Genomic DNA, 461,373 nt, shown 5'->3' with positions numbered 1-461,373 from the left:
AATACTGCGACGGTCGCGGGTGTCGCCGATCTACGCCGTGATTTCCCTGACTGGCCGCTTGTCGGCATGGAGCCTGCGGTCAAACCTGCCGCTGCCGCGACCCGCAGCGGAGTGGTCGGTGTGCTCGCCACCACCGGCACGTTGCAGAGCGCCAAGTTCGCCGCACTGCTTGATCGCTTTGCCACCGACGTGCGCGTGATTACTCAGCCATGTCCCGGTCTGGTCGAGCTGATTGAAAGCGGCGATCTGCACAGCGCCGAGTTGCGCCAGTTGCTGCAAGGGTATGTCGAGCCACTGTTGGCCAGCGGTTGCGACACGATCATTTTGGGCTGCACCCACTATCCCTTTCTCAAGCCGATGCTCAAGTCGATGATCCCCGCGGACATTAGTCTGATCGATACGGGCGCTGCTGTGGCGCGGCAACTTCAGCGGCTTTTGGCGGAGCGCGATTTGCTCGCTGTCGGACCGAACCAACCGGTCAGGTTCTGGACCAGCGCCGATCCTGCGTACTTGAAAAACATCCTGCCGTTACTGGGGCAGAGTGCCGACGAAGTGCAAAACTTCAGCTTGTAAAAAAATTGTGAAATAACTAAAACTTCAGCTGAACTTCTGAGCAGGCGCTAGCTTCTATAGCGATGAGTTATCTAGAAAACCAAACGATCGTTCCGGAAAAGGAAGTTTCAACGTGAAGCGACTATTCTGCTTGGCCGCGATTGCGGCCGCACTGATGGGGCAAAGTTTTACTGCACAAGCGGCCGGTGTTGAGTTTGCGGTGGGGGCCACCAGCGACTCGACCATGACGTACCGCCTGGGCATGAATTTCGACTGGGACAAGAGCTGGCTGCAAAGTGACGTCGGTCGTCTGACCGGTTACTGGAGCGGGGCTTACACCTACTGGGAAGGTGACAAGACCTCCAGTAACAACAGCCTGTCGTTCTCGCCGGTATTTGTTTACGAGTTTGCCGGTCAATCGGTCAAACCGTATGTGGAGGCGGGGATTGGTGTCGCGGCTTTCTCCAATACCAAGTACGAATCCAACAATCTCGGCGGCTCTTTCCAGTTCGAAGACCGCTTCGGTTTTGGTCTGCGTTTCAATGGCGGACATGAAGTCGGGATTCGTGCGACGCACTATTCCAACGCCGGTCTGGCCAGCGACAACGACGGGGTAGAAAGTTACTCGCTGCATTACACGATGCCGCTCTAAGCCGAGCGCATAACCCCTGTAGGAGTGAGCCTGCTCGCGATAGCGGTGTGTCAGTCACACATATATTGACTGACACACCGCTATCGCGAGCAGGCTCACTCCTACATTTGTTTTGGGGTGTTTTTGTGATCAGCGGTAGGCAGTCGTGATGCCTTTGCGTTCTTCAATGCACTCCGGCGCGCCCATCTCGAACTCGCGGCAAATCAGCGGGCGTTTCTCATAGATCGTGCACATCATCGTGTCGCGATCCAGTGCCGCGCACCAGCCGTCATCCAGACGCAGCATCACTTCGCCGCCCCACTCATCGGTATCGATAAAGCGATCAGGCACGCCAGTGTCGGTGATCAGCATCACTTCGAGCTGGCAACAACACGCCGCGCAGGTCGAGCAAGTGACCGCCGGTTCAGTGATTTGTTGGTGGGGAATGGTCTTCATGGTCGGCAGTGTAAGGCAGTGACCGGTACGCGTGTGAACGGTCTGACAGACGCTCAGTGCGCCAGCCGCCGAGCCATCCCATGCAGCAACGGAAACAACAACGCCCAGAGCAGGCCGATGCCGATCAGTGTCGGCAGTTCGCCATAGGGAAATTGCACCCCGGCCAGGCGCCCGCCAGCGTAATACGACAGCGCGCCGCCGACAGCGCCGAGTAAGCTCGCCAGCCACCAGGGCCGCGCGCTCCAGGCCAGACAATGGCGCAAGGTGGTCGCCAACAACGCCCAGAGCAACATCAGCCACAACGGAATCAACGGCGACTGATCCTGAAACGCGAACACCCCGGCACCACGCAACACACTGTCGACAGCGGTGCCGACAATCACCACGCTGAGGATCAAACGCCCCTCAGCCGCCCAACTGCTGATCCAGCACAGATGGATCACCAGCACCGCCAGCGCGACCAGCAACCACAGGCTGTTGCCGCCGAGCACGCAGGTCAGCCAGCCGATCTGGAACAGTACGGCATTGGCGACACGCTCAAGCATCGAAGCGTCCGAGCAGCGGCGCAGTCATTGCGGCGGGTTTGGCCAATAGCAACTGCGCGGTGCCGATGGTGCGTTCGAGGAAACCGCCCTCGCAGTAACACAGGTAAAACTCCCACAGCCGCAGGAAATAATCGTCATAGCCCAGTTCGCTCAAGCGGCCATGGGCGCGGCGGAAGTTCTCGTGCCACAGGCGCAGGGTGCGGGCGTAGTGCAGGCCGAAATCTTCCATGTGCAGCAGGTTCATGTCGGTGTCGCGGCCGACCACTTCGAGCATTTTCTGCACGCAGGGCAGGGCGCCGCCGGGGAAGATGTAGCGCTGGATGAAATCGACGCCGCGCTTGGCCTGTTCGTAACGCTGCTCGCGGATGGTGATCGCCTGGATCAACATCAGGCCGTTGCTCTTGAGCAACTGCGCGCACTGTTTGAAGTAGGTCGGCAGGAAGCGGTGGCCGACGGCTTCGATCATCTCGATCGACACCAGTTTGTCGTATTCGCCGGTCAGGTCGCGGTAGTCCTTGAGCAACAGCGTGACGCGATCCTGCAAACCCAGTTGTTCGATGCGTTGCGCGGTAAACGCGTACTGCTCTTTCGACAGGGTCGTGGTGGTTACGCGGCAGCCGTAATGTTGCGCGGCATACAGCGCCATACTGCCCCAGCCGGTGCCGATCTCCAGCAAATGGTCGCTGGGTTGCAGCGAAAGCTTCTGACAGATCCGCTCCAGTTTGTTCAGTTGTGCCTGTTCGAGGCTGTCTTCCGGGGTCAGGAACTGCGCCGCCGAATACATCATGGTCGGGTCGAGAAACTGCTCGAACAGATCGTTGCCAAGGTCGTAGTGTGCGGCGATGTTCTTCTGCGAACCCTTGCGCGTGTTGCGGTTGAGCCAGTGCAGACCTTGCACCAACGGCCGGCTGAGGCGGGCCAGACCACCCTCCATGGCATCGAGCACGTCGAGGTTGCTGACGAACACGCGGACCACGGCCGTCAGATCCGGCGAACTCCAATAGCCGTGGATAAAGGCCTCGCCGGCCCCAATCGAACCGTTCCCGGCAACCATGCCCCAGACGGCCGGATCGAGCACATGGATTTCCCCGAGCAAAGCACTGCCCGGGGTACCGAACATCAGGCGTTCGCCGTCCTCGACCACCAGCAGTTGGCCGTTTTTCAACTGAGCCAATTGGCGCAGCACGCCACGGCGCAGCAGCGACCCGGTCAAACCGTTGGTGCTGAGCCGACTGACCGACAGACTAGAGGATTTCATGGCGGTGCTCCTTGGGAGGCACAGTGGCGGTTTGAAAACTGCCGTCGGCAGTCTGATGAGCAAAAATCGGTGCGCGTTTGAGCAGCAGTCGCAGCGCTTGCCAGTAAATGGCCAGGGCGGTCTTCGCGGTCATCCACGGAAAGCGCCGCAGGTAACGATGCAGGCTGCGCCGGTCGAGGCTTTCGCGTTGCAGATTGAGGGTGGCGTCGAACAGTTTGTGCTCGCCTTGCCAGTCGGCCATGTGCACACCGAGGTTTTGCGCGGCGGGACTGAAACTCATGCGGTATTCGAGATCGCGCGGCAGGAACGGCGAAACGTGAAAGGCTTTGGCCACGGTAAAATGCTGATGGAAATCCTGCAGATTGACCGGCGGGCGCGCCGGCAACACATAGTGATAGCGCTCGCCCCACGGCGTGTTGGTGACTTCACAGACGATCGCCGCCAGTTGCCCGTCCGCCTCATGGCAGTAAAAGAAACTCACCGGGTTGAACGACAGCCCCCAACTGCGCGCCTGGGTCAGCAGGCAGATCGAGCCTTGCGGTTCGTGGCCGATGGCGATGCCGACCTGCTGGCGAACGGCATCGATCAGGCGCATGCCACGGCTGGTAAAAGTCTTGAGATAGTCGGTCTCGCGAAATGAAAACGGCGCAAAGCGGCTGCGCCCGGCCAGCGGCGACAGTGCAAGCACGGCGTCCTGTTCGCTGAGATCGAGGTAGAGCAAGCCGATCCGGTAACGGAATTCATGGCGGCGCGGCGAAAAACGCCGATGGCCGATCCAGCCGCTATACAGGGCGCTGTTCATAAGCTTTCCCCGAACGCGGCGGCAACGCGCAAGGCACTGACGACACCGTCCTCATGAAACCCGTTGGCCCAGTAAGCGCCGCAATAATGCGTGTGCTGCGCGCCATCCAGTTCGCCCCAGCGCTGCTGCGCGGTCACGGCCGCGAGGCTGAACTGCGGGTGGGCGTAGGTGTAGCGGGCGAGCACTTTGTCGGGGCTGATGCCGGCACTCTGATTGAGGCTGACGCAGAACGTGGTTTCGCTCTGAATGCCCTGCAGAATGTTCATGTCGTAGGTGACGGCGGCGTGAGTATGGCCAGCGCCGCTGAGTCGATAGTTCCAGCTGGCCCAGGCAAGTTTGCGTGTTGGCAGCAAACGGGTATCGGTGTGCAGCACCACTTCGTTGTCGGCGTAGGGCAGCGCACCGAGGATCGCGCGTTCGGCATCGCTGGGCACCGCCAGCAGTTTCAGCGCCTGGTCGCTGTGACAGGCGAACACCACCCGATCGAAATGCTCAAGGCCTGCCGGGCTGTGGATAACTACGCCATGCACATCGCGATCGACCCGGGTGACCGGACAATTGAGCCGAATCCTGTCCTTGAACCCGGCCGTCAGTGGCGCGATGTAAGCACTCGAGCCGCCTTCGATGACTTGCCATTGCGGCCGATCACTGACTGACAACAGCCCGTGATTCTTGAAGAACCGCACAAAAAACTGCAGGGGGAAGTTGAGCATTTCCGCCATCGGCATCGACCAGATCGCCGAACCCATCGGCACGATGTAATGCAGGATGAAACGTTCGCCGTAGCCGCCGGCCTTGAGGTATTCGTCGAGGGTGGTGTCGGCGGCAATGCGCAGTTCGACGAGGTCGCGCTGGGCTTCTTTGTTGAAGCGCAGGATGTCGCGCAACATGCCCCAGAACCCCGGTGACAACAGATTGCTGCGCTGGGCGAAGAGGCTGTTGAGGTTGTTGCCGTTGTATTCCAGGCCGGTGTCCGGGTCGGTCACCGAGAAACTCATTTCCGTCGGTTTGAACGCCACGCCAAGCTGGCCGAGCAGGCGGATAAAGTTCGGGTAGGTCCAGTCATTGAACACGATGAAGCCGGTGTCCACGGCGTAGGGCTGCCCTGCGACGGTGACGTCTACCGTGTGCGTGTGGCCACCGACCCAGTCGCCCGCCTCGAACACCGTCACTTCATGGCGGCGATTGAGCAGGTAGGCGCAGGTAAGCCCGGCGATGCCGCTGCCGACGATGGCAATTTTCATGTCGGATCCGTCAGCGGAGGCGACTTGCGCACCATGCGCTTGCCGATGGCCAGTTGCACGCGTGCCGGCAGTTTCGACAGCGGCCACAGCGCGGCCATGAACAGCGCCGGGAAGGCGATTTCCAATGGCCGATCTTTGAGCTTGGCGAAGATGTGCCGCGCGGCTTTATCCACAGGCCAGCTCAAAGGCATGGGGAAATCGTTTTTGGCGGTCAGCGGTGTTTCGACAAAACCGGGGCTGATGACTGTGACTTCAATGCCTTCGTCGGCGAGATCGATGCGCAGCGATTCGAACAGGTAACGCAAACCGGCCTTCGAGGCGCCGTAGGCTTCGGCCCGTGGCAACGGCAGGTAGGTCACCGAACTGGCCATGCCGATCAGGTGCGGCGCGGTGCCTTTGCGCAACAGCGGCAAGGCGGCCTCGATGCAGTAGCTGCTGGCGAGCAGGTTGGTGCGCACCACATGCTCGATGATCGAGGCGTCGAACTGCTTGGCATCGACGTACTCGCAGGTGCCGGCGTTGAGAATCACTGAATCCAGTGAACCCCAATCCGTGGCGATCTGCTCGCCGATTTCGCGCACCGTCTGGCTGTTGGTCAGGTCCCCCGGCACCACCAGAACTTGCCCCGGATAGCGTTGCGACAAGACCTTGAGCGGGGCGATCTGACGGGAACTGACCGCCAGGTGCGCACCCGTTTTCAGGATTTCTTCAGCCAGCGCCGCGCCGATGCCACTGCTGGCCCCGGTCAACCAATAGCGCCGTGGAGGTGTACGACTCATCCCATTCTCCTTTTCAGCCAGGCGATGACCCGGCCCAATACTGGCAAGTGTTCATACAGCAGCGCCCCGGCATCGAAATAATCCCGATGGCGATAAACCTTGTCGTGCCAAAGCAGGTGCGAGCAGCCGCTGACACGAATCACACGGCCACCCGCCAGGCGCGGATGGCGATAACTCATGACCCAACGCAGGTAGCCTTCGCAGTCGCCGATCTGGTCGAAACCATGAAAATCGAAACGCAGTTCGCTGACGTTGGCGTACAGCTCGCCGAAGTAGTCGCGCAATTGCGCCAACCCTTGCACCTCGTGCAGCGGGTCGGTGAAATGAATGTCATCGCTGTACAGCTCGCCGAGGTTTTGCAGGTTGTCTTTGTTCAACGCTGAAAATTGCCGGGCGAAGCGGCGCAGGAATTCACTCATCATCGCCTCCGGTAGACGTACGCGAAGGCAGGTTCTTGAAGGCGGCCAATGCGCGCTGGCGCGAAGTGCTGAGGTTGACGATCGGCGACGGGTAGTCAGCCGCGCCGAACAAACCACCGACGTCGGCTGGGTTGTGCACTTCTTTCTTGTTGAGAGCCGCCAGTTCCGGTAGCCAGTGCTTGATGAACAGGCCTTCGCTGTCGAATTTTTCCGACTGGCTCAACGGGTTGAAGATGCGGAAGTACGGCGCCGAATCGGTGCCCGTCGACGAGCTCCATTGCCAGCCGCCGTTGTTCGCCGCCAAGTCGCCATCAATCAGGTGACGCATGAAAAAACGCTCGCCTTCGCGCCAGTCGATCAGCAGGTTTTTGGTCAGGAACATCGCCACGATCATGCGCAGGCGATTGTGCATCCAGCCGGTTTCGAGCAATTGGCGCATGGCCGCGTCGATGATCGGCAGACCGGTGCGCGCCTCTTGCCACGCGGCGAGATCGTCCGGCGCATCACGCCAGGCCAGCGCTTCGGTTTCCGGGCGAAACGCGCGGTGCCGCGAGACCCGTGGATAGCCGACCAGAATGTGTTTGTAGAATTCGCGCCACAGCAGCTCGTTGATCCAGGTAACCGCACCGACCTTGCCGCTTTCGAATTCGCCCTGATTGCTTTGCAGGGCGGCGTGCAGGCATTGGCGCGGCGAAATCACCCCGGCAGCGAGGTATGCCGAGAGCTGACTGGTGCCGGGCTTGGCCGGGAAGTCGCGTTCGCTTTGGTAATAGTCGATCTGCGCGTCGGTGAAGGTATCGAGACGGCGCCGGGCTTCCTGTTCGCCGGCCGGCCACAGATCGCGCAGGGTTTGGCTCGGTGTGGCGAAGCCTTTGACGGAGTCGGGAATCGGGTCGCTGTCGATGGCAAGTTTTGCCTGTTTGCCAGGGGCCTTGACCAACGCAGGCATCGAGCGGTGCAAGCGTTCATAACAGACTTTGCGGAACTGGCTGAACACCTTGAAGTAACTCTCGGTCTTGGTCAGCACGCTGCCGGGTTTGAACAGCAACTGATCGAGGTAGCTGTGAAACGTGATGCCCTCGGCCTGCAGTGTGTCCGCCACCGCTGCATCGCGACGGCTTTCATGGACGCCATATTCTTCGTTGACGTGGACGGCTTCGATCTTCAGTTGCCGACAGAGCTTGAGCAGTTCCACTGGGGCTTGATCCCAATGCGCGGCAGTACGGATCAGCAACGGAATATTCAACGCGGCGAAGCTTTTGCTCAGCTCATCGAGGTTGCGCAACCAGAAGTCGACCTTGCACGGCGCATCGTCATGTTCCAGCCACTGCTGCGGACTCAACAGGTACACGGCGACCGTCGGGCCGCGCGCTGCGGCGGCCGCGAGGGCGGTGTTGTCATGTTGGCGCAAGTCGCTGCGCATCCAGATCAATTGCATGTCGGCACTCACGGCGTCCATTAAATCAGCCCGCGCTGAACGAGTTCCTGGTGCGCAAGAAGCGCGTCTTCCGCCAGGAACACATCAGCCATCTCGGAGGTTTTTACGGACAACTCGGCGTGGTGGATGCATACCGTTGGTCCGACCAGCATTTTTGGGCAACTGACTCCGTTCAGCAGCTTGGGCAACTGCGCAAGGTTCATGGCTTTGCTGGAATACAGCAGTACGCCACGGGCCTGCAGGTGTTCGACCGCCAGCGCCAGTTCGGTGGCCGGCAGCGGCCAGTCAAACACTTGCACCGGACAATCGGCGCTGCTGATCAGCCACGCGCACAGCCACAGATGAGGTTCCAGTGGCAGGTCGGAGTGATTGATCAACAACAGCGGGGCGCCATGTAGCTGACGATTGTTATGGTAGATGCGTGTGCCGAATTTGCTGCGTAGCCACGAATAAAAGAACACCCGTTCCATCTGCGCGCCGAACTGGCCTTGCCAGCGCTGCTCCAGTTCCGCCAGCAGCGGCATCAGCAATTGCTCGCACAGCGTGCGTGGCGGGTAGAGCGCCATGGCCTGATTGACGCTGTCGTCGAGGCTGCGTTCATTGAGCTGCGTGACGGCCGCCAGCAATGTCTGGCGCAAACGCTGCCAGTCGTTTTCCACCGATTCGCTGAACGCTTGTGGTGCGTCGAGCAGCGGTTTGACCTGACTGACGGCAACACCACGGTTGAGCCAGGTGAGGATGGTCAGAATCTGCTGCACGTGTTCGGCCGAATACAGTCGGTGGCCCTTGGGCGTGCGTTGCGGCACGACCAGCCCGTAGCGGCGTTCCCACGCGCGCAAAGTGATCGCGTTGACGCCGGTCTGTCGCGCGACTTCGCGAATCGGCAGCCAGCCCTCGTCGAGAGCTTTCTTAAAATCCGCGCCAAGGTCTTCCTGGGCGCTGGTATCCATTTTGTCGTTCATTAGATTGCATTTCGCAGGCTGAGGTTTTCCGGGTGCGGTTGCAGGTAAACCTGTTGCGCGATGTACGAATCCGGATGGAGGCGAAAGTGATGCTTGAGCAGCGTCAACGGCACCACCAGCGGCACGATGCCCTGGCGGTATTGGCCGATGACGTGTTGCATTTCCTGTTTGTCTTCGGCGCTGATCGCCTGCTTCAGATAACCGCTGATGTGCAGCAGGACATTGCTGTGAGTGCCGCGCGTGGCACATTTCTTCAGGGCGGCCATCAGTTCGCTGAAATAGCGCGGGCCGAGTTCGGCGGGATCGGTGTCGGCCATATTGCCCAACAACTTGCCCAGCGTTTTGTATTGCAGTGGGTTGTGCGCCATCAGCAAGTATTTGTAGCGCGAATGGAATTCGGTGAGGGCGCGACGGCTCAGGCCATTGGCGAGGACCTGTTGCCATTCGCTGTAAGCGAACACACGGGTGATGAAGTTCTCACGCAGTACCGGATCGTTGAGGCGACCGGCTTCTTCTACGGGCAGATCCGGGTGCTGTGCGCAGAACGCCTGGGCGTAAATCCCGCGTCCGCCGCCGTTCACCGGGGCGCCGTTGGTGTGGTAGACCTTGACCCGCTCGAGGCCGCAGGACGGCGACTGCTGCATGAATATGTAGCCGCAGATGTCATTCAGCTCGGCGGCCATTTTTGTGCCGTACTCGGCCAATGGCTGAGTGACGTTGATCGACGGGTTTACCGTGCCGACCGCTTGCGGATGCTCGGCCTCGCCGACAAGGCGGATAGGCTCGCGCGGGATGCCCATACCGATCGCGACTTCCGGACACACCGGGACGAAATCGAAATGCTCGGTGAGGGTGCGGCTGCACAGGCGGGATTCCTTGTGTCCACCGTTGTAGCGCACCTCGGCGCCCAGCAGGCAGGCGCTGATGGCGATTTTGGGTTTGGCTGCGCAAGAGTCAGACATGGGCACCTCGAATCCATACCTGTACAGAGGTTGATCTCTGTACAACTTTGCTCAGCATAGATTCATGGGTGTACAAGTCAAATGGTTTGTATAACTTTTTCGGTTGAGCGCGGTTCACTGTGGGAGCGAGCTTGCTCGCGAATACGGATTAACATTCAACAAATTCATTGATTGACACACCGCCTTCGCGAGCAAGCTCGCTCCCACAGGGGACGGTATTTACTTCCAGCCCTGCAGCCATTCAGCGTTGTTTTGTAGTGTCTGCCAATCGAGTCGCTCAGCACGTTGGGTCAACACCGCCTGCAACTCAACCTCCAGCACCGTGCCTTCCTCGTCGCGAAACAGCTCTGTCACCAGAAAGTGTTTTTCACGATTCTGCGGGTGGGCTGCTGTCCATTTCGACAGCAGCAATTTACGCGGATTGATGCGGTTCATTGCAGGTGTTCGTGCAAGCGTCGCGCTGCTTCCTGGCCACTGAGCCAAGCGCCTTCGACGCGCCCGGACAGGCACCAGTCGCCGCAAGCATACAAACCCAGATCGGCATCGGCCAGGGTGCCCCATTCGTGGCCCGTCGCCGGACGTGCGTAGAGCCAGCGGTGGGCGAGGCTGAAGGTTGGCGCGGGCATGGCGCTGTGCAGCAATTCGGCAAAAGCACCGTGCAGTTGCTCGATCACAGCTTCCTTGGACAGGTCGATGTGCTGCCGGCTCCATGCGCTGCTCGCATGCAGCACCCAGGTGTCGAGTGTGTTGTCACGTCCGGGTTTGCTGCGGTTGCGTGCCAGCCAGTCGAGCGGACTGTCCTGCACGAAGCAGCCTTCAAGGGGCGTATCCAGCGGTGTATCGAAGGCGAGGGCGACAGCCCAGGTCGGGTCCATTTTCACCCCGGCGGCGGCCCCGGCAAGTTTCGGGGCAGCGGCCAGTAAGGCTGTCGCTTGAGGGGCCGGCGTGGCGATCACCACGTGACTGAACGGGCCATGGGTGAAGCCTTCGGCGTCCTGCAAGTGCCAGTGCTCTTCACCGCGAAAGACCTCGGTGATGCGACAGGCAAAGTGCACTTCCAGGCCATCGAGCAGTCCACGAGTGATGGCGCTCATGCGCGGTGTACCGACCCAGCGCGTCTGCTCGTCCGGCGACAGATTCAGTTGCCCGCCCTGATACGTGTAGAGCTGCGGTGTCCACTCGGCGACCCAGCCCAGGCTTTGCCAACGCTGCACTTCGGTGACGAAGCGCCGATCACGCGCGGTGAAATATTGCGCGCCCATGTCCAGCGAGCCAGCGTCGCTGCGCTTGCTCGACATGCGCCCGCCGCTGCCGCGACTTTTATCGAACAATTGCACGGTATGCCCGGTCTCTGTCAGAGCCTGGGCGGCGGAAAGTCCGGCGATGCCGGTGCCAATGATTGCGATAGGTACAGTCATAGGGGCCTCGTTTACCTTTCTGTACAGACTACGCCGTGGATGAAACCTGTACAATTTTGTTTTTTGGTATAACTTCTAGCGTTCTCGATCTGACAGCTTGGCCTATGGTTAAACAATAGAGCCTGCCCGATAGAAAAGATCCCTGCTTATAAAAATAGACTAGTGATCCGGGTTAAACGCCACGCGAGGAAGATGTCATGCACATATTGCTGACCGGCGGTACTGGTTTGATCGGACGTGCGCTCTGCCGACACTGGTTGGAGCAGGGGCATCGCTTGACGGTGTGGAGCCGCAAACCGGAGAAAGTCGCGAAAATCTGTGGTGCGCAGGTGCGTGGTATTGCGCGTTTGCAAGACCTTGGCGATGAGCCTGTGGACGCGATCATCAATCTGGCCGGTGCGCCGATTGCCGATCGGCCGTGGACCCATCGACGCAAAGCGTTGCTGTGGAGCAGCCGTATCACGCTCACGGAAACCCTGTTGACCTGGCTCGACACGCGCGCGCAGAAACCAGCGTTGCTGATCTCCGGATCAGCCATTGGCTGGTATGGCGATGGCGGTGAGCGCGAATTGACTGAAGATTCGCCGCCGGTGATCGACGATTTCGCCAGCCAGTTGTGCATCGCCTGGGAAGAAACCGCGCAACGTGCCGAGGCGCAAGGCATCCGTGTGGTGCTGGTGCGAACTGGTCTGGTGCTGTCGGCCGAGGGCGGCTTTTTGTCGCGCTTGCTGTTGCCCTTCAAGCTCGGGCTGGGTGGGCCTTTGGGCAATGGTCGGCAGTGGATGCCGTGGATTCATATCAACGATCAAATCGCCCTGATTGATTTTCTTCTGCATCGTGATCAGGCCAGTGGTCCTTATAATGCGTGCGCGCCGAAACCTGTGCGCAATCGCGAATTTGCCAAGACGCTGGGCAGCGTTTTACACCGCCCGGCGTTCATGCCGATGCCGACGCTGGCGCTGAAAGTCGGTCTCGGCGAGATGTCATTGTTGTTGCTCGGCGGCCAGAAGGCTATGCCGGCACGCTTGCTGGAAGCGGGTTTCACTTTCCAGTTCACGGATTTACGTGCGGCCCTGGACGATCTCTCCAGCCGCCTCTGAAATAGGACGTTGCATGACCGATCACGCCTTGCTTCTGGTCAACCTGGGTTCCCCGGCCTCAACCTCAGTGGCCGATGTGCGCCGCTACCTCAATCAATTCCTGATGGACCCGTACGTGATCGACCTGCCGTGGCCGGTGCGGCGTCTGCTGGTGTCGCTGATCCTGGTCAAGCGCCCGGAACAATCGGCCCACGCTTACGCCTCGATCTGGTGGGAGGAGGGCTCACCGCTGGTGGTGCTCAGCCGTCGTCTGCAACAGCAGATGACCGCACAGTGGAATCACGGCCCTGTGGAACTGGCGATGCGCTATGGTGAGCCGTCGATTGAAACCTGCCTGCTGAAACTGGTGGCGGCGGGGCACAAGCGCATCACGCTGGCACCGCTGTATCCACAGTTCGCCGACAGCACCACGACCACAGTGATCGAAGAAGCCAAGCGGGTGATCCGCGAAAAGAAACTCGACGTGCAACTGTCGGTGCTGCAGCCGTTCTACGATCAGCCGGAATATCTGGATGCGCTGGTCGAAAGCGCCCGGCCGCATCTGCAGCAGGATTACGATCACTTGCTGCTGAGCTTCCACGGTCTGCCTGAGCGGCATCTGACCAAACTCGATCCGACCGGCAATCATTGCTTCAAGAATGAAGACTGCTGCAAGAACGCCTCGCCTGCGGTATTGGCGACCTGTTATCGCGCGCAATGCCTGCGTACTGCGGCGTTGTTCGCTGAGCGCATGGGCCTGCCGGATGGCAAATGGTCGGTGTCGTTTCAGTCGCGTCTGGGCCGGGCCAAGTGGATCGAACCCTACACCGAGGCACGGCTGGATGAGCTGGCGAAAAGTGGCGTGAAGAAAATACTGGTGATGTGCCCGGCGTTTGTCGCCGATTGCATCGAGACGCTGGAAGAGATTGGTGATCGCGGCAAGGAACAGTTCCGCGAAGCGGGGGGCGAAGAGTTGGTGCTGGTGCCGTGCCTGAATGACGACCGGCAATGGGCTAAGGCGTTGGCAACCCTCTGCGAAAGAGCGCCGCTGGCGCTCTAAAAGCCAAAAGCTTCGTCGGAACGCCGCCCGGAGCAGGCTCGCTCCCACATTTGAATGCATTTCCAATGTGGGAGCGAGCCTGCTCGCGAAAGCGATCTTTCAGGCAGCGACGATCTAAAGGCTTAGATCAGCGGCTCATCCGCCTTCTTGTTCTTCCAGCCATCATTGCCCGGCAGAATCAGGTTCAGCGCTATCGCCACCACCGCGCACAGCGCGATGCCTTTGAGGCCAAAGTCGTCCGGACCGGTACCGGTGCCGACCAGCACACCGCCAATGCCGAACACCAGCGTCACCGAGACAATCACCAGATTGCGCGCTTCGCCCAGATCGATCTTGTGACGGATCAGGGTGTTCATCCCCACTGCCGCGATCGAGCCGAACAGCAAGCACAGAATCCCGCCCATCACCGGCACCGGAATGCTCTGCAGCAGCGCGCCGAACTTGCCAATGAACGCCAGGCTGATAGCGAAGATCGCCGCCCAGGTCATGATTTTCGGGTTGTAGTTCTTGGTCAGCATCACCGCACCCGTCACTTCGGCGTAGGTGGTGTTTGGCGGGCCGCCGAACAGACCGGCGGCGGTGGTGGCAATGCCGTCGCCGAGCAGGGTGCGATGCAGGCCCGGCTTCTTCAGGTAATCGCGACCGGTCACGCTACCCACAGCAATCACACCGCCGATGTGTTCAATGGCCGGAGCCAATGCCACTGGAACGATGAACAGAATCGCCTGCCAGTTGAATTCCGGCGCGGTGAAGTGCGGAATCGCAAACCATGGCGCTGCGGCAATCTTCGCGGTATCAACGACACCGAAATAGAACGCCATGGCAAAACCGACCAGCACGCCGGAAATGATCGGCACCAGGCGGAAGATGCCTTTACCGAACACCGCCACGATCAATGTGGTCAGCAATGCCGGCATCGAGATCAGCATCGCGGTCTGGTAATGGATCAGTTCAGAACCATCGCCAGCCTTGCCCATCGCCATGTTCGCGGCAATCGGCGCCATGGCCAGGCCGATGGAAATGATCACCGGACCAATCACCACCGGTGGCAGCAAGCGGTCAATAAAGCCCGTGCCTTTGATCTTCACGGCCAGGCCGAGGAAGGTGTAGACGAAACCGGCTGCCATCACACCGCCCATGGTCGCGGCGAGGCCGAACTGGCCCTTGGCGAGAATGATCGGGGTGATGAAAGCGAAGCTCGACGCCAGAAACACCGGCACCTGACGCCCGGTGACGATCTGGAACAGGATCGTCCCCAGACCCGCGGTAAACAGTGCCACGTTCGGGTCCAGGCCCGTGATCAGCGGCATCAGCACCAGGGCGCCGAAAGCCACGAACAGCATCTGGGCGCCGGACAGCACCGTGCGCCAGAGCGGATCGTTGAACTCTTGCTGCATGGTCACGCGTCCTTCTGCTTGGTGCCGAAGATCTTGTCACCGGCGTCGCCAAGCCCTGGGATGATGTAACCGTGCTCGTTCAAGCGCTCATCGATGGACGCGGTGTAGATGGTCACGTCCGGGTGAGCCTTTTCTACGGCGGCAATACCTTCCGGCGCGGCAACCAGCACCATGGCGCGGATGTCTTTGCAGCCGGCTTTCTTCAACAGATCAATGGTCGCCACCATCGAGCTGCCGGTAGCGAGCATCGGGTCGATGATCATCGCCAACCGTTCGTCGATTTCCGGAACCAGTTTTTCCAGATAAGTGTGCGCTTGCAGGGTTTCTTCGTTGCGGGCAACGCCCACAGCGGAAACCTTGGCACCCGGGATCAGGCTCAGCACGCCTTCAAGCATGCCGATGCCGGCGCGCAGGATCGGCACGACGGTGATCTTCTTGCCGGCGATCTTCTCGACCGACACGGTGCCGCACCAGCCTGCAATATCGTAGGACTCCAGCGGCAAATCTTTTGTAGCTTCATAGGTCAACAGGGCGCCGACTTCCTGAGCGAGCTCACGGAAGTTCTTGGTGCTGATATCGGCGCGGCGCATCAGGCCGAGTTTATGACGGATCAGCGGATGGCGGATCTCGAGGATGGGCATGGAAAAACTCCGGCGGCGGGCAAAAAAACCGGCCTAGATTAATCTATCCGAGGGTGATGTCCTATAGGACATTCTGTACGTTAGTCCATAAAGGCTTGATTCGGCCTCAATGGATGCGTACCTTTGCCCGCTTTTCCGAAAACATCCCCCCCTGGAGAGCGCCATGTCCGCTGATCTCGAGCATATCCGTCAAATCATGCGAGAGGCTGACTGCCTGTACACCGAAGCTGAAGTCGAGGCCGCCATCGCCCGCGTCGGTGCACAAATCAACGAACAACTGGCTGACAGCAATCCGGTAGTGTTCTGCGTGATGAACGGCGGGCTGATTTTCTCCGGCAAACTGCTGACGCATCTGCAGTTCCCGCTGGAAGCCTCCTACCTGCACGCGACCCGTTATCGCAACGAAACCAGCGGCGGCGACCTGTTCTGGAAAGCCAAGCCGGAAGTTTCGTTCATCGACCGCGACGTGCTGATCATCGACGACATCCTCGACGAAGGTCACACCCTCGGCGCGATCATCGACTTCTGCAAACACGCCGGTGCGCGCAAAGTGCACACCGCCGTGCTGATCGACAAGGATCACGACCGCAAGGCGCGTCCTGACCTGAAAGCCGATTTCGTCGGCCTGCCGTGCATCGACCGCTACATCTTCGGTTACGGCATGGACTACAAAGGCTACTGGCGCAACGCCAACGGGATCTTTGCCGTTAAAGGCATGTAATCCGCGCCTCGATCTAAATGTGGGAGCGAGCTTGCTCGCGAAAGCGGTGTATCAGTCGACATCTGTTTTGAATGTCAGTCCGCCTTCGCGAGCAAGCTCGCTCCCACAGTGTTTTTGTGTGTGCTGATCCATCCGCGATACCCATGCTAGAGTGCTCGGCCCCGCCCTCCGGAGCCTGTCATGCGCCTCTTGATCCGCAGCTTTGCCGCCCTGTTGCTGACCTTCAGCCTGCCTCTTTCCGCCGCGCCGATGCACAGTCAATTCCTGCCGCCGGACGATCTGACCGTGCGCGATGCCGAGCCCGAGCAGCAGCAACTCATGCAGGTCACCGATTACTCCGTGGTCGTCGGCGCACAACGCCAATCCAATCAGCAGCCGATCCCGGTCACTTCACCGCTGCTGATTCGCCTCAAGGGCAAATCCCTGAACAAAGGCGCGACCATTACTCAAGTGCTGGTGAATTTCGACGGTGAAAGCAAAAGCCTGAAAAAGCCGGTTTATGACGACAAGAGCAAAACCCTCACACTGTTTTATCCACAGGCCCAATACCGCGTGATCATCGATCTGCTGCGCAACGACACCGTGTACGTGCAGTTCCTCAGTTACGCCAACGGCCACATCTGGGCCGATTTGCACACCGGGGCGGTGCGATCGCGTTGAGCCGGGCGGCCGGGCAGGGGTAAACTGCCCGCCCCGTGTAATGTCTGCGAGCTGGAGTCGGCAATGCGTAAAGATAAAAAACAAGTGATTGGTGACGAGATCGGCGATGAGCAGATCAAGCTGTTCCTCGATTTTGAGCCGGTCGACGCCACTTCGCCGTCGCTGCACAAACTGATCAAGGCTTATCGTGGCCTGCGCATTGATGATTTCGAGCGGTTTCTGGGCTTCTTCGTCGCTGCCGGTTACGACGTTGATGGCAAGGACGAGCAGGGCAAGACCTTCGTTGAGCTGATCGCCGATCAGCGCAATGCCCCGGAATACATCGAGCTGATCGAAAAGTCCCGCACCTGAGACTTTTCCCAGGCATAAAAAAACGCCCCGCACTCACTGAGTACGGGGCGTTTTTTATACGGCAAGATCAAGCGTAGCTTGGGGTCTCGCTGCTTTCTTCAACCAGTTCCAGCGCGATGTTGTTCTGCGTGTTGATCTTGCGATACAGCGCAGCATCGGTTTCCAGGACCTTTTCACGGGCCGGGAAGATCTCGGCCAGTTTGCCAGCCCACTCACCCTTGGCCTTGGCCGGGAAGCATTTCTCGATCAGTTCCAGCATGATCGAAACGGTCACCGAAGCGCCTGGCGAAGCGCCGAGCAGGGCGGCGAGGGAGCCGTCCTTGGCCGACACCAGTTCGGTACCGAACTGCAGGATGCCGCCCTTTTTCGGGTCTTTCTTGATGATCTGTACCCGTTGGCCGGCCACTTCCAGGCGCCAGTCTTCGGCTTTCGCCTCCGGGTAGAAACGGCGCAGGGAATCCAGACGCTGTTCCATCGATTGCATCACTTCGCTGACCAGGTACTTGGTCAGGTCCATGTTGTTTTTCGCCACGGCCAGCATCGGCCCGATGTTGCCGGCGCGAACCGACAGCGGCAGGTCCATGAAGGAGCCGTGCTTGAGGAACTTGGTGGTGAAACCGGCGTATGGCCCGAACAGCAGGGACTTCTTGCCGTCGACTACGCGGGTGTCCAGGTGCGGCACCGACATCGGTGGCGAACCCACCGCGGCCTGGCTGTACACCTTGGCCTGGTGATGCTTGACCACTTCCGGGTTGTCGCAACGCAGCCACTGGCCGCTGATCGGGAAGCCGCCGAAGCCTTTGCTTTCCTCGATGCCCGAAGCCTGCAGCAACGGCAGCGCCGCGCCACCCGCGCCGAGGAAAACGAACCTGGCGTCGACTTCACGGCTGCTGCCGCTGTTGACGTCCTTGATGCTGACGGTCCAGCCAGCGCCGTTACGCTTGAGGCCGGTGACGCGCTTGCAGTATTTGACTTGAGTGTCGGGAGCGCTGGTCAGGTGCTTGAGCAACTGATTGGTCAGGGCGCCGAAGTTGACGTCGGTGCCGTTCATCACGCGGGTCGCGGCGAGGACTTCGTCCGGCGAGCGGCCCGGCATCATCAGCGGCATCCACTCGGCCATCTTGGCCTTGTCCTCGGTGTACTCCATGTCGGAGAACGCGTGATGCTTGTGCAGGACCTCGAAACGTTCCTTGAGGAAGGAAACGCCTTTGTCGCCCTGGACAAAACTCAGGTGCGGCACCGGGCTGATGAATGATTTGCACGAGCCGAACGTGCCTTTCTTGGTCAGGTACGACCAGAACTGCTTCGACACCTCGAACTGGGTGTTGATGTGCACGGCTTTCTTGATGTCGACGGTGCCATCGGCGGCTTGCGGCGTGTAGTTCAGCTCGCAAAGGCCAGCGTGACCGGTGCCGGCGTTGTTCCATGGGTTGGAACTCTCGGCAGCACCGGAATCCATCAGCTCGACGACTTCCAGCTTGATCGCGGGGTCGAGCTCTTTGAGCAGCACGGCCAGGGTGGCACTCATGATGCCCGCCCCAACCAGAACTACGTCGACTGCTTCGTTATGCGCCATTTAACGCGTCTCCAAAATCTGCAGCACCAAATTGTCGGCATGGCTGCCAGGCATTCCGGGACAGGTCAGTGATGTCCAGGCTATCCATGGTCAGGTTCGCCATGTCCGAATCTTCGCAATTTTTCGCAACTTCGACGGATGTATGCGGCTTGGCTTTCAAGAGCTCCATGAACTCATTTCAGCACGCAGCTGGCAATTCGACTTATGGTCGAGACATCCGTTTTTGTGCAACCAAATCCGTAGCGGACAGGCTTCAGGCTCCGATATTCGAGGTATACCCGGTCCTGTGTCGTTGGGCTGTTTCAGACGCTAATGGTGCATGTTCAGACGCAAAACTTTTCATTTGCTCGCCACACTCTTGTGAAGTTGTGAAAACCCGTTTTTTTCACGCTCTTTTGAAGACGTGAACCTCAAAAAAGGGCTGTCCAGGCCTGGCACCTTGCCCGCAAAGGCAAAACAACGCGGTGGCCGAGCGTCATGACAGCTCTGCAGATTCGCGAAAAGCGGGGTTTTTGCCGGAAGAACAGGCAAGCGCGCCAACTTCACTCGATCTGTGTGGGCGGCTCTCTGTGGGCGATTTTGGGTGTCGATGCATGCGCATTGACGCTGTTGCGGGGCCCGATCAGGAGACGTCCTTATAATCGGGGGGAGATTGTATCGAAGAAATGCGGGCAGTTGCTCGTGTTTAATGACTTTTATTAGGCATCCGGTCAGATGCTCAACATCGCTTGCACCCGTGCACGGGGCTGCGACGCTATGACGCGGGCGCTGGCGGGCAGTGGCTGGTGCAACCAGTTGAGGCGGATTTCTTCGATTTCCACCCAACCGTCGCCCATCGGCTGCAGGCTGCACTGCTTGAATGCCTGGCAATGGCCATTGCGGTCGAGCAGGGCGAAGCTGCGGTGCAGCGGACGTGGGGCGAACAACGAGATCAGATAACGCATGATTGAGTACCTTGTGGGGGACTGATTGCAAGGTTGCCAATGCGCCGTGACGTGAACGTGTATGCCGGGTGAATAATCTGTGACAGGAACCGCTTTCCCACGGGTTTGTCAGACATTTCAGTATTCGCTGCCGGGCGCTGGTTACCCGCACTGGCCCACCGCTATACTGCCGGCCTGTTTGTGCCTGATTCTGGAGAGAAGAGCATGTTGCAACGCCTGTTGTTCGGTTTGATCACTGTGGCCGGTTTGACCCTGGCCGGCTGCGCCCACAGCCCGCAACAACTGAGCCCGGAGCCAAAGCTGACCACTCAGCTGCCAGCGGTCGGCCGTGGCCAGCCAGTCGTCGTGCGTGTGGTTGACGGTCGTCCGTCGCCAACGTTGGGCACCCGTGGCGGCCTGTACCCGGAAACCAGCGCTATCACCGTGCAGCGCGAGCAGATCCTGCCGAAGTTGCAGGCTCAGGCTGAAGCCGCCGTGCGTCTGCTCGGCTTCACACCGACCAACAACGCGCCAAATGCTCCGCAGTTGACCGTGACCCTGGCCGAGCTGAAATACCAGTCGCCGAAAGAAGGCATGTACGTGACCGAAGCGACCATTGGCGCAACCTTCCGCTCTGATGTGCAGAACGCCAACCGCCGTTATAGCGGCCGTTACGGCGCTTCGCTGGACCAGCGTTTCGGCATGGCGCCGAACCAGGAAACCAATACCAAACTGGTCAGCGATGTATTGAGCGATGCGCTGACGCGTCTGTTCAAGGATCCGACGGTGGGTCAGGTTCTGGCTGAGTAAGTTTTCGGCGGATGTGAAAAAGCCCGGGATCAGTGATGAGCCCGGGCTTTTTTGTGGGACTTGAAATCGTACCCCCTCACCCCAGCCCTCTCCCCCAGGGGGGCGAGGGGGAAAGGGAGCCGATCTGTGTTGTGCCTGGGATCTGCATTCATCTCGGAGTTTCAGGTCGATTTGCGTTGTTCTTGAGATCTACATTCACCTCGGACTTTCAGGTCGATGTACCTCGACAAAACAACTCGGTCAGTCCCCTCTCCCTCGGGGAGAGGGCTAGGGTGAGGGTGCTTTTGCTTTTAGGCAGCCTGGGAATAAAAGTCGAGAACGCTGACACCCGTCAACAAATCAGTCTCCGGCAAATCCGCATGCTGATGCCCGCCCAGCGCGCAATACACCAGCCAATGGCGATCCTGAACATTGAAGGCAAGGCTGCCGACGAGACTTTGCTGTTCGTCGTAAGGGGTGATGAGGTACAGACGATCCTGATTTTCAGCGTGAAGCATGTCGCGTTCCATGTGCGTTTCGAGGCGCGCATCTTGGTGTATCCACATGACGAAGCCGTGACACAGGACAGCCATCGGTCGATTGTCAGGTTATTTGTCGCAAAGGCTGGGGTTGAACGGGCAGGTTTGGTTAGAATCCGCGCCGCAGTCGTCGATCTGGCGTCTGCCACACCGGTTCAGATAGAGGTCTGTGATGTCGCTGCACTTGATGACGCTGTTTACCGCCCATCCCGCCAAGTTGATCAACTTGCTGGCGTTGTTGTTGGCGTTTCCGGGGAGTTGGCTGCTGCACGCCACTCGTCGCCGTGAACAACGTGCGATGGCCAGCATTGCCGCTCAGCGCCAGGCGCAACCGAATGCCGAACCAATCCTTGATTGGGCGACCTTGCGCATGAACCGGTTTTTCTATCGTTTTGGTTTTGCTTGCCTCGGGCTGGCCCTGATCGTCTCCTGGATCAGCACGCGCTATTAAAAGCAAAAGATCGCCGCCTTCGGCAGCTCCTACACGAATCCCCTGTAGGAGCTGCCGCAGGCGGCGATCTTTTGATCTTGCCGTTGCTTTACAACGGCAACCCAGCCTTGACCCGGTACTGATTACGCACCGGCGTCGCATATTGCAGCACCAGATACGGACGATGCTCCTCAGGGCACGCATCCAAGCGTTCCTGCCACTCTTCCTGCGCCTTGGCCAGCTCATCCGCCGGGAACACCTCGGCAGCTTTCGGCACATTCAGCTGCGGATCGGCATCGGCCCACTGTGCATACGCCAGGTAATGCACCGGGAATAACCGGTAACCGCCGAGAATCTGCTTGTCCATCTCGATCGCCAATTGCTTGGTGTCTTCGAACAGCTCGGTAATCGGCGCGGCAAAGTTCACGTGCACCCGGCCCTTGTAGCCGGTGATGCCCTTGGCAATGCTCACATCATCCTCACCCGGCGCTTTCGCGTAAGTGCCGGTGGTGGCGCGGATGTACAGCTCGCGGGCCTTGGCCTGGTCGCACGGGTCATATTCGTAGCTGATCGACACCGGGGTAACGTTCAGCGAGCGGATGACTTCGCCGAACGGCTCGTCCTTGCGGCTCATGTGGAACATCTTGAGGATCGCCGACTCGGTGCGGTCGTCGCCGTCCTTCGCCCGGCCTTCAGCCTGAGCGATCCAGATCGACGCGCAATCGTTGCGGATCGAGTGGTTGATGTACGCTGATAACAGTTGATAAGCGGCCATTTTCTCGCGACGGCCGGTGATCGAACGATGAACGATGAAACTCTTGTTCAGGCGCATCAGGTCGCTGACAAACGGCTTCTGCAGCAGGTTGTCGCCAATCGCAATGCGCGGCGTCGGCAGGCCGGCGTGGTACACGGCGTAGTTGACGAAGGCCGGGTCCATCACGATATCGCGGTGGTTGGCGATGAACAGATAGGCGCTGCCGGACTTGAATTGCTCGACACCGGTGTAGGTCACGCCGTCGGTGGCGCGCTCGATGGTGTGGTCGACGTAGGACTCGACCTTGTCCTGCAACGTCGCCACCGACGTCACGTCGGCGAACTCACGACGCAGCCGATGGGCTATAAGTGGTTTGAGCATCCAGCCGAAGGCACCGGCAAAACGCGGGAAGCGGAAGTGGGTGAGGATATCTAGAAACGCCTTGTCGCCGAGCAGTCTTGCCAGTACCACAGGTACTTCGCTGTCGTCGTAAGGTCGGATGGCATCGAATTCGCCCATCATGCTCTCTTGTTGGAAACGGCTAGGGTAAGTAAAGGTTTTGATCGAAAACCCGCGGGGCACGGTCTGAAAAAGTAGCCAGACAAAAATAGCCCTGCAAATAGACCGGCGATTATACGCACAAGTCACTTGGGAGACCGCGATGCTGGAAACCGCTGAATACGAATGTCCTTATTGTGGGGAAACGGTCGAGACGACAGTGGACTTGTCCGGCGGCGATCAGACCTATATCGAGGACTGTCAGGTGTGTTGTCGGCCCATCACGTTCGTATTGCAGGTCCATGGAGAGGACTGGTTTCTGGAAGTCTTCAGCGAAAACGAGTGAGGCGCGCCCATGCAGCGAATCTACGAGCCGGAAAACCTGATGGAAGGCGAAATGCTCAAGGGCATGCTCGCCAGCGAAGGCATCGAGGCGCACTTGATTGGCCGTGATTTGCTCGGTGGTACGGGCGAATTGCCGATTTTCGGTCTGCTGGGACTGTCCGTCGATAACGACCAGGCCGAATACGCCCGCGAGCTGATCACCGCGTACAATGCCGCGCTGCCGCTGCCCGGCGATGAACCGGAGAGCTTCCCCGGGACGCTGGTCTGTTAGGCTGGCCTTCGTTTTACTTCAGAGTCGTGTTGCCCCATGTGTGGACGTTATGCCCTGTTTCGCTGGAACCGCGATTTCGCGGCCCTGCCTGGTTTTCCCGCCGATCAGCAGGCGCAGTGGAACATTTCCCCCAATGATTCGGTGTTGATGCTGCGTGCCGCTGAAGATGGCCAGCGCAGCCTGGCCCGCGCCCGTTGGGGATTAACGCCGCCGTGGCTGACCGATCTGTCGAAAACACCGGCACATGCCCGGGCGGAAACCGTGGCCGAGCAGCCGATGTTCCGCGAAGCCTTGCGTCTGCGCCGCTGCCTGCTGCCGGCCAACGGTTTTTACGAATGGCGCGGGACGCAGCGCAAGCGGCCGTTCTGGCTGACGCCGGGGGAGGGTTCTTCGCTGTTTTTCGCGGCGATCTGGGAGGCGTATCCGGTGCAGGAACAGGTGTGGTTGAGTACGGCGGTGATTACTCAGCCGGCGTCGAGTCAGCGCCGGCCGTTGATTCTCGATGAGGCGGGGCAGGCGGCGTGGCTCGATCCCGAGACGCCGTTGCATGTGTTGCAGGGGTTGCTGGCCAGTGAACCGGCGGCGCTGCGTGAGCGGGTGTTGGCGAATCTGATCAATGATCCGAAACTCAATGGGCCGGAGTGTCTGACTCCGGGTTAAAGCATTTAGATCAAAAGCCCCTCATCGGAACGCCGCCCGCCTAACCCTCTCCCAGAGGGAGAGGGGACTGACCGGGGGATATTGTCGTAATACACCGACTTGAACGCTCTGCTTTGAATCCATAATCGACTGGTTATTTCAGGTCGATGTATGAAGGGAGACAACTCGGTCAGTCCCCTCTCCCTCTGGGAGAGGGTTAGGCGGGCGGCGTTCCGATGAGGGGCTTTTCGCTTTTCAGACCTTGAACTGATTGATCAACCGCCGCTGCTGCTCCGCCAGTTTGGTCAAATCGGCACTCGCCGAACTCGACTCATCCGCGCCCCCCGCCACTTCATTGGCCACTTGCCCGATGTTGATCACATTGCGGTTGATGTCATCGGCCACCGCACTCTGCTCTTCCGCCGCACTGGCAATCTGCGTGTTCATGTCGTTGATCACCGAAACCGCCTGGGTGATCGTTTCCAGCGCTTCAGCCGCTTTCGCCGCATGCTGCACGCTTTCGTCAGTGCGGTTCTGACTGTCCTCCATGACCCGCACCACATCGCGGGTGCCTTGTTGCAGTTGCTGGATCATGGTCTGGATTTCTTCAGTGGCTTTCTGGGTTTTCTGCGCCAGATTGCGTACTTCGTCGGCCACAACGGCAAACCCACGCCCCTGTTCACCGGCACGCGCCGCCTCGATCGCCGCGTTCAGGGCCAGCAGGTTGGTCTGCTCGGCGATGCCGCGAATGGCGGTGAGAATGGCGTTGATGTTCTCGCTGTCCTTGGCCAGGGTCTGTACCACATCTACTGCCTTGCCGATTTCCAGCGCCAGCACGCCAATCGAATTGGACGTATCGCGGACAATCTGCATGCCCTGGCTGGCGGCCTGGTCGGCATGACTGGCCGCTTGTGCCGCCTGCGTCGCGTTCCGCGCGACATCCTGCGCGGTGGCGGTCATTTCCTGCACCGCCGTGGCGACCTGATCGATCTCGGCCATTTGTTTTTGAATGCCGATGTTGGTGCGAATGGCAATGTCGGCGGTGTGTTCCGAGGAATCGCTGACGCTCTGCACCGACGTCACCACCTGCGTGATCATCGCCTGCAACTTGGCCAAAAAGGTGTTGAAGCCCTTGGCGATCGAGCCCAATTCATCGCTGCGATCACTGCTCAAACGTCGGGTCAGATCACCTTCACCTTGAGCGATGTCATTGAGCATGGCGACCATTTGCTTCAGCGGTCTGGCGATGCCGTGGCCGACCAGCCAGATCACTAGCAGGCCGAGGCCGGCGATGAGCAGACCAACCATGGCCATGCCGAAGGTGTCGGACTTGCGTTGCGCATCAAGGTCGGCCTGCAGCTTTTGCAGATCCGCCATTACCGCGTTCAAAGGCAATTGCAGCATCAGTGTCCAGCGTGCGTCGGTCTGGCCGATGCCGAATGGCAGGTAGAGTTCGATGCGACCCTTGTCCTTGTTGACCGAGTAAGTCACTTCGCCGCGTTTGAGATTGGCCATGTTGGCGGTCTGCTCAGCGTCGAGAATATCGCTGACTTTTTCGCCGAATTTGCTCGGGTCTTTGGTGTAGGCGACGATCCGGCCGTTGCCGCCGATCAGGGCCATTTGCCCGGCGCCGCTGTAGAGCTTCTGGTTGGCGCCGAGGAGCATTTCCTGAATGAAGTTCACCGACAGGTCGGCGCCGACAATGCCCTGGAAGGCGCCGTTAAGCATGATCGGTTCGATAAAGGAGGCGAGCATGACGATCTTGTCGCCGACCTTGTACGGCGCCGGATCGATCACGCAGGATTTTTTGCTTTCTTTCGAGCACAGGTAGTACTCGCTGGCACGCACGCCGGTAGACAGGACTTTCTGGTCGTCGACATCGACCAGTTTGTCCAGGCCGAGGGTGCCGTCATCGTTGCGGAACCACCACGGCAGGAAGCGCCCGTTGGCGGCATCGATCCCGACCACGCTGGTGCCGATATAGGCCGCGTCGTTGTGATCGAGGGCGTTTTTCTCCCAGCCGATGTAGGTGCCGAGAATTTTCGGGTTCTTTTCGACGTTCTCTTTGATCAGGCTGATCAGTTGCTCGCGACTGACAGTGAGGCGTGGCTGACCATCTGCGCCCGGCGTACCGAGCAGGGCGTTGACCCGCACCAGGCCCCCGGCAATCAGCAGCGGCGCTTCGAGTTCGCGCTGGATCTGGCTGACCTGGGTTTGCGCCAGCGAGGTCAGGCGCTGTTCGATGACTTGCTCGAACTGCGCCTGGGTGCGCTGTTGCACCATCTCTTGCGTGCGCGCGCCGGAAAACAGCGCATACAGCACCAGCGCGGCGACCACGCTGAGGACGATGGCGCCGGCCAGGGCGGCGACGGAAAACTGGATCGACTTGAACTTCATGGGAGCTCCGCACGCAAGAGGACGTCTGCGCTGATGTATCGGCAGCGGGCATTGGGCCATGAGTGCGAGCCGGAGCAATTGAAAGCCAATGTCGCAAATGGATCAGTGCGCGACGCAGTTGCACGGGACTTGGCGGTCGCTGTGAATTTTTTGCGACAGCTCTGGTGGGAAACGTCTGAAAGTCGCTGCAACACGTCCGTTGTATCTGGCGTCGATACAATTACCCGCCTAGGATACGCGCAGGTTTTCAGGGAGCTTTTGAATGAACAAGACATTGGTTGTAAGTGCACTGAGCGCAGCGCTGTTGCTGGCCGGTTGTCAGTCGGTCAACACCACCAGCGGCGGTGCCGTGGGTGTGGAGCGCAAGCAGTACATGTTCAGCATGCTGTCCTCGCAAGAGGTCGACCAGATGTATGCGCAGTCGTATCAGAAGACCGTCGGCGAGGCGTCCAGCAAAGGTGTGCTGGACAAGACCAGTCCCGAGGCCAAGCGGGTTCAGGCGATTGCCAACCGTCTGATCGCCCAGGCGCCGAACTTCCGTCCGGATGCTGCGCAATGGCAGTGGGAAGTCAATCTGATCAAGAGCGATGAGCTCAACGCCAACTGCGGGCCTGGCGGCAAGATCATTTTCTACACCGGGCTGATCGACAGCCTGAAACTCACCGACGATGAAATCGCCGCCGTTATGGGCCATGAAATCGCCCACGCCTTGCGCGAGCACGGTCGTGAAGCGATGTCCAAGGCGTACGGGATTGAAATGGCCAAACAGGGCGCGGGTGCGTTGCTCGGCCTGGGGCAGGACAGTCTGGCGCTGGCTGATACCGTGGCCAACTACGGGATGACGCTGCCGAACAGCCGCGCCAACGAAAACGAAGCCGACCTGATTGGTCTGGAACTGGCCGCACGCGCCGGGTACAACCCGAACGCCGCGATCACTTTGTGGAACAAAATGAGCAAAGCGTCGGAAGGTTCGCCGCCGGAGTTCATGAGCACTCACCCGGCTTCGACCAGCCGGATTGCCTCGTTGCAGGCGGCAATTCCGAAGGTCATGCCGTTGTACGAAAAAGCTCCTAAATCCTGAGTCAGTGATCGTTCCCACGCTCTGCGTGGGAATGCCTCAAGGGACGCTCCGCGTTCCAAGCGGGACGCAGAGCGTCCCCGGCTGCATTCCCACGCAGAGCGTGGGAACGATCCTTCACTGAGGGTTAAACCCAGCCACTGCTCTGCATCGCCTTGTACACCGCAAAAATCGCCAGAATCATGAATGCCGAAGCCGCAAGGCGACGGATCAAGGTCAATGGCAGTTTGTCTGCGGCGAAATTACCTGCCAGCACCACCGGCACGTTGGCAATCAGCATGCCTGCCGTCGTACCGATAATCACCAGCCACAGTTCCGGATATTGCGCGGCGAGCATCACCGTCGCGACCTGAGTCTTGTCACCCATTTCTGCGAGGAAAAACGCAATCAGCGTGGTCAAGAACGGCCCGAACTTGCGTGCGGTGCTGGTTTCATCGTCATCCATTTTGTCCGGAACCAGTGTCCACAGCGCCGTGGCCGTAAAGCTTGCGGCGAGAATCCAGTGCAGCGTGGCATTCGAGAAGAAACTGCCGAACCAGGCGCCGACCGCACCGGCTGCTGCGTGGTTGGCCAAGGTCGCGGCGACAATACCGGCAATGATCGGCCAGGGTTTGCGGAAGCGAGCGGCGAGAATCAGCGCGAGCAGTTGCGTCTTGTCGCCGATTTCGGCCAAGGCAACGATTGCGGTGGGAACGAGTAACGAGTCCAGCATCAGGATTTCCTAAGGGGCGGGTCGACACGGCTATGACACGTACAGCCTTCCCGCCCCGGGTAAGGTGTGCGTGTCATAGGTCTTGTCAAACCCTGCGATCCGTCTGCTGCGGACGCTTGGGTCGCATACGCCATGATCTGAGGATCAAGTATGTTGACGTATGCCGGACGAGCTTGGCGCTCGTGGGAGACTACTCCCCTAGGACGGAGCGGATTCTGCCTTCGCAAATCCGATTGAGCAAGAACAAATTTTCAGCCGCGCTTGGCCCGGTAGATGCGGAAACCATTGCCTTCGGCCTTGATTGCACAGACGCCCAGATGCTCTTCGATCAGCGGTTGATACTTGAGGAAGCTGTTCGCCACCAAGCGCAGTTCGCCGCCATTTTTCAGATGTTTGGCCGCTTTTCGCAGCAAGTTCTCGGTTGCGAAATAATCGGTGTGCACGCCGACATGGAAAGGTGGATTGCTCAGAATCGCACTCAAACCCATCGGCGCGGCATCGATACCGTCGCCAGTCAGCACTTCAGCTTCCAGACCGTTGGCCGCCAATGTCAGGCGGCTGCTGGCGGCGGCGAAGGCATCGACATCGAGCAGGGTCACCTGATTGTGCGGGTAGCGACGCTTGACCGCAGCGCCCAGAACCCCGGCACCGCAGCCAAAGTCGAGCAGATGGCCGCTCGGCAGTTTGTCCAGATGCTCCAGCAGCAGGGCACTGCCGCGATCCAGGCGACCGTGGCTGAACACGCCCGGCAGGCTGATAACTTTCAGCGGACCCTCGGCCAAAGGCAATTCATAGGTCTGCGCCAGGCTTTCCAGGGATTTCACTTCAGGGGCGTTGGCCACGGTGACTTGCCAGAGCTGGCAGTGCCGCGCGCTGTCGAGTTTGCGCGGCTTGCCGAACGGGTTGAGCTGCTTGGATGCGCCTTCGATGCCGCTGCGCTTTTCCCCGACCAGAAATACTTCACGCCCGGCCAGACGCGAGGCCACGGCATTGAGGATGTAATCGGTCAGGTCTTTGGACTTGGGCAGGAACACCACGGCGCTGTCGAACTCGCGCTCGGGAATGTTCACGCCGAAATGGCTGCGCCCTTCGAAACGGGCATCCAGTGCGGCCTGGTCGCCGGCATGCCAGCACCAGCCGAATGCGTTGGGCAGGCGTCCGAGCAAATCATCGGCGGGCAAACCGGCCAACAACAACGAACCTTGAAACAACTCGGGCTGACGAAGCAGTACTTCACTGCGCGGATCCATAACTGCTCCTCAAAAAAAAGTGCCGCAGTTTATCAACTGACGACCCGCAGCGCCTTACCGCTGAAGAACGCCTGAGCGTTTTCGGTCAATTGGCCGACGATGCGCTGCCGAGCCTCGCGGCTGCCCCAGGCGTTGTGTGGCGTAACGATCAGGCGTGGGATGTCCGCCGCGAGCAACGGATTGCCTTGGGTCGGCGGCTCGACGCTCAACACATCGGTAGCCGCGCCGCCGAGGTGGCCATTGCGCAAGGCATCGGCCAGCGCCTGTTCATCGATCAGACCGCCACGGGCGGTGTTGACCACGAACGCACCGGGCTTCATCGACGCCAACTCGCGAGCACCGATGAAGTGGCGGGTGTGTTCGTTGAGCGGGCAGTGCAGGGTGAGGGCGTCGATTTGCGGCAGCAATTCATCCAGCGGCAAACGATCCGGGCGATCTGGGCGCCCGGGAATCTGCCCGAGCAACACGCGCATGCCGAACGCTTCGGCCAATCGCGCCACAGCGCCGCCGAGTTCGCCATGGCCGAGCAGGCCGAGGGTTTTGCCTTCCAGCTCGACAATCGGGTAGTCGAGCAAACAGAACTGTTTCGCCTGCTGCCAGCGACCTTCGCCAACGGCTTTCTGATAATCGGCCAGGCGCGTGGCGAGGTTGAGCAGCAGCATGATCGTGTGCTGCGCCACCGACGGCGTGCCGTAACCCTGACAGTTGCACACGGTGATGCCGTGAGCGCGGGCGGCCGCAAGGTCGACGTTGTTGGTGCCGGTGGCGGTGATCAGGATCAGTCTCAGGTCGGGGTTGGCGGCCATGGCGGCGGCGTCGATCAGGATCTTGTTGGTGATCGCTACGGTGGCGCCTTGCAGGCGTTCGGCGACTTGCCCGGGCAACGTTTGGGCGAACAGCTGCAGATCGCTGAAACACTCGCGCAACGGACTAAGGTCGAGGTCGCCGAGATCCAGCGAAGGGTGATCAAGGAATACCGCGCGGTGCGTGTTCGTCATCAACTGTACCTTTCGTGCTGTGAGCGTAGGGCGTAATCTGCCGAGCCTACCAGATGAAACAAATTGATACGCTTGGCCGAAAGGAGCCCCCATGTACTGGACCGAGTTCTTGACCGTTGCACTGATCCATTTGCTGGCTGTCGCCAGCCCCGGCCCGGACTTTGCGGTGGTGGTGCGCGAGAGCGTGACCCACGGTCGTCGCGCCGGTACTTGGACCGCATTGGGCGTGGGCACGGCGATTTTCCTGCACGTTGGTTATTCGCTGCTCGGTATCGGCCTGATCGTGTCGCAATCGATCGTGTTGTTCAACGCGTTGAAATGGGCGGCGGCGGCTTACTTGCTGTACATCGGCTTCAAGGCATTGCGCGCGCAACCCGCGAAAGCCGTGGCCGATGACTTGCACAAAGAGGCCGGCGTACGCACGGCTCGCGGCGCGTTCACGTCGGGCTTCGTGACCAATGGTCTGAATCCGAAAGCCACGCTGTTCTTCCTGTCGCTGTTCACTGTGGTGATCAACCCGCACACGCCACTGGCGGTGCAGGCCGGTTACGGGGTTTACCTGGCGGTCGCGACTGCGTTTTGGTTCTGTCTGGTGGCGATGTTGTTCAGTCAGCAGCGGGTGCGTGCCGGTTTCGCCCGCATGGGCCACTGGTTCGACCGCACCATGGGCGCCGTGCTGATCGCTCTCGGCGTGAAAATCGCGTTCACCGAGATGCACTGATCTCAGAACCGCGACTTGAACCTGTGGGAGCGAGCCTGCTCGCGAAGGCGTTGGATCAGTCGACATTATTGGTGGCTGAAAGAGCGCTTTCGCGAGCAGGCTCGCTCCCACAGGGCCTTACACCAGTTCGCTGAGTTTGCTCAGGGTGTTCAGGTAGTCGCGGGGATTCTCTCCCAGCAAACGGCGAAACATCGCGCTGAACGCCCGCGCGCTGCCGTAACCCAAGTCCTGCGCCACACGCTGCACGCTGTCCCCGGCGAGCAGGCGCGGCAGGGCTTCCATCAGGCGCAGTTGCTGGCGCCAGGCGTTGAAACTCATCTGCACTTGTTGCTGAAACAGCCGCGCCAGCGTGCGTGAGCTGGCGCCGACCTGCTGCGCCCAGTCTTCCAGCGTATTGGTGTGATCGGGGGTGTGCAGCAGTGCCAGACAGATATTTTGCAGACGCCGGTCGGTTGGCATCGGAATGTGCAGCGGCAGGTTTTCCAGACCGGCGAGTTCTTCCAGCATCAACTGCTGAATCAGCGGATTGTCGGCATGCGGCGGCCCTTGCACGGCACGCAGGATCAGCTCGCGCAGCAGCGGCGTCACCGCCAATACGCAGCACTGTTGCAGGCTGGCGGGTGACAGTTCTGGCGCGATGAACAGCGAGCGCATCTGCACGTCGCCGCTCATGAAAATCTCGTGCGCCACTTCTGGTGGAATCCACACCGCGCGACTAGGCGGAATCACCCATGCACCCGAGTCCGTGACCACGCGCATGATCCCGCTGACCGCATACAACAACTGCGCCTCGCGATGCAGGTGCAGCGGCTGGTGCGCGCCATCCAGATAATCCCGGGGGTAGGCGCTCACCGGGCCGTGTTCGAAATGGCTGATCAACATGTCTGATTCGATGACTTGTCTGGCAGGAATGCGCTTTGTGGCCAACTTAGCATAGCGCCACACAACAACGTAAAGCGTGCCGCCATGAATCAATCCAGAAACGTCATTCGCTATATCAACGCCGCCCATGTGATCGATCACATGTTCATGCTGATATTTCCCGCCGCCGTGCTCGGTATGACGCAGGCCTTCGGTCTCGACTACGCCACGCTGATCGGCCTGTCACTGGGCGGCTTCATTGCCTTCGGCGCGTGTTCGCTACCCGCTGGTTGGCTGGGCGATCACTGGAGTCGGCGGCAGATGATGCTGGTGTTTTTCTTCGGCATCGGCGCTTCAGCGATTTTCACTGGCCTGAGCAGCAGTCCGGCCATGCTGGTGATCGGTCTGACCCTGATCGGTATTTTTGCGGCGATTTATCACCCGGTCGGCACGGCGATGTTGGTCGCTTATGCTCAAAATCGCGGCCGGGAAATCGGCATCAACGGTATGTGGGGCAATCTGGGTGTGGCGTTTTCGGCGCTGATCACGGGCTTGCTGGTGGCGCAATTCGGCTGGCGCTCGGCGTTTCTGATACCGGGCGCAGTGGCGATTGTGCTGGGGGTTGGCTTCGCCTTGCACGTGCGTGAAGAGCCGATTCCGAAGCGTGCGCACACGCCACTCAAGGGGGCCGCTGGCCAGCGTATTTCCATGCTCATGGTGTTCGGCGTGCTGGCGCTGGCGACGGCCACTGGCGGCGTGGTGTTCAACGCCACCACCATGACCTATCCGAAGCTGTTTCAGGAGCGTTTGCATGAGCTGTTTGCCTCGCCGCAAACCCTTGGTGTGGTGGTCAGTCTGGCTTATGCCTTTGGTGCGGTTGCGCAGTTGAGCATTGGTCGGGTGTTGCATCGACTCAGCCTGAAATGGCCGTTCATTGTCCTGACGCTGTGCCAGGCACCGCTGCTGTTTGCGCTGGCCTATGCCGACGGCTGGGCGGTGATCGCCCTCGGCGCAGCGTTCATGTTCGTGGTCTTCGGTCAGGTCACCGTGAACGATGCGATGGTCGCCAACTTCGTCGCCCCGCAATGGCAATCACGGGTGTTCGCTCTGCGTTACTGTTTATCGTTCGGTGCCAGTGCGGCGGCGATTCCGCTGATTTCCTATGTCGAACCGCGCCATGGTTTTGTAGGCCTGTACTTGATTCTTGCGGGTTTCGGCGCTTTGACCTTCCTTGCAGCAGTCGTATTCCCACGGACGCCTTCCGAGGAGGCTGTAGGGCAAACAGCCTGATAAATAGCGAAAACCGGCAAATGCTGGCGCAAAGCTAGCATTTGTACGGCTTTGCAAATCATTCCTTTGGCTGATTTGGCTGGCGTATAAGGGTTCTAGAGTACCGATCTCTACGCCAACACCGTGCAGTCAGAAAAGGGATTCTTATGTTGCAGACTCGCGTCATTCCCCCGGCCGATGGGGCCTACCAGTATCCATTGCTGATCAAACGGCTGCTGATGTCCGGCGCCCGTTACGAGAAAACCCGCGAGATCATCTACCGTGACCAGTTGCGCTATAGCTACCCGACCTTGATCGAGCGCGTGGCGCGGTTGGCCAATGTGCTGACGGCCGCCGGTGTGAAAGCCGGTGACACCGTGGCGGTGATGGACTGGGACAGCCATCGTTACCTGGAATGCATGTTTGCGATTCCGATGATTGGCGCGGTGATTCATACCATCAACGTGCGCCTGTCGCCGGAACAGATCCTCTACACCATGAACCACGCCGAGGACCGCTTTGTGCTGGTCAACAGCGAGTTCGTCGGTCTTTATCAGGCAATCGCACCACACCTGAGCACGGTCGAGAAAACCCTGCTGCTGACTGATTTGCCGGAAAAAACCGCCGACCTGCCGAATCTGGTCGGCGAGTACGAACAACTGCTGGCCGCCGCTAGCCCGCAGTACGACTTTCAGGACTTCGACGAAAACTCGGTCGCCACCACGTTCTACACCACCGGCACCACGGGCAATCCGAAAGGCGTGTATTTCACCCATCGGCAACTGGTGCTGCACACCATGGGCGTGTCGACGATCATGGGTTCGATCGACAGCGTGCGCCTGCTCGGCACCAACGACGTGTACATGCCGATCACACCGATGTTCCATGTACACGCCTGGGGCCTGCCGTACGTGGCGACCATGCTTGGCCTCAAACAGGTTTATCCGGGGCGCTACGATCCGGAGTTTCTCGTCGAATTGTGGCGCAAGGAGAAGGTTACCTTCTCCCACTGCGTGCCGACCATCCTGCAAATGCTGCTCAACGCCAAAGGCGCGCAGGGCATCGATTTCGGCGGCTGGAAAATTGTCATCGGCGGCAGCGCGCTCAATCGCACCTTGTATGAAACCGCCAAGGCGCGGGGCATTCAGCTCACCGCTGCGTACGGCATGTCGGAAACCGGGCCGCTTGTATCCTGTGCGCACCTCAATGATGAGTTGATGGCCGGCACTGAAGACGAGCGCACCACCTACCGGATCAAGGCCGGTGTGCCGGGGCCGCTGGTGGAAGCGGCGATTGTCGATGCCGAGGGTCACTTTCTCCCGGCCGACGGCGAGACCCAGGGCGAACTTGTGCTGCGTGCGCCATGGCTCACCGAAGGCTATTTCAACGAACCGCAGAAGGGCGCCGAGCTCTGGGCTGGCGGCTGGTTGCATACCGGTGACGTCGCCACGCTCGACAGCATGGGCGTGATCGACATCCGCGACCGCATCAAAGATGTGATCAAGACCGGCGGCGAGTGGATCTCTTCGCTGGATCTCGAAGACCTGATCAGTCGTCACGTCGCGGTACGCGAAGTAGCAGTGGTGGGCATCGCCGATCCGCAGTGGGGCGAGCGCCCGTTTGCCTTGCTGGTGATCCGCGAAGGGCACGTGATCGGGGCACGCGAACTCAAGGAACACCTCAAACCGTTCGTGGAATTGGGCCACCTGAGCAAGTGGGCGATTCCGAGTCAGATCGCCCTTGTTACCGAAATTCCCAAGACCAGTGTCGGCAAGCTCGACAAGAAGCGCATCCGCCTCGACATCACCGAATGGCAGGCCAACAACAGCACCTTCCTCTCGACACTTTGAGTGTCTGCTGGCGCGCCGAAACCGGCGCGCCAGACCCACCAAGCAAGCGCTTGGCTTGTGAAATCGAAAAAATCAGCCATCCTTGCCGTGCCGACATGCGTCGGACTGGCGAAAGGACTGTTCCAGAGTGGTTGGCAGCTGCAAATCACACTTTAGAGGGATCAAGCAGTACCACCTGCTGGCTATAGTCCGCTCAAGGATTTTTAAGAACGGGGCACACGCACAAAACGGGGCGATGCATCTTTGGAGTGATTTCGGGTTGTCTCTGGCACCCGGTCCTTCAGGCGTTTTTAAAAGTACTCACTGCCATAACAATAATGCACATGGAGTAGCGTCGATGACCTCAGTAAACCAGTTCTGGCGCCGGGCGAAACTGCCTCTGGCGGTCAGTCTTGCCTCTTCGCTCGCCGGGCCCGCATTCGGCGTCAGTTTCAACGTCGGTGAAATCGAAGGCCAGTTCGACTCTTCCCTGTCGATCGGTGCCAGTTGGTCTACCCAGAGCCCGAACAAGAACCTCATCGGCGTCAACAACGGCGGCCATGGTCTGTCGCAGACTTCTGACGATGGCCACGCCAACTTCAAGAGCGGCGAAACCTTTTCGAAGATCTTCAAGGGCATCCATGACCTTGAACTGAAATACGGCGACACCGGCGTGTTTGTCCGTGGCAAATACTGGTACGACTTCGAACTCAAGGACGAAAGCCGCGAGTTCAAGGACATCAGCGATTCGGGCCGTAAAGAGGGCGCCAAGTCGTCCGGCGGGCAGATCCTCGACGCCTTCGTCTACCACAACTACGCGATCGCCGATCAGCCAGGTTCCGTGCGTCTGGGCAAGCAGGTGGTGAGCTGGGGTGAAAGTACCTTCATCGGTGGCGGCATCAACTCGATCAACCCGATCGACGTTTCCGCGTTCCGTCGTCCGGGCGCCGAGATCAAGGAAGGCCTGATCCCGGTCAACATGTTCTACGTGTCCCAGAGCCTGACCGAAAACCTTTCGGCCGAAGCGTTCTATCAGCTGGAATGGGACCAGACCGTCGTCGATAACTGCGGCACGTTCTTCTCGCAGCCAGACATCGTTGCCGACGGTTGCAACGACAACCTGCGCGTGCTGAACAAGCGTTCGCAAATCCCGGCCATCGCCCTGGGGCCGTTGGCGGCCAACGGTGTCAATGTCAACGAAGAAGGCGTTCTGGTGCGCCGTGGTCCGGACCGCGATGCCCGTGACAGCGGCCAGTGGGGTGCGTCCTTCAAGTACATGTACGAACCGCTGGACACCGAGTTCGGCGCCTACTTCATGAACTACCACAGCCGTGCGCCGATCTTCAGCGCCACCGGTGCTCCGCAATCGGTCTACAACACCGCGCGCGCGCTGCCGGGGCCGTTTGCGGCACTTGCACCGTTGCTGGTCGCGGGTAACTCGAACTACTTCATTGAATACCCTGAAGACATTCGCCTCTACGGTCTGAGCTTCTCCACCACCCTGCCTACCGGTACGGCGTGGAGCGGTGAGATCAGCTACCGGCCGAACGCGCCGGTACAACTGAACTCCACCGACATTCTGTTCGCCGGTGTGCGTCCGATCGGCGGGGCACTGACCAACGCTTCGATCCTCAATGGCGTGCCGGGTCAGGACCTGCACGGTTACGAGCGTAAGGAAATCACCCAGATCCAGACCACGTTCACGCACTTCTTCGATCAGGTCATGGGCGCCAGCCGTCTGACCCTCGTCGGCGAAGTCGGCGCGACCTACGTCGGTGGGCTGGAAAGCCGTTCCGACAAGCGCTATGGCCGCGATCCGGTATACGGCCCGGGTGAGTTGCCGGCCACTGGCGGTGTGAATACCTGCGCCAATATTCTCAACGCCAGCACCATCAATGGTGCCGGGCCGGGTTCACCGCAGAACAACCGCAGCCGCAATTGCGACAACGACGGCTTCACCACCTCGATGTCGTGGGGCTACCGCGGTCGCGCCATCTGGGAATACAACGACGTCTTCGCCGGTGTGAACCTGAAGCCGAACGTGGCTTGGTCCCACGACGTCAGCGGTTACTCGCCAGGCCCTGGCGGCAACTTCGAGGAAGGTCGCAAAGCGGTCAGCCTGGGCGTCGACGCTGAATACCAGAACACCTACACCGCGAGCCTGGCGTACACCAACTTCTTCGACGGTAAGTACACCACTGTGGATGACCGCGACTTTGTTGCGCTCAGCTTCGGCGTGAACTTCTAAGCACTGCATTTCAGGACGAACGAATTTATGAAAATAACAAAGAGTCTGTTCCACGCCGGTGTTCTGGGCCTGTCGCTGCTGGCGACCGGCGTCATGGCCGCCGTGCCTGCTGCCGAAGCCGACAAACTGGGCAAGAGCCTGACGCCGATGGGCGCGGAAATGGCCGGTAACGCCGACGGTTCGATCCCGGCGTGGAAGCCGCTGCCGAAGAACGCCGGGTCGGTCGACAGCAAGGGTTTCCTGTCCAATCCATACGCCAGTGAGCAACCGCTGTTCACCATCACCGCGAAAGACGTCGATAAGTACAAGGACAAGCTGGCGCCAGGTCAGTACGCGATGTTCAAGCGTTACCCGGACACCTTCAAGATGCCGGTCTACCCGTCCCATCGCGGTGCCACCGTGCCGGATGACGTGTTCGCCGCGATCAGGAAAAACGCCACCACCACCAACCTGGTGTCCGGCGGCAACGGTCTGGAAAACTTCGACACCGCCGTACCGTTCCCGATTCCGAAGAGCGGCGTGGAAGTCATCTGGAACCACATCACCCGCTATCGCGGCGGCAGCGTGACCCGTCTGGTGACCCAGGCCACACCTCAGCCGAACGGCTCGTTCAGTCTGGTGTACTTCCAGGATCAGTTCGTGTTCCGCGACAAGATGAAGGACTACGACCCGAAAAACCCGGGCAACATCCTGTTCTACTTCAAGCAGAAAGTGACCGCGCCGGCACGTCTGGCCGGTGGTGTGCTGCTGGTGCACGAAACTCTCGATCAGGTCAAAGAACCACGTTCGGCGTGGGTCTATAACGCCGGCCAGCGTCGTGTGCGTCGTGCGCCACAAGTGTCCTATGACGGTCCGGGTACTGCGGCGGATGGCCTGCGTACCTCCGACAACCTCGACATGTTCAACGGTGCGCCGGATCGCTACGACTGGAAGCTCGAAGGCAAGAAAGAGATGTACATCGCCTCCGACAGCTACAAGCTCGACGATCCGAAACTGAAGTACGCCGACATCATCAAGGCCGGTCACATCAACCAGGATCTGGCACGTTACGAGCTGCGCCGCGTCTGGCATGTGGTTGCCACCCTGAAAGAAGGTCAGCGTCACATCTACGCCAAACGTGACTTCTACATCGACGAAGACACCTGGCAAGCCGCCGTGATCGATCACTACGACGGTCGTGGCCAACTGTGGCGCGTCGCCGAAGCGCATGCCGAGAACTACTACGACAAGCAAGTGCCGTGGTACGCCCTGGAAACCCTCTACGACCTGCAGTCCGGCCGCTATCTGGCACTGGGCATGAAGAACGAAGAGAAGAGTGCGTATGACTTCGGTTTCACCGCCACCACCAGCGACTTCACCCCGGCTGCACTGCGTCAGGATGGTGTTCGCTAAACCGCTGTAAAACCGAGGCCGCATCCTCGTGAAAACGCCCCGACTGGTTCGGGGCGTTTTTTTGCGTGTAGCCTTTTTGTAGCCATTTGTAGCAGCAACCTTCATAACCGGTTCGTTTAAGGCTAGTCTGCGGACATCTGCAACGCCGCCAACAGCAATTCGAACAAGAGCCGGCCATGACTGATCTGTCCCCACTTCCGGGTCCCGCAAGCGTTGCCATCGCGGCACTGGACGGGCGTTTTTTCCGCCCGCCGCTGCCCGACGGCTACGTCTTGCGACCACGCCTTTGCGAGCGCCTGCAGGCCGGGCTCGGTGGGCGTCTGTTGCTGGTCAGTGCTCCCGCCGGGTTTGGCAAGAGCTCGCTGGCGGTGGAGTTCTGTCAGAGTCTGCCGGCACACTGGCAAAGCCTTTGGCTGGGCCTGAGTCCTCGCGACAGCGACCCGGGGCGCTTTCTCGAACGTCTGCTCGAAGGCTTGCAGGACTACTTTCCGCAGCTGGGCAGTCGCGCACTCGGCCTGCTGAAAATGCGCCAACGCCATCAGCCCTTTGCCTTCGAAGAATGGCTCGACGGCTTGCTCGATGAACTGACCCTGCACCTCGATCCCGGCGCGCCACTGCTGTTGGTGCTCGACGATTACCATCTTGCGCAAGGCCCGGTGCTCGATCGCTGCCTGCAGTTTTTCCTCAACCATTTGCCCGATGGCTTGCTGGTCATGGTCACCAGTCGCCAGCGCCCGGACTGGCATCTGGCGCGCTTGCGTCTGTCACGGCAGTTGCTGGAGTTACATGAAGCGGATCTGCGCCTGACTCACGACGAAGCCCTGACCTTGCTCGATCGCCACAGCAGTTCGCTGCGCGGTGAAGCGCTGGAAAACCTGATCCAGCGCAGCGAAGGCTGGGTCGCCGGTTTGCGGTTCTGGCTGCTCGCGGTGTCTGAGGCCGGCAGCGATGCGGCGCTACCGCAGGCGTTGAACGGTGGGGAAGGGCTGATCCGCGACTATCTGCTGGAAGAGGTCATCGATTGCCTGCCGGCCGAGGTGCAAGCCTTTCTGTACGACACCGCCCCCCAGGAACGCTTTTGCAGCGAGTTGTGCGACGCCGTTCGCGAAGCCCACGACAGCGCCGAGATCCTGCGTTTCCTGTTGGCCCATCAGGTCTTTCTGGTGCCGCTGGACGAGCACGGTCACTGGTATCGTTATCACCATTTATTTTCGGATTTGTTGCGCAGTCGGCCGATTGCTCAGGCGATGGTGCCGACTGCAACGCTGCACCTGCGTGCCTGTCGCTGGTTCAACGCACAAGGGCTGCTGGATGAAGCCGTGGAGCAGGCGTTGCGTGCCGGTCACCTGGATGTCGCGGCAAATCTGGTACAGAACCTCTCGGAGGAGCAACTGCTGGCCGAGCAAAACGTCGGCATGTTGCTGCGCTGGAAAATGGACCTGCCAGACAGCCTGTTGATCAGCACGCCGCGCTTGATCGTGCTGTACAGCTGGGCGCTGGGGCTGGCCTGTCAGCTGGATGCCGCCGAAGAGTTGTCCAGTCACCTGAGCCGCTTCCTGCCGGCGCCTTCCGCTACTGCGCAAAAGTCGATGCTGGCGCAATGGCTGGCGTTGAGCGGGATCATCGCTCGAGGGCGTGGGCATCGTGAGCTGACGATCAGATATTGCACCGAGGCCCTGGAAAGCCTGCCGGCCAAACGTTATGGCCAACGGCTGATGTGTCTATCGACCTTGTCCAATCTGGCAATTGCCGATGGCGATCTGTGGCGCGCACGCGGTCTTAACCGCGAATCCCTGGAGCTGGCGCAGCGAGTCGGCAATCCGTTGTTCGAAGCTTTGGCCCATTACGACCGTGCACGGGTGTTGCAATCGCGTGGCGAAATCCTGCGCGCACTCGATGAAGTCCATCAGGGCCTGGGGCGACTGCGTGGTTTGTCGCCACAACGTCTGTACGCGGTGCGCGCTCGGCTGACGTTGTATGAGGGTTTTCTGTTGGCCATGCGCTTGCAGCCTCAGGCGGCACGCGTGCGGTTGTTGGCCGGGATCAGCGAGGCACGAGCCTGTCGCGATATCAGCGTATTGATCGGCCATTGTGTCATCGCTCGTCTGGACGGCAGCAGTGGCGAATTCGCCAAGGCTTTTGCCGAACTCGCCGAAGCCGAACGCCTGATGCACATCTGGGACGTGCCGCCGATCTATTATCTGGCGATGATCACGCTGGTCAAATGTGAACTGTGGCTGGCGCAGGGTCGCACCGATCTGGCCGAGGCATGGCTGGCGCGGTTGGGCCAGACCTACACCGGCGAACGCGCCGCTGCGCCGCCGGAGTTCCATCCACAACTGCCGCTGCATGTGGAACTGCAACAGGCTTTGCTCGACCTGAATCAGGGCCAACCGATGCTCGCCGAAGGGCGTTTGAACGTCTTGCATGAAAACGGCCAGCAAACCGGCCGGCAGTTGCTCAGTGTGATGGCGTTGACGCAGAAGGTGGCGCTGTTGCTGGCAGGCGGTCGAGAGACAGAAGCCCGCAAGGCATTGGGTCAGGCGCTGGAAGCAGCCGCCGGAGGCGTGCTGCAGCCGTTCGATGCCTTGATGAAGGGGCACGAGAATTGGCTGCGAAGCCAATTGCAGACTTCGCCGGCGCTCACAGGACAGCAACTGCTTGAACACTTCCCGCCAGCGACGTCTCGCCCGGCTGTGGATTGCGCAGTGGCTGAGCAACTCAGCAGCCGCGAACTGGCGGTACTACGCCTGATCGCCCAAGGCTGTTCGAATCAGCAGATCAGTGAACAGTTGTTTATCTCTTTGCACACCGTGAAAACCCACGCCAGCCACATCAACAGCAAGTTGGGGGTCGAGCGGCGCACGCAAGCGGTGGCCCGGGCGAAAGAATTGGGGGTGTTGCAGTAACCTTAGCTGGATGCCTCTGGCGCAAGGCGAACCTTGGGCCAGAGGTTGTCGATCACTTCGCTTCGTCAGCGTCCACGCCCTTTATCGACCCCTCACGTTCAAGAATCGACATCAGGCCCAAGGCGCAATCATCGGTAGTTTTGCTGGCGATGGACTGTTGCAGGTTCTCGCTCAGCACAGCTTTGAATTTTCTCCCAGGCAACGTCGCATTCCACCCCAGCAGTGTCTTGACTGCCGGTGCGGGTGCTCCGCTGGATTTTTGATAAAGGCTTTCTGCGCTGCCGTCACTCATGATCGCAAAGCCGGTTGGCGTGTCGATGTGGCCGCGGTACAACCGTAGCTTCGATATCGCTTTAGGGTCAGTCAGAAACCAGGTGGTATTGGCGTATTCACCGTTTTCTGGAGGCGAGAGAGTCTGGAGTTGCCCGTCCGAATCAATGCTTGCGATGACACCATCGCCCAAGTGCCCGGCCATGTAGCGACCCTGCGAGTAAGCAACGAACGACAGGGTGCACGCCAGATCGTTGATGTCGCCGCCGTGCTTGGCGGATTTGCGTCTGAATGCGTCCAGACAGCGATTGACCAGACGCTGGGCTGCCTTCGCATGGATTTTTTCCATATTCTGCCAAAGGCTTTCAAAATTCTTGCAGACGTAGGCGAGTGTCGCGGTGACCGCGACCTGGGCGCCGATGTCCGACCGGGCTCTGGAGCCCGCACCGTCAGCCAGGGCTATGCAGGTCACGCCGTTGGACTCTCTTGCCGCGACATAGTCCTGGCAAGGTGTTTGAGTTTTCAGGTGCGAGCGCCCAGCGACCGACGCGAAAGCGGTTTTACAGGTGAAGTCCGGGAGGTCAGACATGGCTCAGACCTGTCCCCAGGCTTCGATGCCTTTGATATCCAGTGGCACTGCGTCACCGGGTGTCGACTGTGAGGCACGGGAAACACTTTTGCTCAGCCAGGCAAAAAACTCGTTGAAGCGCAGGCCTTTGAGGCGCAGTGGCGGGCGTGACGGCGAGAATCGAGCCAGCGATTCTACGTTCGCGGCTTTACCGATTGCGATGGGGAACACGGTCAGTTTGCGTTTGCTGATCATGTCGCTGACGCGAGTGGCTGCTTCGCTAATGTCATCGGTCGGCTCGCCATCCGTCATGAGAACCATCCACGGCTGAAAGTAATCCACGCCAGCCTGTTGATAATCCTCTTTGCGCGCTTCCAGCAAATCCAGAGCGATGCCCACGGCGTGCCCCATCGGGGTCATGCCGGACGCGACCAGCGGCGGCACGTCCTGACGGCTGATGGAGCCGAAATCCATCACTTTCTGCGCTGTTCCGCCAAAAGTCACGATGCAGATTTCAGCGGCATGTTGCGCTATTTCATCGTCCTTGATTGCTTCGAAAAACTGCTGAACGCCCGAGTGCAGTTCTGCAATAGGCTCGCCTTCCATTGATCCGCTGACATCCAGCACGAGGCAGACGGGTACGCGTGTGGTCGGGTTCTCAGCAAGTTCTTCCTGACTGAGGAGATAGTTGTCTGGCATGGAATTGTCCTTGTGGGGTGAGCGTTACAGCCAACGCTTCAAGAGTCGTTTGAACCAGCGCAAAACGATGTTTTGCGGATTGCTCGCGTGCACTGGCAATGGTCGATAGGGTTGCGGTCGAGCGGACGTCGGTTGCTGCGGCGGCTTTGCCGCTGTCGGGCGAGCGGTCGCAGGTGCAGCCGCGGGCGCAGGACGGTTCGGTGCCGGTGCCGCCACTTTGGGAGGCGGGGGCGGCGTTGGTCGAGGCGCGATGGGCGCCGGAGGTGGCGCCGCACGCTGGCCGGCCTGCTCGATTTTCTTTTGGCTCTCACTGGCCAGCTTTTTCAGTTTCGCTGTTTTCTGGCAGTCCGAGCATATGGTCGGCTTGCCTGCCGCCTTCATTTTTTCAAACCAGTCCTTGGCCACCTTGTGGGGCTTTTTGCAACTGCCACAGACATCTTCAACGGGATCTTTGATATGAAACGCGGCAGGAAACAAATCATCGCAATGTTTGCCTTTGCGTAACCCTTCGCCGTACTGAGTCAGCAGTTTCAGCCAGTCATCGATGGGGCGTCGTTGATTGTCTTCGAAAGTATTGCTGAATGCCTGTTTGAGCGGATACGGCAAATGACTCCAGATATGCTGCCAGACGCCCACCGGCGCGACGCTTGCCCGGCCGATGCCGCTGCCCTTTTTGAATCGGTACGGGAAGTTCATGTTCTTGATGTTGTCGGAAGCCGTTCCGCCACCCTGTTGAGAATAGGGTGGTTTGCCCGGCAGCAGGATCATGAACAGCATGGTGGCGATGGCGAACAGCTCGTGATTTTTTGTGCGCAGGTAGTCGCCGTATTTTTCGTCCTGGATTTCCGGCGCGGTGAACGGCACCGTGCCCACTTCGCAGGGGAAATGTGCAATCTGGAAGCTGTCGGTATCGACCATCCAGACCTTGTTGCTGTCTGCCGTCACAAGCAGGTTCATCGGATTGATGTCGCCCACGATGATATTCAGCGAGTGCAGATAGTGCACCTGTTTCAAAAAGGCGCTCGCGACATTCACCAGGTCACGCCGTGTCCATTTCGAGAAGGTCTTCAGCAGTACCTGTTTGACGAATACCGTGCTGTGAAGTGTTCTGCCATCCGCGCGAGGCATGACATAACCGACGAACTCCTTTTGCGCATTGAACACCAGCTCGGTCGGCCAGCAAATGCCGGGTTCGACGATTTTACGCGTCACCATCAGGCTGATTTTTTCGCGGCGCCGGGTCGTGAGTTTTTCAATGTGATAGATCTTGCAGACTTCTGCGTTGCCAGCCACGGCATGGATCGTTCCTTCTCCGCCGGCGCTGATGGCTTTATCCAGGGTCAATTGACGACCGCTCGAGGTGATTACCACCGAGCCTTCCGCGACACGTTCACCTTGGTTGCGAATAACCATGTCGGCAGTGAGGAGCGGAGTTGCCGGCATGTCGAAAGGCACGATCGGTGCAGGTGCAGGTGCAGGTGCAGGTGCAGGTGCAGGTGCACTTTTAGGTGGTGGCGAGGGTGCAGGTCCGGTCCAGCGCTGGGCTCTGGCCTGCGCTGCTTTGCACTGCGCGAGCTGCGATTCGTCGCATGTCAGTAGCAGCAGATCGTAATGGCGGCACAAGTCGACGACTTCTCCCGACGGGCTTTGCTCCGGCGGCGCGGTCGTGCGTTTGAGCGCGAAGATCGCTTGGCCATTGAACGAGCATTCGGCCAGCAGATCGCCGGGATGCAGCGCTGTACCTTTAGGGAGCGCACGGTGCGGCCGAGACGGTTTGCCGATGAAGTAGCGAAAAAAATCCCGTGCGTTGCGGTGGACCTGCTCGTTTCCCTCGGTCAGGGACTGAAGCTTCAGAAGATCGGAATGGGCGATAAAAGGCAAACCATTCCTGGCGCGAATGCGGTTGATAATGTCCGGGTCCAGAAAAAGGACGCTTTTATCGACGAGCACGTGTTCCATAGAGTGGGGCATTGGCTTCCTGCCGTCTTGTTTCAAAATTGGCACGGCGCGAGGATACCCCATCAATTTTGCGCATCACAACCGCAGTGGCACGCCTTGGCATCAGGATCAAAACCATGCAAACCCCGAACACAGCGCTCATCCGCGAAACCTTTCCCGTCGGCCCGCTCCAGTGCAACTGCACCATCATCGGCGACCCGATCAGCAAAAAAGCCATCGTCGTCGACCCCGGTGGCAATCCTGACCTGATCATGGCGCGCCTTGATGCGCATGGCCTGAAAGTCGTCAGCATTATTCACACCCACGCGCATCTCGATCACTTCCTCGCTTCCGGGCAGATGAAGGAAAAAACCGGCGCGACCCTGCATTTGCACAAGGAAGACCAGTTCTTTTGGGACAACCTCGAAATGCAGTGCCAGATGTTCGGTGTGCCGTACACACCGGTGCCATCGCCAGATCGCTGGTTGAGTGACGATGAGGAACTGGCCTGCGGTTGCGGTGTTGCCCTGCACACGCCGGGACATACACCCGGTTCCATGAGCTTTTGGTTTTCCGAGGCTAAGCTGTTGATAGCCGGCGACACGTTGTTTCGTCGCGGCGTAGGGCGCACGGATTTATGGGGCGGCGATCAGGCGACCATCGTGCGTTCGATCAAGCAGCGGCTGTACACCTTGGACGAGGACGCGACCGTGATTACCGGACACGGGCCGGATACGCGCCTGGGTGATGAAATGCGCGAAAACCCGTTTGTACGCGCCTGAATATTTTGTCACGAGTGCCCGGCGGAATTTTTGTGCATTGTCATGATCCAACGCCCGCACAAGTCCATTAACCCAGTGGCCGCTGCACCACAGAATGCGAAAAACCAGGAGCTCTCCATGTTCACCACGCGTCGTTTGATTATTGTCGCTACTGCCGTGGCCTTGCTGTCCGGCTGCGCCTCGCCTAACCCGTATGACAATCAGGGCCAGGCCGACGGTGGCTCCCAAGGAATGAGCAAAACCGCCAAATACGGCGGCCTCGGTGCACTCGCCGGCGCACTGGCCGGTGCCGCCATCGGTCACGACAACCGCGGCAAAGGTGCCTTGATCGGTGCGGCGGTGGTGGGTGCGTCCGCCGCCGGTTACGGTTATTACGCCGACCAGCAAGAAAAGAAACTGCGCGCGAGCATGGCCAACACTGGCGTTGAAGTGCAGCGCCAAGGCGATCAGATCAAACTGATCATGCCGGGCAACATCACCTTCGCTACCGATTCGGCGAACATCGCGTCCAGCTTCTACCAGCCGCTGAACAACCTGGCCAACTCGTTGAAAGAATTCAACCAGAACCAGATCGAAATTGTCGGCTACACCGACAGTACCGGCAGCCGCCAGCACAACATGGACCTGTCCCAGCGTCGTGCGCAGAGCGTGGCGACTTACCTGACTTCGCAAGGTGTCAGCGGCGCCAACCTGTCGGCCCGTGGCGCCGGTCCGGATAACCCGATTGCCAGCAACGGTGATGTGAATGGGCGGGCGCAGAACCGTCGGGTTGAAGTCAACCTGAAGGCGATCCCGGGCCAGCAGTATGGTGGTCAGCAGCAACAGCAGCCGGGTACGGTTCAGCAGTATCCGTAAGCGCTTGTCAGAATGAAAAAAATGCCCGGTCCTGTGATCGGGCATTTTTTTGTCTGGCCTGTGCCGGCCCCTTCGCGAGCAAGCTCGCTCCCACAGGGTTAGGTGTGGAACACAACTTTTGTGTACATCATCAATTCCTGTGGGAGCGAGCTTGCTCGCGAAGGGGGCATAACAATCAGGCACAAATCATCGGATACAAAAAAGCCCTCGGATACATCACTGTCCGGGGGCTTTTTGTTTTCAGCGAAGACTGATTACTTCTTCAGACCATAATGCTCATCGAGCATGCCCGGCGAGTTCGGGGTCTTCGGTGCGTAGTCGCGCGGCGGCTCCTGATCGCGCGGTGGCGTCAGGCGTTCGCGTGGCGCGACTGCCGCGTCAGCGTGCAGGGCAGCGATCAGGCGCTGGCGGGTCTGCTCGTCCAGGGCCAGACGATTGGCGCCCTCGGCGAGATGATCCTGTACTTCCTGATAGCTCTGGGTCAGCTTCTTGACCAGCATCGCGGTGCTGTTGAAGTGAGTGACCACCTCGTTTTGATAACTGTCGAAACGCTCCTGGATATCATCCAGTTGACGCTGCGTACGGCTCGGCGCGGCGTTCGGCGCAACGCGCGCGATCAGGAATCCAATGGCGACACCCACAACCAGGGCAAGAGTCGGTAACAACCAAACTAAGAGCGAGTGTTCCACGAGTCCTTCCTCTATAAACGGCTTTGCTTTACGTTAACGGCTCGAACCTGCGCTGTATACCGCGATTCACTCGCAATAGATTGGCACAGACAATTTGCTAGACGAGTCGACCCGATTCGAGGTCACGGAGTTCCTTCCTTGCTGATGCGTGAAACCCCTGTAGTGATTGACGGCCCGGTGGGTCAACTTGAGTCTCTGTACCTGGATAACGAGCAGCCAATCGGCATCGCGCTGATCTGCCATCCGAACCCGGTGCAGGGCGGCACCATGCTCAACAAGGTCGTCTCGACCCTGCAGCGCACCGCGCGCGACGCGGGCTTGATTACCTTGCGCTTCAACTATCGCGGCGTTGGCGCCAGCGAAGGCGCGCACGATATGGGCACCGGTGAAGTCGACGACGCCCAGGCGGCGGCCAAGTGGCTGCGGGAAAAACACCCGAATCTGCCGCTGACCCTGTTCGGTTTCTCCTTCGGCGGATTTGTTGCAGCAAGTCTCGGCGGTCGACTCGAAGCGCAGGGCGTGCAGCTCAAGCACCTGTTCATGGTCGCGCCGGCGGTGATGCGTCTGGGCGAGCAGGATCAACTGCCGCAGCACGGCGAACTCACCGTGATCCAGCCGGAAACCGACGAAGTCATCGACCCGCAACTGGTCTACGCCTGGTCGGAAAAACTCCAGCGCCCCCATGAGCTGCTGAAAGTGGCAGAATGCGGACACTTTTTTCATGGCAAGTTGACCGATCTCAAGGATCTGCTCCTGCCGCGTCTCTCGAATTGATTGCAGTCTGACAAGCGATTACCCATGACGAACCGTACCCGCATCCTCACCGGCATCACTACCACCGGCACGCCGCACCTGGGCAACTACGCCGGCGCCATCCGCCCGGCGATCCTCGCCAGCCGCGACAGCAATGCCGATTCGTTCTATTTCCTGGCCGACTACCACGCCCTGATCAAATGCGATGACCCGCTGCGCATCCAGCGCTCGCGTCTGGAAATCGCCGCGACCTGGCTGGCCGGTGGCCTCGATGTCGACCGCGTGACCTTCTACCGCCAGTCCGACATCCCGGAAATCCCTGAGCTGACCTGGCTGCTGACCTGCGTCGCCGCCAAAGGCCTGCTCAACCGCGCGCACGCCTACAAGGCCTCGGTGGACAAGAACGTCGAAACCGGTGAAGACCCGGATGCCGGCATCACCATGGGCCTCTACAGCTATCCGGTGCTGATGGCGGCGGACATCCTGATGTTCAACGCGCATAAAGTGCCGGTCGGTCGTGACCAGATTCAGCACGTGGAAATGGCCCGTGATATCGGCCAGCGCTTCAACCACTTGTTCGGTCAGGGCAAAGAATTTTTCACCATGCCTGAAGCACTGATCGAGGAAAGCGTGGCGACGTTGCCAGGCCTCGACGGTCGCAAGATGTCGAAGAGCTACGACAACACCATTCCGCTGTTCTCCAGCGCCAAAGAGATGAAGGATGCGATCTCGCGGATCGTCACCGACTCCAAAGCGCCAGGCGAGGCCAAGGATCCGGACAACTCGCACCTGTTCACCCTGTTCCAGGCCTTCGCCACACCGGCGCAGGCTGATGAGTTCCGCAGCGAACTGCTCGGTGGTCTGGGGTGGGGCGAGGCGAAGAACCGTCTGTTCCAGTTGCTCGACAACGAACTGGGTGAAGCGCGCGACAAGTATCACCAGTTGATCGAGCGCCCGGCAGACCTGGAAGACATCCTGCAAATCGGCGCCAAGAAGGCCCGTGCCGTGGCGACGCCGTTCCTCAATGAATTGCGTGAAGCGGTTGGCCTGCGTTCTTTCGTCAATCAGGTGCAAGTCGCCGCGACGACCAAGAAGAAGGCCGCGAAAGCCGCGCGTTTCGTCAGCTTCCGTGAAGACGACGGCAGCTTCCGTTTCCGTCTGCTGGCGGCCGATGGCGAGCAATTGCTGCTGTCGCGCAACTTCGCCGACGGCAAAACCGCAGGCCAGGTGACCAAACAGCTGCAATCCGGCCAGCCGCTGGACGTGCGCAGCGAAGACCTGAGCTTCAGCGTCTGGCTGGAAGGCGAGTGCATTGGCGACAGCCCGGCATTCGCCGACGCTGCTGCGCGAGATGCGGCCATCGAGGCTCTGCGCGTCGCGCTGACCCCGGTTCAGGACTAATCGGCGGCACGGTCCGACCAAGGGCCGATTGCCATTCCCACGGGCCGTCGCTACAGTGACGGCCCGTTTTTGTTGCCTTGCTAACGAATTATGACGCCCCTAGAACGATACCAAGCTGATCTGAAACGCCCGGACTTCTTCCATGACGCCGCGCAGGAAACTGCTGTGCGTCATTTGCAGCGTCTGTACGAGGATCTGATCGCCGCCGATCAGAACAAGCCGGGTCTGCTGAGCAAACTGTTCGGCAAAAAGGATCAGACGCCGGTCAAGGGCCTGTATTTCTGGGGCGGCGTGGGTCGCGGCAAGACTTACCTGGTCGACACCTTCTTCGAAGCACTGCCGTTCAAGGAAAAGACCCGCACTCACTTCCACCGCTTCATGAAGCGTGTGCACGAAGAAATGAAAACCCTCGGCGGCGAGAAAAACCCGCTGACCATCATCGCCAAGCGCTTTGCGACTGAGTCGCGGGTGATCTGCTTCGATGAGTTCTTCGTCTCCGACATCACCGACGCGATGATCCTCGGCACGCTGATGGAAGAACTGTTCAAGAACGGCGTGACCCTGGTCGCGACCTCGAACATCGTTCCGGACGGCCTGTACAAGGACGGTCTGCAACGTGCGCGTTTCCTGCCAGCGATTGCGCTGATCAAGCAGAATACCGAGATCGTCAACGTCGACAGCGGCGTCGACTACCGCCTGCGTCACCTCGAACAAGCCGAGCTGTTCCACTATCCGCTCGACGAAGCTGCTCACGAAAGTCTGCGCAAGAGCTTCAAGGCGCTGACGCCGGAATGCACTGCTGCGGTCGAAAACGATGTGCTGATGATCGAAAACCGCGAAATCCGTGCCCTGCGTACGTGCGACGACGTGGCGTGGTTCGACTTCCGTGAGCTGTGCGACGGCCCGCGTAGCCAGAACGACTACATCGAACTGGGCAAGATCTTCCACGCCGTGCTGCTAAGCGGTGTCGAGCAGATGAGCGTCACCACTGACGACATTGCGCGCCGCTTCATCAACATGGTCGACGAGTTCTACGACCGTAACGTGAAGCTGATCATTTCGGCTGAAGTCGAGTTGAAGGATCTGTACACCGGCGGCCGTTTGAACTTCGAATTCCAGCGTACGCTGAGCCGTCTGCTGGAGATGCAGTCGCACGAATTCCTGTCGCGGGCGCACAAGCCTTAAGCAGAATCACGAAACAAAAAAGGGCCTGCAATTGCAGGCCCTTTTTATTTGCACTGAACATCCCCTGTGGGAGCGAGCCTGCTCGCGAAGACGGTGTGTCAGCCAGTAATCTTGTTGAATGTGAAACCGAATTCGCGAGCAGGCTCGCTCCCACAGGAGGACTGCGCTGTTCTGGGAAGGCTACGCCGCCTGCTGAAACTGCTGTCGATACTGATTCGGCGACAACTCGGTGTGCTGGCGGAACAGCCGCGCAAAGAAGCTCGCATCGTCGTAACCGACCTCATAACTGATGGTCTTGATGCTCTTGCGGCTGCCGGACAGCAAACCTTTCGCGGTTTCGATACGCAGGCGTTGCAGGTAATGCAATGGCTTGTCACCGGTGGCGGTCTGGAAGCGGCGCATGAAGTTGCGGATGCTCATGCCGTGCTCGCGTGCGACGTCTTCGAAGCGGAACTTGTCGGCGAAATGCTCTTCGAGCCAGTGCTGGATCTGCAGGATAATCACGTCCTGATGCAGCTTCTGCCCACCGAAACCGATGCGTCCCGGCGCATAGCTGCGCTGCACTTCATAGAGAATGTCGCGGGCCACGGCTTGCGCGACGTTGGCCCCACAGAAACGCTCGATCAAGTAGATGTATAGATCGCAGGCTGACGTGGTACCGCCGGCGCAATACAAGTTGTCGGCATCGGTCAGGTGCTTGTCCTGATTGAGATAGACCTTGGGAAAGCGCTCGGCGAATGCATTGAAGAAACGCCAGTAGGTGGTCGCTTCCTTGCCGTTGAGCAGGCCGGCCTCGGCCAGCCAGAACACCCCGGTGGCTTCGCCGCACAACACCGCGCCACGAGCGTGCTGTTCACGCAGCCAGGGCAACACTTGCGGATAACGGCCGCACAGCGTGTCGAAATCGTCCCAGAACGCCGGGAGGATAATGACGTCGGCGTTTTCCAGGCCACCGTCGACCGGCATTACCACGTCACTGAAGCTGTTCACCGGTTTGCCGTCGGGGCTGACCAGGCGTGTTTCAAACGCCGGTGTCAGGCCGTGACCCAGTTGTTTGCCATAACGCAGGCTGGCCAGATGGAAGAAATCCTTGGCTTGCATGAGAGTGGAGGCGAAAACCCGGTCGATTGCCAGGATGCTGACGCGCCGCAAGGGCGTGGAGACTTGCTTGGACATAATTCAACTTTTGTTTTGTTTTTATAAGGGAAAGTGGTCACCAGACGGCTGGATCGTCTTATTTTTTGTCGGATGTGTCCAGTGTCCTGTGTCAGAGGGGAGGCTTAGTCTCTGAAGGCCATCTCCCGCCAACAACAAAGAAAGGTGCCGCATGATCCCCAGAACCTTGTTCAGCTCCGAGCACGAATTGTTTCGCGACAGCGTCCGCACCTTCCTCGAAAAAGAGGCGGTGCCGTTCCATGCGCAATGGGAGAAACAAGGCCATATCGACCGCAAACTGTGGAACAAGGCCGGGGAGGCGGGGATGCTCTGCTCGCACCTGCCGGAAGAATACGGCGGCCTGGGGGCGGACTTTCTCTACAGTGCGGTGGTGATCGAGGAGGTCGGGCGACTGGGCCTGACCGGCATCGGCTTCTCGCTGCATTCGGACATTGTCGCGCCGTACATTTTGCATTACGGCAGCGAGGCGCTGAAGCACAAATACCTGCCGAAACTGGTTTCGGGCGAGATGGTCACGGCCATCGCCATGACCGAGCCGGGGGCGGGTTCCGATCTGCAAGGTGTGAAGACCACCGCTGTGCTGGACGGTGACGACTATGTGATCAACGGTTCGAAAACCTTCATTACCAACGGCTTTCTCGCGGATCTGGTGATCGTGGTGGCCAAGACCGACCCAAAGGCCGGCGCCAAGGGCACCAGCCTGTTTCTGGTGGAAGCGGGTACGCCGGGTTTCGATAAGGGCAAGCGCCTTGAGAAGGTTGGCATGAAGGCGCAGGACACGTCGGAATTGTTTTTCCAGGACGTGCGCGTGCCGAAAGAAAACCTGCTGGGGCAGGCCGGGGCCGGGTTTGCTTATCTGATGCAGGAATTGCCTCAGGAACGTCTGACGGTGGCGATCGGTGGCCTGGCTTCAGCTGAAGCTGCGTTGCAATGGACGCTTGATTACACCCGCGATCGCAAGGCCTTCGGCAAAGCCATTGCCGACTTCCAGAACACCCGCTTCAAGCTGGCCGAGATGGCCACGGAAATTCAGATCGGCCGAGTGTTCGTCGATAAATGTCTGGAGCTGCACCTGCAAGGCAAGCTCGACGTGCCGACGGCGGCGATGGCGAAATACTGGGGCACCGATCTGCAATGCAAGGTGCTCGACGAGTGCGTGCAGTTGCATGGCGGTTACGGCTTCATGTGGGAGTACCCGGTGGCCCGGGCGTGGGCGGATGCGCGGGTGCAGCGGATCTATGCTGGCACCAATGAAATCATGAAGGAGATTATTGCGCGGTCGCTTTGAAATTCTGGTGACTGTCAGACCGCTATCGCGAGCAGGCTCACTCCTACAGGGGATCACCGTACCTGTGGGAGCAAGCCTGCTCGCGAAGCTTTTAGCGGTAAATCAAGGCGCTGGGTTCGGGTGATCCTTGTGAATCGCCTCGATCCCTGCCAGCACTTCATCGGAAAGTTTCAGATCAAAACTGGCAATGTTGCTGTCCAGTTGCTCAAGCGTCGTCGCGCCAATGATGTTACTCGTGACGAATGGTTGCTGAGTGACGAACGCCAATGCCATCTGCGCCGGGTCCAGACCGTGCTCCCGGGCCAGCGCGACATAACGGCTGCACGCTGCTTCCGACTGCGCATTGAAATAGCGGCTGAAGCGACTGTAGAGGCTCAGGCGACCTTTCGGTGGACGAGCGCCGCCTTCGTATTTACCTGACAGGAAACCAAACGCCAACGGCGAATAGGCGAGCAGGCCGCACTGTTCGCGGATGGCGATTTCCGCCAGGCCCACTTCAAAACTGCGGTTGAGCAGGTTGTAGGGGTTCTGGATCGACACCGCGCGCGGCCAGCCACGCGCTTCGGCCAAGGCCAGAAAACGCATGGTGCCCCACGGGGTTTCGTTGGACAGGCCGATGTGGCGGATCTTGCCGGCCTTCACTTGCTCGTCGAGTGCTTCGAGAGTGTCTTCGAGCGGGGTCAGGTTGGCTTCGATCTTGTGCTTGTAACCCAGTTGTCCGAAAAAGTTGGTGCTGCGTTCCGGCCAGTGCAATTGATACAGGTCGATGTAATCGGTCTGCAGGCGCTCGAGGCTGGCGTCCACCGCTGCGGTGATGTGCTGGCGGTTATGGCGCAGGTTTTTGTCGCGGATGTAGTCGATGGTGTTGCCGGGGCCGGCGATCTTGCTGGCGAGGATCCAGTCGGCGCGGTCGCCGCGACTTTTGAAGTAATTGCCGATATAGCGCTCGGTGGTGGCGTAGGTTTCGGCTTTCGGCGGCACCGGGTACATCTCGGCGGTGTCGATGAAATTGATCCCGGCTTCTTTGGCCCGTTCAATCTGCGCGAAGGCTTCAACTTCAGTGTTTTGCTCGCCCCAGGTCATGGTGCCGAGGCAGATTGCACTCACGTTCAGGTCGGTACGGCCTAGCTGGCGATAGTCCATCGGGTGCTCCTTGGGCAAAACAATCATAAAAGCAGGTTGAAATATTTTTCGCAATCTGCATAATTGCCGACCTCTTTCTGCAGTGGAAGTGATGCGCCGCCGCCGAAGAATCTTGCCGTTGAACGGACGCGCCGACCCGAGCCCCCGAAAGCGTCTGTATCCGGCTGCCTTTGACTTGTCAAAGTACGCACTATTCAGTAAGATCCGCCGTCTAATTTACAGGGCGGCCCCTGAGGCTATAAAGAATGAAAACTTTTACTGCTAAACCGGAAACAGTAAAGCGCGACTGGTTTGTCGTCGACGCTGCTGGTCAGACCCTGGGTCGTCTGGCCACCGAAATCGCGAGCCGTCTGCGTGGCAAGCACAAGCCTGAGTACACTCCTCACGTTGACACCGGCGACTACATCGTCGTAATCAACGCCGAGCAGATTCGTGTTACCGGTGCTAAAACCACTGACAAAATGTACTACTCCCACTCCGGTTTCCCGGGCGGCATCAAGTCGATCAACTTTGAAAAGCTGATCGCTAAAGCCCCTGAGCGCGTGATCGAGACCGCGGTTAAAGGCATGCTGCCTAAAAACCCACTGGGTCGCGACATGTACCGTAAGCTGAAAGTCTATGCGGGCGCTGCACACCCACATACTGCTCAGCAGCCCCAAGAACTGAAGTTTTAACGGAATAGTACATTATGTCGGCGACTCAAAATTACGGCACTGGCCGTCGCAAGACCGCAACCGCACGCGTTTTCCTGCGTCCGGGTACTGGTAACATCTCCATCAACAACCGTTCGCTGGAAAACTTCTTCGGCCGTGAAACTGCCCGCATGGTAGTTCGCCAGCCGCTGGAGCTGACTGAGACTGTCGAGAAGTTCGACATCTACGTCACCGTGATCGGCGGTGGTGTAAGTGGTCAAGCTGGCGCAATCCGCCACGGCATCACTCGCGCTCTGATGGACTACGACGAAACCCTGCGTGGCGCTCTGCGCAAAGCTGGCTTCGTTACTCGCGACGCCCGTGAAGTTGAACGTAAGAAAGTTGGTCTGCGTAAAGCGCGTAAGCGTCCGCAGTACTCGAAGCGTTAATTCCGCTTCCGCGTTCAAAAAGAACGCCCGCCTCCTCACGGAAGCGGGCGTTTTTTTATGCCTGTGATTTATCAAAGAATTGCGCTGCGACAACTTGCCACTTCCGTAGACCCCCTATACTGCAAGGCTTGAGGGTAAGAGCTCCGGGTAATTCCCTTGTCAGAATTGGGGCTTTTCATTACCATTCGGCAAAATTTTTATAAGTAACATTGATTTATTTAGTAGATGCCTGATTTAACAGGCCACAAAAGCTGATGGGAGAGGACTGAATGAGCAATGACGGCGTGAATGCAGGCCGGCGTCGCTTCTTGGTAGCAGCCACATCCGTGGTGGGTGCTGCAGGAGCGGTGGGGGCTGCGGTCCCGTTCGTGGGGTCATGGTTTCCCAGTGCCAAGGCGAAAGCCGCCGGTGCACCGGTGAAAGTGAATGTCAGCAAAATCGAGCCAGGACAGCAGATGATTGCTGAATGGCGCGGCCAGCCGGTGTTCATTGTCCGCCGTACTGCGGAAATCCTGGGGAATCTCAAGAAGATCGAGGGCCAGCTCTCCGATCCAACCTCCAAAAACTCCACGCAACCCACCTATGTCGACCCTGAAGTGCGTTCGATCAAGCCGGAAATTCTGCTGCTGATCGGGATCTGCACGCACCTGGGTTGCTCACCAACTTTCCGTCCCGAAGTGGCACCTGCAGATCTCGGCAAGGACTGGGTCGGTGGCTATTTCTGCCCTTGCCACGGTTCCCATTACGATCTGGCTGGCCGCGTCTACAAGTCGCAACCTGCGCCTTTGAACCTGCCAGTTCCCCCGCATTCCTATGAGACCGATGACCTGATTGTCATCGGCGTCGATACGGAGAAAGCGTGATGAGCAAGTTCATGGATTGGGTTGATGCGCGCTTTCCTGCGACCAAAATGTGGGAAGACCATCTCAGCAAGTATTACGCTCCAAAAAACTTCAACTTCTTCTATTTCTTCGGCTCTCTGGCGCTGCTGGTGCTGGTCAACCAGCTCGTCACCGGCGTCTGGCTGACGATGAGCTACACGCCATCGGCAGAAGAGGCTTTTGCGTCTGTCGAAGGCATCATGCGTGACGTCAATCACGGCTCGATTTTGCGCCTGCTGCACGCTGTCGGCGCTTCGATGTTCTTCATCGTGGTGTATCTGCACATGTTCCGGGGCCTGCTTTACGGCTCGTACCAGAAACCGCGCGAGCTGGTCTGGGTGTTCGGCATGCTGATTTACCTGGCGCTGATGGCCGAGGCATTCATGGGTTATCTGCTGCCGTGGGGCCAGATGTCCTACTGGGGTGCCCAAGTGATCATCTCGCTGTTCGGTGCGATTCCGGTGATCGGTAACGACCTGACCCAGTGGATTCGTGGTGATTACCTGATCTCCGGAATCACTCTGAACCGCTTCTTCGCCTTGCATGTCGTGGCTCTGCCGATCGTGATTCTCGGTCTGGTGGTACTGCACATTCTGGCGTTGCACGAAGTCGGTTCGAACAACCCTGACGGCGTCGACATCAAGAAGCACAAAGATGAAAACGGCATCCCGCTGGACGGCATTGCTTTCCACCCGTACTACACCGTGAAAGACATTGTCGGTGTCGTGGTGTTCCTGTTTATCTTCTGCTTTATTGTGTTCTTCTTCCCGGAAATGGGTGGCTATTTCCTCGAAAAGCCAAACTTCGAGCCGGCCAACCCGTTCAAGACGCCTGAGCATATCGCGCCGGTCTGGTACTTCACGCCGTTCTACGCGATCCTGCGAGCAATCCCTGACAAGCTCATGGGCGTTATTGCCATGGGCGCTTCAATTGCTTTCCTGTTTGTCCTGCCGTGGCTCGATCGCAGTCCGGTCAAATCCATGCGCTATAAAGGCTGGATGAGCAAAGTCTGGCTCGTCATATTCTGCGTTTGCTTTGTGCTGCTTGGCTGGACTGGCGTGAAAGCTCCGACGCCGTCTCTGACGTTGCTGTCGCAGGTCTGCACCTTCCTGTACTTCGCCTACTTCATCCTGATGCCGTTCTACACCAGGCTCGAGAAGACCAAACCGGTTCCGGAAAGGGTGACTGGCTGATGAAAAAGTTATTTTTTGCTCTGATTTTTGCTGCTCTGCCTGTTCTGTCCTTCGCCGCTGAACACGGTGGTCCGGAGCTGGAAAAGGTCGACATCGACGTTTCCGACAACGCTGCGCTGCAGGATGGCGCACGTACCTTTGCCAACTATTGCATGGGTTGCCACAGTGCCAAGTTCCAGCGTTACGAGCGGGTGGCCGATGATTTGGGCATTCCTCACGAAATGATGCTGGAGAAGCTGGTGTTCACTGGCGCCAAGATTGGCGATCACATGAACATCGGCATGCAGCCGGCAGACGCCAAGACCTGGTTTGGTGCCGCACCACCGGATCTGACCCTGGTCGCTCGCGTACGCGGCACCGACTGGCTCTACGGTTACCTGAAGTCGTTCTACGAAGATCCTGCACGTCCATGGGGCGTGAACAACAAGGTTTTCCCGAACGTCGGCATGCCTAACGTGCTGGTCGGCCTGCAAGGTCGTCAAGTCGTGGGTTGCAAACAGGTGCAGATCGTCGAAGACGGCAAGAAGCAATATGATCCGCTGACCGGTACGCCTCTGACTCATGAAGCGTGCGATCAGCTGACCATCGTGCCGAAAACCGGTGCTCTGAACGAAGAGCAGTTCGATGAGAAGGTCAAGAATCTGGTAACCTTCCTGGCTTACTCGGCTAACCCGGTTAAGCTGCAACATCAGCGCATCGGTACTTATGTCTTGCTGTACCTGGCGTTCTTCTTTGTGTTCGCCTACCTGCTCAAGCGTGAATACTGGAAAGACGTGCACTGATACGCTTCAAGCATTGCTGTTAATCGCGCGCGCCCAAGGGCGCCTCCGATAGCGCAACGTCTGGTTTGCCAGGTGTTGCCGGAGGCGCCCTCTGGGCGCGCGCGTTTTTCCGGTTCCGATAATTTCAACAAGCGAGGAGGATCGCCATGGGCGTGACCAATCGGTTGGCCTGTTACTCCGACCCCGCCGACCACTATTCCCACCGAGTGCGCATCGTGCTTGCAGAGAAGGGTGTCAGCGCCGAGATCATTTATGTGGAAGCTGGTCGCCAGCCGCCTAAACTGATCGAGGTAAACCCTTACGGCAGTCTGCCGACGCTGGTCGATCGTGACCTGGCGTTGTGGGAGTCGACCGTGGTGATGGAATATCTGGATGAGCGTTACCCGCACCCGCCATTGATGCCGGTTTATCCGGTGGCGCGTGCCAACAGCCGTTTGCTGATTCATCGAATTCAGCGCGACTGGTGTGGTCTGGTGGATCTGATTCTGGATCCCAAGTCCAAGGAGGCCGCGCGTGTCGTGGCGCGCAAGGAATTGCGTGAAAGCCTGACGGGCGTGTCGCCGCTGTTTGCCGACAAGCCGTTTTTCCTCAGTGAGGAACAAAGTCTGGTGGATTGCTGCCTATTGCCAATACTCTGGCGTTTGCCGATTCTGGGTATTGAACTGCCGCGGCCAGCCAAGCCGCTGCTTGATTATATGGAGCGCTCGTTTGCGCGTGAGGCTTTCCAGGCGAGTCTGTCTGGTGTCGAACGCGATATGCGCTAAGGCTTAAGGAGCCGCTATGAACTCCAGTCGACCTTATCTGGTCCGCGCGCTCTACGAGTGGATTGTTGATAACGATTGCACCCCGCACATGCTGGTCAATTCCGAGTACCCTGCAGTGCAGGTGCCGCAGGGTTTCGCCAGCGACGGGCAGATTGTCCTGAACATCTCGCCGAGTGCTGTGCGTCATCTGCACATGGACAACGACGTTGTGACCTTCGAGGGTCGCTTCGGTGGCGTTCCGCACAGCTTGTACGTGCCGATCAGCGCGATTCTGGGTATCTACGCCCGGGAGAACGGTCAAGGCATGGTGTTTGATCTCGAGTCGCCGATGGATGACGAAGAAGAGATCGAGTCGGATGACGACTTGCCGCCACCGGACAGCGAGCCGCCGCGACCTAGCGGCCGGCCAAGCCTGAAAGTGGTGAAGTAATAAAAAAGGCGATCCGGATGGATCGCCTTTTTTATTACATAGGGTTGTGCGTCAGTCGATGTATTCGAACAGCTTGACGATCTTCTGCACGCCGGAAACGCCCTGAACCAGATTGGTCGCCTGAGTGGCTTCCTGTTTGGTCAGCAGGCCCAGCAGGTAGACGATGCCGTTCTCGGTCACGACCTTGATGCGCGAACCGGGAATGCTGGCGTCGGTGAGCATCTGGGTTTTGATCTTGGACGTCAGCCAAGTGTCATTCTGGCGAGCCAGGAAACCGGACGGCGGTATGACCTGCAGTTCGTTGTGAACAGTTTTTACCCGTTGCACGGCGGCTGCCGCTTGCTCGGCTTTGGCTTTCAAGTCAGCGCGAGGCGTTTGACCGGCCAGCAAGACAACACCGTTGAAACTGGTGACGACGATGTGCGAGTCGTTGTCCAGTGCCGGGTCGGCCTTGGCCACGTTCACACCGACTTTGGTTTCGATCAACGAGTCATCGATCTTGCTACCGAAGGTGCGCGTGCCACGGTCGTCGTCGATCGGTGCTTCACGGCTGGCGTTCACCACTGAGGTGCAGCCGCTGATGCCGAGGCACAGGGTCAAGGCCAGAAGGCCAAGGCGATTAGGGGTCATTCTTCACTCCCGAACAGTTGGCTGTCGATCAGATCGCAGAGGCAATGGATCGCCAGCAAGTGGACTTCTTGAATACGTGCAGTGACATTGGCCGGTACGCGGATCTCGACGTCTTCGGGCAGCAGCAGTGACGCCATGCCGCCACCATCGCGTCCGGTCATAGCTACGACAATCATTTCGCGATCATGTGCGGCCTGGATCGCTTGAATAATGTTCGCCGAGTTACCGCTGGTCGAAATCGCCAGCAGCACATCGCCCGACTGGCCGAGGGCGCGGATCTGCTTGGAGAACACTTCGTTGTAGCTGTAGTCGTTGGCGATCGAGGTGATCGTCGAGGTATCGGTGGTCAGCGCAATCGCCGGCAGGCTCGGACGCTCGCGCTCGAAGCGGTTGAGCAGCTCCGAGGAAAAATGCTGAGCGTCGCCGGCCGACCCACCGTTGCCGCACGAGAGCATTTTGCCTCCGTTGAGCAGGGTGTTGACCATGATCTGGCTGGCTTGCTCGATGTGCGGTGCAAGTACGTCCATCGCCTGTTGCTTGGTGTCGATACTGGCCTGGAAAAGCTGGCGAATTCGGGATTGCATGTCCATCTGTGTGACCTTAAGTAGCGCGGCTGTCCGGCACATGAATGTGCAGCCCGCAAAGCAAAGAGCAAAATTTGTCGGTGGGATTGTCCGGGTCGCAACGCCGACGATCAACTGTCGAAAGCATTCTGCAACCAGTTCAGCTGACTCGGATGGCTGTCGATGGCCACCACGTCGAAGCGGCAAGGGGAATTGGCCCAACGCGATTCGCGCTGAAGAAAATACTGTGCAGCGAAAATCAGTTTCTGCTGCTTGCGCCCATCGATGCTAGCGAGCGCGCCACCCCATTGAGTGTTTTTTCTGTAGCGAACTTCAACGAATACTACTGTATCGCCATCAAGCATGACCAGATCAAGCTCGCCGCGTTTGCATAACCAGTTCTGCGCCAGCAGGCGCAGACCTTGTTGTTGCAGATGCTCGAGCGCCTGGCGCTCGGCATCCTTGCCGCTTTGCGAGCGTGACCTGTCAGGCATCAGTGCGGGGTGTCCGGCAGGCGCTGTACCTGCCCGCTGACGAACTGCGCCCAAGGCAACTGGCGCACAACGCGTTGGGTCTGGGTCATGCCGAGGCTGCCCGACTCACCGTCGATGCGGCTGTCTGGCAGGGCTTTGAGTTGACCCAGGCGTGGTGCAAGACGGTAGGCATCCACACCCATCGCGTACAGGCGACCGAGGCTGCCGGCGGCTTGCGGCCACTGCGCAACCACTTGCTGACGCAGTGGATCGCTGTTGTCCAGCAACCATGGGGTTTCGCAGAAGCGGATGCCGTTCATGTCGTTGTACTGGTTGACGTCGCCGCTGGCGCTGTAAACGTGCGACGTCGCGTACACCGGAACGTCACCCGCGTACTGGAAGTTCAGGGTTGGCTTGATCTGCTGAGCCTGTTGAGGGGTTGCGGCGAGGAAGATGAATTCGATGTCCTGACGACGCGAAGGCTGCGCGGCGACGTTGGTGCCGGCGGCATTCTGCAGGCTCTTGGCGCGCGCTTCGCTTTGACGCAACTGGAACATGTCGGCGATCTGCTGGGCCAGTTGCACCGGCTGATCAACGCGCTCGGTCGCTACGATGCTGCCACCATTCGCTTGCCAGTCCTGGCTGAAAGCACGCAGTACGCGATCGCCCCATTCGCCTTTCGGCACCATGATCGCGGCGCGGTGCAGGCCATCGGCACGGGCGCGGCGCGAGACTTCGCGGGCTTCGTCTTCAGCGGCCAGGCCAAACTGGAACAATTGCGCCGGGCCTTGATCACCTTCGCTGTAGTTCAGCGCGAGGGTGGTGATCGGCAGTTGCGGGCGGGTACTCAGTTGCTTGACCAGTGGTTTTTCCAACGGGCCAACGACCAGTTGCACGCCGTCAGCCTGGGCCTTGCGGTAGAACTCGTCCATCGAAGTCAGTTTCGAGCTGTCGTAGAACTCGATTGCTGGGGGCTTCTGTCCGGCCTGTTGCGCCTGGTAGTGCGCAGCCATGAAGCCTTCACGTAGCGCCTTGCCAACAGCGGCCAGCGGGCCGTCCTGTGGCAGCAGCAGGGCGATCTTGCTCAGTGGCTGGCTGGCCAGTTCCTTGAGTTTGGTCAGCGGCAACGGCAGGTTGATCGCCGCCGGGTGCTTTGGATTCTGCGCGCGCCAGGTGTCGATCGCCGCTTGCTGCTGTTCCAGGGTGCCAGCGGATTTCACTGCCATGGCCAGGCCCATCCAGCCGCCGAGGTCGTCGGTGCTGTTCGGTTGCAGTTGATCAGTTGGCAGCGAGCCGATCAGGGTCCAGATCGCTTCGTGGTTCTTGCTCGCGGCTTCGCCTTGCAGCATCGGCGCGATGAACACGCGCTCGCGGGCAGCGGCCAGGGTCTGGCCATCGGCCTCAAGGGCGCGGGCATGTACGGTGCCGGTGCGCACTTGCTGCTCTTCAGGCATCTCGCCCAAGTGCTGCAGGCTTGGGTGGCTCAGGGCGGTCAGCGCGGCTTTCGGCTGATTGCGCGTCAGCGCCAGTTCAGCGTTCAAGGTGCTGGCGAAAATCTGCTGGCCGGGCTTGAGTTGCTCCATCGGCACTTGTTGCAGGATTTGCGCGGACTGTCCGGCATTGCCCTGACGGTAGGCCAGGTCTGCGGCGCTCAGGCGCAACAGGGCGGCTTTTTCCGGGGTTTTCGCCTGGCTAGCCTGTTCGAGCAGTTGCTCGATGCTGGCATCCGGGGTCCGTGGAAGTTCGCCAAGGCTGGAGGAAGGGGAGCTGACGCAAGCCGCCAACAGGGCAGCGAGGCAGAAGGCAGTGAACAGCCGCAGGCAAGCGATCATGTAAGTGTTCCTGATACTCGATCAAATTAGCGTCGAATTGTACCCAAGCACTGGCCGGGGCGCGATGTTACTGGCGTGAATCGGACGATTTAGCTGAAGTAAATGTTGCAGTGCTGCATAACCACGCACAAAACCGTGGTGGCTCGAAGCGCGTCGCAAGCCTCGTGTCGCGCTACAATGGCCGCTTTTACCGATCACGAGGTGTGCGCTTTGACTGCTCCAGGTTCCCTGAATTCCGCTGCTGGCTCGCTTTATGTGGTGGCGACGCCCATCGGCAACCTGGACGACATCAGCGCCCGGGCCCTGAAGATCCTCCGCGAAGTGGCATTGATCGCTGCCGAAGACACCCGTCACTCGGCGCGCCTGATGCAACACTTCGGGATCGGCACGCCGCTGGCCGCGTGTCACGAACACAATGAACGGGATGAAGGTAGCCGTTTTATTACCCGCTTGCTGGCGGGTGATAACGTCGCGTTGATTTCCGATGCGGGGACGCCGCTGATTTCCGATCCGGGGTATCACTTGGTGCGTCAGGCCCGCGCGGCCGGGATCAATGTCGTGCCAGTGCCGGGTGCCTGTGCGCTTATTGCCGCGCTGTCGGCGGCCGGTCTGCCGTCTGACCGTTTCATCTTCGAAGGTTTTCTGCCGGCCAAATCGGTCGGACGCAAGGCGCGACTGGAAGCGGTTAAAGAAGAACCGCGTACGTTGATTTTCTACGAGGCCCCGCACCGCATTCTTGAATGTCTGCAGGATATGGAAGCCGTGTTTGGCGGTGAGCGCCAGGCATTGCTCGCCCGCGAGATCACCAAGACCTTCGAAACGCTCAAAGGTCTGCCATTGGCCGAGTTGCGCGCGTTCGTCGAATCCGACAGCAATCAGCAGCGTGGCGAATGCGTAGTGCTGGTGGCGGGCTGGACGGCACCGGAGTCCGAGGATGCGGTCAGCAGCGAGGCGATGCGTATTCTTGATCTGTTGCTCGAAGAGATGCCGCTCAAGCGTGCCGCCGCGTTGGCAGCACAAATCACTGGCGAGCGCAAAAACGTGCTGTATCAGGTCGCGCTGGAGAAACAGAAAGGCGTGTAGGCCGTCACCCATAGCGGTCTTGAGGCTTTTAGCGCTTGTTCTTCGGGCGCTCTGCCGTTAACCTTCGCGGCGGAGAGTCGATCGGACAGTCGCTGCCCTCTATGAAAATTAGGGGGGGGAGGAAAGTCCGGGCTCCATAGGGCGAAGTGCCAGGTAATGCCTGGGAGGCGTGAGCCTACGGAAAGTGCCACAGAAAATAACCGCCTAAGCGCTCAAGCGCCGGTAAGGGTGAAAAGGTGCGGTAAGAGCGCACCGCACGTCTGGCAACAGTTCGTGGCTAGGTAAACCCCACTTGGAGCAAGACCAAATAGGGTCTCAAGGCGTGGCCCGCGCTGGGACCGGGTAGGTTGCTAAAGATGTCCAGTGATGGCCATCGTAGACGAATGACTGTTCAAGACAGAACCCGGCTTACAGATCGACTCTCCACCTTTTTCTTTCCCTGCTTGAATCATTGGCAACAGGGCTGTGTAATATCAGCAGGCCTGCTCTGAAAGTCCGGCAGCGGCAAACGCAGTAATAGCCATTTCCCACCTTGCTTCAATCAACAGCAGAAGCGCTTTTGTAATACCGAAAAAATCTTACTCTTAACAAATTACTTTAACTTTCGAGCGCAGCCTTCAGTGCTGCATCAAGTTATTGGTCAAAAGTATCCGTCAGATTCTCGTTGCACCTCCTTTTATGCTCCTAAATCTCCGTTCTGTAAGGGTTTTCCTTTAATCCGCGCCTTGACGGTGTGGTGGGCGCATTCCTATAGTGTGCGCAAGTGGCGGAAAGTGGCATGAAGTGGGTTTTTTGAGCTCAAAACGATAAAAATTGGAGAAACGCAGACGTGTTTCGCGGAGCTAACGCTATCAGTCTCGATGCAAAGGGCCGTCTCGCCATGCCGAGCCGGTACCGTGACGAGCTCGATTCGCGTAGTTCTGGCCAATTGATCGTGACCATTGATGCCGTTGATCCGTGTTTGTGTGTCTATCCGCTCGACGAGTGGGAAATTATTGAAACCAAGTTGCGCGCGCTTCCTTCGCTTCGCGAAGAGAACCGTCGCCTGCAACGTTTGCTGATTGGTAATGCCGTCGACCTCGAACTCGATGGCAGCGGTCGTTTTCTGGTTCCACCGCGTCTGCGCGAATACGCCAAGCTCGATAAGCGCGCGATGCTGGTAGGCCAACTGAACAAGTTCCAATTGTGGGACGAGGATGCATGGAATGCGGTATCTGCCGCTGACCTTGCTGCTATTCAACAACCGGGCGCGATGCCTGATGAACTGCGTGATTTGATCCTGTGACTATTGATAGCGGCTTTAACCACATCACCGTACTGCTTGACGAAGCCGTCGAGGCTCTCGCCGTACGTCCTGATGGCTGCTATCTGGACGGCACGTTCGGGCGCGGCGGACACAGCCGGTTGATCCTCAGCCAGCTCGGTACGGACGGCCGGCTCATCGGATTCGACAAAGATCCACAAGCGATTGCCACCGGGCAAACGCTAGCGGCCGAAGACGGCCGCTTTGTCGTTGTGCAGCGCAGCTTTGCCGAACTGGGTTCGGTGGTTGCCGAGCAAGGTCTGGCCGGCAAGGTCAGCGGCATTCTGCTTGACCTCGGCGTGTCTTCGCCGCAGCTCGACGACGCCGAGCGCGGCTTCAGTTTCCTCAACGACGGCCCGCTCGACATGCGCATGGACCCGTCCCGTGGCATCAGCGCTGCCGAATTCGTCAACACCGCGCCGGCTGAGGAAATCGCCCGGGTGTTCAAGGAATACGGCGAAGAACGTTTCTCCGGTCGTATGGCCCGCGCCGTCGCCGAGCGTCGCGATATCAAGCCGTTCGAGCGCACTGCCGATCTGGCCGAAGTATTGAAAGTCGCCAACCCGGCATGGGAAAAGGGCAAGAACCCGGCCACCCGTGCATTCCAGGGTTTGCGTATTCACGTCAACAACGAACTGGGTGATCTGGAAGCCGGCCTCGAAGCCGCACTGGACGCTCTGGAAATCGGCGGCCGTCTGGTCGTGATCAGCTTTCACTCGCTGGAAGACCGTATCGTCAAACTGTTCATGCGCAAACTGGTGAAAGGCGAAGTCGACAACCTGCCGCGCAACCTGCCGGTGCGCCATGTCGCGTTCGAACCGAAAATCAAAGTCCATGGCAAAGCGCAGACGGCCTCCGACGCCGAACTCAAAGCCAACCCACGTTCCCGTAGCGCCGTCATGCGCGTCGCGGAGAAGCTGCGGTGAGCAAGCTTTTCGCCAAGCCACTGCCCGGCGGCAGCTTTCTGATGCTGCTGCTGTTTATCGGCGTGCTCGTCTCGGCCATCGCCGTGTCGTACAGCGCGCACTGGAACCGGCAGTTGCTCAACACCCTTTATAACGAACTCAGCGTGCGCGACAAGGCGCAGGCCGAGTGGGGTCGTCTGATTCTCGAGCAGAGCACCTGGACCGCGCACAGCCGCATCGAAGTGCTGGCCACCGAACAACTGAAAATGCACATTCCGGGCGCGGCTGACGTGAAGATGGTGGCGCCATGATGAAACTCGAAGGCGCACTGTTCCCATGGCGCTTCCGCCTGATGGTGGCGCTGCTCGGCGTGATGGTCGCGGCGATCTGCTGGCGCATCATCGACTTGCAAGTGGTTGACCGTGACTTCCTCAAAGGTCAGGGCGATGCGCGCAGCCTGCGTCATATTCCGATTCCGGCTCACCGTGGTCTGATCACCGACCGTAACGGCGAGCCTTTGGCCGTAAGTACCCCAGTGACCACGCTGTGGGCCAACGCCAAGGAAATGCAAACGGCCAAAGAGAAGTGGCCGGCACTTGCTGCCGCGCTGGGTCAGGATCCGAAAGCTCTGACCGAACGCCTCGAAGCCCAGGCCAACAAAGAGTTCATTTATCTGGTGCGCGGGCTGACCCCCGAGCAAGGCCAGGCTGTGCTCGATCTGAAAGTCCCTGGCGTCTACGGCATCGAAGAATTCCGCCGGTTCTACCCGGCCGGTGAAGTCACCGCGCACATGGTCGGTTTTACCGACATCGATGACCACGGTCGTGAAGGTGTCGAGCTGGCTTATGACGAATGGCTCGCCGGGGTGCCGGGCAAACGACAAGTCATCAAGGATCGGCGCGGTCGGCTGATCAAGGATGTTCAGGTCACCAAAAACGCCAAGGCCGGCAAGCCCTTGGCGTTGTCCATTGACCTGCGTCTGCAATATCTGGCCAACCGCGAACTGCGCAACGCGATCATTGAGAACGGCGCGAAGGCCGGCAGCCTGGTGATCATGGACGTCAAGACCGGCGAGATTCTCGCCATGGTCAACCAGCCGACCTACAACCCGAACAACCGTCGCAATCTGCAACCGGCAATGATGCGTAACCGCGCGATGATCGACGTGTTCGAACCGGGTTCGACCATGAAAGCCATCTCGATGGCGGCTGCAATCGAAACCGGCCGCTGGAAACCGAGCGACACCGTCGAGGTGTATCCGGGTTCCCTGCAGATCGGCAAATACACGATCAAGGACGTTTCCAAGAGCGAAGGTCCGGTGCTCGACTTGACCGGCATCCTGATCAATTCCAGTAACGTCGGCATGAGTAAGGTCGCGTTCGATATCGGCGGCGAAACGATTTTCCGCCTCGCGCAGAAAGTCGGCCTCGGCCAGGACACCGGCCTTGGCTTCCCGGGCGAACGTGTCGGCAACCTGCCGAACTACCGCGATTGGCGCAAGGCTGAAACCGCGACCCTGTCCTACGGCTACGGTATTTCCGTGACCGCGATTCAGCTGGTGCACGCGTTCTCGGCGCTGGCCAACAACGGTCGTCTCGCGCCGTTGACCCTGATCAAAACCGACAAGCCGCCGCAGACCACGCAAGTGCTGCCGGAAGCCGTGGCGAAAACCTTGCAAGGCATGCTCACCCAGGTGATCGAAGCGCCGCGCGGCGTGTTCCGTGCGCAGGTGCCGGCGTATCACGTGGCGGGTAAGTCGGGTACTGCGCGTAAGACCTCGGTGGGTACCAAGGGCTACGCGGAAAACTCTTATCGCTCGCTGTTTGCCGGTTTCGGCCCGATGAGCGATCCGCGTTACGCCATCGTTGTCGTGATCGATGAGCCAAGCAAGGCCGGTTACTTCGGTGGTCTGGTTTCCGCGCCGGTGTTCAGCCGTGTGATGTCCGGCACCCTGCGTCTGATGAACGTAACGCCGGACAACTTGCCGACGACACAGCAGGCCAACGCCACCCCGGTCATACCGCTGAAAGCCAATGGAGGGCGCGGCTGATGTCATTAAGTCTGAACAAGATATTCCCCCACGCCGGCCACGATCTGTTGATCCGTGAATTGGCGCTGGACAGCCGCAACGTACGCGCGGGCGATTTGTTCCTCGCCGTGCCCGGCGGCAAATTCGATGGCCGTGCACACATTGCCGATGCTCTGGCGCGCGGCGCTGCCGCTGTGGCCTATGAAGTGGAAGGCGCCACCGTGCTGCCGATCACTGACGTGCCGCTGATTCCGGTCAAAGGCCTGGCAGCGCAACTGTCGGACATCGCCGGGCGTTTTTACGGTGAGCCAAGCCATCACCTGAACCTGATAGGCGTGACCGGCACCAACGGCAAGACCAGCGTGACCCAGTTGGTCGCGCAGGCGCTGGATCTGCTCGGCCAGCATTGCGGCATCGTCGGGACCTTGGGTTCCGGCTTCTATGGCGCACTGCAAAGCGGTCTGCACACCACGCCGAATCCGATCGCCGTGCAAGCGACCCTGGGCGACCTGAAAAAGGCCGGCGCCAAAGCCGTGGCCATGGAAGTGTCGTCCCACGGTCTGGATCAGGGTCGCGTGACGGCGCTGGCGTTCGACGTCGCGGTGATGACCAACCTGTCCCGCGATCATCTGGACTATCACGGCACCATGGAGGCGTACGCCGAGGCCAAGGCCAAGCTGTTCGCCTGGAATGATCTGAAGTGCCGCGTGGTCAACCTCGACGACGATTTCGGCCGGCAGTTGGCCGCGGAAAAACGTGAATCGCGCTTGATCACCTACAGCCTGCTCGACAGCAGCGCTTACCTGTTCTGCCGCGAAGCACAGTTCGACGACCACGGCGTGCGCGCCACGCTGGTTACGCCGCAGGGCGAACATCATCTGCGCAGCACCTTGCTCGGTCGTTTCAACCTGAGCAACGTACTGGCAGCCGTCGGTGCCTTGCTCGGTCTGGATTACGCGCTCGACGAAATTCTCAAAGTACTGCCGAAACTCGAAGGCCCGGCCGGGCGCATGCAGCGTCTTGGTGGTGGCACTCAGCCGTTGGTGGTGGTCGATTACGCGCACACCCCAGACGCGCTGGAAAAAGTCCTGACCGCGCTGCGCCCGCACGTTAAAGGTCAGCTGCTGTGCCTGTTCGGCTGCGGCGGTGACCGTGATCGCGGCAAGCGTCCGTTGATGGCCGAAGTGGTCGAGCGTCTGGCCGATCAGGTGCTGGTCACCGACGACAACCCGCGCACCGAAGATCCTGCAGTGATTTTCGACGACATCCGCGCCGGCTTCACGGCTGTGGATAAAGTCACCTTCGTCGCCGGCCGGGGCCAGGCGATTGCGCAACTGATTGCCGGCGCCTCGGCTGATGACGTGATTGTTCTGGCCGGTAAAGGTCACGAGGACTACCAGGAAATCAACGGCGAGCGCCATGCCTTCTCCGATCTGGTCGAGGCTGATCACGCCCTGACCGCTTGGGAGCTGGCCCATGCTTAAGGCCCTGAAACTCAGCGCACTGACCAACGCGCTCGACGCACGTTTGATCGCCGCCGATGCCAGTTTCGACGGCGTCAGCATCGACAGCCGTGCGATCCAGCCGGGTCAACTGTTTATAGCGTTGACCGGCCCGCGTTTCGACGGTCATGACTACTTGAACGATGTCGCCGCCAAAGGCGCCGTCGCTGCGCTGGTCGAACGTGAAGTTGCCGACAGCACGCTGCCGCAACTGCTGGTCAAGGACACCCGACAGGCCCTCGGCCAGTTGGGCGCGCTGAACCGTGCCGCGTTCACTCAGCCAGTTGCTGCGATCACCGGCTCCAGCGGCAAGACCACGGTCAAGGAAATGCTCGCGAGCATCCTGCGCACGCGTGGTCCGGTGCTGGCGACCCGTGGCAATCTGAACAACGATCTCGGCGCGCCGCTGACCCTGCTCGAATTGGCCCCGGAACACACTTCGGCGGTGATCGAACTGGGCGCCTCGCGTCTGGGTGAGATCGCTTACACCGTTGGCCTGACCAAGCCGCACGTGGCGATCCTGAACAATGCCGGCACCGCGCACGTCGGTGAGTTTGGCGGCCCGGAAAAAATCGTCGAAGCCAAAGGCGAAATCATCGACGGTCTGGCAGCTGACGGCATCGCTGTGCTCAACCTTGATGACAAAGCCTTCGGTATCTGGAAGGCCCGTGCAGGCGCGCGCAAAGTGCTGACTTTCGCCCTGAGCAACACTCAGGCGGATTTCTATGCCAGTGACTTGAGCACCGATGCTCGTGGTTGCCCGGCTTTCAATCTGCACACACCTGAAGGTGTCGAGCACGTTCAACTGAACCTGCTCGGCACCCATAACGTCGCCAATTCCATGGCTGCCGCCGCTGCCGCGCACGCCTTGGGCGTGTCGCTGTTCGGCATCGCCACCGGGCTTGGCGCCGTGCAACCGGTCAAGGGTCGCACCGTCGCGCAACTGGCGAAGAACGGTATGCGCGTGATTGATGACACTTACAACGCAAACCCCACCTCGATGTGCGCGGCCGTTGATATACTCGCCGGCTTTTCCGGCCGCACCGTCCTGGTGCTCGGAGATATCGGCGAGTTGGGCGATTGGGCGGAGCAGGGGCACCGCGACGTGGGCGAGTACGCCCGGGGCAAGGTTTCCGCGCTTTATGCCGTTGGGCCAAACATGGTTCACGCCGTAAACGCTTTCGGTGAACAGGCGTATCACTTCGGCAGCCAAGCCGAACTGATTCAGGCCCTCGACGCCGAGCAGGACACAAACACCACCATTTTGATCAAGGGTTCGCGCAGTGCGGCGATGGAAAACATCGTTGCGGCTCTGTGCGGGTCCAGTCTGGAGAAACATTAATGCTGCTGCTGCTAGCGGAGTATCTGCAACAGTTCTACAAAGGCTTCGCGGTCTTTCAGTACCTGACCCTGCGCGGGATTCTCGGTGTACTGACCGCGCTGGTTTTGTCGCTGTGCTATGGCCCGTGGATGATCCGCACCCTGCAGAACCGTCAGATCGGTCAATCCGTGCGTAACGACGGCCCGCAATCGCACCTGTCCAAGTCGGGTACACCGACCATGGGCGGCGCACTGATTCTGTCTTCGATTGGTGTCAGCACACTGCTCTGGGCTGACCTGAGCAACCGTTACGTCTGGACTGTTTTGCTGGTGACTCTGCTGTTCGGCGCCATCGGTTGGGTCGACGATTACCGCAAGGTCATCGAGAAGAACTCCCGTGGCTTGCCGAGCCGCTGGAAGTATTTCTGGCAGTCGGTGTTCGGCCTCGGCGCGGCGATCTTCCTTTATATGACCGCCTCCACCCCGGTGGAAACCACGCTGATCCTGCCGATGCTCAAGGACTACAGCATTCCGCTGGGCCTTGGTTTCATCGTGCTGACTTATTTCGTGATCGTTGGCTCGAGCAACGCGGTCAACCTGACTGACGGCCTCGACGGCCTGGCGATCATGCCGACCGTGATGGTCGGTGGTGGCCTCGGCATCTTCTGCTACCTGTCGGGTAACGTGAAATTCGCTGAATACCTGTTGATCCCTTACGTGCCGGGCGCGGGTGAACTGATCGTGTTCTGCGGTGCGCTGATCGGTGCCGGCCTTGGCTTCCTCTGGTTCAACACCTATCCGGCGCAAGTGTTCATGGGCGACGTCGGTGCCCTGGCACTCGGCGCGGCACTGGGCACCATCGCGGTGATCGTCCGTCAGGAAATCGTCCTGTTCATCATGGGCGGTGTGTTCGTGATGGAAACCCTGTCAGTCGTCATTCAGGTTGCGTCCTTTAAGCTGACCGGTCGCCGTGTGTTCCGCATGGCACCGATACACCACCATTTTGAACTCAAGGGCTGGCCCGAGCCGCGCGTGATCGTCCGTTTCTGGATCATCACCGTGATTCTCGTGCTGATCGGCCTTGCCACCCTGAAGCTGAGGTAGAACGAGTGTCTCTGATCGCTTCTGACCACTTCCGCATCGTTGTCGGCCTCGGCAAGAGCGGCATGTCCCTGGTTCGCTTCCTGGCGAACCGGGGCACGTCGTTTGCCGTGGCGGACACGCGGGAAAATCCACCGGAACTGGCCACGCTCAAGCGTGACTATCCGCACGTGGAAGTGCGTTGTGGCGAGCTGGACGTCGAATTCCTCTGCCGTGCCGACGAGCTCTACGTGAGCCCCGGCCTGGCGCTGGCGACCCCGGCCCTGCAAGCCGCTGCGGCCCGTGGCGTGAAACTGTCCGGCGACATCGAGCTGTTCGCGCGTAACGCGCAGGCGCCGATCGTGGCCATCAGCGGTTCCAACGCGAAAAGCACCGTCACCACCCTGGTCGGCGAAATGGCGGCTGCGGCCGGCAAACGTGTCGCTGTCGGCGGCAACCTCGGCACCCCGGCGCTGGATCTGCTCAGCGACGACGTCGAGCTGTACGTGATGGAACTGTCGAGCTTCCAGCTGGAAACCACCGACCAGCTCAACGCCGAAGTGGCCACCGTGCTGAATATCAGCGAAGACCACATGGATCGCTATAGCGGCCTGCCGGCTTACCACCTGGCCAAGCACCGGATCTTCCGTGGCGCCAAGCAGTTCGTGGTCAACCGTCAGGATGCACTGAGCCGTCCGCTGATGGGCGAAGGCCAGCCATGCTGGACGTTCGGCCTGACCAAACCTGATTTCAAAGCCTTCGGTATCCGCGAAGAAGACGGCGAGAAGTATCTGGCCTTCGAATTCCAGAACCTGATGCCAGTGCGCGAATTGAAGATTCGTGGCGCGCACAACCAGTCCAATGCCCTCGCGGCGCTGGCGCTCGGTCATGCCGTCGGCCTGCCGTTCGATGCGATGCTCGCGGCGCTGCGCAATTTCGCCGGTCTCGAACACCGCTGCCAGTGGGTACGTGATCTCGACGGCGTGGCGTATTACAACGATTCGAAAGCGACCAACGTCGGCGCTGCACTGGCCGCCATCGAAGGCTTGGGCGCAGACATCGACGGCAAGGTCGTCCTTATCGCCGGCGGCGATGGCAAGGGTGCCGAATTCAACGATCTGCGTGATCCGGTCGCGGCCAACTGCCGCGCCGTGATCCTGATGGGCCGCGACTCCGACAAGATCGGTGAAGCCATCGGTGATGCCGTGCCACTGATTCGCGCGACCTCGCTGGTCGACGCCGTTGCGCAATGCCGCGCCGCTGCCCAACCGGGTGATGTGGTGCTGCTGTCGCCGGCCTGCGCCAGTTTCGACATGTTCAAGAATTACGAAGACCGTGGTCACCAGTTCGTCCGCGCTGTGGAGGAATTGGCATGAGCCTGCGCAATATCATCAAACCGTATCCGTCGCCGATCATCACCGGGCGCGGTATCGACCTCGATTTCCCGATGCTCGCCGGTTGCCTGGCGCTGCTCGGTCTCGGTTTGATAATGATCGCCTCGGCGTCCACCGAAGTGGCGGCCGCACAGTCCGGCAGCCCACTGTATTACATGATTCGCCACCTTATTTATGTGGTGCTGGGCCTGGGCGCGTGCATCGTCACCATGATGATTCCGATCGCCACCTGGCAACGTCTCGGCTGGTTGATGCTGATCGGTGCGTTCGGTTTGCTGGTGATGGTGATCATTCCCGGCATCGGTCGCGAAGTGAACGGTTCGATGCGCTGGATCGGTTTCAGCTTCTTCAACGTGCAGCCGTCGGAAATCGCCAAAGTATTCGTGGTGATCTACCTCGCCGGTTATCTGGTGCGGCGTCAGAAGGAAGTGCGCGAGAGCTGGATGGGCTTCTTCAAGCCGTTCATCGTGCTGCTGCCGATGGCCGGCCTGTTGCTGATGGAGCCGGACTTCGGTGCCACCGTAGTAATGATGGGCGCTGCGGCGGCCATGCTGTTCCTCGGCGGGGTCGGGCTGTTCCGCTTCTCGCTGATGGTGGTGTTGGCGGTCGGAGCGGTGGTCTTGCTGATTCAAATGCAGCCTTACCGAATGGCGCGTCTGACCAACTTCGCTGACCCGTGGGCCGACCAGTTCGGCGCCGGCTATCAGTTGTCGCAAGCCTTGATCGCGTTCGGTCGTGGCGAATGGCTCGGCGTCGGTCTGGGTAACAGCGTGCAGAAGCAGTTCTACCTGCCGGAAGCGCACACCGACTTCGTGTTCTCGGTTCTGGCTGAAGAATTGGGCGCCGTCGGTTCGCTGTGCACCGTCGCCCTGTTCGTGTTCGTGTGTATTCGTGGCATGTACATCGGTCTGTGGGCGGAAAAAGCCAAACAGTTCTTCGCCGCTTACGTGGCGTACGGCCTGTCGTTCCTGTGGATTGGTCAGTTCCTGATCAACATCGGCGTGAACGTCGGCCTGCTGCCAACCAAAGGTCTGACCTTGCCGTTCCTCAGTTATGGCGGCAGCTCGTTGGTGATCTGCTGTGCCTGCCTTGGCTTGCTGCTGCGGATCGAGTGGGAGAGTCGAACCCATTTGGGCAGCGAAGAGATGGAATTCCATGAGAGCGACTTCGCCGAGGAGCCGAATCATGGGCGCTAACGTATTGATCATGGCCGGCGGAACCGGCGGCCACGTGTTCCCGGCGCTGGCCTGTGCTCGCGAGTTTCAGGCGCGCGGCTACACCGTGCACTGGCTCGGCACACCACGCGGGATCGAGAATGAACTGGTCCCGGCCGCAGGGCTGGAACTGCACCGGATCAACGCCACCGGCCTGCGCGGCAAGGGCAAGCTGTCGCTGCTCAAGGCGCCGTTCATGCTGCTCAAGTCGGTATGGCAGGCGCGGGCAATCATTCGTCGCTTGAAGCCAGTGTGTGTGGTCGGCTTCGGTGGTTATGTGACTGGCCCCGGTGGTCTTGCCGCGAAACTGGCCGGTGTGCCGGTGATCGTTCACGAGCAGAACGCAGTGGCCGGCACCGCCAATCGGTTGCTGGTGCCGTTCGCCGCCCGGGTGTGTGAAGCGTTCCCCGACACCTTTACTCTGTCGGACACCCGCCGTACCACCGGAAACCCGGTGCGCAGCGAGCTGTTCCTCGACACATCGCGACCTGCTCTGGCCGGTCGCAAAGCGCGTTTGCTGATCCTCGGCGGAAGCCTGGGCGCAGAACCGTTGAACAAATTGCTGCCTGAAGCCCTGGCCCAAGTCGCTGCCGATTTGCGCCCGGAAGTGTTTCATCAGGCCGGCAAAAATCACGATGAAGTGACTGCAGAGCGCTACCGCGCCGCCGGCGTGGATGCGCAGGTGCAGCCGTTCATCAAAGACATGGCCCAGGCCTATGGCTGGGCTGACCTGGTGGTGTGCCGCGCAGGCGCGTTGACCATCAGTGAGCTGGCTGCCGCCGGTCTGCCCTCGATGCTGGTGCCTTTGCCCCACGCGATCGACGATCACCAGACTCGCAACGCCGATTATTTGGCCCGCGAAGGCGCTGCCTTCCTGATGCCACAAAGAACGACTGGTGCCGCGGACCTTGCCGCGCGCCTGACAGAGGTCTTGATGCAACCGCAACGACTCGAAGATATGGCCCAAGCGGCCCGCCGTCTGGCGAAACCCGATGCCACCCGTAGCGTGGTCGATACCTGTCTGGAGGTGGCTCATGGTTGAGAATCAGAAAGCCATGCCGCAACCGGAAATGCGCCGCATCCGTCGCATCCACTTCGTCGGCATCGGCGGCGTGGGCATGTGCGGTATCGCCGAAGTGTTGTTGAACCTGGGCTATGAAGTCTCCGGTTCCGACCTGAAAGCGTCGCCGGTGACCGAGCGTCTGGAATCGTTCGGCGCGCACATCTTCATTGGTCACCGTGCCGAGAACGCCGCTGCCGCCGACGTGCTGGTGGTGTCGAGCGCTGTGAACACCTCTAACCCGGAAGTGGCGAACGCGCTTGAGCGTCGTATTCCGGTGGTGCCGCGTGCCGAGATGCTCGCCGAACTGATGCGCTATCGCCACGGCATCGCCGTTGCCGGTACGCACGGCAAAACCACCACCACCAGCCTGATCGCTTCGGTGTTCGCCGCCGGTGGTCTGGACCCGACGTTCGTCATCGGTGGTCGTCTGAATGCCGCGGGCACCAATGCCCAGCTCGGCACCAGCCGTTACCTGATCGCCGAAGCCGACGAAAGCGATGCGAGCTTCTTGCACCTGCAACCGCTGGTGGCCGTGGTTACCAACATCGACGCCGACCACATGGCGACCTACGACGGTGACTTCAACAAACTGAAGAAAACCTTCGTCGAGTTCCTGCACAACCTGCCGTTCTACGGTTTGGCAGTGATGTGCCTGGACGATCCGGTGGTGCGTGAAATCCTGCCGCTGGTGAAACGTCCGACCGTGACTTACGGCTTCAGCGAAGACGCTGACGTGCGCGCGATCAATATTCGCCAGCAAGGCATGCAGACGTTCTTCACCGTGCTGCGCCCGGATCGCGAGCCGCTGGACGTGTCGGTGAACATGCCCGGCAACCACAACGTACTCAATTCGCTGGCGACCATTTGCATCGCCACCGACGAAGGCGTCAGCGATGAAGCCATCGTCCAGGGCCTGTCGGGTTTCCAGGGCGTCGGTCGACGCTTCCAGGTCTACGGCGAACTGCCGGTGGACGGCGGCAACGTGATGCTGGTCGATGACTACGGTCACCACCCGACCGAAGTCGCCGCAGTGATCAAAGCCGTGCGCGGTGGCTGGCCGGAGCGCCGTCTGGTGATGGTTTACCAGCCGCACCGTTATAGCCGCACCCGTGACCTGTACGACGACTTCGTCAATGTACTGGCCGACGCCAACGTCCTGCTGCTGATGGAAGTCTATCCGGCCGGCGAAGAGCCGATCCCGGGTGCCGACAGCCGCAAGCTGTGCAACAGCATCCGCCAGCGCGGTCAGCTCGACCCGATCTACATCGAGCGTGGCGTCGATCTGGCGCCGCTGGTCAAGCCGCTGCTGCGTGCCGGCGACATCCTGCTGTGCCAGGGCGCCGGTGATATCGGTGGTCTCGCGCCGAAGCTGTTGAAAAGTGAATTGTTCGCTGGCGCCGTGGCGGCGTCGGTCGAGGGGAAGTTGAAATGACTGCTGCCTACGCCAAGCTGTTTTCCACTATCGCGCCGAAAGACTTCGGCCGTGTCGCCGTGCTCTTCGGCGGCCTGAGTGCCGAGCGTGAGGTGTCGCTGAAATCCGGTAACGCCGTACTCGACGCGCTGCAAAGCGCTGGCGTGGACGCGTTCGGCATCGACGTTGGCGAAGACATTCTGCAACGTCTGCTCAGCGAAAAGATCGACCGCGCGTTCATCATTCTTCACGGCCGTGGTGGTGAAGACGGCTCCATGCAGGGTCTGCTTGAAGTAGCAGGCATTCCGTACACCGGCAGCGGCATCCTGGCTTCGGCACTGGCGATGGACAAACTGCGCACCAAGCAGGTCTGGCACAGCCTCGGGATTCCGACGCCGCGTCACGCCGTGCTGTGCAGCGAAGCCGATTGTATTTCGGCGGCGACGGAACTGGGCTTCCCTTTGATCGTCAAACCGGCGCATGAAGGTTCAAGTATCGGGATGGCCAAAGTGAGTTCTGCGTCCGAGTTGATCGACGCATGGAAAGCGGCCAGTACCTACGATTCGCAAGTCTTGGTTGAGCAATGGATTCAAGGTCCGGAGTTCACCATCGCCACCCTGCGTGACCAGGTGTTGCCTCCGATTGCCCTGGGTACACCGCACACGTTCTACGACTACGACGCCAAGTACATCGCCAACGATACCCAGTACCGCATTCCGTGCGGGCTGGATGCCGCCAAGGAACAGGAACTCATGGATCTCACGGCCAAGGCCTGTGAGGCGCTGGGTATTGCCGGTTGGGGCAGGGCGGACGTGATGCAGGACGCCGACGGGCAGTTCTGGTTCCTGGAAGTGAACACCGCACCGGGTATGACCGATCACAGTCTGGTGCCGATGGCCGCGCGTGCGGCCGGTCTGGATTTCCAGCAACTGGTTCTGGCTATTCTGGCCGCCAGTGTTGAAGACGCTCGAGGTTAAGACGATGCAAGGCGCTCAGCTCCGACATCAGCCTCCCGCACCCGGCCGCAAGCCGGTGCCACGGGGTGCCAGCCGAATGGTGGCGAAAGAGCCGATGTCCGCGCGCCTGCCGAAAGCCAATTTCGGCTTTCTGAAAAGTCTGTTCTGGCCAGTGCTGCTGGTGGTGCTGGGCTTTGGTACTTACGAAGGTGCAACGCGTTTGCTGCCGTACGCCGACCGGCCGATCACCAAGATCGCCGTGCAAGGCGACCTGAGCTACATCAGCCAGCAAGCGGTGCAGCAGCGGATCGCCCCGTACGTGGCGTCGAGCTTCTTCACCATCGACCTAGCCGGTATGCGTACCGAGCTTGAGCAGATGCCGTGGATCGCCCACGCCGAAGTACGTCGGGTGTGGCCGGACCAGGTGGTGATCCGCCTCGAAGAGCAACTGCCGGTGGCGCGTTGGGGTGATGAGTCGTTGCTGAACAACCAGGGCCAGGCGTTTACGCCCAAGGAACTGGCGAACTACGAACATCTGCCACAGCTGTTCGGTCCACAACGGGCCCAGCAGCAAGTGATGCAGCAGTATCAGGTGCTGAGCCAGATGCTGCGGCCGTTGGGCTTCTCGATTGCACGCCTGGAACTGCGTGAACGCGGGAGTTGGTTTCTGACCACCGGTGCCGGCAGTTCCGGCCCCGGCATCGAGTTGCTGCTGGGACGCGGCAACTTGGTGGAAAAGATGCGCCGCTTTATCGCCATCTATGACAAGACGCTTAAAGACCAGATTACGAACATTGCGCGCATCGATCTGCGCTACGCCAACGGCCTCGCTGTTGGCTGGCGGGAACCAGTAGCGCCGACGACAGCCCAACCCGCTGTCGCGAAGAATTAAGAAGAGGCAGGACCCATGGCAAACGTGCAAAGCGGCAAAATGATCGTCGGTCTCGATATCGGCACCTCCAAGGTGGTGGCGCTGGTCGGCGAGGTTTCCGACGACGGCTCGCTGGAAATCGTCGGGATCGGTACCCATCCGTCCCGTGGCCTGAAGAAGGGCGTGGTGGTCAACATCGAGTCCACCGTGCAATCGATCCAGCGCGCGATCGAAGAAGCCCAACTGATGGCGGGCTGCCGCATTCACTCGGCGTTCGTCGGTGTGGCGGGCAATCACATCCGCAGCCTGAACTCCCACGGCATCGTCGCGATCCGCGATCGTGAAGTCAGCTCGGCCGACCTTGAGCGCGTGCTTGACGCCGCTCAGGCCGTGGCGATTCCGGCTGACCAGCGCGTGCTGCACACCCTGCCGCAGGATTACGTGATCGATAACCAGGAAGGCGTTCGTGAGCCTCTGGGCATGTCCGGCGTACGTCTGGAAGCCAAGGTTCACGTAGTCACCTGCGCCGTCAACGCCGCACAGAACATTGAAAAATGCGTGCGTCGCTGCGGTCTGGAAATCGACGACATCATTCTCGAGCAACTGGCCTCGGCCTACTCGGTACTGACCGACGACGAGAAAGAACTGGGCGTGTGCCTGGTCGACATCGGCGGCGGTACCACCGACATCGCGATCTTCACCGAAGGCGCGATTCGCCACACGGCGGTGATCCCGATTGCCGGTGATCAGGTGACCAACGACATCGCCATGGCGTTGCGCACCCCGACCCAGTACGCCGAAGAAATCAAGATCCGCTACGCCTGCGCCCTGGCCAAACTGGCCGGTGCCGGTGAAACCATCAAGGTGCCGAGCGTTGGCGACCGTCCACCGCGCGAACTGTCGCGTCAGGCCCTGGCCGAAGTGGTCGAGCCGCGTTACGACGAACTGTTCACGCTGATTCAGGCCGAGCTGCGTCGCAGCGGCTACGAAGACCTGATCCCGGCCGGCATCGTGCTGACCGGTGGCACTTCGAAAATGGAAGGCGCCACTGAACTGGCCGAAGAAATCTTCCACATGCCGGTGCGCCTTGGTGTGCCGCATGGCGTGAAGGGCCTGGATGACGTAGTGCGCAACCCGATTTATTCCACTGGCGTTGGTTTGTTGATGTACGGCCTGCAAAAGCAGTCCGACGGGGTTTCGTTCTCCGGCATCGGCAGCCGCGACAGCTACAGCAACGAAGAGCCACAGGCGCCGTTGCTGGACCGATTGAAGAAGTGGGTTCAAGGCAACTTCTAAAGCTTTACCGCAACACCGCAACAAACAGCAGTAGGCGAAAAAACTAGAGAATGTAAGGAGAGGGAAAATGTTCGAACTCGTAGACAACATCCCCGCAAGCCCGGTAATCAAAGTTATCGGTGTTGGCGGTGGCGGCGGCAACGCAGTCAATCACATGGTCAAGAGCAACATCGAAGGCGTTGAATTCATCTGCGCCAACACTGATGCTCAAGCGCTGAAAAACATCGGCGCGCGTACCATTCTGCAACTGGGTACCGGCGTGACCAAAGGTCTGGGCGCTGGCGCCAACCCTGAAGTAGGTCGTCAGGCCGCTCTCGAAGACCGTGAGCGCATTGCCGAAGTCCTGCAGGGCACCAACATGGTGTTCATCACCACTGGCATGGGCGGCGGTACCGGTACCGGTGCTGCGCCGATCATCGCCGAAGTGGCCAAGGAAATGGGCATTCTGACCGTTGCTGTCGTAACGCGTCCGTTCCCGTTCGAAGGCCGCAAGCGTATGCAGATCGCCGATGAAGGCATCCGCATGCTCTCGGAAAGCGTCGACTCGTTGATCACCATTCCCAACGAGAAGCTGCTGACCATCCTCGGTAAAGACGCCAGCCTGCTGTCGGCTTTCGCCAAGGCTGACGATGTACTGGCCGGTGCCGTTCGCGGTATCTCCGACATCATCAAGCGTCCGGGCATGATCAACGTCGACTTCGCCGACGTACGTACCGTGATGAGCGAAATGGGCATGGCGATGATGGGCACTGGCTGCGCCAGCGGTCCGAACCGTGCACGTGAAGCCACCGAAGCGGCGATCCGCAACCCGCTGCTGGAAGACGTGAACCTGCAAGGCGCACGCGGCATCCTGGTGAACATCACCGCCGGTCCTGACCTGTCCCTGGGTGAGTACTCCGACGTGGGTAGCATCATCGAAGCCTTCGCTTCCGAACACGCGATGGTCAAGGTCGGTACCGTTATCGATCCTGACATGCGCGACGAACTGCACGTGACCGTGGTTGCCACGGGTCTGGGCGCGAAAATCGAGAAGCCTGTGAAGGTCATCGACAACACCGTTCATACCTCCATGGCTTCTGCCCAGGTACAACAACCGGCTCCGGCCCGTCAGGAAGCGCCTGCGGTCAACTACCGTGATCTGGACCGTCCGACCGTCATGCGCAACCAGGCTCAGGCCGGTGCTGCGGCTGCCGCGAAGATGAATCCGCAAGATGATCTGGACTACCTGGACATCCCGGCTTTCCTGCGTCGTCAGGCCGATTGATGGAATGTATCAGGGCTATGAAGGTGATTGGTGTTCAGCAAAGGCATGGTCTGCTATCATCGCCAGCCTTTGTTGATACCAGTTCGCAATTTGCGCTGAAGCGGCCCAAGCCATGATTAAACAACGCACACTGAAAAATATTATCCGTGCCACAGGTGTAGGCCTGCACTCCGGTGAGAAGGTCTATCTGACCCTCAAGCCTGCGCCTGTCGACACTGGCATTGTGTTTTGTCGCGCTGACCTCGACCCTGTGGTGCAGATTCCTGCCCGCGCGGAAAACGTCGGTGAAACCACTATGTCGACGACGCTGATTAACGGCGACGTCAAAGTGGACACGGTAGAGCACTTGCTCTCGGCCATGGCTGGCCTGGGCATCGATAACGCCTACGTCGAGCTCTCCGCGTCCGAAGTCCCGATCATGGATGGCAGCGCTGGACCCTTCGTATTCCTGATTCAATCGGCAGGCCTGGAAGAACAGGACGCCGCCAAGAAATTCATCCGCATCCTGCGTGAAGTGACAGTGGAAGACGGCGACAAACGCGCCACTTTCGTCCCTTTCGAAGGGTTCAAGGTGAGCTTCGAGATCGATTTCGATCACCCGGTATTCCGGGACCGCACCCAAAGTGCAAGCGTGGATTTTTCCAGCACTTCGTTCGTAAAAGAAGTCAGCCGCGCCCGTACCTTTGGTTTCATGAGTGATATCGAGTACCTGCGCAAGCACAACCTCGCACTCGGCGGCAGCGTTGAAAACGCAATCGTGGTCGATGCCGATGGCGTGTTGAACGAAGACGGCCTTCGCTATGAAGACGAATTCGTGAAGCACAAGATCCTCGACGCGATTGGCGACCTGTACCTGCTGGGTAACAGCCTGATTGGTGAGTTCAAAGGCTTCAAGTCCGGTCATGCACTGAACAACCAGCTGCTGCGCAAGTTGATTGAGCAGACAGACGCTTGGGAAGTGGTGACGTTCGAAGACGCCAGCACCGCACCAATCTCTTACATGCGCCCGGTTGCGGCGGTGTAAGTAAAAAACCTCTCTAGTTTTTTGAAGGCCATCCTCGGATGGCCTTTTTTTATGCCTGCAATTGCTCTAGTGCCTGATCTGGCCTCTTCGCGAGCAGGCTCGCTCCCACAGGGGAATGCATTTCAAATGTGGGAGCGAGCCTGCTCGCGAAGGCGTCGGTGCGATCGCCTCAGAACGTTCAGGCAGCCACCACCACCCGATTGCGCCCACTTTCCTTGGCCTGATACAGCGCCTTGTCCGCCGCAAACAACAACTGCTCCAGCGTCATCTCACTCGCCGCCGTCCAGCTCGCAATGCCGATACTCACGGTCATCGGCCGCTCGGCCCCGTCGACCAACGGCAACTGCTCCACCGCCTGACGAATATGCTCGGCTATCTGCTGTGCGCCATGGCCGTCGGTCTCGGCGAGAATCACCGAAAACTCTTCACCTCCGTAGCGCGCCACCAGATCCGTCGGTCGCCGCACATTTTCCGTGATGACCCTGGCCAGCGTCTTCAGCGCCTGATCTCCAGCCTGATGTCCATGCCGGTCATTGAAGGCCTTGAAGTGATCGGCATCGATCATCATCACCGACATCGCTTTGCCCGAGCGCTGGGCGCGGAACCACTCATGACGCAGTGCCTGATCGAGCATCCGCCGATTGGCCACTCCCGTCAGTGCATCGGTAGCGGCCAGTTGCGCCAGCTCGCGCTCGGCCCGTTGACGCAAGCGCAACTCGCGAGCCAGCAGCCAGGTCAGCCACAGCAACCCCACGCACAACACCCCAGTGGCGCCGCTGATCAACAGGGCGGTACGACGCCATGTGCCGAACACCTCGTCGCTGGACAGCGCGACCATCACCGTCAGTGGCAGATTGCCGACCCGCGAATAGGTATAGAGGCGTTGTTGATGGTCCATGCTCGAGGTGCTGGTAAAACTGCCATTGCCATCCTTGTCACCCAGAATACGCACGACATTCGGTCGGTTGCCGTAGCTCTTGCCGATGGAATCGCTTTGCAGATACGGCTTCTGCGCCAGCAGGACGCCGTCGTTGTTGATGATGTTCAGCGTGCTGTCTTTGCCAATGTCGAGGCTGTTGAACAACTGATCGAAGTAATCGAGTTTCATCGACGCCACGGCTACCCCGGCGAACTCACCGGTTTGCGAGGAAATCCGTCGACTGAAGCTGATGCGCCACTGATTGGCCTCGTCGCAGTCGCAACGGGTCTTGAACGGGCGGCTGATAAACATGCCGACATCGCGATTGAATGCGTGGGCGAGGAAATAATCGCGGTCGGCAAAGTTGCCCGGTTTCGGCTCGATCCGCGAGGAGTCGGCAATCACATCTCCGTGTTTGTCGAGGAGCAGTATGTCGCCCTTGAAGCGCGCGGTGGTCGAGCGGTCGAACAGCGCCAAATGGCGGATCTGCGGTGAGACATCTTGCAGGTCATCGCGCTGGGCGGCGGCGATCAGGCCTTGCAGGGTCAAGTCGTACAACTCGACGGTGCGCAGGACATCGGCGTCGATCAGTTGCGCGATGGTGGTGGCACTGCGGGTAGCCGACTCCTGAGCGTTGGCGTGCTCGCGGATCAGCAGGAACGTGACGATGCACAGAATCGCGATCACGGTCAGCGAACTGCCGCAGATCAGCAGCAACTCGGGGCGTCCGGTCTTGCCCGCAACGGGAGGGGTACGGCTCGCGATCATGATGGGTTATCGGTTGGGGGGAGTCTTATAAGCGTAGTTGCACAACACCACCGAAGCGCCTGACGCAAAATACCTGTGGGAGCGAGCTTGCTCGCGAATGCGTTGTGTCAGCCAACATCAATGTTGCTGAAAGATCGCCTTCGTCGGAACGCCGCCCGGAGCAAGCTCGCTCCCACAGGGTTGGTCATTGCTTGAGCTATTGGAGTCAGTCTGCAGTCAGCTTAGCGCTGATCTTAGAAGACGTTGATCGGGTAGTCGATGACAACACGGTATTCATCTGTGTCCGAATCAATCACGCCGTAGCCGTTGCCGCCTCGGTTGGTCGCCCATTGCAGGTGGACTGCCAGATCCTTGGCCTGACCGCTCTGCACTACGTACTTAACGTCGAGATCGCGTTCCCAATGCTTGGCGTTGCGGCCATCGGCGCTGTACCAGTTGGAATAGCCTTTGCTGTCGGGGTCAACCTTGGTCAGGTCGACAGTGCCGCGCGAGTAGGACACCGACGAGGTCAGTCCCGGCATGCCGATACCGGCGAAGTCATAAGCGTATTTGAGCTTCCACGAGCGCTCGTTCGGGCCGTTGAAGTCAGAATACTGCTGTGAGTTATCCAGATAAACGCTGTCGCCCTGGCTGATGTAGTCGAACGGCGTGTTGCCGTTGACCCGCTGATACGCGGCGGTAACGCTGTGATTACCGACGCCAACAGTGAAATGCAGGCTGTAGGTGTTGTTGTCGATGTTGCCCAGTAGCGCATCACCGGTGTCTTGCGTGTGATAGAAGTGCAAGCCTGGGTTGAGGCTGACCAGATCGTTCAACTGCCAGGTGTAGTCGAGGTCGTAGTAATACTGGTTCCAGATGTCCTTCAACTCAGAGGCATAAAGACTGCTGGTCAGGCCTTCGACACCGCTCCACGCCACGCCGGCCCAGTTCAGGTGCTGGCTCTCATCGCCGTCGGCAAGAGTGCCGTAGGAAGTGCCGATGCGCGTGTGCCCACTCTGGTTGTAAGGCTTGGTGAAACTCGCTTGGCCGCCTTCGATCAACCAGCCGTCGAAGCTGTGGTTGGTCAGGCTCACACCACGGAAAGTCTGCGGCAGCATGCGCGTATCACCGCCGGCGATGACCGGGTTGGTGAGGAACAGGTCACCGGCCTTCAACTCGGTATCGAACGCGCGCATTTTCAACGTGCCGCCCGCCGTGGAGAACGCCCCCGGCGCTTTGCCGCCATTCTCTCTGACCGGCAGGATGCTCGAGCCGTCGGTGCCGCCACCGCCATCGAGCTTCAATCCCAGCATGGCGTGGGCATCGATGCCGAAACCGACCGTACCTTCGGTGTAGCCCGACTTGAAGATCCCGAGAAAGCCCTGGCCCCACTCGATGTTGTCGTCCGCTTTCTGCAAGCGGTTGCGATTCATGTAGTAGTTGCGGGCGTTGAGGTTGAGGCTCGAACCCTCGACAAAGCCATCTTTGGCAGGCTCGTCAGCGTGAGCGGCAGGGGCAATCGTTGCGGCAATTGCAATGAACAGCGGGGTGCAGCGAACTGGGTAACGCACGTGCGATGGAGCTCCTTGGGTCAACTGGCCCCTCAATGTCCTGAGGGGCGTGATGTTTCTTGTTGTTACAGACGAACCAAACGGCTTTCAGACCACAACGAAAAAAGGCCGCTGAAAGGCAGCGGCCTAGAATGACGACGGTTGAACGGGAAGAGCCAAACAACCGCGTCGAGGGAAACGTTGGCGCGGTGCGCGACTCAGCTGTCTTTCTCGGACGCTTGAGCCTGGGAAGTGGCAGCCTGCGGGGCTTGCGTGGCGTCTTGTGCCTTGGCCATCACTTCGGCCTGATGCTGATCGAAGGCCTGCGCGCGAGCGATATTTTGCGCTACGAACGACTGCGATTCTTCAGCCATCGCCATCGGCGACAGGATCAATGAGGACAAAACGAAAGCGCTGGCAATACCCATACTGTTGGACATCTTGAAAACCTTCTCGCTTGGCGAGTGCTGTTTGGTGCGGGCAAAGATAAGGTCGCCGAGCGTTGGGAAACAGCGTGATTTTCATAAATGACTGTTGCGCAGGAGGTAAAAGTCGAAGATCGCGGTGCGGCCAAGAGCAACCCCCTCACCTGATCTGGTCAAACGATACTGGACACGGTTATAGGGTTTTACCCTTTTTCATGCCGCCAGGGCCTCCATGTCCACCGGAGTTCGGTAGCCATTGTGACTGTGCAGCCTGATCCGATTGTAATAATGGGTCAGGTAGCGCAATACATCGGTACTGGCCTCATCTTCGTTTCGGTAGCCAGCCTTGGGTATCCATTCAGATTTCAAACTGCCAAAGAAACGCTCCATCGGGGCGTTGTCCCAGCAGTTTCCTCGTCGACTCATGCTTTGTTTTATGCGCATGTCCGCCAGCGTTTCACGAAACACTTTACTGCTGTAATGACAGCCCTGATCCGAATGGAACATTAGGTTTTCAGGGCGTCCTCGCGACTCGAAAGCCATCTTTAACGCTCGACAGGTCAGAGCTGAATCCGGACTTCTGGACATCGCCCAGCCGACGATGCGGCGGGCATGCAGATCAAGTACAGCAGCCAGATAAACCCAGTAAGTACCGGCCCAAATGTAAGTTACGTCGCCACACCACACTCGATTGGGGGCCTCGACATTGAATTTACGCTCCAAATGATTGGGGGCGTATTGCGCCTCCGCACCGCTGGGTTTGTACCGATGCCTGCGCCGTTGCTGGCTCTTCAAACCGAGCTCGCGCATCAGGCTACGAGCCATGTAACGACCTACCGACTCTTTTTCGTTACACAGCGCTTTTGACAGGCTGCGCGCGCCCATTGAGCCGCGACTTTGCTCATGTAATTCGGCAGCCTTGATCTTTAGGCGATCGCGTCCGACATGCACTTTCGCCCGCTGTTTCAGACGCTCGTAATAACTGCTGCGGTTGATACCAAACACGCCACACAACTCGGATCTTGGATATTGCTCGCTTAACTCCTCGACCAGCCTTACCGATCGAGGGAATCCGACATCAAGAGAGCTGTAGCCTTTTTTAAAATTTCCTTCTCGCGCTCAATCCGTCGAATTGTTGCTTCCAGTTCCTGGATGCGTTGTTGGTCAACGGTCATGGCCTTGGACTTCTCAGGCGTCTTGCCGCTGCGCTCCGCACGCAGTTGCTCAACCCAGCGGCGCAGAGCTGTAGGGCCCACGCCCATTGCTTCGCAGGCTTCACTCACCGAATAGTCTTTATCCAAAACCAGGCAAGCCGCATCCCGTTTGAAATCTGTCGAAAAATATCTTCTGGTCAAATCACACCTCTTCGTTGGGCGTAGATTAACGCCCTTTAGGGGTGTCCAGAATCATTAAGCCAGATCAACCCCAGCCCTCTCCCCCAGGGGGGGCGAGGGGGAAGGGAGCCGATCCGGGGCTTTTCAACATCTGAGTTCGGCTGGATATTTCAGGTCGGCGTACTTCGAAAGAGCACCACGGTCAGTCCCCTCTCCCTCGGGGAGAGGGTTAGGGTGAGGGGCTTTCAGACCGGCAAATAAATCCCGAAGGTATTCATCCCCCGATCACTGCGCACGAACACATCGCCGCCATGCATCAACGCAATCGCCTTGACGATCGCCAGCCCCAGCCCATGGTTATTGCCACTGTTGCTACGCGACGCATCGACCCGATAAAAGCGCTCGAACAACCGTGGCAAATGCTCGCTGGCAATCGGCGAACCGGGGTTGGCCACGCCGATACTCACCTGATGCTCTTTAACCTCGATGTGCACCTCGATCACCTGACCCGCGCCGGTGTGCTGCACCGCGTTGCTGAGCAAATTGATCAACGCCCGGCGCAAATGCGCGACCTCGATCTGCACCTGCGCATCGCCGCTGACCTGCACCTCAACCTGCGCGTCTTCGAGAATGAAATCCAGATATTCCAGGGTCGTTGCCACCTCATCGGCCAGCGACGTCGAGGTCAGTTTGGTCGCCTTGTTGCCCTGATCGGCACTGGCCAAAAACAGCATGTCGTTGATGATCGAGCGCAGCCGTTCCAGCTCTTCCAGATTGGATTGCAGCACTTCGAAATAATGTTCGGCAGAACGCCCACGGGTCAGCGCCACCTGAGTCTGACCAATCAGATTGGTCAGCGGCGAACGCAGCTCATGAGCGACGTCGGCGTTGAACGATTCCAGCCGCGAGTAGGCCTGCTCAACCCGTTCCAGCGTCGAGTTGAAGGAGTCGACAAACTGCTCAAGTTCCGGTGGCAGCGGCGACAGACGCAAGCGCCCGGCCCGCAGCGGAGGCGCCAGTCGTTGAGCTTCATGGGACAGTTTGATCAGCGGTTTGAGACCAATCCGCGCGACCCAATAGCCCAGCGCCGAAGCCATCAGCACACCGACAATCGCCAGCCCGATCAAGGCAATCAGCAGGTTGTGCTGCGTCTCATGAAAGGTCTCGGTATCGATGCCGATCATGAACCGTAGCGGCGGACGCTGATCTTTGGCCGGCAACTCGGTCAGCAGCACTTTCAGTGGATAAGGCTGGCCGGGCAACTGCAAGTCATGCATGCCCAACGGGCCTTTGGCAAAAGTACGGATCGCCGCATCGGGCTGACCGTATTCGTAACCCGGATCGCCGCTCACCACCCAGAAACGAATGCGTTTGTCCTCTTCACCCAGCAGCTTCAACTTGGCGTTGATCTTCACCCAATGCTCGGGCGTACCGAAGCGATTGAGCGCTGATTCGAGCACGCTGTAACGCGCATCCAGCTCGGCTTCCGGCAGCAGACCCAAGCCTTTATCGACCTGTTGATACAGCGCGCCGCCGATCAACAGAAACACCAGCAGCGCCACCAGCGTGAACATGCCGCTCAGGCGCAGGGCAATCGAGTTACTGGACACCACGGCTCTCCAGCACATAACCCATGCCACGAATGGTGTGCAGCAGTTTCTCGTCGAACGGCCCGTCGAGCTTGGCGCGCAGGCGTTTGATTGCGACTTCGACAACGTTGGCATCGCTGTCGAAATTGATGTCCCAGACCATCTCGGCGATGGCGGTTTTCGAAAGGATTTCACCTTGCCGGCGGGCGAGGACGCTCAACAGGGAGAACTCTTTGGCGGTCAGATCCAGTCGGGTGCCGGCGCGGGTAGCCTTGCGGCTGATCAAATCTATCCACAGGTCGGCGATGCTCACCTGCACTGGTTCATGCCCACCACTGCGCCGGGTCAGCGCTTGCAGGCGCGCGACCAGCTCAAGGAAGGAAAACGGTTTGCCGAGGTAATCGTCGGCGCCGTCGCGCAAGCCTTTGATGCGGTCTTCGACGCGCTCGCGGGCGGTGAGCATGATCACCGGGGTTTGCTTGCGCGCACGCAACGCGCGCAGCACGCCGAAGCCATCGAGGCCCGGCAACATGACGTCGAGGACGATCACCGCGTAGTCGCTTTCCAGCGCCAGATGCAGACCCTCGACGCCGTCGCGGGCCAGATCCACGGTGTAACCCTGTTCCGTCAGACCGCGGTGCAGATAGTCCGCGGTTTTTTCCTCGTCTTCGATAATCAGAACGCGCATGACCCGCCTCAGTCTGTGGTCGCCAGCGCCGCTACGGGCGCAGGTTTGGGCCTGTGGAACAGCCGCTCAAGCCACAAGTATATGACCGGAGTGGTAAACAACGTCAGCATCTGGCTGACCAGCAAACCGCCGACCACCGCGATCCCCAGCGGCTGACGCAGTTCGGCGCCGGTGCCGTAACCGAGCATCAGCGGCAGGGCGCCGAGCAGGGCGGCGAGGGTGGTCATGATGATCGGCCGGAACCGCGTGATGCATGCTTCGAAAATCGCATCCTGCGGCGACAGGCCTCGGTGGCGCTGCGCTTCGAGGGCGAAGTCGATCATCAGAATGCCGTTCTTCTTGACGATACCGATCAATAGCACCAGCCCGATCAGCGCCATGATCGAAAAGTCCTGGCCGCAGATCCACAGCATGATCACCGCGCCCAAACCTGCCGCCGGCAGCGTCGAAATAATGGTCAGCGGGTGCACGAAGCTTTCATAAAGCACGCCGAGAATGATGTACACCGCCACCAGCGCCGCGAGAATTAGCCATGGCTGACTGGCCAGCGAACTCTGGAACGCCTGCGCCGCACCCTGGAAATTGCCGCTGATCGCGGTGGGCATGCCGATCTCGGCTTTGGCCTGATTGAGCAGAATTACCGCATCACCCAACGCCACACCGGGCGCAAGGTTGAACGACAGGTTGGCCGCCGGGAACATGCCGTCATGGGCGATCGACAACGGACCAATGGTCGGCGCATCGAATTTGGCCAGCGCCGACAGCGGCACCATCTCGCCACTCAGTGGCGAGCGCAGGTAGAAATAATTGAGGCTTTCGGCCTTGCCGCGTTGTTTGGTGTCCAGTTCCAGAATCACGTTGTACTGGTTGACCTGAGTCTGGAATTCATTGATCTGGCGTTGGCCGAAGGCGTCGTACAGCGCCTCGTCGACATCGCTCGCGGTGAGGCCGAAACGTGCGGCGGCGCTGCGGTCGATGCTGATGTGGGTGATGCTGCCGCCCAGTTGCAGGTCGTTAGAAATATCGCGGAACGCCGGGTTGCTACGCAGTTTTTCCGTGAGGCGTTGCGTCCATGTCGCGAGGGTCGCGCCGTCGTTACTCTTGAGCACGTATTGATACTGCGCGCGGCTCGGGCCGGAGCTGAGGTTGATGTCCTGGCCGGCGCGCAGGTAGAGGACGATGCCGGGGACCTTCATCAGTTGCGGACGGATGCGGTCGATGAACTGGCTGGCGCTGACGTCACGGTCGCCGCGTTTCTTCAACGCGATCCAGAAGCGGCCGTTGGCGATGGTCTGGTTGCTGCCGGAGACACCCACCGAGTGGGAAAACGCCTGCACGGCCGGATCCGCGGCGACGATTTCGGCCATCGCCAGGTGTTTTTTCACCATGTCGCCGTAGGAAATATCCGCAGCGGCTTCGGTGGTGCCGAGGACGAAACCGGTGTCCTGAATCGGGAAGAAACCTTTCGGGATAAAGATGTAACCGCCGATGGCCATCGCCAGCGACAAACCGAACACGCCAATCATCAATTTCTGATGGGCGAGGGCGCGACGCAGGCCTCGTTCGTACCAGCCGAGCAGGCGTTCGCTGAAACCCGGTTTGTCGTGGGCGTGGTGCACCGGTTTGCGCATGAACAGCGCGGCCAGCGTCGGCGCCAAAGTCAGCGATACCACCACGGAAATCATGATGGTCGAGGTCGCGGTCAGGGCGAATTCCTTGAACAGCCGCCCGACCACACCGCCCATGAACAGCAGCGGAATAAACGCCGCCACCAACGAGAAACTGATCGAGACCACGGTGAAGCCAATCTCGCCGGCGCCCTTGACCGCCGCTTCGCGCATGTCGTCGCCGGCCTCCAGATGGCGGTGGATGTTTTCCACCACCACAATCGCGTCGTCGACGACGAAGCCAACCGCGACGACGATCGCCACCAGCGTCAGGTTGTTCAGGCTGAAACCGAGGAGGTACATCAAAGCGAAACTGGCGATCAGCGAAACACCCAGTACCGCCGAGACAATCAGGGTTGCCGACAACTGACGCAGGAACAGCGCCATCACCGCGACCACCAGCAGGATCGCGATCAACAGGGTGATTTCGACTTCATGCAGCGAGGCGCGAATGGTCTGGGTGCGGTCGATCAGGGTTTTTACTTGCACCGAGGCCGGCAGCATGGCTTCGAGGCCGGGCAGGGCGGCTTGAATGCGGTCGACGGTTTCGACGATGTTGGCGCCGGGCTGGCGCGAGATCACCAGGTTCACACCGGGTTGATCGCCGGCCCACGCTTGCACGTAGGCATCTTCCGAACCATTGACGACTTTGGCGACATCGCGCAGGTGAACCGGGGCGCCATCCTTGTAGGAAACGATGAGTTGGCTGTAGTCCTCAGGGTGGAACAACTGGTCGTTGGTCGACAACGTCGAGATGCTTGATTCGCCGTAAAGCGCCCCTTTGGCCAGGTTGAGGCTGGTCTGCTGAATCGCCAGTCGGATGTCGGCAAGGGTCAGGCCGATCGCCGCCAGTTTGTCCGCCGAGGCTTGTACGCGAATCGCCGGACGTTGCTGACCGGTGATGTTGATTTGGCCTACGCCGTCGATCTGACTGATCTGACGCGAGAGCAGGGTTTCCACCAGGTCGCTGAGTTCGGTGCCGGGCATTTGCGTCGAGCTGACGCTGAGGATCAGCACCGGGCTGTCGGCCGGGTTGACCTTCTTCCAGGTCGGCAGGGTCGGCATGTCCTTGGGCAGTTTGCCGGCGGCAGTGTTGATCGCCGCTTGGACTTCCTGGGCGGCGGTGTCGATGCTTTTATCGAGGGTGAATTGCAGAGTCAAAAGGCTGGAGCCGAGCGCACTGCTGGAGGTCATCTGGGTCATGCCGGGGATGGCGCTGAATTGCACCTCCAGCGGCGTGGCCACGGACGAGGCCATGGTGTCGGGGCTGGCGCCGGGCAACTGTGCGGACACCTGAATCGTAGGAAACTCCGCTTCCGGCAGTGGGGCGATTGGCAAGCGCGGGAAGGCAATCAAACCGACCAGCACCAAAGCGATGGTCAGCAGGATCGTCGCGACCGGGTGATCAATGCACCACGTAGAGACGCCTTTGTGCGCCTTCATGGTTTTGGCTCCGCTTGCACCACCTGCGGCGGCTCGCTCATGACTTGCACGGTCGAACCCGGTTTAAGCCGCGACTGGCCGTCGGTGACCAGCACGTCACCGGCCTTCACGCCTTTGATGATGTCCTGGCCGCTGCCCTGATAAACCATCTGCACCTGCACCGCTTCGACCTTGTCGCCGTTCACCCGGTAAACGAAATGTTGGTCGAGGCCGCGTTGTACGACGGTGGGCGGTACGACCAGGGCATCTTTGTCGAGGGCTGTCTGAATTTTTACCGTGACCAGCAGGCCGGGCCAGAGCTTCTGGCTGGCGTTGTCGAATTCGGCCTTGGCGCGGATGGTGCCGGTATTGGCGTTGATCTGGTTGTCGATCAGGGTCAGGTGTCCTTCGCCGAGCAGGTTGCCGGTTTCGCCATCGGTGTCGGCGCCGATGTAGGCCTTGACCTGCGCGCGTTGCGGGTCGTTGATCAAGCCTTGCAGGGTCGGCAGCATTTGCTGGGGCAGGGAGAATTCGACGGCGATCGGGTCGATCTGGGTGACGGTGAACAGGCCGGCGGTGTCGGTCATGCGCAGGAAATTGCCTTCGTCGACGGTGCGAATACCGACACGGCCGGTGATCGGGGAGCGGATCTGTGTGTAGGAAAGTTGTACTTGCGCAGCATCAATCGAAGCCTGGTTGCCTTGGGCGGTGGCTTTCAGTTGGTTGACCAGGGCTTGTTGTTGGTCGTAGGTCTGTTTCGAGATGCCGTCGTCGACGGTGAGCAGTTTGTAGCGCTTGAGGTTGACCAGGGCGACTTGCAGTTGCGCCTGGCTTTCGCCCAGTTGGGCGCGGGCCTGGTCGAGGCTGGCGCGAATGGAGCGGTCGTCGATGGTGGCCAGCAGGTCGCCTGCTTTGACGAGTTGGCCTTCTTTGACGAGGATTTTGGTGAGGATGCCGTCGATCTGGGGGCGCACTACGACGCTGTGTAATGAGAGTACGGAACCGATGCCGCTGGTGTAGCGGGGGACGTCTTTTTCGCTGACCGCTATAACTCGCACGGGGATGGCGCTGGGGGTGGCGAGTTTGGTTGGGGCGGGTTTCATTGCCCACCATGTACCTGCGGCGGCCAGGACGATCACTAGGGCTAGCAGGGCTGTGTTTTTTTGGATTCGCATGCGGGGTGGGCGCCGGACGGATTTTGGGCAGGGTTAGGGTCTTTATAAACTTGTTTTGGGGTCAGGAGGGTGACGGCTAGCTGTCGGCGCTGTCAGTTTTCTCTGGGTGTATATCCGTTTTTGCGGGTGTGGCTGTTACGGTTCCGCCCTTACGGCGGGTCACTTTTTACAAACGCCTAAAAAGTAACCAAAAACGCTTGCTCCTGCGTGCGGCCCGCTCGCTGGGGCTCGGGGTTCCTTCGCTCCGGGATCGATCCGGGCGCAGCGTCTCCGGTTTGCTTCGCTGCACCTACTCCCGCTGTGTTTGGCTGCGCCAAACGGTCGCTGCGCTCCCACCCCCGGATCAATCCCTCCGCTCAGCCTTCCGACGTCGCCCGTGGATCAAGATCAAGAGCAGGCGAGCTGACACTCGGCCTATTGAGTGGTGAAGAGCGTATGTTCGGCTTTGGATTTGTGGTGGATTCACCCCTCACCCCAGCCCTCTCCCCGAGGAGAGGGAGCCGATTTGTGGGCCTTTCAGAATCTGAGTTCAACGCGGAATTGCACGTCGGCGTGGTTCTACCAAACACCACGGTCAGTCCCCTCTCCCTCCGGGAGAGGGCTAGGGTGAGGGGCTTTTGATCTGTTTCAGAATCTGAGTTCGGCTCGGTATTTCACGTCGGCGTACTTCGCCCAAACACCTCAATCAGTCCCCTCTCCCTAAGGGCGGTCCGACGTTTCGGGAGGGCCAGGGTGAGGGGCTTTTGATCTGTTTCAAAACCTGAGTTCAACACGGTATCGCACGTCGGCGTAGCTCTGCCAAACACCTCGGTCAGTCCCCTCTCCCTCCGGGAGAGGGCTAGGGTGAGGGTTGGTTTTTAGCTGTTTAAATTTGTGTCAAATAACCAGAACCTTCCCACAAGGTTTTCAGGTTGTCCGTCGGACGTACGCTCTCTAGTCTTTGGCTGTCGCCGAAAACTCGGTGATCGGGTGTGAGAACCCGGGCTAAGTATTATTCCAATACCAGTACCGTCATAATCGGCGCCAGCTGATTGCTGCCTGCATTTTTATGGCGGCTATGTACGGGCGGACTTCGGTCCGGCCGGAGGTTTTACTGGTCCTTGCCCGGTTTCTCACCCCGTACGTAGCTGCCACCCAATTCGCCGCGTGAGAAACGGTAATTGTTGGCTCCAATCAGTGAGGACTGAGTAAATGACTAAGCCCGTACCCGATCCACCCATCGATCCCACCACCCCACTCGAAGACGCCATCCGCGCCGACGACCAGATCAAAACCCGCGAAGCCATCAAGCGCGCGCTCGATTTCTACCTTTGCCCCGAACCGGTCAAACCGCGTCAGCCCAGTACGATGTTCCTCATCCACCCGAACATCGACACCGAAAGTCTGCTTGCCCACGCCTGCGAATCGCTGGCTTCAGCCAATGTCATGGCCGGTGATCTGGCCGATCAGCTCAGTCGCCCGCAGCGCAGTACGGCGCTGGCGATCCAGCAGATAGTCATGCTCGCCGAGCTGGCGGTAAACCGGGCGCTGGATCGGGTTGATCCACAAACGTAATCCGTCCGAACAGCGCGTTATCGTTCTTCGCGAGCAGGCTCGCTCCTACAAGGGGACCGCAATCAAAATGTAGGTGTTAGCCTGTTTGCGATGGCGATTGTTCTGTGGCCGCTGTCTATGGAAATATCCTCAAGGTTGATAAGTCCCAAAAAGGGACCTATCGTTCCCTTTTTGGGACTCTTTGGCCTTCACAGTGGAAACTATCTCTCTAAGCGAAGCGCTGTTTACCACCACTCAACAAAAAGTTTTGGGTCTGCTGTTCGGTAAGCCTGACCAGACTTTCTATGCCAATGAGATCGCGCGCTGGGCGTGTGTTGGCAAAGGCAGTCTCATGCGTGAACTCGACCGTCTGCAGCGAGCCGGTGTGTTGCGCATGACAAGGGTGGGCAATCAGAACCATTACCAGGCCAATCCCACCTGTCCCATCTATGCCGAACTACTGGGTATCGCCCGCAAGACGTTTGGTATCGCCGAGCCTCTGCGTCAGGCATTGCAGCCGTTTACCGAGCAGATCACCTGGGCGTTTGTCTATGGCTCCATCGCCAAAGACTCAGCAAACACACTCAGTGACATTGATCTCATGCTGATTGGCGAAGGCCTGCACTACAGTGACGTCATGGAACGGCTCATGCCCATGGAGGAGCAATTGGGTCGTCCCATCAACCCAACGCTTTACACCCCGCAAGACTGGGCGGCGAAACTGGCTGCGCGAAACAGCTTTGTCGTGCGGGTGGTGCAGCAGGAAAAAATCGATCTGTTAGGGGCAAACCCTTTGGAGTCCAAGGATGGGCAGCAACGAGAGTCTGGAGAATCTTCTACGTAGCGGTGGGCTGAAAGCGGAGCCGCCGGATCGCAAGGAGTGCGAGGGCTTGATGCGCTCGGCCGTGGATCGGCTCAAGGATGCGCAAACTTCTACTTTGTCTTTTTCCAGCCGTTTCGACTTGGCTTATAACGCAGCGCACGCGTTGGCGCTGACGGCGCTCCGATTGAGTGGCTATCGATCGGATAAACGCTATCTGGTCTTTCAGTGTCTGGTGCATACGGCGCATATCAGCAAGGTTCAGGTGCGATTGTTCGCGTTGTGTCATGAGCGGCGCAATCTCGCGGAATACGAAGGGTATATGGATGAGGATGACGCGCTTCTGGCGCAGTTGTTGGAAAGCGCCTCGCAATTGTTGAGTAACGTCCAGCAACGAATGAACTGACATCCTGCACGGCTTGCGATCCTGACTAGTCTCTTAAAGATCCGCCTCTATGAGCGGATACAGCTTGTATGGCTCAGGCTGCGCGCGGCGCATATCTCTCTGGGCCGCTCACCCCGGGAGTGTCTTGAAATGCAACTGAAAACCGCTCTGCCGTATGTGCTTCTCTTGCTTCCACTCACAGCATTCGCCGCGCCGGCCAGTCAATCCGGTGAGATCCGCTTCACCGGGCAAATCGTTGATTCGGGTTGTCAGGTCGGGCCGGTCGGGGCGTTTGCTGCTCGTGAGTCTCGCCAGATTGAAATCAAGCCCGGCGTGAAAGTCGATGTCGACACTGAGCGCAACGCCTGTAGCCATCAGTCGCTGCCGATTTCCATGCGCTATGAAGCGCTGAAGACCTCGGCCGACAAAGGCATCGTCACCATCACCTACCTGTAAACCGTTCGGCGTGCGCTGCAAATCTTCAGGTGCCGAGCCATGGCGCACAGGTATACTGCGCGCCTTCGCGGCTCACTGATCGGGCCCGACTTTTTGCTTTCCGGAGCTTTTATGACTTCCCCGACCCTGCCGCCGGTTGACGACGCTGTGAGCGATGTCTCGGCTGAACTGGCCGATACCAGCGAAACCAAAGCCGATATCCCGGCGTTCAAATTTCCGTTCAAACCGGGCGAGCTGGCTTCTGCCAAAGGCTCGAACCAGCCGTGGTACAAGAACGGCGCCAAGAACGGCCACACCAAGACCCCGGGCATGGCGCCGCCGGGCACCCGCCGTTCGATGGGCAAGCGCTGAGTTTTATTCGCGCTATCCCATGAAGATCAATCTCCCGGTGACCGGTCGCAACGTCGATGTGGCGCTGGATGAGGGGCGGCAGAGTCAGCGCAACTCCGAGGACGTGGCGGGGGTGGCCGGTGATTTAAGGTTGCTGGCGCGGGAGTTCTGGGCGCGGCGGCAGATCCGCGATTGAGATTGTCCGGGCCGGCGTCTTCGCGAGCAAGCTCGCTCCCACAGGTTTTTCGGTCGTTCATAAAATTCGTGCACGACACAATCTCTGTGGGAGCGAGCTTGCTCGCGAAGAGGCCCGGATAGGCGCTTAAGAATCTGGATCAAGCCGCGCGCAGCGAGATAAACGCATACGTCTGCGCCGGCTCAGTCACCACCTGTGCCCCGGCCGCTAGCACTTGCCCGGCAACATCATCCCCGGACACATGAAACACCCACTCACTCGGAGTCGTCGTCAGCGGTTGCGCGGTGACCTGATCAATCACCGAAGCAAAAGCACTCATATTCGGCAAGTACGCAGTAAACCCGTCTCCCTTCAGCGCTGTGGTGCGAATCCCGAGCATCGCGCAGATCGCGTCCTTGATGCCGATGTCATCCCGATCGGCCTGGCGCGAGCGCTGAATCAACTCCACCAGTTCCCGATCCACCAACTCACCGCCGGCAATCAACACCGGCCCCTGTTGCCAGGACTCCGGCGGACAATCCTTGGCGGCAGGGTTGAGCGGGATATGCGGATTGATTTCTGCCGGATAAATGCGGCACACCAACGGCCGTCGCTCGTAGATCCGGCACAACTTGTCTTCGTCAAGATTCCGACAGGGGCCGACGTTGTACGCGGCGAAAGTGATCGCCACATGGGCGTCTGCCGCGCCGCTGCGAACGAGCGCTGAGCGCCGTTCGGCATGTTCCCGCTGCTGCGCCGGCAAACCCAGGCCATTACCGAGAAATGCCTCGACCAGCACGATCACCTGACCGCCATCCGCCGCCCACATGCGGGCTTCGGTCAGGGTCAGCGGGACATGGTGATCGGTGCAGCATTTGCCGCAGCCTACGCAGGAAAACGTCGTATTCATTGAGCGATCTGTCTTCAATCAGGGTGTGAAACGGTGGCGGAAAACCACCGCACAGAACTGGATCGAAGCAAGTTATGCGCCATTCACTTGGTTTTAACGGGCGGGCGGATCGAATCCCACTCGGTGACGAAGGCGGTTTTCGACTGTTTGTTGTACAGACACAGTTCGGTGCCTTGCTGACCTTTCATGTGTTTTTGCGGGTATTGGCCTTGCAGCAACACGGCGGTGTAGCCGACGCGGTCATCGAATTGTGCGGGGGTGCCGACCGGTTTGGCGTTTTTCAGGCCGCTGGCTTTGCTGCAACTGGCGAGTACGGTTTTGTCGTAGGCGGCCCAGGCGTCGGGGCTGGAGGCGTGCGCCTGGGAGGCGAGGGCGGTGAGGCAGAGCAGGCTTGCGGTGAAGGTTTTCATGGTGGGCGTCCTTGGTCGTGGGGGGCCAAGGTTGGAGTGCGCCTGAGAAGGGAAGTTGCCTGTGCTGGCCTGCTCGCGAAGACGGTCGATCAGTCCGGCACCAGCTCGCGGCGGACCACATACATCCCGGCACTTTCATACAAGCGCTGCGCCCGCTGGTTGTCCTCCAGCACTTTCAGATCAACAAACCCTTCACGGCGCTGCTGAAACACCTTGAATGCATTGAACAGCAACGCCCGGCCTAATCCTCGGCCCTGCATGCGCGGATGCACCACCAGATTCTTGATATACGAGCTGGTCCAGCATTGCGCCACGCCGACCACGCCTTCGCCATCACGGGCAATCAAACACAGGCTCGGATCGTATTCAGGATCGGTTTCGAACTGCTGCTGCCAAACGTCCAGCGCCGGCACTCGGCCGCCGCCTTCGCGGTAGCCGAGTTGCATCAAGTCATGCACGTCCGCCGCCAGTTCGACGGAGTACGTACACAGTTCAATGCCTTGAGGCCAAAGCGCATCCGGCGCGTCCTTGCCCAGATCGCGCCGCATCAAAAAACAATACCTCTGGGCCAAGACTCAGTGCCCGTGGGCGGCGACGTGTTTGGCCGCTTCGATCAGGCAGTGGGTCAGTTCCGGCGAGGAGAACTTGGTCAGCACACCGTTCGCCCCGGCCAGACGCGCTTTTTCGCTGTTCATCGCGCTGTCGAGCGAGGTGTGCAGCAGCACGTACAAATGGGCGAAGTCCGGAGTCTCGCGCAGGGTACGGGTGAAGGCGTAGCCGTCCATCTCGGACATTTCGATGTCGGAGACGATCAGGTTGATCTGCTGCGCCGTGCCTTGCAGGTCGAGCAGGCAGTCGATGGCTTCCTTGGCGCTGCGTGCTGTGTGGCATTGCAGGCCGAGGTTGCGCAGGGTGTGCACCGATTGCTGCAGCGCCACCTGGCTGTCGTCGACCACCAGGATGCGTGCGTTGCCGAGCACCTCGGCGTCTTCCATGGTCAGGTCGGTCGGGGCCATTTCGATCTGCGCCGGGGCGATGCTGTGGATAACCTTTTCGATATCCAGCACCTGCACCAGCGTGCCGTCCACCGATGTCACGCCGGTGATGTAGGCACGCGAGCCGCCGGAACCGAACGGAGGCGGTTTGATGTCGGTGGTCAGGCAGTGGACGATTTTGCTCACCGCTTGTACATGCAGGCCCTGCTTGGAGCGGCTGACGTCGGTGACGATCAGGCAGCCGCCGTTCGGGTCTTCCAGCGGGCGTTCGCCGATGGCGCGGCTGAGGTCGATCACCGACAGCGAAGCACCGCGCAGGGTGGCGATGCCTTTCACGTGCGGGTGCGACTCCGGCAGCTTGGTCAGCGGCGGGCAGGGGATGATTTCACTGACTTTCAGCAGGTTGATCGCCATCAGCTTGCCGCTGCGCAAGGTAAACAGCAGAAGCGAAAGTGAGTCTGCGCGGGCTTTGGTGGAGGACATATGAACCTTCTGTGGAAAGGTGGTGGGCGAGGGTGCAAATCGCCAAAAACTATTGATGCCGGGTTATCGGCGTTAAAGGGGTGGGCTTTAGGTTAGTTGTCGGGTGGTCGGCTTGAGTTGATCGCTGTTCTCTCTATCACTGCCCCTCACCCCAGCCCTCTCCCAGAGGTAGAGGGGGCCGACCGAGGTGTCTGGCGTTGTACATCGACCTGAATGACCGAGTCGATTATGGATTCGGTAAAGCAGATTCAGGTCTGCGTGTTTCTTAAGCATCCCCGGGTCGGTCCCCTCTCCCTCCGGGAGAGGGCTAGGGTGAGGGTGTGCTTTTAGCTCTTCATGCCTAGTCGTTTGGCCATACGCCCAAGATTCGCCCGATCCAACCCCAACTCCCGCGCCGCACTCGCCCAGTTATCCTGATTACGTTCCAGCGCCGCACTGATCAAGCGCCGCTGATATTGCTCGGTCGCACTGCGCAGATCCCCGCTGATCAGCGGCATCTCAGCCACAACTCCGGCAACCGCTTCAACCGAGTTATCCACAACCTCGCGCGGTAAATCCAGATCCGCCGCGCTCAAACTGAGAATCTTCGGCCGCACCTTGCAGTTGCCCAGCGCCTTCAACGCACTGCGCCCGATCAAGTGTTCCAGCTCTCGCACGTTGCCCGGCCAAGTGTAGGCGAGCAGTGCTTCCTGGGCTTCGCTGTTCAGGCGCAGGCTGTTGAGGCCCATGCGCGAGCGGTTCTGTTCGAGGAAGAAACCACTGAGCAACAACACATCGCGGCCACGATCACGCAGCGCCGGTACGCGCAGCGGGTACACACTCAGGCGATGGTAGAAGTCGGCGCGATAGCGGCCGCTGCGTACTTCTTCGGCCAGGTCACGGTTGGTCGCGGCAATCAGGCGCACATCGACCTGATGCTCCTTGTCCGAGCCCAAACGTTGCAACTGGCCGCTCTGCAAAACGCGGAGCAATTTCGCCTGCACGGTCAGCGACAATTCACCGACTTCATCGAGAAACAACGTACCGCCATTGGCCAGTTCGAACTTGCCGCGTCGGTCGCTGGTGGCGCCGGTGAAGGCGCCGCGCACGTGGCCGAACAGTTCGCTTTCTACCAGCGTGTCGGGCAGGGCGGCGCAGTTGAGGCTGATGATTGGTTTTTCGGCGCGGGGAGAGGCGGCGTGAATCGCTTGGGCGACCAGTTCTTTGCCGACGCCGGTTTCCCCGGTGATCAACACCGTCAGATCGCTGCCGCCGACCAGATTGATCTCTTCCACTAACTTCTTCAGCGCCTTGCTCTGGCCGATCATTTCGCGGTTCTGCTGGCCGCTGGCCTGACGATAAACCTCGGCGCGCTGGTGCTCGTCTTCTGCGCGATTGGCCAGACGTTCTATACGTTCGGCGGCGTTGACCGTGGCCGAGGCGAGGCTGGCGAAGGCTTGCAGGGCGTCGAGTTCGATCGGTTCGAAACGCTCGGGGTCGAGAGCGTCGAGGGTGATCAGGCCCCAGAGTTTTTCATCGACAAATAAAGGGCAGCCGAGGCAATCGTGAACCTCCAGATGCTCGTCGAGTCCGTCGACGAGACCGTCATAAGGATCGGGCAAGTCGCTGTCGGCGGCGAAGCGCGTGGGTCCGGCTCCGCTGAGGAGAATTTCGAAACGCGGGTGCTCGCTGACTTTGAAGCGCCGACCGAGGGTGTCCGTACTTAAACCGTCCACGGCCAGCGGTACCAGCGATTCACCGTCGAGACGCAACAACGCCGCTGCATCGCAGGGCAGCAGGGCGCGCATGGCTTCGAGCAGGCGTCGATAACGCTCGCCCTCGGGCAGTTCGCGGGACAAATCGGAAACTAAGGGCAGCAGGGCGGTGAGCAGGGATTTTGCGGTCATGGTCTTGTAGTCAAAGAGACAAGATGTAGTCGGGATGACTATAAAGGCCTTTGGGTCGTTATGACTACATAGTTATTAAGTTATTGATTTATTAGAAAAAATAAATTGGCACGGAATCTGATAACCCTAAGGTAACTTTTCAAAGAAGCTCAGGAGTCAACCTTATGCTTAGCGTTCAGGATCGTGCCATCGTCAAATCCACCGTGCCTCTGCTGGAAAGCGGCGGCGAAGCGCTGATCACTCACTTCTACCGCATGATGCTCTCTGAATACCCTGAGGTCCGGCCGCTGTTCAACCAGGCCCACCAGGCCAGCGGTGACCAGCCGCGCGCCTTGGCCAACGGCGTGTTGATGTACGCGCGGCACATCGATCAGCTCGACCAGTTGGGTGATCTGGTGGCGAAGATCATCAACAAGCACGTTGCCTTGCAGATTCTTCCGGAGCATTACCCGATTGTCGGTGCCTGTCTGCTCCGCGCTATTTCCGAAGTGCTCGGCGAAGAGATTGCCACGCCAGAAGTGATGAGCGCGTGGGGCGCGGCGTACGGTCAACTGGCGGACATTCTGATCGGCGCCGAAACCGCGATCTATGACCAGAAAGAACAAGCCGTCGGCGGCTGGCGCGGGGCGCGTGAATTCATCGTCGCGGCCAGGGTCGAGGAGAGCGCGGAAATCATTTCGTTCTACTTTGAGCCGGCAGACAAAGGCCCGATTCTCGCGGCCGAACCGGGTCAATACATCGGCATGAAGCTGATCCTCGATGGCGAAGAAATCCGCCGCAACTACTCGCTGTCGGCACTGGCGAACAACGGTCAGTACCGCATCAGCGTCAAACGCGAACCGGGTGGTCGTGCCTCCAATCACTTGCACGATCAATTGCAGGTCGGCGCGAGCATCCAGCTGTTCCCGCCATCGGGTGAGTTCACTTTGAACGCGAGCGACAAGCCGTTGGTGTTGATCAGCGGCGGCGTCGGCATCACGCCAACTCTGGCGATGCTTGAAGCCGCGCTGGAAACCGAGCGTCCGGTGCACTTTATCCACTGCGCGCGCAATGGCAGCGTGCATGCGTTCCGCGACTGGATTGATGAACTGGCTGAACGTCATCCGCAACTCAAGCGTTTTTATTGCTACGCCGAGGATGACGGTGTGAGTCCGGCAGCGGACAAGGTCGGGATCCTGGATCAGGCACAGCTTGGCGAGTGGTTGCCGCAGCAGCGTGATGTCGACGCCTACTTCCTTGGGCCGAAGGGTTTCATGGGGGCGATCAAGCGGCATTTGAAAGCGCTGGGTGTGCCGGAGAAACAAAGCCGTTATGAGTTCTTCGGGCCGGCTTCGGCTTTGGAATGATTTAAGACCGAGTCGCCCCCTTCGCGAGCAAGCTCGCTCCCACAGGATCTTTATTTGACGCAGATCCAATGTGGGAGCGAGCTTGCTCGCGAAGGCCGTTATGCGGTCTGAATTTGTGAAACATGATCCAAGGTTAATCGTTTCTTAACCGCTTTATCGTTTATTCCCCCGGTGTAGACTTGCGACAACCTTCAGCCGCGAGCCGGTTGAACCATGGACATAAAAGGGAAACGCGATGAGCGAGGAAACGATTCGGTTGGGCCGTGAGCGGCGCTTTCTGGTGCTGTTGGGGATCATCTGCCTGGCGCTGATCGGTGGCGCTCTATATATGCAGATCGTGCTCGGCGAAGCGCCGTGCCCGCTGTGCATCTTGCAGCGCTATGCGTTGCTGCTGATCGCGCTGTTCGCGTTCATCGGCGCGGCCATGCGCACCCGTCGCAGCATCACCGTGTTCGAGGTGTTGGTGGTGATTTGTGCGATTGCCGGGGCCGGTGTGGCCGGGCATCACGTGTACACCCAGTTCTATCCGGCGGTGAGTTGCGGCATCGATGTGCTGCAGCCGATTGTCGATGATCTGCCGCTGGCGAAGATCTTCCCGCTGGGCTTCCAGGTTGACGGTTTCTGCTCGACGCCGTACCCGCCGATCCTTGGCTTGTCGTTGGCACAATGGGCACTGGTGGCGTTCGTGCTGGTGGTGATCCTGGTGCCGCTGCTGACCTCGCGTAACCGAAAAGCACTGCGCTGAGTCAACTAATCGGCTGTCTGGCCGATACAGAAAACGCCTCGATTTGCGGATCAGCCAATCGGGGCGTTTTGCTTTTCACGGTGTTTGTGAAAACACCGTGACGGGTGGCAAGGAAGGGTGTGGCAAGTGTGCGACATGTTGTCACACGCGCCATGTCGCAGGGCCATTGAGTGACGCGGAATCGGCCGTTGTTACAAAAAAGGATTGGTCAGTTTCGGGGTTTTTCGGCTTTAGCACGCGAGTGCCAGAGCAGGCAGTTTTAACAAGCGCGGGTATATGGCCAAAAGCCTTGGGTTATCGGGCTTTGCGCTGTTCCAGCGTTCGGAAATAGCCTTCGGAGCTGTCTGAACTGACGCGGGTACACCTACATTTTTTGGTGTTTTTGTTGAGAATCTATTTCGATAACATGTGGAACTTTTGCAAAAATGGCGATGCATTGTTGCTCGAACGGATAAAAATTATTTCGGGATAAGACATGGTGTATAGGGCGCTACCTATCTACAATCGCCCGCACTGAATTCCCGGCACTGTTCAGCCTTTATTAAGGAACGCTTTTTTATTAAGGCGCTGCGCAGAAAGTCGGGTGTCGAGTGAGTCGAAAGGCTTTCAAGACACCCAGGTGTCGGTGCCTTCCAACTTTCCGCACCAAATGGAATTGGTCTGTAACAAGGCCTTTGACCACGAATTCGAATAAGAACTGACCGCTGTCCCAGGTTTTGTCGAGCGTCTGACGCGCGACGGGCGGCCCTTATTCAATCCAAAGAAAATGCCAACCCTTGGCAGGGTGAAGTGTTGGCGATCAAAACCCAACTGCATTGCGCAAGCTGCTTTAGAGGTCGTGAGATGAGTAAAAACAGGTACCCCAGATTACTAGGCCTAGTGCCGCTGCTCGGCACGTTGTTGCTGGGAGGCTGCAACATGACCTTGCTCAATCCAACGGGCCAGGTTGGCCTGGAACAGCGAAACCTGATCATCACCGCGACCCTGCTGATGCTGTTGGTCGTTGTGCCGGTTATCGTCATGACCTTCCTGTTCGCCTGGAAGTACCGCGCGTCGAACAAGAACGCCGTCTACACCCCGAAATGGTCGCACTCGACCAAAATCGAAGTGGCAGTCTGGACCATCCCGGTCCTGATCATCATTGCCCTGGGTTACATCACCTACATTTCGACCCACGAACTGGACCCGTATCGTCCGATTCAATCCGACGTCAAGCCTGTGACCATCGAAGTCGTTGCGCTGGACTGGAAGTGGCTGTTCATCTACCCGGAACAAGGCATCGCCACGGTCAACAAGATCGTGTTCCCGGCGCACACGCCAATCAACTTCAAGATCACCTCTGACGCTGTGATGAACTCGTTCTTCATCCCGGGTCTGGGCGGCCAGATCTACGCGATGGCGGGCATGCAGACCAAGCTGCACCTGATCGCTGACCGTAACGCTGAAATGGACGGTATCTCCGCCAACTACAGCGGCGCGGGTTTCACCGGTATGAAATTCAAGGCTATCTCCACCACTCAGGAAGATTTCGACGCCTGGGTAAGTGAAGTCAAGAAGTCACCTAAACAGCTTGATCAAGCTGAATACGCGGCCCTTGCCAAACCGAGCCAGAACAACCCAGTCGAGCTCTACTCCTCGGTCACGCCGAACCAGTTCCAGATCATCGTCGACAAGTACGAAGGTATGAAGCCGGGCAAGCCGCTGAAGCACGAGAAGAAAGAGAAAGAAGTGGCGGCCACGGAAATTGACTCGAGTTCGCATTCAGCTGCCGGGGCAGAGGAGTAAACGATGTTTGGTAAATTAAGTTGGGAAGCAGTCCCATTCCACGAGCCGATCGTGATGGTGACCATCGCCATGATCGCCCTCGGTGGTCTGGCGCTGTTCGCTGCAATCACCTACTTCAAGAAGTGGACCTACTTGTGGACCGAGTGGCTGACTTCGGTCGACCACAAGAAAATCGGCGTGATGTACATCATCGTTGCCATGGTCATGCTGCTGCGCGGTTTTGCCGACGCCATCATGATGCGTACCCAGTTGGCTATGGCCACCGAGGGTTCGCCTGGCTACCTGCCACCTGAACACTATGACCAGATCTTCACCGCTCACGGTGTGATCATGATCATCTTCATGGCGATGCCATTCTTCACCGGCCTGATGAACCTTGCAGTGCCGCTGCAGATCGGCGCGCGTGACGTTGCGTTCCCGTTCCTGAACTCCCTGAGCTTCTGGCTGCTGGTTTCCGGCGTAGTGCTGATCAACCTGTCCCTGGGCGTCGGCGAATTCGCCAAGACCGGTTGGGTTGCCTATCCACCATTGTCGGGTCTGCAATACAGCCCTGGCGTGGGCATGGACTACTACATCTGGGCGCTACAGCTATCCGGGTTAGGTACGACGCTAACGGGGGTTAACTTCCTCGCGACCGTACTGAAAATGCGTACCCCTGGCATGAAACTGATGGACATGCCGATCTTCACCTGGACCTGCACCTGGGCAAACGTTCTGATCGTGGCTTCGTTCCCGATCCTGACCGCTACCCTGGCACTGCTGACCCTTGACCGTTACATGGATTTCCACATTTTCACCAATGAACTTGGTGGCAATCCAATGATGTACGTCAACCTGTTCTGGGCCTGGGGCCACCCTGAGGTTTACATCCTGATCCTGCCGGCATTCGGCATCTTCTCGGAAGTGATCTCGGCGTTCACCGGCAAGAAACTGTTCGGCCACCACTCGATGATCTACGCCTCGGGCGCGATCTCGGTACTGGGCTTCATGGTTTGGCTGCACCACTTCTTCACCATGGGTTCGGGTGCCAGCGTCAACGCCTTCTTCGGTCTGGCGACGATGCTCATTTCCATCCCGACGGGTGTGAAGCTATTCAACTGGCTGTTCACCATCTACCAGGGCCGTCTGCGCTTCACCAGCCAGGTTCTGTGGACTCTGGGCTTCATGGTGACCTTCGCCATCGGCGGCATGACCGGCGTACTGCTGGCCATCCCGGGTGCTGACTTCGTTCTGCACAACAGCCTGTTCGTGATTGCGCACTTCCACAACGTGATCATCGGCGGCGCGGTATTCGGTTACATCGCTGGTTTCGCGTTCTACTTCCCGAAAGCGTTCGGCTTCAAGCTGCACGAAGGCTGGGGTAAAGCAGCGTTCTGGTTCTGGATCTCGGGCTTCTTCGTCGCGTTCATGCCGCTCTATGCACTGGGCTTCATGGGCATGACCCGTCGTCTGAACGCCACCACCAACCCTGAGTGGGTACCGTACCTGTACGTTGCCATGTTCGGTGCGGTGATGATCGCTGTCGGTATCGCCTGCCAACTGATCCAGCTGTACGTCAGTGTGCGCGACCGCAACAAGCCAGAGAACGTTTGCGATCACGGTGACCCGTGGAATGCACACACCCTGGAATGGTCGACCTCGTCGCCACCTCCGTTCTACAACTTTGCTGTGCTGCCTAAGGCTGACTGCATCGACCCGTTCACCGAAGCCAAGGAAAACGGTACTGCGTACCAGCGTCCGGCCAAGTACGAGCCGATCCACATGCCGAACAACACCGCCACTGGCGTGGTGATGGGCGCACTGTTGACCGTCTTCGGTTTCGCGATGATCTGGCACATCTGGTGGTTGGCAATCGCCAGCCTGGCCGGCACCGTCATCTACTTCGTGATCCACGCTGCACGTGACGACCAGGGCTATATGGTTCCGGTTGAAACGATCGAGCGTATCGAAGCCGAGCAGCACAAGCGTCTGGTTGCGGCAGGGAAAATCCCGGCCGGTGCCACCCGTGTTGAAACCTCGTTGGAACAGGCTTAAACCATGTCGAACTTAGTGACCAATGTTGGACACGCCCATGGTGACCATGGGCACGATGACCATCACCACGACTCGGGCGAGATGACCGTATACGGTTTCTGGCTCTACCTGATGACCGACTGCATTCTGTTTGCGTCGATCTTCGCGGTGTACGCAGTACTGGTAAACAACGTTGCCGGTGGCCCGTCGGGCCACGACATCTTCGAACTGCCATACGTGCTGGGCGAAACCGCTCTGCTGTTGTTCAGTTCGATCACCTACGGCTTCGCCATGCTGGCGCTGTTCAAAGGCAAGAAGCAGCAGGTTCTGGGTTGGTTGTTCATGACCTTCCTGCTCGGTGCAGGCTTTATCGCCATGGAGATCAACGAGTTCCACCTGCTGATCTCCGAGGGCTTCGGTCCTAGCCGTTCGGGCTTCCTGTCCGCGTTCTTCACCCTGGTCGGTACCCACGGTCTGCACGTTTCGGCGGGTCTGATCTGGATGGGCATCATGATGTACCAGGTCAACAAGCACGGCCTGACGGCGACCAACAAGACCCGTCTGAGCTGCCTGAGCCTGTTCTGGCACTTCCTGGACGTGGTGTGGATCTGCGTATTCACCGTTGTTTACCTGATGGGGACTCTGTAATGGCTAATGCACACTCCCATGACAGCCATGATGCTGGCCACGGCAGCGTAAAGTCGTACGCCATTGGCTTCATCCTGTCGGTGATCCTGACCGTGATTCCATTCGGTCTGGTGATGTACCCGAGCCTGCCGAAGGCCACCACGCTGGCAATCGTTCTGCTGTTCGCAGTAATCCAGGTGATTGTTCACCTGTATTACTTCCTGCACCTGGACCGTTCCATTGCTCAGCGTAACAACGTGATTGCATTCGTCTTTACGGCGATCGTGATCGTGCTGCTGGTTGGCCTGTCGTTGTGGATCATGTTCAGCATCCACACCTACATGATGGCGAAGTGAGGTAAGACCCGATGTCGCTCAAGCACTTTATCCAAATCACCAAACCGGGGATCATTTTCGGTAACGTGCTTTCTGTGGCAGGCGGGTTTTTCCTGGCCTCGAAAGGGCATGTGGATCTGGCGGTGTTTCTGGCTGCCATGATCGGTACATCCCTGGTTGTTGCCTCCGGTTGCGTGTTCAACAACTGCATCGACCGCGACATCGACCTGAAGATGGAACGCACTAAAAACCGAGTGCTGGTGCAGGGCTTGATCTCCCTGAAACTGGCCCTGGTCTACGCGACCATCCTTGGTGTTCTCGGCGTTGCGTTGTTGTACAAGGTGGCCAACCCGTTGGCCGCTTTGTTCGCGGTGATCGGCTTCATCATCTACGTCGGCTTCTACAGCCTGTACCTCAAGCGCAAGTCGGTTCACGGCACGCTGGTGGGCAGTCTGTCGGGCGCCATGCCGCCAGTGATCGGTTACGTTGCCGTAACCAACAGCTTCGACATGGCCGCGCTGACGTTGCTGGTGATGTTCAGCCTGTGGCAGATGCCGCATTCCTACGCCATCGCGATCTTCCGCTTCAACGATTACCTGGCCGCATCGATTCCGGTGTTGCCAGTGAAGCGCGGTATTCAAGTGGCCAAGAAGCACATCCTGCTCTACATCCTGGCGTTCCTTGTAGCGACCTTGATGCTGACCTTCAGCGGTTACGCTGGCATGAGCTATCTCGCGGTGGCTGCGGCCATGGGCATGTACTGGTTGTACATGGCCTGGACCGGCTACAAGGCAGTGGATGACACGGTCTGGGCACGCAAGCTGTTCGTGTTCTCGATCTTCACCATCACTGCGTTGAGCGTCATGATGTCCCTGGACTTCAAGGTGCCTGCAGAGTTGCTGCTGACGTACGCGCCGTAAGGTTCGAGGCTTGAAGAAAAACCCCGCACATTGAGAGATGTGCGGGGTTTTTTGTTGCCTGGCGTAAAGCCCCTCATCGGAACGCCGCCCGCCCGGCCCTCTCCCAGAGGGAGAGGGGGCCGACCGAGTTGTCTTGAATCCGCCGTCGACCTGAAGAATCTTGGCGATTCTGGATTCGGTAGAGCGCTTTCAGGTCGGTGTATCTCGTCAATATCCCGCAATTAGTTCCCTCTCCCTCTGGGAGAGGGCTAGGGTGAGGGTTGCGAGTGGAGTTCAAAACCCCTAGATTTGGATCCAACCCCGACAGTGATATCACCTAGCCATTTTTTCGGTGTTTTACTGCCGTGATTCGAGCTTCTTCATGCACTGATCAAAAGGCTGGGCGAAATGACTGAGAGGATGACCTGCGACGAGCGTTTTATTGCCCTGGCCCAAGAGCTGAACTACGACATCTATGGTGAGAACACCGCCGGCGGCAATTACGCGCCGCTGATCCGTCATCATGATGAGCTGTATATCAGCGGCATGGTGCCGCGCACTAACGGCAAGATTCAGTACCCGGGGCGTGTCGGCCTGGAGCTGACCCTCAAGGATGCGCAAGCCGCCGCGAGCATCAGTGCGATGCGTTGTCTGGCGCTGATTGTTGATGCGGTGGGTTCGCTGGACAAGATCAAGGCGTTGTTGCGGGTCACTGTTTACGTGAAGTCGACGCCGGACTTCGTTGACCTGAGTGAAGTGGCCAACGGTGCCTCGGACGTGTTCAGTCATGTGCTCGGTGATGCCGGCCGGCATACGCGCACTACAGTTGGCGTGTATCAGTTGCCGAAGAACGCAGCGATTGAAGTGGACATGATTGTAGCGTTGCATCCTTCGGATTGAGGTTGGTTTAGCGGCTTGCCCTAACCCTCTCCCTCGGGAGAGGGGACTGACCGAGGTGTGTTGCGCTATACATCGACCTGAGAGATTGAGGCGATTGTGGATTCGGCGCAGTACTTTCATTTCGGTGCATCTCTTGAATATCTCCCGATCGGCTCCCTCTCCCCCGGGAGAGGGCTGGGCGGGCGGCGTTCCGATGAGGGGCGAGGATTTTCGCCTCCTCACGAATCCCAAGCCGGACAACAAAAAGCCCCGCACTGAATCTCAGTGCGGGGCTTTTTCGTACAGCGGCTGCGCTATTACTGCGCGGCGATGCTGTAACCATCAAACGCAGTCTGCTGTTGCAGTGCGGTGATGATGTTCTTGCGGTTTACCGCCTGCTCGGTACCCGCGTTGTCGACGAAGACTTCGCTTTCCAGCTCCGCTTCTTCGCCTTCACCGACGAAGGTGAAACCGAGGAACTCCAGCGCTGCACGGTCTACGTTCAGACGCGAGCGTGGCGTGCGCAGCGGCAAGGTCACGCTGATGCCGTCCTTGCTGATGGTGAAGATTTCGACTTCTTTCTTCTTCGCAGCCTTGCTCTTGCCGCCGCTCGGATTGCTGATCGCCTGGTGGGTCTGGTTCAGCACCTTGAGGGCCAGGCCATAAACGATTTCCTGGAACGCCGGATCGTCCTTGAAGCTGGACAGAATGCGGCCGATCGAGAACTTGCTGCTGAGGTCTTCGAGAGCGGCGAGGTCCGCCGCTTCGGCATCTTTCAGCGCCTTGAGTTCGCCCATCAGCTCGTAGGCCTTGTCGTCATCGAAGCTGTCGTGAGCCTGACGGATCGCCGCGCGCAGCTCGCGGATCTGGTCGCTTTCGCGGGTCGACTGGAACGCGTCCAGGACCATCTCGCTGATGATTTTGGCTTGTGGCAGGTGTTGTGAAAGATTGATGGAGTTTTCGTATTCCGCTTTGGACGATTCGGTGACTACGGATTCAGCGGTGTTGAAATCGGACATTGAAATTTCACTACTTTTTAACTTGAGTGGAGATGAGAAAACCCAAGGGCTTTTTCAGGCCGACTAATTTAGGGGAGCGGGGCGGCGTTGTCACGGAGCAAGGGGCCGGCGGTCTCAACTATTTGCCGGGGCTGTTCAAATTCATTGAACGCATCATCCACTGTTCGGCGGTTTGCTGATCCGTCGGTAGCGAGAAGCGGAACGTCGCGCCGCGCTCGCTGACCTCCAGCAATTGAATGTCTCGCCCATGCAATTGCAGGATGCGGTGCACGATACGCAGGCCCAGCCCCCCGTCACGCCGTGCGCCACCGATATTGAACGGGCGCAGGAACAGGCCTTCGCGCAACTCGGGAGCGATACCGGGGCCGGTGTCACTGACCGTCACGTCGACCAAAGCCCCTTGGGGTTTCAGATCGAACTCGATCTCGCCGCCCTGAGGTGTATGCCGTAAAGCATTGTCCACCAGATTGGTCAGCACTCGTTCGATCAACCCGAGGTCGGCGCAGACCGTTGGCAGGTTCGGCACAAATTGGGCCTTGAGTTCGACCTGCCGCGCTTCCGCCGTCAGTTCGAATTTCTGGAAGATGTCCTGCACCAGATCGATAAGCGAAAAACGCTCCAGCACCGGTTGTACAAAGCCGTGTTCCAGTCGCACCAGTTCCAGCAGCGATTGCGCCAGACCGCCGACCTTGCGGCTCTGATCCAGAGCGATGCCGAGATAGCGGCGGCGTTCTTCGGCCGACAGCGTGGCGTCTTTCAATTGCAGGGTTTCCAGATAACCGTGCAGCGAAGCCAGCGGAGTGCGCAAGTCATGGGAAATATTCGCTACCAACTCGCGGCGCTCCTGATCCTGTCGCGTAAGCGAGCGCCATTGTTCGCCGAGGCGATTTTGCATTTGCCGGAACGCTGCATCGAGCAGGGCGATTTCGTCCGGATCGGCGGTTTTATCCACAGGTGTCGTGAGGCGCTGAGGTGACGGCGCCCCGTCAATGTCGAAGCGGCTGACGGTTTCGGTCAATCTGCGCAGTGGCCGGGTGATCAGATTGAATGCTGTCAGGCCGGCGATCAGGCACAACAAAGCGACCAGTCCGATTGAAAGCAATGCGGTGTTGAGTGCGGCGCTGGTGGCGCCTCGTTCGGCATAGCGATCATGAGCTTCGCTCAGCAGGACTACGTACAGATAGCCGGCGGCTTTGCCATTGACCTGCAATGGCGCGGCGCTGAACACCTTGCGCCCATCAACACTGCGCGGGTCATCGCCGAGGATCGGCAACGGCCCGTCATTGAGCAGTTGGCGAATCGGCACCAGATCGATCTGCTGGCGGCGTATCCGCCCTTCGGGCGCAGCACTTCCGACAATCCGCCCCTCGGTGTCGAGCAGATACACCTCGACACTCGGGTTGACCAACATCAACTGGCTGAACAGTTCGCGCACGGCACCGGGCATCAGACCGTTGCTGTCCATCAGCACCGTGTCGTGGGCGATGTGTTGTGCCAGATCTCGTGACAGGCCTTGTACCACCTCCAGCTCATGCATGTGACTTGAGCGCACCTGCAGCCATGCCGATGTGCCGCAGCACACCAACAGCAGCACGGCGAATACCACGGACAGGCGCTGCGTCAGGGTCAGTTTCATGGCTGCTCGGTACCGAATTTATAGCCACGACCCCACACGGTGAGGATGCGAGAGGGCTGGGCCGGGTCTTTTTCGATCTTCGCCCGCAGGCGATTGATGTGGGTGTTGACCGTGTGTTCGTAACCTTCGTGGCTGTAACCCCAGACCGCGTTGAGCAGGTCCATGCGCGAGAAAACCTTGCCCGGTTGGCGGGCGAAGAAATACAACAGGTCGAACTCCCGTGGCGTGAGGTCCATACGCTGAGCGTCGAGGCTGACTTCGCGGGTGATCGGATCGATGGTCAGGCCATCGAGGCTCAAACTGCCGGCGTCCATCTTCAGATTGCGTGCCATGGCATCGACACGACGCAGCAGGGCTTTGACCCGAGCCACCAGTTCGAGCATCGAAAACGGCTTGGCAAGGTAATCGTCGGCGCCCAGTTCCAGACCAAGGATGCGGTGCAATTCGCTGGAGCGGGCGCTGGTGATGATGATCGGTGTGTAACGCGCCATCGCCCGGGCACGGCGGCAGATTTCCAGACCGTCGACCCCCGGCAGCATCAGGTCGAGGATGAGTGCATCCCAGTGACCTTGCTGCAGCAGGCGCATGCCCTCGTCGCCGTCGGCGCTGTGTGTGACCTCGAATTGTTCGTCCCGCAGATGCAGGCAAATCAGGTCGGCGATGTGTTGGTCATCCTCGACCACAAGGATGCGTTTGGTCTGTTCCATGAAGCTCAATCCTTCGGCGCGATAAGCGCATTGTGCGGGTTTTCCTCCGGGCGAGTTATCACGAATTCGTTAACTCCCCGTGAGGATTTGGCGATCAATCCAAGCCTAGGCTGTGTTCCATGAAGGGCATCTGGAATTTTTGGAGACGGCCATGTTTTCACGGCGGCAGATTCTGTTAGCGGGCGGCGGGCTGGGCGTTGCAGTCCTGGTCGCGGGTGTATTGCCAAAATTGTCGACTGCCACGGCAGTGATCAGCGAGGCCCATGCGGACGAGGCGTTCGAGGTGACGCACAGCGACAGTGAATGGCACTCGATCCTGAGCGACGAGCAATACCAGATCCTGCGTGAGGAAGGCACCGAACGGGCTTACACCAGCGCGCTTAACAACGAACACCGCACTGGCACGTTTGCCTGCGCCGGCTGCGATCTGGCGCTGTTTTCATCCTCGACCAAATTCGACAGTCGCACCGGCTGGCCGAGTTTCTGGGCACCACTGGAACACGCGGTGGCGACACGTCAGGACCGCTCGTTCGGCATGTCCCGCGACGAAGTTCACTGTCGCCGCTGCGGCGGTCATCTGGGTCATGTTTTCGATGACGGTCCCAAGCCCACCGGCCTGCGCTACTGCATGAACGGCCTGGCGATGACCTTCCAAGCCGTGGCGGCTTGAGTCATGACCCGCTCGCGATCTTCACTTCAGACAGGACGAATTTATGTGGCTCTTGGTTCTCGCTTATCTCGGTGGTGTGCTGACGATCGTCAGCCCGTGCATCCTGCCGGTGCTGCCTTTTGTCTTCGCTCGCACCGGTCAGCCGTTTATCAAAAGTGGCTTGCCGCTGCTGGCGGGGATGGCGGTGACCTTTGCGCTCGTCGCCTCATTGGCAGCGGTGGGCGGCGGTTGGGTGGTGCAAGTCAATCAGTACGGGCGCTGGCTCGCGTTGCTGTTCGTTGCCCTGTTCGGGCTGACCTTGCTGCTGCCGCGTGTAGCCGAGCGTCTGACCCGGCCGCTGGTGTCGGCCGGCAGTCGTCTGTCGGAGGCCGCCGGGCAGGACAATCGCCCGCGTCCCGGCGCTTCGTTTCTGATCGGGGTCGCGACGGGGCTGCTGTGGACACCTTGCGCCGGGCCGATCCTGGGGCTGATTCTGACCGGCGCCGCGTTGCAAGGGGCAAGCATCGCCACCACGCTGTTGTTGCTCGCCTACGCGGCGGGTGCCGCCACCTCGTTGGCCGCGGCGCTGTTGCTCGGCGGTAAGGTTTTTGTGCTGATGAAGCGCTCGATCGGTACCGGTGAGTGGATTCGTCGTGGTCTCGGCGCCTTGATGTTGGCCGGCGTCGCGGCCATTGCACTGGGGCTCGATACCGGGGCCCTGGCACGGTTATCGACGGCGTCTACCGGAGGTCTGGAACAGGCGTTGGTCGGCAAGCTTTCGACCCGTTCTGCCCGCGCAAACGGCACGATGATGACGCAGGTTCCCGCTGAGGAAGGCGCTGCGAACGGCAGCATGATGGCCGCTGGCGGTGCGATGAAAATGGCCGCGAAGGCGCCGGGGACTTTACCGGTCGAGGGTCAGTTGCCGCCGCTTGACGGCGCCGTGCAATGGCTCAATTCACCGCCGTTGGATGTTCAGGCATTGAAAGGCAAAGTGGTACTGGTGGATTTCTGGACCTACTCCTGCATCAACTGTCTGCGCACTTTGCCGTACGTCAAAGCCTGGGCTGAGAAGTATCGTGATCAAGGTCTCGTAGTAATCGGTGTACACGCACCGGAGTTCGCCTTCGAACGTGATGTGGGCAACGTCACCAAAGCCATGAAAGAACTGGGTATCAACTACCCGGTCGCCATCGATAACGACTACAGGATCTGGCGTGCTTTCAACAACGAATATTGGCCGGCACATTACTTTGCCGACGCTCAGGGACGGATTCGTTACCACCATTTTGGCGAAGGGGACTACGCCGAGTCGGAACGCGTCATACAACAGTTGCTGCGTGAAGCAGGTGCGAAAACCGTGGCCGATGGTTTGATCGACACAGATGCCAAGGGCGTGCAACTGGCGCCGGACATGAATGAAGTGCAGTCACCGGAAACCTATGTCGGCTACCAACGTGCGGAACATTTCGTACCGGAAACCGGCCTCGTGCCTGACAAGGTCGCATCCTATAACCCGCCAGCCAAACTGACCCTGAATGACTGGAGCCTCGGCGGCCAATGGTCGGTGGGTGCTGAGCGCGCCACGGCCAGTGCGCCGGCCAGTCGCATCGTTTATCGCTTCCATGCCCGCGACTTGCATCTGGTGCTCGGCCCGGCAGCGGACGGCAAACCTGTGCGCTTCAAGGTGATGATCGATGGCCAGATTCCGGGCAAGGCCCATGGCGTCGATGTCGCTCCTGACGGCACTGGCCGTGTGACCGAACAGCGCTTGTATCAACTGGTGCGGCAAAACGACGGCGTGCAGGACCGAACCTTCACCATCGAATTTCTCGACCCGGGCGTATCAGCTTACGCCTTTACCTTCGGTTGATCAGGAGTCCTTGAAATGAAAATCACATGGCGTCGCGTGTTGTTGGGAGTTGCAGTGGCCGGAGTGATTGGCCAGGTTTCGGCGTTCTCCTTTGGGGGCGAGGATGCTGTGCTGATTCCGCCACCAACTCTTGATGAAGTGACCCAGGCGCACAGCGAAACCGCAGTGTTCGCCGGTGGTTGCTTCTGGGGTGTGCAGGGTGTTTTCCAGCATGTCAAAGGCGTGCAGAAAGCCGTCTCGGGTTACGCCGGCGGCGCGGCCGGCACGGCGGAATATGAGCGTGTCAGCGAAGGCGATACCGGCCACGCAGAATCCGTGCAGGTCACCTTCGACCCGACTCAGGTGAGCTATGGCAGCCTGTTGCAGATCTACTTCTCGGTGGCCCATAACCCGACAGAACTCAATCGCCAAGGCCCGGACAGCGGCACGCAATATCGTTCGGCACTGTTCCCGGTCAACGCCGATCAGTTGAAGGTCGCGCAGGCCTACATCGCCCAACTGGATGCAGCTCACGCCTACAGCAAACCCATTGTCACCAAACTTGAAAGCTTCAACGGTTTCTATCCGGCAGAGGACTACCACCAGGATTTCCTGACCGAGCACCCGAGCTATCCCTACATCGTGATCAACGACATGCCGAAGGTGGCGAATCTGAAGCAGGTGTTCGCGCAGCGCTATCAGGAAAAACCGGTGTTGGTGAAGGACGGGTCTTGATCAAGGCTCGTTATTTGAGCCTCGGTCGCTCCATGGCAATCACTGACGTCTCGAAACCCAGGCAGGCAAAAAATGCCTCGGCTCCTTCTCGCCCGGCACGCAGTACCCAGGTGATGTCGGGGTTATCGCCCATGACATGTTTAACCAGTCTGCGGCCAATGCCTGCGCGCCGATGCTGGCCATCGACCACGACCATCGAAAGATAGCCGTTGCACAAACCATCGCTGATGCCTCGGGCGAAGCCGACGACCTGGGTGTCGTGCAGGGCAATTACCGTGCGTTGAGAGTTCTGGATGAGTTGCGCGAAATGTTCGCTGGAACCGGTTCGGTGAGCCCAGCCGTTTTGGCCGAGGAACAGTCGTACCGGCTCCACTTCGTCAGGCCGCAGGTCGCGTACGCTCAGATTGTTATTCATCTACGGTTCGACTCCTTGTCGGTTGTCGCTCGATATCATTATCTGCCCCACGTCTGCATCGCAAATTCGACGAAGCGGCGCAGCTTTGGCAGGCGATAGCGATCCGGCGCATAAAGCAAATGCAGGGGACGGCTGGGCGGTTGATAGTCGGGAACGACGGTCACCAGTTTGCCGTCGCGCAGATCCTGTTCCACCAGCGCATCGGGCAGCATCACGATGCCCATGCCGGTGCGTGCGGCCTGGTGCAACCCGGCGGAAGTGTTCATCAGCATCGGCCCGCTGACGTCGACGAGAATTTCTCCCTCCGGGCCGCTGAGGCGCCAGCGTTTTTCCACCGATTGCCAATCGTCGCCGGCAGGGTAGGCGAACGACAGGCAGTCGTGTTGTTGCAAATCTTCAGGGGTTTGCGGCATGCCGCGCCGGGCCACGTATTGCGGGGAGGCACAGACAGTCAGTGTGTAATCGATCAGAGGACGGGCGATCAGGTTTGATTCTTCGAAATGGCCCAGCCGAAAGGCTACGTCGAGGCCGCTTTCCAGCAAGTCTGGACGACTGTTGGTCAGCACCACATCCATTTTGACCTGCGGATATTGCAGGGAAAAATCGCTGAGCGCCGGTGCCAGGCGTTCTACGCCAAAGGTCAGTGGCGCGGTAATGCGCAACAGGCCACGGGGCTCATCGAGTGCTTGTTCCGCCAGGCGTTCGGAGTCAGCCACCAGTCCCAAGACATCCAGACAACGCTGGTAGTAAACGCTGCCGAATTCGGTAAGACGCTGGCGTCGAGTCGTGCGCTGCAACAGTTGCACACCGAGCCGCTGCTCCAGCGCGCGCAGGTGATTGCCAACCATGGTCGTCGACATGTCGCACTGCAACGCGGCCGCCGTCATGCTCCCGGCTTCGACGACTTTGACGTACACGCTCATCGACTGGAACAGGTCCATTATCAAGCTCAGCTTTTAAATGAATGAAGTTTTGCCGAGTTTATCCAGTTTCGGTGGTTAACCATACTGCCAGCACACCGATCTTCACTGGAGTTTGAAGTCATGACCGCCGCCCTGATGAACACCTACCAACCGCTGGCCCTGAGTTTCACTAAAGGCCTGGGCACTCGCCTGTGGGATCAGGCCGGTCGCGAGTATCTGGATGCGGTTGCCGGTGTGGCGGTGACCAACGTCGGCCACTCGCACCCGCGGATCGTTTCGGCGATCAGCGAGCAGGCCGGGTTGCTGCTGCACACGTCGAATCTGTACAGCATCGACTGGCAGCAACAATTGGCCAAACGGCTGACCGGGCTGTCGGGGATGGAGCGTGCGTTCTTCAATAACTCTGGCGCCGAGGCTAATGAAACGGCGCTGAAACTGGCGCGTTTATACGGCTGGCGCAAAGGCATTGAGCAGCCGCTGGTAGTGGTCATGACCAACGCGTTCCACGGCCGCACACTTGGCACCTTGTCGGCCAGCGATGGCCCGGCGGTGCGCCTGGGTTTCAACGAATTGCCGGGTGATTTCCTCAAAGTGCCGTTCGGTGATCTCGCAGCGCTGGAACAGGTGCAGCAAAAACACGGTGAGCGGATCGTGGCGATTCTGGTCGAGCCAATCCAGGGCGAAAGCGGTGTGCAGCTTGCGCCGCCGGGTTACTTGAAAGCGTTACGCGAGCTGTGCAATCGCCATGCGTGGCTACTGATGCTTGATGAAATCCAGACTGGCATCGGCCGCACCGGCCGCTGGTTTGCGTTCCAACATGAAGGCATCGTCCCGGATGTCATGACATTGGCCAAAGGACTGGGCAACGGTGTGCCGATCGGCGCGTGCCTGGCCCGGGGCTGGGCGGCGGATCTGTTTACGCCCGGGAGCCATGGAAGCACTTTCGGCGGCAATCCGCTGGCGTGCCGGGTCGGTTGCACGGTGCTGGATATCATCGAAGAACAGGGCCTGCTGGAAAACGCCCGGGTTCAGGGTGAGCGTCTGTTGACTCGGCTGCGTGCAGAGCTGGCGGACAATCCCAATGTGCTGGCGATTCGTGGTCAGGGCTTGATGATCGGTATCGAGCTGAAACAACCGGTGCGTGATCTAACGCTGATCGCGGCGCGGGATCACGGGCTGTTGATCAACGTCACGCGTGGCAAGACGATACGGCTGCTGCCACCGCTGACGATTGATGAGCGTGAGGTGGAGATGATTGTCAGAGGTGTGGGGCGAGCACTGATTGCGCATTGATCGCTGGCAAGCAGCACGGTGGGAGCGAGCCTGCTCGCGAAGGCGGACTATCGGTCGACATCTCTGCTGGATAATCGACCGCTTTCGCGAGCAGGCTCGCTCCCACATTTTCGGTGCAGGCCTTAGTCCGGATAATCCGCCAGATCCGGCGCCAGCATCCGCGTCTTCGCCTTGCCATTCGAATTGTGCTGAATGATCTCGCGCGGCTGCCCCAGCTCATTGAAAAACACCTGACCGATCCCCGCTGAGTTCCATAGGCGTTCGCCAGCCTCAGCATGTTCAGGCGTGTACGGCACGATGCGCATGCGGCGGCGTTTGGTAAACCAGTTCAGCGGTGACCGTGGCGAATAGAGCCAGCGGTTGAGGCGGTCGAACCATTCCAGCAGGGTTTTCGGAAACTCGTTTTTGATGCCGCTGCTGGTGATCTGCCAGATTCGCGGCCCGGCCTTGCGGTGTCGGATAAGCACTTCGTAGACGAAGGAATAATGCACATCGCCCGACAGCACCACGTAGTTACCCGGTGTGCGCGAGTGGCGGAAAATATTCAGGATCACCTGCGCCGCACCGCGATGGGCCATCCAGTTTTCCGCGTCGACCAGCAGCGGATAACCGCACCAACTGAAAACCTTCTGCACGGTTTCAATCAGCTTCACGCCGAAGATCGGCGCCGGGGAAACGATGATCGCTGACGGGTGATCGAGCAGTTCCTGTTGCAGTTCGCTCAGCGCCTCCCAATCGAGCAGGCCCGAGGGTTGCTTGAGCGCCATCTCACTGCGCCAGCGGCGGGTACGGGTGTCGATGACTACCAGCGCCGGACTGCTCGGCAGGACGAAATGCCATTGCTGAAAGCGCAACAAATCATTGATCAGAGCATCCTGCACCGGGCTGTCGAGGTACTGATCATCACCGATGGCGCTCAGCCCCAGTGTTTTCTCCAAGACATCCTTGAAGGCATCGGGATTGTTGCCCCAGCCCTGACACAACATATAGGCGATCAACGCGTTGCCGATGATGCGTTTGGAGAACGGATGGCCGTAGGCCGTTTCCTCCCATTGCGCAGACAGGTTCCAGTCATCGGTGATGTCGTGATCGTCGAAAATCATCAGGCTCGGCAGATGCGCCAGCGCGCGGGCGACCTTGTCCAATCCAGCCTTGAACGCGTCGATGCGAGTCTGTTCGAGGGTGTAGCGCTTGAGGCGTTCGGGCGTCAGTTCAGGCGCTTGCGGATTGATCAGCGACCAGGCCGTCGGCGACCACACCAGCAAGTACATCGCCATGACTTCGGCGAAGGTCACCAGGTGATTGTCAGCGCTGCTGCTGGTGAAAATCGGCTTACGCGCACCGCCGAAAAATCGCTCGCGCAATGTCTCGTTGCTCTCCAGCGCCGGTAACAAATCCGCACGGTGGTAGTAACTGGCCGGGTGTTCGTAGAGCTTGGCGCTGTCGCTGACTACCGCGCCTTCGAGGTGTTCGTCGAACAGGCCGAGCCTTTCGATCAGGGCATGAATCGCCCGCAGCATCGGACCAGCCACATCGTCGGCGTAGATCTGGTCACCGCTCATCATCAACAGGGCCGGACGTTGTTGCGGGTCGGTTGCCGTCGCCAGCAATTGGTCGACGCACAGCAAGCCATCCGCCGCCGGGTGATGCGGTTTGCGGCAGGAGCCGTGTAGCAGTTGATCGATCCGCGAGCGCAGAACGAAGTTCGGGCTGGTCGCATCGCCGTACAGCAGATGCGGCGCCCAGTCGGCGATGCCCTCAGCGTTGTCGATCAGCAGGTCATAGGCGATATGCGTATCGCAGGGCAGGGTGTTATCGAGAGAAACATCGATGAGATGAACAAACGCCTGACGGCCTACCGGGATAACGTTGCATTTCTCTGCGTCGAGAGGAATGTCTCCTACACCTTGCAGGCGTAAGGTCAGCGCCAGTGGCCGTGTGCCGACCAGCCACATGACCACGCGCGTTGGCTCAAGCCGTCGCAGCAGCGGGCCGGCCAGGACAGGAGGCAGCGGGATCAGGTCAGCGGGTGTCGAAGACATTGAGGGCAAAGCTCAAGGCGCACAGGCCGGCGATGATAGCGCAGGCGGCGCCTTGAACCCTTAAATCAGCCTTAAGAGTCGGCTTTTTGCAGTTTCAGCGCCAACAAACGCCATTGAGCAGGCAGCGCGTCAACTCGCGGCTGCTCTTGCACCGAGCAATCGAAACGGTAGGTGACATCGTCGCCGTTCATGTTGCGCGCGGTGACGGTGTTGTTGAAGGTGTAGACCTGATCCTTGAAGCGGTGGCTGACCAAGGCTTTGCTGTCAGCAAAACGCGCCGACGCGGGAAAGCGCAACGTGCTGGTCACAAACGGGCTGCACATGACATACGCAATCATCGACTTGTCGGCCTGTGCGTCGCCGCGCAATTTCTTGTTCAGCGCTGCCAGGGCCATGCGACCGTCATAGTCGCTTTGATCCAGCACGGTCTGTAACCCGATCGATTTCGGCGCCCGGCTGGCGTAGTTCGGCAGCAATGCGGAATCGGGAGGAGAGGGCGTGTCGTCCGGCTCGATGGCAGCAAAAGCCGGCGCATCTTTCAGTTCGGCGGCGGGTGTGACTGCCTCGGCTTCAGGCAATAAAGAGCTCGGCTCGGTGACCTGCGTGTTTTCGGCCTGCGGCGCTTCGTAGTCATGCGACGAAGGAAACAACGACAACGTGATCGACAGCACCACCATCGCCACAATGAAGCCGCCCGCAGCACCCACGATGTTGCCGTAGAAAATATTCCAGCTGCCGCGGTTCTTGACCACCCAGCGCCACATGAACCCCCACACCGCGACAAACGCCAGAAAACGCAGAAACTCCATTTGATCCTTTCCTTAAACCTTCCAAACCTGAAATCAACGCACGCCCAAGGTGAGCGCTGACGATGGGCGGCAAGATAACAAAACAGACGTGTAATGCCAGTGACGATAGCGGTGCTCAGTGAAAATTGAGCGCGAAAAACGCCAGCGTCGTCACACCCGCAGCCAAGCCACAGATACCAGCGAAAAATTGCCGGGCCAACGGATGCTCTGGCCGAGGGCGCCTGACCAGCCACATCCAGACGCCCGCCAGCACGCCGAACGTGGTGATCATTTGCAACACGCTACTGGCCAGGTTTTCGGGTGAGGGAGGCACGTGCGCCGGGAAAAGGCTCGAACAGATCACCGAAAAAATCATCGCTACGATGAAGCCGCTGGCGGCACCCGCCAGGTTGGCGAGGATCAGGTTCCAGGCACCACGAGTCTGCACGACCCAAGCCCAAACGGCTGCCCAGACGAAAAAATACAACACGGCCATCAAGGTGTTTCTCCCTCTGAAAATTGGCTCCATCGAGGCGTTGGCGACCTCGTTACTGGCAGTGGACGGCAAGATAGCAAAATAGTAGCTTCGCGCCATCGCTCTTATCTGTAATGGACTACCTATGCCTGTCAGAACTCATTTTTTGCGCCTTTTCTGCGCAATCACAATTGCCGTCGCAATAACCCCCGCATTCGCCGCCGTGCAAGAGCACCCGGAAAACAGCTGGAAGTATTACGCCGGCAACTGCCAGCGCGTGCTGGAAAAAATGGCCGACGTACAAAGCGGTCGGACCACGGCCTACGACGTGATGTTTGCCCTGGAAAGCAACCTGCAGATCATGAATGAACACCGCTCCAACCTGACGCCCAATCACTTGGGCTCGCGAGAATTCGCTGAATGCGAAAACTTCGCGGGCCAGGCTGAATCAATCATTGCCCAAGGCAAAGCCGAGTTCGCCGCGAAAATGCAAGGCGCTGCGGAGGAAGGCCGCATCGCCCACCAGAACTCCCCCGAATACCAACGCGCCCGCGCCCTCGGCTACAGCGACGTCGGCGACATCTCCTTCCTCAAACTGCATGAAGACACCGACGGCGAAGCACGCCTGAAAACCATGTTGATCACCGTCGACGAAATCTGCGGCCAATACTTCCGCGCCACGCAATACGTGAAACCGTATGTGATCTATACGGTCCGGCCTTCTGACGGCGGCTGTGGCGAAGTGAAGCGCGTCGCGGTGGTTGGCGGCCGATCAGTGGAGAAGGGCGATTACATTGATGAGAAGGGCGAATTTCAGTATCTGGGCTGGAAAAAGCTTGTCGGCGCCGATGGCTTCCCGACGGATATCCGCGTGCTGAAAGCCCGTCGTTGAACCAAAGAAATACCGGGATGTTTTCTTGAAGATGAGGATGGACAGATGATCGACTTCAACAACAAAGGCTTCTTCAAACTCAAGCAGAACGACGAGTACGCCGAACGTGTAAGCGCGCTGCTGCTGGATGGCGAAGAAGTGATCGACTCTTACAAGGCCATGCGTGACGGCGTGGTGTTTACCAACAAACGCATCATCGCGGTCAACGTTCAGGGGATTACCGGCAGCAAGAAGGATTTCACGTCCTTGCCGTACAAGAACATCGTCGCCTACTCCGTGGAAACCTCGGGCACGTTCGATCTGGATTCGGAGCTGGAGATTTACTTCTCGTCACTGGGGAAGGTGAAGTTCGAATTCACCGGGAAGACGTCGATGGTGGAGATTTCCAAGTACATCTCGAAGCATCTGCTGTAACGGCGCTGCTGATCACAAGATGTCTTTCAAGTAACCCTTGAGTGCAAGGAGCGGCTGATCCAGCTGCTCCAGCGAACGCGCCTTGCTGAATTCAGCGGACAACTTGTGCAACTCGCGCCCCAGCGGTTTCTCGACGCCGCCCAAGGCATTCATCGCCAGGCCAAGGCATTGATTCATCTTGAACTGAATGGTCTCGACATCCCCGCGCCGTACCAATAGTTCGAAAATGTCTTTCTGGTAATCGCCCATGATCATGTCATCCCGCAGGATCGGGCTCAGGCCTTCTTCCTCGTAAGCGAGTTTGAGGGAGAAAAGGGCGACTGTTTCCAGTGACGTTTCCATGGGGTGCCTTTAGCGATGTCCGTCAGTGTGAGAGTTGATGACTGGAGGCACCACCGTTAGGTGCAAGATGCGCTGGGCTGCCTTCAGAGTGGCGGGATTATACGGAGCGGGATCAACAAGTGCAGCCCAAAGGCGAGGCCGGGCACACTGAAGCCGATCAATAACCTTCACGGGATTAAGCGGAATTTCCATCGGAGGTCGGCGAGTATTATGGTGAGCCTTCACACACTCGACGTTAACTGTTGGATACGAATGGAGTGACGACCATGGAATACGACGACAAACTGATGGAAGACGCCGTGCTTTCCCTGTTGGCAGCACTCAGTTCCGACGACGGCAATGCCTGGAAAGGATTCGATTTCGACATCATGAACCGATTGCATGAGCAGGGTTTCATCAGTAACCCGGTGAACAGGAACAAGTCGGTCTGGTTGACGGAGGAAGGGCTGGAGCGGGGGCGGGCGATAGCGGCGCGGTTGTTTAGGGGAAATGCTCAGGCTGAGACTGCAAGCGACTCCGACACCTGAGTCCGTGCTATGTCACGTGCGACCCGCGCAGTGGTGAGCGTTCTGCATTGCGCGAGCACTTTCCGACAGACGAAAAAAAAGGCCTTGCTAAGCAAGACCTTTCTTGATTTTGGTGTCCGAGGGAGACTCGAGGGTTCCATATACTACGTGGCTTGCAGGCAGATTATATCCTCGGGGATACATAGCGGGATACAAGCTTTTCTCTGTTGAGTACTGACTATAAGAAGAAACCACGTTTTTCCTCAAGCCGCAGCCAATCGAAGCTCTACTCAGCCAAGCTGTATCCGATCCGCCAGCTAGCTGGTAGCTTCGCATTGCCATCACTCGGCTAAACGTCTGAAATTAGTTCTCAAGGAAAACCGTCATGCTAGAAGCGTTGCTGGAAAAAGGATTTTTGCCTCGAGAGTTACCGCCTTTGTTCACCTCAAAAACCCTAGGCGACGTAGCGCGAGTAACGAGCAAATTGCCGGACAGCTTGACAAAGGCTCAGACAAATTGGACGCAGCCGATGCACCATAATTTGTCACGGGTTGGCGGGCTACGTCGACGTTTAACTATCCCCAACCCTGCCAACTATTTTCGGCTTGCAAATGTTTTTGCTGTTAATACTGCTCAGTTGACTGCTGAGTGGGCAAAATCACCTTTTTCTCATACCCGACCACATTATGACCCCCAGGGAGTGAGAGCCATCGCATCGAGTTTGGCGGATAGAGCAACTGCGCGTGCTCACACCCGTGTTGGGGCAAGGTACATTTTGCGTGCAGATATCTCGCAATTTTACTCATCGATCTATACGCATACGATTCCATGGGCGTTGCATACTAAATCTGTAGCGAAAGCAAAATTTAGAGACCTTACCCTTTGCGGGAACGTGATTGATAAAGAGCTACAAGCATGTCAGTCAGGTCAGACTAAAGGAATTGCGATTGGGCCGGATACTTCACTTGGCATTTCCGAGCTTTTACTGAGCTCGATTGATGCTAGTTTGGCCTCTGAGTGCAAAATAGTCGGAGGTGTAAGATTTATTGATGATATCGAGTTTTCTTTTGCGACATTATCGGATGCTGAACACGCACTTATTATGCTGGAGGCTCAGCTGTACGAGCGGGAGCTGCAATTAAATGGAAATAAAACAGCAATTTTTGAATTGCCGAGTGAACTTGAATCTGTTTATGTTAGTAAGCTCAGACCAATAATTCCTGCGGATGGTGCGTCTGCGCCTGAGTGGATTGATTATTTCAATCGAGCTTTTGGTCTTGCACGACAACATCCAACTGAAGGCGTACTTAGATATAGTGTCGCCGCATTAAAGAGTGTGACAGCTTCTCAGATTCAATGGGGGTTGGTTCAAAATTTATTATGGCAGTGTATTGCGCTCGACCCAGGTTGTTTGCGTCTTGTTATCGATGTTTTATTGTTGAACAAAGAAAGCGGCGGACATTTTATTGATAAGGGAATAGCGTCCAGGGCAATTAACGCATTAGTGCAAGTTAGCGCTCCAGTTGGTCATGGAAGTGAAGTTGTATGGAGTATTTGGGCATGTATGCTGTTAGGTCTGAAGTTAACTGAGGCTTCGCAAGAATTTATCGCTCGTATGGATGATGGATGTGTTGCTACAGCTACAATGCAAGCTAAAGTGATGGGGGTTTTTGATCCGGGCTTTACTTCTGTTTTGTGGGAAGGATGGTTGGTTGATGACTGTTTCGAGCAAGATCATTGGCTGTTTGCGTATGAGTGCTATCGCCGTGATTGGCTACTACATTTAGTTAATGTTTCTAATATAGTTGTTGATCCTGTTGCGATTTTGTTTAAAGGTCTTGGTGTGACGTTTCTAGATATTGATGCTCCTGAAACATATAAGCCAGTTCGCGTTACAAGCGATGGTGATGATGGAGGTTATTGAATAGTCGGCCCTCATTACGGCGCTGGGGACCCTGTGAGCTTTCGATTGGTACGGGGTCGGAAACCCGCAGGACTGTGTTAGTGGGAGGATTTCAAAGTTACTGAAATTTCAGGCATTGAAATCGAAAGAATTCTGCTGAAAAAAGGCCATCGTTACCGCAGCGGTAACGATGGCCTTTTGTGTTGATGATTATGGACACCTTGGACCGTCAACCAAGTCAACCTGTCAACCAATGTACAAAAATCAGCCACTGCCAAGATCACGCGGGTTTTGTGCCCCGTGTCTTTCAGATTTGCTCAGGGTCCCCGGCGACTTTCCGAGACACTGTGCATTTGCACTGGTGAACGATGTGTTCACCCGGTTCACCTGTTCACTAAGCTGGGCACCTGTCCGCTAACAAAGTCCGGCGGGTTTCCGACCCCGTGTCTCAATGAAAACCTCAGGGGCCCCCGGCAGATCGCGGGAGATGCGCCTAAAGTTCGCTGGAGGGGGTTGTGCTACCGGGGAGCGGGGCTCATATCTGTTCTAAACGCGGTGTAACTCGTGTAACTCGTGTAACAAGCATTTCTAACTCATTGTATCTATTGGGTTTTATAAGAGTTACACCGTTTTGACACACCAATTTTTAAGCGTGTAACTGAGTCAAGTCGTGTAACAGTTGCAAATTAAAGCAGGGTGCTCCAACTGGTTGATCGCCCGATAGTATGGTTAGCATTCCCTCCTACCCGATTCGCTGCCGGCGCTCGGCGACCAGCGCCCTGACCGTTAACTCCAAATTGTCGGTCTTGCGCAGTCGGGCAGTGGACCCTGATGGCAACGCCCACTCTTCCCTGTGCGGCGCCATATCGTCGCCTCCACACGGACGGTGCGTCTCTCCGGCTCCGCGCTAGCGACTGGTGCCATCGCAAAATATCAAATGTAGGAAATTCGCATTACCAGAATCCATGGGATCCGAACCTTATTCATTGATTCACCATTTGAATGTGATGATCTAGAATAACGATTGGATTGCGAAGCTTGATCATCAAATTTGGAGAGGGACGTGTCACCGAACGCATTACAGCTCACTGCCCTTTCACGGTTATTTTCCCCCGGAGTATTCCGCGATATTGCGCGGAAGGGGCAGTCAGCAATGTTTTCTAGACTTTTTCGCCAAACAGAGCTAGCAACTGTCGACGGAAATACTGTGGCAGATGCTTTTGATAACGCGTTTGCGATCTTACGACATACTGGGTTTCGAGATGAATATGTTTATCGAGCAGCATTAACTCAAAATGTATTACTCGGAACACATTCCCTAAACACTGCTTGTATGCTGACCGAGTTCCGCGCCGGAGCATGCAAGGCTGATCTCGCTATTTTGAACGGAACCTCGACCGTTTATGAAATAAAGTCTGAGCGGGATACGCTAGCCAGGCTCGATAATCAAATAATTAATTATCAAAAAGTTTTCGCAAAAATATATATTGTTGCAAGTGAGTCGCACATCCCAAGCTTGATTGATAGCACTTCAAGTGGGGTGGGGATTTTATGTCTGAATAAACGAAATCAAATTACTAGAGTGCGTGAGTCTTCTAATAATGTTAAAAATGTTTGCCCTGTAACGATTTTCGAATCTCTTCGTACAGATGAGGCTCGTATTATTTTGGATAAGCTTGGAGTGATAATTCCCGACTTGCCAAATACTATGATACGCAGGGCGATGCGAGATCACTTTTCGAAATTACCGCCTGAAGACGTTCATTCACTCATGGTAAAAACTTTAAAGCGAACACGCACTCTGGCTCCCCTTAATAAATTCGTTGGTCAGTTACCTCCGTCTCTACGCGCCGCTGCTTTGTCAGTAAACATCCGAAACACAGACCACACACGGATGATTCAGGCACTCAGCACCCCCTTACGTATCGCCATGGACTGGAAATAGACTCAATGTACTATCCTTACTTTCGCGGTAAACAATACGAATTGGTTTCAATTCGTGATAATGCTGAACTGATAGCAGCCTCTAACTTTGTGCCGATCATCGAACCCGTCCGCGAAGCCTTAGCTGGGCTGGAGAAAACATTGAAGGCGGTTTGTGATCAGAACGGAAGAGCGGTAATTGTGGTTAATCCATACCACGGCGACCATAGGGATAATGCAGCCGGTATTACGGACTTGGTGAGAAAGTATGCGGACAAACAATCCATTGAGGTTGGGATCTTACTTAAAGAGGATATGGGCGTAGCTGAAGCAATAGATCTTAGTGAGCGATACCGCGAGCATCGGATAAATTTCATTCATGCAGGCTTCACCCAAGGTAAAGAACTAGCTTTCGAGTTTGGTGGAAAATTAGCTGCGACACGTAACATATTCAATGAGAGTTACTGCCAAAAAACTTACCGCAAGCACTTCAGTGGAAGTGAACGTGTGCTTTTACGGGATGGGTTTAAGCGTAGGCGCAACCGGGATTATCCTGCGGTAGAAATATTTTCTGATCTTAATGTCACTTACGAAGACGAAGGCATGAATGGGTTTGGTGACTTCTCAATAGTTGGCGACGGATATTCAGAGTCAGGGGGGCCTGCTTACGCGGTAGCTATACATCTGACATTTATAGATCCCGATCAAGATGACGCAATGTTTATTTATCATTTCGTCTCGACAAGTCAAGATACGCCAACTGACCCGGCTGGAAAGTTTGCGGAGGCTTTGGACAAGCTGATGATGAAGTTAGACTCGGGACACTCGAAGCTTTACGAGACAGCAGCCATTGGAGAACTGCGGAAGCTTCATGCTCGGGGTCACTTTCCGGGATTGGGATATTTAAAAAAGATTTCACTGAATCATCATGTTGAGACACTTTCTAAATTCCTTGGCTGAGAATTAGTATGCCTACTCATTGCTGTCCAGAGTGTTTTGGCGATCGAGGTCTGACACAAGATATCATTCCTTTGATTTCTGATGGTCGAGGTGTATGTGGTTTTTGTTACTCTCATGATGTGGACTTAGTTGAGGCAGTAGTTCTCGAGGACTGGTTTAGGCTCCTGATAAGTATTTATGAACCAGATCCAGATGGAAAACCACTCGTTGAATGGTTGAAAGAGGATTGGCAGCTTTTTTCGCACTCCCGAATGGATGTCGCCCATGCGAAGGAACTGTTGGGGGAAATACTTGATGATGGCGATATTGTACGCAGAAACTTCTCGCCATCTGAGAGATATCAAAGCGAGGTGCTTATTAGATGGGAAACCTTGCGAGATGAGCTTATGTATAAAAATCGTTACTTTTTAGATGAGCCCCTCGATACAGATCGCTTCAAAGAGCTGCTTAGCCATCTTCCGGCCGATGATTTACCTCAACTTTGGTATCGGGCCAGAATCCGCGCTGGGGACAGAACCTATTCAATTGAGGAAATGGGCCCACCTCCCAAGCGGCTTGCATCACATGGTCGCGCAAATCCTCCTGGTATACCTTACTTATACATCGGTTCGCAGCCCGAAACCGCAGCCTCAGAAGTTCGTCCGCATACTGGGGAAGTTGCTTGTGTAGCTGAGTTCACAATTGCTGGACCGTTGCGAATAGTTGATCTCCGGAATCCCAGAAAATTAGTTTCTCCTTTTTTGTTGGGGGATGCGGGCGCAATTGGGCAGTTACGCGCAGATATTGCCTTCTTGGAGCGCTTAGGAGACGAGCTGACAAGGCCAGTGTTGCCACAGGGTGCAGCTATAGATTATGTGCCGAGTCAGTATCTTTGTGAGTTTATAAAAAAGAGTGGATATGACGGAGTTGCTTACCGTAGCTCTGTAAGTGATGGAATGAACCTGGCATTGTTCGATCCGTCCAAAGCTATTGGAGGCGCCGTATCATTGTATAAAATTAATCGAGTTTCCGTTGATGTAGAGCTCTCAATTGATTGAACTTGTCTATCCGGCCTTTCATACTGCGGGCTGATTCAGTTTTAATCCGAGTCTTCGCTAGAACTGAACAGAATTTGCATCAAGCCATTTATGAACACAAATGGCTACTGCCCATCCGCTCCACAAATATGGCAATGTATATTCAGTGCCTAGAGAAGTTTTTACGTTTGCTAGTATCTTTGCTCGGTAAGTAGCTATTACTATCAGCCAATAAGGGCAAGGGTAACTAAACTCAATTCCGGGTGTGATTTTCAGCTCGGTGGTATCTAAATTTCTATATTCGCCACGAACGTGAAATTTGGCTATCCAAGCAATCCCTCGTGTTAATCTTCTTTTGTCAGTAGGGTTAGTAACAGTGCTGATATTTTCGCGAACAATTTCATGCTTATAATTTTCGTTTTTCTGCGCGCCTAGCAGGATCAAGTTATTAGAAAATTCCTCTTTAATGGTTGCTTTTTTTAACCGGCGCATGCTTTTGATTAAGAAGCTATCGAGACTGATTTTATAAATTTTATTGTCTGAATAACTTGCACCTGGGGAATGCTGGTAAAATCTAAGCAGAAAATAACTATTCGCCGCCAAGGCTACCAACCAGACATGCTGAGTATTCTGCGTGAAGGCAATAGTGGTTCCAAGTACTGATACTGACTTAAGGTCTGCACCAAAAAACCATAAGGCTATGAGTACGGATGAAAAAGATAAAAGCATTCCTCGAGCCTTCTTAAAATCACCCTCATCAAAACCAGCGTTCATGTTTGCTCCAATAGTTAAATAAAATTTAAAAAGAACTGTGACGTTGCTGAAAAATACTTTCTTGTAAATTCATGTTTTTATTTTTGATTGTCAATAAATTTATTATACATCTGGCCATTCAATTCTCAAAGGCATCGTCCAGCTGCTCTCCGTTTTTACTGCTCGCCGAACTCGGTCTGTTGAGAAGCAGAACTGGACTGTCATCTGCTCCTTTGCTACCGGCATCTTTTTGGCCAACAGGAGACATTCGTGTAGGGCGGTTATCAGCCAAACTGTGCTCCTGGTCAACCTCCAGGTTATGGCATTCACGCGGAGGGCGTCGCCACGGCTGCAACAGTTGTGAAATACGGAGGCCGAATTGGCGCAGCCTTAGGAGGGAGCGCATCCTATACAAGGTTTTAAGAAGTCTGTGAAAAGATCAAATTCACCGAGGGCGGTAGCTTCATTGTGGAGTGGCCGGTGATGCTGCGACAGGTGTGGTTATGCAGCTGAGCCCCTAGCGCTGCCTTCCAGCACGACCGTGATGTTTTAGGTAAATCAGGAACACTAAAATGACAAAAAGGGCCCGTCTGGGCCCTTTTTCAGGTGAAGCGATCTTACTTTTTCAGCCAGCCTTCAACCACGTCGGAACCGTGTTGGGTTTTCCACTCTTTTAGTGTCTTGTGATTGCCACCTTTGGTTTCAACCACTTCGCCAGTGTGAGGGTTTTTATACGTCTTCAGCTCGCGAGGTTTACGCTTGCCTGGCGCTTGAACAGGCGCTTTGCCGCGTGCGCTGCTCTGTGGGTCAAGTAGGTTGACGATGTGCTTGAGGCTGAAACCGTACTGGGAGAGCAGTTCACGAAGCTTGGTTTCAAATTCGATTTCTTTTTTCAGTGCACCGTCGCTTTTCAGAGCTTCCAGCGCCTGAAGCTGTTCGGCCAAGTGTTTTTCCAGCTGACGGTATTCGGCAAGTTTTGACATAATTGCTTCCTGATTTATTTTTGAAGATATCTATCTGAATACCATTACAGCATAGAGTTCAGGTTACTTTCGACCTTTTAGCTGGCTTTCGATAAGGCTCATTTCGCTCTTGATCAAGTTGACGGTTAGTGCCTGAACTTTAGATGCTTTTCCGGCTTTGATATCCACGACCTTCATCAGCGCCGTCAAATAGCTTTTGCGCGCTTTCAGGGTGTCAGTCCAGCTAGCGCTGTTTTGTATGGGAGTAATCATGATTTATTTAATCCGAGGGTTTCTAAACAGCCCGCGTCGGCGGGCTATTTCGGGTTCAAGCTGCCAACAGTTCTTCTAATGTGATATTTCGGGCAGCAGCGGCAAGCTCTTCACGACGAATATCCGAATGAAAAGGACCGAATCGAGGTACATCGAGGTTGGAGAAACCGTATCCCGAGTTCCCTTGTTGGTAATCCAAGGCAAGTATCCGTGCACCAATAGCTACTAATTGATTCGTGGCGGCATTCCACTCTTCGTCTAACGTAAGCCCTACTGCGCTCAGGGCCGATTTTTTGGCTTCATTTTCACGCTGTTTGGCGTGTGCGATACGTGCTTCAAGGGAGTCTAGTTCCGCCTGTAAAGCCACGAGAATGAGCTCCTGCCTTCTAACGTGCTCATCAGTGGTTGCGAGTTGCTTGGCTGCCTTCTGAATTTCGCCGTTGGCTGCTTTTTCGCCTTCGCTGTCGCCACTGGCGAGACTTTTGGCATATAGACTTGCAGCGTCTCTTTCTGCTTGCTGCGCTTTTTCCAGGGATTGCTCCGCATCCGATTGAATCAACTGAAGTCGCTCTCCCAAGTGCAAGCGTGTGCGCTCCAATGCTTCAATCTCAGCGGCAACTACGGACATGGTTTGGATCGACTGCTTTTTGATTTCGTCAACCTGCTCCATGCGTTCCAAATACGCGATCTTTGATTCAATACGTTGAAGCTCATAGGGGATAGCTCGCAAGCGGCACTCGGCAGAGGAGTACCGCTCCATGGCTGCACTCTTCTCGGGGCTTCCAATCACGTTGCCGATTGGGCTGTAGTTGGTGGGTGCATTGCGCCAAGCGGCGTCCAACGCGGGAAGACTGTTTTCGATGGTTTCGCGCTCAGCGACCAGAGCGGCCCGTTGCTGTTTCAATTCATTCATTTTCATATTCATGGTCCTTGATGAGTTTTGATTACATTGATTTGGCTGGCGAGGCCGGGACTGAGCCGGCGTTACCTCGATCAGATGAGATGCCCTCAGGCAGCCCGAGCCTCGCTGTCATCCGTTCCCGGAATTGCCTTCACGATGTAACAGCGCTGTTGGCCTAGGCCGGGCAAGCGCACCAGACTTGATGCCTTGCCGTCGCTGCTCGGCTCCAGCACACCGCGTTGCAAGAGTTCCTTGTTTACTGCGGTAAGGTTCATGCCCCGGAAGATCTCCGAGCGCCAAGCCTCTGTCAGCACGTAGTAGGTATTTGTGGTGTGCAGGGTGTCGCCCATGCCGTGCTCCAGCGTCTTGCGAAAGCCGAGGCGGTCGATCGTGCGGGGGCCGTGTTCGTCGATCTTGGCTGCAGTCGATTCCCAGCGGGTGAAGCGGCTTTCGCCGAAGCGCTCGATGAACTGTCGCAGCCTCGCCGATATTGCATCGCCCTCGAAATTACCGGCGCCGCCACGTTCGTTTAGCCAGGCACTCAGGCACACGCGAGCGGCCGTGGTGGCGGTCCCGTCCGGCCAGCCGGTGATACCCATGGCGGTGGCCAGCTCGCCTGCGGCTGCCGCGAGACCGAAACGAGCGGCAGCACGGTGCGCCTGCCCACTCGCGGATGCAGGAAGCGATTTAGCGATAAAGCTTTCCAGCGTGCGGCGCAGGATCGCCGCCCAGCCATGGCGTTTGCCGGGTTCGCACAACGCCGTCAGAAATGCAGTGAGCGGGGTGCCGTAGTATTTCGCTACGCGGGCTTTGAGCGCATCGGAGAGCGCTGCCGCATCCTCGAAACCGTTGAGCGTGTCGAACATGCCGAGGCCTTTGCTGGCATCGGCCGGAACGGCGAGCATGCGCACCTCCATCCCCGCTTTCAGTTCCTTGTTGGCTTCGGCCATGTGCTGGGCCAAGGTCTTCTCGCCTGTGGAGAGGAACAGCAAGCGCCACTCTTGTACCTGTCGGCCTGCTTGGCCTCGGTCATTGGCGCGAGCCTTCCCGGTGCCGTTGCCAAGCATGTAGACCGTTTCTCCAATGATCCGTGGATCGCACATGCCGATTTCATCCAGCACCAGTAGGCCGTCTGAATGTGCGGCAGCGATAGATTCCAGCGCGTTGTCGGTCGAGCGCCACGAACGCACCAAGCGCGGTCCGCCGTAGATCGAGGCGGCGACTTGCAGGTGAGTGGTCTTACCGCCGGAGCTGTCGCCATAGAGGTGAAAGCCACCTGACTCATGGCCAAGCATGTGCAGTAGCGGACCCGCGAAGGCCACCCCGACGACAAACGCCAGGCGATGATTGCCAATGCACAATGCGCCGATCTGCTGCTGCCATTGTTCGAGCGTGCCTGATTCGCTGATCGGTGGAAGCTGTGCACCGGCTTCATAGAAATGCAGGTGCTCGCTGTGAGTACCAACCTGCTGCTCGGGCAACAGAAAGGCGTTGTCGTGCCAACCCAAGCGGGTTACCAGTCTTGCCCGTTCCGCGCTGTCAAATCCGCCGAGATAACTCTGCAAGTCATTGCGTGCGTTGCGTCCCGAACGGCTACCGGCGAGGCGCAGGCCCATGTCTACCAACGGCCCAAGCACGTCCTTGCCGAAGTCGCCAGTCATCGTGCGTGCAGGAATGTTCCAGCGTTTTTTGGTGCCGTCTGGATCGTCGAACTCGACCAGCAGACCCCAGTTCTGGCCCTTGTCATCACGCGTCCGGGCGAGGATAGCCAGCGGCGAACACACCGGACGCGCCTCGCCGTCGTCACCGGCATAAAACACGCCTTCGGACGTCAGGCGAAAGCCTCCCGGCATTAGGTCGTTTTTCGATTTGGTTGGGCGCTTGGGCGCTGCTTTAGGCTTCTGTTCGGGTTCTGGTTCAACGTGTGCGACAATCGTTTTTTCCTCGATCACCGCGAACATTTCACCGCTGCTTTCCAGCTCTACGAAGTGGTCGACGGTCCAGCCTTTGGCGATTGCATCGGCGGCATCGTCGCCGTCGTTCCATTGCCCACCTTTGGCAAACGCGGCACGTTCGTTCTTCCGGATCGGCTTGCGTTTGAACACATCCAATGCGATGAGTCGGACCGAGGCAGCGCCGATTTCGCGCAGCTTCTCGGCAACGACTTCCATGCAGCCTTTGCCGCTGTCGTCGTTGTCCGGCCACAACAACACATCCCGACCTTTGAGAGTTGTCAGGTCGGCTTTGTGCCAAGAGTTGGAGCCGTTCGGCCAGCACGTGGCCACGTGGTTGGGCAGCAGTTCGGCGGCGGCATCGGCAGCTTTCTCGCCTTCGCACAGAACCACTGGTGCGTCACTGCGCAGGGCCAGTTCATCAAGGCGAAGCAGGGGACGCGGATCTGGCAGACCCTGCCAGCGCCATTGTGTGGATTGGCCATCGGCGCGCTGACACCACGTCAGTGGCGCGAAGACCTTCTTCGGCTTGCCGTCTTCATCGGGCCCGAGGTCGAAGCGATAGATCGCCATGAGAGGCTGACCCTTTGCGTCACGATAGACCCAAACCTTGGACGGCACACCATGATTGCGATGTTTGGCTGGGCACTTGTTCATGGCCTCGGCTGGGATTGGCTGAATGGCAATCCACTCAGGTGCTTTTGTCTTAGCAGGCGCTGTCTTCGCCTGGGCGGCGCCCGGCGATACGTTGAGCAATTCTGCGAGTTTGTTGCAGGCCTCGATGTCGGTGCCGCCGTCCAGATAGCGCACCAGATCAATCAGGTCGCCGCCCTTGTCGCCGGTAGCAAAGTCCGCCCATGTGCCCTTGCTCAAATTGATCTTGAGCGAACCGGCGCGCTTATCGCTGCGGGTCGGATTTGGAGCGGTGTATTCCTTGCCGCCGTCGACGCGCTTGCCGTTGGGCAGCCAGTGCGACAAGACACGATCAATGTCTTTCAGCGCGGCGGCTTTCACGTCGGCAAAGCTTGGACGTTTTGCTGAGGTGTTCGGGCGTTGGCTCATGCGTCAGCCCTCGGCAAAAACAGCGCGTCGTTGATGTCATCGATCAGCGCTTTGGCCATTTCGCCAAGGTACAGAGCAGGCCAACTGAAACGCTCACCGCTGTCGCTCATGGCGGCGTCGAAGTTAAGTTGGTTGGCGTGATGCTGCAGCAGGGAAACCATCTCCAGTGCATCCTCGACCGGTACTCCGGCATTGACCCGGAACAACTTCAAATCGGAGGCGTTCACGCGAGTGAAGGTGGCATGCCCGAGGGTGGTGGAGGTGTTCATAGCGCACCGCCTTTCTGCGCAGCAGGCGTCGAAGTGGAGTCGCCGTGCAAGGTCAGTGTTTTAATCAAACCAAGAGTGCCGCGCACGTCCCAGAGGACGGCGGCGATGACATGATTAGCGAGGCGCGAGGAGTCGTTTTCGAAGTGTTCTTCAAGCAGCGTCAGAACCGAGTCGGCACGAGCAATGGCGCAAGTGATGGCGTCGATGGGCACACCGGCTTCTGCGGTCGGATTCACGCAGAGCAGGTCTTCGGGCAGGGCGAAACTCAAAGCGTTGTTCATTGGGCACCGCCTGCGGTTTCGAGTGCGCGGGCTTTGGCCATGTGAGCGTTGTAACGGGAGAGGCGTGTAGCGAGACTGGAATTGGCGTGTAAAGCGGCGAGAGCCATTGCACGGTGTGCAGCGGCGCGAATTTTGGACGGATTGATAGCGGTCATGTAGAGCTCCTTTTGCTGAGGAGCTGCCACCGCTTGCGGCCAAGCAAGGAAAGGTGACAGCTGTACGCGGGTTGGCCGACCGGGGCAAAAGGGACCCGGCACACCCGAAGGTGTCCCACGCACAGCCGCCATAACACGATACGGCGGGCACAAAAAAAGCGCCTGCGTTCGGATGGAGGGCGCTTGTGCGCCTTTTGCGGTTCGGACGGCCAAGTCCGGTCACTGAATTTGCAGCGACGGCCAGAGAGTAACGTCCGTCTTTCGAAAGTGCAACTGCGCTGATGGCTTGCGGTTTTTTCAGGTGCGGCATAAATTGTTCGTGCATGTAGATTGACCTCAACGCCTCCGGATCGCCCCCGGAGGCGTTTTCGTTTCAGGCATGCGCTTCCCAGCGCAGGGATAGGAGGGGTAGGAAGCCGCCGCTGAGCATCGAGCGGGCGTCTTCGTAGGCTTGGGTTTGCTGGCCTTCGTCGACGATCACCGCGCCGGTTTTTTCGCAGTGGAGGGAGAGGGCGCACCAGGTGCCGTCGGCCCAACTCAGCACGCTAACCACGCGGCCTCGCTTTTCCTGTCGGCTGCGGTGGCGTTCGAGGCGCTGCATGAGACGAGTAGAAAATCCGATCCGGCGCAGTACGGAGAACGGATGCATCAAGGCGTTATCAGCGATCTTGCGATTCATGCTGCCTCCGGCGTATTAGCGAACAGTGGAGGCGGTGTTTCGCCTTTGAGCCAAGCGAGGATCTTGCTGTCTTCAGCGCAGCGGCGACGGTATAGAACGGCCATTTGCTCGCTGCGTTGTGCAACACACTCCTCGACATAACTGTTCAGATCGGAGGTCAAGCGCATATCTTGATGAGCGCGCTCGCTTGTTTTCTTCTCGAGGGCGAGATCCTCATCCATGATGCGCTGCCATACCGCCGGAGCGTTCGCGAATCCCGCTGATTGATCGACGAGCCAGTAGGTAACCCAGTCGGCCATGCCGCGCGATTTCAGCGAGGCGAGGCGGCTTTCGCTCATGGCGAAATAGCCGGAGCCGTGAACGCTCGAAAACTCTCTGCGCACCGCATTTTTGCGGATCAGTTCGGGCAGTTCCCAAGGATTGGCTTTGAGTGGAAGTACTAGGCCGTCAGGGCTGAAAAAGAACGCTTCTTGCTCTTCGCCGTTCCAGCTCACACCCGCAATAGTGCGATGGCGCCAGTTAATTTCACTAGGTTGATAGAGGCGAAATCCGATGCTGTACGAGTCGAAGAATGGCCCCTTGAAAGGGCAGTAATTGCGCTTCATGCGGCCACCTGATCACGGGCCTCGATGCGGCTTTTGACCCAGCTCTGGACTTCAGAAAGAACCCACGCGACAGGAGCACCGCGTGCGTTGCTATTGCTCAGTTTTACCGGTCGTGGAAAACCACTTTCAGGGCCCTGCATCAGCTTGTAGAGAGTCGAGCGCTTGAGCCCCGTAGCGACCTCAAGACTCGGCATGCGAATCAGGGTAGTGGCAGGGTCAAATGGAAGGGCTAAGTCTGGTACGGCGGAGGTGGAGTCAATGGGGCTGGAAAGATTTGAAAAGGTTGGAGCGGGTGCGTGGGCGGATTTCTGTCTCATTAGTATTGCTCTCGATTGGTTTGGACTGACGAGAGCAATGGTCTAGAGATTGGGCGGCGGTGAGCAGTTCACTTCCATTTGAAATTTCAGGTTTACACCACGAAGTTGCGCTTGAGAATTGCCTCGACACTTTTACGAGACAACGCCTTTTCGGTTTCAAGGGCGATCCACCCAGGGCGCTGCGCGGGTGGTTTTGCGACCTCCTGCTCGAGCCAGGAATGTACCTTCGAGGTGATGTCCCTATATGACATGCCGCTCGCTGAGTAGTGGCGTCCTTGATTAGTGATTGCTGCGTCGCGTGCGCGTGTCTCTTGTGCACGCTCTATCCCGCTGATGATGCCGCCTTTTGTGCGGATGGCATTTTTGATAGCCCGATCAGCAATAGGTCTCAGCTCATCATTGATCAGGCATTGCAGCGAAATAATCGGTTCCAAGTGCAGTGCATATTGATCGAGTGCGTCAATGCGCTCTTCTAGATCGACCTGGGTTTCCACAAAATCGCAGTAAAAATCCCATCGCCAGTCGGTCGAAAGCTTCGACACATATACCCAGACCTTCTGATCGGCTTCACGCATCCAGTCGCCCAAGATCCCGAGCGCCTTTACGGCGCAAGCCATGATGTAAGCCGTATGCGCCTCTTGTTCAGAAGCCGTGTAGCAGTTGCTGTATTGACGAACCCAGTGTGCGAGGCGGTCTTTGTGGTCGGTAGAGGCGTACTGAAAAATGGATTCCTCATGCACGGTTGTCTTGATGCACAGGCTGCTGAAATCGCTATCGGCGCCGCCAGCCTGGATGCGCAGACAACACTGGTCGATCAAGTAGCACGCGTCAGTGAGCTGTTCGCGGCACAGTGCGTAAAGCGATTGGTCTGACAGATATCCTCTCAAACCAGACGTGAGTGCAGACTGCGCGATGCTTTGGTTATTAGTCATTGGTCAGTGGCTCGCGCATGGTGTGCGTCTCGATCCCACGCCCTATATTTTGCGAGCGTAACCAGCGAAACCTCTTTTTCAGCACGCGGCAAGCAGCTACCTGCAGCAGGGGGAGGGTTCGTTTTGGCGTTACACGTTTGTGCCGAGTTACACCGAGAGTTGGGGGCGCCGCGCATTCGTGTAACGGACTTGAAAGCCAATGAATTCGGGCGTTTCGCATAGGTCGTTACACGCGTAACACCTGTAACACCGATTTTGGAGGAAGTACGGATGTACGTGCTCATACCACCTCATCAAGAGGTGCGTGAGTGATATTCCCAGCAACCAACTGATCTAGGTAATCCGCGTACCACTGCATCATTTTCACTCTGTGATCGAAATATTGAGCCTTGTTGTAGATCCCAGAGATTCCCTCTTCTTTGTGAGCTAGCTGCGCTTCTACATGTTCTTTTGGCCAACCGTGTTCCCTGAGCAAGGTACTAGCGGTGTGGCGAGTTCCATGGCCGACCAAACGACCTTTATAACCAACCGTTGCGAAGACTTTGTTGATGGTGTTTTCACTGATTGTCGGGTTCTTGGCTCCGACACCGGGAAACAACCACCGACTGCGGCCTGTTAGACATTGGAGTTCTTTAAGAGCGGATAACGCCTGCTTGGGAAGTGGGCACACGAAATCCCTGCGCATCTTCATTTTGGCGGCCGGTGTCGTCCAGATGGCTTTATCAAGGTCGAACTCTTTCCATTCGGCCAAGCGGACCATTCCCGGTCTAGATGCCGTCCATATGCAGAGCCATGCTGCGGTTCGGGCCGTTAGTCTGCTGGGTGTGTGTTTTAGCGCGATCAGAAAGTCGCCAAGTTCAGGTTCCAGCAAATGAGGATGCTGTTGCGTTTTCGGTGCCTGAGCGGCGATATCGCGAAGTCGGCTTCCCGGGTCGTTCTCGGTCAGGCCTAATCCGATGGCTCGACCAAAGATTTGATTGATCCAGGTGCGACACTTTTCCGCAACGTTGTGAGCGTCTCTCGCTTCTATGGATGCTTGCAGATCTGCGCAATCTGTCCGAGTGATTTCGTCGAGAGGTTTGTCCCCGAGCGCTGGGAGAATGTCCTTGTCGAGGTATGTACGAATCTTATTGAGGGTGGACGGAGCCAGACCCTTTTCTTCTTTTGCCTTTAACCAAGCATCAGCAGCAGCTCGGAAGGTTCGAGTTTTAGCTGCATCTATTGCCGCTTTTGCTGATCGCTTTTGCTCGAGGGGGTCAGCGCCACTGCTCACTACTTTGCGTAGCTCTGCAGCTTTGTCTCTTGCTAGCGCGCCGCTTACCTCTGGGTAACCCCCCAGCCCCATCCACGCCCAATTACCCGCCGGACGTTTATAGCGGAGCTGCCAAGATTTGCCCCCATCAGGTTTGACCCTGAAGTAGAGGCCATTTCCATCCAGCTCCCGGTATTCCTTTGATTCTGGCTCCAGCCCCGCGAGTGTGGTATCTGCCAGAGGCCGACGCTTGATATCTGCGCGCTTCATCCTTGTATCCCAAAGTTCGGTACTTTTCTCAGGATACAAGCAGGGATACAGGGATACAACGGATAAGGATGGACAGCGGTAGACAGACAGGCACAAAAAAACCGGCCAAGTGGCCGGTTTCTTTGGGTCTGAGAGACTGGTAGAGACTCTCAGATACTGCTATGTGGTGCCCCGAGGGAGACTCGAACTCCCACTCCTTTCGAAAACGGATTTTGAATCCGCCGCGTCTACCAATTCCGCCATCAGGGCTCAATGGCGGCGAAGTATAGAGATGAGATTACCGTCGGTCAATCAGGTACATAGAGAATTTTCGATATTTCCGCTAGACTTTCCGGCCCTGCTAGACGAACCCCATCATGCGCGTTGCTGACTTTACTTTCGAGCTCCCTGATTCGCTGATCGCCCGCCACCCTTTGGCCGAGCGTCGCGGTAGTCGCCTGCTGACCCTTGACGGGCCGAGCGGCGCCCTCGCACACCGTCAATTCACTGATTTGCTTGAGCATTTGCGCCCGGGCGATTTGATGGTGTTCAACAATACCCGGGTGATTCCGGCGCGGCTGTTCGGGCAGAAAGCGTCCGGCGGCAAGCTGGAAATCCTCGTTGAGCGGGTGCTCGATACGCACCGCGTGCTGGCCCATGTGCGTTCCAGCAAGTCGCCGAAGCCGGGTTCGAAGATCCTTATCGACGGCGGTGGCGAAGCCGAAATGCTCGCGCGTCACGATGCGTTGTTCGAGCTGGGCTTCGCTGAAGAAGTGTTGCCGCTGCTCGATCGCGTCGGGCACATGCCATTGCCTCCTTATATAGACCGCCCGGACGAAGGCTCGGATCGCGAGCGTTATCAGACCGTGTACGCCGAGCGTCTGGGCGCGGTGGCGGCGCCGACCGCCGGGCTGCATTTCGATCAGTCGCTGATGGACGCGATTGCCGCCAAGGGCGTCGAGACCACTTTCGTCACGCTGCACGTGGGCGCGGGGACGTTCCAGCCGGTGCGCGTCGAGAAGCTTGAAGATCACCACATGCACACCGAGTGGCTGGAAGTCGGCCAGGACGTGGTCGATGCAGTCGCGGCGTGCCGTGCGCGCGGTGGTCGAGTGATTGCCGTCGGCACCACCAGCGTGCGTTCGCTGGAGAGCGCCGCGCGCGATGGCGTGCTCAAGCCGTTCAGTGGCGACACCGATATCTTTATCTTCCCGGGCCGGCCGTTCCATGTGGTCGACGCCTTGGTGACCAATTTCCATTTGCCGGAATCGACGCTGTTGATGCTGGTTTCGGCATTTGCCGGTTATCCCGAGACCATGGCCGCCTACAAGGCCGCCGTCGACAACGGTTACCGCTTTTTCAGCTACGGTGATGCGATGTTCATCACCCGTAATCCCGCACCTACTGCCCCTAAAGAAACCGGCCCAGAGGAAACAGAATGAGTCGCGAATGTCGCATGTCCTTTGAACTTCTGGCCACCGATGGCAAGGCCCGGCGTGGTCGCCTGAGCTTCCCGCGTGGCACCGTCGAGACCCCAGCGTTCATGCCGGTGGGCACCTACGGCACGGTCAAGGGCATGTTGCCGCGTGACATCGTTGCCACTGGCGCAGAAATCATTCTCGGCAACACCTTCCACCTGTGGCTGCGCCCTGGCACCCAAGTGATCAAGGAACACGGCGACCTGCACGATTTCATGCAGTGGAAAGGCCCGATCCTCACCGACTCCGGTGGCTTCCAGGTGTTCAGCCTCGGCGCGATGCGCAAGATCAAGGAGGAGGGCGTGACCTTCGCCTCCCCGGTCGACGGCGCCAAAGTGTTCATGGGCCCGGAAGAATCGATGCAGGTGCAGCGTGATCTCGGCTCCGACATCGTGATGATCTTCGACGAATGCACGCCGTACCCGGCTGACGAAGACGTCGCGCGCGTGTCGATGGAACTGTCGCTGCGCTGGGCGCAGCGCTCGAAAAATGCCCACGGTGAAAACACCGCGGCGCTGTTCGGTATCGTGCAGGGCGGCATGCACCAGGATCTGCGCATGCGCTCGCTGGAAGGTCTCGACAAGATCGGCTTCGATGGTCTGGCCATCGGCGGTCTGTCGGTAGGTGAGCCGAAGCACGAGATGATCAAAGTCCTGGATTATCTGCCGGGCATGATGCCGGCTGACAAACCTCGTTACCTTATGGGCGTTGGCAAACCGGAAGATCTGGTTGAGGGTGTGCGCCGCGGTGTGGACATGTTCGATTGCGTGATGCCAACCCGTAATGCCCGCAATGGGCATCTGTTCATTGATACCGGCGTGCTGAAGATCCGTAACGCGTTCCATCGCCATGATGAATCGCCGCTGGATCCGACCTGCGATTGCTATACCTGCCAGAACTTCTCCCGCGCTTATCTGCATCACCTGGACAAGTGCGGCGAAATGCTGGGAAGCATGCTCAATACCATCCATAACTTGCGCCATTATCAGGTGCTGATGGCTGGTTTGCGCGAGGCTATTCAACAGGGTACATTGGCCGCCTTTGTCGATGCCTTCTACGCCAAACGCGGGCTCCCCGTTCCGCCTTTGGACTGAGTTTTCTGACCCCAAGATTCAACATTTGCAACTGGAGTGCTAAATGAGCTTTTTTATCTCTAACGCCATGGCTGACGCGGCTGCACCGGCTGCTGCCGGCCCAATGGGCGGCGGTTTCGAGTGGATTTTCCTGGTCGGCTTCCTGGTCATCTTCTACCTGATGATCTGGCGTCCACAGGCCAAGCGCGCCAAAGAGCAGAAGAACCTGCTGAGCAGCCTGCAGAAAGGTGACGAAGTTGTGACCACTGGCGGCATCGCCGGCAAGATCACTAAAGTTGCCGATGACTTCGTGGTTCTGGAAGTTTCCGACACCGTGGAAATGAAGTTCCAGAAAGGCGCCATCGCCGCCACGCTGCCAAAAGGCACGCTGAAAGCGATCTGAAGCAACAACTTCTACTCAATCGACGGGGCGCGCAAGGCGCCCCGCGTTCATAACGGGCGGCGTGATGCTGAACAAATATCCTCTGTGGAAATACATTCTGATCCTGGCGGTGCTGGCGGTCGGTCTGATTTATTCCGCTCCCAATCTTTATCCTGATGACCCGGCCATTCAGGTCAGCGGTGCAAGCACTGCGCTGCAAGTCAATCAGGCTGATCTGGACCGTGTGAGCACTGCGCTCAAGGAATCCGGGATCAACGTCAAGGCAGCCACGCTGGCGGCAAACGGCAAGGGCGGTCTGATCCGTCTGAGCAAGGCTGAAGATCAGCTGCCGGCCAAAGACGTTGTGCGCAAGGCATTGGGTGATGACTACGTCGTCGCGCTGAACCTGGCACAGACCACCCCGCAATGGCTGCGCAACCTGGGCGCGCACCCGATGAAACTGGGTCTGGACTTATCCGGTGGTGTGCACTTCCTGCTGGAAGTGGACATGGATAAAGCCCTCGATGCACGCCTGAAAGTTTACGAAGGCGACGTCAAGAGCCTGCTGCGCAAAGAGAAGCTGCGCTATCGCAGCCTGCCGCAACTGGGCGGTGCCATTCAGTTGGGCTTCAGCGATGAAGACTCCCGCGAACAGGCCCGTGCACTGATCCGCAAGAACTTCAACGATTTCGACATTGTTCCGGCCGACCTCAACGGTCAACCGGTGCTGCGTCTGGCGATGACCCCGGCCAAGCTGGCGGAAATCCGTGAATACTCCATCAAGCAGAACTTGACCACGGTACGTAACCGCGTCAACGAGCTGGGTGTTGCCGAACCAATCGTTCAGCGCCAGGGCGCCAACCGCATCGTGGTTGAGCTGCCGGGCGTGCAGGACACTGCCGAAGCCAAGCGTATTCTCGGCAAGACGGCCAACCTTGAGTTCCGTCTGGCTGCAGAGCCGGGTGCTTCGAAAGCCACTTCGGAAACCTTCGAGTTCCGCGAAGGCAAGCGTCCGCCAGCACAGATCGAACGTGGTCTGATCATCACCGGTGACCAGGTTACCGATGCCAAGGCTGGTTTTGGTGAGCACGGCACACCAGAAGTGAACATCCGTCTGGATGGTCATGGTGGTGAGCTGATGAGTCGCGCCACCCGTTCGAACGTTGGTCGCAGCATGGCGGTGATCTTCATCGAACAGCGTCCGGTCACCACTTACACCAAGCAAGTGGTCGATGGCGTCGAGAAAGACGTTGCCGTTCAGACGTTTAAAGAAGAGAAGAAGATCATCAGCCTGGCGACCATTCAGTCGCCGCTGGGCGCTCAGTTCCGTATCACTGGTCTGAACGGTCAGGGCGAATCGTCCGAACTGGCGCTGTTGCTGCGTGCCGGTGGTCTGGCTGCACCGATGTACTTCGCTGAAGAGCGCACCATCGGCCCGAGCCTGGGTGCGGACAACATCACCAAAGGTATCGATGCGTCGCTGTGGGGCATGCTGTTCGTGTCGCTGTTCATCATCGCCATCTACCGCTTCTTCGGCATCATCGCCACCGTCGCACTGGCGGTGAACATGGTGCTGCTGCTGGCCTTGATGTCGCTGCTGGGTGCAACGCTGACCCTGCCGGGTATCGCTGGTATCGTGCTGACCATGGGTATGGCGGTCGACGCCAACGTGCTGATCTTCTCGCGGATCCGTGAAGAGATCGCCGCCGGCATGACCGTGCAGCGTGCAATCAACGAAGGCTTCGGCCGGGCATTCACCGCGATTCTCGACGCCAACCTGACCACGTTGCTGGTCGGCGGGATTCTCTTTGCCATGGGCACCGGCCCGGTCAAAGGTTTCGCAGTGACCATGTCCCTCGGGATCTTTACCTCGATGTTCACGGCCATCATGGTGACCCGCGCAATGGTCAACCTGATCTTTGGCGGACGTGACTTCAAGAAGTTGTGGATTTAAGGGGCTGCCATGTTACGTACAATCAACTTCATGGGCGTTCGCAACTTCGCGTTCGGCGTCACAGTGTTTCTCACGTTGCTGGCTATTTTCAGTGTCGCTACCAGGGGCATGAACTGGGGCCTGGACTTCACCGGCGGTACGCTCATCGAGCTGACTTACGAGCGTCCGGCCGATGTCACCAAGGTGCGTGAAGAGCTGGTGACTTCGGGTTACCACGAGGCCATCGTGCAGAGCTTTGGTGCAACCACCGATCTGCTGGTGCGTATGCCGGGTGAAGATCCGCAGTTGGGGCATCAGGTCGCGGAAGCGCTACAGAAGCTCGGCGGTGACAACCCGGCGACGGTCAAGCGCGTCGAGTTCGTTGGCCCGCAGGTCGGTGAAGAGCTGCGTGACCAGGGCGGCCTCGGCATGCTGCTGGCGCTCGGCGGCATCCTGATCTACCTGGCTTTCCGCTTTCAGTGGAAATTCGCGGTCGGCGCCATCGTTTCGCTGATCCACGACGTGATCGTGACCATTGGTATCCTGTCGTTCTTCCAGATCACCTTCGACCTGACGGTGCTGGCGGCGGTACTGGCGATCATCGGTTACTCGCTGAACGACACCATCGTGGTATTCGACCGGGTTCGTGAGAACTTTCGCGTGCTGCGCAAGGCTTCGCTGATCGAGAACATCAATATCTCGACCACTCAGACCCTGCTGCGGACCATGGCGACGTCGATCTCCACCTTGCTGGCGATCGCGGCACTGCTGTTCTTCGGTGGCGACAATCTGTTCGGTTTCTCGATTGCCCTGTTCATCGGTGTTCTGGCGGGTACTTACTCGTCGATCTACATCGCTAACGTGGTGCTGATCTGGCTGAACCTGAGCACTGAGGATCTGATTCCTCCGGCGAACACCGAGAAGGAAGTCGACGACCGTCCATAACGGCCATCGTTTTCCCGGCTGTCAGCCCAAGAAAGGCGCGAGTTGAACTCGCGCCTTTTTTTATGCTCCAAGGCTGGGAGAAGCGCGGGCGTGTCCCGCATGTGATGGTCAGGAGGTTCATGTGAACAAGTCGTTGCTGGTTGGTGCGGTATTGGGTGCTGTCGGTGTAACTGCCGGGGGTGCTGTTGCCACCTACAGCCTGGTTAAAAGCGGCCCTGAGTATGCGCAAGTGTTGGCCGTCGAGCCGGTTAAAACACAGATCAAGACTCCACGTGAAGTGTGCAAGGACGTGACAGTGACGCGTCAGGCACCGGTAAAAGATCAGCACCAGATTGCCGGTACCGTTGTGGGTGCGCTGGCAGGTGGTTTGCTGGGTAATCAGATTGGCGGCGGCACCGGCAAGAAAATTGCCACGGTGGCCGGTGCGGTCGGTGGCGGTTATGCGGGTAACAAGGTGCAGGAAGGCATGCAAGAGCGTGACACCTACACCACCACGCAAACCCGCTGCAACACGGTCAACGACATCAGCGACAAGGTCGTCGGTTACGACGTGCGTTACTCGCTCGATGGCAAGGAAGGTAAAGTGCGGATGGATCGCGATCCGGGCAACCAGATTCCGGTCGACAAGGAAGGCAAGTTGATTCTGTCGCAGAATGAGCCAGGTCAGTAACAGGCCGACCGTTTAGAAAGAAGCACCCTGCGGGGTGCTTTTTTTGTGCCCGCCATTTCTGGCGCGCCCCGGATCCCCTGTGGGAGCGAGCTTGCTCGCGATTTCGGTCTGGCATTCAGCATCTATGCAGGCTGTTCCACCGCTTTCGCGAGCAAGCTCGCTCCCACAAGGATTTGTTTCGGCCTGAATACAGGCATAAAAAAAGCACCCCGAAGGGTGCTTTTTTTCTTTCGCGTGAAGCTTAGCGCTTCAGCGAAGCCGGCAGGTGCGGCTGGATCGCCGTCAGTACTGCCTTGAAGCATTTTGTGTTGCCGGCAACGATGTGGCCTTTTTCAAGGAAGTCGTGACCGCCGGTGAAGTCGCTCACCAGGCCGCCGGCTTCTTGAATCAGCAGGGCGCCTGCAGCCATGTCCCACTCGGACAGGCCCGACTCCCAGAACGCGTCGAAGCGACCAGCGGCGACATAGGCCAGGTCCAGGCTGGCGGAGCCGGCGCGGCGGATGCCGGCAGTCTGGCCAACCAGGGCGCGGAACATGCCCAGGTAGTTGTCGAGGTTGTCCATCTGGTCATCACGGAACGGGAAGCCGGTACCCAGCAGGGCGCCGTCAAGGCTGGTGCGACCGCTGACGCGCAGGCGACGACCGTTCAGTTGGGCGCCGCGACCACGGCTGGCGGTGAATTCTTCCTGGCGAACCGGGTCCAGAACCACTGCGTGTTCCAGGCGACCACGGTACTTACAGGCAATGCTGACAGCGAAGTGAGGAATGCCGCGCAGGAAGTTGGTGGTGCCGTCCAGTGGATCGATGATCCACAGGTACTCTTCGCCTTCGATGCCGGTGCCGGCGTGCAGGCCGGTTTCTTCACCCTGGATCGAGTGATTCGGGTAAGCCTTGCGCAGCGCGTCGATGATTTTCTGTTCAGCGGCGCGATCGACCTCGGATACATAATCCTTGGCGTCTTTTTCGTCGACCTTGATGGTATCCAGGCGCTCGATGGAGCGGAAGATCAGTTCACTGGCGCTGCGGGCGGCGCGCAGCGCGATATTCAGCATGGGCTGCATGGATGTGTCACCTAAGGTTGTTAAAGAAAGCCGCGCATTCTATCAGAACTTTTCTTCAGGTGAAGGACGCTGTTCGCTTTCATAGCTTAACGGTAGGCTGTTCTGTAAGATTTGCACCCCTTTCCTGTGTCCGAGAGCGCCTCCCTTGCTGCAGAACATTCGTGTCGTCCTGGTCAATACCAGCCACCCCGGCAACATCGGCGGGGCCGCGCGCGCCATGAAAAACATGGGTCTGTCGCGATTGGTGCTGGTCGAACCGCGGGTCTTCCCGCACCACGAAGCCGATGCTCGTGCTTCCGGTGCCGGTGACATCCTTGAAAATGCGCAAGTCGTCGCCACCTTGGAAGATGCCTTGGTCGGCTGCAATCTGGTGCTTGGCACCAGCGCCCGTGACCGCCGGATTCCCTGGCCACTGCTGGATCCGCGCGAGTGCGGCACCAAAGTGGTTGAAGAAGCCGGGCAGGGCGCCGAAATCGCTCTGGTATTCGGTCGTGAAGATTCCGGTCTGACCAACGAAGAGCTGCAGCGATGTCACTTTCACGTGCACATCCCGTCCGACCCTGCGTTCAGCTCGCTGAACCTCGGCGCGGCGGTGCAGGTGTTGAGCTATGAGGTGCGCATGGCCTGGCTGGCCGCCCAAGGTCAGCCGAGCAAGATCGAGAAGGAAGAAGTGGCTTCGGTGAAAAGCGCCGAGCTGGCGACCATGGATGAGCTGGAGCGCTTTTATGAGCATCTGGAGCAGACGCTGGTCGCCATCGAATTCCTCGATCCGGAAAAGCCGCGGCACTTGATGGCGCGCCTGCGCCGGTTGTACGGACGCAGCTCGGTCAGCCGGGCGGAAATGAACATTTTGCGTGGCATCCTCACGGAAACCCAGAAAGCGGCCCGTGGTGAGCTTCTTAAGCGGAAGGACTAAATGATGTTTGAGCGTTTGCGTGAAGATATCCAGAGCGTATTCCATCGAGACCCGGCGGCGCGTAACGCTTTTGAAGTCCTGACCTGCTACCCCGGCATGCATGCGATCTGGATCCATCGATTGGCCGGCATGCTGTGGCGCAACGAACTGAAATGGCTGGCGCGGCTGGTGTCGAACTTCGGTCGCTGGCTGACCGGGATCGAGATTCACCCGGGGGCCAAGGTCGGTCGTCGTTTCTTTATCGACCATGGCATGGGTATCGTCATTGGTGAAACCGCCGAGATTGGCGATGACGTGACTATTTATCAGGGCGTGACCCTCGGCGGCACTAGCTGGAATAAGGGCAAACGCCACCCGACGCTGGGTGATGGTGTGGTCGTGGGCGCGGGCGCCAAGGTGCTCGGCCCGTTCACCGTCGGCGCTGGTGCCAAGGTTGGTTCCAACGCCGTGGTGACCAAAGAAGTACCGCCGGGCGCCACGGTTGTCGGTATTCCCGGGCGCATCATCGTCAAGTCCGATGAAGAGCAGGATGCCAAGCGCAAGGCCATGGCCGAGAAGATCGGTTTCGATGCCTACGGCGTCAGCGAAGACATGCCCGACCCGGTGGCGCGTGCCATTGGTCAGTTGCTCGATCACCTGCAAGCGGTGGACGGGCGGCTGGAGGGGATGTGCGGCGCGCTGAAGGATCTGGGTAGCAATTACTGTGCGAAAGATCTGCCTGAGCTGCGTGAAGAAGACTTTGCCTGTGTGAAGGGTAAGGATCAGAGTCAGGCCAGCTAAACCGCGCCGATTCCTTCGCGAGCAGGCTCGCTCCCGCAGGGAATAGCGTTCCAGTGTGGGAGCGAGCCTGCTCGCGAAGAACGATAACGCGGTACTGCTGGCTGCAAGCCGCCAGCCTTTGCTATGATGCGCGCGCTCTTTTGCGGGTAATCCTGACTAAAGTACTAGGTCTTAAAGTTGACTTAAATACTCGGGAATTGCATACTCGCCCCATTCTGAACTCCGTGGTAACTGTCCATGCGACTGACTACAAAAGGCCGATACGCCGTGACCGCCATGCTTGACCTGGCGTTGCACGCGCAGCACGGGCCCGTGTCCCTGGCCGATATCTCCGAGCGCCAAGGCATCTCCCTGTCCTACCTCGAACAGCTGTTCGCCAAGCTGCGCCGCAGTAACCTGGTTTCCAGTGTTCGCGGCCCGGGTGGTGGCTACCAGTTGTCCCGCGAGATGCAGGGCATCCAGGTCGCCCAGGTGATCGATGCAGTAAACGAATCGGTCGATGCCACCAAATGCCAGGGCCAGGGCGATTGCCATTCCGGCGACACCTGCCTGACCCATCATCTGTGGTGCGATTTGAGCCTGCAGATTCACGAATTTCTAAGTGGTATCAGCTTGGCTGATCTTGTGACTCGCCGTGAGGTGCAAGAAGTAGCCCAGCGTCAGGACCAGCGCCGTTGCAACAGCAAGGCGCCACGCCTGGACAAGATTGAAGCGTCCGCCGTCGAATGACAGCCAGAGAGCTAGCGGCACGCCAGCCCTGATTTAGGAGATAGTCCATGAAATTGCCGATTTACCTTGATTACTCTGCGACCACCCCGGTTGATCCGCGTGTTGCGCAAAAAATGAGTGAATGCCTGCTGGTCGACGGAAACTTCGGTAACCCGGCGTCCCGTTCCCATGTGTTCGGCTGGAAGGCTGAAGAGTCCGTTGAAAACGCCCGTCGTCAGGTGGCCGATCTGGTCAACGCTGATCCGCGCGAAATCGTCTGGACTTCCGGTGCTACCGAGTCCGACAACCTGGCAATCAAGGGCGCGGCACATTTCTACGGCTCCAAGGGCAAGCACCTGATCACCTCCAAGATCGAGCACAAGGCTGTCCTGGACACCATGCGCCAACTGGAGCGTGAAGGTTTCGAGGTTACTTACCTCGAGCCGACCGAAGACGGTCTGATCACCCCGGCCATGATTGAAGCTGCACTGCGCGAAGACACCATTTTGGTCTCCGTAATGCACGTGAATAACGAAATCGGCACCGTTAACGACATCGCCGCGATCGGCGAAATGCTCCGCGCCAAGGGCGTTCTGTTCCACGTCGACGCCGCTCAGTCCACTGGCAAAGTCGAGATCGACCTGCAGAAACTGAAAGTCGACATGATGTCGTTCTCCGCCCACAAAACCTACGGCCCTAAAGGCATCGGCGCGCTGTACGTCAGCCGCAAGCCGCGTGTGCGCATTGAAGCGACCATGCATGGCGGCGGTCACGAGCGCGGCATGCGTTCCGGCACCCTGGCGACCCACCAGATCGTCGGTATGGGTGAAGCGTTCCGCGTAGCCAAAGAAGACATGGCTGCTGAAAACGTCCGTATCAAAGCCTTGAGCGACCGCTTCTACAAGCAGGTCGAGCATCTGGAAGAGCTGTACGTCAACGGCAGCCTGACCGCCCGCGTTCCGCACAACCTGAACCTGAGCTTCAACTACGTTGAAGGCGAGTCGCTGATCATGGCGCTCAAGGATCTGGCGGTATCGTCTGGTTCGGCCTGCACCTCGGCGTCGCTGGAGCCTTCGTACGTGCTGCGCGCCCTGGGCCGCAACGACGAACTGGCACACAGCTCGATCCGCTTCACCTTCGGCCGTTTCACCACCGAAGAAGAAATCGACTACGCCGCGCAGAAAGTCTGCGAGGCCGTTACCAAGCTGCGCGCTCTGTCGCCGCTGTGGGACATGTACAAAGACGGCGTCGATATCTCGAAAATCGAGTGGGCGGCACACTAAATATAGAAGCCGCCAGATACAGATCCTGTAGCGACGCGGCGGTTTACGCAGCGCAGTTGCAGGGTCTCAAGAGCGGCCCTGATGAGTGAGGATTGAGAATCATGGCTTACAGCGAAAAGGTCATCGACCACTACGAAAACCCGCGCAACGTCGGCAAGATGAACGCGGAAGATCCTGATGTCGGCACCGGCATGGTCGGCGCTCCGGCGTGCGGCGACGTGATGCGTCTGCAAATCAAGGTCAACGACGCTGGCATCATCGAAGATGCCAAGTTCAAGACCTACGGCTGCGGTTCGGCCATCGCTTCCAGCTCCCTCGCCACCGAGTGGATGAAGGGCAAGACCCTGGACGAAGCCGAAACCATCAAGAACACCCAGCTGGCCGAAGAACTGGCCCTGCCGCCAGTGAAAATTCACTGCTCGGTACTGGCTGAAGACGCTATCAAAGCGGCTGTTCGCGATTACAAGCAGAAGAAAGGCTTGATCTGACTTTCTGGATTAGGCGACGAGTAAGGAGTCACCGATGGCTATCAGCATGACAGAAGCGGCTGCTCGACACGTGCGGCGCTCCCTCGACGGGCGCGGCAAAGGTGAAGGGATTCGTCTGGGTGTTCGCACCACAGGCTGTTCCGGCCTTGCCTACGTGCTGGAGTTTGTCGACGAGGTGGTTGCAGAGGATCAGGTGTTCGAGAGTCACGGCGAAAAAGTGATCATCGACCCGAAAAGCCTGGCCTACCTGGACGGCACCGAGCTCGATTTCGTCAAGGAAGGGTTGAACGAAGGCTTCAAGTTCAACAACCCCAACGTACGCGGTGAATGTGGCTGCGGCGAAAGCTTCAACATCTGAGGCTTGTCGTGGGTATTCCTTGTCATTTCGCTTTATTCGAGCTGCAACCGGGTTTCCGTCTGGATCTCGAGCAGTTGGCTACGCGCTATCGTGAGTTGGCGCGCGGCGTTCATCCTGATCGCTTTGCCGACGCTTCCGAGCGTGAGCAGCGGTCGGCACTCGAGCAGTCTGCGCGGCTCAACGACGCCTATCAGACGCTCAAGAGTCCGGCCCAGCGCGCACGCTACCTGCTGACCATCAGCGGGCATGAAGTGCCGATGGAAGTCACGGTCCATGATCCCGAGTTTCTTCTGCAGCAGATGCAATGGCGCGAAGAGCTCGAAGACCTCCAGGACAGTGCTGACCTCGAAGGTGTCGCCGTGTTCAAGCGGCGCTTGAAAGTGGCTCAGGAAGAACTCAATGAAAGCTTCGCAGCCTGTTGGGATGATGCAGCGCAACGCGAACAGGCCGAACGCCTGATGCGGCGCATGCAGTTCCTCGACAAGCTCACCTACGAAGTGCGCCAGTTAGAAGAGCGCCTCGACGATTAACCCAGTGCCGCTCCGGTCGCACGCCTGATATACAGATAAGTCCTGATCACGATGGCCCTACTGCAGATCGCCGAACCCGGCCAAAGTCCTCAACCGCACCAGCGTCGTCTGGCTGTGGGGATCGACTTGGGCACTACCAATTCGCTGGTCGCTGCGTTGCGCAGTGGTCTTTCCGAGCCGTTGGCCGACGCAAACGGGCAGGTCATCCTGCCGTCCGCTGTGCGTTACCACGCCGATCGCGTCGAAGTCGGCGAGTCGGCCAAACTCGCTGCCGCTTCCGATCCTTTGAACACCGTGCTGTCGGTCAAGCGCTTGATGGGTCGTGGTCTGTCCGACGTCAAGCAATTGGGCGAGCAACTGCCATACCGCTTTGTCGGTGGCGAATCGCACATGCCGTTCATCGATACCGTGCAAGGCCCGAAAAGCCCGGTCGAAGTCTCCGCCGATATCCTCAAGGTGCTGCGTCAGCGTGCTGAAGCGACGTTGGGTGGCGAACTGGTTGGCGCGGTGATCACCGTTCCTGCTTACTTCGATGATGCTCAGCGCCAAGCCACCAAGGATGCGGCGAAACTTGCCGGTCTGAACGTGTTGCGCCTGCTCAATGAGCCGACCGCTGCCGCTGTGGCGTACGGTCTGGATCAACACGCTGAAGGCCTGGTCGCGATTTATGACCTGGGCGGCGGTACTTTCGATATTTCGATTCTGCGTCTGACAGGCGGTGTTTTTGAAGTTCTGGCCACTGGCGGCGACAGCGCGCTGGGTGGCGATGACTTCGATCACGCGATTGCCGGCTGGATCATCGAGAGCGCGGGCCTGTCTGCCGATCTCGATCCGGGCGCACAACGCAATCTGCTGCAAACCGCTTGCGCGGCCAAAGAAGCCCTGACGGATGCGGCCAGCGTTGAAGTAGCCTACGGCGACTGGAAAGCACAGCTGACCCGCGAAGCATTCGATGCGCTGATCGAGCCGATGGTCGCTCGCAGCCTGAAAGCCTGCCGTCGCGCCGTTCGCGATTCCGGTATCGAGCTGGAAGACGTGCACGCCGTGGTCATGGTCGGCGGTTCGACTCGCGTGCCGCGCGTTCGCGAAGCCGTTGCCGAAGCCTTCGGTCGTCAGCCTCTGACTGAAATTGACCCGGATCAAGTGGTGGCCATCGGTGCCGCGATCCAGGCCGATACATTGGCAGGCAACAAGCGCGATGGTGGCGAACTGCTGCTGCTCGACGTGATTCCGCTGTCCCTGGGGCTGGAAACCATGGGCGGTCTGATGGAGAAGGTGATTCCGCGTAACACCACCATCCCCGTCGCTCGCGCACAAGATTTCACGACTTATAAAGATGGCCAGTCGGCCATGGCGATCCACGTATTGCAGGGCGAGCGTGAGCTGATCAGTGACTGCCGCTCGCTGGCGCGCTTCGAATTGCGCGGCATTCCAGCGATGGTCGCCGGCGCTGCGAAGATTCGCGTGACCTTCCAGGTCGATGCCGACGGTCTGCTCAGCGTTTCCGCCCGTGAGTTGGGTTCAGGCGTTGAGGCAAGCATTCAGGTCAAACCGTCCTACGGTCTGACCGACGGCGAAATCGCCAAAATGCTCAAGGATTCGTTCCAGCATGCCAATGACGACAAAGTCGCCCGCGTTCTGCGTGAACAGCAAGTCGATGCCCAGCGCCTGATCGAAGCCGTGCAGGGCGCTCTGGAGGCGGATGGCGAGCGTTTGCTCGACGCCGAAGAGCGCATGGTCATCGATCTGCAGCTGCAGGAACTGGCCGAACTGATGAAAGGTACGGATGGTTACGCCATCGAGCAGCAGACCAAGCGTCTGTCGCAAGTGACCGATGCTTTTGCTGCTCGCCGCATGGATCTGACGGTGAAAGCCGCTCTGTCGGGGCGCAATCTGAATGAAATCGAGGATATCTGATGCCGCAGGTTATTTTTCTGCCACACGAGAAGTTCTGCCCTGAAGGCATGGTGGTCGAGGCTGCGCCCGGCACATCGATTCTCGAACTGGCCCACGAACACCACATCGAGATGGAAAGCGCCTGCGGCGGCGTCTGTGCTTGCACCACCTGCCACTGCATCATCCGCGAGGGTTTCGACTCGATGGAAGAGGCCGACGAGCTGGAAGAAGACTTCCTCGATCGCGCCTGGGGCCTGGAAGCGCAATCGCGTCTGGCTTGCCAGGCGATCGTCGGTGAAGAAGACATCACCGTCGAAATTCCGAAATATTCGCTTAACCATGCGGCTGAAGCGCCGCACTGACTGGTAAGACTGTCATGAGCTACGGTTGGAATGATGTTCAACGTATTGCAGAAGAATTGGCCGAGGCCAAGCCGGGTGTAGATCCGTTTTCTGTCAATTTCGTCGACTTGCAGCAATGGATCAAAGAACTGCCGGATTTTGACAATACCTCTGGTCGCGTAGGCGAGAAGGTGTTGGAAGCGGTTCAGACGCTCTGGGCTGAAGAATTGGACTGATCGTCCTCGCAGGTTAGGCAATACCCAAGAACCCGCGTATAATTCGCGGGTTTAATTTTTCGCAAATTACCGTTTCTGGAGTTACACCATGGCTGTTCAACGCACTTTCTCCATCATCAAGCCTGACGCTGTTGCAAAAAACGTCATCGGCGAAATCACCACTCGTTTCGAAAAAGCCGGCCTGCGCGTTGTAGCTTCGAAACTGAAGCAACTGTCCAAAGCTGAAGCTGAAGGCTTCTACGCTGAGCACAGCGCTCGTGGTTTCTTCGGCGACCTGGTTGCTTTCATGATCTCCGGTCCTGTTGTTGTTCAGGTTCTGGAAGGCGAAAACGCTATCGCTCTGAACCGTGAGCTGATGGGCGCTACCAACCCTAAAGAAGCTGCTGCCGGCACCATCCGCGCTGACTTCGCTGATTCCATCGACGCCAACGCTGTTCACGGTTCGGACTCCGAAGCCGCAGCTGCTCGTGAAATCTCGTACTTCTTCGCAGCTACTGAAGTAACCACTCGCTAAGCATTGGCTTAAGAGTGAAGGTGAATCCATGACTACATCGACTGTAAAAACCAACCTGCTGGGTCTGACTCAACAGGAAATGGAAAAATTCTTCGACTCAATCGGGGAGAAGCGTTTCCGTGCCGGTCAGGTAATGAAATGGATTCACCACTTTGGCGTCGATGATTTCGACGCCATGACGAACGTCAGCAAGGCCTTGCGCGACAAGCTCAAGGCTATTGCCGAGGTCCGTGGTCCGGAAGTGGTCAGCGAGGACATCTCCAGCGACGGCACCCGTAAGTGGGTGGTGCGCGTGGCGTCCGGCAGCTGCGTCGAGACCGTATACATTCCCCAGGGCAAACGCGGCACTCTGTGCGTTTCGTCCCAGGCAGGTTGTGCCCTGGATTGCAGTTTCTGCTCCACCGGCAAGCAAGGCTTCAATAGCAACCTCACCGCCGCCGAAGTCATCGGTCAGGTGTGGATTGCCAACAAATCTTTCGGCAGTGTCCCGGCAACCGTCGACCGTGCCATCACCAACGTGGTGATGATGGGCATGGGTGAGCCGCTGCTGAACTTCGACAACGTCGTTGCCGCCATGCATCTGATGATGGATGACCTCGGCTACGGGATCTCCAAGCGCCGCGTGACCCTGTCCACCTCGGGTGTGGTGCCGATGATCGATGAGCTGGCCAAGCACATCGACGTTTCCCTGGCGTTGTCCCTGCACGCACCGAATGACGCATTGCGTAACCAATTGGTGCCGATCAACAAAAAATATCCGCTTAAGATGCTGCTCGAGTCGTGCCAGCGCTACATGTCCGCCCTTGGCGAGAAACGTGTGCTGACCATCGAGTACACCTTGCTCAAGGACATCAACGACAAGGTTGAACACGCCGTCGAGATGATCGAGCTGCTGAAGAACATTCCGTGCAAGATCAACCTGATTCCGTTCAACCCGTTCCCGCACTCCGGGTACGAGCGGCCAAGCAACAACGCGATCCGTCGTTTCCAGGATCAGTTGCATCAGGCCGGTTTCAACGTCACTGTCCGCACCACCCGTGGTGAAGACATCGACGCTGCATGTGGTCAATTGGTAGGGCAGGTGCTGGATCGCACCCGTCGCAGCGAACGTTACATCGCAGTGCGCGAGTTGAGCGCCGACAGCGATCTGGCACAGAACGCCGCGAACACAAATTAAGAGAGGATCTCTATGTCCCTGCGCTTTGCGCTGCTGTTGCTGTTGGCCAGCCTGTGTGCTGGTTGTGTCCTGTCGGGTGACTACAACCCGATGAAGACCAGCAAGGGCCGCGATGAAGCGCGGGCTGCCTACGTGCAGTTGGGGCTGGGATACTTGCAGCAAGGCATGACCGAGCGGGCCAAGGTGCCGCTGAAGAAGGCGCTGGAAATCGACGGTTCCGATCCTGACGCCAACGCTGCCCTCGGGTTGGTGTTTCAGTCCGAAATGGAGCCGGAGCTGGCCGACGAACACTTCCGCAAGGCTTTGTCCTCCCGTCCCGCCGATGCGCGCATCCTCAACAATTACGGCAGTTTTCTCTACGAACAACAGCGTTATAAAGAAGCCTACGAGCGTTTTGAACAGGCGGCCGCCGATACCCTGTATCCTGAGCGTTCGCGTGTGTTCGAGAACCTCGGCATGACGGCGGCGAAGCTCGGTCAGCGTGATCTGGCGCAGCAACAGCTGGAAAAAGCACTGCGTTTGAACCGTCAGCAACCACGCGCGTTGCTGGAAATGGCTGAGTTGTCCTTCGAAGACAGGCATTATGTGCCCGCGCGAGACTATTACGACCGTTTCAGCCAGTTGACCGAACAAAATGCACGTAGTCTATTGCTCGGCGTTCGGCTGGCAAAAGTGTTTGAAGATCGCGACAAGGCCGCCAGTTATGGCCTGCAATTAAAACGACTCTATCCCGGTACGCCGGAATATCAGCAATACCTGTCGGAGCAATGATGAAAGCGGCGCATCCCGAAGTTGTAGCAGCGAATCGCGTTAACCCCGGTGAGACCCTGCGCCAGGCCCGCGAAAGCAATGGCTGGTCGCTGGCCGAAGTGGCCCTCAAGCTCAACCTCACCGTGACTTCCCTGAGCAATCTTGAAGCCGGCGCTTTCGACAAGCTGCCGGGGCATACCTTCGCTCGCGGTTACATTCGCGCTTATGCCAAATTGCTCGGCATGGACCAAACCGTTCTGGTTCAGCAGTTCGACCAGTCCACCGGTACCGATTCCCAGGGCAGCAATGTTCACGCCCTCGGCCGTATCGAAGAGCCAGTGCGGGTTTCCCACACCATTTTGCGTATTGTCAGCCTGCTGTTGCTGATCGCGGTCATCGGCGGCGGTTTCGTCTGGTGGCAGGATCAGACATCCCAGCGCACCAAGGACCTGACGTCCCTGGCCCCTGAGCACGTTGAAGTCGAAGGTGCTGACGGCACGACTCAGATTCACCCGATCGACGAGCCGGAGGACCAGGCTGTCGAGGAAAACCAGGCCGATACTTCAACGGCGTTGGCGCTGCCTCAGTCGGAAACCACGGCTGAATCGACTGGTGCAGAAGGCGCTGCTCCGGCAACTGCTCCAGCAGCACCGGCTGCAACGCCGACCGCCCCGGTTCATACACCGGCGCCGGTTGTCGCTACCCCGGCTAGCCCCGCGCCAACCACTCCAGCGCCGACCGTCACCGCTCCGGTCGTTCCTGCTACACCGGCAGCGACTGCAGAAGCAACCGCTCCGGTGGCTGGCGATGGTCAGGTACAACTGCAGTTCAGTGCCGATTGCTGGGCACAAGTGACCGATGGCCGTGGCAAAGTGATTTTCAGTGGTCTGAAGCATAAAGGCGATAGCGTCACCGTTTCCGGCAAGCCGCCGCTTAACGTACGTCTGGGCGTTGCCCGCGCCGCGCAGGTCAGCTACAACGGCCAGCCGGTCGATATCGCTCCGTTCACCAGTGGCGAGACTGCTCGCCTGAAGTTGGGTCAATAAGTCATGCACGGCGAATCTCCAATCAAACGTCGCGTTTCGCGCAAGATCTGGGTCGGCAACGTACCGGTGGGCGGCGACGCGCCGATCGCGGTGCAGAGCATGACCAACAGCGACACCAATGACGTCGCCGCCACCGTTGCACAGATCAACCGTCTGGAAGCCGCTGGCGTCGATATCGTCCGCGTCTCGGTGCCGGACATGGACGCCGCCGAGGCGTTCGGCAAGATCAAGCAACTGGTCAAGGTGCCGCTGGTTGCCGACATCCACTTCGACTACAAGATCGCCCTGCGCGTGGCCGAACTGGGCGTGGACTGCCTGCGTATCAACCCGGGCAACATCGGTCGTGAAGACCGTGTTCGGGCGGTGGTCGATGCAGCGCGTGATCGCGGCATTCCGATCCGCATCGGCGTCAACGCCGGATCACTGGAAAAAGACCTGCAAAAGAAATACGGCGAGCCGACCCCTGCTGCGCTGGTCGAATCTGCTTTGCGTCACGTTGAGCACCTCGAACGCCTGAATTTTCAGGACTTCAAAGTCAGCGTTAAGGCCTCTGACGTGTTCATGGCCGTCGAAGCCTACCGCTTGCTGGCGAAAGAAATCGTTCAGCCGCTGCACCTGGGCATCACCGAAGCCGGTGGATTGCGTTCGGGCACAGTGAAATCCGCCGTGGGCCTAGGTATGCTGCTCGCCGAGGGGATTGGCGATACTATCCGCATCTCGCTGGCGGCCGACCCGGTCGAGGAAGTGAAGGTCGGTTACGACATTCTCAAGTCTTTGCATCTGCGTTCCCGTGGCATCAACTTCATCGCCTGCCCGAGCTGCTCGCGGCAGAACTTCGATGTGGTGAAAACCATGAACGAGCTGGAAGGGCGCCTTGAAGACCTGCTGGTGCCGCTGGATGTCGCGGTGATCGGTTGTGTGGTCAACGGCCCCGGCGAAGCCAAGGAAGCCCATATCGGCTTGACCGGCGGCACGCCAAACCTGATTTACATCGACGGCAAGCCGTCGCAGAAACTGACGAATGACAATCTGGTGGACGAGCTGGAAAAGCTGATCCGCCAGAAAGCGGCCGAAAAGGTCGAAGCTGACGCTGCGGTTATTGCGCGCGGCTGAGCCTGATTGAAGCGCCGAACGAATTTAAGGATTTAAAGTGAGCAAGTCTCTGCAAGCCATTCGTGGCATGAATGACATCCTGCCCGAGCAGACCCCGTTGTGGCGTTATTTCGAGGGCACCGTTGCGCGTCTGCTGGATAACTACGGTTACAAGCAGATCCGCATGCCGATCGTTGAGTTCACCGAGCTGTTCAAACGCTCGATTGGTGAAGTCACTGACATCGTCGAAAAAGAGATGTACACCTTCGAAGACCGCAACGGCGACTCCCTGACCTTGCGTCCGGAAGGTACCGCGGCGTGCGTGCGTGCCGTACTCGAGCACGGCATCACCGGCGGTGGCCAGGTGCAGAAACTCTGGTACATCGGCCCGATGTTCCGCCACGAGCGTCCGCAGAAAGGCCGTTATCGCCAGTTCCACCAGATCGGTCTGGAAGTGTTCAATCTCGACGGCCCGGACATCGACGCCGAGCTGATCACCATGACCTGGCGCCTGTGGGGCGAGCTGGGCATTCGTGATGCGGTCAAGCTTGAACTCAACAGCCTCGGCACCAGCGAGTCCCGTGGGCGTTATCGTGAAGCGCTGGTCGAGTACCTCTCGGCGCACCACGACAAGCTCGACGAAGACAGCCAGCGTCGCCTGAAAACCAACCCGCTGCGCGTGCTCGACACGAAAAATGCCGACACTCAAGCGGTGCTGGTCGATGCGCCGAAAATGGCCGATTACCTCGACGACGAATCCCGTGCGCACTTTGAAGGTTTGAAAGCGCGTCTGGATGCCGTTGGCATTCCTTACGTGCTCAACCCGAAACTGGTGCGCGGCCTCGATTACTACAGCAAAACCGTATTCGAATGGGTCACCGACAAACTCGGCGCCCAGGGCACTGTTTGCGCGGGCGGTCGTTACGACGGTCTGGTCGAGCAAATGGGTGGCAAGCCGACCACCGGCGTCGGTTTCGCCATGGGCATCGAACGTCTGGTGCTGATGCTGGAAACCCTTGAGCAGATCCCGGAAGAAATCTCCCGTCAGGTCGATGTCTATCTGTGCGCCTTCGGTGAAGAAGCCGAGCTGGCCGGTCTGGCTCTGGCTGAACGTGTTCGTGATCAACTTCCAAACCTGCGTCTGCAAGTCAATGCCGGCGCCGGCAGCTTCAAAAGCCAGTTCAAGAAGGCCGACAAGAGCGGTGCGCTGTACGCACTGATCCTCGGTGACGACGAAATGGCCCAGCAAGTGGTAGGTTTCAAACCCCTGCGTGGCCAGGGCGAACAACAAAGCATTGCCTGGGATGCGCTCGCCGCTCACCTGGCCACCTGCGTCGTGCAGGGTTGAAGCTGTCCAAACAGCCGATTTAGCGATTAAGGAGTATTGGGGTGTCGAGTACCGAAGACGAACAGTTGGCGGATTTGAAGGACTGGTGGACACGCAACGGCAAACCTCTGGTCACTGGCGGCCTGTTGGCGCTGGTCATCGTGTTCGGCTGGCAGGCATATCACAAATACCAGAGCAACCAGTCGCAAGGCGCCTCGGTGCTCTATCAGCAACTGCTGGAAACCACGCTGACGCCTGACGGCAAGCCTGATGCGGCCCGCGTTGCGGATCTGGCCGGCAAGCTCAACAGCGAATTCAGCGGTTCCGCCTACGCGCAGTACGGCAGCCTGTTCGTGGCCAAAGTGGCGGTCGACAGCGGCAAGCTGGATGACGCCGCGGCCGAACTGAAAGCCATTGTCGACAAACCGGCCAACCCGGCGCTGGGCGAAATCGCCCGTCAGCGTCTGGCGCAGGTACTCGGCGCGCAGAACAAGGCTGAAGATGCCCTGAAACTGCTCGACGGCGATGCCGACAAAGCGTTCCTGGCCACTCGCGAAGAACTCAAGGGCGACCTGCTGGTACAGCTGGGCCGTACCGATGACGCGAACAAGGCGTATCAAAAAGCCAAGGCGGCACTGTCGGATGAAGCGGCGGTCGGTGGCCTTCAAATCAAGCTCGACGACCTGGCCAAAGGGGATGCGTGACGTGATCCGTTGGAAGCATGCAGCATTGCTGGCTCTGGCCCTTCTGGCCGCGGGTTGCAGCAGCAACAGCAAGAAAGAATTGCCACCGGCTGAACTGACCGACTTCAAAGAAGAAGTGGTTCTGCACAAGCAGTGGAGTCGTTCGATCGGTGACGGTCAGGGCGAAACCTACAACATGCTGGTGCCGGCGATCGACGGTGACACCATCTACGCCGCCGATGTAACCGGCGTGGTGATGGCCATGGATCGCGGCAATGGCGACGTGAAATGGAAGCAGGATCTTGACCTGCCTGTCTCCGGCGCCGTTGGCGTGGGTTACGGGCTGGTTCTGATCGGTACGCTGCGCGGCGAAGTCGTTGCCCTGGACACCAGCAACGGTGAAGAGAAGTGGCGCGCTCGTGTGAACAGCGAAGTCCTCGCGCCGCCCGCCAACAACGGCGACGTGGTGGTGGTACAGACCCAGGACGATCGTCTGATCGGTCTGGATGCTTCCACCGGTACTCAGCGCTGGGTGTATGACAGCACCCCGGCCGTGTTGACCCTGCGTGGCACCAGCGCACCGCTGGTCACCAACCGCCTCGCGGTGGCTGGCCTGTCGACCGGTAAAGTGGTCGCTCTGGATATTTCCAACGGCGTGCCGGTCTGGGAACAACGGATCGCGATTCCACAAGGTCGTTCGGAACTGGAGCGCGTAGTCGACATCGACGGCGGTCTGCTGTTGTCCGGCGGTACGCTGTACGTTGCCAGCTATCAGGGTCGCGTGGCGGCACTGGATCTGGAAAGCGGTCGTCAACTCTGGCAGCGCGATGCGTCGAGCTACGCCGGTATCGCTCAGGGTTTCGGCAGCGTTTACGTGAGCCTGTCCTCGGGCACCGTTGAAGGCGTCGACGAACGTTCCACCACAGCATTGTGGAGCAACGATTCGCTGGCTCGTCGTCAACTGTCGGCTCCGGAAGTGTTCTCCAGCTATGTTGCAGTCGGTGACCTGGAAGGTTATCTGCACCTGCTGAGCCAAGTTGACGGTCGTTTCGTCGGCCGTGAGCGCATCGACAGCGACGGCCTGCGTGCCCGTCCGCTGGTGGTGGGTGACACGATTTATGTCTATGGCAACAGCGGCAAACTGGAAGCCCTGACCATCAAGTAACAACTATGCTTGGGGTTAAACCCCCAGGCGGCCCCGGATTCATGGGGCTTGCAGCGCTAACAGGCGTTGCCCCGAGCACCAGCCGCTGCCTCGCAGCGGCTTTTGTATTTTCTGAAATAACGAAGTGGAGAGCCGCATGGTTCCCGTAATCGCCCTGGTGGGCCGACCGAACGTCGGCAAGTCCACCTTGTTCAACCGCCTGACCAGGACTCGCGACGCCATCGTCGGCGACTTGTCCGGTCTGACCCGTGATCGCCAGTACGGTGAGGCCAAGTGGCAAGGGCGTTCCTACATTCTGGTCGACACCGGTGGTATCTCCGGTGACGAGCACGGTATGGACGAAAAAATGGCCGAGCAGTCGCTGCTGGCCATTGAAGAAGCGGATGTTGTGCTGTTCCTGGTAGATGCCAAGGCCGGTTTTACCGCCGCCGACCAGATGATCGCCGAACACCTGCGCAAACGTAACAAGCGTTCCTACGTGGTCGCCAACAAGGTCGACAACATCGACCCGGAAATGGCCCGCGCTGAATTCGCTCCTTTGGGCATGGGCCACGCGATCCCGATCGCTGGTGCTCACGGCCGTGGCATCACGCAGATGCTGGAAATCGCCTTGGGTGATTTCCCCAAAGACGAAGAAGAGCCGGAAGACGGCGAAGAAGAGATCGTTGCCGAAGGCGAGGAAGCCAAGCGCATTCCTGGCCCGAGCGAAAAAGACGGGATCAAGATCGCCATCATCGGCCGCCCGAACGTCGGCAAGTCGACGCTGGTCAACCGCATGCTCGGTGAAGACCGGGTTATCGTCTATGACCAGCCGGGCACCACCCGCGACAGTATCTACATCCCGTTCGAACGGAATGAAGAGAAGTACACGCTGATCGACACCGCCGGTGTGCGCAAGCGCGGCAAGATCCACGAAGAAGTCGAAAAATTCTCTGTGGTGAAAACCCTGCAGGCGATCAAAGACGCCAACGTGGTGATCTTCGTGATGGACGCCCGCGAAGGCGTGGTCGATCACGACCTCAACCTGCTGGGCTTCGCCATCGAATCCGGTCGTGCACTGGTGATCGCGATCAACAAGTGGGACGGCATGACGCCGAGCGAGCGCGACTTCGTCAAGGTCGAGCTGCAACGTCGCCTGTTCTTCGTTGACTACGCCGACATCCACTTCATCTCGGCCCTGCACGGCACTGGCGTGGGTAACCTCTACGCGTCGGTACAGAACTCGTTCAAGTCGGCGGTCACCCGCTGGCCGACCAACCGTCTGACCCAGATTCTGGAAGACGCGGTGGGCGAGCACGCGCCACCGATGGTCAACAACCGCCGGATCAAGCTGCGCTACGCCCACTTGGGTGGTGCGAACCCGCCGATCATCGTGATCCACGGTAACCAGATCGAGAAAGTGCCGAAGTCGTACGTGCGCTATCTGGAGAACACTTACCGCCGTGTGCTGAAGCTGGTCGGTACGCCGATCCGCATCGAGTTCAAGGGCGGCGAGAACCCGTACGAAGGCAACAAGAACACGCTGACCGACCGCCAGGTCAACAAGAAGCGTCGCTTGATGTCGCACAACAAGAAAGCCAGCAAGAAGCGCCGCGACAAGAAATAGGGTCGCGGCTCGTTGATCGTTCCCACGCAGAGCGCGGGAACGATCAACATGAGAGAAGGGTGCCATCCGGCGCCCTTTTTTTATGGGCGCCGGATGGGCTATCCTCGGGCTCTCCCGCGCCGTCGTCAGAGCCGGGTGTTGAGCAGGGAACCCCCGATGATCACGAGTAAGCTGCCGAATGTCGGCATCACTATTTTCACGCAGATGTCTCAGCTCGCGGCCCAGACCGGAGCGATCAATCTGTCCCAGGGTTTTCCTGACTTCGACGGCCCGCAGTCCCTGCGTGACGCGGTCGGTCGGCACATCGCCAGTGGCCACAACCAGTATTCACCGATGACTGGCCTGCCGGCGCTGCGCGAGCAGATTGCGGCGAAAATCGCTCGCAGCTATGGCGTGCAAGTCAATGCCGACAGTGAAGTGACGGTCACGCCGGGCGCGACCCAGGCGATCTTCTGTGCGATTCAGGCGGTTATCCACAGCGGCGACGAAGTCATCGTGTTCGATCCGTGCTACGACAGCTACGAACCGGCGACAGAGTTGGCGGGCGGTCGTTGCGTACATGTACAACTGAATCCGAACGACTTCTCCATCGATTTCGATCAACTAGCTGCTGCCCTGAGTCCGCGCACGAAAATGATCGTCATCAACACCCCGCATAACCCGAGCGGCGCACTGATCAGTCGTGCCGAACTCGATCAACTGGCAGAGTTGATCCGTGGTCGCGACATCTACCTGATCAGCGATGAAGTCTACGAACATCTGGTGTTCGACGGCGTGCCGCACGTCAGCGTGCTGGCCCATGAAGAGCTGTATCAGCGCGCATTCGTGGTCAGCTCGTTCGGCAAGACCTATCACGTCACCGGCTGGAAAACCGGTTACGTCGTCGCGCCGCCAGCGCTGACCACCGAACTGCGCAAGGTCCACCAGTACGTCAGTTTCTGCGGCGTCACGCCGTTGCAATATGCGCTGGCCGATTACATGGCCGAGCACCCGGAACACGTCGAAGAGTTGCCGGGCTTCTACCAAGCCAAGCGCGATCTGTTCTGCGATCTGCTGGCGCCGTCGCGCTTCACCTTCACCCGAGTCACCGGCACCTATTTCCAACTGGTCGATTACTCGCAGATCCGTCCCGACCTCAACGACGTCGAGATGGCCATATGGATGACCCGCGAACACGGCGTGGCGAGTATCCCGGTGTCGGTGTTCTACCAGAACCCACCGCAAGGCCAGCGCCTGGTGCGTCTGTGTTTTGCCAAACGCGAGGAGACGCTGCGTGAAGCGGCGGCAAAACTATGCGTGATCTGAGTGCGTTACCTGATCTGAACCTGGCGCTGATCCAGACCAGCCTGGCCTGGCATGACCGCCAGGCCAACCTTGAACATTTCGCGGTGTTGCTGGAGCAGGCGCGGGGGGCGGATCTGATCGTTCTGCCGGAGATGTTCACTACCGGATTCTCCATGGAATCCGAAACCCTTGCCGAAGCCGAGAATGGCCCGACCAGCAAATGGCTGCGGGTTCAGGCGGCGAAGCTCAATGCGGTCATTACCGGCAGTGTGATTATCCAGGCCGCCGACGGCAGCCATCGCAATCGCCTGCTGTGGGCGCGGCCGGACGGCGAAGTGCTGCATTACGACAAGCGTCACCTGTTCCGTATGGCCGGTGAGCACAATCACTACACCCCCGGCGAACGTCAGGTGCAGTTCGAACTCAAGGGCTGGCGCATCCGTCCGCTGATTTGTTACGACCTGCGCTTCCCGGTGTGGAGCCGCGATGCGCAGGACACTGATCTGTTGCTGTACACCGCCAACTGGCCGGGCGCGCGGCGTCTGCACTGGAATCGCCTGTTGCCGGCGCGAGCCATCGAAAACCTTTGCTATGTGGCGGCGGTGAATCGCGTCGGCACGGACGGCAAGGGCTTCGCCTACACCGGTGACAGTCAGGTGCTGGATTTCCAGGGTGAGACCTTACTGGCGGCAGGGGAGGCGGACGGGGTGTTCAAGGTGGTTTTGGAGGCGGCGTCACTGGCGGCGTATCGCGAGCGCTTTCCGGCGAATCTGGATGCCGACACCTTTGAGTTCACCTGATACTCGCAGCGCCTGTCAGGACGCCTTCGCGAGCAGGCTCGCTCCCACATTTGGAATGCATTTCCCTGTGGGAGCGAGCCTGCTCGCGAAGGGGCCATAAAAGTCAGCCAAAACCTGTAGGCAAAAAAGGCCCCGGAGTTCAAACGCCGGGGCCTTTTGCATTTCAGCGATCGATTACGCCGCTTTCGCCTCAGGCTGGCTCAGCGAGCGGTTCAGCGCGCTGAACAGGGCCTTGAAGCTGGCCGTGGTGATGTTTTCATCGATGCCCACGCCGTGCACTGCACGTTCGCCGTTCACACGAAGTTCGATGTACGCCGCTGCTTTGGCGTTGGTGCCCGCGCCGATCGCGTGTTCGTTGTAGTCCATGATCTCCACCGGAATCGGCAGACCGGCGACCAGTGCTTCCAGCGCACCGTTACCCTTGCCGCGCCAGTGCAGGTTGGTTTCGCCCTGACCTTTGCTTGCCACTTCCACTTCGACGGCGCTGTTGCCGTTTTCTTCCTGCAGGCGATGGCTGACCAGCGCGTACGGGGTGTTGGCTTGCAGGTATTCGCTGATCAACAGCGAATGGATCTGCTTGGCGGTCATCTCCAGGCCGAGACGATCGGTTTCACGCTGCACGACCTGGCTGAACTCGATCTGCATGCGACGTGGCAGGCTGATGCCGTATTCCTGCTCCAGCAAGTAAGCGATGCCGCCCTTGCCCGACTGGCTGTTGACGCGAATCACCGCCTCGTAGCTGCGGCCGATGTCGGCCGGGTCGATCGGCAAATACGGCACTTCCCACAGTGCATCCGGTTTCTGCTGGGAGAAGCCTTTACGGATTGCATCCTGGTGCGAGCCGGAGAATGCGGTGTGTACCAGGTCGCCAACGTACGGGTGACGTGGGTGAACCTGAATCTGGTTGCACTCTTCGACCACTTTGCGCACGCCGTCGATGTCGGAGAAGTCCAGCTGCGGGTCAAGACCCTGGGTGTACATGTTCAGCGCGACGGTGACGAGGTCAACGTTACCGGTACGCTCGCCGTTGCCGAACAGGCAGCCTTCGACGCGATCGGCGCCGGCCATCAGGCCCAACTCGGTAGCGGCGACACCGGTGCCACGGTCGTTGTGGGTGTGCAGGCTGATGATCACGCTGTCACGACGGTTGATATTGCGGCCGAACCACTCGATCTGGTCGGCGTAGACGTTCGGGGTCGCGCACTCAACGGTAGCCGGCAGGTTGAGGATCATCTTGTGCTCAGGCGTCGGGTTCCACACCTCGATCACCGCGTCACAGACTTCCTTGGCGAATTCCAGCTCGGTAGCGCTGAAGGTTTCCGGCGAGTATTCGAAGGTCCACTCGGTGTCCGGCTGCATCGCCGCGTATTTGACGAACAGCTTGGCGGCGTTGACTGCAATGGCCTTGATACCGTCCTTGTCCTGGTTGAAGACGATGCGACGGAAAGAAGGCGAGGTGGCGTTGTACAAGTGAACGATGGCTTTTTTCGCACCGCGCAGGGATTCGAACGTACGCTCGATCAAATCTTCACGGCCCTGGGTCAGCACCTGAATGGTGGTGTCGTCCGGGATGTGGCCTTCTTCGATGAGGGTACGCACGAAGTCGAAATCAGTTTGCGAAGCGGCCGGGAACGACGCTTCGATTTCCTTTACACCGACCTGCACCAGGGTTTTCCAGAAGCGCAGCTTTTTCACCGCGTCCATCGGCTCGATCAGCGACTGGTTGCCGTCACGCAGGTCGGAACTGCACCAGATCGGCGCGGTGTCGATGGTTTTCGACGGCCAGGTGCGATCCGGCAAGTTGATGACGGGAAACGCGCGGTATTTCGAAGACGGATCTTTGAGCATGCTCATCGGGAAATTCCTTATTGTCTGGGCCGAAAAGAGGCGGCCTGCCGGTGTTACGAATGTTCTTGGAAAAGCGTGGGACGAGGTGCCGCGATTCAGCCTGGCAGTCGTGCGCTGACGAGGCACAGGCTGCGGTGCTGGCGAAGCTGAATGAGGGTGTGAGAGGTTTTCATGCCTTCAACCCTAACCGCGAGGGGAGAGGATGGCAAGCAGTCGGAAAAAATTGAGAGGAATACTCGGAAAGCGGGTTTTTGCAGGATTTTATTGCGCTGGAGGTCGCTGATCGTTGTGATATTTGCGCGAGGTTTGATTGGGGCGCAATTGGGGTTTATAGCATTGATGTGCGTTGTAGGCCGCCTTCGCGAGCAAGCTCGCTCCCACAGGGATTTGTGTTTTGAACGCAATCCAATGTGGGAGCGAGCTTGCTCGCGAAGGGGCCATCAGCCCATCGGCTGTCTTAAGGTTGAAATGCGCCAATGAAAATCGCCGGATCCACCCGGGCATCATTCAGGCTGACATTCCAGTGCATGTGCGGCCCGGTTGCCCGACCAGTCGAGCCAACCTTGCCGACCACAGCGCCCCGCGCCAATTGATCGCCGACTTTCACATCAATCTTCGACATATGGCAGAACATGCTGATAAAGCCCTGCCCATGGTCGACAAACACGGTGTTGCCATTAAAGAAGTAGTTGCCGATCAGAATCACCTTGCCCGCCGCCGGGGTCTTGATCGGCGTGCCCGCTGGCACCGCGAAATCGAGGCCTGCATGTGGATTGCGCTCTTCACCATTAAAGAAGCGACGCACACCAAACTTGCTCGACAACGGACCGTTCACCGGTTTGTCCAACAACAGATTGCTCGGTGTGTTCGGGCTGAAGCTGCGGTAAGCCTTGATCTGCTCGGCCAGTTCGCCCTCAATGCGCTTGAGGTTCGACTGATCCGGGTTGACTTGCTGTTTGTTCTTCAGGGTGATGCGTTGTTCCGGGTATTTCTTGTTACCCACGGTGAATGGCAGATTGCGCCCGCCACTGCTGATCTGTTGCGCGCCCGGCTTCACCGTCAACGGCACGCCGACAATCGCCAGCCAGTTGTTCTGCTCTTTCACCACCAGCACCGGTTTGCCCTGATACGTGGCTTTCGGTGCCTGCGCGGCGGTGCCCAGATCAACCACCGCCACACCGCCCGGCACCGGTTTGTTCAGTAGCCGGGTGATGTAACTGTCGGCGTGGGCATTGAAGGTCAGGCAGAGCAAAAACAGTGGAGCGAGAAAGCGCGGCATGGATCAGTCCAGTAAAGAGAGAGTGACAGGCGTCAGGTGATTGTCCTCGACGCGCACTTGCAGTTCGCCTTCGCCGAGTTTGGCTTTGAGGCGCTGGCCGGTGTGGGTCTGTGCAGCGTTGCGAATCGCATGGCCACGCTCATCGAGCAAAATGCTGTAACCGCGACCGAGCGTCGCCAATGGGCTGACCACGTGCAGCGTCTGCATCTGACTGTGCAATTGCAGGCGCCGGTTTTTTAGACCTTCGCGCATGGCGCGAGGCAAGCGTTCGGCGAGGCTGTCGAGTCGCTGGCGCAACATCGCCAATTGCCGCCCCGGATGCTGGCCGGCGAGGCGTGTTTCCAGGCGGATCAGGCGCTCGCGACGGGTATTGAGATGGCGCTCGAACGCCCGACGCATGCGCATGTCCAGATCATCCAGGCGCTGAGCCTGTTGGCGCAGACGTTCGCCGGGATGGCGCAAGCGACGGGCCATGCCTTCCAAGCGCAGACGATCACGCATCAAACGGTCGCGCATGCGCATCACCAAGCGCCGATGCAGGCTTTCGACCTGACGGATCAGATGACTGGAATCGGGCGCGAGTAATTCGGCAGCCGCAGACGGCGTCGGTGCGCGCACGTCGGCAACAAAGTCGCTGATCGACACATCGGTTTCATGGCCGACGGCGCTGACAATCGGCGTCACGCAGGCATCAACGGCACGGGCTACAGCTTCTTCGTTGAAGCACCAGAGGTCCTCCAGCGAGCCGCCGCCACGGGCGAGGATCAGTGCGTCGAAACCACGGGTATCGGCCATTTTCAGCGCGCGGACGATTTGCGCGGTGGCTTCGCGGCCTTGTACGGCAGTCGGAATCAGCGTCAGTTGCACCTGCGGCGCACGGCGGCGGAATACGCTGATGATGTCGCGAATCACCGCGCCGGTTGGCGAGCTGATGATGCCGATGCGCTGCGGATGCGCGGGCAACGGCACTTTGCGTTCGGCACTGAACAGACCTTCGGCGCTGAGCTTTTCCTTCAGCGCATCGAAGGCCAGACGCAGTGCACCGTCACCGGCAGGTTCGACAGTGTCGAGAATCAACTGATAGTCGCCACGGCCTTCGAACAGCGAAACCTTGCCACGCACCTTCACCGCCAGGCCGTCCTTCAACGCCTGACGCACTCGCGCAGCGTTCTGCCGGAACAGCGCGCAACGCACCTGCGCGCCGCTGTCCTTGAGGGTGAAATAGATGTGGCCGGACGCCGGGCGCGCGAGGTTGGAGATTTCGCCTTCGACCCAGATGTTGCTGAACACGTCTTCGAGCAACACCCGCGCGCGGCCGTTGAGCTGGCTGACGGTCAGGACCTCACGGTCCAGGCCAAGTCTTGCAAAGGGATCTTTAATCATGGGGCGCAGTTTAAAGGCATTTGCCGTCGAATCACCATGACACCGCACAAAACCCTGTGGGAGCGAGCCTGCTCGCGAAAGCTTCTTATCCTTCGACATCTTCAGTGGCTGACAGTCCGCTTTCGCGAGCAGGCTCGCTCCCACAAGGGGGATTGGTGAAGGTCTGGAGGAAGTGTTGGATCAGCGGCGTGGGGTTCTGTGGGTAGGCGAGGGCGACGGTGCTTTGGCAATCGGGATCGGTCAGCGGCAGAAATCGTACGCCGCTTGGGGCGATGTCCTGCATCGATTCCGGCAGCAGGGCGATGCCGAACCCGGCCTGAATCAGCTGGAGCTGGGTGGTCTTGCGCGACATGACCCGCGCCGCTTGCGGAAAGAAGCCCTGACGCATGCACAGGTCAGCACACAGATAGCTCAGGCCGCCACGCTGTGGATGCGGGATCGAGATGAACGCTTCGTCCTTCAGTTGGGCCAGATCGACACGCTCAGCCTCGGCCAATCGATGATTCATCGGCACTGCCAACAGCAACCGTTCAGTAAACAGCGGCACAATCTGAATACCTTCGCGCTGGCGCAACACCGGCAGGCGCAGCAGGCCGACATCGAGGCGTCCTTCGGCGAGTTCTTCCAGTTGCGCTTCCGAAGAGAGTTTGCCGATATCCAGTGATACGCCAGGCTGTTGCTGCAGATAAGCGCCGATATCACTGAGCAGCCGGCCACTGATAGACACAGTGCTGGAGTGACTGAGGCGCAAGGTGCCGAGCTGGCCATTGCCGACTTCGGTGGCCATGGCGCTGGCCTTGCTCAGCTCGTTCAGCAGATTTCTTGCTCGCGGCAAAAAAGCTTCCCCAGCCGCAGTGAGGCGAGGCTGGCGCGCGGTGCGCTCGAAAAGCGGGGTTTGCAGGCGCGTTTCCATGTCCTTGATTTGCCGGCTCAGCGCCGATTGCGCAACGAATAAACGTTCAGCCGCAGCACTGAAACTGCCGCAGTCGGCAATTTCGACGAAGTAACGCAATTGACGGGTTGAAAGCACCAGTTATGCCTTTTTGAGATGGGTGATCGACTTTGAAGATATTAGTCGCAACCCTCGGCGCTGGCTAAAGTCATCTCAGGCTTATTAAGGAAGCGGAACGATGAGTGTGGCGGGGTTGTTGAGTGAATGGGCGTGGGGCGCTGGCGGCTGGGCGGTGATTGGGTTGGGCATCGCATTGGCTTACATCGTGTTCGGCATTGCCGGATTTGGCACTGCATTGGTGGCGGGGCCGATTCTGCTTCTGTTCATGCCGTTGTCAAAGATTGTGCCGCTGCTGGTGCTACTCGATTTCGTTGCAGCGTTCGGCAACCTGCTGCCGTCGCGGCGGGATGTGGCCAAGCCGGAGTTGTTGCGGCTACTGCCGTGCATGGCGCTGGGCTGCTCGCTGGGAGTGATTTTCCTGCTTAATCTGAAATCCGATCTGTTGCTGTTGTTGATGGGATTGTTTATCAGCGCTTACGCGATTTACAGCCTGTGGGTCAAAGCCCGGCCGACGCAATTGTCGGCGGCCTGGGCAGTGCCGATGGGGACAGTGGGCGGGTTGTTCGGCGCGCTGTTTGGCAGTGGCGGCTTTCTATACGCGATTTATCTCAACAGTCGGCTGCCGAAAGACGCCGCGCGGGCCACGCAAAGTGCGCTTATCAGTTGCAGCACGGTGGTGCGTTTGAGCCTGTTTGCCATCGCCGGTGTGTATGCCGAGCTACCCTTGTTGATGCTGGCGTTGTGTCTGTTGCCGGCCATGGCGCTGGGGCTGTGGATCGGGCGGCGCTTGACCATGAAGTTGTCGCGCGAGGCATTTGTACGGCTGGTGACGTGGCTGGTGCTGGCGAGCGGGCTGGCATTGATCGGGCGCTACCTCAGCACTTGACCGGATTTTGTCAGGGATTAAGCTGCCGGCCTTTAGGGCCTCTTCGCGAGCAGGTCGAATCGTCGCACCGTCGCTCCCACAGGTAACTGCATTCCATTGTGGGAGCGAGCTTGCTCGCGAAGGCGTCAGAAGTCACACCGCAGGATTTCCCATGAATTCGCAAAGCATCATCGTCCCGAAAATCTCCACCCTGCCGGTCCACGAACCCCGGGCCCGGGCGATCGTTCGCTGGCTGGTGCGCAAGAACATCATCAAAGAAGAGCTGACAACCTGTGGCCGCACCGGCAACCGCATGGCTTACGGGATTGCCGATGGCGCCCGCGCCGTGGTCCTGCACCCGCAAGCGCTACCATTTGGTGAGCCGATCAACGGGCTGGAGATCGTCACCAAACGCTGCATCTACACACCGGCCAAGGGCTTTCTCGAAGAGGCCGGTTGCGCCGAGTGTCGTCGCGAGATCGGCGAAGCGCTGTTCGAAAGCCTCGAAGACTGGATGCCGGGGCGCACCGACAACTTCACCTGCCCGGAATGCGGTCACGAAGACGACATCAACGGCTTCCTGTACCTGCAGGAGTGCGGGTTTTCCAACCTCGGTTTCATCTTCAACAACTGGCTGGAGGCGGGCTTCAAGCAGAGCTTTATCGATGAGTTCGCCGATTGGCTCGATCAACCTGTCTCTTGGGTCAAGGTGGAGCTGTAACGGCGGGGATTCCCGTACATCAGCAACATTGATATTAAGCTGAGTTTTACATTGAACAGCAGGGGGTGGATGACTATAATGGCGCGCTTCCATTTTCCCGCTCGGGAGCCCCCGCGATGCTGCGTATCAGCCAAGAAGCTCTGACATTCGACGACATTCTCTTAGTGCCTGGTTATTCCGAGGTGCTTCCTAACGAAGTCAGTCTCAAGACCCGCCTTACCCGTGGCATCGAGCTGAACATTCCTCTGGTTTCTGCCGCAATGGACACCGTCACTGAAGCCCGTCTGGCAATCGCCATGGCTCAGGAAGGTGGCATCGGCATTATCCACAAGAACATGACCATCGAGCAGCAAGCTGCCGAAGTGCGTAAGGTCAAGAAGTTCGAAGCCGGCGTCGTCAAGGATCCGATCACCATCGAGGCTGATGCCACGGTACGTGACCTGTTCGAATTGACCCGCATGCACAACATTTCCGGCGTTCCGGTCCTGCACGATGGCGACCTGGTCGGCATCGTCACTTCCCGTGACGTGCGTTTCGAAACCCGTCTGGAAGCCACCGTACGTGAAGTGATGACGCCTAAAGAGCGTCTGGTCACCGTGCGTGAAGGCGCCGACAAGAACGAAGTCCGCGAGCTGCTGCACAAGCACCGTCTGGAAAAAGTTCTGATCGTCGATGACAAGTTTGCCCTCAAAGGCATGATGACCGTCAAAGACATCGAAAAAGCCAAAGCCTACCCGCTGGCCAGCAAGGACGATCAAGGTCGTCTGCGCGTGGGCGCTGCGGTCGGTACCGGTAAAGACACCGGTGACCGCGTCGCTGCTCTGGTCAATGCCGGTGTGGACGTGGTGGTAGTTGATACCGCCCACGGTCACTCCAAAGGCGTGATCGACCGCGTTCGCTGGGTCAAAGAGAATTTCCCTGAAGTGCAGGTGATCGGCGGCAACATCGCCACCGGCGCCGCAGCCAAGGCCCTGGCCGAAGCTGGCGCTGATGCGGTCAAGGTCGGTATCGGCCCTGGCTCGATCTGCACCACCCGTATCGTCGCCGGTGTCGGCGTCCCGCAAATCAGTGCCATCGCCAACGTCGCCGCTGCCCTTGAAGGCACTGGCGTACCGTTGATCGCCGACGGCGGCATCCGTTTCTCCGGTGACCTGTCCAAGGCCATCGTAGCCGGTGCTTCCTGCGTGATGATGGGCTCGATGTTCGCCGGTACTGAAGAAGCGCCGGGCGAAATCGAACTGTTCCAGGGCCGTTCGTACAAGGCGTATCGCGGCATGGGTTCGCTGGGCGCCATGTCCCAGGCTCAAGGTTCCTCCGACCGTTACTTCCAGGACTCCTCGGCAGGCGCCGAGAAACTCGTTCCGGAAGGCATCGAAGGCCGTGTGCCTTACAAAGGCACCCTGAGCGCGATCATTCACCAGTTGATGGGCGGTCTGCGTTCCTCGATGGGCTACACCGGTAGCGCCAACATCGAAGAAATGCGCACCAAGCCTGAATTCGTGCGGATCACCGGCGCCGGCATGGCCGAATCCCACGTTCACGACGTGCAGATCACCAAAGAAGCGCCAAACTACCGCGTAGGTTGAGCCTTCAAGCTACAAGCAAAGCAACCGGGGCTGTTTGATTCAGCCCCGAGTTGTTTCTGAATCACGACTGTTTCTGAACGACTTAGACGAGACTGAATCATGGCCCTCGATATTCACGCTCACCGCATCCTGATCCTCGACTTCGGCTCGCAATACACCCAACTGATCGCCCGCCGCGTGCGCGAAATCGGTGTGTACTGCGAACTGCACCCGTTCGACATGGACGAAGATGCGATCCGCGAATTCGCTCCTAAAGGCGTCATCCTCGCCGGCGGCCCCGAGTCCGTGCACGTCGCCGACAGCCCGCGTTGCCCACAGGCAGTGTTCGATCTGGGCGTACCGGTTTTCGGTATCTGCTACGGCATGCAGACCATGGCCGAGCAACTGGGCGGCAAGGTTGAAGGCTCCGAACTGCGTGAGTTCGGTTACGCCCGCGTTGACGTGGTCGGCAAGAGCCGCCTGCTCGACGGCATCGAAGACCACATCGACGCTGACGGCCTGTTCGGCCTCGACGTATGGATGAGCCACGGTGACAAAGTCACCAAGATGCCGGAAGACTTCCACATTCTGGCCAGCACCCCGAGCTGCCCGATCGCCGGCATGTTCAACGACGACCGTGGCTACTACGGCGTGCAGTTCCACCCGGAAGTGACCCACACCAAGCAGGGCGGTCGTATCCTGTCGCGCTTCGTCCTCGACATCTGCGGCTGTGAAGCCCTGTGGACGCCGTCGAAGATCGCTGAAGACGCCATTGCCAACATCCGCGCCCAAGTCGGCACCGACAACGTATTGCTGGGTCTGTCCGGCGGCGTTGACTCCTCGGTGGTTGCCGCGCTGCTGCACAAAGCCATCGGCGACCAACTGACTTGCGTCTTCGTCGACAACGGCCTGCTGCGTCTGCACGAAGGCGAGCAAGTGATGGCCATGTTCGCCGAGAACATGGGCGTCAAGGTGATCCGCGCCAACGCTGAGGACCAGTTCCTCAACAACCTGGCCGGCGAAGCCGATCCGGAAAAGAAGCGCAAGATCATCGGTCGCACCTTCATCGACGTATTCGATGCCCAGTCGAACAAACTGGAAAACATCAAGTACCTCGCGCAGGGCACCATCTACCCGGACGTGATCGAATCGGCTGGCGCGAAAAGCGGCAAGGCCCATGTGATCAAGTCGCACCACAACGTGGGCGGCCTGCCGGAAGAGATGAACCTGAAACTGGTCGAGCCACTGCGCGAACTGTTCAAGGACGAAGTTCGTCGTCTGGGTCTGGAGCTGGGCCTGCCGTACGACATGGTCTACCGTCACCCGTTCCCGGGCCCGGGTCTGGGCGTGCGCATCCTCGGTGAAGTGAAGAAGGAATACGCCGACCTGCTGCGTCGCGCTGACCACATCTTCATCGAAGAACTGCGCAAAGCTGACTGGTACCACAAAGTCAGCCAGGCGTTCGTCGTGTTCCAGCCAGTGAAATCGGTTGGCGTGGTCGGCGATGGCCGTCGTTACGCCTGGGTCGTGGCCCTGCGTGCCGTAGAAACCATCGACTTCATGACCGCGCGTTGGGCTCACCTGCCTTACGAACTGCTGGAAACCGTTTCCGGCCGCATCATCAATGAAATCGAAGGCATCTCCCGCGTCACTTACGACGTGTCGAGCAAGCCGCCGGCGACGATTGAGTGGGAATGATCTCACTACTCGTTGATTAACGAAAAACCCTTGGCCTGAAGCCAAGGGTTTTTTCGTTTCATGCCTTGAAAACGGGTTAGTTGGGTAAGCGACTTTGCAGGGTCAGGCCGATCTCTATCAGGCGCTGGGATAAAGCGCCGAGGTTACGGAACATGATGCCGCTGATCCGGGGCATCGACTGTGCCCAGATGTAAAACTGACCATTCCTGCAATTTACTATTGTTCGAACGATATTGCTGGAGCTGTCGCGACGCACGAGCATGTAGGTATTTTGCATTTTTTTGAGCATGAACATGCCGTTGCGATTGAGGAGTGTGTTCTCTGCTGCCTCAGTCCATTGCGGCATAGGTGTTTCGATCTGCAAGCGCAGATCGGCGAATAGAATATCGGATGAGTTGCGCGTCGTTGCCCCGTTATCAAACGGGCCCCGAGTGACTTTCAGTCCCGGGTCGATACTGACTCCGGGCACTTCGCTGGGCACCGCTTCTTCAATGCGTAAACCGATGCCGCCCCTGAGTTCGCTTATGCCTGGCAGATTTCTGAAAGCGTTGGTGTTCGTTGCCTCGACCAGGGCAACCCATTTTCCGGGTCTGTTAAGGAGCTCGTCACCCCACATGATTTGAGAGGCGAGCCGGGCGTGGATCATCTGCTCTTCGATCGAAGTCAGCGGTATTTTCAGTTTGTAACTGTGTGCGACTTCAAGACCATGGCTGCGGATGCCATTGGCCTGGGCAGCCTTGATCAGTTCGAGCATGTTGAATCGGTCATCAGGGTCGGTACTCAGGCTGGACAAGTAGCCGCGAAGATCCTCTGACATCTCTCCCGACAGGTAAAAGTCGTTGAGGTCTGCCTGGGCAAAATCGCTCAGCAAACCACGTACATAAAGTGTGTCGATATGCCGTGCGAACGCCGGCATGTTTTCGATCATGAAACGCATGCTGGCGATGCGATCAAGGGTTTCGCCGACGACCAGTCCATCGGTATTGGCAAAGATGCGATCAATCAACTCAGCCGTCTGCATCTCGGCATCGATTGGCGGGATGACTGGCCGTGCGGGCAGGTTGGTCCAGTTCAGCTCTGAGTAATACTCTTTGGCCTCGTTTAGCAGGAACGAGCGTTTTTCGCGAAAATAGGCCGCGTACGTATCGGCAGTTGATGGGTTACCACGGTTTGCGCTGGAGAGCTCGGCGAAAGTCTCGGGCAGGTTCATTGCCCATCTTTTCATTTTCGCAATGTCCATTCCTACGATGTCGTTCAGGGGCGTAACCAGGCGCAGTGGTCGCGCAACCGGTGAAACCGGTTCAACGAGGGGAAGCTCCGCTGACGGGGTTGATGAGGCTGGGGCCGAGGATGAGGACGAGGGCAGGTCAATGCCCAGTAAACAGGCCTTGCCCAGGCATTGGCCGCCTCCCCTGAGGCGCAACGCGGGTATGCGTTCCCACTTGCCGCTACTACTCAAGCGTACTGGCAACGAGTAAGCGAACTGATTGGGTCGCTCGGGATTGACGATGGCCCAGTGGCCAGTGTCTTCGGAGTCGGCAAAGTAGCGCACGTAGTAAGCCGCACCCTCCATTTCGATGGCATAGCCCGGCTCCTTGTCCAGGCGGTAAATGCCCTCATACTTGCCTGGAGCTGCCTCTGCAGAACGCTGGGCAAGTAGCTCGTTGCATCGATATTTGGCAGGAATCTTTGGAACAGACCAACCTTGGCGCGCAGCCGGCGTGGCCAACTGCCGGGTGGATGCGATGGTGGTCCCGGTGGCGATTTCGTTTGCCAGCTCGACGGTCGCCTGTGGATCAATCGTCGCGACTGGCGGTTGATCCACAGGCGGCAAGAAGGGTGCGTCGGGCGCAGTGAGCTCGACCAACCCGAGCATTTCTTGCGCTTCGGCAAACTCCACCTGCGGGCCCACTTCAAGTTGCGCGCCCGTGCTGATCAGAAACGGAATGTTGAACACAATGTCGATCGCATTGAGCACTGCACCGGTAACACCGGCTTTGCGTTCGGTTGGCGTAGTGCCGTTGATGGCCTGATCAATGTTCAATCCCATGTTCGCGATGCTGGCGCCAATCAAAGGCAACGCCAAAGGCCAGCCCACCGCTGCCATCGGGCCGAATACTTTCAGACCGGCACTCAAATAACCGATCCAGAGTTTTTTGCGCAATTGACTGTTGGAAGTGAGTACAAGGTGCGCCTCGGCAACCATGGCCGTACGTGTCGACTCGCTCAACCAAGTGAATGCGTCACCGCTGATCGCGACGTTGCTGCGATTGATCATTTGATGATCGCTGTGACCCCAAGTGCTCACCAGGCGGTTCATCAGATCGGTGAGGTTTTCGGTCAAGTGATTGCGGTCAGCCAGCGGGAAATGCTTGAGAAAAGCCGTGCGCTTGTCCTCTGAATTCATCTGCTCCAGCATCCACCAGTGCAGATCCGCTTCATTCTCCATCAAGAGGAATGTCTGGGCTTCGCCTGGCAAGTAAAGGGTCTGGCGGCCACTGTCTTCCACCAGACGCAGTGCATTGGAGGCTACGTGGCCATCGAGATCCAGCGCCCGCACTTCAGCACCGACCGGGTGTAACGCTTGCAGCATTGGCAAGGTAACGGGCCAGGTGACGGGCCCGATTACCGAATCGACGACGCGCTGAAAGTCAGTTCCGTCCAGGTCTCCCTGTTGCAGCGCCTGCACCGCCAGGCTGAGAAAGTTGCACTTTGCCAGGGCTCGGAAGTTATCCGACGAGGTTTGCCAGAAAGTCGTCAATTGGCCTATGTAGCGCGCGCTGAAGTCGACGTCCCAGAACGCCTTCAGCACATCACTGCCCAGCAACCGGACTTCATTGCTCTGATTGAAGTTTTCTGCCTCCGGGCCATCCGAGTAGAACCCGCAGTAAAGACCAAGCAGATCTGCGTTGTCTTGATCAGTCGCGCGAAAGCGATGGATCACCAACTGTGTGAGGGTGAGCGTTTCGTAAGGTTTTTCCAGCAAATGTTCCCAACCCGTGAAGGTCAGCGTGCTGCTCTGCGCCGTTTTGAAACGGTGGAAGTAAACACGGTCGGAATCGAGGCCGGACAGTCCGTTGTCCGCCAGTATTTCGTTGGCAACTTGATGGGCAGCGTCGAGCAGACTCGGGCAGGTCTGCACGATCGTCGCAGCAATGGCTTTGATGGCGGTTTTGTCCTCAGCGTTTGGCAGGAGACGTCGTTCGGGGGAGGTCATGCGTTCTTCATCCTTGAGAAACAAAGACTGAGCATGACCGATTCGCTCAAGGGCAGTGCACTACCCGGCTACCGCATATTGCTCCCCTATTGATAATCGAGTAGGTGTGATGGGGGAGGATGGCTTGTCTGGCGTTATCCAGCCGCTAGCTGGATTCGCAAGTGCAGAGGAAGGTTGATAAAAAATGCCAGTCAGTTTTGCTGACTGGCATTTTTCGTTGTCGGGCCTTCCTTGCTCAGTTTTAACCGGAGAGCCTCAATCAGGGATCCGGCTACGCAATATCAGCCCGGTATCGGACAACCGTTGAGACATGTCCTTCAGGTTGGCGAATGCGATGTCATTCACCCGCTGCCACGCAGGTCGGTGGAGGGAGACCTTGCCGTCACTCGATCGAGTGATCGGTGTGCGTTGCAGCATGCCTTGTTTGCTGCGGTGGATCAGCGTGTAGCGCTCACCTGTTTTTTCGAACAGATACATGCCGCGCCTGTACAACAGATTCTCCAGCGTTTCTTCGGTCCAGGTCACCTCGGGTGCGGGCATTTTCAAGCGCAGATCGGCGCGCAGAAAGTCTGGATTTCCTTGTCTGACAGTGCCGCCGGGCGAGCTGCCGCGTGGTACTTCAATACCCGGATCGACATCCACGCCCAGCTCTTCACCGGCGCCGACTTCATCGATTCGCAAGCCTATTCCCCCCTTCAGTTCACTGATGCCCAGCAGTCCTCTGAAGGTATTGGTGCTGTGAGCATCGGTTACTACGATCCATTTTTCCGGGCTGTTGAGGTAGACGTCACCGGTCATGATGTCGTTGGTCAGGAAGGTGTTCATCATTTGCTCGTCGACGGAGGGCAGCGGTGTTTTCATTTTGTAGCTGGCGGCGCAGTCGATCGCCTGGACCCGAACCCCGTTCGCTCGCGCGACCTGGACCAGTTCCAGTGGGTTGAATCGACCGGCGGGATCGGTGCCCAAGCTGTTCAAGTAAGTGTGTAAATCCGCAGTCATATTGCCGCTGGTGAAGTAGCGGTTCAGTTCCACTTGAGCGAAGTCACTGAGCAGGCCGCGCAGGTAGAGGGTTTTCACGTGTCGGGCCAGCGCCGGCATGTTTTCGATCAGAAAACCCATGCTGGCAATGCGATCGAGGGTTTCTGCGACCACCAGTCCGGAGGCACTTTCAAAAACGCCATCGAAAAGATCGGTCAGTGGCATCAGCCGGTTGATCTCGGGTATCACCGGGCGCGGGGGCTGGATGACCCACGGCAGGTTCTTGAAAAAACCTCGGGCTGAACTTTGCAGAAGTTGGCGTTTGCCGGCGGCATACAACTCGAACGGATCGTCCATGGCGAAACCGCCGGCACCGTCGGGCTGCAACCGGGCATGGGTTTCGTTGAGGTTCAACGCCCAGGCTTTTATCGAACGGCGTACCGACGGTTCGATGTCAAAGGCACTGGTCACCGGGCGTGGGGGCCGCGATGTCGAGGGTTGCGGTTCTTCTGCCGGTTGCACGGGCGTTTCGGGCGAGGCAGGTTCGAAGGTGTCGAGCTCGAGATCCGGGGCGCATTGTTTGCCCATGCACTGGCCGCCACCCTTGAGACCCAAAGCTGGCATGCGCTCCCATTCTCCTTCGCCATTGAGACGGACAGGCAGCGCGTGGACAAGCTGGTTTGGGCGCTCAGGGTCGACGATCGCCCAGTCGCCGCTGTCGTGAGCGTTGGCGAAGTAGCGCACATAGTACGGCGTGTCATTCATCAGAATGGCATAGGGCGGATCCGAGTCGAGGCGGTAGACACCCTGGAATTTTCCCGACTCTTCGCCGAGTGCTGTGCCATCAAGCAACTCGTTGCATTGGTAGCGTTCGGGCACCGGAGGCGGTAGGGCGTTTTGCGCCGGAATTAACGTCGTTTCATCGACATTTGGCAGGGTGATGTCGGCATCGTCCGGCACCATGATCGGCTCTTGGTAATCGGCTTCGGCAGAGGCATTCAAGGCTTCGCTGTACTCAGCCATTTCGGCGGCTTCTGCCGCCTCGACCTCGGCGCCAACCTCCAGCATCGGCCCGGTGCCGATCAGCAATGGAAGGTTGAATAACAGATTGAGACCACTCAAAACCGCACCCAGCACGCCGGCCTTGCGTTCGGCCCTTGTCCTGCCGTTTTGTGCCTGATCGATATTCAGACCCATGCTGGCAAGGGTGGCGCCAATCACCGGTAACGCCAGCGGCCAACCGACGGTGGCCATCGGCGCAAATACCTTGAGGCCCGCACTCAGATAACCGATCCACAGTTTCTTGCGCAGATCGCCATTGGACGTCAGGGACAGGTGGGCTTCAGCAAACATCGCCTGACGTGTCGAGTCACGCAGCCAACTGAATGCATCATCGCTCAACTCCTGGTTTGTGCGGTTGATCAGGTGATGGTCGGCCCGGCCCCAGGTGGCCACCAAGCGATTCATCAGATCGGGCATGTTCTCGCTCATGTGCTGACGATCGGCGAGGGCAAAATGCTCCAGGAAGGTCGCGCGGCGTTTGGCGTCGTTCAGTTGATCCAGAACCCACCAATGCAGGTCTGCCGGCGTTTCCTTGACCACGAACGCTGCGGTCTCACTCGGCAGATAGATAATCTGCCGACCGGCAGAATCGACGAAGCGTAGCAATTGCGTGGAGATATGCCCGTCAATGTCGAAGGCGAACACATTCCCCGTTGTTGTGTGGCTTGCTTGCAACATGCTCAGGGTGACCGGCCAGCTGACCGGTCCCACCACTGTGTCCACCAGCCATTGAAAGTCACTGCGGGTGAGTTGCCCAAGGTCCAGCGCCTGCACTGCACGGCTGAGGAAATTGCATTTGGCCAATGTGCGGAAATCCTCGCCGTGGCTGTTCCAGAAGTCCGTCAGCGTGGCGCTGTAGTGCCCACTGAAATCGAGGCTCCAGAACGCCTTCAAGACCTCGTTGCCGTGCAGGCACACCTGGTTTTTTTCGTCGAAATTCTCGCCCTGCGGACCTTCGCTGTAGAAGCCGCCGTACAGATCGAGCAGGTCGGCGTTGTCCTGGTCGGTGGCACGAAAACGATGAATGACCAGCTGTGTCAGGGTCATCGATTCGTAGGGTTTCTCGCGGATGTGCTCCCAGCCGGTAAACGAGCGAGTGCTGCTCTGGGCCGTCTTGAAGCGATGGAAATAAACCTCATCCGGGTCGAGGCTCGACAGGCCTTTTGCTTCCAGCAGATCACGGGCGGCTTCATGAGCAGCGTCCTGCAGTCCGGGGCAATTGTGCACGACGGTATAGGCGATTCGCTTCAGAACCGCCTTGTCTGCCGCGTTAGGCAGAAGGCTTTGTTGGGTGGCGTACATGCTTTCTCCATCCTTGAGAAATGAAGGCCGAGCATGGCCGATTCGCTCAAGGGGAGTGCACTACATATGTACCGCACATGATCGTTGGAAACGTGTCGGGGTCAGCGCCGTGCCACGTCGGAAAAGTAGAATTTGTCGAGGGTGTGGCGGGATTCGGTGTACTCGAACTGACGCCCGTCCTGGAGGAAGGTCTGGTTGCTGACCACGATCACATGGCTCTGGCCATCGAGGTCCAGGTGCAGTTGATCATCCTTGCTGCGCGGCACCGCTTCGATGGTGCGTTGGGCGTAGGCAATCTGTAGCTGCAGGGTCTGCTCGATATGGGCGTAGATCGATTGCTCGGCGATGTCGAGGGACAGGCCGGGAATCACTTCGCTGACGAAGTGGTTGATGTCGAGGATCACGCGTTTACCGTCGATCCGCCGCACACGTTTGATTCGGGTGATGAGGCTGCCGGGTTCGGCATGGATGTGTTCGAGCAGGGCGCCTTCGAGCGGGATCTGGCTCAACTCGACCACTTCGGTGCTGACATCGTTGCCCAGGCGCGGATAGGTTTCCTGAAAACTGACGATGCCGCCGAGCTGAAACTCGATCGGGTTGGTCGACAGCACAAAGGTGCCCTTGCCGTGGATTTTCTGCGCAAAGCCGCGTTCCTGAAGCAGTTCAATGGCTTTGCGCACCGTGCCTCGGCTGGCCTGATAGCTGTCCATCAGTTCGGTTTCGGAAGGCAGACGGGCGCCGCGCTCAAGGCGTTCAGTCGTGATGCTGGCCAGCAGATCGCTATAGATCTGGTTGTATTTGCTCATGGGTAGGCTCGGTGCCGACTGTACTCAAAGCTTCGAACCTTAAGGCCAGGGTAGGGCTTTGTCCATGTGGGCGATGGAAATCACCCTAAGGCAGGGTAGGAAAATTCGCCTTCGGTCTGGCAGGAACATACATAAACAAACTCGTCTGTACGAGTTGTTGCATTAACTCGTACAGACGAGTATTTTTCGCTTCGGCGTGCTGCCAATAACAACAATCCATAGCGGAAGAACTAGCATGAGCCACGACTATCCGAACATCACCAGGCAATTGCTGCAAAGCCTCGGCGGCAGCGACAACCTCGAACAGGCCGCCCATTGCGTCACGCGGTTGCGGCTGGCCCTGAAAGATCCGGGCCTGGTCGACAGTGCCATGCTCAACCAGATCGACCTGGTCAAAGGCTCGTTCTTTACCGGTGGCCTGTATCAGGTGGTGATCGGTCCGGGCGAAGTGGAAAAGGTCTATGCCGAACTGCGTCGTCAGACCGGTCTCGCGGCGTCGACGATCGCTGACGTCAAACAAAAAAGCACTGAAAAAATCAACGCCATGCAGCGTCTGGTGCGGGTGTTTTCCGACGTGTTCATGCCGATTCTGCCGGCACTGATCATTGCCGGCCTGCTGATGGGCATCAACAATCTGCTGGGTGCCAAAGGCATGTTCATCGACGGGCAGACCCTGCTCGATGCCTACCCGAAACTCGATGGGCTATGGAGCCTGATCAATCTGATGGCCAACACCTCGTTCGTGTTTCTGCCAGCGCTGGTGGGCTGGTCGGCGGCCAAGCGCTTTGGCGGCAGCGAGATCCTCGGCATCGTGCTCGGTCTGATGCTGGTGCACCCGGATCTACTCAACGCCTGGAACTACGGCAAGGCCGTGGCCGGGCTGGACGGGCAGCAGTTGCCGTACTTCGACATTCTCGGATTGTTTCAGGTGGAAAAGGTCGGCTATCAGGGGCAGATCCTGCCGATTCTGCTGGCCGCTTACGTAATGAGCGTCATCGAAAAATGGCTGCGCGCGCGCGTGCCCAACGCCATTCAGTTACTCGTGGTACCGATCACCACCATCGTCGTTACCGGCGTATTGGCGCTGGCCGTGATTGGCCCGGTGACCCGCCACATCGGCATCTTCATCACCGAAGGGCTGGTCATGCTGTTTGACCTGGCACCCATGGTGGGTGGCGCGATTTTCGGTCTGCTGTATGCGCCGCTGGTGATCACCGGCATGCACCACATGTTTCTCGCGGTCGACCTGCAATTGATCTCGACCCAGGGCGGTACCTTCATCTGGCCGATGATCGTCATGTCCAACCTCGCTCAGGGCAGTGCCGCCCTGGCGGTGTTCTGGATGACCCGTAATGCACGGGACAAGAGCATGGCGTCGACTTCGGCAATCTCCGCCTACTTCGGTATCACCGAGCCGGCGATGTTCGGCGTCAACCTGCGCTACAAGTTTCCGTTTTATGCCGCGCTGACCGGTTCGGCACTGGGCTGCGTGTTCCTGTCGCTGAACAAGGTTCAGGCCTCGGCCATCGGCGTCGGTGGACTGCCGGGTTTCATCTCGATCATTCCGCAGTACATCCCGATGTTTGTGCTGGGGATGCTGATTGCCATGCTCGTGCCGTTTGTTCTGACCTGTGCATTGAGCATGAAGATTGTCCGGCCCGGTTATCGGGTTGCCTGAACAATCGCTTTCGCGAGCAGGCTCGCTCCCACAGTTGATTGCATTTCAATCTGGGCGCGAGCCGCACGGACTTATTGAAGGAGTTGTGCCATGCAAGACTGGCAGCGTTCGGTGATCTACCAGATCTATCCGAAGAGTTTTCATAGTCACGCCGGTAACCCGACGGGTGATCTGCTCGGTATCGTCGCCAAACTCGATTACCTGAAGTGGCTGGGCGTCGACTGTTTATGGATAACGCCATTTCTGCGTTCGCCGCAACGCGATAACGGCTATGACATCAGCGATTACTACGCCATCGACCCGAGCTACGGCAGCATGGCCGACTGCGAATTGCTGATCGCTGAGGCGGGCAAGCGCGGGATCAAGCTGATGCTCGACATCGTGGTCAATCACACCTCGATCGAGCACGTCTGGTTTCAACAGGCGCGCAGCAGCCTCGACAACCCGTACCGTGACTTCTACATCTGGCGTGATCAGCCGAACAACTGGGAATCCAAGTTCGGCGGTTCTGCCTGGGAGTACGAAGCCCAGACCGGTCAGTATTACCTGCACCTGTTCGACCACACCCAGGCCGACCTGAATTGGGACAATCCCAAGGTGCGCGCTGAAGTGTTCCGGATGATGCAATTCTGGCGAGACAAGGGCGTCGGCGGTTTTCGCCTGGACGTGATCAATCTGATCTCCAAGCCTGCGGACTTCCCCGAAGACGACAGCGATGGCCGACGCTTTTATACCGACGGGCCGAATGTCCACGCGTACTTGAAGCAGATGCACCGCGAAGTCTTCGAAGGGCACGACCTGATCAATGTCGGCGAGATGTCATCGACCAGCCTCGAACACTGCATTCGCTATTCGAATCCGCAGTCGAAAGAACTGTCGATGACCTTCAACTTTCATCACCTGAAAGTCGATTATCCAAACCTGCAGAAGTGGGTACGCGCCGACTTCGATTTCCTTCAGCTAAAGAAAATTCTGTCCGACTGGCAGACCGGCATGCAGGCGGGTGGCGGCTGGAACGCGCTGTTCTGGTGCAACCACGATCAGCCGCGCGTGGTCTCGCGCTTCGGCAACGACGGCGAGTACCGCGAATGCTCGGCGAAGATGCTCGGCACCGCACTGCACTTTCTGCAGGGCACGCCGTTCGTGTATCAGGGCGAAGAGTTGGGCATGACCAATCCGGGGTTCGAATCGATCGAGCACTATCGCGATGTCGAGACGCTGAATATTTTTCGCCTCAAGCGCGAGGCTGGCAGCAGCGATGCCGACAACATGGCAGCGATTATGCAGAAATCCCGGGATAACGGGCGCACGCCGATGCACTGGGACGCCGGGCCAAACGCCGGTTTCAGCCGTGCCGAACCGTGGATCGGAGTGCCGGCCAATGCTGCGCAGATCAACGTCGCAAACCAGCTCGACGATCCGGATTCTGTGTTGCATCACTACCGCCGTCTGATCGCGCTGCGCCGCAGCGAATCGCTGATGACCGAAGGGGTGTACCGACAATTGCTGCCTGAACATCCGCAAGTCTGGGCGTATGTGCGTGAAGGCAGCGCCGAGCGGTTGTTGGTGGTGAACAACTTCTACGGGACAACCTGTGAAGTGGAATTACCGGCGACGGTCATCAGTGAATCGATGAGCCAGCGCCAGTTGATCAGCAACTATCCGGACGGCCCGTTGCGCAAGCGCCAGGTGACGTTGCGACCTTACGAGTCCTTCGTCCTGCACCTGATCGATCCCTGACCTTTAACTAAAAAAACAACGTTCAAAAAACACGCAAAGCACTGCGCGGGGGATTTCTGCGCGCCGAATTCATGCAACCAGACAATAAAAACAATGGGGTGGCTTATGAAAACAACAATAAATCGCAGCCTTGCAGTCGCAGGTTTTTGCCTGGCCTTACCGCCAACGTCACAAGCGCTGGAGTTTGGCGGTTACCTGCGCAGCGGTGTCGGCACGTCAGTCAACAGCAGCGGTCAGTCGTGCTTCCAGTTACCGGGTGCGCAGACCAAATATCGCTTGGGTAACGAATGCGAGCAGTACGGCGAACTCGAGTTGCGGCAGGACCTGTACACCCTCGACGACGGTTCGGTCCTGAGTGTCGACGGCATGGCCTCGCTGTATAACCGCTACGACCGCAGCCCCACGTTCAAAGACGACAATGGTTCGATCCGCTTGCCGCAGGCCTACGCACAGTGGTCGGCGATGCCCGCGCTCAACGGTGGTTCATTGTGGGCCGGACGCCGTTACTACAAGCGCAATGACATCCATATTTCCGATTTCTACTACTGGAACCAGAGCGCTACGGGGGGCGGGGTCGAAGACGTGTTGATCGGCGATCTGAAATACAGCTACGCCTTCTCGCGCAAGGACAACCTGTACCAGAAGGACTACATCAATCGGCACGACTTCAACGTCGCCGGTTTCAAGACCAATCCTGGCGGTGAGCTGGAGTTCGGCTTGAGTTATATCGACAAACCCGACAGCCGCGATGCCCACCGGGGCTGGGCGATCACCACGCAACATGTGCAGACGGATTTTCTCGGCGGCAAAAACAAACTGGCGCTGCAATACGGTGAAGGGCCGGGCACCGGGCTGGGTTATACCGGCAACGTCAAACTGGACGACAGCAACAAGAGTTACCGGATCGTCGAGTTTTTCGACTGGCAAGTGACGCCGCGTTTCGGTGGCCAGATCGCGGCGGTGTACCAGAAAGACATTCGCCCGGACGGTGTCGACCAGAACTGGATCTCCCTGGGTGTGCGTCCCGCCTATGCGCTCAGCGAACACTTCAAATTGGTCACCGAACTGGGCCACGATCAAGTCGAAGCCCCGGGTGGCACGCGCAAACTGAGCAAATTCACGTTTGCCCCGACCTGGTCGCCCAAAGGCCCGGAGTTCTGGGCGCGTCCCGAGGTGCGGCTGTATTACACGTACGCCACCTGGAACGAGGCGGCCAAACGGACGGCCAACGAACTGGCCAAAGGCTCGGCACTCTCCGACACCGGCGCCTTCGGTAGCGCTCGCCACGGTGCGAATGTCGGATTGCAGGTCGAATACTGGTGGAAATAAGCGATGCTGATGGAGCGTCGCGCTCCATGGGCACTTCAAAGAACAAAACTGCAGGTGACGTCATGGCCACACCCCAACCATTGCAATTGCTGGCTCCCTTGTCCGGTGTCCTGATCGCGCTTGAGCAGGTGCCCGATCCGGTGTTTTCCGGGCGCGTGATCGGCGACGGTCTGTGCATCGACCCGACTTCATCGATCCTGTGTGCGCCCATGGCCGGCGTCATCAGTAACGTGCAGGCCAGCGGGCATGCCGTGAGCATCACCGATGACCATGGCGTGCAAGTGTTGATGCACATCGGCCTTGATACCGTGAACCTCGGCGGACAAGGCTTCACCCGCCTGGTTGAAGAGGGGCAACGGGTTGCCGCCGGACAAGCGTTGATCGAGTTCGACGCCGATTACATTGCCCGGCATGCGCGCAGCCTGATGACATTGATGCTGGTGATTAGCGGAGAACCGTTCACCTGGCGGGTCGCGTCGAGCGGATGGGTCGAAACCGCTCAGCCGTTGCTTGAGCTCGCCCGTACTCAGGCTTGTGGCGTGGATGCTGGCGCGGCAGAAGGTCAGGCCGTGTTCTCTCAAGCCTTGAAACTGCCCAATCCCAACGGATTGCACGCGCGCCCGGCAGCGGTGTTTGCGCAAGCGGCAAAGGGCTTCGTGGCAAAGATTTACCTGCATAAACAGCAGGCTCAGGCCAACGCCAAATCCCTGGTGGCGATCATGGCGTTGCAGACCGCGTGCGGCGACAGCGTGCAGGTCAGTGCGGTGGGCGAAGATGCTGACGCGGCAATCGAGGCGCTGACTCGATTACTGATTGAAGGCTGCGGTGAAGCGGTGACGGCGGTGGCGCCAGTCGAGCTGGTTGAAACCGAGGTTCTGACCCTGCTGCGTGGCGTCTGCGCGTCACCCGGTTCGGCGTTGGGCCAAGTGGTGCAGATCAGCGAGCCGGTGTTCGACGTCAGCGAGTTTGGCGGCGGCGCAGACGGCGAGCGCGAGGCCCTCGCCAATGCCCTGATCGAAGCCGATCTGGCCTTGCAGCATTTGCGCGACACCGCCGCTGGCGAGGCCGAGGCCGAGATCTTCAAGGCGCATCAGGAACTGCTCGAAGATCCGGGGCTGCTCGATCAGGCCCAGGCATTGATCAGTGAAGGCAAAAGCGCGGCGTTTGCCTGGCGCGCGGCCACTGAAGAAACCGCGGCGATGTTTCGCCAACTGGGCAGTGCGTTGCTGGCTGAACGGGCGGCGGACCTGACCGATGTCGGGCGCCGCGTGCTCAAGCTATTGCTGGGGATAGGCGAGCAGGCGATGGAGCTGCCGCATGGAAGTATTCTGATTGCCGATCAACTGACCCCGTCGCAGACCGCCGGCATCGATACCAGCAAGGTGCTGGGTTTTGCCACGGTCGGCGGCGGCGCAACCAGTCACGTGGCGATTCTTGCGCGCGCCTGTGGTCTGCCGTCGATCTGTGGGGTGCCGGTGCAGATGTTGGCGTTGAGCAACGGCACCCCGGTGTTGCTCGATGCCGACAAGGGCGAATTGCATGTGCGTCCCGATCCTGCGGCCGTCAGTCAATGGCAGGCGCGGCACGCGCAACAGCGTCAACGCCATGAGCATGAGTTGGCCAGTGCATCGCTCGCGGCGCGGACCCGTGACGGCCATAACGTCGAGGTGTCGGCCAACGTCGCCTCGTTAGCGGAAACCGAGCAGGCCATGGCCCTTGGCGGTGCGGGTGTCGGCCTGCTGCGTTCGGAGTTTCTCTACCTGGGCCGTAATCATGCGCCGAGCCATGACGAACAGGCTGCGACCTACAGCGCCATCGCTCGCTGCGTGGGACCTGCGCACAATCTGGTGGTGCGCACCCTTGATGTCGGTGGTGACAAACCGCTGGCCTACGTGCCGATGGACAGCGAAACCAACCCGTTCCTTGGCGTGCGCGGCATTCGTTTGTGCCTGGAGCGCCCGCAGTTATTGCGTGAGCAGTTCCGGGCCATGCTCGGCTGCTGCGAGCTGACACGTTTGCACATCATGTTGCCGATGGTCACGCAACTGTCGGAGCTGCGTCTGGCGCGGCAAATGCTCGACGAGGAAATCCTCGCGCTGGGGCTAACGCAACGGCCGAAACTGGGGATCATGATCGAGGTGCCGGCCGCGGCGCTGATGGCGGACCTGTTTGCGCCGCTGGTGGATTTCTTCTCGATCGGCACCAATGACCTGACGCAATACACCCTGGCGATGGATCGCGATCACCCGCGTCTGGCCAGTCAGGCGGACAGTTTTCATCCCTCGGTATTGCGCCTGATCGCCATGACCGTCAAGGCCGCGCACGCCCATGGCAAATGGGTCGGAGTCTGCGGGGCAATGGCCTCGGAACGTCTGGCGGTGCCGTTGTTGCTGGGGTTGGGCGTGGATGAACTGTCGGTGAGCGTGCCGATGATTGCACCGGTAAAGGCGACGGTGCGCGAACTCGAGCTGGCCGATTGTCAGATCATCGCCCAACAGGTGCTGGGGCTGGAAAGTGCCGGGCAGGTGCGCGAGGCGTTGCAGCTCTTTCACGAGGCAACCGTCGATACTTTACGGGTTCTGGAGAACTGAAGATGTTGGATAAATTGCAGAAGGCATTCTGGAAGGCCCTGACCCCGGATCTGGTGGTGGACACACCCGAAGCACCCGCCGAGCCGAGCGCCGGATTGAGTGCCGCCATCGTCGCGGCGCTGGGCGGTGTGGATAACCTCCAGTCACAGCAACCGCTGGCGTTGACGCGGGTGCGGGTAGTATTGCGTGATGTGTCGGGTATCGATCAACAGGCGTTGAGCGCCGCCGGGGTCGCGGGCGTGATGCCCTTGGAGGATGGTGTCGTGCACCTGATTACCGGGCTGCGACCTTAAGCCGACAGCTGATGTGCGGCCTCAGGTCGCCCTTACTGTTTCTCAACCGCAGGTGTATCGTATTCGCCTTTTGCAGGCTTTCAGGGCCTGTCGCTGATACGTGAGGTAGTTGAGTTCATGTCCTTTACCCGTCGCCAAATCCTCGGTGGCCTGGCCGGTCTTGTTGTCGTTGGTGTCGGTGCGGGGGGCGCGTCGCGGTATTGGCTGGGAAAAATGGCCGACGCCGAGGCGGGCCACGACTATGAGCTGATCGCCGCACCGCTGGACGTCGAGCTGGTGCCGGGGCACAAGACCGAGGCCTGGGCATTCGGGCCGTCGGCGCCGGGTACCGAGTTGCGGGTGCGTCAGGGTGAATGGCTGCGGGTGCGCTTCATCAATCATCTGCCGGTAGCGACGACCATTCACTGGCACGGCATTCGTCTGCCGCTGGAAATGGACGGTGTGCCGTACGTGTCGCAGCTGCCGGTGTTGCCGGGCGAGTACTTCGATTACAAATTCCGCGTGCCGGATGCCGGTAGCTACTGGTATCACCCGCATGTCAGCAGCAGCGAAGAGCTCGGGCGCGGCCTGGTCGGGCCATTGATCATCGAAGAGCGCGAACCGACCGGTTTCAAGTACGAAAAGACTTTGAGCCTGAAAAACTGGCACATCGATGACGAAGGCAATTTCGTCGAGTTCAGCATTCCCCGTGAAGCGGCGCGTGGCGGTACGGCGGGGCGGTTGTCGACCATCAACGGTGTGCCAACCCCGGTGATCGACCTGCCGGCCGGGCAGATTACCCGCGTGCGTTTGCTCAACCTCGACAACACGTTGACTTACCGCATCAACATTCCCGGCGTCGAAGCGCAGATCTATGCGCTGGACGGCAACCCGGTCGAACCGCGGCCGCTGGGCAAGGAATACTGGCTGGGCCCGGGCATGCGTATCTGTCTGGCGATCAAGGCGCCGGCAGCGGGTGAAGAATTGTCGCTGCGCAACGGCCCGGTGCGTCTGGGCACGCTGCGTTCAGTGGCCAATAACGATGCGCCGACTGACTGGCCGAAAGCGTTGCCGGCCAACCCGGTGGCGGAGCCGGACCTGGCCAATGCCGAGAAACTCAACTTCAATTTCGAGTGGGTCGGCTCGGTATCGGTCAACGTCGACAACGGCAGGCCGCCGAGCCTGTGGCAGATCAACGGCAAGGCCTGGGACATCACCGATAAGACCTGCGCTGACCGGCCGATTGCCAGTCTGAAACTGGGGCAGAGCTACATCTTCGAATTGAAGAACATGACCCAGTATCAGCACCCGATCCACCTGCACGGCATGAGTTTCAAGGTGATCGCGTCGAACCGGCACAAGATCATTCCGTACTTCACCGACACCTATCTGCTGGGCAAGAACGAGCGCGCGCAAGTGGCGCTGGTGGCCGATAATCCGGGGGTGTGGATGTTCCACTGCCACGTGATCGATCACATGGAAACCGGCCTGATGGCCGCCATCGAGGTGAAGTGATGCGCCAGATTCGCCCTGCGGCAATTATCGACCGCAGCCGTGATCGCGATTTCATGCGCGAAGCGCTGCTCCTCGCCGCACAAGGCGCAGCCCTCGGCGAAGTGCCGGTGGGCGCGGTGCTGGTGCAGGACGGCGAGATCATCGGTCGCGGTTTCAATTGCCCGATCAGCACCAGCGACCCGAGTGCCCACGCGGAAATGGTCGCCATTCGCGAGGCCGCGCAGGCGGTGGATAACTATCGTCTGCCGGGTAGCACGCTGTATGTGACGCTGGAGCCGTGCAGCATGTGCGCCGGTTTGATCGTGCATTCGCGGGTGGCGCGGGTGGTGTATGGCGCGCTGGAACCGAAAGCCGGGATTGTGCAGAGTCAGGGGCAGTTCTTCACTCAGGGCTTTTTGAATCACCGGGTGTTGTATGAGGGTGGGGTGTTGGCGGAGGAGTGTGGCGCGGTGTTGACCGAATTCTTTCGCGCCCGAAGAGCAAAAAGCCCCTCACCCTAACCCTCTCCCGGAGGGAGAGGGGACTGACCGGGTTGAATGGGCGATCTGCGCCGACCTGAGTTATCGAGTCGAACTCAAGTCTTGAAAAGCTCAACGATCAGCCCCCTCTCCTTGGGGGGATGGGGCTGACCGAGCTGGATGGGCCAAGTCCGTCGACCTGACATACCAAGTCGAACTCAAGTTTTGAAAAGCCCAAAGATCAGCTCCCTCTCCCACAGTGTGAGGGGACTGACCGGATTGGATGGGCGAGGTGCACCGACCTGAGTTATCGAGTCGAACTCAAGTTTTGAAAAGCCCAAAGATCAGCTCCCTCTCCCACAGTGAGAGGGGACTGACCGGATTGGATGGGCGAGGTGCACCTACCTGAGTTATCGAGTCGTACTCAAGTTTTGAAAAGCCCAAAGATCAGCTCCCTCTCCCTGGGGAGAGGGCTGGGGTGGGCTCACCGCGGTGTTTGGGCGATTGGATTATTTACGGGCGACAATCACCGCCCGCATCGGCGCCGGCAAGCCTTCGATGGTTTTGCTGTGGTCTTCGGGATCAAGGAAGTCGCTCAGCGACTGATACTTCATCCACTCAGTCCCGCGCTGTTCTTCAACCGTGGTTGTGCTCACGTCCACGCAGCGAATATCGGTGAACCCGGCACGGCGCAGCCACAACTCCAGCGCCGGCACCGACGGCAGGAACCACACATTACGCATCTGCGCATAACGGTCTTCCGGCACCAGCACCTGATGCTTGTCGCCTTCGACCACTAGCGTTTCCAGCACCAGTTCGCCACCCTTGACCAGGCAATCCTTCAGCGCCAGCAAATGCTCGATCGGCGAGCGACGGTGGTAGAACACGCCCATGGAAAACACCGTGTCGAAGCCTTCTAGGTTTGGCGGCAGGTCTTCGAACGGAAAGGGCAGGTGCCAGGCATTGGGTTCTGACAGATAACGCTGCACGGCCTGGAACTGGCAGAAGAACAGCCAGTTCGGGTCAACACCGATCACACTGTCCGCGCCGGCACCGAGCATGCGCCACATGTAATAACCGTTGCCGCAACCGACATCGAGGATGCGTTTGCCCTTCAAGTCGAGGTGCGGAGAGACACGCGACCACTTCCAGTCCGAACGCCATTCGGTGTCGACGTGCACCCCAAACAAATCAAACGGGCCTTTGCGCCAGGGCGACAGGCCCATCAGCGCGGTACGCATCTGCGCGCGGGTTTCCTCGTCGCAGTCGGTGTCGAGTTTCAGACCGTTGAGCAGGTCGACTTCGCTCGGCTGGATTTTCGGCAGGGCATCCAGCGCACTTTGCCAGCGCTCCAGGTCGCCGTGACCTTTCTCCATTTTCTTGTCGAGTTGCGCTTGCAGGGTGTTGGCCCATTCGGCCAGTGGTGTGCCGGCCAGACGGCGGGCGAGGGGGGACAGATCAATCATGGCAAGGCAATCAACGAGGCAAAGTTAAGACACTGGAACCACGGCACGACTTTCGAGAACCCGGCGGCCAGCAGGCGTTCGCGGTGTTCTTCGAGGCTGTCGGGCTTCATGACGTTTTCGATGGCGCTGCGCTTCTGGGCGATTTCCAGTTCGCTGTAGCCGTTGGCGCGTTTGAAGGCGACATGCAGATCGGTGAGCAGCGCGTGTTCTTCGGCATCGTTGAAGCGCAGCTTCTCCGAAAGGATCAGCGCGCCGCCCGGCAGCAGCGATTGGCGAATGCGCGAGAGCAACGCCGTGCGCTGATCGGGGGCGATGAATTGCAGGGTGAAGTTCAGCGCCACCACCGAGGCTGGCTGGAAGTCGAGGGCGAGAATGTCGCCTTCGATCACTTCGACCGGCAGCAACTCCTGGAACATCGAGTCCTGACCGTTGAGGTATTCGCGGCAGCGCTCAACCATCGCTGCCGAGTTATCCACAGCGATTACCCGGCAACCGTCGGTGCGCACGTGGCGACGCAGGGCTTGAGTGACAGCGCCCAGCGATGAGCCGAGGTCGTAGAGCACGCTGTTTGGCTGAGCGAACTGCGCGGCGAGCACACCGAGGTTTTCGACGATGGTCGGGTAACCCGGTACCGAACGCTTGATCATATCCGGGAACACCCGCACCACGTCTTCGTTGAAGGCGAAGTCGGGTACCTGGGCCAAAGGCTTGGCGAAAATGCGATCGGGTTCTTTGCTCACGGCGGTTCCGGCGGTGTCGGTGGAAAAGGCCGGCATTTTAGCCAAAAGGGCGCGGGGATGCTTGGGTTGTCTGATAAAGCGTGGGAAAGCGGGTTTAGAAAGGCTGAATGACCAGGTTCGCTAGGCGAGCTTGGTCATTCATTATTTAACGCTGATTACCGAGGTTGCAGTAATACGATGTAAGTAGATTTGCCGGCGATTTTCAGTTCCTGATTACGCTCGTTGACACCCTTGAAATCAAAGTCGATTTGGTAATGCAGTTTCTCGGCTGTGGCCTCAATCACCTCTACATTGAACGTTCCGCTTTTTGCCGTGTATTGAAACGAGGTTGTAAAGCCGGGGATGGTACCCGTTTCAAAATAATAGGCATCATGGAAAGGGAAGCCTGGATCAGTAACAGGATAGTTGCCCGATTTAATGGTTTTATCAAATACGAGTACCAGACCTTTTTTACTGCGATGCGAATAATCTTGAGAATTTGCACGGGTCACCAGTGCAATCTGATCACTTGCCGGATCAGCATCGAACTCCACAATCTGGCTGTCGAATTTCACTCGGCCAGACACCGTTGCAAGTGTTTCAGCACTGACGGTAATGATAGGTTCCGCAGTGTTGGAAAGTGTTGCGTTTTTACTTTTGAAAAAGCTCATGAAGTTCATCCTTGTATTACATGGGATTGGATAACGCCAACGAATACTAGGGAGAACAAAAATCATGAGCTACTGTCAGAGTTGACAGGTTTTTATAATATTTCGAGATAAAAGGGCAACTATTGGCTTATAGCGTGCGCTTGAGTTGTTCCACTCTTTCGAATGACGAGGCAGTGATGCCCCATTGGCCCAGCCAGTAGCTGAGGATGATGACATACGGTGCAGCGTGAAATGGCGATACAAACCGGTCAATGCCAATCACGCTGTCGGAGAACACAAACGCCACTGCACCGCCCGCAGCCAGCAACGCCGAGCGTTTCGGCACATCGGTGCCGAGACGAGCAAGCGCGCGCCAGAGCATCGCGCTGATTGCCGTGCCATAGACAATCACTGGCACCAGCAACGGCCCCAGACCACTGGAAATCAGCAGTCCGAGCAGCACCGCCCCCATCGCGACTGCCAAGACCAACGGCAACAACGCCAGACGCTTGCAGTCACTCAGATAAGCCTTCAGATAAGCCAGGTGTGCGACCAGAAACGCACCGAGGCCAAACACGAAGAGGTCCCCCGGCCATGCCAGCAACACATCACCCAGCAACGAGAAAATCAGGCCGAGACTGATCCAGCGCCGATAGTCGCTGGGTGGCGCATCGTGCAGCCAGCCGAGCAGCGCCAGCACCGGCAACGGTTTGACCAACAGACACAGTAACGCCGCGTGGGTGCTGACACCGTAGAGAAACGTCACCGCGCCCATCAGCGCCAGAATCAGCCAGCCCACGATCAGTTCACCGAAATGGCGCAGTCAAAGGTTTCCACGGGCAGCACTTCCGGTGCCCATGGCTGTTGCGAGGTCAGGCGCAGACGCCCGGTGCCGGGGGCAAATGCTTGAAAGCGCCAGGTCGATACGCCCGCCGCGCCGACGACGCCGGCGTCTTCCGGATTGCTGTAGACCTCGGGGCTGAGTGCACGCAATACGCCGCCAGCCGAATCCTGAATGGCCCAGCGATAGCCGGTGGTCGGGTTGCTTGGCAGCATGATGATGAGGTTTTGCCCGTTAGTCAGCCGTACGGGGCATTCGCTTTGTTTTTCCACGGTCACGTTGTGTTTCGGTTGTGTGGCGCAGGCGGCCAGCAACGAAAGGGCGAGGGGGACAAACAGGCGAGTGGGGGACATAAGGTCAGAGGCTCCGGCGTTTACGACGAACGGCGAGCATAACTGAAGATGAGACAAAGTGTGACAACGCCAAGCCCTCACCCTAACCCTCTCCCAGAGGGAGAGGGGACTGACCGAGGTGTCTTGTGTCATACATCGACCTGAAAGACCGAGTCGATTATGGATTCAGCGAAGTACTTTCAGGTCGGTGTAACTCTGCAATATTCCGCAATTAGCTCCTTCTCCCTCCGGGAGAGGGTTGGGGTGAGGGGTTTTCTGTCAGAACAATACCTTCGCTACATCGGCAAACTTCTTCGCGAAATGCACCGTAATGCCTTCCTTCAGATAATCCGGCAATTCCTCAAAATTGCCCCGGTTCGGCTCAGGCAGAATCAACTCGAAAATCTTCTGCCGGCGCGCCGCAATCACCTTCTCGCGCACCCCGCCAATCGGCAGCACATGCCCAGTCAGGGTCAATTCGCCGGTCATCGCTACACCTTTCTTCGGCGGCTGATTGCGTGCGAGCGAGAGCAGGGCGCTGGCCATGGTCACGCCGGCGCTCGGACCGTCCTTGGGTGTCGCGCCTTCCGGTACGTGCAGGTGGACGAAGGCTTCGTCGAAGAACTTCGCGTCGCCGCCGAATTGTTTCAGGTGCGAGCTGACGTAGCTGTAGGCGATCTCCGCCGACTCCTTCATCACATCACCCAGTTGCCCGGTGAGTTTGAAGCCACGGTTAAGCGTATGAATCCGCGTGGCTTCGATCGGCAACGTCGCGCCGCCCATGCTGGTCCATGCCAGACCGGTAATCACGCCAGTACCGGACAGCACTTGTTCGTTGCGAAACACGGGATGGCCGAGTGACGCTTCGAGGTCTTTCGGCCCGAGTTTGATCACCGCTTTCGGCTCGTCGATCAGCTTCATCACCGCTTTGCGCACCAGTTTGCCCATTTGCTTTTCCAGCTGACGCACGCCGGCTTCACGGGCGTAACCGTCGATCAAGGCTTTGAGCGCGGTGTCGCTGATGCTCAGGCTGCCCTTGGACACGCCGGCCTTTTCCAGCAGTTTCGGCCACAGGTGACGCTTGGCGATGGCGACTTTTTCTTCAGTGATGTAGCCCGACAGGCGAATCACTTCCATGCGGTCAAGCAATGGGCCGGGGATTGAATCCAGAGTGTTGGCGGTGCACACGAAGAGGACTTTCGACAGGTCCATGCGCAGGTCGAGGTAGTGGTCGAGGAATTCGACGTTCTGCTCCGGGTCGAGGGTTTCCAGCAGCGCCGAGGCCGGGTCGCCCTGGTAGCTCTGGCCCATCTTGTCGATTTCATCGAGCATGATCACCGGGTTCATCACCTCGACGTCTTTCAACGCCTGCACCAGTTTGCCCGGCTGCGCGCCGATGTAGGTGCGGCGGTGGCCCTTGATCTCGGCTTCGTCGCGCATGCCGCCGAGGCTGAAGCGGTAGAACGGCCGGCCGAGTGATTCAGCGATGGATTTACCGACGCTGGTTTTACCCACGCCTGGCGGGCCGACCAGCAGCACGATGGAGCCGCTGATCTCGCCTTTATAAGCACCCACGGCGAGGAACTCGAGGATGCGATCCTTGATGTCGTCGAGGCCAGCGTGGTGTTTGTCGAGGATTTTGCGCGCGTGCTTGAGGTCGAGTTTGTCCTCGCCGTAGACGCCCCACGGCACTGACGTCGCCCAGTCGAGGTAATTACGGGTGACCGCGTACTCGGGCGAACCGGTCTCGAGGATCGACAGCTTGTTCATTTCCTCTTCGAGGCGCTTCTGCACTTGCGCTGGCAGGACTTTGCCTTCCAGGCGTTGCTCGAACTGTTCAAGGTCGGCGCTGCGGTCGTCCTTGGTCAGGCCGAGTTCCTGCTGGATGACCTTGAGTTGTTCTTTAAGGAAGAACTCGCGCTGATGCTCGCCGATCTTGCGGTTAACTTCTGCCGAAATCTCTTTTTGCAGGCGCGCGACTTCGACTTCCTTGCGCAGCATCGGCAGGACTTTTTCCATGCGCTTGAGCATCGGCACGCAGTCGAGCACTTCTTGCAGTTCGGGGCCGGTGGCCGAGGTCAGCGCGGCGGCGAAGTCGGTCAACGGCGACGGGTCGTTGGGGCTGAAGCGGTTGAGGTAGTTCTTCAGCTCTTCGCTGTACAGCGGGTTGAGCGGCAGCAGTTCTTTGATCGCGTTGATCAGCGCCATGCCGTAAGCCTTGACCTCGTCGGTCGGCTCGGTGGGCTGGTGCGGGTATTCGACCTCCACCAGATACGGCGGGCGGTGGTGTTTCAGCCAGGTCTTGATGCGCACTCGGCTCAGGCCTTGGGCGACGAATTGCAGTTTGCCGTTCTCGCGGCTGGCGTGGTGGACTTTGACCAGGGTGCCGTATTGCGGCAGGGCGCCGGTGTCGAAGTGGCGCGGGTCTTCCTGGGGCGTGTCCATGAAGAACAGCGCCAGGGAGTGGTGTTCGGATTTGCTGACCAGTTCGAGGGTTTCAGCCCAGGGCTCTTCGTTGACGATGACTGGCAGGACTTGCGCCGGGAAGAACGGGCGATTGTGGATCGGGATGATGTAGACCTTGTCCGGCAGGTTCTGGCCGGGCAGGGCAAGGCCTTTGCCGGAAGACGTGTGTTCGATGTGTTCGGCTTCGGTGTAGTCGTCGGGGTTTTCCGGGAATTCTTGCTGGTCGCTCATGGGGCACCTGCGCAATGGAGTATGGGTCTTAGATGGGGCAGGCCTTGGGTGGTTTCAATGGGGGGCGATGTTTCTGCTTGTGTGTTCAGGGTTTTGACAGGGTTTCTCTGCACTTGGCGATCGTTGTTTCCATCTGAACGCCACCCGAAACACGCTCGCTGAGACATTGGCCTGCGCTATTGCTGTAAGGCGCAGAGCGGTGGCATCCGGGCTATAAAAAACCACCGGGCCGTCAAGCCCAGTGGTGGTTGGCAATGCGCAGGTCAGGCCTGACGGTTATTTCACCTCGGTCAATTTCAGATCACTGACCAGCATATCGATCAAGGTCCCCAGATATTTGAAACGCTCATCTTTTTTCTCCCAGCGATCAATGAAAAACAAGCCGTGGTCATTGACCTGAATCGGTGTCTCAACGATGTCGCCGGACCTGGATTTATGCACCAGACGGAGCTCGCCCGTATCCGTATTTTCGATCATGAACATCCCGGGTCGGGTCAGTTTGCTGCGCTCGACGGCCGGCGTCAGGGCTGGTTTTTTCTTGCCGGCGACGGCCACTTCCAACAGGAAATCGCTGCGCAAGGCCCGGCTATTGGTTCCGCGCTCGCTGGCCACCGCTCTCCAGGTCCCGCGATGGATATCTCTGGCCAGTTCCGGAGCGGTGTCGCGTACGTGGAGACTGACCGCCGAGAGCGTATCCGCCAGACCCGGCACACCCAGGTTGTAGTTGGTGTGGGCATTGCCGATGAGGGCCACCCACTTGTGCGGCCCATGTGCCAGTTGGTCGGCATCGATCACATGGGTGGCGAAATAGCTGAACATCTCGTTTCGCGAGATATCTTCGTTAAACACACCCTTGAGGTGGTAAGACGCCGTGCAATCGAGGGCCCTGATACGGACTTTGTACTTGGCCGCCGCCTGGAGCACCTCTGTGTAGGTATCGTTACCGTTATAGGTCGGCATTTGGCCACGGTCCTGAACGAGCAGGTAATTCTTCAGTCTGTCCGGCATGCGCTGTGTCCGAAAAAAAGTATCCAGATCGGCCTGGTGCAAATCGGTGAACAGATGTTCCACGTAGAGCGTGTCATACCCGGCTTGCTTGAGCGCCTTCATGTACTTTTTCAGCAGCGCTTTGCTCGATACGTGGCTATGGGCCTCACCGATCAGCAGGTTCAAGCGGCCGTCGGTCAGCAGCTGCAAAAACGCCTCGAACGTGGTGTCTGAGGTGAGCGTCGGCAGCGTGGCCGCTTCGGGGGGCGTGTAGTAAGTAAATGCGTCCCTGGCCTTTTTCTCCAGACGTTTGCGGTGGGCGATGAACGCGTCGAACGCCTTTTTTTCACTCGGTACGGTCGGGCTGTAGCGTGAATCCATGGCGTAGGGTTGATGCAACATTTGCGCAATATCGTCGCGCATCGAGGGCGGGATATCGTACTCGCTGAAATGCTCGACAACGGGGGTAATCGCTGCTGGCCTGGAGACGGGCTGAGGCGCCTTGTACGCCGTCGGCCATTGCACACGATAATCGCCCTTGGCGGCCGAATCCCCGGCGATTGCCCCGGCTGAATCGAGGCCGATACGTGCCGCCTGACCCTCTGCGACATCCTCCACGCGCACGGCGACAGCCGCGTGCAAGTCGGCCAGGCCGGGGGTGTTGTCGAAGGTGGACATGCGTGATTGTTCGGTGAGGATCACCCAGCGCTCATCAGGCGCGTCGGCGATATCGGCGGCCAGCGTCTTGTGCGAATAGAAATTCCTCAGGCTGTTGCTGCGAGGGGTCAATGGCGAGACCTCGTCCAGTACCAGCGCGCCTTCCAGTTTGTAGCTGGTCGAAGCATCCAGCGCATGGATTTTCAGGCCCTTTTCGCGAGCGGTACGCACCAGTGCCAGATAGGAAAATGGCGCGTCCTGCTCATGGCCCAGCGCACGGTCGACGGCTTCAAGATGTTTTTCGATGTGTTTCCAGGATTTCCCCTTGTTCATTTTTTCCAGCTTCGCCTTGAAGACATCCGCTGCCAGGTATTCCACGTAAAGTCGCTTGAAGCCACTTTCAACGAGGGTGTCCAGATGATTGATCAGCAGTTGTTTGCTGGCGATCGAACCGGGCTGGGCGCCGATCACCAGATTCTTCCCTTTGACCGCGTCACTGGCGATCAACTGTGTAAATGACAAGTCGTCGGCGATCGGCGGGACTTGGGCGCGGGCTGGCAGCGCGGTAAGGTCAGCGAAATGCGCGGCGGCGTCTTTGCTGAGCTTTTCGACCTGTTTCAGGTAGGCGGTGCGTGTCGAGGCGAGGCGTTCCACGACCCCGACAAGGATCAAGCGGGGATCGGTGCCCATGTAGTCTTGACTGCTAAGGAGGGTGTTTTCCCGGGTTTGCGGATTCATCACCGTTTCGATGCGCTGGCGGTATTTGGGCTCGACGCCATAGATCTTGTGCGGACCGTCTGGCTCTGGCACGGCCTCGTACTTCGGCGCACCGCCGGACACGCCGGCGCGCACCATCACCCCGTCGGAATTGCGCACGGCGAGAATGCCGCTCGAGAGGGGGGCGCCGAATTCCGGGTTGTTCAGATAGAGCACATGACGACCGAGTAAGTCGGCATTTTCCCGGATGTAGTACACCTGGCCTCTGAAAAACACCGCACTCATTTCATTCCGCTTGGGGCCAGGTTCCACTTGTTCGATCACGGTCATGACATCGCGTTGTTCGTTGAGGGCGCTGGCGATGCTCTGTCGCAAAGGCCGGGGCACAGTTTTGAGCGAACGCAGCGCCGGACGCAGGTCGGTCAGCAACGCGCCGACACTGTTGAACAGATAACCGACCAGGTGCTGGAACGCTTCGCCGTGGTCACCCTGACGGTACGCGTGCAGCACGAGCATGGCGTCCTTGAACGCCAGGAGCAGGCCGGTGCTCAGGCTCAGCAGCGGGAACGGCGCCGTGGCAATGGCGGTGATCCATTCGATACTGTTCCAGACCAGACCGGCGATCATCTCGGCACGGCTGGTGGTGGTGGCGTTAACGTCGTCGATACGACGTTGCAACTTCATGTCGTAAAGGACAGTGCGCAGGTCACTGACCGCCGCGACCGCGCGGGTCGAGTCGTAGCGTGCAGGGCTGGGTGTGGTTTTATTGAGGTCTTTGGGCAGCCCTTTCTTGATGTTTTCAAGGTATGTGCGAACCCGGGTCCGGGCGCTGACGTCGACGCGCAACGTCAGGTATTCGAGCATGCCGGACTGCTGCTGAAGCAGGTAATTGAACAGCCGCGCTTCGCGGAAAGCGACGCCGTCGGGCGCCTCGGGGGTGTAGAGCAGAACCGGGTTGGCGCCATGGCTGAACAGCCACGCATCGAGCACCCATTCGCCGTCGATCATCAAACGGTGGAGCGGATAGGTCGTGCGCATGGAGCCGGAAGTTTCAGCCATGCTGTCGATACTCTGCTCCAGCCATTGCAGATCATGGCTGGCGATATGGCCCTGCAGCTGGCATTCCAGCGCGGCGTTTTTCATCTGGCGCTGGGTAATGGCCAGGGTCGTGTTGCGCCGGAAGTCATAGCCTTCGCTCGTCGAACTTTGCAGTTCAGCCTTGACCTTGTCGATGTAGCGTTGGCCGATCCACACACCGGTGATCGAGCGTGCGACATTCTGTGCGGTCAGACTGCTGATATCGATGCCCTGCGGGCCTCTGAAGCGCGCCGAGCGGGAAAATTTCTCATCGAGAAAACCGACGCCGTCGGCGTAGCCATCGCGATACAGCGTGGTGTAGTTCAGAGGTTTTGGCGTCCACGAGCGCACGATGGCGGTCGGCGAGTAAGCCCAGACGGTATCCGGATCGACATCGTTGGTGGTGCGCTTGAGCAAGCGGTTCAAGCTGATTTTGGCTTGCTCGTGCACGTAGTCATCAAACGCCGGAAAGCGACTGCCCGACAAGGCATGCTTGTTGAACGCGCGCAAGGCGCCTTCGGCGTCTTCACTCAGGGTCGTCAGCTTTCGGCGGTTGGCAGCCGTGGTGGAGCGATACCACAGCGGTGTACTGAAGTCATAGTCGTCGATCCGTGTGGCGAGCACATGTTCAGCCATCGCGCGCAGGCAATCGGGATGACTGCCGGTGTGAGCGAACGTGACCTTTTGATGCTCCAGCGCCTCAGGTTTGAAACTCAGCCCGGCCAACACGTGGCGCAGCTTTGCGCGAAAGCGCATGGGCGCACGGCTGATCAGGTAGCCGGCCATGCTGTCGGCGGCATCACTGTGTTTGGCCCAGCCCAGCAGGTGGGTCTGGCATTCGCGCTCACTGTCGAAGGCCTGGAATTGTTGCGTTCGCGGCGCCTGTGGTGTGCACAGCAACAGCCGTTTGAGCGCGCCGCGGTCATCGTTCTGGCGCAGCACCCACAAATCCTGCAACTGGGCGCCGTGCAGCGACAGGGTGGCGGCGCGCAGGCGCGCATCGCTACCGTCACGCAGGCGCTGGATCAGTTGCAAGTCACTGTCGAGCAAGTGCCCTTGCAGCACCGCCGTGTGAGCGAGGGCGACGATACGTTTATCGAGCATCTGCTCGATGGCAGGTTTGATTGCGGGCCTGGCCTGCAGCTCATTTTGCAAGTGATTGAAGTCAATCCGAGGCTGCAACTCCACGGCTTGCCTGATCAGCCACGCCGGCGTCACGTCCGCGTAGGCTGGCGGCAAAGGCGCGTCATCGTAGGTGAGGGTGGTGTACTTCAAAAACTCCGAACCCGGTAATTCATCGCCGGTGTGCGGGCCGCGCAAGGACAGCTCGAGCAGGCTGGATTGATGCACATAAACGCCGTAGCCCGGCACTCGGCGATCGGTCGCAAGGCTTAACTTTGCCGGCTCGAGATCGTCGATTTCCAGGTCTTCGCTCAGGCGCTCCAGCCATTGCTGGCGGGCCAGTGCCGTCAGACTGCCGGCCGGCTCCATCAAGTCGAGCAGGTCTTGCCGCGCCTGCTGATAGTTGCGCAGATGCTGCGCCAGTGCGTCTTTTTGCGCGGTGCTGGCGCTTCGAAACCAGTCCGGTGCGCTGTAGCGCAGGTGGCGCTCGAACAAGGTTTGCGCGCGTAATTCCAGACGCGACGTGAGATCCGGCAGGGCAGCGGCAATGGCGCGGTCCAGCGCGGTGAGCAATTGCCTGGGGTCTTGCTGTGGGTTTTCGGCGAAGCTCAGGGCACGCTCGATATCCTGCGTGCGTTTTTCGATCAGCGCGTCGTAGGTGTGTTCGAACAACGGTCTGCTGTCGATTGGCGCGAGCAGCAGCGGCCAGATCCCTGCTGCGCCGACGGCGTGATAGCGCGTCGGCAACATGGACATGAACTCCTCGCTACCGCTGGCCTGGTTCAGCAATGTGCGCAGTTGGTTGTCGAGATCAGCAAGGGAGTTGAAGAATTCGATGCCTCTTGCGGGGGTAAACAGCAGGGCGAAACCCATGCTCTGGTCGGTCAGCAGGTCCTTGACTTGGCGAGTGTCCTTTTCCGTGACCACAAAGGCGCCGGCCAGCTCAACGGTGGTGTCTTGATAGCTGAACTGCAGCGCGTACATGGCCGGACGCAGCATCGGCACCGCATCGAGTTTTTGCAGCAGTTCGCCGGCTTGCGGGTGCAGCAAGCGGTCGGTGACGGCCTGTCTGGCTTCGTGGCCGATGGCGGTGAAGCCTGCGTCATATTTGAGGAAGGTTTTCGCCGGTTTATCGTCGATCCGGTCGCGTTGATCCATGTTGATCAGTTGAGTGGCCAGCCTGACTTTCAGGGTGGCGATCAGTTGTTTGCCTTCGTCGCTCTGCAGATCGCTGTTTTCCAGCGCCTGATACAGCTCGCGGCTGCGTTGCAGGTAGCTGGTGCGATAGGTTTTCAGTTGTTCGCCGAGGCGTTTCAGAAAGGCCTGTTCGGTACTCGGTTTTTGTTCGGGAAGCAGCGGGGTTGATGTATTGAACAGGTGATGGGCGATTGCGTTGAGATCGTTTTTGACCTCTTCGGAGGTGGGGGTTGTGGCGAGGTTCATGGGCATTTTTTCCATGCTGAGGGTGAGCGGCCAGCATGGCGAGGGGCAGTGGGGGGCGGGTGGTATATATGTATAGGAGGGGAGTGATCTCTCGATGTGTTCGAGTGCGTCGAACGGCCCTCAGACCTGCTCGCGAAAGCGCTGTGTCAGTCACCCAAACGGTTGAATGGGCTGACGCCTTCGCGAGCAGGCTCGCTCCCACAGGGGGTTAGCTGTGTGTTGGGGATTGCGCGATTTCGTGGTTATCCAGCACGCGGTTTACGGCCAGTTCGGCGAGCATGATGATCTGCTGAATCGCCAGGATCGTGCGCCGTTGCGGCAGGTCGATGTAGGCGGCGATGTCGCTGGTCATCAGGCTGGCCTGGGCCAGGGATTCACAGGCGTGGACCAGCAGGCTTTCGCTGTCCTGTTCGGGGGCGACCTGGAACATGGTGCTGGGTTTGTGGAAGCGCAGGGTCAAGGCGTTGGGTTTGAGGTAGTGGTCGAGGGCGCGTTCGGCGGCTTCGTGGAATCGCTTCGAGCCGGGGAGTTCGTAGGGGGTGGTGTCTTCGGTTTCGGGTGGATTGGGTGTTGGCTTTTTCATGGTGAAGCTCCGAATGATAAGTGGGGCTGTCACTCTCAATCACCGCGACGCGACGGAGGGTGGCAGCTGTACGCGGGTTCGCGGACCGAGCCATTCGGCAATCTCGGCATACCCGAAGGTATCCCGCGCACAGCCACCATCAAACCAGACAACAAGCACCTGAGCGCTTCAGTTTGGGCTGGCGATTATGCATCAAATCGAATGAACTGCTCGGGCCGCGACGCCCGTTCGCTGAATTTGCAGCGACCCCCCGAGCCTATCCAGCCGATTTCCGAGGCACAACCGACGCGACTTGTCGGAAAACTCCGCGCAATTTTCAACGTCTGTAGGACGAGCACCTTTCCCACAGACCAACACTTTTCAACCTGTGGGAGCGAGCCTGCTCGCGAAAGCGGTATGTCAGGCACCGTAGATGTTGAATGTGCTGACGCCTTCGCGAGCAAGCTCGCTCCCACAGGGTTCTCCGGTGGGTACAGAAATGGCGTGCACAAAAAAGGCGATGCCTCTCGGGAGTCATCTTCAATCTGACGGTTAACTCATAGATCAAAATTCATTGCGGTTTACTTCGAACCGGTCTTGAACCCCTGTAATTTCTGACAGTAGACACATTGCCCCGGTCGATCCGAGATTAACCAGGCGCCCTTGGGCAGGACGGCGCATGCCAATTTACTGACTTCAAGGAATCAAACCATGAGATATACCGATACGAAATACGAAGGCTTCACTATCCGCGAATACTCCTCCGACACCCCAGGTCTGCGTTATCAGGTGATCTATAGCGCAACGGATGAGAGTTTGTTGCTTGAGACCCGCAAACACGCCGAGCAATTGATCATTGAGCGATTGCAGCGGATGAAAAGTGGAGGCAAAGCTTTTTGAATCGGCCGGGCTAACGCTCACCTTGTGCAGGAGCTGCGGCAGCTCCCGCACAAGGTGAGTTGTCAGGTATTTGCGGGGATTTCGTGGTTATCCAGCACGCGGTTCACCGCCAGTTCGGCGAGCATGATGATTTGCTGGATGGCCAGAATCGTGCGTCGCTGCGGCAGGTCGATGTAGGCGGCGATGTCGCTGGTCATGAGGCTGGCCTGGGCCAGCGATTCGCAGGCGTGGACCAGCAGGCTTTCGCTGTCCTGTTCGGGGGCGACCTGGAACATGGTGCTGGGTTTGTGAAAGCGCAGGGTCAAGGCGTTGGGTTTGAGGTAGTGGTCGAGCGCGCGTTCGGCGGCTTCGTGGAATCGCTTCGAGCCGGGGAATTCGTAGGGGGTGGTGTCTTCGGTTTCAGGTGGATTGGGTGTTGGCTTTTTCATGATGAATACTCAGTTGGTGATAGTGGAGCTGCCTCCGATTGCCGCGACGCAATCTGAGGTGGCAGCTGTACGCGGGTTCGCGGACCGATAACTGAGAAATCGGCATACCTCCAAGGACGGTATCCCGCGCACAGCCGCCATGACACAAACAACGGGCACCGAGGTGCCGTCAGATTGGCGATTATGCATCAGTTATCGGGCCGCGACGCCCCATCGCTGAATTTGCAGCGACCCCCCGAGCCTACCCACCCCATTTCCGAGGCACAACCGACGCGACTTGTCGGAAAACTCCGCGCAATTTTCAACGTCTGTAGGACGAGCACCTTTCCCACGGATAAACACTTTTCAACCTGTGGGAGCGAGCCTGCTCGCGAAAGCGGTGTGTCAGGCACCGTAAATGTTGAATGTGCTGACGCCTTCGCGAGCAGGCTCGCTCCCACAGGGTTCTCCGGTGGGTTAAGGAATGGCGTGCACAAAAAAAGGCGATGTCCCTTGCGGGACATCGCCTTCATTTTTACCGCCGCTAAAACTTACTCCGGCAGTTTGTAGGCAATCACGTAGTCACCCATCTTGGTGCCCAGCGAGCCGTGACCGCCGACAACCAGCAGCACGTATTGCTTGCCGTCCTTACCGGTGTAGGTCATCGGGGTCGCTTGACCACCCGCCGGCAGACGCGATTTCCACAGCTCTTTACCGCTGTTCACGTCGTACGCGCGCAGGTACTGGTCGAGGGTGCCGCTGAGGAAGCCGACGCCGCCGGCCGTCACCATCGAACCGCCCATGCTAGGCACGCCCAAGTTGAAGCCGATCGGGATTGGCGAGCTGTCGCGGCTGGTGCCGTTTTTACGTTTCCACACGACTTTGCCGGTGGTCAGGTCGATACCGGCAACGTAGCCCCAGGCCGGGGCCTGGCACGGTACGCCGAATGGCGACATGAACGGGTGCATGATCACCGCGTATGGCGCGCCGGTGTTCGGTTGCACGCCAGCGGTTTCGCTTTCGCGTTTGCTGCCGGCGGCGACTTGCTCGCGTGGCACCATTTTCGAAACGAAGGCCATGTAGTTCGGGCTGGTGAACAGCATCTGGCGAACCGGGTCGACCGAGACGCCGCCCCAGTTGAACACGCCGACGTTACCCGGGTAGATCAGGCTGCCCTGTTCCGACGGCGGGGTGTACTGGCCTTCATAACGCAGTTCCTTGAACTGGATGCGGCACAGCATCTGGTCGAACGGGCTCGCGCCCCACATGGCTTTTTCGGTCAGTTCCGGAGCCAGCAGGTTGAGGTCCGAACGGGCCTGGGTCGGTGCGGTGTGGTCGCCTTTGACGGCGCCTTGCGGGACCGGGATTTCCTTGATCGGAATGATCGGCGTGCCGTCACGACGGTCGAGGACGTACAGGCTGCCCTGTTTGGTCGGAGCGATCAGCGCCGGTTTCACGCCGTCGGCGGTTTTCATGTCGAGCAGGGTTGGCTGGCTGCCAACGTCCATGTCCCACAGGTCGTGGTGGGTGAACTGGTAGTTCCAGCGCACTTTGCCGGTGGCCAGGTCCAGGGCGACGACGCCGGCGCTGAATTTCTCGGCGCCCGGGGTGCGGTCAGCGCCCCACTGGTCTGGAGTCTGGTTGCCCAGTGGCAGGTAAACCATGCCGAGTTTTTCGTCGACACTGGCCAGCGACCACATGTTCGCGGAGTTGCGGCTGTAGGTTTCGCCCGGTGCCAAAGGCTCGGTGGCGTCTGGCTTGTCGCTGTCCCAGTTCCATACGAGGTGACCGTCGCGCACGTCGAAAGCGCGGATCACGCCCGATGGCTCGTTGGTCGATTCGTTGTCGGTCACGTGACCGCCCATGATCACCAGATCACGGGTAATCGCCGCTGGCGAGGTGGAGTAGTAGCCGCCAGCGGTGAACGGGCCGATGCCTTGGGTCAGGTCAACCACGCCGTTTTTGCCGAAGCCTTCGCAGATCTTGCCGGTGTCGGCGTTCAGGGCGATCAGGCGGGCATCAGCGGTGGGCAGGTACAGACGACGCGGGCAAGCCTGCGCAACGGCTTTGCCAGCCTCGGAAATCACCGCCGAGGCAGCGTTTTCAGTTTTCGCGTAAGCGGCTTCGTCGTAGTACGACACGCCACGGCAAGTCATGTGCGCGAAGCCTTTGAAGCCGACCGGGCTCTTGATCTGTGGGTCGAAGCGCCACAGTTCTTTGCCGGTGTCCGGGTCCAGGGCCAACACTTTGCTGTGCGCGGTGCAGGCATAGATCATGCCGTTGGCTTTCAGCGGAGTGTTTTCGTTGGTCAGCTCGACCGGGTCATCAGCGGTCGGCAAGTCACCGGTCTGGATGCGCCAGGCTTCTTGCAACTTGCCGACGTTGGCCGGGGTGATCTGCTTCAGTGGTGAGTAGCGGTCACCGAATTCGGTGCGGCCGTAGGCCTGCCAGTCGCCATCGGGCATGGCTGGCGCGGTGCTGGTGGTGTCCGCGGTGTCGCGGCCCAGTTCGCCGAAGGTTTCGCCCGGGTGGGTGAACAGGCTGGCCAGAGCGGTGACGCCGGCCAGCACCACAGCGACGGTCAGACCGCCAGTGCCCATCGGCGCCGGGCCGTTAAGCAGCAGCGGACGACGGAACCACGGCAGCAGCATGACGAAGCCGAGGACAAACCACAGGGCCAGGCGTGGCACCAGTTGCCACCAGTCCAGACCGACTTCCCACAGCGCCCAAACGGTGCTGGCAAACAGAACGATGGCGTACAGGCCCAGCGCCGCGCGACGGCGCATCAGCATCAGAATGCCGGACAGCGCGATGCCGATACCGGCCAGCAGGTAGTACAGCGAGCCGCCGAGCATGCTCAGCTTGACCCCACCGGCCAACATGGCCAGGCCCATCAGTAGAAGCAGAATGCCGAGCAGGCTCGGTAGCAGACGGCCCCGACTCGAAGCACTTTCGGTGCTCATAGTGTGATTCTCCGTGACGTTTATGTAGTCCCGCGCTGTAGTCACTTTAGATGACGATTTGGCACAGGCATGGTTCAGATAAAAACTTGTCTAGCTAACGAATTTCTTTTTTGTAGGAGTGAGCCTGCTCGCGATGGCGGTGTTTCAGTCACTGGAGATGTCGCCTGAAACACCGCTATCGCGAGCAGGCTCACTCCTACAATGGATTTACGTAAATCGTTTAGAACGAGGACTGGATCTTGATCCCGCCGATCAAGGCGTCGTCGACGTTGTTCACGCCACCGGGGTGGCGGATGTATTGCAGGTTCGGGCGTACGGTCAGCCAGTTGGTCACGTGCACGCCGTAGTACAGCTCGGCGCTGTATTCGGTGTCTTGCGGCGGCAGGAAGGACGGATCGTCGTAGTCGTACACGGCGTTGGCGCGGTTGCTGGCTTCGGCATTTTTGCGGAAGGCCGGGTTGACGTGCACGCGGGCGAGGGCGAAACCGATGTCATCCTTGGCGCGCGCATCGAGCGGGCCTTTGTAGGTGATGCCGGCCTGCACGTAGTTGTCGATCGCGTTGGTTTTCTTGTCGTGCATCGTGCCGTTGGCGAACACGCTGAGGCCGCGCGAGTTATCGCTGGCCATGCTGGTGATTTGCTGCTGAATACCCAGCCACACGCCGTGTTTGCTCGACGCGCTGCGATAGGCTTCACCGCTCAGGGCCGCCGGTTGGCCGTGGCTGTCTTTATAGACGTCGCTGGCGTTAGCGTTGCTGTAGTAGTAACCGGCACGGTATTCACCCGGCAGGCCGTTGAGTTTCGGCGTCCACACCAGTTCGATCGGCAGGATCGCGCCCTGGGTGCCGCTGCCGCTGAGTTTGAAACCGTTGCCGCGATCGAGGTTCGACGGGTTCTGCTCGTAAGCGCCGACCTGTGCGTACAGCTCTGGGGTCAGGTGATATTTGACGCGCAGCGCCCATTGGCTGACCGGCCAGTTGTACCAGATGCCGCCGACCCAGTTGCCGACCTGCGAGCCGCAGAACGCCAGGTTCTGGAAGTCGCACGGGAAGCTGTTGAAGTCTTCGCCCTCGCCGAAACGACCGACCTTGATGTCGAGTTTCTGATCGAAGAATTTCTGCTGGTACCACATCTGCGTCAGGCGCGTGGTCTGGCCACGGCCCCAGACTTCCTGGGCCGAGGTGAAGCCGCCAACGCGCGGATCGTTGATGCGGTCGTTGCTGATGTTGTTGCCGCTGCGCTTGGTGATGGTCAGTTGAAATTCGGCGTCGTCCCAGCCGAGGATCTTTTGCAAGTCCAGGTGCGTGCCCAGGCCGAACTGATCGCTATAGCGCGCAGTGCGGTCGTGGTCGTAGCCGCCGTGCAGGTTGCTGCCCATTTCGCCGGTGTAATCGAGCTTGAAGTCGTAGCCTTTTTCCGAGAGTTCGGTGCGCGTGCCGTTCCAGTCACCGAGCATGTACGGTGATTCACTGTCGAACGCGGGCGCCGCTTGAACGCAAGTGGCGAGGCCGAGGGCGGTAAAGCCGCCAAGGGTGCGCAGGGTTGAGATAGCGCTGTCTCGGGAGAAGGAAAAATCGGGCATGGCTCAGTCTTTTTTTGGTGTTTTCGGGGTGCAATTCGAGCGCTTCAATATGTCGCAGGCAGTGAAGCGATTCAGCGGAAGGGCGGCAGGATAAAGATCTGTTACAAAAAGACAAAGGCCTTTTGTGAACATGCAGCGTTTCGGATTCGGTAACAGTGCGGCAAACGGGCGCATTGTCGGCCGGGTCGTGGCCTGCGATCTTTCCAGGTTGGCCTACATTTGAAGTCAGGCCTTCCACCCGGTCAGCCCCTCGGCTAAGGTGCGCGGCTTCCGCATTTTCACTTCGCCCAAAGGCCTGGCATGAACGAACAAACTCCCGATCCGCTGCACGGCGTCACCCTTGAACAGATCCTCAATGCACTGGTGAGCCATTACGAATGGTCGGGACTGGCCGAGCGCATCGATATTCGCTGCTTCAAGAGTGATCCGAGCATCAAGTCGAGCTTGACGTTCCTGCGTAAAACGCCATGGGCGCGCGAGAAGGTCGAGCGTCTGTACGTGAAATTGATGCGCACCAAGCGACCGCTCTGAAATGCATGCCGGTTGTTGGCGCCGCCGCCTGATCACCTGCGCAGCCATATTGGGCTGGGCGGGGTTGGGCATTCAGCTTTATCTGATTTTCTTCGCACGTTTAAGCGTCGGCGCCAGCCTGTTGGGCGGGCTGGTGAGCTTTTTCAGCTACTTCACGATTCTGACCAACACGCTGGTGGCGACGGTGCTGACCTGTGCCGTGACCGCTCGCGAATCCGCCGCGCGCGGCTGGTTTTTGCAGCCGTGGGTCAGCAGTGGCATTGCCGTGAGTATTGCTGTGGTCGGGCTTGCCTATAGCCTTTTGCTGCGGCATTTGTGGCACCCGGAAGGCTGGCAATTTATTGCTGACGAGTTGCTGCACGACGTGATGCCGCTGCTGTTTCTTGGCTATTGGTGGCTCTGCGTACCGAAAGGCACGCTGCGGTTGTGGCATCTGCCGGTGTGGCTGATCTATCCGCTGGTGTATTTCATCTACGCCTTGCTGCGCGGGCATTTGCTCGGTGCGTATGCGTATCCGTTCATTGATGTGGCGCTGTTGGGTTATCCACAGGTGCTGCTGAATGCCGGGGGGATATTGCTGGGGTTTGTGGGGATTGGCTTGCTGGTCATTGGCCTCGACCGCTGGAGGCTTGCACGAAGTTAAAGCACCTGTAGGAGTGAGCCTGCTCGCGATGGCGGTGGATCAGTTACAAATTTATTGACTGACACTCCGCTATCGCGAGCAGGCTCACTCCTACAAGGGATATCACTCTTCTTCGGAAGTGCCTTCAGCGCGCCAGTAGCCGACGGCTTTGATGAGCTGTTCATCCAGCCCATGCTCATCGATCAGCACCCGGCGAATCTGCCGTGAAACTTTCGTTTCGGTCGCCACCCACGCATACAGATTGCCTTTAGGCACCTGCAGTTGCTTCACCGTCGCCAGCAGGTTGTCCTTGCTACCCTCGCGTAACACCCAGATCACATTGACCTGCGCCGCGCTTTCGAGCACTTGCTGTTCGGCGCCGTTTTCCACTTCGATCACCACCAAGGCCTTGCGATTGGCCGCCAGGCCTTCGAGGCGGCGGGCGATGGCGGGCAGGGCGGTTTCGTCGCCGATCAGCAAGTAGCTGTCGAAAATATCCGGGACGATCATCGAGCCGCGCGGGCCGCCGATGTGCAGGTATTGCCCGGGTTGCGCTTGCTCGGCCCAGGTCGACGCAGGGCCGTCACCGTGCAGGACAAAATCGATGTCCAGTTCCAGCGCATCGAGGTCGTAGCGACGCGGCGTGTAATCACGCATTTCCGGTTTTGGTCCATCGTCCTTGCCGGCGCCGAGCACCATGGTCTCCAGCGCGGCGGCTTGTTCGGCGTTCTGCGGGAACAGCAGTTTGACGTGATCGTCAGTGCCCAGGCTGATAAACCCGGCCAGCTCCGGCCCGCCGAGGGTAATGCGGCGCATGCGCGGGGTCAGGTCGACCACGCGCAACACCTCAAGCTTGCGGCGTTTGATTTCGTGCATCACACGGTGAATGGTTTGGGTATCGACTGCAGTCATTCGGCTTTCTCCGGGGCAGGTTGAACGGCAGGGCCGTCGACGATGGCTTTGGCGGTGTCGTTAAGCAGGTCACGCACGCGCAGGATTTCTGCGGCGCTCCAGCGGCCGTGGTGCATTTGCAGGGCATGGCGCAGGTTGTGCACGGCTTCGTGGATTTCCGGCGGCCGATCATGGCCACGTAGTGAGCGTTTGCTCACATCGATCCGCATGCGCACGCCGTCCAGCGCGACCGCTTGCTCACTGAGAGATAAACGACCGGCCTCGGTGACGCTGTAGCGTTTTTTACCGCCCTCGGCGTCGCCAGTGATCAGTTCGCTCTCTTCGAGAAAGGTCAGGGTCGGGTAGATCACCCCGGGGCTGGGGCTGTACGCGCCGTCGAACATGCCTTCGATCTGGCGGATCAGGTCGTAGCCGTGGCACGGCTGTTCGGCCACCAGCGCCAGCAGCAGCAATTTCAGGTCACCGGGGGCGAATACCCGTGGGCCACGGCCGCCGCGCTCACGTCCGGGGCGCTTCTCGAAGCCGTCACGGCCGTCGCCGTGTTCGCGGTGGGGGGAATGATGGTCTCTCATTTCGGTCTTCTCTCGTCGTGTTTAGATACAACTTAAGATATATCTTAACGTCTGCGCAAGACGTTTTTCCCCACGTCGCGACCTCGGCTGACGAGCGGCAGCCCACCCGCCAATGCAAGCGATGATTTTTCAGGGGGGTGTAAGTCAGCGATAACTTGAAAGTTAAAGTCATCACTCTATTTGATGTAGAGTATATGTTCTAAATGACCCTGAGTTGCCGTACTGTCGGGGCGAAGTTGCTGTATGGTTTTTTAATTTAAACTGTCTGTAGGGGATAACTTACAGTTACTGTTTCGAATATCGTTATTTTGTTCTTTTTTCTGGCGGGTCATGGGGTTGTTTAACTACGAGGTTATCGGAAGTTGCTTGCTTACTTTCCAGAGGCAACAGTCGATGATGCCTAGGCGTTGAACGTTCAAGTTGATCTGGCTCAACTCGGGCAATGATTTACCTGAACTTTCAATGTTCATCCCCCTATCAAGAAAACAGGTACATAACGATGTTCAAGAAACTCGCAATCGCCGCTCCACTGGCTCTTCTGGCACTGGGTTCCACTGGCGCATTCGCCGCTGGTGAAGCGTCGCACTCGATCAGCCTTGTCGCGCATGTGCCGACCAACGGTTTCTATGTGGTGCCGACCGATCCGGATCTGGTCAACAAGGACCAGGACATGAGCTATCAGCCAACCACCGGCAAGATGCGCGACGTCAATGGCTTCTTCGACGTGCGCAACAATAACGGCTCGGTACACGCCAGCCTCGAGAGCCTGCCAAAACTGATCTCGGGCAGTACTTCTATCGAACTGCGCGTGCTGTTCAACAACAAGGAACTGACCCTGACTCCGCAACTGGTCGTGGGTGAAGCCGAGTCCGACGTCAACTACCGTGCGCCGCTGAACATTAGCGCGGTGGGCAACAACTTCCAGCCTGGTGATTACACCGGGGCCGTGGCGATGATCTTCGACGCCGTGACGCCATAACAGCAGTCACTTGATCGATCGATCAGGCACTAAGCCCAACTTCAATGTTGACGCTTGACCGTCGGGGCTGACGATTTGTTTGCCTCGACGGACTTCCATTGTTTGTTATCCGAGTACGCGTTCATGTTCCCGATGACACCCATCGCGGCTGCGCTTGCGCTGTTGTTTTGTGCCAGCGCAGCTGTGGCTTCCAACTCCACCGGCACCACACCCCGCAGTCTGCTGGCGCAGGCCAAGGGTTTGCCGGCGGATTTCGAGGAGCATTTCTTTGATGTACCGCTGGCGGTACGGGTCGAAGTCGATCAGCAACCACTGGGTGAGGCCATGGTGGTGTTGTCCCGCGACGATCGCCTCACCCTGCTCGAATTCACTGACACCAGCGAAAATCGTTTTGGCCCCGCCGAGCGGGAAAAATGGGCGAGCTATCTGAAACCCGGCGTGCCCTTGGGTGCGTGCAGCGGTTCCTGCCCGGACCAGTTTCTGGCGGTGCATTACAACCTGGAAAACTCGCTGGTCTCGATTCTCACCGAAAATGCCGAACGCGACGTTGAAGCCAAGCGTTACTTCGAACAGCCTGATGGTGGCAGTCATGGCTTGATGGTGCGTAACCAGCTCAACCTCAATGGCGGCCAGGATCAGGATCTCGGCGGGCGTTTCGGCCTCGAAGCCAGCTCAAGTCTGGGCAGTTGGAGTCAGACACTGAATCTGCAAGTGGCCCGTCTCGGCGGTCCGGACGACAAGCTTTATCACGCCGTTCAAGAGCTGCACACCCAGCGCGAACTGCAAGGCAGTTTTTTCCGCCTGGGCTATTTCACCCCCAATTCCGAAGGGCTGACACGCCAGCCGCGTACGTTCGGCAGCAGTCCCGACACCGCCGTCGGCGTGATGTACGGCAGCTCCGACAGCCTGGCCATCAACAGCCCGATGCCCAGCGTTTATCCGATCTATGTCACGGCCAACCGCCAGGGTTCCGTCGAGATCTGGCGCGATGGCCTGCTGATCAATACCCAATCGGTGCCGGCCGGTTTGCAGACCCTCGACACCCGGCCGCTGCCCGGTGGCATTTATGAGGTGGAAGTCCGGCTGATCGAAGACGGCCAGATCACCTCCACTACTCAGGAGTTGGTGTACAAGCCCAACAACTGGCGCAACCTCGACGAGCGCTGGCGCTACAACGTCTTTGCCGGCGAAGAACAGAAACTGCTGAGCAACTGGGACACCCAGGCCAGCGGCAGCCCGACAGCGGGCGCTTCGGTGAATTACCTGTTGCATCCGCGCGTCATCCTCGGGCTGTCGGCGCGACAGATTCGCGAAAAACTGCAATACGGCACGTCCATCGACTGGACCCTGGCCAATCACATCAGCCTCTACGCCAACGTCTACAAGACCGAGGATTACGGCACCGGTCTCGATCTGCAAAGCCTCTACAACTACGGCGCCGGCAGTCTTGTCGTCAGCCATAACCGCAGCTGGCTCGACACCACCAATACCTACGACACGTTGCCGGACGGCACCCGGGTGCGCCCGCGCAATGTGTTCATCGGCCAGACCAGCAATTCCTCGCTGGCGCTCAACCATCGCCTCAGCAGCAAGAGTTCGGTCAACGCGCGGGTCTCGCACAGCGAGGGCAATGTCGAAGGCATGGGCGTCGATCTGGGCTGGACCCAGCGCACGATGGTGCTGGGCAGCGATGCCAGTTGGCGCCTGTCGATTTTTGATCGGCCGGGCAGTTTCAGCAGCGGCGATGCGCGCAATCGCGGGGTCGACCTGAGCATCAACATGGCGCTCGGCGCCCCCGGTCAGCAGATCAGCGGCAGTATCGGCTCACGCACGGCCCGTGACGGTGCGCGTGACAACAACGCCTCGCTCGGCTGGCGCAAGGATTTCCGGGATCACGTCTTGCAGAACGTGTCGGTCACGGCACTCACCGACACCTACGGGGTGGGCGTCGCCAGCCTGGCCAACTTCCGCACCGACGCGGTCAATGGTGACGGCTTTATTCAGCGCTCCTCCTACAACGGCAATTTCACCGGTGGCCTCAACCTCGACAGCACGCTGGTGGTCGGTGCGCAGCAGATGCTCATGACCAGTCAGACCGAAGTGCGCGGCGCCGGGCTGATTGTCGACGTCGAGTCGGACATCGAGGACATCGTTCTGCGGGCCGACGATTTCAGCGGTGGCGGTGCGGCGTTGAAGCCGGGGCGCAATTTCATCCCGATCACCGCGTACCAGAACAGCTCGGTGAGTTTCGACTTCGAGGGCAACCACGTACCGGCCGCGTCCATCGAACCGCCGCGCACCCGCTATCACTTGAACAAGGGTGGCGTGGAGTACCGCAAGGTCCGCGTGATGAAAACCATGACCGTACTCGGCCGACTGGTGGATGGCCAGGGGCGGCCGCTCAAGGGCCATCACGTGATCAATCACGCCAGCCGTGGGGTGAGCGAAGTCGACGGGTTCTTCTCGATGGAAATGAACGCCGGCTCACCGACCCTGGAAGTGCGTCAGGGCAACCAGTTGCTCTGCCAGTTCCGCCTCAACGAGTCCGACCATCGCAGCGAAAACAATGTGCTGATGATCGGCGATCTGCGCTGCACGCCGGACACCCTCGCTGACGCTACCTCCACCGAACAGAAGGCAGGTTGATCTTATGAAAAAACTTACAGGTGGTTGTGCATTGCTGCTGGCGCTAAGCATGCCCACGGCACAGGCGATAAATCAGGAAATCCGTGCGCTGTTTCAACCCGATTCTTCGCAACCGGGCAAGAACCTGTTCGTCAACCAGACGCCCAATAGCGGCTATTGCGTGAACTTCCCTGCGCAGTGCGCCAGCGCCAACATGTTCAGCATCGAGTTGCCTGTCGGCTATAGCTCAACCGGCGAGCTTATGCCGGGTGACGATGTCTCAGTGCAGGCCCCCGCCGACTGGAAACGGTTGACGGTGACTAATCAGGATACTCAGGAAACGGAAACCGTAGAGGTGCGCATCACCGGCATAGGCTCCAACTATATCCTGAGCGATACCGTGGAAAAACTGACCGGGGTGGAGCACCCGACAGGCCATGACATCCTCTGGACGTCCCTTAGCGGTTGGCTCTACGCCCCCGCGCCTTGCAGAGGCACTAGCGTGTCCGGGTACAGCGCTCGCACCTATCGCTTTTTCTGGCAGACGCCTGTGCAAGCGCCCTGCACCAAGACCGCTGCTTTCCGTATCCCCTCGATGTCTTTCGAGAAGATCGATTTTGCGTATGAGCTGAGAACCCCCAACCCGTTGAGCATGTCGAGCGGTCTGTATACCGGATCCATCGAATACTCGATGGGACCCGGTGGCGATTTTGACATGGGCGCGGCTTTTCAGCCGGACGAAGGCAGGCTGACCCTCGACTTCGTACTGGACGTACAGCACACCCTCAAAGTCGATCTCCCGCCGGGTGGCAGCAAAGTGTCGCTGGAACCCGAAGGCGGATGGGCGCAGTGGATCGACAGCGGGCGTAAGCCGAAGCGGATCTTTCGCGACCAACCGTTCTTCATCTCGGCATCTTCGCGCTTCAAGGTGATGATGCTATGCAATTCCCAGGGCGGGCCGTACTGCAATCTTGGCAGCCCCTCGGGCGACACCACATCGGTCAAGGTCTCGATGACTTTGCCCGCGGGAATCGACGGCGCCGGCAATGGCCCCGTCAATAGAATGCCGTTGAACTTCAACAACTGGGTCGGCCCGTTCCAGCCCAGCCTCTATGTCGAGCGCAAGCCCGGCGCGCTGCATTTCGAGCTGGACCCGTTTGCGATCGATTTCCTCCTGCGCCCCGGCAAGAACGACCGGCTACGCGGCAACATCACCATTATCTGGGACTCGGATGCGTGAGCGCTCCAGTCCGGCCCATTTCGATTTTCATGGAGTTGAACGCGATGAAACGTGGTTTTCTGCTGGGCGTGCTCAGCATGTGTTGCCTGACGGCGCAGGCCGGCCCGCAAATCAATGTCGGCACCGTCTACGACTATCTCGACGCTGATAAAAGTACTTACCTGAAACGCGTATTCAATAGCGGCGATGCCACGGCCTTCGTCAAGGTCAATGTGCTTGAGATCATCTACGGCGCCGATGGCGTGCCGCAGGAAGTGCCCGTGCAAAACGCTGCCGACGGTGCTTCACGCAATGGCGTGATGGCCAGTCCGGCGCGGCTGATCGTCCCGGCGCAGGGCATGCAGGGTACGCGTTTGCTGTACATGGGCGAGCGCGATCGCGAGCGCTATTTCCGCGTGCGCTTCGTCCCGGTGGTACCGGAAAAGGAAGACGAATTCGTGGTCAGCAGCGAGGAGCGCGAAGACTACAAAAACTCGCTTTCAGCCGGGGTCAACGTAATGACCGGGTTCGGCACGATCTTCTTTGTGCGGCCGAAGGACGCGCGTTTTGCCACCGTCATCAATGACACCGAAAAACGCTATGAACTGCGTAACGATGGCAACACCGTGCTGATTGTCGATGAGTTCAAGAGCTGTTCACTGAGCAAAGAAAGCGACTGCGGCGCGACCACCAAACACCACGTGCTGGCGGGCAAGACCTTTGCCTTCGACAAGGAAAAGGGCCGCGAATACCGCTTCTTTCTGATCGAAGGCAGCGAGAAAAAAAGCATGAAGACCGCCAGTCGCTAGGTTTGTTTTCCATTGACCCATCGGGTAACCAACATGATCAAGCAATGCACCGCCGCCGCGCTGATGGTCGCCACTGCGCTGACCGGCGCCGGGGCGTGGGCCGCGCGCGAAGAGCACACCTTCGAAGTGTCCCTGACCATTCCCAGCCGCCCGTTCTATATCATTCCGGCAGAACCGGACTGGATTCACCGGCCACAGCGGCTTGAGTGGGACTATCAGCGCTCGACCCTCAGCGGGCTGATGCGCAATTTCGATGTGCACCATGACAGTAGCGCGATTGAAGCGCGTCTGGCGTTCGATCCTTATCTGGAGAATGGCCGCCCCGGCGAAGTGATCGATCTGCTGGTCTCCTTCAATGATGTCGAGCTGAGTTCGCACGTCACCCCGCGCCAGGTGTTGTCCGTGGAAGAAGCCGCCAGGGGCAAACGCGTGGCGTTGAAAATCGACCCGATCGAGCCGGAGGGCGGCTATCGTTCCGGGGATTACCACGGCAGTGTGGTGCTGATGTTCAATGCCAGGGCACCGGGGGCGGAATGAGTGCGGTTTGGCCTGACCCAGAGCACGCAAGCCCGGGCCTATGGGGGGGCGAAAAGCTGTCGCAGGGGCCGGCCAGTCCTTGATGGTCTGACCGGTTTGCAAGCCTGCCGTCAGAGGTTCGCGATTCTCATGGCCTCCCGGGTCAATTGTCGGGAAAGGTCATCGCGCTGATAACCGATTTGTTTCTGCAGGTCCTGGTACAGCCTTTGGCTCAAGGGCTCATCCTTGAGTACATCGGCCACGGAAATGCCGAGTTGGTTCGCAAGACTTTCCAGTTTTTGCGTCAGTGGTTTTATCTGACCCGGATCCTTGAGTTCAGCCCACTGCGCTTTTATTTCCTTCAATTCTTCGACCCATTCGAGTTTGTTCTCAAACAGATGATCATTGCGCTCGTATTGTGTCGGGTGAGTCTTGCGCAGGTGGCGCTCCCAGAAATTGTCCGAAGGAAGATTGATCATTCCATTGACCAGACCGTCGCCCTGTTCCCGCCTCATGATCATCCTGTAAGCCAACTCGATTTCCGCTTCGTTGACACCAGAACGAGGCTGGTAGCGCATGCCTTCAGACCGCCAGGGCAGTTCAAGTCGTTCAGCCAGTCCGGTTTCGAATGCCAGATGGATCTCGACCTCATCCGGAGCGAGGTTGTTCGGGTCGATCAGGTTCTGTTGTGCCTGACGGCTGTATTCCACGCGAGCCTCGTCGCTCACCAAGTCCAGCCGCGCAGCACTGCGGGCCAGGCGTACGAGGGTGTTATCCAGAACCTGGGCCGATGTCGGCGCTGTATAGGCTTTGGACACCAGCACTTTCATTCCCAGTGAATTGAACAATTGCGCACCGAGATCGCCGCAGTCCTCCGGGGACACGATCTGTTTGAACAGTTTTTCGCGCAGCTCCGAATCGAGGGCGGCGGCTTCGACCATTTCCCAGACACGTTGGGTCAGCTTGCGGCGTGCGGGCTCAGTCCGGTAGTCGGCGCTTTCTCTTTGTTTGGCAATCACGCTGAAAAAACCGGCGGAGTCCGGCTCGGCCATCAGGTCATGCCAGGTTTCTTCGCGGTATTTGCTCAGTGCCGAAGACGGGCCGAAACCGCCGGGTACATCGGCAACGAGTTGCCAATGGCGGAGTTCGTCATTGGCGGCGGGAAAATAATCCTGCACAAAACCCAGGCCTGAAGACTCTCGATACTCGCCATAACGCACCCGCTCTTCATTGGTCAGTTTTTCCGGGCTGAAACGTGCGCGGCTGAGCACAAACGCCTGATCAGAGCCAGGCGTGACTTCGGGCAGGGTATTGATCGGCGCCCCCCGCATGTCGAGCATGAAACTGCGTGGCCGGTGTCGGTTGGCTGTGCCGACCTTGAACAGTCCCTCGGGCCAGGTCTGGATGCCGGTATTGGCCAGGCTCAGCTCCTCCAGCCGGTACATTCGCCCGACATCCGGGGGTATGCGCAAGGGATTGCCGTTCAGGTTTAGCGTGCGCAGACGTACCAGTGCGTCGAGTTGTTTGCTGGAGCGATACGTCAAGTCGATACGGTTATCGGCCAGATCCAGATCCTCGAGTTGACGCATCTGGCCGATGCTGGAGGGTATTTCTTTCAGATTGCACTGACGGGCGCTCAATTGGCGCAGATGAGGGAAGCTGCCGAGCAGTCCGTCGCGATTTGCCGAGAGGGATGTCTTGTTGAGCCTAAGTGCGGTGATCTGATCAAGGTGTTGCTTCATGCCGGGTTGCTTGCGCAATTCTTCCCACCAGTATTCGAGATCATATCGGTTCAACTCAGTGGTCAGGTCCAGCGTATAGCCTTGCTCTGGATGGTGGATCTGTTCGTCGAACCCAGCGCTTTTGCGCTCGAAACACTCAATTAACCTTTCTTCTATGTGCCTCCCGCCAAGTTGCATGTAATCCATGGACGCTCCGTAGCCCGGATTTCCCTCGTCGTCCACGCCGGCGGGGTGTTTTTCACGCGATGCCTGTAATTTACGGTGCAAATCCTTGCGCTCGCTTTCCAGCTTTGCGATGGCATCGACTGCATTGCCGTCGCTCTTGCGCCGCAAGACTTCAATGAAGGCATTCACCTCTCTTGTGTTCATTTTCGGGTAGAGCGTACTGACGCGTTGTTCCAGCGTCGGTTCAGCCCAAAACCACGGCCAACCGCGCACCAGCGTTTCGGTCTCGATCGTCGCCACTGGGCGGATCGGCGGTTCCGCCAGCGCGGTTCGGCGCTGCGCAGGGGCGGCGGCCTCTTCCATGATCCACCGTTTCAGCGGGCGCCCCTGACCGTGCCGGTAACCCACGGCTGGCAATTTTTCGGCAGGCACGGCCTGCAAAATCGACTCGTAGAAATCATCCGCGTCATGCAGCGTGCGGTTGCCTGCGTCGAGCACTTCATAGCGCCCCTGTTCGTTGCGGATCAGGCGCCTGACGACGCTTGCATCATCGGGTCCGACACTGCAGCGCAGTGGTCCGTCGTAGGTGCCGTCGCGCACTTCCAGACGCAGATCGGCAAAGGTGTCGGTGTTGAGCCTGAGGGTATTGAGGGCCAGGCGTTCACTGTCTGCGGTCATCAGCTCGTCATGATAAAAGCCCTCGTAGGCGTGGGTGGCGCAGGCTTCGAAAGCCATTTCGCGGGCCTGGACCTTGAGGCGCAACGGCAGGCGTTTTTCCTCGGCGATTCTTTGCAGTTCGGTGGGGCTGGCCTGGGCTACGAGTTTTTCGGCAAGCGGCAGCGGCAAATCGGGAAAGCTCTGTCTGACGGTTTTGATGTCGGTTTTGTCGGTTCTTTCCCCTGCTTGATAGACACGGCGGGAGACGTCCCCGCGACGCTCATCGACGGCATTGGCGAGCCGATTGCGCAAGGCCGCGACGCGTTGGTCAGGGGCAATGTCCGGGCCCAGCAGGTGGTTGAATTCTTCATTGGTGAGGAAGTTCGTCACGCGATCCGGCAACTGTCCCGCATTCAGATCGTTGAGGCTGATGCGCAACGTCTCCGCCGGCGCAGCCTGCGGATTGCCGTACTTGCGCGAGTAACCACTCAGACTGGCATCGGCAAACACCTCCAGCGCTTTGCTGTAAGGCCAGCCCGGCAAACCGGTCAACACCGGTTCCAGCCAGACGGCCTGTGGATCGATCGGGCGGCCCGCGCGGATGTCGGCAGTCGCCGTGAGTACATCGTCGTAGGCGCTGAAGCGCTTGACCGTGTCGGCCAACAGCGGCGGAGGCGGGCTGTTGTCGATATGCATCTGACGCAGGGCGTCGTGATCGGTGCCGCTGCCGATGCGGATCTGCTCAAGTTCCGCGGGCGAAAAGCGTTCGACGCTGTGGCCCAGTCGTCGCATCAGCGCGTCATTCGGCCAGTTGTGCGGGGTCTCCGCTTCATGCACCCAGGCGCCGTGGCCGTTGTGTTCGATTTTCGGCCGGTAGGCGTTGGCGCGGCTCGGGTGCTTGATGCGGTGGGTGTTGGACGTCGCATCAGTCGTGGCCTTTTCGACGACGTACAGCTTGCCTTCCAGCGGCAGGACGTGTTCGTTGCGGTACTGATGCAGGCCATGGCGATCGGGTTTGGCGCCGGGCGAGAGCATCAGTTCGTTACGTTCGTAGGGACTCAGGTCCGGGTGCCATAAGCTGTTTTTGCCATTGGGCAGCTTGACCTGTTTCATGCCGTCTACCAGCGACGACAGTTTGACGCGAAAGGTTTCGCCGATCTGCGCGCCGGCGGCGAAGGCGGCCAACTGAATGATGTCGGTGACCACACTGATGACATGCCCGGCAGCGTCCTGCCAAAGCCCTTCGGCCAGATCAACGATGCCTTCGATCACATCGCTGGTTAGCTGGTAGGCAGTGTAGGCCATCATCAGTTCGCCCAGCCCCGGCACGAATGGTGTGGCGATCAACAGCGCCACGTTGAAAATGTCCGAAAGGATTTTCTTGAAGTTGTCCCACCACGCCCAGCGCGCTTTGCTGTCGGTGTCGGCGGTGGAGACGGCGATCTCCCGGGCGTCGTTGAGGATCTTGTTGAGCTTTTGCTGATAGGCGTGGCGCCAGTAATCGCCCTGCAATTTCACCCGACCGAACTGCAGGTTGGGATTGTCCTGCGGGTCCTTGCGCCACGGTGGTTGCTGATCGGTGGGATCCTGACGCGGGTGATACCTGACGATGAACAGGCGTTGCTCAAGCTCGGCAAAGAAATGCCCGCGCTGCTGATGGTCGACAAACTGGCTGAAGAACTGACGGTAGGTCTGTTCGGTCCACTCGCTGAATCGGTCCTCACGAAGCTGGCGCACCAACTCCTCCCGGAAGGCTTTCAGAGAGTTGTACTCCTTGACCGGGTGATCCGGGTCGTGGGGAATGTAGACGATCAGGCGTCGAACACCGCGGCTGTCCGATGCCGTGTGCGTCAGCAGCAGAATCCCGGTCAGCCGGGTGCCGAGCAGCGACAGGTCAGCGCACTGCATCGCGCGGCCATTGAGCAGCAGTTGCGGTTTTTCCTCGGTCAGGCTCAAGAGCATTTTGTAGGCGTCGTACTGGATATCGTCCTTGATCAGCGCCAAATGTGCGGCGACGACGAGGGCGTCCTTCTGACTCTGGTTGACCTTGTACTGCAGCACGCTCTCGGCCAGCGGTTCGCCGGGCAGCAGGTAACTTTCCAGGTGTTTTTTATACTGCGCGCCGATATCCAGATCGCGGCACAGCGCCTGAAACTGGCTGATGGGCATGGCGCTTTTGATCGGTACGACATCGAACAGACCGCGCTCATCGGGCTCGCTGATGTAGTCCGAGCCATGGCCGACCGTTTCACTGCTGGCGAAATTGTGCAGGGCGGCATCCAGCAGCGAGATGGTGCGGGTCACGACGCCTGCGGAAAGGTCGATGGCGTACCACGGTTTGTCCTTGGGCAGGTAAAGGCGCAGAAAGGTGCTTTTGACGTCCGGCTCGATGCCGTGCCGCTCCTTGATTTTTGCCTTGAGCAGCGGCTCGGCGAAGGCATGGAGATCGACTTTCGCCAAGAGATGATCAACCTGGTTCTGCGATCCCCAGGCCTTGAGGTTGGCCGCAGCGAGTTTGTTCAGATACGCGGAAGGTGCTTTGGTGTACCAGGCTTCATTCTTCAGTGGCGAAGCTGCCAAGGCGAGGCTCCGGCTGACGGTGGCACTTTTGAAATTGTCGTTGACGGCGGACTTGATGAATTCGTAGTGCCGTCCTTTGTCCGCGTTTTCCGCAGGCAGGGGAGAGAGAGACATGACCAATCATCCTTGATTGTTGAGGAGTGATCAGCCTACTCAGGGCAGGGCAAAACAAAAGTTCAAAGATCGGGAGGCAAACCGCGTTGCCGGTCACCAACCCGACGAAAATTCGAATCTGAAAAATACATAAATACCACCCGCCAAACTGAAAATTCGTCACCCTGATGCAGAAAAACCCGACACGATTTGTTACCTCGCCGTAGGGCGCGGCGCTTCGAGCATCGCCACGCTGGCGGTCTGCGTCGGTTTGCACTGTGAGTCGCTGCCCGGTTGCAGATACGGCGTCAGAATCGGCGCCATGCCCTTGAGCACCTGCACTGGCAGGGCCGAGGTGAACTTGAAGTTCTCTGCCGAACGCCCCGGAACGAACGCGGTGAGGGTGCCGAAGTGGTGATCGCCGATGTAGAAAACGAACGTCGCCGTGCGGTTGATCGACTTCGAACTGAGGATGCGTCCGCCCGAACCGATGGCCTCGATGCGGTTGTCGCCGGTCCCGGTTTTGCCACCCATGGCCAGTGGGCTGCCATCAGCCAGTTTGAAACTGCCGGAAACACGTTTTGCCGTACCGGCATCGACCACTTGCGACAACGCCTCGCGCATGGCCGTGGCGACCTCGGATGGCATCACCCGTTTGCCGACATGCGGGTCGTTGACCAGTTGCGTTTCGTACGGCGTGTCGGCGGCAAAGTGCAGACTGTCGATGCGCAGCGTCGGCATGCGCACGCCGTCATTGAGGATGGTGCCGATCAACTCGGCCAGAGCGGCAGGGCGGTCACCGGAGCTGCCAATCGCGGTGGCCAGCGACGGCACTAGATGGTCGAACGGGTAGCCGACTTTCTGCCAGCGCTGGTGAATTTCGAGGAACGCTTCAATCTCGAGCATGGTACGAATACGGCTGTCGCGGGCGCCCTTGTGCTTGCTCTTGAACAGCCAGCTGTAGACTTCCTGACGTTCGAAGTGACTGGCCTTGACGATCTCGCTGAAGGTCGCGTCCGGGTGGTTCAACAGGTAGCCCATCATCCACAGGTCCAGCGGATGCACCTTGGCGATGAAGCCTTGATCGGGCAAATCGTAACTGCCGGGACCATAGGAATCGTAGAGACGGATCAGGCGATCATCGGTGAGTTTTTCGGTGAGCTTGGTGCCTTTGAGGTGCGAGCGGACGAACGTATTGAAGTCTTCCTGACTGGCATCGGGCAGCAGGTAGCGATGCACGGCGGCCATGCGGATCGGTGTCGGGCGCATGCTGTCGAGGAAGGTGTCGAGACGCGCCTGTGTGTCTTTGTTCCTGTATTTTTTCCAGAACTTGAGCTGGAACGCCGTGCCTTCACGGTCGGCGAAACTTGCCAGGTATTCCTGCCGGCGCGGATCGCGATCGTCCTTGAGCAGTTCGGCACTGCTGTTGGGCCCTGAATAAGTGACATAACGCACCACATCGCGCATCAGCCGAATGAACGGCAGGTTGATCGATTCACGCAGGGCATCGCGCAGGGTCGGTATGCGGCCGTTGTCTTCCTTGCGGAAGTTGTGGAACACATGCAGGCCGCCGCCGGTGAAAAACGCCTCGCCGGGGCTGGCCGAGTATTTGCGGTCGAGGGCTGCGCCGAGCATCTTCGACAGGTCGTGATCCTTGTTCTGGATCAGGTAATCGATGACCCACTGGCTCAAGCGGTCCTGATCGGGGACTTCGACTTTCTTCAGTTCCGGCACGCTCATGGCGCCGTACTTGTCGTGCAGTTCGGCGATGATTTGCAGGTAAGTGGTGAGCACGCGCATTTTCGCGGTGGAGCCGAGTTCGAGTTTGCTGCCTTCGTTGATATCGAACGGCTGGTCGGTGCTATCGGTCTGCACCCGCACGCGGGAACCGTCCGGGGTCAGCTCGAAGAGGGTGAAGCTGTAGCGCACTTGGGTGGTGCTGGTCGGGGTCAGCAAACGTTCACCGAGCAAGCCGATTTCGGCGGCGTAGGCCGGGTCGGCGAGTTTCTTCAGGTAAGCGGTGGCCTGGGTTTGCAGGTCGCCCTGCAGGGTGCTGGTGGCCGAGAGGTCGAGGCGGTCGAGGTCGTACAGCGGCCGGTTGAGCATGCTCGCCAGACGACTGCGGGCGACGCTGATGCCCTTGTTGGTTTCGATCGGTTGAAGGGTCGGCTGGGTCTGCCAGTCGCGGTAGGTGACCTTGCTGGTCAGCGCGGCATCGGCCAGGGCGTTGTCGATCACACCGTTCTGTTTGAGCAGGCGCAAATGGCTGTCGGTGAGGTCGGCAAGCTCTTCGCGGCCCTTGGTCAGGTAATGCGAAGGGCGGCGCTGGGCGATCATCAGCGACAACATCTCGCGCAGGGCCAAACCTTTGGCAGCCATGGTCTTCGCATCGGTGGCCGGGCTGTTCAGTTGTTCGTTGGCCTGGTTGAAGTCACTGCCGTACCAGACGCGCAGGCCTTCGGCCATGCCATGCACTTCGCCATGCCCCGGCACCGCCGACAGCGGCACGCTGTTGAGGTAGTCACGCACGATGTTCTGCCGTGCCCCGAGGGTTTGCGGGCCGGGCTGATAGGCGCGCACGCTGGCCGACATCATCTGCCGCAGTTTCTCGGCACCGGACACCGTCAGGCCATCCGGGGAATGCCGGTACTTTTCCAATTGCGTCGCCAGCGTGCTGCCGCCCGCCGACTGCCCCGGCAGGTGCAGCAATTTTGCCACTTGCGACCACGCGGCCATGCCGAAGCGCGGCCAGTCCACCGCCGGGTTGGCCAGCGGCTGTTTCGGGTCGAGCAGGAAGCGGTTTTCGATGAATAACAGGCTGCTGACCACCACCGGCGGGATGGATTCGAAACTTGAATACAGCTGTTGTGGGTAGTTGTACTTGTACAGCGGTGCGGCCCGGCAATCGGTGATCGACAGCCCGGCCTGAATCTTTTCCGAATACGGCACGAACAGGCCTTTGTCGGTGTAGCTGAGCAGTGCCGGGGAAAACCGCGCCTGTTCGGTGATGACGTAGTTGCGTTTGAGCAGGCGCGGCAGGAATTCATCCAGCGAGCTGTAACCCAGGCGCAGATCGAACGGGCCATTGCCCGGATAACGAATGGCTTCGCTGGGGCCGGGTTCGAGGGTGTACGTCAGTGACGCGGCGTATTGGCTGAGCTCACGCGCCTGGAAGCGCGAAGTGCGCATTTCCTTGGACGCAGCCAGCCCCACGACGATCGCGATAATCACCAGCAACAACCAGAAAGCCTTCCACCCATGCCGGTTGCGGCGGGGTTTTTCAGGGACAGGCGCTTCATCCACTCGTTCAGTCGGAACCACGGCTTTACTCGAATCGGTTTGCCACAAAGCGCCCATAGTCGATTGATCCATTCACGCAGATTGATCGGACTTGTTTGAAGCTTAGACGGTGGTTGGGGCTGGTGAAAAAAATGTGCGGGATGGGCGAGGGGAGTTGCTGAATAAATCTGGAAGGCGGGTGCCGGAGCGAAAATGAGCCTGAAGCAAACTTTGCGGCGAGGGAGATCTGAGCGGCCGCAATAGAACCGTTCAGCAATAAAGTTGACCAAGCGGACACATGACGATGCACCAATGCTGTGCAATACTCGGCGGCTTTTTCGGCGGCGAATATTCCTACGCAAAGCAGGGAATGCCTCTCGGCATACCGGGCTTTTACCGAGAGTTGTCGCTGAATGTTGTGGCTTATAGAGTGAAAACTCCTGCCAAAGGCTTTTTATACTGCACGTCCCGCTGATCTTGCAGGCTGTCCTGCAAGACGTGTCTGCTCACAAAGCAGGCGCGGTTTCATTTCAAGCCAGGGCTTATCGGCCGACGCTTCGACACTCGGTGGTCATATCCAATAACAAGACGAGGTTGCACCCCTATGCCAGTCGGCAATCAACTGCCTCACGGCGACACCGCTCAGGGCGGTCCGCTCAAACGCGAACTCGGCGAACGGCATATTCGCCTGATGGCACTCGGTGCCTGTATCGGCGTCGGTCTGTTTTTAGGTTCCGCCAAGGCCATCGAAATGGCCGGCCCGGCGATCATGCTGTCGTACATTCTGGGTGGTCTGGCGATCCTGGTGATCATGCGCGCTCTCGGCGAAATGGCCGTGCACAATCCGGTCGCCGGCTCGTTCAGCCGTTACGCGCAAGACTACCTCGGCCCGTTGGCGGGCTTCCTCACGGGCTGGAATTACTGGTTCCTGTGGCTGGTGACCTGCGTCGCGGAAATCACCGCGGTGGCCGTGTACATGGGCATCTGGTTTCCCGATGTACCGCGCTGGATCTGGGCCCTCGCGGCACTGATCAGCATGGGTTCGGTCAACCTGATCGCGGTAAAGGCCTTCGGTGAGTTCGAATTCTGGTTCGCCCTGATCAAGATCGTCACCATCATTGCGATGGTGATCGGCGGCGTCGGCATCATCGCCTTCGGGTTCGGCAATGACGGCGTGGCACTGGGGATTTCCAACCTGTGGGCCCACGGCGGCTTCATGCCCAACGGCGTGACCGGCGTGCTGATGTCCCTGCAAATGGTCATGTTCGCCTACCTCGGCGTGGAGATGATCGGCCTGACCGCCGGTGAAGCGAAGAACCCGCAGAAGACCATTCCTGATGCGATCGGCTCGGTGTTCTGGCGGATTCTGCTGTTCTACGTCGGCGCACTGTTCGTGATTCTGTCGATCTACCCGTGGAACGAAATCGGCACGCAGGGCAGTCCGTTCGTGATGACCTTTGAGCGTCTGGGCATCAAGACCGCCGCCGGCATCATCAACTTCGTGGTGATCACCGCAGCGTTGTCGTCGTGCAACGGCGGTATCTTCAGCACCGGACGCATGCTCTACAGCCTGGCGCAGAACGGCCAGGCACCGGCCGGTTTTGCCAAGACTTCGAATAACGGTGTACCGCGTCGTGCGCTGTTGCTGTCGATCGGTGCGTTGTTGCTGGGCGTGCTGCTCAACTATCTGGTGCCGGAAAAAGTCTTTGTCTGGGTGACCTCGATTGCCACCTTCGGCGCGATCTGGACCTGGGTGATGATCCTGCTGGCTCAGCTGAAATTCCGCAGAGGCCTGAGCGCCAGCGAACGTGCCGGCCTCAAGTACAAGATGTGGCTGTACCCGGTCAGCTCGTACTTTGCGCTAGCGTTTCTGGTGCTGGTGGTCGGCCTGATGGCGTACTTCCCGGACACGCGCGTGGCGCTCTATGTGGGGCCTGCGTTCCTCGTGCTGCTGACCGTGTTGTTCTACGTGTTCAAGCTGCAACCGAGCAACGTAGCGCAAGGTGCGGCGCGTTCGGCTTCGTAAGTTTTAGCGTCTGCATCAACCAAGCCCCGGTCGCGAGACCGGGGCTTTTTTGTTGGCACTGTCGTAGCCCGGCGATACATAACCGCCATGGGGTGAAGTGCTGACCATTCGTCGTAATCGACCCTTGACCTGTAATTTCTGACAGTAGACCGCCAGCGCGTGATGACCTAGGTTGGCTGTTCGCCAAAAACGGCTTTGGCAAGGAACCGAGATGAAAGGATTCTCTGCATTGAGTGTGATCGGCCTCGCCGATGGACTGATTCACTGGCAAATATTTTTTGTCCTGTGCACCGCCGCGGGGCTGACTCAAGCCGCGAGTAATTTCGCCGCGTTTTGCGTGGCCGCGGCGTTCTCGTTTTACGTGAATGTGCTGTATACCTTTGAGCGCAATACGTCGATGCTTGGTTATCTTTTGTTTATCGGCGGGATGGGCGGGGTGAGTTTTGCCATCGGTTTGCTTGCCGATGCGCAGCACTGGCATGGATTGGCCACAGTGGCGTCGTTCACACTGTTCAATCTGTCGTCGGGCTACCTGTTTTTCCGGTTTGTCTTGTCGCGCCAAAATCAGCAGTAACGCGCCAGTCCGTTGCGCAGACTGGCGCATTGGCCGTTACGCCGCCACCACTTCCTGCGGCTCAAAACTGTCCGCCCGTGCCATCTGCCACATCCGCGAGTAAAACTCGCCATTCACTTCCCCGGTGAGCAATTCCCCCGGTTTCAGAAACACATGCAACTGCGAGAACAACTTGATCTCGGTCGCCGACATGCGCCGCACCAAGTGCTTGGCCGACAGTTGCGACGGATGCTCGAGGCCAGCCGCTGCCAACATTTCCGCCAGTGCCTTGAGGGTATTGCGGTGGAAATTGAAAACTCGCTGCGCCTTGTCCGGGACGACGAGGGCGCGCTGGCGCAGGGCGTCCTGGGTGGCGACGCCGGTCGGGCATTTGTTGGTGTGGCAGCTTTGCGACTGAATGCAGCCGATGGCGAACATGAAGCCGCGTGCGGAGTTGGCCCAGTCGGCGCCGATGGCCAGCACGCTGGCGATGTCGAAGGCGCTGACGATCTTGCCGCTGGCGCCGAGTTTGATCTTGTCGCGCAGGTTCAGACCGACCAGGGTGTTGTGGACAAACAGCAGGCCCTCGCGCATCGGTACGCCGATGTGGTCGGTGAACTCGACCGGTGCGGCGCCGGTGCCACCTTCCTTGCCGTCGACGACGATGAAGTCCGGGAGGATGCCGGTTTCCAGCATGGCTTTGGCGATGCCCATGAACTCCCACGGATGGCCGAGGCAGAACTTGAAGCCCACCGGTTTGCCACCGGACAGTTCACGCAGTTGCTGGATGAACTGCATCATTTCGATCGGCGTGGAAAACGCGCTGTGACGTGACGGCGAGACGCAATCTTCGCCCATCAGGATGCCGCGTGTTTCGGCGATTTCCTTGGTGACTTTGTGTTTGGGCAGGATGCCGCCGTGGCCGGGTTTCGCGCCTTGGCTCATCTTGATTTCGATCATCCGCACTTGCGGGTTCTGTGCCTGGGTGGCGAAGCGTTCCGGGTCGAAACGGCCGTCGCTGGTGCGGCAGCCGAAGTAGCCACTGCCCAGCTCCCAGGTCAGGTCGCCGCCGTGTTCGCGGTGATACGGGCTGATGCTGCCTTCACCGGTGTCGTGGGCGAAGTTGCCGAGTTTCGCGCCCTGGTTCAACGCGCGAATGGCATTGGCGCTGAGCGAACCGAAGCTCATCGCCGAGATGTTGAATACCGAGGCCGAGTACGGCTGACTGCACTGCGGGCCACCGACGGTGACGCGGAAACTGCTCGGGTCGCTCAGCGGCGCCGGACGCATCGAGTGGCCGATGAATTCGAAACCGGATTGATAGACATCGATCAGCGTGCCGAACGGTTTGTCGGCGGTTTCGTTTTTCGCTCGCGAATAGACCAGCGAGCGCTGGGCGCGGGAGAAGGGCAGGGCATCGCTGTCGGACTCCAGCAGGTACTGGCGGATCTCCGGGCGGATGCCTTCAACCAGATAGCGGATATTGCCAAGGATCGGGTAGTTGCGCCGTACCGCGTGCGGGCTTTGCAACAGGTCGAACAGACCGATCAGGCTCAGTACGCCGGTGACGGCGGTGATTGGCCATAGCCAGTCATGTTCGAGGAAAGGCAGGCTGGCGAGGGTGAAAATCACGCAGACGGCAAAGAAGGCGTAGCGGCTCAGGAGTGACAGGCTCATACGGTTTCCTTGGTTCGGACTCGGAATAATCAGCGAAGAGTGAGGGATAAACACATTCCCCTGTAGGAGTGAGCCTGCTCGCGATAGCGATCTATCAGCTACAAATGATTTGACTGACCCGACGCCATCGCGAGCAGGCTCACTCCTACATAAAGCAACTTCACCAAACGATCAGGCGTTTTGCGCCTGAAGAAAAATCGAAAACAGCTCGGACTGGGATTTGATTCCCAGCTTGCTGTACATGTGTTTCTTATGGACTTTCACGGTTTCTACGGAGATTTCCAGCTTACGGGCGATTTCTTTACTGGAGCAACCGCTGAGCATCAAGCGCCCGACATCCAGTTCCCGGGCAGTCAACTGCGCGCCCTTGAGTTGCTGCACCGACGCCTCCAGTTGCACCCGCCAGTCAGCCCGGGCAGGGGCGGCGAGGGCCACGGTTTCGTTGATTTCATAGGGTAGTCGTTGGCGCAACAAACCCAGCACCCAAGGCTGAATCAATGACAGCAGGGCAATCTGTTCGCCAGTGAAACGTTTTTCACTGCCCAGCGACAGACACAACGTGCGATCACCTTCGAGCTGACAATTGAACTGGATTTCATCGGCCACGACATTCAGACGAAAGTATCGCTGGTAATACTCGGTCAGTTCGAAATGCTCCGGCGCCACTTCCGAGAGGCGATACAGACCGGTGCGGGTTTGCTCGCGACAGGCGATGTAGAACGGGTCGAGCAGGTACAGACCACGCAGATAATCCTGAAACAACTGATCGGGGCTGCCGTCTTCGCCGGGGCATTCGGCGAAGACCTGTGGGTGTTGATCGGCACTGAACAGCAGCACCACCCAGCTATCGAACGGCACGTATTGGTCGAGCAGTCGCACCAGTTGCGCCCAGAAATTCGGCTTGTCCAGCGCATCGATCAGTTGCCCGACGGCGCGGTGCCAGGTGATGTCGTCAAACGAAAGTGTCATCGATCTACCCCTATCGGGTTACCCCGGCCGCGTAATTCCCTGGCCGGCTGCTTGCTGCGCATACTGGCCCACAGACAGCCACCGGGCAATCTTTCAGCGCCCGCCGCTTATCACAAGGAATTCCCATGAAAGTCGAACTCGCGCAATTGGCAGGCCGAGACAATGCCACGGCCTACAACCTCGAACGCGCACTGGCAGCGATTGCCGCGTGTGCGGCCGACACGCAATTGATCGTGTTCCCGGAGACCCACCTGATGGGCTTCCCGACAGCCGAAACCGTGGCGCAAACCGCCGAACCGCTCGACGGCCCGACCGTCAGCGCGGTGCTGGCCGCCGCGCGTGAACACAACATCGCCGTGGTGATCGGCATGGCCGAGAACGACAACGGTCGCTTCTACAACACCACGTTGCTGATCACTCCTGAAGGCATTGCCCTGAAATACCGCAAGACTCATCTGTGGGCGTCGGATCGCGGCGTGTTCGAGGCCGGCGACCGTTACGCCACCTGCGAGTGGAACGGTGTGCGCGTTGGCCTGCTGATCTGCTACGACATCGAGTTTCCGGAGTCGGCCCGTGCCTTGGCGCAACTGGGTGCCGAGTTGCTGATCGTGACTAACGGCAACATGGACCCGTACGCGCCGACTCACCGCACCGCGATCATGGCCCGTGCCCAGGAGAATCAGGCCTTTGCGTTGATGGTCAACCGCGTGGAAGCGGGGGATGACGGTTTGGTTTTCGCGGGTGGCAGTGCGTTGGTCGATCCGCTGGGGACGTTGCTGTTCGAAGCCGGACGGGAAGAAGGGCAGTTCAGTGTTGAACTGGATTTCGCGCGGTTGGAGATTGCGCGCAGGGATTACCGCTATCTGGATGATCAGCGCTTGAAGTTGCCGGGGGAGGTGCTGGAGCACGGTGATGGTGTTCGCGAATTGTTGATTCCACGTCGTTGACCGCTGCCCTCACCCTAGCCCTCCCGAAACGTCGGACCGCCCATAGGGAGAGGGGACTGATCGAGTTGATTGTTCGAGTTACGCCGACCTGAAGCAACGGGTCGAACTCAGGTTTTACCTGATCGTTCCCACGCTCTGCGTGGGAATGCAGCCCGGGACGCTCCGCGTCCCAAGAGCGGACGCAGAGCGTCCATTGAGGCATTCCCACGCAGAGCGTGGGAACGATCAGCCACACCCGAAAACATTCGCCGAATCCGGCTCTGCCATAAATCCAATAACATTCGGAGTAAGTCGCCCATGGCTCGTTTGCAACGCACCCTTTCATTAGGGGCGGTGGTGCTGTTCGGCATCGCCTACATGACGCCGATCATTGTCCTCGGCACCTTCGGCATCCTCGCCCAGTCCACCGCCGGCATGGTCCCCGCCGCGTATCTGGCGGCGCTGGTGGCGATGTTCTTCACCGCCATGAGTTACGGGCGCATGGCCGCTGCATTCCCCGTCGCCGGTTCCGCCTATAGCTACGTGCGCAAGGCAATCAGCCCGAAACTCGGCTTCATCGCCGGTTGGGCGGTGTTGCTCGATTACCTGTTTCTGCCGATGGCGATCTGGCTGATCGGCGCGGCTTATCTGGCCTCGGCATTCCCATCGATCCCGCAATGGATCTGGGTGCTGGCCTTTATCGGCATCACCAGCGCGATCAACATCATCGGCCTGAAACTGGCCAACGGCATCAACGCCTTGCTGATGCTGGTGCAGTTCCTCGTGCTGATCGCTTTCGTCGCGCTGTGCGTGCACTACATCGGTGGCGATGCGAGCACGCCGCTGTGGTCGATCAAGCCGTTCTTCAACGGCGACATGCAGATGCCGCTGATCATGAGCGGCGCGGCCATCGCCTGCTACTCGTTCCTCGGCTTCGATGCGGTCAGCACGCTGACCGAAGAAACCCGCGATCCACGCCGCACCATCCCGCGCGCTGCTCTGCCCGTTGATCGGGCTGGTGGCGGACTTGTGGCTGATGGTCAGCCTCGATCACCTGGCGGTGTACCTGGGCTTGAGCTGGCTGGCGATCGGCGTGGTTTACCTGGCAGTACTCACCGGTGGTTTCCGTCGCCAGCCACCGGAAATGGACTTTCAGCAAGCGACCTGAGGCGTCTTCAGGCAGCGGGCCGGTTCTGGCGCATCGGCAACTCGATGCGAAAGGTCGTGCCCACCCCGGGTTCGCTGCGTACCGAAATGTCGCCACCGTGCTTTTTCACAATGCCGTAGGACAGGGACAGGCCCAGCCCGGTGCCCTGGCCGACGGGTTTGGTGGTGAAGAACGGATCGAAGATTTTCTGCAGGATGTCCGGCGCAATCCCCGCGCCGGTGTCCGCGACTTCCACCCACGCCGTGTCTTGTTGTTGCCCGGTGCGCAAGGTGATGGTGCCGCGTTCGGGGCCCATGGCCTGCGCCGCATTGACCACCAGATTCATGATCACCTGATTGATTTGCGACGGCAGGCATTCGATGTCCGGCAGGGGCTGGTACTCCCTGATCAGGTCGGCCTTGTACTTGAGTTCACTGGCGACAATGTTCAGGGTCGACTCGATGCCTTGTTGCAGATTGGCCCACTGCCATTGCTGCTGGTTATCGACCCGGGAGAAATCCTTCAGGTCCTTGACGATCTGCCCGACCCGGCCAATGCCTTCCTTGGATTCGCGGATCAGCACCGGAATGTCTTCGAGGAGAAAATCCAGATCGGCGTCTTTGCGCAATTGCTCAAGCCGCGCCACGGATTCGCTGTCTGGTGTTGGCCCAAGCGTCTGCCAGGTATCGAGTACGCTGAGCAATTGTTTGAAGTAGCCGTCGAGGGTGCCGAGGTTGGAGGAGATGAAGCCGATCGGGTTGTTGATTTCATGGGCCACGCCCGCCGCCATTTGCCCCAGTGAGGCGAGTTTTTCCGACTGTACCAGCTGACTTTCCAGTTGCTTGCGCTCATCGATTTCCCGCTGCAGGTCTTCGCTGGCCTGCTTGAACTGGGCGGTGCGTTGATCGACCAGATGTTCCAGGTGATGCATTTGCAATGATGCGCGTTCGGTCATCTGCCACTTGGTCAGCAGGGTGTTGGCCATCTGCTGCACTTCGATGTTGTCGAAGGGCTTCTTCAGAATCAGCAAGCGGTCATGCGCCTGCAGACGCTCCAGCAGTTCATCCCAGGAATAATCCGAGTAGGCGGTGCAGACCACCACTTGCAACTGTGGATCCTGCTGCCACAGATGCTCGATGGTTTTCGCGCCGTCCCAGCCGTCGGGCATGCGCATGTCGACAAAGGCCAGCGCATAGGGGCGTTGTTCCGCCAAGGCCTGGTTCAGCTTGCCCAGACCTTCCTCGCCGCCATAGGCCGAGTCCAGCTCGAACGGCGGACGTTCGGCGCGCACCTGAGCGCCAAACAGTGCCGCTTCCATCTCGTCCAGTTCCACGGACTGCGCCGCCGGCGGCGCGAGAATCTTGCGAAAGTCTTCATGGATCGACGGCATGTCGTCGATCAGCAGAATGCGGCGATTCGACAGCTCGCTCATGCGCTCTCCGTGACGCTGATCAGGGGGATCTGCAAGGTGAACAATGCACCCTGGCCCGGGCCGTCGCTGTGCGCGGTGAGGTGGCCGTTCATCTCGATGGCGGCCAGGGCGCAACTGTGCAGACCGAAACCGTGGCCTTCCTTGCGGGTGGTGAAACCGTGGGCAAAGATCCGCGTCATGTTTTCCACGGCGATGCCTTCGCCGTCGTCCCTGACGCTGATTTCAAGGAAGTTGTCATCGACAATTTTGACCGCCAGGGTCATGGTCCGGGGGCGGTTGCTGAGGTCGGACATGGCGTATTTGGCGTTGCTGATGAGGTTGATCAGGATCAGCAGCAAACGGTGTTTGTCGCCCATCACCTGCGGCACGTCAGCGTACTCCCGGACCACCGTGACGTGGTGCCGGGTGAGTGCCCCGGCGTTCATGCGCAACGCGTCTTCGAGCAATTCGTTGATGAACAGCGGTTCGGTCATGCTGTTGGCGCCGGCATAGGATTGCTGGGTGGCGACGATGTCTTTGATGTGGTCGACGCTTTTGTTCATCTGGTTCAACTCGTCGAGCATTTCCTGCTGTTCCTGGGTAATGGCGACCACCAATTGGTTGAGGTAGCCGGGGAGCAATTTGCCCTTGGCGTCTTCGCTGAGGAACACGCCGAGGTCATCCGGGTGTTCGTTGATCAGTTGCATGGCCTTGCCCAGGCCTTGGGCCTTGCTGTTGCGCAGCTTGCGCGTGATCAGGTCGCTGGAGATGTTCACGCTGTTGAGCACGTTGCCGACGTTGTGCAACACATTGGTGGCGATTTCCGCCATGCCGGCCTGACGTGCCGCGTCGAGCAGTTCGCTCTGGGCGTCCCGCAGTTCCCGGGTGCGTTCTTCGACTCTTTGTTCCAGTGCATCGTTGGCCGTTTGCAGGGCGTTATTGACCCGATTGATTTCGGCGAAACTACCGATCAAACGAATGGCCAGCCACACCAGTGACAACACCAGCAAGACCGAAAACAACAGCAGGTAGAAGTGGTATTGCCGGTCGACCCGATCGGCGCTTTGCTGGTCGTGATCGAGCATGGTGGTGATGTTGTCGAGGCGCTCGGCCACGGGGATGTTTTCGATGCTTTCGAGCAACTGATTGACCACTGGCTGCTCGCGCGCAATCAGCGAGATATGGCTGCTCAGGATTCTGATCGGGGTCTGAAACGCGAGCGGCAGGCGTTGTGCATTGACCTTCAGTTTGTTCAGGCCGACCTCGATGTCGGCGGCCCGGTCGTCGGAGGTGACCTGGGCGAATTCGAGGGCGCTGAGCAGCAGGTCGTAGGTGTCGGTGGTGATGTTTTGCAGCTGCAATTTATCGAAGTCCGACAGGCTGGCCAGTTGCTGTTGGATGTCGTCTTCAGCGGTGGGCAAAAAAGCCAGGGAGTTGCGTAACAGTGCGTTGTGCGATTTGAACTGTTCGACCAGACGGGTCTTTTCCTGCATCGCCTGCAGGAAGCTTTCGTGAGCATCGTTCCATTGCGTCGAGTCGTTGCGCCCATGCCCGGACTCGATCGCGTCGAAGCGCGCCCAGAGCCGGTTCATCTCATTCATCGGTGACACCAGTGGATCGTAGTTGTGGGTCAGTGCCACCCTGGCCTTGAGGATCTCGTTCTCCCACTGCGAATTCTGCTGTTTGATCTGCCGGATCAGATCCCGCGATTCGGTGTACGTCATGCTCTGGTCAGAGCTGGATTTGAAGTACAGAAACAGTAGGATCGAGGCCAGCGCCAAGGCCACCAGGGTCAGCAATAACAGGCTGCGTCGCCGCGAAATGTTGATCATGGCTGGACCTCCCGTTGGCCGGTCAGGGTTGTGAGAAACAGCATGATCAGCCGTTTGTCCTCAGCGCTCGGCATCCGCCCCAACTGATACTGGAACATCACATCCACGGCGCGTTCGAGGGTGGGGGCCGAACCGTCGTGAAAGTACGGCGCGGTGATCGCGACATTGCGCAGGCTCGGCACCTTGAACACCGCCCGGTCTGCTTCGTCGGCGGTGACGTTGAAGCGGCCCTGGTCGGCCACGGTCGGGTTGCCGCGATCGGCAATGTAATCGCCGAACACGCCGAATTTCTGGAACATGTTGCCGCCGATGTTCACTCCCTGATGGCAGGCAATGCAGCCGTACTCCTTGAAGCGCTGGTAACCGTACTTTTCCTCCAGAGTGAGGATGTCGGTGTTGCCGAGCAGGTATTGATCGAAGCGTGAGTTGGGCGTCAGCAAGGTGCGTTCAAAACTGGCCAGCGCCTGCTGGACGTTGGCCTGGGTCACGCCGTCCGGGTAGGTGGCGGCGAAATCACGACGATAGTCGGGGTCGTTGCCGATGCGTTCGATCACGGTGCGCCAGTCGCTGCCCATTTCATGGGGGCTGGTGATGACGACGTTGCTCTGTTCCTCCAGCGTTTCGACGCGGCCATCCCAGAACTGACGGAAATTGAGGGCCGCGTTGAACACGGTCGGTGTGTTGACGGCCACCGGTTTGCCGTCGAAGCCCAGCGACAAGGCGCGGCTGTCGGCACCGTTCTTGTCGAGTTGATGGCAGCTGGCGCAGGACAGCGTGTTGTTGATCGACAAACGTGGTTCGTGGAATAGCCGTCGACCGAGTTCCACGCGCCGGGGATCCTGCTGCGGCACCGCGGGCAGCGGTTTGAGCGGCTCGTCCAGCGGCTCGGCACTGGCGCCGATACAGACTCCGCACAGCAGCAACGCGATGCCGTAATGGAAAAGGCTCATCGGCAATTGTCTCCCTGACTCCAGGCCGGTTTCACAGTGATCATTCAATCGTCCAGGGCGCGGGTTGCGTACCGGCCAGCAACCGCGCAAATGCGTCTGCGGGCAGGGCTTCGCTGAAAAAGTAACCCTGGCCTTCTTCGCAGTGATGGGCCTTGAGAAAGGCCAGTTGTTCAGCGGTTTCGATGCCTTCGGCGACGACGTCCAGTTCCAGACTCTTGCCCAGATTGATGATGGCGCTCACCAGCGCGGCATCGTTGCGGTCGTTGCACAGGTTGCGAATGAACGATTGGTCGATCTTCAGCACATCGATGGGAAATCGCCGCAAGTAGCTCAGGCTGGAATAGCCGGTGCCGAAGTCATCAATGGCCAGACGCGTGCCCAGCGTTTTCAGGCGCTTGAGCGCCGTCATCGTCGCCTCGACGTTTTGCATCAGCACGCCTTCGGTGATTTCCAGCTCCAGCCATTCGGGGGCCAGACCTGTCTGTTCAAGTACGCGCTCGATGCCGGCAACGAAGTCACGCTGGCGAAAATCGATGGGTGACGTGTTGACCGACATGCGGATCGGCGGCAGTCCGGCCAGTTGCCAGGCACGGGTCTGACGACAAGCTTCAGCCAGCACCCATTTGCTCAACGGCACGATCAGGCCGCTGTCCTCGGCCACCGGGATGAAGTCCGACGGATAGACCCAGCCATGCCCGGGTTTCTGCCAGCGCAGCAGTGCTTCGGCACCCACCACTTTGGCATTGCGCAGGTCGATTTTCGGCTGATAGTGCAGGACGAACTCATGCGCCTGCAGGGCGCGGCGAATGCCCGACTCGATGCTGTGCTGTTCTCGGGCGTGCTGGTTCATGGCCTCGATAAAAAAGCCGATGTTGTCAGGCCCCTGTTCCTTGACGTTGCGCATCGCGGTCTCGGCTTTCTTGATCAGCTCGGTGGCTTCGAGGCCGTCTTCGGGGTAGACGCTGATGCCGAGGCTGGCGGTGACGCTGACGTCGTGGCCGGCAATCGTCTGCGGCAGGCGAATGGCGGCGAGGAGTTTTTCCGCGATGCCGTGGGTTTGCTGAGGGTGGTTGATGTCGCCGAGGATCACCACGAACTCATCGGAACCGTAGCGAAACACCGAGTCCGAATCACGCACGCAGGACAACAGTTGCCGGGCGACCCGTTTGAGCATCTCGTCACCCGCCGGATGGCCCAGCGCATTGTTGATGCGCTTGAAGCGATCCAGACCGAGAAACATCACCACCAATTGTTTGTCATGCCGTCGGCACACGGCCATGGCCTGACTCAGGCGATCACCGAGCAAGGTGCTGTTGGGCAGCTCCGTGAGGCTGTCGTATTGCAGCAGGTGCGAGACCTTGAGCAGTTCGTGCACCCGCGCCTCGATGGTCCGCTCAAGGCTGAGCATCTTCAGCGCCGCGTCCTGCGCCAGTTGCCATTTCCAGGTCAGGGCATTGGCCATCTGACGGATTTCCAGACTGTCGAACGGCTTTTTCAGGATCAGCAACTGATCGCCGAACTCCAGCCGTTCGGCCATCGCTTCCCAGCTGTAGTCGCTGTAGGCCGTGCACAAGGCGATTTGCAGGTTCGGGTCGACACGCCACAGTTGCTCGATGGTTTCCAGGCCATCCCAGCCGGGCGGCATGCGCATGTCGATAAAGGCGAGGGCGTAGGGATTGCCACTGGCCAGTGCGCGATTGACCAGTGCCAGCGCTTCCTGGCCTTGATAGGCGGAGTCGAGCTGGAAGCTCAGGTGCGGCGTCTGCTGGCTGCCGAACAGCGTCTGCTCCAGTTGCTGCAAATCGACGGCGTCCGCCACCTGCGGGGCGAGGATCTTGCGAAAGTCATCGTGGATCGCCGGCGTGTCATCGATGATCAGGATGCGCCGGTTGGTCTGTGGAAAAGGCGTTTTCATGCCTCGTCCTCCTTTGGCGCCAGACGGCAACTGTCCTTGAGCAAATGCCCGGCTTGTTCGGCGCTGACCGCTGCGCTGAAATACATGCCCCGGGCGCTGGGCAGCGGGGGCGCGGAGGGCGGCGTGCACGGTTGATCCGACGACGGCTGGCCTTCAGCAATGATGTCGATGTCCAGATCCCGGGCGAAGTTGACCATCGCGCGCAGGGCGTTGGCACTGGCAACATCGTGGGCGGCACTGTCGACGAAACTCTGCGCCAGTTTGAGGTGATTGACCCGGTAGGTTTTCAGGTAGTCGAACGAGGAATATTCGGTGCCGAAATCATCGATGGCGATGCTCACGCCCAGTTCACGCAGGCGCGGCAACGCGTCGTTGTGCGTCCACTTGGTCTGGGCCAGTGTGGCCTCGGTGACATCGAAACGCAGGTCCCAAGGGGCGAGTTCCCAACGGGCGGTGGTGCGCAGCACGTTGTAGATCAGCTCGGGGCCGCTCTTGAGTTGGGCCAGCGAAAGTTTGATCGCCATTACGGGCGGCGCGACACCTTCGTTACGCCACAGATGCATCTGGTGGCAGGCGTGATCCAGCACCCAGCGCCCGAGCGGAATGATTGCGCCGGTTTTCTCTGCAATCGGCACGAAGTCGCAGGCCTGCAGCAGGCCGCGACGAGGATGCTGCCAGAGGACTTGTGCCTCCATGCCGAGAATCCTGCCGCTGTGCAGATCGACCTCCGGCGCATAGCGCAGCATCAGCTCATTGCCCTCAAGGGCGGTCATCAACTCGCTGACGAGGGTCATGCGTTCGGCCACTTCCCGAGAGATTTCCTCGGAGTGGAAGTGGTACTGGTTGCGGCCCATTTCCTTGGCGCGGTACAGCGCCATGTCGGCTTGCCCGAGCAGCGCGTCGGCATCGAGGCTGAGGTCGCTGTAACTGCTGATGCCGATGCTCACCGAAATATGCAGCGCATTACCGGCCAGGTGGTAGGGCGCCAGCAGCGTGTCGCGAATCTTGGCGGCCATCGCGGCCGATTGGGTCGGGTCGCTGACGTCCAGTTGCAGGATCGCGAATTCGTCACCGCCCAGGCGCGCCACTACGTCACTTTCGCGGACATCGGACTTGATGCGCCGGGCGACTTCCTGCAACAGCAGATCGCCCACCGGGTGGCCGAAGGTGTCATTGATCCGCTTGAAATGGTCGAGGTCCAGGTAGAACACCGCGAACGGCATGGCGCCTCGTCGTGCGGCGGCGAACGCTTGATGCAGGCGCTCGATCAGCGTGGCGCGATTGGCCAGCCCCGTGAGGCCATCGGAGCGGGCGAGCAAGGCCAGCTTGTCCTCGGCCAGGCGGCGCTCGGTGATGTCGAGGATGATGCCTTCGACTTCCAGCAGACGGCCGTCATCATCGCGCACCGGGATGTAGCGGTTCTCCACCCAGCGCCAGGTGCCCTGGCCGGTGCGCATGCGGAACTCGATGGACGCGCCCGACGCATGCCGATCCAGCACCCGGGCCATGGCCGCATCGACGTTCGCCTGATCGTCCGGATGAATCAGCGCCTGCGCCCAGTCGGGCGAACCCACCAGGTCGGCGGCGACATGGCCGTAACGGGTGATGTTGTGGGAGATGTACATCAGCGCAAACGAGGGTTCGCCGCGCAAACGGTAAAGAATGGTCGGGCTGTTCTGCACGATCACATTGGCGTCGGACAGCTCCCGGGTGCGTTCCTGCACCGCAGCTTCCAGCAGGCTCATCTTCAGTTCGGCGTCTTCGGTCATCTGCCATTTGACCGTAAGGGCGCTGGCCATCTGGCGGATCTCGATGGCGTCGAAGGGCTTTTTCAGGATCAGCAAGCGGTCGTTCAGCACCAGACGCCGGTCAATGTCTTCCCAGGAATAATCGGAATAGGCCGTGCACAGCGCAACTTGCAGCTTGGGGTCGACCTGCCACAGCCGTTCAATGGTCTCCAGGCCATCCCAGCCCGGTGGCATGCGCATGTCGATGAAGGCCATGGCGTAGGGGCGGTTTTCTGCCAGCGCGGCCTCGAGTTTTTCCAGGGCTTCGCGGCCCTGAAACGCCGAATCCAGTTCGAAATGTTGGGTTTGCGGTGCGGACGGCGTGCCGAACAGCAGGCTCTCGGTTTCGCCCAAGCCATCGTCACCGGGGATGATCGGGCTGAGAATCTTGGCGAAATCGCCATGGATCGCCGGGCTGTCGTCAACGATCAGCACGCGGCGATTGATGTGCACGGTTGGCGCTGTCATGCCGCGCCACCCGTGGGGAGGCATGCTGTGGTGATCCGGGGCATCCTTTTCCCTCGCCATTTGCCTGTTTGTATCAGCCGATGGAGTCTTGCGCTGTCTTCAGCATAGTCGGCTCCCCGGCACTGCGCTTTCGGCCCCGGACAAAGATCGGCGTGAATGCCGGCCAAAATCATCTAGCCTTGGACTCAGGCGCGGACCGGCGCAGTGTTGGCTCGGTGCGTCGTAATTTCCCTGTTTGCTTGAGGCCATGCCATGGAAGAGCCATCCGCGCCGCTGCCGGCGCATCGACCCACAGTGCTGCTGGTCGATGACGAGGAGTCGATCCTCAACAGCCTGCGCCGCCTGTTACGCGGCCAACCCTACGATCTGCTGTTGGCCACCAGCGGCGCCCAGGCGCTGGAGATCCTCGCGCAGCAGCCAGTCAACCTGGTGATGAGCGATGCGCGGATGCCGGGCATGGACGGTGCGTCGTTACTGGCGCATGTCCGTGAACGTTTTCCGGCGACGGCGCGGATCATGCTCACCGGCTATGCCGACCCGGCGGCGATCATCAAAGCCATCAATGACGGGCAGATTCACCGGTACATCAGCAAACCGTGGAATGACGAAGAGCTGTTGCTGATTCTGCGCCAGTCCCTCGAACACCAGCATTCCGAGCAGGAGCGCCAACGGCTGGAGCGCTTGACCCGGGTGCAGAACGATCAGCTCAAACTGCTTAACAGCACTTTGGAAAAGCATGTCGCAGCGCGCACCGCCGAACTGCAGCAGACCGCCGACATGCTTGATCTGGCGTACGAAGAGCTCAAACACAGCTATGTCACCGGCACCGAAGTGTTCTCGCTGCTGGCCAATCTGCGCTTGCCACCTGCCAAACAGACCAACCGGCAGATCATCGAGCTGGTGCGCAGCTACTGCAAACAGCATGGGCTGGACGAGGCCACCAGCCGTGATCTGACCATGGCGGCGGCGCTGTACAACATTGGCAAACTGAGCTGGACCGACGCGATGATGACCACGCCCTCGGATCTGCTGCGCCATACCGAACGCGAGCGCTATCGCAGCTATCCGAAGCAGAGCGAATCGTTGCTCATGACCCTGGACCCGATGAAGGATGCGGCGCGTCTGATCCTGCATCATCAGGAGCGCTGGGACGGCAGCGGCTTTCCCGACCGGCTCAAGGGCGAGGGCATTCCGTTCGGCTCACGCTTGCTGAAACTGGCAGTGGATTTCGTCGAGTTGCAGCGCGGTCTGATCCTCGAGCGGCAGATGAACAGCGATGAAGCGCTGCTGTACCTGCGCCAGTACGCCGGGCGTTTGTACGATCCCGATCTGGTCGAGGATTTCATTCAGGTGTGTGCCGCGTTCCTCAGCGACGTGACGCTGGCGGATCCGTCGGTCAAGGTGCTGTCCACTCGGGATCTGGCGGCGGGGATGATTCTGGCGCGCAACCTCAATGCCGATAACGGCATGCTGCTGCTCAATGCCGGCAAGGTGCTCAGCGCGCTGTTGGTGGAAAAGCTGATTGCGTTTGAAGCCATGGAGGGCGGCAAGTACACGATTTTCGTCAAGGTGCCGGAGGAGGTTGAAGCCACGCTCAAGGCGCAGGGTGAATGATCGGTGAGGTGACGTCATTGGGCCGGGCATGGGATCCTTGCGGTTTTTCCAGGCCGGTGGCTGATCCATGACTTCTGCATCCGTTGTCTCTGCAAACCTCATTCGTATAGCCGCCGCGCTGTTGCTCAATCCCGCAGGCCAGACTCTGTTGGTGCGCAAGCGCGGCACCACGGCGTTCATGCAACCGGGCGGCAAGATCGAGGCGCACGAGTTGCCGGTGCACGCGCTGGCCCGCGAGCTGGAAGAAGAGCTGGGCTTGCAGATCGATCCGGCGCAGGCGGCTTTTCTCGGCCAGTTCTCGGCGCCTGCGGCCAACGAGCCGGGGTGTGTCGTGCAGGCCGAGATCTTTCAACTGACGATCGAGGCCGACGTCACACCGGCGGCGGAAATCGAAGAAGTGATCTGGGTCGATCCGGCCACTGATCCTGCTGTGGTTCTGGCGCCATTGACACGTGACCTGATCCTGCCGTTTTATCGCAAATCGCTGAGCGCAATCGCCTGATCATCCACGCAAAGGACTTTGCCATGATCCCGCTTCAAGACTTGCTGATTTTCGCCGCTGCCGCATTGCTGATGGTGCTGACGCCGGGGCCGAACATGATCTATCTGATTTCGCGTTCGATCTGTCAGGGACGCAAGGCCGGGGTCACGTCGTTGCTCGGTGTGGTCAGTGGATTCTTTGTGCATATGTTCGCCGCGGCTGCGGGATTGACTGCGGTGTTTCTGGCAGTGCCGATGGCCTATGAAGTGCTGAAGTGGGCCGGTGCGCTGTACCTGCTGTGGCTGGCCTGGCAAGCAGTGAAACCCGGTGCGCGCTCACCGTTCGAGGCGCAGCAATTGCCGCCGGACTCGTCGCGAAAGCTGATCACCATGGGCTTTCTCACCAGCGCGCTGAACCCGAAAATCGCCGTGTTCTACCTCTCGGTGTTTCCGCAGTTCATCTCCCCTGAACACGGTTCGGTGTTCACCCAAAGCATCATTCTCGGCCTGACCCAGATCAGCGTCAGTTTCTGCGTCAATTTGCTGATCGCGCTGTTCGCGGCGGGCATCGCTTCGTGGTTTGTGCGTAACCCGACGTGGCTGGCGCTGCAGCGTTATTTCATGGGCTTCGTCCTCGGCGGCCTCGCTGTGCGGCTGATGCTTGAGCAACGCAGGACGGCGTGAACATGTGGATCGAACGGCTGGACGCCAGTCATGCCCTGGCTTACCGCGAACTGATGCTCGAAGCCTATGACCGCCATCCGCAGGCGTTCACCTCCAGCGTTCGCGAACGCGCGGTGATGCCATTGAGCTGGTGGGAAGGGCGCCTGACCAGCAAGCTCGATGTGGTGCTTGGCGCGTTTGAAGCCGGCGCGCTGGCCGGCATCGTCGGCCTGGCCCTCGAACCGCGCGAGAAGGCTCGCCACAAGGCCACGTTGTTCGGCATGTACGTCTCGGCGGATTTTCGTCAGCACGGTCTGGGCCATGAACTGGTACAGGCGGCCATTACCGAAGCGCAAAACCACCCGGCACTGAAACTGCTCCAGCTTACCGTTACCGCCGGCAATGACGCCGCGTTCAATCTCTACCAGCGCTGCGGCTTTATCCAGTTCGGCCTCGAACCGTTGGCGGTGCGGGTGGGCGAAGACTACTTCGACAAGATCCACATGTGGCGTCAACTCTGATATTACGCTGATCCCTGTGGGAGCGAGCCTGCTCGCGAAGGCAATCTGACAGTCACTATTTGTGTGTCTGATACATCGCTTTCGCGAGCAAGCTCCCACAAGTGACTCAGCGGACCGCGCTGACACCGTCCAGGGTCGAGAACGACGTGTCCTTCGCCGTCAGGAGAAAATCCCGCATGTACGGTGCATCGAGCATGTCGGTGCGAATCGCCGCATACAACGTTGCGAACAAACCTTTTTCCCCCAGCCGTTTACCCTTCACGTAACCGCGCGAACTGTATTCGTGCAGCGCCCAGTGCGGCATGCCGCAAACACCACGGCCACTGGCAACCAGTTGCATCATCATCACCGTCAGCTCTGAGGTGCGCACCTGCGCCGGCTCGATGTCGGCCGGCTCCAGGAAGCGTGTGAAGATGTCGAGACGGTCGCGTTCCACCGGGTAGGTGATCAGCGTTTCCGTCAGCAAGTCTTCGGGGACGATGTACGGCTTGCTCGCCAGCGCATGCTGATTGGCCACGGCAAGCATGGCTTCGTAGGTGAACAACGGCACATAAGTGATGCCGGCAATTTCCAGTGGATCGGAAGTCACCACCAGATCCAGATCGCCACGCGCCAGCGCCGGCAGCGGTGCGAAGGCGAAACCCGAAGCGAGGTCCAGTTCGACTTCCGGCCAGGCATCGCGGAACTGGTCGATGGTCGGCATCAGCCACTGAAAGCAGCTGTGGCATTCGATGGCCATGTGCAAACGCCCGGCCGTACCACCGGCGAGACGGCCGATATCCCGCTCGGCGGCGCGCAACAGCGGCAGGGTTGCGTCAGCCAGTTGCAGCAAGCGCAAACCGGCGCTGGTGAACCGGACCGGTTTGGTCTTGCGCACGAACAACGCCATGCCCAGGCGTTCCTCAAGCTCCTTGAACTGGTGGGACAGCGCCGACTGCGTCAGGTGCAAACGGTCGGCGGCATCGACCAGGCTGTCGGCTTCACGCAAGGCGTGCAGGGTTTTCAGGTGACGGATTTCAAGCACCGAAGGCTCCATGAGGAAAACTTGTGATAAGCGCAAAGAGGGTGAGTTTGTCTCATGATGGTAGCGCTGTCGACATCGACGCGTTCTTTTACGGCAGAACCGCCGAGTGATGGCTCGGCAGTTCTTCCTATGACTACAGTGTCTTATGCTCAGAGTCCCTCGAAATGCCGCAGGACAATGGATTGTGCAGTGATTCTGGAATCAAGCAGGGTCGGGTCGTCAGCGTGAGTCAGCTTGCGATGCGCCGGCAGTTTCAGGTGGGCTCTTTCGAATTGGCGCAAGGGTCGGGTCGCCGAACGGTAATGGAAATGCACGTACCAGAGTAATTGCGCGGGCTCCTGTGTGAGGTTCCAGACCTCATATTCCTGCAGGTAGTTGGGGCGCCCCTGATGATCAGCCAGTTTTTGGATCGCAAGGGGTTTGCGGATCTCCACCGCGTTCTGTCCGATGAGGTCATCAAGCATGCCGTCGGTGGGCTTTTGACTGGTCATCGAGCGTTGGGTGCGCAAGGCGCGACCTTCGACGATCAGCTCCGCGGCCTGATCGCGCAATTGCTGGATGATCGGTTGCTCTGCCGACTTGGCAGCGATACCGTCGGCACGGGTGGTGAGTTCACTCGCCTGACTGTCCATCATGTGCTGCAGGTCAACGGGGAGCATGCCGCGATTGGCGTTGCTCTGCACCGTGGTGCGGTAAGTGGCCACGTTCTCCAGACGTTGCTGTGCCTCGCTTATCAGGGTGGCCAGACTCAGCTCGGCGGGGGAGGGAACTGCCAGGTTTTGCGGGTTGGTCAGGCGCACGACGCCATCGGCGCCATGTTCCCAGATTTCTTCATAGCCTCTAATCCCGGTACTTCTGTATTGACGGGCGTTGGTCAGGTTATCCCATTGCTCCACGCCATGGCGCAATTGGTTGTCATCCGTGATGAACACGCGCTGCAGGGGTTGCCCCGCGACCCTCGGCTCGGGTGGCCTGTTGATAGCGGCACGCGCTCGATCCGCCAGGCGATCAACGCCTTCCAGCAAGGGCTCGACTACGCCCAGATGAAAGAATTGCGGATAGCTGGCGGTCCATACCGCCATCTCGCGCCGATACTCGACGCAAGCGTCGATGCTTTCCTGAAGAATGCGATTACGTTGGGCGGTCGTGTTCTGCATGTTCGGCAAGTCGTACTGGCGGTACAGATGCAGATCGATTCTGTTGCGCAGGGGCTCTGCCATCGTCACAAAATAGCGCCACGAGGCATCGTCGGGGCTGCCGGCTTTTCTGACGATTTCCAGGCGTTGGGAGGTTTTCAGGTACAGCAGGATGGGTTCACTGTGACGGCTGTTAATGTTATCGACCAGCGCCGACATTTCCGGCCGGTCTTTAGCCAGCATGCGATCATACCAGTGATGGACCTGGTCCCTGAGTTCGCCCAACTGATCGAGCTGATTGACGATCTCGACACGAAACCTGTGTATGTCTTCAATGTGTTTCAAACGTTCAGCCACAGCATCACCCGGCAGCGCATTGTGTAGCTGCTTCAATCGGTTGATTGCTCGTGTTGTGCCATGAATTTTATGCGACAGGTGGAAGGTGCGTCGCTGGTAACGATCAGTCAACAGCCATGCGGTCTTGCCTCGCATTTGGGCGACAGTCCTGTGTTTTCTGCCTTGGGTCAACGCAGTCAACTCGGTCAACGCCTCATAACGTTGCCTGGCCAGTTGGATATCGCCAATGCATGCGGCTTCGGCCGTTGGCAACATGGTCAGGCGTTGCGCTTCCGTGGCTTCGGCGTAGGCATTGATCACCTGGTCACTTTTCGCTCCCCTGAGTTGCAATTGGCGGCCCAAATTGTTTGCGGTGGCTGCCAGTTGATGGTGGCGGCGGAAGTTTCGATCTACCAGCCAGCGCGGCAGGTGTTGCCGAATCACCGACGGCCAGTAAGGGTCGAGTGTATCGACCAGGCGCCCGCCGACATTGCCACCCCCCACCACGCCACCTTCAAGGGCTGTGCCATAGACGCCAAACCAGGTGTCCCATTGCCCGCTTTCATCCAGTGCGATCGGCTGCTTGTAGGTTTTTCGCGAGTTGCCGGACAGACGCCAGCTGCGCGAATCCCGGCTCAGCTCTACTTGGTAGACGCGGCCCTGACGCTCGATGAAGTCGCCGTCGGCAAGCCGGTAGATCCCGCGGTAGAGGCCGTGGCTGGCCGGTTCTGTGCCACCCAGGGAAATCGGCTTTTCATAGTCGTAATCCTTGAAGCGCGCCAGCACATGTCGGGCGTGGCGCTGCGACTTGACCTGCAGTGTCGCCACATCGCGCACCACCGCGTGCAGCTGACGCGCCCGTGTCAACGCGCGGGTCGTCCGGGAGGGCGTCGAGGCCGCGGCTTCACCCGGGAGCAGATCCATGAAGGCGTCGATCAGCGACAGCAGCATTGACTCGATTTCAACCAGACCGTCAGCCACGTCACCACGCAAGAACGCGGCGGCTGCCTGATTGGCAGCGGTCCAGGCCTGATAGAGGGCCAGCACACTGCCGACGAAGGGCACCATGCCCAAGGCCATTTTGATGTAGTTGAAGGCGCGCGGGCCTTTCAGGGCGTAGCGCTCGAAGAACAGTTCATCGTTGGAGCGCGACGTGCCGCGATGGGCCTCGATCAAGCGTCCCATGTGCGCATCGAGCAGGTGTGCGGCCAGCGAGGTACTGGCCGGCCAGCGCACTCCGACTTCGATGATCGCATCGAAGTTTTTTTCCACGGCCTGACCGATTCGGTTGACATGGGCCCTGACGTTACCTTGCAACGTTCTGTGCGCCAGGTACTCGATCCACTTGTCACTTGCGCACAAGGTGAACAGTCCTTTGCGCGCCGCTTCGAGCGTGTCGTAGCGGCGCAAGAACTGCCCGTCGTGGCTGTCCGGCAGGTACAGCAGAGTGACGCCGCTGATCTGCTCTTCGATGAAGCTGACGCCGGACAGGGTCACCGGGCCTTCGCCGGGGGTGTCCTTGCCGCCGACTTTCAGCGACACCGGCAACAGCACAAGACGCTTGCCGCTGGCTTGCCACGCCTGTGGGGTGTCGGCGTCGATGGCGATGTTCAGCAGCGCCGCTTCATCAGCGCTGAGGTGTTTTTGCAGGCGTGCATTTTCGCTCTGTATTTTCAGCATCAGGCGCCACGGCTCGATCAGGCTTTCCCGGCGATGTTGTTTGACGAATGCCGACTCGCTGGCGGCGCCCTGGAAGGCGTCACGGATCTTCTGCTCATAGGCTTTGGGCAGGTCCAGCTCCGGCAGAACCTTGCGCAGATAGGTCAGGTTGATGCCGTTGAGCAGGCGCGTCCGATCCTTTTTATGCGTCGCGGTGATTTCCAGACGCAAGAAGATCAAGCGTTGTGACAGCGAGTCATTGAGCACCGATTGCACGTTATCGATATTGAGCTGGGCCAGGTCCTCCAGTGACATTTTGCTGCGTGCTTTGCTGGGCACAATGGTCGTGATCTTTCTGACGCCACCCGGCCCCGACTCCGGGACCTGTTCGGTTTTGGTCGAGTCGGGCAGTTCGACTTGTATGGAAAAGTCGCCCTCAAGGGAAAAGTCCCTGCGCAATCGGGCGTGCAGATGGCGGCGGGTGAAGTCATCACGAGGTTCCAGGGCGAGGGTCATGAGGGCGTGGCTTTGACGCATCGCCGCGACGTACGCCTCGATGTTCTGTTTCAGCGCGCTACGCTCGTTTTCCTTGAGTTTGACCAGCCAGCCCGGCAGGTTGCCGGCGAGGGTGCCGCTGCGTTGCTGTTCCTGCAGATGAGTGAAAGCCAGGTGTCTGGCGGCGTGCAGCGGAACCTGAAGATTGGCGAGGCAGCCCTGGCGCAGAACCTCCAGCGCGTCAGCCTGTTCGGGTTTGCCGCGCAGGGGTGTGGCTTTCGCTTCGAAGTCGCTCACCAGCGCGTTGAGGCAATAAAGCAACGGGTCGGTGGTGATCGGACTCAGTTGCAGGGCCAGGTCGTTGTCGTCCTCGAGAATCCTGAACACCTCGCGCGCCAGTGTCCGGCGATCGGCAAAGCGTTGCAGGCCACCGCCATTGCCCGGCCAGTAGAGCATCAGACTGGAAGTGTCCGAGAGTGCCGCCTGGCGTCCGATGACGAGTGCGCCCTTGAGCACTTCGCTTTGCGTTGTCGTGACCCCGTCCTTGGTTTCGCTCAGTGACAAGGTCAGGCTGGCCGCCGTGATATCCGTGTCACGCTCGGCCGCGACGGGGGGGGCCAGCACGGCCTTGAGCAGATCGTGTTCGGCGCTGTCAAGTTGGCCAAGGTTTGCTTGCAGTCTGCCTTCGGCATACAGGCCGTCCCGGTGTGCCTGACGCAGGGCACTGAGGGCGGTGTTGAAGGTATTCGCGTCGAGGGCCGTTTCGCGGTAAAGCAGGGTTGTGGCAGCGGTCGCGCCAGTTTGTTCGGCGGCTTCCAGCGCTTTGAGGGCGTCCTGGCATTCTCGGTATCGAGAGCCGTCGCTGTCATTGGCCTGCAAGCGCTCAAGCGCCTCGCGTTGGCGTTTGAGCGCCGCGTGGCGCACCGCCAGTGGAATCCCGGCGGACAGGCTGCCGAACAGCGGTGTTTCGTCGGTCTCGACATCGCTGGCGGAATTGAGCGGTTTTGGCGGCGCCGCCACGATGATCGCGCTGCTGCGCTGATGATCAATCAGGTCGACATGCACCAGTGAGCGCGCGCCATGCGCCCTGAGCCCGGGATGGCCTTTGTTGGTATTGCTCAAGGCGTCGAGCTGCGCGTGGTGACGGTCGGCGAACAGATCGCTGGCGCCAGTGACCATCGGGTCAAGCGCTGTGCTGTAGTCAACGCGAAGGATTTTCTTGGGCAGTCCGGTGGGGATCTGTACCTCGCTGGTCAGCCACGTCTGCATGTCTGCGCGGGTGGTGAAGGCCTGGATCGATATGGCGTTTCCGGGCAGATAAAGCAAAGGCGCCGCCGTGGCCAAATTGCCGACGCTGACGACCCATGCACCGGGGAGTTTGATTTTGCTGTCGTTGCTCAGCACCAGGGCCAACTTTTCCGTGTGCACAGGTTGACCCTCGATTGTCAGCGCGCCAGCACCTGAATCAATGATCAGTTGCAGCGTTTTGAGTTGTGCCGGGGTAATCGTCTGATGGGCGAGAGCCATGTGCGCAGTGGCTTCGAAATGCTCGCGGTAAAGCTGCGTGGCGCGGCTACGTCGCGACACCGGTGTGCGCGGCGCTCGCGCGTCCCAGAATTCTGCCCAGCGAATCTCGTGGCTTTTGCGTGGGTCGAGGGCTTTGAGTTTTTCCAGGAGCTGCAGGGGCTTCAGGGTGGATAACAGATGGCCCGCGCGGATACCGGTGAGGACACAACGCTGATCCAGATCGGTTTCCAGTGTCGGGTGTTGAACGACAAAGGCACAGGCGTCGGTGAGGCTGACGATGTGCTCCGGCTGGTCAGCGGTGGCCGCAAAGCGCAGGCCGGTCTTTTCGCCGTCCAGTTGCAGTTGTTGGCGCAGCAATTCATTGACGCTGTCGCGCAGTGCCGGGCTGGCGGCAAACAAATCGCGCAAACCCTCGCTGCTGGCGCGCCAGCGTTGGCAAGCCTGCAGCAGCAGGCTGTCATCAATCGTTTTCGGTAGCTGTTCGACGGCCTCGGGCAACGGTGACGGTGACGGTGCGGGGAGCTCATCCAGAATAAGACGCTCGAGCATGGTGGCGTGACTCGCATTGGCGGGGCGGGGAATCCGTCCCTGAGCGGGTCATTCAAGAGAAATCGCGCAAGGCGATGGCGGTATATAGATATTGTTTGCAACCACCGCCCATGACCACTCGGCACTCTTCATCAAACTGTCATCGAAGTGTGGCAGCGCGCTTGAACAAACTTCATCAGACTCGCGCTCTACTGGGGTTCTGCGTTTCGGTGTTTTTCATGGTCAAGGGTTTTGTATCGGTCGCGACTGTTCTGGTCGCGATTTTTTTCGGATCGTCGTCTTGGGCGGCGGCGCGTTGCGACGTCAATGTGCCGACCGAGCACGCTGATCTGCAGCAGGTGAGCCTGGCTTACCAGAGCATTGGTCGCGCGTCGGATCCGGCGTTGTTGCTGGTCATGGGCTTGGGTGGACAGTTGATCCACTGGCCGGACGAAGTAGTGGTTGCGCTGTGTCAGCAGGGTTTTCGGGTGATTCGCTATGACAACCGCGACGTCGGTCTGTCGACCTGGCGGCAGGCGCCGGCTGACGCCAATCTGACCTTCGAAGTGCTGCGCTACAAGCTCGGTCTGCCGGTGGCAGCGCCTTACAGCCTGACCGACATGGCAGACGACGCGCTGGGCTTGATGGACGCGTTGCACGTCGAGCAATTCCACGTGCTGGGCGCGAGCATGGGCGGGATGATTGCCCAGCACATGGCGGCGATGGCACCGCAGCGGGTCGAGAGTCTGACATTGATCATGACCACCTCGGGCGCCGAAGGTCTGCCGGCACCCAGCGCGGCGCTGGTGCAGTTGTTGTCGCGTCGCGGCGCACCGAATCGACAGGTGGCGCTGGAACAGCAGGCTGATCTGCTGGCCGCGCTGGGCAGCCCGGCGGTCACCGATGATCGCCAGGTCTTGCTGCATCAGGCTGCGCTGTCGTATGACCGCGCGTTCAATCCCGAAGGCGTGAAGCGGCAGATCATGGCGATTCTTGCCGAGCCGAGCCGGGTGGCATTGCTCAATCAGTTGCGGGTACCGACGCTGGTGGTGCATGGCACGGCGGATCCGTTGTTGCCGGTGATGCACGGGGTTCATCTGGCGGCGCATATTCGCGGCAGCCAGTTGAAACTGATTCCGGGGTTGGCGCATCGCTTTCAAGAGGCGTTCAAGGAGCCGTTGCTGGCGGCGGTGCTGCCGTATTTGCAGGCGCATCGTGAAGACACTTCGCATTGGGCACAGATTGAGCCGGTGGTGGGCGGGAATCTGCTGTAACCAAAAGTGGGCGGTGTTGGTTATGGCCTCTTCGCGAGCAAGCTCGCTCCCACAGGGGAATGCGATCTAAATGTGGGAGCGAGCTTGCTCGCGAAGGGGGCACCACAAAATCCGGCCGGGGTGTATCGTGCAAATTTTCCCGCACGATTTCCCCCCGCGAGGTGTGTGATGAGTTCTGCCTTGAAAATCGATTTTGTCAGCGATGTCTCCTGCCCCTGGTGTGTCGTCGGTTTGCGTGGCCTGTTACAGGCACTGGAGATCCTGCGCAACGAAGTGCAGGCCGAGATCCGTTTTCAGCCGTTCGAACTCAATCCGAAAATGGGCGCAGACGGGCAGAACATCGCTGAGCACATTCAAGAGAAGTACGGCTCGACCCCGGAGCAATCGCAGAAAAATCGCGAAGCCATTCGTGCCCGTGGCGCTGAACTCGGGTTTGCGTTTCGCACTGACGGCAACAGCCGTATCTACAACACTTTTGATGCGCACCGCTTGCTGCACTGGGCCGGTCTCGAAGGAGTGCAACTGCTGTTGAAAGAGGCGCTGTTCAAGGCGTATTTCAGCGATGGTGGCAATCCGTCGGATCATCGGCAACTGGTGCAGATTGCGGAAAGTGTCGGGCTGAGTCGCCAGCGGGCCGAGGCTGTACTGGCGTCGGACGAATTCGCCGATGAGGTGCGTGAGGAGGAGCAGTTGTGGCTGCAGCGCGGTGTGAGTTCGGTGCCGACGGTGGTGTTCAACGGGCAGTATGCGGTGACGGGCGGGCAACCGGTGGAGACGTTTGTCGGGGCAATCCGGCAGATCATGGCTGAGTCCAAGGGCGGCACTGTCAACTGAAAAGCTAAAAGCCCCTCACCCTAACCCTCTCCCTGAGGGAGAGGGGACTGATTGGGGGATGCTGGAGTGATACGCCGACGTGAACGTGCTGTACCGAATCCATAATCGACTGGATCTTTCAGGTCGATGCAGCTTGCAAGACACCTCGGTCGGCCCCCTCTCCCTGAGGGAGAGGGGACTGATTGGGGGATGCTGGAGTGATACGCCGACGTGAACGTGCTGTACCGAATCCATAATCAACTGGATCTTTCAGGTCAATGTCAGACGCAAGACACCTCGGTCGGCCCCCTCTCCCTCCGGGAGAGGGCTGGGGTGAGGGTGGCTTTTAACCTTAGCTGTGTAGCCGAACCCAAACAGTCACCAAAACAGTGGCAGCCATCAACCAGGCCACCGCCGCCACCGCCAGCGATGCCTCCAGCCGCAGCCGATCCACCATCACATACAACGTCGCCAGATAGATGAAGTACGGAATGATCGACCACATGCCGAACACAATCGTGGTCTTCAAATCCTCAATTGAACGCCCCCTGCCGACGATGTAATGCGCAATCAGCGCAAACGTCGGAAACAGCGGCACCAATCCGGCGATGTAGTAGTTTTTGGTTTTCGAAAGCGCCGCGATGATCAGTACTACCGCGGCGCCCAACAGGGCTTTGAAAAACAGATCCACATCGTTCTCGCTTAATGGCTCAACCCGTACTTTTTCACTTTGTCGAACAGCGTGGTCTTGGCCATGCCCAATTCCAGGCTGGCCTGAGTCAGGTTACCGCCGCTGCGTTGCAGGGCGTCGCTGAGCAGGTTGCGCTCGAACGCTTCCACCGCTTCGGCAAACGCCAGGCCTTGTCCGCCACTGCTGGCGCCGGACTTTTTGAACGCCGGCAGGCCGAGGGCAAAACGTTCGGCGACGTTGCGCAGTTCGCGCACATTGCCTGGCCAATCGTGGCTCATCAGGTTCGACAGGGTCTGGTTGTCCAGTTCTGGCAGCGCGCGGTCGAAACGCAGGGCTGACTGCTGGGTGAAGTGTTCGAACAGTTGCAGGATGTCTTCGCGGCGCTCGCGCAATGGCGGCAGTTCCAGGGTCACGACGTTGAGGCGGTAGTACAGGTCGCTGCGAAACTCGCCAGCCTTGCTCGCTCCGTCGAGGTCGGATTTGGTTGCTGCGATCACCCGGCAATCCACGGCCACGCTCTGGTTCGAGCCGAGACGTTCGAGGGTGCGCTCCTGCAGTACGCGCAGCAGTTTGATCTGCAATGGCAGCGGCATGCTTTCCACTTCGTCGAGGAACAGCGTGCCGCCGTCGGCGTGTTCGATCTTGCCGATACGGCGTTTGCCGGCACCGGTAAAGGCGTTGGCCTCGTGGCCGAAAATCTCGCTTTCGAAAAGGTTTTCCGGCAGACCGCCGCAGTTCAACGCGACGAATTGCTTGCTGTGGCGACGACTGAAATCGTGCAGGCAGCGGGCGACCAGTTCCTTACCGGTGCCGGTCTCGCCTTCGATCAGCACGTTGGCCGAAGTGTCGGCGACGTTGGCAATCAGTTCGCGCAGGTTCTGCATCGCCGGCGAGCGGCCAATGATCCGCCCTTCAAGGGAGTCGCGCTCGGCCAGTTGCCGGCGCAGCGATGAGACTTCGCGGGCGAGGCTGCGTTGCTCCAGTGCCCGCCGTGCGACGTCGACCAGACGCTCCGGCGAGAACGGTTTTTCCATGAAGTCGTAGGCGCCTTTCTGCATCGCGCCGACGGCCATGGAAATGTCGCCGTGGCCGGTGATCAACACCACCGGCAGGCTGCGATCACGTTGCTTGAGGCGGGTCAGCAGTTCTAGGCCATCGATGCCCGGCAGGCGAATGTCGCTGATGACGATGCCGGCAAAGTTGTCGCCGACGCGCTCCAGCGCTTCTTCCGCACTGCCGACGCCGACACAGGGAATGTCTTCGAGGGTCAGCGCCTGTTGGCAGCCGAGCAGCACATGGGGGTCGTCTTCGACGATCAGCACACTAAGGTCGTGGTTCATATTGGCTCGGCAGGAGTAGGGCTTACCAACGGTAAACTGAGGACGAAGGTGGTGCCACCGCTGGCCGGGTGTTCGACACCCAGATGCCCGCCGGTGGCGGCGGCGAGGCTGGCGGAAAGGGTCAGGCCAAGGCCCAGGCCTTGTTCGCCGGGTTTGGTGGTGAAGAACGGTTCGAACAGATGCTTGCGCGCTTCAGCGTCGATGCCGTGACCGTTGTCACGTACACGCAGGCGATATTTGGCGTTGAATTCTTCACCCTCCAGCCACAGCTCGGGCAGGGGTTGCGCCTGCATGGCGTCGAGGGCATTGCCGATCAGGTTGACCAGAATCTGTTCGAGGCGGGTCTGGTCGATCTGCACCTGGACATCGATGAACTGGCGGTGAATGTTGACCGCCGAACTCTCCAGGCGTGCCCCGAGCAATTGCAGCGCGGCCTCCACGGCTTTGCCGAGGCTGGCCTGGCCCTGGTTGTCACCGCGCCGGGCGAACGAACGCAGGCTGGCGGTGATCCGGCCCATGCGGTCGATCAGCTCGTTGATGGTTTTCAGATTGGTGCTGGCGACATCCAGTTGGCCCCGTTCGAGGAAGCGCACGGTGTTGCCCGATAGCGTACGCATCGCCGCCAGCGGCTGGTTCAATTCGTGGGCGATGCTGGTCGACATCTGACCGATGGCAGCGAGCTTGCCGGCCTGCACCAGTTCATCCTGCGCACGGCGCAACGTCTCTTCGGCCTGACGCCGTTCGCGGATCTGGCTCTTCAGGCGCTCGTTGCTGGCGCGCAGATCAGTGGTGCGTTCGGTAATCCGACGCTCCAGTTGATTGTTGGCTTCCTGCAAGGCTTCGCGGGCGGCGAGACGGGTGGCGATGACCTTGCGCCGCTCGTTCCAGGCGATCAACAGGAATGCCACCAGCGCAAACGCGACGGCGACCAGAATTCCTTGGTTGATGGCTTCGCGGCGCAGGTCCTGCAACGGCGTGAGCAGGGTGAAATTCCACGGTGTGTCGCTCAGTGGCCGGGTCTGTGCCAGATAGCTGATGTCGTCATCGTCGGAGCGCACTTCGCTGTTGGCGGGGAAGGTCAGTTTTTCCACGCCTTCGGACAGGGTTTCCCGGGCCAGCGGTTGCAGCTCGTTGAGCGGGAACCAGTAGTACTGCAGGCTGCGGGCGAGTTTTTCTTTGGTTTCGTCGGTGAGCGGGATCACTGACTTGAGGCGTCGGGCCGGATCGCTGGAGAGAATGATGATGCCGTTTTCATCGCTGACAAAGGCTTCGAGGCGTGCGCGTTGCCAGCGTTCTTCCATGGCTTCCAGGCGCACTTTGACCACGGCGACGCCGATGATCTTGCCATGCTCTTCGAGGCCGTGGGCGAGGTAATAGCCGGGCTCGCCGTTGGTGCTGCCGATGCCGTAGAAACGCCCCGGCTCGCCGCGTACGGCTTTCTGGAAATAGGCGCGGAAGGACAGGTCTTCACCGAGATAACTGTCGACATCGCGCCAGTTGCTGGTGGCCATGACACGGCCGGTGGTGTCCATCACGTAGATGGCCCGACTGCGACTGCGCCGGTTCAGGCCTTCAAGGTAATCGTTGACCGTTCGCCGGTGTTCCGGGGTCGGATCGGCCAGCAACTGCGACACACTGGTTTCGAGTTCCAGCAGGCTGGGCAGGTAGGTGTATTTGCTGATTTCGCTTTCGACGGCGCGGGCGTTCAGTTCGAGCTGACGCTGACCGTTTTCACTGAGGCTGCGAATGCCGAAATGCTCACTGGTCCAGAAGCCGGCGTAACCCAACCCGATCATCAGGACGATGACCAGTGGCGGCAGGAACAGATGACGAATCAGACGAGGCTTCACGGCAAGTGATGGCGGCGCGGCGCGATAGAGATTGGGGTCGCATTTCATCACAGTTGCCTTGGGTCAACCACCACACTTGCAGGCTCACCGCTGTCCCTGTGGGAGCGAGCTTGCTCGCGAAGAGGCCGGATCAGTCAACATCAATGTTGAATGTCAGTCCGCTTTCGCGAGCAAGCTCGCTCTCACAGGGATAAGTGTGATGGCGCAAGTACTCGGTTTTAGTGCTGCAGGATTTTCTCGAGGAAGTGCTGCGCGCGTTCGGAGCGGGCGCTGATGTCGCCGAAGAATTCCTCTTTCGGGCAGTCTTCGATGATCTTGCCGGCGTCCATGAAGATCACCCGGTCAGCCACTTTGCGCGCAAAGCCCATTTCGTGGGTCACGCACATCATGGTCATGCCTTCGTGGGCCAGTTGCACCATCACGTCGAGCACTTCGTTGACCATCTCCGGGTCGAGCGCCGAGGTCGGTTCGTCGAACAGCATGACGATCGGGTCCATCGCCAGCGCACGGGCAATCGCCACACGCTGTTGCTGACCACCGGAGAGTTGCCCCGGATGCTTGTGGGCGTGAGCGGACAAGCCGACACGCTCGAGCAATTGCAGACCTTTCTTGGTCGCCTCTTCCTTGCTGCGGCCCAACACCTTGATCTGCGCGATGGTCAGGTTTTCGGTGATGGTCAGGTGCGGGAACAGTTCGAAATGCTGGAACACCATGCCCACGCGCGAGCGCAGTTTCGGCAGGTTGGTCTTCGAGTCGGCAATCGAGGTGCCGTCGACGACGATGTCGCCTTTCTGGAACGGCTCCAGCGCGTTGACGCATTTGATCAGGGTCGATTTGCCGGAACCCGACGGGCCGCAGACCACGATCACTTCGCCTTTTTTGACCTCGGTGCTGCAATCAGTCAGCACCTGGAAGTCCCCATACCACTTGTTGATGTTCTTGATAGAGATCATACGGCGAACCTTTTTTGCAGACGCTTGACCAGCAGCGAGGCGGAAAAGCTGATGATGAAGTAGACGACACCGGCGAAGATCAGGAACTCGTTGGATCGACCGATGATGTCGCCGCTGGAGCGGGCGGAGTTGAGGAAGTCCACCAGGCCCACGGTGTAGACCAGCGAGGTGTCCTGAAACAGGATGATCGACTGTTGCAGCAGCAACGGGGTCATCTTGCGGAACGCCTGGGGCAGGATGATCAGACGCATGGTCTGGCCATAGGTCATGCCCATCGCTTGTGCGGCGGCCATCTGGCCTTTGGGGATCGACTGCACACCGGCGCGGACGATTTCGCAGAAGTACGCGGCTTCGAACATCATGAAGGCCACGACGCAGGAGGTGAACGCCCCGATTGGCGTGTCTTCACCGGTGATCCAGCGCAGTACGAACGGCACCGCCAGGTAGAACCAGGTGATCACCAGCAGCAGCGGGATCGAACGGAAGTAGTTCACATAAGCGCCGGCCACCCGCGACAGCAGTTTGCTCGACGACAGGCGCATCAGTGCGAGGATGGTCCCCAGCACGATGCCGCCGACCACGCCCATGACCATCAACTGCAAGGTCATGACCATGCCGTTCCACAGGCCCGGAATGGCGGGGATGATGCCGCTGAAATCGAAGTCCATTATTTACCCCCCACGGAGATCAGGCCGGGCACTGCGACTTTCTTCTCGACCATGCGCATCAGCAACATCAGGCTCATGTTCAGGGTGAAGTAGATCAGCGTGGCCAGGGTGAAGGCTTCAAACAGGTTGGCCGAGAATTCGGCGGTCTGTTTGGTTTGCGCCAGCAGTTCCATCAGGCCGATCAGGGACGCCACGGAGGAGTTCTTGAAGACGTTGAGGAATTCCGAGGTAAGCGGCGGAATGATGATCCGGTAGGCCTGGGGCAGCAGCACGTTCCAGTAGATCTGCGGCAGCTTGAATCCCATGGCGCGCGCGGCGGATTCCTGGCCGCGTGGCAGCGCCTGAATGCCAGTACGCACTTGCTCGCAGACACGGGCGGCGGTGAACAGGCCCAGGCACACGACAACGCTCAGGTAAGCCGAGGTGGTCGGGTTGAGGTCCTGTTTGTACCAGTCCTGCAGGTTTTGCGGCAGCAGGTCGGGCACCAGGAAGTACCAGATGAACAGTTGCACCAGCAGCGGCACGTTACGGAACAGCTCGACGTAGCAGGTCGCGATGCCCGATACGATGCGGTTTGGCACCGTGCGCATGACCCCCAGAATGGAGCCCAGCAGCAAGGCGATGATCCATGCCACGATGGCGATGGCAATGGTCCAGCCCAGCCCGGAGATGTACCAGTCGAGATAAGTCTCGCTGCCAACGCCGGTGGACTTGAAGAACACGCCCCAGTCCCAGTTGTAATTCATTAGGGTCTCCCCTCGAGATCGATCGATGTACAAGCACCCGCTTGGGGAAGATCCTTTCCCGCCTGACGTTGAACGTCAGGCACACGCGATCGGCTCGGAAACCGCCAGGTCGAGTGTTCCACAGTGAAGCCAGCAGGTAGTAACAAACGCCTGAGGGAGGGTCGCCCCCTCAGGAGACAAGGTTAGTCAGGAATCAGATTTTTACGTCAGGCGCCGGCTTGTCGCTCGGGTTGGCGATCAGATCTTTTACCTTGTCGCTCATCGGGAAGTTCAGGTTCAGGCCTTTTGGCGGGATCGGGCTCTCGAACCACTTGCTGTAGATCTTGTTGATCTCGCCGGACTTGTACAGGCCGACAATGGCGGCATCGACGGCTTTCTTGAAGGCCGGGTCGTCTTTACGAACCATGCACGCGTAGGCTTCGAAGGACTGCGGCGTACCGGTGATGATCCAGTCAGTCGGCTTCTTGGCCTTGGCTTCTTCGCCGGCCAGCAGGGCGTCGTCCATCATGAAGGCTACGGCGCGGCCGCTTTCCAGCATGTTGAAGGATTCGCCGTGGTCTTTGGCGGAGATGATGTTCATGCCCATCTGCTTGTCGGCGTTCATCGCTTTGATGATGCGCTCGGACGTGGTGCCCGCGGTGGTCACGACGTTTTTGCCTTTGAGGTCGGCAAAGTCAGCGTAGGAAGGCTTGCCATCCTTGTCTTTCTTGACCAGCAGACGGGTGCCGATTTCGAAGATGTTGACGGTGAAGTCGACTTGCTGGGCGCGTTCGGCGTTGTTGGTGGTGGAACCGCACTCGATATCCGCGGTGCCGTTCTGGATCAGCGGGATACGGGTTTGCGAGGTTACCAGATTGTATTTGACCTGCAGGTCTGGCTTGTTCAGGTCTTTTTTCAGGGCTTCAACGATGGCCACTTGAATGTCGTGGGAGTAGCCCACTGGTTTGCCGGAAGCATCCGCGATGTAGGAAAACGGAATGGAGCTGTCGCGGTGAGCGAGTGTGATGGTGCCCGAATCGTTGATTTTCTTCAGGGTGCCGGTGAGTTCGGCGGCGAAAACTGGCGTGCTGATCAGAGCGGCCGCAATGGCTGCGCCCAGGATATGGGGAACGATGCGCATCAAATTTTCCTCGAATTGTTTTTTTTATGGAGCCAGTTCGTCGGCCCTTTTGTGCTTCGAATGCCTGACGGCTCCTGAAGTGTTGGCACAACAAGCATTCGTCGAGAGAGTGTAGAGCATGACTCGTGCCAGACCAGGGTGATGTACTTAACTTTATGATTTATAACGTTATTAAAGTTTTGTGATGGTTTGTTTTGGCGTAACTGATCCGGTTTACCGAATCGACCGGGAAGTCGCGTTCGGAAAACCGAATGATCAAAAGCCCCTCACCCTAGCCCTCCCGAAACGTCGGACCGCCCAGAGGGAGAGGGGACTGAACGCGGCGACTGGGCGAGATGCACCGACCTGAGATACCGAGTCGAACTCAGAATTTGAACCTCATGAAGATCGGCTCCCTTCCCCCTCTACCCCCTGGGGGCGGTCCGACGTTTCGGGAGGGCTGGGGTGAGGGGGAAGAGATCTAACTGACCCAATCAAATTTTGCAGAGCCCACAAAACAAAAAAGCCCCTGAATCTCTCAATTCAGGGGCTTTCGTTTAAGCGATGTTCACATCACGCCGCTTCAATCTTGCTACGGTTCTGCTCAACCTTACCCAGATACGCCGCAAGCTTCTCCTGCTCGGCCGGAGTGGTAAACAGCCCCAGCTTGCTACGACGCCACAGAATGTCATACGCCGTGGTTGCCCACTCTTCGCTGCACAGGTAATCGACTTCGCGGGTGTAGAGCCCGCCGCCGATGTGTTCGCCCATGTCCGCAAGGCTTTCCACACCTTCAAGCATGCGCCAGGTCCGGCTGCCGTAGGTGGTGGCCCAGCGGCGGGCGATCTCGGTCGGCACGAAGTCGAACTTGTCGCGGATCTGCGCGCACAAGGCTTGTGGGGTGGTCATGTCCTCACCGCCGGGCAGGGTAGCGGTGGCGGTCCAGCTCGGGCGCATCTGGGTGAAGAACGGCATCAACTGCGCCATCGCCGACTCGGCGAGTTTGCGGTAAGTGGTCAGCTTGCCGCCGAACACCGACAACAGCGGTGCCTCTTCAGTGCTGCCCGACAAGGCCAGGGTGTAATCACGGGTGACGGCCGACGGGTTGTCGGATTCGTCGTTGCACAGTGGGCGTACGCCCGAGTAGCTGTGCTGGATGTCGTCACGGCTGATCTGCTGCTTGAAGTGGGCGTTGACCACTTTCAACAGGTAGTCGGTTTCGGCGTCGGTGATTGCCACTTTCGCCGGATCGCCGGTGTACTCACGATCGGTGGTGCCGATCAGGGTGAAGTGGTTCAAGTACGGAATGGTGAAGACGATGCGCTGATCTTCGTTTTGCAGAATGTGCGCGTGATCGCCTTCATACAACTTCGGCACGATGATGTGGCTGCCCTGGATCAAACGGATGCCGTACGGCGATTCCATCTTCAGGTCGTCACGAATGAACTTGGCAACCCACGGGCCGGCGGCGTTCACCAGCGCTTTGGCGGTGATCGAAAACAGACTGCCGTCGGCGCGTTCCAGATGCAGGTGCCACAGACCTTTGGTGCGACGGGCGCTGACGCACCGGGTCTGGGTGTGCACGTGAGCGCCTTTTTCGCGGGCGGCCATGGCGTTCAAGACAACGAGGCGGGCGTCATCGACCCAGCAGTCGGAGTATTCGAAGCCTTTCTTGATTTCGCTTTTCAGTGCGCTGTCGGCGCCGAACTTCAGGCTTTTCGAACCTGGCAGTTTTTCGCGCTTGCCGAGGTTGTCATACAGGAACAGGCCAGCGCGGATCATCCACGCCGGACGCAGGTGTGGACGGTGCGGCAACACGAAGCGCATCGGTTTGACGATATGCGGCGCCTTGGCCAGCAACACTTCGCGCTCAGCCAGCGCTTCACGCACCAGACGGAATTCGTAATGTTCGAGGTAGCGCAGGCCGCCGTGGATCAGCTTGCTGCTGGCCGACGAGGTGTGGCTGGCCAGATCGTCTTTTTCGCAAAGGAACACCGAAAGCCCGCGACCGGCGGCATCCGCTGCGATCCCCACGCCATTGATCCCGCCGCCAATGACGGCGATGTCGTAGATCTCGGAGATTGGGGGCGTACGCAAGGTAGAGGTGGACATCGGCTGGCCTCGGGTTCTTTTGATTTTCTATATTGGAAATCGAACATGAATGTTCATTTGCGAAAATGGTAGCCCATAAACACCCGCGCAGCCAGTCACGTTCGATTGAAAAAACTCATCGAAGGGCAGTTAAAAGAAAATTTTCGAACATTAAATGCGCGAAGGGGCGCTAGAGGTGTGCTGTTTACTCGATTGCCTTCGCGAGCAGGCTCGCTCCCACAGTTTGAAATGCATTCCAATGTGGGAGCGAGCCGGCTCCGGGCGGCGATCCGACGAAGGCGTCAGTACAGACAATGAAGAGAAGGGTAGTTAAACGACTTCCAGGCGAATCTTGTGCTGACTCAACAACTGCGCCAGCGCCGGCACCGGCTGCTGATCGGTTACAAGGCAATCAATCAGACTGATCGGCCCCAACCGAATCATCGCGTTACGCCCGAACTTGCTGGAGTCCGCCGCCAGAATCACCTGCCGCGCATTGGCAATGATCGCCTGCGACACCCGCACTTCCTGATAATCGAAATCCAGCAAGCTGCCGTCTTCATCAATACCGCTGATCCCGACCAGGGCGAAATCAACTTTGAACTGATTGATGAAATCCACGCTCGCCTGACCGACCACGCCGCCATCACGGCGCACATTGCCGCCGGTCAGCAGCACATCGAAATCATCCTTGGCACTGAGCATCGACGCCACATGCAGGTTGTTGGTGATGATCTTCAGATGATTGTGGTTGAGCAGGGCGCGGGCAATCGATTCGGTGGTGGTGCCGATGTTGATGAACAGCGAGGCGTGATCGGGGATCTGGGCGGCGATGGCTTCACCGATGCGTTGTTTTTCATCGCGCATCTGGTCGGCGCGCATCGCATAGGCAGTGTTTTCGACGCTGGAATCGTAGGCTGCGCCGCCATGGTAGCGACGCAACAGATTGGCTTCCGCGAGCTGATTGATGTCGCGGCGGATGGTTTGCGGGGTAACAACGAACAGCGTGGCCATTTCCTCGATGCTCACATAGCCGCGTTCGCGGACCAGCTCGAGGATTTGCTGCTGACGGGGAGGCAGATTCATGGGGCTTCCTTTGGGCTGCCGTGCAAAATTTGCCCATGATGCCGCAGGAATCCGCTCCCGACCAGTTAGATGCCTATCTGGATCTGAAGGTTGGCTTATTCAGCGTCTTCACGCGCCCAGTCACGGGTGCGGCTGACGGCTTTTTTCCAGCCTTTGTACAGCTTCTCTTTCTCGGTTTCGTCCAGGCTCGGCTCGAACTCACGCTCGATCACCGCTTTACCACGCAGTTCGTCCAGGCTGCCCCAGAAACCGCACGCCAGACCGGCCAGATACGCGGCGCCAAGTGCAGTGGTCTCGCGCATTTGCGGACGCTCGACCTGCGTGCCGAGGATGTCGGCCTGGAACTGCATGAGGAAGTTGTTCGCCACCGCGCCGCCGTCCACGCGCAGGGCTTTGAGGCGTTCGCCGGAGTCTTGCTGCATGGCGTCGAGCACGTCGCGAGTCTGGTAAGCAATCGACTCCAGTGCGGCGCGGATGATGTGATCCACGCGCACGCCGCGAGTCAGGCCGAACAGCGCGCCACGGGCATACGGGTCCCAGTACGGCGCGCCCAGACCGGTGAAGGCCGGCACCAGGTACACGCCGTTGCTGTCCTTCACTTTATTGGCGAAGTATTCGGTGTCGTGGGCGTCGTTGATGATTTTCAATTCATCGCGCAGCCACTGCACGGTCGAACCGCCGTTGAACACCGCGCCTTCCAGCGCATAAGCCACTTCGCCACGCGGGCCGCAAGCGATGGTGGTGAGCATGCCGTGCTGGGATTTCACCGCTTTGTCGCCGGTGTTCATCAGCAGGAAGCAGCCGGTGCCGTAGGTATTTTTCGCTTGACCCGGCTCCACGCACATCTGCCCGAACAATGCGGCTTGCTGGTCACCGGCGATACCGCCGATGGCAATGCCGCTCTTGGTGCGGCCGTAGATTTCCGAAGAAGCCTTCACTTCCGGAAGCATCTCGCGCGGGATGTCGAGGATTTCCAGCATCTTCGAATCCCATTCCAGCGAATGGATATTGAAGAGCATGGTGCGCGAGGCGTTGGTGTAGTCGGTGACGTGCACCTTGCCGCCGGTGAATTTCCAGATCAGCCAGCTATCGACGGTGCCGAACAGCAGTTCGCCGTTGCGCGCTCGTTCGCGGCTGCCTTCGACGTTGTCGAGGATCCACTTCAGTTTGGTGCCGGAGAAGTACGGGTCGGTGACCAGACCGGTGTTGTCGCGGATGTAGTCTTCGTGGCCATCGCGCTTGAGCTGCTGGCAGATCTCGGTGCTGCGGCGGCACTGCCAGACGATGGCGTTGTACACCGGGCGGCCGGTTGTCTTGTCCCAGACCACGGTGGTTTCACGCTGGTTGGTGATGCCGATGGCAGCCACCTGATCGTGATGCAGGCCAGCCTGGGCCAGCGCTTCAACCATCACCGCGCTCTGGGTGGCGAAGATTTCCATCGGGTCGTGTTCAACCCAACCGGCTTGCGGGTAATGCTGGGCGAATTCGCGCTGCGCGGTGCAGACCACGTTCGCGTCGCGGTCGAAAATGATCGCGCGGGAGCTGGTCGTACCCTGATCGAGGGCAATGATGTAGTTCTTATTCTGAATGTCGGTCATGTCGATTGCCTTGGACGAAATAAGGGAGAGTGGGCCGTGGCGCAGGCTCTATAGGGCAGGAGCCGGCGCCGACTGTTTCAAGAAGTTCTTGGTTTGCCGTCAATGGCCGGTTCTGCATCCTTTGTAGCAGGTGTGGCGCCGGTCAGGTGACGGGCGATGAGCCCGCGATACCCGGCAGCGCCGAGGCAGGCACCGACAATCGGTGCAAAAATCGGAATCAGGAAATACGGAATATCACGGCCGCCAGTGAAGGAAATTTCACCCCAGCCGGCGAAGAAAGTCATCAGTTTCGGACCGAAGTCACGCGCCGGGTTCATGGCGAAACCGGTCAACGGCCCCATCGAACTGCCGATAACGGCAATCAGCAAGCCGATCAGCAGCGGCGCCAGCGGGCCTTTCGGCAGGCCGTTGTTGTCATCGGTCAGGGACATGATCACGCCCATCAGGATCGCCGTGATGATCATCTCGACCAGGAATGCCTGGGCGGTGGACAGCACCGGGTTCGGGAAGGTCGAGAACACCGAGGCCAACTCAAGGCTGGCGGCTGAGCCACGGACCATTTGGTGAGTTTGTTCGTAATCGAAGAAGAGATTGCTGTACAGCGTGTAAACCAGCAGCGCGCCGCAGAAGGCGCCGGCGATCTGGGCAAGAATATAGAACGGCAGTTTGCGCTTTTCGAAGTCGGCGAAGATCGCCAGGGCAATGCTCACGGCCGGGTTCAGGTGCGCGCCGGAAACTCCGGCGGTGAGGTAGATCGCCATGCTCACGCCGACGCCCCAGATGATGCTGATTTCCCACAGGCCGAAGCTGGCACCCGCGACTTTGAGCGCGGCGACACAGCCGGTGCCGAAAAAGATCAGAAGAGCAGTACCCAGAAACTCGGCCATGCATTGGCTCGAGAGCGATGGTTGCTGTAAAGCAGTTGTCATTGAAAACCTCGTTTTTGTTGTTGTCTGGCGCGTTTGCCAACAGGGCAAGGCGCGATTTTCCCCGAGTAGGAATCCCCATTCCGTTCCCGGTTTACTGCTGGTGTCGCTGTGACGACAATTCTTACATTATTCAGATTCGAAAAAATATAGACAAGAAACAAACCTGTCAAAGGTCGAAAGTGAACCGTCGGTCACAATAAAACTATTCGCTGGGTGAATGATCCTTTGTGGCCCAGGTGCGACAACGTGCGCTGAATGTCTGCGAGCCGCGGGAATCGTGGCTCGGGATAGAGCCTTTTGGAGGCTGATCACCTAGAATCCGGCGGAGGTTTTATTTGCCATTGCCGAGCCTGGAGCTGCCATGACCCCTGCGTTGGACTTGTTGAAAAAAGTTCGTGCCGAACATCGCGTGCACAGTTACGAACATGACCCGAAGGCCGCGTCCTATGGCCTTGAGGCCGCAGAGAAGCTGGCACTTGAACCGGCACAGGTGTTTAAAACCCTGCTCGCGGCCAGTGAAAAAGGCGAGTTGCTGGTGGCGGTGGTGCCGGTCGTCGGAAGCCTCGACCTCAAAGGTCTTGCCCATGCCGCTGGCGTAAAAAAAGTCGAGATGGCTGACCCGGCAGCCGCTCAGCGCTCCACCGGGTATCTGTTGGGCGGCATCAGCCCGTTGGGACAGAAGAAGCGCCTGCGTACCTTTATCGACAACTCGGCTCAGGGTTTTGCGACTATTTATGTCAGCGCCGGCCGGCGTGGCCTAGAAGTGGAACTGGCGCCCGCAGTGCTCGCCGAACACACCCAGGCCAAATTTGCCGACATCGGCCGTCCTTAGTCATTAATGCTGTATGTAAAAAAATGATGGGTTCTGTCACTGGCGCTGATCACGGCGTGGCTGCATCCTCTGCCGACTGACTCAGGGAGAAAGTTATGCAGCTCGAGTTTCATCAGGTCGACGCGTTCAGTGATCGGCCGTTCAGTGGTAATCCGGCGATGGTTTATCGGCTGGAGACGTGGCTCGCGGATGAGCTGATGCAGAAGATCGCCGCCGAACACAATCTGGCGGAAACCGCATTTCTGGTGCGCGAAGGTCAGGCCTGGCATATCCGCTGGTTTACCCCGACCACTGAAGTGCCGTTGTGCGGGCACGCCACGTTGGCGAGTGCTTATGTGCTGTTCGAGATCTACAAGGAAAGCGCCGAGCGTATCGACTTTACCTGTAAATCCGGTCCGCTGAGCGTCACGCGGGAAGGTGAACGGTTGTGGCTGGATTTCCCGTCGATCATGCCGTCTGAGATTGGTGTGACTGTCGACGTTGAGCGGGCGCTGGGTGTCGAAGCGGTTGATATGCTCGGCTCCAACGAACTGTTTGTGGTGCTGGAGTCGGAGCAGGCGGTGCTCGATTGCAAACCGGACATGGTCGCGCTGGCCAAATTGCCGTGGCTGGGCGCGATCGTCACCGCGCGCGGCAATCAGCACGACTTCGTCTCGCGCTATTTTGCGCCGGCGATTGGCATCAATGAGGATCCGGTGACCGGGTCGACGCATTGCAGCCTGATCCCGTATTGGTCCAAGCGTCTGGGCAAGTCGAGCCTGACCGCCTGCCAGCGCTCGGCGCGGGGTGGGGAGCTGTTCTGTCGGCTGGAAGGAGAGCGGGTGAAAATCGGCGGTAATGCGACGCTGGTTGCGAGCGGTACCCTGATCTTGGGTTGATGCAAAATCCTGTAGGAGTGAGCCTGCTCGCGATAGCGGTGTGTCAGTCAATATATTTGTTGATTGACACACCGCTATCGCGAGCAGGCTCACTCCTACAAGGAGAATCGTGTTGGATCAGAGCGCAGCGCTGTAGCGGCGAACACCGTTTTCCAATGCCGGGATCTGTGCGGCGGTGCTGCCGGAAGCCTGGAACAAGACCAGATGCTCAGCGGCAACCCGAATCCCCACCTCCGCACCCACCTGATGATCCGCATGGCTGGGGAAAATCGATTCGAGCTGTGCGCCCGTCGGCAATTGCAGGCGATACAGCGTCGAAGCGCCAAGGAACGTCTTGCCGACAATCCGCGCTTTCAACCCACTGTCCGGTGCATAAACAATGTCATCCGGGCGCAGCAACACATCCACCGCGCCGCCAATCGGCCACGTATAGGCTCGATTGCCACGCAGTTCACCTAGTTCGGTCTGCACCGATTCCGGGCTGCCGAGCTGACCACGAATGAAGTAACCCTGACCGATGAAGCTGGCCACATAAGGCGTTGCCGGTTCGTGATACAGGTTGTACGGCGTGTCCCACTGCTCCAGTCGACCTTCCTTGAACACGCCAACGTGATCGCTGACGGCGAAGGCTTCTTCCTGATCGTGGGTCACCAGAATTGCGCTGGTGCCACGCGCCTTGAGGATGTCGCGTACTTCATGGCTGAGCTTGCGCCGCAGTTCGCCATCGAGGTTGGAAAACGGCTCATCAAGCAGCAGCAATTGCGGCTCTGGCGCCAACGCACGGGCGAGTGCGACGCGCTGTTGCTGGCCGCCGGACAACTCGTGCGGGAAGCGCTTGCCGAGGTTTTTCAGGTTGACCAGTTCGAGCAGCTCTTCGGTGACGCGTTCCTTGTTCGGGTGCTTGCGAATGCCAAAGGCAATGTTGTCGGCGACGCTCAGGTGCGGGAACAGTGCGTAGTCCTGGAACACCATGCCGATCCGGCGTTTTTCCGGGGCGAGGGTGAAGCCGGCGCTGGAAATGGTTTCGCCACCGAGGGTGATTTCCCCTTCGTGCACTGGCTCGAATCCGGCAATGGCACGCAGGGTGGTGGTCTTGCCGCAGCCGGACGAGCCGAGCAGGCAGCCGATGTCACCGGCGTTGAGGTGCAGATTGAGGTTCTGCACCACACGTTGATCTTGATAGCCGCAAGCGAGGTTGCGCAGGTTCAGCAGTAATTCATGACTCATGCGTGGTGATATGCCGGTTCAACGAGGAACTCGAGCAGGGCCTTCTGTGCGTGGAGACGGTTTTCTGCCTGATCCCAGGCGACGGAGCGCGGGTCATCAAGCAGGTCGAGGCTGATTTCTTCGCCACGGTGCGCCGGCAGGCAATGCATGAACAGCACGTCCTCGGCAGCGAGGTCGAGCAGGGCGCGGTTGACCTGAAACGGCGCGAACAGCTTGAGGCGCTTGGCAGTTTCCTCTTCCTGACCCATCGAAGTCCAGACGTCGGTGCTCACCAGATGCGCGCCGCGCACGGCGTCTTGCGGGTCGCGGACGATGGTCACGCGATCGCCGGCTCTGGCGACGAACTCAGGATTTGGCTCGTAGCCTTCCGGGCAGGCAACGCGCAACTGGAAGTCGAACTGGATCGCCGCTTCTATATAGCTGTTGCACATGTTGTTGCCGTCGCCGATCCAGGCGACCGTTTTGCCCTGGATCGAGCCACGGTGTTCAAGGAACGTCTGCATGTCGGCCAGCAACTGGCACGGGTGCAGGTCATCGGACAGACCGTTGATCACTGGCACGCGCGAGTTGGCGGCAAATTCGGTCAGGGTGCTGTGGGCAAAGGTACGGATCATCACCGCATCGAGCATGCTCGACATGACGATGGCGCAGTCGCCGATCGGCTCGCCACGGCCCAGTTGGGTATCGCGCGGCGACAGGAAGATTGCCTGGCCGCCGAGCTGGATCATGCCGGCCTCGAACGAGATCCGGGTGCGGGTCGAGGATTTTTCGAAGATCATCCCCAGCACGCGGTTTTTCAGAGGCTCGAACAGTACGCCGCGGTTACGCAGGTCCTTGAGCTCAACGCCTCGACGGATCACGCTGACCAGCTCTTCGGGCGTGCAATCCATCAGGGAGAGAAAGTGCCTTGCGCTCATCATTGACTACCTTTTGCTACAAACCGCAGATGCTCAAAGCCTTGTTTAACGGAACAACGGGCGAGACCTGCGGCGTAAGCCGCACGGGGCGACGAAATAGGGGAAGGCGCGATATTGACACTAAATGTCGCGTTTTTCCAATAGGCTACGGTTTTTGCGGGATTCGGAGGGCGCACTGAATGTTGCAGTCGCGCATTTGAAGCCGGGTTCAGGACAGCAGCGAGCCTCTTTGTACACTGGCCTTGCAGGGCTTGGCAATGCGGCGTGGCGGGGATCGCGTCGCTTGGGTCGGTTTACGACCGTGGCGCCATGCCATCACTTGGTCGGATGCTCAGGCTGAAACATTTGCTAAAGCAAAGTGCTGGGTTATAAATAAGTTTCGAGCGACGCAGGAAGCCTCCGCATGGAATCGAAAGAAAAACTGTTAATGGAACTGCTGGGCCACACGGCTCGCTCACTGACCCATCTCACCGCCTCAGTCACTTCAATGTCATTCGAACTGCTGCGCAGCGAAGACGAAGTGGTGAAGAGTGCCGGCCGCCACATGATCGATCGCATGGCGACCATCAGTGCCGGGCTCGACGAACACTGGCGATTGATCGGCGAGCTCACCGGCGTACATGTCGCCCACGAGCAGATTGAAACCATTCAGGAGATTCAGCTGGCCGCACCGCCTCAGCTGCCGTCTAACTGATCATGGCGGTTTATCGGCTCGCCTGATAACCGCCGATTCACAGGACGAACGTCGCTGGCGCAGGATCGGCGCCGGGGCCATAGTTTTGTTCCCGCGGGCGTGAATGCCTGCCCAGAACAAGACAGAGACTGGCCATGACCAAGACTCTCCATCACCGTGCCTGCCATCTGTGTGAAGCCATTTGCGGGCTGACCATCGAAACCACCGAAACCGATGGCAACGTCGCGATCACATCAATCAAGGGTGACGCGCTCGACACGTTTAGTCGTGGACACATCTGCCCCAAAGCTGTGGCCCTGCAAGATATCCAGAACGACCCTGATCGCCTGCGCCAGCCAATGCGCCGTGTGGGCAGCGAATGGCTACCAATAGAGTGGGACGAGGCTTTTGCGCTGGTGGCCGAGAAGCTGGCGGCCATCCAGGACCGTCATGGCCAGAACGCCGTGGCGGTCTATCAAGGCAACCCGAGCGTGCATAACTACGGGCTGATGACCCACAGCAATTATTTCCTGGGGTTGCTGAAGACGCGCAATCGCTACTCGGCGACCTCGGTCGATCAGTTGCCGCATCACCTGAGCAGTTATCTGATGTACGGCCATGGGTTGCTGTTGCCGATTCCAGATATCGATCACACCGACTTCATGCTGATTCTCGGCGGTAATCCGCTGGCGTCCAACGGCAGCATCATGACCGTGCCGGATGTCGAGAAGCGTTTGAAAGCGATTCAGGCGCGCGGCGGCAAAGTGGTGGTTGTCGATCCACGGCGCAGCGAGACGGCGGCCATGGCTGATCAGCATTTGTTCGTGCGTCCGGGGGGCGATGCAGCGTTGTTGTTTGGTGTGCTGAACACCCTGTTTAGCGAAGGCTTGACCAGCGAAAGTCATTTGCCGGTCGATGGGCTGGATGACGTGCGCGCCGCTGTCGCTGCGTTTACCGCTGAAGCCATGAGCCCGTTGTGTGCGGTTCCTGCCGAGCAGATCCGCCAACTGGCCCGGGATTTCGCCGCCGCGCCGAGTGCCGTGTGCTACGGGCGCATGGGCGTTTCGACGCAGGCCTTCGGCACCTTGTGTCACTGGTTGGTGCAATTGATCAACCTGGTCACCGGTAATCTTGATCGCGTCGGCGGTGCACTGTGCACTGAGCCCGCAGTGGATCTGGTGGCGTCGACTTCGGGCGGGCATTTCAACAAATGGCAGAGTCGCGTTTCCGGGCGTCCCGAGTACGGCGGCGAGCTACCGGTCTCGGCCCTGGCCGAAGAGATGCTTACCGAAGGTGAGGGCCAGATTCGTGCGCTGATCACCGTCGCTGGCAACCCGGTGTTGTCGACGCCGAACGGGCGGCAACTGGAGCAGGCGCTGGATGGCCTGGAGTTCATGGTCAGCGTCGACCTGTACATCAACGAAACCACGCGCTATGCCGACCTGATTCTGCCGTCAACCTCGGCGCTGGAAAACGATCACTACGACACGACGTTCAACCTGTTCGCGGTGCGCAACGTCACCCGCTTCAACCGCGCGATCCTCGCCAAACCCGAGGGCGCCTTGCATGACTGGGAGATCTTCGTGGGCCTGGCCAAGGCCTTTGCCGAGAAGACTGGCAAGGAACTGAAACCGACCATGCCACCGGCGAAGATGATCGATATGGGCCTGCGCATGGGCCTGTACGGTGACGCGTCCGAACAGAAGCTTTCGTTGGCGACGTTGTTCGATCATCCCCACGGGATTGATCTGGGCGCGTTGAAGCCGAACCTGGCTGCGCGCCTGAAAACGCCGAATCAGCGCGTGCAGGCTGCTCCGCCAGAGATCCTTGCTGACCTCGCACGCTTTGTCGCATTGCAGGCGCCGGCCGCCGATGAGCTGTTGATGATTGGCCGTCGTCATGTGCGCAGCAATAACTCGTGGATGCACAACTATCACCGTCTGGTGAAGGGCAAGCCGCGCCATCAACTGCTGATGCATCCGGATGACCTCGCCAGCCGTGGGCTTAACGATGGTCAGTTGGTTCGCGTCAGCTCGCGGGTGGGGCAGATCGAGGTCGAGGTGCTCGGCAGTCTGGACATGATGAAAGGCGTGGTCAGCCTGCCGCATGGTTGGGGACATGCGCGGCCGGGCGTGCAAATGGCGATTGCCAGCAGTCAGCCTGGGTCGAGCGCAAACGATCTGACCGATGAATGCCAGCTAGATGAACTGTCGGGTAACGCCGCACTTAATGGTGTGCCGGTGACGGTGGCGGCGGCCTGAATGTGACCGTCGGGGAGACCGAGCATGGCGCTCGGGATTCCGTTACAATGCGTCACCGTGCCGACCCATGAGTCGGAAAGTTCAGCCGAGGTGCTCCATGGATATCATCGAAACGATTAAAGAGCAGATTGCCAACAACACCATTCTGCTTTACATGAAAGGCTCGCCGAATGCCCCACAGTGTGGCTTCTCTGCGAAAGCTGCGCAGGCTGTGATGGCTTGTGGCGAAAAGTTTGCGTACGTGGACATCCTGCAGAACCCGGAAATCCGCGCCAACCTGCCGAAGTACGCCAACTGGCCGACTTTCCCGCAACTGTGGGTCGGCGGTGAACTGGTCGGCGGTAGCGACATCATGACCGAGATGGCTGCAGACGGTTCGCTGCAAAGCACCATCAAGGCGGCTGTTGAAGCGGCAGCGGCGAACAAGTCCGAAGCCTGATCGGCCAGATTTCATGCGACAGCTGCTGCTTGTGTAGGAGCTGTCGAGTGAAACGAGGCTGCGATCTTTTGATCTTCAGCCAATAAAAAGCCCCGCCACTCGAAAGAGGGCGGGGCTTTTTAGTGGGTTCGAAAAGTTACTGCAAGTTGCCGGTGCAATCTGAAAAGATCGCAGCCTTCGGCAGCTCCTACTCTTCGCCCATCTGCGATTGCAGATAGTTCTCAAGACCGACTTTGTCGATCAGGCCCAGTTGGGTTTCCAGCCAGTCGATATGTTCTTCTTCGGATTCGAGAATGTCTTCGAGCAGTTCACGGCTGCCGAAATCGCCAACGGTTTCGCAATGGGCGATTGCGGTCTTCAGGTCAGCATGGCCGGTCTTCTCGATACGCAGGTCGCACTCCAGCATTTCCTTGGTGTGCTCGCCGATGTGCAGCTTGCCCAGGTCCTGCACGTTCGGCAGGCCTTCGAGGAACAGGATGCGCTTGATCAGCTTGTCCGCGTGTTTCATCTCGTCGATGGATTCTTTGTATTCGTGCTTGCCGAGCTTGTTCAGGCCCCAATCTTCATACATGCGTGCATGCAGGAAGTACTGATTGATCGCGACCAGCTCATTGGCAAGGATCTTGTTGAGATGCTGGATGACTGTAATGTCGCCTTTCATGATCGGAGTCCTGCCCTGTATTAGCTGTATATACGGCGGAGTTTGAGCTTCGTACTTATAAGTGTCAAACCTAAGTTATTGAATAATATATGAAAATTAATCGGAATAAGAATGTTTGTGTTCCGCGTCTGGGTGCTAAGCAGTTGATTTACAGGCATAAAAAAACCGGACATAAGTCCGGTTCTTTGAAATGGGGGGCAATCAAGCGGCGGTAAATTCTACGGGGTAGGGGATCGCAGCCTGAGCGGTTTGCAGCTTGGTCAGGGTTTCGCGAACGACTTCCTTGGCAAGGCACGCGCATTTGCCGCATTGGCTGGCGACGCCGGTGGCCTGGCGGACTTCTTTATAGCTGCAGCAACCTTCATAGATCGCATCGCGGATCTGTCCGTCGGTGACGCCAGTGCAGAGACAAACATACATAAGTGAGAACCGTCGCTGGTTGTGACTCAATTGCGATGGATCTTAATGTTAACGAGAATGATTGTCAAAGTGCTTTCGGAAGGCTTTTGCTGATTCTCAGCCGTGACTGACGAACGGTATTTGCTGGCGTTTTGCCTGGCCCCGTAAATGCAGTGCCGTTCTGCGCCTGCTTTGAAAAACCGTTAAGGACAGGCCAAATTCGCAGTGTATGATGGTCGGCCCTTGCGAAGGGGGTTCGTGTCACAGGGCTGTCGCCTGAGGGTGGCAGGCTGGCGCGGACCCTGAACTTCAAGTTTTTACACCAGGAGATATCAATGAGCGTACTCGTAGGCAAACAAGCCCCTGACTTCACCGTCCCGGCCGTACTCGGCAATGGCGAGATCGTTGACAGCTTCACCCTGTCCTCGGCCATCAAAGGCAAATACGGCCTGGTGTTCTTCTACCCACTGGACTTCACCTTCGTCTGCCCGTCCGAGCTGATCGCTCTGGACAACCGCATGGCCGACTTCAAGGCTCGCAATGTTGAAGTGATCGCTGTGTCGATCGACTCGCACTTCACTCACAACGCATGGCGCAACACCCCAGTGAACAATGGCGGCATCGGCCAGGTGAAATACACCATGGCTGCCGACATGAAGCACGACATCGCCAAGGCTTACGACGTTGAATCCGAAGGCGGCGTGGCTTTCCGTGGCGCGTTCCTGATCGACGACAAAGGCGTTGTCCGTTCGCAGATCATCAACGACCTGCCGCTGGGCCGTAACATGGAAGAGCTGATCCGTCTGGTCGACGCTCTGCAATTCCACGAAGAGCACGGCGAAGTCTGCCCTGCCAACTGGAAAAAAGGCGACAAAGGCATGAACGCTTCGCCAGAAGGCGTTGCGGCTTACCTGACCGAGAACGCTGCAGCCCTGTAAGGCGCAACGTCGAGGTACAAAAAACCGGCCCACGTGGCCGGTTTTTTTATGCGCGGGATTCACCCGACAACCCTCAATCAGTCGTCGAAATCTTCCCAGCCGCCCATCTGTTTCCAGCGGTTGACGATGCCGCAGAACAGCTCAGCGGTTTTCTCGGTGTCATAACGCGCCGAGTGCGCCTCACGACCGTCGAAATCGATGTCGGCGGCCTGGCAGGCTTTCGCCAGTACGGTTTGACCGTATGCCAGACCAGCCAGCGTCGCGGTGTCGAAGCTGGAGAATGGGTGGAACGGGTTGCGTTTCATGTCCAGACGCGCAACGGCTGCGTTCAGGAAGCCAAGGTCGAAGCTGCTGTTGTGCCCGACCAGAATCGCGCGCTTGCAGCCATTGGCCTTCAGCGCCTTGCGAATGCCACGGAAGATGTCGGTCAGCGCGGTTTCTTCGCTGACAGCCATGCGCAGTGGATGGTCCAGCTTGATTCCGGTGAACTCCAGCGCTGCTGCTTCGATGTTGGCGCCTTCGAAAGGCTCAACACGGAAGAAGTAGGTGTGATCCGGGTATACAAAACCCTTTTCATCCATGGCGATGGTGGTCGCAGCAATCTCCAGCAACGCATCGGTGGCCGAGTTGAAGCCGCCGGTTTCTACGTCAACGACAACCGGCAGGTAGCCGCGAAAGCGTGCTGCCATCGGGTGACGGGAACCGCCACCACCACTTTGACCGTCCAGTTCGTCGTCGAAATGGTCTTCACTCACGCGTGTTCCTCCAGCAGGCGCCAGCGCAGTTTTTCACCGGCGCGCAGCGGGATAACGGTCAGCTCGCCAAACGGCAGGCTGGTCGGGGCGGTCCATTCTTCACGAACCAGGGTGATGCGATCGGTGTTCGCCGGCAGGCCGTAGAAACGCGGGCCGTTGAGGCTGGCGAAGGCTTCGAGTTTGTCCAGCGCATTACGCTGTTCGAAGGCTTCGGCGTACATCTCGATGGCGGCGTACGCGGTGTAGCAGCCGGCACAGCCGCAAGCGGCTTCCTTGGCGTGCTGGGCGTGCGGCGCCGAGTCGGTGCCGAGGAAGAACTTCGCGCTGCCACTGGTGGCGGCGTCGAGCAGGGCTTCCTGGTGCGTATTGCGCTTGAGGATCGGCAGGCAATAGAAGTGCGGCCGAATCCCGCCCACCAGCATGTGGTTGCGGTTGTACAGCAGGTGATGCGCGGTGATGGTCGCGCCTACGTTGGCCGAAGCCTCGTTGACGAACTGCACGGCGTCACCGGTGGTGATGTGTTCAAACACCACTTTCAGCGTCGGGAAGCGCTCGACCACGCGGCGCATGTGCTCGTCGATGAAGATCTTTTCGCGGTCGAACACATCGACGTCGCCACGGGTGACTTCACCGTGGATCAGCAACGGCATGCCGACTTCGGCCATGGCTTCCAGTGCCGGGAAGATCTTGTCGATGCTGGTTACCCCGGAATCGGAGTTGGTGGTCGCGCCGGCCGGGTACAGCTTGGCTGCGTGCACAAAACCACTCGCCTTGGCTTCACGAATTTCTTCGGGCTGGGTGCGGTCGGTGAGGTACAGCACCATCAGCGGTTCGAAGCGACTGCCGGCCGGGCGGGCAGCGAGAATCCGCTGGCGATAGCCGTCGGCTTCAGCGGCGTTGCGCACCGGTGGTACCAGGTTGGGCATGATGATGGCGCGGCCAAAAGTGCGCGCAACATCGGCAACGGTATTGGTCAACACGGCACCATCGCGAAGATGAATGTGCCAGTCGTCGGGACGCAGCAGGGTCAGGCGGTCGGACATGAGGGGATTCCAGGCGGGTCAAACTGAGGCGAATGCTACCGGAAAAGACTCTTGCAGGCACTCGCTATCAAGTTTTGCCGGAACCTTCCGATATCCCGTAGGTATGCCGTAAACATAGTGTGAATCGGTCTTTGTGTTTCAGAAGCCAATGGAGCCTCCCGTGCGCCAGCGTTATTTAGCCTTGCTCAGTGTGTTTGCCAGCCTTCCGGCGATGGCGCTCACGTACCAGACCCGTCTGGAGAACATTGAGTGGACGGTCGCCGGCGACAAGTTCGAATGTCGTCTGACCCAACCGATCACTGATTTCGGCTCGGGTGAGTTCGTGCGCAAGGCCGGCGAGCAGGCGATATTCCGTCTGAACGCCTACAACGCCATGCTCGGCGGCGGCTCTGCAACGTTGCTGGCAGCGGCTGCGCCTTGGCAGCCGGGCCGTGGTGACATCAATCTGGGTTCTGTAAGGCTCGGCAGCGGCAACGTCTTGTTCAGCAGTTCGCAGTCCCAGGCCGGCGGTTTGATCAGCGGCCTGCTGGACGGGCGCAGCCCGGTCGTACGGCGTGCTTCAGGCGATGGCCGTGTCTCTGAAGTACGCCTGTTGCCGGTCAAGTTCAGCAAAGCCTTCAACGATTACCAGACATGTGTGGCGAAATTGCTGCCGCAGAATTTCGACCAGATCAAACAGTCGCAGATCGGCTTCCCCGGCGAAGGCGTTGACCTGGATCCCGCCGCTAAAGCCAAGCTGCAAGTGATGCTCGAATACATGAAGGCCGATCCGACGGTCAATCACATCGAACTCGACGGCCATTCCGACAACAGCGGTAATCGCCTGACCAACCGTGAACTGTCGCGCCGCCGCGCGCTGGCGGTGGTCGACTTCTTCAAGGCCAACGGCATTCAGGAATCGCAGATCACCGTGCGTTTCCATGGCGAGCAATATCCCATTGTGCCGAACACCAACGCGGCCAATCGCGCGAAGAACCGTCGGGTCAATGTCAAACTGGCGCGCGTGGCGCCGGTCGTGGCTCCGGCACCGCAAGCGAGCACGCCAGCCAATACTGCGGCGACTTCCTGACCCGCCGGTCATCGTCGCGCTCTCGACAGATTCTGTCGCTTTGTCGTCTTAAGCTGTCGCGCCTCTGTAAATTATCGCGTTGGAGCGGTAGACTCCTCGGCTTTCCGTAGAACCCCGTGGAGTGATGGCATGGCGGACGTAAACAAGGTCGTTCTGGCGTATTCCGGCGGCCTGGACACTTCGGTGATCCTCAAGTGGCTGCAGGATACTTATAACTGTGAAGTGGTGACCTTCACCGCTGATCTCGGTCAAGGCGAAGAGGTCGAGCCGGCCCGCGCCAAGGCTCAGGCCATGGGCGTCAAAGAAATCTACATCGACGACCTGCGCGAAGAGTTCGTGCGTGATTTCGTGTTCCCGATGTTCCGCGCCAACACCGTTTACGAAGGCGAGTACCTGCTGGGTACTTCCATCGCGCGTCCGCTGATCGCCAAACGTCTGATCGAAATCGCCAACGAAACCGGCGCTGACGCCATTTCCCATGGCGCCACCGGCAAGGGTAACGACCAGGTGCGTTTCGAACTGGGTGCCTACGCGCTCAAGCCAGGCGTGAAAGTGATCGCACCTTGGCGCGAGTGGGACCTGCTGTCCCGCGAGAAGCTGATGGACTACGCCGAGAAGCACGCGATCCCGATCGAGCGTCACGGCAAGAAGAAGTCCCCGTACTCGATGGACGCCAACCTGCTGCACATCTCCTATGAAGGCGGCGTGCTGGAAGACACCTGGACCGAGCACGAAGAAGACATGTGGAAATGGACCGTCTCCCCGGAGAACGCTCCTGACAAAGCGCAATACCTGGAACTGACCTACCGCAACGGCGACATCGTTGCACTGGACGGCGTCGAAATGACTCCGGCCACCGTGCTGGCGACGCTGAACAAGATCGGTGGCGCTCACGGTATCGGCCGTCTCGACATTGTCGAAAACCGTTACGTCGGCATGAAGTCCCGTGGCTGCTACGAAACCCCGGGCGGCACCATCATGCTGCGCGCTCACCGCGCCATCGAATCGATCACCCTGGACCGCGAAGTCGCTCACCTCAAAGACGAGCTGATGCCGAAATACGCCAGCCTGATCTACACCGGTTACTGGTGGAGCCCAGAGCGTCTGATGCTGCAGCAGATGATCGACGCTTCGCAGGTCAACGTGAACGGCGTTGTGCGCCTGAAGTTGTACAAAGGCAACGTGATCGTTACCGGCCGCAAGTCCGACGATTCGCTGTTCGATTCCAACATCGCGACCTTCGAAGAAGACGGCGGTGCTTACAACCAGGCTGATGCCGCGGGCTTCATCAAGCTCAACGCGCTGCGCATGCGCATTGCTGCCAACAAGGGCCGCAAGCTGTTCTAAGCGTTCTGGTCTGAAGCGTAATGAAAAGGGCGGCCTTGTCATCGAGACAAGGCCGCCCTTTTTGCATGATTCTTTGTTTGCGTCTGATTGAAGCCTGTTCCTGGTCTTGGATCTGTGGCTACGACTCATCTTTCATGCCCGTCCCAGCAGCGTTACCGCCTGTGCGCAAAGGTTATAAACAATACAAATCGTTTTGCCTGAGCCTTTCCTGACGTGCCTGATCTTCAGCAATGAATGCTGCGTCAGTAAAACATCCGATACATGATTGGAAAGAAACACCACTACCCGGGGAGTTTTCCGGTCCAGGTTCCGGATGTTTTCCAGAATCGTGGCTAACTCTCTCGATGCATCGACACCCCGAACGTCGATGAGGTGCAGGTCACTGACCCACGCGGGCAACTGAATGTTGTGCTGAACAATCAGGTTCGATTTTGAATTGATGGCCGAGGGCGGGTCAGGTGCGTTGTGGACTTTGCACGCGTCCTTGCATTCGGTTGGGCCTGACTCGCTGGGCACGATACAACTTGATAGTCCAAATGTCCCTTGCGTGGCTGGCTCCAGGGGCGGTGTGTTTCGTTTGTTCTCGCGATCGTTGTTATCGATTACTTTAAGAAAGTTTTTGTCCTTGCCGAAGTCCGAGGGTGAGTAGAGGGAACGGTAATTAAAGTTTAAAGTTATAAAAAATAGAAACAGCAAGTAGAACGGAAAGCTGATCAGAAACCATACGTAGATCTCTCTGTCCTTGTTGTCTAGAAAAGGCAGCGAAATGGCGGCTGATGTTTCCGAAATAGCTGCAAATATGGCAATTACCGTCATTGGGTTAGTGATTTTGTTTTTTATTTTCAGCATGCTTGTACTCTTGTGTTTGATCTGTCTCGTTGGTGATAAGTTTGTGTGGTTGAGTAGCTTGGCAGACGGGTTTCAAATACTTGTATTTATAGCAAAAGTATTGTGTTAGGTATAAATATCTTGTTTCAAGTGTTTATAGCGGGTTTGAAGTTGTGAGGTTGGTGTGTCGGCTGTTGCATTGTGTTTCGGGTTAATAATCAAAGTTCTCGGCCGAGCGCAGATTTGCACGTGTCATGGCCGTTCGGGCATAGTGAAACTCAGCGACAAGGCATGATTTCTGTGTCGCTAGTCGTAGTCTGTAACAAGTTAAAAGCGAAATATTTCCGTGAGCGGAGGAGGAAATAACGTCGGATGTTTACTGGGGGTAGCGGCTTTTTGTAGGAATAGTCCGCAATGACTGTAGGGTATGTCTCTCGATGCTGGTGCGTGTTAACACTGCCATGCCATAGAGCAAGTGACTGGGCTATTGTGCGTGTTCTAAAAATTCGAACAGCGAAACTGGACTTGCCCATGAATAAAGTGCTGATCGTGGATGATCACCCTGTCATTCGTCTTGCGGTACGTATGCTGATGGAACGTCATGGCTACGAAGTCATCGCAGAAACTGATAACGGTGTGGATGCGTTACAACTTGCTCGAGAACAAATGCCGGATATTGTCATTCTGGATATTGGAATACCAAAGCTTGATGGTCTGGAAGTTATCGCGCGCCTGACTACGACGGCCATGCCTATTAAAGTTCTGGTGTTGACCTCCCAGGCTCCCGGGCACTTTTCAATGCGCTGCATGCAGTCGGGAGCGGCCGGCTATGTCTGTAAACAACAGGACCTGACCGAGTTGCTCAGTGCGATCAAGGCGGTATTGTCGGGCTATAGTTATTTTCCCAATCAGGCTTTGCATACAGTCCGCACCAGTCTGGGCAATGCCAGTGAAGCCGACATGGTGGATCGTCTGTCCGGTCGGGAAATGATGGTGTTGCAGCAGTTGGCGCGAGGCAAGACAAACAAGGAAATTGCCGATGGCATGTTTTTGAGCAACAAAACCGTAAGCACCTACAAGACGCGCTTGTTGTTGAAGCTCAATGCGCGATCCCTGGTTGATCTGATCGAGTTGGCGCAGCGTAATGGTCTGGTCTGAATGTATCGATGGCTGACAGGGTGATGGGTCGGTCGAACTCAGCTAGCCGCAGAAAGTGAAAAGCCTCCATTTCGGGAGGCTTTCAAATATCAGTCATCAAAATCGTAATCGGCCAATTGCTTTTGCAGTCGGCGCTCCTCAAGCAGGTTATCGATCGTACGGCGCTTGCTGAGATTGGTCTTGGCGACTTCGACCACAGGTTCGGTGTCCTCAGTTTCCGCAGCGATATCATCATCTACATCAAGTGGCTCTTTGTCGCTACTCATCAGCTAACTCCCGGCTAAGAATGCCTTTGGCGCTCCTTATATCGATATTCCTGCGGCGGGTAAAAAAGATTTTTTCAATCGACTTATCAGTTATTCCAATAGCCGGTCAATCGTCCGAAGTTTTGTCCTTGTACTCGCACAGGTCTTCGATCCGGCAACTGCCGCAGCGTGGCTTGCGGGCCAGACACACATAACGGCCATGAAGTATCAGCCAGTGATGGGAGTCGAGAAGGAATTCTTTGGGTACAAACTTCATCAGCTTCTTTTCCACTTCGACCACGTTTTTACCCGGTGCAATGCCGGTGCGGTTGCTGACCCGAAAGATATGAGTGTCGACGGCCATGGTCAGTTGGCGGAAAGCCGTGTTGAGTACGACGTTGGCGGTCTTGCGGCCCACTCCCGGCAGGGCTTCGAGCTCTTCACGGGTTTGCGGGACTTCGCTGCCATGGCGTTCGACCAGCAAGCGGCAGGTTTCGATGACGTTCTTGGCCTTGCTGTTGTAGAGGCCGATCGTCTTGATGTATTCGGATAGCCCCTCGACGCCCAAAGCGTGGATCGCCGCTGGCGTGTTGGCAACGGGGAACAGCTTTGCCGTGGCCTTGTTGACCCCGACGTCTGTCGATTGCGCCGAAAGAATCACCGCGATCAACAACTCGAACGGCGAGGAGTAGGCCAGTTCGGTCTTCGGTTCCGGGTTGTCTTCGTGCAGGCGGCGGAAAATCTCCAGGCGTTTTGCTGCATTCATGAGCGATGTGTTTCCTTGGATATCGAGTTCGGGCGAACTATCGCCTGACGCGCCGCCAGCAGCAGCGCCAACAAAATAAAAGCACCGGGGATCAACGTGATCAGGTGCAGCCCTTCGCCAAATACAACAAGACCTGGCCAGTGTTCGAACAGTCCCCGGCCGAGACTGCCGTGACCGACGAGTTCACGCAGCCCGGCGAGCCCGAGCAGCAATCCGCCGAACATGCCGCAGAGTTTGAGCCGCTCGATCCACGACTGCCGCCAGAAACCGTTGTGTTCCAGCACCACGCATTGCAAGGCGATCAGGCCGACATAGAGGCCGAAGGTTTGCTGCCAGGGCAGAAACCAGCGTTGCGCCAAAAGATCTGCGCAACTGGTGAGGGTTGCGGCGAGCAACAAGCTGGCGAGCAACACGCTTTTTTCTGTGAGCCGTGGTCGCAAAGCAGCCATGCACAGGCCATACAAGCCTGCGACAGTAACGAACATCAATAATGTCCCCACACCACCTGCCAGTGAGTCACTGGTGCCAAGCAGCAATGTCAGCATCAAAGTGTTCGAGAGGACTGCTGATCGGTTCATGTTCCGCTCCCCAGCAGCGCGGCCCGATGTTCATCGAAGTAGCGCAGGGCATCATGGATCGCGCTGATGGCTGCGCGCGAGGTGATGGTCGCGCCAGCTATTTGATCAAATTGTCCCTGATCCTTTTTCAGCGCCCATCCCGCATCTGTCGGCTCCTTGCTCGATGTGCCGATAAACGACTGTAGCCAGGTATTCGGCCAGTCACCCAAGTGCCCGCCGAGTCCTGGCGTTTCGCTTTGTTTAAGGGTTTTTACACCGAGCAATTTGCCGTTGGTATCGATGGCGATCAACAGTTCGATGGCGCCCGCATAACCCTGGGTCTGACTGTGTAGCAAGATTGCGACGGTCTGGCCGCGTTTGGTCGCGCGATAGCCACCCGTCAAGGTGCTATGGCTCAAGTTCAAGTCTGCCAAGGCCAAAGGCTGCTCGAGCGGTTGATTGTCGTAGGCATCGAGTGGAAGCAAATCCAGCAGTTTGCGGCTTTCGATCCAGTGCTGCTCGCTGGCAATTTGCGCTGCAGTACTACGGTATACAACATAAGTCGCAGCGACGCCGATGACCGCCAACAGCAGCACAATAGACGCGCTGGCCGTGCGATTCATGGGCGCACCTCTGACTGGCGGCTCGCGGCAAATCGCTCCAGCGCAGGCACGCAAAGATTCATCAGCAGCACTGCGAACGCCACGCCATCCGGGTATCCACCCCAGGTTCGAATCACGTAAGTCAGCAGCCCGACACTGCCTCCGAACAGCAGACGGGCAAGCGCGCTCTTAGCGCCAGAGACCGGTTCAGTGATGATAAAGAACGCCCCCAGCATGGTCGCGCCACTGAGCAGGTGAAACAGCGGTGACCCATGCGAGTCCGACCCGGAACCGTTCCAGCACAGCAGACTGATGACAAATAGGCTGACGAGCATGCCCACTGGCGCATGCCAACTGAACACGCGGCGCTGCAGCAGAAACACCCCACCGGCGAGGAACGCCAGATTCACCCATTCCACACCGTGTCCGCCCCATCGACCGAAGCCTGGATTGCTGGTGAACAACTCGTCCATGGTCAGGCTTTTATTGATGCGCAGGCTGTCCAGTACGGTGGCCTGGACCCAAGCATCCGGCGCCTGACCTGCGCCGAACACTTGTTGAAACGTTGCCGTCAGATCCAGGCCATGAGCCGGCCAATGGGTCATCGGTTGCGGGAACATCACCATGGCCAGGGCAAACCCGAGCATTGCCGGATTGAACGGGTTTTTGCCGACGCCGCCGTACACGTGCTTGCCGAACAGCAGACCCGCAGCCATGGCCGTTACCGTCAGCCACCAGGGGCAATAAGGTGGCAGGGCAGCAGCCAGCAATGTCGCGCTGACCAGCGCGCTGCCGTCGCTCAGCGCTGGCTGCAGGGGCTGTCGACGCAGGTGCAGGACCGCTGCTTCGACAATCAGTGCTGTGGTGGCCGCCAGAATCAGATTGATCAACACCCCCCAACCGTACAGCCAGAACAGTCCGAGCAGCCCCGGCAAAGCGGCCAGCAATACCAGCTTCATTGCCTGTTGCAGGCGATTGTCCGGTGCCTCAAGGGGCAACATGATCTTGCACCTGGCGCTCGGCGTCTTGCAGGCGGGCGCGGGCCTTGGCGAGGATTTCGGTGGGCGTGTCGGCGCGCCGTTCGAGTTTGTTGAGGTCGGCGCGGGCGTAGGCCAATTCGGTTTTCAACTGGCGAAGCTGGCTGTCGACCGGGCGTTTTTCGACGCGCACCAGGTCAGGCAACGGCTGATCGCTTGTAGCTTCGGCGGCGTGCAGGGCCTGTTCGGCATCGCGTAGTGCTTGTTCCAGCGCGGCGATCTGTTCGGGCGCCGCTTCGGCGGTTTGGGCTTTTTTCAGTTCGGCACGACGCATTGCCAACTGGATTTTTGCCCGTTTCAAGTCGGCATCTTTCGCCGAGGCCGTGACTGCCGGGGCAGGCGGGGCGCTGCTTTCAAGTTTCGCCAAGGCCTCCTCAGCCGCTTCGAACTGCTGCTGCAACACGATCAATTGTGCCTGCTGCTCGAACGTCGGTGGATGACCGAAGGCTTTTAACGATTTGTGCAATTGCGCGCGGCTCATCGCTACATCGATTTTGGCTTTCTTCAGCGCCGCGTCAACGGTGGCGGCTTTCTGCGCACGCACGCGTTCCAGTGCTGCCTGCACCGGATCGGTGGCGGTCACTTGAGGCTGCGCCGCCCGTTTCGCCCGCGCTTCACGCTCAGCCTGTTTCTGTTGTTCTTCGCGGTGCAAGCGCTCGTTTCGGCGCTCGAAGCGTTGACGCGCGTGATCGCGTTTGGCCGCGCGCGCGCGCTGCTCGTCGAGACTGACGGCGAGGCCGCCCACCACCGGCAACGTGCCCGGCGACAATGGATGCATTTCGATGCAATCCACCGGGCACGGTGCGACACACAGATCGCAACCGGTGCACTCGTCGACGATGACCGTGTGCATCAGTTTCGCCGCGCCGACGATCGCGTCGATCGGGCAGGCCTGAATGCACTTGGTGCAGCCAATGCATTCGGCTTCACGGATAAACGCCACTTGCGGCGGTGCCGAGCCGCGACTGATGTCCAGTTCCAGCACCGGCACTTTCAACAGTTCAGCCAGCGCCGCGATGGTTTCGTCACCGCCCGGCGGGCACTTGTTGATCGGCTCGCCCTCGGCGATGCCTTGTGCGTACGGTTTGCATCCGGGATGGCCGCACTTGCCGCATTGGGTCTGCGGCAGGAGGGCATCGATGCGTTGAATCAGACTCATGTTTTGATCAGTCCACTGAATCCGAGAAAAATCACTGCGATCAGTCCGGCGCCGATCAGATCAATCGGTAGGCCACGAAAGGGCAGGGGAATATCGTTGTCGGCCGTGCGCTCGCGCAAATCGCTGAAGAGGCTCAGCACCAGCCAGAAACCCAGCCCGGCGCCAAGACTTAGCGCTATTGCCTGCGGCAGGCCTTGATCGTTTTGCGCGTTGATCAGTGCCAGCCCGAGCACTCCGGCATTGCCCAGCAACAATGGCCATAGCCCGTCGAAAGGCAGACCGGGAAAGCCGCCGGACAACAGTTTCAGCAGCGGTGCGATCAGCAACACACTCAATGGCAGAAACACGAACAGCCGCAGGGCTTCAAGGTGAAGCGGCACCAGTAGCCAATGCCAGATCACGTAACCGGTTATGCCCACAACCAGCATCAGGCACAACGTCGCCAGTCCCAGCGCATGCACCTGGCGACGACTGCCCGCTAGCAGCGGATCGACGCCCAGGGGCCAGTGCAACACGAAGTTGTTAAGCAGCGCAGCACTGATAAGCGTAAGCACGAGTTCGGTCATGGTTCTGCCAGAGAAACGGTCGGCTATCTCATAAGGTTAGGCATTATCCGGCAGCTACGCAGGGTGGGCCAGATATGAAAAATCCCACCGGCATGCGGGGCACGCCGGTGGGATCGATTTGTTGCCGGGCCTTACTTGATGCGTTGACCCGGCTTGGCGCCGCTGTCCGGGCTCAGCAGGTAGATTTCTTCACCGCCAGGGCCGGCGGCCATCACCATGCCTTCGGAGATACCGAACTTCATTTTCCGTGGCTTGAGGTTGGCGATCATCATGGTCAGGCGCCCGTCGAGTTTCGACGGATCCGGGTACGCGCTCTTGATCCCGGAGAACACGTTGCGTTGCTCGTCACCGATGTCCAGGGTCAGGCGCAGCAGCTTGTCAGCACCTTCGACGTGTTCGGCTTTGACGATCAGTGCGACGCGCAGGTCGATCGCGGCAAAGGCGTCGAAGTCGATTTCCGGCGACAGCGGATCCTTGGCCAGTTCGCCGTTGCCGGCCGGGGCGGCGGCGCCAGTGTCGGTCTGGCTGGCGGTCAGGTCTTCTTTCGAGGCGTCGCTCATGGCTTGCACTTTTACCGGGTCGATGCGGGTCATCAACGGTTTGAATTCGTTCAACTGATGATTGGCCAGCAGCGTGGTGTGGTCGTTCCAGGTCAGCGGGGCGACGTTGAGGAACGCCTCGGCATCGGCGGCCAGCAACGGCAACACCGGTTTGAGGAAGATCACCAGTTGGCGGAACAGGTTGATGGCGGTGGCGCAGATCGCCTGGACTTCATCCTGTTTGCCTTCCTGCTTGTTCAGCGACCACGGTGCCTTGTCGGCGATCCACGCGTTGGCGCGGTCGGCCAAGGCCATGGTTTCACGCATGGCACGGGCAAAGTCGCGGGCTTCATAAGCATCGGCAATGCTTGGCGCTGCAGCGAGGAAAGCCTCGGTCAGCTCCGGCGCAGCGTTTTGGTCGACCAGCAGACCGGCGTTGCCTTTTTGAATGAAACCGGCGCATCGGCTGGCAATGTTGACCACTTTGCCGACCAGATCCGAGTTGACCTTCTGCACGAAGTCTTCGAGGTTCAGGTCGAGGTCATCGACGCCACGGCCCAGTTTGGCCGCGTAGTAGTAGCGCAGGTATTCCGGCGACAGGTGATCGAGATACGTCCGGGCCTTGATGAAGGTGCCGCGCGACTTGGACATTTTCTGGCCGTTGACGGTCAGGTAGCCGTGCACGTTGATGCCGGTCGGCTTGCGGTAGCCCGCGCCTTCGAGCATCGCTGGCCAGAACAGCGCGTGGAAGTTGACGATGTCCTTGCCGATGAAATGGTACAGCTCGGCGGTGGAGTCCTTGCCCCAGAACGCGTCGAAGTCCAGCTCCGGCGTGCGGTCGCAGAGGTTCTTGAAGCTGGCCATGTAGCCGATCGGCGCGTCCAGCCATACGTAGAAATACTTGCCCGGCTCGCCCGGGATCTCGAAACCGAAGTACGGCGCATCGCGGGAGATGTCCCACTGCTGCAGGCCGGCGTCCAGCCATTCGGCGATCTTGTTGGCCACGGCGTCTTGCAGTGTGCCGCTGCGGGTCCAGGCCTGCAGCATTTGCTGAAAGTCTGGCAGTTTGAAGAAGAAGTGCTGGGAATCCTTGAGCACCGGCGTGGCGCCAGAGATCGCCGACTTCGGATCCTTCAGATCGGTCGGGGCGTAGGTTGCACCGCATTTCTCGCAGTTGTCGCCGTACTGGTCTTCAGTGCCGCATTTCGGGCAGGTGCCCTTGATGAAGCGGTCGGCCAGGAACATTTTCTTTTCCGGGTCGAAATACTGGGTGATCGAGCGTTGGGCAATGTGCCCGGCGTCACGCAGCTTGATGTAGATCTGGCTCGACAGCTCACGGTTTTCTTCGGCGTGAGTGGAGTGGAAGTTGTCGAAATCGACCAGGAACTCGGCAAAGTCGGCGCTGTGTTCAGCCTGTACGTTGGCGATCAGTTGTTCCGGGGTGATGCCTTCCTTTTCCGCGCGCAGCATGATCGCCGAACCGTGGGCGTCGTCGGCGCAGACATAAATGCACTGGTTGCCGCGATGCTTCTGGAAGCGCACCCACATATCGGTCTGGATATATTCCAGCATATGGCCAAGGTGAATCGAACCGTTGGCGTAGGGCAGGGCGCTGGTGACGAGGATCTTGCGTGGTTCGGACATGTGGGGCTTCGCTACTTGATGAAACGGAGGTCGGCCACTATAAAGCGCTGGCGCATATTTTTCACCCTGTGCGCCTGTTTCATTGGATGAGCAGACGGAAAAAATCGCAGCCTGCGGCAGCTCCTGCAGATGTACGTCGATCTCCTGCAGGAGCTGCCGAAGGCTGCGATCTTTTTCAGGTACGATACCCGGCATCTATTCCCAGTCTTGTTATCGGAGTTGCCCATGAGCGCCGTCACTCGCGCAGCGGTGGAAGCCGTCCTCAGCCAATACACCGACCCTTACCTTAACCAGGATCCGGTCAGCGCCGGTTGCGTGAAGCACATCGAGATCGTCGGTGATCGCGTCAACGTGCAGCTGGAAATCGGTTACGCCGCCGGCCTGTTCAAGAGCGGCTGGGCGCAACTGCTGCAACTGGCCATTGAAAACCTCGACGGCGTGGTGATCGCCAAGGTTGAAGTGAACAGCGTGATCGCCGCGCACAAGGCGCAGGCGCAGATTCCCGGGCTGGCCAACGTCAAGAACGTGGTCGCCGTGGCGTCCGGCAAGGGCGGCGTGGGCAAATCGACCACCGCCGCCAACCTCGCCCTGGCCCTGGCCCGTGAAGGCGCCAAGGTCGGCATTCTCGACGCCGATATCTACGGCCCGAGCCAAGGCATCATGTTCGGCATTCCCGAGCGCACCCGTCCGGAGGTCAAGGACCAGAAGTGGTTTGTGCCGCTCAAGGCGCACGGCGTGGAAGTCATGTCGATGGCGTTCCTGACCGACGACAACACACCGATGGTCTGGCGTGGGCCGATGGTTTCCGGGGCGTTGCTGCAATTAGTCACGCAAACCGCGTGGGGCGATCTGGATTATCTGGTCATCGACATGCCGCCCGGCACCGGCGATATCCAGCTGACCCTGGCGCAGAAAGTCCCGGTGGCTGGCGCGGTAATCGTCACCACACCACAGGATCTGGCCTTGCTCGACGCGCGCAAAGGCGTGGAAATGTTCCGCAAGGTCAACATTCCGGTGCTGGGCGTGGTGGAAAATATGGCCGTGCACATCTGCTCGAACTGCGGGCATGCCGAGCATCTGTTCGGTGAGGGCGGTGGTGAGAAGCTGGCGACCCAGTACGGCGTCGAACTGCTGGCTTCACTGCCGCTGTCGATGCTGATTCGCGAGCAGGCCGATGGCGGCAAGCCAACGGTGATTGCTGAGCCGGACAGCCAGATTGCCATGGTCTATCAGGAACTGGCCCGCCATGTCGGCGCGCGGATTGTGTTGCAGGAAGCGGCGACGCCGGCGATGCCGAACATCACCATCAGCGACGATTAAATCTATCTGTAAACGCCGGGCAAAACTGTGGGAGCGACGGTGCGACGATTCGACCTGCTCGCGAAAGCGGAGTGTCATTCAACTCATTAGTTGGCTGATCCACCGCATTCGCGAGCAGGTCGAATCGTCGCACCGTCGCTCCCACATTTGGTTTTGTAGTGTGGGTTAGATGCGCAGCCCGCCATCCATCTCCAGAATCCGCCCGGTGTAGTAGTCGTTTTCGAAAATATACGCCGCCGAATGGGCGATCTCTTCCGGCTTGCCCATGCGCTTGAGCGGAATCCCCGAAGTCATCTTCTCCAGCGCTTCCGGCTTCATGCCCAGGGTCATCTCGGTTTCAATGAAGCCCGGGGCAATCCCCGCCACACGAATGCCATATCGCGCCAGTTCTTTCGCCCATGTCACCGTCGCCGCCGCTACACCGGCCTTGGCCGCCGAATAGTTGGTCTGGCCAACGTTGCCTGCACGCGAGATCGACGAGATATTGATGATCGCGCCGCTGGTCTTCAGCTCAACCATTTTTGCCGCCACTTCACGGGTGCAGAGGAACACGCCGGTCAGGTTGACGTCGATGACGGCCTGCCACTGTGCCAGGCTCATCTTGGTCATTTCGCCGTCCTTGACCTTGAGCAGCAGGCCATCACGGAGGATCCCGGCGTTGTTGATCAGACCGTGGATCGCGCCGAAGTCGGCGGCGACCTGGGCGACCATGTGTTCGACCTGCTCTTCATTGGCGACGTTGCACAGATAGCTGCGCGCCTCGACGCCCTTGGCTTTGCAGGCCGCGACCGCGTCGTCGAGTTTTTCCTGATTGAGGTCGACCAGCGCGAGCTTGGCGCCTTTGCCGGCGAAATACTCGGCCATCGAACGGCCCAAACCCTGGCAACCGCCGGTGATAATGATTACTTTGTCGTTGAGTTGCATTCGCATGCCCCGATAGCAGTCTGAGTCGTTTTTGTTTTCAGCGACTCCCGATCTGCACCGGCCGTGGCTGGGTTGCACATGAGAGTTGCCCGCCGGCGTGACTGGGACTTGATCCCGGGCGCCTGTCCGTTTTTTCGACGGATTCTATTTAAGGAGTCATAAATTGAGCGTTGAAGTGGCGAAGAATGCCCGAGAATTGCTTCTCAAGGAATACCGTGGAGTGCTGTCGACCCACTCCAAATCGATGCCCGGTTTTCCTTTTGGCTCCGTGGTGCCGTACTGCCTGGACGAGCAGGGTCGGCCGCTGATCCTGATCAGCCGCATCGCCCAGCACACCCACAACCTGCAAAAAGACCCGAAATGCTCAATGCTCGTCGGCGAGCGCGAGGCAGATGATGTGCAAGCCGTTGGTCGCCTGACCTATCTGGCGGAGGCGCAAAAGCTCGAAGACGTTGCCGCGATCGAAGCCGCCGCCGAGCGTTACTACCGCTATTTCCCGGATTCGCAGAATTACCACAAGGCCCACGATTTCGATTTCTGGGTGCTGACCCCGGTGCGTCATCGCTACATCGGCGGTTTCGGCGCGATTCACTGGGTCGACCAACTGACCCTGGCCAATCCGTTTGCCGGCAAGGCTGAAATCAGCATGGTCGAACACATGAACAGCGACCACGCCAAAGCCATCGCGCACTACGTCGACCTTGCCGGTCTGCCGAAAACCGTGCCGGCGCAACTGGCCGGAATCGACACCGAAGGCATGCACCTGCGCATCGGTCAGGCGTTGTACTGGCTGCCGTTCCCGGCACCTTGTAATACGCCGACACAAGTGCGCGAAGCCTTGGTTTCTCTGGCTCACGCCGAGGTCTGGCCAAAAAATGAGGTGGCTGGTGCTTGAATTCACGAAAGGGCGACGTCATCTAAGGCTTACTGCAAGGCATTTCTTGCGTTGAGGAAACTTTGATGCGCCCTTTTCTGTTGCTCTTTCTGCTGTTTCCGGTGCTGGAGCTGTTCGTATTCGTCAAAGTGGCAGGGGCTATCGGGTTTTTCCCGGCCCTGCTGCTGATCATTGTCGGCTCGATGTTCGGCATTTTCGTGCTGCGCGTCGCCGGTCTGGCCACTGCATTGCGTGCCCGTGAAAGCCTGAACCGCGGCGAATTGCCCGCGCAAACCATGCTGGAAGGGCTGATGCTGGCTTTGGCCGGAGGCCTGTTGATCCTGCCAGGCTTCATCAGCGATGTGGTCGGTCTGGTCATGTTGTTGCCAGTCAGCCGTCGATTGCTGGCGAACAAAATGCGCCAGCGCGCTGAAGAACAGGCCATGCGCCAGCGTGCGTTCGCCGATGACCTGCAACCCCGTGGCGGTCCTGCACCGCGCCAGCCTCTGGGCCGCGAGGGTGATGTGATCGAAGGCGAGTTCGAACACCGCGACAACAAGTAACTGCTCTATCTACACGGCACCTTCGGGTGCCGTGTTCGTTTATGGGCTGCTTTTGTGCAACACATCGGTGAAAAATTTTTCGCCTCGCCCTTGTAATCAGCTTATGCGCCCTTATGTATCGGTCACCGAAAGGTTTCCGGTATTTGAACCGGACAGACTTCCGCGGTTCGCTCGACGAATCGCAACCGGCGCAGGCCGGATTTGTTAAACCCGCCGGGACTACACCGGCCGATGAAAACCACAATTAGGAGAGATCGACAATGAAGCTTCGTCCTCTGCATGACCGCGTCGTAATCCGTCGCAGCGAAGAAGAAAAGAAAACCGCTGGCGGTATCGTCCTGCCAGGTTCGGCTGCTGAAAAAGCCAACCACGGTGTGATTCTCGCTGTAGGCCCGGGCAAAGCTCTGGAAAACGGCGAAGTGCGTGCACTGTCCGTGAAAGAAGGCGACAAGGTTGTGTTCGGTCCTTACTCCGGCAGCAACACAGTGAAAGTCGACGGCGAAGACCTGCTGGTAATGAGCGAGAACGAAATCCTCGCTGTTATCGAAGGCTGATAACCCCGTTCATTTTCCCGCTACTACAAAGTATTTAAGGAATATCGATCATGGCTGCTAAAGAAGTTCTGTTTGGCGATTCCGCCCGTAAAAAAATGCTCAAGGGCGTCAACGTCCTGGCTGACGCAGTAAAAGCGACCCTGGGCCCGAAAGGCCGTAACGTGATCATCGAGAAGAGCTTCGGCGCTCCGACCATCACCAAGGACGGCGTTTCCGTCGCCAAAGAAATCGAACTCGAAGATCGCTTCGAAAACATGGGCGCGCAGCTGGTCAAAGACGTTGCCTCCCGTGCCAACGATGACGCTGGTGACGGTACTACCACCGCTACCGTTCTGGCTCAGTCGATCGTCAACGAAGGCCTGAAAGCCGTCGCTGCCGGCATGAACCCGATGGACCTGAAGCGCGGTATCGACAAAGCGACCATCGCTATCGTCAAAGAGCTGAAGAACCTGTCCAAGCCATGCGCTGACACCAAGGCAATCGCTCAGGTAGGCACCATCTCCGCCAACTCCGACAACTCCATCGGCGACATCATTGCCGAAGCCATGGAAAAAGTCGGTAAAGAAGGCGTGATCACCGTTGAAGAAGGCACTGGCCTGGAAAACGAACTGTCGGTTGTTGAAGGCATGCAGTTCGACCGTGGCTACCTGTCCCCGTACTTCGTCAACAAGCCAGAGACCATGGTTGCCGAGCTGGACAGCCCGCTGATCCTGCTGGTCGACAAAAAGATCTCGAACATCCGTGAAATGCTGCCAGTGCTGGAAGCCGTTGCCAAAGCCGGCCGTCCACTGCTGATCGTTTCCGAAGACGTTGAAGGCGAAGCCCTGGCGACTCTGGTTGTGAACAACATGCGTGGCATCGTCAAAGTCGCAGCCGTCAAGGCGCCAGGCTTCGGCGACCGTCGCAAGGCCATGCTGCAGGACATCGCAGTTCTGACCGGCGGTACCGTTATCTCCGAAGAGATCGGCCTGAGCCTGGAAGCCGCTACCCTGGAAAACCTGGGCAGCGCCAAGCGTGTGACCATTTCCAAGGAAAACACCATCATCGTTGACGGTGCCGGTGCAGATTCCGACATCCAGGCGCGTATCGCTCAGATCCGTGCTCAGGTTGCTGAAACTTCCTCGGACTACGACCGTGAAAAACTGCAAGAGCGTCTGGCCAAGCTGTCCGGCGGCGTTGCAGTGATCAAGGTTGGCGCTGGTTCCGAAGTTGAAATGAAAGAGAAGAAGGCCCGCGTTGAAGACGCCCTGCACGCAACCCGTGCAGCCGTTGAAGAAGGCGTGGTACCTGGCGGTGGCGTTGCGCTGATCCGCGCTTTGCAAACCCTGGTTGACCTGAAAGGCGACAACGCTGATCAGGACGTGGGTATCGCTGTGCTGCGTCGCGCTGTTGAAGCACCGCTGCGTCAGATCGCTGCCAACAGCGGCGACGAGCCAAGCGTTGTCGTCAACGAAGTCAAGAACGGCAAAGGTAACTTCGGTTACAACGCTGCGACTGGCGAATACGGCGACATGATCGAAATGGGCATCCTGGACCCAACCAAGGTGACTCGTTCCGCTCTGCAAGCGGCATCGTCGATCGGCGGTCTGATCCTGACCACCGAAGCAGCTGTAGCTGACGCGCCGAAGAAAGACGGCGCTGCAGGCGGCGGCATGCCAGACATGGGCGGCATGGGTGGCATGGGCGGCATGATGTAAGCCAGCCTTACCCCTGTAACGCAAAACCCCGCTGGCGCAAGCCAGCGGGGTTTTTTATTGCCCAAATTTCAGCTTCACACCAATCCCCTGTGGGAGCGAGCCTGCTCGCGAAGGCGTCGGATCAGCCAACATTAATGTTGAATGACACACCGCATTCGCGAGCAGGCTAGCTCCCACAATTGGATTTATATGTCAGGCGCTGACCGGTTGTGCCTTGACCACGGCCTCGGTTTTCACCGCCGGGCGATACAGCACCCAGTAATACGACCCCAGGCAAATCAGCCAGCAGAAAATCGCCGTCCACACGTTGTGCGAAAAGAAGTGCGCACCCTGCATCATCCGGCTGATCGAAAACACCGAACCCAGCGCAAAGGCAAAGATAAACGCCTGACGGGCCAGACGCGGACGGCGATCACGCAGGACAAAGAACAGCGCAAACAAGGTGAACCCCGTCGCCGCATGACCACCAGGCCAGCAACGGCCAGGTTTGTCGGTTTGTGGACGATGTTCCATCAGTTTGCTGTAGGTTTCATGGCCGCCAAATTGCTCCAGGCTCCATGGGCACTGCACCGCCGTTACGGCTTTGACCGGGGTGACGAACGAGGTCGCCAGGCCCAGCGACAGCACCAGACAACCCAGTTCGCGCTTGAACGGTTTCAGTCTGCCGACGAAGAACGAGCCGAGAAACCCCAGCACCGCAAACACCGAAAACGCGATCACCACCTGCTTGGCGCGATCGTGCAGGATGTCTTCCAGGAAAAAACTGTGGCGGCCAATGAAGTCGCCAGCCACCGGGTCATAGAACAACCGCGCCAGCACCATGTCCAGGTCGGTCATTTCCAGCAGAATCAGGCTTATCGCCGCGATGATTGGAATACCCAGATACAGCCACAGATTCAGCGGGCGAGGGGTAGGGCGTACAACACTTGATGACATGTCGGATCCTGAACAAAAGAAAACGCCCCGGGGCATCAGCCCGGGGCGTTTCAATTAACGTTCGCTGACTTGTGGAACACCCTCCTTGGGTGCTTTCCAGGCAAGCAGCTGTTGCTTGAAGCCATAACTGGCGGTTTGGTAATAGGTGATGGCGCGGCTGATCAACGGATCATCGCTGGAGGCCCGCGATTCGCGGCTCTCGGTCAGCGCATCGTCATGCCGACGCAAGCCTTGGCGCGGGCTGAGGATCGCCAGATCCTTGCCGTCAAACAGGCCCAGATGCTGGTAGTTGCCGACCACGACGCGTGGTGGCAGTGGGTTGTCCTGTAGCAGGTTGCGCCCGAAGAAAGTCGACTCGTAATCCATGTTCAACAAGCCCAGCAGTGTCGGTGCCAAGTCGATCTGGCTCGCCAGTTGGCCATTCTCGCGAGGCTCGATCAGCTTCGGTGCATAAATGAACAGCGGAATTTGATAGTTGGCAATCGGCAAGTCTTCTTTACCGGCGCTGCCCGCCGTGTGATCGGCGACGAAGATGAAGATCGTGTTGTCGAACCACGGTTTTTGCCGCGCCTGGTCGAGGAACTGGCCAATCGCATAGTCGGTGTATTTCACCGCGCCATCGCGACCGTTACCGGATTTGATGTCGATCCGGTCGTCCGGGTAGGTGTAGGGACGATGGTTGGAGGTGGTCATCAACTGCAACAGAAACGGTTGCTGTTTAGCATAGTCGGCATCGGCCAGCTTCAGCGTCTGTTTGTACAGATCCTCGTCGGCCATGCCCCAGGCGTTCTTGAAGTGAATCTCGGTTTCATCAACGCTGCTCTGGTCGACCACCCGATAGCCGTTGCCACTGAAGAACGCGTTCATGTTGTCGAAGTAGCCGCGGCCACCGTAAACGAACACGCTGTCGTAACCCACCGCGCTGAGTTGCTGGCCAAGGCTGGCAAAACCGCTCTCGCGACCGATACGCTTGACGATCGAACGCCCCGGGGTTGGTGGGATGGCCAGTGTGATGGCTTCCAGGCCGCGGTCGGTGCGGGTGCCGGTGGCGTAGAAATTGCTGAAATACAGGCTCTGTTTACGCAGCGCATCCAGATTGGGCGTCAGGTCGCGTTTGTCGCCGTTACTGCCCAGGTATTTGGCGCTGAGGCTTTCGATGGTGACCAGGACGATGTTGGGTGTACGCGCAGTGCCGGGATTGTCGATCATCCGGCGGATGTCCTGTGGGTCCTGACCGATGAAGCGCGCGTTGGGCTCGCTCAGTTCGGCGCGAATCTGTCGGGCGACCACCTCGGGCGTGTGGCTGCTGTAGAACTGCGTGTAATCCAGTTCGTTGTTCCGGAACGCGGCGAAGAACTGATACGGGCCGTTGCTGGCCAGTTCGTTCTGATAGGCATTGCCACCTTGCGCACGTGGCGCATCCTGGCTGAGCAGTTGCAGGCTCAGACCGGCAATGATCAACAGCCCCAGGGCATTGAGCAGGCGCCCACGCAGCGGCGGCAATGGCGCATTCAGCGCGGCATTGAACGGTTTGCGCAGGGCAAAACCGAGCGCGACGGCCAGCAACGCCAGAATGCTCAGCAGCGTGCCGATCGGGTAAGACTCCAGCACGTTGTTCAGCACTTCGTCGGAATACACCAGATAGTCGACCGCGATGAAGTTGAAGCGCACACCGAACTCGTCCCAGAACAGCCACTCGGCCACCGCCACGAACAGCATGGCGAACAGGCTGACGGTCAGCAGCCCTTGCAGAAACCAGCGATGGCCACGGCGGCGCCACAGGGCCGGCGGGCAGAGCAACAGGTACAGGCCCATCGGCAACGCCGCATAGGCAAGAAACCCCAAGTCATACAGCAAGCCGATGCCAAACAGCGAAAGCGTGCCACCGCCGGCCTCATCCAGATGAGTCAGCAACAGAACGGTTCGAGTCAGGAGAAATACCAGCAGCCACACACCGGTGACCAGCAACAGAAGGCGCACAGGCGCCGTCTTGAAAAAGTCCATTGTCTACATTTCCTTATATCTAATGGCGCGAGAGTCTCGCGTTGTCACTGTAGTCAGGTTGTGAACCAATAGTGAAAAACTCGTTAAGGTTTGAATTTGCTTGAGAGAGTTGATTTACGAGGCTTTCAGCCCTAGCTCTGAGCTGGCGATGGCCTTAAGCTGCGCGAGCCATGACGGCCGTTACTGTGTACGGAGGAGTGCCCATGCGAATTCTATTGGTTGAAGACAACCGCGATATCCTCGCCAATCTGGCCGATTATCTGGGGCTCAAAGGCTATACCGTCGATTGCGCCCAGGACGGTCTGTCGGGCCTGCACCTGGCGGCCACCGAGCATTACGACCTGATCGTGCTCGACATCATGTTGCCCGGCATCGATGGCTACACCCTGTGCAAACGTCTGCGTGAAGACGCCCGTCGGGACACGCCAGTGATCATGCTGACCGCTCGCGATCAACTGGACGATCGTCTCCAGGGTTTCAAGTCCGGGGCTGACGATTACCTGGTCAAACCCTTCGCCTTGTCCGAGCTGGCCGCGCGCGTCGAAGCAGTGATGCGTCGGACCCAGGGTGGCGGGCGCCGGGCGTTGCAGGTCGGTGATCTGAGCTATGATCTCGACACGCTCGAGGTTACCCGCGAAGGCAAACTGCTGAAACTCAATCCGGTCGGCCTCAAGCTGCTGGCGGTGTTGATGCAGAAGAGCCCGCACGTCCTGCGTCGGGAAATTCTCGAAGAAGCGCTGTGGGGCGATGATTGCCCGGACAGCGACAGCCTGCGCAGCCACGTCCACCAATTGCGTCAGGTGATCGATAAACCGTTTGCCAAGCCATTGCTGCAAACCGTGCACGGCGTCGGTTATCGCTTGGCCGAGGGCCGCGATGGAGTTTAAGCAAAGCCTTTCCCAGCGGATCATCATTGCCTTTGCGCTGATGAGCGCGCTGGTCGCGGGGGCCTTTGCCATGGGTATCGTCGCGACCGTGCACCTGGTGGAAGAAAAACTGATTTCGGCGGGGCTGGGCGGCGATCTGCAACGGCTTCTGCTGATGGACAACGTTTCGGACTGGAGCCATCGCCCGGAACCCGACCAGTTGTTCTATTTCAGTGGCGGCCCGGGCGATTTCGAGCTGCCCAAGGACCTGCGTCACCTCGATGCGGGTTTCCATGAAGTGTTCCGCGAGCAGCTGTCGTATCACGCGATGGTCGAAGTCGTCGACGGTCGGCGTTATGTGCTGCTGCAGGATCAAAGCGATTTCGAAGAGCGCGAGCGGGTGCTGTTTGCCGTGGTACTGGTGGGCTTTGTGCTCAGCCTGGCCCTGGCGGTATTCCTCGGTTGGGTGCTGGCGCGCAAGGTAATGGCGCCGGTGGTGCGCCTGGCCCGGCAGGTACGCCATCGCGATCAGTTGCTTGGTCTGGCGCCGCCGCTGGCACCGGATTACGCGGCAGACGAAGTGGGCGAACTGGCGGTGGCGTTCGATGCCACGCTGGGGCGTCTGCGTCAGGCGCTGACACGTGAAAGATTGTTCACCAGCGATGTCAGTCACGAGTTGCGCACGCCGTTGATGGTATTGGCCAGCTCCTGTGAACTGCTGATGGAAAACCCGGCCATCGATCAGCGTGGGCGCAATCAGGTCGAGCGCATTGCCCGGGCCAGTGAGGAAATGCGCGAGCTGGTGCAGACCTTCCTGATGCTCGCCCGCTCTCAACGCGAAGATGCTGGTTCGGCGCCGCAACAGAATCTCGCTCAAGTCGCGGACAGCTTGTTGTGCGTGTGGCGTGAGCCGATCGAAAGCAAAAGGCTGACCTTGCAGTTCGAGCCGGGAAATCCGCCGACCACGTGCTACAACGCAACGTTGTTGACCGCGGTGATGGGCAACCTGTTGCGCAACGCTTGTCACTACACCGAGAAGGGCTTCATTCGCCTGACACTGACGACCAACGGCTTTGTGGTGGAAGACTCCGGTGTCGGCATTCCGGAAGAAAAACGCGAAGCCATGTTCGAGCCTTTCGTGCGTGGCAGCGAAAAGCGCGGCGAAGGCTTGGGGTTGGGATTGTCGCTGGTGCAGCGGATCTGCGAGAACCAGGGCTGGACTGTCAGCCTGAGCACGATGGAACCCAATGGCTGCCGCTTCGAGGTGGATCTGGGCAAAATCTGACGCACGGAGTGGCTCGATGCTACTCCCTCCTTCCTGTCTAATTCCTGTATAACGCTGTAATAATTTGTCTGTTTACCGGACATTTTTTTCACAAATGGATGACCTGACGCTGACACGCCGCTCCTTAAGGTGGTGACATCAGCAATTCAGGAGTCCAGGTGATGGCCGGTCCGATCAAACTCGATTTTTCCGAGAAGTACGACGATCAACACGCGCAGAAATACCTGCGCAAGCACAAAGAAAGCCTTGGACGGCGTCTCTCCCACTGGCGTGACGAACAGCTGGCCCGCAAGGCGCTGGCGTCGGTGGGTGAACCGGGACTGGTGCTGGATCTGCCTTGCGGTGCCGGGCGTTTCTGGCCCTTGTTGGGCGAAAAGGCCAACCGGGTGATTATCGGCGCGGACAATTCCGAATCGATGATCAAGACGGCAATGCAGTCGCAACCGGCCGATGTGGTGAAACGGGTACAACCCTTGCACACCTCTGCCTTCGATATTGCCTTGCCTGACAACGCCGTCGACAGCATTTTCTGCATGCGTCTGCTCCACCACATCGGTGAAGCCGAGCATCGCCGGGCGATTCTGCGCGAATTCGAGCGCGTTACCCGGGACAGTGTGATCGTTTCGCTGTGGGTTGATGGCAATTTCAAAGCCTGGAAACGCCAGCGAGCCGAGCGCAACCGTGACAAACGCGAGTATCAGAATCGCTTTGTGTTACCGGCCGCTACGGTGGAAAAGGAGTTCGAGGAAGCAGGTTTTCGGATTCAGGAACAACTGGACTTTATTCCGCTCTACGCCATGTGGCGGGTTTACGTATTACGCAAGAGGTAACAGGATGGCAGTGCAATTTGCAGCAGAAACGGATGTCGCTCCGCAAGATCGCTTTGACTTTTACTGGAACCAGCGCGGCGAGTGGGTGGAAGAACCCAATGTTCGACGTGGCGGGGAAAGTGGCGTGCAAAGGGTCGTGGGGCGCGATGGTCAACTGCTGTATGCCAAGCGCCAGACCGGTCACATCTATCGCAGTTGGTTGCACCCTTTTGGCCGTCCTACTGTTTTGCGTGAACTTGATGCGCTGACCGGCGTGAGCAAGCTCGGTGTGCGCGTGCCGCAAATCGTTTTCTGCGGCGCTCAGCCTGATCCGCAGCACAAATGGCGCGCTCTGCTGGTCACCAAGTCCCTGGACGGTTTCCAGGAACTGGAACATTGGCTGGCGGCTGCCGGCGGTCGCGATCAGTGCGGTGATGTGGTTTATGAGCGCGTGCTCAAGGACCTCGCCGAGAACCTGGCGCGCATGCACAAAGGCCGTTGGCAGCACAGCTGCATCTACATCAAACACGTGTTTGTGCGTGTGACGGGCGAAGGCGAGTCGGCCAAGGTCGAAGTCGCGTTGATCGATCTGGAGAAATGCCGCCAGCGTCTGACCGCCTATCGCGCCGCTTCCCACGACATGAAGCAATTGCGCCGCCATTCGTCGTTCCGCGACACGGACTGGAAAAAACTCGTCTACTTTTATGAGACGGCGTTTGGCAGCGCTATCAAAGGTTTATAGCGATGAAACTAGAAATTGCACGAGGTTTGTTTTTGGTTGGAGCCTTGGCAGTTGCGTCATTGGCGGTGGCTGCCTGGGAGCAGCCCCGCATGCAGGTAGTGGGCTCGTCCGTAGACGACGCCCACTGCGCAGTCCCACGGGTGGCAAAAGCCTCCGTGGCGACCAAACCCGATCATGATCTGTTGTTGTTCATGTTCGGACTTTCTCAAGGGATGAGGCCGCAGAGTTGAACCGATTGAAGCCCATATAAAAGGCCTCGCAGATGCGAGGCCTTTTTTTATGCGCGGATTTTATGGATAAACGCCAACCCATGTGGGAGCGAGCCTGCTCCGGGCGGCGTTCCCACACAGGGTTACGCGGTTGGTTTGGGATCGGGTTTCGCCAGCAGGGTGTAAACGCACGGCAACACAAACAGCGTAAACAACGTGCCAATCGACATCCCCGTGGCAATCACCATGCCGATATCAAACCGACTGACCGCGCCGGCACCCGTGGCGAGAATCAACGGCACCATGCCAAACACCATCGCCGCCGTGGTCATCAACACCGGGCGTAAACGAATCGCTGCCGCTTCCTCAACGGCTTCACGCGCCGTCAGGCCTTTATCCTTGCGCAATTGGTTGGCGAACTCGACGATCAGAATCCCGTGTTTACTGATCAGCCCGATCAGCGTCACCAACCCGACCTGGGTATAGATGTTCATGCTCGACCAGCCGAGGAATAGCGGTATCAGCGCGCCGCAGATCGACAACGGCACCGTCACCAGGATCACCAGCGGATCGCGGAAGCTTTCGAATTGCGCCGCCAGCACCAGAAAGATAATCGCCAGCGCCAGCGCGAAGGTTACCCACAGGGCACTGCCTTCCTGCACGAACTGTCGCGATGCGCCGCCGTAGTCGAAAGCAAACCCGGCCGGTGCTTCTTCGCGGGCAATCTGCAACACGGTGTCGATGGCTTCACCCATGCTCACCAACGGGAAACCGGAGATCTTCGCGGCGTTAAGTTGCTGGAACTGATTGAGCTGGCGCGGTCGTGCGCGGTCGCTGACCTTGATCAGCGTCGACAGCGGCAATAACTCGCCCTGAGTGTTTTTCACGTAGTAGTTGTTCAGCCAGTCCGGGTTATCGCGATAGGGGCGCTCGACCTGGGCAATGACCTTATAGCTGCGCCCATCAATGGTGAAACGGTTGATTTCCGCCTCGCCCAACAGCGTCGCCAGCGTGCCACCGAGATCCTGCATCGACACGCCCATCTGCGCTGCTTTGGCGCGGTCGATATCGACCACCACCTCGGGTTTGTCGAACGCCAGATCGAGATCGACGAAGGCGAACTTGCCCGACTCCATTGCACGTTTCTTGATCCGGTCAGCCACTTGCAGCAGCAGTTCATAGTCGTTGGCGGTGTTGACCACAAACTCGAACGGCAAGCCTTCGCCGGTGCCGGGCAGGGAGGGCAGGTTGAAACCAAAGATCTGCAGGCCGGGGATGGCACCCAGTTTGCCTTGTACCTCGGGGAGGATCTGCATCTGCGTGCGACTGCGCTCATTCCACGGCTTGAGCAGGAAGCCGCCGATCCCCGCCTGTACACCGTTGTAGCCGTTGATCTGGAACGAGGAGTAGTACTCCGGGAACTCTTTGAAGATCTTGATGAATTCGTCGGTGTAGGTGCTCAGGTAATCGAGGTTGGTTGGCTGCGGCGCAGTGGCCATCATGAAAATGATGCCCTGATCTTCGTCCGGGGCCAGTTCCGATTTGGTGAACTTGAGAAACACCGGGATCAGGCACAACACGATCACTGCGAACACCAGCACCACCGGCCGCGTGTTCAGCGTGCCGTGCAGCATGCTCTGATAGCGGCGCTTGAGGCCGTCAAAAATGCGGTCGAGGCGATGCGCGAGGCCGCTGGGATTTTCCTCGTGGCGCAGCAAAAACGCGCACATCATCGGCGACAGGGTCAGGGCGACGATCCCGGAAATCACCACGGCGCCGGCCAGGGTCAGCGCAAACTCCTTGAACAACGCCCCGGTCAGCCCGGTGAGGAAACCGATCGGCGCATACACCGCCGCCAGGGTGATGGTCATCGACACCACCGGCATGGCGATTTCCCGTGCGCCTTCCAGCGCCGCATCAAATGGCGTCTTGCCTTCCTCGATATGCCGGTGAATGTTTTCCACCACGACAATCGCATCGTCCACCACCAGACCGATGGCCAGCACCATCGCCAGCAGCGTCAGCAGGTTCATCGAGTAACCCATCATCTGCATGAAGAACATCACGCCGATCATCGACAGCGGAATGGTCACCACCGGGATTAGCACCGAGCGCAATGCGCCGAGGAACAGGAACACCACGACGATGACGATCAGCACCGCCTCGAACAGGGTTTTTACCACTTCATCGATCGAGGCCTGGATAAACAGCGTGGCGTCGTAGGCGATCTCGCTTTTCAGGTTCGGCGGCAGTTGCGCTTCCAGCTCGGGCATCAGCTTGCGCACTTCCTTGATCACATCCAGCGGGTTGGCGCCGGGGGTGGCCTTGATGCCGATGTACACCGACGGCGTGCCGCCAAACGAGCTGATCGAATCGTAGTTTTCTGCGCCCATTTCCACCCGCGCGACATCACTCAGCAACACGCGGCTGTCGCCACTGACCTTGAGCGGAATCGCCGCGAAGGCTTCAGCGGATTTCAGTTCGGTGTTGGCGTTGATGCTGGTGACCACATACTCGCCTTTCACTTCGCCGGCGGCGGAGAGGAAGTTGTACTGGCGCACGGCGTTGGTCACATCGCTGGCGCTGAGGCCGAAACCGGCGAGTTTCACCGGGTCGAGCCACAGGCGCATGGCGAACACCTGATTGCCGAGAATCTCCGCCTCGGCCATGCCCGGCAAGGTCGCCAGTTTTGGCTGGATCACCCGTGACAGGTAGTCGGTAATTTGCGGGTTGCTCAAGTCCTTGCTGAAGAAACTGATGTACATCAGCGCCGAGGCGTCGGCGGACTCCTTGCTCAGCACCGGGTCTTCGGCGTCCTGTGGCAGCTTGTTTTTCACCTCGTTGGCTTTGGCCAGCAGCTCGGTGAACAAACGGTCGGTGTTGGAGCCGATGCGCGCGTAGATCGAGATCACCGAGAAGTTCTGCCGGCTGACCGAAGTCATGTAGTCGATGCCTTCGGCGCTGGCGAGGCTCTGCTGCATCGGCTGGGTGATGTAGCCCTGAATGGTTTCGGCGTTGGCTCCGGGATAAGCGGTGGTCACCGTGATCAGGGCGTTTTCCATTTGCGGGTATTGGCGCAGCGGCAACTTGCTCCAGGCCTGAAAGCCCAGCAGCACAATCAACAGGCTGACCACGGTGGCGAGCACCGGGCGGCGAATGAACGGATCAGTAAAAGCCATGGGATTTCCTTGATCAGTCGGCGCGCGGCGGACTGTTCTGCTCGCCGAGGGTCTTGTCGTCGCTGATGGCAATGTGGGCACCGTTGTCCAGTTTGATCTGGCCAGCCGTCACCACTTGTTCGCCACTTTGCACGCCCTTTTTGATCATCACCAGGCCATCGCGGCGTTCACCGGTTTCGATGAAGCGGCGTTCGGCGATCAGCACCGGTTGGCCCTTGTCGTCCTTTTCGACGCTGCCGTCTTCGGCTTTCTTTTGCCCGACCACGTAGATCGAGTTGCCGTAGAGGGTGTAGGTGATCGCGCTCTCCGGCACGACAATGTGTTTCTGCGGATCCGGCAACAGCACCTCGAGGCTGGCGAACATGCCCGGCAGCAATTTGCCGTCGGGGTTGGCCAGCGTGGCGCGAACCAGAATGTTGCGCGTTGTGCTTTCGACGATCGGGTTGATCGCGCTGATCTTGCCGGCGAAGTTTTGCTTGGGATAGGCGGCGACAGCGATCTGCACAGGCTGACCGATGGCCAGTTTCGGCACCGATTGTTCGGGCAGGTAGAAGTCGGCGTAGAGGCTGCTCAGATCTTGCAGCGTGGCGATTTTGGTGCCGCTGGCGAGGTAGTCGCCGACGTCGACCTGACGGATGCCGATGGTGCCGCTGAACGGTGCGAGGATGCGTTTTTTCGCCAGCGAAGCGTTGAGCTGATTGACCGTGGCTTTATTTTTCTGCAGTACAGCGGAGAGCCGGTCGTACTCGCCTTTGGAGATTGCGCGGCTATCGACCAGTTGCGCGCCACGGCCGAAGTCCAGTTGCGCCAGCCCGAGATCAGCCTTGGCGGTTTCCAGCAGGGCAGTTTCGACGCCACTGTCGAGTTGCAGCAAGGGTTGCCCGGCCTTGACCTTCTGTCCGGACTCGAACTTGAGTTCGGTGACGGTGCCGGCCACTTCCAGGCTCAGCTCGACACCTTGCAGCGCCTTGAGAGAGCCGACGGTGGGCAAACGCATCTGCCACGGTTGCTCGGTGGCATTGGCCACGGCAACGCTGATTGGCGGTTTCGGCTTGGAAAAGCCCTGGATCATTGTGTAGATCGAAAAGGCTTTGTATCCGCCCAGCACCAGGACGATCAACAAAACAACACCCAACATGATCAGCATGCGGCGACGCAGCATATTTCCAGTTCCTTGGATAAATCAGGTGAGACAGGCGGGCACATTACTCCGAGTACAGGGGGGATTCCAACTGGCAGTTCTTACAGGGGGGCGCAAAAAGACCGGAGCCTGCGGCAGTTCCTGCAGAGGAGTGCATTCCAATGCAGGAGCTGCCGCAGGCTGCGATCTTTTAAGGCAGTTTTACGCCATCAAGTGCAGATGGTTGTCCCAGAGCCCCGCCGGTAATTCCAGTGGCTTGGCCAGCAGCTCATCCTGACGGCAATCGTAGTAACGGCAACGTCCTTGCCCGGAGGTCACGACAAAACCGTCCTTCACCGCACCCACACCCGCGCAATCGGGCAACGGCGCGTCGAGGCGCACCTCGCCACTGTCCAGATCCCAGATAAAGAAGCGGTTGCCACGCGGCGCCGTCAGCGCAACCAGGCGCAAGTCGCTGTGCACCGCAACACTTGCGGTGTAATGCCCCATCGACTGCAACTGATGCTCCGGCACCGGGAACGCCACGAACGGCTGCCCCGGACGCTTGATCGCCAGCAACTCCGAACGCTCATGCGAGGCGCCCATGAACTGCTGACCGGCGACGATGGTGCCGTCGCTGGCGATGCCCAGATGGCGCACGCTGTTCATCTGCTGGGCGAGCGTTTCCTTGCTCAGCAGGGTGCCATCGCGCTGCATCAGCACCAGACTTGGCTCCATGGCGTTGAGGTTCATGTCGACGCGGCTTTCCGCCTCGGTACGAATCCCGCCATTGGCCACCACCAGCGTCTCGCCGTCAGGCATCCACGACACCTGATGCGGACCGAGACCGTGGGTGGAAATCTCGCCCGTGTGCACCAGTCGCTCGCCTTCGAACTTGTAGACGCCGAGCAGGCCACGGCCAGGATCGGTGGTGTCGTTCTCGGTGGCGTACAGGTATTCGCCGTCCTTGTGCACCACGGCGTGGCCGTAGAAGTGCCGGTTCGGCTGCGAGGTCACGGTCTGCAGCAACTTACCGTTGCGCAGGTCGATCAGGTAGCTTTCGGTGCCCGGACGCCGCGCGACGAACAGCGCAATCGGCTGCGTCGGATGGTTGATGATGTCGTGGCAACGCTGCCCGACTTCGGTGGCGAACACCCGCGTGCCATCCAGCCGATAGCCGACGGCGTAGTGTTTGCCGTCGGTGTCGTCGCGCGCCGACAGCAACAGCGGGCTCTGATCCTTGCGTTTGAACAGCGTCCAGCCGCCCAGCGTCACTGCTCCCAGCAGTGCACTACCTAAAGTCAGAACCTGACGTCGCAGCATGGCACTTGCCCTCATCAGTCACCGTCGTTGGCGTTGAAGCCCAGTTGGATGCCCAGCGCCTTGGCCAGTTCGCCTTCGTGCAGGCGATGGACCACGTTAAGGCTGTCGTAGATGTCGTTCAGTTGCTGACGACCGGCGTCGTCTTCGAGCATTTCGCCGAGCGAACGCTGAGTGCTGTCGAACAGTTTCAGCGAAGCGGCGTAGGCCGCGTCGATCTTGTCGGCCAATGGCTTCTGATCGCTTGGCAGCAGGCTGCGCAGGCCTTTGTTGTCGACACCTTCCCAGACGGTTTTGGCAGCGGCGAGGCTGGCCTCCAGTGCGGTCAGCGAGGACTGGCTGCGCCAGGCATCGGCTTGGAACGGTTGAGGCACGCCTTTGCTCTGACGGCCCATTGGCGTGCCGAGTTTTTTCTTCAGAGTGTCCAGTGCAGTGACTTGCACACGCAGCAGATCGGCGATCGCTTCGTGGGAGTCGGCGTAGCGCTGGTTGGGGAACTTGGTCATCTGCGCGAGCATGCCGTCAGTGTTGTTCCAGCCCTGCAGAATCTCTTCGGCCAGTTGCTTCTGTCGTTCGCCAATGGCGATCAGCAGTGGGCAGTACTTGGCTTTCTGCTCGGCGTTGGCCACGTCAGGCTTGGCGTCGAACAGGATGTACTCGTACGCCGACAGACCTTGAACGACTACGCTCGATTTGGCCAGGGCGGCGGCGTCGATCTGCGGCTGCGCGACGACCAGTTGCTCGACCTGACGGCCGACGAGGTTCTTCTTGTCCGGCCAGAACTGTACCTGCCACGAACGGTTGCCCTCGGCCAACGGGCCGATCAGCAGCGGTTGCAGCTCGGCCCAGGCTTTCTGCGCGTGCAGGAAATCGGCGCGGGCGGTTTCCAGGGTTTCCTTGCCCTGGCAGTAGGCGAGGGCGCTGACCGCCAGTTGCTTGTCGGCCTCGACCCAACGGGTGTAGGTCGGCAGGATCACCGATTTGGCGATGGCCGCCGACGTGACCGCTTGCGGATCCTGTGGCGAGCAGGCGCCGAGGGCGAGCGCGGCAAGGCTGGTGAACAGTAGCTTGGGACGGAACATGTCGGGCTCCCGATTCTTTTTCAGTGTTTAAAGTGAGTTCAAAAACGCCAGCAGCGCGGCACGCTGCTCGGCATTGAAAGACAAAACCTGTTGCTGCGCGGCTTGTGCTTCGCCGCCATGCCAGAGCACCGCTTCGAGCAGATTGCGCGCGCGACCGTCATGCAAAAACTGTGTGTGGCCGCTGACGGCTTGCGTCAGGCCGATCCCCCACAACGGCGGCGTGCGCCAGTCGCGGCCGGAGGCCTGGAATTCCGTACGGTTGTCGGCCAGGCCGTCGCCCATGTCATGCAGCAACAGATCGCTGTATGGACGAATCACCTGATTGGCCAGTTCAGGTTCGGCTGCGTTGGCGGCGGTGGTGTATTTCGGTGTATGGCACGACTGGCAGCCGGCCTGGAAAAACAGGCTCTTGCCGGCCAGCACTTGTGCATCGTTGACGCCACGCCGCGCGGGTACGGCGAGGTTACGGCTGTAGAACAGCACCAGACGCAGGATGTTGTCGCTGACTTCCGGCTCGCCGTCCGGGCCATTGCCGTTTGGCGCCTGTTTGCAGGCAGTTTGCGCCTCGGTGCAGTCATCGAAGGGGCGCAGACTGGTGGTGAGACCCATGTCACCGGAAAACGCGTGGACGTTCTGTTGATTGAGGTTCGGTTGCCCGGCTTTCCAGCCGAATCTGCCCATGACGGTCTTCTGCAACGCATCATCCCAGACCTGATTGGGACGGCCATTGATGCCTTTGTTGTCTTTGGCTTGCGCGGCGGCGTTGGCCAGAATCGCTTCTTCGGGGATCGCTTCGAGCAGGCCCAGACCAATCATCGGCGGGGCAACGCGGGCCGAGAAACGCGTGTCCGGGTGCATCGGGCCGTAGCCCAGTTGGGTGATCTGCAACACTGGCTTGCGCAATTCGACTTCGGTGCCGTCCTTGAAACGCACGGGCACTGGCGTGTAATCGACGCGCACTTTGCCTTCCGGGGCGACGCCGGGCACGGCCATGTCCTGGAACTGACCGCCGTAGACCGGCTCCGGCACTACGCCAGCCTGCTCGATGAGCCGGGCATATTCCGGCGCGTCGGGGATCGACAGCCTGACCAGCATCGACACCGCGTTGGCCGCATCCGGCGTCGGTGGGTGGCCGCGACCGTCCTTGATGTGGCAGTTCTGGCAGGCGTTGGTGTTGAACAACGGGCCGAGGCCATCGCGCGCCGTGGTGGTCGACGGTGCGATCACCCATGGGCTGCGGAAGAAACTGTTGCCGACACTGAAGTCCACTCGCCGTGACGGTGGCAGGTTGGCCGAGGGCAGGGAGAATGCGTTCTGATCGGTCTTGCGCACGGTCGCTGCACCGCCCGAACGTGCTTCACCCGGCTCAGCCTTGGTGAAACGCGGGGCGTCATCGCAGGCACTCAGGCCCAGGGCCAGCAACAGTGCGGACAAGCGAAGAGGCAGCGAGGGCATCAGACATCCTGCGGACGGGCGAAAATAAAGGCGCAAAGTCTAACAGGGCGAAGGAGTTTGAATAAGAGGAATTATCGTTTGCTTGATATGAAGCAAACCTAAAGGCCAATGCAAACCTTGTGGGAGCGAGCTTGCTCGCGAAAGCGGAGTTCGTCGCTCTGCTGGTGTTGCGCCAGATGCCGCCTTCGCGAGCAAGCTCGCTCCCACAGGGATTGGTGGTGCACTTGATATTGGGTACACCTTGAAGCAGGGGGTTGTGTTTGGCATGCATGAAAAAGGCGACCCGAAGGTCGCCTTTTTTGAATCGGACGCAGTGATCAGAACTCGTGATCAGCGTTGTCCGGGTTCAGGTCGCTGATGCCCAGTTTGCCGGCAGCGGCTTCGATCGAACCAGTCTGCTTGACCAGCGAGGCGATGGCGTCGCGAACGATCTGGTTGCCCGCAGTGTTGCCGGCAGCGATCAGTTGGTCGTAGTGCTCACCCTTGTTGGCGTGATCGACCATGACCTGGATCTTCGCTTCGGTAGCGGCCAGATCGGCTTTCAGTGCGGTGTCGGCAGCCGGGTCGGCCTTGGCCACCAGCGACGACAGGCTGGCGCCGGTCATTTTGGTGCCGTCAACACGGGTGTACTCGCCCAGGTAGACGTTACGAATGCCTTTGGCATCGTAGAAGTGCGAGTTGTGGGTGTTGTCGCTGAAGCAATCCTGCTCGTCTTCAGGGGAGTTGGCTTCGAGGGAAACCTTCATACGTTCGCCCGCCAGTTCACCCAGGGACAGGCTGCCCATGCCGAAGAGCATTTTGCGCAGACCGGTTTCGCCCGGCTCGGCTTCCAGGGTGGCACGGTAGTTGTCAGCCACGTTCGGCTTCCAGTTGCCGACCATTTCTTCCAGGTCGCTGACCAGCAGTTGGGTCACGGACTTCAGGTAAGCACGACGACGATCGTTGTGACCGCCAGTGGCGCCGGCGCCTTCCAGGTAGTCGGAGGCCGGACGGTTGCCAGCGCCAGGGCCGGTGCCGTTGAGGTCCTGGCCCCACAGCAGGAATTCGATCGCGTGGTAGCCGGTGGCGACGTTGGCTTCGGAACCGCCCAGCTCGTTGAGGCTGGCGAGTTTTTCCGGGGTGATGTCTTTGACGTCGACCTTGTCTTCGCCGACCTGAACTTCGGTGTTGGCAATGATGTTGGCGGTGGCGCCCGGGTTACCCAGTGCGTGCTCGTAGGATTTGTCGACGTAGTCGATCAGACCCTCGTCCAGTGGCCAGGCGTTAACCTGACCTTCCCAATCGTCGATGATGGTGTTGCCGAAGCGGAACACTTCGCTCTGCAGGTACGGAACGCGCGCGGCGACCCAGGCAGCCTTGGCGGCTTTCAGGGTGTCGGCGTTGGGCTTGGCGAGGAAGGCGTCGACGGCGGTCTGCAGGGTTTTCGCGGTGGATTCGGCATCGCTGTAAACGGCGAAGACCATGTCGGCGTAGTGCGCGACCACAGCCTTGGCGGCGGCTTCGTCGACTTTACCGGCAGCGGCAGGCGCCGCAGGTGCGCTGGTGCTGGCGGCTGGGGTCGGTGCGGCCGGAGCGGCGGCCTTGTCTTTGCCTTCGCCGCAACCGGCGAGGGAAATAGCGATGGCCAGCAGACTGGCGGTAGCCAGAGGCATACGAATCATGGCGAACATCCTGCTTCGATAGTTGAGTGGACTCGCGCTGGGGGTGCGCAAAACTGCGACATAATGCAAATCTTTCGCATTATGTGTAAAGGGTTGTGGCTGGAAATATTTCTTATTTACGCAGATCAAAAGATCGCAGCCTGCGGCAGCTCCTACAGTGGGAACGCATTCCAAATGTAGGAGCTGCCGCAGGCTGCAATCTTTCGATCTTCTAGAGAATGGCCGCGTTACTGCGTTGCGCCTGTTTGAGATAGGCGCCCAGTTCCCGGGCCGGCAGCGGTTTGCTGTAGTGGTAACCCTGACCTTCGTGGCAGCCTTCGGAGATGATGTAGCTTTCCTGTTCGGCGGTTTCCACGCCCTCGGCAATCACCTGCATGCCCAGGCTCTTGCCCAGTTGAATGATCGCGCGAACGATGGTCGCATCGTCGTCGTCATCGAGCAGGTCCTGAACGAAGCTCTTGTCGATCTTGATCTTGTCCAGCGGCAGGCTTTTCAGATAGCTCAGGGATGAATAGCCGGTGCCGAAGTCATCGATGGCGATCAAAGCGCCAGAGCGGCGCAGGCTGAGCAAGTGCTGGGCGGCGGTGCTGATGTCTTCCATCAGGCCGGTTTCGGTGACCTCCAGTTCCAGACTGCGCGGTGGCAGGCGGTACATCTGCAGCAGGTTGTTGACCACGCGCGGCAATTCGGCGTGGTGCAGTTGCACGGTCGATAGATTCACTGCCATGCGCAGGTCGGCGAAACCCATATCGTGCCATTCGCGCAATTGCTTGCAGGCCTGATCGAGCACCCATTCGCCAATGGCGATGATCGTGCCGTTCTGCTCTGCCAGCGGAATGAACAGGTCCGGCGGCACCAGACCGTGTTCCGGATGCTGCCAGCGAATCAGCGCTTCGACGCCGACCACGCGGTGATCGCGATAGCTGATCTGCGGCTGATAGACGAGATAGAACTGATCACGCAACAGCGCATCGCGCAGGTCTTTTTCCAGTTCACGACGACGGCGCATCTCGCTATCTACACTGGCGATGTAGAACTGATAGCGGTTGCGCGAGCGGGTCTTGGCCAGGGTCATGGTCTGCTCGGCCTTCTGCAACAGCTTCTCGGTGCTGTCGCCGTCCTCCGGGAACAGGGTGATGCCAATGGTCGCGCGCAGGCGGATTTCCTGATGGTCGAGGGCGAACGGCGCCTCCAGATCATCAAGGATGCTTTGCGCCAGTTCGGCCGCTTCGTAAGGTTGCTCGATATCCGCTTGTACCAGTGCGAACTGGTCGCCGCCGAGGCGGGCGAGGGCGCCGAGGCGGCCGCTGTGGGCGCGCAGACGATCGGCCAGGGCCAGCAACAATTGGTCGCCGGTCTGGTAGCTGAATTGCTCGTTGATGCCTTTGAAATCATCCAGCCCCACGCACAACACCGCGACCCGGCGTTGCAGCTTGCCGGCGTCGACCAGAATCTTGTCCAGTTGCTGCTGGAGTTGCTGGCGATTCGGCAGGCCGGTGAGGAAGTCGTACTGGGCCATGCGCAGCAGGCTGTTTTCCGCTTCATGACGCAGATGGGTGTTGCGTTCGATCGACTCAAGCAACTGATTGGCGGTGTTGATCCAGATCCCCAGCTCGTTTTTTTCGTGGCCCTTGAGCTGCGGAATCTTGTGTTCGCTGGGGCGATCGGGGTTGATCTCGGTGAGGTGTTCGATGATCCGCGACAACGGCTTGGTCAGCAGCCAGTGATAGACCAGATACAACACCAGGCCCATCGCCAGTGCGCGCAAAACCCCGGAAATAAAGATGATCACCGAACTGACGATAAAGCCCTCGCCATAGGTGGCGGTGTCGAGGGTGATGCTCAGGTCGCCGTAGTACTCGCTGTACGGACCACGCCCTACCAGTTGCGTGGTGAAGGTGCGTTCCTGGCCGAGAATCAGGTCGGTCAGCCAGCGGCTGTTGGACTGCTGCAATTCGCGGGACTTCTGCGCGAGCATGGCTTCGTTGGGATGGCCGATAGAGGCCTGACGCACGGCATCGTCCTGGAACAGGCCTTCGATCACCTGCATGCCCATTTCCCGGTCGAGGCTGTAAACCGCCTGGGTCGAGGGATCGCGGAACATGTCGAGGATGCGTTCGGCGTCGCCGGCAACGGCCTGGCGGGTTTTGTAAGCATCGAAAACGATCTGTGCGCAGCTCAAGACTACGCCGACGATCAATGCCGACAGGAGCACGACCCGGAGCAACTTCACCGACAAGCTGTTCTTGAGTTCCAGCTTCAAAGGGTTATTCCTTGTTCCGTGCGGGTAGCGTCAAGTTGCCATGAGTATTGGCAATCCCGAGTTGGCAGTCAAAGGGACAATCAGACCGGGGACGATTCGCCCATAGCCTTGGCCGAAATGCTGCTGTCTGGAGTATTAGCCCTAATTTGTACTATGTCGGTAGTTTCGCCCCTCAACTTGAGCGGTTCGCAGCATTTTTTCCTCTTTTTGATGTTAGCCCGCTGTGGCATGGCGGCAAGCAGCGGCAGACAGCATTAAGCGTGAGAAAAACGCTATTTAAATGCAGGCATAAAAAACCCGGCAAAAGCCGGGTTTTTTGACTGGCGCGCAGCTTAAGCGGTGAAGGTTTTGCCTTCGAACTGCTCAGCAACGAACTTCCAGTTGACCAGGTTCCAGAACGCTTCGACATACTTCGGACGAACGTTGCGGTAGTCGATGTAGTAAGCGTGTTCCCAGACGTCGCAGGTCAGCAGCGGGGTGTCGCCGCTGGTCAGCGGGTTGCCGGCGCCGATGGTGCTGGCCAGAGCCAGGGAACCGTCAGCCTTTTTCACCAGCCAGCCCCAGCCGGAACCGAAGGTGCCGATCGAGGTTTTGCTGAACTCTTCCTTGAACTTGTCGAACGAACCGAAAGCAGCATTGATGGCTTCAGCCAGCGCGCCGGTTGGTTGACCGCCGGCGTTTGGCGCCAGGCAGTTCCAGTAGAAAGTGTGGTTCCAGACCTGAGCGGCGTTGTTGAAGATACCGCCCGAGGAAGTCTTGACGATTTCTTCCAGGGTCTTGCCTTCGAACTCGGTGCCTGGCACCAGGTTGTTCAGGTTCACGACATAGGTGTTGTGGTGCTTGTCGTGGTGGTATTCCAGGGTTTCCTTGGAAATGTGCGGCTGCAGGGCATCGTGTGCGTAAGGCAGCGGCGGCAATTCGAAAGCCATGATGATTCTCCTAATCAGGTCTGTTGCGGTGAGCGCAAGGCCGATCACGGGCGGCCAGAAATGCACCGGCGAGTTTTTACTCTTTGCGGCGCAGGGTTTCGATCATAGCACCGGGGTTGCGCCATAACCACGCAACAACTGTGTGGGATAGAGGTTCCAGAGCGGTTTGGAATAAATCAGCTCGCCAATATCAACTGCCCGGCGACCGTGAACATCATCAGCGCCACCACCAGATCAAGAATCCGCCAGGTACTCGGCCGGGCCAGATATGGCGCCAACCACGCAGCACCCAGTGCCAACGTGAAAAACCACAGCAACGAAGCACTCGCCGCGCCCACTACATAAGCGCCCGGCACCGATTGCTGCGCGCCGAGCGAGCCGATCAGCAACACCGTATCCAGGTAAACGTGCGGGTTGAGCAGCGTCACCGCCAAAGCGCTGAGCATTACCGCACGCAGCGAACGCACGGTCTGATTCTCGCCTTGCCCCATGCTCTGTTTCGAACACGCCCTGCGCAGCGCCTGGCTGCCGTACCAGATCAGAAACGTCGCGCCGCCCCAACGGGCAATGGCGAGCAGCGTCGGGTTTTGCGCCAGAATCGTCGCCAGGCCGAATACCCCGGCCGCCACGAGCAGTGCATCGCAGATCACGCACAACGCCGCCACGGGCAGGTGATGTTCACGACGCAGGCTCTGCGCCAATACAAAAGCGTTCTGCGTGCCGATCGCCATGATCAGCCCGAACGCCACCAGCAGGCCGTTCACATAGCTTTGCCACATAACAATTACTCCGCGTTGGCTGCGAGATCGCGCAGCACTTGCATGGCGCGTTCGGCGTCGGCCTGGCCGACGAACAAATGGTCGTGGTAATAGCCGGCAATCACGTTGCAACTGATCCCGGCCTTGCCCAGTGCCGTGGCGAATGCGGCGGTGAGGCCCACGGCTTCCAGCGCCGAGTGCACGTTGAGGGTGATCCACGCGGCGATGTAGTCGAAACTGAAACCGGCCTGTTCAGCTTGGGAGCGTTCGAGAATCACGGTCAGGCCTTCCTGTTCGCGGAAGCTGCCGACGATCTCCAGATCCCTCGGTAACACGCCATCGGGCAGGGTGCAGAATACGTATTCGCCGGCGTTCAATTGCGGGCTCATGCTGCGCAACAAGGTTGTGAGTGAGGTTTCGCCAGCCATTGCAGTGATCCTTGATAAAGAGTGCTTGCTGGCTATTCTCCGGGCGAAACCTGTATAAGAAAAACCAATAGTGCTGATCGCTCATTAGGAAAACTGATGTTCGACTACAAATTGCTTTCTGCTCTGGCCGCTGTGGTCGAGCAGGCCGGCTTCGAACGGGCCGCGCAGGTGCTGGGTTTGTCGCAATCGGCGATTTCGCAGCGGATCAAACTGCTCGAAGCGCGGGTCGGCCAACCGGTGTTGATTCGCGGCACGCCACCGTCGCCGACCGAGATAGGCCGGCGTCTGCTCAACCATGTGCAGCAGGTGCGTCTGCTCGAGCGTGACCTGCAAACCCTTGTGCCCGCGCTGGACGAGGAGGGGGTGCCGGAACGTTTGCGCATCGCTCTTAATGCCGACAGCCTCGCCACGTGGTGGGCCAAAGCGGTGGGAGATTTTTGCGCCGAACAACATTTGCTGCTCGATCTGATTGTCGAAGACCAGACCGTCGGCCTCAAACGCATGCGCGCCGGTGAAGTGGCCGCGTGCCTCTGCGCCAGTGAACGGCCGGTGGCCGGGGCACGCAGTGTGTTGCTCGGGGCGATGCGTTATCGCGCGCTGGCCAGCCCGGCGTTCATCGCACGGCATTTCCCCGACGGCGTGCGCGCCGAGCAACTGCCACGCACCCCGGCGCTGGTGTTCGGCCCGGACGACTTCCTCCAGCATCGTTACCTCGCCTCGTTGGGCGTCGATGGCGGATTCGAACACCATTTATGTCCTTCCTCGGAAGGTTTTATCCGCCTGATCGAAGCCGGACTGGGCTGGGGCCTGGTGCCGGAACTGCAAGTGCGCGATCAATTGCAACGCGGGTTATTGCGTGAACTGCTGCCAGATAAACCGATCGACGTGCCGTTGTACTGGCATCATTGGCGTAATGGCGGTCAGTTGCTGGGCTTGCTGACCGAGCAATTGCTGCGTTCTTCGGCGCAATGGCTAGTGCCGTTGGACTGAGGGCCAGCGTCAAGACACTCGAATCAGGCAAAACGAAAGACATCGGAGCTTTACATGAAAATTCTGGTCACCGGCGCAAGCGGCTTCATTGGCGGACGCTTTGCGCGTTTCGCCCTGGAGCAGGGCCTGGACGTGCGGGTTAACGGTCGCCGGGCCGAGAGCGTCGAACATCTGGTGCGCCGTGGCGCCGAGTTTGTCCCCGGCGACCTGACCGATCCCGATCTGGTCCGCGAGCTGTGTTCCGACGTTGAAGCCGTGGTGCATTGCGCGGGCGCCGTCGGGCTGTGGGGCCGCTATCAGGACTTTCATCAAGGCAACGTGCAGGTCACCGAAAACGTTGTCGAAGCCTGTCTGAAACAGCGCGTCCGCCGTTTGGTGCATCTGTCGTCGCCATCGATCTATTTCGATGGCCGCGATCATTTCAACCTGACGGAAGAGCAAGTACCCAAGCGCTTCAAGCATCACTACGCCGCGACCAAATATCTGGCTGAGCAAAAGGTTTTCGGTGCGCAGGAGTTCGGCCTGGAAACCATTGCCCTGCGCCCGCGTTTCGTCACCGGCGCCGGTGATATGAGCATCTTCCCGCGCCTGCTTAATATGCAGCGCAAGGGCCGCCTGGCGATCATCGGCAATGGCCTGAACAAAGTCGATTTCACCAGCGTGCAGAACCTCAACGAAGCGATGCTCAGCAGCTTGCTGGCCGCCGGTTCCGCACTGGGCAAGGCCTACAACATCAGCAACGGTGTGCCGGTACCGTTGTGGGATGTGGTCAATTACGTGATGCGCAAAATGGAAGTGCCGCAGGTCACCAAGTACCGTTCGTATGGTCTGGCCTACAGCGTCGCGGCGCTCAACGAAGGTGCATGCAAGCTCTGGCCCGGGCGTCCGGAGCCAACCCTGTCGCGGCTCGGCATGCAGGTAATGAAAAAAAATTTCACCCTCGACATCAGCCGCGCCCGGCATTATCTCGACTACGATCCGAAAGTCAGCCTGTGGTCGGCGCTGGATGAGTTCTGCGGCTGGTGGAAAGCTCAGGACATCCGTTGAAACGATTCGGCCGGGCGGCAATGAACCGTGTAGCCGCTTGGGGGTCAATCCCTGCGGCTGCGGCGGTTATACTTCGCAGCATTTAGCCATCACCGCGTTTCACAAAGGTTGCCTCAATGTCCATGCGTAATGATGCCCACGACGATTTCGATGATGTCCCGAGCCTGCGGGCCGACACCTTCGACGACGATGACATTCCGACCACCGCCCGCACCTCCGTGCACTCGCGCACGCCGCCCGTGGTCAAGGTCAAGGCGGCCAGCACCGGCCCGTTGTGGGCGTTGGTCGGCGCATTGTTTTTCGCCTTCGTCGGTCTGGCTTGGTGGAGTTTCCAGCAAATCTCGTTGATGGAGCAGCAACTGGTTGCGACTCAGGAAAGCTTCGCGCGCATCAGTGAAGAAGCGGCGGGGCGCTTGCAGGACATTTCCGGCAAGGTCGTGGCCAGCCAGTCCAACGTCACCAGCGACAGCGAAGCCCTCAAGCTGCAGATCAAACAGCTTGAAGGCAAGCTGCTCGATCAGAGCAAACAGCAGCAAGGCGTCGCGGGGCAGGCCAGTGATCTGGACAAACGACTGGCACAGATGACCGCGCAGACCACTGAACAGCAGAATGCCAATACCCAGTTGCAGGCGCAGGTCAAAGCCTTGACTGCGGAACTGGCGACGGTGAAAAGCACACCGGCCGACACCAGCAAGGTCGATGCTCAGTTGAAGGCCTTTGACGCGCAGTTCAAAAGCCTCGGCGCCGACATCGCGGCGTTGAAGAAGCAGGGCAACCCGAGCGCGGCGATCGATCGCCTCGAACAGGAAATCGTCGTCCTCAAAAGCGAGCAGGACAACCGCCCGGCAGCCCCGCAAGGCGGCGGCAATACCGCCGAGTTCGACGCTTTCCGCGGGCAGATGACCCGCAACATCAATACCCTTCAGGCGCAGATTCAGAACCTGCAGCAGCAGATCAATTCCCGCCCGTAAGACTTGCTCAACAGTGGTGAGGCTTGCCTCACCACTTAAGCCGCGAAACGTTCAGAAACCCTCTGAATATCCATACATCAGCCCAAGCCGTCTACGCTCTTGAAACACCAACAAGAACGAGGGATGCGCTATGGGGTTTTTGCATAAAGTGGCCTGGCTCAGCGTGATGTTACTGGCCGGTTTCGGCCAGGCCAGCGCCGCCACGACCGCCAAGGATGACAGTCAGGCCGCCATCGCCTTGCTGGAAAAAGCCCTGGCCTATTACCACGACAATGGCGACAAGGCGTTCGCCGCGTTCAGCCGGCAGGGCGAGTTCGTCGACAAGGATCGCTACGTGTTCGTGGTCGACACCAAAGGCGTGATGCTCGCCAGCGGCGGGCCTTCATCAGCGTTGATCGGTCGTGACGTCAGTGAAGTGCTCGGCCCGGATTTGCAGAAAACCTTCAAGGACGCGTTGAAAGTGCCGGAAGGCAACGGCATCCAGCAGGCCGAATACCGTTGGCAGAACTGGTCGGACGGCAAGGTCGAGCGCAAGCATGTGTATTACCAGCGCATCGGTCAGCGGATTCTGGCGGTGGGTTACTACTTGCCGCGAGCCTCGGCCGAGCAGGCCAAGGCGTTGCTCGATAAAGCGGCGACTGATTTGGGCAAAGACGAGAAGGCCACGCTGACGGCGATCAACTCACTCAAGGGTGGCTACTTGCAGGACGACTTGTATGTGTTTGTGGTTGATCTGAACACCCAGCGCTACGTTGCCCACGGCACCAACCTGCGCTTGATCAACACCGACTTCGGCAAGATCAAGGATCCGGATGGCAAACCGGTGGGCGAGCCGATTCTGGCGCTGATCGGCAAGCAGGATGATGGTGAGTATGAATACCGCTGGAAGAACCCGGTGACCGGCAAGGTCGAGGACAAACATGCTTACCTGAAGAAGGCCGGGCATTTCCTTGTAGCCGTCGGTTACTACAGCCCCTGAGTGAAACACCGGCTTCCTGTAGGAGTGAGCCTGCTCGCGATGCGGTGTGTCATTTAACGATGATGTCGACTGACACACCGCATCGCGAGCAGGCTCACTCCTACAAGGGGTCTGCGTTGTTTGAATTATTTGGCGCCGTGCTCGCGTCCGCGCAGCAGGTTGTTCGGCATCGCAATCGCTGCCGCCAATCCCAGCAACGACACCGCCGCACTTACCCACAGCAAATGCCGGAATGTCACCAGCAATTCCGCGCGCAAGGCGTTCTGCGCATCACCCGGCGCGGCGTTCAGACCATCGAGCAGGACGTTGCCCGAATGCCCTTCGCTCATCAGTGAACTGCTTGCCAGATGGGCGAAGCTGGAGTCCTGTAACAACGCTAGCAACAGCGCCGACATCAACGCCACACCCACTGCGCCGCCGAGGGAGCGAAACAGGTTGGTGGTGCTGGTCGCTACGCCGATGTCGCGTTGCTCTACCGAGTTTTGCGTGCCGACCAGCGAAGTCGGGAATTGCATGCCGCTGGAGATACCGCAGAGCAACATGAACAGACCACTGACCAGCGTCGCCTCGGGCGGGCTGAGCGCCATGCCGACAATCGCGACCGGCATCAGCATCGCACCGGTCAGAATCTGCGGTTTGTAGCGCCCGGTGATCGACGTGCGACGCCCGGCGAAAAACGCACCAATCGGCAGCCCCATCGCCAGCGGCAGCAAGTGCAACGCGGCACTGTCGGCCCCGGCCCCAGTAACGCTTTGAAAGCGCAGCGGCATCAGCACAATCAAGGAAATCGCCTGGAAACTGGTGAAGAAAATCGTGCACCAGCACAGCAGGGCGTTGCGATTGGCGAACAGGTGCATCGGCAGCAACGGCTCCCGCGCCCGGCGTTCGTGCCAGACAAACAGCGCCAACACCACCACCGCACATGCAAACAGCCCGAGCACTTCACTGCTGCGCCACGAATGACCCTGGCCAACCTGAGTGATGCCCAGCAGCAGGGCAGTGAGGCCGATGATCATCAGCAGCGTGCCGAGGTAATCGATGACCGGTTTGCGCTGGGGAATCGGCAGGCCACGCAGATTGCGCCGCGCCACCCACCAGGCACCGAGGCCCAGCGGCAGGTTGATCAGAAATACCCAGCGCCACGACAGGTACTCGGTCATGTAACCACCGAGTACCGGGCCGGCGACACTGGCCACCGCGTACATGCTGCTGAAGTAACCCTGATAACGCCCGCGTTCACGCGGCGGCACGATGTCACCGATGATTGCCTGACTTACCGAGATCATCCCGCCGGCGCCGATGCCCTGAAGGATCCGCGCCAGCACCAGTTGCTCCATGCTCTGCGCCATGCCGCAAAAGAGTGAGGCGAGGGTGAACAGGCCCATACCGAACAGCATCAGTTTGCGCCGCCCGTACAAGTCGCCGAGCTTGCCGTAGATCGGCACGGCCACCGTCATCGCGACCATGTACCCGGAAATCACCCAGGCCAGCAGGCTGACGTCCTTGAACTGCGCAGAAATGGCCGGCATCGACACGGCGACAATGGTTTGGTCCAGCGCGCCGAGAAAGATCGCCATCATCAGCGCGACCAGCACGCTGCGAATGGCCGGTTTGGGCGTTTCGGGGTGATTGAGATTGGTCACGGGCAAAACCTGCGGGCAGTGAGAGTCCCGCAGATCATCAGGCGAGCGGGGATGCTCGCCAGTGTAAGTCGGTAGCAGGCTATTCGATAGCCTCATAAGGAAGTCCGACGTAATTTTCTGCAATGGTTTTTCGCCCTGCTTCTGAACTGACAAAGTAGTCCAGTTCCGAGGCGCTGATGCGCTGGCTGAACGCATCGTGGTCATCGAAGCGATGCAGCATCGAGGTCATCCACCAGGAAAAGCGCTCGGCTTTCCACACGCGGCGCAGGCAGATTTCCGAGTATTTCTCCAGCAGATCGGTGCGGTCGTCGCGATAAACCTTCAACAGAATATTGAACAGCGTACTGACGTCGCTGGCGGCCAGATTCAAACCCTTGGCGCCAGTGGGCGGGACGATATGCGCCGCGTCGCCGACGAGAAACATCCGTCCGTACTGCATCGGCTCGACGACAAAACTGCGCAGCGGCGCGATGCTTTTCTCGATCGAAGGGCCTGTGACCAGTTTCTCCGCGAGCGCCACCGGCAGACGATTTTTCAGTTCATCCCAAAAGCGCTGATCGCTCCAGTCATCGACATTTTCATCCGCCGGCACTTGCAGGTAATAGCGGGTGCGGGTGGCCGAACGCATGCTGCACAGGGCGAAGCCACGTTCATGGCGGGCGTAGACCAATTCGTCATGCACCGGCGGTGTGTCCGCCAGAATCCCCAGCCAGCCAAACGGATAAACCCGCTCGAAGACCTTCAGGCTATCGGCCGGAATCGACTGCCGCGCGACACCGTGGAAACCGTCGCAACCGGCGATGTAATCACAATCGACGCGAAAGGTTTCGCCGTCCTTTTCGAAGGTGACAAATGCCTCGTCGCTTTTCATGCCGTGAGGAACGACATCCCTCGCCTGGTAAATGGTCGGCGCACCAGCCTCCCGACGAGCGGCCATCAGGTCGCGGGTGACTTCGGTCTGGCCGTAGATCATCACGCTCTTGCCACCGGTCAGCGCGTGCAGATCGATGTGCACCTGACGTCCGTCCAGGGCCAGATCGAAACCGCCATGCACCAGACCTTCGGCGTCCATGCGCTGACTCACGCCAGCCTGACGCAACAGCTCTACCATGCCCTGTTCAAGTACCCCGGCGCGAATGCGTCCGAGCACGTAATCAGGTGTCTGGCGTTCAAGGATGAGGGTGTCGATACCAGCGTTGTGCAGCAACTGGCCGAGGAGCAATCCGGACGGACCGGCGCCGATAATGGCGACTTGGGTTTTCAGCGTTTTCATTGTTTTTATGGCTCGCAAGCTTCACGCGACAAGCGCCGGTGAATATTTTTTATGGATCGAGTGCTTGCATTTTTCCCTTGCGGGTCTGTCAATTGAAGGTGAAAACTGAGCTGATACCTGTACATTCTGCCAATCGGTGCGATTATCGCCCACAACCCCGAGGCCTGGATTGAAGTGATGAACAAGCCTGAGCTGCCTTCGATTCCAGTGTTCAAGCTCTACGGTGAAAGCCTGGACTGGCCGACCCCTGACTTGCTGCACTGTGAAACCATTTCCTCCCGCAGTCGCGAACATGAGTGGGAAATCAAACCCCACCGCCATGCTGATTTGTGCCAGTTGCTCTTCGTCTTCAAAGGTCAGGCAGAGCTTGAGATCGAAGGGCAGCGCACGCAACTCCAAACCCCGGCGATTCAAGTGCTGCCACCGTTATCGGTGCACGGCTTTCGCTTTTCCGAAGACGTCGAAGGGTTCATCGTTACCCTCGCCACACCGCTGATCAATCACTTGCAGGCGCAACTGGGCGATTCGGTGCACGCACTGGCCAGTGCAGAGAACTACCCGGCAGGCACCGACGGTGATTACCTCAACAGCCTGTTCTCGGCATTGCAGGCCGAATACAACGGTCATCAACCGGCGCGGGAAATGCTCATGCATTCGCTGGTCAGCGTGATCATGGTCTGGGTCAGCCGGCAGGCGATCGTGCGGCACAAAGCCAGTCAGCGGCCGCAACGTCAGCGCGAATACCTCAATGGCTTTATTCAATTGGTCGAGGAAACTTATCGCCAGCATGTGAAGGTTGAAGACCTGGCGCATCGGCTGGGGATTTCGGTATCGCACCTTAACGGCACTTGCCGTGAACTGGCGGGGCAACCGGCGTTGCAGATCATGCACGAGCGTCAGTTGCTGGAAGCCAAGCGCTTGCTGACCTACACCAGCATGACAATTTACGAGATGTCGGAGTTGTTGGGGTTTTCCGATCCGACCAACTTCACGCGCCTGTTTCGGCGCCGGGTGGGGATTTCACCAAAGGCTTTCCGCGACCGATTGAAAGCCGAACAATAATTTCATAACCACACTAAACACTGTGGGAGCGAGCTTGCTCGCGAAGCGGTGTATCAGCCGCCAGTAATGGTGATTGACACACTGCATTCGCGAGCAAGCTCGCTCCCACAGGGGCGCATTCCAGCTCAATTACCTCAGCGCAATGCGTTCAGAGTGGCATTGTGCGGAATGCAGCGCTCGAAGTTGCAGCTCGCATACTCGCGCGGCAGTTGTCGCAGCTGTTCGACCCGCCAGGCGGCGGTGCCGTACAGCGCCAGCGTGGCGGCGCAGGTGATGAAAATCGCGACGTACCTTCTTGTTTTGATGTTCATGGCGTAGACCTCTGAACGACATACCTTGCGGTATTACTTTCAGCATAGGTCAGGGCTGGGGAGTTGCCAGCGAGTGTGCTTGAGGATTTAACCGACCATTCAGCACGCTGATGGACGCTTTGTGGGAGCGAGCTTGCTCGCGAAGAGGGCGTGTCAGCCAATGCAGATTTCGAATGAAATTCCCTCTTCGCGAGCAAGCTCGCTCCCACAGTGGATTGGGTTTACAGGCCGATATCCCATTCGGGGTTTTCGGGGAACCTGAGCACCAGAAAATCCAGCATGCTGCGCAGCGCCGCCGGCATGTGTTTGCGTGAGGCGTACACCGCGTAGATGTTCATCTGTCGCGGCTCGGCATGGGGCAGCAGGCGGACCAGTTCGCCGCTGTGAATATGCACCCCGGCCTGATAGGTCGGCAGCATCGCCACCCCCGCGCCAGCCAGTGTCGCGCGCAATAACGTGCTGGCCTCGTTGGCGCTGATATTGCCCTGCACCGGCACTGAAACCGGTTCGCCATCCTCCTCGAAATGCCACAGGCTTTTGCCGAAATACGAGTGCGTCAGGCAATTGTGTCGGCTCAACTCGTCGACCCGTAACGGCGCCGGATACTCCTTTAGATAAGCCGGCGCGGCACACACCACCGAACGACAAACGGTCAGGCGTCGGGCGATCAGGTTGGGGTCGAGATCGTTACTGGTGCGAATCGCCAGGTCGATGCGCTCATCGACCAGATTCACCGTGCGATCGAGCATTTGCAGATCGATGCTCACACCTGGGTAGCGTTTGACGTAGGCGGCCATCGCATCCGCCAGTTGGGCCTGGCCAAACGAAGTACTGACGCTGATCCGCAATAGCCCGCGCGGGGCATCGTGGGGTTCGCTGACGGCGGCCTGCATGTCGCTCGACAACTCCATCATCTGCCGGCAGCGCGGCAGAATCTCACTGCCGGCGGCGGTCAGGCTCAACTTGCGCGTGGTGCGGTGCATCAGGCGTGCGCCGACCCAGTCTTCCAGTTCCGCTAAATAGCGCGAAACCACCGGCCGCGAAAGGTCCAGATGATCGGCTGCGGCCGACTGGCTGCCCAGGTCCACCACGGTGACAAACACCCGCATTGCTTGGAGACGATCCATGATTTGCCCGCTTTCAGAAACAAACTATGTTCAAGCATCGCATTTTTTGTACTGAGTCAGGCAACTAAGCTCTGTTCCATCGCCAAACACGGCATTCGGACACCGGAGCAACAGATGATCGGCTTCACCACACTCAAACGCGTTCTGCTCGCCACTGCTTCCCTGGGTTTCGCCGCGCATGCAGCGGCTGCCAATCTGACCCTGGATGTCTACAACCCAGGGACAAACGCGATTTTTCCGGTGACCTCGGTGCTGGTCAGCGGTGAGAAAGACGCGATCCTCGTTGATGCGCAATTCGGCAAATCCCAGGCCGAGCAAGTCGTGGAAAAGATCCGCGCCAGCGGCAAGCACCTCACCACTATCTACATCAGCCATGGCGACCCGGATTACTACTTCGGCCTTGATACCCTGACCAAGGCATTCCCGGAGGCCAAGGTATTGGCCTCGCAGCCGACGGTTGATCACATCAACAAAACCGTCGCCGGCAAACTGGCCTTCTGGGGCCCGAAAATGGGCGCCGACGTGCCGGCGAAAACCATCGTGCCGGGCGTGCTCAAGGGTGACAGCCTGATGCTCGAAGGGCAGAAATTGCAGGTCATCGGCCTCGACGGCAAACAACCGGATCGCAGTTTTGTGTGGATCCCGTCGCTCAAAGCCGTGGTCGGTGGTGTGGTTGTCGCCGAGAACATCCACGTATGGATGGCCGATACCCAGAGCGCGCAATCCCACGCCGACTGGCTGGAAACGTTGCACTCGATCGAAACCCTCAAACCGGACACCGTGGTGCCGGGTCACTACCTGGGTGACAGCAGCCGCTCGCTGGCCAGCGTGAAATTCACCGCCGACTACATTAAGGCTTTCGACGCGGAAACCGCCAAGGCCAAAGATTCCGCCGCACTGATCGCCGCGATGAAAAAGCGCTACCCGACACTCGGCGAAGAAAGTTCGCTGGAGCTGAGCGCGAAAGTCGCCAAGGGCGAAATGCAGTGGTAAGCCGATTCTGAAAACGCAGCACTCTCAAGCCAACTGGAGAATGTCATGAGCAAGATCGCAATCATTGGTGCCACCGGCCGAGCCGGTAGCCAACTGCTGGAAGAAGCCCTGCGTCGCGGCCATAGCGTCACCGCTATCGCCCGCGATACCTCGAAGATCGGCGCCCGTAGCGGTGTGGTCAGCAAGAAAGTCGATGTGCTGGATTCGGCCGCGTTGCAGGACGCCGTGGCCGGTCATGATGTGGTGATCACCGCCGCGCATTTTGCCACCGTGCCTGCGGCGGCGATTGTCGGGCCGGTGAAGCAGGCAGGCGTTCAGCGTTTGCTGGTAGTGGGCGGTGCCGGTTCGTTGTTGCTGCCGGACGACACGCGAGTGATCGACAGTGCGGGGTTTCCGGCCGAGTACAAAACTGAAGCCAGTGCGGGTGCGGCGTTTCTTGAGGCGTTGCGTCAGGAGCAGGAGCTGGACTGGACCTTTCTGTCGCCTTCGGCGGAGTTTGTCGAAGGTGAGCGTACGGGTAGTTTCCGTGTCGGTCAGGATCACTTGCTGGTGAGCGCTGAAGGGCGTAGCTGGATCACCTTTGCCGATTACGCGATTGCGCTGATCGACGAGGTGGAAACGCCGAAGCATTCGCGTCAGCGGTTTACTGTCGGGTACTGAGTGAATCCTTGCCCCTCACCCCAGCCCTCCCGAAACGTCGGACCGCCCGAGGGAGAGGGAGCCGACCGAGGTGTCTGGCGTTGTACATCGACCTGAGTGTTCGAGTCGATTATGGATTCAACGCAGTAATTTCACGTCGGCGTATCTCCAGAGCATCCCCCAATCAGTCCCCTCTCCCTCTGGGAGAGGGTTAGGGTGAGGGGAAATAGCCTCACCGCAAATGCGCCTGCTCCACCAGCCAGATCATCAATTCTTCCAGCTGCGGCGAAGGCTCGGTTCCCGCAGGCACCACCACGTAATACGCCAACCCCGTCCTCACCTTCAATTCAAACGGCATCACCAGCCGTCCGGCACGCAAGTCGTCGCCGATCAACGACCAGTCGCCAATCGCCACCCCCGTCCCATGCGACGCCATCGACATCGCCTGATCCAGCGTTTCGAAATGCTGGCCCATGTTGACGTTATTCAACTGCAGTTCGGCCGCCGTCAGCCAGACCTTCCAGTCCTGAGTGTCGCGGGTCGGATGCAGCAACAGATGCTGTTGCAGATCAGCCGGGTCAGACAGTTCCGGTGGGCCTTTCAAAAGTGCCGGTGAGCAAACCGGGGTCAGTTGTTCATCGAACAGATGCAGCGCGGTCGAGGAGTTGTCCGGCGGCGCTCCATAGATCACCGCCGCGTCGAACTGCTCGCGCTGAAAATCCACGCCATGGGCCAACGTCGTGGTCAGTTTGACCGGCACATCCGGGCGTTCCTTTTGCCATTGCAGCAGGCGCGGTACCAGCCAGCGCATCACACAACTGGGCGCCTTGAGTTGCAGGGTTTCGCGCTTGAGACCGATCTGCTCGGTGGCCTCAGTGATCAGTCCGAAGACCTTCTCCACCCGTGGCAACCACTCCCGGCCTTTGGCCGTCAACTCCAGGCCACGGGCCAGACGGATGAACAGTTCATACCCCAGATGATCTTCCAGCCCGGCGATCTGCCGGCTCACCGCGCCTTGTGTGATGTGCAATTGCTCGGCGGCCCGGGTGAAGTTGCAGCACTGCGCGGTGATCAGAAACGTGTGCAGGGCGGGCAGGGGAGGCAGTCGTTTCATGGGGATCCAAGGTATGACGTGAGGACATGGCTAGTATGACTTTTAATCGATTGTTGCCGCTACCTGCCGACCGTTCAATGAGCCCATTGAAGGCCTGCATGGGCCTTGTGTCTCAAACGAACAAGAAGGGCAATGACATGGCGACGTGTGGCGAAGTACTGGTCAAGTTACTCGAAGGTTATGGGGTCGAGCAGGTGTTCGGCATTCCCGGCGTGCACACCGTTGAGCTGTATCGCGGGCTGGCCCGTTCGAGCATCAACCACGTCACCCCACGGCATGAACAGGGCGCCGGTTTCATGGCCGACGGTTATGCGCGCACCAGCGGCAAACCGGGTGTGTGCTTCATCATTACCGGCCCGGGCATGACCAACATCTCCACCGCCATGGGCCAGGCTTACGCCGACTCGATCCCGATGCTGGTGATCTCCAGCGTACAGAGCCGCAACCAGTTGGGCGGCGGGCGCGGCAAGCTGCACGAGTTGCCGAACCAGAGCGCACTGGTCGCTGGCGTCGCGGCGTTCTCTCACACCCTGATGTCGGCGTCGGAATTGCCCGGCGTGCTCGCTCGCGCATTCGCCTTGTTCCAGGCCGGGCGTCCGCGTCCGGTGCACATCGAAATTCCGCTGGACGTGTTGGTGGAAGAGGCCGATGAGCTGCTCGCCAGTGTCCCGGTCAACATCGACCGCGCCGGTGCCGCGCCCGCTGCCGTGAGTCGTATGAGCGCGTTGCTGGCCGGTGCCCAACGTCCGTTGATTCTCGCCGGTGGCGGTGCGATCGATGCCGCAGCAGAGCTTACCGAACTGGCTGAACTGCTCGACGCACCTGTAGCGTTGACCATCAACGCCAAAGGTCTGTTGCCGTCGACGCATCCGCTGCTGATCGGCTCGACACAAAGCCTGGTCGCCACCCGCGAATTGGTCGCCGATGCCGATGTGGTACTGGCGATCGGCACCGAACTGGCCGAAACCGATTACGACGTGACCTTTGCCGGTGGTTTCGAGATTCCCGGCAAGCTGCTGCGCATCGACATCGACGCCGATCAGACCGTGCGTAACTATCCGCCACACGTCGCCCTGGTTGCCGATTCGCGCAATGCCGCGCAGGCATTGCTCAGCGCCTTGTCGCACAAAACGCTGGCCGAGCGCCGCAACGATTGGGGCCAGGTACGCGCGGCGCGTCTGCGTGATGATCTGGCCGCGACCTGGGATGCACCGACGCTGGCGCAAACCCGTTTCCTCGAAACCGTGCTGCACGAATTGCCCGACGCGGTGTTCGTCGGCGACTCCACGCAACCGGTGTACACCGGCAACCTGACCTTCAATCCGGAGCGTCCGCGTCGCTGGTTCAACTCGTCGACCGGCTACGGCACCCTCGGCTATGCGTTGCCGGCAGCGATTGGCGCATGGCTCGGTGGGCAACCCGATAAAGGTGCACGGCCACCGGTGGTGTGCCTGATCGGCGACGGCGGTCTGCAGTTCACCCTGCCGGAACTGGCCAGCGCCGTCGAAGCGCGCACCCCGGTGATCGTCCTGCTGTGGAATAACCAGGGCTACGAAGAGATCAAGAAATACATGGTCAACCGCGCCATCGAACCGGTCGGCGTCGACATCTACACCCCGGACTTCATTGGCGTGGCCAAGGCCCTCGGCTGCGCCGCCGAAGCGATCAACTCAGTGGAACAACTGCGCAGTGCACTGCGTGCCGCGACCGATCGCCAAGGCCCGAGCGTAATCGAAATCGACCAGAACCAGTGGATGCAGGCGGTGGCCAAGTGATCAATTTTCCAACCACACTCGACGGCCTCTACATCAACGGCCAATGGTCGGCCGGCCGCGAACATCTGCGCGTGATCAACCCGGCCACTGAGGCGTTGCTGACCACGGTCAATGGTGGTGACGAGCACGCGGTGAGCCAGGCCGTGAGCGCTGCGACTGAAGCATTCAAGGACTGGTCGCAAACCAGCGGTGCCGAGCGCGGCGCGATTCTGCGCAACATCGCCAATGGCGTGCGCAACGGTCGCGATCACTTGATGAAACTGCAATCGAGCAACAACGGCAAACCGCAGTTCGAAGCGGCCATCGACGTCGACGATGTGATCGCCACCTTCGAGTACTACGCCGAACTCGCTGAAGGCCTCGACGCCAGACAGGACAGCAACGTGCCGCTGCCCAGCGATGATTTCAGCGCACGCTTGCGGCGCGAGCCGTGCGGCGTGGTCGGGCTGATCGTGCCGTGGAATTTCCCCATGGTCACCACCGCGTGGAAACTTGCGCCGGCCCTCGCCGCCGGGTGCTGCGTGGTGCTGAAACCGTCGGAAGTCACGCCGCTGCCAGAGCTGGAGCTGGCGGCGATCATCGCCGAAGCCGGCCTGCCCAACGGCGTGTTCAACGTCGTTTGCGGTACTGGCCTGGCGGTCGGTGCACCACTGTCGGCGGATCCGCGCATCGCCAAGATTTCCTTCACCGGTAGTAACGCCGTCGGTGTCCAGGTGATGCAGCGCGCCGCCGAAACGGTGAAGGGCGTGAGTCTGGAACTGGGCGGCAAATCTTCGCTGCTGGTGCTCGAAGATGCGGATCTGCAACTAGCGGTCGAGTTGGCTTGCGGTGGCGGTTTCTTCAATGCCGGGCAGATGTGCTCGGCCACCAGCCGTGTGTTGGTTGCCGATGAATTGGCGGATGAATTCCTTGAACGTTTGCACAAGCGTGCGCAAGCGATTCGCGTGGCGGATCCGTTCGACCCGGACGTGGAGATGGGCGCACTGGTCAATCAGGCGCAATACCAGCGCGTGCTTGGTCACATCGACCGGGGGCTGAGCGCTGGCGCGAAGCTGGTGTGCGGCGGTAATCGTCCGGCAGATCTGCCACGCGGTTATTTTTTGCAGCCGACGGTGTTCACCGACGTGCCCCTCGACAGTGCGCTGTGGTGCGAAGAGATTTTCGGCCCGGTGCTGTGTGTGCGCAGTTTCAGCAGCGAAGCCGAGGCAGTTGCCCTGGCCAACGACAGCCAATTCGGCCTGGTCGCCAGTGTGGTGACGCGTAACGCCGAGACCGCCGAGCGGGTCGCCAACGCCCTGCAGGCGGGGCTGGTGTGGCTCAACGCGCCGCAAGTGATCTTCCCGCAGGCGGCGTGGGGCGGTTACAAGCAGAGCAGCATCGGCCGCGAATTGGGGCCGTGGGGCCTGGCCGCGTTTCAGGAAATCAAACACGTGATCCGGGCGCTCTGAACGCCCGAAAAAGGTCAGCGCATGCCTCGCAACGAGGCATGCGTCGGCGTCATGGCTTCAATGAGTTTTTATCGATAGTCAGGTGTTTTGCACGACCTCAGGATGAACCCGTCGGCAGCGCTGCAGGCCTTTGAAAACAAGGCTTTCAGCGGACCCGGCCGCGCGGATGCAACGGTTGCGACCAACCTCATACTTAAAAGAACAAAGGGAGTCCGTCATGGGCGAGCACGATCTGAACAGGCGTCAATTCATTAAAACCGTCGGCGTCGCCTCGGTGGCGGCGGCTGCCCTGAGCATGCCCTTCATCCGGGCGAGCGCCAGCGACACCCGCTTCGCCGGCAAGACCCTGCGTTTGCTGACCTGGTCGGATGACACCGGCCTCGCGGCACTGCGCAACATCGCCGCCACGTTCGAAGCCAAGACTGGCGCCAAGGTCATCGCCGACCGCACCGGCAGCACTTCGGAAATGGTCGCCAAACTCAAGGCCGGCGGTGATCGTCCGCAGTACGACATCATCACGTTGGCAGGCGTCGGCGCCGAAGGTCTGGCGGCCGCCGGGCTGCTGGAAAAACCCGACCTCAACCGCATTCCCAACCTGGTCGACGTCCCGGAAAAATACCGTACCGGCGCCAACGGGCACGGCATCGGTTACCTGTTGTGGTGCAACAGTCTGGTCTACAGCACTCGCACCCAGAAAGAGGCGCCGAGCAGTTATGCCGCGTTGTGGGATGCCGATCTGGCGCCGAATATTTTTCTGCCACCGCCGAACTGGACCGAGGCGATGGACCTGATCATCATCGCCGCGAAACTGGCCGGCGGTGACGAACACAACATTGAGCCGGGCTTCAAGAAGCTCGCCGAACTCAAGGATCGCGTGGTGACGTTGGGCGAAAACCCGAACCAGATTGCCGAGCTGTTCCGCACCGGTTCGCTGGACATGGGCGGCCTCTATGCCCCGGCATTTTTCCCCAAACAGATTCGCGATCCGAACTACGGCCTCGGCGCTACGTTCGGCATGAAGGAAGGGTTCTACACCGACCTGATGCTCTCGGTGATGCCGAAGAATCGGCCGGGCGACACCGACCTGGCCTACGCCTTCATCGACCACTCCCTCGACCCGCTGGTGCAGGGCAAGATGGCCGAGGACATCTTCAACGGCCCGGTCAACGCCAAGGCGATCATCTCCGCCGAAGCGCGCAAGAGCCCGTTCATCCTCACGCCGGAGCAGATTGCCGAGAAGGCGATCATGCACGACAACGCCTTCCTGGCCACCGTGCATGACCAATGGATTCGTCGCTATACGGAAATTTTTTCTTCCTGAGCCGAACACAAACCTTCAGAACACCACAAATCCCCTGTAGGAGTGAGCCTGCTCGCGATAGCGTCATACCAGTCAACCTATTAGGTGGCTGACACACCGCTATCGCGAGCAGGCTCACTCCTACAAGGGGGCGGGGGTGGTTTGGAGAGTTGTGTTCGTCAGTTGTTTTTCCATTGACGAGATTATTGCTATGGAACATCAATCCCTGACCCAAGCGGTCGGCGCTGCTGCCGTGCGCCCGATGCGCGGTGTTTCGCCCACCGCGCGGGCGTGGTTTTTCCTCACGCCGTCGATGCTGTTTCTCGGCGTGCTGATCGCCGCCAGCCTGCTGGTGCTGCGCATGAGCGTCGGCACCAAAGGCGCGGAGTGGAGCGGTTTCAGCCTGGCCAGTTATGCCCAGTTGCTCGAACCCTATTACTTGAAATCCTTGCTGCTGACCTTGCGTCTGGCGCTGATCAGCGCGGTGATTGCCGTGGTGCTGGCGATCCCGGTGGCGTACACCATGTCGCGGCTGACCTCGCCGTTTCTGCGGCGGATTTTCCTCGCAGCGGTGCTGCTGCCGTTGCTGGTCAATCTGCTGCTGCAAAGCTACGGCTGGCTGGTGATTCTCGGGCCCGGCGGCATGCTCAATCAGGCGCTGATGGGCCTCGGTCTGATCAAGCGGCCGATCATGTTGCTGTACAACCAGAACGGCGTCCTGATGGGCCTGGTGCAAACAGCGTTTCCACTCGCGGTGTTGCCGATTGCCAGCGCCATGCGCGGCGTCGCCCGCACCTATGAGGAAGCGGCTGCGACCCTCGGTGCCAGCCGTTTTCAAGTGTTCCGCCAAGTGGTTCTGCCGATGAGTTTGCCCGGGATCATCACCGGTGCAACGTTGGTGTTCGCCTACAACGCCAGCAGTTTTGTCGTGCCGTTGCTGCTCGGTGGCCGGCGGGTGCCGATGCTCGCAGTGATGGTGCATGACCAGATCGCGCCGCTGATGAACTGGCCCGCCGCGTCGGCAGCCGGGGTGGTGCTGATCGTCACCACGCTGGCGATCATGACTCTCTCTGAATACATCACTGGCCGTCGTCGGCGTCTGCTGGAGGCTTCGCAATGAGTGCCCTGACCAAGAAGCGCATGGCGCTGTTGCCCGGCGAAACCGGCAAGTTCGCCGGCATCCTCTCCGGCTTCATTTTGCTGCTTGCGGTGTTGCCGATCCTGACCATGATCGTCATGTCGTTCAGCGGTGCGTCGAACCTCGACTTCCCACCGAGCAGCTACAGCCTGCAATGGTACAAAGCGGCCTGGCACACCTTTGTTTCGCCGGACGCCAGCGACGTGCTCAGCCTCGGTCAGGCCATGGCCACCAGCCTGTTGGTGTCGTGTCTGACGATGGTTTTCGCCACGCTGATCGCCGTACCCGCCGCGTATGCGCTGACCCGCTGCGAATTCCGTGGCAAGGCCGTGGCGCTGCAACTGATGTCACTGCCGCTGGTGTTTCCGATGGTCGTGTTAGGCCTGGCCTTGTTGTTGGTGTTCGACAGCCTGCCGTTCCACCTGACCACTTCGCGGCTGGTGATTGCCCACGTGATTCTGGCCTTGCCGTTTGTGGTGAAGAACTGCACCGCAGCGATGCTTTCCATCGGCAGCGAAGTCGAGGAAGCGGCGCGGATGCTCGGCGCCTCACCGCTGCGGGCCATCGTTGATGTGGTGGTGCCGTTGATGAAGTCGGGGATTCTGGCGGGCATGCTGCTGGCGTTCATCGTCTCGTTCAACGAATTCACCGTGACCTATTTCCTCTACACCATCGACGTCATGACCGTGCCGATCTGGATGTACAGCCGCACCGTGTCATCGCTCGACCCTACCGTGTTCTCGTTTGCCGTGCTGATCGTGCTGATCGACTTCGTCCTGATCTGGGCGCTGGAGAAGCTGGTGGGCGAGGGCGGCGTTTCCTTTTGATTTGAGGTGCAACATGACTGGTCTGATTCTGGAAAACGTCGAGAAATTCTACGGCTCGGCGTGCGCGGTACAAGACGTCAACCTGCATTTGCCGGAAGGCAAACTGGTGTGTTTCCTCGGCCCGTCCGGCTGCGGCAAAACCACCTTGCTGCGGATGATCGCCGGGCTGGAAACCCTCACTGGCGGCGAGATTCGCCTGGACGGCGAGGACATCGGCCAGACCCCGGCGCACCTGCGCAACTTCGGCATGGTGTTCCAGTCGCTGGCGCTGTTCCCGCACATGACCGTCGGCGAGAACATCGCCTACCCGCTGAAACTGCGCGGCGTCAGCAAGGCTGATCAACACAAGCGCGTGGTGGAATTGCTGGAGCTGATTCAACTGCAAGCGATGATCGATCGCCCGGTGGCGAAACTTTCCGGCGGCCAGCGGCAGCGCGTGGCGATTGCCCGGGCGATTGCTTCGCACCCGAAAATCCTCCTGCTCGATGAGCCGCTATCGGCGCTCGACGCCAAGCTGCGCGAATCGATGCAGGTGGAAATCCGCCAACTGCAGCAGCGCCTGAACATCACCACGATCATGGTCACCCACGATCAGCGCGAAGCGATGACCATGGCCGATATCGTCGTCGTGCTGGGCGAACACAAGGTGCAGCAGGTCGGTACGCCGATTGAAATCTATCGGCATCCGGCCAATGAATTTGTCGCGGACTTCATCGGCTCGGGCAATATTTTCCCGGCCACGGCGCTGGGCGATGGCAAGGTCAGCCTGCCGGGTGGTGACGCGCTGCAAGTGCCGATCTGTAGCAGCATTGTCGTCGGGCAGAAAGTGAAGATGCTGATTCGTCCGGAAGACCTGCAACTGTCGGCAGCGCAGGCGACGGCGGGGAATCGCTTGCTCGGCAAGGTGACGTTTGTGCGTGATATCGGCGCGACCATCGAGACCACGGTGGAGTGTTCCGGGGTGACGTTTACGGCGTTGAGTACGCCGTGTCAGGGGATCGGATTGGCGATCGGGCATCCGGTGTCGGTGACGTTGCCGGTGGAGGCTTGTCGGGTGTTGGGGGCTTAGAGCGAGCTCCGACTCCGAATCGCCCCTCACCCCAGCCCTCCCGAAACGTCGGACCGCCCGGGGGGAGAGGGAGCCGACCGAGGTGTCTGGCGTTATCCATCGACCTGAGATATCGAGTCGATTATGGATTCGGCAAAGTACTTTCAGGTCAGCGTACTTCTTCAATATCCCCCATTCAGTCCCCTCTCCCTCGGGGAGAGGGCTAGGGTGAGGGGCTTCTAACGGTCACACCGAAAGCCGCAACCGCGCCAAATCCCTTAACGGCGGTGCACCAAACAGCCGGCTGTACTCACGGCTGAACTGCGACGGACTTTCATACCCGACGCGATACCCCGCCGCCGACGCTTCCAGCCCCTCCGCCAACATCAACCGCCGCGCCTCTTGCAGGCGCAACTGCTTCTGATACTGCAACGGACTCATCGCCGTCATCGCCTTGAAACGGTGATGCAAGGTCGAGACGCTGAGGTTCACTTCTTTCGCCAAATCATCAATGCGCAGCGGCTGTTCGAAGTTGCCGTTCAACCATTTGATCGCCTGACTGATGCGATGGCTCTGGCTATTGGCGATCGCGATTTCATACAAACGATGGCCCTGCGGGCTGCGCAACAGGCGATAAAGAATCTCCCGGCGAATCAGCGGCGCGAGCATGGCGATGTCTTTCGGTGCATCGAGCAAGCGGGCCAGACGCAGCACGGCATCGAGCATCGAACTGTCGATCTGCTCGACATACAAACCCCGCCCGGTCGGCCGCGTCGGCACGCCCATCGGACCGGCGTCGGCGATCAGCGCGGTGATTTCGGTCGGGTCGATATCCAGGCGCACGGCGAGGATCGGTTCTTCTGGCGAGACATTCACCACGCGCCCGCTCAACGGCATCGAAACCGACACCACCAGGTAATTCAGCGGATCGTAATTGAAGAACTCGTCGGCCAGCCGCACCTCTTTGCGTCCCTGCGCCATGATGCACAGCGCCGGTTGCGCGAGCACCGGGGCAAAGTCGTGGGATCGGGTGTGACGCGACATGAACAGCGAGCCGATGGCGGTCTCGTAGCTGCCATCGTCGGTGGTGTTGCGGCGGATGATCGCCGCCAGTTCCGCGCGCTGTTTTTCCATGTCAGCGGTGGGTTCGGCTTGAAAACGATCGAATGACGTCATGCACGGCATCCTCGGCAGGGGAGGTGGAATGGAGCAGAGCATATGTTTGTGCAAGCGCCAGCGGTAGACACATCCTGCGAAATGCTTGCCTGATCCTGCATGGGATTGTGGGCGGGCTCAGCCATAGCAGGTTGTAGGGCGGCAAAGTTGCTTGATACGCCGTATGACAACCGTGTGACGCAGTTTTACAGGTTGTTACAGGTCTTCTGCGCAGTCTCGCAGGATTGTGCAACGCAGCGACAGGAATCGACTAACGGCGGCTGGCGTGCGGCCCTTAACCTTTGATCCTGTCGCAGCCCGTCCCCCGGCTGCCACGCGACTCCCTGGGAGGGTTGAACATGTCCAAGCAGATTCCCGTCAGTCATATGGCCTTCGTTCGAGCGCGCGCCGGGCGTTCGGCGGAACTCGGTGTACGCCTGAGCGCGTTGATCGAGCCGTCCCGCGCCGCCCCCGGTTGCCTGAGCTTTGCGTTGCAGCATTCGCAGTGTGATCCCGAGTTGTGGCTGGTCTCCGGCTTCTGGAGCAGCCAGCAAATGATGACCAACTATTTCAACAGCCCATCGATGGAAATCTTCGCCGAGCTGGTGCAGGAACTGGTGGTCAACAGCCTCGACTTCCACACGTTCAAGGACGTGTCGGCGGCGCAAGCCCTCGGTCAATGCCCGGCGCCGGTACACAAACTCGTCGGTTGAGGGTTTAATGTCCGGCTTGTTTGTCTGAGCCGGGATATGTGACATGGCACGTAAAGAGTTCGAACACTTCGAAGCAGTTTCCGCAGTCGTCCCCGTCGAGTTGGGCGGCAACAAGGGCTATCACGCGGCAATCGCGGTCAAGGCCCTGGTCGATGGCGGTGCACCACGCTTTCACAAACTGTTGAATGACCAGATCTTCCCCGGCGCCATTGCCGCTGATGAAGCGGCCATCAAGGAGCTGGATAACCTCAAAGGCGTCACTGAAGACGCCGAGTTGATCTGGTAACGCGTTACTTGTTGGCGCCCGGACGCCACATCTTGAACAGGGCCTCAGGCCCCAACTGGAAATAATCCGCCGGCCCGCCGCCGCGCAGAATCGGTTCTGCTGCGGCGGTGTCGTAGATTCCATCCTTCAACAGCCACTTGGCGATATGCACGGCGACCACTTCGCCGAGGATCAGCCAGCTCGGCACCGTCTCGCCATCAGCGCGCTGCAATTGAATGATCTGCGTGACCTTGCATTCGAAGGACACCGGACTTTCTGCGACCCGTGGTACTGAAATCACTTTTGACGCCACTGTCGTCAAACCCGCCAATTCAAACTCGTTGACCTCAGGCGCGACCATCGCGCAGCTCTGGTTCATCTGCTCGGCCAGCGGCCGGGTGGCGAGGTTCCAGACGAACTCGCCGGTCTGCTCGATGTTGTTCAGGCTGTCTTTGCGCCCGACGCTGGAAAAACCAATGATCGGCGGAATGTAGTTGAAGGCATTGAAGAAGCTGTACGGCGCCAGGTTCAAGCGGCCGTTGGCATCCTGCGAGGAAATCCAGCCGATCGGGCGTGGGCCGACGATGGCGTTGAACGGATCGTGGGGCAGACCGTGGCCGTTGGCGGGTTCGTAGAAATGGATGTCATCGGGCATGGCGGGTGGTCCTGGAGAGTGCTGAGTCAGGTGGCCAATAGTGCAAGCACGCAACGCATATTTCCAGCAGACACCGGAATTCCAGGCTATGAAATTCCCCTGTGGGAGCGAGCTTGCTCGCGAAAGCGTCGGGTCAGTTGCATTGATATCGCCTGACACAACGCCTTCGCGAGCAAGCTCGCTCCCACAGGGTTCGGTGTGAACTCATGAAAGGGGCATGCCCCAAAATGACTAAGCCCGGCCAAAGCCGGGCTGTGGGAGGACTGCTGATACTTAGCTGATGGCAGCGGCGGTGCCGGTTTTGTCGAAGCCGTCAGCAGCGACCGTTTTACCCAGGTTGGTTTTATCGAAGCCATCGGCAGCAACAGCTTTGCCGATGTTGGTTTTATCAAATCCATCAGCAGCGTAAGTGCCGGTGTGGCTGGTTTCGATGGCGGCGCTGGCACCGTTGATGAAGTCAGCGGATTTGGTTTTGTCCGAGCCATCGGCAGCGAAAGTGTTGGCAGCCAGTACGGACAGGGTCAGGGCGAGGATCAGTTTGGTTTTCATGTCGGTTACTCCAGATTCGTTGGCGGTGTGTCTTGCATGGGTTTAATGCTACGCCAAATAAATTGATTAAAAAGTGCAAATTAATGCTAAGAACAATCGATTAACTTGATGTTAAGGGCGGCACGTTGAATTCGCTTTCGTCGTCGCAGCGAGCGTCGCGCAGGTCATCGATCAGGTGATTGCAGAATGAGGGGGCAGCATTAATTAGCGATTAATCGTTGTTTTGTGCGGCATGACAGATTTTTCATACTTTGCCGACCGCTTTTTCACCGTTGCAACGCCAGTCTGCCCGTGGCCAGAAAACCAAGAACCGGCCGTCACACACTGGAGCGTTGCCTGCGATGAATAAACTGCCTCAAATCACCTTGGCCTTCTGGGTCATGAAAATCTGCGCGACGACCCTGGGGGAAACCGCGGGCGATTTGTTGTCGATGACCCTCAACGTCGGCTACGCCATGAGCTCGCTGATCCTGATCAGCGTGTTTGTGCTGACGCTGATCACGCAGTTGATGGCCAAGACCTACAAGCCGCTGCTGTACTGGATCGTCATCCTGTCCACCAGCACCGCCGGCACGACCATGTCGGACTTCATGGACCGCACCCTCGGACTCGGTTACGCCACCGGCTCGATGATCCTTATCGCGATCCTGCTGGCGATCTTCGCCGCTTGGCGCCTGAGCGGTGATTCGCTCAACGTCAGCAAGGTGCAGACCTTCCGTGGCGAGATGTTCTACTGGATGGCGATTCTGTTCTCCAACACCCTCGGCACCGCGCTGGGCGATTACCTGGCCGACGACTCGGGCCTGGGATTTGCCGGTGGTGCGTTACTGATCGGCTCGACGATTGCCGTGGTCGTGCTGCTGAAATACTTCACGAAGATTTCCACGGTGGTGCTGTTCTGGGTGGCGTTCGTGCTGACCCGTCCGTTTGGCGCGACGTTGGGTGACTTGATGACCAAGCCCCATGAGAAGGGCGGTCTGGACTTTGGCACCATCGGTTCGTCGGCGGTGCTGGCGGGGATTCTGCTGGTGATGATTGTCGGCGCTTCGTATGCGCAGAAACGTTATGGCAAGCCGCAGGTTGCCGAGTTGACTTAATACCGAGTTGACCTCATTCGCGAGCAAGCTCGCTCCCACAGGGTAATGGGGTGCCCACAGAATATGTGAACACCACCGACCACTGTGGGAGCGAGCTTGCTCGCGAAGGGGCCAGAACAATCATCACAATGGTGACTGAATCTACACCGGTCAGTCAGTCACAATGCGCGAATGCTTCTGGGTGTCTTTCATGGTGATGTACACCAGCAACGACACCGCGATGCACGCCGTCACATACCAGTAGTAACCGGTTTCCATGCCGATGCTCTTGAACCACAGCGCGATGTATTCAGCGGTGCCGCCGAAGATCGACACGGTCAGTGCATACGGTAGGCCGACGCCCAGGGCGCGGATCTCGGTCGGGAACAGTTCGGCTTTCACCACCGCGTTGATCGAGGTGTAGCCGCTGACGATGATCAGCGCTGCCATGATCAGGAAGAACGCGCCCCACCAGGTTTGAATGGTGTGCAGGGTCATCAGGATCGGCACGGTGAAGATCGTCCCCAGCACGCCGAAGGCGATCAGGATCGGACGACGACCGATCTTGTCCGAGAGGCCGCCGATGATCGGTTGCAGGCACATGAACAGGAACAGCGTGGCGGCAGAGATGGTGGTCGAGTCGGAGATGCTCATGCCGACGGTGTTCACCAGGTATTTCTGCATGTAGGTGGTGTAGGTGTAGAACGCCAGGGTGCCGCCCATGGTCAGGCCGACTACGGTCAACAGTTCTTTGGGATGGCGCATCAAGGTGCGCATGGCGCTTTCCTTGGACTTCTCTTTCTTGGTAAACGACTCGGTTTCTTCCATGCCGCGACGCAGGTACAGCGCCACGACCGCACACAGCGCGCCGATGGCGAACGGAATACGCCAGCCCCACGCGTACAGTTGTTCAGTGGTCAGCACGTTCTGCAGCACGATCAGGACGCCCAGCGCGATGAGCTGGCCGGAGATCAGGGTCACGTACTGGAAGCTGGAGAAGAAGCCGCGACGTTCCTTGGTCGCCATCTCCGAGAGATAGGTCGCCGAAGTGCCGTATTCGCCACCGACCGACAGGCCTTGCAGCAAGCGCGCGAACACCAGCAGGATCGGCGCGCCGATGCCGATGGTTTCGTAGTTCGGGCTGAGGGCGATCAGCAGCGAGCCGAAGCACATCAGGTAGACCGAGGCCATCAGGGCTTTTTTACGGCCGACCTTGTCGGCGTACATGCCCATCAGCCAGCCACCAATCGGACGCATCAGAAAGCCGACGGCGAAGATCGCGGCGGTGTTCATCAGTTGGGCGGTGGTGGAACCGGCGGGGAAGAAGGTTTTCGCGAAATACAGGGAGAAGGCGGCATACACGTACCAGTCGTACCACTCGACCATGTTGCCAACGGAACCGCTGAAGATCGATTTGATCCGGCTGGCGGTGGTTCTTTCTTTGGCCGGCGCAGCAGCCGACCCAAGTGGCAGGGCGTTGGAGTTATCCATTGAAGGATCCTTCGTTTAATTGTTTTTGTGGAGCGCGTCGAAACGCAGCCTGCGAGGGCTATAGCAGGAGGTGTGCCAACGGGGGGAGGGCCGGTTTAGAGGGCGTGGCGGGATTGGGTGAGCGGATTTGTGCCGATGGAATTGATCTTGTGAGCGGATTTCCGCTTATTGGGGCTGAGATCAAAAGCCCCTCACCCTAACCCTCTCCCGGGGGGAGAGGGGACTGATCGAGGTGCTTTTGATAGTTACGCCGACCTGAGATACCGAGTCGAACTCAGGTTGCAGTGGTCTAATTTCCCCGGACACCCCGATAGGTGGAAAATACATCTATCGAGGAGTTATTCATGACTAAAAAACGCAGGGCATTCGACGACAGCTTCAAGCTGCAAGTCGTGAAGATGATCAAGGACCAGGGACTGACCGTTACGCAGGTTTGCCAGGATCTGAACATTGGTGAGACAGCCGTTCGACGCTGGGTTCAGCAATACGAGGCAGAGCAACTGGGACAGGCCGGAATCGGCAAGCCATTGACGGCGGAACAGCAGCGCATCCGGCAGTTGGAGCAGGAAAATCGGCAGCTCAAGATGGACAACGACATCTTAAAAAAGGCTACCGCCTTCTTTGCCCGCGAGCTGAAGTAACGTATCGACTGGTTCGGCAGCTGCAACAGAAGGCTTACTCAGTGGCACATGTCTGTCGGTTGCTGAGCATCAGTCGTTCGGGCTTCTATGAGTCTCAGAAGCGTGCTGATGCACCTGTTCGGCAGAGTTGTCCTGTTGTTGTGCAACTCAAGGCGTCTTTTGCCGAGAGTGGAGGCTGCTACGGCAGCCGCCCTTTGCGCGACGCTTTGCGTGCCAAGGGCATGCTTGTCGGGCTGTATAAAATCCGTCGTTTGATGCGAGCTCATGGGCTGCGTTCGGCTTGGAAGCGCAAGTTTGTACACACGACCGATAGCAATCATGACCTGCCGATTGCAGAGAATGTACTGGGCAGAAAATTTGATCAAGTGGCGCCAAACAAGGCTTGGGTGGCTGACATCACCTATATCCGCACCCGCAGTGGCTGGCTGTATCTGGCCGTGGTATTGGACTTGTTTTCACGCAAGATAGTGGGCTGGTCGATGGCTCCGAATATGCCGGCAGAGCTGGTGTGCACCGCGATGCAACTGGCTATCGCGCAGCGTCAACCGCCGCCAGGCTTGATTGCCCACTCAGATCGGGGTAGCCAATATGCGAGTGCAACTTACAGAGAATTACTGGCAAGAAACGGCATGCAGCAGAGCATGAGCCGCAAAGGTAATTGCTGGGACAACGCAGTGATGGAGCGCTTCTTTTTGAGTTTGAAAATGGAGCGGGTATGGCGCCGTGACTACGCGAACCATGCTGAAGCAATCCGCGACATCACCGAGTACATCGTTGGGTTTTACAACAACGAACGGTTGCACTCGAAACTGGGATATCTGCCACCGACCGCTTACGAGCGGGCGATGGCGTCAAAACCACCTATCGAGGTGTCCGGAATTAGTTGACCACTGCAGGTTTCGAAAAGCATGAAGATCGGCTCCCTTTCCCCCTCGCCCCCTTGGGGGCGGTCCGACGTTTCGGGAGGGCTGGGGTGAGGGGGATGGTTTTCAGCCGCAGCAAAAATCCCGACCCAGCCTCACTCAGCCAAAAACATCTCCCGACTCAACCCATGCCGCTGCAGCTTTTCATTGAACGTGCGGCGCGGCAGTTGCAACTCTTCAAGTACCGCTTTCACATCGCCCTTGTGCCGGGTCAGCGCCGCACGCAAACACTGCGCCTCAAACGCCTCCTGCTGCGCCGCCAGCGATTGCCCCGGATCAATCCCCGGTGCCGGTTCATCCAGGCCCAACACCTGACGTTCGGCAACGTTGGCCAGTTCGCGCACGTTGCCCGGCCAGTCGTGGCTGAGCAGATGACTCAACTGCGCGCCACTCAAGGGCGGAAACGTACGCCCCAGGCGCTCAGCGGCATTGTGGGCGAAGGTTTCGAACAGCAGCGGAATGTCTTCGCGGCGATCGCGCAAGGGCGGCAAGCGCAGTTCGGCAACGTTCAGGCGATACGCCAGATCCTCGCGAAAACGTCCGGCCCGGGCTTCATCGAGCAGGTCGGGTTTGGTCGCTGCGACAATGCGCAGGTCAACGCGAATGCTCTGGTTCGAGCCCAGCCGTTCAAGCTTCTGCTCCTGCAATACGCGCAGCAGTTTCACCTGTTGTGCCAGCGGCATGCTTTCGATTTCATCGAGAAACAAGGTGCCGCCATCGGCGTATTCCAGCTTGCCGATGCGCTTGCCCGAGGCGCCGGTAAATGCACCGCTCTCGTGACCGAACAACTCCGCCTCGAACAACTGCTCAGGAATCGCCGCGCAGTTCAGCGCCACAAACGGCTTGGCCGCGCGCGGGCCGAAATCATGCAGGCAGCGCGCGACCAGTTCCTTGCCGCTGCCGGTTTCGCCACGGATCAACACATTGACCGGCAACGCCGCCAGGTCCAGCACTTGCCGACGCAACGTCTGCAAACCACGGGACACACCAAGCAACGTCGCATCGAGTTTCGCGCGGTTGTCGGCCTGCTCGTGCAGTGCGCGGTTTTCCAGAATCAGCCGGCGTTTGTCCAGCGCCCGGCGCAAGCTGCCGAGCAGGGTTTCCGGGCTGAACGGTTTTTCCAGAAAGTCATAGGCACCGTCGCGCATCGCCTCGACGGCCATCGGTACATCGCCATGACCGGTGAGCAGAATGACCGGCAGGTCAGCGTCGCGTTTCTGCACTTCGGCCAATAACGCCAGGCCGCCCATGCCAGGCATGCGCACGTCGCTGAGGATCACCCCGGCAAAGTGCGCGGGCAGGGCGGCGAGGCATTCTTCGGCGCGGCTGAACAACTGCACCGCGAACCCCGACAGGCTCAGCCACTGCTCGACAGCACTGCGAATGCTGCTTTCGTCATCAACCACCATCACCGAGTTGAGCATCAGATGTGTGCCTCCAGATCGATCGGCAAAGTCAGGCTGAACACTGCGCCGCTGTCGCCATTTTCGGCGCTCAGGCGTCCGCCGGATTCATGCACGATGGCAAAGGATACCGCCAGGCCGAGACCCAAACCGTCGCCCACCGGTTTGGTGGTGAAGAACGGGTCGAACACCTGGCCCAAATGGTCTTCGGCAATCCCGCCGCCATTGTCGCTGACGCTCAGGCGCCACAGTTGTTCATCGACTTCCAGACGGATCTCCAGACGCTTGCACGGTTTGCCCTGCATCGCATCGAGGGCGTTGCGCAGCAGGTTGATCAGCACCTGTTCGAGACGAATCGCATCACCGCGCACCCATGCCGGACGCGTCAGGTGCAACACCAGACTGACCTGCTCGTCACGCAACCGTGCATCGAGTAACTGCAAAGACTGATCGACCACCGTCGCCAGATCCAGCCGCTCACGCAAGCCGCTGGGGCTTTTGCGCGCGAAGGTCTTGAGGTGGCCGGTGAGGGCAGCCATGCGCGTGAGCATCTCGTCTACCGGTTTCAAGGCTTTATAAGCATCGTCGACCCGGCCATGCTCGAGCAGCAGGCGCAGCGTCGCCAGTTGCATGCGCTGAGCGGTCAGCGGCTGATTGATTTCATGGGCCAGCGCGGCGGACATCTGCCCGAGCGCGGCGAGTTTGGCCGATTGCACCAGGCCGTCCTGCGCGGTGCGCAAATCGCGGGTGCGCTCTTCCACTAACTGTTCCAGTTCCTCACGGTTGCGCTGGCGGATTTTCGACAGGCGCCAGCGCTGGTTGAGAAACAGCAACAGAAACACCAGCGCCAGCCACACCCCGGCGGCAGCCAGCCCGGCGTTGCGCAGGTCTTCGAACGCCACTTGCGGATGGCGCAGCAGGTGCAGGGTCCAGCCTTCGGCGCTCAGGGGCAGTGATTCCCACAGATAATCCGCCGTGCCTTGCGGGCCTTCGACGCGGCGCAGGTCGCTGTTGTCATCGAAGCGGCGCAGCGATAAATGAGTCAAGGGTTGCAGCGATTGCTTGTCGTACTGCCGGGTGGCTTTGATTTCATCCATGTCGCGGGCGCTCAATGGCCGCAGCGCGCGATAGCGCCAGCCGGGCTGGTTGGCGATGAAGATGATCCCGCGCGCGTCGCTGACCAGCAGGGTGTCATTGCCCTGACTCCACTCGCGTTCCAGTTCGGGGAATTCCAGCTTGACCACCATTGCGCCAAGGAACTCGTCGTTGTCGCCGAGCACCGCGCTCGAGAGGAAATAGCCAGGAATTCCGCTGGTCACGCCCACCGCGTAAAAACGTCCGGTGCCTTGGGTGCGGGTCTGGCTGAAGTAGGGGCGGAAACCGTAATTGTGGCCGACGTAACTGCTCGGCAAGCGCCAGTTGCTCGCCGCTACGGCGAGGCCCGAGTGGTCGAGCAACTCAAGGGTCGAGGATTGCGCCGCGCCGTTGATCTTTTCCAGTTTCAGGTTCAGCGCCGCCTGCTCGTCGGCATCGACCGGCCCGGCCAGCGCCGAACGCAATTGCGGATCGAGCGCCAGCACGGCGGGCAGGGCGCGGTAGCGGTCGATCAGGGTGTGCAGGGAATTGGCGTACAACGCCAGTTGCTGGTTGGCGCGGGCGGCGTCTTCCTCCAGCGCCTGGCGTTCGGCGTGGCGGATCGCAAGCGTGGCGGCAAGCGCTGCGCCGGCAATGATCAGCAGGGTATACAACGACAGACGCAAGGTACGGGAAGTCGGCAGCATGCTGGGCGAAGGGTCGACAGGACGGGCGGGCACGATAGCATGCGCCCACGTGGCGAAGCGCGATGTTCGCGCGAACCATGTCGCTCAGACAGCGGTTTCTCGCGCCTGGCGTCGAAGCTGGAGATTCAACCTCGGTTTGGGAATGGGTCTGGGTCTCGGTTCTTCAGCGATTGATTGTTCCAGTTGCTGCAGACGTTCGGTAACCTCTTCGGCTTCGCTACGCGCGTCGAGTACTGTCTGAGCTGTTTCCTTTATCCTGTCGATGGCATCGAACGGGTCGACTCCGGTCCTCGCCAGCTTCATGACTTGACGTTGTTTTTCGTCATCCAGTGAGTCCAGCTGTTTGTAGAACCTTTGCTGAATATCCTCAGAGTAGGCATTGAGGTTATTGGTGAAGGTTTTGATGCCGTCGATCAGGGCGGCGCCGCCATTGACCAGATCCTTTACTGTTTCGACCCCGTTTGAAACAGTCTCGCCGAGTGTATTCAGGCCATCCTTTAGTTCTTGAGTGTGTAGCGTTTGCGCCAACTTCAGACCTTTCTTGAAGAAGTGGTAGCGTAACAAAGGCATCGCCACGGCTCCGACAACCGCACCGACTGCCAGGCCGATGGCATTCCCGGCACCCGGTACGACGCTGCCCAGGAGCCCGACTACCGTGCCTCCCGCAGCTACCCCCTTGAGGACCGATTTTATGCCGTGTTTTGACTTGAGGAAGGTGCCGAAAGTCATGCTTGCACGCAGTTCGTTGATGTCGGCGTTTTCCGGAACAAGCCCGTCGAATTCAGTCGCCAGATTATGTATCTGGTTCGCCGCTGTCTGAGCCTTGTCCAGCATCCCGAGAAAGTCGCCAAGCAATTCGAATACGGCTTTTTTACCGCCGGTCCTGTCGACGTACAGGAGTGGATTGTTGCCAACCATGGCGTACAGGTTCAGGCCATCGACATCGCCATTCGGGTCGGCGCTTATCCAGCGCTGTAACCACGGCGAGTAGTAGCGCTCGCCGTAGTAGTACAAGCCACTGACATCCATTTCCTTTCCTGAGTAACGGGTGAATTTATAGCCCACTTCGACGGCGTGGCGTGCGGCCATCCACGCTGTGGCACCGAACGGGTAGTAACCCTCCTGGCTGATCAGGTCGCCCTGTTGATCAAGCTCCATCACGCAGGAGCCGAGATGATCTTCGAGGTTGTAACGCACTTGGTCATTGGCGATTTCATCGGGTGGTTTTTTCGCCCAATGCAGGCAACGCGCACTGCCTACCGAGATGATGTGCAGTTCTTCGTAGTTGTCCTTGTTGCGGATTTCCAGGCCCGGCAGGTAGCGCACCTGATGAAAGTGCACAGTCCTGTCGGTGTACGTTTCATGGCGTTTGAACACCCGCACGCCCTGGCTGTAACGGTAGTGTTCGGCGTCGTCATCAGTGCCGTCTCGGGCAATCAGCGTCACGCGTTGCAGTTCATCCCGTGCATTCCATTGCATGGCCTGTCCCGGTTGCAGGTTCTGCTGGTTGCCATGGCGGTCGAACAGTGTCTCGAAGTCAGGCTCCGGATCATCCGGTTTCCAGCGCACGCCGCGATTGCTGACTGAATCAATGCGCATCTGCACGGTGCGGTTGGCGCCGGCCCGTACATGCACCAGTTTCACCAGATTGCCGCCGGTGTCGTAAGTGTAGGTCTGGGTGTAGTTGAGGCGGTTGTTAGGGTCGGTGGGCGTTGGCAGGCCGGGAATGTCCGAGAGCGGGCCGTCGTCGTAACCGCTGGCGCTGACCAGTCGGTACAACGAGTCGTAGCTGAAATCACGGTGACCGTCGACCAGTTGGTTGGCGAAATAGACCGGCTGGAAGGCGTGGTCTTCGATGCGGGTAATGTTGCCGACGGGGTCGTAGAAATATTCGAGGTCTTGCAGCACTGCGCCGGTGTCTTTGTGACTGGACTGAGTGTGCAGACGACTGTCTGCAGGGTCGTACGTCCAGCGACTGAGGACAAGATTACCGGCCTGCTGCTCGATGATCTGGTCGGCGGCGTTGTACTGCGCATCAAGCAACACCGGCTGCCATTGGCTCTGGCCGCTGATCAACAGTTGTACCTGTCGAAGGTGCCCGGCCAGGCCGTAGCGCGATCGTCGCCGATGGCCGCCGGCGTCGGTCTGCTCGAGCAGCGCGCCGAGCGGGCTGAACGCATGGTGAGTGGTGAACGGCTCGCCGTCGTGGAACGTGCGGGTTTCGCTCAGCGGCTGGCCGGTCAGGGAAAAACTGTCCGTGAGCAGCGAACCGGAACGGTCTTTCTGTTCCTGCAATTGGCCGCGACGGTTGTATCCGGCTTCGGCCGAGGCGTCGGAATAGGTGAGCACATCGACATCGACCTCGCCATTTTCCTCGACGGCCACGAGCCGCAGTTGTTCATCGAAGCACGTGCGCCAATGGCTGCCGCGCTGATCCCACCTGCGCAAAGGTTCACCGGCCAGCCCTGGCAGCACCACACGCCAGCCGCTATCCACGCTGTCGATAAGCACCGCATTGCCATTCAACGAATAAACAGTTGCCGTGTTCGCCATGGACAAGCGCGGGTCGCGTTGCGTGATCAGACGCCCGGCTAAATCGTGTTCCTGGCAGATCACCAGGGTGCTTGACGTGTTGCCTGCCATGCTTCGCAGGTAGGCGACCTTGCGAACTGGCAGGCCTCGTCCGTCAATCACTGTCAGGGAGGGCGTGCGTGAATGCATGGTTTCAGTGACCGTTTTTAAACTTGGTGAGCAAGTTGTTCCCCGGCTTTTTTGATGCCAGATGCCGTTGTCTTGCTATGTACAGATTGTCAGTGGTCCCCATCTCTTTGTATCGCGCAAGTCCGGCCTGAGCCTGTGCGATGTTGGCGAGTACGGCTCGGTTTTTCTGTTGCAAGCCAGAACGCGTAATGACGGCCAGCGTTTCGCTGGAAGTATTGCCATTGACATTCGGGAGCACATTGGCAGGCGAAACACTGTTAACGCCCAATGCGTCAAAAGCGTTTTCCGCCCATGCAGACCGTTGTTCGATGGCCGCTTTCCAGTCGCTGAGCATTTTTTCGATCTTTTCAATTTTTACCGGGTCAAGCCGGTTCTTGATGTCTTGTGCTTCCTGCGCCCGACTTCCCATATTAAGCGCGCCGGGAATAATCCCCACCACTGACCCGAATACTCTGTTCATTATAAATAATGGGTTGACTAACGAATTGAGTGCCGGATGCAGCACTTCGCTCTTGAAGTCTTTCCATGAGTTGATTTCCTTGACGGGGGCCTCGATCCCCAGGCTTTGATCAATCGCGCTGACGGACATTTGCGAGGTCTGCGGGATCAAAGGCCCGACTTGCAGTCTGACATGGTTTGCCACTGGCTCAAGAATGGCCCCGGCGACATCACCCCCGATGTTGCCACCGACCAACGATGAAGGTTTCAACACGTTCGGTTGCACCTCGAGCGCTGGAAACATGGTGTCAAATTGGGCGCCGCCCAAAGATCCACCTTCATAACCGACAATACCTCTGACGGTTTCTCCCACCAGATTCACCGCCATGTTTAGTGCGACATTTTGATTAATGATGTTGTGTAGTTGCCATAGTAATTCCTCGGAGTGCCCCTCTACGGCGGAAGCAAACGCCGAATCCAGCATGATCACGCTTTCTGCCCGCGTGTTCCCGTCCGGATCGATAAAACCGATCGGGTTATTCCCCACAAATGCATATAAATTCAGACCATCCGTCTGCTCTGCGTCGGTGCTGATCCAGCGTTGCAACCACGGCGCGTAATAGCGTGCGCCGTAATAATACAAACCGCTGACGTCCATTTCCTTGCCCGAATAACGGATGAAGCGGTACGTGGTTTCCGAGTTCGGTGCCATCCACGCGGTTTCGCCAAAGGGGTAATAGCCTTCCTGGCTGATCATGACGGCGTCTTGATCCAGTTCCATCACGCTGGAACCGAGATGATCTTCGAGGTTGTAACGCATTTGATCATTGGCGATTTCATCGATTTTTTTCGCTGCCCAATGCAGGCAGCGGGCATTGCCGAGCGTGATGACGTGCAGTTCTTCACCGTTGTCGCGGGTGCGGATTTCCAGCCCGGGCAGATAGCGCACCTGGTGGAAATGTTCGGCGTTGGCAGCGAAGGTTTCGTGACGTTTGAACACGCGCGTACCCTGGCTGTAACGGTAGTACTCGGCATCATTGGAACCGCCATCGCGCTTGACCAGGATCACGCTTTCCAGCTCATCGCGGGCATTCCAGAGCAGCGGTTGGCCCGGTTGCACGGTCAGTTGATTGCCATGGCGATCGAACAAAGTGTCGAAATCCGGCGGCTCGTCGCCGGTTTTCCAGCGTACCCCGCGATTGCTCTTCAGATCGATGAACATTTGCCGGGTCGAGTTGTTGCCGGCGCGTACGTGACACAGTTCGATCAGGTTGCCACCGTTGTCGTACTGGTAGGTTTGGGTGTAGTTGAGGCGATTGTTCGGGTCGCCCGGTTGCGGCAGGCCGGGAATGTCCGGCGGCGGGGCGTCGTCGTAGCCGGTGGCGCTGGTCAACCGATAGAGCGAGTCGTAGGTGAAGTCGCGGTGGCCATCGATCAACTGATTGGCGAAGTAACGTGGTTGAAAGGCGTGGTCTTCGATGCGGGTAATGTTGCCGACGGGGTCGTAGAAATATTCGAGGTCTTGCAGCACTGCGCCGGTGTCTTTGCGACTGGACTGAGTGTGCAGACGACTGTCTGCCGGGTCGTACGTCCAGCGACTGAGGACAAGATTACCGGCCTGCTGCTCGATGATCTGGTCGGCGGCGTTGTACTGCGCATCAAGCAACACGGGCTGCCATTGGCTCTGGCCGCTGATCAACAGTTGTACCTGCCGAAGGTGCCCGGCCAGGCCGTAGCGCGATCGTCGCCGATGGCCGCCGGCGTCGGTCTGCTCGAGCAGCGCGCCGAGCGAGCTGAACACATGGTGAGTGGTGAACGGCTCGCCGTCGTGGAACGTGCGGGTTTCGCTCAGCGGCTGGCCGGTCAGGGAAAAGCTGTCCGTGAGCAACGAACCGGAACGGTCTTTCTGTTCCAGCAACTGGCCGCGGCGGTTGTACCCGGCCTCGGCCGAGGCGTCGGCGTAAGTAAAAACGTCGACATTGGACTGACCATTTTCCTCGACCGCGATCACCCGCAGCTGCTCATCGAAGCTCGTGCGCCAATGGTTGTCGCGCTGATCCCAGCGTTGCAATGGCTCACCGGCCAGACCCGGCAGGGTCAGGCGCCAGCCGGCGTCGACGCTGTCGGATTTCAATACCGTGCCGTCCAGGTTGTAAACCGTGGTCAGGCAGGGTGCCGACAAGCGCGAATCCCATTGCTCGATCAGACGGCCGGCGTAGTCATGCTGCTGACGGGTTACCAGCGCTACGGGGTTGTCGGCCGTCACACTGCGCAAGTACCCGACCTGCCGCACTGGCAAACCACGCGCATCGCTTACCGCCAGCGCAGGTGTACGGCGATGCACGTTGGCAATCATGGCTGCGATGCCTTGGTTGGCGATGACGGCTCGGCGGTGTCGTTGAAGTCTTCGCTGGTGTGATACCAAGGGTGGTACGTCTCTCGGGAAAAGTCGCCCTTGGCATTGACCATTCCGACCTGCCGGCTCTTGACGTCATAGCGAAGCTGATCGTGATGGCTCAGTGTGCGCAGGGACTGATCGTTGACGTAGGTATAGGTGTTGGCGAAAAACGCGCGGTACTGACGAACGGGCAAGCCTTTGTTGTTGTATTCGACCCGCTCGCTGATGCGCCAGCGCGGGTTGGCATCGACCACTTTGATCTGGCCATCCTCGACGATCAGCGAGCCGTCGGCGTCCACGGCATAGGCCTTGCCCGGATCGACCAATTGCTGGGTTTGCAGAGCCCGGCCAAAACCGTCGACGCAGGCTTTGGTGATCTGGATCTGCGCATCCACCTCGTCATCAGGGTAGCGGTCGGCACTGAGGATCACACTGTGCACCGGTTCGCGATGCACTGTTGCGATGGCGTCTTGCAGCGCCTGTTCATCAGGCGTCAAGGCGCCGCTGCGCCGGGTCAGTTGGCGGCGTGTACTGGCCCTGATGTGGCCGCTGGGCAGCAGATAACCCTGAGCGATCCATGCCAGGGCGGCGCGGGTGTCGTTGGCCATCTGCCCCATCCAGCTGAACAGATCCTTGCGCAGGGTACTCGCGGCTTTTTGCACGGCATCGGTCGGGTTGGCAATTGCCGTAGCCGGGCTCCGGTCCTCCGGAAGTTTGTATTCGCTCAGTGGCCTGAAACCCGCTTCCCTGTTGTTCTCTGAGCCATAAAAACTGGTGGCCAGGGGCTGATTGGAGGGTTCATACAACGCCTGATGAGTATTCAGGTTGGCATCGATGATTTTCAGCGGTTGCAGCGCGTGGTAGTCGTACTCGATGCAGGTGGTACAGCCATCTGGCAGTTCCACGAGGGTGACAGCCAGCGCATACGCGTCGTATACGGCGTGAGTGAAGCCATGGCTGAGGGTTTCGCGATAGCGCCGGACCTTGTAGAAACCGTCGAGGCTGGCGTATTCGGCGTAGCCGAAATTCGCCGACCACAGGTCATGCTCCGTGCTGCCCAAGGGATTTATCCAGAACAGAAACGGCATGGGCAGATAGCCGATCTTCTTCAGTTCGTCGCGCACGTTGAAGGGCGCAGGCAGCACGCTGTAAGCGTCCAGCGCCGTCTTGTCCAGTTGTGCCACTTCCAGTGGACCGACCAGGGCCTCGAATCCGGCAACGCCGTCGTCCAGCCGTTGGCCATCGGTACTCAAGTAGCGCTGTACAGACTGCGTGGTCAGCACCCGTTCAGCGTTCCAGTGCGCCGAATCCTCATGTGCCTTCAGGCACTCATAGGACACTTGCGCGGCTTCAAGCCCGGTGGGCAGGGTGCCTTTGGGCAAGACCAGTGCATTGCCACGCTGCTGATAGGGCAAACCGAGACGCCAATGCTGCAGGTCCTTGTCCAGATCGATGAACGCTGAACGGCTTTCATTCAGGTAGAACGATTGTTGCGCCGGGTCATGGGCGTCGAACCACCACTGCTGTACATCCGGGTCGTCGAACGGTGGTGCATCTTTTTCGGTCAGTCGCCGGGCGTAACTCACCGTGATGGCGTGCGTCGGCTGGCCGTAAGTGTTGTAGCGCAGGACCACATCGTTGCGACACATGGGGTCATCGACGAAACCGTCGTACTGGTAGCTGATCCTTTCCACCACCAGTGGCAGCAAGACGGCGGTGGCATAAGGACCTTGCTCGCGAACCTCGCGCACCTGATATCGCACTTCTTCTACGGCATAAGGCGTGGCAATCCCGGGGGCGTCCATGTCTGCATCAGCGTAGGTTTCGCTGCGGACCATCGAGCCGACCAACGCTCGGGAGAGCTGGTATCGGCTGTCTTCATCCTGCACCGGAATCAGTTCATCGGCATCGTCTTCCGGGTGATGGCGACTGAACAGGGTGTTACCCAGGGCTACCGCTTGTGCATCCTGATTGAAGTAGTCGTCGCGCGGCCGGTCCATCGATTGCCCGGTATGAAACCAGGTGCAGACACGCACCGGCTCGCTGAAACCTTCGCTCTCATCTGCTCTGGCGCTCTCACTGTCGGTTTGTTGCAACAGACCGAAACCGCGGAACTCACGCTCGCGGCTGTCGTAGACGCCTTCACGCCAAGTGAAGGTCTGAGTCAGGCAATTGCCAGTGATTTCATCCAGCTGCCGTTGTTTCTTGACCACCGCCACCGGGAACGGCAGGTGGCAAGCCGGCAAACGCTTAAGGGTGAGCAAACGGTGTTTTTCATCCAGCCATTCCTGCGCCGAACTGCGATAAGCGACGCCGGCACTGCAACCCATGTTGTTGTTACTGCTGGTCAACAGATACGGCTTGGCCGAAACGAAATCGTAGCGCCAATGCTGCGGCTGCATGTGCGTCACCGTCAGGATCAGACTGGCGCAGCCCAGGCCTTGCAGATCGGCGAAACTCACCTGACAGAGGCGATCGTAGCGCACGCCGTCGGGCCACGGCACGCTGATCGGTATTTGCTCCAGGCCGTTGCCGCCACGATTCAGGTAGATCTCGAAGGTATCCGACTTCAGATAAATCAGCGACGCGGCACCGGAGCCGTCGAGGTCGGCAAGGCGCACCCGGGACGAATCGAATTGCTCGTAGTTGAAGGGCAACTCGCTGATCTTGCGACCCTTGCCAAACCGGCCGTGGCCCAGGTTCGGCCAGCAGCGGATTTCGTCATGGCGTATCCGACACAACTCGGGCATATCGCTGCCAAGCAGGTTGCCCAACAGCACCAGTTCTGTGCGCGAATTGCTGAACAGTGGCAAGCGGTCGTCGTCGGGTTCGTGCAGCACCTCTTCAGGCGCGGCGAAGCCTTGTTCGCGCTCGTTGGCATACAACCGCACGGAGCTGGGCCCGATCAACGCCAGGCTACTCAAGCCGTCACCGCTCAAGTCGCCAAGTGTCGAGAGAGTGTTGAAAAACTCTGGTGGGAATTTGCCGAAGGGGACGAAGTCGGCAAACTCGCGTTGTTCTGTCAGGGTGCGAAAACCACTGATACCCGGTTGCGCGGTGACCCAATCGAGCCGACCGTCACCGGTCAGGTCGGTCAGCAGTTGCTGGACCGGACGGTTGCGATCGGCGAGCGGAATCTTTTCCAGTGCGGTCCATGGCCCATAGCCGATTTCATCGGTGCCCTTGGTCGCGCGTAGTGGTTCGCGGTAGTACCAGGCCTGGTCATAACGGCAGAGGAAACCCGGCACACCTTCGCCATAAAGATCCACACACTGGTAAAAACCACCGTCCTCGATACCCGGTTGAACATCGGGTTCGAAGAAGCGCGCCGGGGTTTTATTGATGTCGAAGGGGGCATAGTCGAACTCGACCGGCGGCGTGTTTTCGACAATGCCGCTCGCATCGAATGCCTGATAGTGCGCCGCGCTGATCTGGCTGTAGGCCCACTGCGCGATATTTTGCGGTTGGTGATATTCCAACAGCAGGCGGCGTACCAGTTTCGGTTGGTCAGTCGATTGCTCGGGAAAATGATGAAACAGCAATGCCTGTTGGCAGAGTCTGCGAGTGCCCAGTTCAAAACCCTGACCGTGGGTTGAAAAGCTGTCTGGGCGAACGGTCCAGGGTTTGAGGGGGGCACCGTCATATGCCGGGATGTCGGTCAGTGACGTGCTGCGCTCGCCGTAATCGAACAGCAGATGAAAGTGCCAGCCCAGTTCGGCGGGATTGTCCGTCGTCCAGCTGTACAGATCGCTGCTGGCCGTGAAGTTGCCGTAACACACGCGGCGCAGATAACGCTGGGCGCGATAGTCACGCACGGGGGCGGGATCCTGATCATCGGCCTTGTATTCAAAGCAGATGTGTTCGCCGCGCGCGTTCATGCTTTCGCACAGCAGCCATGTGGCGATTCGTCCAGGAGCCTGGGGATCGGCAATTCGTGTGGCTTCGGTTTTGCCGTAAAGGTGCAGCGAGCCGTCAGCGCCGTGTATCAGCCAGAATACCGGTGGATCGGCTTCTCGGGTCTGCCGCTGCCAGCGCTCGCGCAAGGCAAAATCGCTTTCCACTCGAGGCCAATAGCGCACGACTCTGTGCGGGCCAATGTCGACGCCGTTGTAGACGCTTTCCTCTCGGAACTTGAGTTCACCATGCTCATCGAGCTCCGGCATCCACACTTCGCCATCGGCACCGACGATCTCGTCGTGATCGGTATAACGTGGCACGCCTTTGTTGGTTCTGCGATTGATCTGACCCACGCCGGACAGGTGCCAGGAAAGGCCGAATGGACCGTTGCCACTCTGACTGCTGTAACTCAGCGAGAACTGAGGATCCCAGCCCCGCCCGGCAGACGTTGGAATCGGCAACTCGAACGAGGCGGCTCCGGTCGGGCCCACAGCGCCCCAACTTTTGCCGATGGTGGCGATCGAAGCGCTTTTGGCGATGGAAGGGGTGGTGATGCTCAGCTCTTGTTGATCAGGCATGGTCGAATCCATTGCGCACGGGGTGGGCGTGAATGGACTGACGCTAACAAGAATGGCGGGTAAATGAACCTGTCAGATCTGACAGGTGCGCAAGATCATTTTGTATGCTTCGGCGCTTTTTTTATCGCGAACGGTTGGCCCCTGTGAAAACGGCCGGGTCATCGTTGCAGATGAGCCGGCCGTTTTTATGGCAGCGAAGGGCTTATTGCACTTCTACCGCCAGGCTTTCGCTGATCTTCTGTTGCCAGATCGCAGGGCCGGTGATGTGCACCGACTCACCTTTGCTGTCCACCGCAACGGTGACCGGCATGTCCTTGACCTCGAACTCGTAGATCGCTTCCATGCCCAGTTCGGCAAACGCCAGCACTTGCGACTTCTTGATCGCCTGAGCGACCAGGTAAGCAGCGCCGCCAACGGCCATCAGGTACACGGCTTTGTTGTCCTTGATCGCTTCGATGGCGGTCGGGCCGCGCTCGGATTTACCGATCATGCCCAACAGGCCGGTCTGCTCGAGGATCTGCCGGGTGAACTTGTCCATCCGCGTCGCGGTGGTCGGGCCCGCCGGGCCAACCACTTCGTCACCGACCGGATCAACCGGGCCGACGTAGTAGATGAAGCGACCTTTCAGATCGACCGGCAGGGTTTCACCCTTGTTGAGCATCTCGACCATGCGCTTGTGCGCGGCGTCGCGACCGGTGAGCATTTTGCCGTTGAGCAGGACGGTTTCGCCCGGCTTCCAGCTCTGCACGTCTTCCGGGGTCAGGGTGTCGAGGTTGACACGGCGAGCCGACGGGCCGGCTTCCCAGACGATTTCTGGGTAGGCGTCCAGCGGTGGCGCTTCCAGCGAGGCCGGGCCGGAGCCGTCGAGCACGAAGTGTGCGTGACGGGTGGCGGCGCAGTTCGGGATCATGCACACCGGCAGCGAGGCTGCGTGGGTCGGGTAGTCCATGATCTTCACGTCGAGCACGGTGGTCAGGCCACCGAGGCCCTGGGCGCCGATGCCCAACTGGTTGACCTTCTCGAACAGCTCCAGGCGCATTTCTTCGATGCGGTTCTGCGGGCCACGGGCCTTCAGTTCGTGGATGTCGATGGATTCCATCAACACTTCCTTGGCCATGACGGCGGCTTTCTCGGCGGTGCCGCCGATGCCGATGCCGAGCATGCCCGGTGGGCACCAGCCGGCGCCCATGGTCGGAACGGTCTTGAGTACCCAGTCGACGATCGAATCGGACGGGTTGAGCATGGCCATTTTCGACTTGTTCTCGGAACCGCCGCCCTTGGCCGCCACGTCCACTTCCACGGTGTTGCCCGGGACGATGGAGTAGTGAATCACGGCAGGGGTGTTGTCCTTGGTGTTTTTCCGAGCACCCGCCGGGTCGGCGAGGATCGAGGCACGCAGGACGTTTTCCGGCAGGTTGTAGGCGCGACGTACGCCTTCGTTGATCATGTCGTCCAGGCCCATGGTGGCGCCATCCCAACGCACGTCCATGCCGACGCGCACGAACACGGTGACGATACCGGTGTCCTGGCAGATCGGGCGGTGGCCGGTGGCGCACATGCGCGAGTTGATCAGGATCTGCGCCATCGAGTCACGGGCCGCTGGCGATTCTTCGCGCAGGTAGGCTTCGTGCATCGCCTGGATGAAATCCACGGGGTGGTAATAGGAAATGAACTGCAGGGCGTCGGCAACGCTCTGAATCAGGTCGTCTTGCTTGATCACGGTCATGAGTCGCGCTCCTCTAAAAGACGGGAACATTCAATAAGGTGCCTGCGGCTTGGGTGCATCGGTCGGTCGCAAGCACCTTTCAAGGCACGCCGGGGCTGCTGGCGCGACGCTAAAAAGGCGCGGCAGTATAACGCGCCTCGGTGGGGCATACACGCGCCGGCAGTCATTCGTTGGTCGCATGGGTGGGCGAATATCGGACAGCGGGTTTGCACTTCAAGATTCCCCCCTCACCTGATCTGGTCAAACGATACTGGACACGGTTATAGGGTTTTACCCTTTTTCATGCCGCCAGGGCCTCCATGTCCACCGGAGTTCGGTAGCCATTGTGACTGTGCAGCCTGATCCGATTGTAATAATGGGTCAGGTAGCGCAATACATCGGTACTGGCCTCATCTTCGTTTCGGTAGCCAGCCTTGGGTATCCATTCAGATTTCAAACTGCCAAAGAAACGCTCCATCGGGGCGTTGTCCCAGCAGTTTCCTCGTCGACTCATGCTTTGTTTTATGCGCATGTCCGCCAGCGTTTCACGAAACACTTTACTGCTGTAATGACAGCCCTGATCCGAATGGAACATTAGGTTTTCAGGGCGTCCTCGCGACTCGAAAGCCATCTTTAACGCTCGACAGGTCAGAGCTGAATCCGGACTTCTGGACATCGCCCAGCCGACGATGCGGCGGGCATGCAGATCAAGTACAGCAGCCAGATAAACCCAGTAAGTACCGGCCCAAATGTAAGTTACGTCGCCACACCACACTCGATTGGGGGCCTCGACATTGAATTTACGCTCCAAATGATTGGGGGCGTATTGCGCCTCCGCACCGCTGGGTTTGTACCGATGCCTGCGCCGTTGCTGGCTCTTCAAACCGAGCTCGCGCATCAGGCTACGAGCCATGTAACGACCTACCGACTCTTTTTCGTTACACAGCGCTTTTGACAGGCTGCGCGCGCCCATTGAGCCGCGACTTTGCTCATGTAATTCGGCAGCCTTGATCTTTAGGCGATCGCGTCCGACATGCACTTTCGCCCGCTGTTTCAGACGCTCGTAATAACTGCTGCGGTTGATACCAAACACGCCACACAACTCGGATCTTGGATATTGCTCGCTTAACTCCTCGACCAGCCTTACCGATCGAGGGAATCCGACATCAAGAGAGCTGTAGCCTTTTTTAAAATTTCCTTCTCGCGCTCAATCCGTCGAATTGTTGCTTCCAGTTCCTGGATGCGTTGTTGGTCAACGGTCATGGCCTTGGACTTCTCAGGCGTCTTGCCGCTGCGCTCCGCACGCAGTTGCTCAACCCAGCGGCGCAGAGCTGTAGGGCCCACGCCCATTGCTTCGCAGGCTTCACTCACCGAATAGTCTTTATCCAAAACCAGGCAAGCCGCATCCCGTTTGAAATCTGTCGAAAAATATCTTCTGGTCAAATCACACCTCTTCGTTGGGCGTAGATTAACGCCCTTTAGGGGTGTCCAGAATCATTAAGCCAGATCAACCCCAGCCCTCTCCCCAGGGGGGCGAGGGGGAAAGGGAGCTGATCTTCATGCTGTTCAAACCTGTGCTCGACTCGGGAAAGGGAGCTGATCTTCATGCTGTTAAAACCTGAGTTCGACTCCGGAAAGGGGGGGCGATGTTAATGCTGTTCAAATCTGAGTTCGGCTCGGTATTTCAGGTCGGCGTATTGCCAACAACCGACTCGGTCAGTCCCCTCTCCCTCTGGGAGAGGGCTAGGGTGAGGGGCTTTTGGCGGTCTACGCAGGCCACACTTTTGACGTCAAATTTCGGGCCCGAAAATCGGTGGTCATTTATCGACTACGCCTCTAAAGTGGCAGCCGGTCTGTAGAGTAGGACACTCGGTCAGCCTCTTATCGCACGGTGAGTCAACGATTGACCCATAACGCCATTCAACGTCTTTTGCTCAAACGCTTTGCCCTCGCTGCGGCCACCTATGGATTGGCTTTGCTGCTGCTGTGGCTGGCATTTTTCACGGGGCACTACGAGCAGTCCCTGACTTCTGTGGCCGTCGGCAGTGCGCTGGTGGTGATCAGCCAGTCGGTGCTGTTCGCACTGTTCTGGAGTGGGCGCAACCTGCGCTTTGCCGATCCCAGCCTGACCGAAGCGCAGGTGTTGATCGGTCTCGGCTGGCAGACCTGGCTGATCGCTCATCTGGATGAAGCCCGCGGCGCCTTCCTGGTGTTCTACGTGCTGATCCTGCTGTTCGGCCTGTTCCATCTCAGTCGACGGGCGTTCATACGCTGTGCCCTGTTGGTGTTCTTCAGTTTCTGTGCCATCACGCTGTGGGACGGCTACTACTTCCGCTTGCGCGAGCCGGCGCTTGCCGCCTTGCAGGTGTGCATTCTGGCAATGGTGCTGGCGTGGCTGGTGCTGTACGCGCGCTTCGTCCAGGTTTCGCGGCAACGCCAGCGCCAGCGCCGGTTTGCCTTGCAGGCGCATCAGGACACCCTGCGCGGGATGATGCGGCAGTTGGAAGATCTGGTCGCCACCGATGAACTGACCGGGCTGTTCAATCGTCGGCATTTTCTGCGTCTGGCCACGCGAGAGCTGGATGAAATGGACGACGATGTGGTGCACGGCTTGGCGCTGATCGACCTCGACCATTTCAAACGCATCAACGACCTGCACGGCCATGCCGCCGGCGATCAGGTGTTGCAGGCCTTCGCCGGCGTTGCCCAGGCGTGTCTGCGCGACGGTGATGTGCTGGCGCGTTATGGTGGTGAAGAATTCGTTGTGTTGTTGCCCGATTGCGACGCCGAACGGCTGACTACTTGCTGTGAACGTCTGCGTATTGCCTTTACTGACGTTGAACTGGTCGGCCTGAATGTGCGCAACCTCAGCCTGTCGGCCGGCATGACGCTGTTGGTGTTGGGCGATGATCTGGACGACGCCTTGCAGCGCGCCGATCAGGCCTTGTATCGGGCCAAGCGTGACGGGCGCAATCGTTGTGCGGCCGCGTGGGAGAACGTCGATGCCTGAACTTCGCGTCGGTGAACGACAATGGTCAGTGGCAGCGGGCAGCAATCTGCTCGATGCCCTCAATCAGAATGGCGTCGCCGTGCCTTACAGCTGCCGCGCCGGCAGTTGCCATGCCTGTCTGGTGCAATGCGTGCAAGGCCTGCCCGCCGACAATCGGCCGGACGCCTTGAGCGCCGAACAGCGTCAGCAAGGCTGGCGCCTGGCGTGTCAGTGTCAGGTCGTCGAAGATTTGCAGGTGCACACCTTCGACCCGATCACCGATGGTCGCCCGGCAGTGGTCGAAGCGCTGGACTGGCTCAGCGACAGCGTCCTGCGCTTGCGTCTGACCCCGCAACGGCCGTTGCGCTACAGCGCCGGGCAACATCTGGTGTTGTGGATCGGGCACATTGCGCGGCCGTATTCGCTGGCGAGCCTGCCGGAGGAAGACCGCTTTCTCGAATTCCATCTCGATTGCCGCCAGCCTGGTGAATTCAGCGATGCCGCACGAAAATTGCAGATCGGCGATCCGATCCGTCTCGGCGAACTGCGCGGCGGTGCTTTGCATTACGATCCCGACTGGCACAGTCGCCCCGTGTGGCTGCTGGCCGCTGGCACCGGTCTGGGCCCTTTGTTCGGCGTGCTGCGCGAAGCCTTGCGCCAGGATCACCAGGGCCTGATCCGTGTCATTCACGTGGCTCATGACGATCGCGAGCACTATCTGGCCAAACCCCTGGCGGCATTGGCTGCGCAGCGGGAAAACCTCAGTGTCGAGCTGTGGACGGCGGCCGAGTCAGCCGCCGCTTTGGCGCAACTGCGCCTTGTCTCCCGGCAAACCCTGGCCTTAGTCTGCGGTTCGACGGCCAGCGTCGACGCCTTCGCCCGGCGTCTGTACCTGGCCGGATTGCCGCGCAATCAACTGCTGGCCGACGTGTTCCTGTCCCGTGGTTGAGCGCTGATATTTCAGACGCGAGACACATCATGACCGAAGCCATCCTGCTGGAACGCGAACGCGGTTTGCTGACCCTGCGCTTGAACCGCCCGGACAAGAAAAACGCCCTGACCCGTGCCATGTACAGCCGCCTCGCCGAGGCGCTGAAACAGGCCGATGGCGACCCGGCAATCAACGCCGTGCTGATTACCGGCAGCGCCGAATGCTTCACGGCCGGCAACGACATCGCTGACTTCATCCAGCAACCGCCGAGTGACCTCGACAGCCCGGTGTTTCACTTCATGCTTAACCTGCTTGAGTGCCGCAAACCGGTGATCGCCGCGGTGGCCGGCGCGGCGGTGGGCATTGGCACCACATTGTTGCTGCACTGCGATCTGGTTTATGTGGCCCGCGATGCGCGGTTACGTATGCCATTCGTCAACCTGGGTTTGTGCCCGGAGTTCGGCTCCAGCCTGATCCTTCCACGCCTGCTTGGGCAGGCCAAAGCGGCAGAGTTGTTGTTACTGGGCGAAGGCTTCAGCGGTGAACAGGCTGCGCAGTGGGGGATTGCGACCGAAGCATTGGGTAGCGGCGCTGCGGCGCTAAGCAAGGCGCGGGAAATGGCGCTGCGTTTCGATGAACTGCCGGCCGAAGCGGTGCGTATCAGCAAGCAATTGATGCGAGCGCCGGATCGCGAGTTGATTCGTAAGGTGATCGAGGAGGAGGGCGCATTGTTCACCCAGCGCCTTCGTTCGCCAGAAGCAATGGTGGCGTTGACCGGATTTATCAAACGACATTGAGATTGTCGCTGACTGTGCCGGCCTCTTCGCGAGCAAGCTCGCTCCCACATTGGAATGCGTTCCCTGTGGGAGCGAGCTTGCTCGCGAAGAGGCCGGATCAATCGGCACATTTTCCAGAACAGAAAACAAAAAGCCCCGGCACTCACATGCCGGGGCTCTTGTTTTTCAGCGCGTCACTCAGACCTGCGGGTCGCCCACGTGCAAGATCTTCATGCCGTTGGTGCCGCCGGTGGTGTGGTAGCTGTCGCCCTTGGTCAGGATGACCCAGTCGCCTTTTTCCACAACGCCGCGTTTGGTCAGCTCGTCGATGGCCTTCTGGCTGACTTCGTGCGGTTCCAGCGAAGCCGGATCGAACGGAATGGTGTACACGCCACGGAACATTGCCGCGCGGGCCTGGGCTTCGCGGTGCGGGGTGAAGGCGTAGATCGGCACCGAGGAGCGGATACGCGACATGATCAGCGGAGTGAAGCCACTTTCGGTCAGTGCGATGATCGCTTTGACGCCCGGGAAGTGGTTGGCGGTGTACATGGTGGCCAGCGCGATGCTTTCGTCGCAGCGGGTGAATTCCTTGCCGATACGGTGGCTGGAGGTCTTGCCGGTCGGGTGCTTCTCGGCGCCGACGCAGATGCGCGCCATTGCCTGCACGGCTTCCAGCGGGTACAGGCCAGCGGCGGATTCGGCGGACAGCATCACGGCGTCGGTGTAGTCGAGCACGGCGTTGGCTACGTCGGACACTTCAGCGCGGGTCGGCATCGGATTCTGGATCATCGACTCCATCATCTGGGTCGCGACGATCACCGCCTTGTTGTGGCGGCGTGCATGCAGAATGATTTTCTTCTGAATGCCGACCAGTTCGGCGTCGCCGATTTCCACGCCCAAGTCACCACGGGCAACCATCACCGCGTCGGATGCCTTGATCAGGCCGTCGAGGGTTTCGTCGTCCGCTACGGCTTCAGCACGTTCGATCTTCGCCACCAGCCAGGCAGTGCCGCCGGCTTCGTCGCGCAGTTGACGGGCGTATTCCATGTCGGCAGCGTCACGCGGGAAGGACACCGCGAGGTAGTCGACTTCCATTTCTGCAGCGAGCTTGATGTCGGCCTTGTCTTTTTCAGTCAGGGCCGGCGCGGTCAGGCCGCCACCGCGACGGTTGATGCCTTTGTGGTCGGACAGCGGGCCGCCGATGGTCACGGTGCAATGCAATTCTGTTGCGGTGGCGGTATCAACACGCATCACCACGCGGCCGTCGTCGAGCAGCAGCTCGTCGCCCACGCCGCAGTCCTTGACCAGATCCGGGTAGTCGATGCCGACCACTTGCTGGTTGCCTTCGGTCAACGGATGGCTGGTGGAGAAGGTGAACTTGTCACCGATCTTCAGCTCGATCTTCTTGTTGGCGAATTTGGCGATACGGATTTTCGGGCCTTGCAGGTCGCCGAGCAGGGCGACGAAACGGCCGTGCTTGGCGGCGAGGTCACGCACCAGCTTCGCGCGAGCCTTGTGCTCGTCGGGGGTGCCGTGGGAGAAGTTCAGACGGGCAACGTCCAGACCAGCCAGAATCAGCTGTTCAAGAACTTCCGGCGAGTTACTGGCCGGGCCAAGGGTAGCGACGATTTTGGTACGACGGACGGACATGCAAAGACTCCTGAGTTCAAGCGCTAGCGAAGGCTACTATGCTCTTGGGGTGTAGTCATTGTTCGTTTGCACTACTTATTACTTTCTTTATTGAACACGACGATTGGCGCAAACACTTCTGAAGAATTCCCGGCAGGGGTCGATACAGAGCACAAGACAGGAGAACCCCCATGCGATTGTTGCCCATTGCCGCCCTTGCCCTCAGCGTCCTCGCCGTTTCGGGCTGCACCCGTTGGTCGATGAACCACCATTTGAACAACGCCTACAGCGCCTACGATCGTGGCAACTGCGAGCAGGTCATGCTCGAACTGTCCAAGGTCGAACGCGCCAGCCGTGCCCGCCCGTACGTGTGGCCGGAAGTGTCGATGATGCGCGGCCAGTGCCTGGAACGGCAGAAAATGTTTGTCGACGCGGCGCAGACTTATCAGTTCATCATCGCCTCGTACCCGAACAGCGAATACGCCTACCGCGCCCGTGCCCGTCTGGAAACCTTGCAGAGCCTGGGCCACTACCCAACGCGCAGTGCCGCAGCCGTGGTGCGCCCGACCCGTTTCTGATGACAGTTGTCATACAAAATCTGGCTGTGTGTACAAGCTGAGCTATAGTCGAATAACCCGGATTCAGCACCGCGTTATGAATCCGGAGCAACACCTGCGACTGGCAGTTGTAAGGTGACGGCGACGTAGCGACCGTTACACCGGAAGCGGGGAGAGCGGCCGGCGAAACCGGCTCGTTCCGAAGCAAGGGTGCGGCTCTGTGATGGAGCCTTGCATGGCGAACTGCGCATGTTTACCGAACGGATCGAACGGCATCAGTTGCCGTATTTCCTCAGAGTGTTCAACAGCGTCACCGACAAGCCCATCGGTTTTCTCGGCAACCTCTCCGAAGACGGGCTGATGCTCATCAGCCAATTGCCCATGATGGTCGGCGTGGACTTTCAGTTACGCCTGAAAATCCCCGCCAGCGATGGCTGTCAGCAGGTAATCGACCTCACGGCGTGTTGCGTGTGGTGCCATGAGGACGCCACGCCGCTGCACTACGACGCCGGCTTCGTCCTGCAACGCGCACCGCCGGAATTTGGGCAACTGGTGCAGGCGTTGCAGCGTTATTTCAGTTTTCAGCCGTTGCCGGCTTCGGCCTGATTCAAACCCGCTAAAAGCTTCGCGAGCAGGTCGCGCCTACCTTCGATTTGTGGTGTGTAACAGATCTTGTGGGAGCGGGCTTGCCCGCGAAAGCGTCTCCACTGGAACACGAGTCGCTCGGTCAAGCTGGGTCATACACCTGTTCGTTATTCAGCCTTTTCGGCTAGCCACATTCCCACTCCACTCCCTGATCAAACGCCATCTCCAGATGCTGCGTTTTGCTTTTTTTCGGCCATCTCGCGCCTCACAGCCATCACCGAACCCGGCGTATCGAAACGCCTTGTCGACAAGAGTACCGTTGGTCGGGACTGTCAGGTTTGACAGGTGACATGTATTTGCAGGAGCGCTGATTCTGGAATCGGTTTTTAATTCGCGAATGCGGGAGAAAGAACAGTGACGGATGATTCAGAAATTCCCCTTGGCTGGGCAGCGCCTACTTTTTCTCCCAATGTTAGCGGAACTCTTCAACAGTTCCCCCTGACTATTCGGGTCAACACAATACCGAACAACCTGACAAAGCGTGAGGTCCACTTCAAGCTTAATGGCAACCATTGGTACGAAATGGATCCAGGCTCAAACTCGAACGAGCAATGGTACGACGTCATTATTCCTGAAATAAAACATAGTGACCGTCTGGAAATACATACGCGTTACGTGGGGGGAATGGTGGGATCGGACTGGGGCTTCTCAGGGCAGTTCCGCATCATCAAGCCTTTGGGAATTATCTGGCCGCCTCAAAATAGTTTTGTTTCTTCATCTATAATTATCTCTGGCACCGGAGCCTGGGATAATCCCGTAATTGAGGTGACGACAGGCGACAAGTCTTTCAAAGGCACGCCAAACCCTGACGGGACCTGGTCTGCCGCATTGGAAAAACTTCCCCTCGGCAGACACAGCTTGCATGCGACACAGACTTTCGGTGGTAAAACTTCCAAATCCACGGAATGGAATTTAACGGTAATCGAGGAGCCGCGAATAATATCTCCAGTAAGCGGTGCAGTGATCGGTGAGGCAAAACCGATTGTTTCCGGCACTGGTGAAGTCTATGCAAGTATCAACCTCCACCGGCGAGGAAACCCCCTGGATAGATATGGTTCAGGAATTGTAGAGTTTGACGGTCACTGGAAAATAGAGCTGACCAAAGCGCTCTCATGGGGAAGTTTCATACTGGTCGCAGAACAAACGTTCGAAAAATCGACATTGCTTTCTAACCCTGTCGATCTCACGGTTAACCTTTCGCCCGTTATTTTAGATCCAGCGGCGGGTACGCTACAGTCTCAATCGTTTGACCTTTCAGGTGATTTGGCCATCCAGGGTGCCATCCTGGCTGTTTACATGGATTTGGGATCAGAGCACGTGGGGGAGGCCGCGGTTTCGGCTGGGACCTGGAGAGTGCCGGTAAATGTCCAGCCTGGACCCGCTTCACTCGTAGCGATACAAACTCTGGACAATGTCCCTTCACCTCGCAGCGCGCCTCGAGATTTCCGGATCCGGCCTCCCAAACTGGCAGAGCCTGATGTCACCTTTCTTCCTGATACAAGCTTGAAATTCTCCGGTACCGGTCATTACGACAAGAACCTGCGGACCGAAATCCAGTTCTCTGCCAGCGACAGCTCGCTGCCTTTGCCTCCCAACGTCCGCGTCGATGCCCAAGGCGAGTGGGAAACTGCCCCCGTTGTCTGGCCTCTGGGCAGCTACGATGTGACGGTGATTCAAAAGATCGCCGACAACGCCAATGGCTGGATCGAATCGCTGCCGCTTGAATTCGAAGTCCACAACAACATGCCGGATATCACCGAGGCGAGCTACACCGAGGAGTATCTACCCGTCTTCAGCGGCGAAGGTTACACAGGCGCCACCGTCTCGCTCAGGTTTCCCGATTCAACCGAGGCTGCACGAAGTGTAGTGGTCGAGAACGGCAAATGGTCCACCCCGGCATTGGTGAAGTGGGGGCCAACCAACAAGCGGGAAGTCCGCATTACACAGCATCTGGGAGACCATTCCTCGCAACGTCCTTTCAGCTTGCACGTCACGATTCCACCGCTGGCGCCAGGCCTGGATGATCCTTCCGAGGAGGGGCTGGAGCCGATATTCAGCGGCACTTGTTGGTCTGAAGCGCTGGTGAAGCTCCGGTTCAGCGACGACGGCTTGGAGTACGAAGCGGATGTGGAGGGTGAGCGCTGGGCATTTCAGCGAACCAAAGCATTTGAACCCGGAGTCCTCCACCGCGTCACCGTTACCCAGATCGTTGTCGATCTCCCTTCAGTGCCGGCATCGAAAACCTTCACTGTCCACAGAGTCATGTTGCAACCGCTCATCGTCGCGCCGGTATCCGGCTCAGAAGTGGGATACGACGTCACCATTGAAGGTGATAACGGCATGCAGGGCGCGATGATGCAATTGCATGACAGCCAGATGGGAAGAACGCTGGGTGCTCCGCTCGAATTGCTTGAGGAGGGCAAATGGTCGATCGAACTACGCGATCTGGAGCTGAGGCCTTACTTCCTCCACGCGCAACAGATACTTAACGGGCAAGAGTCGCCCAACAGCGCTGTGCACGAACTCAAGGTGGTGGTGCCGCCGCCTCGATTCAGGACGCCGATCCCTGGCGGGAAAGCGCCGCGCACCTCGAAGATTGTTGGCACTGGCCGACCTGGCGCGCGGGTGGAGGTCTGGCTGGAAGGCGCTACTGAGCCATTGCTGACGGATATTGAGGTGAACGCGAAAGGCTGCTGGGAAGCCGAAGTGAGTTTGCCGGTGGGCAACACAACCATCTGGGCCTTTCAAACCTTCGTCCACAATGGCATTCCGCAGCGCTCTCAACCCAATGAGCGTTTGCGTTACAAGGTCGTGCCGGCGGCGCCGTTTATCGAGACCCCGTCTGCCGATGACCATGTTGGCCGCCGGGTCGTGGTGTCGGGTTTCGCGACGCCCGGCGACACCGTGACTGTGACGCTGGGTGGCGACCAGGCCAGCGCAAAGGTGCGGGAAAACCGGACGTGGTCGGTAATGCTGAAGCCTGGGCAAAACGAAGGCAATCATGAACTGGAAGTTGTGGCGGCTTACGAAGGGTTTGAATCCGATAGCGCGAAACGCACGGTTCAGCTGGCAACTTATCTGCCCACCATTGAGATACCCGCGCCGGGACGCTGGGTCAGCAACCCGGTGCTGTTTGCCGGCACGGGCCGTCAAGGTGTCGGTGTTCTGGTCGACCCGTTCAACCCGGACAAGACATGGGCAGCGTCGATTCAGGTCGACCCTGACTGGCAAGGCCTGTCTGACCAAGCGCTACCGTTGGGTGGCAACTGGTGCCGTTTCAAGCTGCAACCAAGCGATAGCGATCCGCTGGGTTCCGACTGGGTCGCCAGTGAGCGGTTTGAAATCGAATCAGCACCGACGGATAAATCACGCTTGTAAATTTCCGATGAACGGGCATTAAACCTGTCATTTCTGACAGTTGTCGGCTGCTGCGTTCAAGCGCTAAATCCTTATGGAACGCTAGGTCCGCCTGACACGACAGTCAGGCGGACCGGGCCCGTTATCGACTCAAGGAATGTGACCATGGCTGATTCACTCCGTCCCGCTGCGCAGTTGTTCATTCAGCTGTTTGGTGAGCAAACGTCCACTGCGCAAAACCGGCTTTCGAAGCTCTGGAGCTACGTTGAGCAGGGGGGATCATTTTTCCCTCTGGTCGAAAAGGGACTTCCGGTGCTGGTCGGCGAGTACGGACTTGAGCAAGAAGAGGCCCGGCGCTTTTTGCGCCGGGCCAACAGCCTGGCGAGCTATGTGCGGCGTCGATTTATTGAACATCACGAGCAGGCGGACAAAGTCGGGCCGACAGGACCGTCCAGTGGTTTGATGTCGCTCGTTAAGGGGCCGCAACTGGAGCGAATATTCGATCTGCAATTGGGAGCCAAGTGCCCCTCGGATTCTCTGGAGTCCATGTTCGGGCCTTCGGCGTATCTGGTCTTCTTGTATCGATTGATTCGAGACTTGATCGAATCCGTTGGTGACGACACCAAGCTGCCGTTGCATGAGCGTCGCACGGATTTGATGAAGTTGACGGTCGACAGTAAAGCGGTGAACGCGCCGGAGTCATCAGTCGACGTGATCGTACGCGTGCTACAGGCGTTCATCGCTGCGAACACGGAGGTTCCACTTGAACAGGCATTGATCAAGGCACGCTATCCCAACGGTCTGCCGTATTACCAGCATTGGATCACGGTTGATGGGGTTGCGGGTTTCAACGGACGATCAGTGGGGGATTTTGCCAACATCATTGACGAGAAATTTCCCAACTTCTTGCACTCCGGCTCCCTGACCAGGCTTGCCGCTGCGGCCCTGGCCCATGCCTCTCGGCTTGGCCCTTACCAGCAGCAGCTGCTTACTGAACCTTACAAAACCGTCGACAATTACGTTGCCTTCTATCTGGACAATTTTGACGTCGGAGCTCACATAGCTATACAGGGTCTCGCCTACATTTTTAGTTTGACTGAACATGCAAATCTAGTGGCAGAGGAAGTTATCAGTCTTTTATCGGTTGGGGATCACACACCGTGGCGTTCTGCCAACGTGAACTATCCCGATCAGACTCTTCTCCCGGAAAGTGGACGATCCGGCTCGGTTTACATCAATAACAACGCTCATCCGGCTATTGGTATCACCGCTCAGTCGGGATCCAGCTTCAATAAAATCATGATCGAACCCACAACCAGCGAGGGTCTGAATTTCTTTGATCGACTCAACCGCAAGTTACGCCTGGACAAATGGCTGAGTCTGCCCCCTGAGCAGACTGACGCCTTGTTGGTGGCGGCGATCAGGGCCCAGGCACGCGGCGCTGAAAAGCCTGAAGTATGGGCGATTTCGGTCAACGTGATACATGCATTGGGTCTGTTTCAGCGACTGCGTGAACGCTACAACTGCACGGCAGCGGATTTCGCCGTGTTTCTCGATGAACTGTCACTGTACGGTCGCGGTGATGCACTGTCGCAGTTCGATCAGGTCTTCAACAATCAAGACAATTATCGCAAGCCGCTGAGACTCGACGGCACACCGTTTGCGCTGATACCGACATCGGATCAAGACAATCTGACGGTCAGCCAGCTATGCAGTGGTTTGGGCATTGATCTTCAGACTTACCACTACCTGGCATTGGCGATAGCCCAGGCTCATGACCTTACCGATAATCTGGTGCGCAGTCCGGCGGTCATTTCCAGTTTTTACCGTTTGGTAAAACTGCCCCGGCTGTTGAATATCACGCCGGTCGAAGGCGTGTTGATGCTCAGTGTGCTGGGGGGAGAAACCTGGCTCAAAGGGCTGGCGGGCAAGCCGCGTATTGTTGATGTGGCGGACGATGACAGCCGCACTGACGCCACGGCTGGCGGTCCGGGCGTGCTGAGCCTGATCGAAGCCATGCAGGCCTGTGTGCAATGGTGTGAGCAAAGCAACATATCGGTGTTGTGGATGTTGCAGCACGTGAGTGCACCACTGCGTCTGAGCGACTTCTCCCAGCAGGATCAGCAGTTCTTCGACAAGATCGGCACCCTCCTGCCCAGCGCGCGTTTATCCAACAATTCATTTCTCGTGGCCGGTATCCCGCCGGCCGGAGGAAGCGACTGGCTGGATTTATTGTCGATTGACAGTGAGGGGCTGGCGCCGGTTGTCGATGCCAATGGCCTGATACTGGCCACTGCCATGACGCCGGAAGATTATTCGGCCTTTGCCCGCGAGAAGCTCGAATGGGCCGTCAGGAACGGCCTGGACATTGAGGAAGCCCAGGTCAGCGTCTTGGCCGAGATCATGCTCAGCGTTCTTCTGCAGGCCAGAGACGCTCAGGTTTCGCTGGTCAGGGAGTCGCTGGCAGTCTACGCCGGCATCGAGGGCGAATTGGCCATTCTGGTGCTGAACTGGGTCGATGCTTCGGTGTACCAACTGTTGCGCCAGGTGTATGACCGCACTGACCTCGAACCGCCAGCGACGCAGCGCAGGCGCGACGAACCTTCAGATCCGTTACTCGAATTGCTGGCTGTTGTGCGCCAGCGCGCCGAAGTCGTTTCAATGCTGGGTTTGAGTGCGGCCCTGGTCCGGGATTATCTGGATTATGGATATGAGGCGTGGGTCGACCAAAGCATCATCATCATCGATCCCTCTCAAAAATATGTGTTCTCGGTGCGCATACTTTACGCGATGACCACGCTGACCCGCGCGTTCAGCATGAGTGAACAGCCGGAGCAGAAATTGCTCGACTATCTGCGTCAGGTCCATTCGCTTCCTGCCCGACCCAGCGAGGATGCATTGCGGGTGGTGCAGCAGGCAGCAGCCATCAAACTGGCTGAATTCTTTGCCTGGAGCGCGCAGGAAGTCAGCGAATGTGTTCGCCATATCGATCCTGAAACCCAAGTGTTGAAAACCCTGGAACAACTGGATCTGCTGATGCGCGTTTACCAGTTGTCGATGCAGACCGGTATGGATGCCCGGACCATTTTGCGGATTGGAACCTTGCCGGAGACAACCGATGCCAGCGAGGCCTATGCCCAGGCAGCTGAACTGGCTTTGCTCAGTCAGACCCAGACGCGTGTGCCTGTCGTGCAAGCACCGGGCGAACTGAAGCAGTTGGTCAGGATGACTTGCGCAGTAGAACCGACGGAAGTCTTCGCTAGTAAAAAAGATGAAAAAGCGATCATTACGATGACGCTCACCGACGCCCGAGGCGCAGCGTTGAAAGGCATCGCTGTTGATTGGCACTCCGAGCTAGGGACCATCAGATCGGGCATCACCGATCCCGAAGGAGTCCTCACGGCTGAGTATTTTCCGGGCACAGTCTTGGGCACGGACAGACTTTATTTTTCCCTGAGCCTGCTCGAGCCTGAGTGGGCAGTGAGCATCGACGTCATCGCCCACGCCGAGAGCATGAATTTCCCGACCGGGCTGATGTCTCCGGTGCCAACGGAGGTCGTGCCGCTTGGTCAGGAAATCACACTCTACGCCACGATGGTGGACCAGTACGGAAACCTTGGGGCCAACATGCTGGTGGGCTGGGCCTGGGAGGTAGAAACAGATCCCGAAGAAAGGCCAACGATCCGTCCGAAACAGGGTTTCACCAATCAGCAAGGTCAAACCACGGTTTATATCACCAGCGATTTCAGCGGTGAATTCGAAGTCGGTATACGCAGCCTGGCAAGCGGGAAGGGGACTGTCTTCGAACCCATCCGATTTGGGGGGACACAAGGCCGCACCCACTCACCTGAACAAGCGGCACCGCCTTCCGCCAGTGACGCGGGAACCTCTTCCACGGAGCAAGGATCATGACATCGAACAACATTGGCCTGTTGCAGGAAAAACGTCGTACCGCGTTGCTTGAGTATTGCATCGGGCAAGTAAAGGCGGAGCGTTACCCGCCTTTGCTGACCCCAGAGGACGTGTTCGAATTGCTGCGCATCGACCCGTTGGACAGTGCTCGTGTGCAGACGTCGGGGGTGGCCGAAGCGATCAGTTGTGCGCAGCAATATATCAGTGCGGTGTACAACAAAATGGAGCCCGGTTTCGAAAACCACGAGTTTCCCCCCGAGCAGCTGGAAAACTGGGCGCTGTACAACAACTACTCGGACTGGGCTGCAGTGCAGATGATCGCGCTCTACCCGGAAAACTACATCAATCCGTTCGTCCGTCAGCGTAAGACGGATCTGTTCAAGGCCCTTGAAAACAACCTCAACCAGGCCCGTTTGAGCAGCGATTCGGTTCAAGCCGCGCTACAGGATTACTTGCAAGCCTTCGAACAGATCTGCGATCTGGATGTTGTCAGTGGCTACATGGACGGCACGACCCCGGAGCGCGCCGATTATTACTTTGTCGGGCGTCAGCGGGTGCCGCCGTTCCAGTACTTCTGGCGCAAGGCGCAAATCGAGATCACGCCCACGTGTGTGGCCGTCAACCCGGCGGCGTGGAGTGAATGGAAAGCGGTGGATATTCAACCTGCCGGGCGGGTGCTGGACATGCGTCCGGTGGTCTGGAACGGCCGACTGTGTCTGGTCTGGGCGGAGTGGCGGGACAAGGTCGGCGAGATCATCGAAGCCGATCCTCCGGATCCCGATAAGGACGACAGATCCCGATTTGTGCCCCATCAACTGGATATCAATGTGGCCTTCATGAGGCAGAACGGCCAGTGGTCGGCGCCTTTGAATTTACTCCATGGCGAGTTTGATGACGATCTTTCTGCAGGTGCCCGGCTGATTGCAACTGTGTGGGTCGACCCTCAGATCCCGAAAGGCAAGCTTGGGGTGTTGCTGGTCAATGGTAAGGCCGGCACGGGTGCCTTGAACGAGAAAGCGATCATCGATGTGTTGATGCGCCCTGATGTTGAAGACGGTGGTACCTGGCTGGAGCTGGCCAAGAATGAGCGATTTGTTTCTGCCTTGACGGTTCAGCACCCCTTGGGTCTTGAGGTTACTGTGGTCCCAAGTGAGTCACCGTCAGGCTCCATGGCAGCTTTTCTGGGGCTGAACGTCTTCGCCATGCGATCGGGTAATGATGATGTGCTGACGGTTGAGGGCTTTTGCAGGTCAACAGGGTTACCAGGCATCGAGAAGACTGCGTTTACCTTGCAGTTGGAACTTGCAAATATTGACGACCCTAAACCTGTGAAAAGTGATGTTGCAATCGCCGGCGATTGGACAATGCAGTTCTTGGATACCTTCAGTCGACCAAAGGGAACGTGGGACAACGTCAGGTTCACTCTAAAGAATGATATTGAAGGCTTTGGCGGTAAACAGTTTGACTTGACGATTGTCGAACTCTCGGATTTTCTCGCGCCAACGCTGCTGAAAAACACCTCGGATGCCGCTCAATTCCTCGACTTTCAACTTGGCGATGACTGGGCACTGCGCTACGTTCGGCTCAATTCGCTGTTCGGCCCCGAGTTGGTCACACGCTCCACTGTCTCTCCAGCGACTCTGATTAATTGGGACTCCCAGCATCTGTCCGAGCCACCGCCTACCAGTGTTGATTTCGAGGAACGCAATGGCGCTTTCGACGGTGCCAACGGGTTGTTTTTCTGGGAGCTGTTTTTCCATTTGCCGCATTTGATCGCGACACGCTTGCGTGATGAAGAGCGGTTTGCCGAAGCACAGACGTGGTTGCATTTCGTCTTCGATCCCCGGGCTACTGCCGACAGCAGCTCGGTACCCGAGAAACCGAGCTACTGGCGCTGTCGACCGTTGATCAACGATTTGGGCAATGCCGGCTGTGAATCCTTGGCGCCCGCCGACCCGGATGCGATTGGATATTCAGCGCCCGTGCATTTGAGGCTGCTGATGTTCATCGAATATGTGAAGAACCTCATGGCCTGGGGGGACTGGCATTACCGCCAACTGACCCGCGAAAGCCTGGTGGCGGCAAAGCTGTGCTATGTACAAGCGGGATCATTGATGGGCAAACCGCCTCTGACTCAAACGGTGAACTTGTGGCAGACCGCGACGCTGGAGAACCTTCTGGCCCAAAGTTGCACGCGTACGGCACTGGAAGATTTCGAGCAGACATTGAATTACAGCCTGGCAGATGTTCCGGGCGGCTCCGATACGGCTCCCATGCTGGGCATGTTGGGGTGTCCGCCGTTCAGGGCACCCATCAATGATGAGTTATTCAGTTGGTTCAACCAGCCGCAGTACCGCATGAACAACTTGCGCAACAACTTGACCATTGATGGCAAGCCCATGCTCCTGCCGTTGTTCAACCCACCGACTGACCCGAATCAATTGCTGCGCGATCTGGCCGCAGGTGGTGTCGGTGGCGCCAGACCGATGGGCGGACGGCTGGTGGTGATTGCGTTTCGCTGGCGCACGATCTTCGAGGTTGCCTTGCGTGCGGTGCAGGCCTTGCAGGATTACGGCAGCCAGGTACTCAATCTGCTTGAGCGGCGTGATCGTGCCGAGCAGGAAGAGCTGCAGCAAAACCATCTGGTGGAGTTGGGCAACTACGCCAGAACCGTGCAGGAGCAATCCATCGCTCAGTTGGAAGCGAGCATGACGGCGCTTGAGCAGAGCCGGACAGTGGCTCGGGAACGGGCTGCTGCTTACGCAGCCCGCTATGACGAAAACGTGTCGGCTGTCGAATATCAGGTCATGGCAAACCTGGACCAGTCCAAAGAGCTGGCGCTGACTGCCAAAATCCTCAAACCGGTAGGCGCGGCCTTGGCGGCCGCGCCCAATATCTTCGGTATGGCGATGGGCGGGTTTCGTATCGACAAAGTTACGGATGCCATCTGCTTTGGCCTGGAGATAGCTTCGTCGATGCTGCAAATCGATGCCGACAAGCAAGCTACCACCGAAGGCTATCGCCGTCGCCGCAATGAATGGGGGTTGCAACGCGATCAGGCGCTGGCAGAAATCGCGGCCATCGATGCGCAAATCGTCGCGCAGAACCATGCGATTGATGCGGCCAGAACCAACCTCGCGCAAACGCTACGAGCTAACGCTCAGGCGTTGACGATGTACAACTATCTGAAAAAGCGCGCGACCAATGCCGAATTGTTCGGCTGGATGCTGGGCCAGCTCAAGGCCTTGCACTATCAGGCTTACGACGCAGTAGTCAGTCTGTGCCTCAGCGCGCAAGCGGCGATGAATGCCGAAACCGGCGATTACGATTCCAATATTCCCTTGCCGCAGATCTGGCAGGATCAACGCCTCGGTTTGACCGCTGGCGAGCATCTGCGCGCGTTTCTGCTGCGCATGGAATATGAGTACCTGCAGCGCACCGAGCGACGGCTTGAACTGGTAAAAACCATCTCCTTGCGTCGCCTGTTCAACGATGCAATAGACCCTCAGCTCGGTATCGGTAGCTGGGAGGCTGCATTGGCGCAATTGCAGACGACCGGCTCGCTGGAATTCAAACTCACCCAACTGCTGTTCGATCGGGATTATCCGGGACATTACTGCCGGCAGATCAGTTCGGTGGAAATCGACTTGCCAGTGCTGGCGGGACCTTTCGAGGACGTGCGCGCGACCTTGCTGCAGGTCGGCAGTATGACTGCCAGCCGGGCTTCGGTGCAGTCAGTGCAGTACTTGCACAATCCGGATCCTGAGGAATTGGCCCCTTCCGATATGCTTTTCAACTTGCGTCCGGGCCAGCAGATTGCCTTGTCGGTGGGTATTGCCGACAACGGCATGGCGGCGGCGAAGCCAGATGAAGGTTTGCTCTATCCATTTGAAAATACCGGTGTGGTGTCCGCCTGGGAGCTGAAATGGCCATGGCATAAAGAACCGCCGCAGGAGGCCATGCTGGGCTCAATGAACGATGTCATTTTGCGCATTCGCTATACGTGCAAGAGCGGAGATCAGTCGTTTACCGATTCGGTGAAGGAGTTGGTCAATGCAGCACAAGAGGGCCCGGCCGGCAAGGGCAAGGGCAAGGGCAAGGGAGTGCGGAGTCATGAATAATCCTATCGTTCAGGTGAATGAAAACCTGGTGTGCAACGGTGATTTCGAAGAAAGGTTCGATTGTTGGGCAAGGACGGGGGCGGTTGCCATAGGCCTGGCGTATTACGACAACACGCCTGTCAAACACATCAAAGCGCCGAAGGGCACGGGTGTCACGCAGGACGTCACACTTCCCAGAGATCCTGATGGCAATGGTGCTTATTGGCTGAGTTTTCTGTGGGAAAGCAGTTTCAGCCAATCAGGCTGGGTGAGGATTTCTCAGGGAGAAATCGAGCATTACCGCATCGAACTCAAACCCGTCGGTAAACCTGATCAGGCACAACAGCGCGAGGGTTTCGGATCAGGGCCAGAGAGGCGATTCAGTCCGACCCTGCATGAAGTGGAACTGACATCGGACATCTCAAGCTCAAAGCCGCTGCGCATCGAAATATACAGCTCGACAGAGTCTTCAAGTCCATTTGGCGAACTCTGGGTTACACGCGTCAAAGTCGAGTTGAAACTCGCACCACTTGAGTTGCAGGAAGTTGAGCTGGACGGCATGTCGTTCCCGCCCTTGCGCAAAATGTACCTGTGTCAGGGCGCCAGCAGGGGCGGAGCTTTTGGCAGCGACGCATTGATCACACCCCACGTACTCGGTTTTGTACCTGTGCCGGATAACCCTTGGGACGGCACCCCGGTTGCATTGAGCATCGACAATAACCCGCAGGGCGCGATTGTCGCGACGCCTGCTTGGGACACCCAGCAATCGCTGGACGTGCCATGGACGCTCGATTGCCCGTTAATCGATGATCAGGACTACGAATTCACCCTGAGCTTGCGCAACCGTTACACCGCGCAGGCCTACGAGATCCCCGTATCGCTGGGGCATCATCGACTGATTTTTCGTGAGGTGGTCGAGGCCGCTTACTACCCGTTGATTGAGCAAAGTGTCCGTTTGGGTGTGCAAGTAGCGTCGTATTACACCGGCCAGCCATTTGCCGGGCTTACGGTGAACTGGGCGACCGCCGAACACGGGGTGTTGGCGGCTACCGTTACTGATGAACAAGGTTGGGCTTACTTCGATTATGAGGCGAAGGCAGCAGGGGACTTCGTTATTGAAGCCTCTGTGGTTAGCCTTTATTACGAGCAGGGTGTGTGGACTCAGACGTTTGACGTACTGGTACTGGGCGAGGATCCGTGGGCACGGTTGACTGTCCGTGAAAACAACGAAATCAGGGACTGGATTGATAACAGTTATCCGAACCGGGGTTCTACCCATTCCATTGATGTAATGCTGGCGGCCAACAGTCGTCTGCGAGGCAGCGACTTCTATCTGCATTGGCACGGTGACAAGCCTGGGCAACTGGGTGTCGTGGTCAGTCCGCCACTGGAAACATCGGTGCCCATGCCGATCGATGGAGGGGGCACTGCATCCTGGACGCTGAACTGCGAAGACCGGCGCGACGGGATATTCGAGTTGTCACTGGTCTGCTCGAAGCTGTTGTTGCCGTCGCCCAGAAAACGTATGTCGCTGGCGCGCAACAGGATCAGGATCAAAGAGGTACGTCAGGCCGAGAATAGTCCGGTGGTGGAGGAACACGAATATGCGTACCTGCGCTTGCAAGTGGTGCATGTTACTGATCAGGGCGACGGCGAACCGGTGATCGGTGCGCTGGTCGAGTGGCAAACCGCCTACAGCGTCGTGCAAAGCCAAACGGGAAGCGGTGGTTGGGGGAGCCTGAAGTTTTACACCAGAGAACACGGGATTCATGCGATCACCGCGGCGGTCCGAGCGCATGAATCGGCCGAGTCGCATGAGTGCGAATTTAGCGTGACCGCGATTGCCAGGAGTTCATGGAAAGACAAAGTCAACATCACGTTTGATCGCGGCTACATCGACAATGTTTGGGGGCTTTTCTGCCGACGAGGCCAATCCCATTCCCTGCAGGTCACGGCGCTTGCCGACAGTCCTCTTATCGGCCAGGAAATCACGTTGGCATGGGGCATTGACGACCCAGGCATCGGGTTGGTGGTGAGTGAACTTGGCGAGCCCAAGGTATTGCTCGCGGATGAACCGCTGATCTGGACCCTGAGCTCTGAGTTCATAACGAGCCGCAGCAGTATGTTCGGACTTCGGTTGTTGACCGATTCACTTGAGGATCGGGAGTTGCTCGGTCGCTTGATATCACCGGATATTTACGATGAGTTCACGCTCGTTCTGGATCAAATGCGCACCGACAAAGGTCAGTCGCTGTATCCCTGCATTGGCGCTGTGCACCGATATATTTTCAGAACGAATGCGTTGAGCCCATTGGTGGGTATTAACATGGAACTGAACTGGTACGGCAGCACGGCGGAAGAGCTGGGAATCGTGCGTAATCCTCCACAGGGAAGCATCAATTATATTGATGAAAGTGGCATGACCTGGACACTGGATTGTTCCGCTAGCCGTGGGGCCGGGGAGTTCGGTCTACAATTCTTGACTGGGGCTGGCACGATTGATGTCACCAGAATGCACTTGGGCCACAACAAACTCAGCATTGAAACCGTACGTGAGTCTGCCGTTTTCCCGATCGTGGGTCAGGACCCAGCATGGATGTGGGCGAAAGTACGTTCGGATTTCTCGGAAGCTGCCATGGTTCAAGTGCCAACGCAGTGGAAGGTGGATGGTCATTCTGAAGAACATGTGACTGCTGACGATGGCTGGGCAGGCTTTGCGTATGGGGCAACCACAGGCGGATCGGCAACGGTTGAGGTGTCTGTCAGCAGTCCGTATGACAATGCTACTGATACACGTTCGATGGAGGTCTGTTCGCTGGCCGACGATCCGTGGGCTCGATTGCAGTTCAGTATGGACAACGGGCCTGCACAGCCTTTCGGCCAGGACACCGGTTTTGCGCGTCGCAAACTGACCCATAGAATCGATGTAACTGCCCCGCAAGACACCTTCTTGTCCGGTCGAAATTTGACGCTGGGCATGGTCGGCACCGGACCTGAGGCACTCGGCATTCGTTTTACTCAGCCAGTACTCGGTTTGCCAAGGGTCTTTAGCCGCGAGGCGGGATTCACCGATTCCTTCATGGTCGATGACAAGCGTAACGGCAGTTTTGGCTTGTTTCTGGCCTGCGAAAGCCTGGCTCGATGGTCACCAGTCAATGCAATGTCGGTGGGCGAAGGCGCCCAAGTGGTGAAAATCGCCGAGCGTTCGCGGGTTAGCCAGACGCTGTACTGGGGCGAGGCTGTGTCCGAGCAGATCACCGTTGTTTCGGCCATCAGTGGCAGGCCGATGGCGGGGATGAACGTTGTCTGGCGCAGTGCGGATCTTGGCGAGGTGACGACGACCACCAACTTCTATGGCGAGGCGCGGATCCGCTTTGTGCCCAAGACGCCCGGAGCGGCGCAACTGACCGCGACGGTGGGGGATGCGCAGTATTCGGAATCGATTTCGTTGCCGTATTTCCTGCACGAGCCGCGAGAGATCAAAGAGCTGGTCAGTGATGACCCGAGCGGTTATCCGGGGCAGGAAGTTTCAGCCCGGGTTTACGTCGTCTCGGCCATTACCGGTAATCCCTTGGCAAACGTTGAGGTCAATTGGGATTTTCCTGGAGTCGACATCGCGCCGACGACAACCGATAGCGAAGGTATCGCCAATGTCGTGTTCCGACTTTCGGCTCTTCAACCCGGTCTTCTCTATGCAGGCGTTCGGGGGGGCTTGGCTGGATGGGAGGTCAGTTTGATTCCTTTTACGCTTAAAGCGCACGAGCGAATGATGACTGAGATCAGCGGCAGTGGCAGTTACCCGGTTGATCGATCTGTGCCTGTCTCGTTCAGGATTGTATCGATCCCCGACGGCAAGCCTATTGTCGGCCAAAAAGTTCTCTGGGTACTGAACAGTGTTCCCGATGGCTCTTCATTTTCAACGGAAGATGGATGGGTGAGAAAAAGTTATTCGTCGCAAGGAATGGTTGGCTACAAGACCATTCGTGCTTCTGTTGTCGATGAGCAGGGGGCGGTACTTGATGAAGAAGTATTCCGGCTTCAATTCTTTGACTCGGAGTTGCCTTGAACCTCGTACAGATATCAGTAGGGGATCATGCGGTTCCGCTCCTTTTCCAACTCAGATACTGCGTCACCAGTTCGGCCCCCAACTCGGCGGGCCGGACATCCACCACCGGAACGCCATGAGCACTCAACCGCTCATGGAGTTCTGCCCGCTCATTCAGGTAACTCACCGTGCCGCAGTAAGCCAGCGCTTCGGGCAGCGTTTGCACCGTGGTCTGGCGTAACGTATCCAGCGTCTCTTCGCGCAGGCTGGCGACCAGTACCCGATGTTGTGCGCTCAGGCGTTTGACCGCGCTCAGCAGTTCCTCATCGTCCTCATCGCGCAGGTTGGTTACCAGCACCACCAAGGCCCGGCGCTTCTGTCGCGTCAGCAGTTGATTGGCGGCGGCCTGATAGTCGGCAGGGCGCTGCGTGCTGTCGAGGTCATAAACCGTGTTCAGCAGTACATTCAGTTGTGCGCTGCCTTTGACCGGCGCGAGATGGCGTGGGTGTTCGCTAGCGAAGGTACTCAAACCCACCGCATCGCCCTGACGCAAGGCTACATAACTGAGCAACAGGCAGGCATTGAGCGCGTGGTCGAAGTGCGACAGTTCATCGTCCTGGCTGCGCATGCGTCGGCCACAGTCGAGCATGAGGATAATCTGCTGATCGCGCTCGTCCTGATATTCACGGGCAATCGGTGAGCGTTGGCGTGCGGTGGCTTTCCAGTCGATCTGGCGCAGGCTGTCGCCTTCACGGAATTCGCGCAGTTGGTGAAATTCCAGGCCCTGACCGCGCCGTTGCCGTTGGCGCACGCCGAGCTGGCTGAGCCAATTGTCCACCGCCAGCAACTCACCGCCGTAGAGCCGGGCGAAGTCGGGGTAGACGCGGGTCTGGTCGCTGACCCTGAGCAAGCGTTTGCCTGACCATAATCCCAAGGGGCTGGGCAGGTTGATTTCGCACTGGGCGAAGCTGAAATGTCCGCGTTTCAGTGGGCGCAGACGGTAGCCGAGCAGGCTGCGCTGGCCAGGTTGCAATTCAATCGACAGTGGCAGGTTTTCGAAGCTCAGGCCTTCTGGCGGGTGGTCGAAGAGTTGAATGTGCATCGGCTCGCTGAAGTCGTGTTCGACTTCCAGACGCACCTCACTCCATCGGCCGAGCGCCAGACTGCCGGGCATCTGCCGGGTGATGCGCGGTGTTGGCAAACGGTGCAGACGCAACGCATCCAGCGCCGCCAGAGCCAGCAGCGCGAGCAGCAATCCCCAGTTGATCGATATCAGGCTCGCCGGGATATCGATCTCCAGTGCGCGCAACGTGCCCAGCACAATGCCGATGACCAGCAGCAAGGCCAGCCAGCTCAAAAGCAGGCGCGAGGGTTTCACAGGCGCGGCGCCGGAACTTGGTCGAGTAATTGTGCGAGCACCTGATCGACCTGCAGGCCTTCGATGTCCAGCTCCGGCGCAATGCGTACGCGATGGCGCAGCACGGCCAGCGCGCAGCCCTTGATGTCGTCTGGAATCACGAACTCGCCGCCACGCAACAAGGCGCGGGCACGGGCGCAACGCACCAGAGCAATCGAGGCGCGCGGCCCGGCGCCGAGGGTCAGCCCCGGCCAGGTGCGCGTGGCGCGCGCCAGGCGCACGGCGTAATCGAGAACCTGATCGTCCAGTGGCAAATCACTGGCAATCCGTTGCAGGGCTTGCACATCCTTGGCCTGCAACACGGTGCGCAGCGGTTGCACATCGAGCATGTCGGCGCGGGTCGAGCGGCAGACCTGGCGCACCATGTTCAGCTCCTGATCGGCGTCGGGGTAGTCCATGCGCACCTTGAGCATGAACCGGTCGAGTTCGGCTTCCGGCAGGGGATAAGTGCCTTCCTGTTCGATCGGGTTTTGCGTTGCGAGAACCATGAACGGTTGCGCGATGGGCAGGGCACGACCTTCGAGTGTGACCTGACGCTCTTGCATCGCCTCGAGCAAGGCAGCCTGGGTTTTTGCCGGGGCGCGGTTGATCTCGTCGGCCAGCAGCAGATTGGTGAACAACGGGCCTTTGCGCAGCTTGAACTGCTCGGTTTGCAGGTCGTACACGGCATGGCCGGTGACGTCGCTGGGCATCAGATCCGGGGTGAATTGAATCCGCGCAAACTCGCCGCCGAAACAACGGGCCAACGCCCGCACCAGCAGGGTTTTGCCCAATCCCGGCACACCTTCGAGCAGCACATGACCGCCGGCGATAAGCGCCGTCAGCACGTCATCGATCACCTGGTTCTGGCCGATCAACGCTTTTTGCAATTCGCCACGTACTGCTTGCGCCAACTGGCTGGCACGCTGGCGTTGCTGGGCGGCGTGGCTGGCGCTGCCGGGCTCGATCTGTTCAGTCATAGCGTGTTCCTCAAAGTTTGCAGGTGGGCGACCTGGCGGCAGAAATCGGCGCTGGACATGCGCCGATCCGGCACCGGGCTCAGGGCCTGGCTGATGGCGCGGGTGGGTTGTCGGGTCAGACGCGACAAAGCCAGCCATTGTTCGGCAACGTTTAATTGGTCAAAGCCGGGGTGACGGCGACGGGCACGGCGCAGAACGTCCTGTTGCAGTGCTTGCAGCAACGCCTGCTGGCCGTTGTGGCGCAACAGGAAATCGGCGCTGGCGCGCAGGTGTTCCTGCAATTGTCGGCGTCCACTCGGGGCGGGTAGTTGCAGTGGGCCGTGACGCACGCCGACGTGCCAGAGCCAAAGGCCGATCAACGCGAGCAAAGCGACAATGGCTTGCGGGAAGTAGCGCCAGAGCAAGGTCAGCAGGCCATCGTGCTCGGTGTTGTAGATCAACGTGACGTCGGTGTCGGCGCTCAAATACCAGAGCAGCCAGGCGTTGTCGTATTGGCTGATGGTCTTGTTCTTCCACAACTCGGCGTCGGTGACCACGGTGATCGTCCCCAGGCTGTAGGGCAGCTGCATCATATGCGTGGCCTTGGCGCTGTTGGCCCACGCTTGCGCCAGATTCTTCGGGTCGTCGAGGTGGAAGTCGGTGTCGAAGCCAGCGTAGGCCGGTGCGTCTTCGTCTTCCAGATAGAGTCTGGTCAGTTGCGGGAAGCGCTCTGGTTCAGCGTCTGCGGGTAAGTCTTTCAGATCCTTGCTCAGGGATTGATGCAGTTGCACGCGATCGAGCAACAGATCGTTGCTTTGTTTGCTCTGCTCATCCCACAGCGACTCGGCGACGAACACCAGTCGCCCACCGGCCCGGGTCCAGTTCAACACTTGGTCAACCTGACGCGGGGTCATGTGTGAGCGGTCGTTGAACAACAGCAACGTGTGGCGGCGCGGGTCGATATCGGGGAGTGCCGCGAGGCTTTCGGCATGGCTGACGTTGAGCCCGCGTTCACGTAAAAACAGCTCGGCGGCCAGGTATGGATTGGCTTGCGCGGCGGGCGAGGGGCCGTGATCGACTTCTTCCTGATAAGGCGTGGCGTTGAGGTAGAGGAACACGCTCAGCGTGCCGATTAACAGGGCTATCAACGCAGCCACCCACCACAGTGTCCGGCGATTCAACGGGCGGCTCCGGGACCAAACAAGGCGCGCCAGCCATCGCACAGCTCCTGCTTCAGGGAGGCTGCCGGGACGCGATGCCCATAGGCCATGTTCTGCCAATGGGTGGTTAGGCTGCGGCTGAAGGCGAGCAGTTCCGGGCGTTGCAATTGTTCAACGTGCGCGAGTACCTGAAGTTCGGTATCGGCGGGTTTCAGGGTCATGTCGAAGTCGTCGAGCAGATGGCTGAGCAGCCCTCGATACAGCAGGCCCAGCGCTGCACGAGGTTGGCTTTGCCAGAGGTGTTCGGCGCTGCCTGCAATGTCGTCAGGCAAGGTGTCGCGGTTCAAGTCCAGACCGAAGGCTTGTTGCGGCAGCGCGCGTTTCGGTTTGGCAGGCAGTCTCGGGCGGCGGCTGACGAACGCTTGGAGATAGTCGCGATAACGCCAGATCAGCCAGCCGAACGCAGCAATCACCGTGCCCCACAACAGCATTTCAATAATCTTCGCCAGTCCATTCAAGTGTTGCCCATCGAGCCAGTCCAGCAGGGTTTTCAGCCACTGTGACGCTTCACCCGGCTTCTGCGCTTCGGCAGGTTTCGCCGGGTCGTCGCCAAAGCGATAGCGGGTGACGACTTCTTTGTTCTTGAACGGCGGCTGTTCAAGCAATGCCTTGATGCTGTCCCGTGAGGTCTGGCTGGTGAGTGGTTGATTCAACAAGCGCGGTGCCTGCGGACTGTCATCCGGCTCTGCCGCCCACGCCGAAGGCACATTCGGCAGCACCAGAAAGACCGCCAGCAGCACTCCCAATACACCGTTGTTCAGGCGCTGTCGCAAGCGGCGAAACACCAGTTCGATATCCCAGGCTTCCAGTTGTGTGCGCCGGTTCAGATAAAGACTGAAGCCGCAGGCGACATAGATCGGCTCCCACACCACCAGCACCAGTGCGTAGAAGGCATTGGTCAGGTGTTCGAGCCAGCGCCAGTCTTGATCCGCCGCGAGTATCAGCGACTGCCAGCTCCAGTCCGTTTCGATTTGCTGCGGCAGCAGCATGTAGAACAGCACCATCAGGCCGATCCACAACGCGGTTTCCAGGTGCACGCCGATGATGGTCAACCACTGCGCGGCGCCGGCGTTGCGTTGCAGCAGCACGTGTAGACGTTGTTGCCGGGCGCTGCCATCGAGGCCTTCGAGTTGCACCACCGGCAGCAGAAAGCTGCGGCTGAAACTCAGACGGCGCCAGGTCAGGCTGGCCAGCAATTGCGGTTTGAGCAGGCGCGGCCATTCGCGCAGGGCTTGCTTGAGTGTCGGCGTTTCGCCAAACAGCGCTTTCGACAGGATGTACAGCGGCAGGCGTTCATAAGCCGGTTTCAGCCACCAGAAGATAAACACCGCCAGTGACGGCGAATCCCACAGCAACAGACTGAGCAACGCGAATAGCGGCAGGGTGACAATCGCCCAACTGGTCATCAGCAGACGCCGATGTTGCTGGCTCATCAGCACGCCCAGGTCCATGGCTTCCCAGGTCGTGCGCGGGCGGATCACCACGGTGGCGTCACTCAGGCGCATGGCGGGTCCTTCCGGCGAACAACAGATAGACCGCGACCAGAGCCCAAAGCGCGGCGCCGACCAGATACTTGGTCAGTGGTGTGACGCTGGTTTTCGACGACCAATAAGCTTCGATAAACGCGGCAATCAACAGGAACAACATCACGCCGCAGACCAGCAACACGCTTTTGCGTGCGGCGCGTTTCAGCGCTTCGCTGCGGGTCAGCCGCCCGGGCGCGATCAACGCCCAGCCGAGTTCCAGGCCGGCGGCCCCGGCGAGGGCGATGGCACTGAGTTCGAAGGCGCCATGGGCGATGACGAATGACCAGAAGGTCTGGCCGAAACCGATCTCGCTGAGGTGCCCGGCCACCGCACCGATGACCATGCCGTTGTAAAAGAGAAAGAACGCACTGCCGACGCCTAGCAACAAGCCACTGGCGAAAGTCTGAAAGGCAATGCCGATGTTGTGCATCACGTAGTAACCGAACATCACCCAGTCCTCGCTGGCCGCACGTTCGGCGGGGCGCCCGAGGTGTCCGGCGACCGGGTCGTACATGCCTTGCATCTCGCGCACCTGATCGGCGGGGAGCAGGTTGTAGACCAGTTCGGGAAAGAAATACACCAACACGCCGACGCCGATCAGACTGCCGAAGAACAGCAGGCTGGCGACCAGCACAAAGGGCCATTCGGCACGAACCAGGCGGGGGAAGTCGGCGAGGATGAAACTCAGCAGATTGGCGCCGAGTCGACTGCGGTGACGGTACAGCTGTTGATGGCCGCGTAGTACTTGTTGTTGCAGCGAATCAATGAGGAAACTGCTGTAGCCGCGTTCCTGCGCCAACGCCAGATGCTGGCAAAGCCGGCGGTAGGCTTTGGGGAAACCGGCGACTTGCGAGGTCTCCTTGCCGCGCTCAAGGCGTTCAAGGGCTAGCGCAAAACGCTCCCATTCGGCCTTGTGCCGCGTTTCGAAAAGACTTTGCTTCATGTCGGGCCCAACAAACCGCGAGCGATGCCATTGAGTTCAGCCACAGCCTTGGGCGCAGAAATGTGCAATGGCTGGGCGAGCAGGGCCGCCAGTTCATTGACCCGTGCTGGCGACAGTTCTTCTTGGCGTTCGGCAAAGCCCAGCACGGCGCGTTGTTCGGCGAGTGTCAGGGGCACTGGTGAGCGTCGAGGTTCGGCATCAGGCAGTTGCGGACGACTGAGCGGGCGTTCGCTGTAGACCACCAATGTGCCGGCGGCGATGTCGCCAAGGCGTTTGAAGGTCGGGTGTTGCAGGCAACTGAGGGTGCCGAGGAAGTAGCCGAAGGGCAGCAGATCGACAAAACGCAGCAGGTTGCGCAGCAGTGAGGCCGACCAGCCAACCGGGGTGCCGTCATCGTGCACCACGCGCAGGCCCATCCATTGTTTACCCGGCGAGCGGCCCTGACGCAGCACTTCGAACAGCACCATGTACCACCAGCTGATCGCAAACAGCAGTAGCGAGCCGAGGCCCATGCCGAGCTTGCCGAGAAACGCCAGGGCGATGAACAGCACCCCCATGATCACGCCGCGCAGGGCCAGATCGATCGCAAAGGCTACGGCACGCACCATTAACCCGGCGGGACGCAACGGCAGGTCGATGCCTTCCGGCGTTTCGACCTGATGCCGCGTATCCAGCGGCGGGGCCAGCGGTGCTTTCCTTGGCGGTGCTGTGGTCTCGAGCATGGGCTACCTGGTGTTCGCCTGTTCGGGGTGCAAGTGAGGTCGATGCTAGCAGCCTCTCGGGGGAAAACGACATAACTATGTATTGCACATCGTGAAGTACGAAGTGTTTGAATGACACGAGGCTGGCCGCGAGCGCGGTCGAGCGCCTAGACTTTGCCGATCTTCTGTTCAGGAACCGCCCGTGACTTCAATCTTCTGGTACGACTACGAAACCACTGGCATCAATCCGCGAAACGACCGCCCACTGCAAGTGGCCGGAATTCGCACCGACCATGCGCTCAACGAGATCGACGAGCCGGTCAACCTCTATTGCCAGCCCAGCGAAGACATCCTGCCGCATCCGGCGGCCTGCGCGATTACCTGCATCACCCCGAGCCAGTTGGCCGAAAAAGGCTTGAGCGAGGCTGATTTCATGACGCGGGTGCATGCCCAACTGGCGGCCCCCGGCACCTGTGGCGCGGGTTACAACACCCTGCGTTTCGACGACGAGATGACCCGTTACAGCCTGTATCGCAACTTTTTCGACCCGTACGCCCGGGAGTGGCAGGGCGGTAACAGTCGCTGGGATCTGATCGATGTGGTGCGCGCTGCTTATGCGCTGCGTCCTGACGGCCTGGTCTGGCCGACCGATGACGAAGGTCGGGTGACGCTCAAGCTAGAACGCCTGACCGCCGCGAACAATATCGATCACGGGCATGCCCACGAAGCGTTGTCGGATGTGCGCGCGACCATTGCACTGGCACGGTTGATCCGCGAGAAACAGCCAAAACTCTATGACTGGCTGTTCCAGTTGCGTAGCAAGCAAAAGGTCATGGATCAGATTCGTCTGCTGCAGCCACTGGTGCATATTTCCGGGCGTTTCTCGGCCGCGCGCAGTTATGTCGGTGTGGTGCTGCCATTAGCCTGGCATCCAAAAAACCGTAACGCCTTGATCGTCTGCGATCTGCACCTCGACCCGCAGGGGTTGCTCGATCTGGACGCGCAGACCCTGCGCCAGCGTTTGTACACGCGTCGTGATGATTTGCTGGAAGGCGAATTGCCGGTGCCGCTCAAGCTGATTCACATCAACCGTTGTCCGGTGGTGGCGCCGCTTGCGGTTTTGCGCGCGCAGGATCAGCAACGTCTGGGGCTGGACATGGCGCTTTATCAACAGCGAGCACTGCGGCTAACTGACGCACAGCAAGTTTGGAAAGATAAAGTTGCAGAGATTTATGTCAGCGAAGATTTCATTCCGAGCGAGGATCCGGAACAACAGTTGTACGACGGATTTATCGGTGACCGTGACCGACGTCTATGTGAGCAAGTGAGGAGCGCTGACCCGGCACAACTAGCGCAAGAGCAATGGCCTTTCGATGACGAACGTTTGCCTGAATTACTCTTTCGATATCGCGCACGCAACTTTCCCGAGACGTTGAATTTCGAAGAGCAAGAACGCTGGAGAATATTTTGTCAGCAGCGTTTGTCCACGCCTGAGTGCGGCGCACCGAATACCTTGAAATCTTTTAGCGAGGCGGCCGAGCAATGGTCGATTAATGCCACGCCGATGCAGAGTGAGGTGCTCAATGAATGGCAGAATTATGTCCAGGCATTGCGCAAACGTTTGAATCTTTGAAATCGAACATGACCGGGCTTAAATCCCGGGCATAAAAAAACGCCAGCATTCGCTGGCGTTTGTTTTTCGCGGATCGCTCTGCGAAGACGTTGCGGCTTAGCCCAGCAGGGTAGCCCAGCCTTCAACCACGTCACCGCCCCACTTGGCTTTCCACTCTTTCAGAGTTTTGTGGTTGCCACCTTTGGTTTCGATGACTTCGCCGTTGTGCGGGTTTTTGTATTGTTTAACTTTGCGAGCACGCTTGGTGCCGGTAGTTTTTACTGCGCCGCCGCGTACTGCTTTGGTTTTAGCTTCCGGATCCAGCAGCGCGATGATGTCACGCAGGGATTTGGAGTATTCGCCCATCAGGGTGCGCAGTTTGCCTTCGAATTCCAGCTCGGCTTGCAGTTTGTCGTCTTGGGACAGGTTCTTCAAACGGGCTTGCAGCTCTTTGATGGCTTCTTCGGTGGCGCGATATTCGTTGATCAAGGACATGATTACTACCTTAGTAGAGTGCGGGATGGCAGGGGGACAGTGCCGCAATAATAGTCAGGCTGTTTCATCAAGTAAACATTTAACCGGGGTTTTTATTTAAATTAGTTACGAGAAACTGCTCTCTATTGAATATTCAGTTAAATAGTGTGATCGAGTCATCACAGATATTCACAGTTGTCTGATCAAGCGATCCCGCAGGATCAACACCAGTCTGTCGGTTACTCATCAAGAATCCGTAGCACTGAGCCTGGCGCCTCCCGTTGCTGATCAATACTGCAGTTTTCCTGCGCAGCCGCTAGAATGGCGGCCTTTGCGAAGTTCTGGAGTTTCCCCCTCATGCGCACTTTTCGGCTGGTGATATCTTGCCCGGACCGCGTTGGCATTGTTGCCAAAGTCAGTAATTTTCTGGCAGCCCACAACGGCTGGATCACCGAAGCGAGCCACCACTCGGACAACCAGGTGGGCTGGTTCTTCATGCGTCACGAAATTCGTGCCGATTCGCTGCCTTTCGGTATTGAAGTGCTGCGCGAGAAGTTTGCGCCGATCGCCGAAGAGTTCTCGATGGACTGGCGCATCACCGACACCGAGCAGAAAAAACGCGTTGTGCTGATGGCCAGCCGCGAATCGCACTGTCTCGCGGACTTGCTGCACCGCTGGCACAGCGATGAACTGGACTGCGAAATCTCCTGCGTGATTTCCAATCACGATGACCTGCGCAGCATGGTCGAATGGCACGGCATTCCTTATTACCACGTCCCGGTCAATCCGCAGGACAAGCAACCGGCCTTCGACGAAGTGTCGCGTCTGGTCAAACAGCACGATGCCGAAGTGGTAGTGCTGGCGCGTTACATGCAGATCCTGCCGCCAGACATGTGCCGTGAATACGCACACAAGGTCATCAACATTCACCACAGCTTCCTGCCGTCGTTCGTTGGTGCCAAGCCGTATCACCAAGCGTCGCTGCGTGGCGTGAAGCTGATCGGCGCGACCTGTCACTACGTGACCGAAGAGCTGGACGCCGGCCCGATCATCGAGCAGGACGTGGTGCGTGTCAGCCACAGTGACAGTATCGAAGACATGGTGCGTTTCGGTCGTGATGTCGAGAAAATGGTGCTGGCTCGTGGCCTGCGTTATCACCTCGAAGACCGCGTGCTGGTGCACGGCAACAAGACTGTGGTGTTCTGATCTCAACCCCACAGGCTTGAAAAACCAAGGGTCTGGGCGTTCAATCGCCCAGACCCTTTTTCATTTCAGCTGTGAGGAAAAGCCATGACCGATCCACTGGACAAAGCCACTTCCAAAGCGCCGGCGACGTTGGGCGAAGGGTGTTTGAGTCGATATGATCCCGAGGACATGAGCCCGGAGGATGGCACCGAGTTTCCCGGCGCTGCGGAGTTGTGGGAACAATTGCAAGAGAAGTCCGACGACAACAAAGACGATGCCTGAGGCGCGATCATTTAGGCGCAGCCAAAGGCACGGGGCGCGACCGGACGATCAAGCCTGCCCCACCTTCATCAGTTTCCTCAACAGCGGCCGGCCCAGCATCAACAAAAACACCGGCCCCCCGACCAGCAGATAAAAGTAATACGTCACCACCCGCCAAATCAGAATCGCCGCCGCTGCAGTGGATTTCCCCACCATCGGCGCCAGCAACGCTGCCGACGTCAACTCCGCCGCCCCCGCGCCGCCCGGCAGCAGGCTGAATTGCCCGGCGCCCAGCGAAAGCATCTGCACCAGAAAACTCCACGCCCACTGCAAGTCCGCGCCCAGGCCGCGTAGCGCCAGATACAGCACGCTGTAGCGCAGCAACCAATGCACACACGTCAGGGCGAATACTTTGATCAATGTTTGCCAGGGCAACTTCAATGTATCGGTAAACGCCGCGAGAAAATGCAGCAACTTGCGCGCCCAGCGACGGCGGGTAATGGCCTTGACGTTCATCCTTGCCAGCAGGCGACCGCTCAGGCGAATCAGGGTGCGGTGATAGCGCGCGACCAGCACACAACTGAATAAACCGCCGAACAGCGAAATCGCACTGACGGTCAGCAACCACTCGAGGCGATCGCTGAGGTGCTGGAACAGCGCATAAATCAAAATGCCGCTGAGGGCGCAGAGAAAGAACAGCAAATCGCTGAGCTGATCCATGGCAAACACCGCGCTGCCCCGCGCCGGCCGCACGCCGGAGCGGGCCAACAGGGCCATGATCGTCAACGGCCCGCCGCTGCCACCGGGAGTCGCGCAGTAGGCGAATTCGGCGGCCATCACTACACCAAGGCTTTGCAGCGGCGTGACGCGCTCGCGCTGATCACCGAGTAGCAGGCGCAGACGCAAGGTATTGATGCCCCAGCAAAGCAGGATCATGCCGAACATGATCAACAGCCAGTGCAGCGGGAAACTCTGCAGCCGCGCCCAGGTGTCGCCGCCACCCAGCACAACCGGAATCAGCACCGCCGCGAGCAGGCCGATCAGCAAGAGAATGCCGCGACTCATGCGGCGCTTCCCAGTTGACCGCGCTGTTGGGCGAGCCAGTGGATTTTGGTCATCGGTACGCGTCCTTCGCTCAGCAGTCGTTCGAGGGTGTGCAGCCAGTAGTCACGGGAAAAGCCGTGGCGCATGTCCACGGGATGCAAGCCTAGACGAATCACCGACGCCCGACGCCAACGCTGTTGACGCTGCTCGCTGACAATCTTCGACAGGCCCCTTCGCCAGGCGCTGCGAGCGCTCCAGACCAGACCCGGCGCATCGATCGCGGTGAAATCCGGCAGTCGATACAGATGCTGCGGATCGCTGGTGTAGCACAGGGGCAACTCGCGCAGGGCCTGGCGGGTGCCGTCGCTCATCAACCACGCCGGGGCAACGAAACCGTGCAGCGGCCAGTCGTGGCGCTGGAATACTTCGATGCCGGTGCGCAGGCGGGCGAGGGCGGTTTCCCGGGACAAACGGTAAAACTCGCCTTCATGGGTGTAAACGCGGCGCATGAACCAGTCGTGCGGCGTCGTCGGGCCGGGCGCCTGGTCATCGTGGAAATAACCGTGCAACGCCAACTCATCGCCACGGGCGACGCGCTCATCGAGCCGTCGGCAAAATGCCGGGTGATCGTCGAGGGCGTTGTGCCGGTGGAAATTCGGAACGACCAACCACGTCATCGGTACGTTGCCCAAGGTGTCGACGGCCTCGACAAACGGCTGGTAATCCGCCCACGTCGACGGAGCGACGTCGTGCAGCACCAGCAAGACGGCGCGGTTGTTCATCGATTCAACCATTGGCCACCTTGGGCAGCGTATGTCCGAGTACGGCGTGATAGTGGCCCAACAAACTGTCGACCACCGTATCCCACGCATAGTGGGTTTCGACATGCTGGCGCGCCTGTGTGCCAAGTTTGCTACAGCCGCGACTGAACAGTTCGCGCACGGCATTGGCCATCGCTTGCGGGTTGTTCGGTACGCACAGGAGGCCGCAGGAATCAGTGACGATCTCTTCGAAAGCCCCGGCGGCCACGGCCACCACGGGAATGCCGCAGGCCATGGCTTCGAGGATCACCAGGCCGAAGGTTTCCTGGTCGCCGGCATGCAGCAAGGCATCGGCACTGGCCATCAACTGCGCGACGCGTGGCGCGGGGCAGAATTCATCGATCACGCTGACATTGTCCGGCACGGCGGTGGGCATCGACGAACCGACCAGCAGCAGGTGATAGCGCGGGCCGAGGCGTTGCATGCATTTGAGCAATACCGGCAGGTTTTTCTCTTTCGAGCCGCGCCCGGCAAAAATCAGCAGCCGGGTGTCTTCGGCGATGCCCAGTTCTGCACGCAGTTGCGAGTCGCGGGCTTTGGGGTGAAAGGTTTGCAGGTCGACGCCCAGCGGTTGCACGAACACATTGCGTACACCGAGGCCGCTGAGCTTGTCGGCCATGATCTGACTGGGTGCCAAAACCCGATCGAAGTTGCCGTAAAGCCTGGTGACATACGCCTCGATATTCGGTGTGACCCAATGGCCCATGCGATTGCCGATCAGCAAGGGCAGATCCGAGTGATAGAAACCGATTACCGGCACATCCAGCTGTCGTCGCGCATCAAGGGCGGCCCAGGCGGTCAGATAAGGGTCGCCGACTTCGATCAGATCGGGCTGTAAATCCTGCAGGACGTTTCGCCATGGCGCGAGGCGAAGGGGGAATCGATAGCCTTTGCCGAAGGGCAGGGCGGGGGCGGGAACCGTGTAAACGCCGTCGTGTTCGCCGAAATGGGCACCGGGAATCAGCAGGCTGTGGCGGGTGCCGGATTTGACTCCGAGCCGGCGGTGTTTGGCATCCAGATAAGTACGCACGCCGCCGCTGGCCGGGGCGTAGAACATGGTGATGTCGGCGATATGCACGGTGATCAACCCTCCGTTGCGTAGTTCTCCCTTGGTTGACCTTTATCAAGAATAGATGTTCGGTCGGGATTGCGCGGTGGAGCTGAAGAGCGCCCTTACCCTAACCCTCTCCCGGAGGGAGAGGGGACTGACCGAGGTGGATGTTGGAGTTACACCGACTTGAGAGACCTGAGTCGAACTCAGGTCTGGAAAATCCCCCGATCGGCTCCCTTTCCCCCTCGCCCCTCTGGGGGAGAGGGCTGGGGTGAGGGGGTAGGCTTTTGATCTCAGATGCGGAAACTGCCAACCAGTTGTTTCAGACGCGAAGCCTGCTGCTCCAGGTCCGAACACGCGCGCAACGTCGCCTGCAAGTTCTCCACGCCTTCCTGGTTCAGCGTGTTGATCTCGGTGATGTCGACGTTGATCGACTCCACCACTGCCGTCTGCTCTTCGGTCGCGGTGGCCACCGACTGGTTCATCCCGTCGATCTCGCCAATGCGCTGGGTCACGCTGTTCAAGCGCTCCCCGGCAAGGTTGGCAATCTCGACGCTGTCCTGGCTGTGACGCTGACTGTCGCTCATGGTGCTCACCGACTCACGGGCGCCGACTTGCAGCTCCTCGATCATGGTCTGCACCTGTTGCGCCGATTCCTGGGTGCGGTGCGCCAGATTGCGCACTTCATCCGCCACCACGGCAAAACCCCGGCCGGCTTCACCGGCACGTGCCGCTTCAATGGCCGCGTTGAGCGCCAACAGGTTGGTCTGTTGGGAAATGCTGGTGATCACTTCGAGAATCTGGCCGATGTTCACGGTTTTGCTATTCAGCGACTCGATGTTGCTGCTCGACGCGCTGAGCATGCTCGACAGTTGATTCATCGCCTTGATGCTGCGATCCACCACTTGCTGGCCGTCTTCAGCCAGACCGCGTGCGTCGCTGGCCTGATTCGAAGCCTGGGCGGCGTTGCGGGCGATTTCCTGCGCCGCGGCGCCGAGTTGGTTGATCGCCGCGGCGACACTGCTGGTGCGTGAGGCTTGTTGGTCAGAGTTGTACATCGATGAGTTCGATGCCGCGACCACGCGCAGGGCGACTTCGTTAACCTGGCCGGTGGCCGACGACACTTCGCGGATCGAGCCGTGAATACGCTCGACGAAACGGTTGAATGCGGTACCGAGCACGCCAAATTCATCGTTATTGACGATGGTCAGGCGTTTGGTCAGGTCGCCTTCGCCATCGGCGATGTCTTCCATGGCGCGGGTCATCACGTGCAGCGGCTGGATCAGAATACGGATCAGCATGCCAAGCAGGGCGATGATGATCGCCACCGCGATCACGGTGGCAATCACCGCCGAGGTGCGGAACTGGCTGAGCATGGCGAATGCCTGGTCTTTATCCACCGACAGGCCGATGTACCAGTTCACCGACGGCAGGCCTTTGATCGGCGCGAAGGTGACGATGCGGGTTTTGCCGTCGACGGTAACTTCACTGAAGTCGCTGCTGATGCGCGGCGTGTCCTGCGGATAGGCTTCTTTCAGTGATTTCATCACCAACGCCTTGTCCGGGTGCACGAGGATCTTGCCGTCGGCGCTGACCAGAAACACATAGCCCATGCCGTCGAAATCCCGGGCGGCGAGGGTGTCGACCAGCGATTGCAGGCTCAGGTCGCCGCCAACCACACCCACACTCTGGCCGGCCTTTTTCGAGGCAGTGGCGATGGAAATGATCAACTGGCCGGTAGCGGCGTCGATGTACGGTTCGGTCAGAGTTGAGGTGCTGCTGCCCTCGGCACCTTTATACCAAGGGCGCACGCGCGGATCGAAACCGTCGGGCATCTTGGTGTCCGGACGGATGGTGAAGTGCCCGGTGGCATCGCCCAGGTAGGTCGCCATGAACGTCGAGGTCAGGCTCTTCTGTTCCAGCAGACTGGCGACGTTGGCGGGCTCGGGGTTGATGGCGATGTTTTGGGCGGCGTTCTCGATCAGTAGAATGCGGCCGCTGAGCCAGGTCTGGATATTGCCGGCAGTGACCTCGCCCATCTCGTTGAGATAGTTGTTCAGGTCATCGCGGATCGCGTTGCGCTGCAACCAGTCGTTGTACAAGGTAAACGAGGCGAAGGCGGCGATGACGATGAGGGCGGCGGCAAGCAAAATTTTATGGCTGAAGCGCAGATTTTTGTTCATGGCTTGGGGTTCCGCTAAGGTCTTAATGTCCAGGGCGTGCTTTTATAGAAGCGCGCAAAATGGGCAAGGGTGAAAACAAGCTGATATTTCCGTCTCTCCTTAGGGAAATGTCCGGCCTGACTTGTGGTCGGGTCTCTCACTCTTCTTTATCGGCCATGCAGAATCAAAGATTAACCATTGGGTGACAAAATGCCTGACTCCTCGCAACTCGTAATCGGCGCCGACCTCGCAGGCCAACAGATCGCTCAGGCCATGCGCCTGGCCAACCGCCACGGACTGGTCGCCGGCGCCACCGGTACCGGTAAAACCGTCACCTTGCAGCGTTTGGCCGAGGCGTTCAGCGACGCCGGGGTCGCGGTATTTGCCGCTGACATAAAGGGTGATCTGTGTGGCCTCGGTGCGGCGGGCAATCCGCAGGGCAAGGTGGCCGAGCGCATTGCCGGGATGCCGTGGCTCAACCACAAGCCGCAGGCCTATCCGGTGACCTTGTGGGACATCCACGGCGAGTCCGGTCATCCGTTGCGCACCACGTTGAGCGAAATGGGCCCGTTGCTGATCGGCAGCTTGCTGGAACTGACCGACAGTCAGCAGTCGGCGCTATATGCCGCCTTCAAGGTCGCCGATCGCGAAGGCCTGTTGCTGCTGGACTTGAAGGATCTGAAAGCGCTGCTCAATCACCTCAAGGAAAACCCGCAGCTGTTGGGCGAAGACGCGGCGCTGATGACCACCGGTTCCAGTCAGGCGCTGTTGCGTCGCTTGGCGACGCTGGAGCAGCAGGGCGCCGAAGCCTTGTTCGGCGAACCGGCACTGCAACTTGAAGACATTCTGCAACCGACCGCCGATGGTCGCGGGCGCATTCATTTGCTCGATGCCAGTCGTCTGGTGCACGAGGCGCCGAAGGTCTACGCGACATTCCTGTTGTGGCTGCTGGCTGAACTGTTCGAGCAATTGCCCGAGCGCGGCGATGCCGACAAACCGCTGCTGGCGCTGTTTTTTGATGAGGCGCATTTGTTGTTCGGCGATACGCCCAAGGCCTTGCAGGAGCGACTTGAGCAAGTGGTACGGCTGATCCGTTCCAAAGGCGTTGGCGTGTACTTCGTTACGCAATCGCCGGCGGACTTGCCCGATGACGTGCTGGCGCAACTTGGCTTACGCATTCAACACGGTTTGCGCGCCTTTACCGCCAAAGAGCAGAAATCCCTGCGCGCGGTGGCGGACGGCTTCCGACCGAATCCGGCGTTTGACAGCCTTTCGGTGCTGACCGAGTTGGGGATTGGTGAGGCGCTGGTCGGCACGCTGACCGAGAAAGGCACGCCGGAAATGGTGCAGCGCGTACTGGTCGCACCGCCGCAGTCGCGGATCGGGCCGTTGACCGAAACCGAACGCACGCTGTTGATTGCGGGCTCGCCGTTCAAGGGCCGCTATGACAAGCCGATCGATCGTGAGTCGGCGTATGAAATTCTGATGGGGCGTAAAGGGCTGGCGCCGGAGGCTGAAGCGCCAGCGGCTTCACAAGAGCCGAGTCTGGCGGACAGGGCTGGAGAGTTCCTGGGTACGGCAGCAGGGCAGGCCTTGAAGTCAGCCATGCGTCAGGCTGCCAATAACCTCGGCAAACAACTGGTACGCGGCTTGATGGGCTCTTTACTCGGTGGCAGCAAACGCCGTTGAAACCTGTGGGAGCGAGCTTGCTCGCGAAGGCGCCGTGTCAGGCAACACATAGGTTGAATGACAGTCCGCATTCGCGAGCAAGCTCGCTCCCACAGGGAATTTGTCAGGTCTTGGCTTTGGCGTGCGCCGCCAGTCGTTCCAGTGCCGCGCGCAAACCCGGATCAGTGATCCCGTCCGCCGTGGCCTGAATCGTCGCCGCTGCATCCGTCGACAAATCCATCGTGTGTCCGGCCGCTCCGCGTTGAACGGTCGGCGGCTGCACCTTGAACAGAATCCGCGTCAAACTGGCGAACTCATCAAACATCTGCAGTTGCCTCTGCAAGCGTTTTTGCTGATAGCGCAGACGTGTGGCCCAATGGCCATCGGTGACAATCAGCAACAGACTGCCCTCACGCCACGACGCTACATGGCAATGTTCACGGGCGGCGGGTTGCAGTTGGCTTTCGAGCAGACGCTGCAAATGCCCCAGTCGTTGGGCATGGCCGAGGATGGCTTTGAGCGGCTTGGCTTCGCGCAGGAGAACGGCGGGTGCTCTGGCCGTAAGAGGGCGAAATGCCATGATCGAACACCTGAAGTAACAGAAACGCCATGGTAGCAGAAAGGCCGAAATCACTCGCCCATTGCTTTTGCCCTCGCTTTGCCCATTAAATCAACGACTAACTTCTGCCTTGTATGACTTGAAGTTGAGCAAAACGCCCCTATTTTAAGTGAGCCCCGTCAAAGCGCAGTGCCAGCATCGTGGAACATCGCCACTTTCCTCACTTCCGTTTCCGGGTAGAATGCTCGTTCGCATGCGGCCATGAGGGCTGCACGGGCGACGCTCACGGGGCCGCCCTCCATCCCTTTAGTGTGGAAGATCCTGCCGATATGTTTGCGCCTTTGTTAAAGAAACTTTTTGGAAGCAAGAACGAGCGTGAAGTCAAACGCATGCTCAAGACGGTGCAGCTCGTCAATGCCTTCGAAGAGCAAATGGTGGCCCTTTCGGACGATCAATTGCGCGCCAAGACCGCTGAGTTCAAGGCCCGCATCGCCAAAGGGGAAACCCTCGACAAGCTGTTGCCAGAAGCCTTTGCGGTCGCCCGCGAAGCCGGCAAGCGCATCATGGGTATGCGCCACTTCGACGTACAGCTCGTCGGTGGCATGACCTTGCACGAAGGCAAGATCGCCGAAATGCGCACCGGTGAGGGTAAAACCCTCGTAGCGACCCTGGGTGTTTACCTCAACGCATTGTCCGGCAAGGGCGTGCACGTTGTGACGGTGAACGACTACCTGGCGCGTCGTGACGCCAACTGGATGCGCCCGCTGTATGAATTCCTCGGCCTGACCGTCGGCGTCGTGACGCCGTTCCAGCCGCCGGAAGAGAAGCGTCTGGCCTACGCCGCCGACATCACCTACGGCACCAACAACGAATTCGGTTTCGACTACCTGCGCGACAACATGGCGTTCAGCATGGAAGAAAAATTCCAGCGCGAACTCAACTTTGCCGTGATCGACGAAGTCGACTCCATCCTCATCGACGAAGCGCGTACCCCGCTGATCATTTCCGGTCAGGCCGAGGACAGCTCCAAGCTGTACATGGAGATCAATAAACTGATCCCGCAGCTGGAACTGCACGTTGAAGAAGTCGAAGGCGAAGTCACCAAGGCTGGCCACTACACCGTTGACGAGAAGACCCGTCAGGTTGAACTCAACGAAGCCGGTCACCAGTTCATCGAAGACATGCTCACCCGCGTCGGCCTGCTGGCTGAAGGCGAGAGCCTGTACTCGGCACACAATTTGGGCCTGCTGACCCACGTGTATGCCGGTCTGCGTGCGCACAAGCTGTTCAATCGCAACATTGAATACATCGTGCAGGATGGTCAGGTCGTACTGGTCGACGAACACACCGGTCGTACCATGCCGGGTCGTCGTTTGTCCGAAGGCCTGCACCAGGCCATCGAAGCCAAGGAAGGCCTGAACATTCAGGCCGAGAGCCAGACCCTGGCCTCGACCACCTTCCAGAACTACTTCCGTCTGTACACCAAGCTGTCCGGCATGACCGGTACCGCCGACACCGAAGCGTTTGAATTCCACCAGATCTATGGTCTGGAAGTCATGGTCATTCCGCCGAACAAACCGTTGGCGCGTAAAGACTTCAACGACCTGGTGTTCCTGACCGCCGAAGAGAAGTACGCGGCCATTGTTGCGGACATCAAGGAAAGCATGGCGGCCGGCCGTCCGGTGCTGGTGGGTACTGCCACCATCGAAACCTCCGAGCACATGTCCGCATTGCTCGTGAAGGAAGGCATCGAACACAAGGTTCTGAACGCCAAGTTCCACGAAAAAGAAGCCGAGATCATCGCGCAGGCCGGTCGTCCGGGCGCCCTGACTATCGCCACCAACATGGCCGGTCGTGGTACCGACATCCTGTTGGGCGGTAACTGGGAAGTGGAAGTCGCGTCGCTGGAAGACCCGACCCCTGAGCAGATTGCCCAGATCAAGGCCGACTGGCAGAAGCGCCACCAGCAAGTGCTGGAATCCGGCGGTTTGCAGGTGATTGCCTCCGAGCGTCACGAATCCCGTCGTATCGACAACCAGCTGCGTGGCCGTGCCGGCCGTCAGGGTGACGCCGGTTCCAGCCGCTTCTACCTGTCGCTGGAAGACAGCCTGATGCGTATCTTCGCTTCTGATCGAGTGAAGAACTTCATGAAAGCCCTGGGCATGCAGCCGGGCGAAGCGATCGAACACCGCATGGTGACCAACGCGATCGAGAAGGCGCAGCGCAAGGTTGAAGGCCGCAACTTCGATATCCGTAAGCAACTGCTCGAGTTCGATGACGTCAACAACGAACAGCGTAAAGTGATCTATCACATGCGTAACACGTTGCTGGCCGCCGACAACATCGGTGAAACCATCGCCGATTTCCGTCAGGACGTGCTCAACGCCACCGTCAGCGCGCACATTCCGCCGCAATCGCTGCCAGAGCAGTGGGACGTGGCCGGTCTGGAAGCCTCGATTGCCAGCGACTTCGGCGTGACACTGCCGATCCAGCAGTGGCTCGACGAAGACGATCACCTGTACGAAGAAACCCTGCGCGAGAAGCTCATGACCGAGCTGATGGCGGCGTACAACGAGAAAGAAGACCAGGCCGGTGCCGACGCACTGCGCTCGTTCGAGAAGCAAATCGTACTGCGCGTGCTGGACGACCTGTGGAAAGACCACCTGTCGACCATGGATCACCTGCGTCACGGTATCCACCTGCGTGGTTACGCGCAGAAGAACCCGAAGCAGGAATACAAGCGCGAGTCGTTCACGCTGTTCTCCGAACTGCTCGACTCGATCAAGCGCGACTCGATCCGTGTGCTGTCGCACGTTCAGGTGCGCCGCGAAGATCCGGAAGCCGAAGAGCAACGTCTGCGTCAGGAAGCCGAAGCACTGGCCGCCCGCATGCAGTTCGAACACGCCGAGGCCCCTGGTCTGGAGCAACCGGAAGTACTGGGTGAAGAGGTCGATGTGGCCCTCGCCACCGCGCCGGTTCGCAACGAGCAGAAGCTGGGCCGCAACGAGCTGTGCTACTGCGGTTCGGGCAAGAAATTCAAGCATTGCCACGGGCAGATCCAGTAAACCCCGTTTCAACTGCTGAAATACCCGCGCCGCGACCGGCTCCTGCCGTCGCGGCGTTTTGCCATTTAAACCACCGTCGCTGCGAGTGACGGTGCTGACATCATTGAGTAAGGAGCGCATTCATGGCTGTTGGTCTTGGTCCTTTGCCAACGTTGCACCCGGTTGCCGGTTTTGAACTCGGTATCGCCTCGGCCGGCATCAAGCGCCCCGGGCGCAAAGATGTCGTTGTGATGCGTTGCGCCGAAGGCTCGACCGTGGCGGGCGTGTTCACCTTGAACGCCTTTTGTGCCGCGCCAGTGATCCTGGCGAAGAAGCGCGTACAGAATGACGTGCGTTATCTGCTGACCAACACTGGCAACGCCAACGCTGGCACCGGTGAGCCGGGCCTGGCCGCCGCTGAACGTACCACCGCCAAACTGGCCGAGCTGACTGGCGTTGATGCCAGCCAGATTCTGCCGTACTCCACCGGTGTGATCGGCGAGCCGCTGCCGGTCGAGAAGATCGAAGGCGCGCTGCAAGCCGCACTGGATGATCTGTCGGAAAACAACTGGGAAGCCGCTGCCACCGGGATCATGACCACCGACACCCTGCCGAAGGGCGCCAGCCGCCAGTTCGAGCATGACGGCGTGACCATCACCGTGACCGGCATCAGCAAAGGCGCGGGTATGATCCGTCCGAACATGGCGACCATGCTCGGTTACATCGCCACTGACGCCAAAGTCTCCCGCGACGTCCTGCACAGCTTGATGCTCGATGGTGCGAACAAGTCGTTCAACCGCATCACCATCGACGGCGACACCTCGACCAACGACTGCTGCATGCTGATTGCCACCGGCAAGGCTGCACTGCCGGAAATCACCCGTGCCGAAGGCGAGCTGTTTGCCAAACTCAAGCTAGCGGTGTTCGAAGTGTGCATGGACGTGGCCCAGGCCATCGTGCGTGACGGCGAAGGCGCGACCAAGTTTGTCACCGTGGAAGTGAATGGCGGCGGCAACCATCAGGAGTGCCTGGACGTTGGCTACACCGTGGCGCACTCGCCGCTGATCAAGACCGCGCTGTTTGCCTCCGACCCGAACTGGGGCCGTATCCTCGCCGCCGTCGGCCGCGCCGGCGTGCCGGATCTGGATGTAAGCAAGATCGACGTGTTCCTCGGCGACGTGTGCATTGCCAGCCGTGGTGCCCGTGCGGCGACCTACACTGAAGCGCAAGGCTCGGCGGTGATGCAGCAGGAAGAAATCACCATCCGTATCGAGCTGGGTCGCGGCAATTGCAGCGAAACCATCTGGACCACTGACCTGTCGCATGAATACGTGAAGATCAACGCTGAATACCGCACTTGATCTAACCTGAGACCGAGTCGCCTGCATCGCCAGCAGGCTGGCTCCCACAGAGATCTGTGTCATTCACAAATCCCCTGTAGGAGTGAGCCTGCTCGCGATGGCGACCTGTCAGGTACCGAAGATTCCGGCCTGTCCCTCCTGATGAAAGGCACCCATCATGTCCCTGCACCTGATCATCGGCGACAAACTGCTTTCCTCCTGGTCCCTACGCGCCGCCCTGGCCGTTGAGCTGACCGGCGCACCCTACAGCGAAGAACTGATCAAACTCGGCAAGCCCGACACCCGCGCGCTGCTGCTCAAGCACTCGCCGACTGCCAAGGTCCCGCTGCTGCAAACCTCGCGCGGCACTATCGCTGACTCATTAGCCATCGCCGAGTACCTCGCCGAGCAGTTTCCGTCCGAGCAACTCTGGCCGACAGATATATTCGCCCGTGCCCAGGCGCGATCCGCCTGCGCCCAAATGCACAGCGGCTTTTTCGCCATGCGCAATCATATGCCGTTCAATCTCAACCATGACGCGCCGCTGAACCCGGTGCCGCCAGAAGTGAAGGTCGACATCGAACGCATGCTCGCACTGTGGGCCGAATGCCGCGCCGCCGCGACCGAGAGCGGGCCGTACCTGTTTGGTCGGGTGAGTCTGGCCGATGCCTTCTTCGCACCGATTGCGGTGCGTTTGCGCACCTATCAGGTGACGCTGCCGGCCGCCGACGAAGCCTATGTTGAAACCGTCTACCAATGGCCCGCCTTCAAGGCATGGCAGAAGGCTGGACTGGAGGAGTTGAATCCGTGAAACGTGTACACGTCGCCGCTGCGGTCATTCGTGACAACAGTGGCAAAATCCTCATCGCCCGCCGCGCCGACACCCAGCATCAGGGTGGTCTGTGGGAGTTTCCCGGCGGCAAGGTCGAGGCCGACGAGTCGGTCGAAAGCGCACTGGCCCGTGAGCTGCACGAAGAGTTGGGCATAGTAGTTAGCTCAGCCCGCCCGCTGATCAAAGTGCGTCACGATTACCCCGACAAACAGGTATTGCTGGATGTCTGGGAAGTCTCGGCCTTCACCGGCGAACCGCACGGTGCCGAAGGGCAGCCGTTGGCCTGGGTCACGGCGAAGGAACTGGCGAGCTACGAATTCCCGGCCGCCAACCAGCCGATCGTTGCCGCCGCGCGTTTGCCTGCGGAGTACCTGATTACGCCGGAGGACCTGGAGACCCCGGCTCTGCTGCGCGGTATCCAGAAGGCGATTGCCGGTGGGATCAAACTGATCCAGTTGCGCGCGCCGAACGGCTATGACCCCAAGTACCGTGATTTGGCGGTAGACGCGGCCGGGCTATGTGCCGGCAAGGCGCAGTTGATGATCAAAGGTCCGTTCGAGTGGCTCGGCGATTTCCCGTCTGCCGGATGGCACATCACTTCTGCACAATTGCGCAAATACGCAGCGGCGGGACGTCCCTTGCCGGCGGAGCGCTGGTTGGCGGCGTCGTGCCACAACGCTGAAGAACTGGCGCTGGCCGAGCAGATGGGCGTGGATTTCGTCACGCTGTCGCCGGTGCAGCCGACCCTGACGCACCCGGATGCGCAGCCGCTTGGCTGGGAGCAGGCTGGGGCGTTGATTGAAAGCTTCAGCAAACCGGTGTTTCTGTTGGGCGGGGTTGGCCCGGCCGAGCGCGAAAAAGCCTGGGGCGTTGGTGCACAAGGCGTGGCGGGGATTCGCGCGTTCTGGCCTGACTCTCTGTAAAGGCTGCTGACCTCTTCGCGAGCAAGCTCACTCCCACATTTGACTGCATTCCAACTGGATGAACCCAATCAACTGTGGGAGCGAGCTTGCTCGCGAAGGCGGCCTGTGAGGCGCTAGATTTCTGCAGGTTTTGCCGCCGGTTGCCAAAGAATCTCCGCAATCCCCTGCCGCCGCGCAATCAACCGCGCCGCGACAAACAGCAAATCCGACAACCGATTGATATACGCCAACCCAACCCCGGCCAATGGTTCCAGCGCATTCAAATGCTGACAACGCCGCTCGGCACTCCTGGCCAGACTCCGGCAGACATGCGCCTGCGCAATCAGCATGGAGCCGCCCGGCAAGATGAAATTCTCCAGCGGCCCCAGCTCTTCATTCCACACATCGATCGCCGTTTCCAGGCGTTCGATTTCCGCCGCATTCAGCGCCTGATACGCCGGCATGGCCAGCTCGCCACCGAGATCAAACAAGCGATGCTGACAAGGCGCCAACACCTCGATCAGTTCATTCAGTCCCGGATACGTGTCGCGTTCGGCAATCAACCCGGCCAATAACACGCCGACCTGACTGTTCAGCGTATCGACCTCGCCAATGGCCTCGACGCGTGGATGGTCCTTGGGGACGCGGCGGCCATCGCCCAGGCCGGTTTCACCTTTGTCGCCGGTACGGGTGTAGATTTTCGACAGGCGAAAGCCCATGGGTTACCTCGATAATGGATTGGTTTCGGCAGCAAGGGGCAGTGGTTGCGTCAGCGGCAGGCGCAAGGTGAAACACGTGCCCTGGCCCGGTGCTGACTGCACCTCCATCTGCCCTTTGTGATTGTTGGTGATGATGAAGTAAGACACGGACAAGCCAAGCCCGGTGCCTTGGCCGATTTCCTTGGTGGTGAAGAACGGCTCGAAGGTGCGTTTGCGCACGCTCTCGCTCATGCCGATGCCGTTATCCTCGACCTGAATTTCGGCCCACGGCGGATTAAGCCTGGTGCGCAGAATGATTCGCCCCGGCTCGCTGTCGTCTTCGCGCTGATGAATAGCCTGTGCGGCGTTTTTCAACAGGTTGAGCAGCACTTGCTCAAGTTCGTTGGCGGTGCCCGGCACCGGCCCGAGCGCCGGGTCGAACTGGCGGATGATCGCCTGGCCCTTGAAGTCGAAACCGATGGCCAGGTCGAAGTCGTTGCCGGCGATTTCCACGGCTTGATCGATCAGCGCCGGCAGATCGCACGGCGCCATTTGCCGGGTACTGCGACGGCTGAAGCTGAGCATGTGGGTGACGATTTTCGCAGCGCGAGCGCCGGCCTGTTGAATGCCATCGAGCAGTTGCGGCACTTCGCGACCTTGCAGATAGCGGTTCACCGTGTCCAGTTCAATGCCCAGTTGCTCGGCGGTTTCGAGGTTCTTCGGCAGGTCGGCGGACAGGCGTCGACGGATGTTCTGCACGTTGTGCAGGATCGCACCCAGCGGGTTGTTGATTTCGTGGGCCATGCCGGCGGCGAGGCCACCGACCGAGAGCATTTTTTCCGACTGCACCATCATTTCTTCCAGCGACAGACGCTGGGTGATGTCATCGATGCGGATCACCACGCCACGCCCGGCACCGCCCATCAATGGATAGAAGGTCAGCGCGTAATGCTTCGGTTCTTCATCCTTGAACCAGGTTACCCGCTCGATTTTCGCTACGGTGTGCTGCTCGACAGTCTGCTTGAGTTGCGGCAGAAATGGCTTGAGCGGTTCGAAGGCAAGAAAGATCGGCTGGTTAAGTGCTTCGTCCAGCCGCGTACCGGAAAGGGCGCTGGCCTCCTGATTCCACTGGGTGACGTAGAGCTGCTCGTCGAGGGCGATCAGTGCCGAGGGCATCGAGTCGATGATGCTGTTGAGGTAGTTCTGGAAACCGGTGAGTTTCTTTTCGATCTTGCTGCGCACCTGCACTTCCAGTTCCAGTTTGCGATTGGTATGGCGGGTTTCCTCAGCCAGGCCCTGAGCCTGATCGTAAGCCGCTTGTGAGTCGTCGCGGGCGCGCTTGAGCTGCTGTTCGCGGGCTTCGATGCGCGAGAGCATGGTGTTGAACGCCTCGGCGAGGCTGCCGATCTCGTCATGATTGCCGCGCGAGGCGCGCAGGGCGTAGTTTTCTTCGCGGGTGACCTGGCGCGACAATTCCTCAAGCTGATGAATCGGCCGGGTGATCAGGCGTTTGATCTGCCGGGCAATCACCAGCCACAGCAGCACGCTGAAAATCAGGATACCGAGGCTCGCGGTCAGCGTGCCAGTGTAGAACGCCATCGGCAGCTCGCTGCTGGCCACCAGCAACAGATGGCCTGGCGCGGTGCCGGGGCGGGGCAGGGTGATCAACTGGTTGCTGCGAAACTCGGTCAGTTGCCACGCTTCGATGTGCCGATAGCGTTCTGGCAGGCTGAGTTTGTCGCCGCGCTGGACTTGCGCCAGCCGTTCGCCCTTGCCGTCATAAAGGGCGGCGGCGCGCAGCGGCGAGTAACTGTCGAGTTCTTTGAGCAGACGCTCGGCGCTTTGCGGTGATTGCAGCGCTTCGCTGACCAGGCTCGGGTTGGAAATCAGTCGGCCGATGGTCTGCAAGGCCTGTGGTGCCATGCTTTCCTGAGAGATGTAATAGGCGGCACTGATAAATGTCAGGTTGGCGACCAGCAATACAGTGGTCAACAGCACCAGGAGGGCGGCCAGCAGTTTCTGGCCGACCGGCAGGTTTTCGAGACGCTGGCGCAATGGCATCAGGTTTATCGCAACAAAGGAACAAGTGGCCAGCGTAGCCGCTGCTCAGTCGCTGGGCAATCCGAGGCTGTGCAGATGAGCGACCAGTCGTTGCTGCAATCGATTGAGGTGCGGCAGGTTCAACTGGTGGCGCGTGGCGACTTTGCAGGCGTGGCCCAACAGATAGCTGATTTCGGTGCGGCGCTGGTTGGCGACGTCCTGATACATCGACGAGTAGTTGGCAGCCGTAGCGTGGATCACCCGTTCGACTTCCTGCTGCAGGTTGTCGGCGGCGGCGGGTTGGCCGCAACGCTCCAGTAACTCCGCGAGTTCGGCGCACAGGGTGGCGACTTCGCAATGGTGTTCCTGCAAACCCCCGTTGCGGCAATGGTGCAGCACGGTCAGCGGATTGATCGCGCAGTTGAGCGCCAGTTTGCGCCACAACCGCGTAAGGATATCGGTGCTCCATTCGTGGGGGATCTTTGCCGCGTCCAGATCGTCCAGCCAGATCGGCGCGACCGGATGGCCCGCGTCGCCCAGCCAAGTGAATCCGTGACCGGCGAACACGACACGCCAGTCGCCATCGCGAAAAGCACCCTCGGTGCTTGAAGCGCTGATGCAGCGTGCCATTGGCACACGGTTGGCGACGGCGTCCTGACTGCCGAGGCCGTTTTGCAGGAGGATCAGTTCGGCGTCCGCAGTCAGCCGTGGGGCGAGGCGGGCGACGGCGCTTTCGGCGTCGTAGGCTTTGCAGGCCACCAGCAAACGGCGGATCGGCTCGGGGCTGTCGGGTGTTTCCCCGGGCACGGCATAGGTGCTGGCCTGACCTTGTTCGACCAGCGTCAATCCGCCCACGGCTTCATAGCTGCGCAAGCGCTCGGCGTCACGCACGATCAGCCGGACCGGCAGGCCGGCCCGCGCCAGACGCGTGGCCCACAATGTGCCGAGGCTGCCGGCGCCGAGAACGTGCCAGGGGGTGGCCATCAGTTTTTTGCTCGATTGCGTACAGGCATGTGCGGCTCGCCGTGTCGGTGGGAAAAGACCCGTTATAATGAGCCCGATTTTAACCGCAAGCCAAGCGCGCTCCATCCATATCGAGCGCGCCTTTTTATTGGAGAGATTACATGCCGTCGTTCGACGTGGTATCCGAACTGGACAAACACGAACTCACCAACGCGGTCGAGAACGCCGTGAAGGAACTCGATCGTCGTTATGACCTGAAAGGCAAAGGCAGCTTCGAGTTCAAGGAAAAGGACCTCACCGTCAGCCTGACTGCTGAAGCCGGATTCCAGCTGGAAGCAATGATCGAAATCCTCAAGCTGGCGCTGGTCAAGCGCAAGATCGACGTGCAGTGCCTTGAGGTCAAGGACGCTTACGCATCGGGCAAACTGATGAAGCAGGACGCGGTACTCAAGGAAGGCATCGACAAGGAACTGGCGAAGAAAATCGTCGGCCACATCAAGGACGCCAAACTGAAAGTGCAGGCCGCCATTCAAGGCGAGCAGGTACGCGTGACCGGCAAGAAGCGTGATGACCTGCAAGAGGCCATCGCGGCCCTGCGGGCCAAGGAATTCGGCATGCCCCTGCAGTTCAACAACTTCCGCGACTAAGCTCGGTCAGATGAACTGTGGGAGCGAGCCTGCTCGCGAAGGCGGTGTGTCAGTCAACTCATTGCTGAATGACACGGCGCCTTCGCGAGCAGGCTCGCTCCCACATTGTTTTTTGTACACCCGGCGGTTTTCTGCCGCTTATTTTTCGCGTGCCGAATGGCCGGAAATCAGGAGATAGAACATGGATTTGAATGCTGAGGTGGACAACCTGGTCAAGGCATCCCAGGCGTGGATTCCGATGATCATGGAATACGGCAGCCGCGTGCTGCTGGCAGTGATCACGCTGGCCATCGGCTGGTGGCTGATCAACAAGGTCACGCAAAAACTCGGTGGTCTGCTGGCCCTGCGTAATGCCGATCTGGCGCTGCAAGGCTTTATCAGCAGCCTGGCGAACATCATTCTCAAAGTGCTGCTGATTGTCAGCGTCGCTTCGATGATCGGCGTTGAAACTACCTCCTTCGTTGCTGCGATCGGTGCGGCCGGTCTGGCAATCGGCTTGGCGTTGCAGGGCAGTCTGGCGAACTTCGCCGGTGGCGTGCTGATTCTGCTGTTCCGTCCGTTCCGTATCGGTGACTGGATCGAAGCGCAAGGCGTATCGGGTACGGTCGACAGCATCCAGATTTTCCACACCGTACTGCGTACTGGCGACAACAAAACCATCATCGTGCCAAACGGCAACCTGTCGAACGGCATCATCACCAACACCAACCGTCAGCCGACTCGCAAGGTCGTGTTTGATGTCGGCGTTGATTACGAAGCCGATCTGCAGAAGGCCCGTCAGGTGCTGCTGGATCTGGCCAAGGATGAGCGTGTGTTGCAGGATCCTGCACCTCAGGCCGTGATTTCGACATTGGGCGACAGTTCGATCACTGTTTCCCTGCGTGTGTGGGTGAAAACTGCAGACTACTGGGACGTGATGTTCATGTTTAACGAACAGTCGCGTGACCGTTTAAAAACTGCCGGCATTGATATTCCTTTTCCACAACGGGTGATTCGTGTGGTGCAGGAATCGGTAACACAATGATAGGTTGCTAATTAAATGCCTGACTTGTTGGTCAGGCATTTATTACAAGTGACAGATAACAAAAAAGGCCCATCCGAAGATGGGCCTTTTTCATTCAACCAAACTAACCACTGACGATTACAAGATGTTCAGTGGGTATTCGGTGATCAGACGGAACTCTTTGATATCGCCTTCGCCTTGGTCAGCGTTGGCAGTGTGCCAGGCTTGACGAATGCGGAAGGACAGGTCTTTAGCCGGGCCAGACTGAACAACATACTTGGCTTCGAAGTTGGTTTCGTGGTGTTTGCCATCTTCACCGTACAGCGGAGCGCCAGTGCTGGTGCGGTATTGGCTGTTTGCAGCCAGACCGGTACCGTCAATGTCCCAACCTTTAACGTAACGAACCATGAAGCTCAGGCCTGGAACGCCGTACTCGGCCATTTTCAGGTCGTAACGGGCTTGCACGGATTTCTCGCCAGGACCGTTGAAGTCAGAGTACTGGATGGAGTTGGCGAGGAAGATCGAGTCGCCACCACGGTTGTTTTTACCCACACCGACGTAGTCGAACGGGGTATCGCCGTTGACCTTCTGGAAGGCCAGGGTGAAGGTGTGTGCTTTCAGGAACGACAGCGCGGTTGCCAGGGAGAAGGCAGTGTTGCTGATGTCACCTGCCAGCTTGTCACCGGTGTCGGTGGTGCGGTAGATGTTGAAGTCAGTGTTCAGCGAAGTGTCGCCACCGAATGGAGTGGTGAGGTTCACGTTGGCGTAGTACTGGTTCCAGATGTCTTCAAGCTTGGCACCGTAGAGCGAGGCGCTCAGGTTTTCGGTGATGCCGTATTTGCCACCGAAATAGTCGATGGTCTTGGCTTCCTGGCCTGCGTAGTTAGCGTACAGGCCGCCATCACGGGCGTTTTTGTCCTGGCTGGTCGCCGAGTAGAAGTGACCGGCTTCGAGGTCAAGGTCTTTGACTTCGCTGCTCTGCAGCTGGAAGCCGCTGGCAGTTTGCGGAATGATGCGGGAACCACCGACAGCGAACACTGGAGCAGTGCTTGGCTGTTGGTCACCGATTTTCAATTCGGTTTTGGAGATGCGGAATTTAACGGCAGCACCGGCTTTACCTTGGCTGTCGTTAACGTCGTGAGCATAGCCGTTAGCCTTCAGAGTGTCGCTACGGCTCATGTTGCCAGTGCCGGAAGTGCCGTCACCGCCATCCAGTTTGATCGCCAGGTAACCGAATGCATCGATACCTACGCCGACAGTACCTTGGGTGTAACCGGAGGTGAAATTACCCAGAAAGCCTTGGGTCCAGTCTTTCTGATCATGGCCACCGTCTTTGTTGTCGCGGTTGAAGTAGTAGTTCTTCAACGTCTCGGTGAGTTTTGCGTCTTCAACAAAACCTTTGGCTTCTGCCTGGTCACTAACAAACGGGGCGGCCGTAGCCACTTGAGTACTGGCGGCTGCAGCAACTGCCAGTGCGATCATGCTCCACTTCATCACGCGCATCGTGATTTGCTCCTTTGGTTTTAGAAGAGTACTGCCGTCCCACCTGTTTTATTATCTGGGCGGCTCTTTCTTTTTGTGTCGGCGCAAACTTATATCACGCCGACAATGTTGGCGATACTTGCTATTCCAACCTTTCAGCTTCTTTACGACGGTGTCGCAAATGGCGTGGTGGATGTCGCAAATTCACAGTACCGACGCAGCCGGACTGACAACTTTCTCGCTGTTTATGGGCCTTTTTGCATCGGTAAAAAAGAGTCCCTGGCAAAACACTTGAATCTCCATCGGGCAACCCTGCCACTGTTTTTATGGGGCTTAAGGCATCCACTTCCGGTGGTGCGCTTATAGTCCATATGGGTACGAATGCAACAAGCGTGCACAAACCGCAATTTCGTTGCGGTTATTTCTCTGAACACCCGCCTGCGCTTGTGAAAACCTTGTGAAAGCTGGGCTTCAAGCCTGATTTTTTCTGTGCTTGACGCCATTCCTCCTATGGTGTTGCCACACCGAGAAACGCGCGTGACAACCAAAAACGTTACCGGTTCACCCCGCCAGTGAGTATTTGGCGGATGCCCGACGCAGTGAGCGTAGACGCACTGTGCGGTTTTGGTGCAAAAAAATTTACAGCTGTTCTGAATTCATACGGCTTGAAGGGGCATGACGCTGCACGTCTCTGCTGATTCTGGTCATTTTTTTGCGCTGAACGTCGATGTTGGTTCCGTGCTGGTGCGTCGCGCTCGCAAATGTCACATCTCGGAGCGTTGGCAGAGCGTCGGGGTTCACCGTCGTCGTGAAGGCTGGCGCATTCGCAGGTATGCTGCCGTCCTGTCGCTTGGTGCGCTGCCCATCGGGATGGCCGCTAAGCTGAATAATGATCAGCCGGGAGTGCGCGCAGTGTTTGCTTTAGATTCACGACTTCAACAGGACACGCTGACGATCGGTGATTTCCCTCTCTGCCGACTGCTGTTGTCCAATGATGCCAATTACCCTTGGTTCATTCTGGTGCCTCGTCGCGACGATATCAGTGAGTTGTTTCAGTTGGATGTCGCCGATCAACAGCAGTTTTGGCAGGAAACCACCGCGCTGGCTGAGCTGCTCAAGGATCTGTTCGACGCCGACAAAATGAACGTCGCGACCTTGGGTAACGTTGTCAGTCAGATGCACATGCATGTGATTGTGCGCAAACGTGACGACGCAGCCTGGCCCGCGCCGGTCTGGGGCAAACACCCGGCCAAGCCTTACAGTACAGAGCAGGTCGCTGCCATTCGCGAACGGTTGCGACTGGTGTTGACCGAGCATTTCAGCTTTGTGGAGGACTGAGTCATGAGTCTGGAAGAACGTGTTACCGATCTGGAAAGTCGTCTGGCGTTTCAGGATGACACCATCCAGTCGTTGAACGACGTGCTGGTGGCGCAGCAGCGCGTGGTCGAGCGCCTGCAATTGCAGATGGCGGCGCTGCTCAAGCGTCAGGAAGAGATGGTCGGCCAGTTCGAGTCCTTCGAGGATGAGGCGCCACCGCCACATTACTGAGGCAGGCACTTTTCATCAGGCGTAAAAAAACCGCGAACAGCACGCTGCTCGCGGTTTTTTTATGCCTGGATCAGCGTCGCGGCAGCGCGGCGATCACGTCCTCGGCTTGCAGGCCTTTGTCCCGGTTCATTACCGAGAACTCCACGCGCTGGCCTTCGACCAGGACGCGGTGACCTTCGCCACGGATCGCGCGAAAGTGCACGAAGATATCATCGCCGGAATCGCGGGAGATAAAGCCGAAGCCTTTGGAGGTGTTGAACCACTTTACGGTACCGGTATCACGATTGGTCATGTCATAGCTGGTTGGAGCAGCAGCCGGTGAAGAACGATAGAAGCTGACGGCCAGGTGCAGGACCACGGCAACCAGCGCGATCACCAGAGTGAACAGCACGGCTGGCTGACCGGCGATGACGGGCATCGGGGCGATCAGGGTCAAGGTTTGCAGGACGACGGTCAGTACCAGCAGCGCGCTGACCAGGTTTTGCAGATGCTGACGAGGGCCTTTGTTCCAGAAAGGAATCACTGGAGCAATCACCAGGTTCAGCAGGCCGAAAAAGGCCAGGTAAAGTGCATCGGGTTGTTGCAGGTAGGGAACGGCTTCGGATTTCAAGCTGGGTATGAACGACAGCAGCAGTGCCGCTGCGCCCATTAGCAGGTGGACGATTTTCAACATTTTGATTGGCTCACGTTTATGACGGCTCACAAGGAAGAGCTGAAGGCGCACGGTTCGCTTCGGAACAAAATAAGAGGCGGTGGACACGTTCACGGCATCAGCCTATGCGCAACGCCCCGAAAAATGGGGCATGGCGACACACTGCCTATTTAACAGCAAAGCCTGCGGCTACTCAAATCAGCCCGGCCAGCGGCATGCGTCGGTCGATTTGTCGCAGCACCTGCACCCGATCCGGGCTGCGGGGTGTCGGCAGGCTTGCTAGAGTGGGTCTGCACCTGTTGGATGAATTCAATCGCCGTTAGGGGGTAAACATGGCAATCGATATCGGTATCAGTGAAGAAGATCGCAAATCCATCGTCGAAGGCTTGTCGCGTCTGCTGTCGGACACCTACGTGCTGTATCTGAAAACCCACAACTTCCACTGGAACGTCACCGGCCCGATGTTTCGTACGCTGCATTTGATGTTCGAAGAGCAATACAACGAGCTGGCGCTGGCCGTGGACTCGATCGCCGAGCGTATTCGCGCATTGGGCTTTCCGGCGCCGGGCGCCTATGCCACGTACGCGCGCCTTTCTTCTATCAAGGAAGAGGTGGGCGTGCCGAGTGCCGAAGACATGATCAAACAGTTGGTCGATGGTCAGGAAGCCGTGACCCGCACGGCACGTGGCATCTTCCCACTGCTCGACAAGGTCAGCGATGAACCGACCGCAGACCTGCTGACCCAGCGCATGCAGGTTCACGAAAAAACGGCGTGGATGCTGCGCTCGCTGCTGGAAGCGTAATCCCCCGAGCGCGCGGGCCCGCCAGCGGTGCTCGTGCGCTGTCCGCAATCCTACCTGTGTCGTTGGCTTATCCTACGGAGTCGGTCAATAAGTCGTCTGGCTATAACTTTGTGTCTGCGCTTTTATGAAAGCCACAGGATGTGACTTTTCAAACAAGCAGAGATGGCAAAGGAGTGTCACTGATATGGCAGAGGGAGACAGGCGAGGCGACAGGATTGTCGGCTTGCCCCATGAGTTGAAAGTTGATCCGTTCGTCAGCGAGTTCGACATGGCACTGGTTCAGCCATCGTCACGATCCGTGCGTCTGAACGGTTATGCGACCTGCCTGCGGCTGGAGCGGGTCTACTGGAACATCCTCGGCAATATGGCCGCAGATAACTGCTGTTCGATCAGCTCGTTGTTGTCCCACGTTGACCGCGAAGTGCATCTGCGTCACGGCGGGGTGAGAAATTTCAGCGCGCTGGTGCGGGTGGTGTGCGTCATGAACGGCGTCAAGCAGGCAGCAACTGCCGAATCGCTCTGAAACGGCGGTTGCAAACGAGGTCTCGGCCTGTGCAGTCTTACGGCTGCACAGGCCGCATTTAATCGATATAATCCCGCTCTTTCGCCGCAAAGCCCTGCGCGCGGTGGCAATCTGATCGCCGAGACACCCCCATGCCGATGTACGATTACCAATGTGCTTCCTGTGGTCATCAGTTGGAAGCCATTCAAAAGATCAGCGATGCACCGCTGGTCGACTGCCCTGCCTGCCAGGCGCCAGAGCTCAAGAAACAGCTGTCCATGCCAGGCTTTCGCCTCAGCGGCAGCGGTTGGTACGAAACCGATTTCAAGACCGGGACCAAGAAGAATCTGGCCGGTGGCGACAAATCTGACTAGGGTTCAACCCCAGGTTGAACGACACGCGTGAGTTTCCGCATTGCTTTGAAAGCAACGGGATCTCCACCGAATATCGAATGACGAGAAGCGAACCATTATCATGATGCGCAGCCACTATTGCGGCCAACTGAACGAAAGCCTGGAAGGCCAGGAAATTACCCTTTGCGGATGGGTTCACCGTCGCCGCGACCACGGCGGGGTGATTTTCCTCGATATCCGTGATCGTGACGGTCTGGCCCAAGTGGTATTCGATCCGGATCGCGCCGAGAGCTTCGCCGCTGCCGATCGCGTGCGCAGCGAGTACGTCGTGAAGATCACCGGCAAGGTGCGTCTGCGTCCGGCCGGTGCGACCAACGCCAACATGGCGTCGGGCATGATCGAAGTGCTGGGTTATGAACTGGAAGTGCTGAACGAGTCGGAAACTCCGCCGTTCCCGCTGAACGAGTTCTCCGACGTTGGTGAAGAAACCCGTCTGCGTTATCGTTTCCTCGACCTGCGTCGTCCGGAAATGGCCGAGAAGCTGCGTCTGCGCTCGCGCATGACCACCAGCATCCGTCGCTTCCTCGACGAGAACGGCTTCCTCGACGTTGAAACGCCTATCCTGACCCGTGCCACCCCTGAAGGTGCGCGTGACTATCTGGTGCCAAGCCGTACCCACGCCGGTTCGTTCTTCGCCCTGCCGCAATCGCCACAGCTGTTCAAGCAACTGCTGATGGTTGCCGGTTTCGACCGTTATTACCAGATCGCCAAGTGCTTCCGCGACGAAGACCTGCGTGCTGACCGTCAGCCTGAATTCACCCAGATCGACATCGAGACCAGCTTCCTCGATGAAAAAGAGATCATGGGCCTGACCGAAGAAATGATCCGCAACCTGTTCAAGGAAGTGCTGGGTCTGGAATTCGGCGATTTCCCGCACATGACTTTCGAAGAAGCCATGCGCCGCTACGGTTCCGACAAGCCAGACCTGCGTAACCCGCTGGAACTGGTCGACGTTGCCGATCAACTGAAAGAAGTTGAATTCAAGGTGTTCAGCGGCCCGGCCAACGATCCGAAATGCCGTATCGCCGCACTGCGCGTTCCAGGCGGGGCGAGCATGCCACGCAAGCAGATCGACGATTACACCAAGTTCGTCGGCATCTACGGTGCCAAGGGCCTGGCGTACATCAAGGTCAACGAGCGCGCTGCCGGTGTTGACGGTCTGCAATCGCCGATCGTGAAAAACATCCCTGAAGACAAGCTCAACGTGATCCTCGATCGCGTTGGCGCAGTCGATGGCGACATCGTGTTCTTCGGCGCTGACAAGGCCAAGATCGTCAGCGAAGCCTTGGGCGCACTGCGCATCAAGCTCGGTCACGACCTCAAGCTGCTGACCTGCGAGTGGGCGCCAATGTGGGTCGTCGACTTCCCGATGTTCGAAGAAAACGACGACGGCAGCTTCTCCGCGTTGCACCACCCGTTCACCGCGCCGAAGTGCTCTCCTGAAGAGCTGGAAGCCAACCCGGCTGGCGCTCTGTCCCGCGCCTACGACATGGTGTTGAACGGCACCGAGCTGGGTGGCGGTTCGATCCGTATCCACCGCAAGGAAATGCAGCAAGCGGTGTTCCGTCTGCTGGGTATCAATGAAGCAGAGCAGGAAGAGAAATTCGGCTTCCTGCTCGACGCGCTGAAGTACGGTGCTCCGCCGCACGGTGGTCTGGCCTTCGGTCTGGACCGTCTGGTGATGCTGATGACCGGCGCCCAGTCGATCCGTGAAGTGATCGCCTTCCCGAAAACCCAGAGTGCTGCCGACGTCATGACGCAAGCGCCGGGTGTGGTGGATGCCAAGGCACTGCGCGAGCTGCACATTCGTTTGCGCGAAACGCCAAAGGCTGAGTAAGACGGGCCTGAAGGCGCATCTTCGGATGCGCCTTTTTTCTTTCTATAAGAGAGCAGGTCGAGATTTTTTTGTTTGCTGGCCGCTGCATGAGCAGGGCGGGCAACGTTTCAAAGAGAATTCGGAGCGAGTTATGGCAGGTCATTCCAAGTGGGCGAACATCAAGCACCGCAAAGAACGTCAGGATGCCAAGAGAGGCAAGATCTTCACCAAGTGGATCCGCGAACTGACCGTTGCGGCCCGTCAGGGCGGCGGTGATCCGGGTTCCAACCCGCGTCTGCGTCTGGCCCTGGACAAGGCGCTGAGCGCGAACATGAGCCGCGACATCATCGACCGTGCCGTGGCGCGCGGCGCTGGTGCCACCGAAGCGGATAACGTTGAAGAGCTGACCTACGAAGGTTACGGCCCGGGCGGCGTGGCGGTGATGGTCGAGTGCATGACCGACAACCGCAACCGTACTGCCGCTGCTGTGCGCCATGCGTTCAGCAAGTGCGGGGGTAACCTCGGCACCGACGGTTCGGTAGCTTACTTGTTCGAGCGCAAAGGCCAGATCAGCTTCGCACCGGGCGTTGATGAAGATGCACTGACCGAAGCGGCGCTGGAAGCCGATGCCGATGACGTGGTCAGCCACGAAGACGGTTCGATCGATGTGTTCACCTCGTTCACCAGTTTCTATGCCGTGCGTAACGCGCTCGAAGCTGCGGGTTTCAAGGGCGATGATGCGGAAATCGTCATGCAGCCAACCACCAGTGCCGAACTGGATCTGGAAGGTGCGGAGAAGGTGCTCAAGCTGATCGACATGCTTGAGGATCTGGATGACGTGCAGAACGTTTATTCCAACGCGGATATTCCGGAAGACGTGGCCGCTCAGCTCGGTTAAGAGCGGCTACGATTCAATGTGGGAGCGAGCCTGCTCGCGAAGGCGGATTTTCAGGCAACATCGTTGCTGATGATGAAACCGCTTTCGCGAGCAGGCTCGCTCCCACATTTGTTATGGGTTGATTTGAAAATCGTGCTTTTACCGAATCTGCAGGCGTTATGACTTTAATTCTTGGTATCGACCCCGGTTCGCGCATCACCGGTTACGGGATTGTTCGTGATACCGGACGTGGCGGCTGTATCTATGTGGCATCCGGCTGCATCCGCACTGGTGCGGGCGAGCTGCACGAACGCCTGCAAATCGTCTATCGCGGCGTGCGCGAGATCATCCAGACCTACGGACCGGTGACCATGGGCATCGAAAAGGTGTTTATGGCGAAAAACGCCGACTCGGCGCTGAAGCTGGGGCAGGCGCGCGGTGCAGCGATCGTCGCCGGTGCGGAAGAGTGCCTGGAGATCGCCGAATATACGGCCACGCAGGTCAAGCAAGCCGTGGTCGGCACTGGCGCCGCCAATAAAGAACAAGTGCAGATGATGGTCATGCACATGCTCAAACTCACCAGCAAACCGCAAATCGATGCCTCTGACGCTCTGGCCATTGCCATTTGCCACGCGCACACACGTTCCAGTCTGCTGCCGCACGGTCTGGGAACGGCACGCAGTCGTGGCGGGCGCCTGCGTCTCTGATAGCATCAGCATCAATTTTCCTGAAAGCCGGTTTTTGCGCCTGGGTCGTCGGCCCGAAATCCGCCTTTCGACAGTCGCCAGCCCACGGCTGGCCAACGCTCAAGGATCTGAAACGTGATTGGACGCTTGCGCGGCACCCTGGCTGAAAAACAGCCGCCGCACCTGATTCTGGATGTAAACGGCCTCGGGTATGAGCTGGAAGTGCCCATGACCACGCTTTATCGCCTGCCGTCGGTCGGTGAACCGCTGACCTTGCACACGCATTTGGTCGTACGCGAAGACGCGCAATTACTCTATGGTTTTGCCGGCAAGCGTGAGCGAGACTTTTTTCGCGAGTTGATCCGTCTCAATGGTGTCGGGCCAAAATTGGCCCTGGCCTTGATGTCGAGTCTGGAAGTCGACGAGTTGATCCGCTGCGTGCAGTCTCAGGACACCTCGGCGTTGACCAAGGTGCCGGGTGTCGGCAAGAAAACCGCTGAGCGTCTGCTGGTCGAACTCAAGGATCGCTTCAAGGCCTGGGAAACTACGCCAGCCATGTTCGCGCTCGTGCCGAACCAACCGGATGGCCCGGCGCCGGTCAACACCGCCGAGAACGATGCGGTCAGCGCGCTGATTTCCCTGGGCTACAAGCCGCAGGAAGCGAGCAAGGCGATTACCGCCATCAAGGACAAGAATTTGAGCAGTGAAGACCTGATCCGCCGCGCCCTGAAGGGAATGATTTAAGTGATTGAAGCTGATCGTCTGATCACCGCCGCGCACAGCCCGCGCGAGCGCGAAGAAGTCCAGGACCGCGCCATTCGCCCGGTCAGCCTGGCCGACTACATCGGCCAGCCGACCGTGCGCGAGCAGATGGAGCTGTTCATCCAGGCCGCCCGTGGCCGAAGCGAATCCCTCGACCACACGCTGATCTTCGGCCCGCCGGGTCTGGGTAAAACCACACTGGCCAACATCATCGCTCAGGAAATGGGCGTATCGATCAAGAGCACTTCCGGGCCGGTGCTTGAGCGTCCGGGTGATCTGGCGGCGTTGCTGACCAATCTTGAGCCGCACGATGTGTTGTTCATCGACGAAATCCATCGTCTGTCGCCGATCGTTGAAGAAGTGCTGTACCCGGCGATGGAGGATTTCCAGCTCGACATCATGATTGGCGAAGGGCCGGCAGCGCGTTCGATCAAGCTCGATCTGCCGCCATTCACCCTGGTCGGCGCGACGACTCGCGCCGGCATGCTGACTAACCCGTTGCGTGACCGCTTCGGTATCGTCCAGCGTCTGGAGTTCTACAGCACGGCTGATCTGGCGACGATTGTCAGCCGTTCCGCGGCCATCCTCGGTCTGCCGCTGGATCCGGAAGGCTCGTTCGAAATCGCGCGCCGCGCCCGGGGCACGCCGCGGATCGCCAACCGTCTACTGCGCCGTGTGCGCGACTTCGCTGAAGTGCGCGCCAAGGGCCATATCACCAAAGCGGTGGCGGACCTGGCTTTGAACCTGCTGGATGTCGACGAACACGGTTTCGATCATCAGGATCGCCGCCTGCTATTGACCATGATCGAGAAGTTCGATGGCGGCCCCGTCGGTATCGACAGCCTCGCCGCTGCAATCAGCGAGGAACGCCACACGATTGAAGATGTGCTGGAGCCGTATCTGATCCAGCAGGGTTACATCATGCGCACTCCACGGGGCAGGGTGGTGACGCGCCATGCGTACCTGCACTTTGGTTTAAACATCCCGTCACGAATGGGTGAAATGCCCGTGGCAGACGAGTTTCTCGATGCCGTGGACGATTGAGACACATTTTTTGTCGATTTATTCAGGGTTTGTACGGTCATAGGACGGTACTTTTGCGGTAAAGCCCTGAAACCATGAAAAACAGTTGCCTGGCCGGATTGGCAACCTGAGGAGTAAGCACTAGAGTATGCGCGCGCAAAACGGGCTTGAGTCGTTCGCACATCGTTGTCGCGTTTATTACGAGGACACCGATGCGGGCGGCATCGTGTATTACGTTAATTACCTCAAGTTTATGGAACGGGCTCGAACCGAGCGGCTTCGCGAGCTGGGCTTTGCCCAATCGCAGCTGGCAGGGGAGGACCTGTTGTTTGTCGTGCACTCCAGCGAAGCGCGTTACCACGCGCCGGCGCGACTGGACGACGAACTGCTGGTAAGCGCTGAAGTAATCGAATTGAACCGTGCCAGCCTGCGCTTCAAACAGCAGGTCAGGCGGGCAACGGATAATGTGCTGCTCTGTGAAGGGCAGTTTCTGGTGGCCTGTGTGCGCACTAACAGTTTGAAACCCCGGGCCCTTCCCGAAGACTTGCGTGCGGCCTTCGCCGACGCGGTCGGCCCGGGTACACACTCAAAGCAGGAGATAAAGCGTGGAAGCTAACGTCGTCGACCATTCCTCCATGTGGAGCCTGGTCAGCAATGCCAGCATCGTGGTGCAGTTGGTAATGTTGACCCTGGTGGCCGCATCGGTGACCTCATGGATCATGATCTTTCAGCGCAGCAATCTGCTGCGTGCCGGTCGACGTGCCCTGGAGAGCTTCGAAGAGCGCTTCTGGTCGGGTATCGACCTGTCCAAGCTGTACCGTCAGGCGGGCAGCAACCCGGATCCGGATTCTGGCGTGGAGCAGATCTTCCGTGCCGGCTTCAAGGAGTTCTCCCGTCTGCGTCAGCAGCCAGGTGTCGACCCTGAAGCGGTCATGGAAGGTGTGGCCCGTGCCATGCGCGTCGCCATTTCCCGCGAAGAAGAGAAACTCGAGCAGAGCCTGCCATTCCTCGCCACCGTCGGTTCGGTCAGCCCGTACATCGGTCTGTTCGGTACGGTGTGGGGCATCATGAACTCCTTCCGCGGGCTGGCCAGCGCCCAGCAAGCAACCCTGGCCACTGTGGCCCCGGGTATCGCCGAAGCCCTGATCGCCACCGCGATCGGTCTGTTCGCCGCGATCCCTGCGGTTATCGCTTACAACCGTTTCGCCGCTCGCAGCGAAACCTTGCTGGGCCGTTACTACACCTTCGCCGATGAATTCCAGGCGATCCTGCACCGCAAAGTGCACACCAGCGAAGAATAAGCAGGTAATTTCCAATGGCTTTAATCGCTCGAGCTCGCAAAAAGCGCAAGCCGGTTGCCGAGATGAACGTGGTGCCTTACATCGACGTGATGTTGGTGCTGCTGGTTATCTTCATGGTGACCGCGCCGATGCTCAATCAGGGCGTGAAAGTTGATCTGCCCAAGGTTTCCAGCGAAGCCTTGCCGCAGGACAACAACACTCAGGTCCTGACCATTTCGATCAAGGCTGACAAGACCTACTACTGGAACCTTGGCAGCGAAGTCGATACCGAGAAGCAACAGGACAGGGCCATGACTCTGCCGCAAATGACCGACGCGGTGACCAAGATCATTCGTGCCGGCACTGAAGGCGGCAAGCGTACCCAGGTCTTCATCCGCGGTGACAAGACCGTCGACTACGGTTCCGTCATGGGCGCCATGGGCGGGTTGCAGAAAGCCGGGGTCGGTAATGTTGGTTTGATTACCGAGGCCCCCTGATGCAGCAACAGCGAGAGCCGTCCGCCTCGGAAAGCTACTTCTGGCCTAGTGTTCTGGCAATTGTCCTGCACGTGCTGGTGTTCGGCATGCTGTTCGTCAGTTTTGCCTTTACACCAGAGCTGCCGCCGGCCAAACCGATTGTCCAGGCGACCCTCTACCAGCTGAAATCGAAAAGTCAGGCAACCACCCAGACCAATCAGAAGATTGCGGGTGAGGCGAAGAAATCCGCCGCGCGCCAGACCGAAGTCGAGCAGATGGAGCAGAAGAAGGTCGAGCAGGAAGAGATCAAGGCTGCTGCGGAACAAAAGAAAGAAGAAGCGGCTCAAAAAGCCGAGGAAGCCAAGAAGGCCGACGAGTCGAAGAAAGCAGACGAGGCGAAAAAGGCTGACGAAGCCAAAAAAGCCGACGAAGCCAAGAAGACCGCCGAAGCCAAGAAGGCTGAAGAGAAAAAATTGGCTGATATAGCCAAGAAGAAATCTGAAGAAGAAGCGAAAAAGGCTGCTGAAGAAGAGGCCAAGAAAGCCGCTGCTGAAGAAGCCAAGAAGAAGATCGTCGAAGACGCGAAGAAGAAAGCCGCCGAAGACGCCAAGAAGAAAGCTGAAGCTGAAGAGGCGAAGAAGAAAATCGCCGACGAAGCGAAGAAGAAAGCTGCTGCCGATGCTGCGAAGAAGAAAGCGCAGGATGCGGCACGTAAATCGACTGAAGACAAAAAGGCTCAGGCCTTGGCCGATTTGCTTTCCGATACGCCGCAGCGCCAGCAGGCCTTGGCCGATGAGCAGGGTGACGAAGTCGCGGGCAGTTTCGATGACCTGATTCGTGCGCGAGCGGCAGAAGGTTGGGCCCGTCCACCTTCGGCACGCAAAGGCATGACAGTTGTACTGCAGATCGGCATGTTGCCGGACGGTACGGTGACTTCGGTCAGCGTGGCCAAGTCCAGTGGCGATGGTCCGTTCGATGCGTCGGCAGTCGCGGCAGTGAAGAATATTGGACGTTTGACAGAAATGCAGGGAATGAAGCCGAGCGATTTCGCTCCGTATCGTTCATTCAAGATGACATTCACACCTGAGGATCTAGCCTTGTGAGAAACCTTCTTCGAGGAATGCTGGTCGTGATCTGCTGCATGGCAGGGATCGCGATGGCGGATGAAAAGAACATTCTGGTTACCAGCGGCAGCGATCGGGCTACTCCGATCGCCGTTGTACCATTCGGCATGCAGGGCGGTGCCGTGCTGCCGGACGACATGGCAGAAATCATTGGTAACGATTTGCGCAACTCGGGCTACTACTCGCCGATTCCAAAGCAAAACATGATCAGCCAGCCAAGCCAGCCGAGCGAAATCATCTTCCGTGACTGGAAGGCGGTGGGTGCTCAATACATGATGGTCGGCAGCATTGCGCCAGCCGGCGGTCGTCTGCAGGTGCAGTGGGCACTGTTCAACGTGGCCACCGAACAGAAAGTGGCTGACGGCAGTGTTTCCGGTACCACCGAGCAACTGCGTGACATGGCGCACTTCATCTCCGACCAGTCGTTCCAGAAACTGACCGGTATTGAAGGTGCGTTCTCGACGCGTCTGCTGTACGTGACGGCTGAGCGCTTCTCCGAGAAGAACACCCGTTACACCCTGCAGCGTTCGGACTACGACGGTGCTCGCGCCGTGACCTTGCTGCAATCGCGTGAGCCAATCCTGTCGCCGCGTTTTGCACCGGATGGCAAGCGCATCGCCTACGTGTCGTTCGAGCAGAAGCGCCCACGCATCTTCATGCAGAACATCGACACCGGTCGCCGCGAGCAGATCACCAACTTCGAAGGTCTGAACGGCGCGCCAGCCTGGTCGCCGAACGGTGATCGCCTGGCGTTCGTACTGTCCAAGGACGGTAACCCGGACATCTACGTGATGAATCTGGCTTCGCGCCAGATCACCCGTGTGACCGCAGGTCCTGGCATAAACACCGAACCGTACTGGGGCAAGGATGGTTCGACCATCTACTTCACCTCGGACCGCGGCGGCAAGCCTCAGATCTACAAAACCAGCGCCAGTGGCGGTGGTGCCGAGCGTGTGACGTTTGTAGGTAATTACAACGCCAACCCGAAACTTTCGGCTGATGAAAAGACTTTGGTGATGATCCATCGTCAGGATGGCTTCACCAATTTCAAGGTGGCAGCTCAGGATCTGCAGCGAGGGAGTGTAAAGATCCTCACTGATAGCACTCTGGACGAGTCACCTACTGTTGCGCCCAACGGCACCATGGTAATCTACGCCACCCGCCAACAGGGCCGGGGAGTCTTGATGCTCGTGTCCATTAATGGACGCGTTAGGCTCCCGCTTCCTACCGCTCAAGGCGAAGTCAGAGAACCGTCCTGGTCCCCTTACCTGAAGTGAGCGGGCGCTACACGTTTTACTTAACACACTGGGGTTCATTAGGAGTTTCACGATGGAAATGCTGAAGTTTGGTAAATTTGCTGCGCTGGCTCTGGCCATGGCTGTAGCTGTAGGTTGCTCGTCCAAAGGCGGCGACAACGCCGGTGAAGGCGCTGTTGATCCAAACGCTGGTTACGGCGCAAACACTGGTGCCGTTGACGGTTCCCTGAGCGAAGAAGCTGCTCTGCGCGCAATCACCACCTTCTACTTCGAATACGACAGCTCGGACCTGAAGCCAGAAGCCATGCGCGCTCTGGACGTTCACGCCAAAGACCTGAAAGCAAACGGCGCTCGCGTTGTTCTGGAAGGCAACACCGACGAACGTGGTACTCGTGAGTACAACATGGCACTGGGCGAGCGTCGTGCGAAAGCCGTTCAGCGCTACCTGGTACTGCAAGGTGTTTCCCCAGCTCAGCTGGAACTGGTTTCCTACGGCGAAGAGCGTCCAGTTGCTACCGGCAACGACGAGCAGTCCTGGGCTCAAAACCGTCGCGTCGAACTGCGTAAGTAATTCGATATGCGAACGTGCCGTCGTGCTGTAACTGTTCTGGCTCTCAGTCTCGCGCCGCTTGCGGCGTGGGCTGCGGTTCCTGTGGTCGATGACAACTCCGGTTATAACAATAGCGGGAGCAGTTATCCGCCTGCAGGTTACGGTACGAACGGCGCCTATGCCGGGGGAGCGGCTTCGGCCCCTGCCTCGGCACAAGGCATGCTGTTCAACCAATTGCAACAGATGCAGGATCAGATTTCTCGCCAGCAAGGCGTGATCGAAGAACTGCAGAATCAGGTTGCGCGCATGAAGCAGGAATCCCTGGAGCGATACCAGGATCTTGATCGGCGCATAGGATCCGGCGTTGCACCTGCCGCGACTCCTGAGAATTCTTCTGCCGGTGGCGACGCAAGTGCTGCTGCCGGTGCTGCCGCTGGCGCCGGGGCTGCTGCCCAGGCACCTGCTGCAAGCAGCGAACCGGGTGATCCGGCCAAGGAAAAGCTGTATTACGATGCCGCTTTCGACCTGATCAAAGCCAAGGATTTCGACAAGGCCAGCCAGGCTTTTGCCGCTTTCCTGCGCAAATACCCGAACAGCCAATACGCGGGCAACGCCCAGTACTGGTTGGGCGAAGTCAATCTGGCCAAAGGCGATCTGCAAGGTGCAGGTCAGGCTTTCGCCAAGGTTTCGCAGCTGTATCCAAAGCACGCTAAAGTGCCGGACTCGCTGTACAAGCTGGCTGACGTAGAGCGCCGCCTTGGTCATACCGACAAGGTCAAAGGCATTCTGCAGCAGGTGGTGGCCCAATATCCGGGTACCTCCGCCGCTCAGTTGGCTCAACGTGATCTGCAACGCATGTAAGGTCGTGTTACCCGTTTAGAAGAAACCCGCGCTTGTCGCGGGTTTTTTCGTTAGAATTCACGCCCTTTTTCTGAAACACGCTTCTTGCGGTCTACGCGTTGGCGGGATTGCCTGAAGTGCCTGACGGAGGCGGACAGCCTGTTTAGCTGTTACGCCCGTGGCGACTATGCAAGACACATTGAGAATCACCGAAGTTTTCTACTCGTTGCAGGGGGAAACGCGGACCGCCGGGCTGCCCACGGTTTTTGTGCGCCTGACCGGTTGTCCTTTGCGTTGCCAATACTGCGACAGCGCCTATGCGTTCAGTGGCGGCACCATCCGCACCCTCGACGACATCCTCGAGCAAGTGGCCGGATTTCGTCCGCGCTACGTCTGTGTCACCGGCGGTGAGCCGCTGGCGCAGCCGAACGCCATTCCTTTGCTCAAGCAGTTGTGTGACGCCGGTTACGAGGTTTCGCTGGAAACCAGTGGCGCACTCGACATTTCGGCCGTCGATCCGCGCGTCAGTCGGGTTGTCGATCTGAAAACGCCGGACTCGAAAGAAGCCCATCGCAACCGTTACGAGAACATCGAACTGCTGAGCCCCAACGATCAGGTGAAGTTTGTCATCTGTTCGCGGGAAGACTATGACTGGGCCGTGTCCAAGCTGATCCAGTACGGTCTTGAACGGCGTGCCGGTGAAGTGCTGTTCTCCCCAAGTCACCATGACCTCAATGCTCGGGATCTGGCGGACTGGGTGGTGGCTGACAACCTGCCGGTGCGGTTGCAATTGCAGTTGCATAAATATCTATGGAATGACGAGCCGGGGCGCTGAGATGACCGAACAACTGAACACCACCGAAAAACGTGCGGTCATTCTGCTGTCCGGCGGCCTCGATTCGGCCACCGTCGTGGCCATGGCTCGCGCCGAAGGCTACAGCTGCTACACCATGAGTTTCGATTACGGTCAGCGCTCGCACGCTGAATTGCACGCCGCTGCCCGCGTCGCCCGCGATTTGGGGGTGGTTGAGCACAAAGTAATCGGCCTCAACCTGAATGGTATGGGCGGCTCGGCACTGACCGACAGCAGCATCGATATTCCGGAGGAGCTGGGCGAAGGCATTCCGGTGACTTACGTGCCGGCGCGTAACACGGTGTTCCTTTCGCTGGCGTTGGGCTGGGCAGAAGTGCTGGGTGCGCGTGACATATTTATTGGTGTCAACGCCGTGGACTATTCCGGTTACCCGGATTGCCGTCCGGAGTTCATCGAGTCGTTCGAGCGCATGGCCAATCTGGCGACCAAGGCCGGCGTTGAAGGCAATGGCTTCCGCATTCAGGCGCCACTGCAGAACCTGAGCAAGGCGCAAATCGTTCAGGCGGGCGTGAAGCTCGGCGTTGATTATGGCCTCACCGTTTCCTGCTATCAGGCCGACGATGACGGCCGCGCGTGCGGTAAATGCGACAGCTGCCGCCTGCGCGCAGAAGGCTTTGCGGCCGCTGGTGTGGACGATCCAACAGCTTATTTTTGATTATTTTCAAAAAGGTGTTGAATAGTCCTTAAAAATCAGTATTATACGCGCCACCACACAGCGGGTCGTTAGCTCAGTTGGTAGAGCAGTTGGCTTTTAACCAATTGGTCGTAGGTTCGAATCCCACACGACCCACCATATTTGGCGGTTTAGAAAATCCGGAAGGCCCACGAAAGTGAGGATTTCCGGGTTTTTTTTTGCCTGTAATTTCGCTCCGCGTTATTTCAATACCCACAGCGCTGACGCAGGTCAGAATCATCTTTTGTATCAACGGGATATTCTGTAGCCTTGCGCAGCTTCAATGCTGTCCGTGCCTGATAATACTCACTCTCCCGGCGGTACCCTCAAGCGGTCCGGAGCCGGGTGTATACTCGACTTTCGCGCGAACGCGCCTGCAGGTCTTGCGAACATGACGCAGATTTCCGAACGCCTTCTGGTTCAAGCCCACCTCGATGCCAAACAGCCCAAACCGCTGACCGCTGAGGAAGAGGCTTATTACCGTTCCGCCATTGCCGCCGAGCTCAAGGCTCAGGACGCGGTGCTGGTGGCCCACTTTTATTGCGATCCGGTAATTCAGGCCTTGGCTGAAGAAACCGGCGGTTGCGTCTCCGATTCCCTGGAAATGGCTCGCTTCGGCAATGCTCACCCGGCCAAAACCGTGGTGGTCGCCGGCGTGAAGTTCATGGGCGAGACCGCGAAGATTCTCAACCCGGAAAAACGCGTGCTGATGCCGACCCTGGAAGCGACCTGCTCGCTGGACCTGGGTTGCCCGGTCGACGAGTTCTCGGCGTTCTGCGATCAGCACCCGGAGCGCACGGTGGTGGTCTATGCCAATACCTCTGCGGCGGTCAAAGCCCGGGCTGACTGGGTGGTGACTTCGAGTTGCGCACTGGAGATCGTCGAAAGCCTGATGGACAACGGCGAGACCATCATCTGGGGGCCGGACAAGCATCTGGGCACTTACATCCAGCGCAAGACCGGCGCGGACATGCTGCTGTGGGACGGTGCCTGCATCGTTCACGAAGAGTTCAAGTCCAAGCAGCTTGAAGACATGAAAGCGTTGTACCCGGACGCTGCGATTCTGGTGCACCCGGAGTCGCCCACGTCGGTGATCGAGCTGGCGGACGCGGTGGGTTCCACCAGCCAGTTGATCGCTGCCGCGCAATCGCTGCCGAACAAGACCCTGATCGTTGCGACCGACCGTGGCATCTTCTACAAGATGCAGCAGCTGTGTCCGGACAAGGTCTTCATCGAGGCGCCAACCGCCGGTAACGGCGCGGCGTGCCGCAGTTGCGCACATTGCCCGTGGATGGCCATGAACACCCTTGAGCGCACGCTCAAGAGCTTGAAGGAAGGGACCAACGAGATCTTTGTTGATCCGGCGTTGATTCCACAGGCGATCCGGCCGTTGAAGCGCATGCTCGATTTCACTCAGGCGGCGCGGATGAAGCTGGCCGGTAACGCCTAAGCTCTAAAGGCATTACACAAAACCTGTGGGAGCGAGCTTGCTCGCGAAAGCGGTGTATCAGTCACCAATAGAATCGACTGATACGACGCCTTCGCGAGCAAGCTCGCTCCCACAGTGGTTTTTGGCGTCTGGAAGTTATTTGGTCTTTTTCGGGATCCGCACCACGCGGGTGTCGGAATAGATGTCATGCCACGTGCGCTTCTGCTTGTCGTACAGCGACCAGAGGAATCCCAACCCCACGCACAGCCACGACGCAATCGACACCATAAACCGCAACAGCGCCTGCCACAGGCTGATCGCCGTGCCATTGGCGTTCTGCACGCGAATGCCCCACACCTGCATGCCCAGCGTCTGCCCGCCGTGGGTCCAGAACTTGGCAAAGAATGCGAACAGCACCAACACCAGCACGGTCGAGTAGAGCGGATCACCGTCGAGCTTGCCGGCATCGGTCATCACTCGCAGGCGCTCTTCACCAATGATCGCTGCCTGAATCATCTTGTAGATGCCACCCGTTACGATCAGCAGGGCGGTGCATAGCAGAAAGTCATAGAACATCGCCGCCAGACGCCGGCCTAGACCAACGGCGGGAAAATCGCCCTGTGGGGTGAGCAGGTTTTTCGACATGGCAGCCTCTGGACGCAAAATGAAGCGCCATTTTACGGATTCGCGCACACAAAAAAGCCCCTGATATCAACATCAGGGGCTTTTTCGTAACAGAAAATCAGGCTTCTGCTTGTACTTCGTCAGCCTGCATGCCTTTCTGGCCCTGCACAGCAACGAAGGTCACTTTCTGGCCTTCTTTCAGGCTTTTGAAGCCGTTGCCCTGAATGGCGCGGAAATGCACGAACAGATCCGGACCGCTTTCTGGAGTGATAAAACCAAAACCTTTCTCGTCGTTAAACCACTTGACGGTACCGCTCTGACGTGTGGACATTTCTTATTTCCTTTGACGCAAAAATTAATGACAGTCTCTTTCTCATGAAAGAGTACTGGGGCTGGTTGCAGGAGAGTAAGAAGACGTCGAACGGGATGTAGCTAACTTGTAGGCTACTGCCCAGGTCACGATTCCAAGCTGACCCATGCAAACACAGTGGAGAAACTCTACGCCAACTACGGGAGAAAAAACAAGCCCTGCGAAGCCCCCGGTTTTACTGAGCTTGAGCAAGTTAATCCTCTCGCTAGTGCGGGCTTAGACGATTAGCCTGTTCAATTGTTTTCGATCGTTATAAGCAAAGTTCATATTCGAATCAGTTGATAGAAAATGCACTTTTTTGTGGCGATTGCGTTACACATTAGTGCACGCATAACGCAATCGCGTTACTTATAGAAACAGTCAATCAACCGCGATAGTAGCGTTGTGGAACAAATGGCATTTTGCTTACAAGCATTTGCACCTTTTTCCCACGAACAATGGCCCAAACCGGTGTGTCGAGGGTGACATATGCGCTGTCGAGGTAACCCATCGCCAACGGCCCGCCCAAGGTCGGACCGAAACCACCGCTGCACACGCTGCCGATGATTTCGCCGGCTTCGTTGACGATTTCTGCGCCTTCACGCACGGGGGTGCGCTCCTGCGGTAGCAGGCCGACGCGTTTGCGTGCCACGCCATTCTGTTGTTGAGCGAAAACATTCTCCGCGCCCGGGAAACCGCCGGCCCGCGCGCCATCAGCGCGACGTGGCTTGGAGATCGCCCATAACAGGCTGGCTTCGATCGGCGTGGTCTCGGTGTTCATGTCGTGGCCGTAGAGGCACAGACCGGCTTCCAGACGCAGCGAGTCGCGAGCGCCGAGGCCAATGGCCTGGACTTCCGGTTCGGCGAGCAGGGCGCGGGCAAGTTTTTCCGCATCTGCAGCTGGTACGGAGATTTCGAAACCGTCTTCACCGGTGTAACCCGAACGGCTGACAAAGCAGTCGACGCCGAGCAGATTGACACGGGCGAACTGCATAAAAGTCATTTTTTCAACGGGTGGTGCCAGCCGCGCCAGCACGGTCACCGCCGCCGGACCTTGCAATGCCAGCAGAGCGCGTTCTTCGAACAGCGCCGTAATGGTGCACTGATCGCCGATGTGTTTTTGCAGGTGGGCCAGGTCCTGATCCTTGCACGCGGCGTTGACCACCAGGAACAATTCGTCATTACCGAGGTTGGCCACCATCAGGTCGTCGAGAATGCCGCCGTTGTCGTTGGTGAACATCGCGTAACGCTGCATGCCCACCGGCAGGTCGATGATGTCTACCGGCACCAGGCTTTCCAGGGCTTTGGCGGCGTTGGCACCAGTCAGGCGGATCTGGCCCATGTGCGAGACATCGAACAGTCCGGCCTGCTCACGGGTGTGCTGGTGTTCTTTCATCACACCGAGTGGGTATTGCACCGGCATGTCGTAGCCGGCGAACGGCACCATGCGAGCGCCGAGTTCGATGTGCAGAGCGTGCAGCGGGGTTTTCGACAGTTGTTCGGTGGACATGCGTGGCTCCTTGAAAATTAGAGTTTGGCGGTAAGAGGCAAGATCAAGATCAAAAGCCCCTCACCCCAGCCCTCTCCCAGAGGGAGAGGGAGTTAGGTACGTTTATCTCCCGGAGGGGAGAGGGGGCTAATTACGTTTCTCTCCCTGGGGGAGAGGTGGTCAATTTCGTTTGGCTGGTTTCATGGTCAGCATTCGATAATGTTGACCGCCAGACCGCCGCGGGCGGTCTCTTTGTATTTGCTTTTCATGTCGGCACCGGTCTGGCGCATGGTGCGGATGACTTTGTCGAGGGAGACGAAATGCTGGCCGTCGCCTCGCATGGCCATGCGCACTGCGTTGATGGCTTTCACCGAACCCATGGCATTGCGCTCGATGCACGGCACTTGCACCAGTCCGCCAATCGGGTCGCAGGTCAGGCCGAGGTTGTGCTCCATGCCGATTTCCGCAGCGTTCTCGACTTGCTGCACGCTGCCGCCAAGCACTTCGCACAACGCACCGGCCGCCATCGAACAGGCGACGCCGACTTCACCCTGACAACCGACTTCGGCGCCCGAGATCGAGGCATTTTCCTTGTAGAGAATGCCGATGGCCGCAGCGGTCAGAAGAAACCGTACGACGCCGTCGTCATTCGCGCCGGGGATAAAACGCATGTAGTAATGCAGCACCGCCGGAATAATCCCCGCCGCGCCGTTGGTGGGGGCGGTGACTACGCGGCCACCGTTGGCGTTTTCTTCGTTGACCGCCAAAGCGTAGAGGTTGACCCAGTCGAGCACCGACAACGGATCGCGCAACGCCGATTCCGGGTTCTTGCACAGTTGCCGATGCAACGCTGCCGCACGGCGTTTGACCTTCAAGCCGCCGGGCAAAATACCTTCGTTACGGCAGCCCGCAGCGACGCAGTCCTGCATCACCTGCCAGATTTTCAACAGGCCGGCGCGGGTTTCCGCCTCCGGGCGCCAGGCGCTTTCGTTGGTCAGCATCACCTGACTGATCGACAGACCGTAGGTGGCGCAATGACCGAGCAGGTCCTTGGCGCTTTTGAACGGGAAGGTCAGCGGCGTGGCGTCTTCGACGATGCGGTCGGCACCGGCCGCGTCCTCGTCGACCACGAAACCACCGCCAACCGAGTAGTACTCGCGGCTGCGGATCTGAATCCCCGCCGCATCGAAGGCGCGGAAGATCATGCCGTTGGGGTGATAGGCCAACGGCTTGCGGATCATCGCCAAGTGTTCTTTCTCGTTGAACGCAATGCTGTGTTCGCCGAGCAGGTTCAGTCGTCCGTTGCCGCGAATTTCTTGCAGGCGTGCGGCGACGGTTTCGGTATCAACGGTGTCCGGGTGTTCGCCTTCGAGGCCGAGCAGCACGGCTTTGTCGCTGCCGTGACCTTTACCGGTGGCGCCGAGGGAACCGTACAGCTCAACGCGAACGCTGGCGGTGGTGGTCAGCAGGTTTTCACGGCGCAAACCTTCGACGAAACGCGCGGCTGCGCGCATCGGGCCGACGGTGTGGGAACTGGAGGGGCCGATGCCAATCTTGAACAGGTCGAACACGCTTAACGACATGAGGGGTTCTCCGGTTTCTTGTTATAGGAATTGGCGAAACATCAGGCTTGTAGCATTCCCTTGTGGGAGCGAGCTTGCTCGCGAAGACGGAGTGTCAGTCACCACCAATGTTGGCTGACCTACCGCATTCGCGAGCAAGCTCGCTCCCACAGGGATTTGTGGTGTTCTGGAAAAAGAGGCAGGTATTCCTGCCCCTCATTCCATTAAGCGTAGCTTTCGATCGACGGGCAGGCGCAGACCAGGTTGCGATCGCCGAAAACGTTGTCGACACGACCGACCGGTGGCCAGTATTTGCCTTCGATCAGCGACGCGACCGGGTACACGGCTTGCTCGCGGCTGTACGGGTGAGTCCACTCGCCAACCAGCTCTGCCGCTGTGTGCGGAGCGTTTTTCAGCGGGTTGTCGTCCTTGTCCAGCGTGCCGTTTTCCACCGCGCGGATTTCTTCGCGGATGCGGATCATGGCGTCGCAGAAGCGATCCAGTTCTTCTTTGGATTCGCTTTCGGTCGGCTCGATCATCAGCGTGCCCGCGACCGGGAACGACATGGTCGGCGCGTGGAAGCCGAAGTCGATCAGGCGCTTGGCGACGTCATCGACGCTGATGCCGCTGCTGTCTTTCAATGGACGCAGATCCAGAATGCATTCGTGCGCCACCAGACCGTTGCTGCCGGTGTACAGCACTGGGTAGTGCTCTTCGAGGCGACGGGAAATGTAGTTGGCATTGAGGATCGCCAACTGCGAAGCGCGCTTCAGCCCGGCGCCGCCCATCATGCGAATGTACATCCAGGTGATCGGCAGAATGCTCGCGCTGCCGAACGGTGCTGCACAGACCGCGCCTTCCTTGCGTTCCATCTGGCCGTGGCCCGGCAGGAACGGGGTCAGGTGCGATTTCACGCCAATCGGGCCAACGCCCGGGCCGCCACCGCCGTGCGGAATGCAGAAGGTTTTGTGCAGGTTCAGGTGCGAGACGTCGCCGCCGAACTTGCCCGGAGCACAGAGGCCAACCATCGCGTTCATGTTGGCGCCGTCGATGTACACCTGGCCGCCGTTGTCATGAATGATCCCGCAGATTTCGCGGATGCCTTCTTCGAACACGCCGTGGGTCGACGGGTAAGTGATCATCAGCGCGGCGAGGTGGTCGCGGTGCTCGATGGCTTTGGCGCGGAGGTCTTCGATGTCGACGTTGCCACGGGCATCGCAGGCAGTCACGACGACGCGCATGCCAGCCATGTTGGCGGTGGCCGGGTTGGTGCCGTGGGCGGACGACGGAATCAGGCAGATGTCGCGGCGCTCATCGCCACGGCTCTGGTGATATGCACGAATCGCCAGCAGGCCAGCGTATTCACCTTGCGAACCGGCGTTTGGTTGCAGCGAGATCGCGTCGTAACCGGTCGCGGCACAGAGCATCGCTTCCAGCTCAAAGGTCAGTTGCTGGTAACCGGCGCTTTGCGCGGCTGGAGCGAACGGGTGCAGCGCGCCGAACTCAGCCCAGGTCACCGGGATCATTTCGCTGGCAGCGTTGAGTTTCATGGTGCACGAACCCAGCGGGATCATGGTGCGATCCAGGGCCAGATCCTTGTCCGCCAGTTTGCGCAGGTAGCGCATCAGCTCGGTTTCCGAGTGATAACGGTTGAACACCGGGTGGCTGAGGATCGGCGACTGACGTACCAGCGATGCTGGGATGGTGCTTTGCACCGCAGCGGCCAGCGCAGCGAAGTCCGGCAGGGTTTTGCCGTCGGCGAACAGGCCCCACAGGGTTTCGATGTCAGCTTGGGTGGTGGTTTCGTCGACCGACAGGCCAAGACGCTGAGCGTCGATCACGCGCAGGTTGATCTGCGCAGCGTGGGCCTTGTCGTGCAGCGCGGCGGTGTTTGCGCCGGTGGCGACGGTCAGGGTGTCGAAGAAACTCGCTTGTTCGACGTTAGCGCCCAGCGCGGTCAGGCCTTTGGCCAGAATCGCGGTCAGGTGATGCACGCGATTGGCAATCTGCGTCAGGCCTTTCGGGCCGTGGTAGACGGCGTACATGCTGGCGATGTTGGCCAGCAGCACTTGTGCGGTGCAGATGTTCGACGTGGCCTTCTCGCGGCGGATGTGTTGCTCGCGGGTCTGCATCGCCAGGCGCAGCGCCGGCTTGCCGAAACGGTCAACCGAGACACCGACCAGACGGCCCGGCATGTCGCGCTTGAACGCATCTTTGGTGGAGAAGTACGCGGCGTGCGGGCCACCAAAGCCCAGAGGCACGCCGAAGCGTTGTGCCGAACCGATGGCGACGTCCGCGCCGAACTCGCCCGGGGCGGTCAGCAGAGTCAGGGCCAGTAGGTCAGCGGCCACGGCCACCAAGGCGTTGGCGGCGTGGAAGCGTTCGGTCAGTTCGCGATAGTCGAACACATCACCGTTGCTTGCCGGGTATTGCAGCAGCGCGCCGAAGAACGGCGTCACGTCAGTCAGTTCACGCTCATCGCCAACAATCACGTCGATGCCCAGCGGCTCGGCACGAGTGCGCAGCACGTCGAGGGTCTGCGGGTGGCTGTGGATCGAGGCGAAGAATTGGTGGCTGCCCTTGTTCTTGCTCAGGCGTTTGCAGAAGGTCATGGCTTCGGCAGCGGCGGTGGCTTCGTCGAGCAGCGAGGCGTTGGCAATCGGCAGACCGGTGAGGTCGCTGATCATCGTCTGAAAGTTCAGCAGCGCTTCGAGACGACCCTGGGAAATTTCTGGCTGGTACGGCGTGTACGCGGTGTACCAGGCCGGGTTTTCCAGGAGGTTGCGCAGGATCGGCGACGGCGTGTGGCAGTTGTAGTAGCCCTGGCCGATGTAGGTCTTGAACAACTGATTCTTGCCGGCGATCGATTTGATCATCGCCAGGGCATCGGCTTCGCTGAGGCCGTCGTCCATGCCGAGCACGCTGGTGCCCTTGATGCTTTCCGGAATGACGCTGGCGCTCAGGGCTTCGAGCGAATCGAAGCCGAGGCTGTTGAGCATGGCTTGCTCGTCACCGGCGCGCGGGCCGATGTGACGGGCGATGAATTCGTTGGCGGTGCCAAGGTTTACTTGAGTCATGTCGGTGTTCCTCAGGCTTCGGCTTGGGCTTTGATCAGACGGTCGTAAGCGTCCTGATCGAGCAATTTGGCCACGGCCGATGCGTCGGCAGGCTGGAAGCGGAAGAACCAGCCTTCGCCCAGCGGATCTTCGTTGACCAGTTCCGGGGCGTCTTCCAGCGCCGGGTTGACTTCCAGTACGTCGCCGTCGAGGGGCATGTACACGCCGCTGGCGGCTTTCACCGATTCCACGGTGGCGGCTTCAGCGCCTTTTTCGTAAGCCTGCAGCTCAGGCAGTTGCACGAACACCACGTCGCCCAGGGCGTTCTGCGCGAAAGCGGTGATGCCGACAGTAACGCTGCCGTCAGCTTCGGTGCGCAGCCATTCGTGATCTTCAGTAAAACGCAACTCGCTCATGGAAACTCCTCAGGGGGCCAGACTCGTCTGGTGGACGCGGTGGAATAGTCGGGCGTGAAGGCCCTTATTTATGAAGGGTTGATTAGCAAGAATGTGGCCAATGTTGATTTATCGTTATAAATCAATGCGTTGTGTTGTTTTTGTATGTGGCGCGTACTGACGTGTGTAGCGAAATCGCTACAGCATGGGGCGAGGATAAAAGCTGAACGGGATCAAAGCCTTGCACAGCGGTGATCGGAGGAGGGTGTAGCGATATCGTTCCGCTGTAGCGCTTTCAGTACAGCTGGAGGTCGTTTTTGAACGGATTTCGAATGCGCCACAAATAAATGTAGGAGTGAGCCTGCTCGCGATAGCGGTCTGTCAGACGTCGCAAATGTTGAATGTCAAACCGCTATCGCGAGCAGGCTCACTCCTACAGGGGATTTGTGGTTTTTCAGGGTTTGTTGGGAATGCCGTACTTGCGCAACCGATGGGCGATGGCGGTGTGCGAAGTTTGCAGGCGGCTGGCCAGTTGGCGGGTCGAGGGGTAGCTGACGTAGAGTTTTTCCAGCAGCGATCGCTCAAAAGCTTCGACCGCTTGTTCGAGGCTGTCGACATCGCTGTCAGCCTGACGCGCCACCGAGGTGCCAGCAATATCGAGATCGCCAATATCCACCAGGCTACTCTCGCAAATCGCCGCCGCACGGAAGATCACGTTCTGCAATTGCCGCACATTGCCCGGCCAGCGATTGCCGAGCAGCGCCGGGTAGGTCCCCGGAGCGAGGCGGCACACCGGGCGCTGGATCTGCGCGCAGGCTTGCTGCATGAAATACCGCGCCAGCAGCAGGATGTCCTGCCCGCGTTCGCGCAGCGGCGGCACTTCAACGTTGAGCACGTTGAGACGATAGAACAGGTCTTCGCGGAACAAGCCTTCGCTGACCATTTTTTCCAGATCGCGGTGGGTCGCGCTGAGGATGCGCACGTTGACCTTCACTTCGCGATCACCGCCCACGCGGCGGAAGCTGCCGTCGTTCAAGAAACGCAGCAGCTTGGCCTGCAAGTACGGCGACATCTCGCCGATCTCATCGAGGAATACCGTGCCTTGGTTGGCCAGTTCCATCAGTCCGGGTTTACCGCCGCGCGCCGCGCCGGTGAAGGCGCCGGGGGCGTAGCCGAACAGCTCGCTTTCGGCGAGGTTCTCCGGTAGGGCTGCGCAGTTGAGGGCCAGGAACGGTGCACTGTGTCGCGCGCTGATGGCGTGGCAGGCGCGGGCGACCAGTTCTTTACCGGTGCCGGTTTCGCCTTGAATCAGCAGCGGCGCGTCGAGGGCTGCGACTCTTTGCGCGCGGGCCTTGAGGGTGCGGATTGCCGGGGATTCGCCGAGCAGCGCATCGAAACCTTCGGCGTGGTCGTGGTGCAGCGCCGAGAGTTGTTCGCCGATGCGGTTTGGTTGATACAAGGTCAGCAGAGCGCCGGCGTCAGTGATCGGCGTGGCGTCGAGCAGCAAGGTCTGGCCGTTGACGGTGATTTCGCGCAGTGGCAAACGGAAGCCGTGTTCGAGCAAGGTGTCGAGCAGGCCGGGATCGTTGAACAGTTCAGAGACGCTTTCACCCGCCGGTTCGCGGCCGTACAACGCGATCAACGCCGGGTTGGCCAGCAGCACCTTGCCGGCACTGTCGAGCGCCAAAACGGGATCGGTCATCGCCGCGAGCAGGGCATCGAGTTGCAGGTGTCGACGCTGGCCGGGGAGGATGTCGACCACGGTCACCGCTTCCACGCCGAGCACGCGAAACAACGCATCTTTCAGCTCTTCGAGCACTTGCGGGCTCAGGGTCGGCGCGTCGATATAGACGTTCGGCGGAATCATTTCCACCGCATCCAGATTGAGGTTGCGCCCACCGAGGATAGCCAGGACTTCCTGGGTGATGCCGACGCGGTCGATGAAGCTGACGTGGATACGCATGGGGCGGTTCAGTGATCTGCAGAGCGGAGGGTGGCAAGTATGCCTTGGGCTTGGAGAGAGGTGAAAGCAAAAGCACCCTCATCGGAAACGCCGCCCGCCCAGCCCTCTCCCGGAGGGAGAGGGAGCCGACCGAGGTGTCTGAGGTTTGACATCGACCTGAAAGAACCAGTCGATTATGGATTCGGTAAAGCAAGGTCAGGTCGGTGTAACTCTAGAGCATCCCCCAATCAGTCCCCTCTCCCTCCGGGAGAGGGTTAGGGTGAGGGGCTTTTGCGGGTTACTCGAAATGCTCAAGATTGACCGGATCCCCGGATTGCATATTCAACTTCTGCCGAATGTCTTCAAACATCAGATCGTAATGCTTGTGCACCGAACCGATCTGGCTGTGAGCCTTGGGAATCCCGTACTTCTCGGCGATCCGGGTCACGTCACGGGCGAAGTTGTAAGCCTCTTCCTTGGGCAGGAAAAACGTTTCCTTCATGTCCTTGCCCTGCATGCTGCCATGCAGGGTGAACTGTATCCCTTTGCCTTTTTTCGGATCGCTGAGCACTTCATAGTCGAGGTGCACGTTGTAACTGACGTCATCCGGCGTCAACGCATGCCGCTCGATGTGCAGGCGACCGGGTTCGAATTGGGCCATGGTTTTCTCCTTTCAAGGCATGGGAGAAGGGCAGACCCTCGGTCTGCCCCCGGAGTTTCTAATTATCGGTAAGTGATGCCCGGCTTCGCCGTGGTCACGCGAGTACCGGCAGTGCCCTGGACAATCGCTTCGATGTCCGCCAGCGAACCGATCACCGCAACCTTGCCAGTATGGCGCGCAAATTCGCAGGCTGCCTGCACCTTCGGCCCCATGGAGCCCGCGGCGAAACCGAGGCGTTCGAGTTCATCCGGGTGCGCTTCGGCGATGGCTTTTTGCGTTGGTTTGCCGTAATCGATGAACGCCGCGTTGACGTCCGTGGCGATTACCAGCAGGTCGGCTTCCAGTTGCTCGGCGAGCAGCGACGAGCACAGGTCCTTGTCGATCACCGCCTCGATACCCTTGAGGTTACGGTTCTCGTCGTACATGGTCGGAATCCCGCCGCCACCGGCGCAAATCACGATGCTGCCCTTGTCCAGCAACCACTTGATCGGGCGGATTTCGAAGATGCGTTTTGGCCGTGGACTGGCGACCACGCGGCGGAATTTGTCGCCGTCCGGGGCAATCGCCCAGCCTTTTTCGGCGGCGAGTTTTTCCGCTTCAGCCTTGTCGTAGACCGGGCCGATGGGTTTGGTCGGGTTCTGGAAGGCCGGATCCTTGGCGTCGACTTCAACCTGAGTGAGCAGGGTGGCGAACGGCACTTCGAAGTCGAGCAGGTTGCCCAGTTCCTGTTCGATGATGTAGCCGATCATGCCTTCGGTTTCGGCACCGAGCACGTCCAGCGGGTAAGGGGTGACGGAGGTGTAGGCCGCCGCTTGTAACGACAGCAGGCCGACTTGCGGGCCATTGCCGTGGGCGATGACCAGTTGGTTGCCGGGATGGATCTTGGCGATTTGCTCGGTGGCGATGCGGATGTTGGCGCGCTGATTGTCAGCGGTCATCGGTTCACCACGGCGGAGCAGGGCGTTACCGCCCAGCGCTACGACGATACGCATGGTGCATGTCCTTTTAATCAGAGAAGAGGCAAACAACTCGATCTTCCTGTCGGAACCGGGATCCCCTGTGGGAGCGAGCCTGCTCGCGAAGGCGTCAGATCAGTCGACATCACTGTTGAATGACCCACCGCTTTCGCTAGCAGGCTAGCTCCCACCTTTGGTACCGGTTCCTTCAGTGGGAGCTATTTCAGTTACAGATCAGCCAGGGTCGAGACCAGAATCGCCTTGATCGTGTGCATGCGGTTTTCCGCTTGCTCGAAGGCGATGCAGGCTGGCGACTCGAACACGTCGTCGGTCACTTCGATGCCGTTTTTCAGATGCGGATACTGCTCGGCAATCTGTTTGCCGACCTTGGTATCACTGTTGTGGAACGCCGGCAGGCAGTGCATGAACTTGGTGCGCGGGTTGCCGCTGGCTTTCATCAGTTCGGCGTTGACCTGATACGGCAGCAGTTGCTGGATACGCTCGGCCCAGGCTTCCACCGGCTCGCCCATCGATACCCAGACGTCGGTGTGGATGAAGTCGACGCCTTTGACCGCCGCTTTCGGGTCTTCAGTCAGGGTGATACGTGCGCCACTTTCTTCGGCATATTTGTGGCAACGCTCAACCAGATCATCCAGTGGCCACAGGGCTTTCGGTGCACAGATGCGCACGTCCATGCCGAGTTTGGCGCCGACCAGCAGCAGTGAGTTGCCCATGTTGTTGCGCGCATCGCCGAGGTAGGCGTAGCTGATTTCATGGATCGGCTTGTCGGCGTGTTCACGCATGGTCAGCACGTCGGCGATCATTTGCGTCGGGTGATATTCGTCGGTCAGACCGTTGAACACCGGCACACCGGCGAACTTGGCCAGCTCTTCGACGATTTCCTGTTTGAAGCCACGGTATTCGATGGCGTCGTACATGCGCCCCAGCACACGGGCGGTGTCTTTCATACTTTCTTTGTGGCCGATCTGCGACGAGTTCGGGTCGATGTAGGTGACGTTGGCGCCTTGGTCATAGGCCGCCACTTCGAAGGCGCAACGGGTACGGGTCGAGGTTTTTTCGAAGATCAGGGCGATGTTGTTGCCCTTCAGGTGTTGTTGCTCGGTGCCGGTGTATTTCGCGCGTTTGAGGTCGCGGGACAGGTCGAGCAGGTAACGCAGCTCACGTGGGGTGTGGTGTTCGAGGCTGAGCAGGTTACGGTTATGGATGTTGAACGCCATGATGATTCTCCTTGGATTCGGTAATCGGCCCGGCCGCTACGGGGTGTGTGCGGCCGGGGAGATGGTCGTTTAGTAATCGATCGGGTCGCGGATGATCGGGCAGGTCATGCAGTGGCCGCCGCCACGGCCTCGGCCCAGTTCACCGGCGCTGATGGTGATGACTTCCACGCCGGCCTTGCGCAGCAGGGTGTTGGTGTAGGTGTTGCGGTCGTAGCCGATGACCACGCCCGGTTCCACGGCCACCACGTTGTTGCCGTCGTCCCATTGCTCGCGTTCGGCGGCGAAGCTGTTGCCGCCGGTTTCCACCACGCGCAGCTTCGGCAGGTTGAGGGCTTTGGCCACGGTGTCGAGGAAGGTGCCTTCTTCGCGGCGGATGTCGATGCCGCCCTGTTTGCTTTCGTCAGGGCGCAGGGTGAAGGCGACGATCTGGTTCACCACTTCCGGGAAAATTGTCACCAGGTCGCGGTCGCAGAAGCTGAACACAGTGTCCAGGTGCATCGCCGCGCGGGACTTCGGCAGGCCGGCGACGATGACTTTTTCCACGGCTTTGTTCTTGAACAGGTTCAGCGCCAGTTGGCCGATGGCCTGGCGGGATGAGCGTTCGCCCATACCGATCAACACCACGCCGTTACCGATCGGCATCACGTCGCCGCCCTCAAGGGTAGAGCTGCCGTGATCCTTGTCCGGGTCGCCGTACCAGATCTCGAAATCCGCGTTGGTGAACTGCGGATGGAATTTGTAGATGGCGGTGGTCAGCAGGGTTTCCTGACGACGCGCTGGCCAGTACATCGGGTTCAGCGTCACGCCACCGTAGATCCAGCAGGTGGTGTCGCGGGTGAACTGGGTATTCGGCAGCGGCGGCAGAATGAAGCTAGAGTGGCCGAGGAAGTCGCGGAACATCTGGATGGTTTTGCCACCGAAGCTGTCCGGCAGATCATCTGCGGAGACGCCGCCAATCAGGAATTCGGCGATGTGCCGAGGCTCCAGGCTTTTCAGCCAGGATTTGACTTCGTTGATCAGGCCCAGGCCCACCGAATCGGCAGTGACCTTGCGCTCGAGAATCCAGTCCAGCGCCTCCGGGATGGCAACGATGTCGGTCAGCAGGTTGTGCATTTCCAGCACGTCGATGCCGCGCTCGCGCATCTTGGTGACGAAGTCGAAGTGGTCGCGCTTGGCCTGGGCCACCCAGAGCACGTCGTCGAACAGCAGTTCATCGCAGTTGTTCGGGGTCAGCCGCTGATGGGCCAGACCTGGGGAGCACACCATGACTTTGCGCAGTTTGCCGGCTTCGGAATGGACGCCGTACTTAACTTTTTCCGTGGTCATTTCAGATCCTCCAGATAACAAAATAATCAGGGGTTACAGAGTCAGGAAGCCGTCGTAGAGACCGTAGGCAGCCACCAGGGCACCCACGACCACTGCGGCGAAAATCAGCTTCTCGACGTTAGTGAAAACCGCTTGTTTGAGTTCCAGCTTGGCTTTGGCGAACAGGATCGCGCCAGGTGCGTAGAGCAGGGCTGAGAGCAGCAGATACTTGACCCCGCCGGCATACAGCAGCCACACCGCATAGATCAGGGCGATGCCGCCGATAATCAGATCCTTGCGCCGCTCAGCCGCGAAGCCTTCGTAGCTTTCGCCGCGCACCGCCAGCAGCAGGGCATAGGCCGCCGACCACAGGTACGGCACCAGAATCATCGAAGTGGCGAGGTAGATCAGCGACAGGTAAGTACTGGCCGAGAACAGCGTGATGATCAGGAAAATCTGCACCATCGCGTTGGTCAGCCACAGCGCGTTGACCGGTACGTGGTTGGCGTTTTCCTTGCGCAGGAACTCCGGCATGGTGTGGTCTTTGGCAGCGGCGAACATGATCTCCGCACACAGCAGCACCCACGACAGCAGCGCCCCCAGCAGCGAGATGATCAGACCGACGCTGATCAGCACCGCGCCCCAGTGACCGACCACATGCTCGAGCACGGCGGCCATCGACGGGTTCTGCAGTTTCGCCAGTTCCGGTTGGGTCATGATGCCCAGCGACAGCACGTTCACCAGCACCAGAAACAGCAGCACGGTGATGAAGCCGATCACGGTGGCCTTACCGACGTCCGAGCGTTTTTCCGCGCGGGCGGAGAAGATGCTCGCGCCCTCGATGCCGATGAACACCCACACGGTGACCAGCATCATGTTGCGCACCTGGTTCATCACACTGCCCAGATCCGGATTTTTGATGCCCCAGATGTCGGCGGTGAAGATGTCCAGTTTGAAGGCGAACACCGCGATCAACACGAACAGCAGCAGCGGTACGACCTTGGCGACCGTGGTCACCAGGTTGATGAACGCCGCTTCCTTGATCCCGCGCAGCACCAGAAAGTGCACGGCCCACAGCAGCACCGAGGCGCCAATAACCGCAGCAACGGTGTTGCCCTCACCGAAAACCGGAAAGAAATAGCCGAGAGTGCTGAACAGCAGAACGAAGTAACCGACGTTACCCAGCCAGGCGCTGATCCAGTAACCCCAAGCGGACGAGAAACCCATGTAATCGCCAAATCCGGCCTTGGCGTAGGCGTAGACGCCGCCGTCCAGGTCAGGCTTGCGATTGGCGAGGGTTTGAAAGACAAAAGCGAGGGTGAGCATGCCGACAGCGGTGATGGCCCAACCGATCAGTACTGCACCGACATCGGCGCTGGCGGCCATGTTTTGAGGCAAGGAGAATATCCCGCCACCGATCATTGAACCGACTACCAATGCAACCAGTGCACCTAGTCGTAGTTTTCCGGGAGCTTCAGACATTTGCATGACTCCATTGCAGGAGAGAAGAGATCACAGCGTAGTTCTGTTGTCTGTTCAAACAGCTGACGTAGATCAGTGCATGGTCACATTCCATTGTTAATGAATGACTTAGGCTTCGGCTGAAGGCATAAAGCTCCTGCCCGCAAGGCCCGTCCTAGAGGCGTTGTGGCTACATCTTTGGGAATGGCTATTATTACTTTCGAATTATCACGCTAGTTCTTTTTCAGCTTTTGGCAAATTTTCCGTGTCTGTTTTCAGTACAGAATTGAATTATCGGGATCAGCGCACAAAACCGACTTAGCGTGCTAGGGCGTTAGCGTCATCGGCTATATATAAATGGGCGTTAATTGGCGTTACTTGATAAACGTCATCTACCTTTATCCGTTTAGTTAATCGTCTTTAAAACCAAATTCTCACCACACATTCAAAGGGAAACTGAAATGTCGCAACCGACGCAAAAGCTGCGATTAGGCGCGTTGATCGCCCTGGTGGTGGGTTCGATGATTGGCGGGGGGATTTTCTCGCTGCCGCAGAACATGGCGGCGCGCGCCGATGCCGGGGCGATTCTGATCGGTTGGGGGATCACGGCCATCGGCATGTTGACTCTGGCGTTCGTCTTTCAGACCCTGGCCAATCGCAAGCCGGAACTGGACTCGGGCGTCTATGCCTACGCCAAGGCCGGGTTTGGCGACTACATGGGTTTCTCGTCCGCCTGGGGTTACTGGATCAGTGCGTGGCTGGGCAACGTCGGTTATTTCGTTCTGCTGTTCAGCACCCTTGGCTATTTCTTTCCGGTGTTTGGCCAAGGCAATACGCCGATCGCTATTGGCTGCGCGTCGGTGCTGCTGTGGGCCGTGCATTTTTTGGTGATGCGCGGGATCAAGGAGGCGGCGTTGATCAATCAGCTGACCACGGTGGCCAAGGTTGTACCGCTGATCATGTTCATCGTTATTGCCGCAGTCGCGTTCAAGGCTGACATTTTTACCCGCGACATCTGGGGCACCAGCAACCCGAATTTCGGCGGGGTAATGGATCAGGTGCGCAATATGATGCTGGTCACCGTGTTTGTGTTCATCGGTATCGAAGGTGCCAGTGTGTACTCGGCGCGGGCGGAGAAACGCAGCGACGTCGGCCGCGCCACGGTGATCGGTTTTATCGGCGTGCTGGCGCTGCTGGTGCTGGTCAACGTGCTGTCGCTGGGGATCATGAGCCAGCCGGAATTGGCCAATCTGCAGAACCCGTCGCTGGCGGCGGTGCTCGAGCACATCGTCGGGCCGTGGGGTGCGTTGCTGATCAGCATTGGCCTGGCGATTTCACTGCTCGGCGCGTTGTTGTCGTGGGCGCTGCTGTGTGCGGAGATTCTCTTCGCCACGGCGAAGGACAAGACCATGCCGGCGTTTCTGAAAAAGGAAAACAAGAATCACGTCCCGGTCAATGCGTTGTGGCTGACCAACGTGATGATCCAGATCTTCCTGTTGATCACGCTGTTTTCGGCGGGCACTTACACCAGTCTGATTTATCTGGCGTCGTCGATGATTCTGGTGCCGTACTTGTGGTCGGCGGCGTACGCGGTTCTGCTCAGCGGGCGTGGCGAAACCTACGAACATGCCTCGGCCGAGCGCACCAAGGATCTGCTGATCGGTGGCATTGCCCTCGGTTACGCGGTGTGGTTGTTGTATGCCGGTGGGGTGAAGTATTTACTGCTGTCGGCGCTGTTGTATGCGCCAGGGGTGATTTTGTTTGCCAAGGCTAAGCGTGAGGCGGGCGAGCCGTTGTTCACTCATGTCGAGAAAGGCATTTTCACCTGCGTGATCATCGGCGCGGGGCTGGCGGCGTATGGGTTGTACAGCGGTGTGTTGTCGTTGTGAGGTTGGCGCTTGCGAATGCGCTGCCGTATGACTGGGACGCGATGCTGGGGTTTCTGGCGGCACGGGCGGTGGTCGGGATGGAGACCGTGGCCGATGGTGTGTATTCACGCAGCATTGGCTTGAACGGGGTTCACGGCACGGTTTCGGTCTGGCTTGGGACGGCGGATGCGCTGGCGGTCGAGCTGGATTTTCCTGATCCGGCAGCGGTGCCCGAGATCGCTATCAGGGTGCGGCGGATGTTTGATCTGGATGCGGATCTGGCGCTGATGCAAGGGCATCTGGCCCATGATCCGTTGCTGGCGCGGTTGATCGCCGCGTGCCCGGGGTTGCGGATTCCCGGGGCGTGGGATGGCTTGGAATTGGCGTTTCGCGCGGTGCTCGGGCAGCAGATTACCGTGGTCGCGGCAATTCGCCTGGCGGGCAAACTGGTTGCGCAATATGGCGCGCCGCTGGATTCGGGCGTGCCGGGGCTGACTCACGTGTTTCCCGAGGCGAGCGTGTTGGCGGCGGCAGATCTGGCAACGCTGGGCATGCCGAAAAGTCGCGGGCGGACGCTGTCGGGTGTGGCGCAGGCGTTGCTCGATGAGCCTTCATTGTTTGAACCGAATCGCGAGGGTGGCGTGGCGCGGTTGATGGCGTTGCACGGGATTGGCGAGTGGACGGCGCAGTACATTGCGTTGCGGCAGTTGCGCGATCTGGATGGGTTTCCGACCGGCGATGTCGGGTTGTTGCGGGCACTGGAAGTGCTGGAAGGAGAGCGGCCGCCAGCGCGGAATTTGTCTTTGCGGGCAGAGCCGTGGCGGCCGTATCGGGGGTATGCGGCGCAGCTTTTGTGGACATCTTTGAGCCGGGCAGATTGATACATCATCGCTCGGCTTGAAATTGCAGCCCTCACCCCAGCCCTCTCCCGGAGGGAGAGGGGGCCGACCGAGGTGTGTTGCGCTATACATCGACCTGCAAGACCGAGTCGATTATGGATTCAGCGGCAATCGTTCAAGTCGGTGAATCTCTCGAATATCCCCCAATCGGTCCCCTCTCCCTCTGGGAGAGGGTTAGGGTGAGGGGCTTTTAATTCCACCGTGGATGATGAGAACCCAGTTCTGTAGCCGGCAACGCCCACTGAATCGGCGTGCCGCTGATCCTCACCGGTACCTGCAAGCGATGCGCCGGGCCCCACGGGGTCTGTTCCAGAAATGAGCCCTGATCCCGCTCATCTTCCGCCCGCAATACCTCACTCGTACCCGGCCCAGATTCAATCAACAATTTCGCCGTCCGCGCCAGCGACAACCGCGCCGAGCCAGCGCGACCCGTGTTCAAACGCTCGGTCAACAGGCGGAGCGCACTCGCCGCCAGCAAATACCCGGTCGCATGATCCAGCGCCTGCACCGGCAACGGCGTCGGTTTGTCTGCCTGCTGCCAGCGCTGCCCGGCCTCGGCGATGCCGCTGCTCATCTGCACCAGACTGTCGAAACCTCGGCGGTTCTGCCACGGGCCGCTCCAGCCGTAAGCGTTGAGGCCAACATCGATCAGGCCCGGCGCGATTTGGCGACGGCGCTCAAAGCCGAAACCAAGATTCTCCAGCGCATCGGCGCGGTAACCGTGCAGCAGAATGTCAGCGTCTTTCAACAATCCTTCGAACACCGCACGATCAACCGGATCATGCAAGTTCAACCGCGCGCAGCGTTTGCCGAGGGTCATTTCCGGAACAACACCGGGCTCATTCCAGGTCGGGGAATCGATGCGCAACACGTTGGCGCCAAGGCCTGCGAGAAAACGGCTGGCGGTGGGGCCGGCGAGCACGCGTGTCAGATCCAGCACCTTGATCCCCGCCAACGGTTGCGCCACCGAGCCTTGCCACGCTGGGTTGTTCTCATCCGACGAATCCAGGAAATGCACCAACGGTTCGGCATTCACCGCCAGCCCCTGCGGATGCGTCTGCCACTGCACCCAACTGCGCATTTCGGCGGCACAACCCTGGGCCTCGACCACCGCTTGCTCCAGATCCGTACTCGCCCATTGCGCGACTTTGGCAGCCATCGCTCCACGGTCGGCGCAGGCACCGAGCACACGTTCAGCGGCGGCGCGGTGATGCGGGGCATTGGTGTGCAGACGGATCCAGCCGTCGCGAGTCTGATAATCGCCAGCGACGGGATCCCACAGTGGCGGGACTTGCCAGCCGATGGGACGGATTGATGTGGCGAACCAGAACGAGGCCAATCGACGATCGACTTCAACGGCAGGTCGCTGACCGGTCTGCTGCCGGAGCAATTCGCTGACGGCCTGACCGGCCGCGGCGATGCTCGCGCAGGCCAGGTCGGTGACGGCGAATGCCGAAGGCAGGGCGCCCTGTGCGGTGAAGGGAATCGGCGTGTGCGGCAAGCCGAGTGCGGCTTGAATGGACGTGAGCAGATCAGTCATCGAAGGCCTCCGGAGCGAGAGGGCGATGATAGTGCAAAACAATCTCGAGTCAGATGAAAACGCCAGCGGGTGAACACTCACCACTGTGGGAGCGAGCTTGCTCGCGAAGAGGTCATCACATTCAACATCATCATTGAATGGCAGACCGCATTCGCGAGCAAGCTCGCTCCCACAGGGTTCAGCGGTGTGGCTTAGACGCGGAACTGATCCATCAATTTCATCTGCTGACTGGCCAGGGCATTGAGCTGACTGCTGATCGCCGCCGACTCAGTGGCTTGTCCGGTCAGCGTCTCGGTGACGGTGCGAATCGCCGAGACATTGCGATTGACCTCTTCGGCCACCGCACTTTGCTGCTCGGCCGCACTGGCAATCTGCAGGTTCATGTCACTGATCACCGTCACCGCGTCGCTGATCTTGCCCAGTGCATCGACCGCCTGACGAATCTGCCCGGCGTTGTTGTGCGCCTGGGTCTGGCTCGAATGCATGGTCGCGACCACGCCACGCGTTCCCGTCTGAATGCGCTCGATCACGATGCGAATTTCTTCCACCGAATCCTGCGTACGTTTGGCCAAGTTGCGCACCTCGTCGGCAACCACCGCGAAACCACGACCGCTCTCACCGGCACGGGCCGCTTCGATCGCTGCGTTGAGGGCGAGCAGGTTGGTCTGTTCGGCGATGCTGCGGATCACTTCCAGCACCGAGCCGATCTGCTCGCTGTTGACTGCTAACGCTTCAACTTCGGTCACCGCTTTGCTGACTTCGTCGGCGAGTTGATTGATGTCGCGGGTGCTGCGCTCGATGATCGACATGCCATCCCTGGCCGACTGGTCGGCACCTTTCGCGGCATTGGCCGCGTTGGAGGCGCTGTTGGCGACGTCGTGGGCGGTGGCGCTCATTTCGTTGGAGGCGGTGGCGACCTGGTCGATCTCGCGGAATTGCACCTGCATGCCTTCGCTGGTCTGGCGGGCGATTTCTGAAGACTGGTCGGCGGTGCCGCGTGCTTCGGTGATGCTCTGTTTGATCTGTGCGATGGTCGGTTGCAGCTTGTCGAGGAAGCGGTTGAACCAGTTCACCAGTTCGCCCAGCTCATCCTGTTTGCTGTAGTTCAGGCGTTGGGTCAGATCGCCCTCGCCGCTGGCGATGTTCTTCAGCATCTCGGCAACGCTATTGATCGGCCGGGTGACGCCGGACGCGGTCAGCCAGATCAGCAGCAGACCGACCAGACCGGCGACCACGGCAACCAGCAGCGCAGTGATCACACCGGTTTCCTGAGCATCATCGAGCACTGCTTGCAGCTTGACCGAGTCAGCCAGCAGCACTTGTTTCGGCAGGTCGATGACCACGCCCCAGGCGCGTGAATTGCCAATCGGATCGACTGGGTAAACGGCGCGAATCAAATCACCTTGTTCAAGAATCTTCGGTGTGCCGCTGCTGACCAGTTGCAGCAGGTCCTTGCCGTCGGCGCCGAGGTTGTCACTGATCTTTTTGCCGACCTTGCTTGCGTCCGAACTGTCGGCAGCGAGCACACCGCTACCGGAGACAATCAACATGTGCCCGGCGTTGTTGAACAGGCTGCGCTGGGAATCCACGGCCGCCGCTTGCAGGGCGTCGAGGGCGATGTCGACACCGACCACGCCGATGGCTTTGCCGTCGATGATCAACGGCACAGAAATGGTCGTCATGAGCATTTCCTTGCCCCCGACAGTGTCGGCATACGGGTCGAGCAGGCAGGTGCGTTTGTTGTCGCGAGGGCAGGTGTACCAGCTGTTATAGGGCGTGCCGCTGACGCTGAGGGTGGTTTTGGTCAGGTCTTCTTCGACCATGATGGTGTTCAGCGAGGCGCCGGCGGCGCGGCTCCAGTAGGTGGCGAAGCGCCCGGCTTCGTTGGATTGGCGGGCGGCGTCGTTGACGAACTCGCTGTCCTTGCCGTCGAGGCCGTTGGGTTCAAAGGCGAGCCAGATGCCGAGCACTTTGTCGTTGCGCTCAAAAGCGGTTTTCAGGCTCAGGTTCAACTCTTCACGCAAGGCGCCGGCGTCCAGCGAACGCTTGGCGGCCATGACACGCATGTCCTTGATCTGATCCGCTACGGCAGTGATCACCGTCAGGCTTTCGCCGAAGGTTTTCTGCACCCGCACCGCTTGTTCGGCGGCTTTGGCTTGCAACAGATTCTGCACACTGGCGGTGAGCAACTGGTTACTGGAGTTGCTGACCAGTTCGTCGTTCTGATTGGTCTGGTAAATGTTCATGCCGACGATCAGCGCGACCACACCGAGCAGGCACAGGCCGGAGAGCAGGACGATTTTCAGGCGAATGGACAGAGAGTCGAACATGGGGCGATCTCGCGAATGAATAAACGGGTGGCATTCGGGCAGGAGCTACCCGGTTCGCCAAATCCATTCAGCGCCATTCAATGCTCATCGGCGCGGGAGCAGAGGGCATGAGTCGCGTGCCGACGAACGGTCAGCGCTAAACGTTTGCGCAGGGGAAAGTGCTGAAAAGGGGATTAATTACAGGGATGTTTCAGTGTGAAGACGGGTCAGTGCAGACCCGAATGGATTCCGGGCGCGACCAGATCCACAGATTGCCCAGGCTCATTCCGGCAATCGCCAGATAAACCGGCCAGCCGTGATCGAGCATCACCAGCATCAACGTGGCGCACAGCAACATGCTTACCGTGGCGCTGACCTTGGCCTTGCGCGCGATGATCTTGCCGTTGCGCCAGTTGCTGAGGATCGGCCCGAACAGCCGGTGGTTTTCCAGCCAGGCACTCAGGCGCGGCGAGCTGCGGGTTGCGGCCCAGGCGGCGAGAAGGATGAACTCGGTGGTCGGCAGGCCGGGCACGACGATGGCGATCAGGCCGATGCCAAGACTGACGTAGGCCAAGAGGCCGAACAGCACGCGGGCGAGTTTCGAGGAGGCGGGTTGCGGCATGGGCTCGGGATTGCTGTGAGGCGAGATGGGGATTCTACAGACTTGCGCTGTTCCCATGTGGGAGCGAGCTTGCTCGCGAAAGCGGTAGGTCAGTCACATCAGTGTTGAATGTGCCGCCGTCTTCGCGAGCAAGCTCGCTCCCACAGGGTTTTGTGGTGTTTTGGGGATCAGGCCATTTCGGCTTCTGTGGCGTAAGCCTGTTCCAGCAACACGGTGAAGCGGTTGAACGCGTCGATCGCGCCTTGTTCGACTTCGGCTTCTTCTTCGGCAGTGAACTGCAGCGAGTCGAGGGTACGCACAAAGCTTTTCCAGCCTTCCGCACGGCCACCTTCAGGCTCGCCGAGGTGACGGGCGCCAAAGGTTTCGCTCAGCTCCAGCGCCACGGCGCGTTTGATTAGGAACGCCGCACCGAGCTTCGAACCTTCGGAGACAAAGAGCCAGCCCAGTGCGCGAGCCTTGCTCGGGTTTTTCACCGCGCCCGCCACCGGTGTCGGCACTTCAGTGTCGAGATCGGCGAGGTCAGCCTTGGCCGCTTCGGCGCGGCAACGGGCCGGCAGATCCGGGACGATGGCGGTCAGTTCGGCGTCGTTGTAGAGGTCGACCAGTTCCGATTGAAAGAGGTACTGCGCGACGACAAAACGGGCGAAGTTGGTGCGGGTCTCGAACGGCGCGTGTGCCTTCACCAATGCATCGAGTTTGCTGTGCGGTTCATTGGTGATCTGATTCAAGCGTTGCGAACGCAGGGCTTTTTCCGAAGTGGTCATGACATGTCCTTGATAAAAGAGGCGCTTGATAACGAGACGAACAAGGCGACGTGCAAGCGTAAAAAAACCTCACGGCGTGGTGCCTGAACACGCGCCGTGAGGTTCGCCGGATCAGATGTCCCAGATCAGATTGATCGCGAAGTTGCGGCCCGGTTGGGTCAGTCGATCGAGGTTGGCCGGCTGTGTCACCGAAGCTTCGCCGACGCTGTCGTAACCGCGCACGTCATCCCACAGCCAGTATTTCTTGTCGGTCAGGTTGTAGATGCCGCCGCTGACGGTGACGTCGTCGGTGACTTTGTAATATCCGGCCAGATCAAGAATGCCGAAGCCCGGGGTTTTGAACTGGCTGCTGACGCCATCCGGCGACTTGAAGTTGCTGTCGTCGACGCGATCCTTTTTCTTCACCACGGTCCAGCTCAGCAGGCCGCCGTAGTTGTCCTGGTCGTAACCCAGACCGAACACGCCGGTCAGCGGGTTGACGCTGTTGATCGGCTCGCCGTTGTCGTTGTTGCGACCGTAGGCGTAGGCAATCGAGCCTTGGGTGTAGAGGCCTTGCGGCGCGCCAAACGCATCCAGGTTCAGGCGACCTTTGACTTCCGCACCCTTGATGGTGGCGTGCTTGATGTTGGCCGACTGGAAGGTCAGCTCGTTGCGTCCCGGGGTCACAGCGTCTTCGTTGATGAAGTCGCGATACTTGTTATAGAACACCGCCACGTCGAACGAGCCGTGTTCGAAGTTGCCGCGCAGACCGGTTTCGTAGCTTTTGCTTTTTTCCGGTTCGAGGTCCGGGTTCGGCGCCACGCTGTAGCCGGTGGTAGTGTTTTCGAAGCGGCCGTACAGGGCTTTCGCGGTCGGGGTGCGGAAGCCTTCAGCGTACTGACCGTACCAGGTGTAGTTCTCGGTCAGGGCGTAGGTCAGGCCGAATTTCGGCGAGACTTTGTGCCAGGTTTTGTTCTCGTCGCTGACTGTGCCTTGGCCATCCGCTGCCACGGTGTTAAGGAACTCCTGGGTGATGTGCGGCTTGAGCTGGGTGTAGTCGTAGCGCAGGCCCGGCAGGAAGGTCCAGTTGTTCCAGCTGATCTGATCCTGAGCGAACACGCTGTAGGTGTTGATGGTCGGGTCCGGGAAGTCGGTGGCTTTGGCCAACACGTCAGCGGTGCTGGTCGCACCGATGGCGCTGCAGCCGCGACCGACGGCCAGGCAAGTGCCGTCGCCGCTGCGCGAACCGGTGACTTTCTGTTGCTTGATGGTGGTGCCGTAAGTCAGTACGTGATCGGTGTTTCCAATGGCGAACGCCTTGTCCAGTTGCGCATCGAAGACCCATTGTTTCTCTTCGTAAATGGTGTCGCGAGTACGCAGCACCTTACGAGTGATCGGGTAGTAGAACTCGGTGGTGCTCTGGTCGGTCTTGGCGATCTGGTGGTTGAGGCTCCACTTCACGTTGTCGACCAGCAGGCTGTCGAGGGCGAACGAGTGCTCGATGCCGAAACGCTCACGGGTGATGGTGTCGTTGCCGGTGCGCCACTGGTACATGCCGCCGGGCAGCACGCTGTCGGGGATGGTCGGGGCGCCGTTGAAGTACGGCCCGCCGTAAGCACTCTTCTGATCGGTGTCGCGATCATCCTTGTACTTTTCGTAGGTCAGGCCCAGACGCGAATCGTCGTTGTAGTTCCAGCCGATCTTGGCCAGCACGTTGTAGGCGTTGACGTCTTCCGGGTTGGCGGCGGTGCGTTCCAGACCGGTGCCGTTGTTGCTGCCGTAGGAATCGGTCTCGTGACCGTCGCGCTGGCTGTAGTGCAGCAAGCCGTCGAACTGGTCGGCACGGCCGGCGACGGTGGCGGACTTCAGCCAGCTGTCATCGGCGGAGCTGTAACCGGTTTTCAGGCGCGCACCGACGTCTTTGCCCGGCTTGATGATGTCGTCGGCATCAAGGGTGTAGTAGCTGACGGCGCCGCCGATGGCGTTGCTGCCGTACAGCACCGAGGCCGGGCCACGGAGAATTTCCACGCGTTTGACGATTTCCGGGTCAACGTAATTGCGCTGGGTCTTGGCGTACGGACCGTTGAAAAAACCATCCGGGACTT

At 59.0% G+C, this 461,373-nt stretch carries 395 protein-coding genes, 2 tRNA genes, 1 other RNA gene, 6 pseudogenes and 1 riboswitch (2 of these 405 cut by a window edge); of the genes and pseudogenes, 211 read left to right on the top strand and 193 right to left on the bottom strand.

Annotation, left to right across the window (positions count from 1 at the left end; translation table 11 throughout):
* Together murI and CLU80_RS08335 are read left to right on the top strand one after the other, a co-directional pair.
* On the top strand, positions 1–573 hold the 3' portion of the coding sequence (murI, locus tag CLU80_RS08340; protein WP_099757170.1) for a glutamate racemase. It extends 219 nt beyond the left edge of the window; only the last 573 of its 792 coding nucleotides appear in the window; the start codon falls outside the window, past its left edge; its stop codon occupies positions 571–573.
* Positions 574–685: 112 nt separating this feature from the next.
* A complete protein-coding gene (locus CLU80_RS08335; RefSeq protein ID WP_093441419.1) occupies positions 686–1,204 on the top strand; it encodes an acyloxyacyl hydrolase in 519 nt (172 codons plus the stop codon).
* Positions 1,205–1,333: 129 nt separating this feature from the next.
* Here CLU80_RS08335 and CLU80_RS08330 read toward each other — a convergent pair whose 3' ends face one another.
* The 12 genes from CLU80_RS08330 to CLU80_RS08270 form a co-directional block, all read right to left on the bottom strand.
* Positions 1,334–1,639, bottom strand: a complete 306-nt coding sequence (locus tag CLU80_RS08330) for a YkgJ family cysteine cluster protein (RefSeq protein ID WP_077574517.1) — start codon at positions 1,637–1,639, stop codon at positions 1,334–1,336.
* Between the two features lie 53 nt (positions 1,640–1,692).
* Complete coding sequence (locus CLU80_RS08325; protein ID WP_093441415.1) at positions 1,693–2,184, bottom strand: DUF2878 domain-containing protein; 492 nt, start codon at positions 2,182–2,184, stop codon at positions 1,693–1,695.
* Positions 2,177–3,442, bottom strand: a complete 1,266-nt coding sequence (locus CLU80_RS08320) for an SAM-dependent methyltransferase (RefSeq protein ID WP_099757169.1) — start codon at positions 3,440–3,442, stop codon at positions 2,177–2,179. The genes CLU80_RS08325 and CLU80_RS08320 overlap by 8 nt, the downstream gene beginning before the upstream one ends.
* A complete protein-coding gene (locus tag CLU80_RS08315) occupies positions 3,429–4,244 on the bottom strand; it encodes a DUF1365 domain-containing protein (RefSeq protein WP_099757168.1) in 816 nt (271 codons plus the stop codon). Before CLU80_RS08315 ends, CLU80_RS08320 begins: the two co-directional genes overlap by 14 nt.
* The gene (locus tag CLU80_RS08310) at positions 4,241–5,488 is read right to left on the bottom strand and encodes an NAD(P)/FAD-dependent oxidoreductase (protein WP_099757167.1); all 1,248 of its coding nucleotides are present in this window, start codon (positions 5,486–5,488) and stop codon (positions 4,241–4,243) included. Before CLU80_RS08310 ends, CLU80_RS08315 begins: the two co-directional genes overlap by 4 nt.
* Positions 5,485–6,267, bottom strand: coding sequence for an SDR family NAD(P)-dependent oxidoreductase (locus CLU80_RS08305; RefSeq protein WP_099757166.1), 783 nt, complete (start codon positions 6,265–6,267; stop codon positions 5,485–5,487). The genes CLU80_RS08310 and CLU80_RS08305 overlap by 4 nt, the downstream gene beginning before the upstream one ends.
* Positions 6,264–6,686, bottom strand: a complete 423-nt coding sequence (locus tag CLU80_RS08300) for a nuclear transport factor 2 family protein (RefSeq protein ID WP_093441392.1) — start codon at positions 6,684–6,686, stop codon at positions 6,264–6,266. Before CLU80_RS08300 ends, CLU80_RS08305 begins: the two co-directional genes overlap by 4 nt.
* The gene (phrB, locus tag CLU80_RS08295) at positions 6,679–8,124 is read right to left on the bottom strand and encodes a deoxyribodipyrimidine photo-lyase (protein ID WP_177413093.1); all 1,446 of its coding nucleotides are present in this window, start codon (positions 8,122–8,124) and stop codon (positions 6,679–6,681) included. The genes CLU80_RS08300 and phrB overlap by 8 nt, the downstream gene beginning before the upstream one ends.
* Positions 8,125–8,144: 20 nt before the next feature.
* Positions 8,145–9,086 (bottom strand): MerR family transcriptional regulator, encoded by a 942-nt coding sequence (locus tag CLU80_RS08290; RefSeq protein ID WP_093441383.1) that lies wholly within the window; start codon positions 9,084–9,086, stop codon positions 8,145–8,147.
* Entirely contained in the window at positions 9,086–10,048 is a 963-nt protein-coding gene (locus CLU80_RS08285; protein WP_093441378.1) for a YbgA family protein, read from the bottom strand. Before CLU80_RS08285 ends, CLU80_RS08290 begins: the two co-directional genes overlap by 1 nt.
* Positions 10,049–10,267: 219 nt before the next feature.
* Positions 10,268–10,483: a TIGR02450 family Trp-rich protein gene (locus tag CLU80_RS08275; protein WP_093441373.1), complete on the bottom strand. Its 216-nt coding sequence runs from the start codon at positions 10,481–10,483 to the stop codon at positions 10,268–10,270.
* Entirely contained in the window at positions 10,480–11,466 is a 987-nt protein-coding gene (locus CLU80_RS08270; protein WP_099757164.1) for an NAD(P)/FAD-dependent oxidoreductase, read from the bottom strand. Before CLU80_RS08270 ends, CLU80_RS08275 begins: the two co-directional genes overlap by 4 nt.
* Positions 11,467–11,663: 197 nt before the next feature.
* Between CLU80_RS08270 and CLU80_RS08265 the strand changes: the two genes are divergently transcribed.
* Positions 11,664–12,566 (top strand): TIGR01777 family oxidoreductase, encoded by a 903-nt coding sequence (locus CLU80_RS08265; protein WP_099757163.1) that lies wholly within the window; start codon positions 11,664–11,666, stop codon positions 12,564–12,566.
* Between the two features lie 13 nt (positions 12,567–12,579).
* Positions 12,580–13,605 (top strand): ferrochelatase, encoded by a 1,026-nt coding sequence (gene hemH / locus CLU80_RS08260; protein WP_093441360.1) that lies wholly within the window; start codon positions 12,580–12,582, stop codon positions 13,603–13,605.
* A gap of 122 nt (positions 13,606–13,727) precedes the next feature.
* Here hemH and CLU80_RS08255 read toward each other — a convergent pair whose 3' ends face one another.
* Both CLU80_RS08255 and upp read right to left on the bottom strand, forming a co-directional pair.
* Complete coding sequence (locus tag CLU80_RS08255) at positions 13,728–15,002, bottom strand: uracil-xanthine permease family protein (RefSeq protein ID WP_077574503.1); 1,275 nt, start codon at positions 15,000–15,002, stop codon at positions 13,728–13,730.
* A gap of 2 nt (positions 15,003–15,004) precedes the next feature.
* Positions 15,005–15,643, bottom strand: a complete 639-nt coding sequence (upp, locus tag CLU80_RS08250; protein ID WP_007912842.1) for a uracil phosphoribosyltransferase — start codon at positions 15,641–15,643, stop codon at positions 15,005–15,007.
* 163 nt (positions 15,644–15,806) lie between these two features.
* Here upp and CLU80_RS08245 point away from each other — a divergent pair, with 163 nt between their 5' ends.
* From CLU80_RS08245 to CLU80_RS08235, 3 genes are all read left to right on the top strand, one after another.
* Complete coding sequence (locus CLU80_RS08245) at positions 15,807–16,364, top strand: hypoxanthine-guanine phosphoribosyltransferase (protein WP_008086142.1); 558 nt, start codon at positions 15,807–15,809, stop codon at positions 16,362–16,364.
* A gap of 180 nt (positions 16,365–16,544) precedes the next feature.
* Positions 16,545–17,024 carry a hypothetical protein gene (locus tag CLU80_RS08240; protein ID WP_099757162.1) on the top strand — a complete coding sequence of 160 codons (480 nt, stop codon included), beginning with the start codon at positions 16,545–16,547 and terminating at the stop codon, positions 17,022–17,024.
* Positions 17,025–17,087: 63 nt separating this feature from the next.
* Positions 17,088–17,375: a PA4642 family protein gene (locus tag CLU80_RS08235; RefSeq protein WP_093441345.1), complete on the top strand. Its 288-nt coding sequence runs from the start codon at positions 17,088–17,090 to the stop codon at positions 17,373–17,375.
* Positions 17,376–17,442: 67 nt separating this feature from the next.
* On the opposite strand, the gene mqo is transcribed toward CLU80_RS08235, so the two are convergent.
* On the bottom strand, positions 17,443–18,951 hold the full coding sequence (gene mqo / locus CLU80_RS08230; RefSeq protein ID WP_093441341.1) for a malate dehydrogenase (quinone): 1,509 nt from the start codon (positions 18,949–18,951) through the stop codon (positions 17,443–17,445).
* A gap of 710 nt (positions 18,952–19,661) precedes the next feature.
* Complete coding sequence (locus CLU80_RS08220; protein ID WP_007912834.1) at positions 19,662–19,895, bottom strand: hypothetical protein; 234 nt, start codon at positions 19,893–19,895, stop codon at positions 19,662–19,664.
* 204 nt (positions 19,896–20,099) lie between these two features.
* On the opposite strand from CLU80_RS08220, the gene CLU80_RS08215 reads away from it, so the two are divergent.
* Positions 20,100–20,684 carry a YajG family lipoprotein gene (locus CLU80_RS08215; RefSeq protein ID WP_007912832.1) on the top strand — a complete coding sequence of 195 codons (585 nt, stop codon included), beginning with the start codon at positions 20,100–20,102 and terminating at the stop codon, positions 20,682–20,684.
* 290 nt (positions 20,685–20,974) lie between these two features.
* On the opposite strand, the gene CLU80_RS08210 is transcribed toward CLU80_RS08215, so the two are convergent.
* The gene (locus tag CLU80_RS08210) at positions 20,975–21,181 is read right to left on the bottom strand and encodes a hypothetical protein (RefSeq protein ID WP_008083982.1); all 207 of its coding nucleotides are present in this window, start codon (positions 21,179–21,181) and stop codon (positions 20,975–20,977) included.
* A gap of 193 nt (positions 21,182–21,374) precedes the next feature.
* Between CLU80_RS08210 and CLU80_RS08205 the strand changes: the two genes are divergently transcribed.
* Complete coding sequence (locus CLU80_RS08205) at positions 21,375–21,653, top strand: hypothetical protein (protein ID WP_093441332.1); 279 nt, start codon at positions 21,375–21,377, stop codon at positions 21,651–21,653.
* 88 nt (positions 21,654–21,741) lie between these two features.
* Here the strand turns inward: CLU80_RS08205 and CLU80_RS08200 are convergent, their stop codons facing one another.
* Positions 21,742–22,905, bottom strand: a complete 1,164-nt coding sequence (locus tag CLU80_RS08200) for a 1-acyl-sn-glycerol-3-phosphate acyltransferase (RefSeq protein ID WP_175559676.1) — start codon at positions 22,903–22,905, stop codon at positions 21,742–21,744.
* Between the two features lie 142 nt (positions 22,906–23,047).
* Here CLU80_RS08200 and CLU80_RS08195 point away from each other — a divergent pair, with 142 nt between their 5' ends.
* Genes CLU80_RS08195 through CLU80_RS08185 form a run of 3 tightly spaced genes read left to right on the top strand, consistent with a single transcriptional unit; the run spans position 23,048 to position 24,160 of the window.
* The gene (locus tag CLU80_RS08195) at positions 23,048–23,230 is read left to right on the top strand and encodes a CPXCG motif-containing cysteine-rich protein (RefSeq protein ID WP_093441321.1); all 183 of its coding nucleotides are present in this window, start codon (positions 23,048–23,050) and stop codon (positions 23,228–23,230) included.
* Between the two features lie 9 nt (positions 23,231–23,239).
* The gene (locus tag CLU80_RS08190) at positions 23,240–23,500 is read left to right on the top strand and encodes a putative signal transducing protein (RefSeq protein ID WP_007912819.1); all 261 of its coding nucleotides are present in this window, start codon (positions 23,240–23,242) and stop codon (positions 23,498–23,500) included.
* 36 nt (positions 23,501–23,536) lie between these two features.
* A complete protein-coding gene (locus tag CLU80_RS08185) occupies positions 23,537–24,160 on the top strand; it encodes an SOS response-associated peptidase (protein ID WP_099757161.1) in 624 nt (207 codons plus the stop codon).
* Between the two features lie 234 nt (positions 24,161–24,394).
* Here CLU80_RS08185 and CLU80_RS08180 read toward each other — a convergent pair whose 3' ends face one another.
* Positions 24,395–26,536 (bottom strand): methyl-accepting chemotaxis protein, encoded by a 2,142-nt coding sequence (locus CLU80_RS08180; RefSeq protein ID WP_099757160.1) that lies wholly within the window; start codon positions 26,534–26,536, stop codon positions 24,395–24,397.
* 262 nt (positions 26,537–26,798) lie between these two features.
* Here CLU80_RS08180 and CLU80_RS08175 point away from each other — a divergent pair, with 262 nt between their 5' ends.
* Positions 26,799–27,617 (top strand): M48 family metallopeptidase, encoded by an 819-nt coding sequence (locus tag CLU80_RS08175; RefSeq protein ID WP_093441307.1) that lies wholly within the window; start codon positions 26,799–26,801, stop codon positions 27,615–27,617.
* 124 nt (positions 27,618–27,741) lie between these two features.
* Here the strand turns inward: CLU80_RS08175 and CLU80_RS08170 are convergent, their stop codons facing one another.
* From CLU80_RS08170 to CLU80_RS08160, 3 genes are all read right to left on the bottom strand, one after another.
* Complete coding sequence (locus CLU80_RS08170) at positions 27,742–28,326, bottom strand: TMEM165/GDT1 family protein (RefSeq protein WP_099757159.1); 585 nt, start codon at positions 28,324–28,326, stop codon at positions 27,742–27,744.
* Positions 28,327–28,413: 87 nt separating this feature from the next.
* A riboswitch (yybP-ykoY riboswitch) is annotated at positions 28,414–28,538 on the bottom strand.
* Positions 28,539–28,577: 39 nt separating this feature from the next.
* On the bottom strand, positions 28,578–29,576 hold the full coding sequence (locus tag CLU80_RS08165; protein WP_093441302.1) for a methyltransferase: 999 nt from the start codon (positions 29,574–29,576) through the stop codon (positions 28,578–28,580).
* A 32-nt stretch (positions 29,577–29,608) separates the two neighbouring features.
* Complete coding sequence (locus CLU80_RS08160; protein WP_099757158.1) at positions 29,609–30,574, bottom strand: 2-hydroxyacid dehydrogenase; 966 nt, start codon at positions 30,572–30,574, stop codon at positions 29,609–29,611.
* A gap of 91 nt (positions 30,575–30,665) precedes the next feature.
* On the opposite strand from CLU80_RS08160, the gene CLU80_RS08155 reads away from it, so the two are divergent.
* Entirely contained in the window at positions 30,666–31,295 is a 630-nt protein-coding gene (locus CLU80_RS08155; protein ID WP_099757157.1) for a LysE family translocator, read from the top strand.
* Between the two features lie 117 nt (positions 31,296–31,412).
* Here the strand turns inward: CLU80_RS08155 and CLU80_RS08150 are convergent, their stop codons facing one another.
* On the bottom strand, positions 31,413–32,177 hold the full coding sequence (locus tag CLU80_RS08150) for an AraC family transcriptional regulator (protein WP_095125778.1): 765 nt from the start codon (positions 32,175–32,177) through the stop codon (positions 31,413–31,415).
* 84 nt (positions 32,178–32,261) lie between these two features.
* Here CLU80_RS08150 and CLU80_RS08145 point away from each other — a divergent pair, with 84 nt between their 5' ends.
* From CLU80_RS08145 to CLU80_RS08125, 5 genes are all read left to right on the top strand, one after another.
* Positions 32,262–33,446: an MFS transporter gene (locus CLU80_RS08145; RefSeq protein WP_099757156.1), complete on the top strand. Its 1,185-nt coding sequence runs from the start codon at positions 32,262–32,264 to the stop codon at positions 33,444–33,446.
* Positions 33,447–33,592: 146 nt separating this feature from the next.
* Positions 33,593–35,275, top strand: a complete 1,683-nt coding sequence (locus CLU80_RS08140; RefSeq protein ID WP_099757155.1) for a fatty acid--CoA ligase — start codon at positions 33,593–33,595, stop codon at positions 35,273–35,275.
* Between the two features lie 337 nt (positions 35,276–35,612).
* A complete protein-coding gene (locus tag CLU80_RS08135) occupies positions 35,613–37,502 on the top strand; it encodes a DUF1302 domain-containing protein (RefSeq protein ID WP_016985157.1) in 1,890 nt (629 codons plus the stop codon).
* 27 nt (positions 37,503–37,529) lie between these two features.
* Positions 37,530–38,894, top strand: a complete 1,365-nt coding sequence (locus tag CLU80_RS08130; protein ID WP_099757154.1) for a DUF1329 domain-containing protein — start codon at positions 37,530–37,532, stop codon at positions 38,892–38,894.
* A 176-nt stretch (positions 38,895–39,070) separates the two neighbouring features.
* The gene (locus CLU80_RS08125) at positions 39,071–41,803 is read left to right on the top strand and encodes a winged helix-turn-helix domain-containing protein (RefSeq protein ID WP_099757153.1); all 2,733 of its coding nucleotides are present in this window, start codon (positions 39,071–39,073) and stop codon (positions 41,801–41,803) included.
* A 52-nt stretch (positions 41,804–41,855) separates the two neighbouring features.
* On the opposite strand, the gene CLU80_RS08120 is transcribed toward CLU80_RS08125, so the two are convergent.
* From CLU80_RS08120 to CLU80_RS08110, 3 genes are read right to left on the bottom strand one after another with little or no spacing between them, the layout of a single operon-like run.
* Positions 41,856–42,662 (bottom strand): PP2C family serine/threonine-protein phosphatase, encoded by an 807-nt coding sequence (locus CLU80_RS08120; RefSeq protein ID WP_099757152.1) that lies wholly within the window; start codon positions 42,660–42,662, stop codon positions 41,856–41,858.
* A gap of 3 nt (positions 42,663–42,665) precedes the next feature.
* Positions 42,666–43,340, bottom strand: a complete 675-nt coding sequence (locus CLU80_RS08115; RefSeq protein ID WP_099757151.1) for a vWA domain-containing protein — start codon at positions 43,338–43,340, stop codon at positions 42,666–42,668.
* A 24-nt stretch (positions 43,341–43,364) separates the two neighbouring features.
* Positions 43,365–45,299: a protein kinase domain-containing protein gene (locus tag CLU80_RS08110; RefSeq protein ID WP_286079716.1), complete on the bottom strand. Its 1,935-nt coding sequence runs from the start codon at positions 45,297–45,299 to the stop codon at positions 43,365–43,367.
* 116 nt (positions 45,300–45,415) lie between these two features.
* Here CLU80_RS08110 and CLU80_RS08105 point away from each other — a divergent pair, with 116 nt between their 5' ends.
* Positions 45,416–46,060 (top strand): MBL fold metallo-hydrolase, encoded by a 645-nt coding sequence (locus CLU80_RS08105; protein WP_099757149.1) that lies wholly within the window; start codon positions 45,416–45,418, stop codon positions 46,058–46,060.
* 117 nt (positions 46,061–46,177) lie between these two features.
* Complete coding sequence (locus CLU80_RS08100; protein ID WP_099757148.1) at positions 46,178–46,915, top strand: YiaD family glycine zipper/OmpA-like lipoprotein; 738 nt, start codon at positions 46,178–46,180, stop codon at positions 46,913–46,915.
* Between the two features lie 254 nt (positions 46,916–47,169).
* Here CLU80_RS08100 and CLU80_RS08095 read toward each other — a convergent pair whose 3' ends face one another.
* On the bottom strand, positions 47,170–47,604 hold the full coding sequence (locus CLU80_RS08095) for a Z-ring associated ZapG family protein (protein WP_007917055.1): 435 nt from the start codon (positions 47,602–47,604) through the stop codon (positions 47,170–47,172).
* Between the two features lie 144 nt (positions 47,605–47,748).
* Here CLU80_RS08095 and CLU80_RS08090 point away from each other — a divergent pair, with 144 nt between their 5' ends.
* The 3 genes from CLU80_RS08090 to zapE all read left to right on the top strand — a co-directional run bounded on the left by CLU80_RS08090 (position 47,749) and on the right by zapE (position 50,943).
* On the top strand, positions 47,749–48,378 hold the full coding sequence (locus CLU80_RS08090) for an alpha/beta hydrolase (RefSeq protein WP_099759358.1): 630 nt from the start codon (positions 47,749–47,751) through the stop codon (positions 48,376–48,378).
* 24 nt (positions 48,379–48,402) lie between these two features.
* Entirely contained in the window at positions 48,403–49,758 is a 1,356-nt protein-coding gene (locus CLU80_RS08085; RefSeq protein ID WP_099757147.1) for a tryptophan--tRNA ligase, read from the top strand.
* Between the two features lie 90 nt (positions 49,759–49,848).
* On the top strand, positions 49,849–50,943 hold the full coding sequence (zapE, locus tag CLU80_RS08080) for a cell division protein ZapE (RefSeq protein ID WP_034156483.1): 1,095 nt from the start codon (positions 49,849–49,851) through the stop codon (positions 50,941–50,943).
* 180 nt (positions 50,944–51,123) lie between these two features.
* On the opposite strand, the gene CLU80_RS08075 is transcribed toward zapE, so the two are convergent.
* Positions 51,124–52,020, bottom strand: coding sequence for a GlxA family transcriptional regulator (locus CLU80_RS08075; protein ID WP_175555647.1), 897 nt, complete (start codon positions 52,018–52,020; stop codon positions 51,124–51,126).
* Between the two features lie 250 nt (positions 52,021–52,270).
* Here CLU80_RS08075 and CLU80_RS08070 point away from each other — a divergent pair, with 250 nt between their 5' ends.
* Positions 52,271–53,407, top strand: a complete 1,137-nt coding sequence (locus tag CLU80_RS08070) for an acyl-CoA dehydrogenase family protein (protein ID WP_099757146.1) — start codon at positions 52,271–52,273, stop codon at positions 53,405–53,407.
* 102 nt (positions 53,408–53,509) lie between these two features.
* Here the strand turns inward: CLU80_RS08070 and CLU80_RS08065 are convergent, their stop codons facing one another.
* A complete protein-coding gene (locus CLU80_RS08065; RefSeq protein WP_099757145.1) occupies positions 53,510–54,550 on the bottom strand; it encodes an NADP(H)-dependent aldo-keto reductase in 1,041 nt (346 codons plus the stop codon).
* Between the two features lie 245 nt (positions 54,551–54,795).
* Here CLU80_RS08065 and rplM point away from each other — a divergent pair, with 245 nt between their 5' ends.
* From rplM to CLU80_RS08030, 7 genes are all read left to right on the top strand, one after another.
* Positions 54,796–55,224 carry a 50S ribosomal protein L13 gene (gene rplM, locus CLU80_RS08060; protein ID WP_007917032.1) on the top strand — a complete coding sequence of 143 codons (429 nt, stop codon included), beginning with the start codon at positions 54,796–54,798 and terminating at the stop codon, positions 55,222–55,224.
* Positions 55,225–55,238: 14 nt separating this feature from the next.
* The gene (gene rpsI / locus CLU80_RS08055; RefSeq protein ID WP_008080273.1) at positions 55,239–55,631 is read left to right on the top strand and encodes a 30S ribosomal protein S9; all 393 of its coding nucleotides are present in this window, start codon (positions 55,239–55,241) and stop codon (positions 55,629–55,631) included.
* Positions 55,632–55,900: 269 nt separating this feature from the next.
* On the top strand, positions 55,901–56,494 hold the full coding sequence (petA, locus tag CLU80_RS08050; RefSeq protein ID WP_003228055.1) for a ubiquinol-cytochrome c reductase iron-sulfur subunit: 594 nt from the start codon (positions 55,901–55,903) through the stop codon (positions 56,492–56,494).
* Complete coding sequence (locus tag CLU80_RS08045) at positions 56,494–57,705, top strand: cytochrome b (protein ID WP_093430693.1); 1,212 nt, start codon at positions 56,494–56,496, stop codon at positions 57,703–57,705. Before petA ends, CLU80_RS08045 begins: the two co-directional genes overlap by 1 nt.
* Positions 57,705–58,487 (top strand): cytochrome c1, encoded by a 783-nt coding sequence (locus tag CLU80_RS08040; protein WP_093430692.1) that lies wholly within the window; start codon positions 57,705–57,707, stop codon positions 58,485–58,487. The genes CLU80_RS08045 and CLU80_RS08040 overlap by 1 nt, the downstream gene beginning before the upstream one ends.
* 146 nt (positions 58,488–58,633) lie before the next feature.
* Positions 58,634–59,251: a glutathione S-transferase N-terminal domain-containing protein gene (locus tag CLU80_RS08035; protein ID WP_007917025.1), complete on the top strand. Its 618-nt coding sequence runs from the start codon at positions 58,634–58,636 to the stop codon at positions 59,249–59,251.
* A 16-nt stretch (positions 59,252–59,267) separates the two neighbouring features.
* The gene (locus CLU80_RS08030; protein ID WP_007917024.1) at positions 59,268–59,681 is read left to right on the top strand and encodes a ClpXP protease specificity-enhancing factor; all 414 of its coding nucleotides are present in this window, start codon (positions 59,268–59,270) and stop codon (positions 59,679–59,681) included.
* A 51-nt stretch (positions 59,682–59,732) separates the two neighbouring features.
* Here CLU80_RS08030 and CLU80_RS08025 read toward each other — a convergent pair whose 3' ends face one another.
* The 4 genes from CLU80_RS08025 to CLU80_RS08010 all read right to left on the bottom strand — a co-directional run bounded on the left by CLU80_RS08025 (position 59,733) and on the right by CLU80_RS08010 (position 63,179).
* A complete protein-coding gene (locus CLU80_RS08025; RefSeq protein WP_007917023.1) occupies positions 59,733–60,311 on the bottom strand; it encodes a BON domain-containing protein in 579 nt (192 codons plus the stop codon).
* On the bottom strand, positions 60,308–60,901 hold the full coding sequence (locus tag CLU80_RS08020) for a phosphoheptose isomerase (protein WP_093430691.1): 594 nt from the start codon (positions 60,899–60,901) through the stop codon (positions 60,308–60,310). The genes CLU80_RS08025 and CLU80_RS08020 overlap by 4 nt, the downstream gene beginning before the upstream one ends.
* A gap of 104 nt (positions 60,902–61,005) precedes the next feature.
* Entirely contained in the window at positions 61,006–61,368 is a 363-nt protein-coding gene (locus CLU80_RS08015; RefSeq protein WP_093430690.1) for a YraN family protein, read from the bottom strand.
* Positions 61,368–63,179 (bottom strand): penicillin-binding protein activator, encoded by a 1,812-nt coding sequence (locus CLU80_RS08010; protein WP_099757144.1) that lies wholly within the window; start codon positions 63,177–63,179, stop codon positions 61,368–61,370. Before CLU80_RS08010 ends, CLU80_RS08015 begins: the two co-directional genes overlap by 1 nt.
* Before the next feature lie 177 nt (positions 63,180–63,356).
* On the opposite strand from CLU80_RS08010, the gene rsmI reads away from it, so the two are divergent.
* The 18 genes from rsmI (at position 63,357) to lpxC (ending at position 82,894) form a co-directional block, all read left to right on the top strand.
* Entirely contained in the window at positions 63,357–64,262 is a 906-nt protein-coding gene (rsmI, locus tag CLU80_RS08005) for a 16S rRNA (cytidine(1402)-2'-O)-methyltransferase (RefSeq protein WP_093430688.1), read from the top strand.
* A 73-nt stretch (positions 64,263–64,335) separates the two neighbouring features.
* Positions 64,336–64,689, top strand: an RNA gene (gene rnpB / locus CLU80_RS08000) — RNase P RNA component class A.
* A 402-nt stretch (positions 64,690–65,091) separates the two neighbouring features.
* On the top strand, positions 65,092–65,547 hold the full coding sequence (gene mraZ, locus CLU80_RS07995; RefSeq protein ID WP_007917012.1) for a division/cell wall cluster transcriptional repressor MraZ: 456 nt from the start codon (positions 65,092–65,094) through the stop codon (positions 65,545–65,547).
* Positions 65,544–66,491 (top strand): 16S rRNA (cytosine(1402)-N(4))-methyltransferase RsmH, encoded by a 948-nt coding sequence (rsmH, locus tag CLU80_RS07990; RefSeq protein WP_502694626.1) that lies wholly within the window; start codon positions 65,544–65,546, stop codon positions 66,489–66,491. The genes mraZ and rsmH overlap by 4 nt, the downstream gene beginning before the upstream one ends.
* Complete coding sequence (ftsL, locus tag CLU80_RS07985) at positions 66,488–66,781, top strand: cell division protein FtsL (protein WP_007917008.1); 294 nt, start codon at positions 66,488–66,490, stop codon at positions 66,779–66,781. The genes rsmH and ftsL overlap by 4 nt, the downstream gene beginning before the upstream one ends.
* Positions 66,781–68,520, top strand: a complete 1,740-nt coding sequence (locus CLU80_RS07980) for a peptidoglycan D,D-transpeptidase FtsI family protein (protein WP_175559568.1) — start codon at positions 66,781–66,783, stop codon at positions 68,518–68,520. Before ftsL ends, CLU80_RS07980 begins: the two co-directional genes overlap by 1 nt.
* Positions 68,520–69,983: a UDP-N-acetylmuramoyl-L-alanyl-D-glutamate--2,6-diaminopimelate ligase gene (locus CLU80_RS07975; protein ID WP_099757143.1), complete on the top strand. Its 1,464-nt coding sequence runs from the start codon at positions 68,520–68,522 to the stop codon at positions 69,981–69,983. The genes CLU80_RS07980 and CLU80_RS07975 overlap by 1 nt, the downstream gene beginning before the upstream one ends.
* Positions 69,976–71,343, top strand: coding sequence for a UDP-N-acetylmuramoyl-tripeptide--D-alanyl-D-alanine ligase (locus CLU80_RS07970; RefSeq protein ID WP_099757142.1), 1,368 nt, complete (start codon positions 69,976–69,978; stop codon positions 71,341–71,343). Before CLU80_RS07975 ends, CLU80_RS07970 begins: the two co-directional genes overlap by 8 nt.
* On the top strand, positions 71,343–72,425 hold the full coding sequence (mraY, locus tag CLU80_RS07965; protein WP_007917000.1) for a phospho-N-acetylmuramoyl-pentapeptide-transferase: 1,083 nt from the start codon (positions 71,343–71,345) through the stop codon (positions 72,423–72,425). Before CLU80_RS07970 ends, mraY begins: the two co-directional genes overlap by 1 nt.
* 5 nt (positions 72,426–72,430) lie before the next feature.
* The gene (gene murD, locus CLU80_RS07960; RefSeq protein WP_099757141.1) at positions 72,431–73,777 is read left to right on the top strand and encodes a UDP-N-acetylmuramoyl-L-alanine--D-glutamate ligase; all 1,347 of its coding nucleotides are present in this window, start codon (positions 72,431–72,433) and stop codon (positions 73,775–73,777) included.
* Positions 73,774–74,991, top strand: a complete 1,218-nt coding sequence (gene ftsW, locus CLU80_RS07955) for a putative lipid II flippase FtsW (protein WP_007916996.1) — start codon at positions 73,774–73,776, stop codon at positions 74,989–74,991. The genes murD and ftsW overlap by 4 nt, the downstream gene beginning before the upstream one ends.
* Positions 74,981–76,051: an undecaprenyldiphospho-muramoylpentapeptide beta-N-acetylglucosaminyltransferase gene (murG, locus tag CLU80_RS07950; RefSeq protein WP_064392864.1), complete on the top strand. Its 1,071-nt coding sequence runs from the start codon at positions 74,981–74,983 to the stop codon at positions 76,049–76,051. Before ftsW ends, murG begins: the two co-directional genes overlap by 11 nt.
* Positions 76,044–77,504 carry a UDP-N-acetylmuramate--L-alanine ligase gene (murC, locus tag CLU80_RS07945; RefSeq protein WP_016987574.1) on the top strand — a complete coding sequence of 487 codons (1,461 nt, stop codon included), beginning with the start codon at positions 76,044–76,046 and terminating at the stop codon, positions 77,502–77,504. Before murG ends, murC begins: the two co-directional genes overlap by 8 nt.
* On the top strand, positions 77,501–78,460 hold the full coding sequence (locus CLU80_RS07940) for a D-alanine--D-alanine ligase (protein ID WP_093430684.1): 960 nt from the start codon (positions 77,501–77,503) through the stop codon (positions 78,458–78,460). The genes murC and CLU80_RS07940 overlap by 4 nt, the downstream gene beginning before the upstream one ends.
* A gap of 4 nt (positions 78,461–78,464) precedes the next feature.
* Positions 78,465–79,331 carry a cell division protein FtsQ/DivIB gene (locus tag CLU80_RS07935; protein WP_053123632.1) on the top strand — a complete coding sequence of 289 codons (867 nt, stop codon included), beginning with the start codon at positions 78,465–78,467 and terminating at the stop codon, positions 79,329–79,331.
* Positions 79,332–79,346: 15 nt separating this feature from the next.
* Positions 79,347–80,606, top strand: coding sequence for a cell division protein FtsA (gene ftsA / locus CLU80_RS07930; protein WP_007916987.1), 1,260 nt, complete (start codon positions 79,347–79,349; stop codon positions 80,604–80,606).
* A 67-nt stretch (positions 80,607–80,673) separates the two neighbouring features.
* A complete protein-coding gene (ftsZ, locus tag CLU80_RS07925) occupies positions 80,674–81,870 on the top strand; it encodes a cell division protein FtsZ (RefSeq protein WP_016986475.1) in 1,197 nt (398 codons plus the stop codon).
* A gap of 112 nt (positions 81,871–81,982) precedes the next feature.
* A complete protein-coding gene (gene lpxC, locus CLU80_RS07920) occupies positions 81,983–82,894 on the top strand; it encodes a UDP-3-O-acyl-N-acetylglucosamine deacetylase (protein ID WP_007916984.1) in 912 nt (303 codons plus the stop codon).
* A gap of 178 nt (positions 82,895–83,072) precedes the next feature.
* Here lpxC and CLU80_RS07915 read toward each other — a convergent pair whose 3' ends face one another.
* From CLU80_RS07915 to CLU80_RS07880, 8 genes are all read right to left on the bottom strand, one after another.
* Complete coding sequence (locus CLU80_RS07915; protein WP_099757140.1) at positions 83,073–84,581, bottom strand: sensor domain-containing diguanylate cyclase; 1,509 nt, start codon at positions 84,579–84,581, stop codon at positions 83,073–83,075.
* Positions 84,582–84,814: 233 nt separating this feature from the next.
* Positions 84,815–86,131, bottom strand: coding sequence for an OprD family porin (locus CLU80_RS07910; RefSeq protein ID WP_099757139.1), 1,317 nt, complete (start codon positions 86,129–86,131; stop codon positions 84,815–84,817).
* A 197-nt stretch (positions 86,132–86,328) separates the two neighbouring features.
* Positions 86,329–86,550, bottom strand: coding sequence for a hypothetical protein (locus CLU80_RS07905; protein ID WP_099757138.1), 222 nt, complete (start codon positions 86,548–86,550; stop codon positions 86,329–86,331).
* A 198-nt stretch (positions 86,551–86,748) separates the two neighbouring features.
* Positions 86,749–87,890, bottom strand: a protein-coding gene (locus tag CLU80_RS07900; protein WP_286079704.1) for an IS3 family transposase whose coding sequence is annotated in 2 segments (ribosomal slippage) — positions 86,749–87,629 and positions 87,629–87,890 — 1,143 coding nt in all. Because the reading frame shifts where the segments join, the coding sequence is not laid out codon by codon here.
* Between the two features lie 224 nt (positions 87,891–88,114).
* Positions 88,115–89,479, bottom strand: a complete 1,365-nt coding sequence (locus CLU80_RS07895) for a heavy metal sensor histidine kinase (protein ID WP_099757137.1) — start codon at positions 89,477–89,479, stop codon at positions 88,115–88,117.
* The gene (locus CLU80_RS07890) at positions 89,469–90,146 is read right to left on the bottom strand and encodes a heavy metal response regulator transcription factor (RefSeq protein WP_007916978.1); all 678 of its coding nucleotides are present in this window, start codon (positions 90,144–90,146) and stop codon (positions 89,469–89,471) included. The genes CLU80_RS07895 and CLU80_RS07890 overlap by 11 nt, the downstream gene beginning before the upstream one ends.
* An 8-nt stretch (positions 90,147–90,154) precedes the next feature.
* Entirely contained in the window at positions 90,155–93,256 is a 3,102-nt protein-coding gene (locus CLU80_RS07885) for a multidrug efflux RND transporter permease subunit (protein WP_099757136.1), read from the bottom strand.
* Positions 93,253–94,410: an efflux RND transporter periplasmic adaptor subunit gene (locus CLU80_RS07880; protein WP_099757135.1), complete on the bottom strand. Its 1,158-nt coding sequence runs from the start codon at positions 94,408–94,410 to the stop codon at positions 93,253–93,255. The genes CLU80_RS07885 and CLU80_RS07880 overlap by 4 nt, the downstream gene beginning before the upstream one ends.
* A gap of 1,191 nt (positions 94,411–95,601) precedes the next feature.
* Between CLU80_RS07880 and CLU80_RS07875 the strand changes: the two genes are divergently transcribed.
* From CLU80_RS07875 to CLU80_RS30170, 6 genes are all read left to right on the top strand, one after another.
* Positions 95,602–95,964 carry a DUF6124 family protein gene (locus CLU80_RS07875; RefSeq protein ID WP_016985602.1) on the top strand — a complete coding sequence of 121 codons (363 nt, stop codon included), beginning with the start codon at positions 95,602–95,604 and terminating at the stop codon, positions 95,962–95,964.
* A gap of 193 nt (positions 95,965–96,157) precedes the next feature.
* A complete protein-coding gene (locus CLU80_RS07870; RefSeq protein ID WP_099759356.1) occupies positions 96,158–96,787 on the top strand; it encodes a nucleotidyltransferase domain-containing protein in 630 nt (209 codons plus the stop codon).
* Positions 96,750–97,169, top strand: a complete 420-nt coding sequence (locus CLU80_RS07865) for a hypothetical protein (RefSeq protein ID WP_038362864.1) — start codon at positions 96,750–96,752, stop codon at positions 97,167–97,169. The genes CLU80_RS07870 and CLU80_RS07865 overlap by 38 nt, the downstream gene beginning before the upstream one ends.
* A 129-nt stretch (positions 97,170–97,298) precedes the next feature.
* Entirely contained in the window at positions 97,299–97,604 is a 306-nt protein-coding gene (locus tag CLU80_RS07860) for a hypothetical protein (RefSeq protein ID WP_099757134.1), read from the top strand.
* Between the two features lie 111 nt (positions 97,605–97,715).
* Positions 97,716–97,955 carry a hypothetical protein gene (locus CLU80_RS07855; protein WP_038362870.1) on the top strand — a complete coding sequence of 80 codons (240 nt, stop codon included), beginning with the start codon at positions 97,716–97,718 and terminating at the stop codon, positions 97,953–97,955.
* 19 nt (positions 97,956–97,974) lie between these two features.
* Positions 97,975–98,130, top strand: coding sequence for a hypothetical protein (locus CLU80_RS30170; protein WP_286079715.1), 156 nt, complete (start codon positions 97,975–97,977; stop codon positions 98,128–98,130).
* Between the two features lie 139 nt (positions 98,131–98,269).
* Here the strand turns inward: CLU80_RS30170 and CLU80_RS07850 are convergent, their stop codons facing one another.
* The 5 genes from CLU80_RS07850 to norR all read right to left on the bottom strand — a co-directional run bounded on the left by CLU80_RS07850 (position 98,270) and on the right by norR (position 102,793).
* A complete protein-coding gene (locus tag CLU80_RS07850; protein ID WP_099757133.1) occupies positions 98,270–99,019 on the bottom strand; it encodes a YkgJ family cysteine cluster protein in 750 nt (249 codons plus the stop codon).
* Positions 99,020–99,102: 83 nt separating this feature from the next.
* Positions 99,103–99,429 carry a hypothetical protein gene (locus CLU80_RS07845; protein WP_099757132.1) on the bottom strand — a complete coding sequence of 109 codons (327 nt, stop codon included), beginning with the start codon at positions 99,427–99,429 and terminating at the stop codon, positions 99,103–99,105.
* Positions 99,430–99,518: 89 nt separating this feature from the next.
* Complete coding sequence (locus CLU80_RS07840; protein ID WP_099757131.1) at positions 99,519–99,977, bottom strand: GNAT family N-acetyltransferase; 459 nt, start codon at positions 99,975–99,977, stop codon at positions 99,519–99,521.
* A gap of 27 nt (positions 99,978–100,004) precedes the next feature.
* The gene (locus CLU80_RS07835) at positions 100,005–100,907 is read right to left on the bottom strand and encodes a chemotaxis protein CheV (RefSeq protein ID WP_008084803.1); all 903 of its coding nucleotides are present in this window, start codon (positions 100,905–100,907) and stop codon (positions 100,005–100,007) included.
* A 326-nt stretch (positions 100,908–101,233) separates the two neighbouring features.
* A complete protein-coding gene (gene norR, locus CLU80_RS07830; RefSeq protein WP_099757130.1) occupies positions 101,234–102,793 on the bottom strand; it encodes a nitric oxide reductase transcriptional regulator NorR in 1,560 nt (519 codons plus the stop codon).
* Between the two features lie 164 nt (positions 102,794–102,957).
* Here norR and hmpA point away from each other — a divergent pair, with 164 nt between their 5' ends.
* The 8 genes from hmpA (at position 102,958) to CLU80_RS07785 (ending at position 111,443) form a co-directional block, all read left to right on the top strand.
* Positions 102,958–104,139 carry an NO-inducible flavohemoprotein gene (gene hmpA, locus CLU80_RS07825; RefSeq protein WP_099757129.1) on the top strand — a complete coding sequence of 394 codons (1,182 nt, stop codon included), beginning with the start codon at positions 102,958–102,960 and terminating at the stop codon, positions 104,137–104,139.
* Between the two features lie 235 nt (positions 104,140–104,374).
* Positions 104,375–104,884 carry a disulfide bond formation protein B gene (locus tag CLU80_RS07820; protein ID WP_025109264.1) on the top strand — a complete coding sequence of 170 codons (510 nt, stop codon included), beginning with the start codon at positions 104,375–104,377 and terminating at the stop codon, positions 104,882–104,884.
* A gap of 843 nt (positions 104,885–105,727) precedes the next feature.
* A complete protein-coding gene (cyoA, locus tag CLU80_RS07810; RefSeq protein ID WP_007916947.1) occupies positions 105,728–106,669 on the top strand; it encodes a ubiquinol oxidase subunit II in 942 nt (313 codons plus the stop codon).
* Positions 106,670–106,672: 3 nt separating this feature from the next.
* Positions 106,673–108,703: a cytochrome o ubiquinol oxidase subunit I gene (gene cyoB, locus CLU80_RS07805; protein WP_007916945.1), complete on the top strand. Its 2,031-nt coding sequence runs from the start codon at positions 106,673–106,675 to the stop codon at positions 108,701–108,703.
* Between the two features lie 3 nt (positions 108,704–108,706).
* The gene (gene cyoC / locus CLU80_RS07800; RefSeq protein ID WP_034156084.1) at positions 108,707–109,330 is read left to right on the top strand and encodes a cytochrome o ubiquinol oxidase subunit III; all 624 of its coding nucleotides are present in this window, start codon (positions 108,707–108,709) and stop codon (positions 109,328–109,330) included.
* Complete coding sequence (gene cyoD, locus CLU80_RS07795; RefSeq protein WP_007916940.1) at positions 109,330–109,665, top strand: cytochrome o ubiquinol oxidase subunit IV; 336 nt, start codon at positions 109,330–109,332, stop codon at positions 109,663–109,665. The genes cyoC and cyoD overlap by 1 nt, the downstream gene beginning before the upstream one ends.
* 11 nt (positions 109,666–109,676) lie before the next feature.
* Positions 109,677–110,564, top strand: a complete 888-nt coding sequence (gene cyoE, locus CLU80_RS07790; RefSeq protein ID WP_007916939.1) for a heme o synthase — start codon at positions 109,677–109,679, stop codon at positions 110,562–110,564.
* A 387-nt stretch (positions 110,565–110,951) separates the two neighbouring features.
* Positions 110,952–111,443: a RidA family protein gene (locus CLU80_RS07785; RefSeq protein WP_099757128.1), complete on the top strand. Its 492-nt coding sequence runs from the start codon at positions 110,952–110,954 to the stop codon at positions 111,441–111,443.
* 296 nt (positions 111,444–111,739) lie between these two features.
* Here CLU80_RS07785 and CLU80_RS07780 read toward each other — a convergent pair whose 3' ends face one another.
* The 3 genes from CLU80_RS07780 to CLU80_RS07770 all read right to left on the bottom strand — a co-directional run bounded on the left by CLU80_RS07780 (position 111,740) and on the right by CLU80_RS07770 (position 114,784).
* Complete coding sequence (locus CLU80_RS07780; protein WP_007949995.1) at positions 111,740–112,441, bottom strand: hypothetical protein; 702 nt, start codon at positions 112,439–112,441, stop codon at positions 111,740–111,742.
* A 118-nt stretch (positions 112,442–112,559) separates the two neighbouring features.
* Positions 112,560–114,077, bottom strand: coding sequence for a sensor histidine kinase (locus CLU80_RS07775; RefSeq protein ID WP_099757127.1), 1,518 nt, complete (start codon positions 114,075–114,077; stop codon positions 112,560–112,562).
* Positions 114,074–114,784, bottom strand: coding sequence for a response regulator transcription factor (locus CLU80_RS07770; protein WP_093430669.1), 711 nt, complete (start codon positions 114,782–114,784; stop codon positions 114,074–114,076). The genes CLU80_RS07775 and CLU80_RS07770 overlap by 4 nt, the downstream gene beginning before the upstream one ends.
* 151 nt (positions 114,785–114,935) lie before the next feature.
* On the opposite strand from CLU80_RS07770, the gene msrB reads away from it, so the two are divergent.
* From msrB to msrA, 3 genes are read left to right on the top strand one after another with little or no spacing between them, the layout of a single operon-like run.
* Positions 114,936–115,454 carry a peptide-methionine (R)-S-oxide reductase MsrB gene (msrB, locus tag CLU80_RS07765; RefSeq protein ID WP_093430668.1) on the top strand — a complete coding sequence of 173 codons (519 nt, stop codon included), beginning with the start codon at positions 114,936–114,938 and terminating at the stop codon, positions 115,452–115,454.
* 43 nt (positions 115,455–115,497) lie between these two features.
* Entirely contained in the window at positions 115,498–117,306 is a 1,809-nt protein-coding gene (locus CLU80_RS07760) for a cytochrome c biogenesis protein DipZ (protein ID WP_099757126.1), read from the top strand.
* A gap of 15 nt (positions 117,307–117,321) precedes the next feature.
* Positions 117,322–118,020, top strand: a complete 699-nt coding sequence (gene msrA / locus CLU80_RS07755; protein ID WP_099757125.1) for a peptide-methionine (S)-S-oxide reductase MsrA — start codon at positions 117,322–117,324, stop codon at positions 118,018–118,020.
* Positions 118,021–118,030: 10 nt separating this feature from the next.
* On the opposite strand, the gene CLU80_RS07750 is transcribed toward msrA, so the two are convergent.
* Together CLU80_RS07750 and CLU80_RS07745 are read right to left on the bottom strand one after the other, a co-directional pair.
* A complete protein-coding gene (locus CLU80_RS07750) occupies positions 118,031–118,435 on the bottom strand; it encodes a GNAT family N-acetyltransferase (protein WP_099757124.1) in 405 nt (134 codons plus the stop codon).
* A gap of 38 nt (positions 118,436–118,473) precedes the next feature.
* Positions 118,474–119,376 carry a LysR family transcriptional regulator gene (locus CLU80_RS07745; protein WP_093430664.1) on the bottom strand — a complete coding sequence of 301 codons (903 nt, stop codon included), beginning with the start codon at positions 119,374–119,376 and terminating at the stop codon, positions 118,474–118,476.
* A 102-nt stretch (positions 119,377–119,478) separates the two neighbouring features.
* Here CLU80_RS07745 and CLU80_RS07740 point away from each other — a divergent pair, with 102 nt between their 5' ends.
* Positions 119,479–120,651 (top strand): aspartate aminotransferase family protein, encoded by a 1,173-nt coding sequence (locus CLU80_RS07740; RefSeq protein ID WP_099757123.1) that lies wholly within the window; start codon positions 119,479–119,481, stop codon positions 120,649–120,651.
* A 122-nt stretch (positions 120,652–120,773) separates the two neighbouring features.
* Here the strand turns inward: CLU80_RS07740 and CLU80_RS07735 are convergent, their stop codons facing one another.
* From CLU80_RS07735 to CLU80_RS07725, 3 genes are all read right to left on the bottom strand, one after another.
* Positions 120,774–122,693, bottom strand: coding sequence for an alkaline phosphatase D family protein (locus CLU80_RS07735; protein ID WP_099757122.1), 1,920 nt, complete (start codon positions 122,691–122,693; stop codon positions 120,774–120,776).
* Between the two features lie 71 nt (positions 122,694–122,764).
* Positions 122,765–123,502, bottom strand: coding sequence for a hypothetical protein (locus CLU80_RS07730; protein ID WP_093430661.1), 738 nt, complete (start codon positions 123,500–123,502; stop codon positions 122,765–122,767).
* 115 nt (positions 123,503–123,617) lie between these two features.
* Positions 123,618–124,076, bottom strand: coding sequence for a hypothetical protein (locus CLU80_RS07725; RefSeq protein ID WP_286079714.1), 459 nt, complete (start codon positions 124,074–124,076; stop codon positions 123,618–123,620).
* A gap of 25 nt (positions 124,077–124,101) precedes the next feature.
* Here CLU80_RS07725 and CLU80_RS07720 point away from each other — a divergent pair, with 25 nt between their 5' ends.
* The gene (locus CLU80_RS07720) at positions 124,102–124,848 is read left to right on the top strand and encodes a hypothetical protein (RefSeq protein ID WP_099757120.1); all 747 of its coding nucleotides are present in this window, start codon (positions 124,102–124,104) and stop codon (positions 124,846–124,848) included.
* A gap of 45 nt (positions 124,849–124,893) precedes the next feature.
* The gene (locus tag CLU80_RS07715; protein ID WP_034156100.1) at positions 124,894–125,262 is read left to right on the top strand and encodes a PH domain-containing protein; all 369 of its coding nucleotides are present in this window, start codon (positions 124,894–124,896) and stop codon (positions 125,260–125,262) included.
* Positions 125,263–125,274: 12 nt separating this feature from the next.
* Here the strand turns inward: CLU80_RS07715 and CLU80_RS07710 are convergent, their stop codons facing one another.
* Positions 125,275–125,604 carry a hypothetical protein gene (locus tag CLU80_RS07710; protein WP_099757119.1) on the bottom strand — a complete coding sequence of 110 codons (330 nt, stop codon included), beginning with the start codon at positions 125,602–125,604 and terminating at the stop codon, positions 125,275–125,277.
* Positions 125,605–125,870: 266 nt separating this feature from the next.
* Between CLU80_RS07710 and CLU80_RS07705 the strand changes: the two genes are divergently transcribed.
* From CLU80_RS07705 to CLU80_RS07685, 5 genes are all read left to right on the top strand, one after another.
* Positions 125,871–126,131, top strand: coding sequence for a DUF6429 family protein (locus CLU80_RS07705; RefSeq protein ID WP_099757118.1), 261 nt, complete (start codon positions 125,871–125,873; stop codon positions 126,129–126,131).
* Positions 126,132–126,495: 364 nt separating this feature from the next.
* Positions 126,496–128,034: an RNA-directed DNA polymerase gene (locus CLU80_RS07700; protein WP_099757117.1), complete on the top strand. Its 1,539-nt coding sequence runs from the start codon at positions 126,496–126,498 to the stop codon at positions 128,032–128,034.
* Positions 128,035–129,076: 1,042 nt separating this feature from the next.
* Complete coding sequence (locus CLU80_RS07695) at positions 129,077–129,958, top strand: sce7726 family protein (RefSeq protein ID WP_099757116.1); 882 nt, start codon at positions 129,077–129,079, stop codon at positions 129,956–129,958.
* A gap of 5 nt (positions 129,959–129,963) precedes the next feature.
* Positions 129,964–130,896 carry a sce7725 family protein gene (locus CLU80_RS07690; protein ID WP_099757115.1) on the top strand — a complete coding sequence of 311 codons (933 nt, stop codon included), beginning with the start codon at positions 129,964–129,966 and terminating at the stop codon, positions 130,894–130,896.
* Between the two features lie 8 nt (positions 130,897–130,904).
* Complete coding sequence (locus CLU80_RS07685; RefSeq protein ID WP_099757114.1) at positions 130,905–131,933, top strand: RES family NAD+ phosphorylase; 1,029 nt, start codon at positions 130,905–130,907, stop codon at positions 131,931–131,933.
* A gap of 57 nt (positions 131,934–131,990) precedes the next feature.
* Here CLU80_RS07685 and CLU80_RS30165 read toward each other — a convergent pair whose 3' ends face one another.
* The 14 genes from CLU80_RS30165 to CLU80_RS07620 form a co-directional block, all read right to left on the bottom strand.
* On the bottom strand, positions 131,991–132,686 hold the full coding sequence (locus CLU80_RS30165; protein WP_286079713.1) for a hypothetical protein: 696 nt from the start codon (positions 132,684–132,686) through the stop codon (positions 131,991–131,993).
* A 596-nt stretch (positions 132,687–133,282) separates the two neighbouring features.
* Positions 133,283–133,648 (bottom strand): histone-like nucleoid-structuring protein, MvaT/MvaU family, encoded by a 366-nt coding sequence (locus tag CLU80_RS07675; protein ID WP_099757113.1) that lies wholly within the window; start codon positions 133,646–133,648, stop codon positions 133,283–133,285.
* Positions 133,649–133,711: 63 nt separating this feature from the next.
* Positions 133,712–133,900: a hypothetical protein gene (locus CLU80_RS07670; protein ID WP_099757112.1), complete on the bottom strand. Its 189-nt coding sequence runs from the start codon at positions 133,898–133,900 to the stop codon at positions 133,712–133,714.
* 55 nt (positions 133,901–133,955) lie between these two features.
* Complete coding sequence (locus CLU80_RS07665; RefSeq protein ID WP_286079712.1) at positions 133,956–134,819, bottom strand: hypothetical protein; 864 nt, start codon at positions 134,817–134,819, stop codon at positions 133,956–133,958.
* 89 nt (positions 134,820–134,908) lie between these two features.
* Positions 134,909–137,815, bottom strand: a complete 2,907-nt coding sequence (locus tag CLU80_RS07660; protein ID WP_099757111.1) for a DUF927 domain-containing protein — start codon at positions 137,813–137,815, stop codon at positions 134,909–134,911.
* Positions 137,812–138,084, bottom strand: a complete 273-nt coding sequence (locus CLU80_RS07655) for a DUF3077 domain-containing protein (protein ID WP_099757110.1) — start codon at positions 138,082–138,084, stop codon at positions 137,812–137,814. The genes CLU80_RS07660 and CLU80_RS07655 overlap by 4 nt, the downstream gene beginning before the upstream one ends.
* Positions 138,081–138,365: a hypothetical protein gene (locus CLU80_RS07650; protein ID WP_077574440.1), complete on the bottom strand. Its 285-nt coding sequence runs from the start codon at positions 138,363–138,365 to the stop codon at positions 138,081–138,083. Before CLU80_RS07650 ends, CLU80_RS07655 begins: the two co-directional genes overlap by 4 nt.
* The gene (locus CLU80_RS30160; RefSeq protein ID WP_172833297.1) at positions 138,362–138,520 is read right to left on the bottom strand and encodes a hypothetical protein; all 159 of its coding nucleotides are present in this window, start codon (positions 138,518–138,520) and stop codon (positions 138,362–138,364) included. Before CLU80_RS30160 ends, CLU80_RS07650 begins: the two co-directional genes overlap by 4 nt.
* A gap of 373 nt (positions 138,521–138,893) precedes the next feature.
* On the bottom strand, positions 138,894–139,199 hold the full coding sequence (locus CLU80_RS07645; protein WP_099757109.1) for a hypothetical protein: 306 nt from the start codon (positions 139,197–139,199) through the stop codon (positions 138,894–138,896).
* The gene (locus CLU80_RS07640) at positions 139,196–139,804 is read right to left on the bottom strand and encodes a hypothetical protein (protein WP_099757108.1); all 609 of its coding nucleotides are present in this window, start codon (positions 139,802–139,804) and stop codon (positions 139,196–139,198) included. Before CLU80_RS07640 ends, CLU80_RS07645 begins: the two co-directional genes overlap by 4 nt.
* A complete protein-coding gene (locus CLU80_RS30155; RefSeq protein ID WP_254846392.1) occupies positions 139,801–139,998 on the bottom strand; it encodes a helix-turn-helix transcriptional regulator in 198 nt (65 codons plus the stop codon). The genes CLU80_RS07640 and CLU80_RS30155 overlap by 4 nt, the downstream gene beginning before the upstream one ends.
* A 215-nt stretch (positions 139,999–140,213) precedes the next feature.
* Positions 140,214–141,053, bottom strand: a complete 840-nt coding sequence (locus CLU80_RS30150; RefSeq protein ID WP_286079711.1) for a hypothetical protein — start codon at positions 141,051–141,053, stop codon at positions 140,214–140,216.
* Between the two features lie 280 nt (positions 141,054–141,333).
* Positions 141,334–142,575 (bottom strand): tyrosine-type recombinase/integrase, encoded by a 1,242-nt coding sequence (locus tag CLU80_RS07625; RefSeq protein WP_099757106.1) that lies wholly within the window; start codon positions 142,573–142,575, stop codon positions 141,334–141,336.
* Between the two features lie 164 nt (positions 142,576–142,739).
* A tRNA-Leu gene (locus tag CLU80_RS07620) sits at positions 142,740–142,824 on the bottom strand.
* Positions 142,825–142,931: 107 nt separating this feature from the next.
* Here CLU80_RS07620 and queA point away from each other — a divergent pair.
* From queA to CLU80_RS07590, 6 genes are all read left to right on the top strand, one after another.
* On the top strand, positions 142,932–143,996 hold the full coding sequence (gene queA / locus CLU80_RS07615; protein ID WP_099757105.1) for a tRNA preQ1(34) S-adenosylmethionine ribosyltransferase-isomerase QueA: 1,065 nt from the start codon (positions 142,932–142,934) through the stop codon (positions 143,994–143,996).
* A 14-nt stretch (positions 143,997–144,010) separates the two neighbouring features.
* The gene (gene tgt, locus CLU80_RS07610; protein WP_286079710.1) at positions 144,011–145,126 is read left to right on the top strand and encodes a tRNA guanosine(34) transglycosylase Tgt; all 1,116 of its coding nucleotides are present in this window, start codon (positions 144,011–144,013) and stop codon (positions 145,124–145,126) included.
* 43 nt (positions 145,127–145,169) lie between these two features.
* Positions 145,170–145,508, top strand: a complete 339-nt coding sequence (yajC, locus tag CLU80_RS07605) for a preprotein translocase subunit YajC (RefSeq protein WP_007916913.1) — start codon at positions 145,170–145,172, stop codon at positions 145,506–145,508.
* Positions 145,509–145,572: 64 nt separating this feature from the next.
* On the top strand, positions 145,573–147,441 hold the full coding sequence (gene secD, locus CLU80_RS07600) for a protein translocase subunit SecD (protein ID WP_099757103.1): 1,869 nt from the start codon (positions 145,573–145,575) through the stop codon (positions 147,439–147,441).
* Between the two features lie 9 nt (positions 147,442–147,450).
* Complete coding sequence (gene secF / locus CLU80_RS07595; RefSeq protein ID WP_099757102.1) at positions 147,451–148,365, top strand: protein translocase subunit SecF; 915 nt, start codon at positions 147,451–147,453, stop codon at positions 148,363–148,365.
* Between the two features lie 121 nt (positions 148,366–148,486).
* A complete protein-coding gene (locus CLU80_RS07590) occupies positions 148,487–149,035 on the top strand; it encodes a glycine zipper 2TM domain-containing protein (protein ID WP_007956693.1) in 549 nt (182 codons plus the stop codon).
* A 241-nt stretch (positions 149,036–149,276) separates the two neighbouring features.
* Here CLU80_RS07590 and suhB read toward each other — a convergent pair whose 3' ends face one another.
* Positions 149,277–150,095: a type III secretion system regulator SuhB gene (suhB, locus tag CLU80_RS07585; RefSeq protein ID WP_016773320.1), complete on the bottom strand. Its 819-nt coding sequence runs from the start codon at positions 150,093–150,095 to the stop codon at positions 149,277–149,279.
* Between the two features lie 145 nt (positions 150,096–150,240).
* On the opposite strand from suhB, the gene trmJ reads away from it, so the two are divergent.
* From trmJ to CLU80_RS07480, 21 genes are all read left to right on the top strand, one after another.
* Positions 150,241–151,011, top strand: coding sequence for a tRNA (cytosine(32)/uridine(32)-2'-O)-methyltransferase TrmJ (trmJ, locus tag CLU80_RS07580; RefSeq protein ID WP_093430653.1), 771 nt, complete (start codon positions 150,241–150,243; stop codon positions 151,009–151,011).
* Between the two features lie 3 nt (positions 151,012–151,014).
* A complete protein-coding gene (cysE, locus tag CLU80_RS07575) occupies positions 151,015–151,791 on the top strand; it encodes a serine O-acetyltransferase (RefSeq protein ID WP_025109222.1) in 777 nt (258 codons plus the stop codon).
* Between the two features lie 237 nt (positions 151,792–152,028).
* The gene (gene iscR, locus CLU80_RS07570; RefSeq protein WP_038362955.1) at positions 152,029–152,520 is read left to right on the top strand and encodes a Fe-S cluster assembly transcriptional regulator IscR; all 492 of its coding nucleotides are present in this window, start codon (positions 152,029–152,031) and stop codon (positions 152,518–152,520) included.
* A gap of 47 nt (positions 152,521–152,567) precedes the next feature.
* The gene (locus CLU80_RS07565) at positions 152,568–153,782 is read left to right on the top strand and encodes an IscS subfamily cysteine desulfurase (protein ID WP_007916899.1); all 1,215 of its coding nucleotides are present in this window, start codon (positions 152,568–152,570) and stop codon (positions 153,780–153,782) included.
* Positions 153,783–153,883: 101 nt separating this feature from the next.
* Positions 153,884–154,270 (top strand): Fe-S cluster assembly scaffold IscU, encoded by a 387-nt coding sequence (iscU, locus tag CLU80_RS07560; RefSeq protein WP_007916892.1) that lies wholly within the window; start codon positions 153,884–153,886, stop codon positions 154,268–154,270.
* Between the two features lie 34 nt (positions 154,271–154,304).
* The gene (iscA, locus tag CLU80_RS07555) at positions 154,305–154,628 is read left to right on the top strand and encodes an iron-sulfur cluster assembly protein IscA (RefSeq protein ID WP_003227904.1); all 324 of its coding nucleotides are present in this window, start codon (positions 154,305–154,307) and stop codon (positions 154,626–154,628) included.
* Positions 154,629–154,636: 8 nt separating this feature from the next.
* The gene (gene hscB, locus CLU80_RS07550) at positions 154,637–155,158 is read left to right on the top strand and encodes a co-chaperone HscB (protein ID WP_095048351.1); all 522 of its coding nucleotides are present in this window, start codon (positions 154,637–154,639) and stop codon (positions 155,156–155,158) included.
* A 51-nt stretch (positions 155,159–155,209) separates the two neighbouring features.
* The gene (gene hscA / locus CLU80_RS07545; RefSeq protein WP_099757101.1) at positions 155,210–157,075 is read left to right on the top strand and encodes a Fe-S protein assembly chaperone HscA; all 1,866 of its coding nucleotides are present in this window, start codon (positions 155,210–155,212) and stop codon (positions 157,073–157,075) included.
* Positions 157,075–157,416: an ISC system 2Fe-2S type ferredoxin gene (gene fdx / locus CLU80_RS07540; protein WP_007916885.1), complete on the top strand. Its 342-nt coding sequence runs from the start codon at positions 157,075–157,077 to the stop codon at positions 157,414–157,416. Before hscA ends, fdx begins: the two co-directional genes overlap by 1 nt.
* 14 nt (positions 157,417–157,430) lie before the next feature.
* Positions 157,431–157,631, top strand: coding sequence for a Fe-S cluster assembly protein IscX (gene iscX / locus CLU80_RS07535; protein WP_008084655.1), 201 nt, complete (start codon positions 157,431–157,433; stop codon positions 157,629–157,631).
* Positions 157,632–157,719: 88 nt separating this feature from the next.
* A complete protein-coding gene (gene ndk / locus CLU80_RS07530; RefSeq protein ID WP_007916882.1) occupies positions 157,720–158,145 on the top strand; it encodes a nucleoside-diphosphate kinase in 426 nt (141 codons plus the stop codon).
* A gap of 28 nt (positions 158,146–158,173) precedes the next feature.
* Positions 158,174–159,322, top strand: a complete 1,149-nt coding sequence (rlmN, locus tag CLU80_RS07525; RefSeq protein ID WP_016984373.1) for a dual-specificity RNA methyltransferase RlmN — start codon at positions 158,174–158,176, stop codon at positions 159,320–159,322.
* Between the two features lie 12 nt (positions 159,323–159,334).
* Positions 159,335–160,093, top strand: a complete 759-nt coding sequence (gene pilW, locus CLU80_RS07520) for a type IV pilus biogenesis/stability protein PilW (RefSeq protein WP_093430650.1) — start codon at positions 159,335–159,337, stop codon at positions 160,091–160,093.
* The gene (locus CLU80_RS07515; RefSeq protein ID WP_093430649.1) at positions 160,093–161,118 is read left to right on the top strand and encodes a RodZ domain-containing protein; all 1,026 of its coding nucleotides are present in this window, start codon (positions 160,093–160,095) and stop codon (positions 161,116–161,118) included. Before pilW ends, CLU80_RS07515 begins: the two co-directional genes overlap by 1 nt.
* Positions 161,119–161,121: 3 nt before the next feature.
* Entirely contained in the window at positions 161,122–162,231 is a 1,110-nt protein-coding gene (gene ispG / locus CLU80_RS07510; RefSeq protein WP_003227888.1) for a flavodoxin-dependent (E)-4-hydroxy-3-methylbut-2-enyl-diphosphate synthase, read from the top strand.
* Positions 162,232–162,268: 37 nt separating this feature from the next.
* Positions 162,269–163,558: a histidine--tRNA ligase gene (gene hisS / locus CLU80_RS07505; RefSeq protein ID WP_016984369.1), complete on the top strand. Its 1,290-nt coding sequence runs from the start codon at positions 162,269–162,271 to the stop codon at positions 163,556–163,558.
* Between the two features lie 41 nt (positions 163,559–163,599).
* Positions 163,600–164,241, top strand: coding sequence for a YfgM family protein (locus CLU80_RS07500; protein ID WP_093430648.1), 642 nt, complete (start codon positions 163,600–163,602; stop codon positions 164,239–164,241).
* The gene (gene bamB, locus CLU80_RS07495; RefSeq protein ID WP_034156262.1) at positions 164,234–165,385 is read left to right on the top strand and encodes an outer membrane protein assembly factor BamB; all 1,152 of its coding nucleotides are present in this window, start codon (positions 164,234–164,236) and stop codon (positions 165,383–165,385) included. Before CLU80_RS07500 ends, bamB begins: the two co-directional genes overlap by 8 nt.
* 136 nt (positions 165,386–165,521) lie before the next feature.
* Positions 165,522–166,991 carry a ribosome biogenesis GTPase Der gene (gene der / locus CLU80_RS07490; RefSeq protein WP_093430647.1) on the top strand — a complete coding sequence of 490 codons (1,470 nt, stop codon included), beginning with the start codon at positions 165,522–165,524 and terminating at the stop codon, positions 166,989–166,991.
* A gap of 156 nt (positions 166,992–167,147) precedes the next feature.
* Complete coding sequence (locus CLU80_RS07485; RefSeq protein WP_099757100.1) at positions 167,148–168,296, top strand: pyridoxal phosphate-dependent aminotransferase; 1,149 nt, start codon at positions 167,148–167,150, stop codon at positions 168,294–168,296.
* Positions 168,284–169,075, top strand: coding sequence for an amidohydrolase (locus CLU80_RS07480; RefSeq protein ID WP_099757099.1), 792 nt, complete (start codon positions 168,284–168,286; stop codon positions 169,073–169,075). The genes CLU80_RS07485 and CLU80_RS07480 overlap by 13 nt, the downstream gene beginning before the upstream one ends.
* Before the next feature lie 174 nt (positions 169,076–169,249).
* On the opposite strand, the gene leuA is transcribed toward CLU80_RS07480, so the two are convergent.
* The 4 genes from leuA to CLU80_RS07450 all read right to left on the bottom strand — a co-directional run bounded on the left by leuA (position 169,250) and on the right by CLU80_RS07450 (position 174,615).
* The gene (gene leuA / locus CLU80_RS07475; RefSeq protein ID WP_007916856.1) at positions 169,250–170,929 is read right to left on the bottom strand and encodes a 2-isopropylmalate synthase; all 1,680 of its coding nucleotides are present in this window, start codon (positions 170,927–170,929) and stop codon (positions 169,250–169,252) included.
* Positions 170,930–171,380: 451 nt separating this feature from the next.
* Complete coding sequence (locus CLU80_RS07460) at positions 171,381–172,202, bottom strand: M23 family metallopeptidase (protein ID WP_099757097.1); 822 nt, start codon at positions 172,200–172,202, stop codon at positions 171,381–171,383.
* Positions 172,203–172,205: 3 nt separating this feature from the next.
* Positions 172,206–173,585 carry an exodeoxyribonuclease VII large subunit gene (xseA, locus tag CLU80_RS07455; protein WP_099757096.1) on the bottom strand — a complete coding sequence of 460 codons (1,380 nt, stop codon included), beginning with the start codon at positions 173,583–173,585 and terminating at the stop codon, positions 172,206–172,208.
* A gap of 85 nt (positions 173,586–173,670) precedes the next feature.
* Positions 173,671–174,615, bottom strand: coding sequence for a LysR family transcriptional regulator (locus CLU80_RS07450; protein WP_099757095.1), 945 nt, complete (start codon positions 174,613–174,615; stop codon positions 173,671–173,673).
* Between the two features lie 100 nt (positions 174,616–174,715).
* Between CLU80_RS07450 and CLU80_RS07445 the strand changes: the two genes are divergently transcribed.
* From CLU80_RS07445 to guaA, 4 genes are all read left to right on the top strand, one after another.
* Positions 174,716–175,483 (top strand): sulfite exporter TauE/SafE family protein, encoded by a 768-nt coding sequence (locus CLU80_RS07445; RefSeq protein WP_093430640.1) that lies wholly within the window; start codon positions 174,716–174,718, stop codon positions 175,481–175,483.
* A gap of 151 nt (positions 175,484–175,634) precedes the next feature.
* Positions 175,635–176,183: a sugar ABC transporter ATPase gene (locus tag CLU80_RS07440; protein ID WP_099757094.1), complete on the top strand. Its 549-nt coding sequence runs from the start codon at positions 175,635–175,637 to the stop codon at positions 176,181–176,183.
* 116 nt (positions 176,184–176,299) lie between these two features.
* Positions 176,300–177,769 carry an IMP dehydrogenase gene (guaB, locus tag CLU80_RS07435; protein ID WP_034156270.1) on the top strand — a complete coding sequence of 490 codons (1,470 nt, stop codon included), beginning with the start codon at positions 176,300–176,302 and terminating at the stop codon, positions 177,767–177,769.
* Positions 177,770–177,868: 99 nt separating this feature from the next.
* Entirely contained in the window at positions 177,869–179,446 is a 1,578-nt protein-coding gene (gene guaA, locus CLU80_RS07430) for a glutamine-hydrolyzing GMP synthase (RefSeq protein ID WP_038363003.1), read from the top strand.
* A gap of 76 nt (positions 179,447–179,522) precedes the next feature.
* Here the strand turns inward: guaA and CLU80_RS07425 are convergent, their stop codons facing one another.
* The 3 genes from CLU80_RS07425 to treR all read right to left on the bottom strand — a co-directional run bounded on the left by CLU80_RS07425 (position 179,523) and on the right by treR (position 186,811).
* Entirely contained in the window at positions 179,523–182,663 is a 3,141-nt protein-coding gene (locus tag CLU80_RS07425; protein ID WP_099757093.1) for a membrane-targeted effector domain-containing toxin, read from the bottom strand.
* 255 nt (positions 182,664–182,918) lie between these two features.
* Complete coding sequence (locus CLU80_RS07420; protein ID WP_099757092.1) at positions 182,919–186,005, bottom strand: membrane-targeted effector domain-containing toxin; 3,087 nt, start codon at positions 186,003–186,005, stop codon at positions 182,919–182,921.
* A 101-nt stretch (positions 186,006–186,106) separates the two neighbouring features.
* Entirely contained in the window at positions 186,107–186,811 is a 705-nt protein-coding gene (treR, locus tag CLU80_RS07415) for a trehalose operon repressor (RefSeq protein ID WP_034156275.1), read from the bottom strand.
* Between the two features lie 235 nt (positions 186,812–187,046).
* Between treR and treP the strand changes: the two genes are divergently transcribed.
* The 7 genes from treP (at position 187,047) to tadA (ending at position 196,436) form a co-directional block, all read left to right on the top strand.
* Positions 187,047–188,489, top strand: coding sequence for a PTS system trehalose-specific EIIBC component (treP, locus tag CLU80_RS07410; protein ID WP_095125902.1), 1,443 nt, complete (start codon positions 187,047–187,049; stop codon positions 188,487–188,489).
* A gap of 90 nt (positions 188,490–188,579) precedes the next feature.
* Positions 188,580–190,229, top strand: coding sequence for an alpha,alpha-phosphotrehalase (gene treC, locus CLU80_RS07405; protein WP_099757091.1), 1,650 nt, complete (start codon positions 188,580–188,582; stop codon positions 190,227–190,229).
* Positions 190,230–190,334: 105 nt separating this feature from the next.
* On the top strand, positions 190,335–191,558 hold the full coding sequence (locus CLU80_RS07400; RefSeq protein ID WP_099757090.1) for a maltoporin: 1,224 nt from the start codon (positions 190,335–190,337) through the stop codon (positions 191,556–191,558).
* Between the two features lie 62 nt (positions 191,559–191,620).
* Positions 191,621–194,149: a phosphoenolpyruvate--protein phosphotransferase gene (ptsP, locus tag CLU80_RS07395; RefSeq protein WP_099759353.1), complete on the top strand. Its 2,529-nt coding sequence runs from the start codon at positions 191,621–191,623 to the stop codon at positions 194,147–194,149.
* 2 nt (positions 194,150–194,151) lie between these two features.
* Positions 194,152–194,442 carry a PTS sugar transporter subunit IIB gene (locus CLU80_RS07390; RefSeq protein WP_095125899.1) on the top strand — a complete coding sequence of 97 codons (291 nt, stop codon included), beginning with the start codon at positions 194,152–194,154 and terminating at the stop codon, positions 194,440–194,442.
* Positions 194,443–194,559: 117 nt separating this feature from the next.
* Entirely contained in the window at positions 194,560–195,936 is a 1,377-nt protein-coding gene (locus CLU80_RS07385) for a multicopper oxidase family protein (protein ID WP_093430630.1), read from the top strand.
* Positions 195,936–196,436 carry a tRNA adenosine(34) deaminase TadA gene (tadA, locus tag CLU80_RS07380; protein ID WP_095048334.1) on the top strand — a complete coding sequence of 167 codons (501 nt, stop codon included), beginning with the start codon at positions 195,936–195,938 and terminating at the stop codon, positions 196,434–196,436. The genes CLU80_RS07385 and tadA overlap by 1 nt, the downstream gene beginning before the upstream one ends.
* Positions 196,437–196,903: 467 nt before the next feature.
* Here tadA and cmoB read toward each other — a convergent pair whose 3' ends face one another.
* The 8 genes from cmoB to CLU80_RS07335 all read right to left on the bottom strand — a co-directional run bounded on the left by cmoB (position 196,904) and on the right by CLU80_RS07335 (position 209,685).
* Positions 196,904–197,860, bottom strand: a complete 957-nt coding sequence (gene cmoB / locus CLU80_RS07375; RefSeq protein WP_093430628.1) for a tRNA 5-methoxyuridine(34)/uridine 5-oxyacetic acid(34) synthase CmoB — start codon at positions 197,858–197,860, stop codon at positions 196,904–196,906.
* Positions 197,857–198,636 (bottom strand): carboxy-S-adenosyl-L-methionine synthase CmoA, encoded by a 780-nt coding sequence (gene cmoA, locus CLU80_RS07370; RefSeq protein ID WP_175559565.1) that lies wholly within the window; start codon positions 198,634–198,636, stop codon positions 197,857–197,859. Before cmoA ends, cmoB begins: the two co-directional genes overlap by 4 nt.
* A gap of 119 nt (positions 198,637–198,755) precedes the next feature.
* Positions 198,756–199,250 (bottom strand): hypothetical protein, encoded by a 495-nt coding sequence (locus CLU80_RS07365; protein WP_099757089.1) that lies wholly within the window; start codon positions 199,248–199,250, stop codon positions 198,756–198,758.
* A 127-nt stretch (positions 199,251–199,377) separates the two neighbouring features.
* A complete protein-coding gene (locus CLU80_RS07360) occupies positions 199,378–200,028 on the bottom strand; it encodes a lysoplasmalogenase (protein WP_286079709.1) in 651 nt (216 codons plus the stop codon).
* Between the two features lie 2 nt (positions 200,029–200,030).
* Positions 200,031–200,423: a protease inhibitor I42 family protein gene (locus tag CLU80_RS07355; RefSeq protein WP_093430626.1), complete on the bottom strand. Its 393-nt coding sequence runs from the start codon at positions 200,421–200,423 to the stop codon at positions 200,031–200,033.
* A gap of 258 nt (positions 200,424–200,681) precedes the next feature.
* Positions 200,682–203,099, bottom strand: coding sequence for an endopeptidase La (gene lon, locus CLU80_RS07350; protein WP_095048331.1), 2,418 nt, complete (start codon positions 203,097–203,099; stop codon positions 200,682–200,684).
* A gap of 276 nt (positions 203,100–203,375) precedes the next feature.
* Complete coding sequence (locus CLU80_RS07345; protein ID WP_099757087.1) at positions 203,376–209,102, bottom strand: membrane-targeted effector domain-containing toxin; 5,727 nt, start codon at positions 209,100–209,102, stop codon at positions 203,376–203,378.
* Positions 209,103–209,310: 208 nt separating this feature from the next.
* Positions 209,311–209,685: a DUF6124 family protein gene (locus tag CLU80_RS07335; protein ID WP_099757085.1), complete on the bottom strand. Its 375-nt coding sequence runs from the start codon at positions 209,683–209,685 to the stop codon at positions 209,311–209,313.
* Positions 209,686–210,375: 690 nt separating this feature from the next.
* Between CLU80_RS07335 and CLU80_RS07325 the strand changes: the two genes are divergently transcribed.
* The gene (locus CLU80_RS07325) at positions 210,376–210,564 is read left to right on the top strand and encodes a hypothetical protein (protein ID WP_099757083.1); all 189 of its coding nucleotides are present in this window, start codon (positions 210,376–210,378) and stop codon (positions 210,562–210,564) included.
* 62 nt (positions 210,565–210,626) lie between these two features.
* Here CLU80_RS07325 and CLU80_RS07320 read toward each other — a convergent pair whose 3' ends face one another.
* From CLU80_RS07320 to CLU80_RS07305, 3 genes are all read right to left on the bottom strand, one after another.
* A complete protein-coding gene (locus CLU80_RS07320; protein ID WP_099757082.1) occupies positions 210,627–210,992 on the bottom strand; it encodes a DUF6124 family protein in 366 nt (121 codons plus the stop codon).
* A 530-nt stretch (positions 210,993–211,522) separates the two neighbouring features.
* Positions 211,523–213,934 (bottom strand): glucose/quinate/shikimate family membrane-bound PQQ-dependent dehydrogenase, encoded by a 2,412-nt coding sequence (locus tag CLU80_RS07310; RefSeq protein ID WP_099757080.1) that lies wholly within the window; start codon positions 213,932–213,934, stop codon positions 211,523–211,525.
* A 220-nt stretch (positions 213,935–214,154) separates the two neighbouring features.
* Positions 214,155–215,516 (bottom strand): carbohydrate porin, encoded by a 1,362-nt coding sequence (locus CLU80_RS07305; protein WP_099757079.1) that lies wholly within the window; start codon positions 215,514–215,516, stop codon positions 214,155–214,157.
* A 300-nt stretch (positions 215,517–215,816) separates the two neighbouring features.
* Here CLU80_RS07305 and CLU80_RS07300 point away from each other — a divergent pair, with 300 nt between their 5' ends.
* Both CLU80_RS07300 and CLU80_RS07295 read left to right on the top strand, forming a co-directional pair.
* Entirely contained in the window at positions 215,817–216,047 is a 231-nt protein-coding gene (locus CLU80_RS07300; RefSeq protein WP_007916799.1) for a VF530 family protein, read from the top strand.
* A gap of 1 nt (position 216,048) precedes the next feature.
* Positions 216,049–216,690 carry a Pr6Pr family membrane protein gene (locus tag CLU80_RS07295; protein ID WP_099757078.1) on the top strand — a complete coding sequence of 214 codons (642 nt, stop codon included), beginning with the start codon at positions 216,049–216,051 and terminating at the stop codon, positions 216,688–216,690.
* 102 nt (positions 216,691–216,792) lie between these two features.
* Here CLU80_RS07295 and CLU80_RS07290 read toward each other — a convergent pair whose 3' ends face one another.
* Positions 216,793–217,581, bottom strand: coding sequence for a siderophore-interacting protein (locus CLU80_RS07290; RefSeq protein ID WP_099757077.1), 789 nt, complete (start codon positions 217,579–217,581; stop codon positions 216,793–216,795).
* On the bottom strand, positions 217,578–218,153 hold the full coding sequence (locus tag CLU80_RS07285; protein WP_093430616.1) for a PadR family transcriptional regulator: 576 nt from the start codon (positions 218,151–218,153) through the stop codon (positions 217,578–217,580). Before CLU80_RS07285 ends, CLU80_RS07290 begins: the two co-directional genes overlap by 4 nt.
* Before the next feature lie 499 nt (positions 218,154–218,652).
* Between CLU80_RS07285 and CLU80_RS07280 the strand changes: the two genes are divergently transcribed.
* The 5 genes from CLU80_RS07280 to CLU80_RS07260 all read left to right on the top strand — a co-directional run bounded on the left by CLU80_RS07280 (position 218,653) and on the right by CLU80_RS07260 (position 224,322).
* The gene (locus CLU80_RS07280) at positions 218,653–219,132 is read left to right on the top strand and encodes a CS1 type fimbrial major subunit (RefSeq protein WP_099757076.1); all 480 of its coding nucleotides are present in this window, start codon (positions 218,653–218,655) and stop codon (positions 219,130–219,132) included.
* Between the two features lie 123 nt (positions 219,133–219,255).
* Positions 219,256–221,778: a CS1-pili formation C-terminal domain-containing protein gene (locus tag CLU80_RS07275; protein ID WP_095048322.1), complete on the top strand. Its 2,523-nt coding sequence runs from the start codon at positions 219,256–219,258 to the stop codon at positions 221,776–221,778.
* Between the two features lie 4 nt (positions 221,779–221,782).
* Complete coding sequence (locus tag CLU80_RS07270; RefSeq protein ID WP_099757075.1) at positions 221,783–222,997, top strand: hypothetical protein; 1,215 nt, start codon at positions 221,783–221,785, stop codon at positions 222,995–222,997.
* 44 nt (positions 222,998–223,041) lie between these two features.
* Positions 223,042–223,785: a pilus assembly protein gene (locus tag CLU80_RS07265; protein WP_095125889.1), complete on the top strand. Its 744-nt coding sequence runs from the start codon at positions 223,042–223,044 to the stop codon at positions 223,783–223,785.
* A gap of 33 nt (positions 223,786–223,818) precedes the next feature.
* Positions 223,819–224,322: a CS1 type fimbrial major subunit gene (locus CLU80_RS07260; RefSeq protein ID WP_176471310.1), complete on the top strand. Its 504-nt coding sequence runs from the start codon at positions 223,819–223,821 to the stop codon at positions 224,320–224,322.
* Positions 224,323–224,432: 110 nt separating this feature from the next.
* On the opposite strand, the gene CLU80_RS07255 is transcribed toward CLU80_RS07260, so the two are convergent.
* Complete coding sequence (locus CLU80_RS07255) at positions 224,433–229,559, bottom strand: dermonecrotic toxin domain-containing protein (protein WP_099757074.1); 5,127 nt, start codon at positions 229,557–229,559, stop codon at positions 224,433–224,435.
* 192 nt (positions 229,560–229,751) lie between these two features.
* Positions 229,752–232,895: a transglycosylase domain-containing protein gene (locus CLU80_RS07250; protein WP_099757073.1), complete on the bottom strand. Its 3,144-nt coding sequence runs from the start codon at positions 232,893–232,895 to the stop codon at positions 229,752–229,754.
* Between the two features lie 526 nt (positions 232,896–233,421).
* Here CLU80_RS07250 and CLU80_RS07245 point away from each other — a divergent pair.
* Positions 233,422–234,843 carry an amino acid permease gene (locus tag CLU80_RS07245; protein ID WP_099757072.1) on the top strand — a complete coding sequence of 474 codons (1,422 nt, stop codon included), beginning with the start codon at positions 233,422–233,424 and terminating at the stop codon, positions 234,841–234,843.
* 211 nt (positions 234,844–235,054) lie between these two features.
* A complete protein-coding gene (locus tag CLU80_RS07240; protein ID WP_099757071.1) occupies positions 235,055–235,417 on the top strand; it encodes a GtrA family protein in 363 nt (120 codons plus the stop codon).
* A gap of 36 nt (positions 235,418–235,453) precedes the next feature.
* Here the strand turns inward: CLU80_RS07240 and CLU80_RS07235 are convergent, their stop codons facing one another.
* Together CLU80_RS07235 and CLU80_RS07230 are read right to left on the bottom strand one after the other, a co-directional pair.
* On the bottom strand, positions 235,454–237,073 hold the full coding sequence (locus tag CLU80_RS07235) for an FMN-binding glutamate synthase family protein (RefSeq protein WP_093430605.1): 1,620 nt from the start codon (positions 237,071–237,073) through the stop codon (positions 235,454–235,456).
* A gap of 171 nt (positions 237,074–237,244) precedes the next feature.
* A complete protein-coding gene (locus CLU80_RS07230) occupies positions 237,245–238,042 on the bottom strand; it encodes a helix-turn-helix transcriptional regulator (RefSeq protein WP_099757070.1) in 798 nt (265 codons plus the stop codon).
* Between the two features lie 125 nt (positions 238,043–238,167).
* Between CLU80_RS07230 and CLU80_RS07225 the strand changes: the two genes are divergently transcribed.
* Positions 238,168–238,989, top strand: coding sequence for a carbon-nitrogen hydrolase family protein (locus CLU80_RS07225; RefSeq protein WP_099757069.1), 822 nt, complete (start codon positions 238,168–238,170; stop codon positions 238,987–238,989).
* Positions 238,990–239,286: 297 nt separating this feature from the next.
* A pseudogene (locus CLU80_RS07220) lies at positions 239,287–239,991 on the top strand (APC family permease); the annotation flags it as partial.
* Between the two features lie 152 nt (positions 239,992–240,143).
* On the opposite strand, the gene CLU80_RS07215 reads toward CLU80_RS07220, so the two are convergent.
* Genes CLU80_RS07215 through CLU80_RS07195 form a run of 5 tightly spaced genes read right to left on the bottom strand, consistent with a single transcriptional unit; the run spans position 240,144 to position 248,478 of the window.
* A complete protein-coding gene (locus tag CLU80_RS07215) occupies positions 240,144–241,547 on the bottom strand; it encodes an ATP-binding protein (protein WP_099757068.1) in 1,404 nt (467 codons plus the stop codon).
* Positions 241,544–243,358, bottom strand: coding sequence for a DAHL domain-containing sensor histidine kinase (locus tag CLU80_RS07210; RefSeq protein ID WP_099757067.1), 1,815 nt, complete (start codon positions 243,356–243,358; stop codon positions 241,544–241,546). Before CLU80_RS07210 ends, CLU80_RS07215 begins: the two co-directional genes overlap by 4 nt.
* Positions 243,355–244,308: a cytochrome-c peroxidase gene (locus CLU80_RS07205; RefSeq protein WP_099757066.1), complete on the bottom strand. Its 954-nt coding sequence runs from the start codon at positions 244,306–244,308 to the stop codon at positions 243,355–243,357. Before CLU80_RS07205 ends, CLU80_RS07210 begins: the two co-directional genes overlap by 4 nt.
* 40 nt (positions 244,309–244,348) lie before the next feature.
* Positions 244,349–246,223, bottom strand: coding sequence for a putative bifunctional diguanylate cyclase/phosphodiesterase (locus CLU80_RS07200; protein ID WP_099757065.1), 1,875 nt, complete (start codon positions 246,221–246,223; stop codon positions 244,349–244,351).
* Positions 246,220–248,478, bottom strand: coding sequence for an EAL domain-containing protein (locus CLU80_RS07195; RefSeq protein ID WP_286079708.1), 2,259 nt, complete (start codon positions 248,476–248,478; stop codon positions 246,220–246,222). The genes CLU80_RS07200 and CLU80_RS07195 overlap by 4 nt, the downstream gene beginning before the upstream one ends.
* 252 nt (positions 248,479–248,730) lie before the next feature.
* Here CLU80_RS07195 and nosR point away from each other — a divergent pair, with 252 nt between their 5' ends.
* The 4 genes from nosR (at position 248,731) to CLU80_RS07175 (ending at position 251,756) form a co-directional block, all read left to right on the top strand.
* Positions 248,731–250,092 carry a response regulator c-di-GMP phosphodiesterase, NosR family gene (nosR, locus tag CLU80_RS07190; RefSeq protein WP_095048305.1) on the top strand — a complete coding sequence of 454 codons (1,362 nt, stop codon included), beginning with the start codon at positions 248,731–248,733 and terminating at the stop codon, positions 250,090–250,092.
* Positions 250,093–250,159: 67 nt separating this feature from the next.
* Entirely contained in the window at positions 250,160–250,594 is a 435-nt protein-coding gene (locus tag CLU80_RS07185) for an NUDIX hydrolase (RefSeq protein WP_099757063.1), read from the top strand.
* Positions 250,595–250,617: 23 nt separating this feature from the next.
* Positions 250,618–251,256, top strand: a complete 639-nt coding sequence (locus CLU80_RS07180) for a LysE family translocator (RefSeq protein ID WP_093430595.1) — start codon at positions 250,618–250,620, stop codon at positions 251,254–251,256.
* A 2-nt stretch (positions 251,257–251,258) separates the two neighbouring features.
* The gene (locus CLU80_RS07175) at positions 251,259–251,756 is read left to right on the top strand and encodes a GNAT family N-acetyltransferase (protein WP_099757062.1); all 498 of its coding nucleotides are present in this window, start codon (positions 251,259–251,261) and stop codon (positions 251,754–251,756) included.
* 106 nt (positions 251,757–251,862) lie between these two features.
* Here the strand turns inward: CLU80_RS07175 and metR are convergent, their stop codons facing one another.
* Together metR and CLU80_RS07165 are read right to left on the bottom strand one after the other, a co-directional pair.
* Positions 251,863–252,780 carry a transcriptional regulator MetR gene (metR, locus tag CLU80_RS07170; protein ID WP_007916739.1) on the bottom strand — a complete coding sequence of 306 codons (918 nt, stop codon included), beginning with the start codon at positions 252,778–252,780 and terminating at the stop codon, positions 251,863–251,865.
* Between the two features lie 149 nt (positions 252,781–252,929).
* A complete protein-coding gene (locus CLU80_RS07165) occupies positions 252,930–258,482 on the bottom strand; it encodes a dermonecrotic toxin domain-containing protein (protein WP_099757061.1) in 5,553 nt (1,850 codons plus the stop codon).
* A 218-nt stretch (positions 258,483–258,700) separates the two neighbouring features.
* Here CLU80_RS07165 and CLU80_RS07160 point away from each other — a divergent pair, with 218 nt between their 5' ends.
* Both CLU80_RS07160 and CLU80_RS07155 read left to right on the top strand, forming a co-directional pair.
* Positions 258,701–259,735 (top strand): alpha/beta fold hydrolase, encoded by a 1,035-nt coding sequence (locus CLU80_RS07160; RefSeq protein ID WP_099757060.1) that lies wholly within the window; start codon positions 258,701–258,703, stop codon positions 259,733–259,735.
* Positions 259,736–259,903: 168 nt separating this feature from the next.
* Positions 259,904–260,569, top strand: coding sequence for a DsbA family oxidoreductase (locus CLU80_RS07155; RefSeq protein ID WP_099757059.1), 666 nt, complete (start codon positions 259,904–259,906; stop codon positions 260,567–260,569).
* A gap of 331 nt (positions 260,570–260,900) precedes the next feature.
* Here CLU80_RS07155 and CLU80_RS07150 read toward each other — a convergent pair whose 3' ends face one another.
* The 11 genes from CLU80_RS07150 to CLU80_RS07100 all read right to left on the bottom strand — a co-directional run bounded on the left by CLU80_RS07150 (position 260,901) and on the right by CLU80_RS07100 (position 273,599).
* Positions 260,901–261,239: a GlpM family protein gene (locus tag CLU80_RS07150; RefSeq protein ID WP_099757058.1), complete on the bottom strand. Its 339-nt coding sequence runs from the start codon at positions 261,237–261,239 to the stop codon at positions 260,901–260,903.
* A gap of 11 nt (positions 261,240–261,250) precedes the next feature.
* A complete protein-coding gene (aauR, locus tag CLU80_RS07145) occupies positions 261,251–262,579 on the bottom strand; it encodes a two-component response regulator AauR (protein ID WP_099757057.1) in 1,329 nt (442 codons plus the stop codon).
* Positions 262,576–264,477, bottom strand: a complete 1,902-nt coding sequence (aauS, locus tag CLU80_RS07140) for a two-component sensor histidine kinase AauS (RefSeq protein WP_099757056.1) — start codon at positions 264,475–264,477, stop codon at positions 262,576–262,578. Before aauS ends, aauR begins: the two co-directional genes overlap by 4 nt.
* Positions 264,478–264,647: 170 nt before the next feature.
* Positions 264,648–265,382 (bottom strand): amino acid ABC transporter ATP-binding protein, encoded by a 735-nt coding sequence (locus tag CLU80_RS07135; RefSeq protein WP_007963947.1) that lies wholly within the window; start codon positions 265,380–265,382, stop codon positions 264,648–264,650.
* A complete protein-coding gene (locus CLU80_RS07130; RefSeq protein WP_003227756.1) occupies positions 265,379–266,050 on the bottom strand; it encodes an amino acid ABC transporter permease in 672 nt (223 codons plus the stop codon). The genes CLU80_RS07135 and CLU80_RS07130 overlap by 4 nt, the downstream gene beginning before the upstream one ends.
* Positions 266,050–266,796, bottom strand: a complete 747-nt coding sequence (locus tag CLU80_RS07125; protein WP_095048296.1) for an amino acid ABC transporter permease — start codon at positions 266,794–266,796, stop codon at positions 266,050–266,052. The genes CLU80_RS07130 and CLU80_RS07125 overlap by 1 nt, the downstream gene beginning before the upstream one ends.
* Before the next feature lie 193 nt (positions 266,797–266,989).
* Positions 266,990–267,916 carry a glutamate/aspartate ABC transporter substrate-binding protein gene (locus CLU80_RS07120; protein ID WP_095048295.1) on the bottom strand — a complete coding sequence of 309 codons (927 nt, stop codon included), beginning with the start codon at positions 267,914–267,916 and terminating at the stop codon, positions 266,990–266,992.
* 552 nt (positions 267,917–268,468) lie between these two features.
* Complete coding sequence (glpD, locus tag CLU80_RS07115; protein ID WP_099757055.1) at positions 268,469–270,007, bottom strand: glycerol-3-phosphate dehydrogenase; 1,539 nt, start codon at positions 270,005–270,007, stop codon at positions 268,469–268,471.
* 309 nt (positions 270,008–270,316) lie between these two features.
* The gene (locus CLU80_RS07110) at positions 270,317–271,072 is read right to left on the bottom strand and encodes a DeoR/GlpR family transcriptional regulator (RefSeq protein WP_007916700.1); all 756 of its coding nucleotides are present in this window, start codon (positions 271,070–271,072) and stop codon (positions 270,317–270,319) included.
* A 95-nt stretch (positions 271,073–271,167) separates the two neighbouring features.
* Entirely contained in the window at positions 271,168–272,670 is a 1,503-nt protein-coding gene (gene glpK / locus CLU80_RS07105; RefSeq protein ID WP_093430586.1) for a glycerol kinase GlpK, read from the bottom strand.
* Between the two features lie 77 nt (positions 272,671–272,747).
* Positions 272,748–273,599, bottom strand: a complete 852-nt coding sequence (locus tag CLU80_RS07100; protein WP_007916695.1) for an MIP/aquaporin family protein — start codon at positions 273,597–273,599, stop codon at positions 272,748–272,750.
* A 361-nt stretch (positions 273,600–273,960) separates the two neighbouring features.
* Between CLU80_RS07100 and ybaK the strand changes: the two genes are divergently transcribed.
* Together ybaK and CLU80_RS07090 are read left to right on the top strand one after the other, a co-directional pair.
* Positions 273,961–274,431 carry a Cys-tRNA(Pro) deacylase gene (ybaK, locus tag CLU80_RS07095; RefSeq protein ID WP_090285884.1) on the top strand — a complete coding sequence of 157 codons (471 nt, stop codon included), beginning with the start codon at positions 273,961–273,963 and terminating at the stop codon, positions 274,429–274,431.
* A gap of 95 nt (positions 274,432–274,526) precedes the next feature.
* Positions 274,527–275,309 (top strand): PhzF family phenazine biosynthesis protein, encoded by a 783-nt coding sequence (locus CLU80_RS07090; protein WP_099757054.1) that lies wholly within the window; start codon positions 274,527–274,529, stop codon positions 275,307–275,309.
* 117 nt (positions 275,310–275,426) lie between these two features.
* Here the strand turns inward: CLU80_RS07090 and CLU80_RS07085 are convergent, their stop codons facing one another.
* Positions 275,427–276,536, bottom strand: coding sequence for an ABC transporter ATP-binding protein (locus tag CLU80_RS07085; protein ID WP_099757053.1), 1,110 nt, complete (start codon positions 276,534–276,536; stop codon positions 275,427–275,429).
* Positions 276,533–277,453 (bottom strand): ornithine carbamoyltransferase, encoded by a 921-nt coding sequence (gene argF / locus CLU80_RS07080; protein ID WP_093430582.1) that lies wholly within the window; start codon positions 277,451–277,453, stop codon positions 276,533–276,535. Before argF ends, CLU80_RS07085 begins: the two co-directional genes overlap by 4 nt.
* Before the next feature lie 403 nt (positions 277,454–277,856).
* Here argF and plzR point away from each other — a divergent pair, with 403 nt between their 5' ends.
* From plzR to grxD, 3 genes are all read left to right on the top strand, one after another.
* A complete protein-coding gene (gene plzR / locus CLU80_RS07075; protein ID WP_016986650.1) occupies positions 277,857–278,147 on the top strand; it encodes a PlzR type 4 pili assembly inhibitor in 291 nt (96 codons plus the stop codon).
* Between the two features lie 134 nt (positions 278,148–278,281).
* Positions 278,282–280,387, top strand: coding sequence for a molybdopterin oxidoreductase family protein (locus CLU80_RS07070; RefSeq protein WP_099757052.1), 2,106 nt, complete (start codon positions 278,282–278,284; stop codon positions 280,385–280,387).
* A 97-nt stretch (positions 280,388–280,484) separates the two neighbouring features.
* Positions 280,485–280,826 carry a Grx4 family monothiol glutaredoxin gene (gene grxD / locus CLU80_RS07065; protein ID WP_016773402.1) on the top strand — a complete coding sequence of 114 codons (342 nt, stop codon included), beginning with the start codon at positions 280,485–280,487 and terminating at the stop codon, positions 280,824–280,826.
* Between the two features lie 187 nt (positions 280,827–281,013).
* On the opposite strand, the gene bfr is transcribed toward grxD, so the two are convergent.
* Entirely contained in the window at positions 281,014–281,487 is a 474-nt protein-coding gene (gene bfr / locus CLU80_RS07060; protein ID WP_007916671.1) for a bacterioferritin, read from the bottom strand.
* 201 nt (positions 281,488–281,688) lie between these two features.
* Positions 281,689–281,907: a bacterioferritin-associated ferredoxin gene (locus CLU80_RS07055; protein WP_093430580.1), complete on the bottom strand. Its 219-nt coding sequence runs from the start codon at positions 281,905–281,907 to the stop codon at positions 281,689–281,691.
* 314 nt (positions 281,908–282,221) lie between these two features.
* On the opposite strand from CLU80_RS07055, the gene CLU80_RS07050 reads away from it, so the two are divergent.
* On the top strand, positions 282,222–282,824 hold the full coding sequence (locus CLU80_RS07050; protein WP_003227723.1) for a peroxiredoxin: 603 nt from the start codon (positions 282,222–282,224) through the stop codon (positions 282,822–282,824).
* 77 nt (positions 282,825–282,901) lie between these two features.
* On the opposite strand, the gene rnt is transcribed toward CLU80_RS07050, so the two are convergent.
* Complete coding sequence (gene rnt, locus CLU80_RS07045) at positions 282,902–283,579, bottom strand: ribonuclease T (RefSeq protein WP_007916667.1); 678 nt, start codon at positions 283,577–283,579, stop codon at positions 282,902–282,904.
* Complete coding sequence (gene pyrC / locus CLU80_RS07040) at positions 283,576–284,622, bottom strand: dihydroorotase (RefSeq protein WP_093430577.1); 1,047 nt, start codon at positions 284,620–284,622, stop codon at positions 283,576–283,578. Before pyrC ends, rnt begins: the two co-directional genes overlap by 4 nt.
* Positions 284,623–284,782: 160 nt before the next feature.
* On the opposite strand from pyrC, the gene CLU80_RS07035 reads away from it, so the two are divergent.
* The gene (locus CLU80_RS07035; RefSeq protein WP_093430576.1) at positions 284,783–285,691 is read left to right on the top strand and encodes a flagellar protein MotY; all 909 of its coding nucleotides are present in this window, start codon (positions 284,783–284,785) and stop codon (positions 285,689–285,691) included.
* Between the two features lie 129 nt (positions 285,692–285,820).
* Positions 285,821–287,038 carry an argininosuccinate synthase gene (locus tag CLU80_RS07030; protein WP_007916658.1) on the top strand — a complete coding sequence of 406 codons (1,218 nt, stop codon included), beginning with the start codon at positions 285,821–285,823 and terminating at the stop codon, positions 287,036–287,038.
* Positions 287,039–287,170: 132 nt separating this feature from the next.
* Here the strand turns inward: CLU80_RS07030 and CLU80_RS07025 are convergent, their stop codons facing one another.
* Positions 287,171–287,887, bottom strand: a complete 717-nt coding sequence (locus tag CLU80_RS07025) for a hypothetical protein (RefSeq protein WP_095048288.1) — start codon at positions 287,885–287,887, stop codon at positions 287,171–287,173.
* Positions 287,888–288,397: 510 nt separating this feature from the next.
* Here CLU80_RS07025 and CLU80_RS07020 point away from each other — a divergent pair.
* Complete coding sequence (locus CLU80_RS07020) at positions 288,398–289,024, top strand: response regulator transcription factor (RefSeq protein WP_064119001.1); 627 nt, start codon at positions 288,398–288,400, stop codon at positions 289,022–289,024.
* Positions 289,025–289,113: 89 nt separating this feature from the next.
* Here the strand turns inward: CLU80_RS07020 and CLU80_RS07015 are convergent, their stop codons facing one another.
* The 8 genes from CLU80_RS07015 to metG form a co-directional block, all read right to left on the bottom strand.
* Positions 289,114–289,290, bottom strand: a complete 177-nt coding sequence (locus CLU80_RS07015; protein ID WP_093430574.1) for a PA3496 family putative envelope integrity protein — start codon at positions 289,288–289,290, stop codon at positions 289,114–289,116.
* 106 nt (positions 289,291–289,396) lie between these two features.
* Positions 289,397–290,035, bottom strand: a complete 639-nt coding sequence (nth, locus tag CLU80_RS07010) for an endonuclease III (RefSeq protein ID WP_008079405.1) — start codon at positions 290,033–290,035, stop codon at positions 289,397–289,399.
* Positions 290,032–290,613 (bottom strand): Rnf-Nqr domain containing protein, encoded by a 582-nt coding sequence (locus tag CLU80_RS07005; RefSeq protein WP_099757051.1) that lies wholly within the window; start codon positions 290,611–290,613, stop codon positions 290,032–290,034. The genes nth and CLU80_RS07005 overlap by 4 nt, the downstream gene beginning before the upstream one ends.
* On the bottom strand, positions 290,610–291,215 hold the full coding sequence (locus CLU80_RS07000; RefSeq protein ID WP_099757050.1) for an RnfABCDGE type electron transport complex subunit G: 606 nt from the start codon (positions 291,213–291,215) through the stop codon (positions 290,610–290,612). The genes CLU80_RS07005 and CLU80_RS07000 overlap by 4 nt, the downstream gene beginning before the upstream one ends.
* A complete protein-coding gene (locus CLU80_RS06995) occupies positions 291,212–292,195 on the bottom strand; it encodes an RnfABCDGE type electron transport complex subunit D (RefSeq protein WP_099757049.1) in 984 nt (327 codons plus the stop codon). The genes CLU80_RS07000 and CLU80_RS06995 overlap by 4 nt, the downstream gene beginning before the upstream one ends.
* Positions 292,182–293,390: an electron transport complex subunit RsxB gene (rsxB, locus tag CLU80_RS06990; protein WP_093430569.1), complete on the bottom strand. Its 1,209-nt coding sequence runs from the start codon at positions 293,388–293,390 to the stop codon at positions 292,182–292,184. Before rsxB ends, CLU80_RS06995 begins: the two co-directional genes overlap by 14 nt.
* On the bottom strand, positions 293,387–293,956 hold the full coding sequence (locus tag CLU80_RS06985; RefSeq protein ID WP_099757048.1) for an electron transport complex protein RnfA: 570 nt from the start codon (positions 293,954–293,956) through the stop codon (positions 293,387–293,389). Before CLU80_RS06985 ends, rsxB begins: the two co-directional genes overlap by 4 nt.
* 131 nt (positions 293,957–294,087) lie before the next feature.
* Positions 294,088–296,139 carry a methionine--tRNA ligase gene (metG, locus tag CLU80_RS06980; protein ID WP_099759352.1) on the bottom strand — a complete coding sequence of 684 codons (2,052 nt, stop codon included), beginning with the start codon at positions 296,137–296,139 and terminating at the stop codon, positions 294,088–294,090.
* A 225-nt stretch (positions 296,140–296,364) separates the two neighbouring features.
* Between metG and apbC the strand changes: the two genes are divergently transcribed.
* The gene (gene apbC / locus CLU80_RS06975; RefSeq protein ID WP_095123282.1) at positions 296,365–297,459 is read left to right on the top strand and encodes an iron-sulfur cluster carrier protein ApbC; all 1,095 of its coding nucleotides are present in this window, start codon (positions 296,365–296,367) and stop codon (positions 297,457–297,459) included.
* Between the two features lie 165 nt (positions 297,460–297,624).
* Here apbC and CLU80_RS06970 read toward each other — a convergent pair whose 3' ends face one another.
* The gene (locus CLU80_RS06970; protein WP_064391936.1) at positions 297,625–298,383 is read right to left on the bottom strand and encodes an SDR family oxidoreductase; all 759 of its coding nucleotides are present in this window, start codon (positions 298,381–298,383) and stop codon (positions 297,625–297,627) included.
* Positions 298,384–298,546: 163 nt separating this feature from the next.
* Between CLU80_RS06970 and CLU80_RS06965 the strand changes: the two genes are divergently transcribed.
* The 5 genes and pseudogenes from CLU80_RS06965 to CLU80_RS30620 all read left to right on the top strand — a co-directional run.
* Positions 298,547–299,278 carry a HugZ family pyridoxamine 5'-phosphate oxidase gene (locus tag CLU80_RS06965; protein WP_099757047.1) on the top strand — a complete coding sequence of 244 codons (732 nt, stop codon included), beginning with the start codon at positions 298,547–298,549 and terminating at the stop codon, positions 299,276–299,278.
* Between the two features lie 65 nt (positions 299,279–299,343).
* Complete coding sequence (locus CLU80_RS06960) at positions 299,344–299,820, top strand: FxsA family protein (protein WP_093430564.1); 477 nt, start codon at positions 299,344–299,346, stop codon at positions 299,818–299,820.
* Positions 299,821–300,080: 260 nt separating this feature from the next.
* Positions 300,081–300,374 carry a co-chaperone GroES gene (locus tag CLU80_RS06955; protein WP_007916610.1) on the top strand — a complete coding sequence of 98 codons (294 nt, stop codon included), beginning with the start codon at positions 300,081–300,083 and terminating at the stop codon, positions 300,372–300,374.
* A gap of 50 nt (positions 300,375–300,424) precedes the next feature.
* Positions 300,425–302,071 carry a chaperonin GroEL gene (gene groL, locus CLU80_RS06950; protein ID WP_093430563.1) on the top strand — a complete coding sequence of 549 codons (1,647 nt, stop codon included), beginning with the start codon at positions 300,425–300,427 and terminating at the stop codon, positions 302,069–302,071.
* Positions 302,072–302,127: 56 nt separating this feature from the next.
* Positions 302,128–302,235: pseudogene (locus tag CLU80_RS30620) on the top strand (metal ABC transporter ATP-binding protein); the annotation flags it as partial.
* Between the two features lie 28 nt (positions 302,236–302,263).
* On the opposite strand, the gene CLU80_RS06945 reads toward CLU80_RS30620, so the two are convergent.
* Complete coding sequence (locus CLU80_RS06945) at positions 302,264–303,007, bottom strand: phosphatase PAP2 family protein (RefSeq protein ID WP_093430562.1); 744 nt, start codon at positions 303,005–303,007, stop codon at positions 302,264–302,266.
* Positions 303,008–303,061: 54 nt separating this feature from the next.
* Complete coding sequence (locus CLU80_RS06940; RefSeq protein WP_099757046.1) at positions 303,062–305,011, bottom strand: LTA synthase family protein; 1,950 nt, start codon at positions 305,009–305,011, stop codon at positions 303,062–303,064.
* 203 nt (positions 305,012–305,214) lie between these two features.
* Between CLU80_RS06940 and colR the strand changes: the two genes are divergently transcribed.
* From colR to CLU80_RS06915, 5 genes are all read left to right on the top strand, one after another.
* The gene (gene colR, locus CLU80_RS06935; protein ID WP_041068401.1) at positions 305,215–305,898 is read left to right on the top strand and encodes a two-component system response regulator ColR; all 684 of its coding nucleotides are present in this window, start codon (positions 305,215–305,217) and stop codon (positions 305,896–305,898) included.
* Positions 305,888–307,162: a sensor histidine kinase gene (locus CLU80_RS06930; RefSeq protein WP_099757045.1), complete on the top strand. Its 1,275-nt coding sequence runs from the start codon at positions 305,888–305,890 to the stop codon at positions 307,160–307,162. The genes colR and CLU80_RS06930 overlap by 11 nt, the downstream gene beginning before the upstream one ends.
* Positions 307,163–307,323: 161 nt before the next feature.
* Positions 307,324–307,992 (top strand): class I SAM-dependent methyltransferase, encoded by a 669-nt coding sequence (locus tag CLU80_RS06925; RefSeq protein WP_093430559.1) that lies wholly within the window; start codon positions 307,324–307,326, stop codon positions 307,990–307,992.
* Between the two features lie 4 nt (positions 307,993–307,996).
* Positions 307,997–308,713: a lipopolysaccharide kinase InaA family protein gene (locus CLU80_RS06920; RefSeq protein ID WP_093430558.1), complete on the top strand. Its 717-nt coding sequence runs from the start codon at positions 307,997–307,999 to the stop codon at positions 308,711–308,713.
* A 2-nt stretch (positions 308,714–308,715) separates the two neighbouring features.
* Positions 308,716–308,943: a hypothetical protein gene (locus CLU80_RS06915; RefSeq protein WP_093430557.1), complete on the top strand. Its 228-nt coding sequence runs from the start codon at positions 308,716–308,718 to the stop codon at positions 308,941–308,943.
* Between the two features lie 122 nt (positions 308,944–309,065).
* Here the strand turns inward: CLU80_RS06915 and CLU80_RS06910 are convergent, their stop codons facing one another.
* The 10 genes from CLU80_RS06910 to CLU80_RS06865 all read right to left on the bottom strand — a co-directional run bounded on the left by CLU80_RS06910 (position 309,066) and on the right by CLU80_RS06865 (position 323,117).
* Positions 309,066–312,101, bottom strand: a complete 3,036-nt coding sequence (locus CLU80_RS06910; RefSeq protein WP_099757044.1) for a multidrug efflux RND transporter permease subunit — start codon at positions 312,099–312,101, stop codon at positions 309,066–309,068.
* 13 nt (positions 312,102–312,114) lie between these two features.
* Positions 312,115–313,263 (bottom strand): efflux RND transporter periplasmic adaptor subunit, encoded by a 1,149-nt coding sequence (locus CLU80_RS06905; protein ID WP_099757043.1) that lies wholly within the window; start codon positions 313,261–313,263, stop codon positions 312,115–312,117.
* A 180-nt stretch (positions 313,264–313,443) separates the two neighbouring features.
* Entirely contained in the window at positions 313,444–314,544 is a 1,101-nt protein-coding gene (locus CLU80_RS06900) for a DUF1513 domain-containing protein (RefSeq protein WP_093430554.1), read from the bottom strand.
* A 14-nt stretch (positions 314,545–314,558) separates the two neighbouring features.
* A complete protein-coding gene (locus tag CLU80_RS06895; protein ID WP_099757042.1) occupies positions 314,559–315,623 on the bottom strand; it encodes an imelysin family protein in 1,065 nt (354 codons plus the stop codon).
* Between the two features lie 27 nt (positions 315,624–315,650).
* Complete coding sequence (locus tag CLU80_RS06890; RefSeq protein WP_099757041.1) at positions 315,651–317,078, bottom strand: di-heme oxidoreductase family protein; 1,428 nt, start codon at positions 317,076–317,078, stop codon at positions 315,651–315,653.
* A gap of 317 nt (positions 317,079–317,395) precedes the next feature.
* Positions 317,396–318,739: an imelysin family protein gene (locus CLU80_RS06885; protein WP_093430551.1), complete on the bottom strand. Its 1,344-nt coding sequence runs from the start codon at positions 318,737–318,739 to the stop codon at positions 317,396–317,398.
* A 211-nt stretch (positions 318,740–318,950) separates the two neighbouring features.
* Entirely contained in the window at positions 318,951–321,002 is a 2,052-nt protein-coding gene (locus tag CLU80_RS06880; protein ID WP_093430550.1) for a putative bifunctional diguanylate cyclase/phosphodiesterase, read from the bottom strand.
* Positions 321,003–321,334: 332 nt separating this feature from the next.
* Entirely contained in the window at positions 321,335–321,931 is a 597-nt protein-coding gene (locus CLU80_RS06875; protein WP_007918933.1) for a superoxide dismutase, read from the bottom strand.
* Positions 321,932–322,107: 176 nt separating this feature from the next.
* The gene (locus CLU80_RS06870) at positions 322,108–322,710 is read right to left on the bottom strand and encodes a LysE/ArgO family amino acid transporter (protein ID WP_099757040.1); all 603 of its coding nucleotides are present in this window, start codon (positions 322,708–322,710) and stop codon (positions 322,108–322,110) included.
* 5 nt (positions 322,711–322,715) lie between these two features.
* The gene (locus CLU80_RS06865; protein ID WP_099757039.1) at positions 322,716–323,117 is read right to left on the bottom strand and encodes an ACT domain-containing protein; all 402 of its coding nucleotides are present in this window, start codon (positions 323,115–323,117) and stop codon (positions 322,716–322,718) included.
* 96 nt (positions 323,118–323,213) lie between these two features.
* Here CLU80_RS06865 and CLU80_RS06860 point away from each other — a divergent pair, with 96 nt between their 5' ends.
* From CLU80_RS06860 to CLU80_RS06845, 4 genes are all read left to right on the top strand, one after another.
* Positions 323,214–324,107, top strand: a complete 894-nt coding sequence (locus CLU80_RS06860) for a LysR family transcriptional regulator ArgP (RefSeq protein ID WP_093430547.1) — start codon at positions 323,214–323,216, stop codon at positions 324,105–324,107.
* Positions 324,108–324,161: 54 nt separating this feature from the next.
* Complete coding sequence (locus tag CLU80_RS06855) at positions 324,162–325,154, top strand: NAD-dependent epimerase/dehydratase family protein (RefSeq protein ID WP_093430546.1); 993 nt, start codon at positions 324,162–324,164, stop codon at positions 325,152–325,154.
* 116 nt (positions 325,155–325,270) lie between these two features.
* Positions 325,271–326,125: an ATPase gene (locus CLU80_RS06850; protein ID WP_093430545.1), complete on the top strand. Its 855-nt coding sequence runs from the start codon at positions 325,271–325,273 to the stop codon at positions 326,123–326,125.
* A 130-nt stretch (positions 326,126–326,255) separates the two neighbouring features.
* Positions 326,256–327,104 (top strand): cache domain-containing protein, encoded by an 849-nt coding sequence (locus CLU80_RS06845; protein WP_099757038.1) that lies wholly within the window; start codon positions 326,256–326,258, stop codon positions 327,102–327,104.
* A gap of 125 nt (positions 327,105–327,229) precedes the next feature.
* Here the strand turns inward: CLU80_RS06845 and CLU80_RS06840 are convergent, their stop codons facing one another.
* Both CLU80_RS06840 and pobA read right to left on the bottom strand, forming a co-directional pair.
* Complete coding sequence (locus CLU80_RS06840; protein WP_099757037.1) at positions 327,230–328,747, bottom strand: MDR family MFS transporter; 1,518 nt, start codon at positions 328,745–328,747, stop codon at positions 327,230–327,232.
* A gap of 79 nt (positions 328,748–328,826) precedes the next feature.
* Positions 328,827–330,020, bottom strand: coding sequence for a 4-hydroxybenzoate 3-monooxygenase (gene pobA / locus CLU80_RS06835; protein WP_099757036.1), 1,194 nt, complete (start codon positions 330,018–330,020; stop codon positions 328,827–328,829).
* Positions 330,021–330,197: 177 nt separating this feature from the next.
* Between pobA and CLU80_RS06830 the strand changes: the two genes are divergently transcribed.
* Entirely contained in the window at positions 330,198–331,082 is an 885-nt protein-coding gene (locus CLU80_RS06830) for a helix-turn-helix domain-containing protein (protein WP_093430541.1), read from the top strand.
* 134 nt (positions 331,083–331,216) lie between these two features.
* Here the strand turns inward: CLU80_RS06830 and CLU80_RS30145 are convergent, their stop codons facing one another.
* Positions 331,217–331,393, bottom strand: coding sequence for a hypothetical protein (locus CLU80_RS30145; protein ID WP_007912636.1), 177 nt, complete (start codon positions 331,391–331,393; stop codon positions 331,217–331,219).
* 221 nt (positions 331,394–331,614) lie between these two features.
* Positions 331,615–332,520 carry a LysR family transcriptional regulator gene (locus CLU80_RS06825; protein WP_286079707.1) on the bottom strand — a complete coding sequence of 302 codons (906 nt, stop codon included), beginning with the start codon at positions 332,518–332,520 and terminating at the stop codon, positions 331,615–331,617.
* A 114-nt stretch (positions 332,521–332,634) separates the two neighbouring features.
* Between CLU80_RS06825 and CLU80_RS06820 the strand changes: the two genes are divergently transcribed.
* Positions 332,635–333,513 (top strand): MBL fold metallo-hydrolase, encoded by an 879-nt coding sequence (locus tag CLU80_RS06820; RefSeq protein WP_099757034.1) that lies wholly within the window; start codon positions 332,635–332,637, stop codon positions 333,511–333,513.
* A 45-nt stretch (positions 333,514–333,558) separates the two neighbouring features.
* Positions 333,559–334,173 carry an NAD(P)-dependent oxidoreductase gene (locus CLU80_RS06815; RefSeq protein ID WP_093430538.1) on the top strand — a complete coding sequence of 205 codons (615 nt, stop codon included), beginning with the start codon at positions 333,559–333,561 and terminating at the stop codon, positions 334,171–334,173.
* 211 nt (positions 334,174–334,384) lie between these two features.
* Here the strand turns inward: CLU80_RS06815 and CLU80_RS06810 are convergent, their stop codons facing one another.
* The gene (locus tag CLU80_RS06810; RefSeq protein WP_099757033.1) at positions 334,385–335,266 is read right to left on the bottom strand and encodes a LysR substrate-binding domain-containing protein; all 882 of its coding nucleotides are present in this window, start codon (positions 335,264–335,266) and stop codon (positions 334,385–334,387) included.
* Positions 335,267–335,403: 137 nt separating this feature from the next.
* Between CLU80_RS06810 and CLU80_RS06805 the strand changes: the two genes are divergently transcribed.
* The 6 genes from CLU80_RS06805 (at position 335,404) to CLU80_RS06780 (ending at position 342,823) form a co-directional block, all read left to right on the top strand.
* Positions 335,404–337,041 (top strand): 5-guanidino-2-oxopentanoate decarboxylase, encoded by a 1,638-nt coding sequence (locus tag CLU80_RS06805; protein WP_099759351.1) that lies wholly within the window; start codon positions 335,404–335,406, stop codon positions 337,039–337,041.
* Entirely contained in the window at positions 337,041–338,489 is a 1,449-nt protein-coding gene (locus CLU80_RS06800) for an aldehyde dehydrogenase family protein (protein ID WP_286079817.1), read from the top strand. Before CLU80_RS06805 ends, CLU80_RS06800 begins: the two co-directional genes overlap by 1 nt.
* A 217-nt stretch (positions 338,490–338,706) precedes the next feature.
* Positions 338,707–339,810 carry an ABC transporter substrate-binding protein gene (locus tag CLU80_RS06795; RefSeq protein WP_093430534.1) on the top strand — a complete coding sequence of 368 codons (1,104 nt, stop codon included), beginning with the start codon at positions 338,707–338,709 and terminating at the stop codon, positions 339,808–339,810.
* 190 nt (positions 339,811–340,000) lie between these two features.
* Positions 340,001–340,909: an ABC transporter permease gene (locus tag CLU80_RS06790; protein ID WP_099757032.1), complete on the top strand. Its 909-nt coding sequence runs from the start codon at positions 340,001–340,003 to the stop codon at positions 340,907–340,909.
* Positions 340,906–341,754 (top strand): ABC transporter permease, encoded by an 849-nt coding sequence (locus CLU80_RS06785; protein WP_093430532.1) that lies wholly within the window; start codon positions 340,906–340,908, stop codon positions 341,752–341,754. The genes CLU80_RS06790 and CLU80_RS06785 overlap by 4 nt, the downstream gene beginning before the upstream one ends.
* Positions 341,755–341,767: 13 nt before the next feature.
* Complete coding sequence (locus tag CLU80_RS06780; RefSeq protein WP_099757031.1) at positions 341,768–342,823, top strand: ABC transporter ATP-binding protein; 1,056 nt, start codon at positions 341,768–341,770, stop codon at positions 342,821–342,823.
* A 225-nt stretch (positions 342,824–343,048) separates the two neighbouring features.
* On the opposite strand, the gene CLU80_RS06775 is transcribed toward CLU80_RS06780, so the two are convergent.
* Positions 343,049–343,978: an AraC family transcriptional regulator gene (locus tag CLU80_RS06775; RefSeq protein WP_093430530.1), complete on the bottom strand. Its 930-nt coding sequence runs from the start codon at positions 343,976–343,978 to the stop codon at positions 343,049–343,051.
* A gap of 338 nt (positions 343,979–344,316) precedes the next feature.
* Here CLU80_RS06775 and CLU80_RS06770 point away from each other — a divergent pair, with 338 nt between their 5' ends.
* Both CLU80_RS06770 and CLU80_RS06765 read left to right on the top strand, forming a co-directional pair.
* Positions 344,317–344,670, top strand: coding sequence for a putative quinol monooxygenase (locus tag CLU80_RS06770; protein ID WP_093430529.1), 354 nt, complete (start codon positions 344,317–344,319; stop codon positions 344,668–344,670).
* 43 nt (positions 344,671–344,713) lie between these two features.
* Positions 344,714–344,956, top strand: coding sequence for a hypothetical protein (locus CLU80_RS06765; RefSeq protein ID WP_093430528.1), 243 nt, complete (start codon positions 344,714–344,716; stop codon positions 344,954–344,956).
* Positions 344,957–344,960: 4 nt separating this feature from the next.
* Here CLU80_RS06765 and CLU80_RS06760 read toward each other — a convergent pair whose 3' ends face one another.
* Both CLU80_RS06760 and CLU80_RS06755 read right to left on the bottom strand, forming a co-directional pair.
* Positions 344,961–345,590 (bottom strand): flavin reductase family protein, encoded by a 630-nt coding sequence (locus tag CLU80_RS06760; protein WP_007912610.1) that lies wholly within the window; start codon positions 345,588–345,590, stop codon positions 344,961–344,963.
* 273 nt (positions 345,591–345,863) lie between these two features.
* Complete coding sequence (locus tag CLU80_RS06755) at positions 345,864–346,139, bottom strand: hypothetical protein (RefSeq protein ID WP_064119044.1); 276 nt, start codon at positions 346,137–346,139, stop codon at positions 345,864–345,866.
* A gap of 341 nt (positions 346,140–346,480) precedes the next feature.
* On the opposite strand from CLU80_RS06755, the gene CLU80_RS06750 reads away from it, so the two are divergent.
* On the top strand, positions 346,481–347,236 hold the full coding sequence (locus CLU80_RS06750) for a COG4705 family protein (protein WP_093430527.1): 756 nt from the start codon (positions 346,481–346,483) through the stop codon (positions 347,234–347,236).
* A gap of 150 nt (positions 347,237–347,386) precedes the next feature.
* Here the strand turns inward: CLU80_RS06750 and CLU80_RS06745 are convergent, their stop codons facing one another.
* The gene (locus CLU80_RS06745; protein ID WP_093430526.1) at positions 347,387–348,706 is read right to left on the bottom strand and encodes an MFS transporter; all 1,320 of its coding nucleotides are present in this window, start codon (positions 348,704–348,706) and stop codon (positions 347,387–347,389) included.
* 344 nt (positions 348,707–349,050) lie between these two features.
* On the opposite strand from CLU80_RS06745, the gene CLU80_RS06740 reads away from it, so the two are divergent.
* A protein-coding gene (locus CLU80_RS06740; RefSeq protein WP_286079706.1) for an IS3 family transposase occupies positions 349,051–350,234 on the top strand; the annotation gives its coding sequence in 2 pieces (ribosomal slippage) (positions 349,051–349,315 and positions 349,315–350,234; 1,185 coding nt in all).
* A 131-nt stretch (positions 350,235–350,365) separates the two neighbouring features.
* Here the strand turns inward: CLU80_RS06740 and mifR are convergent.
* From mifR to CLU80_RS06705, 7 genes are all read right to left on the bottom strand, one after another.
* Positions 350,366–351,694 (bottom strand): two-component system response regulator MifR, encoded by a 1,329-nt coding sequence (gene mifR / locus CLU80_RS06735; protein ID WP_099757030.1) that lies wholly within the window; start codon positions 351,692–351,694, stop codon positions 350,366–350,368.
* Positions 351,694–353,454 carry a sensor histidine kinase gene (locus CLU80_RS06730; RefSeq protein WP_099757029.1) on the bottom strand — a complete coding sequence of 587 codons (1,761 nt, stop codon included), beginning with the start codon at positions 353,452–353,454 and terminating at the stop codon, positions 351,694–351,696. Before CLU80_RS06730 ends, mifR begins: the two co-directional genes overlap by 1 nt.
* A gap of 84 nt (positions 353,455–353,538) precedes the next feature.
* A complete protein-coding gene (locus CLU80_RS06725) occupies positions 353,539–356,175 on the bottom strand; it encodes an RHS repeat-associated core domain-containing protein (protein ID WP_099757028.1) in 2,637 nt (878 codons plus the stop codon).
* A gap of 4 nt (positions 356,176–356,179) precedes the next feature.
* Positions 356,180–358,969 (bottom strand): RHS repeat-associated core domain-containing protein, encoded by a 2,790-nt coding sequence (locus CLU80_RS06720; protein WP_286079705.1) that lies wholly within the window; start codon positions 358,967–358,969, stop codon positions 356,180–356,182.
* Complete coding sequence (locus CLU80_RS06715) at positions 358,966–363,486, bottom strand: SpvB/TcaC N-terminal domain-containing protein (protein WP_099757027.1); 4,521 nt, start codon at positions 363,484–363,486, stop codon at positions 358,966–358,968. Before CLU80_RS06715 ends, CLU80_RS06720 begins: the two co-directional genes overlap by 4 nt.
* Before the next feature lie 202 nt (positions 363,487–363,688).
* Positions 363,689–365,212: a fumarate hydratase gene (locus CLU80_RS06710; RefSeq protein WP_034153454.1), complete on the bottom strand. Its 1,524-nt coding sequence runs from the start codon at positions 365,210–365,212 to the stop codon at positions 363,689–363,691.
* Positions 365,213–365,492: 280 nt separating this feature from the next.
* Positions 365,493–366,634 (bottom strand): IS3 family transposase gene (locus CLU80_RS06705; protein WP_286079704.1). Its coding sequence is split into 2 segments (ribosomal slippage): positions 365,493–366,373 and positions 366,373–366,634, totalling 1,143 coding nucleotides; the frame shifts between segments, so codons are not numbered across the junction.
* 460 nt (positions 366,635–367,094) lie between these two features.
* On the opposite strand from CLU80_RS06705, the gene CLU80_RS06695 reads away from it, so the two are divergent.
* The 3 genes from CLU80_RS06695 to CLU80_RS06685 are packed head-to-tail and all read left to right on the top strand — an operon-like array spanning position 367,095 to position 369,908.
* Entirely contained in the window at positions 367,095–368,201 is a 1,107-nt protein-coding gene (locus tag CLU80_RS06695) for a GGDEF domain-containing protein (RefSeq protein ID WP_095048240.1), read from the top strand.
* Positions 368,194–369,129, top strand: coding sequence for an iron-sulfur-binding ferredoxin reductase (locus tag CLU80_RS06690; protein ID WP_099757025.1), 936 nt, complete (start codon positions 368,194–368,196; stop codon positions 369,127–369,129). Before CLU80_RS06695 ends, CLU80_RS06690 begins: the two co-directional genes overlap by 8 nt.
* A 29-nt stretch (positions 369,130–369,158) precedes the next feature.
* Positions 369,159–369,908 (top strand): enoyl-CoA hydratase-related protein, encoded by a 750-nt coding sequence (locus CLU80_RS06685; protein WP_093430518.1) that lies wholly within the window; start codon positions 369,159–369,161, stop codon positions 369,906–369,908.
* Between the two features lie 177 nt (positions 369,909–370,085).
* Here the strand turns inward: CLU80_RS06685 and pyk are convergent, their stop codons facing one another.
* Complete coding sequence (gene pyk / locus CLU80_RS06680; RefSeq protein ID WP_095048237.1) at positions 370,086–371,537, bottom strand: pyruvate kinase; 1,452 nt, start codon at positions 371,535–371,537, stop codon at positions 370,086–370,088.
* A gap of 170 nt (positions 371,538–371,707) precedes the next feature.
* Between pyk and CLU80_RS06675 the strand changes: the two genes are divergently transcribed.
* The 6 genes from CLU80_RS06675 to CLU80_RS06650 all read left to right on the top strand — a co-directional run bounded on the left by CLU80_RS06675 (position 371,708) and on the right by CLU80_RS06650 (position 388,153).
* Positions 371,708–372,094 (top strand): tetratricopeptide repeat protein, encoded by a 387-nt coding sequence (locus CLU80_RS06675; RefSeq protein ID WP_093430516.1) that lies wholly within the window; start codon positions 371,708–371,710, stop codon positions 372,092–372,094.
* A gap of 228 nt (positions 372,095–372,322) precedes the next feature.
* A complete protein-coding gene (locus CLU80_RS06670; RefSeq protein WP_007916241.1) occupies positions 372,323–372,679 on the top strand; it encodes a PilZ domain-containing protein in 357 nt (118 codons plus the stop codon).
* A 393-nt stretch (positions 372,680–373,072) separates the two neighbouring features.
* Positions 373,073–376,096, top strand: a complete 3,024-nt coding sequence (locus CLU80_RS06665; RefSeq protein WP_286079703.1) for an Ig-like domain-containing protein — start codon at positions 373,073–373,075, stop codon at positions 376,094–376,096.
* A gap of 144 nt (positions 376,097–376,240) precedes the next feature.
* The gene (locus CLU80_RS06660; protein ID WP_099757024.1) at positions 376,241–379,987 is read left to right on the top strand and encodes a Tc toxin subunit A; all 3,747 of its coding nucleotides are present in this window, start codon (positions 376,241–376,243) and stop codon (positions 379,985–379,987) included.
* A complete protein-coding gene (locus tag CLU80_RS06655) occupies positions 379,984–384,108 on the top strand; it encodes a Tc toxin subunit A-related protein (protein WP_099757023.1) in 4,125 nt (1,374 codons plus the stop codon). Before CLU80_RS06660 ends, CLU80_RS06655 begins: the two co-directional genes overlap by 4 nt.
* A complete protein-coding gene (locus CLU80_RS06650; RefSeq protein WP_286079702.1) occupies positions 384,101–388,153 on the top strand; it encodes a hypothetical protein in 4,053 nt (1,350 codons plus the stop codon). The genes CLU80_RS06655 and CLU80_RS06650 overlap by 8 nt, the downstream gene beginning before the upstream one ends.
* A gap of 25 nt (positions 388,154–388,178) precedes the next feature.
* Here the strand turns inward: CLU80_RS06650 and CLU80_RS06645 are convergent, their stop codons facing one another.
* Genes CLU80_RS06645 through CLU80_RS06620 form a run of 6 tightly spaced genes read right to left on the bottom strand, consistent with a single transcriptional unit; the run spans position 388,179 to position 394,898 of the window.
* Positions 388,179–389,510: a DUF58 domain-containing protein gene (locus tag CLU80_RS06645; RefSeq protein WP_099757022.1), complete on the bottom strand. Its 1,332-nt coding sequence runs from the start codon at positions 389,508–389,510 to the stop codon at positions 388,179–388,181.
* The gene (locus CLU80_RS06640; RefSeq protein ID WP_095048231.1) at positions 389,507–390,508 is read right to left on the bottom strand and encodes an AAA family ATPase; all 1,002 of its coding nucleotides are present in this window, start codon (positions 390,506–390,508) and stop codon (positions 389,507–389,509) included. Before CLU80_RS06640 ends, CLU80_RS06645 begins: the two co-directional genes overlap by 4 nt.
* Positions 390,505–391,668, bottom strand: coding sequence for a DUF4350 domain-containing protein (locus CLU80_RS06635; protein WP_095048230.1), 1,164 nt, complete (start codon positions 391,666–391,668; stop codon positions 390,505–390,507). Before CLU80_RS06635 ends, CLU80_RS06640 begins: the two co-directional genes overlap by 4 nt.
* Positions 391,665–393,212: a DUF4129 domain-containing protein gene (locus CLU80_RS06630; RefSeq protein WP_099757021.1), complete on the bottom strand. Its 1,548-nt coding sequence runs from the start codon at positions 393,210–393,212 to the stop codon at positions 391,665–391,667. Before CLU80_RS06630 ends, CLU80_RS06635 begins: the two co-directional genes overlap by 4 nt.
* Positions 393,199–394,176, bottom strand: a complete 978-nt coding sequence (locus CLU80_RS06625) for a stage II sporulation protein M (RefSeq protein WP_095048389.1) — start codon at positions 394,174–394,176, stop codon at positions 393,199–393,201. The genes CLU80_RS06630 and CLU80_RS06625 overlap by 14 nt, the downstream gene beginning before the upstream one ends.
* Positions 394,173–394,898 (bottom strand): RDD family protein, encoded by a 726-nt coding sequence (locus tag CLU80_RS06620; protein WP_095048228.1) that lies wholly within the window; start codon positions 394,896–394,898, stop codon positions 394,173–394,175. The genes CLU80_RS06625 and CLU80_RS06620 overlap by 4 nt, the downstream gene beginning before the upstream one ends.
* Positions 394,899–395,079: 181 nt before the next feature.
* Here CLU80_RS06620 and sbcB point away from each other — a divergent pair, with 181 nt between their 5' ends.
* Positions 395,080–396,510, top strand: a complete 1,431-nt coding sequence (gene sbcB, locus CLU80_RS06615; RefSeq protein ID WP_099757020.1) for an exodeoxyribonuclease I — start codon at positions 395,080–395,082, stop codon at positions 396,508–396,510.
* Between the two features lie 96 nt (positions 396,511–396,606).
* Here sbcB and mvaT read toward each other — a convergent pair whose 3' ends face one another.
* A complete protein-coding gene (mvaT, locus tag CLU80_RS06610) occupies positions 396,607–396,984 on the bottom strand; it encodes a histone-like nucleoid-structuring protein MvaT (RefSeq protein ID WP_007912775.1) in 378 nt (125 codons plus the stop codon).
* 336 nt (positions 396,985–397,320) lie between these two features.
* Between mvaT and purU the strand changes: the two genes are divergently transcribed.
* Both purU and CLU80_RS30140 read left to right on the top strand, forming a co-directional pair.
* Positions 397,321–398,169, top strand: a complete 849-nt coding sequence (gene purU, locus CLU80_RS06605; protein ID WP_007912774.1) for a formyltetrahydrofolate deformylase — start codon at positions 397,321–397,323, stop codon at positions 398,167–398,169.
* 84 nt (positions 398,170–398,253) lie between these two features.
* Positions 398,254–398,430, top strand: coding sequence for a hypothetical protein (locus CLU80_RS30140; protein WP_175559560.1), 177 nt, complete (start codon positions 398,254–398,256; stop codon positions 398,428–398,430).
* 48 nt (positions 398,431–398,478) lie between these two features.
* Here the strand turns inward: CLU80_RS30140 and gpgF are convergent, their stop codons facing one another.
* From gpgF to CLU80_RS30610, 5 genes and pseudogenes are all read right to left on the bottom strand, one after another.
* Positions 398,479–399,474 carry a glucosaminyl phosphatidylglycerol flippase gene (gene gpgF, locus CLU80_RS06600; RefSeq protein WP_099757019.1) on the bottom strand — a complete coding sequence of 332 codons (996 nt, stop codon included), beginning with the start codon at positions 399,472–399,474 and terminating at the stop codon, positions 398,479–398,481.
* Positions 399,471–400,247, bottom strand: a complete 777-nt coding sequence (gene gpgD / locus CLU80_RS06595; RefSeq protein WP_099757018.1) for an N-acetylglucosaminyl phosphatidylglycerol deacetylase — start codon at positions 400,245–400,247, stop codon at positions 399,471–399,473. The genes gpgF and gpgD overlap by 4 nt, the downstream gene beginning before the upstream one ends.
* A complete protein-coding gene (gpgS, locus tag CLU80_RS06590) occupies positions 400,240–401,352 on the bottom strand; it encodes an N-acetylglucosaminyl phosphatidylglycerol synthase (protein ID WP_099759347.1) in 1,113 nt (370 codons plus the stop codon). The genes gpgD and gpgS overlap by 8 nt, the downstream gene beginning before the upstream one ends.
* A gap of 266 nt (positions 401,353–401,618) precedes the next feature.
* Positions 401,619–402,383 carry a methyl-accepting chemotaxis protein gene (locus CLU80_RS30615; RefSeq protein WP_371043227.1) on the bottom strand — a complete coding sequence of 255 codons (765 nt, stop codon included), beginning with the start codon at positions 402,381–402,383 and terminating at the stop codon, positions 401,619–401,621.
* Between the two features lie 93 nt (positions 402,384–402,476).
* Positions 402,477–403,508, bottom strand: a pseudogene (locus tag CLU80_RS30610) (HAMP domain-containing protein); the annotation flags it as partial.
* Positions 403,509–403,697: 189 nt separating this feature from the next.
* Between CLU80_RS30610 and CLU80_RS06580 the strand changes: the two are divergent.
* Together CLU80_RS06580 and CLU80_RS06575 are read left to right on the top strand one after the other, a co-directional pair.
* The gene (locus CLU80_RS06580; protein ID WP_099759346.1) at positions 403,698–405,176 is read left to right on the top strand and encodes a helicase HerA-like domain-containing protein; all 1,479 of its coding nucleotides are present in this window, start codon (positions 403,698–403,700) and stop codon (positions 405,174–405,176) included.
* A pseudogene (locus CLU80_RS06575) lies at positions 405,173–405,271 on the top strand (metal ABC transporter ATP-binding protein); the annotation flags it as partial. The gene CLU80_RS06580 and the pseudogene CLU80_RS06575, both read left to right, overlap by 4 nt.
* A gap of 8 nt (positions 405,272–405,279) precedes the next feature.
* Here the strand turns inward: CLU80_RS06575 and CLU80_RS06570 are convergent.
* The gene (locus tag CLU80_RS06570; RefSeq protein ID WP_038366691.1) at positions 405,280–405,735 is read right to left on the bottom strand and encodes a DUF721 domain-containing protein; all 456 of its coding nucleotides are present in this window, start codon (positions 405,733–405,735) and stop codon (positions 405,280–405,282) included.
* Positions 405,736–406,043: 308 nt separating this feature from the next.
* Here CLU80_RS06570 and secA point away from each other — a divergent pair, with 308 nt between their 5' ends.
* The 4 genes from secA to CLU80_RS06550 all read left to right on the top strand — a co-directional run bounded on the left by secA (position 406,044) and on the right by CLU80_RS06550 (position 411,853).
* The gene (secA, locus tag CLU80_RS06565) at positions 406,044–408,779 is read left to right on the top strand and encodes a preprotein translocase subunit SecA (RefSeq protein ID WP_093430502.1); all 2,736 of its coding nucleotides are present in this window, start codon (positions 406,044–406,046) and stop codon (positions 408,777–408,779) included.
* A gap of 122 nt (positions 408,780–408,901) precedes the next feature.
* Positions 408,902–410,119: a bifunctional glutamate N-acetyltransferase/amino-acid acetyltransferase ArgJ gene (argJ, locus tag CLU80_RS06560; protein WP_099757017.1), complete on the top strand. Its 1,218-nt coding sequence runs from the start codon at positions 408,902–408,904 to the stop codon at positions 410,117–410,119.
* Positions 410,120–410,276: 157 nt separating this feature from the next.
* Positions 410,277–410,909, top strand: a complete 633-nt coding sequence (locus CLU80_RS06555) for a glutathione S-transferase family protein (RefSeq protein ID WP_099757016.1) — start codon at positions 410,277–410,279, stop codon at positions 410,907–410,909.
* Entirely contained in the window at positions 410,906–411,853 is a 948-nt protein-coding gene (locus CLU80_RS06550; RefSeq protein ID WP_099757015.1) for a Nudix family hydrolase, read from the top strand. The genes CLU80_RS06555 and CLU80_RS06550 overlap by 4 nt, the downstream gene beginning before the upstream one ends.
* 113 nt (positions 411,854–411,966) lie before the next feature.
* Here the strand turns inward: CLU80_RS06550 and CLU80_RS06545 are convergent, their stop codons facing one another.
* The 3 genes from CLU80_RS06545 to CLU80_RS06535 are packed head-to-tail and all read right to left on the bottom strand — an operon-like array spanning position 411,967 to position 415,554.
* Positions 411,967–412,551, bottom strand: a complete 585-nt coding sequence (locus tag CLU80_RS06545; protein ID WP_099757014.1) for a cob(I)yrinic acid a,c-diamide adenosyltransferase — start codon at positions 412,549–412,551, stop codon at positions 411,967–411,969.
* Positions 412,552–412,554: 3 nt separating this feature from the next.
* Positions 412,555–414,591 carry a sensor histidine kinase gene (locus CLU80_RS06540; RefSeq protein WP_099757013.1) on the bottom strand — a complete coding sequence of 679 codons (2,037 nt, stop codon included), beginning with the start codon at positions 414,589–414,591 and terminating at the stop codon, positions 412,555–412,557.
* Positions 414,592–414,636: 45 nt separating this feature from the next.
* Positions 414,637–415,554, bottom strand: a complete 918-nt coding sequence (locus tag CLU80_RS06535) for a putative 2-dehydropantoate 2-reductase (RefSeq protein WP_099757012.1) — start codon at positions 415,552–415,554, stop codon at positions 414,637–414,639.
* A gap of 140 nt (positions 415,555–415,694) precedes the next feature.
* On the opposite strand from CLU80_RS06535, the gene CLU80_RS06530 reads away from it, so the two are divergent.
* Both CLU80_RS06530 and CLU80_RS06525 read left to right on the top strand, forming a co-directional pair.
* Positions 415,695–416,180: a YajQ family cyclic di-GMP-binding protein gene (locus tag CLU80_RS06530; RefSeq protein ID WP_007912755.1), complete on the top strand. Its 486-nt coding sequence runs from the start codon at positions 415,695–415,697 to the stop codon at positions 416,178–416,180.
* Between the two features lie 181 nt (positions 416,181–416,361).
* Positions 416,362–417,204 carry a mechanosensitive ion channel family protein gene (locus tag CLU80_RS06525; protein WP_099757011.1) on the top strand — a complete coding sequence of 281 codons (843 nt, stop codon included), beginning with the start codon at positions 416,362–416,364 and terminating at the stop codon, positions 417,202–417,204.
* A gap of 117 nt (positions 417,205–417,321) precedes the next feature.
* Here CLU80_RS06525 and CLU80_RS06520 read toward each other — a convergent pair whose 3' ends face one another.
* Positions 417,322–418,686, bottom strand: coding sequence for an OprD family porin (locus tag CLU80_RS06520; RefSeq protein WP_099757010.1), 1,365 nt, complete (start codon positions 418,684–418,686; stop codon positions 417,322–417,324).
* Positions 418,687–419,577: 891 nt separating this feature from the next.
* Between CLU80_RS06520 and CLU80_RS06515 the strand changes: the two genes are divergently transcribed.
* The gene (locus CLU80_RS06515) at positions 419,578–420,003 is read left to right on the top strand and encodes an HIT domain-containing protein (protein ID WP_093430702.1); all 426 of its coding nucleotides are present in this window, start codon (positions 419,578–419,580) and stop codon (positions 420,001–420,003) included.
* A gap of 3 nt (positions 420,004–420,006) precedes the next feature.
* A complete protein-coding gene (locus CLU80_RS06510; RefSeq protein WP_099757009.1) occupies positions 420,007–420,213 on the top strand; it encodes a SlyX family protein in 207 nt (68 codons plus the stop codon).
* A gap of 70 nt (positions 420,214–420,283) precedes the next feature.
* On the opposite strand, the gene CLU80_RS06505 is transcribed toward CLU80_RS06510, so the two are convergent.
* Positions 420,284–420,886 (bottom strand): cold-shock protein, encoded by a 603-nt coding sequence (locus CLU80_RS06505; RefSeq protein WP_007912746.1) that lies wholly within the window; start codon positions 420,884–420,886, stop codon positions 420,284–420,286.
* Between the two features lie 311 nt (positions 420,887–421,197).
* On the opposite strand from CLU80_RS06505, the gene CLU80_RS06500 reads away from it, so the two are divergent.
* From CLU80_RS06500 to nadA, 19 genes are all read left to right on the top strand, one after another.
* Positions 421,198–421,668: a Dps family protein gene (locus tag CLU80_RS06500; RefSeq protein WP_038366640.1), complete on the top strand. Its 471-nt coding sequence runs from the start codon at positions 421,198–421,200 to the stop codon at positions 421,666–421,668.
* Between the two features lie 184 nt (positions 421,669–421,852).
* A complete protein-coding gene (locus CLU80_RS06495) occupies positions 421,853–422,191 on the top strand; it encodes a ribbon-helix-helix domain-containing protein (RefSeq protein ID WP_093430492.1) in 339 nt (112 codons plus the stop codon).
* 131 nt (positions 422,192–422,322) lie between these two features.
* Positions 422,323–422,544: an FmdB family zinc ribbon protein gene (locus tag CLU80_RS06490; RefSeq protein WP_093430491.1), complete on the top strand. Its 222-nt coding sequence runs from the start codon at positions 422,323–422,325 to the stop codon at positions 422,542–422,544.
* Between the two features lie 100 nt (positions 422,545–422,644).
* The gene (gene aspS / locus CLU80_RS06485; protein ID WP_093430490.1) at positions 422,645–424,420 is read left to right on the top strand and encodes an aspartate--tRNA ligase; all 1,776 of its coding nucleotides are present in this window, start codon (positions 422,645–422,647) and stop codon (positions 424,418–424,420) included.
* Between the two features lie 130 nt (positions 424,421–424,550).
* The gene (locus CLU80_RS06480) at positions 424,551–425,297 is read left to right on the top strand and encodes a YebC/PmpR family DNA-binding transcriptional regulator (protein WP_007912738.1); all 747 of its coding nucleotides are present in this window, start codon (positions 424,551–424,553) and stop codon (positions 425,295–425,297) included.
* A gap of 158 nt (positions 425,298–425,455) precedes the next feature.
* A complete protein-coding gene (gene ruvC / locus CLU80_RS06475; protein WP_007962095.1) occupies positions 425,456–425,983 on the top strand; it encodes a crossover junction endodeoxyribonuclease RuvC in 528 nt (175 codons plus the stop codon).
* Between the two features lie 114 nt (positions 425,984–426,097).
* Positions 426,098–426,706, top strand: coding sequence for a Holliday junction branch migration protein RuvA (gene ruvA / locus CLU80_RS06470; RefSeq protein ID WP_034153418.1), 609 nt, complete (start codon positions 426,098–426,100; stop codon positions 426,704–426,706).
* Positions 426,707–427,768 carry a Holliday junction branch migration DNA helicase RuvB gene (gene ruvB / locus CLU80_RS06465; RefSeq protein ID WP_007912736.1) on the top strand — a complete coding sequence of 354 codons (1,062 nt, stop codon included), beginning with the start codon at positions 426,707–426,709 and terminating at the stop codon, positions 427,766–427,768.
* Between the two features lie 127 nt (positions 427,769–427,895).
* Positions 427,896–428,363: a tol-pal system-associated acyl-CoA thioesterase gene (gene ybgC / locus CLU80_RS06460; RefSeq protein WP_093430488.1), complete on the top strand. Its 468-nt coding sequence runs from the start codon at positions 427,896–427,898 to the stop codon at positions 428,361–428,363.
* On the top strand, positions 428,353–429,048 hold the full coding sequence (gene tolQ, locus CLU80_RS06455) for a protein TolQ (RefSeq protein ID WP_008080223.1): 696 nt from the start codon (positions 428,353–428,355) through the stop codon (positions 429,046–429,048). The genes ybgC and tolQ overlap by 11 nt, the downstream gene beginning before the upstream one ends.
* Before the next feature lie 23 nt (positions 429,049–429,071).
* Positions 429,072–429,524 (top strand): protein TolR, encoded by a 453-nt coding sequence (tolR, locus tag CLU80_RS06450; protein WP_161806672.1) that lies wholly within the window; start codon positions 429,072–429,074, stop codon positions 429,522–429,524.
* Entirely contained in the window at positions 429,524–430,606 is a 1,083-nt protein-coding gene (gene tolA / locus CLU80_RS06445; protein WP_093430487.1) for a cell envelope integrity protein TolA, read from the top strand. The genes tolR and tolA overlap by 1 nt, the downstream gene beginning before the upstream one ends.
* 17 nt (positions 430,607–430,623) lie before the next feature.
* Positions 430,624–431,904, top strand: a complete 1,281-nt coding sequence (gene tolB, locus CLU80_RS06440) for a Tol-Pal system beta propeller repeat protein TolB (protein ID WP_016983828.1) — start codon at positions 430,624–430,626, stop codon at positions 431,902–431,904.
* 52 nt (positions 431,905–431,956) lie between these two features.
* A complete protein-coding gene (gene pal, locus CLU80_RS06435; RefSeq protein ID WP_003178634.1) occupies positions 431,957–432,454 on the top strand; it encodes a peptidoglycan-associated lipoprotein Pal in 498 nt (165 codons plus the stop codon).
* Between the two features lie 6 nt (positions 432,455–432,460).
* Positions 432,461–433,294: a tol-pal system protein YbgF gene (ybgF, locus tag CLU80_RS06430; protein ID WP_007912724.1), complete on the top strand. Its 834-nt coding sequence runs from the start codon at positions 432,461–432,463 to the stop codon at positions 433,292–433,294.
* A gap of 166 nt (positions 433,295–433,460) precedes the next feature.
* Entirely contained in the window at positions 433,461–434,108 is a 648-nt protein-coding gene (gene queE, locus CLU80_RS06425) for a 7-carboxy-7-deazaguanine synthase QueE (RefSeq protein WP_093430486.1), read from the top strand.
* A gap of 1 nt (position 434,109) precedes the next feature.
* The gene (queC, locus tag CLU80_RS06420; RefSeq protein WP_099757008.1) at positions 434,110–434,802 is read left to right on the top strand and encodes a 7-cyano-7-deazaguanine synthase QueC; all 693 of its coding nucleotides are present in this window, start codon (positions 434,110–434,112) and stop codon (positions 434,800–434,802) included.
* Between the two features lie 62 nt (positions 434,803–434,864).
* Positions 434,865–434,940, top strand: a tRNA-Lys gene (locus tag CLU80_RS06415).
* Between the two features lie 271 nt (positions 434,941–435,211).
* Complete coding sequence (nadA, locus tag CLU80_RS06410) at positions 435,212–436,270, top strand: quinolinate synthase NadA (protein WP_016773509.1); 1,059 nt, start codon at positions 435,212–435,214, stop codon at positions 436,268–436,270.
* Positions 436,271–436,405: 135 nt separating this feature from the next.
* Here nadA and CLU80_RS06400 read toward each other — a convergent pair whose 3' ends face one another.
* The 12 genes from CLU80_RS06400 to arcD (CLU80_RS06345) form a co-directional block, all read right to left on the bottom strand.
* Positions 436,406–436,894, bottom strand: coding sequence for an RDD family protein (locus CLU80_RS06400; RefSeq protein ID WP_093430484.1), 489 nt, complete (start codon positions 436,892–436,894; stop codon positions 436,406–436,408).
* 97 nt (positions 436,895–436,991) lie between these two features.
* Complete coding sequence (locus CLU80_RS06395; protein WP_003227496.1) at positions 436,992–437,204, bottom strand: cold-shock protein; 213 nt, start codon at positions 437,202–437,204, stop codon at positions 436,992–436,994.
* A 403-nt stretch (positions 437,205–437,607) separates the two neighbouring features.
* Positions 437,608–438,732, bottom strand: coding sequence for a glycine cleavage system aminomethyltransferase GcvT (gcvT, locus tag CLU80_RS06390; protein ID WP_099757007.1), 1,125 nt, complete (start codon positions 438,730–438,732; stop codon positions 437,608–437,610).
* Between the two features lie 185 nt (positions 438,733–438,917).
* Complete coding sequence (locus CLU80_RS06385; RefSeq protein WP_093430482.1) at positions 438,918–440,294, bottom strand: L-serine ammonia-lyase; 1,377 nt, start codon at positions 440,292–440,294, stop codon at positions 438,918–438,920.
* 203 nt (positions 440,295–440,497) lie between these two features.
* Positions 440,498–443,350, bottom strand: a complete 2,853-nt coding sequence (gene gcvP, locus CLU80_RS06380) for an aminomethyl-transferring glycine dehydrogenase (RefSeq protein WP_099757006.1) — start codon at positions 443,348–443,350, stop codon at positions 440,498–440,500.
* Positions 443,351–443,361: 11 nt separating this feature from the next.
* Complete coding sequence (gene gcvH, locus CLU80_RS06375) at positions 443,362–443,745, bottom strand: glycine cleavage system protein GcvH (protein WP_099757005.1); 384 nt, start codon at positions 443,743–443,745, stop codon at positions 443,362–443,364.
* A 433-nt stretch (positions 443,746–444,178) separates the two neighbouring features.
* The gene (gcsR, locus tag CLU80_RS06370) at positions 444,179–445,687 is read right to left on the bottom strand and encodes a transcriptional regulator GcsR (protein ID WP_099757004.1); all 1,509 of its coding nucleotides are present in this window, start codon (positions 445,685–445,687) and stop codon (positions 444,179–444,181) included.
* 277 nt (positions 445,688–445,964) lie between these two features.
* On the bottom strand, positions 445,965–446,327 hold the full coding sequence (locus tag CLU80_RS06365) for a DUF5064 family protein (protein ID WP_099757003.1): 363 nt from the start codon (positions 446,325–446,327) through the stop codon (positions 445,965–445,967).
* Between the two features lie 62 nt (positions 446,328–446,389).
* Positions 446,390–447,319 (bottom strand): carbamate kinase, encoded by a 930-nt coding sequence (gene arcC / locus CLU80_RS06360; RefSeq protein ID WP_034153407.1) that lies wholly within the window; start codon positions 447,317–447,319, stop codon positions 446,390–446,392.
* Between the two features lie 191 nt (positions 447,320–447,510).
* The gene (locus tag CLU80_RS06355; RefSeq protein ID WP_008086805.1) at positions 447,511–448,521 is read right to left on the bottom strand and encodes an ornithine carbamoyltransferase; all 1,011 of its coding nucleotides are present in this window, start codon (positions 448,519–448,521) and stop codon (positions 447,511–447,513) included.
* Positions 448,522–448,590: 69 nt separating this feature from the next.
* Positions 448,591–449,847, bottom strand: a complete 1,257-nt coding sequence (gene arcA, locus CLU80_RS06350; protein ID WP_095048203.1) for an arginine deiminase — start codon at positions 449,845–449,847, stop codon at positions 448,591–448,593.
* A 33-nt stretch (positions 449,848–449,880) separates the two neighbouring features.
* Entirely contained in the window at positions 449,881–451,308 is a 1,428-nt protein-coding gene (gene arcD, locus CLU80_RS06345; protein ID WP_099757002.1) for an arginine-ornithine antiporter, read from the bottom strand.
* Between the two features lie 440 nt (positions 451,309–451,748).
* Between arcD (CLU80_RS06345) and arcD (CLU80_RS06340) the strand changes: the two genes are divergently transcribed.
* Both arcD (CLU80_RS06340) and CLU80_RS06335 read left to right on the top strand, forming a co-directional pair.
* Positions 451,749–453,176, top strand: a complete 1,428-nt coding sequence (arcD, locus tag CLU80_RS06340; RefSeq protein ID WP_093430474.1) for an arginine-ornithine antiporter — start codon at positions 451,749–451,751, stop codon at positions 453,174–453,176.
* Positions 453,173–454,036: a DNA-3-methyladenine glycosylase family protein gene (locus CLU80_RS06335; RefSeq protein ID WP_099757001.1), complete on the top strand. Its 864-nt coding sequence runs from the start codon at positions 453,173–453,175 to the stop codon at positions 454,034–454,036. Before arcD (CLU80_RS06340) ends, CLU80_RS06335 begins: the two co-directional genes overlap by 4 nt.
* A gap of 208 nt (positions 454,037–454,244) precedes the next feature.
* On the opposite strand, the gene CLU80_RS06330 is transcribed toward CLU80_RS06335, so the two are convergent.
* From CLU80_RS06330 to CLU80_RS06305, 6 genes and pseudogenes are all read right to left on the bottom strand, one after another.
* Entirely contained in the window at positions 454,245–455,594 is a 1,350-nt protein-coding gene (locus CLU80_RS06330; protein WP_099757000.1) for a CoA transferase, read from the bottom strand.
* Between the two features lie 191 nt (positions 455,595–455,785).
* Positions 455,786–456,313: pseudogene (locus CLU80_RS30605) on the bottom strand (methyl-accepting chemotaxis protein); the annotation flags it as partial.
* A 330-nt stretch (positions 456,314–456,643) separates the two neighbouring features.
* Positions 456,644–457,651, bottom strand: a pseudogene (locus CLU80_RS30600) (methyl-accepting chemotaxis protein); the annotation flags it as partial.
* Positions 457,652–458,114: 463 nt separating this feature from the next.
* Complete coding sequence (locus CLU80_RS06315; protein WP_064119128.1) at positions 458,115–458,525, bottom strand: YbaN family protein; 411 nt, start codon at positions 458,523–458,525, stop codon at positions 458,115–458,117.
* A 167-nt stretch (positions 458,526–458,692) separates the two neighbouring features.
* Positions 458,693–459,289, bottom strand: coding sequence for a biliverdin-producing heme oxygenase (locus CLU80_RS06310; RefSeq protein ID WP_093430470.1), 597 nt, complete (start codon positions 459,287–459,289; stop codon positions 458,693–458,695).
* Positions 459,290–459,400: 111 nt separating this feature from the next.
* On the bottom strand, positions 459,401–461,373 hold the 3' portion of the coding sequence (locus CLU80_RS06305; protein ID WP_099756998.1) for a TonB-dependent receptor. 613 nt of this gene lie beyond the right edge of the window; 1,973 of the gene's 2,586 nt are visible here — the last part of the coding sequence; its start codon lies off the right edge, out of view — the gene reads right to left on this strand; its stop codon occupies positions 459,401–459,403.

Source organism: Pseudomonas sp. 29 (assembly GCF_002754355.1).
Taxonomy (GTDB): domain Bacteria; phylum Pseudomonadota; class Gammaproteobacteria; order Pseudomonadales; family Pseudomonadaceae; genus Aquipseudomonas; species Aquipseudomonas neuropathica.
Note: the sequence above shows the minus strand (reverse complement) of the source record. Positions and strands in the feature narration are given on the sequence as shown.

Excerpts from the sequence above, each read along its gene's own strand:
- CLU80_RS08330 (WP_077574517.1), bottom strand. The coding sequence starts at position 1,639 with ATGAAGACCATTCCCCACCAACAAATCACTGAACCGGCGGTCACTTGC.
- CLU80_RS08325 (WP_093441415.1), bottom strand. The coding sequence starts at position 2,184 with ATGCTTGAGCGTGTCGCCAATGCCGTACTGTTCCAGATCGGCTGGCTG.
- CLU80_RS08320 (WP_099757169.1), bottom strand. The coding sequence starts at position 3,442 with ATGAAATCCTCTAGTCTGTCGGTCAGTCGGCTCAGCACCAACGGTTTG.
- CLU80_RS08315 (WP_099757168.1), bottom strand. The coding sequence starts at position 4,244 with ATGAACAGCGCCCTGTATAGCGGCTGGATCGGCCATCGGCGTTTTTCG.
- CLU80_RS08310 (WP_099757167.1), bottom strand. The coding sequence starts at position 5,488 with ATGAAAATTGCCATCGTCGGCAGCGGCATCGCCGGGCTTACCTGCGCC.
- CLU80_RS08305 (WP_099757166.1), bottom strand. The coding sequence starts at position 6,267 with ATGAGTCGTACACCTCCACGGCGCTATTGGTTGACCGGGGCCAGCAGT.
- CLU80_RS08300 (WP_093441392.1), bottom strand. The coding sequence starts at position 6,686 with ATGAGTGAATTCCTGCGCCGCTTCGCCCGGCAATTTTCAGCGTTGAAC.
- phrB (WP_177413093.1), bottom strand. The coding sequence starts at position 8,124 with ATGCAATTGATCTGGATGCGCAGCGACTTGCGCCAACATGACAACACC.
- CLU80_RS08290 (WP_093441383.1), bottom strand. The coding sequence starts at position 9,086 with ATGAACGACAAAATGGATACCAGCGCCCAGGAAGACCTTGGCGCGGAT.
- CLU80_RS08285 (WP_093441378.1), bottom strand. The coding sequence starts at position 10,048 with ATGTCTGACTCTTGCGCAGCCAAACCCAAAATCGCCATCAGCGCCTGC.
- CLU80_RS08275 (WP_093441373.1), bottom strand. The coding sequence starts at position 10,483 with ATGAACCGCATCAATCCGCGTAAATTGCTGCTGTCGAAATGGACAGCA.
- CLU80_RS08270 (WP_099757164.1), bottom strand. The coding sequence starts at position 11,466 with ATGACTGTACCTATCGCAATCATTGGCACCGGCATCGCCGGACTTTCC.
- CLU80_RS08265 (WP_099757163.1), top strand. The coding sequence starts at position 11,664 with ATGCACATATTGCTGACCGGCGGTACTGGTTTGATCGGACGTGCGCTC.
- hemH (WP_093441360.1), top strand. The coding sequence starts at position 12,580 with ATGACCGATCACGCCTTGCTTCTGGTCAACCTGGGTTCCCCGGCCTCA.
- CLU80_RS08255 (WP_077574503.1), bottom strand. The coding sequence starts at position 15,002 with ATGCAGCAAGAGTTCAACGATCCGCTCTGGCGCACGGTGCTGTCCGGC.
- upp (WP_007912842.1), bottom strand. The coding sequence starts at position 15,643 with ATGCCCATCCTCGAGATCCGCCATCCGCTGATCCGTCATAAACTCGGC.
- CLU80_RS08245 (WP_008086142.1), top strand. The coding sequence starts at position 15,807 with ATGTCCGCTGATCTCGAGCATATCCGTCAAATCATGCGAGAGGCTGAC.
- CLU80_RS08240 (WP_099757162.1), top strand. The coding sequence starts at position 16,545 with ATGCGCCTCTTGATCCGCAGCTTTGCCGCCCTGTTGCTGACCTTCAGC.
- CLU80_RS08235 (WP_093441345.1), top strand. The coding sequence starts at position 17,088 with ATGCGTAAAGATAAAAAACAAGTGATTGGTGACGAGATCGGCGATGAG.
- mqo (WP_093441341.1), bottom strand. The coding sequence starts at position 18,951 with ATGGCGCATAACGAAGCAGTCGACGTAGTTCTGGTTGGGGCGGGCATC.
- CLU80_RS08220 (WP_007912834.1), bottom strand. The coding sequence starts at position 19,895 with ATGCGTTATCTGATCTCGTTGTTCGCCCCACGTCCGCTGCACCGCAGC.
- CLU80_RS08215 (WP_007912832.1), top strand. The coding sequence starts at position 20,100 with ATGTTGCAACGCCTGTTGTTCGGTTTGATCACTGTGGCCGGTTTGACC.
- CLU80_RS08210 (WP_008083982.1), bottom strand. The coding sequence starts at position 21,181 with ATGCTTCACGCTGAAAATCAGGATCGTCTGTACCTCATCACCCCTTAC.
- CLU80_RS08205 (WP_093441332.1), top strand. The coding sequence starts at position 21,375 with ATGTCGCTGCACTTGATGACGCTGTTTACCGCCCATCCCGCCAAGTTG.
- CLU80_RS08200 (WP_175559676.1), bottom strand. The coding sequence starts at position 22,905 with ATGGGCGAATTCGATGCCATCCGACCTTACGACGACAGCGAAGTACCT.
- CLU80_RS08195 (WP_093441321.1), top strand. The coding sequence starts at position 23,048 with ATGCTGGAAACCGCTGAATACGAATGTCCTTATTGTGGGGAAACGGTC.
- CLU80_RS08190 (WP_007912819.1), top strand. The coding sequence starts at position 23,240 with ATGCAGCGAATCTACGAGCCGGAAAACCTGATGGAAGGCGAAATGCTC.
- CLU80_RS08185 (WP_099757161.1), top strand. The coding sequence starts at position 23,537 with ATGTGTGGACGTTATGCCCTGTTTCGCTGGAACCGCGATTTCGCGGCC.
- CLU80_RS08180 (WP_099757160.1), bottom strand. The coding sequence starts at position 26,536 with ATGAAGTTCAAGTCGATCCAGTTTTCCGTCGCCGCCCTGGCCGGCGCC.
- CLU80_RS08175 (WP_093441307.1), top strand. The coding sequence starts at position 26,799 with ATGAACAAGACATTGGTTGTAAGTGCACTGAGCGCAGCGCTGTTGCTG.
- CLU80_RS08170 (WP_099757159.1), bottom strand. The coding sequence starts at position 28,326 with ATGCTGGACTCGTTACTCGTTCCCACCGCAATCGTTGCCTTGGCCGAA.
- CLU80_RS08165 (WP_093441302.1), bottom strand. The coding sequence starts at position 29,576 with ATGGATCCGCGCAGTGAAGTACTGCTTCGTCAGCCCGAGTTGTTTCAA.
- CLU80_RS08160 (WP_099757158.1), bottom strand. The coding sequence starts at position 30,574 with ATGACGAACACGCACCGCGCGGTATTCCTTGATCACCCTTCGCTGGAT.
- CLU80_RS08155 (WP_099757157.1), top strand. The coding sequence starts at position 30,666 with ATGTACTGGACCGAGTTCTTGACCGTTGCACTGATCCATTTGCTGGCT.
- CLU80_RS08150 (WP_095125778.1), bottom strand. The coding sequence starts at position 32,177 with ATGTTGATCAGCCATTTCGAACACGGCCCGGTGAGCGCCTACCCCCGG.
- CLU80_RS08145 (WP_099757156.1), top strand. The coding sequence starts at position 32,262 with ATGAATCAATCCAGAAACGTCATTCGCTATATCAACGCCGCCCATGTG.
- CLU80_RS08140 (WP_099757155.1), top strand. The coding sequence starts at position 33,593 with ATGTTGCAGACTCGCGTCATTCCCCCGGCCGATGGGGCCTACCAGTAT.
- CLU80_RS08135 (WP_016985157.1), top strand. The coding sequence starts at position 35,613 with ATGACCTCAGTAAACCAGTTCTGGCGCCGGGCGAAACTGCCTCTGGCG.
- CLU80_RS08130 (WP_099757154.1), top strand. The coding sequence starts at position 37,530 with ATGAAAATAACAAAGAGTCTGTTCCACGCCGGTGTTCTGGGCCTGTCG.
- CLU80_RS08125 (WP_099757153.1), top strand. The coding sequence starts at position 39,071 with ATGACTGATCTGTCCCCACTTCCGGGTCCCGCAAGCGTTGCCATCGCG.
- CLU80_RS08120 (WP_099757152.1), bottom strand. The coding sequence starts at position 42,662 with ATGTCTGACCTCCCGGACTTCACCTGTAAAACCGCTTTCGCGTCGGTC.
- CLU80_RS08115 (WP_099757151.1), bottom strand. The coding sequence starts at position 43,340 with ATGCCAGACAACTATCTCCTCAGTCAGGAAGAACTTGCTGAGAACCCG.
- CLU80_RS08110 (WP_286079716.1), bottom strand. The coding sequence starts at position 45,299 with ATGGAACACGTGCTCGTCGATAAAAGCGTCCTTTTTCTGGACCCGGAC.
- CLU80_RS08105 (WP_099757149.1), top strand. The coding sequence starts at position 45,416 with ATGCAAACCCCGAACACAGCGCTCATCCGCGAAACCTTTCCCGTCGGC.
- CLU80_RS08100 (WP_099757148.1), top strand. The coding sequence starts at position 46,178 with ATGTTCACCACGCGTCGTTTGATTATTGTCGCTACTGCCGTGGCCTTG.
- CLU80_RS08090 (WP_099759358.1), top strand. The coding sequence starts at position 47,749 with ATGCGTGAAACCCCTGTAGTGATTGACGGCCCGGTGGGTCAACTTGAG.
- CLU80_RS08085 (WP_099757147.1), top strand. The coding sequence starts at position 48,403 with ATGACGAACCGTACCCGCATCCTCACCGGCATCACTACCACCGGCACG.
- zapE (WP_034156483.1), top strand. The coding sequence starts at position 49,849 with ATGACGCCCCTAGAACGATACCAAGCTGATCTGAAACGCCCGGACTTC.
- CLU80_RS08070 (WP_099757146.1), top strand. The coding sequence starts at position 52,271 with ATGATCCCCAGAACCTTGTTCAGCTCCGAGCACGAATTGTTTCGCGAC.
- CLU80_RS08065 (WP_099757145.1), bottom strand. The coding sequence starts at position 54,550 with ATGGACTATCGCCAGCTAGGCCGTACCGACCTGAACGTGAGTGCAATC.
- rplM (WP_007917032.1), top strand. The coding sequence starts at position 54,796 with ATGAAAACTTTTACTGCTAAACCGGAAACAGTAAAGCGCGACTGGTTT.
- rpsI (WP_008080273.1), top strand. The coding sequence starts at position 55,239 with ATGTCGGCGACTCAAAATTACGGCACTGGCCGTCGCAAGACCGCAACC.
- petA (WP_003228055.1), top strand. The coding sequence starts at position 55,901 with ATGAGCAATGACGGCGTGAATGCAGGCCGGCGTCGCTTCTTGGTAGCA.
- CLU80_RS08045 (WP_093430693.1), top strand. The coding sequence starts at position 56,494 with ATGAGCAAGTTCATGGATTGGGTTGATGCGCGCTTTCCTGCGACCAAA.
- CLU80_RS08040 (WP_093430692.1), top strand. The coding sequence starts at position 57,705 with ATGAAAAAGTTATTTTTTGCTCTGATTTTTGCTGCTCTGCCTGTTCTG.
- CLU80_RS08035 (WP_007917025.1), top strand. The coding sequence starts at position 58,634 with ATGGGCGTGACCAATCGGTTGGCCTGTTACTCCGACCCCGCCGACCAC.
- CLU80_RS08030 (WP_007917024.1), top strand. The coding sequence starts at position 59,268 with ATGAACTCCAGTCGACCTTATCTGGTCCGCGCGCTCTACGAGTGGATT.
- CLU80_RS08025 (WP_007917023.1), bottom strand. The coding sequence starts at position 60,311 with ATGACCCCTAATCGCCTTGGCCTTCTGGCCTTGACCCTGTGCCTCGGC.
- CLU80_RS08020 (WP_093430691.1), bottom strand. The coding sequence starts at position 60,901 with ATGGACATGCAATCCCGAATTCGCCAGCTTTTCCAGGCCAGTATCGAC.
- CLU80_RS08015 (WP_093430690.1), bottom strand. The coding sequence starts at position 61,368 with ATGCCTGACAGGTCACGCTCGCAAAGCGGCAAGGATGCCGAGCGCCAG.
- CLU80_RS08010 (WP_099757144.1), bottom strand. The coding sequence starts at position 63,179 with ATGATCGCTTGCCTGCGGCTGTTCACTGCCTTCTGCCTCGCTGCCCTG.
- rsmI (WP_093430688.1), top strand. The coding sequence starts at position 63,357 with ATGGCCGCTTTTACCGATCACGAGGTGTGCGCTTTGACTGCTCCAGGT.
- CLU80_RS07980 (WP_175559568.1), top strand. The coding sequence starts at position 66,781 with ATGAAACTCGAAGGCGCACTGTTCCCATGGCGCTTCCGCCTGATGGTG.
- CLU80_RS07975 (WP_099757143.1), top strand. The coding sequence starts at position 68,520 with ATGTCATTAAGTCTGAACAAGATATTCCCCCACGCCGGCCACGATCTG.
- CLU80_RS07970 (WP_099757142.1), top strand. The coding sequence starts at position 69,976 with ATGCTTAAGGCCCTGAAACTCAGCGCACTGACCAACGCGCTCGACGCA.
- mraY (WP_007917000.1), top strand. The coding sequence starts at position 71,343 with ATGCTGCTGCTGCTAGCGGAGTATCTGCAACAGTTCTACAAAGGCTTC.
- ftsW (WP_007916996.1), top strand. The coding sequence starts at position 73,774 with ATGAGCCTGCGCAATATCATCAAACCGTATCCGTCGCCGATCATCACC.
- murG (WP_064392864.1), top strand. The coding sequence starts at position 74,981 with ATGGGCGCTAACGTATTGATCATGGCCGGCGGAACCGGCGGCCACGTG.
- murC (WP_016987574.1), top strand. The coding sequence starts at position 76,044 with ATGGTTGAGAATCAGAAAGCCATGCCGCAACCGGAAATGCGCCGCATC.
- CLU80_RS07940 (WP_093430684.1), top strand. The coding sequence starts at position 77,501 with ATGACTGCTGCCTACGCCAAGCTGTTTTCCACTATCGCGCCGAAAGAC.
- CLU80_RS07935 (WP_053123632.1), top strand. The coding sequence starts at position 78,465 with ATGCAAGGCGCTCAGCTCCGACATCAGCCTCCCGCACCCGGCCGCAAG.
- ftsA (WP_007916987.1), top strand. The coding sequence starts at position 79,347 with ATGGCAAACGTGCAAAGCGGCAAAATGATCGTCGGTCTCGATATCGGC.
- ftsZ (WP_016986475.1), top strand. The coding sequence starts at position 80,674 with ATGTTCGAACTCGTAGACAACATCCCCGCAAGCCCGGTAATCAAAGTT.
- lpxC (WP_007916984.1), top strand. The coding sequence starts at position 81,983 with ATGATTAAACAACGCACACTGAAAAATATTATCCGTGCCACAGGTGTA.
- CLU80_RS07915 (WP_099757140.1), bottom strand. The coding sequence starts at position 84,581 with ATGATCGCGAGCCGTACCCCTCCCGTTGCGGGCAAGACCGGACGCCCC.
- CLU80_RS07905 (WP_099757138.1), bottom strand. The coding sequence starts at position 86,550 with ATGTCCAACAGTATGGGTATTGCCAGCGCTTTCGTTTTGTCCTCATTG.
- CLU80_RS07890 (WP_007916978.1), bottom strand. The coding sequence starts at position 90,146 with ATGCGCGTTCTGATTATCGAAGACGAGGAAAAAACCGCGGACTATCTG.
- CLU80_RS07885 (WP_099757136.1), bottom strand. The coding sequence starts at position 93,256 with ATGAAGGCGCACAAAGGCGTCTCTACGTGGTGCATTGATCACCCGGTC.
- CLU80_RS07880 (WP_099757135.1), bottom strand. The coding sequence starts at position 94,410 with ATGCGAATCCAAAAAAACACAGCCCTGCTAGCCCTAGTGATCGTCCTG.
- CLU80_RS07875 (WP_016985602.1), top strand. The coding sequence starts at position 95,602 with ATGACTAAGCCCGTACCCGATCCACCCATCGATCCCACCACCCCACTC.
- CLU80_RS07865 (WP_038362864.1), top strand. The coding sequence starts at position 96,750 with ATGGGCAGCAACGAGAGTCTGGAGAATCTTCTACGTAGCGGTGGGCTG.
- CLU80_RS07860 (WP_099757134.1), top strand. The coding sequence starts at position 97,299 with ATGCAACTGAAAACCGCTCTGCCGTATGTGCTTCTCTTGCTTCCACTC.
- CLU80_RS07855 (WP_038362870.1), top strand. The coding sequence starts at position 97,716 with ATGACTTCCCCGACCCTGCCGCCGGTTGACGACGCTGTGAGCGATGTC.
- CLU80_RS30170 (WP_286079715.1), top strand. The coding sequence starts at position 97,975 with ATGAAGATCAATCTCCCGGTGACCGGTCGCAACGTCGATGTGGCGCTG.
- CLU80_RS07850 (WP_099757133.1), bottom strand. The coding sequence starts at position 99,019 with ATGAATACGACGTTTTCCTGCGTAGGCTGCGGCAAATGCTGCACCGAT.
- CLU80_RS07845 (WP_099757132.1), bottom strand. The coding sequence starts at position 99,429 with ATGAAAACCTTCACCGCAAGCCTGCTCTGCCTCACCGCCCTCGCCTCC.
- CLU80_RS07840 (WP_099757131.1), bottom strand. The coding sequence starts at position 99,977 with ATGCGGCGCGATCTGGGCAAGGACGCGCCGGATGCGCTTTGGCCTCAA.
- CLU80_RS07835 (WP_008084803.1), bottom strand. The coding sequence starts at position 100,907 with ATGTCCTCCACCAAAGCCCGCGCAGACTCACTTTCGCTTCTGCTGTTT.
- norR (WP_099757130.1), bottom strand. The coding sequence starts at position 102,793 with ATGACCGCAAAATCCCTGCTCACCGCCCTGCTGCCCTTAGTTTCCGAT.
- hmpA (WP_099757129.1), top strand. The coding sequence starts at position 102,958 with ATGCTTAGCGTTCAGGATCGTGCCATCGTCAAATCCACCGTGCCTCTG.
- CLU80_RS07820 (WP_025109264.1), top strand. The coding sequence starts at position 104,375 with ATGAGCGAGGAAACGATTCGGTTGGGCCGTGAGCGGCGCTTTCTGGTG.
- cyoA (WP_007916947.1), top strand. The coding sequence starts at position 105,728 with ATGAGTAAAAACAGGTACCCCAGATTACTAGGCCTAGTGCCGCTGCTC.
- cyoB (WP_007916945.1), top strand. The coding sequence starts at position 106,673 with ATGTTTGGTAAATTAAGTTGGGAAGCAGTCCCATTCCACGAGCCGATC.
- cyoC (WP_034156084.1), top strand. The coding sequence starts at position 108,707 with ATGTCGAACTTAGTGACCAATGTTGGACACGCCCATGGTGACCATGGG.
- cyoD (WP_007916940.1), top strand. The coding sequence starts at position 109,330 with ATGGCTAATGCACACTCCCATGACAGCCATGATGCTGGCCACGGCAGC.
- cyoE (WP_007916939.1), top strand. The coding sequence starts at position 109,677 with ATGTCGCTCAAGCACTTTATCCAAATCACCAAACCGGGGATCATTTTC.
- CLU80_RS07785 (WP_099757128.1), top strand. The coding sequence starts at position 110,952 with ATGACTGAGAGGATGACCTGCGACGAGCGTTTTATTGCCCTGGCCCAA.
- CLU80_RS07780 (WP_007949995.1), bottom strand. The coding sequence starts at position 112,441 with ATGTCCGATTTCAACACCGCTGAATCCGTAGTCACCGAATCGTCCAAA.
- CLU80_RS07775 (WP_099757127.1), bottom strand. The coding sequence starts at position 114,077 with ATGAAACTGACCCTGACGCAGCGCCTGTCCGTGGTATTCGCCGTGCTG.
- CLU80_RS07770 (WP_093430669.1), bottom strand. The coding sequence starts at position 114,784 with ATGGAACAGACCAAACGCATCCTTGTGGTCGAGGATGACCAACACATC.
- msrB (WP_093430668.1), top strand. The coding sequence starts at position 114,936 with ATGTTTTCACGGCGGCAGATTCTGTTAGCGGGCGGCGGGCTGGGCGTT.
- CLU80_RS07760 (WP_099757126.1), top strand. The coding sequence starts at position 115,498 with ATGTGGCTCTTGGTTCTCGCTTATCTCGGTGGTGTGCTGACGATCGTC.
- msrA (WP_099757125.1), top strand. The coding sequence starts at position 117,322 with ATGAAAATCACATGGCGTCGCGTGTTGTTGGGAGTTGCAGTGGCCGGA.
- CLU80_RS07750 (WP_099757124.1), bottom strand. The coding sequence starts at position 118,435 with ATGAATAACAATCTGAGCGTACGCGACCTGCGGCCTGACGAAGTGGAG.
- CLU80_RS07745 (WP_093430664.1), bottom strand. The coding sequence starts at position 119,376 with ATGGACCTGTTCCAGTCGATGAGCGTGTACGTCAAAGTCGTCGAAGCC.
- CLU80_RS07740 (WP_099757123.1), top strand. The coding sequence starts at position 119,479 with ATGACCGCCGCCCTGATGAACACCTACCAACCGCTGGCCCTGAGTTTC.
- CLU80_RS07735 (WP_099757122.1), bottom strand. The coding sequence starts at position 122,693 with ATGTCTTCGACACCCGCTGACCTGATCCCGCTGCCTCCTGTCCTGGCC.
- CLU80_RS07730 (WP_093430661.1), bottom strand. The coding sequence starts at position 123,502 with ATGGAGTTTCTGCGTTTTCTGGCGTTTGTCGCGGTGTGGGGGTTCATG.
- CLU80_RS07725 (WP_286079714.1), bottom strand. The coding sequence starts at position 124,076 with ATGGCGCGAAGCTACTATTTTGCTATCTTGCCGTCCACTGCCAGTAAC.
- CLU80_RS07720 (WP_099757120.1), top strand. The coding sequence starts at position 124,102 with ATGCCTGTCAGAACTCATTTTTTGCGCCTTTTCTGCGCAATCACAATT.
- CLU80_RS07715 (WP_034156100.1), top strand. The coding sequence starts at position 124,894 with ATGATCGACTTCAACAACAAAGGCTTCTTCAAACTCAAGCAGAACGAC.
- CLU80_RS07710 (WP_099757119.1), bottom strand. The coding sequence starts at position 125,604 with ATGGAAACGTCACTGGAAACAGTCGCCCTTTTCTCCCTCAAACTCGCT.
- CLU80_RS07705 (WP_099757118.1), top strand. The coding sequence starts at position 125,871 with ATGGAATACGACGACAAACTGATGGAAGACGCCGTGCTTTCCCTGTTG.
- CLU80_RS07700 (WP_099757117.1), top strand. The coding sequence starts at position 126,496 with ATGCTAGAAGCGTTGCTGGAAAAAGGATTTTTGCCTCGAGAGTTACCG.
- CLU80_RS07690 (WP_099757115.1), top strand. The coding sequence starts at position 129,964 with ATGTACTATCCTTACTTTCGCGGTAAACAATACGAATTGGTTTCAATT.
- CLU80_RS07685 (WP_099757114.1), top strand. The coding sequence starts at position 130,905 with ATGCCTACTCATTGCTGTCCAGAGTGTTTTGGCGATCGAGGTCTGACA.
- CLU80_RS30165 (WP_286079713.1), bottom strand. The coding sequence starts at position 132,686 with ATGAACGCTGGTTTTGATGAGGGTGATTTTAAGAAGGCTCGAGGAATG.
- CLU80_RS07675 (WP_099757113.1), bottom strand. The coding sequence starts at position 133,648 with ATGTCAAAACTTGCCGAATACCGTCAGCTGGAAAAACACTTGGCCGAA.
- CLU80_RS07670 (WP_099757112.1), bottom strand. The coding sequence starts at position 133,900 with ATGATTACTCCCATACAAAACAGCGCTAGCTGGACTGACACCCTGAAA.
- CLU80_RS07665 (WP_286079712.1), bottom strand. The coding sequence starts at position 134,819 with ATGAAAATGAATGAATTGAAACAGCAACGGGCCGCTCTGGTCGCTGAG.
- CLU80_RS07660 (WP_099757111.1), bottom strand. The coding sequence starts at position 137,815 with ATGAGCCAACGCCCGAACACCTCAGCAAAACGTCCAAGCTTTGCCGAC.
- CLU80_RS07655 (WP_099757110.1), bottom strand. The coding sequence starts at position 138,084 with ATGAACACCTCCACCACCCTCGGGCATGCCACCTTCACTCGCGTGAAC.
- CLU80_RS07650 (WP_077574440.1), bottom strand. The coding sequence starts at position 138,365 with ATGAACAACGCTTTGAGTTTCGCCCTGCCCGAAGACCTGCTCTGCGTG.
- CLU80_RS30160 (WP_172833297.1), bottom strand. The coding sequence starts at position 138,520 with ATGACCGCTATCAATCCGTCCAAAATTCGCGCCGCTGCACACCGTGCA.
- CLU80_RS07645 (WP_099757109.1), bottom strand. The coding sequence starts at position 139,199 with ATGAATCGCAAGATCGCTGATAACGCCTTGATGCATCCGTTCTCCGTA.
- CLU80_RS07640 (WP_099757108.1), bottom strand. The coding sequence starts at position 139,804 with ATGAAGCGCAATTACTGCCCTTTCAAGGGGCCATTCTTCGACTCGTAC.
- CLU80_RS30155 (WP_254846392.1), bottom strand. The coding sequence starts at position 139,998 with ATGCCGAGTCTTGAGGTCGCTACGGGGCTCAAGCGCTCGACTCTCTAC.
- CLU80_RS30150 (WP_286079711.1), bottom strand. The coding sequence starts at position 141,053 with ATGACTAATAACCAAAGCATCGCGCAGTCTGCACTCACGTCTGGTTTG.
- CLU80_RS07625 (WP_099757106.1), bottom strand. The coding sequence starts at position 142,575 with ATGAAGCGCGCAGATATCAAGCGTCGGCCTCTGGCAGATACCACACTC.
- queA (WP_099757105.1), top strand. The coding sequence starts at position 142,932 with ATGCGCGTTGCTGACTTTACTTTCGAGCTCCCTGATTCGCTGATCGCC.
- tgt (WP_286079710.1), top strand. The coding sequence starts at position 144,011 with ATGTCCTTTGAACTTCTGGCCACCGATGGCAAGGCCCGGCGTGGTCGC.
- yajC (WP_007916913.1), top strand. The coding sequence starts at position 145,170 with ATGAGCTTTTTTATCTCTAACGCCATGGCTGACGCGGCTGCACCGGCT.
- secD (WP_099757103.1), top strand. The coding sequence starts at position 145,573 with ATGCTGAACAAATATCCTCTGTGGAAATACATTCTGATCCTGGCGGTG.
- secF (WP_099757102.1), top strand. The coding sequence starts at position 147,451 with ATGTTACGTACAATCAACTTCATGGGCGTTCGCAACTTCGCGTTCGGC.
- suhB (WP_016773320.1), bottom strand. The coding sequence starts at position 150,095 with ATGCAGCCCATGCTGAATATCGCGCTGCGCGCCGCCCGCAGCGCCAGT.
- cysE (WP_025109222.1), top strand. The coding sequence starts at position 151,015 with ATGTTTGAGCGTTTGCGTGAAGATATCCAGAGCGTATTCCATCGAGAC.
- iscR (WP_038362955.1), top strand. The coding sequence starts at position 152,029 with ATGCGACTGACTACAAAAGGCCGATACGCCGTGACCGCCATGCTTGAC.
- CLU80_RS07565 (WP_007916899.1), top strand. The coding sequence starts at position 152,568 with ATGAAATTGCCGATTTACCTTGATTACTCTGCGACCACCCCGGTTGAT.
- iscU (WP_007916892.1), top strand. The coding sequence starts at position 153,884 with ATGGCTTACAGCGAAAAGGTCATCGACCACTACGAAAACCCGCGCAAC.
- iscA (WP_003227904.1), top strand. The coding sequence starts at position 154,305 with ATGGCTATCAGCATGACAGAAGCGGCTGCTCGACACGTGCGGCGCTCC.
- hscA (WP_099757101.1), top strand. The coding sequence starts at position 155,210 with ATGGCCCTACTGCAGATCGCCGAACCCGGCCAAAGTCCTCAACCGCAC.
- fdx (WP_007916885.1), top strand. The coding sequence starts at position 157,075 with ATGCCGCAGGTTATTTTTCTGCCACACGAGAAGTTCTGCCCTGAAGGC.
- iscX (WP_008084655.1), top strand. The coding sequence starts at position 157,431 with ATGAGCTACGGTTGGAATGATGTTCAACGTATTGCAGAAGAATTGGCC.
- ndk (WP_007916882.1), top strand. The coding sequence starts at position 157,720 with ATGGCTGTTCAACGCACTTTCTCCATCATCAAGCCTGACGCTGTTGCA.
- rlmN (WP_016984373.1), top strand. The coding sequence starts at position 158,174 with ATGACTACATCGACTGTAAAAACCAACCTGCTGGGTCTGACTCAACAG.
- pilW (WP_093430650.1), top strand. The coding sequence starts at position 159,335 with ATGTCCCTGCGCTTTGCGCTGCTGTTGCTGTTGGCCAGCCTGTGTGCT.
- CLU80_RS07515 (WP_093430649.1), top strand. The coding sequence starts at position 160,093 with ATGAAAGCGGCGCATCCCGAAGTTGTAGCAGCGAATCGCGTTAACCCC.
- ispG (WP_003227888.1), top strand. The coding sequence starts at position 161,122 with ATGCACGGCGAATCTCCAATCAAACGTCGCGTTTCGCGCAAGATCTGG.
- bamB (WP_034156262.1), top strand. The coding sequence starts at position 164,234 with ATGCGTGACGTGATCCGTTGGAAGCATGCAGCATTGCTGGCTCTGGCC.
- der (WP_093430647.1), top strand. The coding sequence starts at position 165,522 with ATGGTTCCCGTAATCGCCCTGGTGGGCCGACCGAACGTCGGCAAGTCC.
- CLU80_RS07485 (WP_099757100.1), top strand. The coding sequence starts at position 167,148 with ATGATCACGAGTAAGCTGCCGAATGTCGGCATCACTATTTTCACGCAG.
- CLU80_RS07480 (WP_099757099.1), top strand. The coding sequence starts at position 168,284 with ATGCGTGATCTGAGTGCGTTACCTGATCTGAACCTGGCGCTGATCCAG.
- leuA (WP_007916856.1), bottom strand. The coding sequence starts at position 170,929 with ATGAGCATGCTCAAAGATCCGTCTTCGAAATACCGCGCGTTTCCCGTC.
- CLU80_RS07460 (WP_099757097.1), bottom strand. The coding sequence starts at position 172,202 with ATGCCGCGCTTTCTCGCTCCACTGTTTTTGCTCTGCCTGACCTTCAAT.
- xseA (WP_099757096.1), bottom strand. The coding sequence starts at position 173,585 with ATGATTAAAGATCCCTTTGCAAGACTTGGCCTGGACCGTGAGGTCCTG.
- CLU80_RS07445 (WP_093430640.1), top strand. The coding sequence starts at position 174,716 with ATGAGTGTGGCGGGGTTGTTGAGTGAATGGGCGTGGGGCGCTGGCGGC.
- CLU80_RS07440 (WP_099757094.1), top strand. The coding sequence starts at position 175,635 with ATGAATTCGCAAAGCATCATCGTCCCGAAAATCTCCACCCTGCCGGTC.
- guaB (WP_034156270.1), top strand. The coding sequence starts at position 176,300 with ATGCTGCGTATCAGCCAAGAAGCTCTGACATTCGACGACATTCTCTTA.
- guaA (WP_038363003.1), top strand. The coding sequence starts at position 177,869 with ATGGCCCTCGATATTCACGCTCACCGCATCCTGATCCTCGACTTCGGC.
- CLU80_RS07425 (WP_099757093.1), bottom strand. The coding sequence starts at position 182,663 with ATGACCTCCCCCGAACGACGTCTCCTGCCAAACGCTGAGGACAAAACC.
- CLU80_RS07420 (WP_099757092.1), bottom strand. The coding sequence starts at position 186,005 with ATGTACGCCACCCAACAAAGCCTTCTGCCTAACGCGGCAGACAAGGCG.
- treR (WP_034156275.1), bottom strand. The coding sequence starts at position 186,811 with ATGAGCAAATACAACCAGATCTATAGCGATCTGCTGGCCAGCATCACG.
- treP (WP_095125902.1), top strand. The coding sequence starts at position 187,047 with ATGAGCCACGACTATCCGAACATCACCAGGCAATTGCTGCAAAGCCTC.
- treC (WP_099757091.1), top strand. The coding sequence starts at position 188,580 with ATGCAAGACTGGCAGCGTTCGGTGATCTACCAGATCTATCCGAAGAGT.
- CLU80_RS07400 (WP_099757090.1), top strand. The coding sequence starts at position 190,335 with ATGAAAACAACAATAAATCGCAGCCTTGCAGTCGCAGGTTTTTGCCTG.
- ptsP (WP_099759353.1), top strand. The coding sequence starts at position 191,621 with ATGGCCACACCCCAACCATTGCAATTGCTGGCTCCCTTGTCCGGTGTC.
- CLU80_RS07390 (WP_095125899.1), top strand. The coding sequence starts at position 194,152 with ATGTTGGATAAATTGCAGAAGGCATTCTGGAAGGCCCTGACCCCGGAT.
- CLU80_RS07385 (WP_093430630.1), top strand. The coding sequence starts at position 194,560 with ATGTCCTTTACCCGTCGCCAAATCCTCGGTGGCCTGGCCGGTCTTGTT.
- tadA (WP_095048334.1), top strand. The coding sequence starts at position 195,936 with ATGCGCCAGATTCGCCCTGCGGCAATTATCGACCGCAGCCGTGATCGC.
- cmoB (WP_093430628.1), bottom strand. The coding sequence starts at position 197,860 with ATGATTGATCTGTCCCCCCTCGCCCGCCGTCTGGCCGGCACACCACTG.
- cmoA (WP_175559565.1), bottom strand. The coding sequence starts at position 198,636 with ATGCCGGCCTTTTCCACCGACACCGCCGGAACCGCCGTGAGCAAAGAA.
- CLU80_RS07365 (WP_099757089.1), bottom strand. The coding sequence starts at position 199,250 with ATGAGCTTTTTCAAAAGTAAAAACGCAACACTTTCCAACACTGCGGAA.
- CLU80_RS07355 (WP_093430626.1), bottom strand. The coding sequence starts at position 200,423 with ATGTCCCCCACTCGCCTGTTTGTCCCCCTCGCCCTTTCGTTGCTGGCC.
- lon (WP_095048331.1), bottom strand. The coding sequence starts at position 203,099 with ATGAGCGACCAGCAAGAATTCCCGGAAAACCCCGACGACTACACCGAA.
- CLU80_RS07345 (WP_099757087.1), bottom strand. The coding sequence starts at position 209,102 with ATGAACCTCGCCACAACCCCCACCTCCGAAGAGGTCAAAAACGATCTC.
- CLU80_RS07335 (WP_099757085.1), bottom strand. The coding sequence starts at position 209,685 with ATGAAAAAGCCAACACCCAATCCACCCGAAACCGAAGACACCACCCCC.
- CLU80_RS07325 (WP_099757083.1), top strand. The coding sequence starts at position 210,376 with ATGAGATATACCGATACGAAATACGAAGGCTTCACTATCCGCGAATAC.
- CLU80_RS07320 (WP_099757082.1), bottom strand. The coding sequence starts at position 210,992 with ATGAAAAAGCCAACACCCAATCCACCTGAAACCGAAGACACCACCCCC.
- CLU80_RS07310 (WP_099757080.1), bottom strand. The coding sequence starts at position 213,934 with ATGAGCACCGAAAGTGCTTCGAGTCGGGGCCGTCTGCTACCGAGCCTG.
- CLU80_RS07305 (WP_099757079.1), bottom strand. The coding sequence starts at position 215,516 with ATGCCCGATTTTTCCTTCTCCCGAGACAGCGCTATCTCAACCCTGCGC.
- CLU80_RS07300 (WP_007916799.1), top strand. The coding sequence starts at position 215,817 with ATGAACGAACAAACTCCCGATCCGCTGCACGGCGTCACCCTTGAACAG.
- CLU80_RS07295 (WP_099757078.1), top strand. The coding sequence starts at position 216,049 with ATGCATGCCGGTTGTTGGCGCCGCCGCCTGATCACCTGCGCAGCCATA.
- CLU80_RS07290 (WP_099757077.1), bottom strand. The coding sequence starts at position 217,581 with ATGACTGCAGTCGATACCCAAACCATTCACCGTGTGATGCACGAAATC.
- CLU80_RS07285 (WP_093430616.1), bottom strand. The coding sequence starts at position 218,153 with ATGAGAGACCATCATTCCCCCCACCGCGAACACGGCGACGGCCGTGAC.
- CLU80_RS07280 (WP_099757076.1), top strand. The coding sequence starts at position 218,653 with ATGTTCAAGAAACTCGCAATCGCCGCTCCACTGGCTCTTCTGGCACTG.
- CLU80_RS07275 (WP_095048322.1), top strand. The coding sequence starts at position 219,256 with ATGTTCCCGATGACACCCATCGCGGCTGCGCTTGCGCTGTTGTTTTGT.
- CLU80_RS07270 (WP_099757075.1), top strand. The coding sequence starts at position 221,783 with ATGAAAAAACTTACAGGTGGTTGTGCATTGCTGCTGGCGCTAAGCATG.
- CLU80_RS07265 (WP_095125889.1), top strand. The coding sequence starts at position 223,042 with ATGAAACGTGGTTTTCTGCTGGGCGTGCTCAGCATGTGTTGCCTGACG.
- CLU80_RS07260 (WP_176471310.1), top strand. The coding sequence starts at position 223,819 with ATGATCAAGCAATGCACCGCCGCCGCGCTGATGGTCGCCACTGCGCTG.
- CLU80_RS07255 (WP_099757074.1), bottom strand. The coding sequence starts at position 229,559 with ATGTCTCTCTCTCCCCTGCCTGCGGAAAACGCGGACAAAGGACGGCAC.
- CLU80_RS07250 (WP_099757073.1), bottom strand. The coding sequence starts at position 232,895 with ATGGGCGCTTTGTGGCAAACCGATTCGAGTAAAGCCGTGGTTCCGACT.
- CLU80_RS07245 (WP_099757072.1), top strand. The coding sequence starts at position 233,422 with ATGCCAGTCGGCAATCAACTGCCTCACGGCGACACCGCTCAGGGCGGT.
- CLU80_RS07240 (WP_099757071.1), top strand. The coding sequence starts at position 235,055 with ATGAAAGGATTCTCTGCATTGAGTGTGATCGGCCTCGCCGATGGACTG.
- CLU80_RS07235 (WP_093430605.1), bottom strand. The coding sequence starts at position 237,073 with ATGAGCCTGTCACTCCTGAGCCGCTACGCCTTCTTTGCCGTCTGCGTG.
- CLU80_RS07230 (WP_099757070.1), bottom strand. The coding sequence starts at position 238,042 with ATGACACTTTCGTTTGACGACATCACCTGGCACCGCGCCGTCGGGCAA.
- CLU80_RS07225 (WP_099757069.1), top strand. The coding sequence starts at position 238,168 with ATGAAAGTCGAACTCGCGCAATTGGCAGGCCGAGACAATGCCACGGCC.
- CLU80_RS07215 (WP_099757068.1), bottom strand. The coding sequence starts at position 241,547 with ATGAGCGAGCTGTCGAATCGCCGCATTCTGCTGATCGACGACATGCCG.
- CLU80_RS07210 (WP_099757067.1), bottom strand. The coding sequence starts at position 243,358 with ATGATCAACATTTCGCGGCGACGCAGCCTGTTATTGCTGACCCTGGTG.
- CLU80_RS07205 (WP_099757066.1), bottom strand. The coding sequence starts at position 244,308 with ATGAGCCTTTTCCATTACGGCATCGCGTTGCTGCTGTGCGGAGTCTGT.
- CLU80_RS07200 (WP_099757065.1), bottom strand. The coding sequence starts at position 246,223 with ATGAAAACGCCTTTTCCACAGACCAACCGGCGCATCCTGATCATCGAT.
- CLU80_RS07195 (WP_286079708.1), bottom strand. The coding sequence starts at position 248,478 with ATGACAGCGCCAACCGTGCACATCAATCGCCGCGTGCTGATCGTTGAC.
- nosR (WP_095048305.1), top strand. The coding sequence starts at position 248,731 with ATGGAAGAGCCATCCGCGCCGCTGCCGGCGCATCGACCCACAGTGCTG.
- CLU80_RS07185 (WP_099757063.1), top strand. The coding sequence starts at position 250,160 with ATGACTTCTGCATCCGTTGTCTCTGCAAACCTCATTCGTATAGCCGCC.
- CLU80_RS07180 (WP_093430595.1), top strand. The coding sequence starts at position 250,618 with ATGATCCCGCTTCAAGACTTGCTGATTTTCGCCGCTGCCGCATTGCTG.
- CLU80_RS07175 (WP_099757062.1), top strand. The coding sequence starts at position 251,259 with ATGTGGATCGAACGGCTGGACGCCAGTCATGCCCTGGCTTACCGCGAA.
- CLU80_RS07165 (WP_099757061.1), bottom strand. The coding sequence starts at position 258,482 with ATGCTCGAGCGTCTTATTCTGGATGAGCTCCCCGCACCGTCACCGTCA.
- CLU80_RS07160 (WP_099757060.1), top strand. The coding sequence starts at position 258,701 with ATGGTCAAGGGTTTTGTATCGGTCGCGACTGTTCTGGTCGCGATTTTT.
- CLU80_RS07155 (WP_099757059.1), top strand. The coding sequence starts at position 259,904 with ATGAGTTCTGCCTTGAAAATCGATTTTGTCAGCGATGTCTCCTGCCCC.
- aauR (WP_099757057.1), bottom strand. The coding sequence starts at position 262,579 with ATGAACCACGACCTTAGTGTGCTGATCGTCGAAGACGACCCCCATGTG.
- aauS (WP_099757056.1), bottom strand. The coding sequence starts at position 264,477 with ATGAAATGCGACCCCAATCTCTATCGCGCCGCGCCGCCATCACTTGCC.
- CLU80_RS07135 (WP_007963947.1), bottom strand. The coding sequence starts at position 265,382 with ATGATCTCTATCAAGAACATCAACAAGTGGTATGGGGACTTCCAGGTG.
- CLU80_RS07130 (WP_003227756.1), bottom strand. The coding sequence starts at position 266,050 with ATGGACTTCGATTTCAGCGGCATCATCCCCGCCATTCCGGGCCTGTGG.
- CLU80_RS07125 (WP_095048296.1), bottom strand. The coding sequence starts at position 266,796 with ATGAATTACAACTGGGACTGGGGCGTGTTCTTCAAGTCCACCGGCGTT.
- CLU80_RS07120 (WP_095048295.1), bottom strand. The coding sequence starts at position 267,916 with ATGCGCATCGTTCCCCATATCCTGGGCGCAGCCATTGCGGCCGCTCTG.
- glpD (WP_099757055.1), bottom strand. The coding sequence starts at position 270,007 with ATGTCCACCTCTACCTTGCGTACGCCCCCAATCTCCGAGATCTACGAC.
- CLU80_RS07110 (WP_007916700.1), bottom strand. The coding sequence starts at position 271,072 with ATGAATCTGCCTCCCCGTCAGCAGCAAATCCTCGAGCTGGTCCGCGAA.
- glpK (WP_093430586.1), bottom strand. The coding sequence starts at position 272,670 with ATGACCGACATTCAGAATAAGAACTACATCATTGCCCTCGATCAGGGT.
- CLU80_RS07100 (WP_007916695.1), bottom strand. The coding sequence starts at position 273,599 with ATGACAACTGCTTTACAGCAACCATCGCTCTCGAGCCAATGCATGGCC.
- ybaK (WP_090285884.1), top strand. The coding sequence starts at position 273,961 with ATGACCCCTGCGTTGGACTTGTTGAAAAAAGTTCGTGCCGAACATCGC.
- CLU80_RS07090 (WP_099757054.1), top strand. The coding sequence starts at position 274,527 with ATGCAGCTCGAGTTTCATCAGGTCGACGCGTTCAGTGATCGGCCGTTC.
- CLU80_RS07085 (WP_099757053.1), bottom strand. The coding sequence starts at position 276,536 with ATGAGTCATGAATTACTGCTGAACCTGCGCAACCTCGCTTGCGGCTAT.
- argF (WP_093430582.1), bottom strand. The coding sequence starts at position 277,453 with ATGAGCGCAAGGCACTTTCTCTCCCTGATGGATTGCACGCCCGAAGAG.
- plzR (WP_016986650.1), top strand. The coding sequence starts at position 277,857 with ATGGAATCGAAAGAAAAACTGTTAATGGAACTGCTGGGCCACACGGCT.
- CLU80_RS07070 (WP_099757052.1), top strand. The coding sequence starts at position 278,282 with ATGACCAAGACTCTCCATCACCGTGCCTGCCATCTGTGTGAAGCCATT.
- grxD (WP_016773402.1), top strand. The coding sequence starts at position 280,485 with ATGGATATCATCGAAACGATTAAAGAGCAGATTGCCAACAACACCATT.
- bfr (WP_007916671.1), bottom strand. The coding sequence starts at position 281,487 with ATGAAAGGCGACATTACAGTCATCCAGCATCTCAACAAGATCCTTGCC.
- CLU80_RS07055 (WP_093430580.1), bottom strand. The coding sequence starts at position 281,907 with ATGTATGTTTGTCTCTGCACTGGCGTCACCGACGGACAGATCCGCGAT.
- CLU80_RS07050 (WP_003227723.1), top strand. The coding sequence starts at position 282,222 with ATGAGCGTACTCGTAGGCAAACAAGCCCCTGACTTCACCGTCCCGGCC.
- pyrC (WP_093430577.1), bottom strand. The coding sequence starts at position 284,622 with ATGTCCGACCGCCTGACCCTGCTGCGTCCCGACGACTGGCACATTCAT.
- CLU80_RS07030 (WP_007916658.1), top strand. The coding sequence starts at position 285,821 with ATGGCGGACGTAAACAAGGTCGTTCTGGCGTATTCCGGCGGCCTGGAC.
- CLU80_RS07025 (WP_095048288.1), bottom strand. The coding sequence starts at position 287,887 with ATGCTGAAAATAAAAAACAAAATCACTAACCCAATGACGGTAATTGCC.
- CLU80_RS07020 (WP_064119001.1), top strand. The coding sequence starts at position 288,398 with ATGAATAAAGTGCTGATCGTGGATGATCACCCTGTCATTCGTCTTGCG.
- CLU80_RS07015 (WP_093430574.1), bottom strand. The coding sequence starts at position 289,290 with ATGAGTAGCGACAAAGAGCCACTTGATGTAGATGATGATATCGCTGCG.
- nth (WP_008079405.1), bottom strand. The coding sequence starts at position 290,035 with ATGAATGCAGCAAAACGCCTGGAGATTTTCCGCCGCCTGCACGAAGAC.
- CLU80_RS07005 (WP_099757051.1), bottom strand. The coding sequence starts at position 290,613 with ATGAACCGATCAGCAGTCCTCTCGAACACTTTGATGCTGACATTGCTG.
- CLU80_RS07000 (WP_099757050.1), bottom strand. The coding sequence starts at position 291,215 with ATGAATCGCACGGCCAGCGCGTCTATTGTGCTGCTGTTGGCGGTCATC.
- CLU80_RS06995 (WP_099757049.1), bottom strand. The coding sequence starts at position 292,195 with ATGTTGCCCCTTGAGGCACCGGACAATCGCCTGCAACAGGCAATGAAG.
- rsxB (WP_093430569.1), bottom strand. The coding sequence starts at position 293,390 with ATGAGTCTGATTCAACGCATCGATGCCCTCCTGCCGCAGACCCAATGC.
- CLU80_RS06985 (WP_099757048.1), bottom strand. The coding sequence starts at position 293,956 with ATGACCGAACTCGTGCTTACGCTTATCAGTGCTGCGCTGCTTAACAAC.
- metG (WP_099759352.1), bottom strand. The coding sequence starts at position 296,139 with ATGTCCGAACCACGCAAGATCCTCGTCACCAGCGCCCTGCCCTACGCC.
- apbC (WP_095123282.1), top strand. The coding sequence starts at position 296,365 with ATGAGCGCCGTCACTCGCGCAGCGGTGGAAGCCGTCCTCAGCCAATAC.
- CLU80_RS06970 (WP_064391936.1), bottom strand. The coding sequence starts at position 298,383 with ATGCAACTCAACGACAAAGTAATCATTATCACCGGCGGTTGCCAGGGT.
- CLU80_RS06960 (WP_093430564.1), top strand. The coding sequence starts at position 299,344 with ATGCGCCCTTTTCTGTTGCTCTTTCTGCTGTTTCCGGTGCTGGAGCTG.
- CLU80_RS06955 (WP_007916610.1), top strand. The coding sequence starts at position 300,081 with ATGAAGCTTCGTCCTCTGCATGACCGCGTCGTAATCCGTCGCAGCGAA.
- groL (WP_093430563.1), top strand. The coding sequence starts at position 300,425 with ATGGCTGCTAAAGAAGTTCTGTTTGGCGATTCCGCCCGTAAAAAAATG.
- CLU80_RS06945 (WP_093430562.1), bottom strand. The coding sequence starts at position 303,007 with ATGTCATCAAGTGTTGTACGCCCTACCCCTCGCCCGCTGAATCTGTGG.
- CLU80_RS06940 (WP_099757046.1), bottom strand. The coding sequence starts at position 305,011 with ATGGACTTTTTCAAGACGGCGCCTGTGCGCCTTCTGTTGCTGGTCACC.
- colR (WP_041068401.1), top strand. The coding sequence starts at position 305,215 with ATGCGAATTCTATTGGTTGAAGACAACCGCGATATCCTCGCCAATCTG.
- CLU80_RS06930 (WP_099757045.1), top strand. The coding sequence starts at position 305,888 with ATGGAGTTTAAGCAAAGCCTTTCCCAGCGGATCATCATTGCCTTTGCG.
- CLU80_RS06925 (WP_093430559.1), top strand. The coding sequence starts at position 307,324 with ATGGCCGGTCCGATCAAACTCGATTTTTCCGAGAAGTACGACGATCAA.
- CLU80_RS06920 (WP_093430558.1), top strand. The coding sequence starts at position 307,997 with ATGGCAGTGCAATTTGCAGCAGAAACGGATGTCGCTCCGCAAGATCGC.
- CLU80_RS06915 (WP_093430557.1), top strand. The coding sequence starts at position 308,716 with ATGAAACTAGAAATTGCACGAGGTTTGTTTTTGGTTGGAGCCTTGGCA.
- CLU80_RS06910 (WP_099757044.1), bottom strand. The coding sequence starts at position 312,101 with ATGGCTTTTACTGATCCGTTCATTCGCCGCCCGGTGCTCGCCACCGTG.
- CLU80_RS06905 (WP_099757043.1), bottom strand. The coding sequence starts at position 313,263 with ATGCTGCGTCGCCGCATGCTGATCATGTTGGGTGTTGTTTTGTTGATC.
- CLU80_RS06900 (WP_093430554.1), bottom strand. The coding sequence starts at position 314,544 with ATGCTGCGACGTCAGGTTCTGACTTTAGGTAGTGCACTGCTGGGAGCA.
- CLU80_RS06895 (WP_099757042.1), bottom strand. The coding sequence starts at position 315,623 with ATGTTCCGTCCCAAGCTACTGTTCACCAGCCTTGCCGCGCTCGCCCTC.
- CLU80_RS06890 (WP_099757041.1), bottom strand. The coding sequence starts at position 317,078 with ATGCCCTCGCTGCCTCTTCGCTTGTCCGCACTGTTGCTGGCCCTGGGC.
- CLU80_RS06885 (WP_093430551.1), bottom strand. The coding sequence starts at position 318,739 with ATGATTCGTATGCCTCTGGCTACCGCCAGTCTGCTGGCCATCGCTATT.
- CLU80_RS06875 (WP_007918933.1), bottom strand. The coding sequence starts at position 321,931 with ATGGCTTTCGAATTGCCGCCGCTGCCTTACGCACACGATGCCCTGCAG.
- CLU80_RS06870 (WP_099757040.1), bottom strand. The coding sequence starts at position 322,710 with ATGTGGCAAAGCTATGTGAACGGCCTGCTGGTGGCGTTCGGGCTGATC.
- CLU80_RS06865 (WP_099757039.1), bottom strand. The coding sequence starts at position 323,117 with ATGGCTGGCGAAACCTCACTCACAACCTTGTTGCGCAGCATGAGCCCG.
- CLU80_RS06860 (WP_093430547.1), top strand. The coding sequence starts at position 323,214 with ATGTTCGACTACAAATTGCTTTCTGCTCTGGCCGCTGTGGTCGAGCAG.
- CLU80_RS06855 (WP_093430546.1), top strand. The coding sequence starts at position 324,162 with ATGAAAATTCTGGTCACCGGCGCAAGCGGCTTCATTGGCGGACGCTTT.
- CLU80_RS06850 (WP_093430545.1), top strand. The coding sequence starts at position 325,271 with ATGTCCATGCGTAATGATGCCCACGACGATTTCGATGATGTCCCGAGC.
- CLU80_RS06845 (WP_099757038.1), top strand. The coding sequence starts at position 326,256 with ATGGGGTTTTTGCATAAAGTGGCCTGGCTCAGCGTGATGTTACTGGCC.
- pobA (WP_099757036.1), bottom strand. The coding sequence starts at position 330,020 with ATGAAAACGCTGAAAACCCAAGTCGCCATTATCGGCGCCGGTCCGTCC.
- CLU80_RS06830 (WP_093430541.1), top strand. The coding sequence starts at position 330,198 with ATGAACAAGCCTGAGCTGCCTTCGATTCCAGTGTTCAAGCTCTACGGT.
- CLU80_RS30145 (WP_007912636.1), bottom strand. The coding sequence starts at position 331,393 with ATGAACATCAAAACAAGAAGGTACGTCGCGATTTTCATCACCTGCGCC.
- CLU80_RS06825 (WP_286079707.1), bottom strand. The coding sequence starts at position 332,520 with ATGGATCGTCTCCAAGCAATGCGGGTGTTTGTCACCGTGGTGGACCTG.
- CLU80_RS06820 (WP_099757034.1), top strand. The coding sequence starts at position 332,635 with ATGATCGGCTTCACCACACTCAAACGCGTTCTGCTCGCCACTGCTTCC.
- CLU80_RS06815 (WP_093430538.1), top strand. The coding sequence starts at position 333,559 with ATGAGCAAGATCGCAATCATTGGTGCCACCGGCCGAGCCGGTAGCCAA.
- CLU80_RS06810 (WP_099757033.1), bottom strand. The coding sequence starts at position 335,266 with ATGAAACGACTGCCTCCCCTGCCCGCCCTGCACACGTTTCTGATCACC.
- CLU80_RS06805 (WP_099759351.1), top strand. The coding sequence starts at position 335,404 with ATGGCGACGTGTGGCGAAGTACTGGTCAAGTTACTCGAAGGTTATGGG.
- CLU80_RS06795 (WP_093430534.1), top strand. The coding sequence starts at position 338,707 with ATGGGCGAGCACGATCTGAACAGGCGTCAATTCATTAAAACCGTCGGC.
- CLU80_RS06790 (WP_099757032.1), top strand. The coding sequence starts at position 340,001 with ATGGAACATCAATCCCTGACCCAAGCGGTCGGCGCTGCTGCCGTGCGC.
- CLU80_RS06785 (WP_093430532.1), top strand. The coding sequence starts at position 340,906 with ATGAGTGCCCTGACCAAGAAGCGCATGGCGCTGTTGCCCGGCGAAACC.
- CLU80_RS06780 (WP_099757031.1), top strand. The coding sequence starts at position 341,768 with ATGACTGGTCTGATTCTGGAAAACGTCGAGAAATTCTACGGCTCGGCG.
- CLU80_RS06775 (WP_093430530.1), bottom strand. The coding sequence starts at position 343,978 with ATGACGTCATTCGATCGTTTTCAAGCCGAACCCACCGCTGACATGGAA.
- CLU80_RS06770 (WP_093430529.1), top strand. The coding sequence starts at position 344,317 with ATGTCCAAGCAGATTCCCGTCAGTCATATGGCCTTCGTTCGAGCGCGC.
- CLU80_RS06765 (WP_093430528.1), top strand. The coding sequence starts at position 344,714 with ATGGCACGTAAAGAGTTCGAACACTTCGAAGCAGTTTCCGCAGTCGTC.
- CLU80_RS06760 (WP_007912610.1), bottom strand. The coding sequence starts at position 345,590 with ATGCCCGATGACATCCATTTCTACGAACCCGCCAACGGCCACGGTCTG.
- CLU80_RS06755 (WP_064119044.1), bottom strand. The coding sequence starts at position 346,139 with ATGAAAACCAAACTGATCCTCGCCCTGACCCTGTCCGTACTGGCTGCC.
- CLU80_RS06750 (WP_093430527.1), top strand. The coding sequence starts at position 346,481 with ATGAATAAACTGCCTCAAATCACCTTGGCCTTCTGGGTCATGAAAATC.
- CLU80_RS06745 (WP_093430526.1), bottom strand. The coding sequence starts at position 348,706 with ATGGATAACTCCAACGCCCTGCCACTTGGGTCGGCTGCTGCGCCGGCC.
- mifR (WP_099757030.1), bottom strand. The coding sequence starts at position 351,694 with ATGCTCAACTCGGTGATGGTGGTTGATGACGAAAGCAGCATTCGCAGT.
- CLU80_RS06730 (WP_099757029.1), bottom strand. The coding sequence starts at position 353,454 with ATGCTGCCGACTTCCCGTACCTTGCGTCTGTCGTTGTATACCCTGCTG.
- CLU80_RS06725 (WP_099757028.1), bottom strand. The coding sequence starts at position 356,175 with ATGCATTCACGCACGCCCTCCCTGACAGTGATTGACGGACGAGGCCTG.
- CLU80_RS06720 (WP_286079705.1), bottom strand. The coding sequence starts at position 358,969 with ATGATTGCCAACGTGCATCGCCGTACACCTGCGCTGGCGGTAAGCGAT.
- CLU80_RS06715 (WP_099757027.1), bottom strand. The coding sequence starts at position 363,486 with ATGCCTGATCAACAAGAGCTGAGCATCACCACCCCTTCCATCGCCAAA.
- CLU80_RS06710 (WP_034153454.1), bottom strand. The coding sequence starts at position 365,212 with ATGACCGTGATCAAGCAAGACGACCTGATTCAGAGCGTTGCCGACGCC.
- CLU80_RS06690 (WP_099757025.1), top strand. The coding sequence starts at position 368,194 with ATGCCTGAACTTCGCGTCGGTGAACGACAATGGTCAGTGGCAGCGGGC.
- CLU80_RS06685 (WP_093430518.1), top strand. The coding sequence starts at position 369,159 with ATGACCGAAGCCATCCTGCTGGAACGCGAACGCGGTTTGCTGACCCTG.
- pyk (WP_095048237.1), bottom strand. The coding sequence starts at position 371,537 with ATGTCCGTCCGTCGTACCAAAATCGTCGCTACCCTTGGCCCGGCCAGT.
- CLU80_RS06675 (WP_093430516.1), top strand. The coding sequence starts at position 371,708 with ATGCGATTGTTGCCCATTGCCGCCCTTGCCCTCAGCGTCCTCGCCGTT.
- CLU80_RS06670 (WP_007916241.1), top strand. The coding sequence starts at position 372,323 with ATGTTTACCGAACGGATCGAACGGCATCAGTTGCCGTATTTCCTCAGA.
- CLU80_RS06660 (WP_099757024.1), top strand. The coding sequence starts at position 376,241 with ATGGCTGATTCACTCCGTCCCGCTGCGCAGTTGTTCATTCAGCTGTTT.
- CLU80_RS06655 (WP_099757023.1), top strand. The coding sequence starts at position 379,984 with ATGACATCGAACAACATTGGCCTGTTGCAGGAAAAACGTCGTACCGCG.
- CLU80_RS06650 (WP_286079702.1), top strand. The coding sequence starts at position 384,101 with ATGAATAATCCTATCGTTCAGGTGAATGAAAACCTGGTGTGCAACGGT.
- CLU80_RS06640 (WP_095048231.1), bottom strand. The coding sequence starts at position 390,508 with ATGACTGAACAGATCGAGCCCGGCAGCGCCAGCCACGCCGCCCAGCAA.
- CLU80_RS06630 (WP_099757021.1), bottom strand. The coding sequence starts at position 393,212 with ATGCGCCTGAGTGACGCCACCGTGGTGATCCGCCCGCGCACGACCTGG.
- CLU80_RS06625 (WP_095048389.1), bottom strand. The coding sequence starts at position 394,176 with ATGAAGCAAAGTCTTTTCGAAACGCGGCACAAGGCCGAATGGGAGCGT.
- CLU80_RS06620 (WP_095048228.1), bottom strand. The coding sequence starts at position 394,898 with ATGCTCGAGACCACAGCACCGCCAAGGAAAGCACCGCTGGCCCCGCCG.
- mvaT (WP_007912775.1), bottom strand. The coding sequence starts at position 396,984 with ATGTCCTTGATCAACGAATATCGCGCCACCGAAGAAGCCATCAAAGAG.
- purU (WP_007912774.1), top strand. The coding sequence starts at position 397,321 with ATGCGCACTTTTCGGCTGGTGATATCTTGCCCGGACCGCGTTGGCATT.
- CLU80_RS30140 (WP_175559560.1), top strand. The coding sequence starts at position 398,254 with ATGACCGATCCACTGGACAAAGCCACTTCCAAAGCGCCGGCGACGTTG.
- gpgF (WP_099757019.1), bottom strand. The coding sequence starts at position 399,474 with ATGAGTCGCGGCATTCTCTTGCTGATCGGCCTGCTCGCGGCGGTGCTG.
- gpgD (WP_099757018.1), bottom strand. The coding sequence starts at position 400,247 with ATGGTTGAATCGATGAACAACCGCGCCGTCTTGCTGGTGCTGCACGAC.
- CLU80_RS30615 (WP_371043227.1), bottom strand. The coding sequence starts at position 402,383 with ATGTACAACTCTGACCAACAAGCCTCACGCACCAGCAGTGTCGCCGCG.
- CLU80_RS06580 (WP_099759346.1), top strand. The coding sequence starts at position 403,698 with ATGCCTGACTCCTCGCAACTCGTAATCGGCGCCGACCTCGCAGGCCAA.
- CLU80_RS06570 (WP_038366691.1), bottom strand. The coding sequence starts at position 405,735 with ATGGCATTTCGCCCTCTTACGGCCAGAGCACCCGCCGTTCTCCTGCGC.
- secA (WP_093430502.1), top strand. The coding sequence starts at position 406,044 with ATGTTTGCGCCTTTGTTAAAGAAACTTTTTGGAAGCAAGAACGAGCGT.
- argJ (WP_099757017.1), top strand. The coding sequence starts at position 408,902 with ATGGCTGTTGGTCTTGGTCCTTTGCCAACGTTGCACCCGGTTGCCGGT.
- CLU80_RS06555 (WP_099757016.1), top strand. The coding sequence starts at position 410,277 with ATGTCCCTGCACCTGATCATCGGCGACAAACTGCTTTCCTCCTGGTCC.
- CLU80_RS06545 (WP_099757014.1), bottom strand. The coding sequence starts at position 412,551 with ATGGGCTTTCGCCTGTCGAAAATCTACACCCGTACCGGCGACAAAGGT.
- CLU80_RS06540 (WP_099757013.1), bottom strand. The coding sequence starts at position 414,591 with ATGCCATTGCGCCAGCGTCTCGAAAACCTGCCGGTCGGCCAGAAACTG.
- CLU80_RS06535 (WP_099757012.1), bottom strand. The coding sequence starts at position 415,554 with ATGGCCACCCCCTGGCACGTTCTCGGCGCCGGCAGCCTCGGCACATTG.
- CLU80_RS06530 (WP_007912755.1), top strand. The coding sequence starts at position 415,695 with ATGCCGTCGTTCGACGTGGTATCCGAACTGGACAAACACGAACTCACC.
- CLU80_RS06525 (WP_099757011.1), top strand. The coding sequence starts at position 416,362 with ATGGATTTGAATGCTGAGGTGGACAACCTGGTCAAGGCATCCCAGGCG.
- CLU80_RS06520 (WP_099757010.1), bottom strand. The coding sequence starts at position 418,686 with ATGCGCGTGATGAAGTGGAGCATGATCGCACTGGCAGTTGCTGCAGCC.
- CLU80_RS06510 (WP_099757009.1), top strand. The coding sequence starts at position 420,007 with ATGAGTCTGGAAGAACGTGTTACCGATCTGGAAAGTCGTCTGGCGTTT.
- CLU80_RS06505 (WP_007912746.1), bottom strand. The coding sequence starts at position 420,886 with ATGTTGAAAATCGTCCACCTGCTAATGGGCGCAGCGGCACTGCTGCTG.
- CLU80_RS06500 (WP_038366640.1), top strand. The coding sequence starts at position 421,198 with ATGGCAATCGATATCGGTATCAGTGAAGAAGATCGCAAATCCATCGTC.
- CLU80_RS06495 (WP_093430492.1), top strand. The coding sequence starts at position 421,853 with ATGGCAGAGGGAGACAGGCGAGGCGACAGGATTGTCGGCTTGCCCCAT.
- CLU80_RS06490 (WP_093430491.1), top strand. The coding sequence starts at position 422,323 with ATGCCGATGTACGATTACCAATGTGCTTCCTGTGGTCATCAGTTGGAA.
- aspS (WP_093430490.1), top strand. The coding sequence starts at position 422,645 with ATGATGCGCAGCCACTATTGCGGCCAACTGAACGAAAGCCTGGAAGGC.
- CLU80_RS06480 (WP_007912738.1), top strand. The coding sequence starts at position 424,551 with ATGGCAGGTCATTCCAAGTGGGCGAACATCAAGCACCGCAAAGAACGT.
- ruvC (WP_007962095.1), top strand. The coding sequence starts at position 425,456 with ATGACTTTAATTCTTGGTATCGACCCCGGTTCGCGCATCACCGGTTAC.
- ybgC (WP_093430488.1), top strand. The coding sequence starts at position 427,896 with ATGCGCGCGCAAAACGGGCTTGAGTCGTTCGCACATCGTTGTCGCGTT.
- tolA (WP_093430487.1), top strand. The coding sequence starts at position 429,524 with ATGCAGCAACAGCGAGAGCCGTCCGCCTCGGAAAGCTACTTCTGGCCT.
- tolB (WP_016983828.1), top strand. The coding sequence starts at position 430,624 with ATGCTGGTCGTGATCTGCTGCATGGCAGGGATCGCGATGGCGGATGAA.
- pal (WP_003178634.1), top strand. The coding sequence starts at position 431,957 with ATGGAAATGCTGAAGTTTGGTAAATTTGCTGCGCTGGCTCTGGCCATG.
- ybgF (WP_007912724.1), top strand. The coding sequence starts at position 432,461 with ATGCGAACGTGCCGTCGTGCTGTAACTGTTCTGGCTCTCAGTCTCGCG.
- queE (WP_093430486.1), top strand. The coding sequence starts at position 433,461 with ATGCAAGACACATTGAGAATCACCGAAGTTTTCTACTCGTTGCAGGGG.
- queC (WP_099757008.1), top strand. The coding sequence starts at position 434,110 with ATGACCGAACAACTGAACACCACCGAAAAACGTGCGGTCATTCTGCTG.
- nadA (WP_016773509.1), top strand. The coding sequence starts at position 435,212 with ATGACGCAGATTTCCGAACGCCTTCTGGTTCAAGCCCACCTCGATGCC.
- CLU80_RS06400 (WP_093430484.1), bottom strand. The coding sequence starts at position 436,894 with ATGTCGAAAAACCTGCTCACCCCACAGGGCGATTTTCCCGCCGTTGGT.
- CLU80_RS06395 (WP_003227496.1), bottom strand. The coding sequence starts at position 437,204 with ATGTCCACACGTCAGAGCGGTACCGTCAAGTGGTTTAACGACGAGAAA.
- gcvT (WP_099757007.1), bottom strand. The coding sequence starts at position 438,732 with ATGTCCACCGAACAACTGTCGAAAACCCCGCTGCACGCTCTGCACATC.
- CLU80_RS06385 (WP_093430482.1), bottom strand. The coding sequence starts at position 440,294 with ATGTCGTTAAGCGTGTTCGACCTGTTCAAGATTGGCATCGGCCCCTCC.
- gcvP (WP_099757006.1), bottom strand. The coding sequence starts at position 443,350 with ATGACTCAAGTAAACCTTGGCACCGCCAACGAATTCATCGCCCGTCAC.
- gcvH (WP_099757005.1), bottom strand. The coding sequence starts at position 443,745 with ATGAGCGAGTTGCGTTTTACTGAAGATCACGAATGGCTGCGCACCGAA.
- gcsR (WP_099757004.1), bottom strand. The coding sequence starts at position 445,687 with ATGCGTATCCACGTCAGCTTCATCGACCGCGTCGGCATCACCCAGGAA.
- CLU80_RS06365 (WP_099757003.1), bottom strand. The coding sequence starts at position 446,327 with ATGGCCCAATTCGAACCCGGTCGCCTGCACATCGAGCGGCATGCGTTG.
- arcC (WP_034153407.1), bottom strand. The coding sequence starts at position 447,319 with ATGCGTATCGTCGTAGCGCTGGGCGGTAACGCCCTGCTCCGCCGTGGT.
- CLU80_RS06355 (WP_008086805.1), bottom strand. The coding sequence starts at position 448,521 with ATGGCGTTCAACATCCATAACCGTAACCTGCTCAGCCTCGAACACCAC.
- arcA (WP_095048203.1), bottom strand. The coding sequence starts at position 449,847 with ATGACCACGGAAAAAGTTAAGTACGGCGTCCATTCCGAAGCCGGCAAA.
- arcD (WP_099757002.1), bottom strand. The coding sequence starts at position 451,308 with ATGTCTGAAGCTCCCGGAAAACTACGACTAGGTGCACTGGTTGCATTG.
- arcD (WP_093430474.1), top strand. The coding sequence starts at position 451,749 with ATGTCGCAACCGACGCAAAAGCTGCGATTAGGCGCGTTGATCGCCCTG.
- CLU80_RS06330 (WP_099757000.1), bottom strand. The coding sequence starts at position 455,594 with ATGACTGATCTGCTCACGTCCATTCAAGCCGCACTCGGCTTGCCGCAC.
- CLU80_RS06315 (WP_064119128.1), bottom strand. The coding sequence starts at position 458,525 with ATGCCGCAACCCGCCTCCTCGAAACTCGCCCGCGTGCTGTTCGGCCTC.
- CLU80_RS06310 (WP_093430470.1), bottom strand. The coding sequence starts at position 459,289 with ATGACCACTTCGGAAAAAGCCCTGCGTTCGCAACGCTTGAATCAGATC.